This is a genomic window from Paenibacillus sp. J31R109, from assembly GCF_059692055.1.
On the sequence record NZ_JCAUAR010000001.1, the window covers coordinates 575304 to 1036676 of the forward strand.

General features: G+C 43.5%; 430 protein-coding genes, 2 pseudogenes, 1 riboswitch and 1 other annotated feature (2 of these 434 running past the window's edge). Of the genes and pseudogenes, 396 read left to right on the plus strand and 36 right to left on the minus strand.

Features of this window, described 5'->3' with window-relative positions:
• The 4 genes from AC58QT_RS02560 to AC58QT_RS02575 all read left to right on the plus strand — a co-directional run.
• Nucleotides 1–436, plus strand: partial view of a metallophosphoesterase gene (locus AC58QT_RS02560; RefSeq protein WP_497407561.1) — the final stretch only. 728 nt of this gene lie to the left of the window's left edge; the window shows 436 of its 1164 coding nt (coding positions 729–1164); the start codon falls outside the window, past its left edge; the stop codon is at nucleotides 434–436.
• Nucleotides 437–441: 5 nt separating this feature from the next.
• Nucleotides 442–987 carry a hypothetical protein gene (locus AC58QT_RS02565; protein WP_497407562.1) on the plus strand — a complete coding sequence of 182 codons (546 nt, stop codon included), beginning with the start codon at nucleotides 442–444 and terminating at the stop codon, nucleotides 985–987.
• A 41-nt stretch (nucleotides 988–1028) separates the two neighbouring features.
• A complete protein-coding gene (locus tag AC58QT_RS02570) occupies nucleotides 1029–2048 on the plus strand; it encodes a CobW family GTP-binding protein (RefSeq protein ID WP_497407563.1) in 1020 nt (339 codons plus the stop codon).
• A gap of 138 nt (nucleotides 2049–2186) precedes the next feature.
• The gene (locus AC58QT_RS02575; protein ID WP_497408076.1) at nucleotides 2187–2609 is read left to right on the plus strand and encodes a Fur family transcriptional regulator; all 423 of its coding nucleotides are present in this window, start codon (nucleotides 2187–2189) and stop codon (nucleotides 2607–2609) included.
• Between the two features lie 77 nt (nucleotides 2610–2686).
• Here AC58QT_RS02575 and AC58QT_RS02580 read toward each other — a convergent pair whose 3' ends face one another.
• Complete coding sequence (locus AC58QT_RS02580; protein ID WP_497407564.1) at nucleotides 2687–3760, minus strand: polysaccharide deacetylase family protein; 1074 nt, start codon at nucleotides 3758–3760, stop codon at nucleotides 2687–2689.
• A 133-nt stretch (nucleotides 3761–3893) separates the two neighbouring features.
• A complete protein-coding gene (locus tag AC58QT_RS02585; protein WP_497407565.1) occupies nucleotides 3894–4391 on the minus strand; it encodes a GNAT family N-acetyltransferase in 498 nt (165 codons plus the stop codon).
• Nucleotides 4392–4551: 160 nt separating this feature from the next.
• Between AC58QT_RS02585 and AC58QT_RS02590 the strand changes: the two genes are divergently transcribed.
• Nucleotides 4552–4836: a hypothetical protein gene (locus AC58QT_RS02590; RefSeq protein ID WP_497286472.1), complete on the plus strand. Its 285-nt coding sequence runs from the start codon at nucleotides 4552–4554 to the stop codon at nucleotides 4834–4836.
• A gap of 84 nt (nucleotides 4837–4920) precedes the next feature.
• On the opposite strand, the gene AC58QT_RS02595 is transcribed toward AC58QT_RS02590, so the two are convergent.
• Nucleotides 4921–5091, minus strand: coding sequence for a hypothetical protein (locus tag AC58QT_RS02595; protein ID WP_497407566.1), 171 nt, complete (start codon nucleotides 5089–5091; stop codon nucleotides 4921–4923).
• Nucleotides 5092–5293: 202 nt separating this feature from the next.
• On the opposite strand from AC58QT_RS02595, the gene AC58QT_RS02600 reads away from it, so the two are divergent.
• The 4 genes and pseudogenes from AC58QT_RS02600 (at nucleotide 5294) to coaD (ending at nucleotide 12601) form a co-directional block, all read left to right on the plus strand.
• On the plus strand, nucleotides 5294–6052 hold the full coding sequence (locus tag AC58QT_RS02600; RefSeq protein ID WP_497407567.1) for a stalk domain-containing protein: 759 nt from the start codon (nucleotides 5294–5296) through the stop codon (nucleotides 6050–6052).
• A gap of 2156 nt (nucleotides 6053–8208) precedes the next feature.
• Complete coding sequence (locus AC58QT_RS02605) at nucleotides 8209–11076, plus strand: HD domain-containing protein (protein ID WP_497407568.1); 2868 nt, start codon at nucleotides 8209–8211, stop codon at nucleotides 11074–11076.
• A 411-nt stretch (nucleotides 11077–11487) separates the two neighbouring features.
• A pseudogene (gene rsmD / locus AC58QT_RS02610) lies at nucleotides 11488–12072 on the plus strand (16S rRNA (guanine(966)-N(2))-methyltransferase RsmD); the annotation flags it as partial.
• 16 nt (nucleotides 12073–12088) lie between these two features.
• The gene (gene coaD / locus AC58QT_RS02615) at nucleotides 12089–12601 is read left to right on the plus strand and encodes a pantetheine-phosphate adenylyltransferase (RefSeq protein ID WP_376769541.1); all 513 of its coding nucleotides are present in this window, start codon (nucleotides 12089–12091) and stop codon (nucleotides 12599–12601) included.
• A 24-nt stretch (nucleotides 12602–12625) separates the two neighbouring features.
• Here coaD and AC58QT_RS02620 read toward each other — a convergent pair whose 3' ends face one another.
• Nucleotides 12626–13906 carry a nucleoside recognition domain-containing protein gene (locus AC58QT_RS02620; RefSeq protein ID WP_497407569.1) on the minus strand — a complete coding sequence of 427 codons (1281 nt, stop codon included), beginning with the start codon at nucleotides 13904–13906 and terminating at the stop codon, nucleotides 12626–12628.
• A gap of 123 nt (nucleotides 13907–14029) precedes the next feature.
• Here AC58QT_RS02620 and AC58QT_RS02625 point away from each other — a divergent pair, with 123 nt between their 5' ends.
• The 26 genes from AC58QT_RS02625 (at nucleotide 14030) to AC58QT_RS02750 (ending at nucleotide 36782) form a co-directional block, all read left to right on the plus strand.
• Entirely contained in the window at nucleotides 14030–15148 is a 1119-nt protein-coding gene (locus tag AC58QT_RS02625; RefSeq protein ID WP_497407570.1) for a SepM family pheromone-processing serine protease, read from the plus strand.
• Between the two features lie 87 nt (nucleotides 15149–15235).
• Complete coding sequence (locus AC58QT_RS02630) at nucleotides 15236–15745, plus strand: YceD family protein (RefSeq protein WP_497407571.1); 510 nt, start codon at nucleotides 15236–15238, stop codon at nucleotides 15743–15745.
• A gap of 25 nt (nucleotides 15746–15770) precedes the next feature.
• Entirely contained in the window at nucleotides 15771–15944 is a 174-nt protein-coding gene (rpmF, locus tag AC58QT_RS02635) for a 50S ribosomal protein L32 (RefSeq protein ID WP_056624823.1), read from the plus strand.
• A gap of 118 nt (nucleotides 15945–16062) precedes the next feature.
• Nucleotides 16063–16677 carry a transcription factor FapR gene (fapR, locus tag AC58QT_RS02640; protein ID WP_310500348.1) on the plus strand — a complete coding sequence of 205 codons (615 nt, stop codon included), beginning with the start codon at nucleotides 16063–16065 and terminating at the stop codon, nucleotides 16675–16677.
• Complete coding sequence (plsX, locus tag AC58QT_RS02645) at nucleotides 16661–17665, plus strand: phosphate acyltransferase PlsX (RefSeq protein ID WP_497407572.1); 1005 nt, start codon at nucleotides 16661–16663, stop codon at nucleotides 17663–17665. The genes fapR and plsX overlap by 17 nt, the downstream gene beginning before the upstream one ends.
• On the plus strand, nucleotides 17662–18648 hold the full coding sequence (locus AC58QT_RS02650) for a beta-ketoacyl-ACP synthase III (RefSeq protein WP_497407573.1): 987 nt from the start codon (nucleotides 17662–17664) through the stop codon (nucleotides 18646–18648). The genes plsX and AC58QT_RS02650 overlap by 4 nt, the downstream gene beginning before the upstream one ends.
• 71 nt (nucleotides 18649–18719) lie before the next feature.
• A complete protein-coding gene (gene fabD, locus AC58QT_RS02655; protein ID WP_497407574.1) occupies nucleotides 18720–19670 on the plus strand; it encodes an ACP S-malonyltransferase in 951 nt (316 codons plus the stop codon).
• The gene (gene fabG, locus AC58QT_RS02660) at nucleotides 19657–20397 is read left to right on the plus strand and encodes a 3-oxoacyl-[acyl-carrier-protein] reductase (RefSeq protein WP_310500344.1); all 741 of its coding nucleotides are present in this window, start codon (nucleotides 19657–19659) and stop codon (nucleotides 20395–20397) included. The genes fabD and fabG overlap by 14 nt, the downstream gene beginning before the upstream one ends.
• 84 nt (nucleotides 20398–20481) lie before the next feature.
• The gene (gene acpP / locus AC58QT_RS02665; protein ID WP_028558238.1) at nucleotides 20482–20715 is read left to right on the plus strand and encodes an acyl carrier protein; all 234 of its coding nucleotides are present in this window, start codon (nucleotides 20482–20484) and stop codon (nucleotides 20713–20715) included.
• A gap of 94 nt (nucleotides 20716–20809) precedes the next feature.
• Nucleotides 20810–22045, plus strand: a complete 1236-nt coding sequence (gene fabF / locus AC58QT_RS02670; protein ID WP_497407575.1) for a beta-ketoacyl-ACP synthase II — start codon at nucleotides 20810–20812, stop codon at nucleotides 22043–22045.
• Nucleotides 22046–22105: 60 nt separating this feature from the next.
• Nucleotides 22106–22807, plus strand: a complete 702-nt coding sequence (gene rnc, locus AC58QT_RS02675; protein ID WP_310500342.1) for a ribonuclease III — start codon at nucleotides 22106–22108, stop codon at nucleotides 22805–22807.
• A 94-nt stretch (nucleotides 22808–22901) separates the two neighbouring features.
• A complete protein-coding gene (gene smc, locus AC58QT_RS02680; protein ID WP_497407576.1) occupies nucleotides 22902–26477 on the plus strand; it encodes a chromosome segregation protein SMC in 3576 nt (1191 codons plus the stop codon).
• Between the two features lie 32 nt (nucleotides 26478–26509).
• Nucleotides 26510–27499 carry a signal recognition particle-docking protein FtsY gene (gene ftsY / locus AC58QT_RS02685; protein ID WP_057315728.1) on the plus strand — a complete coding sequence of 330 codons (990 nt, stop codon included), beginning with the start codon at nucleotides 26510–26512 and terminating at the stop codon, nucleotides 27497–27499.
• Nucleotides 27500–27580: 81 nt separating this feature from the next.
• The gene (locus tag AC58QT_RS02690; RefSeq protein ID WP_173108413.1) at nucleotides 27581–27931 is read left to right on the plus strand and encodes a putative DNA-binding protein; all 351 of its coding nucleotides are present in this window, start codon (nucleotides 27581–27583) and stop codon (nucleotides 27929–27931) included.
• Nucleotides 27932–27962: 31 nt separating this feature from the next.
• On the plus strand, nucleotides 27963–29321 hold the full coding sequence (ffh, locus tag AC58QT_RS02695; RefSeq protein WP_057315726.1) for a signal recognition particle protein: 1359 nt from the start codon (nucleotides 27963–27965) through the stop codon (nucleotides 29319–29321).
• Nucleotides 29322–29358: 37 nt separating this feature from the next.
• Nucleotides 29359–29631 carry a 30S ribosomal protein S16 gene (gene rpsP, locus AC58QT_RS02700; protein ID WP_028558245.1) on the plus strand — a complete coding sequence of 91 codons (273 nt, stop codon included), beginning with the start codon at nucleotides 29359–29361 and terminating at the stop codon, nucleotides 29629–29631.
• Between the two features lie 151 nt (nucleotides 29632–29782).
• Entirely contained in the window at nucleotides 29783–30013 is a 231-nt protein-coding gene (locus tag AC58QT_RS02705; RefSeq protein WP_028558246.1) for a KH domain-containing protein, read from the plus strand.
• An 83-nt stretch (nucleotides 30014–30096) separates the two neighbouring features.
• On the plus strand, nucleotides 30097–30612 hold the full coding sequence (gene rimM / locus AC58QT_RS02710; RefSeq protein WP_497407577.1) for a ribosome maturation factor RimM: 516 nt from the start codon (nucleotides 30097–30099) through the stop codon (nucleotides 30610–30612).
• A complete protein-coding gene (trmD, locus tag AC58QT_RS02715; RefSeq protein ID WP_497407578.1) occupies nucleotides 30609–31373 on the plus strand; it encodes a tRNA (guanosine(37)-N1)-methyltransferase TrmD in 765 nt (254 codons plus the stop codon). Before rimM ends, trmD begins: the two co-directional genes overlap by 4 nt.
• A gap of 162 nt (nucleotides 31374–31535) precedes the next feature.
• Nucleotides 31536–31877 (plus strand): 50S ribosomal protein L19, encoded by a 342-nt coding sequence (gene rplS / locus AC58QT_RS02720; protein WP_028558249.1) that lies wholly within the window; start codon nucleotides 31536–31538, stop codon nucleotides 31875–31877.
• A 101-nt stretch (nucleotides 31878–31978) separates the two neighbouring features.
• Nucleotides 31979–32590 carry a signal peptidase I gene (lepB, locus tag AC58QT_RS02725; RefSeq protein WP_497407579.1) on the plus strand — a complete coding sequence of 204 codons (612 nt, stop codon included), beginning with the start codon at nucleotides 31979–31981 and terminating at the stop codon, nucleotides 32588–32590.
• Nucleotides 32591–32601: 11 nt separating this feature from the next.
• Nucleotides 32602–33465, plus strand: coding sequence for a ribosome biogenesis GTPase YlqF (gene ylqF / locus AC58QT_RS02730; protein WP_497407580.1), 864 nt, complete (start codon nucleotides 32602–32604; stop codon nucleotides 33463–33465).
• A 134-nt stretch (nucleotides 33466–33599) separates the two neighbouring features.
• Entirely contained in the window at nucleotides 33600–34247 is a 648-nt protein-coding gene (gene rnhB, locus AC58QT_RS02735; RefSeq protein WP_497407581.1) for a ribonuclease HII, read from the plus strand.
• Between the two features lie 74 nt (nucleotides 34248–34321).
• Nucleotides 34322–36091 carry a TP0910 N-terminal domain-containing protein gene (locus tag AC58QT_RS02740; protein WP_497407582.1) on the plus strand — a complete coding sequence of 590 codons (1770 nt, stop codon included), beginning with the start codon at nucleotides 34322–34324 and terminating at the stop codon, nucleotides 36089–36091.
• On the plus strand, nucleotides 36088–36408 hold the full coding sequence (locus AC58QT_RS02745; protein WP_497407583.1) for an EscU/YscU/HrcU family type III secretion system export apparatus switch protein: 321 nt from the start codon (nucleotides 36088–36090) through the stop codon (nucleotides 36406–36408). Before AC58QT_RS02740 ends, AC58QT_RS02745 begins: the two co-directional genes overlap by 4 nt.
• Nucleotides 36405–36782 carry a YraN family protein gene (locus tag AC58QT_RS02750; RefSeq protein WP_497407584.1) on the plus strand — a complete coding sequence of 126 codons (378 nt, stop codon included), beginning with the start codon at nucleotides 36405–36407 and terminating at the stop codon, nucleotides 36780–36782. The genes AC58QT_RS02745 and AC58QT_RS02750 overlap by 4 nt, the downstream gene beginning before the upstream one ends.
• A gap of 65 nt (nucleotides 36783–36847) precedes the next feature.
• Here AC58QT_RS02750 and AC58QT_RS02755 read toward each other — a convergent pair whose 3' ends face one another.
• Nucleotides 36848–38419, minus strand: a complete 1572-nt coding sequence (locus tag AC58QT_RS02755) for a YifB family Mg chelatase-like AAA ATPase (protein ID WP_497407585.1) — start codon at nucleotides 38417–38419, stop codon at nucleotides 36848–36850.
• A 193-nt stretch (nucleotides 38420–38612) separates the two neighbouring features.
• Here AC58QT_RS02755 and AC58QT_RS02760 point away from each other — a divergent pair, with 193 nt between their 5' ends.
• From AC58QT_RS02760 to AC58QT_RS03280, 105 genes are all read left to right on the plus strand, one after another.
• Nucleotides 38613–38870 (plus strand): hypothetical protein, encoded by a 258-nt coding sequence (locus tag AC58QT_RS02760; protein ID WP_497407586.1) that lies wholly within the window; start codon nucleotides 38613–38615, stop codon nucleotides 38868–38870.
• Nucleotides 38871–39153: 283 nt separating this feature from the next.
• Entirely contained in the window at nucleotides 39154–40314 is a 1161-nt protein-coding gene (sucC, locus tag AC58QT_RS02765) for an ADP-forming succinate--CoA ligase subunit beta (RefSeq protein WP_497407587.1), read from the plus strand.
• Between the two features lie 47 nt (nucleotides 40315–40361).
• On the plus strand, nucleotides 40362–41294 hold the full coding sequence (sucD, locus tag AC58QT_RS02770) for a succinate--CoA ligase subunit alpha (protein ID WP_497407588.1): 933 nt from the start codon (nucleotides 40362–40364) through the stop codon (nucleotides 41292–41294).
• Between the two features lie 115 nt (nucleotides 41295–41409).
• Nucleotides 41410–42501 carry a DNA-processing protein DprA gene (gene dprA, locus AC58QT_RS02775; protein WP_497407589.1) on the plus strand — a complete coding sequence of 364 codons (1092 nt, stop codon included), beginning with the start codon at nucleotides 41410–41412 and terminating at the stop codon, nucleotides 42499–42501.
• Nucleotides 42502–42572: 71 nt separating this feature from the next.
• On the plus strand, nucleotides 42573–44681 hold the full coding sequence (topA, locus tag AC58QT_RS02780; RefSeq protein ID WP_497407590.1) for a type I DNA topoisomerase: 2109 nt from the start codon (nucleotides 42573–42575) through the stop codon (nucleotides 44679–44681).
• A gap of 11 nt (nucleotides 44682–44692) precedes the next feature.
• Nucleotides 44693–46009, plus strand: coding sequence for an FADH(2)-oxidizing methylenetetrahydrofolate--tRNA-(uracil(54)-C(5))-methyltransferase TrmFO (gene trmFO, locus AC58QT_RS02785; protein WP_310500327.1), 1317 nt, complete (start codon nucleotides 44693–44695; stop codon nucleotides 46007–46009).
• Between the two features lie 194 nt (nucleotides 46010–46203).
• Complete coding sequence (gene hslV / locus AC58QT_RS02790) at nucleotides 46204–46758, plus strand: ATP-dependent protease subunit HslV (RefSeq protein WP_057315711.1); 555 nt, start codon at nucleotides 46204–46206, stop codon at nucleotides 46756–46758.
• 84 nt (nucleotides 46759–46842) lie between these two features.
• Nucleotides 46843–48240: an ATP-dependent protease ATPase subunit HslU gene (gene hslU, locus AC58QT_RS02795; protein WP_497407591.1), complete on the plus strand. Its 1398-nt coding sequence runs from the start codon at nucleotides 46843–46845 to the stop codon at nucleotides 48238–48240.
• Between the two features lie 36 nt (nucleotides 48241–48276).
• Complete coding sequence (gene codY / locus AC58QT_RS02800) at nucleotides 48277–49062, plus strand: GTP-sensing pleiotropic transcriptional regulator CodY (RefSeq protein ID WP_056624907.1); 786 nt, start codon at nucleotides 48277–48279, stop codon at nucleotides 49060–49062.
• Nucleotides 49063–49280: 218 nt separating this feature from the next.
• Nucleotides 49281–49688: a flagellar basal body rod protein FlgB gene (gene flgB, locus AC58QT_RS02805; RefSeq protein ID WP_310500325.1), complete on the plus strand. Its 408-nt coding sequence runs from the start codon at nucleotides 49281–49283 to the stop codon at nucleotides 49686–49688.
• Between the two features lie 6 nt (nucleotides 49689–49694).
• Nucleotides 49695–50144, plus strand: coding sequence for a flagellar basal body rod protein FlgC (gene flgC, locus AC58QT_RS02810; protein WP_497407592.1), 450 nt, complete (start codon nucleotides 49695–49697; stop codon nucleotides 50142–50144).
• A gap of 11 nt (nucleotides 50145–50155) precedes the next feature.
• Complete coding sequence (gene fliE / locus AC58QT_RS02815) at nucleotides 50156–50464, plus strand: flagellar hook-basal body complex protein FliE (protein WP_497407593.1); 309 nt, start codon at nucleotides 50156–50158, stop codon at nucleotides 50462–50464.
• Nucleotides 50465–50504: 40 nt separating this feature from the next.
• Nucleotides 50505–52079: a flagellar basal-body MS-ring/collar protein FliF gene (gene fliF, locus AC58QT_RS02820; protein ID WP_497407594.1), complete on the plus strand. Its 1575-nt coding sequence runs from the start codon at nucleotides 50505–50507 to the stop codon at nucleotides 52077–52079.
• A 14-nt stretch (nucleotides 52080–52093) separates the two neighbouring features.
• On the plus strand, nucleotides 52094–53110 hold the full coding sequence (fliG, locus tag AC58QT_RS02825) for a flagellar motor switch protein FliG (RefSeq protein WP_310500321.1): 1017 nt from the start codon (nucleotides 52094–52096) through the stop codon (nucleotides 53108–53110).
• Entirely contained in the window at nucleotides 53103–53921 is an 819-nt protein-coding gene (locus AC58QT_RS02830; RefSeq protein ID WP_497407595.1) for a FliH/SctL family protein, read from the plus strand. The genes fliG and AC58QT_RS02830 overlap by 8 nt, the downstream gene beginning before the upstream one ends.
• Complete coding sequence (gene fliI, locus AC58QT_RS02835) at nucleotides 53921–55249, plus strand: flagellar protein export ATPase FliI (protein WP_310500319.1); 1329 nt, start codon at nucleotides 53921–53923, stop codon at nucleotides 55247–55249. The genes AC58QT_RS02830 and fliI overlap by 1 nt, the downstream gene beginning before the upstream one ends.
• 9 nt (nucleotides 55250–55258) lie before the next feature.
• A complete protein-coding gene (gene fliJ / locus AC58QT_RS02840) occupies nucleotides 55259–55702 on the plus strand; it encodes a flagellar export protein FliJ (RefSeq protein ID WP_497407596.1) in 444 nt (147 codons plus the stop codon).
• Between the two features lie 23 nt (nucleotides 55703–55725).
• Nucleotides 55726–56640 (plus strand): MotE family protein, encoded by a 915-nt coding sequence (locus tag AC58QT_RS02845; RefSeq protein ID WP_497407597.1) that lies wholly within the window; start codon nucleotides 55726–55728, stop codon nucleotides 56638–56640.
• Between the two features lie 34 nt (nucleotides 56641–56674).
• Entirely contained in the window at nucleotides 56675–58096 is a 1422-nt protein-coding gene (locus tag AC58QT_RS02850; RefSeq protein WP_497407598.1) for a flagellar hook-length control protein FliK, read from the plus strand.
• Nucleotides 58097–58131: 35 nt separating this feature from the next.
• Nucleotides 58132–58575 (plus strand): flagellar hook capping FlgD N-terminal domain-containing protein, encoded by a 444-nt coding sequence (locus AC58QT_RS02855; RefSeq protein WP_497407599.1) that lies wholly within the window; start codon nucleotides 58132–58134, stop codon nucleotides 58573–58575.
• Nucleotides 58572–58955 carry a TIGR02530 family flagellar biosynthesis protein gene (locus tag AC58QT_RS02860; RefSeq protein ID WP_310500314.1) on the plus strand — a complete coding sequence of 128 codons (384 nt, stop codon included), beginning with the start codon at nucleotides 58572–58574 and terminating at the stop codon, nucleotides 58953–58955. Before AC58QT_RS02855 ends, AC58QT_RS02860 begins: the two co-directional genes overlap by 4 nt.
• A gap of 97 nt (nucleotides 58956–59052) precedes the next feature.
• A complete protein-coding gene (gene flgG / locus AC58QT_RS02865) occupies nucleotides 59053–59877 on the plus strand; it encodes a flagellar basal body rod protein FlgG (protein WP_497407600.1) in 825 nt (274 codons plus the stop codon).
• A gap of 63 nt (nucleotides 59878–59940) precedes the next feature.
• Complete coding sequence (locus AC58QT_RS02870) at nucleotides 59941–60162, plus strand: flagellar FlbD family protein (RefSeq protein ID WP_068662571.1); 222 nt, start codon at nucleotides 59941–59943, stop codon at nucleotides 60160–60162.
• Nucleotides 60163–60648: a flagellar basal body-associated FliL family protein gene (locus AC58QT_RS02875; RefSeq protein ID WP_497407601.1), complete on the plus strand. Its 486-nt coding sequence runs from the start codon at nucleotides 60163–60165 to the stop codon at nucleotides 60646–60648. It begins immediately after the preceding gene.
• 35 nt (nucleotides 60649–60683) lie between these two features.
• Nucleotides 60684–61682 carry a flagellar motor switch protein FliM gene (gene fliM, locus AC58QT_RS02880; RefSeq protein WP_310500311.1) on the plus strand — a complete coding sequence of 333 codons (999 nt, stop codon included), beginning with the start codon at nucleotides 60684–60686 and terminating at the stop codon, nucleotides 61680–61682.
• Nucleotides 61675–62910 carry a flagellar motor switch phosphatase FliY gene (gene fliY / locus AC58QT_RS02885; RefSeq protein WP_497408077.1) on the plus strand — a complete coding sequence of 412 codons (1236 nt, stop codon included), beginning with the start codon at nucleotides 61675–61677 and terminating at the stop codon, nucleotides 62908–62910. The genes fliM and fliY overlap by 8 nt, the downstream gene beginning before the upstream one ends.
• Before the next feature lie 24 nt (nucleotides 62911–62934).
• Nucleotides 62935–63297, plus strand: a complete 363-nt coding sequence (locus tag AC58QT_RS02890) for a response regulator (protein WP_028558282.1) — start codon at nucleotides 62935–62937, stop codon at nucleotides 63295–63297.
• Between the two features lie 48 nt (nucleotides 63298–63345).
• A complete protein-coding gene (locus AC58QT_RS02895) occupies nucleotides 63346–63978 on the plus strand; it encodes a flagellar biosynthetic protein FliO (RefSeq protein WP_497407602.1) in 633 nt (210 codons plus the stop codon).
• Nucleotides 63975–64748, plus strand: coding sequence for a flagellar type III secretion system pore protein FliP (gene fliP, locus AC58QT_RS02900; protein ID WP_310500309.1), 774 nt, complete (start codon nucleotides 63975–63977; stop codon nucleotides 64746–64748). The genes AC58QT_RS02895 and fliP overlap by 4 nt, the downstream gene beginning before the upstream one ends.
• Before the next feature lie 26 nt (nucleotides 64749–64774).
• Entirely contained in the window at nucleotides 64775–65044 is a 270-nt protein-coding gene (fliQ, locus tag AC58QT_RS02905; protein ID WP_057315691.1) for a flagellar biosynthesis protein FliQ, read from the plus strand.
• A 12-nt stretch (nucleotides 65045–65056) separates the two neighbouring features.
• Nucleotides 65057–65857 carry a flagellar biosynthetic protein FliR gene (gene fliR / locus AC58QT_RS02910; protein WP_497407603.1) on the plus strand — a complete coding sequence of 267 codons (801 nt, stop codon included), beginning with the start codon at nucleotides 65057–65059 and terminating at the stop codon, nucleotides 65855–65857.
• A gap of 10 nt (nucleotides 65858–65867) precedes the next feature.
• Entirely contained in the window at nucleotides 65868–66962 is a 1095-nt protein-coding gene (gene flhB, locus AC58QT_RS02915) for a flagellar biosynthesis protein FlhB (protein WP_497407604.1), read from the plus strand.
• 21 nt (nucleotides 66963–66983) lie between these two features.
• On the plus strand, nucleotides 66984–69017 hold the full coding sequence (gene flhA / locus AC58QT_RS02920; protein WP_497407605.1) for a flagellar biosynthesis protein FlhA: 2034 nt from the start codon (nucleotides 66984–66986) through the stop codon (nucleotides 69015–69017).
• Nucleotides 69014–70321 carry a flagellar biosynthesis GTPase FlhF gene (gene flhF / locus AC58QT_RS02925; RefSeq protein ID WP_497407606.1) on the plus strand — a complete coding sequence of 436 codons (1308 nt, stop codon included), beginning with the start codon at nucleotides 69014–69016 and terminating at the stop codon, nucleotides 70319–70321. Before flhA ends, flhF begins: the two co-directional genes overlap by 4 nt.
• Entirely contained in the window at nucleotides 70318–71187 is an 870-nt protein-coding gene (locus tag AC58QT_RS02930) for a MinD/ParA family protein (RefSeq protein WP_497407607.1), read from the plus strand. The genes flhF and AC58QT_RS02930 overlap by 4 nt, the downstream gene beginning before the upstream one ends.
• Nucleotides 71188–71234: 47 nt before the next feature.
• The gene (locus AC58QT_RS02935; protein WP_497407608.1) at nucleotides 71235–72359 is read left to right on the plus strand and encodes a protein-glutamate methylesterase/protein-glutamine glutaminase; all 1125 of its coding nucleotides are present in this window, start codon (nucleotides 71235–71237) and stop codon (nucleotides 72357–72359) included.
• Between the two features lie 44 nt (nucleotides 72360–72403).
• Complete coding sequence (locus AC58QT_RS02940) at nucleotides 72404–74473, plus strand: chemotaxis protein CheW (RefSeq protein WP_497407609.1); 2070 nt, start codon at nucleotides 72404–72406, stop codon at nucleotides 74471–74473.
• A gap of 27 nt (nucleotides 74474–74500) precedes the next feature.
• On the plus strand, nucleotides 74501–74962 hold the full coding sequence (locus AC58QT_RS02945; protein WP_310500301.1) for a chemotaxis protein CheW: 462 nt from the start codon (nucleotides 74501–74503) through the stop codon (nucleotides 74960–74962).
• A gap of 3 nt (nucleotides 74963–74965) precedes the next feature.
• Nucleotides 74966–75586, plus strand: coding sequence for a chemotaxis protein CheC (locus AC58QT_RS02950; RefSeq protein WP_497286418.1), 621 nt, complete (start codon nucleotides 74966–74968; stop codon nucleotides 75584–75586).
• Complete coding sequence (locus tag AC58QT_RS02955; protein WP_497407610.1) at nucleotides 75583–76077, plus strand: chemotaxis protein CheD; 495 nt, start codon at nucleotides 75583–75585, stop codon at nucleotides 76075–76077. Before AC58QT_RS02950 ends, AC58QT_RS02955 begins: the two co-directional genes overlap by 4 nt.
• Nucleotides 76077–76508, plus strand: a complete 432-nt coding sequence (locus AC58QT_RS02960; RefSeq protein WP_497407611.1) for a hypothetical protein — start codon at nucleotides 76077–76079, stop codon at nucleotides 76506–76508. Before AC58QT_RS02955 ends, AC58QT_RS02960 begins: the two co-directional genes overlap by 1 nt.
• 18 nt (nucleotides 76509–76526) lie before the next feature.
• Nucleotides 76527–77315 carry a FliA/WhiG family RNA polymerase sigma factor gene (locus AC58QT_RS02965; protein WP_310500297.1) on the plus strand — a complete coding sequence of 263 codons (789 nt, stop codon included), beginning with the start codon at nucleotides 76527–76529 and terminating at the stop codon, nucleotides 77313–77315.
• A 28-nt stretch (nucleotides 77316–77343) separates the two neighbouring features.
• Nucleotides 77344–78759 (plus strand): flagellar assembly protein A, encoded by a 1416-nt coding sequence (locus AC58QT_RS02970; protein WP_497407612.1) that lies wholly within the window; start codon nucleotides 77344–77346, stop codon nucleotides 78757–78759.
• 18 nt (nucleotides 78760–78777) lie between these two features.
• The gene (locus tag AC58QT_RS02975; RefSeq protein ID WP_497407613.1) at nucleotides 78778–79098 is read left to right on the plus strand and encodes a hypothetical protein; all 321 of its coding nucleotides are present in this window, start codon (nucleotides 78778–78780) and stop codon (nucleotides 79096–79098) included.
• A gap of 31 nt (nucleotides 79099–79129) precedes the next feature.
• Entirely contained in the window at nucleotides 79130–79705 is a 576-nt protein-coding gene (locus AC58QT_RS02980; RefSeq protein WP_497407614.1) for a hypothetical protein, read from the plus strand.
• The gene (locus AC58QT_RS02985; protein ID WP_497407615.1) at nucleotides 79698–80219 is read left to right on the plus strand and encodes a hypothetical protein; all 522 of its coding nucleotides are present in this window, start codon (nucleotides 79698–79700) and stop codon (nucleotides 80217–80219) included. Before AC58QT_RS02980 ends, AC58QT_RS02985 begins: the two co-directional genes overlap by 8 nt.
• Nucleotides 80220–80469: 250 nt before the next feature.
• Nucleotides 80470–81168, plus strand: coding sequence for a 30S ribosomal protein S2 (gene rpsB, locus AC58QT_RS02990; protein ID WP_056625008.1), 699 nt, complete (start codon nucleotides 80470–80472; stop codon nucleotides 81166–81168).
• Nucleotides 81169–81284: 116 nt separating this feature from the next.
• On the plus strand, nucleotides 81285–81935 hold the full coding sequence (tsf, locus tag AC58QT_RS02995; RefSeq protein ID WP_057315674.1) for a translation elongation factor Ts: 651 nt from the start codon (nucleotides 81285–81287) through the stop codon (nucleotides 81933–81935).
• An 89-nt stretch (nucleotides 81936–82024) separates the two neighbouring features.
• Nucleotides 82025–82750 (plus strand): UMP kinase, encoded by a 726-nt coding sequence (gene pyrH, locus AC58QT_RS03000; protein ID WP_310500292.1) that lies wholly within the window; start codon nucleotides 82025–82027, stop codon nucleotides 82748–82750.
• A 3-nt stretch (nucleotides 82751–82753) separates the two neighbouring features.
• Entirely contained in the window at nucleotides 82754–83308 is a 555-nt protein-coding gene (frr, locus tag AC58QT_RS03005; protein ID WP_057315673.1) for a ribosome recycling factor, read from the plus strand.
• A 68-nt stretch (nucleotides 83309–83376) separates the two neighbouring features.
• Nucleotides 83377–84150: an undecaprenyl pyrophosphate synthase gene (gene uppS, locus AC58QT_RS03010; protein ID WP_397341121.1), complete on the plus strand. Its 774-nt coding sequence runs from the start codon at nucleotides 83377–83379 to the stop codon at nucleotides 84148–84150.
• Between the two features lie 77 nt (nucleotides 84151–84227).
• Nucleotides 84228–85022, plus strand: a complete 795-nt coding sequence (locus AC58QT_RS03015; RefSeq protein WP_497407616.1) for a phosphatidate cytidylyltransferase — start codon at nucleotides 84228–84230, stop codon at nucleotides 85020–85022.
• Nucleotides 85023–85046: 24 nt separating this feature from the next.
• Nucleotides 85047–86192 carry a 1-deoxy-D-xylulose-5-phosphate reductoisomerase gene (locus AC58QT_RS03020; protein WP_497407617.1) on the plus strand — a complete coding sequence of 382 codons (1146 nt, stop codon included), beginning with the start codon at nucleotides 85047–85049 and terminating at the stop codon, nucleotides 86190–86192.
• A 270-nt stretch (nucleotides 86193–86462) separates the two neighbouring features.
• The gene (gene rseP / locus AC58QT_RS03025) at nucleotides 86463–87722 is read left to right on the plus strand and encodes an RIP metalloprotease RseP (protein WP_310500288.1); all 1260 of its coding nucleotides are present in this window, start codon (nucleotides 86463–86465) and stop codon (nucleotides 87720–87722) included.
• 21 nt (nucleotides 87723–87743) lie between these two features.
• Nucleotides 87744–89192 (plus strand): proline--tRNA ligase, encoded by a 1449-nt coding sequence (proS, locus tag AC58QT_RS03030; protein ID WP_497407618.1) that lies wholly within the window; start codon nucleotides 87744–87746, stop codon nucleotides 89190–89192.
• A gap of 70 nt (nucleotides 89193–89262) precedes the next feature.
• Nucleotides 89263–93573 carry a PolC-type DNA polymerase III gene (locus tag AC58QT_RS03035; protein ID WP_497407619.1) on the plus strand — a complete coding sequence of 1437 codons (4311 nt, stop codon included), beginning with the start codon at nucleotides 89263–89265 and terminating at the stop codon, nucleotides 93571–93573.
• Between the two features lie 194 nt (nucleotides 93574–93767).
• On the plus strand, nucleotides 93768–94232 hold the full coding sequence (gene rimP, locus AC58QT_RS03040; protein ID WP_497407620.1) for a ribosome maturation factor RimP: 465 nt from the start codon (nucleotides 93768–93770) through the stop codon (nucleotides 94230–94232).
• Between the two features lie 36 nt (nucleotides 94233–94268).
• A complete protein-coding gene (gene nusA, locus AC58QT_RS03045) occupies nucleotides 94269–95366 on the plus strand; it encodes a transcription termination factor NusA (protein ID WP_310500284.1) in 1098 nt (365 codons plus the stop codon).
• A 30-nt stretch (nucleotides 95367–95396) separates the two neighbouring features.
• Nucleotides 95397–95711, plus strand: a complete 315-nt coding sequence (gene rnpM, locus AC58QT_RS03050) for an RNase P modulator RnpM (protein ID WP_065853834.1) — start codon at nucleotides 95397–95399, stop codon at nucleotides 95709–95711.
• Nucleotides 95701–96030, plus strand: coding sequence for a L7Ae/L30e/S12e/Gadd45 family ribosomal protein (locus tag AC58QT_RS03055; protein ID WP_310500283.1), 330 nt, complete (start codon nucleotides 95701–95703; stop codon nucleotides 96028–96030). Before rnpM ends, AC58QT_RS03055 begins: the two co-directional genes overlap by 11 nt.
• Entirely contained in the window at nucleotides 96020–98947 is a 2928-nt protein-coding gene (infB, locus tag AC58QT_RS03060; RefSeq protein WP_497407621.1) for a translation initiation factor IF-2, read from the plus strand. The genes AC58QT_RS03055 and infB overlap by 11 nt, the downstream gene beginning before the upstream one ends.
• Before the next feature lie 6 nt (nucleotides 98948–98953).
• Nucleotides 98954–99313: a 30S ribosome-binding factor RbfA gene (gene rbfA / locus AC58QT_RS03065; RefSeq protein WP_310500281.1), complete on the plus strand. Its 360-nt coding sequence runs from the start codon at nucleotides 98954–98956 to the stop codon at nucleotides 99311–99313.
• Nucleotides 99310–100311, plus strand: a complete 1002-nt coding sequence (locus AC58QT_RS03070) for a DHH family phosphoesterase (protein ID WP_497407622.1) — start codon at nucleotides 99310–99312, stop codon at nucleotides 100309–100311. The genes rbfA and AC58QT_RS03070 overlap by 4 nt, the downstream gene beginning before the upstream one ends.
• On the plus strand, nucleotides 100308–101222 hold the full coding sequence (gene truB, locus AC58QT_RS03075) for a tRNA pseudouridine(55) synthase TruB (protein WP_497407623.1): 915 nt from the start codon (nucleotides 100308–100310) through the stop codon (nucleotides 101220–101222). Before AC58QT_RS03070 ends, truB begins: the two co-directional genes overlap by 4 nt.
• Before the next feature lie 47 nt (nucleotides 101223–101269).
• A complete protein-coding gene (locus tag AC58QT_RS03080; RefSeq protein WP_310500278.1) occupies nucleotides 101270–102217 on the plus strand; it encodes a bifunctional riboflavin kinase/FAD synthetase in 948 nt (315 codons plus the stop codon).
• Between the two features lie 157 nt (nucleotides 102218–102374).
• Nucleotides 102375–102644 carry a 30S ribosomal protein S15 gene (rpsO, locus tag AC58QT_RS03085; RefSeq protein WP_028558319.1) on the plus strand — a complete coding sequence of 90 codons (270 nt, stop codon included), beginning with the start codon at nucleotides 102375–102377 and terminating at the stop codon, nucleotides 102642–102644.
• A gap of 270 nt (nucleotides 102645–102914) precedes the next feature.
• Nucleotides 102915–105017, plus strand: a complete 2103-nt coding sequence (locus tag AC58QT_RS03090) for a polyribonucleotide nucleotidyltransferase (protein WP_497407624.1) — start codon at nucleotides 102915–102917, stop codon at nucleotides 105015–105017.
• A gap of 195 nt (nucleotides 105018–105212) precedes the next feature.
• Nucleotides 105213–106190, plus strand: a complete 978-nt coding sequence (locus tag AC58QT_RS03095; protein ID WP_497407625.1) for a polysaccharide deacetylase family protein — start codon at nucleotides 105213–105215, stop codon at nucleotides 106188–106190.
• A gap of 108 nt (nucleotides 106191–106298) precedes the next feature.
• Nucleotides 106299–107555: a M16 family metallopeptidase gene (locus tag AC58QT_RS03100; RefSeq protein ID WP_497407626.1), complete on the plus strand. Its 1257-nt coding sequence runs from the start codon at nucleotides 106299–106301 to the stop codon at nucleotides 107553–107555.
• On the plus strand, nucleotides 107542–107997 hold the full coding sequence (dut, locus tag AC58QT_RS03105; protein WP_497407627.1) for a dUTP diphosphatase: 456 nt from the start codon (nucleotides 107542–107544) through the stop codon (nucleotides 107995–107997). Before AC58QT_RS03100 ends, dut begins: the two co-directional genes overlap by 14 nt.
• 153 nt (nucleotides 107998–108150) lie before the next feature.
• Nucleotides 108151–109050: a dipicolinate synthase subunit DpsA gene (dpsA, locus tag AC58QT_RS03110; RefSeq protein WP_310500273.1), complete on the plus strand. Its 900-nt coding sequence runs from the start codon at nucleotides 108151–108153 to the stop codon at nucleotides 109048–109050.
• Nucleotides 109047–109640, plus strand: a complete 594-nt coding sequence (locus tag AC58QT_RS03115) for a dipicolinate synthase subunit B (protein ID WP_310500272.1) — start codon at nucleotides 109047–109049, stop codon at nucleotides 109638–109640. The genes dpsA and AC58QT_RS03115 overlap by 4 nt, the downstream gene beginning before the upstream one ends.
• 36 nt (nucleotides 109641–109676) lie before the next feature.
• The gene (locus AC58QT_RS03120; RefSeq protein ID WP_497407628.1) at nucleotides 109677–110714 is read left to right on the plus strand and encodes an aspartate-semialdehyde dehydrogenase; all 1038 of its coding nucleotides are present in this window, start codon (nucleotides 109677–109679) and stop codon (nucleotides 110712–110714) included.
• Between the two features lie 46 nt (nucleotides 110715–110760).
• Nucleotides 110761–111978 (plus strand): aspartate kinase, encoded by a 1218-nt coding sequence (dapG, locus tag AC58QT_RS03125; RefSeq protein ID WP_310500270.1) that lies wholly within the window; start codon nucleotides 110761–110763, stop codon nucleotides 111976–111978.
• A 26-nt stretch (nucleotides 111979–112004) separates the two neighbouring features.
• On the plus strand, nucleotides 112005–112868 hold the full coding sequence (dapA, locus tag AC58QT_RS03130) for a 4-hydroxy-tetrahydrodipicolinate synthase (RefSeq protein WP_497407629.1): 864 nt from the start codon (nucleotides 112005–112007) through the stop codon (nucleotides 112866–112868).
• A gap of 171 nt (nucleotides 112869–113039) precedes the next feature.
• Nucleotides 113040–114716 carry a ribonuclease J gene (locus tag AC58QT_RS03135; RefSeq protein WP_310500268.1) on the plus strand — a complete coding sequence of 559 codons (1677 nt, stop codon included), beginning with the start codon at nucleotides 113040–113042 and terminating at the stop codon, nucleotides 114714–114716.
• Between the two features lie 173 nt (nucleotides 114717–114889).
• Nucleotides 114890–115630, plus strand: coding sequence for a ClpP family protease (locus AC58QT_RS03140; RefSeq protein WP_497407630.1), 741 nt, complete (start codon nucleotides 114890–114892; stop codon nucleotides 115628–115630).
• Nucleotides 115627–115866 (plus strand): YlzJ-like family protein, encoded by a 240-nt coding sequence (locus AC58QT_RS03145; RefSeq protein ID WP_497407631.1) that lies wholly within the window; start codon nucleotides 115627–115629, stop codon nucleotides 115864–115866. The genes AC58QT_RS03140 and AC58QT_RS03145 overlap by 4 nt, the downstream gene beginning before the upstream one ends.
• A 63-nt stretch (nucleotides 115867–115929) precedes the next feature.
• Nucleotides 115930–118491 (plus strand): DNA translocase FtsK, encoded by a 2562-nt coding sequence (locus AC58QT_RS03150; protein ID WP_497407632.1) that lies wholly within the window; start codon nucleotides 115930–115932, stop codon nucleotides 118489–118491.
• A gap of 117 nt (nucleotides 118492–118608) precedes the next feature.
• Entirely contained in the window at nucleotides 118609–119397 is a 789-nt protein-coding gene (gene sleB, locus AC58QT_RS03155; protein ID WP_497407633.1) for a spore cortex-lytic enzyme, read from the plus strand.
• A gap of 101 nt (nucleotides 119398–119498) precedes the next feature.
• On the plus strand, nucleotides 119499–120779 hold the full coding sequence (gene yfmF, locus AC58QT_RS03160; RefSeq protein ID WP_497407634.1) for an EF-P 5-aminopentanol modification-associated protein YfmF: 1281 nt from the start codon (nucleotides 119499–119501) through the stop codon (nucleotides 120777–120779).
• A 3-nt stretch (nucleotides 120780–120782) separates the two neighbouring features.
• Nucleotides 120783–122072, plus strand: a complete 1290-nt coding sequence (gene yfmH / locus AC58QT_RS03165) for an EF-P 5-aminopentanol modification-associated protein YfmH (RefSeq protein WP_497407635.1) — start codon at nucleotides 120783–120785, stop codon at nucleotides 122070–122072.
• The gene (gene ymfI / locus AC58QT_RS03170) at nucleotides 122069–122824 is read left to right on the plus strand and encodes an elongation factor P 5-aminopentanone reductase (RefSeq protein ID WP_497407636.1); all 756 of its coding nucleotides are present in this window, start codon (nucleotides 122069–122071) and stop codon (nucleotides 122822–122824) included. Before yfmH ends, ymfI begins: the two co-directional genes overlap by 4 nt.
• Nucleotides 122825–122928: 104 nt before the next feature.
• Nucleotides 122929–123180 (plus strand): DUF3243 domain-containing protein, encoded by a 252-nt coding sequence (locus tag AC58QT_RS03175; protein ID WP_028558337.1) that lies wholly within the window; start codon nucleotides 122929–122931, stop codon nucleotides 123178–123180.
• Nucleotides 123181–123240: 60 nt separating this feature from the next.
• On the plus strand, nucleotides 123241–124122 hold the full coding sequence (locus tag AC58QT_RS03180; RefSeq protein ID WP_497407637.1) for a hypothetical protein: 882 nt from the start codon (nucleotides 123241–123243) through the stop codon (nucleotides 124120–124122).
• 90 nt (nucleotides 124123–124212) lie between these two features.
• Entirely contained in the window at nucleotides 124213–125010 is a 798-nt protein-coding gene (locus AC58QT_RS03185) for a DUF3388 domain-containing protein (RefSeq protein ID WP_497360045.1), read from the plus strand.
• 51 nt (nucleotides 125011–125061) lie between these two features.
• A complete protein-coding gene (locus AC58QT_RS03190; protein WP_497407638.1) occupies nucleotides 125062–125934 on the plus strand; it encodes a helix-turn-helix domain-containing protein in 873 nt (290 codons plus the stop codon).
• A gap of 146 nt (nucleotides 125935–126080) precedes the next feature.
• Entirely contained in the window at nucleotides 126081–126572 is a 492-nt protein-coding gene (locus AC58QT_RS03195) for a YajQ family cyclic di-GMP-binding protein (RefSeq protein ID WP_310500257.1), read from the plus strand.
• A 128-nt stretch (nucleotides 126573–126700) separates the two neighbouring features.
• A complete protein-coding gene (rimO, locus tag AC58QT_RS03200; RefSeq protein WP_497407639.1) occupies nucleotides 126701–128029 on the plus strand; it encodes a 30S ribosomal protein S12 methylthiotransferase RimO in 1329 nt (442 codons plus the stop codon).
• Nucleotides 128026–128610, plus strand: a complete 585-nt coding sequence (gene pgsA / locus AC58QT_RS03205) for a CDP-diacylglycerol--glycerol-3-phosphate 3-phosphatidyltransferase (RefSeq protein ID WP_056625118.1) — start codon at nucleotides 128026–128028, stop codon at nucleotides 128608–128610. The genes rimO and pgsA overlap by 4 nt, the downstream gene beginning before the upstream one ends.
• A gap of 80 nt (nucleotides 128611–128690) precedes the next feature.
• Nucleotides 128691–129941 (plus strand): competence/damage-inducible protein A, encoded by a 1251-nt coding sequence (locus AC58QT_RS03210; protein ID WP_497407640.1) that lies wholly within the window; start codon nucleotides 128691–128693, stop codon nucleotides 129939–129941.
• Between the two features lie 170 nt (nucleotides 129942–130111).
• Complete coding sequence (recA, locus tag AC58QT_RS03215; RefSeq protein ID WP_497407641.1) at nucleotides 130112–131158, plus strand: recombinase RecA; 1047 nt, start codon at nucleotides 130112–130114, stop codon at nucleotides 131156–131158.
• A 75-nt stretch (nucleotides 131159–131233) separates the two neighbouring features.
• Entirely contained in the window at nucleotides 131234–131926 is a 693-nt protein-coding gene (locus AC58QT_RS03220; protein ID WP_497407642.1) for a regulatory protein RecX, read from the plus strand.
• Between the two features lie 383 nt (nucleotides 131927–132309).
• Nucleotides 132310–133848, plus strand: a complete 1539-nt coding sequence (gene rny, locus AC58QT_RS03225) for a ribonuclease Y (RefSeq protein ID WP_028558347.1) — start codon at nucleotides 132310–132312, stop codon at nucleotides 133846–133848.
• Between the two features lie 124 nt (nucleotides 133849–133972).
• On the plus strand, nucleotides 133973–134767 hold the full coding sequence (locus tag AC58QT_RS03230) for a TIGR00282 family metallophosphoesterase (protein ID WP_310500253.1): 795 nt from the start codon (nucleotides 133973–133975) through the stop codon (nucleotides 134765–134767).
• Between the two features lie 112 nt (nucleotides 134768–134879).
• A complete protein-coding gene (locus AC58QT_RS03235; RefSeq protein ID WP_028558349.1) occupies nucleotides 134880–135140 on the plus strand; it encodes a stage V sporulation protein S in 261 nt (86 codons plus the stop codon).
• A 144-nt stretch (nucleotides 135141–135284) separates the two neighbouring features.
• On the plus strand, nucleotides 135285–136226 hold the full coding sequence (locus tag AC58QT_RS03240; RefSeq protein WP_497407643.1) for a dipeptidase: 942 nt from the start codon (nucleotides 135285–135287) through the stop codon (nucleotides 136224–136226).
• Between the two features lie 208 nt (nucleotides 136227–136434).
• Complete coding sequence (locus tag AC58QT_RS03245) at nucleotides 136435–138183, plus strand: 2-oxoacid:acceptor oxidoreductase subunit alpha (RefSeq protein WP_310500251.1); 1749 nt, start codon at nucleotides 136435–136437, stop codon at nucleotides 138181–138183.
• Nucleotides 138171–139037, plus strand: coding sequence for a 2-oxoacid:ferredoxin oxidoreductase subunit beta (locus AC58QT_RS03250; protein ID WP_310500250.1), 867 nt, complete (start codon nucleotides 138171–138173; stop codon nucleotides 139035–139037). Before AC58QT_RS03245 ends, AC58QT_RS03250 begins: the two co-directional genes overlap by 13 nt.
• 96 nt (nucleotides 139038–139133) lie before the next feature.
• Complete coding sequence (gene pduL / locus AC58QT_RS03255) at nucleotides 139134–139703, plus strand: phosphate propanoyltransferase (RefSeq protein WP_497407644.1); 570 nt, start codon at nucleotides 139134–139136, stop codon at nucleotides 139701–139703.
• A gap of 265 nt (nucleotides 139704–139968) precedes the next feature.
• Nucleotides 139969–142395, plus strand: coding sequence for an EAL domain-containing protein (locus tag AC58QT_RS03260; RefSeq protein ID WP_497407645.1), 2427 nt, complete (start codon nucleotides 139969–139971; stop codon nucleotides 142393–142395).
• Between the two features lie 151 nt (nucleotides 142396–142546).
• A complete protein-coding gene (miaB, locus tag AC58QT_RS03265) occupies nucleotides 142547–144133 on the plus strand; it encodes a tRNA (N6-isopentenyl adenosine(37)-C2)-methylthiotransferase MiaB (RefSeq protein ID WP_497407646.1) in 1587 nt (528 codons plus the stop codon).
• Nucleotides 144134–144168: 35 nt separating this feature from the next.
• On the plus strand, nucleotides 144169–144633 hold the full coding sequence (locus AC58QT_RS03270; protein ID WP_497407647.1) for a YlbF/YmcA family competence regulator: 465 nt from the start codon (nucleotides 144169–144171) through the stop codon (nucleotides 144631–144633).
• Nucleotides 144634–144749: 116 nt separating this feature from the next.
• Nucleotides 144750–145484 (plus strand): phosphonate ABC transporter ATP-binding protein, encoded by a 735-nt coding sequence (locus AC58QT_RS03275; protein WP_497407648.1) that lies wholly within the window; start codon nucleotides 144750–144752, stop codon nucleotides 145482–145484.
• On the plus strand, nucleotides 145481–145975 hold the full coding sequence (locus AC58QT_RS03280) for a low molecular weight protein-tyrosine-phosphatase (protein ID WP_497407649.1): 495 nt from the start codon (nucleotides 145481–145483) through the stop codon (nucleotides 145973–145975). The genes AC58QT_RS03275 and AC58QT_RS03280 overlap by 4 nt, the downstream gene beginning before the upstream one ends.
• 69 nt (nucleotides 145976–146044) lie before the next feature.
• On the opposite strand, the gene AC58QT_RS03285 is transcribed toward AC58QT_RS03280, so the two are convergent.
• A complete protein-coding gene (locus tag AC58QT_RS03285; RefSeq protein WP_497407650.1) occupies nucleotides 146045–147292 on the minus strand; it encodes an ATP-binding protein in 1248 nt (415 codons plus the stop codon).
• A gap of 212 nt (nucleotides 147293–147504) precedes the next feature.
• Between AC58QT_RS03285 and AC58QT_RS03290 the strand changes: the two genes are divergently transcribed.
• The 13 genes from AC58QT_RS03290 (at nucleotide 147505) to AC58QT_RS03350 (ending at nucleotide 159359) form a co-directional block, all read left to right on the plus strand.
• A complete protein-coding gene (locus AC58QT_RS03290) occupies nucleotides 147505–147672 on the plus strand; it encodes a hypothetical protein (protein ID WP_497407651.1) in 168 nt (55 codons plus the stop codon).
• A gap of 113 nt (nucleotides 147673–147785) precedes the next feature.
• Nucleotides 147786–148796 (plus strand): 2-oxoacid:acceptor oxidoreductase family protein, encoded by a 1011-nt coding sequence (locus AC58QT_RS03295; protein ID WP_497407652.1) that lies wholly within the window; start codon nucleotides 147786–147788, stop codon nucleotides 148794–148796.
• Nucleotides 148797–148830: 34 nt separating this feature from the next.
• Entirely contained in the window at nucleotides 148831–151134 is a 2304-nt protein-coding gene (locus AC58QT_RS03300; RefSeq protein ID WP_497407653.1) for a thiamine pyrophosphate-dependent enzyme, read from the plus strand.
• 92 nt (nucleotides 151135–151226) lie between these two features.
• Nucleotides 151227–151523: a hypothetical protein gene (locus tag AC58QT_RS03305; protein ID WP_497407654.1), complete on the plus strand. Its 297-nt coding sequence runs from the start codon at nucleotides 151227–151229 to the stop codon at nucleotides 151521–151523.
• A gap of 141 nt (nucleotides 151524–151664) precedes the next feature.
• Nucleotides 151665–152624: a C40 family peptidase gene (locus tag AC58QT_RS03310; protein ID WP_497407655.1), complete on the plus strand. Its 960-nt coding sequence runs from the start codon at nucleotides 151665–151667 to the stop codon at nucleotides 152622–152624.
• Between the two features lie 145 nt (nucleotides 152625–152769).
• Nucleotides 152770–153363: a ribonuclease H-like YkuK family protein gene (locus AC58QT_RS03315; RefSeq protein ID WP_497407656.1), complete on the plus strand. Its 594-nt coding sequence runs from the start codon at nucleotides 152770–152772 to the stop codon at nucleotides 153361–153363.
• Nucleotides 153364–153522: 159 nt separating this feature from the next.
• The gene (locus AC58QT_RS03320) at nucleotides 153523–154029 is read left to right on the plus strand and encodes an ADP-heptose synthase (RefSeq protein WP_310500236.1); all 507 of its coding nucleotides are present in this window, start codon (nucleotides 153523–153525) and stop codon (nucleotides 154027–154029) included.
• 24 nt (nucleotides 154030–154053) lie between these two features.
• The gene (locus tag AC58QT_RS03325; RefSeq protein ID WP_497407657.1) at nucleotides 154054–155079 is read left to right on the plus strand and encodes a phosphotransferase; all 1026 of its coding nucleotides are present in this window, start codon (nucleotides 154054–154056) and stop codon (nucleotides 155077–155079) included.
• Between the two features lie 178 nt (nucleotides 155080–155257).
• On the plus strand, nucleotides 155258–156247 hold the full coding sequence (gene mgrA, locus AC58QT_RS03330) for an L-glyceraldehyde 3-phosphate reductase (protein ID WP_497407658.1): 990 nt from the start codon (nucleotides 155258–155260) through the stop codon (nucleotides 156245–156247).
• 173 nt (nucleotides 156248–156420) lie between these two features.
• Nucleotides 156421–157086 carry a YjgB family protein gene (locus AC58QT_RS03335; RefSeq protein ID WP_497407659.1) on the plus strand — a complete coding sequence of 222 codons (666 nt, stop codon included), beginning with the start codon at nucleotides 156421–156423 and terminating at the stop codon, nucleotides 157084–157086.
• Between the two features lie 99 nt (nucleotides 157087–157185).
• Complete coding sequence (locus AC58QT_RS03340) at nucleotides 157186–157749, plus strand: TetR/AcrR family transcriptional regulator (protein WP_310500232.1); 564 nt, start codon at nucleotides 157186–157188, stop codon at nucleotides 157747–157749.
• A gap of 275 nt (nucleotides 157750–158024) precedes the next feature.
• The gene (locus AC58QT_RS03345) at nucleotides 158025–158903 is read left to right on the plus strand and encodes an oxidoreductase (RefSeq protein ID WP_497407660.1); all 879 of its coding nucleotides are present in this window, start codon (nucleotides 158025–158027) and stop codon (nucleotides 158901–158903) included.
• A 126-nt stretch (nucleotides 158904–159029) separates the two neighbouring features.
• Nucleotides 159030–159359, plus strand: a complete 330-nt coding sequence (locus AC58QT_RS03350; RefSeq protein WP_497407661.1) for an antibiotic biosynthesis monooxygenase family protein — start codon at nucleotides 159030–159032, stop codon at nucleotides 159357–159359.
• Here the strand turns inward: AC58QT_RS03350 and xerS are convergent.
• Nucleotides 159356–160438 (minus strand): tyrosine recombinase XerS, encoded by a 1083-nt coding sequence (xerS, locus tag AC58QT_RS03355; protein WP_310500229.1) that lies wholly within the window; start codon nucleotides 160436–160438, stop codon nucleotides 159356–159358. The two genes, AC58QT_RS03350 and xerS, sit on opposite strands and share 4 nt — an antisense overlap.
• A gap of 145 nt (nucleotides 160439–160583) precedes the next feature.
• On the opposite strand from xerS, the gene sigV reads away from it, so the two are divergent.
• From sigV to AC58QT_RS03375, 4 genes are read left to right on the plus strand one after another with little or no spacing between them, the layout of a single operon-like run.
• Nucleotides 160584–161093 carry an RNA polymerase sigma factor SigV gene (gene sigV / locus AC58QT_RS03360; protein WP_497407662.1) on the plus strand — a complete coding sequence of 170 codons (510 nt, stop codon included), beginning with the start codon at nucleotides 160584–160586 and terminating at the stop codon, nucleotides 161091–161093.
• 2 nt (nucleotides 161094–161095) lie between these two features.
• Entirely contained in the window at nucleotides 161096–161983 is an 888-nt protein-coding gene (gene rsiV / locus AC58QT_RS03365) for an anti-sigma-V factor RsiV (RefSeq protein WP_497407663.1), read from the plus strand.
• A 59-nt stretch (nucleotides 161984–162042) separates the two neighbouring features.
• Nucleotides 162043–162285, plus strand: a complete 243-nt coding sequence (locus AC58QT_RS03370; RefSeq protein WP_497407664.1) for a hypothetical protein — start codon at nucleotides 162043–162045, stop codon at nucleotides 162283–162285.
• A gap of 56 nt (nucleotides 162286–162341) precedes the next feature.
• Nucleotides 162342–162602: a DUF3892 domain-containing protein gene (locus tag AC58QT_RS03375; protein ID WP_497286354.1), complete on the plus strand. Its 261-nt coding sequence runs from the start codon at nucleotides 162342–162344 to the stop codon at nucleotides 162600–162602.
• 105 nt (nucleotides 162603–162707) lie between these two features.
• Here the strand turns inward: AC58QT_RS03375 and AC58QT_RS03380 are convergent, their stop codons facing one another.
• Nucleotides 162708–162992 carry a hypothetical protein gene (locus AC58QT_RS03380; protein ID WP_497286353.1) on the minus strand — a complete coding sequence of 95 codons (285 nt, stop codon included), beginning with the start codon at nucleotides 162990–162992 and terminating at the stop codon, nucleotides 162708–162710.
• Nucleotides 162993–163083: 91 nt separating this feature from the next.
• A complete protein-coding gene (locus AC58QT_RS03385; protein ID WP_497407665.1) occupies nucleotides 163084–163947 on the minus strand; it encodes an AraC family transcriptional regulator in 864 nt (287 codons plus the stop codon).
• A gap of 145 nt (nucleotides 163948–164092) precedes the next feature.
• Here AC58QT_RS03385 and AC58QT_RS03390 point away from each other — a divergent pair, with 145 nt between their 5' ends.
• From AC58QT_RS03390 to AC58QT_RS03410, 5 genes are all read left to right on the plus strand, one after another.
• A complete protein-coding gene (locus AC58QT_RS03390) occupies nucleotides 164093–165292 on the plus strand; it encodes an MFS transporter (RefSeq protein ID WP_497407666.1) in 1200 nt (399 codons plus the stop codon).
• Nucleotides 165293–165391: 99 nt separating this feature from the next.
• A complete protein-coding gene (locus AC58QT_RS03395) occupies nucleotides 165392–165595 on the plus strand; it encodes a YwbE family protein (protein WP_497286350.1) in 204 nt (67 codons plus the stop codon).
• A 23-nt stretch (nucleotides 165596–165618) separates the two neighbouring features.
• A complete protein-coding gene (locus AC58QT_RS03400; RefSeq protein ID WP_310500221.1) occupies nucleotides 165619–165870 on the plus strand; it encodes a YolD-like family protein in 252 nt (83 codons plus the stop codon).
• Between the two features lie 168 nt (nucleotides 165871–166038).
• Nucleotides 166039–166962, plus strand: a complete 924-nt coding sequence (locus AC58QT_RS03405; RefSeq protein WP_497407667.1) for a tyrosine-type recombinase/integrase — start codon at nucleotides 166039–166041, stop codon at nucleotides 166960–166962.
• An 85-nt stretch (nucleotides 166963–167047) separates the two neighbouring features.
• Nucleotides 167048–167971: a S66 peptidase family protein gene (locus AC58QT_RS03410; RefSeq protein ID WP_497407668.1), complete on the plus strand. Its 924-nt coding sequence runs from the start codon at nucleotides 167048–167050 to the stop codon at nucleotides 167969–167971.
• Nucleotides 167972–168020: 49 nt separating this feature from the next.
• On the opposite strand, the gene AC58QT_RS03415 is transcribed toward AC58QT_RS03410, so the two are convergent.
• Nucleotides 168021–168647, minus strand: coding sequence for a C40 family peptidase (locus tag AC58QT_RS03415; protein ID WP_497407669.1), 627 nt, complete (start codon nucleotides 168645–168647; stop codon nucleotides 168021–168023).
• 332 nt (nucleotides 168648–168979) lie between these two features.
• Here AC58QT_RS03415 and AC58QT_RS03420 point away from each other — a divergent pair, with 332 nt between their 5' ends.
• The 8 genes from AC58QT_RS03420 to AC58QT_RS03455 all read left to right on the plus strand — a co-directional run bounded on the left by AC58QT_RS03420 (nucleotide 168980) and on the right by AC58QT_RS03455 (nucleotide 177816).
• Entirely contained in the window at nucleotides 168980–169783 is an 804-nt protein-coding gene (locus AC58QT_RS03420; RefSeq protein ID WP_497407670.1) for an ABC transporter ATP-binding protein, read from the plus strand.
• Between the two features lie 121 nt (nucleotides 169784–169904).
• Nucleotides 169905–171278 carry an aspartate aminotransferase family protein gene (locus tag AC58QT_RS03425; RefSeq protein ID WP_497407671.1) on the plus strand — a complete coding sequence of 458 codons (1374 nt, stop codon included), beginning with the start codon at nucleotides 169905–169907 and terminating at the stop codon, nucleotides 171276–171278.
• Nucleotides 171279–171284: 6 nt separating this feature from the next.
• Nucleotides 171285–172556 carry a M20 family metallo-hydrolase gene (locus AC58QT_RS03430; RefSeq protein ID WP_497407672.1) on the plus strand — a complete coding sequence of 424 codons (1272 nt, stop codon included), beginning with the start codon at nucleotides 171285–171287 and terminating at the stop codon, nucleotides 172554–172556.
• A complete protein-coding gene (locus AC58QT_RS03435; RefSeq protein WP_497407673.1) occupies nucleotides 172553–173434 on the plus strand; it encodes a nitrilase-related carbon-nitrogen hydrolase in 882 nt (293 codons plus the stop codon). The genes AC58QT_RS03430 and AC58QT_RS03435 overlap by 4 nt, the downstream gene beginning before the upstream one ends.
• Before the next feature lie 19 nt (nucleotides 173435–173453).
• Complete coding sequence (locus AC58QT_RS03440; RefSeq protein WP_497407674.1) at nucleotides 173454–174821, plus strand: NAD(P)-dependent oxidoreductase; 1368 nt, start codon at nucleotides 173454–173456, stop codon at nucleotides 174819–174821.
• Between the two features lie 46 nt (nucleotides 174822–174867).
• Nucleotides 174868–176163 (plus strand): NAD-dependent dihydropyrimidine dehydrogenase subunit PreA, encoded by a 1296-nt coding sequence (gene preA / locus AC58QT_RS03445; RefSeq protein ID WP_497407675.1) that lies wholly within the window; start codon nucleotides 174868–174870, stop codon nucleotides 176161–176163.
• Between the two features lie 2 nt (nucleotides 176164–176165).
• A complete protein-coding gene (hydA, locus tag AC58QT_RS03450; protein WP_497407676.1) occupies nucleotides 176166–177608 on the plus strand; it encodes a dihydropyrimidinase in 1443 nt (480 codons plus the stop codon).
• On the plus strand, nucleotides 177601–177816 hold the full coding sequence (locus AC58QT_RS03455) for a hypothetical protein (protein WP_310500210.1): 216 nt from the start codon (nucleotides 177601–177603) through the stop codon (nucleotides 177814–177816). The genes hydA and AC58QT_RS03455 overlap by 8 nt, the downstream gene beginning before the upstream one ends.
• On the opposite strand, the gene AC58QT_RS03460 is transcribed toward AC58QT_RS03455, so the two are convergent.
• Complete coding sequence (locus tag AC58QT_RS03460) at nucleotides 177813–179423, minus strand: PucR family transcriptional regulator (protein ID WP_497407677.1); 1611 nt, start codon at nucleotides 179421–179423, stop codon at nucleotides 177813–177815. The two genes, AC58QT_RS03455 and AC58QT_RS03460, sit on opposite strands and share 4 nt — an antisense overlap.
• A 125-nt stretch (nucleotides 179424–179548) precedes the next feature.
• Between AC58QT_RS03460 and AC58QT_RS03465 the strand changes: the two genes are divergently transcribed.
• The 35 genes from AC58QT_RS03465 (at nucleotide 179549) to AC58QT_RS03635 (ending at nucleotide 215240) form a co-directional block, all read left to right on the plus strand.
• Nucleotides 179549–180991 carry a CoA-acylating methylmalonate-semialdehyde dehydrogenase gene (locus tag AC58QT_RS03465; protein ID WP_497407678.1) on the plus strand — a complete coding sequence of 481 codons (1443 nt, stop codon included), beginning with the start codon at nucleotides 179549–179551 and terminating at the stop codon, nucleotides 180989–180991.
• A gap of 128 nt (nucleotides 180992–181119) precedes the next feature.
• Entirely contained in the window at nucleotides 181120–182883 is a 1764-nt protein-coding gene (locus AC58QT_RS03470; RefSeq protein ID WP_497407679.1) for an ABC transporter ATP-binding protein, read from the plus strand.
• Entirely contained in the window at nucleotides 182880–184655 is a 1776-nt protein-coding gene (locus tag AC58QT_RS03475; RefSeq protein WP_497407680.1) for an ABC transporter ATP-binding protein, read from the plus strand. Before AC58QT_RS03470 ends, AC58QT_RS03475 begins: the two co-directional genes overlap by 4 nt.
• 570 nt (nucleotides 184656–185225) lie before the next feature.
• A complete protein-coding gene (locus AC58QT_RS03480) occupies nucleotides 185226–186020 on the plus strand; it encodes a lipid II flippase Amj family protein (RefSeq protein ID WP_497407681.1) in 795 nt (264 codons plus the stop codon).
• Nucleotides 186021–186105: 85 nt separating this feature from the next.
• Complete coding sequence (locus AC58QT_RS03485) at nucleotides 186106–186984, plus strand: radical SAM/SPASM domain-containing protein (RefSeq protein WP_310500205.1); 879 nt, start codon at nucleotides 186106–186108, stop codon at nucleotides 186982–186984.
• A gap of 115 nt (nucleotides 186985–187099) precedes the next feature.
• Entirely contained in the window at nucleotides 187100–189046 is a 1947-nt protein-coding gene (locus AC58QT_RS03490) for an ATP-dependent DNA helicase (protein WP_497407682.1), read from the plus strand.
• A gap of 197 nt (nucleotides 189047–189243) precedes the next feature.
• Nucleotides 189244–190134 carry an endonuclease/exonuclease/phosphatase family protein gene (locus tag AC58QT_RS03495; protein ID WP_497407683.1) on the plus strand — a complete coding sequence of 297 codons (891 nt, stop codon included), beginning with the start codon at nucleotides 189244–189246 and terminating at the stop codon, nucleotides 190132–190134.
• 237 nt (nucleotides 190135–190371) lie between these two features.
• Nucleotides 190372–191505 (plus strand): acyl-CoA dehydrogenase family protein, encoded by a 1134-nt coding sequence (locus tag AC58QT_RS03500; RefSeq protein WP_497407684.1) that lies wholly within the window; start codon nucleotides 190372–190374, stop codon nucleotides 191503–191505.
• Between the two features lie 17 nt (nucleotides 191506–191522).
• Entirely contained in the window at nucleotides 191523–192674 is a 1152-nt protein-coding gene (gene mmgD / locus AC58QT_RS03505) for a citrate synthase (protein WP_497407685.1), read from the plus strand.
• Nucleotides 192671–194119: a bifunctional 2-methylcitrate dehydratase/aconitate hydratase gene (locus AC58QT_RS03510; protein WP_497407686.1), complete on the plus strand. Its 1449-nt coding sequence runs from the start codon at nucleotides 192671–192673 to the stop codon at nucleotides 194117–194119. The genes mmgD and AC58QT_RS03510 overlap by 4 nt, the downstream gene beginning before the upstream one ends.
• 41 nt (nucleotides 194120–194160) lie before the next feature.
• A complete protein-coding gene (gene prpB / locus AC58QT_RS03515) occupies nucleotides 194161–195069 on the plus strand; it encodes a methylisocitrate lyase (protein ID WP_497407687.1) in 909 nt (302 codons plus the stop codon).
• Nucleotides 195070–195099: 30 nt separating this feature from the next.
• Nucleotides 195100–196314, plus strand: coding sequence for an acyl-CoA dehydrogenase family protein (locus AC58QT_RS03520; protein ID WP_497407688.1), 1215 nt, complete (start codon nucleotides 195100–195102; stop codon nucleotides 196312–196314).
• A gap of 23 nt (nucleotides 196315–196337) precedes the next feature.
• The gene (locus tag AC58QT_RS03525; protein ID WP_497407689.1) at nucleotides 196338–197504 is read left to right on the plus strand and encodes an acetyl-CoA C-acetyltransferase; all 1167 of its coding nucleotides are present in this window, start codon (nucleotides 196338–196340) and stop codon (nucleotides 197502–197504) included.
• Nucleotides 197505–197536: 32 nt separating this feature from the next.
• The gene (locus tag AC58QT_RS03530; RefSeq protein ID WP_497407690.1) at nucleotides 197537–198391 is read left to right on the plus strand and encodes a 3-hydroxybutyryl-CoA dehydrogenase; all 855 of its coding nucleotides are present in this window, start codon (nucleotides 197537–197539) and stop codon (nucleotides 198389–198391) included.
• A gap of 145 nt (nucleotides 198392–198536) precedes the next feature.
• Nucleotides 198537–198962, plus strand: a complete 426-nt coding sequence (locus tag AC58QT_RS03535) for an HIT family protein (protein WP_497407691.1) — start codon at nucleotides 198537–198539, stop codon at nucleotides 198960–198962.
• A 124-nt stretch (nucleotides 198963–199086) separates the two neighbouring features.
• Entirely contained in the window at nucleotides 199087–199479 is a 393-nt protein-coding gene (locus tag AC58QT_RS03540; protein WP_497407692.1) for a hypothetical protein, read from the plus strand.
• Nucleotides 199476–199736: a hypothetical protein gene (locus AC58QT_RS03545; protein ID WP_056625290.1), complete on the plus strand. Its 261-nt coding sequence runs from the start codon at nucleotides 199476–199478 to the stop codon at nucleotides 199734–199736. The genes AC58QT_RS03540 and AC58QT_RS03545 overlap by 4 nt, the downstream gene beginning before the upstream one ends.
• A 424-nt stretch (nucleotides 199737–200160) precedes the next feature.
• Nucleotides 200161–200445 (plus strand): hypothetical protein, encoded by a 285-nt coding sequence (locus tag AC58QT_RS03550; RefSeq protein WP_497407693.1) that lies wholly within the window; start codon nucleotides 200161–200163, stop codon nucleotides 200443–200445.
• 35 nt (nucleotides 200446–200480) lie between these two features.
• Nucleotides 200481–200933 carry a GNAT family N-acetyltransferase gene (locus AC58QT_RS03555; RefSeq protein WP_497408078.1) on the plus strand — a complete coding sequence of 151 codons (453 nt, stop codon included), beginning with the start codon at nucleotides 200481–200483 and terminating at the stop codon, nucleotides 200931–200933.
• A 350-nt stretch (nucleotides 200934–201283) separates the two neighbouring features.
• The gene (locus AC58QT_RS03560; protein ID WP_497407694.1) at nucleotides 201284–201766 is read left to right on the plus strand and encodes a DUF6530 family protein; all 483 of its coding nucleotides are present in this window, start codon (nucleotides 201284–201286) and stop codon (nucleotides 201764–201766) included.
• 5 nt (nucleotides 201767–201771) lie between these two features.
• On the plus strand, nucleotides 201772–202155 hold the full coding sequence (locus AC58QT_RS03565; protein WP_497407695.1) for a GIY-YIG nuclease family protein: 384 nt from the start codon (nucleotides 201772–201774) through the stop codon (nucleotides 202153–202155).
• Nucleotides 202156–202313: 158 nt separating this feature from the next.
• Nucleotides 202314–203297, plus strand: coding sequence for an aldo/keto reductase (locus AC58QT_RS03570; RefSeq protein WP_497407696.1), 984 nt, complete (start codon nucleotides 202314–202316; stop codon nucleotides 203295–203297).
• 38 nt (nucleotides 203298–203335) lie between these two features.
• Entirely contained in the window at nucleotides 203336–203950 is a 615-nt protein-coding gene (locus AC58QT_RS03575) for a DUF3990 domain-containing protein (protein WP_497407697.1), read from the plus strand.
• Nucleotides 203919–204215 (plus strand): hypothetical protein, encoded by a 297-nt coding sequence (locus tag AC58QT_RS03580; protein WP_497407698.1) that lies wholly within the window; start codon nucleotides 203919–203921, stop codon nucleotides 204213–204215. The genes AC58QT_RS03575 and AC58QT_RS03580 overlap by 32 nt, the downstream gene beginning before the upstream one ends.
• A gap of 65 nt (nucleotides 204216–204280) precedes the next feature.
• Nucleotides 204281–205099: a class I SAM-dependent methyltransferase gene (locus AC58QT_RS03585; protein WP_497407699.1), complete on the plus strand. Its 819-nt coding sequence runs from the start codon at nucleotides 204281–204283 to the stop codon at nucleotides 205097–205099.
• Nucleotides 205092–206279 carry an MFS transporter gene (locus AC58QT_RS03590; RefSeq protein ID WP_497407700.1) on the plus strand — a complete coding sequence of 396 codons (1188 nt, stop codon included), beginning with the start codon at nucleotides 205092–205094 and terminating at the stop codon, nucleotides 206277–206279. Before AC58QT_RS03585 ends, AC58QT_RS03590 begins: the two co-directional genes overlap by 8 nt.
• A 44-nt stretch (nucleotides 206280–206323) precedes the next feature.
• Nucleotides 206324–207235 (plus strand): hypothetical protein, encoded by a 912-nt coding sequence (locus AC58QT_RS03595; protein WP_497407701.1) that lies wholly within the window; start codon nucleotides 206324–206326, stop codon nucleotides 207233–207235.
• A 20-nt stretch (nucleotides 207236–207255) separates the two neighbouring features.
• Nucleotides 207256–207744, plus strand: a complete 489-nt coding sequence (locus tag AC58QT_RS03600) for an SRPBCC family protein (RefSeq protein WP_497407702.1) — start codon at nucleotides 207256–207258, stop codon at nucleotides 207742–207744.
• A 231-nt stretch (nucleotides 207745–207975) separates the two neighbouring features.
• Nucleotides 207976–208815, plus strand: a complete 840-nt coding sequence (locus AC58QT_RS03605; RefSeq protein WP_497407703.1) for a sugar phosphate isomerase/epimerase family protein — start codon at nucleotides 207976–207978, stop codon at nucleotides 208813–208815.
• Nucleotides 208816–208875: 60 nt separating this feature from the next.
• The gene (locus AC58QT_RS03610) at nucleotides 208876–209295 is read left to right on the plus strand and encodes an HIT family protein (RefSeq protein ID WP_497407704.1); all 420 of its coding nucleotides are present in this window, start codon (nucleotides 208876–208878) and stop codon (nucleotides 209293–209295) included.
• Between the two features lie 81 nt (nucleotides 209296–209376).
• Nucleotides 209377–209603, plus strand: a binding site (T-box leader).
• Between the two features lie 47 nt (nucleotides 209604–209650).
• Entirely contained in the window at nucleotides 209651–210463 is an 813-nt protein-coding gene (locus AC58QT_RS03615) for a class I SAM-dependent methyltransferase (RefSeq protein ID WP_497407705.1), read from the plus strand.
• A gap of 4 nt (nucleotides 210464–210467) precedes the next feature.
• Complete coding sequence (locus AC58QT_RS03620; protein ID WP_497407706.1) at nucleotides 210468–211736, plus strand: NUDIX hydrolase N-terminal domain-containing protein; 1269 nt, start codon at nucleotides 210468–210470, stop codon at nucleotides 211734–211736.
• Between the two features lie 455 nt (nucleotides 211737–212191).
• Nucleotides 212192–213442 carry a stalk domain-containing protein gene (locus AC58QT_RS03625; RefSeq protein WP_497407707.1) on the plus strand — a complete coding sequence of 417 codons (1251 nt, stop codon included), beginning with the start codon at nucleotides 212192–212194 and terminating at the stop codon, nucleotides 213440–213442.
• A gap of 128 nt (nucleotides 213443–213570) precedes the next feature.
• A complete protein-coding gene (locus AC58QT_RS03630; protein ID WP_497407708.1) occupies nucleotides 213571–214521 on the plus strand; it encodes a stalk domain-containing protein in 951 nt (316 codons plus the stop codon).
• Nucleotides 214522–214622: 101 nt separating this feature from the next.
• Nucleotides 214623–215240, plus strand: coding sequence for a hypothetical protein (locus AC58QT_RS03635; RefSeq protein ID WP_497407709.1), 618 nt, complete (start codon nucleotides 214623–214625; stop codon nucleotides 215238–215240).
• Nucleotides 215241–215265: 25 nt separating this feature from the next.
• On the opposite strand, the gene AC58QT_RS03640 is transcribed toward AC58QT_RS03635, so the two are convergent.
• Nucleotides 215266–215823, minus strand: a complete 558-nt coding sequence (locus tag AC58QT_RS03640) for an NADPH-dependent FMN reductase (RefSeq protein WP_497286305.1) — start codon at nucleotides 215821–215823, stop codon at nucleotides 215266–215268.
• 309 nt (nucleotides 215824–216132) lie between these two features.
• Between AC58QT_RS03640 and AC58QT_RS03645 the strand changes: the two genes are divergently transcribed.
• Complete coding sequence (locus tag AC58QT_RS03645) at nucleotides 216133–216351, plus strand: hypothetical protein (protein WP_310500175.1); 219 nt, start codon at nucleotides 216133–216135, stop codon at nucleotides 216349–216351.
• A 63-nt stretch (nucleotides 216352–216414) separates the two neighbouring features.
• On the opposite strand, the gene AC58QT_RS03650 is transcribed toward AC58QT_RS03645, so the two are convergent.
• Together AC58QT_RS03650 and AC58QT_RS03655 are read right to left on the minus strand one after the other, a co-directional pair.
• Nucleotides 216415–216894: a hypothetical protein gene (locus AC58QT_RS03650; RefSeq protein WP_497407710.1), complete on the minus strand. Its 480-nt coding sequence runs from the start codon at nucleotides 216892–216894 to the stop codon at nucleotides 216415–216417.
• Nucleotides 216895–216971: 77 nt separating this feature from the next.
• Nucleotides 216972–217850, minus strand: coding sequence for a LysR family transcriptional regulator (locus tag AC58QT_RS03655; protein WP_497407711.1), 879 nt, complete (start codon nucleotides 217848–217850; stop codon nucleotides 216972–216974).
• Nucleotides 217851–217956: 106 nt separating this feature from the next.
• Here AC58QT_RS03655 and aroA point away from each other — a divergent pair, with 106 nt between their 5' ends.
• The 5 genes from aroA to AC58QT_RS03680 all read left to right on the plus strand — a co-directional run bounded on the left by aroA (nucleotide 217957) and on the right by AC58QT_RS03680 (nucleotide 223817).
• Nucleotides 217957–219300, plus strand: coding sequence for a 3-phosphoshikimate 1-carboxyvinyltransferase (gene aroA, locus AC58QT_RS03660; protein ID WP_497407712.1), 1344 nt, complete (start codon nucleotides 217957–217959; stop codon nucleotides 219298–219300).
• Between the two features lie 19 nt (nucleotides 219301–219319).
• On the plus strand, nucleotides 219320–220375 hold the full coding sequence (gene aroC / locus AC58QT_RS03665; RefSeq protein WP_497407713.1) for a chorismate synthase: 1056 nt from the start codon (nucleotides 219320–219322) through the stop codon (nucleotides 220373–220375).
• A gap of 131 nt (nucleotides 220376–220506) precedes the next feature.
• Complete coding sequence (gene selD / locus AC58QT_RS03670; protein ID WP_497407714.1) at nucleotides 220507–221556, plus strand: selenide, water dikinase SelD; 1050 nt, start codon at nucleotides 220507–220509, stop codon at nucleotides 221554–221556.
• Between the two features lie 29 nt (nucleotides 221557–221585).
• Nucleotides 221586–222629, plus strand: a complete 1044-nt coding sequence (gene mnmH / locus AC58QT_RS03675; protein ID WP_497407715.1) for a tRNA 2-selenouridine(34) synthase MnmH — start codon at nucleotides 221586–221588, stop codon at nucleotides 222627–222629.
• Between the two features lie 30 nt (nucleotides 222630–222659).
• On the plus strand, nucleotides 222660–223817 hold the full coding sequence (locus tag AC58QT_RS03680; RefSeq protein ID WP_497407716.1) for a cysteine desulfurase family protein: 1158 nt from the start codon (nucleotides 222660–222662) through the stop codon (nucleotides 223815–223817).
• An 88-nt stretch (nucleotides 223818–223905) separates the two neighbouring features.
• Here AC58QT_RS03680 and AC58QT_RS03685 read toward each other — a convergent pair whose 3' ends face one another.
• A complete protein-coding gene (locus AC58QT_RS03685; protein WP_497407717.1) occupies nucleotides 223906–224946 on the minus strand; it encodes an S-layer homology domain-containing protein in 1041 nt (346 codons plus the stop codon).
• A gap of 276 nt (nucleotides 224947–225222) precedes the next feature.
• Here AC58QT_RS03685 and AC58QT_RS03690 point away from each other — a divergent pair, with 276 nt between their 5' ends.
• Together AC58QT_RS03690 and AC58QT_RS03695 are read left to right on the plus strand one after the other, a co-directional pair.
• A complete protein-coding gene (locus AC58QT_RS03690) occupies nucleotides 225223–225423 on the plus strand; it encodes a Spo0E family sporulation regulatory protein-aspartic acid phosphatase (RefSeq protein ID WP_497407718.1) in 201 nt (66 codons plus the stop codon).
• 40 nt (nucleotides 225424–225463) lie between these two features.
• Nucleotides 225464–225543, plus strand: a riboswitch (ZMP/ZTP riboswitch).
• Between the two features lie 64 nt (nucleotides 225544–225607).
• Nucleotides 225608–226207, plus strand: a complete 600-nt coding sequence (locus AC58QT_RS03695) for a DJ-1/PfpI family protein (protein WP_497407719.1) — start codon at nucleotides 225608–225610, stop codon at nucleotides 226205–226207.
• A 66-nt stretch (nucleotides 226208–226273) separates the two neighbouring features.
• Here AC58QT_RS03695 and AC58QT_RS03700 read toward each other — a convergent pair whose 3' ends face one another.
• Nucleotides 226274–227563, minus strand: coding sequence for an amidohydrolase (locus AC58QT_RS03700; protein ID WP_497407720.1), 1290 nt, complete (start codon nucleotides 227561–227563; stop codon nucleotides 226274–226276).
• A gap of 109 nt (nucleotides 227564–227672) precedes the next feature.
• Between AC58QT_RS03700 and AC58QT_RS03705 the strand changes: the two genes are divergently transcribed.
• The 8 genes from AC58QT_RS03705 to AC58QT_RS03740 all read left to right on the plus strand — a co-directional run bounded on the left by AC58QT_RS03705 (nucleotide 227673) and on the right by AC58QT_RS03740 (nucleotide 234569).
• Nucleotides 227673–228668, plus strand: a complete 996-nt coding sequence (locus AC58QT_RS03705; protein ID WP_497407721.1) for a MerR family transcriptional regulator — start codon at nucleotides 227673–227675, stop codon at nucleotides 228666–228668.
• A 90-nt stretch (nucleotides 228669–228758) separates the two neighbouring features.
• Nucleotides 228759–229736 (plus strand): BadF/BadG/BcrA/BcrD ATPase family protein, encoded by a 978-nt coding sequence (locus AC58QT_RS03710; RefSeq protein WP_497407722.1) that lies wholly within the window; start codon nucleotides 228759–228761, stop codon nucleotides 229734–229736.
• Between the two features lie 111 nt (nucleotides 229737–229847).
• On the plus strand, nucleotides 229848–230213 hold the full coding sequence (locus tag AC58QT_RS03715) for a hypothetical protein (RefSeq protein WP_497407723.1): 366 nt from the start codon (nucleotides 229848–229850) through the stop codon (nucleotides 230211–230213).
• A 149-nt stretch (nucleotides 230214–230362) separates the two neighbouring features.
• Nucleotides 230363–230665, plus strand: a complete 303-nt coding sequence (locus tag AC58QT_RS03720; RefSeq protein ID WP_497407724.1) for a hypothetical protein — start codon at nucleotides 230363–230365, stop codon at nucleotides 230663–230665.
• A gap of 151 nt (nucleotides 230666–230816) precedes the next feature.
• Complete coding sequence (locus AC58QT_RS03725; RefSeq protein ID WP_497407725.1) at nucleotides 230817–231686, plus strand: aminoglycoside phosphotransferase family protein; 870 nt, start codon at nucleotides 230817–230819, stop codon at nucleotides 231684–231686.
• A gap of 141 nt (nucleotides 231687–231827) precedes the next feature.
• Nucleotides 231828–233579, plus strand: coding sequence for a glycoside hydrolase family 3 protein (locus AC58QT_RS03730; protein WP_497407726.1), 1752 nt, complete (start codon nucleotides 231828–231830; stop codon nucleotides 233577–233579).
• Between the two features lie 75 nt (nucleotides 233580–233654).
• Nucleotides 233655–233990, plus strand: a complete 336-nt coding sequence (locus tag AC58QT_RS03735; RefSeq protein ID WP_497407727.1) for a DUF1801 domain-containing protein — start codon at nucleotides 233655–233657, stop codon at nucleotides 233988–233990.
• Between the two features lie 123 nt (nucleotides 233991–234113).
• On the plus strand, nucleotides 234114–234569 hold the full coding sequence (locus AC58QT_RS03740) for a DinB family protein (RefSeq protein ID WP_497407728.1): 456 nt from the start codon (nucleotides 234114–234116) through the stop codon (nucleotides 234567–234569).
• A 29-nt stretch (nucleotides 234570–234598) separates the two neighbouring features.
• On the opposite strand, the gene AC58QT_RS03745 is transcribed toward AC58QT_RS03740, so the two are convergent.
• From AC58QT_RS03745 to AC58QT_RS03755, 3 genes are all read right to left on the minus strand, one after another.
• Complete coding sequence (locus tag AC58QT_RS03745) at nucleotides 234599–235402, minus strand: hypothetical protein (protein ID WP_497407729.1); 804 nt, start codon at nucleotides 235400–235402, stop codon at nucleotides 234599–234601.
• A 235-nt stretch (nucleotides 235403–235637) separates the two neighbouring features.
• Nucleotides 235638–237830, minus strand: a complete 2193-nt coding sequence (gene katG / locus AC58QT_RS03750; RefSeq protein ID WP_497407730.1) for a catalase/peroxidase HPI — start codon at nucleotides 237828–237830, stop codon at nucleotides 235638–235640.
• Between the two features lie 494 nt (nucleotides 237831–238324).
• Nucleotides 238325–239005, minus strand: a complete 681-nt coding sequence (locus AC58QT_RS03755) for an NAD(P)H-dependent oxidoreductase (protein WP_497286256.1) — start codon at nucleotides 239003–239005, stop codon at nucleotides 238325–238327.
• A gap of 161 nt (nucleotides 239006–239166) precedes the next feature.
• On the opposite strand from AC58QT_RS03755, the gene AC58QT_RS03760 reads away from it, so the two are divergent.
• The 8 genes from AC58QT_RS03760 (at nucleotide 239167) to AC58QT_RS03795 (ending at nucleotide 248805) form a co-directional block, all read left to right on the plus strand.
• On the plus strand, nucleotides 239167–239751 hold the full coding sequence (locus tag AC58QT_RS03760; protein ID WP_497407731.1) for a TetR/AcrR family transcriptional regulator: 585 nt from the start codon (nucleotides 239167–239169) through the stop codon (nucleotides 239749–239751).
• 242 nt (nucleotides 239752–239993) lie between these two features.
• Entirely contained in the window at nucleotides 239994–241760 is a 1767-nt protein-coding gene (locus AC58QT_RS03765; protein ID WP_497407732.1) for a cache domain-containing sensor histidine kinase, read from the plus strand.
• Nucleotides 241761–241765: 5 nt separating this feature from the next.
• On the plus strand, nucleotides 241766–242542 hold the full coding sequence (locus AC58QT_RS03770) for a response regulator (protein WP_497407733.1): 777 nt from the start codon (nucleotides 241766–241768) through the stop codon (nucleotides 242540–242542).
• Nucleotides 242543–242690: 148 nt separating this feature from the next.
• Nucleotides 242691–244013, plus strand: coding sequence for an ABC transporter substrate-binding protein (locus AC58QT_RS03775; protein WP_497407734.1), 1323 nt, complete (start codon nucleotides 242691–242693; stop codon nucleotides 244011–244013).
• 114 nt (nucleotides 244014–244127) lie between these two features.
• Nucleotides 244128–245009, plus strand: a complete 882-nt coding sequence (locus AC58QT_RS03780; RefSeq protein ID WP_497407735.1) for a carbohydrate ABC transporter permease — start codon at nucleotides 244128–244130, stop codon at nucleotides 245007–245009.
• Nucleotides 245010–245029: 20 nt separating this feature from the next.
• Nucleotides 245030–245881 carry a carbohydrate ABC transporter permease gene (locus AC58QT_RS03785; RefSeq protein WP_497407736.1) on the plus strand — a complete coding sequence of 284 codons (852 nt, stop codon included), beginning with the start codon at nucleotides 245030–245032 and terminating at the stop codon, nucleotides 245879–245881.
• 746 nt (nucleotides 245882–246627) lie between these two features.
• Complete coding sequence (gene murD / locus AC58QT_RS03790) at nucleotides 246628–247611, plus strand: UDP-N-acetylmuramoyl-L-alanine--D-glutamate ligase (protein WP_497407737.1); 984 nt, start codon at nucleotides 246628–246630, stop codon at nucleotides 247609–247611.
• A 306-nt stretch (nucleotides 247612–247917) separates the two neighbouring features.
• Entirely contained in the window at nucleotides 247918–248805 is an 888-nt protein-coding gene (locus AC58QT_RS03795) for a fructose bisphosphate aldolase (RefSeq protein ID WP_497407738.1), read from the plus strand.
• A gap of 75 nt (nucleotides 248806–248880) precedes the next feature.
• Here the strand turns inward: AC58QT_RS03795 and AC58QT_RS03800 are convergent, their stop codons facing one another.
• Nucleotides 248881–249666, minus strand: a complete 786-nt coding sequence (locus AC58QT_RS03800; protein ID WP_497407739.1) for an alpha/beta fold hydrolase — start codon at nucleotides 249664–249666, stop codon at nucleotides 248881–248883.
• 416 nt (nucleotides 249667–250082) lie between these two features.
• Between AC58QT_RS03800 and AC58QT_RS03805 the strand changes: the two genes are divergently transcribed.
• From AC58QT_RS03805 to AC58QT_RS03890, 18 genes are all read left to right on the plus strand, one after another.
• On the plus strand, nucleotides 250083–250667 hold the full coding sequence (locus AC58QT_RS03805; RefSeq protein ID WP_497407740.1) for a hypothetical protein: 585 nt from the start codon (nucleotides 250083–250085) through the stop codon (nucleotides 250665–250667).
• Nucleotides 250668–250700: 33 nt separating this feature from the next.
• Nucleotides 250701–251429, plus strand: coding sequence for a GNAT family N-acetyltransferase (locus AC58QT_RS03810; protein WP_497407741.1), 729 nt, complete (start codon nucleotides 250701–250703; stop codon nucleotides 251427–251429).
• 67 nt (nucleotides 251430–251496) lie between these two features.
• Nucleotides 251497–252291 carry a Cof-type HAD-IIB family hydrolase gene (locus AC58QT_RS03815; protein WP_497407742.1) on the plus strand — a complete coding sequence of 265 codons (795 nt, stop codon included), beginning with the start codon at nucleotides 251497–251499 and terminating at the stop codon, nucleotides 252289–252291.
• 45 nt (nucleotides 252292–252336) lie between these two features.
• Nucleotides 252337–253149, plus strand: coding sequence for a class I SAM-dependent methyltransferase (locus AC58QT_RS03820; RefSeq protein WP_497407743.1), 813 nt, complete (start codon nucleotides 252337–252339; stop codon nucleotides 253147–253149).
• Nucleotides 253150–253323: 174 nt separating this feature from the next.
• Nucleotides 253324–254019, plus strand: a complete 696-nt coding sequence (locus tag AC58QT_RS03825) for an HAD family hydrolase (RefSeq protein ID WP_497407744.1) — start codon at nucleotides 253324–253326, stop codon at nucleotides 254017–254019.
• A 76-nt stretch (nucleotides 254020–254095) separates the two neighbouring features.
• Nucleotides 254096–254446, plus strand: coding sequence for a hypothetical protein (locus AC58QT_RS03830; RefSeq protein WP_497407745.1), 351 nt, complete (start codon nucleotides 254096–254098; stop codon nucleotides 254444–254446).
• 206 nt (nucleotides 254447–254652) lie between these two features.
• Nucleotides 254653–255774 (plus strand): amidohydrolase family protein, encoded by a 1122-nt coding sequence (locus AC58QT_RS03835; RefSeq protein WP_497407746.1) that lies wholly within the window; start codon nucleotides 254653–254655, stop codon nucleotides 255772–255774.
• Between the two features lie 55 nt (nucleotides 255775–255829).
• Complete coding sequence (locus AC58QT_RS03840; RefSeq protein WP_497407747.1) at nucleotides 255830–256390, plus strand: ATP-binding protein; 561 nt, start codon at nucleotides 255830–255832, stop codon at nucleotides 256388–256390.
• 41 nt (nucleotides 256391–256431) lie between these two features.
• Nucleotides 256432–256989: a hypothetical protein gene (locus tag AC58QT_RS03845; protein WP_497407748.1), complete on the plus strand. Its 558-nt coding sequence runs from the start codon at nucleotides 256432–256434 to the stop codon at nucleotides 256987–256989.
• 160 nt (nucleotides 256990–257149) lie between these two features.
• Entirely contained in the window at nucleotides 257150–257776 is a 627-nt protein-coding gene (gene yqeK, locus AC58QT_RS03850; RefSeq protein ID WP_497407749.1) for a bis(5'-nucleosyl)-tetraphosphatase (symmetrical) YqeK, read from the plus strand.
• A gap of 68 nt (nucleotides 257777–257844) precedes the next feature.
• Nucleotides 257845–258354 carry a P-loop nucleotide/nucleoside kinase family protein gene (locus tag AC58QT_RS03855; protein WP_497407750.1) on the plus strand — a complete coding sequence of 170 codons (510 nt, stop codon included), beginning with the start codon at nucleotides 257845–257847 and terminating at the stop codon, nucleotides 258352–258354.
• A 318-nt stretch (nucleotides 258355–258672) separates the two neighbouring features.
• Nucleotides 258673–261015: a helix-turn-helix domain-containing protein gene (locus tag AC58QT_RS03860; RefSeq protein WP_497407751.1), complete on the plus strand. Its 2343-nt coding sequence runs from the start codon at nucleotides 258673–258675 to the stop codon at nucleotides 261013–261015.
• 155 nt (nucleotides 261016–261170) lie between these two features.
• Nucleotides 261171–262130: an ABC transporter permease gene (locus AC58QT_RS03865; RefSeq protein ID WP_497407752.1), complete on the plus strand. Its 960-nt coding sequence runs from the start codon at nucleotides 261171–261173 to the stop codon at nucleotides 262128–262130.
• Between the two features lie 18 nt (nucleotides 262131–262148).
• Nucleotides 262149–263030, plus strand: coding sequence for a carbohydrate ABC transporter permease (locus AC58QT_RS03870; protein WP_497407753.1), 882 nt, complete (start codon nucleotides 262149–262151; stop codon nucleotides 263028–263030).
• A gap of 62 nt (nucleotides 263031–263092) precedes the next feature.
• The gene (locus AC58QT_RS03875) at nucleotides 263093–264235 is read left to right on the plus strand and encodes an enolase C-terminal domain-like protein (protein WP_497407754.1); all 1143 of its coding nucleotides are present in this window, start codon (nucleotides 263093–263095) and stop codon (nucleotides 264233–264235) included.
• 88 nt (nucleotides 264236–264323) lie between these two features.
• Nucleotides 264324–265880: an extracellular solute-binding protein gene (locus tag AC58QT_RS03880; RefSeq protein WP_497407755.1), complete on the plus strand. Its 1557-nt coding sequence runs from the start codon at nucleotides 264324–264326 to the stop codon at nucleotides 265878–265880.
• Nucleotides 265881–265993: 113 nt separating this feature from the next.
• Nucleotides 265994–266707 (plus strand): class I SAM-dependent methyltransferase, encoded by a 714-nt coding sequence (locus AC58QT_RS03885; protein WP_497407756.1) that lies wholly within the window; start codon nucleotides 265994–265996, stop codon nucleotides 266705–266707.
• A 20-nt stretch (nucleotides 266708–266727) separates the two neighbouring features.
• On the plus strand, nucleotides 266728–267198 hold the full coding sequence (locus tag AC58QT_RS03890; protein ID WP_497407757.1) for an NUDIX hydrolase: 471 nt from the start codon (nucleotides 266728–266730) through the stop codon (nucleotides 267196–267198).
• Nucleotides 267199–267247: 49 nt separating this feature from the next.
• On the opposite strand, the gene AC58QT_RS03895 is transcribed toward AC58QT_RS03890, so the two are convergent.
• Entirely contained in the window at nucleotides 267248–267649 is a 402-nt protein-coding gene (locus AC58QT_RS03895; RefSeq protein WP_497407758.1) for a VOC family protein, read from the minus strand.
• A 236-nt stretch (nucleotides 267650–267885) separates the two neighbouring features.
• Between AC58QT_RS03895 and AC58QT_RS03900 the strand changes: the two genes are divergently transcribed.
• The 33 genes from AC58QT_RS03900 to AC58QT_RS04060 all read left to right on the plus strand — a co-directional run bounded on the left by AC58QT_RS03900 (nucleotide 267886) and on the right by AC58QT_RS04060 (nucleotide 303259).
• The gene (locus AC58QT_RS03900) at nucleotides 267886–268812 is read left to right on the plus strand and encodes a phosphotransferase family protein (RefSeq protein ID WP_497407759.1); all 927 of its coding nucleotides are present in this window, start codon (nucleotides 267886–267888) and stop codon (nucleotides 268810–268812) included.
• Between the two features lie 41 nt (nucleotides 268813–268853).
• Nucleotides 268854–269411 carry a GNAT family N-acetyltransferase gene (locus AC58QT_RS03905; protein WP_497407760.1) on the plus strand — a complete coding sequence of 186 codons (558 nt, stop codon included), beginning with the start codon at nucleotides 268854–268856 and terminating at the stop codon, nucleotides 269409–269411.
• 13 nt (nucleotides 269412–269424) lie between these two features.
• Nucleotides 269425–269973, plus strand: a complete 549-nt coding sequence (locus tag AC58QT_RS03910) for a GNAT family N-acetyltransferase (protein ID WP_497407761.1) — start codon at nucleotides 269425–269427, stop codon at nucleotides 269971–269973.
• Between the two features lie 42 nt (nucleotides 269974–270015).
• Nucleotides 270016–270351, plus strand: coding sequence for a cupin domain-containing protein (locus AC58QT_RS03915; protein WP_497407762.1), 336 nt, complete (start codon nucleotides 270016–270018; stop codon nucleotides 270349–270351).
• 72 nt (nucleotides 270352–270423) lie between these two features.
• Nucleotides 270424–270939 carry a GNAT family N-acetyltransferase gene (locus AC58QT_RS03920; protein ID WP_497407763.1) on the plus strand — a complete coding sequence of 172 codons (516 nt, stop codon included), beginning with the start codon at nucleotides 270424–270426 and terminating at the stop codon, nucleotides 270937–270939.
• Between the two features lie 140 nt (nucleotides 270940–271079).
• Nucleotides 271080–271679, plus strand: a complete 600-nt coding sequence (locus AC58QT_RS03925) for a histidine phosphatase family protein (RefSeq protein WP_497407764.1) — start codon at nucleotides 271080–271082, stop codon at nucleotides 271677–271679.
• Between the two features lie 345 nt (nucleotides 271680–272024).
• Nucleotides 272025–273170, plus strand: coding sequence for an FtsW/RodA/SpoVE family cell cycle protein (locus AC58QT_RS03930; RefSeq protein WP_497407765.1), 1146 nt, complete (start codon nucleotides 272025–272027; stop codon nucleotides 273168–273170).
• Between the two features lie 137 nt (nucleotides 273171–273307).
• Nucleotides 273308–274015: a polysaccharide deacetylase family protein gene (locus AC58QT_RS03935; protein WP_497407766.1), complete on the plus strand. Its 708-nt coding sequence runs from the start codon at nucleotides 273308–273310 to the stop codon at nucleotides 274013–274015.
• Between the two features lie 112 nt (nucleotides 274016–274127).
• A complete protein-coding gene (locus AC58QT_RS03940) occupies nucleotides 274128–275972 on the plus strand; it encodes a sensor histidine kinase (RefSeq protein ID WP_497407767.1) in 1845 nt (614 codons plus the stop codon).
• The gene (locus AC58QT_RS03945) at nucleotides 275944–277470 is read left to right on the plus strand and encodes a response regulator transcription factor (RefSeq protein WP_497407768.1); all 1527 of its coding nucleotides are present in this window, start codon (nucleotides 275944–275946) and stop codon (nucleotides 277468–277470) included. Before AC58QT_RS03940 ends, AC58QT_RS03945 begins: the two co-directional genes overlap by 29 nt.
• A gap of 165 nt (nucleotides 277471–277635) precedes the next feature.
• Nucleotides 277636–278547 carry an ABC transporter permease gene (locus tag AC58QT_RS03950; RefSeq protein ID WP_497407769.1) on the plus strand — a complete coding sequence of 304 codons (912 nt, stop codon included), beginning with the start codon at nucleotides 277636–277638 and terminating at the stop codon, nucleotides 278545–278547.
• Between the two features lie 15 nt (nucleotides 278548–278562).
• Nucleotides 278563–279432, plus strand: coding sequence for a carbohydrate ABC transporter permease (locus tag AC58QT_RS03955; protein WP_497407770.1), 870 nt, complete (start codon nucleotides 278563–278565; stop codon nucleotides 279430–279432).
• 119 nt (nucleotides 279433–279551) lie between these two features.
• The gene (locus AC58QT_RS03960) at nucleotides 279552–281261 is read left to right on the plus strand and encodes an extracellular solute-binding protein (protein ID WP_497407771.1); all 1710 of its coding nucleotides are present in this window, start codon (nucleotides 279552–279554) and stop codon (nucleotides 281259–281261) included.
• A gap of 166 nt (nucleotides 281262–281427) precedes the next feature.
• Nucleotides 281428–283416: an RICIN domain-containing protein gene (locus tag AC58QT_RS03965; RefSeq protein WP_497407772.1), complete on the plus strand. Its 1989-nt coding sequence runs from the start codon at nucleotides 281428–281430 to the stop codon at nucleotides 283414–283416.
• A gap of 111 nt (nucleotides 283417–283527) precedes the next feature.
• Nucleotides 283528–284745, plus strand: a complete 1218-nt coding sequence (locus AC58QT_RS03970) for a Gfo/Idh/MocA family protein (protein WP_497407773.1) — start codon at nucleotides 283528–283530, stop codon at nucleotides 284743–284745.
• Nucleotides 284746–284817: 72 nt separating this feature from the next.
• Entirely contained in the window at nucleotides 284818–285459 is a 642-nt protein-coding gene (locus AC58QT_RS03975) for an HAD family hydrolase (RefSeq protein WP_497407774.1), read from the plus strand.
• 153 nt (nucleotides 285460–285612) lie between these two features.
• Nucleotides 285613–285930, plus strand: a complete 318-nt coding sequence (locus AC58QT_RS03980; protein ID WP_497407775.1) for a GNAT family N-acetyltransferase — start codon at nucleotides 285613–285615, stop codon at nucleotides 285928–285930.
• Between the two features lie 113 nt (nucleotides 285931–286043).
• The gene (locus AC58QT_RS03985; protein ID WP_497407776.1) at nucleotides 286044–286496 is read left to right on the plus strand and encodes an HIT family protein; all 453 of its coding nucleotides are present in this window, start codon (nucleotides 286044–286046) and stop codon (nucleotides 286494–286496) included.
• Nucleotides 286497–287319: 823 nt separating this feature from the next.
• Nucleotides 287320–289104 (plus strand): stalk domain-containing protein, encoded by a 1785-nt coding sequence (locus tag AC58QT_RS03990; RefSeq protein WP_497407777.1) that lies wholly within the window; start codon nucleotides 287320–287322, stop codon nucleotides 289102–289104.
• A 153-nt stretch (nucleotides 289105–289257) separates the two neighbouring features.
• On the plus strand, nucleotides 289258–290013 hold the full coding sequence (locus tag AC58QT_RS03995) for a Nif3-like dinuclear metal center hexameric protein (RefSeq protein WP_497407778.1): 756 nt from the start codon (nucleotides 289258–289260) through the stop codon (nucleotides 290011–290013).
• Nucleotides 290014–290057: 44 nt separating this feature from the next.
• Complete coding sequence (locus AC58QT_RS04000; RefSeq protein WP_497407779.1) at nucleotides 290058–290663, plus strand: dienelactone hydrolase family protein; 606 nt, start codon at nucleotides 290058–290060, stop codon at nucleotides 290661–290663.
• Nucleotides 290664–290755: 92 nt separating this feature from the next.
• Nucleotides 290756–291490: an MBL fold metallo-hydrolase gene (locus AC58QT_RS04005; protein WP_497407780.1), complete on the plus strand. Its 735-nt coding sequence runs from the start codon at nucleotides 290756–290758 to the stop codon at nucleotides 291488–291490.
• Between the two features lie 277 nt (nucleotides 291491–291767).
• A complete protein-coding gene (locus tag AC58QT_RS04010) occupies nucleotides 291768–292238 on the plus strand; it encodes an NUDIX domain-containing protein (RefSeq protein ID WP_497407781.1) in 471 nt (156 codons plus the stop codon).
• A 68-nt stretch (nucleotides 292239–292306) separates the two neighbouring features.
• Complete coding sequence (locus AC58QT_RS04015; protein WP_497407782.1) at nucleotides 292307–292693, plus strand: hypothetical protein; 387 nt, start codon at nucleotides 292307–292309, stop codon at nucleotides 292691–292693.
• 19 nt (nucleotides 292694–292712) lie between these two features.
• Nucleotides 292713–293549, plus strand: a complete 837-nt coding sequence (locus tag AC58QT_RS04020; RefSeq protein ID WP_497407783.1) for a DUF4362 domain-containing protein — start codon at nucleotides 292713–292715, stop codon at nucleotides 293547–293549.
• A gap of 32 nt (nucleotides 293550–293581) precedes the next feature.
• Nucleotides 293582–295513: a fructose-1,6-bisphosphatase gene (locus AC58QT_RS04025; protein ID WP_497407784.1), complete on the plus strand. Its 1932-nt coding sequence runs from the start codon at nucleotides 293582–293584 to the stop codon at nucleotides 295511–295513.
• Between the two features lie 334 nt (nucleotides 295514–295847).
• Nucleotides 295848–296387, plus strand: coding sequence for an NAD(P)H-dependent oxidoreductase (locus AC58QT_RS04030; protein ID WP_497407785.1), 540 nt, complete (start codon nucleotides 295848–295850; stop codon nucleotides 296385–296387).
• Complete coding sequence (locus tag AC58QT_RS04035; RefSeq protein WP_497407786.1) at nucleotides 296388–297020, plus strand: DsbA family oxidoreductase; 633 nt, start codon at nucleotides 296388–296390, stop codon at nucleotides 297018–297020.
• A gap of 82 nt (nucleotides 297021–297102) precedes the next feature.
• On the plus strand, nucleotides 297103–297840 hold the full coding sequence (locus AC58QT_RS04040) for an SDR family NAD(P)-dependent oxidoreductase (protein WP_497407787.1): 738 nt from the start codon (nucleotides 297103–297105) through the stop codon (nucleotides 297838–297840).
• Between the two features lie 57 nt (nucleotides 297841–297897).
• Nucleotides 297898–298146 (plus strand): tautomerase family protein, encoded by a 249-nt coding sequence (locus AC58QT_RS04045; RefSeq protein ID WP_310500110.1) that lies wholly within the window; start codon nucleotides 297898–297900, stop codon nucleotides 298144–298146.
• 167 nt (nucleotides 298147–298313) lie between these two features.
• The gene (locus AC58QT_RS04050) at nucleotides 298314–298889 is read left to right on the plus strand and encodes a TetR/AcrR family transcriptional regulator (protein WP_497407788.1); all 576 of its coding nucleotides are present in this window, start codon (nucleotides 298314–298316) and stop codon (nucleotides 298887–298889) included.
• Nucleotides 298890–299196: 307 nt separating this feature from the next.
• Nucleotides 299197–301458, plus strand: coding sequence for a discoidin domain-containing protein (locus AC58QT_RS04055; RefSeq protein ID WP_497407789.1), 2262 nt, complete (start codon nucleotides 299197–299199; stop codon nucleotides 301456–301458).
• 322 nt (nucleotides 301459–301780) lie between these two features.
• Entirely contained in the window at nucleotides 301781–303259 is a 1479-nt protein-coding gene (locus tag AC58QT_RS04060; protein WP_497407790.1) for an Lsa family ABC-F type ribosomal protection protein, read from the plus strand.
• An 87-nt stretch (nucleotides 303260–303346) separates the two neighbouring features.
• Here AC58QT_RS04060 and AC58QT_RS04065 read toward each other — a convergent pair whose 3' ends face one another.
• Together AC58QT_RS04065 and AC58QT_RS04070 are read right to left on the minus strand one after the other, a co-directional pair.
• Nucleotides 303347–304072 (minus strand): hypothetical protein, encoded by a 726-nt coding sequence (locus tag AC58QT_RS04065; RefSeq protein WP_497407791.1) that lies wholly within the window; start codon nucleotides 304070–304072, stop codon nucleotides 303347–303349.
• A gap of 165 nt (nucleotides 304073–304237) precedes the next feature.
• The gene (locus AC58QT_RS04070) at nucleotides 304238–304831 is read right to left on the minus strand and encodes a TetR/AcrR family transcriptional regulator (RefSeq protein WP_497407792.1); all 594 of its coding nucleotides are present in this window, start codon (nucleotides 304829–304831) and stop codon (nucleotides 304238–304240) included.
• A gap of 174 nt (nucleotides 304832–305005) precedes the next feature.
• Here AC58QT_RS04070 and AC58QT_RS04075 point away from each other — a divergent pair, with 174 nt between their 5' ends.
• On the plus strand, nucleotides 305006–305308 hold the full coding sequence (locus AC58QT_RS04075; protein WP_497407793.1) for an iron-sulfur cluster assembly accessory protein: 303 nt from the start codon (nucleotides 305006–305008) through the stop codon (nucleotides 305306–305308).
• Nucleotides 305309–305382: 74 nt separating this feature from the next.
• On the opposite strand, the gene AC58QT_RS04080 is transcribed toward AC58QT_RS04075, so the two are convergent.
• Nucleotides 305383–307293: an endonuclease MutS2 gene (locus AC58QT_RS04080; protein WP_497407794.1), complete on the minus strand. Its 1911-nt coding sequence runs from the start codon at nucleotides 307291–307293 to the stop codon at nucleotides 305383–305385.
• A gap of 378 nt (nucleotides 307294–307671) precedes the next feature.
• Here AC58QT_RS04080 and AC58QT_RS04085 point away from each other — a divergent pair, with 378 nt between their 5' ends.
• The 4 genes from AC58QT_RS04085 to AC58QT_RS04100 all read left to right on the plus strand — a co-directional run bounded on the left by AC58QT_RS04085 (nucleotide 307672) and on the right by AC58QT_RS04100 (nucleotide 310582).
• Nucleotides 307672–308010: a L,D-transpeptidase gene (locus AC58QT_RS04085; RefSeq protein WP_310502498.1), complete on the plus strand. Its 339-nt coding sequence runs from the start codon at nucleotides 307672–307674 to the stop codon at nucleotides 308008–308010.
• Between the two features lie 144 nt (nucleotides 308011–308154).
• Complete coding sequence (locus AC58QT_RS04090) at nucleotides 308155–308628, plus strand: hypothetical protein (protein ID WP_497407795.1); 474 nt, start codon at nucleotides 308155–308157, stop codon at nucleotides 308626–308628.
• A gap of 75 nt (nucleotides 308629–308703) precedes the next feature.
• On the plus strand, nucleotides 308704–309702 hold the full coding sequence (locus AC58QT_RS04095; protein WP_497407796.1) for a type I glyceraldehyde-3-phosphate dehydrogenase: 999 nt from the start codon (nucleotides 308704–308706) through the stop codon (nucleotides 309700–309702).
• Between the two features lie 97 nt (nucleotides 309703–309799).
• The gene (locus AC58QT_RS04100; protein WP_497407797.1) at nucleotides 309800–310582 is read left to right on the plus strand and encodes an alpha/beta fold hydrolase; all 783 of its coding nucleotides are present in this window, start codon (nucleotides 309800–309802) and stop codon (nucleotides 310580–310582) included.
• Between the two features lie 178 nt (nucleotides 310583–310760).
• Here AC58QT_RS04100 and AC58QT_RS04105 read toward each other — a convergent pair whose 3' ends face one another.
• Nucleotides 310761–311300 carry a general stress protein gene (locus tag AC58QT_RS04105; protein ID WP_497407798.1) on the minus strand — a complete coding sequence of 180 codons (540 nt, stop codon included), beginning with the start codon at nucleotides 311298–311300 and terminating at the stop codon, nucleotides 310761–310763.
• 44 nt (nucleotides 311301–311344) lie between these two features.
• Nucleotides 311345–312286 (minus strand): alpha/beta hydrolase, encoded by a 942-nt coding sequence (locus AC58QT_RS04110; protein ID WP_497407799.1) that lies wholly within the window; start codon nucleotides 312284–312286, stop codon nucleotides 311345–311347.
• 345 nt (nucleotides 312287–312631) lie between these two features.
• On the opposite strand from AC58QT_RS04110, the gene AC58QT_RS04115 reads away from it, so the two are divergent.
• From AC58QT_RS04115 to AC58QT_RS04195, 17 genes and pseudogenes are all read left to right on the plus strand, one after another.
• The gene (locus AC58QT_RS04115) at nucleotides 312632–312883 is read left to right on the plus strand and encodes a hypothetical protein (RefSeq protein ID WP_497407800.1); all 252 of its coding nucleotides are present in this window, start codon (nucleotides 312632–312634) and stop codon (nucleotides 312881–312883) included.
• A gap of 172 nt (nucleotides 312884–313055) precedes the next feature.
• Nucleotides 313056–314408 carry a hypothetical protein gene (locus AC58QT_RS04120; RefSeq protein WP_497407801.1) on the plus strand — a complete coding sequence of 451 codons (1353 nt, stop codon included), beginning with the start codon at nucleotides 313056–313058 and terminating at the stop codon, nucleotides 314406–314408.
• A 35-nt stretch (nucleotides 314409–314443) separates the two neighbouring features.
• Nucleotides 314444–315427, plus strand: coding sequence for a zinc-dependent alcohol dehydrogenase family protein (locus AC58QT_RS04125; protein WP_497407802.1), 984 nt, complete (start codon nucleotides 314444–314446; stop codon nucleotides 315425–315427).
• Between the two features lie 170 nt (nucleotides 315428–315597).
• Nucleotides 315598–316353: pseudogene (locus AC58QT_RS04130) on the plus strand (creatininase family protein).
• Nucleotides 316354–316398: 45 nt separating this feature from the next.
• Nucleotides 316399–317070, plus strand: coding sequence for an alpha/beta fold hydrolase (locus AC58QT_RS04135; protein ID WP_497407803.1), 672 nt, complete (start codon nucleotides 316399–316401; stop codon nucleotides 317068–317070).
• Between the two features lie 294 nt (nucleotides 317071–317364).
• Entirely contained in the window at nucleotides 317365–319539 is a 2175-nt protein-coding gene (locus AC58QT_RS04140) for a helix-turn-helix domain-containing protein (protein WP_497407804.1), read from the plus strand.
• 200 nt (nucleotides 319540–319739) lie between these two features.
• Nucleotides 319740–320660, plus strand: coding sequence for an ABC transporter permease (locus tag AC58QT_RS04145; protein ID WP_497407805.1), 921 nt, complete (start codon nucleotides 319740–319742; stop codon nucleotides 320658–320660).
• Between the two features lie 13 nt (nucleotides 320661–320673).
• A complete protein-coding gene (locus AC58QT_RS04150; RefSeq protein WP_497407806.1) occupies nucleotides 320674–321534 on the plus strand; it encodes a carbohydrate ABC transporter permease in 861 nt (286 codons plus the stop codon).
• A 67-nt stretch (nucleotides 321535–321601) separates the two neighbouring features.
• Nucleotides 321602–323170, plus strand: a complete 1569-nt coding sequence (locus AC58QT_RS04155) for an extracellular solute-binding protein (protein WP_497407807.1) — start codon at nucleotides 321602–321604, stop codon at nucleotides 323168–323170.
• Nucleotides 323171–323223: 53 nt separating this feature from the next.
• On the plus strand, nucleotides 323224–324279 hold the full coding sequence (locus AC58QT_RS04160) for an amidohydrolase family protein (protein WP_497407808.1): 1056 nt from the start codon (nucleotides 323224–323226) through the stop codon (nucleotides 324277–324279).
• 15 nt (nucleotides 324280–324294) lie between these two features.
• Nucleotides 324295–324654, plus strand: a complete 360-nt coding sequence (locus tag AC58QT_RS04165) for a Rieske (2Fe-2S) protein (RefSeq protein WP_497407809.1) — start codon at nucleotides 324295–324297, stop codon at nucleotides 324652–324654.
• Between the two features lie 168 nt (nucleotides 324655–324822).
• Nucleotides 324823–325134 (plus strand): DUF1806 family protein, encoded by a 312-nt coding sequence (locus AC58QT_RS04170; RefSeq protein ID WP_497407810.1) that lies wholly within the window; start codon nucleotides 324823–324825, stop codon nucleotides 325132–325134.
• Nucleotides 325131–325874 (plus strand): PIG-L family deacetylase, encoded by a 744-nt coding sequence (locus AC58QT_RS04175; protein ID WP_497407811.1) that lies wholly within the window; start codon nucleotides 325131–325133, stop codon nucleotides 325872–325874. The genes AC58QT_RS04170 and AC58QT_RS04175 overlap by 4 nt, the downstream gene beginning before the upstream one ends.
• Nucleotides 325875–325930: 56 nt before the next feature.
• A complete protein-coding gene (locus tag AC58QT_RS04180; RefSeq protein WP_497407812.1) occupies nucleotides 325931–326860 on the plus strand; it encodes a DMT family transporter in 930 nt (309 codons plus the stop codon).
• Between the two features lie 56 nt (nucleotides 326861–326916).
• Nucleotides 326917–327525 (plus strand): class I SAM-dependent methyltransferase, encoded by a 609-nt coding sequence (locus AC58QT_RS04185; protein ID WP_497407813.1) that lies wholly within the window; start codon nucleotides 326917–326919, stop codon nucleotides 327523–327525.
• Nucleotides 327526–327546: 21 nt separating this feature from the next.
• The gene (locus AC58QT_RS04190) at nucleotides 327547–328008 is read left to right on the plus strand and encodes a glycine zipper domain-containing protein (RefSeq protein WP_497407814.1); all 462 of its coding nucleotides are present in this window, start codon (nucleotides 327547–327549) and stop codon (nucleotides 328006–328008) included.
• Between the two features lie 25 nt (nucleotides 328009–328033).
• Nucleotides 328034–328828: a PhzF family phenazine biosynthesis protein gene (locus tag AC58QT_RS04195; RefSeq protein ID WP_497407815.1), complete on the plus strand. Its 795-nt coding sequence runs from the start codon at nucleotides 328034–328036 to the stop codon at nucleotides 328826–328828.
• Between the two features lie 71 nt (nucleotides 328829–328899).
• Here the strand turns inward: AC58QT_RS04195 and AC58QT_RS04200 are convergent, their stop codons facing one another.
• On the minus strand, nucleotides 328900–330363 hold the full coding sequence (locus AC58QT_RS04200) for a hypothetical protein (protein WP_497407816.1): 1464 nt from the start codon (nucleotides 330361–330363) through the stop codon (nucleotides 328900–328902).
• 195 nt (nucleotides 330364–330558) lie between these two features.
• On the opposite strand from AC58QT_RS04200, the gene AC58QT_RS04205 reads away from it, so the two are divergent.
• From AC58QT_RS04205 to AC58QT_RS04270, 14 genes are all read left to right on the plus strand, one after another.
• Entirely contained in the window at nucleotides 330559–331092 is a 534-nt protein-coding gene (locus tag AC58QT_RS04205) for a hypothetical protein (RefSeq protein WP_497407817.1), read from the plus strand.
• Between the two features lie 139 nt (nucleotides 331093–331231).
• The gene (locus tag AC58QT_RS04210; RefSeq protein WP_497407818.1) at nucleotides 331232–331678 is read left to right on the plus strand and encodes a GNAT family N-acetyltransferase; all 447 of its coding nucleotides are present in this window, start codon (nucleotides 331232–331234) and stop codon (nucleotides 331676–331678) included.
• A 90-nt stretch (nucleotides 331679–331768) separates the two neighbouring features.
• Complete coding sequence (locus AC58QT_RS04215; RefSeq protein ID WP_497407819.1) at nucleotides 331769–332362, plus strand: DUF2441 domain-containing protein; 594 nt, start codon at nucleotides 331769–331771, stop codon at nucleotides 332360–332362.
• A 55-nt stretch (nucleotides 332363–332417) separates the two neighbouring features.
• Nucleotides 332418–332969 (plus strand): 2'-5' RNA ligase family protein, encoded by a 552-nt coding sequence (locus AC58QT_RS04220; RefSeq protein WP_497407820.1) that lies wholly within the window; start codon nucleotides 332418–332420, stop codon nucleotides 332967–332969.
• A 639-nt stretch (nucleotides 332970–333608) separates the two neighbouring features.
• Nucleotides 333609–338375, plus strand: coding sequence for an Ig-like domain-containing protein (locus tag AC58QT_RS04225; RefSeq protein WP_497407821.1), 4767 nt, complete (start codon nucleotides 333609–333611; stop codon nucleotides 338373–338375).
• 182 nt (nucleotides 338376–338557) lie between these two features.
• Nucleotides 338558–339037 (plus strand): GNAT family N-acetyltransferase, encoded by a 480-nt coding sequence (locus AC58QT_RS04230; RefSeq protein WP_497407822.1) that lies wholly within the window; start codon nucleotides 338558–338560, stop codon nucleotides 339035–339037.
• A 141-nt stretch (nucleotides 339038–339178) separates the two neighbouring features.
• Nucleotides 339179–341134, plus strand: coding sequence for a PAS domain S-box protein (locus tag AC58QT_RS04235; RefSeq protein ID WP_497407823.1), 1956 nt, complete (start codon nucleotides 339179–339181; stop codon nucleotides 341132–341134).
• A 190-nt stretch (nucleotides 341135–341324) separates the two neighbouring features.
• Nucleotides 341325–341642 (plus strand): hypothetical protein, encoded by a 318-nt coding sequence (locus AC58QT_RS04240; protein WP_497407824.1) that lies wholly within the window; start codon nucleotides 341325–341327, stop codon nucleotides 341640–341642.
• A 65-nt stretch (nucleotides 341643–341707) separates the two neighbouring features.
• The gene (locus AC58QT_RS04245) at nucleotides 341708–344140 is read left to right on the plus strand and encodes a family 78 glycoside hydrolase catalytic domain (protein ID WP_497407825.1); all 2433 of its coding nucleotides are present in this window, start codon (nucleotides 341708–341710) and stop codon (nucleotides 344138–344140) included.
• A gap of 345 nt (nucleotides 344141–344485) precedes the next feature.
• Complete coding sequence (locus AC58QT_RS04250; RefSeq protein WP_497407826.1) at nucleotides 344486–345124, plus strand: stalk domain-containing protein; 639 nt, start codon at nucleotides 344486–344488, stop codon at nucleotides 345122–345124.
• A 119-nt stretch (nucleotides 345125–345243) separates the two neighbouring features.
• Nucleotides 345244–345543, plus strand: a complete 300-nt coding sequence (locus tag AC58QT_RS04255) for an ArsR/SmtB family transcription factor (protein WP_497407827.1) — start codon at nucleotides 345244–345246, stop codon at nucleotides 345541–345543.
• Between the two features lie 290 nt (nucleotides 345544–345833).
• A complete protein-coding gene (locus tag AC58QT_RS04260) occupies nucleotides 345834–347000 on the plus strand; it encodes an iron-containing alcohol dehydrogenase (protein ID WP_497407828.1) in 1167 nt (388 codons plus the stop codon).
• A 205-nt stretch (nucleotides 347001–347205) separates the two neighbouring features.
• On the plus strand, nucleotides 347206–348261 hold the full coding sequence (locus AC58QT_RS04265; protein WP_497407829.1) for an alpha/beta fold hydrolase: 1056 nt from the start codon (nucleotides 347206–347208) through the stop codon (nucleotides 348259–348261).
• 225 nt (nucleotides 348262–348486) lie between these two features.
• Nucleotides 348487–349512: a DUF2332 domain-containing protein gene (locus AC58QT_RS04270; protein ID WP_497407830.1), complete on the plus strand. Its 1026-nt coding sequence runs from the start codon at nucleotides 348487–348489 to the stop codon at nucleotides 349510–349512.
• Between the two features lie 14 nt (nucleotides 349513–349526).
• Here the strand turns inward: AC58QT_RS04270 and AC58QT_RS04275 are convergent, their stop codons facing one another.
• On the minus strand, nucleotides 349527–350297 hold the full coding sequence (locus AC58QT_RS04275) for a class I SAM-dependent methyltransferase (RefSeq protein ID WP_497407831.1): 771 nt from the start codon (nucleotides 350295–350297) through the stop codon (nucleotides 349527–349529).
• A gap of 317 nt (nucleotides 350298–350614) precedes the next feature.
• Between AC58QT_RS04275 and AC58QT_RS04280 the strand changes: the two genes are divergently transcribed.
• The 17 genes from AC58QT_RS04280 (at nucleotide 350615) to AC58QT_RS04360 (ending at nucleotide 369287) form a co-directional block, all read left to right on the plus strand.
• Complete coding sequence (locus AC58QT_RS04280) at nucleotides 350615–355216, plus strand: S-layer homology domain-containing protein (RefSeq protein WP_497407832.1); 4602 nt, start codon at nucleotides 350615–350617, stop codon at nucleotides 355214–355216.
• Nucleotides 355217–355455: 239 nt separating this feature from the next.
• Complete coding sequence (locus AC58QT_RS04285; protein WP_497407833.1) at nucleotides 355456–357267, plus strand: sensor histidine kinase; 1812 nt, start codon at nucleotides 355456–355458, stop codon at nucleotides 357265–357267.
• Nucleotides 357264–358391 carry a response regulator gene (locus AC58QT_RS04290; protein WP_497407834.1) on the plus strand — a complete coding sequence of 376 codons (1128 nt, stop codon included), beginning with the start codon at nucleotides 357264–357266 and terminating at the stop codon, nucleotides 358389–358391. The genes AC58QT_RS04285 and AC58QT_RS04290 overlap by 4 nt, the downstream gene beginning before the upstream one ends.
• Before the next feature lie 120 nt (nucleotides 358392–358511).
• Entirely contained in the window at nucleotides 358512–359192 is a 681-nt protein-coding gene (locus tag AC58QT_RS04295) for an MIP/aquaporin family protein (RefSeq protein WP_497408079.1), read from the plus strand.
• A 581-nt stretch (nucleotides 359193–359773) separates the two neighbouring features.
• Entirely contained in the window at nucleotides 359774–361054 is a 1281-nt protein-coding gene (locus AC58QT_RS04300; RefSeq protein WP_497407835.1) for an ATP-binding protein, read from the plus strand.
• A gap of 196 nt (nucleotides 361055–361250) precedes the next feature.
• The gene (locus tag AC58QT_RS04305; protein WP_497407836.1) at nucleotides 361251–363014 is read left to right on the plus strand and encodes a glycoside hydrolase family 2 protein; all 1764 of its coding nucleotides are present in this window, start codon (nucleotides 361251–361253) and stop codon (nucleotides 363012–363014) included.
• A 155-nt stretch (nucleotides 363015–363169) separates the two neighbouring features.
• Entirely contained in the window at nucleotides 363170–363589 is a 420-nt protein-coding gene (locus tag AC58QT_RS04310) for a hypothetical protein (protein WP_497407837.1), read from the plus strand.
• A gap of 410 nt (nucleotides 363590–363999) precedes the next feature.
• Nucleotides 364000–364275: a YjcN family protein gene (locus AC58QT_RS04315; protein WP_497407838.1), complete on the plus strand. Its 276-nt coding sequence runs from the start codon at nucleotides 364000–364002 to the stop codon at nucleotides 364273–364275.
• A 97-nt stretch (nucleotides 364276–364372) separates the two neighbouring features.
• Nucleotides 364373–364888 (plus strand): DinB family protein, encoded by a 516-nt coding sequence (locus AC58QT_RS04320; protein ID WP_497407839.1) that lies wholly within the window; start codon nucleotides 364373–364375, stop codon nucleotides 364886–364888.
• A 42-nt stretch (nucleotides 364889–364930) separates the two neighbouring features.
• The gene (locus AC58QT_RS04325) at nucleotides 364931–365434 is read left to right on the plus strand and encodes a EutP/PduV family microcompartment system protein (RefSeq protein WP_497407840.1); all 504 of its coding nucleotides are present in this window, start codon (nucleotides 364931–364933) and stop codon (nucleotides 365432–365434) included.
• A 79-nt stretch (nucleotides 365435–365513) separates the two neighbouring features.
• Nucleotides 365514–366134, plus strand: a complete 621-nt coding sequence (locus AC58QT_RS04330) for a hypothetical protein (RefSeq protein ID WP_497407841.1) — start codon at nucleotides 365514–365516, stop codon at nucleotides 366132–366134.
• A gap of 39 nt (nucleotides 366135–366173) precedes the next feature.
• A complete protein-coding gene (locus AC58QT_RS04335) occupies nucleotides 366174–366800 on the plus strand; it encodes a hypothetical protein (protein ID WP_497407842.1) in 627 nt (208 codons plus the stop codon).
• Nucleotides 366801–366914: 114 nt separating this feature from the next.
• Nucleotides 366915–367139 (plus strand): VOC family protein, encoded by a 225-nt coding sequence (locus tag AC58QT_RS04340; RefSeq protein ID WP_497407843.1) that lies wholly within the window; start codon nucleotides 366915–366917, stop codon nucleotides 367137–367139.
• Nucleotides 367140–367255: 116 nt separating this feature from the next.
• On the plus strand, nucleotides 367256–367549 hold the full coding sequence (locus AC58QT_RS04345) for a pentapeptide repeat-containing protein (RefSeq protein ID WP_497407844.1): 294 nt from the start codon (nucleotides 367256–367258) through the stop codon (nucleotides 367547–367549).
• Between the two features lie 166 nt (nucleotides 367550–367715).
• Nucleotides 367716–368051, plus strand: a complete 336-nt coding sequence (locus tag AC58QT_RS04350; RefSeq protein WP_497408080.1) for a VOC family protein — start codon at nucleotides 367716–367718, stop codon at nucleotides 368049–368051.
• Nucleotides 368052–368379: 328 nt separating this feature from the next.
• A complete protein-coding gene (locus AC58QT_RS04355; protein WP_497407845.1) occupies nucleotides 368380–368895 on the plus strand; it encodes a DUF4871 domain-containing protein in 516 nt (171 codons plus the stop codon).
• Between the two features lie 2 nt (nucleotides 368896–368897).
• Complete coding sequence (locus AC58QT_RS04360) at nucleotides 368898–369287, plus strand: DUF3139 domain-containing protein (protein ID WP_497407846.1); 390 nt, start codon at nucleotides 368898–368900, stop codon at nucleotides 369285–369287.
• Nucleotides 369288–369396: 109 nt separating this feature from the next.
• Here AC58QT_RS04360 and AC58QT_RS04365 read toward each other — a convergent pair whose 3' ends face one another.
• Entirely contained in the window at nucleotides 369397–370629 is a 1233-nt protein-coding gene (locus tag AC58QT_RS04365) for a M16 family metallopeptidase (protein WP_497407847.1), read from the minus strand.
• An 838-nt stretch (nucleotides 370630–371467) separates the two neighbouring features.
• On the opposite strand from AC58QT_RS04365, the gene AC58QT_RS04370 reads away from it, so the two are divergent.
• The 12 genes from AC58QT_RS04370 to AC58QT_RS04425 all read left to right on the plus strand — a co-directional run bounded on the left by AC58QT_RS04370 (nucleotide 371468) and on the right by AC58QT_RS04425 (nucleotide 386345).
• Nucleotides 371468–371872 (plus strand): DUF3888 domain-containing protein, encoded by a 405-nt coding sequence (locus AC58QT_RS04370; protein ID WP_497407848.1) that lies wholly within the window; start codon nucleotides 371468–371470, stop codon nucleotides 371870–371872.
• 19 nt (nucleotides 371873–371891) lie between these two features.
• On the plus strand, nucleotides 371892–372668 hold the full coding sequence (locus AC58QT_RS04375) for a hypothetical protein (RefSeq protein ID WP_497407849.1): 777 nt from the start codon (nucleotides 371892–371894) through the stop codon (nucleotides 372666–372668).
• 660 nt (nucleotides 372669–373328) lie between these two features.
• Nucleotides 373329–374174 carry a GNAT family N-acetyltransferase gene (locus AC58QT_RS04380; protein ID WP_497407850.1) on the plus strand — a complete coding sequence of 282 codons (846 nt, stop codon included), beginning with the start codon at nucleotides 373329–373331 and terminating at the stop codon, nucleotides 374172–374174.
• Between the two features lie 340 nt (nucleotides 374175–374514).
• Nucleotides 374515–376806: an AraC family transcriptional regulator gene (locus tag AC58QT_RS04385; RefSeq protein ID WP_497407851.1), complete on the plus strand. Its 2292-nt coding sequence runs from the start codon at nucleotides 374515–374517 to the stop codon at nucleotides 376804–376806.
• A gap of 170 nt (nucleotides 376807–376976) precedes the next feature.
• Nucleotides 376977–377936, plus strand: coding sequence for an ABC transporter permease (locus tag AC58QT_RS04390; RefSeq protein WP_497407852.1), 960 nt, complete (start codon nucleotides 376977–376979; stop codon nucleotides 377934–377936).
• Between the two features lie 15 nt (nucleotides 377937–377951).
• Nucleotides 377952–378845, plus strand: coding sequence for a carbohydrate ABC transporter permease (locus AC58QT_RS04395; RefSeq protein ID WP_497407853.1), 894 nt, complete (start codon nucleotides 377952–377954; stop codon nucleotides 378843–378845).
• Nucleotides 378846–378905: 60 nt separating this feature from the next.
• Nucleotides 378906–380420: an ABC transporter substrate-binding protein gene (locus AC58QT_RS04400; RefSeq protein WP_497408081.1), complete on the plus strand. Its 1515-nt coding sequence runs from the start codon at nucleotides 378906–378908 to the stop codon at nucleotides 380418–380420.
• A gap of 96 nt (nucleotides 380421–380516) precedes the next feature.
• Nucleotides 380517–382298 (plus strand): hypothetical protein, encoded by a 1782-nt coding sequence (locus AC58QT_RS04405; RefSeq protein ID WP_497407854.1) that lies wholly within the window; start codon nucleotides 380517–380519, stop codon nucleotides 382296–382298.
• Nucleotides 382298–383371, plus strand: coding sequence for a beta-galactosidase BglB (bglB, locus tag AC58QT_RS04410; protein WP_497407855.1), 1074 nt, complete (start codon nucleotides 382298–382300; stop codon nucleotides 383369–383371). Before AC58QT_RS04405 ends, bglB begins: the two co-directional genes overlap by 1 nt.
• Before the next feature lie 26 nt (nucleotides 383372–383397).
• Entirely contained in the window at nucleotides 383398–384546 is a 1149-nt protein-coding gene (locus tag AC58QT_RS04415) for a mandelate racemase/muconate lactonizing enzyme family protein (protein ID WP_497407856.1), read from the plus strand.
• Nucleotides 384547–384561: 15 nt separating this feature from the next.
• Complete coding sequence (locus AC58QT_RS04420) at nucleotides 384562–385557, plus strand: zinc-dependent alcohol dehydrogenase (protein WP_497407857.1); 996 nt, start codon at nucleotides 384562–384564, stop codon at nucleotides 385555–385557.
• A gap of 20 nt (nucleotides 385558–385577) precedes the next feature.
• Nucleotides 385578–386345, plus strand: coding sequence for an SDR family NAD(P)-dependent oxidoreductase (locus tag AC58QT_RS04425; RefSeq protein ID WP_497407858.1), 768 nt, complete (start codon nucleotides 385578–385580; stop codon nucleotides 386343–386345).
• Nucleotides 386346–386349: 4 nt separating this feature from the next.
• Here the strand turns inward: AC58QT_RS04425 and AC58QT_RS04430 are convergent, their stop codons facing one another.
• Complete coding sequence (locus AC58QT_RS04430; protein WP_497407859.1) at nucleotides 386350–387249, minus strand: AraC family transcriptional regulator; 900 nt, start codon at nucleotides 387247–387249, stop codon at nucleotides 386350–386352.
• Between the two features lie 145 nt (nucleotides 387250–387394).
• Here AC58QT_RS04430 and AC58QT_RS04435 point away from each other — a divergent pair, with 145 nt between their 5' ends.
• The 18 genes from AC58QT_RS04435 (at nucleotide 387395) to AC58QT_RS04520 (ending at nucleotide 411525) form a co-directional block, all read left to right on the plus strand.
• Complete coding sequence (locus AC58QT_RS04435) at nucleotides 387395–388762, plus strand: hypothetical protein (protein WP_497407860.1); 1368 nt, start codon at nucleotides 387395–387397, stop codon at nucleotides 388760–388762.
• The gene (locus tag AC58QT_RS04440; protein WP_497407861.1) at nucleotides 388749–389771 is read left to right on the plus strand and encodes an aldo/keto reductase; all 1023 of its coding nucleotides are present in this window, start codon (nucleotides 388749–388751) and stop codon (nucleotides 389769–389771) included. Before AC58QT_RS04435 ends, AC58QT_RS04440 begins: the two co-directional genes overlap by 14 nt.
• 562 nt (nucleotides 389772–390333) lie before the next feature.
• The gene (locus tag AC58QT_RS04445) at nucleotides 390334–390993 is read left to right on the plus strand and encodes a cyclase family protein (protein ID WP_497407862.1); all 660 of its coding nucleotides are present in this window, start codon (nucleotides 390334–390336) and stop codon (nucleotides 390991–390993) included.
• A gap of 26 nt (nucleotides 390994–391019) precedes the next feature.
• Nucleotides 391020–391148, plus strand: coding sequence for a M24 family metallopeptidase (locus AC58QT_RS04450; RefSeq protein ID WP_497407863.1), 129 nt, complete (start codon nucleotides 391020–391022; stop codon nucleotides 391146–391148).
• Nucleotides 391149–391194: 46 nt separating this feature from the next.
• Entirely contained in the window at nucleotides 391195–392079 is an 885-nt protein-coding gene (locus AC58QT_RS04455) for a dihydrodipicolinate synthase family protein (RefSeq protein WP_497407864.1), read from the plus strand.
• 17 nt (nucleotides 392080–392096) lie between these two features.
• Complete coding sequence (locus AC58QT_RS04460; protein WP_497407865.1) at nucleotides 392097–393116, plus strand: zinc-dependent alcohol dehydrogenase; 1020 nt, start codon at nucleotides 392097–392099, stop codon at nucleotides 393114–393116.
• Between the two features lie 235 nt (nucleotides 393117–393351).
• The gene (locus AC58QT_RS04465; protein ID WP_497408082.1) at nucleotides 393352–395661 is read left to right on the plus strand and encodes a helix-turn-helix domain-containing protein; all 2310 of its coding nucleotides are present in this window, start codon (nucleotides 393352–393354) and stop codon (nucleotides 395659–395661) included.
• 24 nt (nucleotides 395662–395685) lie between these two features.
• Nucleotides 395686–397299, plus strand: a complete 1614-nt coding sequence (locus AC58QT_RS04470; RefSeq protein WP_497407866.1) for a type 2 periplasmic-binding domain-containing protein — start codon at nucleotides 395686–395688, stop codon at nucleotides 397297–397299.
• A gap of 180 nt (nucleotides 397300–397479) precedes the next feature.
• The gene (locus AC58QT_RS04475; RefSeq protein WP_497407867.1) at nucleotides 397480–398787 is read left to right on the plus strand and encodes a neutral/alkaline non-lysosomal ceramidase N-terminal domain-containing protein; all 1308 of its coding nucleotides are present in this window, start codon (nucleotides 397480–397482) and stop codon (nucleotides 398785–398787) included.
• 84 nt (nucleotides 398788–398871) lie between these two features.
• Nucleotides 398872–400521, plus strand: coding sequence for a type 2 periplasmic-binding domain-containing protein (locus AC58QT_RS04480; RefSeq protein ID WP_497407868.1), 1650 nt, complete (start codon nucleotides 398872–398874; stop codon nucleotides 400519–400521).
• Between the two features lie 142 nt (nucleotides 400522–400663).
• Nucleotides 400664–401578, plus strand: coding sequence for an ABC transporter permease (locus AC58QT_RS04485; RefSeq protein ID WP_497408083.1), 915 nt, complete (start codon nucleotides 400664–400666; stop codon nucleotides 401576–401578).
• A gap of 15 nt (nucleotides 401579–401593) precedes the next feature.
• Nucleotides 401594–402469, plus strand: a complete 876-nt coding sequence (locus AC58QT_RS04490) for a carbohydrate ABC transporter permease (RefSeq protein ID WP_497407869.1) — start codon at nucleotides 401594–401596, stop codon at nucleotides 402467–402469.
• Nucleotides 402470–402485: 16 nt separating this feature from the next.
• Complete coding sequence (locus tag AC58QT_RS04495; protein ID WP_497407870.1) at nucleotides 402486–403664, plus strand: right-handed parallel beta-helix repeat-containing protein; 1179 nt, start codon at nucleotides 402486–402488, stop codon at nucleotides 403662–403664.
• An 18-nt stretch (nucleotides 403665–403682) separates the two neighbouring features.
• Nucleotides 403683–405386 carry an Ig-like domain-containing protein gene (locus AC58QT_RS04500; RefSeq protein WP_497407871.1) on the plus strand — a complete coding sequence of 568 codons (1704 nt, stop codon included), beginning with the start codon at nucleotides 403683–403685 and terminating at the stop codon, nucleotides 405384–405386.
• A gap of 159 nt (nucleotides 405387–405545) precedes the next feature.
• A complete protein-coding gene (locus AC58QT_RS04505) occupies nucleotides 405546–407639 on the plus strand; it encodes a choice-of-anchor Q domain-containing protein (protein WP_497407872.1) in 2094 nt (697 codons plus the stop codon).
• A gap of 107 nt (nucleotides 407640–407746) precedes the next feature.
• Nucleotides 407747–409060 (plus strand): neutral/alkaline non-lysosomal ceramidase N-terminal domain-containing protein, encoded by a 1314-nt coding sequence (locus AC58QT_RS04510; protein WP_497407873.1) that lies wholly within the window; start codon nucleotides 407747–407749, stop codon nucleotides 409058–409060.
• 16 nt (nucleotides 409061–409076) lie between these two features.
• Nucleotides 409077–410747, plus strand: a complete 1671-nt coding sequence (locus AC58QT_RS04515) for a glycoside hydrolase family 3 protein (RefSeq protein ID WP_497407874.1) — start codon at nucleotides 409077–409079, stop codon at nucleotides 410745–410747.
• 34 nt (nucleotides 410748–410781) lie between these two features.
• Nucleotides 410782–411525 carry a sugar isomerase domain-containing protein gene (locus tag AC58QT_RS04520; protein ID WP_497408084.1) on the plus strand — a complete coding sequence of 248 codons (744 nt, stop codon included), beginning with the start codon at nucleotides 410782–410784 and terminating at the stop codon, nucleotides 411523–411525.
• Here AC58QT_RS04520 and AC58QT_RS04525 read toward each other — a convergent pair.
• A complete protein-coding gene (locus AC58QT_RS04525) occupies nucleotides 411522–412301 on the minus strand; it encodes an IclR family transcriptional regulator (RefSeq protein ID WP_497407875.1) in 780 nt (259 codons plus the stop codon). The two genes, AC58QT_RS04520 and AC58QT_RS04525, sit on opposite strands and share 4 nt — an antisense overlap.
• A 108-nt stretch (nucleotides 412302–412409) precedes the next feature.
• Between AC58QT_RS04525 and AC58QT_RS04530 the strand changes: the two genes are divergently transcribed.
• From AC58QT_RS04530 to AC58QT_RS04555, 6 genes are read left to right on the plus strand one after another with little or no spacing between them, the layout of a single operon-like run.
• Nucleotides 412410–414002: a gamma-glutamyltransferase family protein gene (locus AC58QT_RS04530; RefSeq protein ID WP_497408085.1), complete on the plus strand. Its 1593-nt coding sequence runs from the start codon at nucleotides 412410–412412 to the stop codon at nucleotides 414000–414002.
• A gap of 34 nt (nucleotides 414003–414036) precedes the next feature.
• A complete protein-coding gene (locus AC58QT_RS04535; protein ID WP_497407876.1) occupies nucleotides 414037–415140 on the plus strand; it encodes an alanine racemase in 1104 nt (367 codons plus the stop codon).
• Nucleotides 415137–416435, plus strand: a complete 1299-nt coding sequence (locus AC58QT_RS04540) for a M20 family metallopeptidase (RefSeq protein WP_497407877.1) — start codon at nucleotides 415137–415139, stop codon at nucleotides 416433–416435. The genes AC58QT_RS04535 and AC58QT_RS04540 overlap by 4 nt, the downstream gene beginning before the upstream one ends.
• Nucleotides 416436–416460: 25 nt before the next feature.
• Nucleotides 416461–416844, plus strand: coding sequence for a RidA family protein (locus AC58QT_RS04545; protein WP_497407878.1), 384 nt, complete (start codon nucleotides 416461–416463; stop codon nucleotides 416842–416844).
• A gap of 2 nt (nucleotides 416845–416846) precedes the next feature.
• On the plus strand, nucleotides 416847–417599 hold the full coding sequence (locus AC58QT_RS04550; protein ID WP_497407879.1) for an SDR family NAD(P)-dependent oxidoreductase: 753 nt from the start codon (nucleotides 416847–416849) through the stop codon (nucleotides 417597–417599).
• A 17-nt stretch (nucleotides 417600–417616) separates the two neighbouring features.
• Complete coding sequence (locus AC58QT_RS04555; RefSeq protein ID WP_497407880.1) at nucleotides 417617–418966, plus strand: DegT/DnrJ/EryC1/StrS family aminotransferase; 1350 nt, start codon at nucleotides 417617–417619, stop codon at nucleotides 418964–418966.
• 91 nt (nucleotides 418967–419057) lie between these two features.
• On the opposite strand, the gene AC58QT_RS04560 is transcribed toward AC58QT_RS04555, so the two are convergent.
• Entirely contained in the window at nucleotides 419058–419279 is a 222-nt protein-coding gene (locus AC58QT_RS04560; RefSeq protein WP_497408086.1) for a helix-turn-helix domain-containing protein, read from the minus strand.
• Between the two features lie 138 nt (nucleotides 419280–419417).
• On the opposite strand from AC58QT_RS04560, the gene AC58QT_RS04565 reads away from it, so the two are divergent.
• The 6 genes from AC58QT_RS04565 (at nucleotide 419418) to AC58QT_RS04590 (ending at nucleotide 425939) form a co-directional block, all read left to right on the plus strand.
• A complete protein-coding gene (locus tag AC58QT_RS04565; protein WP_497407881.1) occupies nucleotides 419418–421304 on the plus strand; it encodes an alpha-galactosidase in 1887 nt (628 codons plus the stop codon).
• Nucleotides 421305–421353: 49 nt separating this feature from the next.
• Nucleotides 421354–422256 (plus strand): DMT family transporter, encoded by a 903-nt coding sequence (locus AC58QT_RS04570; RefSeq protein ID WP_497408087.1) that lies wholly within the window; start codon nucleotides 421354–421356, stop codon nucleotides 422254–422256.
• A gap of 586 nt (nucleotides 422257–422842) precedes the next feature.
• Nucleotides 422843–424012, plus strand: a complete 1170-nt coding sequence (locus AC58QT_RS04575) for a hypothetical protein (protein ID WP_497407882.1) — start codon at nucleotides 422843–422845, stop codon at nucleotides 424010–424012.
• Nucleotides 424013–424253: 241 nt separating this feature from the next.
• The gene (locus AC58QT_RS04580; protein ID WP_497407883.1) at nucleotides 424254–424778 is read left to right on the plus strand and encodes a hypothetical protein; all 525 of its coding nucleotides are present in this window, start codon (nucleotides 424254–424256) and stop codon (nucleotides 424776–424778) included.
• 380 nt (nucleotides 424779–425158) lie between these two features.
• On the plus strand, nucleotides 425159–425332 hold the full coding sequence (locus AC58QT_RS04585) for a hypothetical protein (RefSeq protein WP_497407884.1): 174 nt from the start codon (nucleotides 425159–425161) through the stop codon (nucleotides 425330–425332).
• A 184-nt stretch (nucleotides 425333–425516) separates the two neighbouring features.
• Nucleotides 425517–425939, plus strand: a complete 423-nt coding sequence (locus AC58QT_RS04590) for a hypothetical protein (RefSeq protein WP_497407885.1) — start codon at nucleotides 425517–425519, stop codon at nucleotides 425937–425939.
• 174 nt (nucleotides 425940–426113) lie between these two features.
• On the opposite strand, the gene AC58QT_RS04595 is transcribed toward AC58QT_RS04590, so the two are convergent.
• Entirely contained in the window at nucleotides 426114–427016 is a 903-nt protein-coding gene (locus AC58QT_RS04595) for an AraC family transcriptional regulator (protein WP_497407886.1), read from the minus strand.
• 170 nt (nucleotides 427017–427186) lie between these two features.
• On the opposite strand from AC58QT_RS04595, the gene AC58QT_RS04600 reads away from it, so the two are divergent.
• Together AC58QT_RS04600 and AC58QT_RS04605 are read left to right on the plus strand one after the other, a co-directional pair.
• Nucleotides 427187–429661, plus strand: coding sequence for a glycoside hydrolase family 38 N-terminal domain-containing protein (locus AC58QT_RS04600; RefSeq protein WP_497407887.1), 2475 nt, complete (start codon nucleotides 427187–427189; stop codon nucleotides 429659–429661).
• A 215-nt stretch (nucleotides 429662–429876) separates the two neighbouring features.
• Nucleotides 429877–432225, plus strand: coding sequence for an AraC family transcriptional regulator (locus AC58QT_RS04605; RefSeq protein ID WP_497407888.1), 2349 nt, complete (start codon nucleotides 429877–429879; stop codon nucleotides 432223–432225).
• Nucleotides 432226–432263: 38 nt separating this feature from the next.
• Here AC58QT_RS04605 and AC58QT_RS04610 read toward each other — a convergent pair whose 3' ends face one another.
• Nucleotides 432264–434597 carry a glycoside hydrolase family 2 protein gene (locus tag AC58QT_RS04610; RefSeq protein ID WP_497407889.1) on the minus strand — a complete coding sequence of 778 codons (2334 nt, stop codon included), beginning with the start codon at nucleotides 434595–434597 and terminating at the stop codon, nucleotides 432264–432266.
• 215 nt (nucleotides 434598–434812) lie between these two features.
• On the opposite strand from AC58QT_RS04610, the gene AC58QT_RS04615 reads away from it, so the two are divergent.
• The 6 genes from AC58QT_RS04615 (at nucleotide 434813) to AC58QT_RS04640 (ending at nucleotide 439690) form a co-directional block, all read left to right on the plus strand.
• On the plus strand, nucleotides 434813–435856 hold the full coding sequence (locus tag AC58QT_RS04615; RefSeq protein ID WP_497407890.1) for an SGNH/GDSL hydrolase family protein: 1044 nt from the start codon (nucleotides 434813–434815) through the stop codon (nucleotides 435854–435856).
• A gap of 166 nt (nucleotides 435857–436022) precedes the next feature.
• On the plus strand, nucleotides 436023–436547 hold the full coding sequence (locus tag AC58QT_RS04620) for a GrpB family protein (protein WP_497407891.1): 525 nt from the start codon (nucleotides 436023–436025) through the stop codon (nucleotides 436545–436547).
• A 502-nt stretch (nucleotides 436548–437049) separates the two neighbouring features.
• The gene (locus tag AC58QT_RS04625) at nucleotides 437050–437532 is read left to right on the plus strand and encodes a hypothetical protein (RefSeq protein WP_497407892.1); all 483 of its coding nucleotides are present in this window, start codon (nucleotides 437050–437052) and stop codon (nucleotides 437530–437532) included.
• Nucleotides 437533–437822: 290 nt separating this feature from the next.
• Nucleotides 437823–438278 carry a MarR family winged helix-turn-helix transcriptional regulator gene (locus AC58QT_RS04630; protein ID WP_497407893.1) on the plus strand — a complete coding sequence of 152 codons (456 nt, stop codon included), beginning with the start codon at nucleotides 437823–437825 and terminating at the stop codon, nucleotides 438276–438278.
• 70 nt (nucleotides 438279–438348) lie between these two features.
• Nucleotides 438349–438720 carry a VOC family protein gene (locus AC58QT_RS04635; protein ID WP_497407894.1) on the plus strand — a complete coding sequence of 124 codons (372 nt, stop codon included), beginning with the start codon at nucleotides 438349–438351 and terminating at the stop codon, nucleotides 438718–438720.
• 187 nt (nucleotides 438721–438907) lie between these two features.
• On the plus strand, nucleotides 438908–439690 hold the full coding sequence (locus AC58QT_RS04640; RefSeq protein ID WP_497407895.1) for a class I SAM-dependent methyltransferase: 783 nt from the start codon (nucleotides 438908–438910) through the stop codon (nucleotides 439688–439690).
• 110 nt (nucleotides 439691–439800) lie between these two features.
• Here AC58QT_RS04640 and AC58QT_RS04645 read toward each other — a convergent pair whose 3' ends face one another.
• Complete coding sequence (locus tag AC58QT_RS04645; protein WP_497407896.1) at nucleotides 439801–440652, minus strand: AraC family transcriptional regulator; 852 nt, start codon at nucleotides 440650–440652, stop codon at nucleotides 439801–439803.
• A gap of 261 nt (nucleotides 440653–440913) precedes the next feature.
• On the opposite strand from AC58QT_RS04645, the gene AC58QT_RS04650 reads away from it, so the two are divergent.
• From AC58QT_RS04650 to AC58QT_RS04710, 13 genes are all read left to right on the plus strand, one after another.
• Complete coding sequence (locus tag AC58QT_RS04650; protein WP_497407897.1) at nucleotides 440914–441816, plus strand: ABC transporter permease; 903 nt, start codon at nucleotides 440914–440916, stop codon at nucleotides 441814–441816.
• 12 nt (nucleotides 441817–441828) lie between these two features.
• Nucleotides 441829–442737, plus strand: a complete 909-nt coding sequence (locus AC58QT_RS04655) for a carbohydrate ABC transporter permease (RefSeq protein ID WP_497407898.1) — start codon at nucleotides 441829–441831, stop codon at nucleotides 442735–442737.
• Between the two features lie 71 nt (nucleotides 442738–442808).
• On the plus strand, nucleotides 442809–444362 hold the full coding sequence (locus AC58QT_RS04660; protein ID WP_497407899.1) for an ABC transporter substrate-binding protein: 1554 nt from the start codon (nucleotides 442809–442811) through the stop codon (nucleotides 444360–444362).
• 103 nt (nucleotides 444363–444465) lie between these two features.
• The gene (locus tag AC58QT_RS04665) at nucleotides 444466–450963 is read left to right on the plus strand and encodes an OmpL47-type beta-barrel domain-containing protein (protein ID WP_497407900.1); all 6498 of its coding nucleotides are present in this window, start codon (nucleotides 444466–444468) and stop codon (nucleotides 450961–450963) included.
• Nucleotides 450964–451008: 45 nt separating this feature from the next.
• The gene (locus AC58QT_RS04670; RefSeq protein WP_497407901.1) at nucleotides 451009–452079 is read left to right on the plus strand and encodes a Gfo/Idh/MocA family protein; all 1071 of its coding nucleotides are present in this window, start codon (nucleotides 451009–451011) and stop codon (nucleotides 452077–452079) included.
• 155 nt (nucleotides 452080–452234) lie between these two features.
• Nucleotides 452235–453365, plus strand: coding sequence for an SGNH/GDSL hydrolase family protein (locus tag AC58QT_RS04675; protein ID WP_497407902.1), 1131 nt, complete (start codon nucleotides 452235–452237; stop codon nucleotides 453363–453365).
• The gene (locus tag AC58QT_RS04680) at nucleotides 453346–455907 is read left to right on the plus strand and encodes a glycoside hydrolase family 2 protein (protein WP_497407903.1); all 2562 of its coding nucleotides are present in this window, start codon (nucleotides 453346–453348) and stop codon (nucleotides 455905–455907) included. Before AC58QT_RS04675 ends, AC58QT_RS04680 begins: the two co-directional genes overlap by 20 nt.
• 1 nt (nucleotide 455908) lies before the next feature.
• Entirely contained in the window at nucleotides 455909–456679 is a 771-nt protein-coding gene (locus AC58QT_RS04685; protein ID WP_497407904.1) for a sugar phosphate isomerase/epimerase family protein, read from the plus strand.
• A 198-nt stretch (nucleotides 456680–456877) separates the two neighbouring features.
• Nucleotides 456878–457027 carry a hypothetical protein gene (locus AC58QT_RS04690; protein WP_497407905.1) on the plus strand — a complete coding sequence of 50 codons (150 nt, stop codon included), beginning with the start codon at nucleotides 456878–456880 and terminating at the stop codon, nucleotides 457025–457027.
• A 140-nt stretch (nucleotides 457028–457167) separates the two neighbouring features.
• Nucleotides 457168–457443, plus strand: a complete 276-nt coding sequence (locus AC58QT_RS04695; RefSeq protein WP_497408088.1) for a stage II sporulation protein P — start codon at nucleotides 457168–457170, stop codon at nucleotides 457441–457443.
• 233 nt (nucleotides 457444–457676) lie between these two features.
• A complete protein-coding gene (locus tag AC58QT_RS04700) occupies nucleotides 457677–458399 on the plus strand; it encodes a metallophosphoesterase family protein (protein ID WP_497407906.1) in 723 nt (240 codons plus the stop codon).
• A 103-nt stretch (nucleotides 458400–458502) separates the two neighbouring features.
• The gene (locus tag AC58QT_RS04705; RefSeq protein WP_497407907.1) at nucleotides 458503–458751 is read left to right on the plus strand and encodes a hypothetical protein; all 249 of its coding nucleotides are present in this window, start codon (nucleotides 458503–458505) and stop codon (nucleotides 458749–458751) included.
• Nucleotides 458752–458791: 40 nt separating this feature from the next.
• A complete protein-coding gene (locus tag AC58QT_RS04710; protein WP_497407908.1) occupies nucleotides 458792–459103 on the plus strand; it encodes a hypothetical protein in 312 nt (103 codons plus the stop codon).
• Nucleotides 459104–459956: 853 nt separating this feature from the next.
• Here the strand turns inward: AC58QT_RS04710 and AC58QT_RS04715 are convergent.
• Nucleotides 459957–461373, minus strand: the final stretch of a protein-coding gene (locus tag AC58QT_RS04715; RefSeq protein ID WP_497407909.1) for a glycoside hydrolase family 94 protein. Its footprint extends 6932 nt past the window's final position; the window shows 1417 of its 8349 coding nt (coding positions 6933–8349); the start codon falls outside the window, past its right edge; it ends in the stop codon at nucleotides 459957–459959.

Here is a 461373-nt window from a genome sequence, read left to right on the forward strand (position 1 = left end):
GGAACAAATCGGCATTCGCGTGCTGATGGATGAAGTTGTTCATATTGAAGAACGCCTATATCTCGTGGGGCGTAAAGATAAAGCAGCGGAACATGCGGCTGGAGGACGTAAGCCCTTAGTCTCCTTGATCGAGGGGATCGATCTTGCGCAGCCGATTATTGTCATGGACCATCAACCATACCAGTTAGATGTAGCAGCGGCAGCAGGTATCGATGTGAATCTGTCAGGACATACGCATCGTGGTCAAATAACGCCGAATCATCTATTCACTAGGCGGATTTTTGAACTAGATTGGGGCTATCTGCGTAAAGGAAATCTCCATGCCATTGTGTCTTCGGGCTTCGGCACTTGGGGGCCGCCAATACGATTAGGCAGTCAATCTGAAATTATTGAACTGATTATTCATTTTACAAGTAACGATAGAGAAGAGGATTAACACGAATGCAAGAGTTAGAGAAGAAACAAATTACCCCTGTGGAGCTGGCGGCAGCGATGATGCAGCTTACCATGAAAAGTATAGAAAATAGCTGGGATACCCTACAGCCGGCAATACTAGCTTACTTGTCTCCTCCCGTGTTAACGATGGCGAAGGAAGATGAATTGGTTAGAGAAGCCTATCTAGCTGCATTGGCGCTGGAAATCTACTGCATTCCTCACGCTTTTGAAGAGGAAACGGCACGTCTAGTAAGTCTAGGCATGGGCCAAGTGATGGCTTCTGACAATTTAGCGGAGCATCGTTTATCAGAATCGATTACACAGTACTACCTGCCGCGATTGGCTGCTATAGCTGAAGATGAGCCTGAAGATTTGGCGCTTGAGCTTGTCCGAGAGGGAGCAAGAATCCTCTACGAGCGCATCGAGCTTCCATTGAAGCCTGCGGATCCAGATACTAGTTTGTTATGGGCGAGACTTTTCCCCTTTTTAGCTGGCATTGTTGGGAAATGGCCGATCTTAGCCACGAAATTTGAAGTGCAGACAGAGCAGTAAGGGGTGTAATTCGCCCGAAAGAGTGGAGGAGAACAGCACGAATGTCGAACAACCGAGTTCACGTATATGTCTTATCTGGATTTCTGGGGAGTGGTAAAACGACCTTACTCACCAAGGCCATCGATTATTTCACCGAAGCGGGGCGCAAGCCTGCTGTGATTATGAATGAAATTGGCGAAGTAAACTTGGACGGACAGTTAATAGCCAATGAGGTACCTATGTCTGAGCTGCTCGGCGGATGCATATGCTGTTCGAGTCGCGGCGATCTTGGCGCCGCATTGAATGAATTAGTGACGGGGGAGCAGCCAGATTTGATTTTTGTCGAATCGACGGGGATAGCGAATCCCATGGAGGTCATTGATGAGATAACAGATGCTTCGCTTCTGCTTCCGATCGAGCTTTCAGCCATTATTACAGTTGTGGATGCACCGCAGCTGCTCGAGTTAAACCGTACAAGTCGCGGCAAAACCTTTCGGCTTATGCGGGATCAAATTCGTTGTGCGAACTTGCTCTTGCTCAACAAGACGGACCTGCTGCAAGAATCGACGCTTCAAGAAGTCCATGATCTTGTACGGGAATGGAATCCGTATGCGGAAATGCACTATACCGTATTTAGTCAGATCGATATCAAGCTCATTGAAGATATGCACACGGGGGAGTCTGGCAGGGCAGCAGAGCAAGTTGATACCAATGACGAGGCGCAGCCGCACAGCCACGAGCATCACCATTCCCATAACCATGTGATGGCGTATACACACTTTTTTGAACGGGCCGTAGATAGCAACGCATTTGAAGAATTCGTCAGTAAACTTCCACAGGAAGTGTATCGTGCCAAAGGGATTCTAAGCTTCTCGGATACATCTAGCCGATTCTTATTCCAATATGCGTACAGAGAAATGGATTTTGTAAAAATAACGCCGAAAGGCGACGTGCCAGACGTGGCTGTCTTCATTGGGGAAAACTTCGCCAAGGATGCGATTCGGGCGGAATTGCTGAGATTAGAAGCTATGCCTGATTCAGGGCAAAATAACGAGCAGGAGCAAGGAAATCCTCAACAATAGGTTGAGGATTTTTTCGCGGGACAGATTTCGTCATCGTTCTACACTTGACGCAAGTGGTCTATTTGCTGCACTATAATAGAAGAACTTCAACACAGAGGGGTAATGCACGTGAGTAAGCATACGGATACGATCGATGAGATGCTAAGAGCGATGTCGCAGAAGGGCTGGCGAATTACAGAGCAGCGCAGAAGCTTAGCGACCCTATTTGCAGAATCGGGTAGTTATTTATCGCCGAAGGATGTTTATGAACATATGAAAATGAAATATCCAGGCATAAGCTTCGATACGGTGTATCGTAATCTCCGCTTGTTGAGCGAGATGGGTGTTCTGGAGCAATTTCATTTGGCGGATGGCTTGAAGTTCAAAGCGAGCTGCTTGTCACACCATCATCATCACATGATTTGTGTCAGCTGTGAGAAGACTGTGACCTTTGAGTTCTGTCCAATGAAGCTTGTGCAGGATTTGCCGGAAAGCTTTGAGATTCAAAGCCATCGGTTTGAAATATTTGGCTATTGTGCGGATTGTAAATCAGCCATGCCTGCCGCTCAGGTGAGCGAGTAGGTTGGCGCTACATGCGCATCGAAAAAAAGCAGTCCGCGGGAGTATACCTAGCGAGGCTGCTTTTTTTGGTTTAGAAGCTATCTGCTTTTGGTAACGTGGAGCAGCTCAGGGACTGTGACGAACGTGTAGCCCGAAGCTTTAAGTTTGCTTATTAACGGACCAATAGCTTGTACCGTCCCTGATAAATCTTGACTGTCAGCCCCTCCAGAATGCTGAAGAATAATGGAGCCAGGCTTGGTCTGCTGCATGATATTGTGAAGGACTTGATCGGAACTCAAGGATTTCCAATCGAGAGAGTCGACATTCCAGTTCACAATTAAATAGTGATGCTCAGCCATCCATTTCACTTGTTCCTCATTGATTGCCCCGTAAGGAGGACGGATCAATCGAGGTGAGTAACCAATGAGGCCCTGCAACACATGTTCGGTGCGCTCAATTTGATTTTGAAATTTATCCACAGAGAGCTTAGGCAGATTTTCATGACTGTACGAATGATTGCCAATGACATGGCCTTCATTTGCGATTCGTTTAATGATATCGGGATGGATTGTAGCCATAGAACCTAGTACAAAAAAAGTTGCCTTCACTTGATTCGCTTTCAAGGCATCTAGCACTTTTGGTGTAAACCGCGTATCAGGTCCATCGTCAAAAGTTAAAGCGATTTTCTTCTCTTGACTGGAGCCGCGGAGCTTGAATGTTTCTGGGTATTTAACAACGAGTTGCGAGAGCGTTAGTTTTTTTTGAGCAATACGGATTTGCCCTTGGTTTTTCTGAACAGGTACGGAAGGTCTTTTGGATGCTTCGGTTTGTGTTGCTGGCTTTCTCGAACTGATCTTAGGTTTCGAGCTCGGCGTTACTGTGGAACGTGGTGCTTGTGAAGGCGTTGCTGATGCGGACGGTACCGTAGAAGCGGAGGGCGTGCTTACGGGTAGCAGCGCACTAATCCGCTTCTTAGGATTTGCAGTATTTGCAACTGAACCTGTAACGAAATGGGACTCCTCGAAGTCCTTGCTAGCCTCAGTGGATGTCTGGGTGACATGTGGAGAGGCGTGATGGGCCGAGCTCTGATCTGGAAAAGGCTTTGAAAAAGGCGCACCGCAGCTAGTTACAAGCAGGCAAACGATGCTAAAGGACCAAAGCCGTTTGGTCATGGCAATCCCCTCCGAGCTTTATGACTATGCTCTAGGTTTTGTTAGGGAGAGCAATGTTATCCCGTGCAAATAACGGAAATAGTAAAAGTAGAAATACTCTCGTCAAGATGGGCGCTGCACGAAGTGAAATTATTTATGAGATGATTTTCTGAAACGTAACGATATCGTGGAATTGTCCCCATTTGAAACCGACCTCACGATAGTACGCACATTGCTGGTAGCCATTACGGGTGAACATGTGAATGCTAGCGGAATTATCCGCACAAACCGTCGCTATTAGCGAGTGAAAGCCGCGCTCTTTGGCGAAAGTTTCGATATATTGAATAGAGGCAGAACCTGTGCCTTTACCGACATAAGTAGGATGAAGATAGATCGTCACTTCACCGGTCGTATCATAGGCTTGCTTCTTTTTATGTGGCATTATTTGCACATAGCCTTGTGGCATCTCATTTTGCATAATGACATAGGTCTGATATCGCGGGTTGGCGTGGATGACACTTTCAGTGAATTCGGACAGCTTAACAGGCTCGGTGTGGAAAGAGTAAGTTGTTTGAAGAACGAAGTGATTATAAATTTCCATCATAAAGGGAATATCGGACGTTTCTAATGGTTTAAATAGTAGGGCAGACATGATGTGGGCACCTCGCTTAAGATTAGAAGACAAATGTCAGGATATGTTCCACGAGAATAGTGAGGTACCTGCTTGCAAATGACAAATTCAATAGACATTCCGTCCCAATCCATGTATCTTAGATATAATATCTACTAGAATTAGGGGGAGTCACAGCCATATGTCAGACAATGTAAGCTATATTCTCGTAATCGTCATTGGTATTATCGTACTTGCTGGTCTGACTTACATGAATCTTCGCAAAATAAGTAAATCGACAGCGGATTTGACACAGCTCAAAAAAAGAACGCTACTTTGGACCGAAATTTCCCTTGCCTTATTCGTTGTACAAATGTTTTTCCGTGACCGGAATGGTGGATTCCTGATATTCTTTGGGATACTAACCTTATTCACAGGGGCGCATTACTTAGGCATTTTATATTATACACGCAAAAGAAACCGTTAAAAAATGAAGAGGCTCTCCACGTAGATGACCTACGAAGGGGAGCCTCTATATTGTTTTCAAGGCAAAATAAGCTAGACGTACCTTCTAATCATTCCAACTCGTCGGCTTTGTTTTCGTCGGACTTTTCCATTTCTGGTACCATTTCTTCTTCTGCTTCTGGCCCATCAATGTTCGCAACTGTAGCATGACAAGCTTAGCGCGGTCTTCATCGGCATATTTGTCACGCAGATTCTCAAATACAGGTTGATCTTTCATGGCTGACCTTCTTTTCTGGCTGTAGGATTGTCAAATATAGGGAATGTATGTTCTTGTTTTGATTATAGCATAAAATGGAAGAGGGGATCAAGCCTAGCAGAAGGAGAGTATGCTCTAAGTGTGGAATGTAACTATATAGCCAAATTCAACGATGGTTCGACAAACTAGTCCTAAAGAGTACAATTTCCTAACGAGGTGAACAATGAAAAAGTTTATTCTATTTTTATTAATGCTCTCTATCCCTTTCGGAGTTGCTGGCGCTGCCACTGTTAATGGAGATTTCGAAGGGAATCCCATCGTACAAGTAACATCTAATGGACAAGTGTTGAAAGTCGATGAACTACCTGCCATGATTTATAAAGATCACACCGTAGTTCCCCTGTCTATGTTGCGACAACTTGGGGTACTCGTAACTTGGAATCCCAGTACATATAGTGTCAATGTGACAATGCCGCAATCTCCAGCAGCGACAGTGCAAGTAGATCCTGCAAAAATAGAATATGAACGCTTGCTGCATGCCTATCAATGGCTAAAGGATACAGATACGGCATTACTAACCTTCTCACAACAAATTCAGCTCTATGCTAATTTAACGAATGGCAGTGAGTTTGCGAATCAACTGAATGTGGATTTTGACGATTTAACGAAACAATACAATGAGGCCATCCAAATGGCACATCAACTTATTCAAACCGTGAGTAACTCGGATGATCTTCTATCTATTATTAAGAGTGAGGGTGCCGCATTTAGCAATGTCCAACAAACAAAGAATTTGCTATCTTTCAAACTTAATGGAATTAGTTTGCCTGAATTCGAGAAACAATTTCCTATCAGTCTGCTTAATGCTACACGTATGGCACAAAAAAACTTGAACAACACAAATGTAATTATTCATCAGCTGCAGCTTAAGCATGAAGTTTTGCCAGATAAAAATTCCGCGAAAACCGCGGTTAAGATGTAATGAAAGAAAAGCGACGTATGGTGGGAGAAGTGACTGGAAACATAGTTTCATGCGATGAAGCTACTAATACTGTACGAATGAGGCACTCACATTTATGTGGGTGCTATTTTATTTTGTTGCTGACAACGATGGCAGTAAAAATAAATGACCAGTTAAAATCTTCATCTAAATATGCTACAATGTCGGTATCAGAGTAAAGCGTTTACTTTTCGCATGCATTCTTATTTATTTGTCGCTCTTAAACCCCGATGTTGATTTAAAGTACATGAAAATTAAAAAGCAGTGAAAGAATCTAGATTAACGTTGAGGGGTTAATTGGTGATATGAGTGCGGATAAAATTCTCTTACATGATGCGTTGACAAATCAACCATTTGGAATTATTGGATACGAAGTATTGAATGAAGATCAGATATTCGTTGAATATGCTAACAAGTATGGATTGAGGGTGGCAATTCGTGATCTTAAGATAGATCGATCGGAACGGGTGAGATTAATCAAACTCATGAGAAGTGGACGAGGCAAATGAGCAAAAGTTCTTAGGATTCCTGAACTGTCAGGAGTCCTATTTCTGTTATTTTTGAAGCCATAGCTTAGAGGATTTTTTAGTTCAGTTTATTAGCCGAATATATCAAAAAGTTGCTGCCCCAAAAGACATTAAATGATGCAACTACTTTAAATAAGGTTACGGGAAAGCGCTAATCCGAGCTAATGGACGACCAGCTGAACAATAACGTTATGCGATAATAATTCTTTGAACATACTCACTTAACACCTCCGAAATTATTTGAAAATGTAAATATTTGTTCCTGATATGTGGTGTTTAAAATTTATTTAGTTTTTTTATTGTGCATCCCATGTAAATAATGAAACAATTTTATTGCGGAAAAAATCATGAATTACCTAATTACAAGATTTTAAAATGGTCGTTTGAATTAGTAATTTCAATATAATCAATTTTATCTCTATGAACCGAGTACTTTTTAGTCGACTTAGTAATCTCAGGTGTGTCAGCCAAAACAAGAAATTTCACATTTGATGAATTGAAGATGTATAAGTTCCGTAACTCAATTCCACTAGATAGTCTTATATTTACACGTTCTGTAGTTTGTGAAATTTTCCTGATATTTGAAAAAGCAGGCGATAGATAAGCTCTAAGAACACAATAAAACAAGATAAACATAATAGTGAAAAAATAAAATAAAGTTGCTTTGTATTTATATAATTCTATCATCACAAAAAATGAATAATTTTGATTTAAAGAGTACGTTTGATTAATCAAAGACACAGTTGATTTCAAAAAAATGATATAAGATATAATAATTAAAATTGAGTGTATTAAAGAAATAAATAGTGAGTATAGTTTTATTTTTTTAAAGCATTTTATGAACCATTTATTAATAAATAGCTGTACTCTCCCGGTAGGAGAATAGAAAGAATTTAAATTTAAGATAAATGTTACAATAAAAAAATAGAACAAAGTTTCAAAACTAAGAAATGAAATATTTGGGTACATCGCAAACGCTAAAATACTTAAAATAAAAAACAAAAAAATTTCTCTCAATAGTATTCTAGTGTTTCTCAATTTACTATTTTCTAACAATTTATCGACACTAGTTGCCTTGAAAAAATCTACTGCAAATACGATAAATATAATTATCGCAATAATAAAAGTTAACTTAGAATACGGAATAAATTTTAAAAGGTCCATGTAAAAAGGGTGTCCTCATTCCTTTTTAATATTTTTTAGTACCGAACATGGTCTGGTGAATCTTCTAAAAACGATTTAGTAGTATAATATTACCATTATTCTAGGTCTTAGGATATATATATACAATTAATGTTGAATTACTAAGTAAACTAAGAAACGCCAAGGATAGCGCAACTAATACGTTAGCCTAGGCGCTTTTTTCTTTAGCTATCATGTCATTATGTGGAAATCATACATTACAACTATATGTTTGTGAAAGCGCAACCGCGAAGAGTTCGATATCAGTTCATTATAAATCCCGAAATATAGCATCTGAATATAGAAATATATTCCATTATTATACCATGGTCCCTAGTCCGAAGATACAGAAAATGTATATTCAGGTCGAATATGGTGTGGTAAAATTATGAAAAGTTATAACCAATCTAATAGACAAGAGGGCAAATAATGCAAATTCCAGAGCTTTATAAGAATATTGTTTTAAAAGATGATGCGATAAGTGGAATTCTTTATTCATCTATTTCGAACATAGAACCATTAATAAAAGAAAGTAAATTTGAGTTTTTCTCTGAATATACAAAGCACGACATAGATCATTTTGAAAAAGTATTAAAAGTTTCGGAGTGGCTAATTAATTCAGATGATCATACTGTTAGTTCATTAGGCCCAAAGGATATCTTAGCGCTTATTCTATCTATTCTTCTACATGATTTAGGAATGCATATAAATCATGAGGGTTTGCAAACGCTTTTTGCTGAGAATAGAAGAATAAGTGAATTTGATAGGAATACTTGGGCAGAAGAGTGGGAGATTTATTTATCGGAAGCTAAGAGATGGAATGAAAAAAAGCTGATAAATGTATATGGGAAAATAGTAGCTGTTGATATACCTCCAAGAGAAAAAGAATTTCTCAATGATAATCACAGAAGACTTTACGGGGAATTCTTAAGAAGAAACCATCCAAGATTAGCACATGAGATTGCAGTTTTTGGTTTTCCTGGACCAAATGGGAAACGGATACCGCTAATTAATAATTGTGAACCTGATATAGTTGATTTAATTGGTACATTAGCTCGAAGTCATGGAATGAATATTCGTAGTACATTCCAATATATTAACGATAAGTATTATGAAATTCGTGAGCCGTACAGCATAAAAATAGTTTTTTTAATGACAATAATAAGGCTTGCTGATTATTTAGATATGACTTCCGATAGAGCACCTGAGAAAGCCACACAAGTAAGAGAGTTTTCAAGTCCATTCTCTAAATTACAATGGAAAATGCATGATTCAATTAAACACTGTCATACAAATCATCAAGATCCTGATACATATTATGTTCAGGCAAAACCTGCATCAAGTGAAGTTTATTTGGAGTTGAAAAATTTACTAGATGGTATCCAAGATGAATTCGATAAATGTTGGGCAATCTTAGGAGAGGTTTATGGTAGGTTTGAAGGCTTAAATCAATTAAAGATTAGGCTTAGACGAATTCATTCAAATATTTTTGATAAGAAGTTTATAGAAACATTAAAATATATTCCTGAGAAGATAACTTTTGATTCAGATCCTGATCTATTAAAATTATTAATTGCTCCTCTTTATGGAAATGATCCTTCATATGGAATACGTGAGTTGATACAAAACTCTGTTGATGCATGCAAAGAACATGATTATTTATACAGTACTAGATCTGTGAATGTTATCGGAGAAGATGCATATTCAGCGAAGATACATATATCTTTTTACGAAGCAAATAATGAATATTTTTTTTCAATTATAGATAATGGAATAGGGATGACGAAAGGAACATTAATAAATTATTTTTTTAAAGCTGGAGCAACTTTTAGAAAGAGCCCAGAATGGTTAAAGATGTTTAGTGATTCTACAGGGAAAACTAAAGTCACTAGAACGGGGAGGTTTGGTGTTGGGGTTTTAGCGGCATTTTTATTAGGGGATGAGATATCAGTTTCATCAAAAAATATAGATTCAGAGCATGGCTTTCATTTCTCAGCTAGACTAACAGATAGCCAAATTGAAGTAGTTAAGACTCAATGTAATATAGGTACAAGTATTAGAATTAAACTTAATGAAATCACTTGGAATTTATTAAAAAAAAATAACGAGCAATATAGAAGTTGGAATGCATATTGGAATACAAACAGAAGCACCTACGGGCAAGTACCGGACTGGCATCAATGGTATATATTTGAAAAGCCCGAAATTTGTATTTCTATTCCAGAAGATTGGGAAATTCGAGCATTAGAAAAAATTTCTGTGGAAAAATTCAAGGATTGGCACACATTGGAAGAGAATAATTTTGAAGAAGTTAAATGGAAATTTGATGCTGAAAGTAATTACCAACTACTCTGCAATGGAATACTTATTCCATCAGGATATAGATTTTCAGAAAGTTACAATTACCCTAGTCATTATCGCAGATACGTCCCTTGTGTTTCTATAATAGACACAAATGGAATTCTCCCACTATCTTTAAGTAGAAACGAAGTAACTGGAGAGTTGTTAATTGAAAAACAATTATTTTCTGAAATATGTAAAGGTATAATTTTTGAATTATTACAAGTAAAAGAGCCCATAACAATTAGAGAAAATTATAAACAGCATTCGACATTTGAATTAAGACATCCATTTTTAACTGAATCTGGTTATTCTGAAAGAGACTGGGGTGAAGGGACACTTATTTTTTCTAAAGAAGGATTCTACTTACCGCATTCGTTTTTTATTAATAGACTAAAAACAAAATGTCTCACCAAGATTTGGGTTAGTGTAGATAAAGAAGAAATAATTTTACCAGACTATCTTACTTCATTTTCGATAATTAATAATCCTATTGAAACAATGTTAGATTTAAAAAATGTCATATATAAAGAAAATATGCATCTCGATAAACAATTTAAATCCCACTCAAAGAGAGTAATTATTAAAACAGATAAATATGATTTCCTTTTTGCTGATAAAAAAAGAAGAATTAGATATGATTTTAAAATGAATTCTATTCTTGAATTCCAGAATGAAGTGTGGACATCAATTGTATTTGGAGAACCGCCAACAAGTGAGATTGATTTCAAATCAATAAATGAGGATCTAGATTGCGCGGAACTAATTATTGAGTATTACAATTTACAGGAAATTGAGAATAAATCATTGAAGCTGGATGATTTTTCAAAATTGTTAAATAAATATATTGGATCTGAATCAGTAATACCATATGACTACAATGAAAGAAAAAAGTTATTTAGAATGGCTATGGATGAAATGAAACATTATTCTTTAGAGTATCTTCAAGAGGATTAATGTATAAAAAGAAATAAACGACACCACTGCAGGTGTCGTTTATTTCTTTTTATTCAACCCCTGCCAATAAACCTCTACAGCAGCCTGTGCCGCGGCTCGGGCTATCTCCAGTTCATCTTCAATTGGTAGAGTACAGATTTAATTGTTGTGATATATCAACGTTTTTTTGAAACTGTCCTATAAAATAATAACGACGGCCTTTTGCAAGGCCGTCTCATGGGAGAGGAGAAACCGGATGAAGAGCTTATGGGGAAACGTAAGCCTTCTCCGCGGTTGTCTACGACATTCTCTGATGTCGATAGTTCAAGCATGACCGATTTACGGTAAATTTATACATCGTAGGGATAAAATTTTTGTGTCAGATTAGTGCTTGTGGTACGATAGCAAAAGAATGAACCAGCATGGAAGGGAAAAGCACAGATGAGAGTGATTTCAGGCACGGCCAAAGGCAGGTCGTTAAAGGCTGTACCCGGTACAAGTACACGACCAACAACAGACAAGGTGAAGGAAGCGATCTTCAGTATGATCGGACCTTATTTCGACGGAGGGCAGGTGCTTGATCTATTCGCCGGAACAGGCGGGCTAGGGATTGAAGCGCTAAGCCGCGGTATGGATAAGGCGGTATTTATTGATATCGAGAAGAAGAGCATCGACACGATTCAATCCAATGTGGAAGCAGCGAGATTGAAGGATCAAGTGGAGATCTACCGTACGGATGCGGCGAGAGCACTGAAGGTGCTTGCGAAGCGGGCCGAGCAGTTCCAGCTTGTATTTCTAGATCCTCCCTATCGGATGAAAGGGATCGCGGAGCTAATGACAACGATGGAAGAACAGGCCATAGTGGAGGCTGATGCTACAATTGTTGTTGAGCACGATGCCAAGGATATCTTACAAGAAACCATAGGTGGATTTAAACAGTTACGTAGAGCAGACTATGGAGATACGGCTGTGACCATATTTAAACGCGATGCAGCATCCATAGAAGTCAGCAATTAGATAGCAATTGAAGGAGATGAACAGCATGATGAGGCAAGAACATGGTATTACAGTTGCGGTATATCCAGGAAGCTTTGACCCGGTAACTTATGGACATCTTGACATTATACATAGAGCAGCGAAAGTATTTGATAAACTAATTGTAGCGGTGCTGAACAACACGTCCAAGAATGCTTTATTCACCCTGGAAGAGAGAATGGAATTGCTGCGGAAAGTAACGGCAGATCTTCCTAATGTGGAGATTGATGGTTTTCGGGATCTGATGGTCAATTATATGAAACAACGCAATGTCAGATTGATCGTTCGCGGACTTCGGGCTGTTTCTGATTTTGAATATGAATTGCAAATGGCATCAACGAATCATAAGCTAAATCCCGATGTAGAGACGTTCTTTATGACATCCAAGCCTCAGTTTTCTTATTTGAGTTCAAGTATCGTGAAGGAAATCGCTAAGTTTCATGGACCGGTAGAAGATCTAGTGCCAGCAGAAGTGGAAGAGGAGTTACGCAAAAAATTCCCTCAGACCTAAATTGAGGTCCAAAGGAATTTCGGGTTAAAGTTTGGTTAATTCACCGCTTTCCTTTTGAAAGAGGCGTAGACCAAATGAAATGAGCAGCATGCAGGTGAACATAAAAAGGAATAACGTTAGCATTGGTCCCCATAGGCCCCATGCCGATTCGCCGTTCAGCGGAAAGGGTGGCGCAGCTGCACTAGTTGCTAAGTCTAACCGTAAAAAGCTCGGTTCTGTGTCTAATAAGAGTAATTGCAATGGTTTCCACAGTAGAATCGTTGTGAATAAAGCAAGTACGGCATGTAGTGCGCGGGATTGCAAAAAGAATAGATAACGGGCATCGGTTTTTTGATGAAAGCCAGCAACCTGTGCGTGGGCGGATAAGCCTCCCCAGCCGAGGAATGCGCTAAGGAGCGCCATTTGCGGCAGAAGAGGGAGATTGCCTGCCTCGCTAAATGCATAAGAACCAAGATGAATTTCCATCAACCCATCGATCCATTGTGGAGTTATATCTGTGTAAACACCCATAAAACTGAGCAGAAATTGAATGACAGGACGAAGCATATCGGCAACATGCGTGATAGAGATGACGTTAATAAGCACCGAAAATATCATCATGTAGCCGCCAATCAGCATCAGTGTATGAACAGCGGAGGTTACTGCATCTCCGAGCAGTTTACCGAACGTACGGCCATCTTCCCAATAGGCTTGGCGCATGGACAACAGGGCTGATTTCCAAATAGAACCTTTGTTCTTCTGTTTAAGTCCTATTGTGTTCACTTCAACAGGAGCGATTGCTGGCTTGCTATGTCGCATTAAGAATCCCGTTATGATCGCGGAAATGTAGTGAACAATGGCAAGTAGAATGCCTAGTTTGGCGTTATGAAGGAACCCGATACCGATAACCATGATCAGGAATAACGGACTGCACAAATGGGAGAGGGCTGTTAAGCGCTCTGTCTCCGTGCGCGTTAACAGGTTTTTTTCGCGCAGCGATGCAGTAATTCTAGCTCCTGCTGGAAATCCTACAACAAAGCCGGATGCCAGTGCCCAACCACTAATACCAGGTAGGCGAAAAATGACGCGCATCAGCGGTTCTAGAAGAACGCCGGTACCTTGAATGATACCAAAGCCGATTAAGAGCTCGGTCATAATAAGGAAAGGCATTAATGCAGGAAAGACGAGCTTCCACCAAATGGTCAGCCCTTCGAGAGAAGACTGAAAAGCTTTGTCAGGAAATAGAATAACAGATATAACGACCAGTCCCGCCAAAGCTCCCAGCACTAGTGTTGTGATTTTGGCATGAAATCTTGCATTCGGCATAGCCTCACCTCGTCCATCGAACATGCTTCATTGTACGCAAGAAGACAGGCGATTAGACCAAGCTTTCAAACGTGACGAGATCGGTCAAACATCAAGAGAAAGCAACAGGAAAGGGGAACCTGTATGGATAGGGAAGAAGAGAGCATACGTACATGGTCGAATGATTCATATCGATATCCGCGAAGCTCAGCGACAAGACGCTACTTAATATCTGCCTTAGTAGGTATTATCATTGTATATTTGCTATTTTTTGTGCGGCTGCCGTTTTTTGTGTTTATGCCGGGCACCGCTGAAGAAATTAAACCCATGGTATCGATTGCCAAAAGCACGGGCTCTGAAAAAGGGACGCTCATGCTCACGACCGTTCGCGTGGCTGATGCGAATGTGGTGAATTATTTGGTGGGACTCGTTCATCCTTATGAGGAAATTCAGCCCAAGAAGGCAGTGCTCAAACAGGGAGAGTCCGAACAAGAGTATTCACAGCGTCAGGAATATGTCATGTTAACCTCACAGGCCAGTGCCATTCAAGCCGCGTATACCGAGGCTAAAGTTCCTTTTCACATTGATCATGAGGGTGTCATGGTTCTACAAACCGTCCCTGGGTTATCAGGGGAGAAAGTGCTTAAGCCAGGGGATGTGCTTTTAAAAGCTGGGGACAAAGAAGTGAAGGTGGCGCAGGATCTGCTAGACTCTCTCGCAGGCAAAAAAGCTGGAGACAGCATCACTATTACGTATGAGAGAAAGAAGACGGAATTGCAGACGACATTGACGCTGGGAGCTCTGCCGCTTCAAGAGGGGGAGACAGTGGCGCGGGCAGGAATTGGTGTTGTACCAGCAGGCATGCAGTCGGTGAAAGCGGATCAGGAAGATCAACAAGTATCGATTAAGGCTGGTGATATTGGCGGGCCTTCAGCTGGTCTAATGTTTTCATTGGAAATATTCAATCAACTTGTGCCCGAGGATATTACGAAGGGTTACCGTATCGCAGGCACGGGAACGATAGAAGCAGACGGCACCGTAGGGCCAATTGGCGGAATTGAGCACAAGATTATTGCTGCGGATCGAGAGAAAGCGGATATTTTCTTTGCTCCCAAAAACATGACGTACAAAGACGGAACCAAGATCGAGAACTATTCGGATGCGGTCAAAAGAGCGAAGCAAATTAATACGAAGATGAAAATTGTAGAAATTGGAACGATGGAAGAAGCTTTGAAATATCTAGCAGCACTGCCTCCGAAATAAGTCATATCTAGCAAAAGTAATGGAATATCAATTGACAAATGGTATGCATAATGGATATAATAATCTTTGTTTGTTTGGGGTGATATCATGCAAATTCGATTTAGAGAGCTATCTCTGCAAGGACAATCGGTACCCATGAGTGAAATTATGAATTTGACAGAACCTTTTGAGGGGCGTCAAGACATATTCAACCATGGACCTGTTCATGCAAATCTTCATGCAAAGTATGAAGAAGGAGTAGTTAAAGTTAACGGTACGTTAACGCTAGACTTGGAGTTAAGCTGTTCCCGATGCTTAACGCACACGAACCAAACAATTAAGCTTCCTTTTAAGGAAGTTTTCATGCAAAAGCCGGAAGAAGAAGATCCTGAGCTTGACGAGGATATTCATCTGGTGGTTGGGGATAAAGTCGATTTGGAGCCTTACGTTGTAGAGAATGTAGTGGTCGGTTTACCGTACATACCATTATGTGACGACGCGTGCAAAGGTCTCTGTCCAGTGTGTGGAGAGAACCGCAATGAACAGGATTGCGGCTGTAAGACGGAGAAAATAGATCCTAGGCTTGCAGGTCTCGCGGACTTTTTTAACAAAGAATGAAATTCGAATAAGGAGGTGTTTTGAAATGGCAGTACCTCAACGAAGAACGTCCAAAACTCGTCGCGACAAGCGCCGTACGCACTTCAAATTGGAAGTTCCAGGCATGGTGAAATGTGAACAATGTGCTGAGCTTAAACTTGCGCATCACGTTTGTAAATCTTGCGGAACATACAAAAGCAGAGAGATCGTAAAAGCATAATAAAAGGCATAGTACTTCATCCTAGGTGAGGTGCTATTTTTTTTGCTTTCTTTTTGGTTCTAAATTTAATATACTACAGTTTAGTATCTGGTAATAAGATGAGATCTCACGAGATAAGGTGGTGCTTACCATCGAACGCCTTCCAAAACGACAAAGGCAGCAGGGGCTGCTGCAAGCCATTGAAGCGAACCCTTTTATGACGGATGAGGAATTGATGCGAACGTTTGGGGTCAGTATCCAAACTGTCCGCTTGGATCGATTAGAGCTCGGTATTCCTGAACTGCGGGAACGCATGAAGCATATGGCCGTCAAAACGTATGATCCTGTGCGTTCACTTCCCATTGATGAAGTCATTGGGGAAGTCATAGATTTACAGCTGGATCAGAGCGGTATATCGATTTTTGAAATTAAAGAAGATCATATTTTTTCCAGAACCAAGATTGCCCGAGGTCATCACATCTTCTCACAGGCCAACTCGTTGGCTGTTGCTGTCATTGACGATCCGATTGCGTTAACGGCTTCGGCGGATATCAAATTCGTGCGCTCAGTGAAGCTGGGAGAGAAGTGTGTCGCCAAAGCTTACGTGCGATCTGTTTCTAAAGGGAAAGCACGTGTAGAGGTATTCACTTATGTGGGTGAAGAGACCGTGTTTCGAGGCAACTTTGTCATCTTTCATTCGAAGAAAGAGCAACATCTAGATAGGGAGGACAAGCTCCATGCGGATCGCGATTGATGCAATGGGTGGAGATCATGCGCCTAAGATCGTAGTTGAGGGTGCTCTCGCAGCGGCCAAAGAGTGGAAGGACGTACACATCATTCTAGTCGGGAACCGTACTGCGATAGAAGCGCACCTCACAGAGAGGCCGGATAACCTAACGATCCACCATGCGGAAGAAGTCATTGAAGCCGAGGATGAGCCCGTAAAAGCGGTTCGTCGCAAGAAGGATGCATCCATGGTTGTAGCAGGACGATTGGTTCGAGAGAAAGAAGCCGAAGCCATGATTTCTGCAGGCAATACGGGAGCGCTGATGACGACAGGCTTGCTTATAGTAGGAAGAATTCCAGGGATTGAACGTCCAGCATTAGCACCCATGATTCCAACGATGGATGGCCATGGTGTGCTTGCATTAGACTTAGGAGCCAACATGGATGCAACGCCTGAGCAATTGATCCAATATGCGATTATGGGCAGTATTTATCGTTCCAAAGTACATGGTGTTGACAAACCTCGTGTAGGATTGTTGAATGTAGGGACGGAATCGACCAAAGGGAATGAATTAACCAAAACAGCATATCCTTTACTGGAACAAGCTCCGATTCATTTTGTGGGGAATGTCGAGTCCTCGCAGGTGTTGCGCGCGCAATGCGACGTCATCGTTTGCGATGGATTTGCTGGAAATATTATGTTGAAAACATTGGAGGGCGCTGCGTCCGCCATTTTCTCAGCTTTAAAGCAGGAATTTACGAAATCCATATTCAGCAAGCTGGCAGCAGCCGTGTTGAAGCCGGGGTTGACACAATTCCGTAAGAAGCTGGACTATAATGAACATGGCGCAGCACCATTCTTGGGTATTGATGGACTCGTACTTAAAAGTCATGGTTCCTCAGATGCAAATGCCATTAAGAATGCCGTTCGTCAAGCTAGAATAGCGTTACAAAATGATTTGGTCGGCACCATATCTGCCGAAATTAGCCGCGGGAAGCGAGATATAACAACATGAACTTAATACCAGTTGGGGTACTCGGAACGGGTAAATATGTACCAGAGCGTATTTTAACGAATCAAGAATTAGAAACAATGGTTGAAACGAACGATGAGTGGATCGTATCTCGGACAGGCATACGTGAGAGAAGAATCGCGGCAGATGGACAAGCTACGTCGGATCTGTGCTATGAAGCTTCTTTGGTGGCTATGTCGAATGCTGGAATCACTGCAGATCAACTCGATCTAATCATCGTTGCGACCATTACACCAGATATGTCATTTCCATCTACGGCATGTATTCTTCAAGAGAAACTTGGTGCTAAAAAAGCAGCAGCGTTCGACTTGTCAGCAGCGTGCTCAGGCTTTGTCTATGGGCTAGCGAACGCCGCTAATTTCATTGCCACTGGTACATATAAATACGCACTTGTCATTGGGGCAGATTGCTTGTCCAAAATTACCGATTACACGGACCGCAATACCTGCATTTTATTTGGAGACGGTGCTGGCGCTGTTGTGATTGGGGAAGTGCCTGAGGAACGTGGCTTCAAATCCTTTGAATTAGGCGCTGATGGTACGGGAGGTCCTCTTCTGAAAATTGAAGGCGGCGGTTCCCGTAATCCGGCATCACAGAACTCGTTGGACCAGCGTTTACACTACATCTACATGGCGGGTGCTGAGGTTTTCAAATTTGCAGTTCGTATTATGGGGAATGCTGCGGATGAAGCTTTACGTAAAGCAGGTTGGGAAAAAACAGATATCGATCTGCTCGTCCCACACCAAGCCAACATGCGTATTATTCAATCCTCATTGAACCGCTTGGAATTGTCTGAAGACAAATGTATGATTAACTTGGACAAGTACGGTAACATGTCAGCTGCCTCCATTCCGGTAGCCTTAGCAGAAGCATCCGAGCAAGGGAGATTACACGAAGGTGACCGACTTATCTTGGTAGGCTTTGGCGGCGGACTCACTTGGGGTGCAACAGCTTTAGTTTGGTAAGCAGCTAGATGAACTTATTTTAATGTAAAAAAAATGACTGAATATATCGTGGAAGGGGATCCTTTTCTCGTATGGGTAAAATAGCATTTGTATTTCCGGGCCAAGGCTCTCAATCCGTTGGTATGGGAGCTGACCTATATGGCGCGCTGCCAGCTGCCAAGGACTATTTCGACCGCGCGAATGAAGCGCTAGGTTTCTCTTTGTCTGATCTGATCTTCGAAGGTCCAGAGGACCAACTGAAGATCACGTACCACACGCAGCCCGCGCTGCTCACGACAAGCATCGCTTGTCTGGAAGCGTTCAAGGCTGCTGGCGTCACGCCAGACTATGTCGCAGGACATAGTCTGGGCGAGTACAGCGCGCTCGTCGCAGCCGGCGTGCTCGCGTTTGAAGACGCGGTCCGCACTGTGCGGGCCCGCGGTGAGTTCATGGAGCAGGCCGTCCCTGGCGGCCTGGGTGCCATGGCAGCCGTGCTGGGAGCCGAGCGCGGAGCGCTGACGGAGCTTTGCACGGCAATCACCAGCGGCGGCTCCGTCGTGGAGCTCGCCAATGTGAACTGCCCGGGACAGATCGTCGTGTCGGGCAGTAAAGAAGGCGTTGCAGCGGTTGTCGAACGCTGCAAAGAGGCTGGCGCGAAGCGTGCCATCCCGCTTGAGGTGAGCGGACCGTTTCACTCCTCCCTCATGAAGCCAGCTTCGGAGCGCCTCGCAGAGGTGCTCGCGTCCATCGAGATGAAAGATGCAGCCGTGCCCGTTGTCGCCAACGTTACGGCGCGTCCTGTGACCCAGCCGAGCGATATTCGCGGCTTGCTGGTGGAGCAGGTGTATTCCCCTGTATTATGGGAAGACACGATCTCGTACCTGATCAGCGAAGGCGTGGATACGTTCATTGAGCTTGGCTCAGGAACGGTGCTTGCCGGCTTGATCAAAAAGGTCGACAAAACGGTGAAAACCGTGTCGATTGGCAGCCTTGAAGCATTGGAAAAGTATACGCAGGAGGTACACACGCATGTTAACGGGTAAAGTAGCATTAGTTACTGGTGCATCACGTGGTATTGGGCGTGCGATTGCTTTGCATTTGGCTGAACACGGTGCGGATGTTGTGGTGAACTACGCTGGGAGCGAAGCCGCTGCTAGTGAAGTTGTAGCTGCAATTGAAGCGATGGGTCGTAAAGCGATTAAATTGCGTGCCGATGTGAGCAGCTATCAAGAATCTGATGATCTTGTAAAGCAAACGCTAGAAGTTTTTGGCAAAATTGATATTCTCGTGAATAATGCGGGCATAACAAGAGACAATTTAATCATGCGAATGAAAGAAGAAGAATTCGATCAAGTAATCGCTACGAATCTCAAAGGCGTGTTCAACTGTGTCAAAGCGGTCACGCGTCCAATGATGAAGCAGCGTTTCGGTCGAATTATCAATATATCTTCTGTAGTTGGTGTACTTGGTAATCCGGGTCAAGCTAACTATGTAGCAGCAAAAGCAGGTGTAATCGGCTTAACGAAAGCGACTGCGAGAGAGCTATCCTCGCGTGGCATTACCGTGAATGCTGTTGCGCCAGGCTTTATTGAAACCGATATGACAGACAAATTGTCTGCTGAGATGCGTGAACACATGCTGAAGCAAATCCCGCTGGAGCGCCTTGGGCAGCCAGAGGAAATTGCGAAGGTTGTTCGCTTCTTGGCTTCTGACGATGCCTCCTACATGACAGGGCAAACACTCCATGTAGATGGCGGAATGTACATGTAAGTTTCTAAAAATGAGAATCTCAAAATTGTCTACTGGCAATCTGTTAAAGATTCTCGTATAATACCAAATGAGGAGGTGAACCGGATGTCCGACGTATTGGATCGTGTTAAACGAATTGTAGTCGATCGTCTAGGGGTTGATGAAGCTGAAGTCACCCTCGAAGCATCTTTCAAAGAAGACCTAGGTGCTGATTCTCTCGATGTAGTTGAATTAGTAATGGAATTAGAAGATGAGTTCGATTTAGAAATTTCAGATGAAGATGCTGAGAAGATTACGACAGTAGGAGAAGTTACGAATTACATAAAATCTCATACGTAATAGTCTACAGAGTCCCGTTTCTAATAAAGACGGGACTTCTCTCCATTCCTGGCAATAATAAAAAAAATGAATGACTACATAGAAGGTGGTACAAATGAACAGAGTTGTAATTACAGGTATGGGCGTAGTTACTGCCCTTGGTCAAGACTTAGACACATTCTGGGGGAACCTGACTTCTGGTAAATCTGGCGTAGGTATGATTGAAAATTTTGATGTAAGCGAATACCCAACACGGATTGCCGCTGAAATCAAAGATTTCAACATTGAAGATTATGTGGATCGTAAAGAATCCCGTCGAATGGACCGTTTCGTTCAATTCGCAGTTGCCGGTGCGCTCAATGCACTTAAGGATGCGAACCTGAACGTGAACGAAGATGCTGATCCAGAACGTGTTGGCGTATCCGTAGGATCAGGGATTGGCGGATTGAACACATGGGAAGAGCAGCATCGCATTTTGCTAGAGAAAGGTCCTAAACGGGTTTCACCTTTCTTCATTCCAATGATGATTGCAAACATGGCATCTGGTCATGTATCGATGGTCACAGGAGCAAAAGGGCCAAACTCCACAGCTGTAACAGCTTGTGCGACAGGCACACATTCCATTGGTGACTCTTTCAAAATGATTCAACGTGGCGATGCAGACGTTATGATTTGCGGTGGGGCTGAAGCGACGATTACACCGATCGGTGTAGCTGGCTTTTGTGCATTGCGAGCAATGTCAACACGTAATGAAGAGCCGCATTTGGCAAGTCGTCCATTTGATACAAATCGCGATGGCTTTGTCATGGGGGAAGGTGCAGGTGTGCTCATTCTGGAGTCACTGGAGCATGCTCAGAAACGTGGCGCACGTATCTATGCTGAGGTAATTGGCTATGGTATGAGCGGTGACGCGTATCATATGACAGATCCAGATCCAGATGGTGCTGCACGTTGCATGGTGAAAGCGATCAAGGATGCAGGTATTGCACCAGATGCGATTTCGTACATTAATGCACATGGTACTTCAACACCTGTTGGCGATAAATCAGAAACGATTGCGATCAAGAAAGCGTTAGGCGAGCATGCGTATAAAGTTGCTGTTAGCTCAACGAAGTCCATGACGGGACATTTACTCGGCGCTGCTGGCGGTGTGGAAGCTGTTATTTGTGGATTAACAATTGCGAACAGTCTTATTGCTCCAACAATTAACTTGGACAATCAAGATCCTGAGTGCGACTTGGATTATGTACCAAATAAAGCGCGTGAAGCGAGCGTTGATATTGCGATGTCGAACTCCTTCGGGTTCGGTGGACATAATGCCACGATCATTTTGAAGAAATTTCAAGCATAATTCCCATGCCTGCGACGAAAGATAACGGAATATCATTTTCTCCGGGTGGTGAGGTAAGGCGTGAACCGTGATATTAAGGATTTACAAAAGCAGATAGGCGTCTCATTTCGGAAGTCAGAGCTGTTGAAGCAGGCTTTCACGCATTCCTCTTATGTGAATGAACACCGAATCGCTGGACATAAAGACAATGAACGACTTGAGTTTCTTGGAGATGCCGTACTTGAATTAACAGTTTCGGAATTTTTATATGAATCTTATCCTGGGCGTTCAGAGGGTGAATTGACGAAGCTAAGGGCATCCATTGTCTGCGAGCCTTCGCTCGTAACATTTGCCGAAGATTTGGATTTCGGAGCCTTTGTCTTACTAGGTAAAGGGGAAGAGTTAACAGGAGGGCGATCACGGCCGGCATTGCTGGCAGATGTGTTTGAATCCTTCGTTGGCGCGCTATATCTAGACCAAGGTTTGGATACCGTTAAAGCGTTTCTTCAGAAGCATGTATTCGCCAAAATATCCAGTGAAGGCAAGCTGCTTGTGATTGATTACAAGACACAATTGCAAGAGCATACCCAACATCATAATATGGGTTCGTTGGAATACCGGATTGTGAATGAACGGGGTCCTGCTCACGAGCGCGAGTTCGTTGCCGAAGTGCATATGGAAAGCGAGCTTCTGGGAACCGGTGCTGGTCGTTCAAAGAAAGAGGCGGAACAGCAGGCTGCTGCTGGCGCACTGTCCAAGTTAAACGTAACTGTACAACGATAGTGGAAAAACCAGAAGAGGCAGCTCCTGCTGCCTTTTTTGTATTTTTCTCTTATTTTCATAGGCGATATGTTACAATAATTTCTGAGGTGAGACCATGTTTTTGAAACGGATCGAATTATCCGGGTTTAAATCATTCGCGGACCGGACGGAACTCGAATTTGTGCGAGGCATTACCGCGGTTGTAGGTCCTAACGGGAGTGGAAAGAGTAATATCTCGGACGGAATCCGGTGGGTGTTAGGGGAACAAAGCGCGAAGTCTTTGCGTGGCGGTAAAATGGAAGATGTTATTTTCGCAGGTAGTGATGCACGTCGTGCTGTGAATTATGGTGAAGTCTCGTTAACATTAGATAATTCATCACAGTCGCTTCCCTTGGATTTTAATGAAGTTACCGTGACGCGAAGAGTACATCGCAATGGCGATAGTGAATATCTGATTAACAAACAACCTTGTCGCTTGAAGGATATCACGGAGTTGTTCATGGACACGGGTATCGGGAAAGAAGCGTATTCGATTATTGGACAAGGACGTATTGAGGAAATCCTAAGTACGAAATCCGAAGATCGTCGAGGCATCTTTGAAGAAGCTTCGGGGATTGTTAAATATAAAGCGCGTAAGCGCGAAGCGGAAAAGAAATTGAATGATACCGAGCAGAATTTGCTGCGGATCCACGATTTAGTCTCTGAACTTGAGGATCAAGTTGAACCGTTGCGTGATCAGGCAGAGAAGGCGATTCGGTTTAAAGAGCTGAAGGAAACGCTCAAGAGCAGTGAAATCTCCATGTATGTACATCAGATTGATCAGATCTATGTCGCATGGAATGACGCAACGCAGCTGCTCGAGAAATTGACCAAAGAGCAAACGGAGCTCTCTACGATTGTTAATCAGCATGATGCACATTTGGAAAAGCATCGTTGGGAAACGCGCAGACTAGAAGAAGAACTAGAAACGCTCCAAGAAAGTTTGCTTGGTCTTAGTGAAGAATTCGAGAAATGCGAGGGTCACGGTGAGGTTCTAAAGGAACGGAAAAAGAACTACGTGACGAATCACCAGCAGCTAGCTACGTCTATTGCGATGCAGGAGCAGCGTAAATTAGACAAAGAAGCGGAATTGAGCGAGCAGCGTGAGAGAATTATTCAAATTGGCGCGCAATTATTCGAATTCCAAGCCAAGCTAACAGCGGAAGAACAGCGCTTACAAGGGGTAAGTGGAGGTATCAGTTCTTCTCCTGAGGATCAGTTGAAGGGTGAATTGCTGGAAACGCTCAACCGTATGGCACAGTCACGCAATGAAATTCGATACGCAGAGCAGCAAATCGAAAGTATCGGACGTCGTTTGGACAGACTCGATGAAGAGCGACAGAAGTGGGCGGATCAACGTGAGAGTATCTTGCGTCGCAAACAAGAGCTTTCAGTCAAGTTGGAAGAAACGGTAGGAGAGATAGAGCGAGCTCGACAAGAATATGTTCAACTAACCCAAGCCTTGAAGAGTAAGCAAGGGTTGCTGGATGAAGCTCAAGCTATGGTACGAAAATGGGAGCAAAAGCTCGATGCATTAATTTCCCGCCGCGATACTATGAAAGAAATGGCTAATGATTACGACGGCTTTCAGCAAGGTGTTAAGGAAGTGCTTAAAGCGAAATCTCGCAAAGACTTGCGAGGCATTCGCGGTGCGGTTGCTGAACTTGTTAAAGTGCCTGCCAACGTCGAGACAGCTATCGAGACTGCGCTAGGCGGTGCGCTCCAAAATATCGTTGTAGAAACAGAGGCAGACGGTAGGGAAGCGATTGCTTTCTTGAAACGTCGCCAAATGGGACGAGCTACCTTCCTGCCGATGAATGTTATTCGCGGACGTTCGACTTCTGATCATGAAAGTCAGACGTTGAAATCGTCGAAGGGCTTTGTTGGGATTGCAGTTGACCTCGTCTCTTTCGATTCGACGTATACGAATATATTCTCCAGTTTACTAGGGAATGTAGTTGTAGCTGAGAGTCTAGAAGATGCTAACCATATCGCTGCCAAAGCGCAATATCGCTATCGCGTTGTGACGCTGGAAGGTGACGTTGTCAACCCGGGTGGTTCTATGACGGGCGGAAGCTTGCAGAAGAAGTCGACGAATTTGTTAGGTCGTCAGCGTCAAATCGAAGAGCTTGATGCTGAGATTGCAACATCTGAGGGACAACTCAGTGGTTTGCGCAGTCAATCCAGCTCCTTGAAGCGTGATATTACCGATGAAATGTTAAAGGTTGAACAGCTTCGACAATTAGGTGAGGGGCAACGTATCACGGAACAACAAATTCGCGCGGAATTGAATCCGCTGGAATCCGAAAGTCGTACAGTAGAAGAACAGCTTACGCTGGATAGTCAAGACAGAGGAGCCCTGCTGGAGGAGCGAACGGAATTTAGCCGTAAAAAAGTTGAAAGTGAAGCTGCACTCGCTCAGCTGCAAGAAGAGGAAGCCTCCTTGCAACAAGCGATTAGGGATGCTGAGAGTTCTCGAAAAGCGAGTGAATCGGAGAAAGAAGAACTTCAAAGCCAGTTGACGGATTTGAAAGTCAAGGTAGCTTCAACTTCACAAGAGAAGCAGTCTCTTCAGGATCAACAAAGACGCTTGCAGCAGGATCTGAGCGAAGTGGAACGTGAAATTGAAGTCAACCGCGGTCTATTAACCCAATTAGAAAGCGATATGGCAACACTTGATCAAGAAACTGTAGGGCAGATTGAGCTGTTAAATGATTTGAAGCTGAAGAAGCAGCAATGCTCCGAAAGTATAGATTTCAAACGTGCAGAGCGTACAGACTGGTTACAAAAACTCGAACACGGCGAAAATGAAACGCGAACGCAGCGTATTCAGCTGAAACAAGTGGAAGAGAATCTCCATCAGACGGAAGTTCGAGTGACTCGCCTAGATGTAGAGCTTGAAAATCTGCTCAAAAAGCTTGCCGAAGAATATGAGCTTAGCTATGAGCTGGCCAAAATGCGCTACCCAGTGCCTGAGGATATTCAAGGTACACAAAGTAGAGTGCGTGAGCTGAAACGCGAGATTGCTTCGTTAGGCGATGTGAACCTAGGTGCGATCGAAGAGTATGCGCGTGTATCGGAACGCTTTGAGTTCTTGAGCTCGCAAAAGGATGATTTGATCGAAGCGAAGACAACGTTGTATCAGGTTATTCGTGAAATGGATCTAGAGATGTCCAAGCGATTCAAAACAACCTTTGATGCGATTCGCTCTCATTTCGGGGTCGTCTTTGCTAAGCTGTTCGGGGGCGGACGCGCAGATTTAATTCTGTCTGAACCTGAGAACATGCTCGACACAGGTATTGAAATTGTGGCACAGCCACCAGGCAAAAAGCTGCAAAATCTTCAACTGCTTTCAGGTGGTGAGCGTGCGTTGACAGCAATTGCGTTGTTGTTCTCGATTATCCGCGTGAAACCAGTGCCATTCTGCGTACTGGATGAGGTAGAAGCCGCATTAGACGAGGCCAACGTATCTCGATTTGCTGAGTATTTACGCGAGTTCTCGGAAATGACGCAGTTTATTGTGGTGACTCACCGTAAGGGAACGATGGAAGAAGCGGACGTGTTGTATGGCGTTACCATGCAAGAAGGCGGCGTGTCCAAGCTCGTTTCTGTTCGATTAGAGGATGAGGAAGCGACAATGACAGCATCATAGCGTGAAATTATAGGAGTTAAACAGGAGGAACTATGAGCTTTTTTAAACGATTGAAAGAAAGTATTTCAGGTAAAGCTGAGGCAGTAACCAATAAATTTAAGGAAGGTTTAACGAAAACGCGTGATGCGTTCGTGAATCGTGTCGATGATTTATTTAGCCGCCGCAAGAAAATTGATGAAGATTTTTACGAAGAGTTGGAAGAAATTCTAATTGGCGCTGACGTTGGCGTGAATACGGTTCTGAAATTGATTGATGAGCTTCGTGCTGAGGTTAAAAAACGTAAAATTGAAGATCCGGCTGAACTGCAACCGATTCTTTCGGAAAAACTAATTGAGTTGCTAAAAGGGGATGCGGATGCAGGACTGAACATCAATCCCAATGGTTTAACCGTAATCCTGTTCGTTGGCGTTAACGGTGTAGGGAAGACGACGACGATTGGCAAAATGGCTCACATGTTCAAATCGCAAGGGAAGAAGGTGTTGATGGCCGCAGGCGATACGTTCCGTGCTGGAGCCATTGAGCAGCTTGAAACTTGGGGTGAGCGCGTAGGTGTTGATGTGATTAAGCAACAATCTGGTGCAGATCCTGCCGCGGTGATGTATGATGCTGTACAAGCAGCCAAAACGCGCGGTGTAGACATTCTCTTATGCGATACAGCGGGCCGATTGCAAAACAAAGTGAACTTGATGGAGGAACTTAACAAAATCTATCGTGTGATTCAACGCGAAGTACCGGATGCTCCCCACGAAGTTATTCTTGTTCTAGATGCAACAACAGGACAGAACGCGCTTAGCCAAGCGAAGCTTTTTGGTGATAAAACAGGTTTAACAGGCTTAGTACTGTCCAAATTGGATGGAACAGCTAAGGGTGGAATCGTTGTCGCCATCCGTCAAGAACTCTCTCTGCCGGTTAAATTTGTGGGGCTTGGTGAGAAAATGGATGATCTCCAAGCGTTCGATTCCGAGCAGTTTGTGCATGCGCTATTTGGTAAATGGATAGGCGAAAATACTGACAAGGTATAATGCTTGACAATCATCTTGGAATTCAGTATGATAGGTTCTGTTGTGCTGGTGTCAAGTGTGCAACCTTTACGGAGGTAGATTATGACTGTCGATCCTATGTTGGAGAAAACGAATCGCATTAACCTGCTGTTTGATTTCTATGAAGCATTGTTGACCGATAAACAGCGAACATTTCTTGAACTGTATTTCCATGATGATTACTCCCTCGGGGAGATCGCTGAGAACTTTACGATCAGCCGCCAAGCGGTCTATGAGCATATCAAACGTGCGGAATTGACACTGCAGGAATATGAGAGTAAGTTAAAGCTGTTACATAAGCACGAACAACGCATGAAGCTGCGTCAAGATTTAGATGTTGGATTGAGTGATTGTGATCCAGCGCTAAAGAGGAAAGTGACAGAGCTTTTTGATACAATAGTAGGCATGGATTAAAACCTTAGTTTAGAAGCAGGAGGTGAAGCGCATGGCATTTGAAGGATTAGCAAACCGATTGCAGAATGTGTTCGGCAAGCTGAGAAGCAAAGGTAAGCTGACGGAAGAAGATGTAGGCGAAGCGCTTCGCGAGGTACGATTGGCACTGCTTGAAGCGGACGTTAACTTTAAAGTTGTGAAAGATTTTATCGCGAAGGTGAAAGAGCAAGCGATCGGACAAGAAGTTCTGAAATCTTTTACGCCAGGCATGGTTGTTATCGATATCGTAAACAAAGAGCTTACAGCCCTTATGGGTGGTACACAAAGTAAGTTAGCGCGTTCGAATCGACCGCCAACGGTTATTATGATGGCTGGTTTGCAAGGGGCTGGTAAAACAACGACCTCAGGTAAATTAGCTAAAATGTTGATGAAACAGAACCACAGACCGCTTCTTGTTGCGTGTGATATTTATCGTCCTGCGGCAATTAAGCAGTTGGAAGTGCTCGGTGAACAACTGAAGGTTCCGGTTTTCTCACTTGGTGATAAAGTGAACCCTGTCGAGATTGCCAAAGCGGGTCTTCAACATGCGAAGGACAACGGCAATGACTATGTGATTATCGATACAGCAGGTCGCTTGCATATTGATGAAAACCTCATGGACGAGCTCAAGAATGTTCGTGAAGCTACGAGTCCAGATGAGATTTTGTTAGTTGTCGATGCGATGACAGGGCAAGATGCAGTCAATGTTGCAGAAAGCTTCCATCAACAGCTTGAATTATCAGGCGTTGTGTTAACCAAACTAGATGGAGATACGCGCGGTGGTGCTGCGTTATCCGTCAAAGCGGTGACCGGTTGTCCGATCAAGTTCGTTGCTAGCGGCGAGAAAATGGATGCATTAGAGCCATTTTATCCTGACCGTATGGCATCAAGAATTCTCGGCATGGGCGATATGCTCTCCTTAATTGAGAAGGCGCAAGCTGGCATCGATATGGATAAGGCGAAAGAGATGGAGCGCAAAATGCGCAACGCCGAATTCACCTTCGAGGATTTCATTGAGCAGATGGAGCAAGTGAAGAAAATGGGGCCGCTTGACCAGATTCTTGATATGCTGCCTGGTGCGAACAAGATTAAAGGCATGAAGGATATGAAGGTTGACGAAAAGCAAATGGCTCGTGTAGAAGCTATTGTGAAATCCATGACCACCGAAGAGAAGCGCAAGCCTGAGCTGCTGAATGCGAATCGTCGCAAACGGATTGCAGCGGGAAGCGGAAATACGGTGCAAGAAGTCAATCGTTTCATCAAGCAGTTCGATGATATGCGCAAAATGATGAAGCAATTCTCAGGCATGATGGGGCCCAAAGGTGCCAAAGGCATGAAGAAGTTAGGCAAGGGATTTAAATTTCCCTTTTAAATAATGGTGTTTATTCTAAGTAGGAGGTGATTTTTCAATGGCAGTACGTATTCGTCTTAAACGTGTAGGCGCTCATAAAGCTCCTTTCTACCGTGTGGTGGTTTCGGATTCCCGTTCCCCGCGTGATGGTCGTTTTATCGAAGAAATCGGTACTTATAATCCAATTGCTGAACCAGCAGCTGTGGTTCTTGATGAGGAAAAAGCGCTTAAATGGCTTCAAACTGGCGCTCAACCGTCCGATACAGTTCGCAGCCTGTTCTCAAAAGCAGGTTTGATGACTAAGTTTCACGAGCTGAAATTACAGAAGTAATCGTCCTGGAATAACAATGTCCTAACCTAGGACATTGTTATGGAAGCCTCGAAATTGGTGCAACCAATTTGAGGGTCTTCCTCGACAGTTCATCAACTGATGGTGCCGCAGCATGCGGCAGCATATCTGTTATCTTTCGGAGGGTGGGTTCATGAAGGATCTTATCACCGTTATTGCTAAGGCTCTTGTCGATCATCCGGAAGAGGTACGTGTCGCTGTGGTGGAGAAAGAGGACAAGATCGAGTACAGGCTTTCTGTTCATCCCGACGATGTCGGTAAAGTGATTGGCAAGCAAGGCAAGATTGCGAAATCGCTCCGTACAGTTGTCACGTCGGCAGCTGTGAAAGAAACGAAGCGGGTAGCCGTAGAAATCGTTTCATAAGAAATGAGGTTAGGATTCAATTCCTAGCCTTTTTTCGCATATAGAGATGAAGGTATTTTAATGTGGAGGTTGGGCAAGCACATATGACGGAGAAATTAGTGACGGTTGGGAAAGTCGTAAATAGCCACGGGATTCGTGGAGAGCTAAAAATCGTGCCTGAAACAGATTTTCCAGAGCGATTCGATGTGGGAAATTCATTAATCATTGTAGACTCTCAAAATAAGCAAACGCCGGTGACGGTGAAAACGTCCCGCTTACATAAGAATGTATTTATTGTCTTGTTCAGTCAATTCTCGAATATCAATGATGTTGAGAAATTTAAAGGCTCCCTGCTTAAAATTGAGGCTAAGAATCAAAAGCCGCTCGAGGAGGGAGAGTATTACTATCACGAAATCATCGGATGTAAAGTCGTTACAGAAGATGAGCAAGAGCTGGGACTGATCTCTGAAATACTAACACCAGGAGCAAATGACGTCTGGGTAGTTTCTTTGCCTAAGGGTAAGCAGCTATTACTTCCTGTGATCGATGATGTCATTCTAAAAGTTGATATTCCTAATAAAACGATTCGGATTCATCTGATGGAAGGGTTACTGGAATGAAAATAGATGTCTTAACCTTGTTCCCTGAAATGTTTGAAGGTGTATTTTCTTCTAGTATTCTGGGAAAAGCACGTGATAAGGGAATCGTTTCTCTGGGAACGGTTAATTTCCGTGAGTATTCCACGAACAAGCACAATACAGTTGATGATTACCCCTACGGTGGCGGCGGGGGCATGGTGCTGAAGCCAGAACCGATTTTTGGTGCCGTCGAAGCTTTGCCTACGCATCAAACCGCTGAAGGAGTGGCTGTGAAGCCGCGGGTCATCCTGTTATGCCCACAGGGTGAGACTTTCAGCCAGAAGAAAGCGGAAGAACTAGCTGGTGAAGAGCATCTTGTATTTATTTGTGGTCATTATGAGGGCTATGATGAACGGATTAGGCAGTACCTGGTGACGGACGAGCTCTCCGTTGGTGATTATGTGCTAACCGGTGGTGAATTGCCCGCTATGGTCATTATAGACAGCGTAGTGAGGCTTTTGCCTGGTGTGCTGGGGAATGAAATGTCTGCGGTGACAGATTCTTTCTCGACGGGATTGCTGGAATATCCTCACTATACGCGTCCTGCCAAGTTCAGAGAATGGGAAGTGCCTGAAATGCTACTGTCAGGCCATCACGCCAATGTGAAGAAATGGCGGAATAAAGAATCACTCATCCGCACGTTGGAACGTCGGCCCGATTTACTTGAGGGTCGTGTTTTGTCCAAAGAGGAAAAGGTCTGGGCTGCTGAATGGAAACAGCAGAAGCAAGAACAAGAGAAATAAGTTCTCGGAAACTTCTCTATTGAATTAATCCTGGGACTATGATATTATATATTCTGTTGTGATTTTTTCAACAGTTCGAGTCTGGTGGTCCTCTACGCATAACAACTTAGATTTACTAACTATTAGCGGAATGAACACCTGTGTGGAAGGAGGGAGTCAACTATGAATCTTATTCAAGAGATTACGAAAGAGCAACTCCGTACGGATATTCCTAATTTCCGTCCAGGAGACACACTTAAAGTACACGTAAAAGTTATCGAGGGTACACGTGAGCGTATTCAGCTGTTCGAAGGTGTTGTTATCAAACGCCACGGCGGTGGAATCAGCGAAACGTTTACAGTTCGTAAAATTTCTTACGGTGTGGGTGTGGAAAGAACTTTCCCATTCCATTCTCCGAAGATTGACAAGATTGAAGTGGCTCGCCGTGGTAAAGTTCGTCGTGCGAAACTTTATTATCTGCGTGGTCTTCGTGGTAAAGCAGCAAGAATTAAAGAAATTCGATAGTAAAATGGGGGGCTTGTTCAGTCAAGTCTCCTTTTCATTTTTTCTGTACATAATAGGACATAATAGAGATCATACCAAAACTGGAAGAGAGGCCGTCAGTGATGGAACATAACGATCAAATGCAACCTAATCAGCCGATCAATGCTGCACCAGCAAAGACCGCGCAAACAAAAAGTGAAACGTGGGAATGGATTAAAGCGCTAGTAATTGCAGGAGTACTTGTTATTATTATTCGTTGGTTCCTCTTCTCCCCATTTATTGTTGATGGAGATTCGATGCATCCGAATTTCTTTACGGGTGAGCGATTGATCGTCAATAAAATTGTGTACGATATTCGTGATCCGAAGCGTGGCGAAGTCATCGTATTCCATGCACCTGAGGGCAAGGATTATATTAAGCGTGTCATTGCACTTCCAGGAGAAACCGTGAAGGTTACAGGAGACAAGGTGTACATTAACGGAGAAGAATTGGCTCAACCGTATATTCAAGAAGCAATTGATCAAGCAGTGAAAGAAGGACATCCGTACAATACATTACTGGATTTCCCTGAAACGAAAGTCCCTGAGGGTGAGATTTTTGCCATGGGTGACAATCGACCAAATTCCAAAGATAGTCGTACGAAAAGTGTTGGTTTCGTACCTTACAATAAAATCGTAGGCCGCGCAGAAGTGATTTTCTGGCCGGTGAAGAAAATTAGTTTCATACATTTTTGAGGTGAAGAGAAATGACCATTCAATGGTTTCCCGGTCACATGACCAAGGCTCGCAGACAGATTGAAGAAAAGCTAAAACTGATTGACGTTGTGATTGAGCTCTTGGATGCCCGCATCCCGCTATCCAGCCGGAACCCGATGGTTGATGAGATTTTGAAAGGCAAGCCACGTCTCGTATTGCTTAACAAGAATGATCTTGCTGATCCACAAGTAACAGCTGAATGGGTGAAGTACTTTGCAGATCAAGGATTGCCTGCCTTGCCGATAGACGCTGCCAACGGAACGCACGTGAAGGAGATTTTGCCTCGAGTCAAGCAGCTTTGGGTTCATAAAATTGAGACGATGCTGCGCAAAGGGATTAATCCCCGTGCGATCAGAGCGCTCATTGTAGGAATTCCGAACGTAGGGAAGTCCACTTTGATCAACCAGTTGGCTGGTAAGAAAATCGCTGCAACGGGAGATAAACCTGGTGTGACCAAAGGTCAGCAATGGATTAAGGTTGGCACTGAAATGGATCTGCTGGATACGCCGGGGATTTTGTGGCCTAAATTCGAAGATCAGATGGTTGGCATGCGTTTGGCTGCAACAGGGGCCATCAAGGAAGAACTTCTGCATTTAGATGATGTGGCATTGTTTACCATTAAATATATGGTGGAGCATTATGGTGCTGGCATCCAAGAACGCTTCGGTGTTCAGGAGCTGCCAGAAGATATGGATAATATTCAGGAAATGGTTAAAGTCATGGAGGCGATCGGGCGTAAGCGCGGTGCCATAGTAAGTGGGGGCAAGGTGGATCTAGATAAAGCTTCCCTCATTATTATTCGTGATCTCAGAGCAGGTAAGATGGGCCGAATTTCCTTGGAAAGACCATTTTAATAAAGTAGAATCAGGAAGAACCTGGGGCCAAGCCTTGGGTTTTCTTTTTTTTAGGAAAAACGTAGCAATAAATGGGTGTGGCTTGACGAAGTGTCGATCCTATATAATGAAGGAATGGAAAAGGGGAGAGGCACGTGCTAGATTACGAGAAAGACATATGGGAACAGGGTTTCACGGCGATTGCAGGTATTGATGAGGTTGGTCGTGGGTGTCTCTTTGGAGATGTGGTGGCGGCAGCCGTTATTCTCCCAATGGGACATGTGCTTGAGGGGATCAATGACTCTAAGAAATTATCAGAAAAGAAACGTGAAGTGCTTTATGATCAGATTATGGAAGAAGCGATTTCGGTTGGGATTGGCATTGTAGATGTCGACGGCATTGAGGCTTTTAATATAAAACAAGCTTCAAGACTTGCGATGAAAAAAGCTGTTAAAAAATTAGCTTTCAAGCCGGACTATTTACTCGTAGACGCAGAGAATGTGGCGATTGACCTTCCTCAACAAGCGATTATACACGGAGATGCGCTAAGTCAATCCATTGCTGCTGCATCCATCATCGCCAAAGTAACGAGAGATCGTATGTGTGTGGAATGGGATGAGTTATATCCAACTTACGGAATCGCTGTACATAAAGGATATGCGACGAAACACCATAGAGAGATGCTTTTGAAATACGGACCTACACCGCTACATAGGAAATTATTTATTCGTAAAATTATGGCGCAGCTTGAAGCGCAAGAGAACGAAGTGCACAACAAACAGCTATTATTCGACTTTATCTAAACATTAAGATGTAACGAAAAAGGCATCTGAGGCCGATAATATACATACGTGTAATCAGATTTGAGGTGACCTGTTTGAATATAAGTGGATTAATTCGAAATTTGGTTGGGGATTTAACAGCAGCTGATCCAAAGATTCTCGAATTAAAGGTTGGACAAATTATTAAAGGTGTCGTGCTTCAGCTCCTTAGTGATCAGGAAGCACTACTTAATATAGGCGGCACGCAAGTGCGTGCCAAATTGGAAACACCTCTTAAACAAGGTGATGTTACGATGTTGCAGGTTCAGCCAGAATCAAAAGCCGGACAAATCATACTGAAGCCACTTGTTGCTTCTGATGTATGGATTGCCGATGATTCATTAGGAGATCTGCTTAAAGCCTTTGATGTAAAGAATACAGCAACCAATCGTCAAATGGTTCAGCAATTACAGCAGGAAGGCATTCCTGTGTCGAAGGAAAATGTAAAAGCATTTGAGGTTGTGATGAGTCAAATGCCACAGGGTACGAATAAAGAAGAGTGGCTGCAAGCGGCTATACTTGTTTCGAAGAAGGGGTTACCGCTTACTCCGACGACCGTGGATGCACTTAAGCAAGTAACAAGCGGCCCTCCGGCGGGCCAGGTGTTAGAAAAGCTCGAGCAGCAAGCAACTGCGCTGCTTGAGCAAGACCCGACACACCCCGCGTCGGATACCGCCAAGCAGGTTGTGTCGCTGCTCAAGGAGCTGCGCGCTACGGCCGCAGCTGTTCGTCCTGCGGAGCCGGCTGCGCCAGCCTCCGCGACGGATGAGCCTGCGGCTGCGCCGCCGCAGGCTCCTAGCACACCAGCAGCTGCGCAGGCTGGTGGCACTATCGCGGCTGCGCCGCGTGGCAGCGTGCCTGCGGCCGCTGCAGGGAGCCCCGTGCCCGCCGCGCTAGCAGCGGGCGAAGAGCCTGTGGCGCCGGCTGCTGGCGCGGCGCCTGTCAAGCAAGGCGAACCGCTGCAAGCGGGTTCGCCAGCGCCTGTGCCAGCCCTCCCTGCGAAGCAGGAGGGTGGGCTGGCCCCTCGAGAGGCGCAAGTTATTGCGCCTCTCGAGAATGCTGATCCAGAGACAAACTGGATCAGCAAGATGCTCAAAGCCGTTGGCGTTGAGCATGAATCGCAAGTTGCCGCCAAGCTGGACGAGCGTGGCGTTCCAATGCCTGCACGCCAACAGGCCGCTGCGGATATGTTTGTGCAGAATGGGGTCAACACGTTTGATCAAAAAGGAGAAGCGGGAAAACCAGCAACTGCGGAGACACTGAAAAGCTTATTACTTCAGCTCACAACATCTGCTGAAACGCCTGCGCCACTGAAAGAAGCTGCCCAGCAAGCGGTCAGTCAAATTACAGGGCAGCAGTTAATGCTGACGAATGACAAGAACGCTATGTTTACGCAAATGACCATGTTCGTTCCCTTCCTGGACAATTCGGGTCAGCAAACAGCAGCCATTCATATTCAATCCCGCAAAGGCAGTCGTGGCGAAGTAGATGCGAGCAACTGTAGGCTTTTATTTGATTTACAAATGAAGGTGATGGGAAATACCTTATTGGATGTTCATGTTGTGAACAAAATTGTTTCATTGAACATTCACAATGACCATCCAGCTCTAGCTGAATTAATGGAAGCGTCGAAGGAAGAAATTGCAGCAGCTATGAACGGTGTGGGGTACCAGTTTATCTCATTAAAATGTTCGCCATATCCCAAGCCGCTTGACATGCAAGAAGGTAAAGAAGACGCGACGAAACTAGGCTCCTTAGATGGACGCGTAGATTTAAGGGAGCTGTATCAACCTAGAACCTACAAAGGGGTTGATGTTCGCGCATGAGCCCTCCTAATAATAAGCCTGACGAAACCAAGTTTACTCCAATAAAGAAAGCGGTAGCGCTTCGCTATTCACCAGAAGCACAGAAAGCCCCAACCCTAGTTGCCAAAGGGAAAGGGCACATGGCTGAAGCTATTTTGCAAAAAGCGAAAGAAAGCGGCGTTCCCATTCAAGAAGATAAATCGCTCGTAGAGGTGCTGTCTAAACTTGATCTTGATCAAGAAATACCACCAGAGCTTTATCAATTAGTAGCGGAAGTGCTTAGTTTTATTTATCGATCCGATCAACGGATGAGACCCTCGCGAGGCATGGATGAATGAGCAAGTTACCTAAAGATGATCGTAAAATGCTGGGTAAACAAGGTGAAGAGCTCGCTTTCAATTATCTCGTCCGACAGGAGTATCGGATTCTCGAGCGGAACTGGCGCTGTCGTTCGGGTGAGATCGATATCATTGCAGAGAAGTCGAACAAGCTTATTTTTGTTGAGGTACGAACGAGACGTCCATCAAATCGCTTCGGAACAGCCGCAGAATCCGTGGATTTCCGCAAGCAGGCAAAGGTTCGCGAGATCGCACAATTTTACATGCATCGCTATCACAAATATGAGCAATCCATTCAATTCGATGTTGTCACAGTTGAAATGTCGGATAGTGACCCGGATCCGAGAATCATACATATCCAAGCAGCCTTTTGACCATCATGTAAACCATGATTTGTCAAAGGGCTTTTCATGCTCAATAATGTCACCATAAATGGAACCTAGATCACGATCTCATCCATGCGCTGGTGTTTATCTAAATTTCGATATTGGATGGCTTCCGCAAGATGGGAAGGGAGAATGTGATCACTGCCATCTAGATCTGAAATCGTAAGAGCAAGTCGCAAAATTCGATCGTGTGCGCGTGCACTTAATCCCAATGCCTCAAATGAATTACGCAATAGTTGATCTCCATCGGGCGTTAATCGACAAATTTCTCGCATCAATCTACCGCTTAATTCATTATTATGCTGGATATCTGTTCCTGCGTAACGCTGTTGCTGTCTGATATGAGCCTGCATCACCTGATCACGCATTTCGCGAGATGATAGATTAGTAACATTGTCTTTTAGTTGGGCGTAGCTAGGTTTTGGGACTTCAACGTGGAGATCGATTCGATCTAGAAGAGGACCTGAAATTTTGGAGCGGTATTGGACGATTTTGGAGGGACTGCAGATACAAGCATTAGCTTCTGTTTCAGCTCCATAATAGCCGCAGGGGCAAGGATTCATAGCAGCAGCCAAAATAAAATGAGAAGGAAACGTATACACCGCCCTAGCTCTCGCGATCATGACATAGCGATCTTCGAGAGGTTGTCTGAGCACTTCAAGGGCATTCCGTGTAAACTCTGGCAACTCGTCCAGAAAAAGAATCCCTCGATGAGATAAACTCACCTCACCAGGTTTAGGAATGGTTCCTCCGCCAACTAGGCCGGCAGCTGAGATAGAGTGGTGGGGGGCACGGAACGATCTTGCTCGCATCAGTGTGGAACGATCGGTTAACTTACCAGATGCACTGTAAATCTTCGTAACTTCGAGCGCTTCCCGGTCAGTTAATGGAGGAAGAATGGTGGGCAGTCGTTTGATAAGCATCGTTTTTCCAGTGCCTGGAGGACCAAGAAGCAGCAAATTATGCATCCCTGCGGCAGCGATCATCATGGCTCGCTTCACCTGGTGCTGTCCGTTAACGTCAGCGTAATCTTCAACATAATCAAGGGAATTATTGAATGAGTTAGAAAAGGCGTTAGCGTCATGGTCTCCACTTTGATAAATAAATTCGCCAATCGAACATATGTTTGTTTTCTTGAGGTCAGAGAGATTTGTTAGCACACAAACCTCAACTCCCTCAATAAGGGTAGCTTCTTGTGCATTCGCCATTGATAGGAATACACGCTTAATCCCTGCCTTTTTAGCCGCATGTACCATAGAAAGGACCCCGGGAATAGGACGAAGAGAGCCATCTAGCGCAAGTTCGCCTAAAAATAGTGTGGTTGCATAGCTTTCAACATGCACTTGGCCTGTCGTTATGAGAATACCAACAGCAATCGCAAGATCGAACGATGACCCTTCCTTTCGTAAGTCAGCTGGCGCAAGATTCACAGTAATCCGGTCCATAGGGAAGGTGAAACCACCATTTTTAATTGATGATCGTACGCGTTCCACGGATTCACGAATCGCAGAGTCGGGTAACCCTACCAAATTTATTTGAGGTAAGCCACTTGATATATCGACCTCTACTTCGATCGTCCGTCCTTCAATGCCTTGTAAACAAGCGCTCATGACTTTGCCATACATAAAAACACCTTCTTCTCCATAGAATTCACAGTTGCAAGAACTGAGCTCGACTTGGATAAAAGGTGCTTCCTTATTGATCCTTATTCATTTCTTTTATTATAATCGCAAATGGTAAATTTAAGCAAATCGTGTCGAGAGATATTTACGTTTTAAAAATGTTCGACATGCACATACTGGATGATGAGGTGATGATATGCAGGAAAAACCATATTTTTGTCCCAATTGTCGGTCAAATCGTATTAAATTTAACGTTATTACGAGCTATTCACAGTCATTTCTAAAAGATGCACTGTCCGGGAATATTACCGAATTTCATGATCCAGGTGTCATACCGGAGCCAGAGCCTACCATTCAGTGCTTAATCTGTAATTTCTCTGCGAATGAAATGCGGTTTATTAAACAAGCTGAGCGTGAACCACGGGTCAATATGCCACCAACTTCGTTTTTTTAGTTAAGTTGAAGTTCGACGTATTTTTCAGATAATGGAAAATACGTTTTTTTATTTTGTGAAGTGATAGGGAAAGTTTTTCACTGTGAAAGGAAAATTTGAAGGGCTTCATGAAAAAAATAAAGAAACTGTCGAAAATAATGTGTTACAATGGTTAGGGCTTGCGAAGAAGTGTGATACTAATTCCGGTAGCAAGATAGTTTCTCGTGCACAACGTCAATTGGAAATTACACTTTTCCCTGTATAGCACGTATAGAAAGTCCATACTGATAGGAGGATTTAGGAAATGAATATCCATGAGTATCAAGGCAAAGAAGTCCTGAGACAGTACGGAGTCAGCGTTCCTAACGGAAAGGTTGCTTTTACTGTTGATGAGGCAGTTGAAGCAGCGAAAGAACTTGGAACTTCCGTTGTTGTAGTAAAGGCACAAATTCATGCCGGTGGTCGCGGTAAAGCAGGCGGCGTTAAGGTTGCTAAAAACCTTGATGAAGTTCGTACATATGCTAGCGAAATTCTAGGTAAAGTGCTTGTCACTCACCAAACAGGTCCAGAAGGTAAAGAAGTTAAACGCCTTTTGATCGAAGAAGGCTGTGACATTAAGAAAGAATATTACGTAGGTGTTGTTGTTGACCGTGCAACAGGTAGCGTTGTATTAATGGCTTCCGAAGAGGGCGGTACGGAGATTGAAGAAGTAGCAGAGCACTCTCCAGAGAAAATTTTCAAAGAAGTGGTTGACCCAGCAATCGGTCTTCAATCCTTCCAAGCACGTAGACTTGCTTATGCTATCAACATCCCGAATGAGCTTGTAAACAAAGCAGTTAAGTTCATGCTTGCTCTTTACAAAGCATTCGTTGAGAAAGACGCTTCCATTGCAGAAATCAACCCATTGGTTGTTACTGGTTCTGGTGACGTTATGGCACTTGATGCGAAATTAAACTTCGATTCTAACGCTCTTTTCCGTCACAAAGACATCGTTGAACTTCGTGACCTTGAAGAAGAAGATGCAAAAGAAATCGAAGCTTCCAAATATGACCTTAGCTACATCGCACTTGATGGCAACATCGGTTGTATGGTTAACGGCGCTGGACTTGCTATGGCCACTATGGACATTATCAAGCACTACGGCGGAGACCCTGCTAACTTCCTTGACGTAGGGGGCGGTGCTACGAAAGAGAAAGTTACTGAAGCTTTCAAAATCATCCTTTCTGACGAGCAAGTTAAAGGGATTTTTGTTAACATTTTCGGTGGTATTATGCGTTGTGACGTTATCGCTGAGGGCGTTATCGCTGCAGCTAGAGAGCTAGGACTTTCCCGTCCGCTTGTAGTACGTCTTGAAGGTACGAATGTTGAGCTTGGTAAAAAGCTTCTTAACGAATCCGGCTTGAACATCGTTGCTGCTGATTCCATGGCTGACGGTGCGCAAAAAATCGTTGCACTAGTAAAGTAATAAACCAGAGCGGTTTTAATAATAGATAAGGATGTGAACAATCGATCATGAGTATTTTGGTCAATAAAGATACAAAAGTCATTACTCAAGGGATTACCGGCGCTACGGGTTTGTTTCATACCAAAGGCGGTCTTGATTACGGCACGCAAATGGTGGGTGGCGTAACTCCTGGTAAAGGCGGCACTACTGTAGATATTACGTTGGAAAATGGCGAGCTTGTTAAGCTGCCTGTTTACAACACAGTTGTAGAAGCGAAAAAAGCAACAGGTGCAACAGCATCCGTTATTTATGTACCACCAGCATTTGCTGCAGAATCCATCATCGAAGCGATTGAAGCTGAACTTGAATTGGTTATCTGTATCACAGAAGGTATTCCAGTCCTTGACATGGTACGCGTTAAGCGTTACCTAGAAGGTAAAAATACCGTTCTTATCGGACCAAACTGCCCAGGTGTTATTACACCAGGCGAGTGCAAAATCGGTATTATGCCAGGATACATCCATACGCCAGGTCACGTAGGTGTTGTTTCCCGTTCCGGAACATTGACTTACGAAGCTGTTCACCAATTGACAACGCGCGGAATTGGACAATCCTCCGCAGTTGGTATCGGTGGAGACCCAGTTAAAGGATCCGAGTTCATCGACATCCTTAAACGTTTTAACGAAGATCCAGATACGTACGCGGTTATCATGATCGGTGAAATCGGCGGAACGGCTGAAGAAGAAGCAGCGGAGTGGGTAGCGGCGAACATGACGAAACCTGTCGTTGGTTTTATCGGTGGTAAAACGGCGCCTCCAGGAAAACGTATGGGCCATGCTGGTGCCATCATTTCCGGTGGTAAAGGTACAGCTGCAGAGAAAGTTGCAACAATGGAAAGATGCGGTATCCGCGTAGCGGCTACACCATCCGAAATGGGTTCAACTCTTGTTAGCGTACTTGAAGAAAAAGGTATGCTTGATAAAGTTATCACTAAAAAATAAGCTTCGTTTCACGAAGGTAAGCAACCTTCCATTTCCCTTAATTGGGAATTGGGAGGTTTTTTTATTTCTATTTAGATGCATAGATTTGTCATTCATGGAAGGAGTGTATATACTAATGGATAATCGCAACTGTTTAATTGGCTTGCACGAGCTTGAGGGAGTTGGGTGGAAAACTATACACCAGCTTTTAAATCGATTTTCTGAGCCACGTGCATTGATTGGACGATCTGCAAGTGAAATTGCTTCTTGTGGAATACGTTCGGCTATCGCAGAACTAATTGCGACACGATTAACCCCTGACTTTATTGAACAAAAGTTACACTTATATAGAAGTCAATCCATTCGAGTAATGACTCTTTACGATGAGGATTATCCGTCGAACCTGAAGGAAATTGCTCAGCCACCTTGGGTGCTATATGTGAAAGGTGATCCGTCATATTTAAACGGTCGATTACTTGGGATTGTAGGAACGCGAACGCCAACGCTTTATGGGAAGAAAATCGCAGAAGAGTGGGCAGCTTCACTTTCCAGAGCAGGTTTTGGTATCGTCAGTGGATTAGCGAGAGGCATAGATAGCAAAGCTCATATAGGGGCACTTCAAGGTAAGGCGAAGACGGTAGCAGTGCTTGGATGTGCGATTAATGTGATCTATCCACGAGAAAATGCGCTGTTATATCGCAATATCGAGCAGCAAGGCGTCATTATTTCAGAATACCCAATTGGCACCAGCATGCACCCGGGCATGTTTCCGCAGCGAAATCGTATTATTGCTGGATTATCAATGGGAGTTACCGTTGTTGAGGCTGCGAAAGATAGCGGGTCACTGATCACAGTTGAGTTTGCATTAGATGCTTCACGTGATGTTTTTGCGGTTCCGGGGCCCATACACTCACGCCAAAGCAGTGGTGTACACAAACTTTTGAAGGATGGCGCGAAATTAGTCACGTGTGTTGAGGAAATTGTCGAAGAGTATAAACACATGATAAATGTGGATGAAATAAATGTAGCCTTACAGCATAAACCGAGCTTCGAACTCACTGATGATGAAGTCGAAATTGTTCGAAAGTTGACGGATGAACCAATCTCAATAGACACTTTATTAGAAGACAGTCAATTTACGTTTGGACATTTGCATGCAGTTCTGTTATCTTTACTATTGAAAAAGGCGATTAAACAGCTTCCGGGTTCAACATACATTCGAGCATAGGCTAATCACGAAGTTTTGCTTCTCGCCAAGTAAACTTTACCTTGAAACCAAGAGGGGAGGAAGGACGAACCATGGCAGATTCGTTAGTCATTGTAGAGTCACCAGCAAAAGCCAAAACCATCGGCAAATATTTAGGTAGTAAGTTCATCGTGAAAGCATCGATGGGTCATATTCGCGACCTTCCGAAAAGCCAAATTGGCGTAGAAGTCGACCGTAACTTTGAGCCTAAATACATAACGATTCGTGGAAAGGGTTCTATCCTTAAAGAACTCAAAGACGCAAGTAAAAAAGTGAAAAAAATATATCTAGCGGCGGATCCGGATCGCGAAGGGGAAGCTATTGCATGGCATTTAGCACACTACCTCGATGTTGGTCCAGAAGAGCTTTGTCGTGTTGTCTTTAATGAGATAACGAAGGAAGCGGTTAAGGATGCATTTAAAACACCTCGCCGCATCAATCAAGATTTAGTGAATGCTCAGCAGGCGCGCCGAATACTAGATCGTCTTGTTGGTTACAAAATCAGTCCATTACTTTGGAAAAAAGTGAAGAAAGGACTGTCAGCAGGTCGTGTACAATCCGTCGCGGTGAAATTGATTCAAGACCGTGAAAATGAAATAAAAGCTTTTGAACCAGAAGAGTACTGGTCAATTACAGCCGTTCTTGATGCAGGCAAAACTGTGTTTGAAGCTAAGTATCATAGTCATAATGGTGAGAAAAAAGAACTGAATTCGCAACAAGATGTTGATTTGATACTTGCTGCAATGGGTAACGATCCGTTTACAGTAAAAGAAGTGAAAGAGAAAGAGCGCCAGCGTAATCCTTCCCCTCCTTTTATTACAAGCTCCTTGCAACAAGAGGCAGCGCGAAAACTTAATTTCCGTGCATCCAAGACAATGTCAGTGGCGCAGCAATTATATGAAGGTATCGATTTAGGTAAGGAAGGTACCGTTGGTTTAATTACGTATATGCGTACGGATTCTACGCGGATTTCTCCAATTGCCCAAGAAGAAGCCAAAGACTTTATTATGACGAAATATGGACCAACTTTTTATCCTGAGACACCTCGTCAATATTTGAAGAAAAATGCGAATGCACAAGATGCGCACGAGGGGATTCGACCAACTTCCGTACTTCGTGAACCTGATCAAATGAAAGCGTTCTTGAGTAAAGATCAGTACCGATTGTACAAGCTAGTGTGGGATCGCTTTGTTGCAAGCCAAATGGCGTCCGCAATCTTGGATACGATGACGATTGATTTAAACGCAGGAGAGACCATATTTAGAGCGAACGGATCTAAGATGAAATTCGCTGGGTTCATGAAAGTGTACGTAGAAAGCAATGATGACGGAACGACAGAAGAAGATAAATTGCTTCCTCCTCTGTCCAAAGGAGATTCATTGCCGAAACAAAGTGTAGAGCCGAAGCAACATTTTACGCAACCACCACCAAGGTATACGGAAGCACGTTTAGTTCGTGCACTTGAGGAAATGGGAATCGGGCGTCCAAGTACTTACGCTCCCACATTAGAAACGATCCAGAAACGTGGTTACGTGGCGATCGAAGAGAAGAAATTCGTACCAACGGAGCTAGGTGAGCTTGTTATCCAATTAATGCAAGAGTTTTTCCCGGAAATTCTAGATATCGAGTTTACCGCTCATATGGAAGAAGAGTTGGACTTTGTCGAAGAAGGGAAAGAGGATTGGGTAAGAGTTCTGGATAGCTTCTATACTTCCTTTGAAAAGCGCTTAGAATTTGCTGAAGAAGAAATGAAAGAAATTGAGATTCAAGATGAAGTTTCTGATGAGATTTGTGAAAAATGTGGCAAGCATCTCGTTTATAAAATGGGACGTTTCGGTAAATTCCTTGCATGCTCCGGTTTCCCGGATTGTCGGAATACGAAACCCATCATTAAAGACATCGGTGTTACTTGCCCGACTTGTCACACTGGGAAAATTGTAGAACGTAGAAGTAAAAAGGGGCGCGTATTCTACGGTTGTGATCAATATCCAACCTGTGATTTCGTTTCTTGGGATAAACCCGTCAATCGGCCATGCCCTGTTTGCAGTTCTATGATGATAGAGAAGCGGAGCAAAAATGGCGTTATGATACAATGTACACAATGTGATCATAAGGAAGAGGCAGTTGAAGATTCCGATCACACAGATGATATGAAAGATTGAGGTGTCTGATTTTGCCAGAAAATCAAAGAGTAACAGTCATCGGCGCAGGATTGGCAGGCAGTGAAGCTGCGTGGCAAATAGCCCGTCAAGGCGTGCCTGTTACTTTATATGAAATGCGTAATAAACGAAAAACGCCAGCTCACATCACGGATCAATTTGCTGAGCTTGTCTGTAGTAACTCACTACGCTCTAACGGTTTAACGAATGCAGTTGGTGTTCTAAAAGAAGAAATGAGACGAATGGACTCTCTTATTCTAGCTTGCGCTGACGAGCATGCAGTGCCTGCTGGGGGCGCCTTAGCAGTTGATCGCGATGGATTTTCACAATCAGTGACGAATACTTTGCGCAATCACCCCTTAATTGAGGTACGCAATGAAGAGCTTCAGACGCTTCCTGAGGGTATTACGGTTGTGGCTACAGGGCCACTAACTTCTCCTGATTTAGCAGCGGAGCTAAAAGCATTAATGGGCGAAGAGTATCTGTACTTCTATGATGCTGCTGCACCGATTGTAGAGAAAGACTCCATCGATATGAATAAGGTATATTTAGCTTCGCGTTATGATAAAGGAGAAGCCGCATACCTGAATTGTCCGATGACGGAGGAAGAATTCAATGTATTCTACGAGGCGCTAATTACAGCTGAAGTCGCAGAATTAAAGGAATTCGAGAAAGAAATTTATTTCGAAGGCTGTATGCCTTTGGAAGTTATGGCGAAACGCGGCAAACAAACGGTGCTATTCGGACCGATGAAGCCAGTAGGTTTAATTAACCCGCATACGGGTAAAATGCCTCATGCTGTTGTACAGCTTCGTCAAGATAATGCTGCTGGTACTTTGTATAATTTAGTAGGTTTCCAAACGCATTTAAAATGGGGAGAACAGAAGCGTGTGCTTCAGCTGATCCCTGGTCTAGAACAAGCGGAATTCGTTCGCTATGGGGTTATGCATCGCAATACATTCATTAACTCGCCTAAGCTGCTTGAACCAACTTATCAATACAAACGTCGCGAGAATCTTTTCTTCGCAGGTCAAATGACTGGCGTAGAGGGGTATGTAGAATCGGCTGCCTCTGGTTTAATAGCTGGTCTTAATGCTGGTCGAATGGCAAAAGGTGAAGCTTGCATAGTCTTGCCGGCTGAAACGACCTTAGGCAGCATGGCACAGTACATCACGACAGCGGATTCCAAGCATTTCCAGCCGATGAATGCGAACTTTGGATTGCTTCCTGCATTACCAGAGCGGATTCGTAACAAAAAGGAAAAATATGAAATGCTGGCCAATCGTGCATTGGAGAGTATTCAGAATTTTGTGAAAACAGTTGTTGAATAAGTTGTAATCGGATGATCCGATATGTTACTATAAATTAATGTTTTATTGCATTTTTCATTGGTTTGATCATACATTTACCTCTAGATGCGGTCTTCTTAACTTTCAGACCTCGCTAGAGGTTTCTCTCATTTTGCGACTCATAGCATGGTGAGATCTTCATAACGGGTACGATACTTATAGAGGGGTGAATTGAAATGGAACCCAATCAAGCTACGTTTCATGCGACAACGATATTTGCGATCCGTCATCAAGGTAAGGGAGCTATTGCTGGCGACGGTCAAGTGACATTTGGCAATAGTATGATCATGAAAAGCACGGCCAAAAAAGTACGGCGTTTACATAGAGGGAAAGTCATTGCTGGTTTTGCTGGTTCCGTAGCTGATGCGATCACACTGTTTGAAAAGTTTGAAGGAAAGCTGGAAGAACATCATGGTAACCTTCAGCGGGCTGCTGTAGAACTGACCAAAGATTGGCGCCAAGATCGTGTCTTACGAAGACTTGAAGCTATGATGATTGTCATGGATGCTTCTGGATTACTACTGCTTTCAGGCAATGGAGAAGTCATTGAACCCGATGATGGCATTTTGGCTATTGGTTCAGGTGGGAGTTTTGCCTTATCAGCAGGTAGAGCACTTCATCGGCATGCACCTCAGCTAAGTGCGAAGGAAATTGCTCACGCGGCTTTGACGACAGCAGCTGAAATATGTGTGTTTACCAACCATAATATTATTGTAGAAGAAATTGAATAGACTAGGACGTTTGTTTCTAAGTTAATGAGCACGCGCTCATCATTGATCAATTGGCTTTAGCCTACATTTAAGGGGGTACCACATATGGCAAACAGCTCTCTAACACCTAAACAAATTGTCCATGAATTAGATCGATACATTGTGGGTCAAAAGAAAGCGAAGAAATCCGTTGCAATTGCTTTGAGAAATCGTTACCGGAGAAATCTAGTCGATGAAAGCATGAGAGATGAAATTGTTCCCAAAAACATCCTTATGATTGGACCAACTGGAGTGGGCAAGACAGAAATCGCACGCAGACTTGCAAAGTTGGTTGGAGCCCCTTTTATTAAAGTGGAGGCAACGAAATTCACCGAAGTAGGCTATGTGGGACGTGATGTCGAATCCATGGTACGTGACTTGGTTGAAACGGCTGTTCGTATGGTCAAGGCTGAACGTATGGAGAAGGTCAAGGATCGTGCAGAGAAGCTTGCTAATGAGCGATTAGTTTCTTTACTAGCGCCAAGTCCAACCCGCGCGAAAACGCAGCGTAACCCGCTTGAGATGTTGTTTGGCGGGCAAAATAAAGATGAGCAAGAAGAGACGCCGCCTGATTCTAATCTGGCTTCTAAAAGAGCTCAAGTCGCCGAGCAATTATCCAATGGTAAATTAGAAAGTGATCATGTCGAAATTGAAGTAGAAGACACTGCGCCTTCTATGTTAGATATGTTAGGTGGTCAAGGCAACGAGCAAGCAGGCATGAATATGCAAGAAATGTTCGGTAGTCTCCTACCCAAAAAGACAAAAAAACGCAGATTACTTGTGAAAGAAGCGAGAAAAGTTCTAACACAAGAAGAAGCTCAGAAATTAATTGATATGGATGACGTGATCCAGGAATCAATTAACCGGGCGGAACAAAGTGGCATTATTTTTATCGATGAGATAGATAAAATAGCAAGTAACAGCCGCGGCGGTAGCGGGCCGGATATTTCGCGCGAAGGTGTTCAAAGAGATATTTTGCCAATTGTTGAAGGTTCTACGGTTGTGACGAAGTATGGCCCTGTCAAAACTGACTATGTCTTATTCATTGGCGCCGGAGCTTTCCATATTGCTAAACCTTCGGATCTCATTCCAGAGTTGCAAGGCAGATTCCCCATTCGAGTGGAATTAAGCGATTTAACGTTAGAAGACTTTGTTTCGATATTGACGGAGCCTAAAAATGCTTTAACTAAACAATATACAGCTTTATTGCAAACAGAAGGTATAACTGTTGAGTTTGCGGAGGAAGCTATTCATGAAATCGCTCGTATTGCTGTAGAAGTTAATCAACAAACAGAAAACATCGGAGCTCGTCGTTTACATACAATTTTAGAAAAATTGTTGGAAGATCTATCATATGAAGCACCGGAAATCACATTAGAGTCTATTGTTATCAATCCGGCTTATGTCCGCGAGAAGCTGAGCAGCATTGTTCAGAATCGAGATTTAAGTCAGTATATTTTATAAGAACCAAGCAGGTTGCAGTTAGTAGGAGGCAGTTACATGAGTTTATTAAATAAAACAAGAAGGCTGAATCGATTACTCCAAAAAGAAGCGGGTAATGCGGTTAGCTTTATGGATATGGCAGAAGTTCTTCGAGATGTAGTTATTGCAAATATTTATGTTGTGAGTCGTAAGGGGAAAATCTTAGGTTATGCGGTAACAAATGATCCTGTTTCGCCTGAAATGAATCAAACGATTCTAATTGAACGCAGATTTCCTATTGAATCGAATAATTTGTTACTTAAAATCGAGGAGACTTCCTCCACATCGGAGCCTGATAGCCCGTATTTCTATTACACGGATCAAATGAAAGATATGTTTCCTGCAACTCATACGACTTTAGTGCCTATTATTGGCGGGGGAGATCGGTTAGGGACATTAATCTTGAGTCGAAGCGAAGGGCACTTTATTGATGATGATCTGGTGCTGGCTGAATATGGTTCAACCGTAATTGCAATGGAGATATTAAGAGAACGTGCGGAAGAAATTGAAGAAGAAGCCCGCAGTAAAGCAGTTGTTCAAGTTGCTATTGGCTCATTATCTTTCAGTGAGATGGAAGCTGTCGAACATATTTTCGAAGAGTTAGATGGTAAAGAAGGCTTGTTAGTGGCGAGTAAAATTGCTGATCGAGTAGGTATAACACGTTCAGTTATTGTAAATGCCCTACGTAAACTTGAAAGTGCTGGCGTCATTGAAACGCGATCACTTGGTATGAAAGGCACTTATATCCGTATTCTAAATGAACAATTAATGCAGAGCATTGAACAGATGAAGTCTAAGTTGTAAAAATAGGAAGGCCCTATCTTGTAAAAAGATAGGGCTTTTTTCTTATTGTAACTTAACCTAATATCTTAGATGATAGAGTTATCAGTCAAAGGTTTACATTTTTCTACATATAGAACTATTTTGTATCGGGAAATGAGAATAATGTCGAAATAAAAAGGATTAAATTCTCACGATGTTGAAGTAGTATCTGATTATTTTAGAGTGAAGGGGAATCGTTTATGTCTTTATTAGACAAGCCTAGTTGGAATATGATGGAGCGATCGCTGGATGCATCGACGCTAAGACAAAAAGTGGTAGCGAATAACATTGCCAATGTGGATACTCCTAACTTTAAACGTTCCGATGTTGCATTTGAAGAACTCTTACAAGGACAAATGAATGCGGGTACCCCCTCAATAGATGGTTTTCGAACAGACCCAAGGCATTTTGTTATTGGAAAATCAACAAAATTACCAAATGCTGAGATTAAATCAGATAATTCGACAGCAATTAACACCAACCTTAACAATGTAGATATGGATTACGAAATGGCATTGATGGCAAAAAACCAACTGAAATACAACACGATGATTCAGCAGATGAACAGCGACTTCAAAAAAATTCGAGCGGTCATTGGAGGCAGGTAATAAACGATGAGACTTACAAACGGATTTGACATCAGTGCATCTGCATTGACTGCACAACGGCTGCGTATGGATGTAGTGTCATCCAATATCGCCAATGCGGATACAACGCGAGCAAGGTTTGTGGACGGCAAGTGGGTGCCTTATACGAGGAAGTTAGTTTCATTCGAGACGAAATCGCAGCCAAGTTTCGCTCAAAAGCTAAATTCAGCAATGGCAGATGGCACGGGCGAAGGGGTGCGAGTGAATAAAATTTTTGAAGATAACTCACCATTAAAACAAGTGTATAACCCTTCACATCCAGATGCGGATACGAATGGATTTGTTTATATGCCGAACGTTGACATTGCCAAAGAAATGGTCGACATGATCTCGGCAACGCGTTCATATGAAGCCAATGTTACGGCATTAAATGCGAGTAAATCAATGATTAGCAAAGCACTGGAAATCGGTAGATAGGAGGTTGCAGGATGATTGATAAAATTAATTATAGTCCGTTAAATATAATGAGTTCCGTTACTCCGAAGGATAATACGGGTGATGGTGCGGATGATCTTGGCAAGAAATTTGGTTCATTCCTGAATGATGCCATGACTAATCTAACTGTTCAACAAAAGCAAGTCGATCAATTGAACGAAAGCTTCATTAAAGGAGAACTTTCAGATGTTCATCAATTGACAATTGCCTCTGAGAAAGCTTCATTAGGGCTCGAACTTACCGTTCAAGTCAGAAATAAAGTGCTTGAGGCGTACCAAGAAATCATGAGAATGCAGCTGTAGTATAGAGATGCTGCTAAATTTGGGTCAATGAGGTGACAGAGTGAACGAGAACCTGCTCCAGTACTGGGAAAAGGTGAAGCAGTACTGGAATCGTTATAATCGAACGACGAAAATTATTTTCATAGCAACTGTGTTCTTACTAATTTTGACTGCTGCCATTATAAGTTTTAATATGTCGAAGACAGAGTATTCATTGGCATATACAGAATTACAGCCAAGTGATGCTGCGAATATCAAATCATATCTGGATACAGCCAAAATACCATATCATTTGAGTGCGGACGGTAAAAGTATTGAAGTACCGACAAGTGAAGTTGCTAATGTAAAGCTTGCTGTGGAATCGCAAGGATTAAATAAAAATGGTTCCTTAGGTTTTGAAGCTTTTAGCGGAAGCAGTTCATTCGGAATTACAGATAACGAATTTAAAGTCAAATACTTAAGTGCAATTCAAGGAGAACTTCAACAGCTCATCAATTCAAACCAAGCCATTTCTAGCTCCAAGGTAAATATCTCACTTCCAGAAGAAGGTCCATTCTTGCAACAACAAGCAGAGAAAGCAACTGCGTCAGTTGTCCTGCAAGTTAAGCAGGGATATTCATTGGATCAACCTAAAGTGGATACCATTTATAATTTAGTATCTCACAGCATTAAAAATCTTCCTATTGAGAACATAACGATCTCTGACCAGAACTTACTTACGTACAAGTTCAGTGGAGATTCAAATAGTTCCCAACTGGGAAGTAACACGGACATAAACACGCAATTCAGAAACGATTTGCAGAAAAACATCAATTCCATGCTTAGTACAATGTTTGGACGAGATAAAATTACGGTTAGCGTGTTTACAACTATGAATTTTGATCAGAAGAAAACGAAGGAACAGCTTGTCCGCGCACCAAATCAAGTTGATCAAAAAGGCTTGGAAATTTCTTTGCAGGAAGCAAGCAAGTCTTATCAGAATAATGGTGCGGATACAGGAGGCGTTCCTGGAACTGGCGAAACGGATGTTCCGGGCTATCCGGGAGCATCTGCAGCAGGGAAGTCCAATTCGGAAGAAAACAGTAAGACGGTCAATTATGAAGTGGATCGTATCACGAATGACATTATTGCAACACCTTATGTAGTAAAGGATGTAAGCATTAATGTTGGGATTGAGCCACCAGTAAGAGATGATCCGAACTCGTTGACGTCACAGACGACTGATGCCATTCGAGATGCACTCGCCAATATTGTCAGAACTGCACTTGCAGATAATAAGGTTACATATACTGACGAAGAATTAAGGAAAAAAGTTTATGTATTTCCACATTCTTTTGCTAGAACTTCGGATGCAAGCGCGACTAAGACATCTACATACCTGACGTATGGTGCATTAGCATTAGCTGCACTAGCTGTTGGTACGTTTATCGGACTAGCAATGAGAAGACGTAAGAAAAACGCACAACAATTACTGGATCAAGCAATGAGTGGCGAGGCCCAAAAGGCAGAGCTTCCAACAATTGATATCGAAAATGTAACAAATGACAATCAAGTACGTAAGCAGCTCGAAATGCTTGCGAGAAAACGGCCAGAAGAATTCGTTAATCTGTTGCGTACTTGGTTAGTTGATGAATAGAGGTGCACTTGTATATGGCCAGAGCCGCTTTACAAGGGTTGACCGGACGACAAAAGGCAGCTATTCTTTTGATCAGTTTAGGCCCTGAGGTATCTGCACAAATCTTCAAACATTTACGTGAAGAAGAAATTGAACAATTAACGCTTGAGATCGCTAATGTACGTAAAGTAGATACTATAGAAAAAGAATCGATTCTTGCTGAATTTCACCAAATTTGTCTGGCCCAGGAATTTATTTCCCAAGGCGGTATTGCCTACGCAAAAGATATTTTGGAGAAAGCACTTGGTTCTCAAAAAGCGCTTGATATTATTAATCGCTTAACCGCTACACTTCAAGTAAGACCATTTGACTTTGCAAGAAAAGCAGATCCTGCTCAAATTCTCAATTTCATTCAAAATGAGAATTCTCAAACAATTGCACTCGTCTTGTCCTATTTACAAGCAGAACAAGCATCCATTATCTTGTCATCACTCCCTCAGGAGAAGCAGGCTGATGTTGCAAAACGGATCGCGCTTATGGACAGTACTTCGCCTGAAGTTATTTCCCAGGTTGAACGTGTATTGGAGCAGAAGTTGTCATCTACTGTTACACAAGATTATACAAATGCTGGCGGTATTGCTTCAATTGTTCAGATATTGAATGGTGTTGACCGTGGTACGGAACGTACAATTCTCGACTCTTTAGAAATTCAAGATCCAGAACTTGCCGAAGAAATCAAAAAGCGGATGTTTGTATTCGAGGATATTGTCAATATCGACAATCGTTCGATTCAACGAATTATACGCGATATTGAAAATGCTGATTTACAGCTTGCGCTTAAAGTTGCGAGTGAAGAAGTCCGTGATGTGCTATTTAAAAACATGTCCAAGCGTATGGCTGAGACATTTAAAGATGAAATGGAATTTATGGGACCTGTCCGTTTGCGAGATGTAGAAGAAGCGCAAACCCGTATCGTTGGAACGATTCGCCGTCTAGAAGAGTCGGGTGAAATCATCATCGCTCGTGGTGGAGGAGATGATATTATTGTCTAATGTCATTAAATCTTTTGCTTATTATCCCATTGAAGATAAAAAGATTGTTGAAACGCTATCTCTTCCAAAACCTGATGCGCCAACTGCAATTGATGATGGCTGGACAGAGGAAATGCATTTGGAGATTAAAGATGCTACTTCCTTAAAGAATCAAATTTTGAAAGATGCTGAAGCCTTTGCAAGTGAACAAATTGAAGAGGCTAAGCGCGAGTGTGCGTTGATACGTCAACAAACAGAGTTAGATATTGCAGAGTGGTGGGAAAGCAAGCGAGTTGAAGATGAAGAGCTAATCAACGTATCGAAGCAAGCAGGATTTGAAGAAGGCTATCGAGAAGGGGCTGCTCAGGCAGAGGAAGCGCTCCGCAAACAATATAATGAAATGCTTGTTGAAGCGAGTTCTATTCTCGAACAATCGTATAAGCTGAAGCGACAAATTATACAAGAATCAGAGCCGTTTCTAATTGAATTAAGTACATCAATTGCAGAGAAGATAATTCTTCGACAGTTAACGCTTGAACCTGAATGGGTGATAGAACTCATACAAAAAGTACTATCACGTAGACGTGAAAAAGGAATTATAACCTTATGTGTAGCTCCATCGCAATTCTCCTACATCCAAGATGCAAGAGAAGAATTGATCACTTCGATCGATTCACAGGCCGAACTCGAAATAATCCCAGACTCATCCGTGCAAGATCAAGGATGTGTCATTCGCTCTTCTTATGGAAGTATCGATGCGAGAATTGATACGCAGCTGAAAGAAATTAAGTCAGCTCTGCAGCAATTGGCCATACAAAGCGAGGAATCTTAATGGCACGGACATCCATCCCGAAGGCAGATAAATACAAAGAGGTTTTACAAACGATTGATCCCATTCGAGTAAACGGCAAAGTAACGCAAGTTATTGGACTTACTGTTGAATCAGAGGGACCTGATGTCAGTATTGGTGATCTTTGTTATATCTATCCGCATAAATCGAATAAACCGTTAAAAGCGGAAGTCGTTGGTTTCCGAAGTAACAAAGTGATTCTAATGCCGCTAGGTAATCTCGACGCAATTGGTCCTGGTTGTGATGTTGTTGGCACAGGTAAACCATTAACAGTTCAGGTTGGACATGAGTTATTGGGCAAAGTTCTAGATGGTTTAGGACAACCATTAGATGGTTCTTATCTACCTTCTAGAATGGCACAATATTCTACTAATAATGCACCGAGTAACCCACTTACACGACCACGTGTGCTTAATCCAATTTCTGTAGGTGTTCGTTGTATAGATGGACTATTGACAATTGGTAAAGGCCAGCGTGTAGGTATTTTCGCAGGTTCTGGTGTCGGGAAAAGTACATTAATGGGTATGATTGCCCGAAATACGTCCGCTGATGTCAATGTCATTGCTCTCATTGGAGAACGTGGTCGAGAGGTCTTGGATTTCATTGAACGAGATCTTGGTCCAGAAGGTTTGGCACGTTCAGTTGTTATAGTAGCAACTTCAGACCAACCAGCGCTAATCCGGATTAAAGGTGCAATGATTGCAACTAGTATTGCTGAGTACTTTAGAGATCGTGGATTAAATGTCATGATGATGATGGACTCCGTTACACGTTTTGCAATGGCGCAACGCGAGGTTGGACTAGCAGTTGGTGAACCACCAGCTACACGTGGATACACACCATCTGTTTTCGCCATGTTGCCAAGACTATTGGAGCGCTCAGGTACGGGAGCAAAGGGTTCCATTACGGCATTTTACACAGTGCTTGTTGATGGTGATGACATGAATGAGCCAATAGCAGATGCGGTACGAGGAATCTTGGATGGTCATATCGTCCTCGATCGTAGTATTGCGAATAAAGGTCATTACCCTGCTATCGATGTGCTATCGAGTGTGAGCCGTGTAATGAAAGAAATCGTTCCTTCCGAACATATGGAAGCTGCCGATCAATTGAAACGTCTTCTTTCTATATATAAAGATTCGGAAGATCTTATCAATATAGGGGCGTATCAAACTGGATCTAATCCAAATATCGATAATGCTATGGAAAATATTGAGGCTATCTGGAATTTTACGAAGCAGCGAACTAGTGAAAAGCTAACTTATGAAGAAGCTCAAGAACGATTAATCCAAGAATTTTATAAGGGATGAGGGTCCTAGATGAGTTTTCGGTATTCTTTCCAGCAAATTGTCGATTTGAAGAATAATGAAAGAACACAAGCGGAATGGATTTTATCTGAGGCAATGGGACAATTACGAAACGAAGAATCGAGCTTAAATGGATTGGTTGAGCAAAAAGAAAACTTACACAATGAGATGATTCAAGCAACCAGTCACTCAGTAACAATTTCAAACATGCTTATGATGCAGAGTTACATGAACCATGTAGACAATCAGATCGCTCGTAAGCATCAAGATGTTAAACAAGCAAAGCATATCGTATCTGAAAAGCAGGAACATTTATCAGTAAAAATGATAGATGAGAAGGTTTGGACTAAGGCAAGAGAAAAAGCACAAAACAAATTTCAAATAATGATAGCCAAAAAAGAGCAGGATGCTCTTGATGAAATGGCAACCAATCGATTCAGACGTGCATCGTATTAAGGTAGAAAAGGAGGGACGAAGAGATGGCCGATACAAGCGTAGAGGGTGCATCGTATAGTGCACTGGAGCGATTTTTAATTTGGTTTGTCATCCCCTTTGTGTTTACGGCGGTTCTACTCTTCGTGCTGCTTTCCATTTTTGATTATGACATCAAAAGTAGTATTCAAAAAGCATTGCACAATACGCCTGTCATTGGATTAATAGTCCCAGCACCCAAAGAGTCAGCTCCGCTAACAGCTGAAGGTAAAGTTACGACCTCTGAGCAAAGCGTAAAGCTAAAAGAGGATGAAATTACCAAGCTGAATGCGCGTGTTAATGAATTGACGAGTGCCTTACAAAAGGCAGATTCAACGACGGAGCATAAAGATGCTTCTTTGAAGGAAGCTGTTGCGAAGGTTGCTGAGCTTGAAGAAAAACTCAAGGATAAGACACAAACGGAAGAAGAATACGCAAATCAAATTACACAACTTGCTAATATGTACGCCAAAATGACACCTAGTAAAGCTGCGCCAATCTTTGAGGCAATGACTCCTAGTGAAATGGTGCTTGTCCTGTCGATGATGAAGTCAGACAACCGCGGAGCGATTCTTGAGAAAATGGATGCAGCTAAGGCAGCTGCTGCGTCGATGGGTTTAAAGGATGTTGTACCAGTTCGCGACAAAGAAATAGCGGCATTACAAGAAAGATTAGCAACGAATAACACGAAGGATACCAAGACAGCAACTAGCATGAGTACTTCGGATCTTGGTCAAACTTTTGCCAATATGGTTCCCAAAAGCGCAGCTAACGTGCTGTTAGAAATGAACAAAACAAATCCTGCCAAAGTTTTATCCATTATTAGTGGCATGGATAATGCATCTCGCTCAAAAGTAATGTCCGCTCTATCCGATGCTAATAAGGAAACTGCTGCGTCGATAGCTGCAAAACTTACTCCTTAATTCAGAATGAAGTTGAGGAAGGGAGGTGAAAAAAATGGGTGTACAAATAAATTCAATACCTGTTGCACAATCAGGAACAGTTAACTCAACATCTGCAGCTAAAGGGACTTCAAATGGAAGTGCTGCGACAGATACGTTCTCAGCATTACTTTCTGATCAAACCTCCCAAGAGAGTGCAGCTATTGTTGATCTACAAACTTCTGAGACTGACCTTTCAATGAGCATGATGATGCAGATGCTTCAAACGTTGGTAATGCCAATTCAAGCTGCTGTGGATCAAGAAGTTACGCTGTCAACTCAAGATAGCAAGCTTTCCGAACTACTCTTAGATGCGATGAATAGTAATCCTGCTCTTGCTGATGAATTATTGCAAAATCCTAAAGTGAAAAAGTGGTTCGAAGATGCAGATGACTTGTTAGCTTCACTAAGCAATACGCCAAACTTACTTACAAATGGATTTCTTGCTAGTGGACAACAACCAATTAGTGAATCTCCGAGTTTGAAAGCGCAGAAAACGTTATTAACGCTGTCAGCTTTATCGAAGCAGCAGCCTGACAATCCAATTCTTAATTATTTAAATTCGGAACTTACAAATGCGGTTCAACCCATACTTCCAGATATTTTAAATGGATTGTCAAAAGCTAGTAAGTTAACTGGAATACTTGTAGTTGGCTCCAAGGATCAAACTAAATCTGATGGTCGCATCCCATCAAGCAAGTACATAGACAATAAGGAAGCTAGTCAGTCTGATGTCGAAAGCCTTGCTGATCAGTTGCAAACGTTATTGTCGAGGCCAGAGAAATTTGCTGTCAAGCATGTTCCGGTAGCTGTCTTAGAACAGACGACTAACGTTACTGAAACACCAGCTCAACCGCTTGTTGATCTACCTATCGAAACTAGTACAACAACGAGTACTGTTGTGACGATCGGTGATTTGCAGAAAGCACAGCAAGTAACGGTAACCGTCGAGAAGGCACCAGTGTCAACGTTAACAGCTGCTAATTTCACTGAAGAAATGACGACACATGTACTGAAAAACATGAAAATTACAATTTCAGAAGGGTTTTCTGAGGCTAAACTTTCTTTGTTTCCTAAGAATTTAGGACATGTAGATGTGAAGATTTCAATGCACGAGGGACAACTTTTTGCACAGTTCGCTGCAGATACATTGGCTGGCAAACAAATGCTCGAAAGTCAGTTACCGCAATTACGTCAAGCTCTACTAACCCAAGGTCTACAAGTAGAGAAGCTAGAAGTTACTCAAAGTCAAAATATGTCATCTAGCATGTTCCAAGAACAACGACAGCCTCAGTCATTTAATCAATCACAACAACGTCAACCGAAGAATCGTTCAGGTGAGATTGAAATGGATGCGGTCGATTTTAAAGAAGACATTGATCAGTTAGCACAGCTTCGTAAGAATACTAACGGTAATTCCTTCGATGTTATTGCTTAAAAGGTGCAATGAATGAAGATGCTGGAGGTGAACATATGGCTACAACCCCACTTGTAGGTAATGTAACTGATTTGATTAATAAAGGTACTGCTGCAAAAAGCAAGGAGAAGGATACAACGACTCTGGGTAAAGATGATTTTTTGAAAATCTTGATTACTCAGCTTCAAAATCAAGATCCGACGCAGCCTTTGCAGGATAAAGAGTTTATCGCTCAAATGGCGCAATTTACATCTGTTGAGCAATTGACCAATATGGCTGGGGAAATGAAATTGATGAGACAGTCTCTAGGTTTCGTTTCAGGATTAATAGGTAAATCGATCTCCTGGACTGGAACAGACGCGGCAGGTGAAATAACCGAATTATCTGGCGTAGTGGATTCCATAACTTTTAAAGACGGTAATCAATTCGCCTCTGTAAATGGTGTAGAAGTTGCCCTTGATAAGTTAAAGAAAATTGAGAATGCTGGAGAAACTCCATGACAGAGAGAATTTCCATAGGTCAACTTTACCCTAATGTGGTTTCTCCCAGTTCAACGAGAAGAACTCCAACGCAGCAAGCAATACCTGCCGGAAACTCCTCCTTTCAGAAGATTTTCCAAGATCAATTTGTACGGTTTAGTCATCATGCTGAAGTTAGGCTAAAAGAACGCGGCATTCAACTCAAACCTGAGCAAATTGAAAAAATGAACCAAGCTATTGATAAAGCGGCTACCAAAGGTGCGAAAGATGCGCTACTGATTTTAGGTGGGAATGGATATATCGTAAATGTACCTAATCGTACCGTTGTAACTGCCTTAGATGGTCAAGCGATGAATGATCATGTGTTTACCCAAATCGATAGTGCAATGATAATTTCGTAAGTATGATAGGCTCGACCTCACAGGAAGCCTAGAGTTGTGGAACGAAAGAAGCAACTCAATATTTCAATACTTTTATCCGATCTAGGAGGCCAATTTCATGTTAAGATCCTTATACTCAGGCGTTTCAGGTATGCGTGGTTTTCAAACGAAGCTAGATGTTATTGGAAATAATATCGCTAACGTGAATACCATCGGATTTAAAGGTAGCCGTGTTATGTTTAAAGACATACTGAGCCAAACTATTTCAGGCGTCAGCGCACCTGATGAGAATCGTGGTGGTGTGAATGCTCAGCAAGTTGGATTAGGTGTTAGTTTGGCTGCAATTGATACCGTACATACGCCAGGTAGTGCAATGACAACAAATGTTCCAACGGATTTACGGATAAATGGTGATGGCTTCTTCGCAGTTGGAACAACAGAACAAGTCGATGCGCCTTATTTGACAAGAGCAGGTAACTTCACAGTGGATCCAACTAGAAACCTAGTAAATTCAGAGGGACTTCATGTCATGGGGGCAGGAGGAGCAGGACCTATCATCATCCCAGATGAGATTGTATCATTCTCTATTGCTCAAAATGGCGAGATTATTGGTGTTAATACGGATGGCGAAACCATTAATACTGGGCAAGTAGTAGGCGTTGTAAGAATAACTAACCCTGCAGGGCTTGAAAAAATCGGTGGTAACTTGTATCAAGTAACCGGGAATGCTCTTGGAGATGGTGAAGAAATTGAAGTTGGAATACCTGGTGATCCAGAGACAGGGGTTGGATCTATTATCTCCGGCCAACTAGAAATGTCCAATGTAGACTTAACTGGTGAATTTACAGAGATGATTATTGCTCAACGTGGTTTCCAAGCTAATTCCAGAATTATCACAACTTCAGATCAAATTCTTCAAGAGGTTGTAAATCTTAAGAATTAATGATTAGTTGAATGAATAAGAAGGGGAGCCGAGCTCCCCTTACCCTGATTCAGGAGGAGAATAATGATTTCTCTCACTCGTTTAAATGGTAAACCGCTTATCTTGAATGCCATATTGATAGAACTTATCGAAGAAACTCCGGATACGATGATTACTTTGACAACAGGCAAGAAAATCACAGTTCTCGAAAAGGCAGAGGTTGTGGTAAGCTTAGTGCGGACCTATATGCAAGAAATTGGATCCGTACGAGCGACAATACAGTCCAGGGATACGGAGGGTTCGTAAGTGTTCAAGAACAAAATATTTATACTCATTGTTTCCATTCTTATTGCTATCACCTTAATTCTCACTGCTGCGTTTGTACTGTGGAATTTTATGGAGAAGAACAATCAATCATCAGATCCAGCCGTTAAGGCTCAGGAAGCTGCTGCAAGCGTAAAGCCTTCGAAACCTGCTTCCGCTGAAACGGTGAAGGCTAACACATCAATCATTAAGGATGTTTTGACTAATTTATCAGGCGGCCAGAATTTTATTAAAATCAGTTTTGCATTTGAGATGGAAAATTCTAAAGCTAAATCGGAGTTTGATAGCTTGCTGGATTCAGCTGTTAAAGGTACAATCGTCAAAATCTTGGGAGATATGACGAAGGAACAAATCGATGGAAGTAAAGGGTCAGATAGTTTAACTTCCTCAATTATGAATAAACTAAACGAGTTAATGCATGAAGGTAAAATTAAACAAATTTGGATAACTGATAAAGTGCTACAATAACTCGTCAATGATTTTGCTTAGAGGAGGTGACTCGAATGGTTGATGTTTTATCGCAAAATGAGATCGATGCCTTGTTGGCTGCTTTGTCTTCTGGTGAAATGGATGCAGATGAACTAAAGAAGGAGGATACTCAGAAGAAGGTAAGGGCTTATGATTTTAAGCGAGCAGTACGCTTTTCTAAAGATCATATTCGTAGCTTAACCCGGATTCATGAAAATTTTGCGCGATTTTTAACGACGTATTTCTCAGCACAGCTGCGTACATTCGTACAAATCAGTGTAGTCCAGGTTGAACAATTGCCTTATGATGAATTTATTCGTTCGATCCCAAAAATGACCATTTTGAACATCTTTGAAGCAGAGCCTTTAGAGGGTCGAATGGTACTTGAGGTTCATCCCAATGTCGCGTTTGCTATGTTAGATCGATTATTAGGTGGAGCAGGTACAACGCCAACCAAAATCAATGCATTAACAGAGATTGAAACGATAGTCATGGAGCGTATTTTTAGTAGAGCATTCGATAGTTTACAAGAAGCCTGGAAAAATGTAATTGATATTCAACCTCGTTTAGAGGCGCTAGAGACGAATCCGCAGTTTATGCAAATTGTTTCTCCTAATGAAACGATTGCATTAATATCGCTGAGCACCAAAATCGGGGAAACTACAGGAATGATCAACTTATGTATTCCTCATGTTGTTATTGAACCAATCATGCCTCGACTTTCTGTACACCACTGGTTTGTTTCCCAGAAGAAGACGAGAGCACCTGAAGAAGTGGAAGCACTTCAATCTCGCTTGGAGAAAACCAAGCTACCTCTCATTGCAGAGTTGGGATCGTCTGAAATTTCAATTCGAGATTTCTTAGGGTTGACGATAGGCGATGTAATTCCCCTGCATAAATCCGTCGAAGATTCGCTTCAAGTCAAGGTTGGCGAGAAGCTGAAATATCTCGGAAGCCCTGGTACCGTAAAAGGGAAGATGGCTGTACAAATTACAGAAATCGTGAATGAAGGAGAAGAAGAATATGATGAATAACAGAGACTATTTGTCACAGGAAGAGATCGATGCTTTATTGAGACAATCATCTGAAGAAAGTTCTGTCCCTTCATTTCATGGGCCTCCGCAAGTTGAAGATTTTTTATCCCCTTTGGAACAAGATGCACTTGGGGAAATTGGAAATATTACCTTTGGCAGCGCGGCGACAGCGCTATCGACACTGCTAGGAAAGAAAGTAGAAATTACGACACCTAAGGTGTCAGTTATTGGAAAAGAAGAATTGGAAGAACAGTTTCCTAGACCTCATGTTGCTGTTCATGTGAATTATGTAGATGGCTTTGATGGAATCAATTTGCTAGTCATTCAAACAAAAGACGCGCAAGTTATTGCTGATCTCATGATGGGTGGGGACGGTACAGGAGGCGATGAAAATCTAAGTGAAATTCATATCAGCGCCGTACAAGAGGCCATGAATCAGATGATGGGTTCATCAGCAACTTCGATGTCTACCATCTTTAATCGATTTGTCAATATCTCTCCACCAGGAATCGACATATTAAATTTGTCGAAAGGAGAAGGAAAACTGCCTGATGAGGACGTATTTATAAGGATATCGTTCCGACTCACCATTGGGAGTTTAATTGATTCCAATATTATGCAGTTACTTCCTGTTCCTTTCGCCAAAGAAATGGTATCCATACTAATGGGTAGTGGTGAAACTGAATCAGCCATGGAAGCTGCGCAAGCAGCACCAGTAGTAGCTATTCCTGTGCAAGAAGCACCAAGATCACAACCTGCACCTGTGTATGAGCAACCTGTTTACCAACAACCAGTGTATGAACAGCCGATGTATCAGCAGCCTCCTATGGGACAGCCGATGTATCAACCACAACAACCGATGTATCAGCAACCTCCAGCTGCGATAGGTGGTATACCCAATCGTAATGTGAATGTTCAACCTGTTCAGTTTGGTAATTTACAATCAGGTACTTACTCGCAAGCAGATGATACGAACCTGAATTTACTTCTGGATATTCCCCTTAAGGTAACGGTAGAGTTAGGCAGAACCAATAAGGTGATAAAGGATATCTTAGAACTGTCTCAGGGGTCGATCATTGAGTTGGACAAACTTGCTGGTGAACCGGTCGATATATTGGTGAATAATAAACTGATTGCCAAAGGTGAAGTCGTCGTCATCGATGAGAATTTTGGGGTTCGCGTAACTGACATTGTTAATCAATGGGAACGAATTCAAAAATTACAATAATTTAATTTTAGGGGGATATTTTCAATGGCTAACCGTATTCTAATTGTGGATGATGCAGCTTTTATGAGAATGATGATTCGAGATATTTTATCAAAAAATGGGTATGAAGTATGCGGTGAGGCGAATGATGGAGCGCAAGCTATCGAAAAATATAAAGAACTGAAGCCTGATCTAATTACAATGGATATCACAATGCCTGAAATGGATGGTATTCAAGCATTGAAAGAAATTAAAAAAATTGAGCCAAACGCTAAAGTCATTATGTGTTCTGCGATGGGTCAACAAGCTATGGTTATCGATGCTATTCAAGCAGGAGCTAAAGACTTCATTGTAAAACCATTCCAAGCTGACCGTGTAATCGAAGCTATCAAAAAGACTCTTGGTTAAACCGTACGAATTCGGTTGAGTCTTACATAAACCGAAAGGGTTGTTCTTATGAAAAGATTTCAATCGAATAAACTTTACTTCAGCATACTTAGTATGTTCGCATTGTTTTATACAAACAATCTCATCCATGCGGAAACTGAACAGAATCAGGACATAACCGGGGTTGACTACCCTGGTTCAATGGATTCGATGAGTTCCTTTCTCATGGTTGTTAAGGTCATTGCAGTCCTCGTATTTATTATCATTCTTTTTTATGTACTGATGAGATATGTGGCGAAGAAAAATAAAGGCACTTTGTTCGGGAACTCAATACGCTCTCTAGGCGGGGTTCCCTTAGGACAAAACAAATCAATTCAAATTGTTGAGATCGGCCACTCGCTCTTCGTAGTTGGTGTTGGTGAGAATATTCAGCTATTGGATAAAATCGTCGACGCCGATGAAGTAGCCTATATTTCAGATCTCTTACAAACATCTCAGGACGATCGTTTAGGCTTGGGTACTCTAAGCAAATGGATCAATAAATTGCCATTAAAAAAGAACGATGTGGAAGAGGAAGTAGAGATTACTGCTTCGTTCCAACAAGTATTTCATGACAAATTGCAGCGCGTAACGGACCGTAATAAAAATGTAGAAGAATGGTTGTCTGATCAAAAACAAAAAGATCGGTTGAATGAAGAATGAAACGAAATAAATTAGTTGGCGTACTGTTGCTTGTTGTGATTTCGGTTTTCTTATTATCTTTAACTGCCTCAGCTGCTGAAACGGATATTACAAATCCGATTCCCGGTTTGAATGTTAATATCGGAACAAGCACGGCGACTGGAGGATCATCGAATACGGTAACACTCCTGTTAATGCTTACCGTGTTAAGTTTGGCTCCATCATTTCTTATTTTAATGACTAGCTTCACGAGAATTGTGATTGTACTGGGTTTCGTTCGAACGTCATTAGGAACTCAACAAATGCCACCTAATCAGGTTTTAATCGGACTTGCTCTGTTTTTAACCTTTTTTATTATGTCTCCAACTTTAGGAGAAGTTAATCAAACAGCACTTCAGCCGTATTTAAAAGGTGACATTAATCAAACACAGGCATTTCAAGCTGCATCTTTGCCAATGAAGAAATTTATGTTTAAACATACGCGCCAGAAGGATTTGAAACTGTTCCTTGACTATTCTAAAGCTAAAGCCCCTACGGGGGTAGAGGACATTCCACTTACTTCATTAGTACCTGCTTATGCGATTAGTGAATTAAAATCAGCCTTTCAGATGGGATTCATGATATTTATTCCGTTTTTGGTAATAGATATGGTTGTATCCAGTACATTGATGGCTATGGGGATGATGATGCTCCCGCCCGTGATGATTTCACTCCCATTTAAAATCCTACTTTTTATTCTTGTAGATGGTTGGTATCTTGTGGTGAGATCGTTACTTCTAAGCTACGGTTAAAGACCAAGATATCGGAGGGAATCTAGATGGGTTCGGAATTTGTAATACGAATTGCTGGTGAAGCTGTTTACACCGTACTTAAAGCTAGTGCGCCAATGCTGCTTATAGGGTTAATCGTTGGTCTGGCCATTAGTATTTTTCAAGCAACGACTCAGATTCAAGAGCAAACTCTTGCTTTTGTTCCAAAAATCGTTGCTGTATTGTTTTCAATTCTTATTTTTGGATCTTGGATTATGAATACACTCGTTGATTTCACATTTAATCTACTCAACAATCTTTACAAATTCGTTGGTTAGGTTGTGAGTGGAATGTCAGCAATTATTCAATCAATCCCCATTTTTCTGCTTATTTTTTGTCGAATTACCTCATTTTTTGTCGTGGTTCCCATACTATCATCCAGAAATGTGCCGATGATGTTTAAGGTGGGACTCTCTGTCTTTATTTCTCTGATTATTTTTGCTCCAATGGCCTTGGGTAAGACCATACCTATTGATGGTATTTACTTGTTGCTCATTATTCGTGAAATGTTAATCGGTGTTTTACTAGGATTTCTTGTGTATCTTTTTTTCACTGTCGTTCAAGCTGCTGGTTCGTTCATGGATATGCAAATTGGTATTAGTATGGCAAGCATTATCGATCCATTAACAGGTGCTTCAACACCGTTGATCGGTAACTTGAAATATATGATTGCCGTCTTGTTGTTTCTGTCTTTCGATGGTCATCATTACTTGATTAGAGCCATCATCGACAGTTACAAATGGGTTCCAATAGATAACGCATTATTTAGTCATATTTACGATGGGCAAATTTCTGATTTTCTATTAAAATCACTTTCTAGAATGTTTTATTTGTCTTTTCAACTTGCAGCTCCTATCGTTGCAGCCTTATTTTTAGCTGATTTAGGTTTGGGACTTTTGACAAGGGTTGCTCCGCAATTCAATGTTTTTGTAATTGGTGCGCCGCTTAAAATGATTCTAGGCTTTGTCTTGCTTGTCATTATTTTTCCTGAGTTAATTTCACAATTTCAGCATCTGTTTGGAACTATTTTCGACCAATTAGAGAAGATGCTTCAAATTATGAGCGGTCCGACGCAGACAACACCTAAGTAGGAGGAAAGCCGTGTCCCAACAACTTCGAATACAGCTAGATTTACAATGGTTTGCTGGGGAAAAGACGGAACCTGCTACTGCCAAAAAGAGACAGGATGCCAGAAAAAAGGGGCAAGTTGCTAAAAGCATGGAATTGCCCGCGGCTTTTATTTTACTTTTTTCATTCGTGACATTATTGATGTTTGGTTCTTTTATGAAAGGTAGGCTTATTCATATCTTTCGGAACGTTTATGAGAATCAACTAACCATGGATATAACCATGGGAAATGTAAAAATGTTATTCGCGGATTTAACAGTACAAGGTTTGACCATTATAGCGCCAATTTGTATCCTGGTTTTACTTATCGCTTTTATAGGCAACTATGCTCAAATTGGTTTTATGTTCATCGGCGAACCCTTGATGATGAAATTTGAAAAATTAAATCCTATTAGTGGTTTTAAACGGATTTTTTCGATGCGAACCATTATGGAATTTGTAAAGTCGACATTGAAAATGTTGATCATCGGCTACGCGGTCTTTACCACTTTAATGGCACATAAAGCAAGGCTGTTGGGGTTAGGACATGCACCTTTGGAGAATACCTTCTCTTTCGTTGCCTCGATTACCCTAAGCTTAGGCTTAAAAATCGGAGCCATTCTTATCATTTTAGCTATTTTTGATTTCATTTATCAAAGATATGAACATGAGAAAAGTCTGAAAATGTCCAAACAAGATATTAAAGATGAGTATAAGAAAAGTGAAGGCGATCCTCTCATCAAAGGGAAGATCCGTGCTAAACAACGTCAAATGGCCATGCAACGAATGATGCAGGAAGTTCCCAAGGCTGATGTTATCATTACCAACCCAACTCACTTCGCAGTTGCTTTGAAGTATGATGCCAATAATATGCAGGCTCCGACAGTAATTGCAAAAGGTGCAGACTATGTTGCTTTGAAAATTAAAGAAATCGCCAAACAGAATGGCGTGATGACAATGGAAAATAAACCGCTTGCTCGAGCGATTTTTGCACAGGTGGAAATTGGGGATGCCATTCCAGCAGATTTATTCCAAGCTGTAGCAGAAGTACTAGCGTATGTATATAAGATGAAGGGTAAGACGAATTAATGTAGAGGGAGGTGCAATCTGATGAAAATAAAGGATTTATTAGTTCTACTCGGTATTATTGGCATCGTGTTGATGATGATTGTACCGATTCCTATCCCTTTGCTGGACTTTTTACTTATTATTAATATTTCAATTGCATTAATGATTATCTTAGTTGCCATGAATACGCAAGAAGCGCTTCAGTTCTCAATTTTCCCATCTTTGCTGTTGATTACAACTCTATTTCGATTGGCATTAAACGTGTCAACAACTCGTAATATCTTAGCTCATGCTGAAGCAGGCGACGTGGTCAGAACTTTTGGTTCATTCGTAGCACAGGGCAATATCGTTGTGGGATTCGTCGTGTTTCTCATCCTTGTCTTGGTTCAATTCATTGTTATTACCAAAGGTTCTGAGCGCGTGGCCGAGGTAGCAGCTAGATTTACTTTGGATGCAATGCCAGGTAAGCAGATGAGTATTGATGCTGATTTGAATGCGGGTATGATTAATGAAGTGCAAGCAAGAGAAAGACGTCAAAAAATTGAACGCGAAGCAGATTTCTATGGTGCCATGGATGGTGCCAGTAAATTTGTAAAAGGTGATGCGATTGCTGGTATCATCATCCTCGTTATCAATTTAATTGGTGGCTTTATTATTGGGATGACGATGAAGGGAATGGATTTCGCAGAGGCACTGCATACGTTCTCGATCTTAACGATTGGTGATGGATTGGTAAGTCAGATCCCCGCGCTTCTTATATCTACTGCAGCGGGTATTATTGTCACTCGAGCATCTTCTGAAGGAAACTTAGGGCATGATATAACAAAACAGTTAACGGCTCAGCCAAAGTTATTGTTCATTGTTGCAGGTACACTCGTTGTACTAGGTACATTTACACCTATTCATTGGTTTACAACGTATCCGGTAGCAGGTTTACTCGTTTATGCTGGTTTCAAAATGCAAAAGAATTTGGAACGTGAAGCTATTAAAGAAGAACAATTGGTTGAAGAACAACAGATTGAGGAAGTTCGGAGTCCAGAGAGCGTTATATCCTTGCTCCAAGTTGATCCGATTGAATTTGAGTTCGGTTATGGACTTATTCCACTTGCGGATACACAACAAGGTGGCGATTTATTAGATCGAATCATTCTAATACGTCGTCAATGCGCATTAGAGCTAGGTGTAGTTGTTCCGGTTATTCGAATTCGCGATAACATTCAATTAAGACCAAATGAGTATATCATCAAAATTAAAGGCAATACAGTTTCTCGTGGCGAACTACTCTTAAATCACTATCTAGCTATGAGTCCTGGTTTTGATGATGATTCCATTTCAGGAATTGAAACAACAGAGCCAGCGTTTGGCCTACCAGCAATATGGATTGATGAAATGAATAAAGAGAAGGCTGAACTGTCTGGTTACACAGTCGTAGATCCACCTTCTGTAGTAGCAACGCATTTAACTGAAATTATTAAGAAACACATTCATGAACTCCTTGGCCGTCAAGAAACGAAGGCACTTGTTGACAATGTTAGAGAATCCTTTCCTGCGCTTGTTGATGATCTCATTCCATCCGTGCTAACTGTTGGAGATATACAGAAAGTGTTAGCTAAGCTTCTCCGAGAAAAAATATCTGTACGTGACCTGGTCACGATTCTAGAAACACTCGCGGATTATGGTACGTATACGAAAGATCCAGAAATTCTAACTGAATACGTGAGACAATCACTATCGCGTCAAATTACGCAACAGTTTACTTCACAAGGAGATTCACTGAAAGTGATTACAGTGGGTCCATCTGTTGAGAAGAAAATTGCTGAGTCTGTGCAGCAATCCGATCAAGGAAGTTACTTGGCATTAGATCCTTCTTCCTCACAAATTATTTATCATCGTGTGACTGAACAAGTTACAAAATTAATACAATCTGGGCAACAGCCAGTCATTTTAACATCACCTACGATTCGAATGTACGTAAGACAGCTCCTAGAGAGAACACTACAAGATATACCTGTTCTTTCTTATAGTGAATTAGAGCCAAGCGTCGAAATCCAAAGCATGGGGGTAGTCAATTTATGAGAGTAAAAAGATATGTTGTCGATTCCATGCCAGACGCTTTACAAAAGATTCGTACGGATCTTGGCAAAGATGCTGTAATCCTAAATACCAAGGAAATTCGTACAGGCGGTTTTCTTGGTATGTTTGGTAAGAAAAAGATTGAAGTGATCGCGGCTATTGATGCAGCGAATCCGAAACCAACACCTGCTCCACAAAGATTGGCACCGCAGCCGTTAACTCAATCCAAAGTAAACAATCCGATGGCTCAGAATAAAACCAGTACACATCAATCTGATTTCCCAGATGTACCTGATGTGTTAGCTCCAAAATCATTACAGAATGAACCAGTTACTTTGAATCCAGTAGCTGCTCCAGAGAAAGTGATGAATCCTACTCAACAGCAAGCTTACTCTCCTTCATCTGTACATTCATCAGCAAGAGCTTCTATGAAAGATGAGCAATTAATGGATGAACTCAAACAAATGAAAGAAATGATGAAGAAGCTTACAGCAGTGACTGATGAAGGAAAGCTTCCAGAAGCTTTACAAAAGTTAGAACAAAGGTTATACGACCAAGAAGTGAACCCAGATCTGGTTCGTCAAATTATGGATGAGGTTATGGCAGACTTTCAATTAGCTGATGAGCCTGTCACAGAAGAAGCCGCTCATCAGCTTGTTCGCTCGAAACTAGGTGAGATTTTTCAAACAGACCATAGTAAACATATTTCCGCACAAACGCGCGTTGTTCATTTCGTTGGACCGACTGGTGTAGGTAAAACAACAACGATTGCTAAGCTAGCTGCAGAACAAGTATTGAAGTATCAGCGTAAAGTGGGGTTTATTACTTCTGACACATACCGAATTGCAGCAATTGAGCAGTTGAAAACTTATGCAACTATATTAAATGTACCACTTGAGGTTGTATTTTCACCGCAGGACTTGACGAAAGCATTTCAGAATTTAGCAGAATGCGACATCATTTTCATGGATACAGCAGGGCGTAATTTCCGGAATGAAATGTATGTTTCAGAATTGAATGCATTACTCAAAACACAAGGAAATAGTGAAACTATTCTAGTTTTAAGTTTAACGACTAAATATCGCGATTTACGTGCTATAACGAATAATTTCAGTAAATTCAAATTGGATAAAGTGCTATTTACCAAAATGGACGAAACCGATTCGTATGGAGCCATTCTAAATGTTGTTCACGAGTTTTCTCTCAAGCTTTCGTATGTGACAACAGGGCAAAGTGTACCCGATGATATTGCGGAAATGAACGAGTGGCAAATCATTGATTTGTTATTGGAGGAACCTAGAACATGAAGGATCAAGCAGAAGGGTTACGGAACTTGGTTCAGACACAGGGCGACAAAGGCACAAGAACAACCAGAATCATTACCGTGACCAGTGGAAAAGGTGGGGTAGGTAAATCCAATTTTACGCTAAATTTCGCTTTGCGTCTGCAGTCTTTAGGTTATAAAGTACTTGTATTTGATGCAGACATTGGACTCGCGAACATTGACGTATTAATGGGGGTATCTTCAACATATAGCTTGTATCATTTGCTTAAGAAAGAAAAAACGATATGGGAAATCATTCAAAAGGGATCAAACGACATACAGTTTATTGCCGGTGGTTCTGGATTTAATGACTTATTACGCTTAAGTGAGGAAGAGTTAAATTATTTTGCTGAGCAAGTTATGCAATTGAATGGTTATGTTGATTTCATCATTTTCGATACAGGTGCGGGACTTTCCAAAGAAACGCTGAAGTTCATACTTGCGGCTGAAGAAGCCATTGTTGTTACAACGCCTGAGCCAACATCAATCACGGATGCTTATGCGATCATCAAAATGGTGAATTCGATGGGCCATCATGTATCTTTCAAATTGGTAATTAACCGAGTCACAGATGCTAAAGAAGGCAAACAAACTGCGGATAAGATAGCTTTAGTAGCTAAGCAGTTCTTAAATATTCAAATTCCAACATTAGGCTTTGTAGACGATGATCCTGTAGTTTCCAAAGCAGTGAAGAGACAAATTCCTTTTACAATTGCTTACCCTAATTCTAATGCAACCTCAAGTCTCAAAACACTAACAGATAACTACGTTAAAGGATATCGTGAAATCGAAATACCTTCAATCGGTGTCAAGAGCTTTTTAAATAAAATGTTGAAACTTTTAAAATAGGAATTCTGAAAATTATGTCGAATAAGCAGATAGAGGAGTGATGCAGCATGGCAATATATAACATTCTTGTCGTAGATGACTCCGTCTTTATGCGAAAAATTGTTAGTGATTTAATAACCGAACATCCGCAATTCAAGGTCATAGGTACTGCCAAAAATGGTCAAGAAGCGATCGAACAAGTTAAGCTGCTTCGACCTGATGCTGTGACAATGGATATAGAAATGCCTGTCATGAACGGGTTGGATGCGCTTAAAAACATCATGGAAGAACAACCAACCCCTGTTATCATGTTAAGCTCATTAACACAAGAAGGCGCTTCTGAAACAATTAGAGCATTGGAATTGGGGGCGGTTGACTTTATTCGAAAGCCATCGGGATCCATCTCGCTGGATTTGTATAAAGTTAAGCTATTGCTACATGAAAAACTGCAAGTTGCGGTCCGATCGAGAATGAGTGGCACTCTTCCAGTTCGTGTACAGGCACCACTCGCAAATGTGAATCCCTTATCTTTAAGATCAAAGATGATTAAAGAAACGCTAAATCAATCTGATTCAGTTGTCGCTGCAAGCTCGAGTACAACACATTTTAATCATGTAGTTGCCATAGGCACTTCTACTGGTGGACCGCGTGCCTTACATCAAGTCATCTCCAATATTCCTGCAGGATTTCCAGCTCCAATTTTAATTGTTCAACATATGCCACCTAATTTCACTAAATCACTTGCTCAACGCTTAAATGATATTTCTCAAATAAGGGTTGTTGAAGCCGCGGACGGTGAAGTCCTCCAAACAGCTACAGCATACGTTGCTCCTGGTGGATGGCATATGGTGGCCTATAAAGAATCAAATCGCACTTACAAAATTCGATTAACCAAAGAAGAACCTGTTTCTGGCCACCGACCATCTGTAGATGTGATGTTTGAATCTTTACTGAATATGAGTGAATTAAAACGACATGTCGTTTTAATGACGGGAATGGGCAGTGATGGGGCGAAAGGGATGCTTGCGCTGAAGCAATCAGGTGCAGCAACAACAATTGCCGAATCCGAAGAAACTTGCGTCGTGTATGGTATGCCGAGAGCGGCTGTAGAAAACCAAGCTGCAATGTATGTGTTGCCTCAACAAGATATTGCAACTCGTTTATCTATGTGTGTACAGAATGAAATGAATTAAAACAATTATAGGGTACTGGATGATTCTATTGGAGGTGTGTAGTAGTGGAACTTAGTCAATATCTATCGATGTTTATCGATGAATCAAAAGAGCATTTGCAATCATTAAATGAAAATCTTTTAAATTTAGAAAGCAATCCGAAAGACATAAGTATCGTACATAATATTTTTCGTTCAGCTCATACGTTAAAAGGGATGTCTGCAACAATGGGCTTCGAGGACATCGCAGCACTTACTCATGAGATGGAAAATGTGCTTGATCTTGTTCGTAATAGCAAAATTGAAATGGACTCATACATATTTGATTGTATTTTTAAAAGTTTAGACTCTTTGGAGTCCATGGTAGAGGATATTATTCAAGGTGGGACTGGTAAAGCGGACGTAAGTCCTATCGTTGTATCCTTGAGATCTATCGTGACAGGTGACTACAAAAAAGAGGTAGCTCCTTCTTCAGCAGCTGTAGTCAAAGAACCAGCAAAAGGTATTGAAGTGGATGAATTTCAATATTCGATTCTTCAACAGTCGATCGAATCTGGTTTTCTAGTTTTTTACATAGAAGTTAGTGTTAATGAAAATTGTGTTTTAAAAGCTGCTCGTGCCTATATGGTATTCGATGCTATGGAAAAAATGGGTGAGATTATTAAATCGACCCCAACCGTGCAAGAAATCGAGCAAGAGAAGTTCGATCACTCGTTCTCACTTTACTTTATATCCAAAGTTGATCAAGCAACACTAGAGAAAGAGATTTTAAATGTATCTGAGATTGCATCTTGTGTGATTATTACGGTAGATACTGAATCTCTTGCTGAATTGTCACGACCGATTGCAGAAATCGAAACAGCGCATCAAGAAATTGCAGCAGCAGTTGCTGCTACCTTGCCTACGTCGAATGCAGCAGAAATCAAAGCGGCGGAGCCTGTAGCAACAGCGGCAGCTAAACCAGCAGCAGGTGGGGCTCCCGTAGCAAGTCGGACGATTCGTGTAGATATTGAGCGTCTGGATACCTTAATGAATCTATTTAGTGAGCTACTGATTGATCGAGTTCGTCTAGAGCAGTTAGCAAGTGAAGTAAAACGAAATGATCTAACAGAAACTGTTGAACACATGTCACGTGTAAGCAGTGATTTGCAAAATATCGTTTTGAAGCTCCGCATGGTTCCGGTAGATTCTGTATTCAATAGATTCCCACGTATGATCAGAGATTTAGCTAAATCTTTGGATAAAAAAGTGGATCTTGTGATTACTGGAGCTGATACTGAACTCGACCGTACGGTTATTGATGAAATTGGCGACCCGTTAGTCCATTTATTGCGGAATGCAGTCGATCATGGGATCGAATCCATCAGTGAGCGTGTGGCTGTCGGAAAACCAGAACAAGGAACGATTCAACTTCGTGCCTTCCATAGCGGTAACCATGTCTTTATCGAGATCGAAGAAGATGGTAAAGGGATTTATCGTGAGAAAGTTTTGAAAACGGCTTTGAAGAACGGTCTCGTTACTGCCGAACAAGCTGCTAAGCTTTCAGATCATGAAGTGTACAATTTGTTATTCGCATCTGGTTTCAGTACAGCTGAAAAAATCTCTGATATTTCTGGTCGTGGCGTTGGTCTTGACGTCGTGAAAACGAAAATTCAGATGTTAGGCGGACATGTTCAAGTAGATTCGAAGCCAGGCTTTGGAAGTAAATTCTCTGTACAATTGCCATTGACCCTATCTATTATTTCGGCAATGCTTGTACGTTTAGGGAGTGAGAAATATGCGATTCCGTTGTCATCCATTGTTGAAACTTCAGCAATACAGAAATCGCAGATTCGTAACATTCAAGGCACTAAAATGATTGATTACCGTAAAACAGTCATTCCATTAGTGTCCGTAAGTTCTTTATTCCAGGTTCCTGATTTCAATGAGGATTTGGAAGAAGAAACAGAAATCGTCGTTGTTCGTAAGGGCGATAAACAAGTAGCACTTATGGTGGATGAATTTATTGGACAGCAAGAAATCGTATTAAAAACACTAGGTAAATACCTAACGGGGATATTCGCAATTTCAGGAGCAACCATTCTTGGGGATGGACAAGTTGCATTGATCATCGACCCTAATGCATTGATTAAATAAACCATATTCGATAAGGAGGATTTCAAAATGGGAGAAGAAAAAAAGGTAATTGTCTTCGCACTTGGATCAGAAGAGTATGGTGTTGAAGTAGAAAAGGTAAGAACGATTGAAAGAATGCAGCCAATGACTCGTGTACCGAAAGCACCGGAATTTATTAAAGGTGTGATTAACTTGCGTGGGGTAGTTATTCCAATTATTGATCTGCGTGCTAGATTTGGACTTGAAGAGGTTACTAGCACAGATGCAACTCGTATTATTATCGTGTCTGCAGCTGAATTCGAAGTAGGGTTGATTGTTGACTCTGCAAATGACGTAATCGATGTCGATACAGATAATATTAATACACCGCCAGAAGTTGTTGGTGGAATTAAAGCGAAATACTTAGATGGTATTGCACGGGTTGGCGAAAACAGATTGCTAGTTCTACTTAACCTAGAGCAAGTATTGAATCGTAGTGAAATTCAGCAGCTAGAAAGATTTGAGGAATAAATCGTGGACGTTTTCAGCCAATTAGAGGATTTCCAATTAGATGTGCTTAAGGAAGTAGGGAATATTGGCGCGGGGCATGCTGCAACTGCGCTTTCTACCTTAATGAATAAGCCGATTGATATGTTGGTTCCCAAAGTAAGAATGCTGCCTTTCGAAGAAATTTGCGAAAGTGTCGGTGGAGCCGAGACTGTCGTATTAGCGATCTTCTTGCGTGTAGAAGGAGATGCTCCCGGCAACATGTTCTTCATTCTGGATTTAGACGCTGCTAAAAATATGCTTCACGATTTGGTTGGTTTATCCATATCAGATCAAGAAGAGTATTCCGAGTTAGAATTATCAGCACTGAATGAGATTGGAAATATACTTGCTGGCTCTTATTTATCCTCACTTGCTGACTTTACGAATTTAAATATGCAGCCGACGGTTCCAGCGCTGGCGATCGACATGGCTGGTGCAATATTAAGCTATGGTTTATTGCAATTTGGTCAAATGGGGGACCAGGCTCTCCTCATTGAAACTAAATTCTTGGAAGGGGACAATGAAGTGCAAGGGCACTTTTTCTTAATCCCTGATCCGGAATCGTTTGGTAAAATCTTTTCGGCATTAGGGGTAGTCTCTCCATGACGCTAGAACACTTAATTAAAGTAGGAATGGCTGACTTGAATGTTGCTCATCAAACGGGTGTTTTGAAGACAACAGGTTTAGGTTCATGTGTAGGGGTAACTCTATATGACAGCCGATCCAAAGTGGCAGGAATGGCACATGTCATGCTGCCTTCCTCCGAAATAGCAAGAGAAGGTTCATTGAACATTGCTAAGTATGCAGATACGGCAATTCCTGAGCTTATCACAAGAATGGAAAAGCTAGGAGCAAGCATAAGCAAGCTAGAAGCAAAGCTAGCTGGCGGCGCTCAAATGTTTGCATTTGCTGGAAATAATGATACGATGAGAATCGGGCCGCGGAATGTAGAATCTTGTAAAGAAATGTTGAATCGTTACAAAATTCCAATTCTGGCTGAGGATACAGGAGCTAATTATGGCCGCACGATTGAGTTTTTTAGTGCGACGGGGATTCTACTAATCCGAAGTGTTCAATTAGGAGTAAAGGAAATTTAATGATGATTGGAACTATACGAATAAATTTCGTTGTCGCCCTATTAGCTGGTATTTTTACATTTGTTTTATCGATCAGTACTAATTTATTTCTATCATCCTGCATTAAAAGTGGGTATAGTTTTCTTATATTATTTGTTGTAACTTTCGGATTTAGATGGGTCTTAGGGTTATTGATTGGATCTGTTTCATCACTTGAGGACGCATCACACGATAATTCCTCATCCACCGTTGGTCAAAACTTAGATCTACTTACGCCTGATGAGGATGAGGAAACACGTCAACTAATGAAGTCGAACCACGCGAATATTTCCAAAGATGAACATTCTTTTGAGATGCAATTTTCACCATTGAATCCACCTAAGCTAGTCACCAAGAATAATTTGGACCCTGAACAACTGGCGGGTGCCTTGAGGCGAATGTCTGAAGATTAAGGATGTGAATCAGAAATCATGATTGATCAAAAGCAAGTTCAGCTAGCCAATATTGAATTGTGGAAACAGTGGAAGGAACAAGGGCTTGTAGCAGCGAGACAAGAACTTATTGAGAACTATTTACCATTAGTTGAGTATGTTTCAGGTAGATTAGCTATCGGCCTTCCTAAAAGTGTTTCCAAAGACGACTTATCCAGCTTTGGAGCTATGGGATTGATTGATGCCATAGAGAAGTTTGATTATGCTCGTGGGTTACAATTTGAAACCTATGCTTCATGGAGAATTCGCGGATCAATAATTGATGGTTTACGTCAAGGTGATTGGGTTCCAAGATCTGTGAGAGAAAAGGCTAAAAAGGTAGAAGAGGCTTATCAAAAGCTCGAACAGCAACATCTACGATCTGTTACAGATAGTGAGATCAGCTCTTATTTGGAAATCAGTGAACAGGATTTTCAGCAAATGCTTCAGGATATTTCCATCACTACCATTTGTTCGATTGATGATCCCATTCGAGAAGAAGAGTCAGAAACTAGATTATCTCTCATAGTTGATGAGAAAGCCAAGAATCCAGAAGCACAAGTAAATGAGTTTTATCTGAAGGAATCATTGGCGAAAGCAATAGACCGATTGACAGAAAAAGAACGAACAGTTGTCTCTTTATTTTATTTTGAAGAATTATCGTTAAGTGAAATAGCAGAAGTTATGTGTTTGTCACCATCCCGTATTTCTCAACTACATTCGAAAGCTATCTTAAGACTTAAAGGTGTGCTTGGGCGATTTAAGAATCAACTTTTTCAAAATAATTAAACTTAATCTGAATGCATGGAAAGGTGGTATGTCCGTGAGTGAAGGGAACATGCCTTTGGATTTCTTCATTAGTATTACTGTGTCTGATGACAAACTATCCGCTCATCTCTCCTTAAGTAATACAGAAGATTCGTTTAAAGTCTCAGTTGGCCAATTATTAGACATCGTTCAAAAAAATCGTATTATTCACGGTGTGAATCAGGTTGTGCTTGCAGAAATAGCGGCAAACCCAAAATCCTTTTATTTAAAGAAGACTTTAATTGCATCTGGAACGAAACCTGTTGAAGGTCAGAATGGTTACATTAAGTTAACATTTGACTTTGATGACAATGAAAAAAAACCTATGGAGCTGGAAGACGGCCGGGTCAATTATAAAGAAGTTATAGCAATTCATAACGTAAAAAAGGGTCAATTAATTGGTCAACGATTTACAGCAACAGCTGGGTCGCCTGGACGTGCTGTCACTGGGGAAACGCTTTTTGCCAAAGCTGGAAAAGAAGCAAGATTTAAAGTCGGCAAAAATGTTGTAATGGATGCAGAGCAATTAGGGCTTTATGCAACGATCGACGGAATGGTGGTAAGAACCGACCGAGACAAAATTAATGTTTTCCCTGTTTACGAAATCAATGGGGATGTTGATTTTAATATCGGTAATATTGATTTTATTGGTACGGTTGTTGTAAGAGGCAATGTGCTGCCAGGATTCAAAATTCGCGCGGCTGGAGATATCCGTGTTACAGGTGGCGTTGAAGCCGCGGAGTTGGAAGCTGAAGGTTCGATAGAAATTTCGGCTGGTATTGTTGGGCAAAATAAAGCATTCATCAAAGCTGGCAAAAATGTAAAAAGTTCTTTCATTCAAGATGCAACGATTGAAGTTTCTGGTGATTTGAACGTTTCACAGAGTATTATGCACTCGATAGTGAGAGCAGGCAAATGCGTGAATTGTGTGGGGGCAAAGGGGTTAATCGTAGGTGGGACTATTCAAGCGGGCGAACGAGTGACTGCTAGAACCATTGGTAATTCCATGTCAACGAGTACAGTAATTGAGGTAGGTGTATTGCCTGAATTACGTAATGAAATGATCCAATTACGTAATAACCTTAGGGCATTGGGTGAAAACATGGAGAAAACAAGTAAAGCGCTTTCTTTATTGGATCAATTGGCTGCTGCTGGTCAGTTAAGCCCTGATAAATTAGCTATGCGTATTAAACTCAATAACACAAAGAAGCAAGCTTTGGACGAACAAATCACTTTGAAGGATCGCATTTTAGAAATTGAGAAATCACTTGAAGACTCTGAAAATGCCAAGGTTCAAGTTGTTTCTACTATATATGGTGGTACGAAAATCGTAATTGGTCGTTATACGAAATTTATTAAGGACCCTACGAGCCGCGTCATATTCCGATTAAGCGATGGGGATATATCTATGAGTCCAAACGTGTAAGTGAGGAGGGAGTAAACGATGAGTTTTAATGCCATCGATTTACAATTCGCTGTACACAAAAATGATGAGGCGGGTATTAAACAAAATCAATTGATGCAGAAGCCGCGTCAGGATGAGACGATTTTAGAAAATCAAGCCACCCAAACAACGGAACGTGATCGAGGGCGTACTAGCAAACTCGAAGAGGGTGGACGTGCTGATATTATGGATCGTCGTGAACAAAAGAAAGCGCAATTAGGTAAAAGTAAGACAAGAAGGCCATTAGAGAGTCTATCTAAGGATACGGAACAACAGCCTATGCATCCTTATAAAGGTCATCGTATTGACTTGTCGCTCTAACTTGCTATAGAAAAAGGTGAACCTTATGGTTATGCAACCGGTGTTATATGTCATCCTTCTGGGCCTTGTACTGATTGTTTACGCAAGGTTTATTCCGAGGGATCAAACGACAACTGCTTCTGCAAAAGCTACGGTTGTACAAGAAATCGAAGATACAATCGAACACTTCGCAGCTGAAATGGAAGAACAAAATCAAACCATGCTTGATCTATTTTCAAAAACAAAACAGGACTATGAAATTGAACTTGCTAAATTGGCAGGTCGGTTGGAATCCCTGGAGAGACAAAAACAGGAGCTGTCCAAAGAGCTAACTACGTTTCATGTTAATCAACAACCCTTATCGACTGCAGATGAATTGTTAACTTCTTTTAATAAGCCAGATTACCAGAGTCCCAACCAAACGGACGTTCTCACTGTAGCTCCAGAAGAGATGCCTGAGGAAGTCGTTTATGAAGGTTTAAGCATGAAAAGTCGATATGCTGAATTATTTACCTTGCATGATCAAGGGAAAAGTGTAGAAGCTATTGCCAAGAAACTTAATATGAATAAAGGCGAGGTCAGTTTGATCCTGCAGCTTTCGAGACAGGAGGAACGGACACGTGTTTAAAAATAGAGCGTTGGTTTCAGGCATTGGAATGGGTATAATTGTAGGTGCTATTCTTCTTCAAGTTATGTTGCTACGACCAAGCAGTCCGAGTCAGTCTGGAAGTGGTATATCTTTGGAGGAGATGGACCCTCAGAAGCTTAAAGTGGAAGCCTCCAAATATTATCAAGTACACGAGAAAAATATAAAGTTGTACACCCAAGTGGAATTAGATGATATAGTTCAGAAGAAACTCAAAGAGGAAACTGATAAGCTAGCAGCTGCAAAGCCGCAAGATCAGCCTAGTACTTCGCAGCCACCTGTTTCATCAAAAATCATTCTTTATGTACAGCCCAACTTGGATGCAACAGCTGTAGCTGAATTAATGATTCGCTCAGGCATAATTACAGATCGTAAAGCATTTATAGCGGAGCTTAATAAGCAAGGTGGCAACAGCAAGATTCAAGTAGGTTTCCATGAGTTTGTTGGTAATTTGGACATGCAGGCACTTGTAACAAATTTGATTACTGCTCAATAAGATATTTGGCAAAAGGATCTTTTTACTGAAGATCTTTTTTTGTTTTCAAACACATAAACTTGCCAATTCTAGGGAAGAATGACTTTCAGGATTAAAGGTTGCACCTTGTTTTCAGTTGTGGTATATTTATTCACGGTGTTAAAAACTCACGCCCGTCAATTTGCATAATGGTGCTTACTTCGGTAGGTTTTATGCAAAGATGCGAGGGGCGGCGGATACCAAATAAACCATTTAAGAGGAGGGATTGGGGATGGCAGTTATCTCCATGAAACAGCTTTTAGAAGCTGGCGTACATTTCGGTCACCAAACACGTCGTTGGAACCCGAAAATGGACAAGTACATTTTTACTGAAAGAAACGGTATTTACATCATCGATCTTCAAAAAACGGTTAAAAAAGTTGAGGAAGCTTACAACTTTGTTAAATCCGTATCCGAAGACAATGGTACAATCCTTTTCGTAGGAACTAAAAAACAAGCACAAGATTCCGTTGCTGAAGAAGCAGAACGTTGTGGCATGTACTTCATCAACCAACGTTGGTTGGGTGGTACATTAACTAACTTCCAAACTATTCAAAAACGTATCGATCGCTTGAAAACTCTTGAAAGATGGGAAGAGGATGGCACTTTCGAAGTTCTACCTAAGAAAGAAGTTATCATTCTTCGCAAAGAGAAAGAGCGTCTTGAGAAATTCCTAGGCGGAATCAAGAACATGAAAGGTTTGCCAAGTGCACTTTTCATTATCGATCCTCGTAAAGAGCGTATTGCTGTAGCAGAAGCTCGTAAATTGGGTATCCCAATCGTTGGTATCGTAGATACAAACTGTGATCCAGACGAAATCGATTACGTGATTCCTGGTAACGATGATGCAATCCGCGCAGTTAAATTGTTAACAGCGAAAATTGCTGATGCCGTTATCGAAGCACACCAAGGCGAGCAAACAACAGCTTAAATTATAGCAATGTGAAAAGGGTGGTTGGAAGGTGTAACAGCCTGTCACCACCCTTTTTTTAGAGAATACACTAGTGTTACATATAGACAATAACTAAATCTCAGGAGGTTTCTTCCATGGCAGTTACAGCAGCACAAGTAAAAGAATTACGTGAAAAAACAGGTGCAGGGATGTTAGATTGCAAGAAAGCACTTGAAGAAGCAAACGGCGATATCACAAAAGCAGGTGAACTTCTTCGTGAAAAAGGTCTTTCTGCAGCAGCTAACAAAGCTGGACGTATTGCTACAGAAGGCGCTGTAGAATCTTACATTCACGCTGGTGGTAAAGTTGGGGTTCTTGTTGAGATCAACTGTGAAACTGACTTCGTTGGTAAAACAGAGCAATTCAGAACGTTCTGCAGAGACATTGCTATGCACATCGCAGCAGCAAACCCTTCATATGTTCGTCGTGAAGAAGTACCAACAGAAGCTTTGGAAAAAGAAAAAGAAATTCTTCGTAACCAAGCTCTGAACGAAGGCAAACCAGAAAAAATTATCGACAAAATGGTTGAAGGCCGTATTGGTAAATACTACGAAGAGTTCTGCTTAATGGAGCAAGCATTCATTAAAGATCCAGACAAAACAATCGATCAATTGTTGAATGAGAAAATCGCGGCTATCGGCGAGAACATCTCCATTCGTCGTTTCGTTCGTTTCGGTCTTGGTGAAGGTCTTGAGAAGAAACAAGAAAACTTTGCGGAAGAAGTTATGTCCCAAGTTAAACTATAATAGGCATTTAAAAAAGTTGGAACACTTGGTGTTCCTTCTTTTTTAGCCCTTAAAGACATGGAAGTATGCATGAACGGAGGTCATACAAGTTGGGTCAACCTTTTTATAAAAGAATAGTGCTTAAATTGAGCGGCGAAGCTTTAGCCGGACAGCAAGGATATGGCATTGATTCAGAAGTGATTACATCTATTGCTCAACAAGTAAAGGATGTTGTAGAATTAAATGTCGAGGTAGCTATCGTTGTTGGCGGTGGAAATATTTGGCGTGGAATCGCGGGTAGTGAGAAAGGAATGGATCGTGCAACAGCAGACTACATGGGTATGCTAGCAACGGTCATGAACTCACTTGCTTTGCAAGATGCTTTGGAAAACATTGAGGTTCCCACTAGAGTCCAGTCCTCCATTACTATGCAACAAGTCGCTGAACCTTACATACGTAGGAGAGCTATGCGCCATCTCGAAAAGGGTAGAGTCGTTATTTTCGCCGCGGGGACAGGTAATCCTTACTTCTCGACGGACACAACAGCAGCCCTGAGAGCAGCCGAGATTGAAGCTGAAGTTATTCTTATGGCTAAAAATAAAGTGGATGGCGTTTACTCAGCAGATCCATTCAAAGATCCAACAGCGAAGAAATTCGAAACGTTAACCTATATGGAAGTAATTAGTAATAATCTTGGTGTCATGGACTCCACTGCATCTTCCCTTTGTATGGATAACAACATTCCGTTAGTTGTGTTTAACATCACGGAAAAAGGGAATATCAAACGAGTGGTCCTTGGCGATAAAATCGGGACTACAGTTAAAGGGAGCGTATAAACCATGCCGCAATCAGTGAAGAAGAATGCAGAAGATCGGATGGACAAAGCGATTGGAGCGCTAAGAAGAGATTTAACATCCCTTCGTGCGGGACGTGCTACGCCATCATTATTAGACCGTATTCAAGTTGAATACTATGGGGCAATGACGCCTGTTAATCAATTAGCTAACTTAACAACACCAGATTCACGTACCCTTCTTATTCAACCTTGGGATAAAAGCTCCATGTCTTCTATTGAGAAGGCAATTATGAAATCTGATTTAGGTTTAACGCCATCGAATGACGGGATCGTTATTCGGATTGTTATTCCTGCATTAACAGAAGAGCGTCGTAATGACTTGGTGAAAATGACGAAAAAATTTGGCGAAGAAGCCAAAATTGCTATTCGTAATATTCGCCGTGATGCGAACGACGAAATTAAAAAGCTTGAGAAAGCAGGCATTTCTGAGGATGAGTCCCGTAAGCATCAAGAGGACATTCAGAAATTTACTGATAAATTCGTAGCTGAAGTTGAAAAAGTTTTGGCTGCTAAAGAAAAAGAAATCATGGAAGTATAAGATAGATATGCCCCCGGGTATTCATTCGCTGGGGGTTTTTCATCTTTCCCTAGTTGGGAGGAACAATTGTGCTCAAGCTATTTAAGAAGTGGTTAAACCAAACGCGAAAGACTGTGACTTCGGCAGCCCCTGAAATAGAGCTGGACAAAGTACCAGCGCACGTTGCGATTATTATGGATGGAAATGGCCGCTGGGCTAAACAAAGAGGTTTGCCTCGTGTAGCAGGACATCATTCCGGCATGAAGAACGTAAAGAAAATTACTATGGCAGCCAATGATATTGGGGTTAAAGTTTTGACCATGTACGCTTTCTCTACAGAGAATTGGAAACGCCCGAAAGATGAAGTAGAGTTTCTGATGAAGCTGCCACAAGAGTTCTTCCCTTTGGAAATTGAAGAGTTAATTCAAAACAATGTGCGCATTCGCATGACGGGTTGGAAAGAAGGATTACCTGACTATACGCTGAAAGCGATAGAAGGGGCAATCGAGCGGACGAAAGATAACACAGGTCTTATTTTGAATTTTGCTTTAAATTATGGCGGACGTAAGGAAATCATCGCGGGCGTTCAAGATATGATGAGGGATTTGGAAAACGGAAGCTTGAAGTCAGATGAGTTGGATGAATCGATTTTTTCATCTTACATGTTAACTTCCGATTTGCCTGATCCCGATTTATTGATTCGAACGAGTGGAGAATTGCGACTAAGCAACTTTTTGCTTTGGCAATTAGCTTATTCGGAATTATGGTTTACAGATGCCTATTGGCCAGAATTCACGGAGGACTTATTTATGCAAGCCATTGCTGAATATCAGCGTCGTGCAAGAAGATACGGTGGTATTTAACAGTTGATTGTGTAATCGTTTTGTCACTAAAAATGGATGGCTTAGAGATAAACGTTGTTCATCTAGGGGGATTCTACTTGAAACAAAGGATTATTACAGGTGTTATAGCTGGTCTTGCATTTATTACACTTCTAGTACTTGGTGATTTGTGGTATGCAGGCTTAATTGTACTCGTTTCAATTATTGGATATCGTGAGTATTTACAAATGAATGGGTATATGCCTTATAAACTAACAGCTGCCGCGGGTCTCGTAGCGCTACTTTGTTTGACAATTCCTTGGGGATTGTTAGGGATAACATTTACTTTTTCTTTTACTGCAATCACCTGGTTTGCCATGTTCGTCTTACTTTTTATTACAGTAGCCTCTAAAAACAAAATCACGATTGACCAAGTTTCAGTGATTTTGCTAGGTGTCGTATACATTGGATTTGGTTTTAACTATATGATTGAAGCACGTTTGGCGGAAAATGGCTTATTTTGGACGATTATGGTTTTCGTCTGTATTTGGGCATCGGATGCTGGTGCATATTTTGTCGGTTCCAAATTAGGTAAACACCCTTTGTGGCCTCAAATTAGTCCTAAAAAGTCGATTGAAGGCGCCATCGGTGGGGTTATTATCGCAATGATTTTGGCATTAGGATTCGCATGGTACTCGCCAGAACTATTAAGTGTAGGGAAAGCACTATTATTGGGATTTGTGATCGCGGTAGTAGGGCAAATCGGTGATTTAATTCAATCCGCGTATAAACGTGTAAAAGGAATTAAAGACACAGGGACATTGCTGCCAGGACATGGCGGTGTACTCGATCGGATGGATAGTTGGTTAATTGTTTTTCCGTTTATCTATCTGCTCGACTTGATTCCTAACTAATTCTCATAAACGGGGTTGAAACTTATGAAAAAAATCGCCATCTTGGGTTCAACAGGCTCGATAGGGACTCAAACCTTAGATATCGTGCAGCATTCGCCTGAAATGTTTCAAGTCGAAGCTATTTCAGCCGGTTATAATGGTGAACTGGTCATAGAACAAGCCAAACAGTTTCGTCCAAAGCTTGTATCTGTTGCGACAAAGGCTCTTGCAGAAGAGGTAGCTGGTCAAATTCCTTCTGGTATCAAAGTTTTATATGGGGAAGAAGGTTTACTAGAGGTTGCCGCTTCCACGGATGCGGAGTTACTTGTAAGTGCACTTGTTGGCAGTCAAGGGTTAAAACCTACGTTAGCTGCAATCGAAGCAGGTAAAGATATTGGTCTAGCCAACAAGGAGACTCTTGTTAGTGCTGGACATATTGTAACGGAAGCTGTTGCTCGTAAGGGAGTTGCCTTATTACCGATTGATAGTGAGCATTCTGCTATTTTTCAATGTTTAAATGGGGAGAAGCGATCCCAAATCGCTCAAATCACGATTACAGCTTCTGGGGGTTCCTTTCGAGATCGTACACGGGAACAGTTAGTGGGTGTAACTGTGGCGGATGCACTCAAGCATCCGAATTGGTCTATGGGTGCCAAAATCACTATTGATTCTGCAACGATGGTGAACAAAGGTCTTGAAGTGATGGAAGCACATTGGCTCTTCGGATTGTCCTATGAGGATATTAAAGTTATCCTACATCCGGAAAGTGTGATTCACTCCTACATTGAATTTGTTGATCATAGTGTTATCGCTCAGTTAGGTAACCCAGATATGAGAGTTCCTATTCAGTACGCTTTAACCTATCCGGATCGTTATCCGACACCTACTTCCAGATTGGACTTAGCAGCGATTGGAAAGCTACATTTCCGTGAAATGGATTATACACGTTTCCCGTGCCTTCGTATGGCATTTGAAAGTGGTAAACAAGGTGGTGTCACCCCTACGGTTTATAATGCTGCCAATGAGATTGCAGTGGCTCGTTTTCTGAAGGGTGACATCTCATTTTTACAAATTGAAGATATTATTGAAGCTGCGCTGTACAAACATGAGCCACATGCTAACCCGACAATTGAGTTGATTCATGAACAAGATCAATGGGCTAGAGCATTTGCCGCATCTATCCGCTTCTAAATCTCAGGAAGAGCTAGGTCAGCTTGCATGGCTCAGCTCTTCTTTTTAATTTCCAACACTAGGTTGGTAATCAAAGTCTAATTATTTCTCTGAGTTCGTATAATGACCTGAGCAGGCATAGCTTGTATTCAGCTGTTCAATAGTGGTAATCTAAGAACAAGAACAGCTGATCTGAAGTTGCTGCTTATAGAACGTCCCAATAAGCGAAAGCATGTGGTCATTGTTACATAGGATAGTTTTCTGAAGAAAACCCGAGGGAGGAAATACGACTTGTCGGCCATTGAAGTTGGATTAAAGGTTATTTTGTTGTTTTTCGTTCTTGTTACGATTCATGAATGGGGTCATTTTTACTTTGCAAAACGTGCAGGTATTTTGGTTCGTGAATTTGCAATTGGTTTCGGGCCTAAGATTTTTTCATATAAAAAAGGGGAGACCCGTTATACGCTGCGAATACTACCTATTGGTGGATTTGTTCGTATGGCAGGGGAAGATCCAGAAATTGTTCAAGTGAACCCTGGACAAACGGTTGCTATCAAATTAAATAAGCAAAACCAAGTTTCTTTCTTATATCTGGATCAGTTGGATCGACGCTCAAATGTAATCATGGGGGTTGTGGAACATATTGATTTAGATAAATCACTTCGATTATCCATTGATGTTGATGGTGAGAAAGTGACTTATCCTGTTGATCCTCAAGCGATGATGGTCACGAAGGGAACGGAAACCCAAATTGCTCCTTATGATCGTCAATTTGGTTCCAAATCAGTAGGGAAACGTGCCTTGGCAATTGTTATGGGGCCCGTCATGAACTTCATCTTAGCTATAGTTTTGTTTTTCATCGTAGTGATCATGTCAGGCGTTTTCACGAATGTGAAACTGGATTCCGTTCTTGCTGGTAAAGCAGGTGAAAAAGCGGGTCTGCTAAAAGGTGACATTATCATGTCTATTGATAAACAACCCATTGGCGATGACCGTAATAAAATGGTGTCAGCCATTCAGTCATCCGCTGGGAAAACGATGACGTGGGTCGTTGATCGTGCTGGTAACCCACTTACGCTTCAAGTTACGCCTGAAATGGAAGATGGAGCTGGCAAGCTAGGTGTAGTAATTAGCGGAGATCGTAGAAGCGCTACCCTTGGTGAAGTGTTCACAGGTACTTATGATTCCGTTGTTGGAACGACTATTGGTATTGTAACGGGGTTGCAAAAGCTTGTGATGCTCCAGTTTAAATTGGATGATTTGGGTGGTCCCGTTCGAACAGCACAGGTATCTGCGCAATTTGCCAAAATGGGACTGAGCTCCTTAATTGCTTGGGCTGCAACTTTAAGTTTATATCTTGGTATTTTTAATCTTTTACCAATCCCTGCGCTAGACGGAAGTCGTCTGCTATTTATGGGCTTAGAAGCATTGCGCGGTAAACCAATTGATCCGAATCGAGAGAGTATGGTTCACTTTGTTGGTTTTGCGTTGTTGATGCTGCTAATGGTTGCTGTCACGTACAATGATATTTTACGATTGATTAAGGGTTAGTCCTAATCTGTGGGAGGGTTTATGTCAAACGAAAAGCAATTTGTCAAAGAAATTACACCGCAAGGAGAAGATTTCTCCAGATGGTATATAGATGTTATTAAGAAAGCAGATTTAATGAGTTACTCCCCGGTACGCGGATGTATCGTTTTTAAACCGGATGGTTATGAAATTTGGGAAAATATTCAGCGTGAACTGGATAGCAAATTTAAAGAAACAGGTCACCGCAACGCGTACTTCCCGCTATTTATTCCAGAAAGCTTTTTCCAAAAGGAAAAAGAGCATGTTGAGGGCTTTAATCCAGAACTTCCTTGGGTGACAGAAGCAGGTGGTGAGAAGTTAGAGGAGCGTTTGGCTATTCGTCCAACCTCTGAAACAATGATCGGTCATATGTACTCGGAGTGGATTAACTCCTACCGTGATCTGCCGCTGTTGATTAACCAGTGGGCGAACGTGGTTCGTTGGGAAAAACGGACATTACCATTCCTTCGTACAACGGAATTCTTGTGGCAAGAAGGGCATACCGCTCATGAAGATGAGCAGGATGCGCGCCGCGAGACGATGCAAATGCTGGACGTGTATCGTCAATTTGCCGAAGAGTTCCTAGCTATTCCTGTCATTGTGGGTCAAAAAACGCCATCTGAGAGATTTGCTGGTGCGATTGATACATTCTCTATTGAAGCGATGATGAAAGACGGTAAAGCCGTCCAAGCGGGTACATCCCATTACCTTGGCAATAAATTTGCTGTTGCTTTCGATATTAAATTCTTGGATCGTGAGAATCAGCACCAATTTGCTCACACAACTTCGTGGGGAGTAAGTACCCGTTTAATTGGAGCACTCATTATGGTTCACGGGGACGACCGCGGTTTGGTATTGCCACCGAAGGTTGCACCTACCCAAGTAATCATGATCCCAATCGGTCCGCCAAAAACACGCGAACAGGTTATCGGTCGTGTGGACGAGCTGTTTGCTGATTTGAAGAAAGCAGGCGTTCGTGTCAAAGTGGATGATCGTGCTGATCAAAGTCCTGGTTGGAAATTCAATGAGTACGAAATGCGCGGTGTGCCTATCCGTGTTGAGCTTGGTCCTCGTGACATGGAGAACGGTGTAGTTGTTCTCGTATCTCGCGTTAGCGGAGAAAAGAAAATCGTTCAACAAGCTGATTTCGTCCAAGAAGTTCAAAATTTACTTGCTGAGATTCATCAGCAGATGTATGATAAAGCGAAGCAATTCCGTGACGAGCATTACATCGCGGTGGATACGATCGACGAATTTAAGACTTTCTTGGAAACGAAACGTGGATTTGCCTTGGCTGGCTGGTGTGGATCTGACGCTTGCGAATCGCAAGTGAAAGAGGAAACAGGAGCAACAAGCCGTAATATCCCGTTCAATCCATCCGAAACGAAATCAACTTGCGTTGTATGTGGTGAAGCTTCTAAACATACAGTTGTTTTTGGTCGAAGCTATTAATTAATTACAATCAAGGGCATATGGAGGTCTGTCTCCATTGCCCTTGGTATGTTTTATGGGGAGGCTGTTCATGAGTAATTTGGCTGATAAACGGAATCGCTTTGAGCTTTTGATGCAGCAAGCCGAGATTCCAGCCGATGTTGTACGGTCATATTTTACAGAAGGCTACATTGATCAAGTAGAAATTAGTCGAAAGAACCGCGACTGGACATTTTATTTGGTGAAAAATGACCTTGTGCCTCTGAACATTTATCGTTCGTTTTGTAAAATGATTCAAGAAAAATTTGCACAAATCGCGAAAATTCGGTTTATTTGGAAGTTTGAACAGGCAGAACCAGCTGTACTCGTTGATGAGTACTGGAGTTTATTTATGGAATGGTTGCAGCGTGAAGTGCCCTCTGTAAATGGCTGGATGTCCAAATCCAAGTTTGATGTCCAAGGACATACATTATCATTGATCATGCTAGATGCTATTGGTCTTGAACTTGCTAAGAAGAAAAACATAGATATGTTTATTCGGAACTTTTTCCATAACTTTTTTCAAACCGAGCTAACCGTGAAATATGCGATGAGCGATTCTTCAGAAATCGAAGCGGAATATGAGAAATTCGCCAAACAGCGTGAGCAGGGTGAGAAATCTTTTACTCAAGAAATCATGATGTCCATCGACATGGAGGAAGAAGAACCCTCCTTGCCTGAAGGCGAAGTGAAACTTGTTATGGGTATTGATATTAAGGAAGTACCGACGCCACTGAAAGATATTCAAGAAGAAGAGAAGAAAATCGCGGTTCAAGGTACTGTATTTGGACTGGATGTCAAAGAACTGAGAAATGGCAACACATTGTTTACGTTTAACATCACGGACTTTAGTGATTCACTCGCTATGAAAGTTTTTGCGAAAACCAAAGAAGATGTTAGGATCATGAGTCTTCTAGCGAATGGTACTTGGATTCGTGCGCGCGGGAAAGTTGAATATGATCGTTTTATGCAAATTCCCGAACTTGTTATGATTCCCAATGATCTATATGAAGTAATGGCTCCTAGGGATCGTATGGATGATGCTGCCGAGAAGCGCGTTGAGTTTCATTTGCATACGACGATGAGTACGATGGACGCTCTTACTCCAATTGATCAATATGTGAAATTGGCAGCCAAATGGGGTCATAAAGCCATCGCTGTCACCGATCATAGCAATATTCAATGTTTTCCTGATGCCGGTAAAGCAGCCAAAAAGCACGGTATCAAAGTCATTTACGGTGTCGAAGCGAATGTAGTCAATGATTCTGTGCCAATTGTTATGAATGGGCGAGATATTGACTTGAAACAATCGACCTATGTTATTTTTGACGTGGAGACAACGGGGCTATCGGTCATTAATAATCGAATTATCGAGCTTGCCGGTGTGAAAATGCAAGATGGCAAAGAAATTGATCGTTTCGCCACATTTATCAATCCGCATGAGAAGATTCCTTATAACATTCAGCAATTAACGAATATCAATGATGACATGGTCAAGGATGCCCCAGATATCGAGGATGAGCTGCCCAAATTTGTAGAGTTTATTGGAGATTGCGTACTTGTCGCACATAATGCGCGATTTGATATGGGCTTTCTCCAAGCCAATTTAAAACGTATGAATTTGCCTGAAGTAACTAACTCAGTCCTGGATACGTTGGAGCTGGCAAGATTTCTGTTCCCATCCATGAAGAACCATCGTTTAAATACGTTATCAGATAAATTTAAAGTGGGACTTGATAATCATCACCGTGCGATCGATGACTCGATTGCGCTGGGGCATGTACTTTATCATTTAATTAATGAGGCTAATGATCGTCAAATTATGAGCTTAGCCAAACTCAATGATTACGTGGGGAAAGATCTCTCTAATCAACGGCCTTTTCATTGTTGTATCTATGCGCTCAACCCTGTAGGGAAGAAAAATTTATTTAAGCTTATTTCCATGTCGCACACAACCTATTTACAGAAAGCTGCTACAATTCCCAAAAGTGTATTAGTTGAACACCGAGAGGGACTCCTTGTGACTTCAGGCTGTGAAAAAGGAGAATTTTTCGAGGCTGTTCTTAACAAAACGATTGAGGAAGCCGAACAGGTCTCGGAGTTCTATGATATTCTCGAAATTCAACCGGTTAGCTACAATATGCATCTTGTTGAAAAAGGTTTGGTTGGTTCTGTAGAAGATCTAGAGAATGCGGTAAGACGTGTTTGTGAGATTGGCTATAAAACAGGAAAACCCGTCATTGCGACAGGCAACGTACATTACTTGAACCCACGGGAGAAAGTGTGCCGTGACATTACAATCAACGGAATCACAGGATTTAGCCCGCTTAAAGCGGTGAAGAAACCGGATGCGCATTTGCGTACGACCAAAGAGATGCTGCAAGAGTTTAGCTTTTTAGGTCAGGAAAAGGCCATGGAAGTAGTGGTTCGGAGTACAAATGAACTGGCGGATCGCTTCGAATCCATTGAGCTTTTCCCAGACAAGTTATTTACACCAATTATCGAAGGTGCTGACGAAGAGATTCGTACAACCTGTTATGACACGGCCAAAGGTATGTATGGCGAAGAGCTTCCTGAAGTTATCATTGCGCGTCTGGAGAAAGAACTTGTTCCGATCATTAAATTCGGTTTCTCGGCCAACTATTTGATTTCAGAACGTCTTGTTAAAAAGTCGAATGCAGACGGCTATCTCGTAGGATCCCGGGGATCCGTTGGTTCTTCCGTCGTCGCGATGATGTTAGGTATTTCCGAGGTTAATCCATTACCGCCGCACTATATCTGTCTTTCCTGCAGGCATAGCGAGTGGTTCCTAGACGGAAGTGTCCCGAGTGGTTTCGATCTACCGAATAAAGAATGCCCTTCCTGCGGCGGCAATTTAAAAGGTGACGGTCATGACATTCCGTTTGAGACGTTCCTTGGTTTTAAAGGGGACAAGGTTCCCGATATCGACTTGAACTTCTCTGGTGTGTACCAACCGGTGGCACATAACTTCACGAAGGAAATCTTTGGCCCTAAGAATGTGTTCCGTGCAGGGACGATCGGTACTGTCGCGGAGAAAACGGCGTTCGGTTTCGTTAAAAAGTACGAAGAAGAACAAGGTCAGAAGTGGCGCGGTGCGGAGATTGCTCGACTGGCTTCAGGTTGTACTGGGGTAAAAAGGAGCACAGGTCAGCATCCAGGTGGTATTGTTGTTGTGCCAGATTACATTGAAGTCGATGATATCACACCGGTTCAATTCCCTGCCGATGATAAAAATTCGGAATGGATGACGACTCATTTTGACTATCATGCCTTCGATGCGAACTTGCTAAAATTAGATATTCTGGGACACGACGATCCGACAATGATGAGGATGCTTCAAGATTTGACTGGCATCGATCCAACAACGATTCCTATGAATGATGCCAAAGCGATGAGTATTTTCAATTCTACAGAAGCGTTAGGTGTTAGACCAGATCAGATTCGTTCTCCTGTCGCAACGTATGGCGTTCCTGAGATGGGAACGAAATTCGTTCGTCAAATGCTTCAAGAAACGCAACCTTCTTCTTTTGCCGATCTATTGCAAATATCCGGTTTATCACATGGAACGGGTGTTTGGTTGGGGAACGCTCAGGAATTGATCAAAAAAGGGATTTGTAACATTAAGACGGTTATTGGCTGTCGGGATGATATCATGCTCTATTTGATCTATAAAGCGGGGATGGATGCAGGTCTTGCATTTAAAATTACGGAGAGTGTGCGTAAAGGGAAAGGCCTCACAGACGAATGGAAAGATGAGATGAAACGATGTAATGTGCCAGCATGGTATATTGAATCCTGCGAACGGATTGAGTATATGTTTCCAAAAGCGCATGCTGCGGCTTACGTTATCTCTGCCGTTCGTACTGCTTACTTCAAAGTGTATCACCCGATAGCTTACTATGCGACTTACTTTAGTGTGCGTGCAGCGGATTTTGATCTGGAATTATTATGCCAAGGATATGACGCAATTCTTAAAGTATTAGTTGAGATTGAAGCGAAAGGTTTTCAAGCGCTACCGAAAGAGAAAGCCATGGTTTCCATTCTTGAAATGGCGTTAGAAATGACATCGCGGGGTTTTAGTTTCAAACCTATTGATATTTATCGTTCGGATGCGACAAAATTCATCATTGATGGGACGTCGTTAATTCCACCTTTTGCAGCAATGTCTGGTATTGGTGAAAATGCAGCGAAAAATATTGCAGCCGCCAAAGAAGAAGGAGACTTCCTCTCCGTAGAGGACTTTCAGAATAAATCCAAGGCATCCAAAACTGTCATTGAGCTGCTGACTTCCATGGGATGTTTCCGTGGAATGCCTGAATCTAATCAACTTTCTTTGTTTTAATAATAAGCTGTCAAGTGAAAATGATTAACAAGTTTGCTATTGTAATGCAAAGATTGGTTATGGTATAATTTTTATTGGCAATAATGAGGATATCATCTTGTGATTAAAGAGTGGGGAAACCCACTCTTTACATTTTGATATAGGACTTTTCCGGATACGACAAGGAGAAGTCAATTTAGGAGGTACACATATCTGTGGCTACACAAGAGCAAATCAAATCCATCATTGAGGACATGCTGAAGGATTTTGTTGAACAAAATGGGTTTGAAATCGTGGATATTGAATATGTCAAAGAAGGCAGCAATTGGTTCCTTCGTGTTTATGCTGACAAAGAAGGCGGAATTGATATAGATGATTGCGGCCGCATCAGTGAATTTTTAAGTGTTCAATTGGATGAGAAAGATCCGATAACTGATGCTTATTTCTTGGAAGTTTCTTCACCTGGAGCGGAACGTCCGCTCAAGAAAACTCAAGATTATTATAAAGCCGTAAATAGTCACGTATTTGTTACCACGTATGAGCCTATCGACGGTTCTAAGGAATTTGAAGGGTTGTTGCAGTCTTATGACGAGGAAGTTCTCGTGATTGAGATTGGTAAAAAGAAAATCAGCATTCCGGTTTCTAAAGTAGCTAGCGCACGTCTCGCTATCGTATTTTAGAAATCGTTACTTATTGAAGGGGGGGACTCAGTTCAAATGAACACGGATTTTATTGAAGCGCTGTCGGAAATTGAACGAGAGAAGGGTATCTCCAAGGAGCTACTCATTGATGCTATTGAAGCGGCGATGATTTCAAGTTATAAACGTAATTTCAACACAGCACAGAATGTGCGTGTAGATATCAATCGACATACGGGTCTTATCAAAGTTTATGCACGGAAGACCGTTACAGAGGAAGTATTGGATCCAAGATTGGAAATTTCTGTTCATGCATCGCGTGAAATTAATCCGAACTACCAATTGGACGATATTGTTGAAATTGAAGTAACGCCTCGTGATTTTGGACGTATTGCAGCACAAACGGCTAAACAGGTCGTAACGCAACGAATCCGCGAAGCCGAGCGTGGCTTAATTTATAATGCTTTTATCGATAAAGAAGAAGATATCGTAACAGGTATCCTACAACGTCAAGATCAACGTAATATTTATGTTGACTTGGGTAAAGTAGAAGCAGTTCTTCCACTTACAGAGCTTATGCCAACGGATAAGTTCAAACAAGGTGATCGCATTAAAGCATATATTACGAAGGTTGAGAACACAACAAAGGGTCCTCAAATTATTTTATCAAGAACTCATCCTGGTTTGTTGAAGCGTCTATTTGAGCTTGAAGTTCCTGAGATTTTTGATGGCGTCGTTGAGATTCGTTCCGTAGCACGTGAAGCAGGCTTCCGTTCGAAGATTGCTGTTCATTCCCGTAATCCTGAGGTAGATCCTGTCGGTTCTTGCGTAGGTCCCAAAGGTTTGCGTGTTCAAACTATCGTAACGGAATTGCGCGGAGAGAAAATCGATATCGTTCGTTGGATGGAGAGCGTGGAAGAGTACGTAGCGAATGCGCTAAGTCCTTCTAAGGTGCTTGAAGTTCAAATTCATGAAAATGAAAAAATGGCGCGAGTCATTGTACCTGATTATCAACTTTCATTGGCAATTGGAATCAAAGGGCAGAATGCCCGTCTAGCTGCCAAGTTGACTGGTTGGAAAATCGATATCAAGAGCGAAACACAAGCAGAACAAGAATTTGGTAGAGTGAAAACTTACTCGGAAGAGATGCACCAAGATTCGATTAGCATCGATTAAGTTGTTGTTAGGAAACAAGGGGTGATCGGAATGAAGCAGAGAAAAATCCCTCTGAGAAAATGCGTTGCCTGTCAGGAAATGATGCCGAAGAGGGACTTGATCCGCGTCGTCAAAACGCCTGAAGATGACATTCTCATTGATCTCAAGGGGAAGAAGTCTGGGCGCGGTGCCTACCTGTGCGGTAAAGTTTCTTGTTTTAAATTGGCAAAGAAAAGCAAAGCCCTGGATAGAGCTCTGAAGCATGCAGTAGGCGCAGACATTTATGACCAACTGGAACAAGATTTCATTCGTGTAGAAGATGAATTCCTTTCTTCGAAAGAGGAGGAATCTGAAGATGAATCCTAAATTTTATTCACAATTGGGTTTAGCGATGAGAGCCGGGAAACTCGTAACGGGTGATGAAGGTGTTTTCAAAGCCATTCGCGCAGGTGAGGCCAAGCTTGTAATCATGTCAGAAGACGCTTCAGCTAATACACGTAAGAAATTTCAAGATAAATGCCTATTTTATGGGGTTAAACTCATGGAAGTCGGTACGAAGTATGAATTGGGCCGCAGCATTGGGAAAGAAATGCGTGTCACCATAGGTGTATTGGACGGAGGCTTCGCGCAGATGCTGCAGAAGAGTCAAGAAAATCCTGCGGAGGTGAAACATATTGACCAATAAACAAGATAATAAAGACAAGACACGCGTGTACGAATACGCGAAACAGCTCAATATGAGCAGCAAAGAAATTATCACCATTCTCAAACGATTAAATATACCTGTTAACAACCATATGAGTGTTATGGAGAATGATGCAGTTAGCAGTGTGGAAAAGTTTTTTAGAGATATCAAAGCAAATGCGGCTGCCAAACGAGCAGCTACGGACGGAGGAAATGTGAGTTCATCTACGACGAATCAGAATCCTGCATCGCAGGCTCCAGCACAAGAGAATAAAGGTGCAGTAACTCCGGCAGCTAAGCCAGTTACTAATGAGCAACAATCCACTAGTCAACCGACTACATCAACTGGAGCAACGACTCCTCAACAAGGTCAGTCTACACAAAATACGTCAAGTCGCCTACCACAGTCTCGCCCAAGTGGTCAAGGAAGCAACTATCAAGGAAATCGTCCTAATAATAGCCAAGGCGGACAACGCACGGGCTATCAAGGTTCTAACCCAAATGGCGGACGCCCTAGCGGTCAAGGTTCCAGCCAAGGCGGACAACACACAGGCTACCAAGGTTCTAATCCAAACGGTTCCCGTCCTGCAGGTCAAGGTTCCAGCCAAGGTGGACAGCGCACAGGTGGTTACCAAGGTTCTAACCCAGGCGGACAACGTCCAGCGGGTGGAAGCAACAGTGGCGGATACAATAGTTCTCGTCCAGCTAGCCAAGGCTACAGCAGCCAAGGCCAAGGTCAAGGCGGAGCACCACGTTCGAATAGTAACTATGCTGGTTCACGTCCTAGTCAAGGCGCAGGCGGTCCTGGTGCAAGCAGTGGGCAAAGTGCGAATAGCGGACGTCCGCAATCCAGTCCAAATCGTAGTGCTGGTCCTAATCGCCAGTCCAAACCATTCGAGAACCGCAACAATAACCAAAGTGGAAGACCGGTTGTTCAAGAAGCGAAACCGCAATTCCATGTTGGGGCTACAGCGGCTGAGTTGGATGATGCAGCAGCTAAAGCTGGCGTTATCACAACGAAGAAATCCAAACCAACGCCAAAACGTTTTGATGATAACAGATCTGGTGGTAATCGCGGTCCTGGCGGCAACAACAGAGGCAACCAACGCGGCAACAACAGAGGTCGTTACCAACAAGATATGGTTAAGAAAGAAAAAGTGGATAACACACCTAAGAAGATCATCGTTCGTGGCAATATGACGGTTGGTGAAACTGCCAAATTGCTTCACAAGGACGCTTCTGAAGTGATTAAGAAACTTTTATTCCTTGGAACAATGGCGACAATCAACCAAGAGCTTGATTTGGAAACGATCCAATTGATCGCGACTGAATTTGGTGTTGAAGTTGAAATCAAGATTAAAGTCGAAGAAGATAACTTCGAAACCTTCGAAGAAATCGATGACGAGGCGGACTTGCTTGAGCGTCCACCAGTTGTTACTATTATGGGGCACGTTGACCATGGTAAAACAACATTGCTTGATGCTATTCGTAAAACAAGTGTTACGGAAGGCGAAGCAGGCGGAATCACGCAACATATCGGTGCTTATCAAGTTGAAGTTAATCATAAGAAAATTACGTTCTTGGATACACCAGGTCACGAAGCGTTTACTACAATGCGTGCCCGCGGTGCTCAAGTTACGGATATTACAATTATCGTTGTTGCGGCAGATGACGGTGTAATGCCTCAAACGGTAGAAGCGATTAGTCATGCTAAAGCTGCTGGCGTACCGATCATTGTTGCTGTTAACAAGATTGATAAAGAAGGCGCGAATCCGGATCAAATCAAGCAAGCTCTTACGGCTTACGAGTTAGTGCCGGAAGAGTGGGGCGGCGATACGATTTTCTGCGAAATTTCCGCAAAACAACGTATTGGTCTAGAAAACCTACTTGAAATGATCTTGTTGGTTGCTGAAGTACAAGAGTACAAAGCGAACCCTAACAAGCGTGCTAGAGCGACTGTTATTGAAGCTGAGTTGGATAAAGGAAGAGGCCCTGTGGCTCGAATTCTGATTCAACATGGTACTTTGAAAGTTGGAGATAGCTTCGTTGCCGGTGTTTGCTTCGGTCGTGTACGTGCAATTGTTAATGACAAAGGTAAACGTTTAAAAGAAGCAGGTCCTTCAACGCCGGTAGAAATTACAGGTCTGACTGAAGTTCCACAAGCAGGGGATCCGTTCCTAGCTTACGAAGATGAGCGAAAAGCAAGAGACATCGCGGACCGTCGTGCGATCGCACTTCGTCAATCTGAGATGACGGCTAATTCACGTGTAACACTTGAAGATCTCTTTAAACATATTAAAGATGGTGAAGTGAAAGATCTGAATGTTATCATCAAGGGTGACGTTCAAGGTTCTGTAGAAGCACTGAAAAGCTCTCTTGAGAAGATTGAAGTTGAGGGTGTTCGCGTTAAGATTCTTCATAACGGCGTAGGTGCTGTAACAGAATCGGATATCATTCTGGCTTCTGCTTCCAATGCGATTATCATCGGATTTAACGTTCGTCCTGAACCAGCTGCGAAAGCAACAGCTGATCAAGAGAAAGTAGATATCCGTCTGCATAACATCATTTACAACGTAATTGAAGAGATCGAGCAAGCTATGAAAGGCATGTTGGATCCAATATTTAAAGAGGTTGTTCTTGGTCAAGCTGAAGTTCGTAATGTGTTCAAAATTACAGGTTCAGGAACGATTGCAGGATGTTACGTAACTTCAGGTAAAATTGCCCGTAATGCACAAACTCGTTTGGTTCGTAGCGGAATTGTGGTTCATGAAGGCAAAATTGATTCCTTGAAACGATTCAAGGATGATCAAAAAGAAGTTGCACAAGGCTATGAATGTGGTATATCTCTTGAGCGTTATCATGATATTAAAGAGGGCGACATCATTGAAGCCTTTATCATGGAGTCCGTTGAGAGGTGATTATAAATGGCTAGAGTTCGTGTAGGTCGAGTTGGCGAACAAATTAAGAAAGAGTTAAGTCAGATCATTCAAGCAGAGCTGAAAGATCCTCGTATTGGTTTCATGACCGTTACAGGTGTTGAAGTGACGAATGATTTGTCCCTGGCGCGCGTTTATTTAAGCGTGATGGGAACTGAAGAAGAGAAAGCTGCTACGCTTAAGGCGCTTTCTGTAGCTTCAGGATATATTCGTTCTGAACTGGGCAAGCGAATTCGTTTGCGTAAAGTTCCAGAGCTTCAGTTCAAATTTGATGCTTCTATTGACTATGGTAGTCATATTGACCAGTTGTTGTATAAGCTCAATCAGGAAGGAAATACAAACGTATGAACATCGGAATGAACCATGCCACCGAATACTGTCAGCAGCTGGCAGCAGCAGCTGCATTTATCGAGCAGCATGATGATTTCTTGGTTGTATCTCACATCCAGCCGGATGGAGATGCAGCCAGTTCAACGTATGCAACGGGTTGGATTTTAAGACAGCTTGGGAAGTCATTCACTATGATCAATGAGGGCGCAATGCCCTCCAAATTTTCTTATTTAGCAGGTAGTAAGCAAATACTTGATTATAGTGAACAGGCACCCAATCGACTTTACCAAACCATCATAAGTGTTGATTGTGCTGATTTCTCCAGAATGGGTAGGATCAGCACTCTTTTTGATGAGCAGGTAAACCTGCTCAATATTGATCATCATCCTACCAATGATGAATTTGGTTCCTGTCATCTAATTAAGCATGACGCCGCGGCTACCGTTCAGATTCTGTTTGATTTAGCGTTACATATGAAGCTGCAACCAGACATTTTGTTCGGAGAATGCATCTATACGGGCTTGTTAACGGATACGGGTGGCTTCCGATATTCAAACACCTCATCCGAGGTTATGAAGATTGGGGCTTCTATGTTGGAGTTAGGAGTCAAGGGTGCTGAAATTGCTGAGCATGTGCTTGAACGAATGACGTATGCGCAAATTGTTCTGCTTCAGAAAGCACTGTCCACACTTTCCTTTGCTTATGATCGGAAATTGGCTTGGCTCGCTGTCTCGCTTGAAGACCTAGAGTTAACAGGTGCTTCTAGCGATGATTTGGATGGATTGGTGAATTATCCACGTAATGTGGAGGGTGTCGAAGTGGGCATGTTGATTAAAGAGAAGGCAGCAGGTGTCATCAAAGTAAGCCTACGCTCTTCTGGATTAGTCGATGTTGCTGCTATCGCTCAATCACTTGGTGGTGGAGGACATGTTAGGGCTTCAGGATGTACCATTCATGGTACGCTAGATGAAGCAATTGCTAGAATGGTTCAGGAAGTAGGAGACAAGCTGAAATGACGTTAGAAGGTATTTTGCCTGTTTGGAAACCTGCGGGCTTTACATCTCATGATGTTGTCGCCAAAGTAAGAAGAATTCTTAGTATTAAAAGAATTGGTCATACGGGTACACTTGATCCGCAAGTAATAGGTGTTCTGCCACTATGCATTGGTCGAGCGACACGCATGGTTGAGTATATTCAAGAGCTGCCTAAGGAATATGAAGCGGTTTTACGTATTGGTTTATCTACGGATACCGAAGATATGACGGGCGAAGTCATAGAAGAAGTTTCTCATGTTTCACTTGAAGAGCATCAAGTACGAGAAGTGCTTGCATCCTTCGTAGGAGATATCGAGCAAATTCCTCCCATGTTCTCTGCGGTCAAAATAGATGGGAAACGTCTTTACGAATTGGCCAGAGAAGGTAAGGAAGTTGAACGAAAAGCAAGGAAAGCCACGATCTATGAACTAGAAATTTTAGCGATTAACTTGGATCAGAAGCATCCGGAAATTCGTTTTCGTGCCGTGTGCTCCAAAGGTACTTACATCCGAACGCTGTGTGTTGATATTGGCAAAGCACTCGGATACCCCGCAGTAATGGAAAGTTTGATACGCACGTCAACAGGAAACATCCGTAAAGAACAGTGTTTAACCTTTGAGCAAATTGTTCAAATGAAAGAAGACGGCTCTTTGCAGCAACATATGATTCCGATGGACATCGCCATCTCACATATTCCCTCTATTGCGCTTACTGATCAAGAAACAGTTCATTCATTACAAGGAAAGAAAATAGCTCTAGCTGCGAATCGAGTGGCTCATGCAGATGCATCTCAAACCATATTTCGGGCCTATTCACCAGATGAACGATTTTTGGGTCTGTTTGAATGGGAAAGCACTAGCCATGTCTTGGTCCCGGCCAAAGTTTTTCTTTAATCATATCGTCGCGGGACGGGTTGAAATGGGTAGGTGAACGAACTTATATGCAAATAATACCAATATCATATCCGATGGATTCGGATCGGTTGGCCCAGATTGTAGGCAAACAAGTGGTGGCTATAGGTGACTTTGATGGTGTACATTTAGGACACCAAGAGGTAATAGGACGGGCTATGCTTACGGCCAAGAATCTTGGACTAAATTCGGCGATCATGACCTTCTATCCTCATCCTAGAGCGGTAATGGGGCAAGATAAATATGTGGAGTCATTGACTCCCACGAAGAAGAAGATGGAGATCTTTGAAAGTATGGGCATCAATCATGCTTACATCGTAACGTTTGATGCATCGCTCATGCGATTATCCCCTGAACAATTCGTGGATCAAGTCCTAGACCGGCTTGGTGTAGATAGCGTCATTTGTGGTTTTGACTTTACTTTTGGTTTCCAGGGTAAAGGTACGCCGGATTCACTCTGCGAGTTGAGTCACGGTAAATTCTCTGTTGAAGTGGTGAGACCTTTTCATATGAATGGTGAAAAAGTAAGCAGTACACGTATTCGAGAAGCTTTGAAACTCGGCGAAATGGACACCGTAACAAGGCTGTTAGGACGTCCTTATAGTCTAAGTGGAACAGTAGTTGATGGTGCAAAAAGAGGGAGAACGCTAGGATTTCCTACAGCTAATCTCCAATTGGAAGAGCCGTATGTCAGTCCTGTCAACGGTGTTTATGCGATTAAAGCAACCGTTCGTGGGGAAGTTTATCAAGGAGTCATGAATATTGGTGTGAAACCAACATTCGAGACAGGGGAACTCAAACCATCGTTTGAGGCGCATTTATTTGAATTTTCCGAGCAAATATATGGAGAAACCGTTATGGTTGAGCTTATTGCTTTTCTTCGACCAGAGCGTAAATTCACTTCATTAGAAGATTTGGTTGCTCAAATAAAACTTGATGCAGCAGAAGCGAAACGTAAATTGACCTTAGAGGCGTAATCTTACATTTACTTCTACCAGTCAATTGTGATATACTGAATAACGTTGTCGAATGGACGTGTTCATTTGGCATGAACCTTAGCTTGGATTGACGTTTTCATCGGCGCTTTCTAGGCTAGCGGGGATACTATACGAGAATTTAGGAGATGAATTGATCATGGCAATTACGCAAGAGCGCAAAACGCAACTGATTCAAACACACAAAGTACACGATACCGACACAGGTTCACCTGAGGTACAAGTAGCAATCCTTACAGAAAACATTGTTAACCTTACAGACCACCTTCGTACACACAAGAAAGATCACCACTCCCGTCGTGGCTTGCTTAAAATGGTTGGACAACGTCGTAAGTTGCTAGCATATGTTAAAAACAAAGATGTAAGCCGCTATAGTGCTTTGATTGCAAAGCTTGGTTTGCGTCGATAAAACCGACAATGAGAAGCAACCTGTTGCTCCTTTGCTAGGCTTGATAAAGCTCTGGCAGAGAGCAGCAAAAGGTTGCTTTTTCTTGTATTTTTAAAACGGGAAAAGAAGGAAATACTAGACATAACGCAGAAATAGAGGATAACTCCAAAGCTTGTCTATTTTACATACATACGGAGTAGATTCGGATTGGTCTCTGGATTTTATGATTGATTTCTGTACATGTTTATCAACACATATTTTCAAATTTAAACCATGCCTTAGGAGGATTTTATGGAGACAAGGGTACAAATGGAACTTGGCGGTAAGCCGTTCATTCTTGAAACAGGCCGACTAGCCAAACAAGCCAATGCAGCAGTAACTGTTCGTTATGGCGATACGGTTGTGCTTAGCACAGTAACGGCTTCCAGCGGACCGAAAGATTTAGATTTCTTTCCGTTAACAGTGAATTATGAAGAAAGATTATACGCGGTTGGTAAAATTCCTGGAGGATTTATTAAGCGTGAAGGACGTCCAAGTGAGAAAGCTATTCTTGCAAGTCGTTTGACTGACCGTCCAATTCGTCCTCTTTTCCCAGAAGGTTTTCGTAATGATGTTCAAATCGTGTCTATCGTGATGAGCGTTGATCAAGAATGTCCGCCAGAGATGGCAGCTATGATCGGTACATCCGCAGCACTTGCTATTTCCGATGTTCCTTTTAACGGACCTGTTGGAGGCGTAATTGTTGGTCGTGTTGATGGGCAATTCGTAATTAATCCTACGGGCGAAGTAGCAGAGAAGAGCGATCTTCACCTAACTGTTGCTGGAACCAAAGATGCGATTATGATGGTTGAAGCAGGCGCGAAAGAAGTTTCAGAAGAAGTTGTGCTTGAAGCGATTATGTTCGGTCACGACGAAATCCGTAAGATTGTTGCAACGATTGAAGATTTGGTTGAGCAAGTTGGTAAACCAAAAATGGAAGTTAAACTTCATGCAGTCGATGCGGAAGTGAATAGCGCGGTGCGTGAATTTGCTCAAGCGAGATTAGTCGATGCGATCAAAATTGCTGAAAAGCATGCTAGACAAGAAGCTATCGATGTTGTCAATGCAGATGCAGTTGCACATTTCACTGAGTTGTATGTAGAAACACCAGGTCTTTTGGGTGACGTAAAAGAAACGCTTTATGATATCGTGAAAGAGGAAGTTCGTCGCTTAATCACGCATGATAAAGTAAGACCGGATGGACGTAAACCTGAAGAGATTCGTCCAATCGAGTGCGATGTAAACCTATTGCCGCGTACACACGGCTCTGGATTATTTACACGTGGACAAACTCAAGCACTTAGTATTTGTACATTAGGTGCATTAGGTGATGTTCAAATTTTGGATGGTTTGGATTTGACTGAAACGAAACGTTTCATGCATCACTACAACTTCCCACCGTTCAGCGTTGGGGAAGCTAGACCTTTGCGTCCTCCAGGCCGTCGTGAAATTGGACATGGTGCCTTAGGTGAGCGAGCTATCGAGCCAATCATCCCGAACGAAGTAGAGTTCCCTTACACAATTCGTCTCGTATCAGAAGTGCTGGAATCGAATGGTTCAACTTCTCAAGCGAGTATTTGTGCAAGTGTACTTGCCCTTATGGATGCAGGTGTACCAATTAAAGCTCCAGTAGCAGGTATCGCAATGGGTCTTATCAAAGACGGCGATCATTTCTCCATCTTGTCCGATATTCAAGGAATGGAAGATCACTTAGGCGATATGGACTTTAAAGTTGCAGGTACAGCAGAAGGTATCACAGCACTACAAATGGATATCAAAATCGATGGCATCGACCGTAACATCTTGCAACAATCGTTACAACAAGCCAAAGAAGGCCGTTTGCACATTTTAGGCAAAATGGTATCCCGTATCTCTACACCAAACAAATCGCTATCTCAATATGCGCCTAAAATCCTTACTATGAACATTAACCCGGACAAAATCCGTGATGTTATTGGAGCTGGCGGTAAAATCATCAACAAAATTATTGAGGAAACTGGCGTGAAAATCGACATTGAGCAAGACGGCCGCGTATTCATCGCATCGTCCAATCAAGAAATGAACGAGAAAGCTCGTTCCATTATTGAAGGGATTGTTCGTGAAGTTATCGTCGGTGAAACTTACCTAGGTACTGTGAAACGCGTAGAGAAATTCGGCGCATTCGTAGAGATTCTACCTGGTAAAGAAGGTCTAGTGCACATTTCACAAATTTCGACTGAGCGTGTTGCGAAAGTTGAAGATGTTGTGAATGTCGGCGATCAAATTACGGTTAAAGTGACAGAAATTGATCAACAAGGAAGAGTTAATCTTTCGCGCAAAGCAACGTTAACTTCACAGGTCTCTGCACAAAGCTAGAGATTCGTCAGAGGACGTTTCATTCATAAGTTCAGGATAAAGAGTCAGATCTATCTGTCTCTTTTTTGCTTTTCATTGAACCGAGGACAGGCAGGGGTTCTACTCTTGTCCCCATCTTCATACAATCAGGAGATGAAGAAAGGGGACCTGTGTATGCTCCACAAAAAATGGCTATGGCTTGGGAGTTTTTTTGCTATGGTTCTAATAAGTGTGAATTCGATCCCAAGTGTTGGAACCTATATAGTAAGTGTAAAAGAGAATCAAACACGTTTGATTACTAAGAACAATATGGCAACAGAGGAAGTACGTCCAGTTGTCGCATCAGTTAATAAATCTACTTTATTAGAAACGATAAGCAAAGAAGCAGAGAATCGTAAAATCGCACCCATTAATGCAAAAGTAGATTCGGTGTGGAAAGCGATCCCTGGTTATAATGGGATTGAGGTGGATATCGAAGAGACACTGAAGTTAGCAGAGCATCAATTGACACCAAATCAAATTAATTATGTAATGAAGGAAGTAGAGCCAAGTATACAATTAGGTGATCTTGCACCTAATCCGGTGTATAAAGGCAATCCTAAGAAACCAATGGTTTCATTTATGATTAATGTCGCATGGGGCAATGAGTTTCTGCCAAGCATGTTAGATTCGCTGCGCAAAGAAAATGTTCATGCGACGTTCTTCTTTGATGGCTCTTGGTTAAAGAAGAATACAGAGATGGCGAAACGCATTCAGAGTGAAGGCCACGAGATATCAAACCATGCATACTCGCATAAGGACATGCGTACGATTTCGCGGAGCAAAGCAGTAGAAGAAATTTCGAAAACGGAAGATCTCTTGAAGCAACTCGGTGTTAAAAATACCTTATTTGCTCCACCTTCAGGTTATTTCAATCAAGAAACTGTTCAGGTAGCTTCTGAATTCAAGCTGCAGACGGTGCTGTGGACTTTTGATACGATTGATTGGAAGAACCCAGGAGCTACACGTATCCTCGAACGGTTATCGACCAATGTTGAACCCGGCACTCTCATTCTGATGCATCCTACCGTATCGTCGCGGGATGCGTTACCAGGTATGATTAGCCTGATAAAGAAAAAAGGCCTAGCTGTTGGCACAGTTTCTGACTTACTTTCCTCAAAAAGGATTACAGGACAAGGACAAATCATGAAATAGTCAGGTTTACCTGACGCTAATTTGAGTATAAGGTACATTTTTGTTAGACTGAGGAAGTATAATAGGAGAATTGGACTTTTAGGTGTACCATTTCGAGGAGGAACCTTGGTGATCAAATATCGCTTACATAATGGCTTAAGAGTCGTCATGGAACAAATCCCCACATTTCGGTCAGTCACTTTCGGAATATGGGTGAAAACAGGCTCGCGTAACGAGTCGCAGACGAATAATGGTATTTCACATTTTATCGAACATATGTTGTTCAAAGGCACGGAGCGTCACTCGGCGAAAGATATCGCAGAGATTTTTGATGGTATTGGCGGAAATGTAAATGCGTTCACGTCCAAAGAGTATACCTGCTACTATGCGAAAGTATTGGATGAACATCTGCCATTAGCGATGGATGTACTGTCAGATATGTTTTTTAATTCAACCTTTGATGAGGGTGAGTTAGAGAAAGAGAAGAACGTGATTTATGAAGAAATTTCTATGTATGAAGATACGCCGGATGATCTCGTTCATGACTTGTTAGCAAAGGCTTCCTACGGCACTCATGCTTTGGGCTATACGATTCTGGGAACACAAGATAATCTGTCTCAAATGAAGTCAGACGATCTTCGTTCCTATCTCAAACAAAATTACAATACAGAGAACACTGTGTTAAGTATAGCTGGAAACATTGATGACAGTGTGAAGGAATTAATTGAAAAGCATTTCGGCGGTTTCTCACAATCAGGTGTTGAAACTAGTTATGACGCACCAGATTTCCTTAGCGAATTGATTTTCCATGCGAAGAAAACGGAACAAAATCATATTTGTTTGTCACTGCCTGGTTTGTCGCTTCAAGAGGATAATTTGTATCCGATGGTCCTATTGAATAATGCCATTGGTGGCGGCATGAGTTCCAGATTATTTCAAGAAATTCGGGAGAAACGTGGCTTAGCCTACTCCGTTTATTCGTATCATTCTTCTCATATCGATAGTGGGATGTTTACGATTTATACAGGGACGGCGCCTAAACAGACAGAAGAAGTATTGAAAGTAACTATGGAACTGCTACATGATATTGCTGTGAATGGTATGACGGATTCTGAACTGAAGAAGGGGAAAGAGCAGTTGAAAGGCAGCCTCATTCTTAGTTTGGAAAGCACGAGCAGCCGGATGAACCGTTTTGGTAAAAATGAATTGATGACAGGTAAGCACTACAGTCTAGATGAAATGATCCAGCGCATTGAAAGTGTGAATATGGACCATATTCGTCAATTGACGAAAACGTTGTTCTCCACACCATTTGCATTGTCGATGGTTGGGAATGCGGATGATGTCATCAGCGGCTTCAGGAGGGATCAGCTTGTCTCTCTTTGATTTTGAAGTGCAAGTGAAACGTATCGAAGGTCAAGAGGATATTCTCTTACCTCAAAAAATGTCCGAAGCGGCAAGCGGGTATGATTTGCACGCGGCGGTAAAAGAACCCGTTGTGCTTGCACCTGGTGAGCGCCAATTGATTCCGACTGGCTTCGCTCTCAGCATGCCTTCTGAGCTTGAAGCTCAGATTCGCCCGAGAAGCGGGTTAGCGTATAAACATGGCATAACAACACTCAATTCGCCGGGAACCATTGATGCTGATTATCGCGGTGAGGTGAAGGTGTTACTGATTAATCATGGTCAGGAGCCCTTTGTCATTAATCGCAATGAACGTATCGCTCAAATGGTATTCCAGCGTGTGCCCCAAATTCAAATGAACGAAGTTAGCGAGTTATCTGAAACAGTGCGTGGGTCTGGTGGTTTCGGCCATACAGGGCGTTAAGACTGTTACATAAATAGCAAGAATAAGAAGAACCTCTTCCTTGGAAGGGGTTCTTTCTTGTTTTCAGAGGACATAAAGACGGAAGTCACCCATCCTTAGGCGAACGCATACTATAACGTATCGAAACGGACCGAGGAAGGGGTGTAAGCAAGAATGCTTACTGGGATTTCGGTTGCTATTATGGGGGGAGACGCCCGGCAACTTGAAGTAATTCAGAAATTTACTGAGCTAGACGCTACCGTTATTTTACTCGGATTTGACAATCTCGGAAGGCAATTTCATGGCGTTACGAATGTGAAATTAGATCCGGAATTGTTTGGGCATGTGGATGCACTTATTTTGCCAGTTGTAGGTACGGATGAGACAGGACAAGTGGAATCGATTTTCTCCAGCGAGGAAATGATTCTGACGGATGAGCATATTTCTGCTTTGCCTAAGCATGCCAAAGTGTACACAGGTATGGCTAAAAGCTATTTGAAGAAGCTCGTTTCGGCACATGGCATTGAACTTGTAGAACTTTTAGATCGTGATGATATTGCCATTTATAACTCGATTCCAACTGCAGAGGGTGCGCTGATGATGGCCATCCAGAACACCGATATTACAATTCATGGATCTATGTGTATGGTTTTGGGTTTTGGTCGAACAGGGTTTACAATGGCCAAAACATTGCAGGGATTAGGGGCAACCGTCAAGGTTGGCGTCAGGAAGCCTGAGCACTATGCAAGGGCGTGGGAGATGGGTTTTCAGCCTTTTTATACGAAGGATCTGTACCCGGAAGTGGGGAATATTGACTTGCTTTTTAACACAATTCCGACTATGATAGTCACAGCGCAAGTTATTACCAATATCCCACATCGCGCGCTTATTATCGATTTAGCTTCAAGGCCTGGCGGAACGGATTTTCGTTTTGCCGAGAAGAGAGGTATTAAAGCGATGCTAGCGCCCGGTTTACCTGGAATCGTCGCCCCCAAAACAGCTGGCCGAATTATGGCTAACACGTTAAGTCAGCTGATCGAGGAAGACTTCAAAGACAGGAGCGATGTGGAATGAATTGGCAAGGGAAAACAGTCGGTTATGCATTAACCGGTTCTCACTGTACACTTGAAGAGGTTATGCCTCAAATTAAGAGATTTGTAGATGCGGGTGCTCGGGTTATTCCGATCGTATCGAATACGGTTATGACGACCGACACACGTTTTGGCAAATCAGCTGATTGGCAGCAAATGCTAAAGGATATTACAGGGCAAGAAATCATATCTACTATCGTAGATGCTGAACCGTTAGGTCCATCTAAGTTATTGGATGTCATGGTGATAGCGCCTTGTACCGGTAATACCACTAGTAAACTAGCAAATGCCATGACAGAAAGTCCAGTTCTTATGGCAGCCAAAGCACAAATGAGAAACTTGAGACCGCTCGTATTAGCGATTTCAACGAATGATGGTTTGGGTTTAAATGCAATGAATATTGCGAAGCTGTTGATTACGAAAAATATTTATTTTGTACCTTATGGTCAAGATGCTCCTGGAGCAAAACCAAATTCGTTGGTGGCTCGAATGGATCTGATTATGGAAGCTTGTGAAGCTGCGCTTGAAGGCAAACAGTTGCAGCCGATGATTATTGAGAGATTTCAATACTAACGGATAGATGACAACTTGAGGGGGAGAGACCAGCATATGTCCAACCAGAAACTTTTCAATGTTGCAGTCGTAGGCGCTACTGGCGCTGTAGGCGAGCAAATCATCCGTCTATTAGAAGCACGGAATTTCCCCATCAAGGAATTGAAATTACTTTCCTCCGCTCGGTCTGCGGGCGTAAAGTTGTCTTTTAAAGGTCAAGAAATCGTTGTGCAAGAAGCAACACCTGAAAGCTTTCAAGGCGTAGATATTGCTCTATTCAGCGCTGGTGGCGATGTCACCAAAGCGTTGGCTCCACATGCAGTTGAAGCGGGTGCTATTTGTATTGATAATACAAGTGCTTACCGGATGGACCCAGAGACGCCACTCGTAGTTCCTGAAGTAAATGTAGATAAAATCAATGAACATAAAGGGATTATTGCGAATCCAAACTGTTCCACGATCCAAATGGTGGCAGCGTTGAAGCCGCTTTATGACCGCTATGGAATTTCGCGTATTATTGTTTCTACGTACCAAGCGGTATCTGGTGCTGGCGCAAAAGCAATTAACGAAATGCTTAGACAATCCCAAGAAGTATTGTCAGGTAATCCGGCAAATCCGGACATTTTACCTGTAGGCTCCTTACCAGTCAAGCATCAAATTGCTTTCAATGCTATCCCGCAAATCGATAAATTCCTTGAAAATGGATTTACGAATGAAGAAATGAAAATGATTCTTGAAACAAAGAAAATTATGGGCGATGAGTCTATTGAAGTTACCGCCACATGCGTGCGTATTCCTGTTGTTTACGGGCATTCGGAATCCGTTTATGTAGAATTGAAAGAAGATTTTGATATTGAAGAAGTGAAGACACTGCTTGCGAATGCACCAGGTATTGTGCTTGTTGACAATCCAGCAGAGCAACAGTACCCGCTGGCTACAGACGCAGCAGGCAAGCTCGAAACTTTTGTAGGGCGTGTGCGCCGGGATTTGAGTAACCCCAAAGCGCTTAACATGTGGATTGTTTCAGATAATTTGTTAAAAGGTGCTGCTTGGAATGCGGTACAAATTGCTGAATATATTGCTATAGAGCAATAATAATCAGCCTACTGCTAACTTGTAGCAGTGAAAATGGGGGAAACTCATGCGAATTCTAGTCCAAAAATTTGGAGGTACTTCGCTTTCCACCGCACAAGCTAGAGAACACGTTATTGGACATATTCAAGACGCACTAATTCAACATTATAAACTAGTTGTTGTTGTATCTGCGATGGGAAGAAAAGGGGAACCTTATGCGACTGACACGCTCTTAGATCTTGTTCGTAAGAATGGAGAAGGGCTGCCGGCGAGGGAACTCGATATGTTGATGGGCTGCGGAGAATTAATTTCTGCAGTGCTTTTGTGTAGTTTATTGAACAAAACAGGAATCCGTTCTACCGTTTTGACGGGTGGGCAAGCAGGTCTTATTACGAATGAAAACCATGGTAATGCTCAGATTATCGCGATGAAGCCCAATCGGATCCTTGAATTATTAGAGCAAGACCAGGTTGTGATTGTCACAGGTTTCCAAGGAAAAACGAGTCAGGATGAGCTAACAACATTAGGCCGCGGTGGCAGTGATACATCAGCAACAGCACTTGGCGCTGCTTTAAAGGCAGAGATTGTTGATATCTTCACGGATGTTAATGGTATTTTGACAGCGGATCCAAGAATTGTTGATGATGCGAAGCCTCTACAGCGCGTAAGCTTTAGTGAGATATGCAACATGGCTCATAACGGTGCGAAAGTCATTCATCCTCGAGCAGTGGAAGTTGCCATGCAAGCGAATATCCCTATTCGTGTGAGGTCCACCTTCACTAAAGAAGAAGGAACGCTAGTTACTGCAACCGATACCACTTTAGCAGATAGTAACCATGTTAAAGATCGCTTTGTTACGGGGATAGCTCATTTCACGAATATTACACAGATTCAGGTTGCAGCTGTTGATGGCGAATTTGATCTTCAACTTCGTGTATTCAAAACGATGGCGCAGCATCAGATTAGTGTTGATTTTATTAATGTGAACCCCTCAGGCGTTGTATATACAGTCTTTGATCACGAAGCTGAACGTGCAGTTCATTTACTTAAAACGCAAGGCTACGAGCCCAAGTTTACGAGTGGTTGTGCGAAGGTTTCCGTGATTGGTGGCGGAATGAATGGTGTACCAGGCATTATGGCGCACATTGTTGAAGCGTTAACTGTGGAGGATATTCGGATTCTGCAATCTGCGGATTCGAACACCACCATTTGGGTGCTTGTTCAAGGTGTCGATATGATCAAATCGGTTCGAGCCCTTCATCGTAAATTTCATTTATTTAAATAATTTTGAGAAAGTCAGGAGGCGTACCAGTGAGTTTTGGAAGAGTAGTCACGGCAATGGTTACACCATTTGACGAGCAATTACAGGTCAACTGGGATCAAGTAGAGCCATTAATTAATTATTTAATTGAAGAACAACATTCAGACGGTCTTGTGATCTGTGGGACGACAGGGGAGTCACCTACGCTGTCGGAAGATGAAAAGCTGCGACTCATTGAACTATCCGTTCGTGCAGCAGCGGGACGCTGCAAAATAATTGCAGGTACTGGAAGCAATGATACAGCACATACGATCGCTTTTTCGCGCAAAGTTGAACAACTAGGCGTGGATGCGCTGCTTCTTGTTACGCCTTACTACAATCGTCCGTCACAGGAAGGGTTGTATCAGCACTTCAAAGCTGTCGCTGAAGCTGTGAAGACTCCTATTGTGCTTTACAATGTGCCTGGCCGAGCAGGTGTGAATCTGGATGCGGACACTACGATTCGACTTTCCCAAATCCCGAATATCGTGGCAACGAAAGATTGCTCGAATACGGACCAAATGACACGTATACTTACGCATGCTGCTCCTAATTTCCTCGTGTACAGCGGTGATGATAGCAACACATTGCCTGCATTGGCTATTGGTTGTGAAGGAATTATCAGCGTTGCGAGTCATGTGATTGGAAAAGAAATGCAAACTATGATAAAGTATTATCTAGAAGGCAATATCCAGCAAGCTGCTGAGCTTCATCGTAAGCTTCATCCTGTATTCACTGGCATTTTCTGTGCACCGAGTCCTGCTCCAATTAAGCATGCTCTTGCACTCAAAGGTATTGAAACAGGTGGCGTGCGACTTCCGTTAGTTCGTGTATCCGAGCAAGAAGGACAATTCATTCAATCACTTTTTGTATGATCATGCCTAATGAATCGGTGCTTCCGGCATCGGTTTTCTTTTTTTGGGAAATCTAAACGTATTCAGTATTGACTTGTATTTGCTGTTTTTTTTCATGTATAATGGTTGCAAGTGACTAGTTCGGTTTTTTCATTTAAAATTCGTCGTCCAATCTATGAAGGAGGTATATTCTTGTCCAAAAAAAATATTGATAAACTTTTGATCTTCGCTCTTGGCGGCGTGGGCGAAATCGGAAAAAATATGTATTGCGTTCAGTATGCGAACGATATTATTGTCATTGACAGTGGTTTGAAATTTCCTGAGGAGGACATGCTCGGGATTGACATTGTCATACCAGATATCGGGTACTTAACAGAGAATCGGGATAAAGTACGCGGCATCATCATCACTCATGGCCATGAGGATCACATCGGTGGCTTACCTTACGTGCTTAAACACCTTAACGTTCCCCTCTATGCTACGAAGTTAACGATGGGACTTATCGAAGCTAAGCTGAAGGAAGCTAACTTGCTCGGAACGACAAATCGAATTCTAATCAATTCGGAATCTGTCCTTCCACTGGGCGTTCTTACGGCAACTTTCTTTAAAACCAATCATAGTATTCCGGATTCTGTGGGTGTCGCACTTGATACGCCAGAAGGTGTTGTTGTCCATACGGGAGATTTCAAGTTTGATCAAACGCCTGTTAATGAACAATATGCAGATTTGCATCGTATGGCTGAGATCGGAAAGAAAGGCGTACTTGCCTTACTTTCAGACAGTACGAATGCAGAACGTCCTGGCTACACGGGCTCTGAGCGCGGCGTAGGGATTGAGATTGAAGAAGTGTTTCGTAAAGCGAAGCAAAGAGTTGTTATTGCGACTTTTGCATCCAATATTCACCGTGTTCAACAGGTGTTTGATGCAGCGGCAGCAACGAATCGCAAAGTGACAGTTATTGGTCGCAGTATGGTTAACGTTGTATCGATCGCTAGCGAATTAGGTTATCTGCACATTCCAGACGGCATGTTGATTGAGCCAGAGGAAGTTAATAAACTTGCAGCTGACCGTGTCGTTATCCTTTCTACAGGTAGCCAAGGCGAACCGATGTCTGCACTAACAAGAATGGCACGTTCCACCCATCGTAAAATTGATATTTTACCAGGGGATACGGTTATTATTGCGGCAACTCCGATTCCAGGAAATGAGCGTTACGTTGGCAGAACGGTCGATGAGCTTATGCGCATTGGTGCCCACGTAATTTACGGACCGGGATCCGTAACAGGTGTTCACGTGTCAGGTCACGGAAGTCAGGAAGAATTAAAGCTGATGCTGAACCTGATGAAGCCTAAATACTTTATTCCAATTCATGGCGAATATCGCATGCTGCGTCAACATGCTATTCTTGCCGAATCTGTCGGCATTCCTAAAGAAGATATTTTTATGTGCGATATTGGTGATACCGTTGAAATTCAAAATGGTGCTGCACGCAAAGGATCTAAAGTTCAAAGCGGCAATATCCTAATTGATGGACTCGGTGTAGGGGATGTAGGCAACATCGTATTGCGTGACCGTAAATTACTGTCGCAAGATGGGATTTTAGTTGTCGTGGTTACATTAAGTAAACAAGATGGCAAAATTTTGTCTGGCCCGGATATTATTTCACGCGGATTTGTTTATGTTCGTGAATCCGAAGGACTTCTCGAAGAAGCCAATCGTATCGTAACAAATACGTTAACAAAACTTATGAATGAAAATGTAAATGAATGGGCATCTTTAAAAACAAACGTGAAAGATGTTCTCGGACGCTTTTTATATGAACAAACCAGAAGAAGACCAATGATTCTTCCTATCATTATGGAAGTTTAGGTACTCGAACAAGTCACTTGAGCCTATGCAAATAGTAAAGCTCTCTCCAATTGGAGGGAGCTTTTTCTTGTTGCTGCAAAGTGACGCATGCATGAAAGCATACAAGTTTATTCATACTATGGGAGATCTTGAACATCTTGTATGTGTAGCATAATTTGAAAGGGGATTATGAAGTGGCATCAGCACCAGGCTCGAAAGAACAGGAACAAGAACCGGGAACAGAGGAAGTCAAGAAAAATGTGGTTCTCGAAAATATCCAACAATTAGGACAAACGAATACGGTTTCTGGTGAATCCAATATATTTTGTCTAACGATAATCGGGCAGGTAGAAGGGCATATTGTATTACCACCTCAGAATAAAACGACCAAATATGAACACCTTATTCCACAACTCGTAGCTGCCGAGCAAAATTCTAAAATCGAAGGCGTAATGATCATATTGAACACTGTAGGTGGCGATGTGGAAGCAGGATTAGCTATCGCTGAAATGATCGCGACTTTATCGAAACCTACGATTGCATTGGTCTTGGGTGGCGGACATAGCATAGGTGTTCCAATTGCCGTATCTGCAGACTATTCGATCATCGCGGAAACAGCGACCATGACGATTCATCCAATTCGAATGAATGGTTTGGTGATCGGTGTGCCACAAACCTTTGAATATTTAGATAAAATGCAAGAGCGTGTTGTTAGATTTGTTACGAAACATTCCAATGTTACGGAAGAGAAATTTAAAGAGCTCATGTTTAAGACAGGGGAACTCACGAGAGATATTGGTACAACGGTAATTGGGATTGATGCCGTTAAGTATGGTTTAATCAATCAAGTGGGAGGTATAGGTGATGCAATAAGGGAGTTGAACAGCCGGATTGAAGCTAAGAAAGCCGCGAACTCCGGGGGACTTGTTCAATGATCCATTATTCAGTTATACCAATGGAAGTCATATTCGAAGGCTTCGATACGTATACGCCTCAATTTTTAGATATTGAGCAGGATGGCTTTATGATGCAAATTGAGCCATTAAGCGGGTATCAAGCGCGTATTGTAAGGCTATATAGCTGCAATCCACAAGACTATTTGAATGAGCAATATGCACCAGGCACTCTCATTTCTTATCGACCGCAAATTGAAGCTATTTCAAATAGGTAGGTTCTGTTCCCGTATCATCCCTCGAGTCAAATATGGTATAATGTGGACTTGGGGGTGACAATCTTGGCAAAACGCAGGAAAAAAACGAAGGCTGTTAAGACAAGCTTATTATTTGAGCTATATGGAATCCTCATCTTGATTTTCTCAGTGATTGCCCTTGCACACCAAGGTCATGTGGGGAATTCTTTGATTTATTTGTTTCGTTTTTTTGTGGGGACTTGGTATTCGCTCATCCCACTCATTTTCATTTATGTGGCATTGTATGCGATGATTAAACGTGCTTGGCCGCAAATGATTACTCCCAAGAAAGCGGGCATTTTGTTATTTATTCTTGGATTATTAATCAAGAATCATATCGATTTATTCGCTCAGTTGTACCCTAACAATGATTTCACATCAGGTAAAGTCATTTCTTCGACTTGGTCGGCCATGTTAGATGGACTGCACCCAACGGAAGCAGGTAGGGCTTCACTAGAACATGGCATTGGTGGAGGAATGATAGGCGCATTTTTATACAGTATACTGTACTTCTTGTTTGATTACCTTGGTGCTAGATTGATCCAATATATGCTTTTTGTAATGGGTTTTATTCTCGCGACAGGTGTTTCTTATGTGGATTTAGGTAACATCGTGAAGGGCCGTTTCAGTAATGTTGGTCAAAACTTTAAAGACAGAATGAAAGAATGGTTGCAAGACCGAGAAGGACGTCAACCGCAAACCGCTACAGCAGGAGCACCACCAAGTAAAGCGAAGAAACCGGCTTATGTTCCTGTTGATGATGAGTTTGACGAAGAGGTTTTCCAACCTGTGAAGAAGGCGAAGAAATCACCATTGTTTATGGAACTCTTGCGTCCGATCAAAGAGAGCCGTAAGAAAGCAGCTGCTAGAGAACAAGACGATATTGAAGATCCATTGTCAAGTTCAGAGGACGAAGTGAGCGAGGAAGAAGTTGTCTACTCGAATACGGTTCAACAAACAGCTGAACCGATACATAATACTGGTGAACAACCAGGTGCACCGATTATTCGTGATTTTCAAGAACAAGTTATTCAGGAGGCTCAACAAGCTGTAAGACCTTCAGCAACTCCAGCTCCCTTGACACCTAACGTTCCGACTTCCTCGGCAGCGAATAATGTTGAAGGCGATGAGAATGAACCGATTACGCTTGAATTTCAAGAGGAAACCCCTGTTATTGCATCTCGGCCATATGATATACCATCGCTTGACTTACTAGCCAGACCTGCTTTAGGTAAGGGAAGTGAGATGGCGGACTATAAGGCAAATGCCAGGAAACTTGAAGCCACATTAGAAAGCTTTGGCGTTCGAGCGAAGGTGCTTGAAGTCGTTCGAGGGCCTGCAGTAACCCGATATGAAATCCAACCGGATGTTGGTGTGAAGGTTAGTAGAATTGTGTCGTTAACCGATGATATCGCGTTAGCACTTGCAGCCAAGGATATTCGAATGGAAGCACCAATACCAGGAAAATCAGCAATTGGTATCGAGGTGCCGAACTTAGAAGTATCTATTGTTACTATGCGTGAAGTCATGGAAACATCTGCTTTTCAAGAATCTAGCTCACGTTTATCCGTAGTGCTTGGACGAGATATCTCTGGACAGCCGATTGTAGGTAATTTGGCTAGAATGCCACATTTACTCGTTGCGGGTGCTACTGGTTCTGGTAAATCTGTATGTATCAACGGGATTATCACTAGCATTCTGTACAAAGCTAAACCAAATGAAGTGAAATTCCTCATGATCGATCCGAAGATGGTTGAGTTGAATGTCTATAATGGCATTCCGCATCTACTAGCGCCTGTTGTTACGGATCCGCGGCGTGCATCCCTAGCACTCAAGAAAATCGTTGTCGAGATGGAGAAGAGGTATGAGTTATTCTCCAAAAGTGGTACACGGAATATTGAAGGCTACAATGCGATGCTAGTCGAAAGTGGAACAGCTGCTCCGTTGCCTTACTATGTCATTATTGTCGATGAGTTAGCAGATCTCATGATGGTAGCTGCCAATGATGTGGAAGATTCAATTTGTCGTCTTGCTCAGATGGCCCGGGCAGCTGGAATTCATTTGATTATTGCGACACAACGGCCGTCTGTTGACGTAATTACAGGTGTTATTAAAGCGAACATTCCTTCCCGTATCGCTTTCGGTGTATCGTCGCAAGTAGACTCACGGACGATTCTGGATATGGTAGGAGCGGAGAAGTTATTAGGGCGCGGGGATATGCTTTATTTACCTGTAGGAGCTTCAAAACCGGTACGTATCCAAGGTGCATTCCTTTCGGATGGTGAAGTTGAACAGGTTGTTGGCTTCGTACGAACGCAAGAGCAAGCCAATTATCGTGAGGAACTCGTTCCTCAAGTTGAGGAAATGCCAGAGCAACAGAATGAATTTGAGGACGAGCTCTACGATCAAGCTGTACAAATAGTGTTGGAAGCGAAGCAAGCTTCGGTTTCCTTGCTACAACGGCGCATGAGAGTCGGTTACACACGTGCAGCCAGATTGGTCGACGCTATGGAAGCCAAAGGGGTTGTTGGCCCTTATGAAGGCAGTAAACCGCGTGAAGTACTCATCTCGCTAGAACAATATCATCATAATCGGATTAGTTCTTAATCCGTCTAAGACAAGCACTCTCCAATGGAGAGTGTTTTTATTTGTATAATCATTGACTCGCTTTCTCATAATAAGCAAGAAAAGGCTGTAATTTGAAAAGTGAGGATGAGTAGGGGAATGAATAAACGACTAATTGTCATTACATTTTGTATCGTCTTTGTCTTGGTGGTAGCTTTTCAATTGAAGGGCAGATTGCATCCACCGACGGAAGAAACTTTTAGTAAAAATGAAGTGCGGTATGGTGCAACGGGTTCAGATGTTTATGAACTACAAGGCAGATTGAAGTTTATAGGATTTTATAGTGGCGGCGTCGACGGTGATTACGGGTACAAGACATTAACAGCCGTGAAGCGATTCCAAGGTGAATTTGGCATGAAGGTAGACGGGATTGTTGGCCCGAAAACGAAATTGAAGTTGTGGGAAGCGACGAAAAGCTGGAAGCCAACAGCGGCTGAGACAGGGAACAACGCTAACCAAGGTGCTAACAATAAGGGAACCGCAGGTACCGATTCACAACCAGCTAATTTAACGCCATCCAATAACCTTGGATATTCCGAGCAAGATATCAATCTAATGGCGAATGCCGTCCATGGTGAAGCGCGGGGTGAGCCATTCATCGGGCAAGTTGCGGTTGCGGCCGTCATCTTGAACCGAGTGAAATCGGCAAGTTTCCCGAATACCGTCTCTGGTGTTATTTTCCAACCTGGTGCTTTCACAGCCGTAGCCGATGGTCAAATATGGTTAACACCGAATGAATCATCCAAAAAAGCCGTAAAAGATGCGTTGAATGGCCTAGACCCTACAGGGGGTTGTATCTATTATTTTAATCCGGAAACCGCAACGTCCAAGTGGATTTGGACTCGAAAGCAAATTAAAAAAATCGGTAAACACATTTTCTGTGTGTAATTTAAAGTTGGACAAGGAGAAGGGACCGGCATTGGTTGCTTCTCCTCTTCGTATAGGAATATAATGGATTTATTACACGGACATAGAAGGGAGACTGACCTTTGAAGCCTACTCAATTTGAGCGAAGTAGTTGGAAGCATATCCGAATGCATGTTTTGCCGACAGACCGTTTCAAAACATTTGCTATTTCTGTATACATAGGACGTCAACTAGATGAGGAGACGGTCACAAGTACCGCAGTAACACCTTTTATCCTTCGCAGAGGGACAGAACTACGTCCTGAAACGAAGCAATTTCGGGAGTATTTAGATGATTTATACGGTGCAGGGTTTGGTTTTGATATCTATAAACGCGGTGACTATCAAATTGTTCAATTACGAATGGATATTATCAATGATCGCTTCGTCAAATCAGCTCATTCCTTGTTGAAGCAAGGACTGGAATTTGTGGGAGAGACATTAACGCGCCCTGCATTAGAAGATCAGCATTTTCGTAATAAATATGTAGATGCCGAGAAGCAGACACTTCGGAAACGAATTGAATCCGTCATCAATGATAAGATCCGTTATGCGGCCGAGCGTTGTATGGAAGAAATGTGCAGCGGTGAGCCTTACCGACTTCATCCTTTAGGTAAAATTGAAGATCTCGACGGTATGAATGCGAAGCAGCTATACGAACAATATAAAGAATGGCTTCAAACCTCACCAATGGACATTTATGTCGTTGGTAACACAACGCTAAGCGAAGTAGAAGAAATCGTGAAGCAATCGTTCGCAATCGAGCGAAATGCGGATGTTGGCTATGTAACCTCGGCACCGCGCGGCGTGACAGGTGATGTGAAGACGATTGTTGAACGATTGGACGTTAATCAAGGTAAGTTGAACATGGGGCTGCGCACGAACATTTCGTACAGTGATAAACAATATCCTGTTGCACTTATGTATAACGGTGTGCTTGGCGGGTATCCACATTCCAAACTATTTACCAATGTTCGTGAGAAAGCGAGTCTTGCTTATTATGCTTCTTCCCGTTTTGATGGGCATAAAGGCATTTTAACAATTCAGTCGGGTATTGAGATGGCCAATTATGAAAAAGCCGTTGATATCATACGCAAACAATTGAAAGCGATGGAACAAGGAGAAATTACCGATATTGAATGGAGTCAAACGAGAGCAATGATTTCCAATCAATTACGGGAGATTCAAGATTCCGCCTTCGAGTTGATTTCCTTTGATTTTAATGCGATTTTGTCTGGCAAAGAGCGTACAGTCGCAGGCTTGATCTCAGCTGTCGAACAAGTCGACATTCCAGCAATTGCAGAAGCGGCTAAACGAGTTCAATTGGACACGATATACTTTTTACGGGATCAGAAGGGGGAGTAGACCATGCAGAGTATTCCATATCCACATCTCGGTGAAACCATTTATCATGAAAAGCTTGATAATGGGCTGCATGTGTTCGTGTTACCCAAAGAAGGTTTCCAAAAAACGTATGCAACATTTACAACGCAATATGGCTCTATTGATAACCATTTTCAAGTTCAAGGTAAAGATGAAGTGCGAGTACCGGATGGTATTGCGCATTTCTTAGAGCACAAAATGTTCGAGGAACCCGAGGGAGACATTTTTGCAACGTTTGCAACCAATGGTGCATCAGCCAATGCATTTACAAGCTTTGATCGGACGGCTTATTTATTTTCATCGACAGACCGCTATTTGGAAAATTTAACGACATTAATTAATTTTGTGCAAAATCCTTATTTTACAGACGAGAATGTTGAAAAGGAAAAAGGGATTATTGGGCAAGAAATTAAGATGTACGAGGACAATGCGGACTGGAGAAGCTATTACGGATTAATTGAATCCTTATACTCAAAGCATCCCATTCACATTGATATCGCGGGAACCGTTGCATCTATCGCCGAAATTACCAAAGAAACCTTATATGAGTGTTACAACACGTTCTATCATCCGAGCAACATGAGTCTGTTCGTTGTAGGAGGCGTTGACCCGCAAGAGGTTATTACCTTAGTCAGAGAGAATCAAGCTGCCAAAACCTTTCCGCCACAAGGCGAGATCCAAAGGTTCTTCCCTGAAGAACCGGTCGAGGTCAAGGAATCCCGCAGGCTTATTTTACTTCCAGTTTCGCTGCCAAAATGCTTAATGGGCTTCAAAGAAGCGGCCCCAGCAGTGACAGGTAAACCTCTGTTAGTACGAGAACTGACAACGAAATTAATGTTAGATATTTTATTTAGCTCGAGCTCGGAAATGTACCAAACGCTTTACGATGATCAGCTCATTTCAGATAATTTCGGCCATGAATACAACTGTAGTGATGGTTACGCTTTTTCCATTGTTGGCGGCGATACGAAGGATCCAGAACAATTAATTACCAGAATCCGTGAAGAGGTTGAAAAAAGAAAAGCGAACGGACTTGATGAGGTTACCTTCGAACGCAGTCGGAAGAAAAAGATTGGCAGCTTCCTACGAATGATGAATTCCCCTGAATCCATTGCCAATGAATATACCAAGTATCGTTTTAAAGGGATCGATCTTTTTGATATCTTGCCGGTTTATGAGCAGCTAACTCTTGATGATGTGAATCGTCGATTCCGTGAGCACTTTGATTGGAGTAAGCTCGCAGTTTCTATTGTACAGAGTCGTGAAACAACGTGACGTTTGCAAAACCATTTAGTGAACAAACCGTATTAATTACCGGGGCAAGTAGGGGAATCGGTGCTGCGATTGCGCAACGATTTGCCGCGGTAGGCATGCAGATTGTGATTCATTATCGTGATTCACATGAGGCTGCAAATGAAATTGCTCGATCGTGTATGAAGCAAGGAGCAACTGTGTTAACCGTATCGGCGGATATTCAATCCCATGAGCAAATTCTTAAAATGAAAGATAAGCTCACTCAGATGAATATGATTCCGGACATCATCGTGAATAATGCAGGGATCTCTCATTATGGGATGCTCTCCGATGTGACGGAAGAGGATTGGGATCGCGTCATGAATGTTAATCTGAAAGGTTCTTTCCTTTGTACACAAGCATTTATGGCAGCAATGGTGCTACAAAAGTATGGGAGAATCATCAATGTTTCCTCGATATGGGGAATCTCAGGTGCGTCTTGTGAGGTCTTATATTCAACAGCCAAGGGTGGGCTTAATGCCTTTACTAAAGCATTGGCCAAAGAACTAGCTCCATCCGGTGTTACGGTGAATGCCGTAGCACCTGGGGCTGTCCAGACCGATATGATGGCTGGTTTCCAGGCTGATGAACTCGATGCAATTACCAACGAAATTCCTGTTGGACGGCTTGCGTCACCGCATGAGGTAGCCTCTCTCGTGTATTTCTTAGCCTTACCTGAATCTGGGTATATTACAGGTCAAATTATCTCACCCAATGGAGGCTGGCTTACTTAAGGTCAGGTATCCATGGCAATGAAGCCCACGCATAAATCGGTGTTGAGAAGCGCATATTACGTATGTAATGACCATTTCTCATAACTCAAAGGAGGCTTCTTACAATGGCTACTGTACTTAAGGTGTTCGACAAATGGAAAGAGTTTTTGGCTGAACGCGTGAGTCAGGCTGGACATGCAGGGATGAGTGATGAAACCATCTCCAAGCTGGCTTTTCAAATTGGGGAGTTCTTGGCAGACAAGGTTGATCCTCAAAATGAGCAAGAACGAGTTCTCAAAGAGTTGTGGGATGCTGGGGATGAACAGGAAAAGCATACTCTTGCTCGCCTCATGGTAAAATTAGTAGACAAAGGCTAATAACCGTTTTACAATTCAATAGGGTATGATGTGAAAGCCTCCTCTTTCGGAGGCTTTTGCATGCTTTATAAGCTGGAAAGGAATTATTACTTTATGCACAAAAAACGACTTATACTAATTTTACTCTTGCTATCATCTTTACTCGCAAGTTGCGGAAATCGCGGAATTCCCACCATTAAACAAGAGCTTCTAGATCAGAAAATGTCTGTTCTCATGCTATCAAGTGCAGGGTTAACGCCGACCGCGAAAGAAGCTATAGGTCAAGCCCTCAAGAGCTGGCGAGATGCGAATTCAATCGCTTATGATTGGGTGAAAGATTTGAATGCGCTGGATGAAAATGTGGTTTCAAAGTTGAAAACGAAATCATATGATTACATATATGTGGTTGGAAACGAGCTGTTCCCTTCAGCCAATGAAACGATGGCATTAGGTCTTTCAGCAAGCAAATGGACACTTTTGCAAAGTCAGCCGTTCGCAGGAGGCACTGCAGGTGCGGTGAATGAGCAAGCTGCTGTGCTCCAATTGGATCCGCAACAGATGGAAACGTTGAAGAACAATGCCATACAGAATCTCATTTTTCAAAATACGGTTATCGAATGGGTGACGCAACCTGATCGTCCGATCCCATCTGTATGGGCGCCTTCCGAAGAGGCGGACCACATTGTGTTTCTAAACAACACGCAATGGTTTCAGCAATTGACTCTTCAAGTTCATCAACATCATGCAACTTGGGTAGTCTTTTACAGTCCTGTTGAGGAAGCTCAGCTTCAGAGAGCCAAAAATTTAGGTGTATCGGTATTGGACTATACGGGTGCGCTGACGGCTGATCTCAACTGGCAACAAGTGCTGGATAACCGATTAGCGATGATGAAAACACATGCTTGGCAAAAAGGAGTACAAACCTATAACGCGCAAGAGCTAAAAGAACTAAAAATGAAATAATGTCTGACATGTGTGGATGAAGAGAAGGAAAATGGCGGAATTTGTAGAAATTAATAAGATGGACATAAACTAAGCAGTTTATTTACAGATATGTGTGACAGAGATGATGATGAGGTGGAAGAATTGGACGTTAAAGAATGGTATATGGAGTATAAGATTCACAAGAACCGTCCTGGGTTATTAGGAGATATAGCTTCATTAATGGGGATGCTGGATATTAACATCGTAACGATTAATGGGGTTGAAGATCGTACACGTGGTATGTTGTTGCAAACGAATGATGAAGAAAAAATTGATTTAATGGGTAAAATGTTGAGAAAAGTAGATAATATTACTATTACTGCTTTGAGACCCCCTAAATTAGTTGACATACTAGCTGTTCGTCATGGCAGATACATTGAACGCGATTCCGATGATCGTAAGACTTTTCGGTTTACGCGAGACGAGTTAGGCTTGTTAGTTGATTTTCTTGGTGAGATCTTTAAGCGAGAGGGTAATCAAGTTGTAGGACTGCGTGGTATGCCTCGTGTTGGTAAAACGGAGTCAATTATCGCCGGCAGTGTATGTGCGAATAAGCGTTGGACCTTCGTATCTTCCACACTCCTAAGACAAACAGTTCGCAGCCAGCTTTCCGAGGATGAAATGGCCCCAAACAATGTTTATATCATTGATGGGATTGTTTCGACGATTCGTTCCAATGAAAAGCATTACAGCCTCTTGCAAGAAATTATGGGTCTCCCTTCAACAAAGGTTATTGAGCATCCAGACATCTTTATTCGTGAATCGGAATACACCTATAATCACTTTGATTATATTATTGAGCTTCGGAATAGCCCGGATGAAGAAATTAACTATGATTCATTTACGTACACGTCCGAACCTTTTTAGCATTTCAAACGTCAATAACAGGATTCATAATTCCGTCGGGGAGGTGACCATATGTCTGACTTAGGCTATATTTTGCGCAAAACACGTCTGGAAAAAAAGATATCGCTGGATGATCTTCAGGAAGTAACCAAGATCCGCAAACGCTATCTTGAAGCGATAGAAGAAGGAAACTACAAGGTATTGCCTGGAAGCTTTTATGTGAGAGCTTTTATCAAAAGCTATGCGGAAGCTCTAGGACTTGATCCGAATGAAGTTCTGAATATGTATCAGTCGACGCTTCCAGCCCCTACGATTGAGAAGCCTGTTGTCGAAGCGATTCGTAAGAATAGATCGAGTGTTCGTAATACAGAAAAGATGAGCCGCTGGGCATCCAGCCTTATGTTTGTCTGTTTTATTTTGCTAATTTTCGGGATCGTTTACTACTATACGTACAAGAATTATAAGGGAACGCCAGCGGATGAGAAGCCAGCCCAAACGCAATCGCCACGCATTACAGATTCGACGAATCCTTCGCCGAGCACATCTATGAATGCAACGGGGGATGGCAAAGCAACGGCTATCGCAACGCCAACGCCTACACCAGCTCCAACACCAACACCTGCAGTTCAAGTGAAATTCAGCGCTACGGAAAAGGGTGTAGATAATTACATCATTTCTGGAACGGGTAATTTAAAGATCGAATTTAAGATCACTGGATCTTGTTGGATCGCTGTAAATGCTTTAACGCCTGAGGGTGAAAAGGGAGCTTTGCTGCGGCAGAAGCTGTATAACACTGGCGATACGGATACATTTGATTTGGCAAGTTCAGCTTACTTGAATGTTGGCGCAGCTAGCGCGTTGCAGCTCATGGTCAATGGCACACTCGTTCCTGTTGGAGATACGCCGAATCCGAAGCGGGTTCAACTGAATTTGCAAAAAAGCTAGCAATTTGGCAGTTCCTGCGCTTTCCCGGGTAATTAAAATAGCTAGTAAGGGAAATATTCAAAGCCATTGGCGGCTGGATATTTCCTTTTTTATGTGTTCTTGCTATAATGCTAATGTAATTTGATGGAAGGGATGTTGGGATGTAGATGAGTTCAGAGAGTTCGTTTGATATTGTATCCAAAGTAGATATGCAAGAACTAAATAATGCGATTCAACAAGCGGAGAAAGAGATGTTAACCCGTTTTGACTTTAAAGGCAGTAAAAGCAGTATTAAATTAGACAAAGATCAGCTTGTTGTCACTTCGGATGATGAGTTTAAGCTTCAGAACGTCCTCGATATTATGCATGCCAAAATGACGAAGCGCGGAATCTCAATCAAGAATCTAGAGTATTCCAAAGTGGAGCCAGCCGCTGGTCAAACGGTCAGACAGAAAATCAGCATGAAGCAAGGCGTCGATCAAGAGAATTCTAAGAAAATTAACATATTGATTCGTGATTCCAAATTGAAGGTGAAAACTCAAATTCAAGGTGATCAAATCCGCGTAACTGGCAAGAGTCGTGACGATTTACAGGCTGTTATTGCTTTACTTCGGAAAGCAGATATTCCCTTAGATTTGCAGTTTGTGAATATGAAATAAGCTGGAAAATAAGGTTCATGTACGGAAAACCCTCTGGATGCAGGGGGTTTTTACATTTTGACACCCCATTAGGCTTGTATTATACTGGTAGGGAGTGTTTTTTAGGACTATTGGAGGTTGTTTCTTTCATGACAGAAAAGGTTAAAGTAGTAACTCTCGGATGCGAGAAGAATCTAGTCGATTCCGAGATTATGTCAGGTTTAATTCATGGCCGTGGTTTTCACCTTGTTGATAATAAGGAAGATGCTACAGTCATTATCGTGAACACTTGCGGGTTCATTGATGCGGCGAAGGAAGAATCCGTAAATACAATTTTGGATATGGCAGAGCTGAAGCAAACAGCGAATCTTAAGGCGCTTATCGTTTCGGGCTGTTTAACACAACGATACAAGAAGCAGTTGATGGAAGAAATGCCTGAGATTGATGGCATTGTGGGTACGGGCGATTTTGATAAAATTAATCACATTGTAGATGAAGCGCTCAGAGGGAAGAAACCGGTTCTAGTAGGGAATCCGGTATTTAACTATGACGCTGATCTTCCTAGATTGATGACAACACCTCGTTATACGGCCTACGTGAAAATTGCGGAAGGCTGCGATAACGCATGTACGTTCTGCTCGATTCCAATCATGCGCGGTGCTTTCAAAAGTAGAAGTATCGAATCTATTGTTGCAGAAGTAGCGAATTTAGCCTCACAAGGCGTGAAAGAAATCAGCTTAATTGCACAAGATTCTACGAATTATGGGACAGATTTGTACGATAGCTTTATGCTTCCTACTTTGTTGAACAAAGTAAGTGAAGTTGAAGGTATCGAGTGGGTGCGTCTGCACTATGCATATCCAGGTTTCTTCAGCGATGAACTGATTGAAGTGATGGCAACGAATCCAAAAGTGTGCAAGTACATTGATATGCCTCTACAACATAGTGAAGATTCTATTCTTAAACGTATGCGCAGACCAGGTCGTCAGAAGGATACACGCGAACTCGTTCGTAAAATTCGTGAATCTATTCCGGATGTTGCATTACGTACGTCATTAATTGTTGGTTTCCCGGGTGAAACTGAACAAGATTTTGAGAACTTGAAACAATTCGTACGCGATGTTCAGTTCGATCGTCTAGGTGTATTTGCTTACTCCAAGGAAGATGATACACCAGCAGCAAGACTGCCGGATCAAGTGCCGGATGATGTGAAAGAATACCGTGCTAATGCGATTATGGAAATTCAACGTGAAATTTCTAATATCCGTGGCGGTCGCCGAATTGGTCAAGAAATTGACGTACTTATCGAAAGATACGATGGTAGAAGTGACGTTTACATCGGTCGTTCGCAATTTGATGCGCCTGAAATTGATGGTGAAGTATTCGTATCGAATGCGAAATTGAATATTGGTGAACTTGCGAAGGTTCGTATTACCCACTCCTATGAGTTTGACTTATCCGGGGAGGTAATTGCATGAACTTAGCTAACCGCATCACCGTAGCGAGAATTTTATTAGTACCTATTATCATGTTCTTTTTGTTGATTAAGGTAAAATTTCCTCAGATACGGATAGAGGAGTTTAGCATAACGTATAATCAAATTATTGCTGCTTTAATTTTTATTATTGCTGCGAGTACAGATAGCTTAGATGGTTACATTGCTAGGAAACGTAATCTTGTCACGAATTTGGGCAAATTGCTGGATCCTTTGGCAGACAAGCTGCTTGTTACCGCTGTACTTGTTTCATTAGTAGAAATGGATAAAGTTGATGCATGGATTGTTATTGTCATTATTAGCAGAGAATGGGCAGTAACTGGACTTCGTCAAATTGCCCTCTTAGAGGGTACTGTCATGGCGGCCAGCAAATGGGGTAAGGCGAAGACGGCGGCTCAGATTACAGCCATCATTGCACTGCTAATTAATAATTTTCCATTTACGTTTCTAGACTTTCCCTTTGATGTAATAGCGAGTTGGGCTGCAGCAATTATTACTGTTTATTCAGGTGTGGAATATTTCGTCAAAAATAAACATGTCATCGATTTTTCAGAAAAATCATAATACAAATTACCTCTACATGCGGTCGTTCGGAAACGAGTGATTATGTTAGAGGTTTTCTCAATTTAAGGAGGCTCCAGTCGATGAAAGCTGAAATCATTGCAGTAGGAACAGAGTTACTTCTTGGACAAATCGTGAATACGAATGCGCAGTTCTTATCCAGAGAATGTGCGGCACGAGGGATTGATATTTATTTTCAAACCGTTGTTGGGGATAATGAGCAGCGTTTGTTGGCAAGCCTTCAACTAGCTGCATCACGAGCTGATGTGGTGATATGTACAGGTGGTTTAGGGCCAACGCAAGATGATTTAACCAAGGATGTACTCGCGTCATTTACAGGGCGGAAATTGGTGCTTCACGAGCCATCAATGGATGCTATCACTGCAATGTTTACTTCAAGAGGGATACATATGGTAGAAAGCAATCGTCGACAAGCCCTTATGCTTGAAGGCAGTGACCCTTTGCAAAATGATACAGGATTGGCAGTTGGTAATGCCCTTACCTTCAATGGAACACATTTCGTGCTATTACCTGGACCTCCTAAGGAAATGAAACCAATGTTTACGAATTATGCGGTGCCTTGGCTGCAAAGTTTAATGACTGATGAAGTGCCGTTGTATTCTAAAATGCTGAAGTTCGCAGGAATCGGGGAGTCAAACCTAGAGCATCAACTTTTGGATTTGATTCAAGCCCAGTCAGACCCTACAATTGCTCCCTATGCCAAAGAAGGGGAAGTCACGATTCGTTTAACGACGCGTGCACATTCCGCTGCTGAAGGCGAGGAGAAGTTAAAAGCGACTGAGGAAGAAATTAAACGTCGACTAGGTGAATATCTTTATGCGGATCAGGACGTTCCCATTGAAACTATTGTTTTGCAGTTACTAGCAGAGAGTAAGCAAACATTGGCAGTAGCCGAGAGTTGTACGGGGGGGTTGCTTAGTGATCTCATCACCGCGGTGCCAGGCAGCTCAACATCTTTCTTAGGCGGTATTATCGTGTATTCAAATGCTTTAAAACATAAACTACTCGATGTTCCGATGGAAGTTTTGGAGGGGGAAGGCGCTCCAGGAGCTGTCAGCAGCGAAACAGCAGTCGTTTTAGCCGAACAACTGCTTGTTAGGACTGGTAGTGACTTTGGCATCTCGGTGACCGGTGTGGCGGGTCCTAGTCCGTCTGAAGGGAAGCCAGTAGGTCTTGTCTATGTTGGATTGGCTCAAAAGGATGCGAAGACAGAAGTCTTTACTCTCCAATTGTCTGGAAATCGCGAGTTTATCAAACAAAGAGCCGCTAAGCGTGCTCTCTATCAATTATGGAAACAGTTGAAAGAAAACTAGAAATCCTCTATAATTAGATTTAGTTGACGGAAGAACCGTAGCAAAGCGATAACTTTGTTACGGTTTTTTGTTTGTTCGCAAAAAAAACGAATGTATGTTCGAAAAAATGCTTGGCAAACATGCCAAAACAAGTTATCATATACCTATAATGATAGAAGGAAGTGGTCGTTTTGTCAGATCGTCGTGCCGCACTTGATAACGCATTACGTCAAATTGAGAAACAGTTCGGAAAAGGCTCCATCATGAAGCTTGGAGAATCAACGCATATGCAAGTTGAAACGATCTCTTCAGGCGCGCTTGCCCTAGATATCGCACTTGGAATAGGTGGATTCCCACGTGGTAGAATTATTGAAGTATACGGACCAGAGTCATCAGGTAAAACAACGGTAGCTCTACATGCAATTGCAGAAGTACAAAAAGTAGGTGGACAAGCTGCCTTTATCGATGCAGAACATGCGTTGGATCCTTCCTATGCAAGCAAGCTTGGTATTAATATAGATGAGTTACTTCTTTCCCAGCCAGATACAGGGGAGCAAGCACTTGAGATCGCTGAAGCACTGGTTCGAAGCGGCGCGGTAGATATTATTGTTATTGACTCCGTTGCAGCACTAGTACCTAAAGCGGAGATTGAAGGCGACATGGGGGATTCTCACGTAGGTCTTCAAGCACGCTTGATGTCACAAGCACTTCGTAAACTTTCTGGTGCCATCAATAAATCTAAGGTTATTGCGATTTTCATCAACCAATTGCGTGAAAAAGTTGGCGTTATGTTCGGTAACCCTGAGACAACTCCGGGTGGTCGTGCATTGAAATTCTACTCATCCGTTCGTTTGGATGTTCGTCGTATTGAAACGATCAAACAAGGCAATGACATGGTGGGTAACCGTACAAGAATTAAGGTCGTTAAGAATAAAGTAGCTCCTCCATTTAAGCAAGCCGAAGTGGATATCATGTACGGCGAAGGTATCTCACGTGAAGGCAGTATTATTGATATCGGGACAGAACTAGATATCGTAAATAAGAGCGGCGCTTGGTATTCATATGAAGGCGAACGTCTTGGTCAAGGTCGTGAGAACGCGAAGCAATTCTTGAAAGATAACAAAGCGATCTCGGAAACGATTGAACTGAGAATTAGAGAAAACAGCAACTTGATTAAAGTAGTTGGTCCGAACACGGATGACGAAGAAGAAGATGAGTTGGAAACAGCTTTTGAATAGGTTTGAAATATAGGATTGAAGAAGCACCTTAACCTTGTGTTGGGGTGCTTTTTCTCCATTTGGGAGATTGTTGATATGAAGATCGAAGAGGAAGAATTACAGGTGATCACGAAGGTCGAAAAACAAAAACAAGGTAGACATCGTTATAATATTTATCTGAATGAGGAATACGCTTTTTCTGTTCATGAAGATATTTTGATTAAGCACCGCTTGAACAAAGGTGAATCCCTCTATCAGCAGGCGATAGAAGCCATTATTTTAGATGAAGAGCGAAATTTGGCCTATGTGAAAGCACTCCATATGGTTGGCAGACGTCCGCATTCCCTCTCAGAGGTAAAACGCAAATTGAAAGAAAAGGGTTTTGAAGTGTCTATTATTGAATGGGCGAGTGACAAACTTATTGAAAATAAATACATCAATGACGAAGAATTCGCAAAGATGTGGACAGATAACCGAGTGGTTGCTCAACGTAAAGGGCGTAATTTAATTCGACAAGAACTGCAACGAAAAGGAATTCATCAAGATGTCGTTAAAAGTACGATGGAGTCCATTAATCCAGAAGATGAGTACGAAGGGGCTCTAAAAATAGCGAGGACGAAATGGAAGCAAACCTCAGGTAATTTGATGGATAGAAAGCGTAAGACTGGCGCATTTCTAATGCGAAGGGGCTATACGGGTTCTATAGTTACAAAGGTTTTGGGGTTGATCAGCAATGAAACAGATGATAAGGAATTGGATTATATAGAAGATGAGTTTCATGAAGGTTAATGGCATTAATTAATTCAATCATTACTTAATGACATTAATTAATCATTTGGTGGATTTTGGGTCTAAATAATCAACTCTTGGACATTCGCTTGACAAGCTTCTTCGACAAAAGATAAAATAACAGTGTATATTTTCATAATGTATTCAAAATCATACTAATTTCATTGATTTTGAGAGAGCAGCTGTAAAAACCGCCAATTTTTACGCTGTTGATTATGGATTATTAGCACTATAGTGCCCTAACGCACTGTGCGCATTCATTTAAAAGCCATACTCTTGCATGAGGAAGGGTATGTATGACTAGTCAAACAATTGAATCGGATTAAAAAACCGAAGGTACCCCAGGCTAACACCTTGGAGAAACCAACGAGGAGGTGAACAAGATGACTGCCATCTGGATCGCGATCATTCTCGTTGTTGGAGCTGCATGCTTAGGGATTGGTTATTTTATCCGTAAATCTCTTGCAGAAGCGAAAATTTCCAGTGCTGAAACAGCCGCTGAGCAGATAAGAGAATCTGCCAAAAAGGAAGCAGAAGCACTGAAAAAAGAAACGGTTCTGGAAGCAAAGGACGAAGTCCACAAACTAAGGTCCGAAGCTGAAAAAGACATTCGTGAACGTCGGAATGAAATTCAACGACAAGAAAGACGATTGTTGCAAAAAGAGGAATCGCTGGATAAAAAATTAGAGTCTCTCGAGCGTAAAGAAGAGTTAGTAGCCAACAAAGAGAAGCGAATCGAGGATACACAAACCCAAATTGATCAGTTGTATAAAAGCCAAGTTTCCGAATTGGAACGAATTTCTGGTCTTACAATGGAAGAAGCGAAGAGTATTATTCTTACAAATGTAGAGCAAGAAGTTCGCCATGAAACAGCACAACTTATCAAAGAGATCGAACAACAAGCCAAAGAAGAGGGCGATAAGAAAGCACGTGAGATCATCACACTTGCTATTCAGCGTTGTGCTGCAGATCACGTAGCTGAGACTACGGTATCCGTTGTCTCGTTGCCGAATGAAGAAATGAAAGGCCGTATTATCGGTCGTGAAGGTAGAAATATCCGTGCTTTGGAAACATTGACTGGTATTGATCTCATTATTGATGATACACCTGAAGCAGTAATCTTATCAGGATTTGACCCAATCCGTCGTGAAATTGCTCGCACATCACTTGAGAAACTTGTGGCGGATGGACGTATTCATCCTGCACGTATCGAAGAGATGGTAGAGAAGTCCCGCAAAGAAGTGGACGAACGTATCCGCGAATATGGGGAGCAAGCGACGTTTGAGGTTGGGGTACACGGATTGCATCCTGACTTGATCAAAATTTTGGGGCGCCTGAAGTTCAGAACAAGTTACGGACAAAACGTGTTGAAACATTCCATGGAAGTAGCGTATCTGGCTGGTTTAATGGCCGGAGAGCTCGGGGTAGACGTAACTTTGGCGAAACGTGCCGGGCTGCTTCATGACATTGGTAAAGCATTAGACCATGAAGTTGAAGGGTCTCACGTCGAAATCGGTGTTGAGATTGGCAAGAAATACAAAGAGCATCCAATCGTTATTAACAGTATCGCTTCACATCACGGTGACGTGGAGGCAACCTCTGTTATTGCTATGTTAGTCGGGGCTGCAGACGCATTGTCAGCAGCGAGACCAGGTGCTCGTAGAGAAACGCTAGAAACGTATATCAAGCGTCTTGAGAAGCTGGAAGAGATTTCAGAATCATTTGAAGGTGTTGAGAAATCATACGCCATTCAAGCAGGTCGCGAAGTTCGTGTCATGGTGCAGCCAGAGAAAGTGGATGACACTGAAGCGTTCCGTTTAGCCCGTGATATTACGAAGAAAATCGAGGGTGAACTCGATTATCCAGGACATATTAAGGTTACGGTCATTCGTGAGACAAGAGCAGTTGAATACGCTAAATAAGAATCAGATGCGAAAAGTGGCTATTATAGCCACTTTTCCTTATTTTCAAGGCCGAATAGAGATCATCATTAAGGTAACTTAAACTTGGATGTATTCGGTCATATAAAGGAGCTAGTTTTACGTTATGAAAATTGTATTTATCGGTGACATCGTAGGTTCTGTTGGAAGAAAAGCATTGAAAAATATCATGCCAAGATTAAAGCAATTACATCCCCATGCGGTGTTCATTGCTAACGGGGAGAATGCTGCCGCGGGCAAAGGAATTACAGCAGCCATTGCCAAAGAAATATATGAAATGGGCATTCAGGCGATTACAATGGGAAATCACACATGGGATCAAAAGGAAATCTTCGATTTTATTGATAGAGACGATAAAATGGTTCGCCCTGCGAACTTCCCGCCAGGGACTCCTGGTAAGGGGCATACTGTAATCAAAGTGAAGGATCAAGAACTACTTATTATTAATTTACAAGGACGAACATTCTTGCCACCTATTGATTGTCCATTCCGCAAAGTGGATGAAATTTTGGAAGGCGATAAGAAAAAACATAAATTTGTATTTGTCGATTTTCACGCGGAAGCGACTTCGGAAAAAATCGCTATGGGATGGCATTTGGATGGCAAAGTGTCTGCGGTCGTAGGGACGCATACACACGTACAAACGAATGATAACCGAGTATTACCTCAAGGAACAGCTTATGTGACGGATGTGGGGATGGTAGGGCCTCGTGATGGCATTCTTGGGGTAGAACGTAATGCTGTGCTCCAGAAGTTCAAAACACAGCTTCCCGTTCGTTTCATTACGGATGAGGGGAAATGGCATTTCCATGCAGTTGTCATTGAATTAAACGATCAGACAGGACTGGCGAAGGGCATTAATTTGATTCGCTATGATGAAGATCAAGTATTCATGGACTAATTACTAGCTGGAATGTGGCATCAGTAATAATGGGGGAAGTAGCATGTTTAGTCAACCTTGCGAATAAGATGGGTATTGGAAGCTATCCATCATTTCCGAGGAGGTACTATTCATGGATGTGTTAAAAGTTTCAGCAAAATCCAATCCAAACTCCGTAGCAGGTGCATTGGCAGGCGTATTGCGTGAGCGTGGAGCCGCTGAGCTTCAAGCGATAGGTGCAGGCGCATTGAACCAAGCCATCAAAGCAGTAGCTATCGCAAGAGGATTTGTGGCGCCTAGTGGAGTCGACTTAATATGTGTACCAGCCTTCACGGATATCGTTATTGATGGGGAGGACCGGACAGCTATTAAATTGATTGTCGAGCCTCGGTAGACGGTAAGGCAACTGTATAAGTGTTGACTTTCATGACTGACAACCAGTTCAAACGAAATGTTATCACAGTACCTATGAAACCTCTGTATAGAGGTTTTTGTGCTGTCTAGATACTTAATTTTGATGTGGAGAGGCGATAATAGGATGAAAATTGTAGATGGACATTGTGATGCATTAACAAAATTATATCAGCAAACGAAGCTTGACTTTAATCAGGATGTGTTAGAGCTAGATGTAAGCTTTCCGAAGTTGCAGAAGGCTGGTGTAAAGGTGCAATTTTTTGCGATCTATCTCTCAGAATCCATCCCTAACCCAAGTTTTGAACATGTCTTACAAATGATAGATATCTTTCATCAGAAGGTGACAAGCCATCCTCAAATGAGATTCATCCAATCCGCTTCAGATTGGTTAGCTATCGAACAGACCGAGGAGATAGGTGCCGTCTTGACATTAGAAGGGATGGATGCACTCGCTGGCAATTTTACATACTTACGTATTCTTTATCATTTAGGCGTTCGCTGTGCTGGAGTCACATGGAACTACGCGAATTGGGCAGCTGACGGCATCATGGAGCAACGAAAAGGTGGATTTACAAAAAAAGGGAAGCTCATGTTAAAAGAAATCGAAAGTATGGGTATAATAGTCGATGTGTCCCATCTTTCCGTTGCAGGATTCTGGGAGCTCGTTGAGTTGTACAAGAAACCGTTTATAGCTTCACACTCAAACGCTTATCAACTATGTCCTCATCCAAGAAATTTATCAGATGATCAAATCAAAACTATCATACAATGTAAAGGTTTGATGGGTATAACGTTCGTTCCTTACTTTCTGGATAACGCCAAATCGACAGTGCAGATTTCTTCGATACTGAAACATATTGATCATATCTGTGCATTAGGCGGGGAGTCCCATATCGGGTTTGGCTCTGATTTTGATGGAATCGAACAGTGGGTAAAAGATTTAAGACATGTTGGAGATTACGGAAATATTATAGAAGCTTTGTGTAAAAACTATACGGAGTCGCAGTTGGAGGCGTTTTTGTATGGAAATTGGCGGAATTTCATGTTACGTAACCTTCCGAAATGAATAATTAAGAATCGATCTAATATTGATATGGATACAATCTAAAAACTCTATCTTTTAGAAACGCTGAAACCTCTTGCAATTTACTCTGTAAAGGCATAGAATTTGGATGACAAGTGAAAGAATTTTTTTATTGAACATCTTAAATTACTAAACAATCAGCTTATCAAATTTTCTTCACGCAGCTACAATCAAAAGGAGTGGACGTACGGTGATTAGTCAGTTATCTTGGAAAATCGGAGGTCAGCAGGGTGAAGGGGTCGAAAGTACAGACCGCATTTTCTCTACTGCATTGAACCGTCTCGGTTACTATTTGTATGGGTACCGTCATTTCTCTTCACGGATTAAGGGGGGACATACAAATAACAAGATTCGCATCAGCACCAAACCGATTCGCGCAATTTCAGACGATTTAGATATTCTTGTTGCTTTTGACCAAGAAAGTATCGATTTCAACGCACACGAACTTCGCGACAATGGTGTTATCGTTGCGGATGCTAAATTTAACCCTGTTTTACCTGAAGGAATCAAAGCTAGATTGTTCCCAGTGCCGATTACTGCAATCGCAGAGGAATTAGGAACGTCCCTATTTAAGAACATGGCCGCGTCAGGCGCTTCATGGGCTCTACTTGGCCTGCCGATTGACGTGTTTAATAAAGCTGTTGAAGAAGAGTTTGGCCGTAAAGGCGCAGCTGTTGTTGAGAAGAACATTGAGGCAGTTCGTAAAGGTGCGGAATCCGTACTAGAACTTGCTGGCGGCCCAATCGCTGACTTCCAACTTGAACCTGCTGACGGACAACAAAAATTGTTCATGATCGGTAATGATGCGATGGCACTTGGAGCTGTTGCTGCAGGTTGCCGCTTCATGCCTGCTTACCCAATTACACCAGCATCCGAAGTTATGGAATACTTGCAAAAAGTACTTCCTAAAATGGGTGGTACAGTTATTCAAACCGAAGATGAAATTGCTGCAGTAACTATGGCAATTGGTGCTAACTACGCTGGCGCTCGTGCATTGACTGCATCTGCAGGTCCTGGACTTTCCTTGATGATGGAAGCAATTGGTCTTGCCGGTATGACCGAACAGCCCGTTGTTATCATTGATACGCAACGTGGTGGTCCAAGTACAGGACTTCCAACGAAACAAGAACAATCTGACTTGAACGCAATGGTTTACGGAACTCACGGTGAGATCCCGAAAATCGTTCTTTCCCCAAGTACGATTGAAGAGTGTTTCTACGATACAATTGAAGCTTTCAACCTTGCTGAGAAATATCAAGTTCCAGTTATTCTTATGACAGATCTTCAACTATCGCTAGGTAAGCAATCCGCAGAAATGTTAGATTATAATCGCATTGTCATTGACCGCGGAGCACTAGTTACTGAAGCTCCTGAACAAGAACCTAACCAACTGTTCAAACGTTATGAATTCACTGAGAATGGTGTATCACCTCGTGTGATCCCAGGCGTTAAAAACGGTATTCACCATGTTACAGGTGTAGAGCATGACCAAACGGGTCGTCCTTCTGAAAGCACTGAGAACCGCCAACGTATGATGGATAAGCGTCTTGAGAAGTTGAAACACATTCAAGTGACAGATGCGATTAAAGCTGATGCTCCTCACGAAAATCCAGACCTTCTTATTATTGGTATGGGTTCAACAGGTGGAACAATTGACGAAGCTAGACGTCGCGTTGATTTGGAAGGCATCAAAACGAATCATGCAACTGTACGTTTGATTCACCCGTTCCCTGCTGAACAACTGCGTCCGCTTATTGAAAAAGCGAAGCAAGTTATCGTAGTAGAGAACAACGCTACAGGTCAATTGGCTGATCAAATTAAATTGCATGTTGGCCACGCAGATAAAATCAAGAACGTACTTAAATATAACGGTAATCCTTTCTTACCAGCAGAAATTGAACAAAAATGTAAGGAGTTGACTTTAGCATGGCAACATTAAAAGACTTTCGTAACAATGTAAAGCCTAACTGGTGTCCAGGTTGCGGAGATTTCTCCGTACAAGCAGCAATTCAACGTGCGTCCGCTAACGTTGGTTTGGAACCAGAAAACTTAGCTATCGTTTCAGGTATTGGTTGTTCTGGACGTATCTCCGGTTACATCAATGCATACGGATTCCATGGTATTCACGGAAGATCACTACCAATCGCACAAGGCGTAAAAATGGCTAACCGTGATTTGACAGTAATCGCTTCTGGTGGAGACGGAGACGGCTTTGCAATTGGTATGGGGCACACTGTTCATGCTATTCGTCGTAACATTGATGTTACTTACATTGTAATGGATAACCAAATCTACGGTTTGACAAAAGGTCAAGCATCCCCGCGTAGTGCGGAAGGTTTCAAAACGAAATCTGTTCCATCAGGAACTGTCGAGTCTGCGATCTCACCACTAGAAATCGCAATGGCAGCTGGTGCTTCCTTCGTAGCTCAATCCTTTTCCAGTAACTTAAAACAGTTAACTGCTGTTATCGAAGCTGGTTTGAACCACAAAGGTTTCTCTTTGATCAACGTATTCAGTCCATGTGTAACTTTCAACAAAGTAAACACCTATGACTGGTTCAAAGAGAACATCGTAGATTTGGACGAAATTCCAGACTATGATTACACGAACCGTGTTATGGCGATGACGAAAATCATGGAAACTAACTCCATGCTTACAGGTATCATCTACCAAAACAAAGAGAAGAAGAGTTATGAAGATTCTCTTCCTTTATTTGCAAAAGAAGGTCTTTCGAAACAAGATCTTAAGCTTTCCGAAGCTGACTTCAGTAAATTGCTTACTGAGTTCAAATAAACAATTTCCGACGAAGGCATACGGTGAAATTCCGTATGTCTTTTTTGTTGAGCGGCAATACTGAAATTTATGACGTGATGAGAGGAAGTTTAGACCATGCCCATAATTCCTATTGGAGTTTCAGCAAGACACATACACTTGTCCAAAACGGATTTAGCAACACTCTTTGGCGAAGGATATGAGCTTTCTGTATTCAAAGATCTTTCACAGCCAGGGCAGTACGCGGCGCAAGAAACGGTTGCTATTGTAGGTCCTAAAGGACAATTCGATAAAGTTAGGATTCTAGGTCCCGTACGTCCACAAACACAAATTGAAGTTTCACGCACAGATGCATTCTCCTTAGGGATTCATCCACCGGTACGTGAATCCGGGCAAATTGATGATACACCTGGCTTGCGAGTAATTGGCCCCAAAGGCGAAGTTACTTTAGAGAAGGGCGTTATCGTAGCTGCAAGACATATCCATTTCCATACTTCCGATGCGAAGCAGTGGGGGATTCAGGATAAACAGCTCCTTCGAGTGAAATTAAGTGGTGAACGTCCCTTGATTTTTGAAGATGTGATTGCACGTGTATCGGACCAATTTGCATTGGATATGCATATAGATACGGATGAAGGCAATGCAGCTGGCGTTAAAACAGGAGATGAAGCAGAACTTCTTCTTTAAAAATTAACGTGATTAATTATTAGTCAGATTAATTATATGAATTAAGCCAATATACAAACATCCTTATGACAGACAATGTATAAGGATGTTTTTTGTTTGCATTTTTTCCTTGAAAATTACGTTCTGATGTAAGAATTGCATGATTTCGAGTTTTTTCGACGAAAGATATAGTGGCTGTATGTAAATCATGGTAAGATAGTTTTCTACAGAACCTATGACTCCTGTGGTTTGTCATTACTATTGCCTATAGTTAGGAGACACTTTCTTGGAAACAATCTCTAGTACGTATCACGTTCCACTCGTCATCTTCTCAATTCTTATCGCCATTTTAGCATCATTTGCTGCGTTGGATCTTGGCATTCGAATTCATAAGGCCAAAGGTTCTGCGAGACAAGCTTGGTTAGCTGGTGGAGCTTTTGCCATGGGCATGGGCATTTGGTCGATGCATTTTGTTGCCATGTTAGCATTTCATTTGCCAATAGCTGTCACCTATCAACTGTCTACCGTCATTTATTCGATAATACCCGCGTTATTTGCATCTTGGTTAGCGCTACACATTATCAGCCGGCCTATTATGCACAAATCACACGTGTTTATCGGTGCAACATTCATTGCTACTGGCATTGTTTCTATGCATTATATTGGCATGGAAGCCATGGTAATGGGCGCTACAATTGTCTATAATCCCTTTTTATGGGTGCTTTCTGCTATTATTGCCTACGTTGTTTCACTGGTAGCACTTCTGTTACTTTTCTCTATTAAGCAGAATGCAAGTTCCCCGCGAATCCTATTAAAAAAATTAGGAAGTTCCTTGGTGATGGGCGTTGCAATTTGTGGTATGCACTATACAGGGATGGCGGCTGCAACTTTCAAGCATGAACATGCACATACAGTTACAGATCTTACATTCAATACGTCCTTATTAGCGTATCTTATAGGCTTTGGTGTTTTGTTCATTCTTGGGCTAGCCTTTATCAGTACGTTTATTGATAAACGTTTTGAGTCTCAACTATTGATGTCGGAAAAAAGATTTCGCTCTGTCGTAGAATCAGCTCATGATGCCATTATTTTGGCGGATGACAAAGGAACAATCATTTCATGGAATAAAGGAGCATCCCTTATTTTTGGTTACGAGGAAGGGGAGCTTATTGGTGAAAAGCTGCGAACTATTTTTCCGAATCGCTACTTAGCTATTCATCAAGAACGGTTGGAGAAGCTTCTAACTACGCAAGATCCCAATGAGCTGGGGAGAACGCATGAATTGCAAGGGTTAAGAAAAGATCAATCGGAGCTGCCAGTTGAGCTTTCTCTTGCTGTTTGGAAAGAAGAAGGCAGCACGTATTTCAGCTGTATCATTCGAGATATTTCAGAAAGAAAAAGAACCGAAGAGAAAATCAATCAGATGGTTTATCGAGATCCCCTAACGGGTCTACCGAATCGTCTATTATTGAATGACCGTCTTGAACTTGCCTTAGATCAAGCTTATGAGAATCAACAAATCATTGGTATTATGTTTATTGATCTGGATCGATTTAAGTATATTAATGACACACTCGGTCATGCCATGGGCGATAAATTACTGATTGATGTAGCGAAACGATTTGAGGCTAGCATCGGTAAAGGAGATACGGTTTCGCGGCAGGGTGGCGATGAATTTATTGTTCTTTGGGCGAACACGACCACAGATGAAATGATAAAGAATGCGACCAAAATGGTTCGTATTTTCTCAGAATCGTTTAACATCCTTGAGCATGAATTATTTGTTACTCCTTCAATCGGAATTAGCTTATATCCATCGGATGGTGGAGATATTGAGACATTAATTAAGAATGCAGATACAGCGATGTATCGGGTGAAAGAACATGGTAAGAATAACTTCCAGTTTTACACACCAGAAATGAACGAGACTGTGACCAAAAAAATGCAGATGGAAATCGGACTCCGCAAAGCTTTGGAGCGAAATGAGTTTAATGTGTATTACCAGCCGCAAATTGACGTAAATTCGGGCAAGATTATCGGTGTGGAAGCACTAATTCGATGGCAACATCCAGAGTGGGGTCCTATTTCACCCACAGAATTTATCCCTTTGGCTGAAGAAACGGGATTAATCATACCAATTGGTGAATGGGTGCTCAATGAGGCTTGTCGTCAAAATAAAGAATGGCAGGAGCAAGGTTTTACTCCTCTCCGTATGGCTGTTAACATCTCATCAAGGCAATTTAAACAAAGTAATTTGATCGATATCGTGAGTAAAGCGTTAGCAGTTTCTGGACTTGATCCCGAATACCTAGAACTAGAGCTAACGGAAAGTATCATTCAAGATTCCAAGTATGCGATAGAAACGATGCACGAACTTAAATTAATGGGTATCTTTTTATCGATTGATGATTTTGGTACGGGGTATTCTTCCTTGAATTATTTGAAGCTTTTCCCTATCGACAGCTTGAAGATCGATCAATCGTTTACCCGTAATATGTTTGATGACATCAAAGATGCTGCACTCGTACATACCATTATTTCAATGGCACATAATTTGGATTTGAAGGTAATTGCAGAAGGTGTAGAGACGAAGGAACAGCTGCAATTTTTATCACAGCGTGAATGCAATGAAGCGCAAGGCTACTTATTTAGTCGACCGGTTCCCGCTAAAGAGATGACGAGTATTATTAAGCAACAATATACGTATGGATAATCCATTTTAATGCCTCCTCTATTGAGGAGGTTTTTCTATTCTGCGTGTTATGGAACCCATATGGATATACAGGTAGCTTTTGTGCTATAATTTGATATTGGGTTAATACAATTAAGAGCTATATTTATAGATAAAGGGAAGTGAGTTCATCATGTCAAAGGAGAACCAAAATACATCGGACTTAAAATCCGACAAGGTTAAGGATTACTCCAAATACTTTGACTTCTCGGATGCGAAAGTGTTAAGCCAAGAAGAGGGTAAAACTACGTATCGAATTAAAGGTCGGAATATCCAAATCAATTCTGCACCCAATTATAAGGATGAGAAGCAACGTGGTAAAGAGGACATTCAGGTTCATTACGATTTCGCAATTCCGGAAGATATGCAGCAGTTTGGAGCGGATAAATTTTATCTGATCACTACTTATGGTTGTCAAATGAATGAGCATGACACCGAAGTGATGAAGGGTCTTTTCGAACAAATGGGCTATACAGCCACAGAAGACAAGCAGCAAGCAGATGTCATTTTACTTAATACATGTGCGATTCGGGAAAATGCCGAGGATAAAGTGTTCGGTGAGCTTGGACATTTGAAAACATTGAAAGCACAGAAGCCAGGTTTGATTCTTGGGGTATGCGGATGTATGTCGCAAGAAGAATCGGTTGTTAATCGTATCATGCAAAAACATGCTTTTGTTGATATGATTTTCGGCACACATAATATTCATCGTTTGCCAAGCCTTTTGAAGGATGCCTATTTCGATAAAGAAATGGTTGTAGAAGTATGGTCCAAAGAAGGCGATATCGTTGAAAATCTCCCCAAAAAACGGGAAGGTATCCGTGCTTGGGTTAACATTATGTACGGTTGTGATAAGTTCTGTACGTACTGTATTGTTCCATATACACGTGGTAAAGAGCGGAGCCGTAGACCGCAGGATGTTTTGGCAGAAGTCAGGGATTTGGCTCGTCAAGGCTTTCAGGAAATTACGCTACTTGGACAGAATGTCAATGCTTATGGCAAAGACTTTGAAGATATAACGTACACTTTCGCTGATTTAATGGACGATATTCGTAAGATTGATGTTCCACGTATTCGTTTCACGACATCGCATCCGCGCGATTTCGATGACCGCTTGATTGAGGTGCTTGGCAAACGAGGCAATCTCGTTGAGCATATCCATTTACCTGTACAGGCGGGAAATACGGAAGTGTTGAAACGGATGAGCAGGAAGTATTCGCGAGATCATTACTTGCAGCTTGCAGGTAAAATTAAAGCGACAATGCCAGATGTCGTGTTAACTACGGATATTATCGTTGGTTTCCCTGGTGAGACGGATGAGCAATTCGAGGATACGATGACATTGTACGAGGAAGTTGGCTTTGATTTTGCGTTTACGTTCATTTATTCGCCTCGCGTAGGTACACCAGCAGCTGAAATGGAAGATAACGTTCCCATGGAAGTGAAGAAACAACGATTGTACCGTCTGAATGAGCTGGTTAATAAATTAAGCAAGGAAAGTAATGAGCGCTTGTTAAATCAAACCGTGGAAGTCTTGGTTGAAGGTGAGAGCAAAACCAATACCGATGTGCTTGCCGGTCGTACTAGAACAAATAAGCTTATCCATTTCACAGGAGATCCGTCCTTAATTGGTCAAATCATTGATGTGAAAGTGACTCATGCACAAACGTGGATTTTGAAAGGTGAAATTGTACCAAAGCCTCTTCAAATGTCCGTCTAAAAATTTCGATCAGGATAATAGGAGCGTGTTAAGAAATGTCCCAATGTGATCATGCACATAATGATAATCAGCCTCATGCATTTGAAGTCGAGGAGTTTACGAATACAGAAATGATCGTTCGTGAAGATATTTTGGCAAAAGCGAAGGAATTAGCGGCTTTACTGACAACTTCTAATGAAGTTCAGTTCTATCAAAAAGCGGAAAAGCAAATCGCAACAAATCCGGATATCCAAGGGCTAATCAGTGCGATTAAGAAAAAGCAAAAAGAGATTGTTGCTTTCGAAACGTTCCAAAACAAGAAAATGGTGGAAAAAATCGAGAATGAAATCGAAGTTCTTCAAGATGAATTAGATGGCATTCCGATTGTTAATGAGTTTAAACAAACGCAAGAGGATATTAACTATTTGCTTCAACTCGTTATGTCTGTCGTCAGAGACACGATTTCGGATAAAATTAATGTTGAAGCAGGCGCGGCAGAAGCTCCGACTTCTTGTGACTAAGTTTGCCATGTAGAAGGTAAGAAATCGCCATCAACGAGCACAGCAACGGCTTACTTGAGTGGCGATTTTTTTCAAAAGAATAGAAATTATATGGACTTACGTGAAGGAGAGTTGTCATGCTGACAGTTCGAAATTTAAGTAAAGTATTTCCTCCGGACAATCAGGTCCTATCGCAAGTGAGTTTTCAAGTGGATGCAGGTGAGTTTATTGCCGTAATCGGCAGCAGCGGCAGCGGGAAGACAACGCTTCTTCGTTGTATTAGTCATCAAGAGAAATGGACAAGCGGTCAGCTTATCTATAATTCGAATGATATTACGAAACCAGGTCCATGGGACCGGTTTAAATTAGGTAAGGATTTCGCTTACCTCGAAGAGAAACCTTTTCTAAATCGGAATAAAAGCGCTGTCAAGAATGTGTTGATGGGGAGGGTGTATCAAGCCCCACTTCGGATGGTTACAGGCTTATCGTCGAGAAATGAGAAAATCGATAGTATGGAATTTTTGGAAAAAGTTGGTCTGCTGGATAAAGGAGAAAAGAAAGTTGGTCAGCTTAGCGGTGGAGAGCAGCAACGTGTTGCCATTGCAAAAGCATTAATTCTTGGCCCTAAGGTGCTCGTGGCCGATGAGCCGGTATCTGGACTTGATCCGAAGTCTACAGAGTACATTTTGCAAGATTTGAAGTCGTTGTGCAAAGACCGGAACATGACGGTTATCGCAACACTGCATAAGGTTGAACTCGCTGAGCGATTCGCAACTCGAATCTGGGGTGTATCGGAAGGTCGAATCGTATTAGATATTCCAGCTCGACCACTCACATTGAACGAAAAAATGCTTGTTTTTGGTCAAATATGATTAAGGTGTTATTCGTTTGTTTGGGCAATATTTGCCGTTCGCCAATGGCGGAAGCCGTGTTTCGTCATCAAGTGAAAGAAGCGGGACTTGAGGATGTCATCTCCATTGATTCAGCGGGCACTGGAGATTGGCATATTGGTCATCCACCACATCAAGGTACACGCGATATTCTTGACGCTCATGAGATCAGTTATGAGGGTCTACAAGCTAGGCAGGTACACTCAGATGATTTCCATCAATTCACTTATATCATTGCGATGGATGAGAGTAATGTCGTGAATCTGGCTTCATTTGCTCCTGAGTTAGTGGGAGATGCTAAGCACGCAGCTATACATAAACTATTAGAGTTCTCCAGGAATAAACCGATGACGTCCGATGTACCGGATCCCTACTATACGGGGAAGTTTCAAGAAGTATATGAGATGGTAGAGGAAAGCTGCAGTCGTTTGCTTGCTTTTATCGTGGAGAAAGAGAAGTTGGTAACAGAGTGACGTAATCATCATAAAAAAGCAAGCTAGATAAGAGCGAACTCTTGTCTAGCTTGCTTTTTTTGACATGGGTTAGTATTGCTGGAAAACAATCGAACATTGTGTTCCACGGTTGAGACTGCTAGAGAAAGAAATTTTGCCATTCATTTTCTTGATTAAGCTGATGACGACGACAAGTCCAAGACCAGTCCCATGCTCCTTAGTCGTATAGTAAGGCTTGCCCAAGGCGTTTAATTGCTTATCCGTCATACCGACTCCCGTGTCTTCAATCGAGATCTGCACAGCACTGGGATGTTTACATGTTCGTAATGACAGCCTGCCGCCATTGGGCATAGCTTCAATTGCATTCTTGACGAGATTGAGTAAGCATTGACGAAGCTTCTGAGACTCACCAAGAATGTAAAGAGGTGCTTCGCAATCATGCGAGATATCTATCGTAATTTTAAAGTCAATGGCGTATGGTGTAATAAACCGAATAGTGTGTTCTAGCTCTTCTTTAATATCAAGTTGTTCCTGTAAATCAAGTGATGGCTTTGCAAAGTTGAGGAAATCTGTTAGCAGGCTTATGGCTTGGTCCACGCCGGTTAAAGCATAGTCAACATAACGTCTGCGATCGGTATTTGATAGGTCTGATCTCAGTAGTAATTGAAGAAAACCACGCGTAGAAGTCAAGGGATTGCGGATTTCATGTGAGACGGTAGCAGACAACTCTGCGAGCATGCGATTTTTATCTAAATGAGTGATACGATTGCGCTGCATTTCATATTTGTTAATAAAATAAAGTATAGCGATCATAATCCATAGCGAGATGAAAGCACAACCGATGACATAGCTAGCATATAAGGAAATAGGAGCTAAGACATAGGGTGCGAGGGGCGCATATAAGAGTTCATACACGAGAAGAATGGCAGTTGCATACGTTAGTTTTATTAGCAATGAAGCTTGAGTTACTCGATTTCGAACTAGAAAGCCGAGAATGAGTAAAAATGTGCTGCTTAGCAAAGCGGGTTCCCAATAATAATTGAGTACGAACATGCAACCCATATTAAAAACAATCCAGGTCATGATCGCTGGTACGATGCCGACGCTTAATGTAACAAAGAGCAAACAGACAGGTACTAGTTGTAGCGAGTAGATCAGAGGATCAATGTCCGCAAAGTTCCAGTATAAGAATATAAAGATGCCTAGTATGCATGCGAAAAAGAGAGTTAACTGCCGTTCCTTGTGCATGAAATGAGGTGCAATAATAAGGTGTATGAAGGAAGCGCTCAAGATGTAGAAGAGATTATGAAGCTCATTGGCAATGATGAAATGAAGCAAGTACAAGCATCCTTTCCATATATCGACAATTAGGTAATTGTTTCTACATTATCTCACAAATGCAAATTGAATCAAGTAAATTGCCCTGTTTGGAATGCTAAAGATTTGATAAAGACTTATAGTCATTGACGTATAAAGCGCTGTATAATAAAGAAAACATAGCTTGCAAGCGTTTACAAATTTGAAGGATTTGAAGCCGAGGAGAGATGTGAATGCGGTTGTGCTCACAGGTGTGCGGTGTTGTGTTTAATCCGATTGAAGACGATTATGTAGACGTTTGTGAGGATTGTGAGGCAGGGGAGAATGACATTGAAGTAGAACGGGAATCGTTTAGTTTTTATTTGGGAAAGTGCGGACTGATCATTGATTATTTGCTTTAAATGGCTGTTTTAAAAAAAGGTTGATTACCAGCCATTTCTTGTTACAATAATAGTAGATTTATTATTCACACTATTCACTCTATATGCGGTTCATTTTTGAAAGGAGACCAAGCATGGTAACTTTACCTAAATTGAACGATCTCGGCTTTTTCGAGATAAGACTGGAATCCATCGGCGGTCTAGGCGCGAATCTAGCAGGTAAGATGCTGGCAGAAGCAGGAGTCGTTGGCGTTGGTTTGAACGGTGTCAGTTTCTCGTCCTACGGGTCTGAGAAGAAAGGTTCTGCAGTAAAAGCACATATTCGATTTTGTGACATGGATACGAAGATTCGGGATACATCGCCCGTTGAACGACCGCATGTTGTAGGTGTTTTTCATGAATCACTTTCCAAAACTGTAAACGTTATCAGTGGCATCTATGAGGATAGTACCGTGTTAGTAAATTCAACCAAAACACCTGATGAACTGAAAGAGAAGATGAAACTTCGCGGGGGTACGATTGCAGTAATTGATGCAATTGGCATTTCACTTGAAGAGAAAAACCGCGTTAACATGGCGATGTTGGGTGCTATGTTCAGATTATGTGATTTCCTTGATCCGGATGTCATGCGAGGTGTAATACGAAAGTCTCTTGAGAAGAAATACCCACTTGCTGTCGCTCCAGCTTTGCGGACTTTCGATCGAGGCTTCAACGAAGTGGTTTTCCAAACGTATGCGCTTCCAGAAGGGGAGTCCATGCCAGATTTTGTCCGGTATGATACCCCAGTCTTGGGCTTCGCTACGCAGCCTATCGGTGGTGTGGTTACGAATCCTGGTAATAGTATATTGAAAGATTTAAGCATATCCCGTGCAGGGATGATGCCGCATTTTCATGAAGATAAATGTATTCACTGCGCTTCTTGCGATAATGTGTGTCCTGATTTTTGTTTCGTATGGGATGAGCTCCCTGACAAAAAAGGTCGTCCCCAAATGTTCCTGCAAGGCATAGACTATCAGTATTGTAAAGGTTGTCTTAAATGTGTACAGGCTTGTCCAACCGATGCGCTCTCTAGTGAGCGTGAAGAAGATGGTTATGCTGATCTAAATCGCATGCCTCATCGTTTCAATCTAGCTATAAACTCTTAGAGAGTATTTATGGGAGAAGGGTGGAACTACACGCATGTCCATTGATATTAAGCAGGAATTAGGGGTAGCCAAAGTCGAACAGCGCATCGTGTATGAATCAGGGAATGAGATGGCTGCCTATGCAGCACATCAAATTAATTATCATGTCATGGGATACTTTCCGATATCACCATCCACGGAAGTAGCTCAGTTTCTAGATCTCATGAAGTCCAATGGACAGCATGACATTGTGTTAATTCCTGCCGACGGTGAGCATGGCTCAGCAGGTATATGTTATGGGGCATCAACTGCTGGCGGACGCGTATTTAACGCGACAAGCGCCAACGGTTATTTGTACATGTTGGAACAAATGCCGGTACAATCCGGAACACGTTTTCCAATGGTTATGAACTTGGTTTGCCGGTCTGTTTCCGGGCCGCTGAATATTCACGGCGATCATTCTGATCTTTATTATGCTTTGAATACGGGTTGGCCAATTATCATGTGTCGTGACCCGCAAGCTGTATATGATATGAATATTATGGCGCTCAAATTAGCCGAAGATCCTGAGGTGCGCCTACCTGTTATGGTAGCTTCAGATGGTTATTTCACCTCACACCAAAAGCGCAGAGTACAAACCTTTGCACATCGGGCTGATGTGCAGGCATTCGTAGGTGAGAAGCCACAGGGCTTCCCAGATACCTTGGATCGTAATAACCCGATTACCGTCGGACCCTATATGAATGAGCCGGATTACATTAATAACTGTTATCAACAGTCGATGGCGATGTATAACGCCGAAAGTGTCTATGACCGTATTCGGCAGGAGTACGCCGAATTGACAGGTCGTGACTATCCGATACTTGAACTATATCGGATGGAGGACGCGGAAGTCGCGGTATTCCTGATGAATTCGGCTTCCGAAATCATCAAGGATGTCGTCGACCAGCTCCGCGAGAAGGGCATTAAAGCAGGATCGATTGCGCCCAATCTGATCCGTCCTTTCCCAGCCAAGCAAATTGCTGAGGCGCTGGCGAACGTGAAAGCGATCACGGTTGGCGATCGCGCGGATTCCTACGGCGGGCATGGCGGCAACATGGTCAATGAAATTAAAGCGGCGCTGTTCACCCATGGGAACAGAGACACGCTTGTCATAAGCCGAATCTATGGCTTAGGTGGCAAAGACTTTTATGCCGAGGATGGGCATAATCTGTTCCAATTCGCCATTGACGCGATGGAAAGCGGCAAGGTTGAAGTGCCTTTTGACTATTACGGGCATACGCCTGGAGATCCCTCGAAAGCACCGAAGCGGGTATTGACACCAATGAAGTATGAAGATTTGAATACTGGTCTGATCACGGTCACACAAGATGAGAGCACGAGGAAGTTAAATGTTCGTATTCCACCACTGCGTTCCCTAACGAAAAAGCCTAAACGAATTGCTCCAGGGCATGGCGCATGTCCAGGATGTGGTATTTTCTCAGGATTGGAATTGTTCTTCAAAGGGATCGAAGGCGATATTGTTTCCATTTTCCACACAGGCTGTGCGATGGTTGTGACGACAGGGTATCCATATTCAGCTCATAAAGCTACGTATATCCATAATTTGTTCCAGAACGGCGCAGCCACCTTGTCAGGCGTTGTAGAGATGTTCTGGGAGCGGAAGCGGCGCGGAGAACTTGATCATTTGGGGTTAAAAGACGATTTCACGTTCGTCATGATTACGGGTGACGGCGGGATGGATATCGGAATGGGCCCAGCGATTGGTGCTGCTCTTCGTAATCATAAAATGATTATCCTGGAATACGATAATGAAGGCTACATGAACACAGGTGCACAGTTGTCGTATTCAACGCCAATGGGCCATCGGACATCTACATCCAATGTCGGGAAGCATCAGGGAGGTAAGGTATTCCATCATAAGGATACTGCACAAATCATGGCCGCAACGCACATCCCGTATGTCTTTACAGGTTCTGAAGCCTATCCACAGGATCTGGTGAAGAAAGCTGCGAAGGCGCAGTGGTACGCACAGAATGAGGGATTGGTGTATGGCAAAATCCTTATTGCTTGTCCATTAAACTGGCTGTCAGATGACCAAGAGGGCTCTAATATTGTCGGTGCTGCAGTTGATTCCTGTTTCTTCCCGCTGTATGAGGTTGAACATGGGGTAACGTCGATCACTTACAATCCCGAAGATAAGAGTAAGAAGATTCCACTTTCGGACTGGTTGAAAACGATGGGCAAAACGAAACATCTAACGAAACCAGAATATGAAGGCTCGCTGAAATCGTTCGAGACGGAAGTGGAGCGTCGTTGGAATATGCTGAAAGCGAAGCATGAGAATGCGTATTTGTAAGACGGAGTAACCGTACATTACGAAGCACGCATACAAACGAAGGCACATTCCCCTCGTGGTGAATGTGCCTTTTTACGAGGAGGAGAAGAAGAATGCCCTATGTATTACAGCAGAAAGAAACCGAACAAATCTATACAACAACGCTTGTTAACCATTATGGACTAGCTTATTATGGCGTGAAATTCTGGACAGAGCAAGAGGAAGCGAAAGAGCAAGCCTACGCCTATTTGGAATCTCAAGCCGTCAAAGATCCAGATAGTTGGCAAGTGATTGAATGGGAAGAGAGCGAGATGAAAATAAGTAATGTTAAGTTAAAAAACTCTTCCGTTTGGCAGCTATTTTGGTCAGGCATAACGCGAAAGCCAGAAGTGCGAAAACTGGAAATTTAAACCTAGGTGTCAATAGGCTTGTCGCCTCGCCTCCCCTGACAATAATCGCTACCATCCACCTATATTCGCATTTAACCCCCTCAAACTATAATAAGGGTACGAAAGAAAATTTTAACATCATACCCAGTGGAGGGAAAGACAATGAGAAAGTGGACGATGGTTATTGCGGTATGTATGATAGCTTTCATGGCGTTATTACCTAAAGCTGCACAGGCTGCAGATGGCGTAGAAACGAAAGGTCAGATCGTAGCAGGTGTAAGCTTTCGAGACCAACCAAGCACTTCGAGCAAAGTGCTGCGCATGTTGAAGACGAATGAAATCGTAACGGTAACCGAGTATACAACAGCGAATTGGTTTCAAGTGAAGGATGCACAAGGTGTAAGTGGTTACGTATCAACGAATAGCAAATACATAACGATTGTAAGCAACGCACAAATCAATTATGGCGTAAATTTCCGTACATTACCTTCTTCGGAGGCAAGTTCTGGTTCCAAAGTTATTCGAATGCTTGCCAAAGGTGAAGACGTACTTGTCACGGATAAAGTGAATGATAGTTGGTACAAAGTCATTGATGCTGATGGCATTAGTGGTTATGTAAGTACAAGCGCCAAATACATAACTGCGGATTTCTCGGTTATTAAACCGAATATGCCCGTTGCGGCTGAAATCGAAGCTGTCATTGATGCTGGACAAGTCTACTTAGGAACACCTTATGAATTCGGTTCACCTCGCAACGATCCATCGACATTCGATTGCTCAGATTTTGTTCAGACGATGTTCTGGGACGCGCTTCGTTTGTCCTTGCCGAGTGATTCCGCTTCTCAAGGGATGTACGTTCGTTCGGAAGGCCCTATCGTGAAGGATTGGACCAAGCTGAAAAGAGGAGACCTTCTATTCTTTAGCAGCTATAAAGGGTCCAAAGCATCGGATTACGATGGGATCAATGTCTTAACGGAGCCGATTACTCATGTTGGCTTCTATTTAGGCAATGGGCAAATGCTTCATACGTATTCCGTTGAATCCGGCGGTGTTCGTGTAGATACGATCGCGGGTAAACAGTGGGATTATCGATTTTTGTATGGCGGCAGTGTTTTAAAATAAGTTGATGGTTCGAACAAGCAAAGTATGCCATATACTATAGAAAGAGGCGGGTGCTTGCCTTGAGCATCCGCCTTTTGCATATTGTGTGAAAAGTATAAGCTTTATTTCTATCCTTGATGCTATGGAGAAAAGGAGAGCCTTATCTTTGAAACCTTCGACGACGAACCATCCCCTGGAATTTAGGAACACAACGGAAAGAGGACTTAACCTGGATACCGTGCACGAGCGTATTTTACATTTCATGCGACTTGATCCCGTAGCCACTTATAAATTTATCATTGGTACGGATTGTCAGGTGCACACAGGTCATACAAAATTCATTACCGGTGTAGTGATCCAGCGGCTAGGGAAAGGAGCGTGGGCGTGTTATCGTCAAGTAATTGTACCTAGGGCGCTATACTCAATTAAAGAAAAGCTTTCCATGGAGACTAGTCTGAGTGAGGAAATTGCGATGTACTTTGACGAAAAAAAACGACAAGATATGGAAAATATTGTTCTTCCTCATCTCTATCAAGGTGCGACATTCGATATGTTCATACATATCGATGCGGGAGATGACGAGAATAGAAATCGGACGGCGAAATTCGTCCAAGAAATGGTAAGACGCGTGGAATCTGTCGGGATGGTCCCCGTTATTAAACCGGATTGCTATGTAGCTTCTGCTTATGCGAATCGACACTCGAAGAAGCCGCACCGTCCAGCTTACGAGGACCATGAGGTGATCGATGGCAGTTTATAGAGCGTGCATACAACCGTTAGCTCCATGGTCAACGCGATCGAGGAGTTGACGGTTTTATTCACCCTGTATAGAGCCTATGCATGCCATTTTAGAAAGAAGGGTTTCCGCGGTTACTTAGCGAAGTATTGCTGAATGATTGTAGCATTAGGGGGGAATTCCATGAGCAAAACGTTTATAATCGAAGCAGTGATGTTAGCCGTGCATGGCCAGCTCATGCTGCCATCAAAGCCTGTGACTTATTTAATACCTTATACGACCATTCAAGAACTTTACGAGCTGCATAGTAGTCCCGAACCTATTATGCTAGAACTAGAAGATGATGGATTCGTCAAACAAATGATTGGCGAGCTTATAGCCTTCTTTGAAGAATCTTTTAATAAGAAAAAGATAGAGAAAGCATTGTCTATGCCATGGGGCAAAAGTCCACCGTTACCGATTAATGAGCATGTGACTTTGCAAATTGTTTTTGCGATTGATAACGAAGCTTACGGGGATCAATTTGACCCTATTGAAACAGAATTAATTTTGACAGCTATCAAGGAGCAGGCTGAGCTGCTGACAGATCAATTTGACTTTATTGAGCGATTAGTGGAGTTTGCCATTCCCGTAGAGGCTTTTGATGTTGAGGATTTTGAGTTCGCGGTTGAAGGTGACAATCAAGTATAAGAAGAGGAGCTGAGACTGAGCATTATGCGAGTTATCGAACAAGAAGATCAATTAGCTTTACTTCCCGCTAATTGGTTTCCAAACCAAACATGGACGTTGCGTGTTGGTGCAGGTGGAATGAATAATACGACACGTTTCGTTGAAGTAGAGGGCTGCACGTATGTCCTGCGATTGTATGAAACACATCGAGACCGTAACAAAATTAACTTTGAACATCGTGTATTACTTCAATTAGCTAAAAGGAAAGACGAGCTTCCTTTCGACATTCCGATGCCATTAGAGCTTCCTACGGGTGGGACAGTTGTGACACTTGGGGATGATGACGGAAAGCTCGCGGCTTTATTTACTTTTACAGCAGGTAGTAATCCAATCGAAATTGGTTTGAGTCAACTGAAAGAAATGGGGAAAGCAGCAGGCCAACTATCCGCTGCCTTAGCTAACATAGCAATTGCGGATAAACCGGAGTATGCTCCTTATTATGAAATTGAACATATTCATCCTAGCTGCAAGCCAGATGCGATCCGCGCTTTTGCGCAGCATCCGCCGGAGCCGTTCTTAGCCCAGCAGGAGGAACTTGCTTATATAATTAATCGCTATATGGCTTTATATTCAGCAATTCCAACGATTCGGCAGCTGCCGCATCAGCTCGTTCATGGGGATATTAATGGTTCCAACATGCTAGTGGATGATGAAGGGCGTTTTGTGGCGATTCTAGATTTTGAATTTGTAACGGTCGATGTACGAGTCATGGAACTTGCCGTATGTTTATCCGATCTCATTGATCCCACGATTCCAGAAGAAAAGCTTCATGCTAATAGTAAAGCTTTCTATGAAGGTTATCGCCAGTTTGTTCAATTATCACAAGATGAAATCAGTATATTACCCTTGTTAATCGAACTTCGCAGGCTTGATGTGTTCATTCATTTTCTAGGTCGTTACTTAGATGGCGTGGATCCACAGGGCGTACTGGTAGATATTATTCGCAATACATATGAGAAGACCAAATGGCTTCAAATGCATAAGGATTTGTTACGTTTTGATCAGATGTAGTCTATTTCACGTGTCCTACTAACCTGAAGGTGAGTAAGACACGTTTTTTTCAGTTCTTTTTTTGTTGATAGCCTTCAACTATACTAGTACATAGGATACGAGCTATTTGCGAAAACTTTAGTGACAATATCATTTATTTGCTAAAAAGGATTTTCTTAGAATGTGAAGGAGGACAATCATGGTTTATCAAGCAAGTTCAACGCGGTATGCAGAAATGAAATATAATCGTACGGGGAAATCAGGGCTTAAGTTACCCGCTATTTCTCTCGGTATGTGGCACAATTTTGGGGGATTAGATTTGCATGAGAACGGACGAGCGATGCTGCTTCGTTCATTTGATTTAGGGATTACACACTTTGACTTAGCCAATAACTATGGACCGCCGCCAGGTTCCGCAGAGGAGCTCATGGGGCGTGTACTTAAGAGTGACCTGAGTGCCTACCGTGACGAGCTTATCATCTCGACCAAATCAGGCTACTACATGTGGGAAGGCCCTTATGGTGAGTGGGGCTCCAAGAAGAACATGGTGTCTAGTTTAGATCAAAGTTTAAAAAGAATGGGCCTAGACTATGTAGATATTTTCTACTCTCACCGTCCAGATCCAAACACACCGTTCGAAGAGACAATGGCGGCGCTGGATTTAATCGTGCGTCAAGGTAAAGCGCTCTATGTTGGCCTTTCCAACTATTCAGCCGAACAAACCAAAGAAGCAGCTTCGATACTCAAAGGTTTGGGTACTCCGCTACTTATTCATCAACCCGCTTACAGCATGATGAATCGCTGGATCGAGGATGGCTTGCAGGATGTCTTAGATGACTTCGGCGCAGGGAGTATCGCATTCTGCCCACTTGCACAAGGATTGCTCACCAGTAAGTATTTGAACGGGATTCCAGCGGATTCGAGAGCTGGCGGGAAAAGCCAATTCTTAAAAGAAAAAGACATTACGGAAGAAAAGCTGAATCAAATTATTCAACTGAATGAATTGGCTAGCTCTCGTGGACAAAGCTTGGCGCAGATGTCGCTTGCTTGGGTACTACGCGGTGAGCGCGTCACATCCGCATTAATTGGTGCCAGCCGCGTGTCGCAAATTGAGGAGAATGTTGCTGCACTCAAGAATCTCGCGTTTTCTCCTGAGGAATTGGCTGCGATTGAACAAGTTCTGAAATAATTTATTGGTTTTCTCATATAAAGTCAAATACAGAAGAGAATAAACCATAAGGGATTTTTCCTTATGGTTTATTTTATTTCATAAATATGCTAAGCAACCTTTTTAGTAATTAGATCGTCATATATCCGTAAGGTAAGTAAAAAAAGTAAGTAAAAAGAAAAGAGGAGATCAAGATGAAAAAAAATAATAAGAAAACAACCATATATACAATGCTTCTATCAACGATGATCCTGTTAACAGCATGTACTTCAACACAAGAACCAGCGGCAAGTTCAACACCAACTCCTAGTGCTAGTGCGTCATCGAGCCCATCTGCAACGCCTACACCGAGTTCTGTGGCAAGCCCAACTGCGAGTCCATCTGTGAGTCCTTCTACTACACCAGCACCTTCATCGACAACCACTACGGTTTCGAAACAATTGAAAGATATGCTTGAACTTGCCAAATCTGGAAAAGTTAGCGGCATCCCGTTTGCTGCTACAACTGGACTTACTGACGAGGTGGAGAAATCGTGGGGGAAAGCAGATAAGACAGAATCAGCGGGTAGTGGGATTTACGCAACATACTCGAAGAAAAATGCTGTCATTGGGTTTAATAAGGGAAGTCAAATTATCGATATTCGCTCCAATGATCCGCAGTTGCGTACATTGACATTAAGTCAGATTGAACAAGCATTAGGGAAACCGGCTGATATCAAATTAAATGGGGATGATACCATTTATATCTATACAGCTTCCAAAGCATTTCAGCTTAAATTTATTATTCCCAAATCCACAGGTAAAGTAGATCATATCTCTGTCTTTGATACCGTACATTCCGTCAACAATATGGCTGGATAATGGTTCAACGCTGAGCGTGTGTGGCCAGTTGCTTATTTCCTAGGTATACTTGACATCTGCCTCTAGCTCGTACTATGTTAGTGTCAAGAGGTGGAATGGATGAGTAAGAAACAGGATATTATGGCTGCCACGCTCGACTTAATACATGAAGAGGGTTTACAGGCAGTTACCTTCTCTAAGATATTTAAGAGAGCAAATGTAGGGTCTGGCACCATTTACAACTATTTTGCTAACAAGGAAGAGATCGTTAATGCGGTCTATAAAGAGGCGCGGATGCATTTGGGCGAATACCTCGTGCAGGGATTCACACCCGAAGCAAGTCTTTATGAGCGCTTTAAGCGACTTCAGTTGAATCGACTTCAGTTCGGTATCGATTTTCCCAAGGAGTTTCTGTTTATTGACAGTTTTTCTTTTTCTCCTTATATTTCGCATGAGTTACGTAACATGGATGATGGCGACAATTCCCGGGAAGTTGTTCTGTCAGTTATTGTTGAAGGGCAGAAGCAAGGGATTTTTAGGGAGATGGAATCTCACTTATCCCATCAACTGATTCACGGTATTATTTCATCCATCCTGAAAGGATATTATGTACAGAAATATCCATTGGATGAAATCCAGATTCAACAAGTTCTAGAGTCATCTTGGAAAGCGCTGCTAGTATAGAAACAGCCATTTGAACGACTGCGAATCGTGGTCACAAAGGCTGTTTTTTTATTGAGATATCGGAATAAATATTCCAGAATTTCTTGCAGATAGAAGAGATATATCTCCCGTTATCTATAATAACTTAATAAAATAAGGGATTTTAAAAATGAGTTTATTATTTTGGGGAAATAATGTTGGAATAATTATTCCAAAACATCTTGACGTAAGAGTTCTTCGGAGATATACTAACCATGGAATAAACATTCCAAACACATCTGAAGGAGGAACATGATATGTCGAAAGTATGGTTGATTACAGGAAGTTCACGAGGTTTTGGACGCAGTCTTGCAGAGGCTGTGCTTGCTAAAGGTGACCAACTCGTCGCGACGGCTCGCAGTACCGAACAATTAGCTGATCTATCTGCACGTTACGGAGATCAGGTAAGGATCGTGCAGTTGGATGTGAATCGATATGATCAGGCTGAAGCAGCTATTCATACAGCTTTTGAAACTTTCGGACGGTTAGATGTCCTTGTTAATAATGCGGGTTACGGGAATATTTCTTCTATTGAAGAAACGTCGATGGAGGATTTCCGTGCACAGATCGAAACGAACCTGTGGGGCGTGATCAACGTAACGAAAGCCGCGCTACCTATGTTGAGAGAACAAGGTTTCGGTCATATCGTTCAGTTCTCCTCGATTGGTGGCCGAACAGGCGCGCCAGGTCTTGGTGCTTATCAAACAGCCAAGTGGGCAGTAGAGGGCTTCTCCGAGGTATTGTCTAAAGAAGTGGCACCGCTGGGACTTAAGGTCACATTGATTGAACCGGGCGGCTTCCGCACCGATTGGGCAGGCTCTTCGATGCAGCATATCGAACCAAGTGAAGCTTATCGTCAAACAGTCGGTGGACTTCTGAAACATTTGCGCGATAGAACGGGGAAAGAGAATGGCGATCCGGATAAAGCGGCGCAAGCGATTATTACGATGGTAAATGAAGATCATCCACCGCTTCGCTTGTTGCTCGGAAGTGATGCCGTGGATATCGCAAACGCGGTAGACGCAGGCAAGTTAGCCGAAACGAAGCGTTGGGAAAAGTTAAGCCGTTCTGCTGATTTTGAGCAAAGAGATTTGGATCCAGCCGTATCACAAATGTATAACGAGCTTGACGAATAAGCTTGCTCCTGTGCATTCATCCCTATCTTAAACGTGTATAAAAAGTTAGCCTTAGCCCAAAGATAAGCAAAAAAACTTATCCGCTTGGATAAGTTTTTATAAATATGAAACGGAGATCTTACTAACATGACACATATTACTATGAATTCAGAAATGGTTACCCTCATTAATGTATTTACGGTTGAACCTGCTAATCAAGAACGTCTCATTGAGTTACTTACCAGAGCAACAGACGTTTCAGTCCGATATGCTCCTGAATTTATCTCTAGCAGTCTTCATCGAAGTGTGGATGGCACGAAAGTAACTATGTATGCACAGTGGAAAAGTGCGGAAGCTTACCAAGCTATGCGAAATGATCCTAAGCCGCTTCCGTATCTACAAGAAGCTATGACGATTGCTACATTTGAACCCGGCATGTATGAAGTGGTTCGAACTTTCGAACCAGCAGGCGATTAAGATTCCGCGCGCTTGTCAATCGCTTCAGACATCGTACGATCCGTGAGATGCGCATAGATTTGCGTGGTCTCAGGGGAAGCATGGCCGAGCTGCTCTTGTGTTTTGTACAAGTCGTTCTGTAAGTAATAATCCGTTGCGAAGGAGTGCCGCAGTTTATGTACAGATAGATACGGCTTCCCAAATCTTTTCGCATATTTAATGACAAGTTCTTGAATCGCTCGTTTCGTCATACGTTCGCCCTCTTTTTTGCCATTGGCCATGGCAATGAAGAGGGCTTTTTCTTTTTTGGCTGGCTTGTAGCGCGAAGAGCGAATAGCCAAGTAATCCGTAATGGTTTGTATGGCATCAAGTCTAAAATAGACCGGTGTTTTGAAAGTGTCGTCATTTTTACCTTTGCGGTACACGTGGACGAGCTTCAATTTCATATCAATATCATCGACATTCAAGTTAAATACCTCGGAAACACGAAGCCCCGAATTTAGAATAAGCGTTACGATACAGGCATCCCTTACTTTGTTTAATTCATATGCATAAAGTGCTTGTTTATTGGTTGCGACATCGTGTCCATAACCTTCCTTCAAATAAGCAATGAACTCCGCAATTTCTTCCTCCTGCAACAGCTTGCCTTCCAGCTTCGCCGCGCTGTCTTTTGCCTTGTGTGCACGCTTAATCTCTACCTTAGCCATCACATTGCGCTTCAGGAGCGGGTAGAAGTTATCATCCTCAGCAATTTGACTCAAATAATGAAACAAGGATCGAAGCGCAGATAGCTTGCGGTTGATCGTTGTTTTACCATTAGCTTGTGCTTTACGAGTAGCAAGGAACATGCGAAAATTATTAACGCTGTCCATATGTAATCGTTCTAAGTCCTCGAGAGGGACTTGATTCATGGCAGTTGCTGTACTTAACCCCTCCGCGAGAAGCCAAGATAGGAATATTTCATAATCGCGAACATATTCGAGCAGGGATGATGGGGAGAGATCAGGTAGTTTGTAATTAATGAATTTCTCAATATACCACGGCATGGAAGGTACGCGACGATCTAACTCATGACGGTCTTTAACTTTAATTATATTCATAGCGGTTCACCTCATAAGCGTCTTGCTGTTAGTATACCAGTGCATTCTCGAAATTGGTAGAGATAGGAATCAAACTATTTTAGACCCTGAGACGTCTTAGCTACAACACGATTAACTGCGCGGTAAAAGGAGCGTCATCAACGACATGACTAAGAATAGGAAGCTAGAAAACGAGTTAATTGCCTGTATAACTGAACATAAAGAGAATGTGTATCGGCTTGCCTACAGCTATGTGAAAAATCAAGAAGATGCCCTTGATATTGTGCAAGAGGCAATTCAAAAGGCATTGGCTGGGTCTGATGCTTTGAAAAGCCAAGCGGCAATCAAGAGCTGGTTTTATCGAATCGTCGTGAATACCTCGCTTGATTTCTTGCGTAAACATAAGAAGCTAACCGTTATGGATGATATATCCATGGAAGCTTTGACACCCGGCAGTGAAGATGCCTATACGAATATAGATTTGGAGCGGGCGCTGGATGATCTACCAACGATGTATCGCAGTGTGATTACGCTTCGATATTTCGAGGATTTGAAGATCGATGAAATCGCGGATGTGCTAAAAGAAAACTCGAGTACGATCAAGACGCGGCTCTACCAAGCACTTAAGCTTTTACGAATAAAAATGAACGATGATAAGCTTGTGGAGGTAAACTAACCATGGACGAGAAGCTAGAGAAGATGAAACAAACCTATATGGAGATTCCAATCCCTGACGAACTCGATTTTATTGTCAATCAAGCCATTAACCAACATAGAAAAAAGCCTAAAACCAATCTGAAGTGGCTTCCAGTAGCTATCACTGCTGCGGCTATCATTTTCGTAGCGGGTCTTAATACGAGTCCAGCCATGGCACAATCCTTATCTGACATACCTGTCGTAGGCAAATTAATTAAAGTGCTGACCTTTCGTGAATATCATTACGATGACGGTGCAAACAAAGCGAATGTAGAAGTTCCCATCATAACAAATCTGGAGAACAAGACGTTAGAAGAATCCTTAAATGCCAAGTATTTGGAAGAGAGTAAAAAACTCTACACGAATTTCATGAATGACATTGCTCAGATGAAAGCTAGTGGATTAGAGGGACATCTCGGCGTAGATAGTGGTTATATCGTAAAAACGGACAATGATCAGATCTTCTCGGTGGGGAGGTATGTTGTCAATACAGCCGCTTCATCGTCAACTGTTTTCCAATATGACACGATTGATAAGAAAAATCAGTTGTTAATCACTTTGCCGAGCTTATTTAAGGATGATGGCTACATTCAGGTGATTAGTGACTATATTAAAGCCCAAATGAAACAACAGATGAAGGATGATCCTTCCAAAGTGTATTGGGTAGAAGGTGTTCCGAATGAGGTGAAGTTTAACTTTACGTCCATTAAAAAAGATCAAAGCTTTTACTTGAATAAAGAAGGCAAGCTTGTCATTGTTTTTCAGAAATATGAAGTGACGCCTGGTTATATGGGGGGGCCTGAGTTTGTAATTCCGACCAACCTATTAGCGGCTCAGTTATCTACACATGCTTATCTTTTGCCCGAATAAAATTGGACTCCATTGCCTACATTAATTGGGTATGCAAAACATCAGCTGGGGGTATTACCATGCCGCAACAACAAAAGGAACTTGGTTTAGCGCAAATTAAGGATGTTGCCCAAAAAGCAGAGCAAGCAGCGGAACAAACATTGCAAGTTGCACAACAAATCTATTCGCAGGCTACCGCTGCGGCACTCTCAGAAGCTGAACAGCAAGTAGAGGATCTCCAAACGCAAATCAAGCAAGCGCAGCAAAAGACGGAAGAACTGAAGCAAGAAATGAAATCACAAAGCGAGTCAATTCAGTCATAGCAGGCAGGTAGCCCCACTTCTGTGGGGTTTTACATGCTAACGAAGGAGGAAACGATATGCCGCGACGTCAAAGTGGTCCCCATACGATAGATCCCAATAAAGCGATGATTCAAGCCGTGCATTATGAGGATGGGAGTATAGAGTCTGTTAAATTTCAGAATGGTCAAGTGGTGGATGTTCAGACGGCGATTGAGATGACGGAGGCCGATTTAATTGAGGATGCCAATACAGGTGTGAATCGAAAAGGCGAAAAAACCTTGCGTTCGTATCCAGACGGAGATCCTAGCAATAATTTATCGAATTTACCTCGATTTTAGTTGGCATCGTTGATGAGATAAGAAGCTGTTTACCATGGGTGAACAGCTTTTTTTGCATTAAAAAAGCTGCTGAGGGTCTCAGCAGCTGTGAATGCGATTGCAGTTTTACTTTTTGAAATAGCCGCCAACATAGTTGTAGATAACGCCAAGCGCACCGATGTAGTAAGCGATTTTGATAATGTAATCGGTATGATCGAGCGGCATCATGTTGGAAAGCAAGAATAGAGGGAAAACAAAATACAATAGGTCTTTCAAGTAGGATGTAACCGTAGCGCTGGAAAAAGTTCCTGCTGAGAACGATTTGAACAAATCTACTACAAAGCTAAGACCCATGACCCCTAAGACAAGCCACATAGTATAAAGCATTAAACCCGATAGTGTAAGTGCCATGTCTGATTCACCTCCACATACGAAGATTTGCTTTCAATCTATCATATGCAGCGATGTGACAAGTCGTGCAAGGTTGTCATAAATTTTGACACTACGTGTGCATCGTATTTCGAAAAATAAGCGGGGATACACCTACATATTTCTTGAATATACGTGAAAAGTAGAAGACATCATTGTACCCTAATGTAGCAGCAATTTCCTTGACGGACATTGTCGTGTTCAACAAAACATTTTTGGCTTCCGCCATTTTCATTCTATGCATATAGGTATTTAGTGGATAACCGGAATATTCGCTAACGATTCTACGAAGGGTAGAAAGGGAGATATGGTGTCGCTTCGCGATACTTTGCGCGTCAAAGGGTTGATATAATGAATGACTGAGCTCATCAATGAGATTGATGAATTGCTGCGTCTTTGTCGTCTCCGTGGTGGCTTCTGCACGTTGAATAAATTCAAATAAGAGGGACTCTACAAGCAGTGCAGCCCGATCTATATTTGAAGGAATGCCGCTTTCCATCCCGATGAAAATGCGTTCGATCCGATTAAGCTGAGTCGTGTCCTCGTAGCCAACCTGCTTCACTTGGTCGATTTCAGTGAGCCAACTGTTCTGCCATTCCTGTACACGGCTACCTTCAAGCGTGAAGTAATATTCATCCCAGTATCCGCCCGGATCTGGGCCATATTGATAGACTTGATTCGGACGAAAGAAGAAGAGGCTTCCACTTTCGACTTTCTGCACCGGCCCGTCATTGACACGGTAAGTCCCCTTGCCTCCTGCTATATAGACAATAGCGAAACTCTCGAACTTGGCATCTTCCCGATACATAATCCGACCTGGCAAATGGCCAACATGACGAATACGAAGAGATTGCAGCTTTAATTTACTGGCATCGATAGGTAAAGTAATAATTCTAAGTGGATAGGGACTTATTGTATTGTCCATGAATCTAGGCATAACATACATTCCTTCCGAGCAAACTCCGTGGTATGATGTTGAAGTTAAAATGCAGAAATATTCATTAATTTTCATTATTAAGGAGCCTTCATGCATCCATAACCATTTTACCAAAAATTCGTTTAGAAAGAGAGCACAACATGATATGACAACCGCGCTTAAACGATTATTACTGATGAGCGCCAGCTCTGGTATTATTTTTAACTACATGGGTATCTTTATTAATCTGTTCATTTGGGAAAAAGGGAATCAAATCTTCGACGTAGCTTGGTTTAATTTGATCATGTTTCTAGCTTGGGGAGCTGCCTTCATGTTTGGCGCGAATCTGTTATCCAAGTTCACGATTGGGTCGGTTATGCGGGTTGCAGCCATTGGGGCAGGCGTCACTTTTATTCTACTATCATGGGTCCATTTTGAACCGAAAATGCTTTATATTACTTTGATTGCAATTCCAGTGGGCATTACGAACGGTCTTTATGGCTCTGCACAAAATATGGGGATCTCCCTTTTTGGAAAAGGGAAGGAATTTTCTGCGTTTTTTTCCGCGATAAGTGTAATTGGTCAATTGATTTCTTTCATTAATCCGTTGCTATTCGCAGTGATTATTAAGTGGATGGGATTTACCGCATCCTTCTTCGTTATGTTCATCTTCATCGGACTGATGATATTCACATCCTATTTTGTTCCTCTTATCTCATTAAAAGAAGCGAATGAACCCGTGTTTCGCAAGTTTCGCTTGGGTCAAGTATTCTCGACTCCCCAGTTGAAATGGATGATTCCTTCGCTGGTTGCAGGCGGATTTTTCATTCAGTTTCAGGGGATCTTCTCATTGATCTTTACATTCTCAGTCACGCAAGATAAGCTCAACATTGCCTTGCTGCAAATTATGTACACATCCTTCACGATTGGTTGTGTATTCGTATATCGTCGCTTCAGTCGTACGCGTCAGATCAGTGATAACAAATGGTTAACGTTTGGCATGGGGGCAGCGGCAGCAGGATTTTTGCTAGCTTTATTCCCAACACCTCTGATTTTGATTTTGTCCAACATCTTAACGACGATCGGATTGTTTTTCTTCGCTACGATATGGAGCTCACGACAGTTTGTAATGACTTATCAATTAGAACCCATTCATCAAACGAGAGTTATGGTATGGCGGGAGCTTATCTTGGTGATTTCGCGCATGTTCCTATTAGCGTTAATCCTCGGTATTCAAGACTTTGATGGATTCGTCTTCAAGGCTGTAATGGTCTTTAGTTTCTCAAGTGTCTTATTAATTCCGTATTTTTCTAAAAAAAGCGATGCAACAGTGGAGAAGACTGTTAGGAGAGGTGTGGAATCTTAGGATTCCCGCTTGGATAAATTGTTTATCGAGATGGGGTAGACGGAGAAACTATGGTATAATAAATCACAATATGGCATGAAAGCAGGCGACATAAGCAGCATGAATGGACAAAATCGTAAAGATGTTATGCCCGGTAAAGAAGTGAATATCGTATTAAAGCAAGACCAGCGAAGCGGGAAACTTACACGCGGGATAGTGAAGGATTTATTGACGAACTCACCCACTCATCCTCATGGTATAAAAGTAAGACTCACAGATGGCCAAGTTGGTCGCGTGAAAGAAATTATTACGCCGTCCAACTGACGGAACATGGAGGAGAATAGGGGATGGCAAAAGCAAAAGTAGCGAAACGGCCAACACGTGACGAGTTCGTACTAGAGGAGATCGGGAACCAGTTGTCGGAAGCGAAGATGGAGAACTCCGAGATTGTGTTAACTGTTTGGGGACGCGAAGAAACCGTTCGAGGCACAATCGCGACAATGGATTCACGTACGGGCAGAGTACATATGGATTGCAATGGCGAGCTGGATAAGGTGCCGTTCATGGATATTATGAAAGTGGAGTATCCACGGGATTAAGATGATGTGCTTCTGAAATTATTCGAACAATACGCTTATTCTTTAACTCTAAAGGCCAGTGTTAGAATGGGGCTCAGAGTGTGAAGAATAAGCGATTTTTTCATCAAAAAAATTGCACTAAATCTATATTTAACGCAATTTAGCTTGTAACGGACGGAGATTAACAGCATGGACACTAGTTTAACGTTTGATGACGAGTATTTGGAGCTTTTTGACTCCTGGATGAAGGACCAGGGGTTTACAAAACGAACGCAGCAAGCTTACCTTGGGGATGTTCGTTTATTTCTCGCAAGTCTCGGTGAGAAGGAATTACCAGCCATTGCTGCGATTGATATTATGCGCTTCCTGACGAAGATGCGTCAGGGCGGGGCAGGGGATGCGGCGAGGAATCGGTACCTCTCGTCGATCCGCACTTTTTTTGCAGCGCTAGTGGAGCTGCAGATCGTGATTCATAATCCCTCGAGTACTGTGAAGAAATCGAAGGTTGAGAAGAATCCAGTTCCGACTTTTTTGAGCGAGGAGTTGCTTTCTGTATTTTTGCAATCCATCGAAGGGAAATATCAGATTAGGAATGTTGCGATGTTTCTATTAATGAGCTATGCAGGATTGCGGGTCAGTGAGCTTCACCGTCTGAATATCTCCGATTTCAATCGGGGCACGAATTCATTAATGGTTCTCGGAAAAGGGCGCAAGTGGCGCGTAATCCCGCTTCCGAATGAGATTGTTCAGGTACTTCAACGGGCACTTGAAGAGCGTATGGAAGCGAGGAGTGGGGCGGAGCAGCCTTTCTTTGTCTCACAATTCGGTCGGCGAATCAGTATCCGAATGATTCAAACGATTGCCGAGAAGCATTTCGGCCAATTGAAGGGACAGTACATCGAGTTGCAGGGCAAGTCGTTCTCGAGTCATAAGCTGCGGCATACATTTGCCACGATGCAAGTATTAGCTGGGACGGATATCCGAACGCTGCAGGAGCTGCTCGGACATGCGAGCATTCAAACGACGCAAATCTATACGCACGTAGGAGATAAACAAAAGCAGGATGCGATGAATCGGGTATCGGCGTTCATTCCTGTAGGTATGGGGATTTAAGTGTCATAAATGACTAAAATCATGCATATAAGGCAAAGGAGAGACTTTCCATTTCTAGATGATTTTCTGGCTAGGAGGCTGACGTATGGCAATACGACCCCCCATATTGCAAAGTGGAGATACCATTGGCATTGTGACGTTAGGAAGTCCACTGGACGCAAGCACGATAGATGCTAGGCTCCAGACGCTTGACAATATGGGTTTCAACGTAGTTGTGGGGAAATACGCTTATGCGTATGGAGGGATCGTTGCGGCTACAGCTCAGCAGCGAGCAGATGACCTGATGGATATGTTTTCGAATCCGAATGTGAAGATGATTCTGCCCACAAGAGGGGGAACCGGAGTTAAAGATATTTTGCCCAACTTGGATTATCCACTCATTAATCGCAATCCAAAAATCGTCACAGGGTACAGTGATATTACGATTTTATTAAATGTGCTGTATCAATTTGCTAATTTAATAACCTTTCAAAGCCTGTTGCTGATTGATTTTAAAACGAGTACACCTGCATATAATTTCGACCAATTTTATACCGCGACATCGACACTTATGAGTCCGAGAGTCATTCAGAATCCTCCTGATATGCCACTAACTAGCTTGGTAAAAGGAGTTGTAAGAGGGCCAATCGTTGGCGGTAACCTCACATCGTTCGTAGGGACTTTGGGGACGCCTTTTGAAGTGAATACAAAGGGGAAGATCATCTTCCTTGAAGAGACACATGAACCATCGAATGCGGTGTATCGCTATCTGACGCAACTCATTATGGCCGGAAAATTCCGTGATTGTGTTGGTATCGTCATGGGGCAATGCACGAATTGTTCAGTTTCCTATTCTACAACATACCAGGATTTAATTGTTGGATTAATCGCTCCGTTAGGAAAGCCGCTTCTTACGAACTTAAGCACTGCCCACGGCTTTTATAAAGCTGCGATTCCGGTTGGAGCGCTAGCTGATCTCGATACATTCAATAACACACTTACAATCATTGAGCCCACAGTCAGTTCTTAGCTAAAAAGGGAGAAAAGCCGTCGGCAGCAACCGCGGCTATTTCTCATCCTTAGTTGATGAGGCGACGTGCTCCCCAGTAATGCTCATCATAGTATGGCGTACCGAATAGCGTACTGATTTTTACTTCTCTTGTTCCCATTGTACCGGCTTGAAGCATTTGGTTATTGCCTAGATAAATACCTACATGGGAAACGCCTGTTGTATAGGTGCCTTGTAGGAAAACGAGGTCGCCTTTTCGCAGATTACTTTTCTCCACAGGTGTACCTAATTGGCTTTGTAAGGCTGCGGAATGAAGCAAGTTAAATCCATGCAGATTAAACAAATATTGAACAAATCCAGAGCAATCAAAAGCAACATTTGGCGTACTGCCACCAAAAACATAAGGGACGCCAAGCTGCTTCATCCCTGATGCAATGATCGCATCGGCTTTCACTTCCCAGCTTTGTTTCTGCGAAACTTTGGTAGGAATAGAAATGATAACGCCTTCATAAATGTTTTGCGAATCGACTTTCGGATTACTTGCAATTAGCTCAGACAGCGACACATTAAACTTCTGTGAAATAGACCAGAACGTATCGGAATCCGTGGCTATGTAAGAACTTGATGGTGCTGCTTGCGCAATTCCACCGAACATAAGACTAGTCGCGACAACCGTTGTTAGAATCAGTTTTCTCACTGTTTTCCTCCTTGATGTCTGATATGTGTACTAACACATTCTATCAAAATGAAGAAATAGAGAATATGAGCAAAATATGGATATCCAATATACATCAATAAATTGTTTACATAACATTAATTATGTAACTACATTTAAAGCGAATGGAAACAAAAATGTGATTCATCTAATTGAAATCAGTAACCGACTTTACACAATGTCAAATCCAACTGCTAATTTAGGAACAGAATGTATAATGAAAATGAATAAAATCCTTATATAATATAACATATAGGGTTATTAATACTCACAGATAGATAACGTAAGTGTACATGGATAGAGGGAGGAACCCGATGAATTCAGACTTTTTCCGTCAGAAAGTGGAAATTTCGTTAGAAGGCGTCGGTATGGTGTTCGGTAAAAAAGGGAGGCAGATCACGGCCCTTCAGAACATTACCTTTGATGTAAAGCAGCATGAATTCGTTACCTTATTAGGGCCATCCGGTTGTGGTAAATCTACATTACTTCGTCTTATGGCAGATCTCCTTCAGCCGTCTAGTGGTCAGATTACGGTACGAAAGGAACACCCCAAAGAGGTGCGGTTACGTCGTAAGTTCGGCATTATTTTTCGAACACCTAACTTATTTGAATGGCGAACCGTACGTGAGAATATCGAGCTGCCACTAGAAGTTCTTGAACAAACACGTCAAATGTATCGCGAACAAGTCGACCAGCTCATTGATACTTTAGGCCTTGTAAAGTTTAAAGATTATTATCCCTGGCAGCTCAGTCTGGGCATGCAGATTCGAGTCGCTATGGCCCGTGCGTTATCCCTCGATCCTCCCATCTTATTCATGGATGAACCTTTCTCCACATTAGATGAATTTACGAAGGACAAATTACAGCTAGATGTCCTTGAAATGAAGAAGAAAATGAACAAAACCATCGTTTTCGTTACTCGCAGCCTTACAGAGGCTGTATTCCTCTCAGATCGAATCATCGTTTTATCCGCAAATCCAGGTCGCGTACATGCGATTCACCAAGTTCCCTTAGGTAGTGATCGTACTTTGCAAACCCGAGAATCGCCCCTCTTTCAGGAATTAACCACAGTGATTCAAAAGTCTATGAATGAGGAAAATGAACCCTCAGACGATTAACTTTTAAACAAAGCGTCATGCATTCTACTAAATGAAAAATGATATCAAGAGCTAGGGATGACATCCTATTTGCAAACATAGAAATATAGTAAGAGAATCAGCCAACTGGAGGGGACTACGTATGAGTGCTCAAGGAGACGTTGATCCATTGAATAAAGAGTCGCTGCTCGAGAAAGATCGTAAATATGTCTGGCATCATATGTCGGCACATAATGAGAATCCGATGATCATCGCTTCCGGAGAAGGCAGCTGGGTGAAGGATATTGATGGTAATCGCTATCTGGATGGGATGTCAGGCTTATGGTGTGTGAATGTGGGGCACGGCAGGAGAGAGATTGCGGAAGCAGCTGCGGAGCAGATGATGAAACTCGCCTATGCAACGCTAGTACAATCCCACATTCCTGCTATTGAATTGGCGGCGAAATTAAATGAATGGCTTAATGGGGAGTATCGCATTTTTTATTCCAATTCAGGATCAGATGCCAATGAAGTTGCTTTTAAAATAGCTCGTCAATACCATCATCAGAATGGTAAGCCTAGCAAACATAAGTTTATCTCACGTCATCGAGCCTATCATGGGAATTCCATGGGCGCTTTAGGTGCAACGGGTCAAGCTCAGCGCAAATTGAAATATGAACCACTCGGAGTTGGCTTCCAGCATGTGCCTCCGCCTTATTGTTATCGTTGTCCTTTTGGGCAGAAGAAAGAGAGCTGCAGCTTACAATGTGCCAAAGCGATCGAAGATGCCATCGTGTGGGAAGGCGCAGATTCTGTTGCTGGTGTCATTCTAGAGCCGGTCATTACAGGCGGAGGAATGATTGTTCCTTCAGATGATTATTTACCAATGGTTAGGAAAATTTGTGATAAGTACAATGTACTGCTCATCGTAGATGAAGTGATATGCGGATTTGGGCGATCGGGCAAGCCCTTCGGCCATCAGAATTATAAGGTGCGTCCAGATATCGTCACGATGGCCAAAGGTTTAACAAGTGCCTATTCACCGCTATCTGCAACGGCAGTATCCGTTGAATTATACGATTCTTTCAAAGAAATAGAAGCCACGAGCCACTTTCGACATGTCAATACGTTTGGTGGGAACCCCGTTTCATGTCAGGTAGCCTTGACGAATCTAGCGATTATTGAGAAGGAGGGACTCGTCGAACGTTCATCTGAGATTGGTAAAGCATTTCGAGCTGGTTTAGAGCCTCTACAGCATCATCCTCATGTGGGGGAGATACGCATTTTCGGATCAGCAATGGGCATTGAGCTCGTGGAGGATCGTGTATCCAAGATTCCCGCTTCAGTTGAACGGGTAACAAGTATTATCGTGGCTTGCAAAAGCAAAGGGCTGCTCGTCGGGAAAAATGGGGATACCGTCCCTGGTTATGCCAACATTATTACGCTGAGTCCTCCGTTATCGTCAACGGACGACGATGTGACTTTTATCATCGAAACCTTACTTTCCGTGTTTGGTGAAGTAACTGTGAAAGGATGATCTGACTTGTCGACAATTCCAGAGTTCCGAATTAATGCAGAACGTCTCCAACAGCATATCGATGAACTTGCGCTAATCGGCAAGATCGGTGAAACGGGCGTCTGCAGACTTGCCCTTTCGAAGGAAGATCGAGCAGGCATAGAGCTGGTGAAATCTTGGATGGAAGAAGCTGGGATGGAGGCTTATATCGATCCCTTTGCTAATCTAATTGGCGTTTGGCGCGGGAGTGATCCGCAAGCTCCTGTGCTCATGCTCGGTTCACATGTCGATTCGCAGCCCTATGGGGGAAGGTTCGACGGGGCAATTGGCGTCCTTGGCGCTATAGAAGCGGTGCAAACGATGGTCGAAGAAGGCATGAAACCCGCGTGCAATATTGAAGTGGTTGCTTTCTGTGATGAAGAGGGCTGTCGCTTCAACAAGGGGTTGTTCGGGGTAAGGGGAATGACGGGTAAACTGGAAGCCGATGAATTGGACCGAACGGATAAAAACGGCGTCTCCCGCCGTGAAGCTCTACTAGAATTCGGCTGTGACCCAGCGGATTTCGAGGGATATACATGTCAAGAAGGCCGAATTGGGGCATTTCTCGAACTGCATATCGAACAAGGTCCTGTGTTGGAGTCGATGAATGAACCCATTGGTATCGTGACAGGGATCTCAGGACCATTGTGGCTCACTGTGGAAATGATTGGATTCGCAGGACATGCAGGTTCTGTACCGATGTCGATGCGTCATGATGCGCTGCTTGGCAGTGCCAAAATTATCGTCGCTCTAAACGAACTAGTACGTCAGGAATCAGGTGCACCAACAGTAGGAACAGTCGGCTCCCTTACGGTGTTTCCGGATTCACGGAACATCATCCCTGAGAAGGTCAGCTTCACGGTTGATTTACGCGACATCGATATCCATCGTCGTGATGCACTCGAAGCGGAACTTCGCAGTTGCATCAAGAACGTAGCCGATGAGCACGGTCTCACCTACACCATTCGAGAAGATACGAATAGCGAGCCTCGTTATTGTGCAACTTGGATCAAAGATACGCTTCATAAGGAAGCGGGTCTGCTGGGGATGAAGCCGCCGGAGCTTATGAGCGGTCCTTTTCATGATTCGCTGACGATGTCTTATGTGTGTGACTACGGCATGATTTTTGTAAGGTGCCTCGAGGGCATTAGTCACAATCCCAAGGAATATGCTAGTCCTGAGGATATCACTTTAGGAACTGAGTTGCTATACCGTACCGCTAGGCGTATTGCACTCGACAGAGGAGGCATACGAGCATGAGTATCGTCAAAATCGGACTCATCCAAGCTTCTCATGACGTGCATGGCGATGCACCAATTGCCGAACATAAAGAGCGAGCCATACAGAAGCACCTTGGTTTGGTACGCCAAGCCGCAGCGCAAGGAGCGCAACTGATATGCTTACAGGAGATTTTCTACGGTCCGTATTTTTGTGCGGAGCAAACGACGAAGTGGTACGATGCGGCCGAGGAAATTCCGAATGGGCCGACGACGAAGCTTTTTAGAGAGCTGGCCCAAGAGCTTGGCGTCGTGATTATCCTTCCTATTTATGAGCGCGATGGCATAGCCTCCTATTACAATACGGCAGCTGTTATTGATGCCGACGGTGCGTATTTGGGGAAATACCGGAAGCATCATATCCCTCATGTTGGAGCGGGCGGTGGTTCCTGCGGCTTCTGGGAAAAGTATTATTTCAAGCCAGGAAATCTCGGCTATCCCGTCTTTGATACCGCTTATGCCAAGGTAGGCGTCTACATTTGTTATGATCGTCATTTTCCTGAAGGCGCTAGAGCCCTTGGGCTTGGTGGTGCGGAGATTGTGTTTAATCCATCAGCTACTGTTGCTGGCACATCAGAGTACTTATGGAAGCTTGAGCAGCCTGCGCATGCTGTGGCCAATGGGTATTATGTTGCCGCCATTAATCGTGTGGGAACGGAAGCACCTTGGAACATGGGAGAATTCTACGGACAATCGTACTTGGTGGATCCGCGCGGGGCAATTGTTGCGATCGGCAGTCGGGATCAAGATGAAGTGATCATTGGAGACCTAGACAAATCGCTGATTCGTGAGGTTCGTAATGTTTGGCAGTTTTACCGGGACCGCAGGCCAGAAACGTATGATCAAATCACGCAACTTTAAATGGGGAGGAGGAGCGAAGATGAGTTCGACATTTATTTCGCTAACGGATTTGAAGCGTAATTTTGCCGAAGTGAAGGCGGGAATGAAGCCCAAAGAGGCGATCGAAGAGTCCAATCGCTGCTTGTTCTGTTATGACGCTCCTTGCATAAACGCCTGTCCGACAGGCATTGATATCCCTTCTTTTATTAAAAAGATTGCCTCTGGCAATCTCAAAGGCTCAGCTCGCACGATTATGGATGCCAATCCGGTCGGTGCTTCGTGTTCGAGGGTATGTCCCACAGAGGAATTGTGTGAAGGGGCTTGTGTACTTAATCATTCGTCCAAGCCTATCTTGATTGGTCAATTACAGCGTTACGCGACGGATTGGGCGATCAAGAATGAACAGATTTTCTTTAAAGCAGGCGCAAGTAATGGCAAAACGGTTGCGATCGTGGGAGGCGGACCTGCTGGACTCTCGGCAGCGCGTGAGCTAGCCCGCTTCGGCTTTAAGGTAACAGTGTTCGAAGCAAAGGAGCAAGCGGGAGGCTTGGATACTTACGGCATCGTGTCGTTCCGGCTTCCGCAGGAAATCTCGCTTTGGGAGGTTGAACAAGTACGACAGCTTGGCGTCGATTTTCGCATGAACACGCGCGTAGGTGTAGAAGTGAGCGCTGCGGAGCTGCTGGAGGATTACGACGCTGTCGTATTAGCCATTGGCATGTCCAAAGTACCTATGCTTGGTATTGCTGGCGAAGAGTTGACGGGAGTGTATGATGCAATTGATTTCGTAGAGTCGACGAAAATCGCTCCTGATCTCGATGAATCTCTTGTTGGGAAACGAGTGGCCGTGATTGGTGCAGGGAATACGGCCATTGATGCCGCGACCTGTTCGGTTAGACTAGGAGCGGAACATGTCCAAATCGTATACAGACGGACACAAACGGAAATGACAGCGTATGATTTCGAATACGAGTTCGCTAAACTCGATGGCGTTGCTTTTCAGTGGCTTACGGCACCGAAACAGATCCTCGGGGATGAACAGGGCAACGTCGTAGGCCTCGAATGTGTACGGATGGCGCTTGCTGAGTCAGATGGCGGACGCAAACGTCCCGTCGCTATTGCGGACTCCGAATTCGTCATAGAAGTAGATGCGGTTATCAAAGCGATTGGACAAACGAAGCATATTGCGCTCATAGAGCAGTTTGGACTTGCACATTCGCGGGGTATCGTAACGCTAGTTGATTCAACTACGGGTTTAACTTCAAACCCCAAAGTGTTCGCAGCCGGAGATGTCATCTTCGGTGATGGACAGGGCGAAGCGATGGTTGTGTCGGCGGCTCAGCAAGGTAAGTTAACCGCCTATGCAATCTATAAGCAGCTCGTGAAGGGGCAAGAAGCGTCGGCTTGAATGAGTGGTTATTACAGGGTCACTACAGAATCAGGAGGGATTCAGCATGGCAGATTTACGAACGAATCTAGCTGGAATTGTGTCACCCAACCCTTTCTGGTTGGCATCGGCTCCTCCGACGAACACGGGGTATCAGGTTCAGCGGGCATTTGAAGCGGGCTGGGGAGGCGCGGTTTGGAAAACACTGGGAGATCCGATTATTAATACTTCCTCACGCTTCGCGGCAGTTCATTTCAATGGGCAGCGTGTTGCGGGCTTCAATAATATTGAACTCATCACCGATCGTCCGCTTGAGATCAATCTGAAGGAAATCTATGAAACGAAGAAGCGGTTTCCTAATCATGCTTTGGTTGTGTCCCTGATGGTTGAGCCCAAGCGAGAGAAGTGGCACGAGATCGTTAAGAAGGTCGAAGCCGTCGGCGTAGACGGACTTGAACTAAACTTTGGCTGTCCGCACGGGATGGCTGAACGGGGGATGGGCTCGGCATCAGGCCAGCAGCCAGACCTTGTCGAGGCGCAGACGATGTGGGCGAAGGAAGCCGCACAAACCCCTGTTATTGTGAAGCTGACGCCAAATATCACGGATATCACGAGCACTGCACTAGCAGCTGTTCGTGGCGGAGCGGATGCGATCTCGCTCATCAACACGATTAATTCGTTGGCTGGCGTCGACATAGACTCGTGGAACACCATTCCACATGTCGGCGGTAAAGGCTCGCACGGCGGCTATTGCGGTCCTGCTGTGAAGCCGATCGCACTTCATATGGTTGCGGATTGTGCGCGTAATCCAGGCGTGAACATCCCGATTTCCGGCATAGGTGGCATATCCACTTGGCGAGATGCCGTAGAATTCATGTTGATGGGTGCAACGGGAGTTCAAGTATGTACAGCAGCTATGCATCATGGTTTCCGAATTGTGGAAGATATGATCGATGGATTGAATAACTATTTGGATGAAAAAGGTCTTGCCAGCGTATCTGAGCTTATTGGAAAATCAGTTCCTCGTTACTCCGATTGGGGAAATTTGGATTTAAATTATGCGGTCGTTGCCAAGATCGATACAGAAACATGTATTAACTGTAACAAGTGCCACATCGCCTGCGAGGATACCTCGCATCAGTGTATTGAGAGGCTTACGGACGATCAAGGGAAATCCTTTTTGCAGGTGCGGGAAGAAGATTGTGTTGGCTGTAATTTGTGCGCAATTGTATGTCCTGTAGATGGGGTAATTTCTATGGTTGAGGTCCCACACACAGAGGAGCCAATGACCTGGAATGAACGTCAAGTAACCGTCGCCAAGCTGTCAGAGGGTAAAGATACGGATAAGAAGGAGGCTGTGTAGCCATGGCCAAGCTCATTAAGAATGGAACGATTGTCACTGCTTCAGATCAGTATCAAGGGGATATTCTCATTGAAGACGGCATCATTACCGGAATTGGACTTCATCTGTCAAAAGAAGGTGCCGAAATAGTAGATGCCACAGGGAAATATGTATTTCCTGGTGGTATTGACCCGCATACTCATCTGGATATGCCATTTGGGGGGACGGTCACAGCCGATGATTTTGAGACAGGAACGATGGCTGCGGCTTTTGGCGGGACAACGACGGTGATTGATTTTTGTCTGACGAATAAAGGGAAGCCCCTCAGTCAGTCTGTACAGACTTGGCATCAAAAAGCAAAAGGTAAAGCAGTCATTGATTATAGCTTTCATCTGATGATCGCGGAAATCAACGATGAGGTGCTTGCCGAACTGCCTTCCATGATTCATGACGAGGGGATCACATCTTTGAAGGTTTTTATGGCTTATAAGAACGTTTTCCAAGCGGATGATGGCACACTGTACCGGACTTTGCTAGAGGCCAAAAAGCAGGGTGCTCTCGTAATGGTTCACGCAGAGAATGGCGATGTCATTGAATATTTAATTAAGGAAGCGCTAGAAGCGGGACAGACCGACCCCATCTATCATGCCTTGACGCGGCCTTCTTTAATAGAAGGTGAAGCGACAGGGCGTGCAGCGAAGCTCACGGATTTAGCCAACTCGCAGCTCTATGTGGTTCATGTGACGTGTGAGGAAGCTGTACAGCAAATAACGGAGGCTCGCAATCGTGGTGTCGATATCTGGGGTGAAACGTGTCCGCAATATTTGATGCTCGATCAAACGTATCTAGAAAAGCCGGATTTCGAAGGCGCGAAATACGTGTGGTCCCCACCACTTCGACCCAAGTTTCATCAAGACGTGCTGTGGAATGCGCTAAAAACAGGCCAACTTCAAACGGTGGGCTCGGATCAGTGTTCGTTTAATTTTAACGGTCAAAAAGATTTAGGTCTCGGGGACTTTAGTAAAATTCCCAACGGGGGGCCTTGCATTGAGGACCGTTTCTCGATTCTGTTCTCTGAAGGGGTAGGGAAAGGGCGTATTACTTTGAATCAGTTCGTGGACATCGTGTCTACGCGTAGTGCAAAGTTGTTTGGTTTGTTTCCGAAAAAGGGGTCGATTGCCGTTGGCGGGGACGCGGATATTGTGATATTTGATCCGAATGCGAAGCGTACGATTTCTGCTGAAACGCACCATATGAATGTGGATTACAATCCGTTTGAAGGGATTGAAATAACGGGCGAGCCGGTAACCGTACTTTCACGTGGAGAGTTCGTTATTCGGGATAAACAGTTCGTAGGTGAGGCAGGAAATGGTCAATTCATCAAGAGGGGAACATATGTTTCATTATCAACAGAAGTGAATGAAGGGAAGAAGGAAACGGTCCAAGGAGGTGCCCCCCATGTCTGAATTTGAGCAATTTCAAGCAGAAAAACAAAAGTTGGATGGCTACGTCGCACAGAAATTCAAAATAGTCGGCGTGCTCGAAGATCTAGAAGGAGCATGGCTGGATCTCGAGCACCCCGGAGGGGAAACGGCGAGGCTTCATTTGAAGACAGCAAACGCCAGAAAGTATTACGTCAATGTGCTGTTGTCACAAGGGAAATCGAAAGCTTAATCGTAGGTAGATTGGATGGCTCCATTCAGATATTCATAGCCATGCAGAGCAAGCTCTAGAGCGATTCGTTTCTGCGGCTGCATGAAATCGTCTCCAAGAATGGCCGCGATTTTATCCAGCCGATGATAGAGCGTTTGCCTTACGATGAACAGCTCTTTCGCTGTTTCCTGCTTCGAGCCGGATAACGTTAGATACATGTGTAATGTTTTCAAAAGCTGGCCATTTTTCTCGCGATCAAACACTAGCAGGCCACCTAGATATTCCTCGATAATCGAGTTTAATTGGCCAGATTGCTTCATCCCCAGAAGAATTTTATAGACGTGAAGTTCGTGATAGAAGGGCTTCGGGAGTATGCCAACATCCTTCTGGATCACCAACGTTTCTATCGCTGTGTCATAACTGACACGAAGTTGAAGCGGGTCATTGATTGACTTGCCGATACCGACAAGTGTCGGGAAAAGGTGCGTCTCTTGTGATTTCTGTAAGCGTTGAATCGTTCGGAGAATGCGCTCATGACTTGAGGGCAATTGATCTAAGAGAATAAACACGATTCGCTGCTCATACACCGTCGGGAATAAATAGAAGCCTTCTCTTTCAAACAAGGAGCGGGCAAGCATTTGTTTTTGAAAAAGGAGCGTTTCTTGCGATTTGGATCCTTCATTCCCTGCGGTTTTATCAAAGACACAAACGATGATCGGACCTAGCTTTACAGCGGGCTTGACGCTCATCACATAGTCACGAATATCCTGTAGTGAATGCTTGCCACCTAACCAATCGGTCACCCAGAGATCCTGTTTGTAGCGTGTTTTTTCCTCGATATAAGTGGTACGCATCATTTCTTGTGCAATCGCAGTCGCGCAGCGATCTAAAGCGAGTATTTGGAACTCACTTAACTCTTGTTCGGCAAATATAAGCAGGTCTGCGAACAAATGTTCTAATGCGAGAATTGGACGATGCGCCAGCTTGTTTTTGACATCAAATAAGTGAAACAGTTCGCCAAATATCCATTTTTCATAAAAGGCAGCACCAGCTTCTTTAGGCAAAGAGGGTACGAACACAGCATCCGTATCAAAAGGGAAAAAAGCAACTTGCACCTGCGTTGTTTCTTGTAGCAATTGGAGGAGAGGCAGCAGTCCTTTGCCAGACAAAAGCAGCTGATTGAGCTTCGTTGATAGGGATTCTAGATCAGATACCATTTTGTGATGTTGATGAATGAAATGCGCATGTAAATCCTGTGTGATATCTATATAACGAACTTCCTCGTGGAAAAAAATGAGTGGGAAATGGGCTTGTAAGGCAAGCCTCTTCATGCTCTCAAGCGGTTGCTTCGTATACGTACCCAGCTCGATACAAAGACCTGAAGCGCCGCTGTCGATTAACTGTTGCAGGAACGAAAGACTCGTTTCTTCATTATCATGCCAACCTATCCCTGTGCTCAGAATGAGTTCATTTCCGTTCAAAAGGTGACCCACTTGCGTAACTTCCATGATGTGAACCCAGCGAACTTTGCGAGCTAAAGCTTCTTCCGTTGCAATCGCCTCAGCCTTACTAAATAGAGGGCGCTGAAGAATATCTTGAACGGTTAACTGTAAAAGGGTCTGTACCAAGCAAAATCACCACTTTCATGTTAGGAAAGATGACGTAATTGCGAATGTAAGGGGAATTGAATCTTATTATACAATGTGTCCAATGCGTTGTGGAGAAAATTTCTAACCTCAGGAGATGAACGACATTGACGAACCTGCAAAACTTGATTAATGGTGCATGGGTTGATTCGATAAGTGGTGAAATGAGTGATGTTCTTAATCCTGCTACGGGAAAAGTGATTGCACGTGTACCACTTTCGACTGCTGCAGACGTAGAGCAAGCTGCGAACGCTGCCCAAAATGCGTTTGAATCGTGGAGTAGAACACCCGTTCCTAAGCGAGCTCGCATATTGTTTCATTATTGGCAGCTTCTTCAAGCTAACGAGCATGAAATTGCTGAATTGATCACGAAGGAGAATGGGAAAAGCTACAAGGAAGCACTAGGTGAAGTGCTGCGCGGGATCGAATGTGTGGAATTTGCTGCTGGCGCCCCCTCGCACATGATGGGGTCAACACTGGCTAACATTTCAGCGGATATGGATTCTGAATTATTTCGAGTACCGCTAGGCGTTGTCGGAGGGATAACTCCGTTTAACTTCCCCATGATGGTGCCGTGCTGGATGTTTCCGCTTGCGATTGCTTGTGGGAATACCTTTGTTCTTAAACCATCGGAACGAACACCGTTGACAGCGATGAAACTAGCTGCACTGATGCAAGAAGCAGGACTACCAAATGGTGTGCTGAATGTTGTTAACGGTGCTCACGATGTCGTGAATGCATTGACGACTCTGCCTGCTGTCAAAGCTGTTTCTTTCGTAGGTTCGCAGCCTGTAGCCAAGTATGTGTACGAACGAGCCTCAGCTGGAGGTAAAAGAGTGCAAGCTTTAGCTGGTGCTAAAAATTATCATATTGTCATGCCCGATGCACATCTGGAGAAAACGATTGAGAACATTGTTATGTCCTCGTTCGGTTCGGCAGGTGAGCGTTGTATGGCTTGTTCCGCTGTCGTGGTTGTGGGAGATGGAGATGCCTTTGTGAATGGACTCCAAGTTGCTGCATCACACTTGGTGCTTGGCAATGGCATGGAGGATCAAGTTACACTGACTCCGATTATTCGAGAGGAACAGCGTACGCGAATCGCGGGCTACATCGAGAAGGGAATCGCAGAAGGTGCGGAGCTGCTGATCGATGGGAGAGCGGCCGAAGCGTGTGAAGGGGAGGGCTTTTTCCTCGGAGCGACGATTTTCGATCATGTGAAGCCTGAGATGACGATTGCCAAAGAGGAGATATTCGGGCCGGTGTTATCTTTATTCCGCGCGGAGAACTTAAATGAAGCCTTAGCTTTAGTGAATCGATCGCGATTCGGCAACTCTGCGGTCATTTACACAGAGAATGCGAAGGCTGTCCGCCAATTCCGTGAGGAGGTCGAAGCGGGGATGCTAGGGGTCAATGTTGGCGTCCCGGCCCCAATGGCCTTTTTCCCATTCTCCGGCTGGAAGGATTCGTTCTATGGCGACTTGCATGCCAATGGCAAGGACGGCGTCGAATTTTATACGAAGAAAAAGATGATCACTTCAAGATTTTTTTGAGCTTTGAGGATTGGACCTGGGGGATACCTCAGGTTTTTTTCGTTATATTGAAAGAGTCCGTTGTCGGGAAGATGTCAATTTAGTATGATGGAGAGTACGTCAAGAGGAATACGGAGGACTCCATTACCATGAAAAATAATCGAAAAAAAAGCAACTCGATGGGGCAATATCGCGAGCTATTGGGACGCTATTTGTTTCCGCAGAAGGGGACACTGATCGGACTAACATTCCTGTTGTTCGCGTCCATTGGGTTGCAGCTGATTAATCCGCAAATTATCCGCTATTTTATTGATACGGCGCAGTCGCAAGGGGCGATGGAGCCACTTATTACAGCGGCGCTATTATTTATTGGCTTTGCACTGGTGCAGCAGCTGGTATCCGTGATTGCGACCTATTTCAGTGAGAATGTCGGTTGGAAAACAACGAATAAGCTGCGTGTCGATTTAGCTGCACATTGTCTATCGCTGGATATGTCTTTTCATAAAAGTCATACATCCGGCTCCCTAATTGAGCGCGTAGATGGCGACGTGAATGCGCTTGCGAATTTTTTCTCCAGCATGATCATTCATTTATTTGGGAATGTGCTGCTGATGGCAGGCATTCTGATCCTATTATTTCGCGAAAATTGGTTAATTGGCGTAGGGATGGCTATTTTCGTTGTCTGCGCCATCTATTTGATTCAATGGATTCGTCAGTTTGCTGTTCCTGTCTGGGCGGGGTGGCGTCAGGCGAATGCTGAGTTTTATGGATTTATCGGTGAACATTTGGAGGGTACAGAGGATATTCGAGCTAATGGTGCGGTACGCTTCGTGATGAATCGTTTCTATACGATGCTTCGAAAAATGCTGCCGCTGCGCGTCAAAGCATTCCTTGGTTTTTGTGCGATGTGGAATATGTCGATATTCGTGTTTGCATTAGGGAATGCCATGGCCTTTGGGATCAGCGCCTACCTATGGCATGGCAATCATATTTCATTAGGTACGGTGTATCTCATTTTCTTCTATACCGAATTGCTCGCTAAACCGATTGAGAAGATACGAACACAAATGGAAGATTTGCAAAAAGCAGATGCGAGTATTTCCCGTATTCGCGAGCTTTTCGCGATAAAGTCCAAGATTCAAGATGGCCCAGGGGCTGGGCTTCCGGAAGGGCCGCTGGGTGTGGATTTCAAAGATGTTGTGTTTAGTTATGACGAGGATCAACCGACGATCGATAACTTAACGATGACTTTAAAACCTGGCGAAGTGCTAGGATTGCTAGGCCGCACAGGGAGCGGAAAGTCCACAATTGCAAGGCTATTGCTGCGCTTCTATGATCCGCAAAGCGGTGTGATTGCGCTAAGCGGAACCGACATTCGTACATGTAAATTAGCAGATCTACGGAAACGGGTCGCGCTTGTAACTCAAAATATTGAAATCATCCAAGGAACAATTCGCGATAATTTAACCTTTTATGATGCGTCGATTCGGGATGAACAGATTTTTGCGGTACTGCATGAACTCGGCTTAGGTGCTTGGTATGAAGCGATGCCGGAAGGATTAGATACGGGGCTAGCTTCAGGAGGAAGCAGTTTATCTGCTGGAGAAGCGCAATTATTGGCATTTGCCCGTGTATTCCTAACGAATCCGGGACTGGTTATTATGGACGAAGCTTCCTCACGTCTGGATCCATTAACTGAGCAACGCATGGAGAAAGCTGTTTCCAAATTATTGGCGGAACGCTCTTGCATCATGATTGCCCATCGACTTGCCACTGTACAGCGTGCGGATCACATCGTTATTTTGGATAGAGGACGTGTACTGGAATCTGGTCGAAGAGAAGTGCTGGCCGCGGATCCGAATTCCCGCTTCAGCCAATTACTCGCGACAGGGTTAGAGGAGGTGTTGGCATGACCACGTTTCAATATTTAAAAGGGTTGATCATGTATCGACCTTTCCGGTATTTTATCAATGCGTTAGCATGGACAATTATTTACTTGGCACCTATTGCTCCCGGTCTCATAACAAAAGCTTTTTTTGATACGCTAACGGGCAATGCTACGTTGAAATTTGGCGTGTGGGGCTTGATTGCTTTATTGATCGGGGCAGCCTTAGGGCGAATCTTATTAATTATTATTGGTTTCATTACGGATGTGCATTTCCGTTTTCGCATGGGGATGCTGCTTCGACGCAATTTGTTAGAGCATGTTCTAAAGCAACCTGGCGCACAAGCGATTCCAGTTTCACCAGGGGAAGCAATTAGCCATTTCCGGGACGATGTGGACCAATCGGAGGAAGCGGCGAGCTGGTCGGTTGATGTTTTTGGAATGACGTGTTTCGCCCTCGTGTCCGGATACATATTGATTCGCATCGATGCTCAAATGACACTGCTTGTGTTTATGCCAATCGTCATCGTGATCACAGCCGCTCAATTGGCAACCGTTCGTTTGCAAAAGTACCGCGCAGCCAGCCGCGAATCTACCTCCAAGGTGACCGGAGAAATCAGCGAAATGTTCGGGAATGTGCAAGCGATCCAAGTCGCTGGCGCCGAGAATCGCGTAATGGAGCGGTTCCGCAGCTTCGGTGATGCCCGTCGAAAAGCGATGCTAAAGGATCGATTGATGAGCGAACTTCTCGATTCAGTCTTTTCTAACTCAGTCAATTTGGGTACAGGGTTACTGCTTCTGTTAGCAGGTACCAAAATGAGAGCAGGGACGTTCACTGTTGGTGATCTTGCCTTATTTGTCTACTATTTGACCTTCGTGACACAGTTTATTACGAATGTCGGGAAGTTTATCACGTATTTTAAGCAAATGAGTGTGTCACTTGAACGTTTGACGTTCTTGCTGCAAGGTGCGTCGGCGAAAGTGTTGACGATGGTAAAGCCGCTGTATTTGAAAAAAGAGCGGGTGGAAAAGGTTGATGTGAAGAGCCCAGACAGCGTCGTAGCGCCTCCGCTGCAGCGTCTGGAAGTGAATGGGCTCAGCTACACCTACCCGGATACGGGTAGAGGGATCGCTGACATTCACTTCGCCATGCAAAGAGGATCGTTCACCGTCATCACGGGAACGATCGGCTCAGGCAAAACCACGCTGGTTCGTTCCCTCCTTGGGCTGCTGCCCAAGGAGAAAGGAACGATTGCGTGGAATGGCGTGCCCGTCGAAGATCCGGGCACCTTCTTTACACCGCCGCAGAGCGCCTATACCGCGCAGGTGCCGCGGTTATACAGCGATACGCTGCGCAATAATATTTTGCTCGGGCAAGCGGAGCAAGGTGACAGCTTGCAGCAGGCTTTGAACGCGGCGGTGCTCGAGTACGACGTCGCGCAGCTGCCTGGCGGGCTGGACACGGTCATCGGCCCGCGCGGGGTGAAGCTCTCCGGCGGCCAAGCGCAACGGACGGCCGCAGCTCGTATGCTCGTGCGGGACGCCGAGCTGTATGTTTTCGACGACCTGTCGAGCGCGCTCGACGTCGAGACGGAGCAGAAGCTCTGGGAGCGAATGTTCGAGCGTCGCAGTGATGCGACATGTCTCGTGGTATCGCACCGCAAAACCGCGTTGACGCGCGCCGATCACATCATCGTGATGAAGGACGGCCACATCGAAGCGGAAGGCACGTCGGAGGAACTGCTGCGACAAAGCTCCACATTCCGTGAGCTGTGGTACGGGGATGATCGTAAGGCGTAGTCATAAACGCAGCTCCTTCGCCATTCGTGACTAGCAATAAAGGAAATTGGAGCTGCGTCGCGAATAGAGGTATGTATATTGGATTTTCGAGACTGTCGATTAACTGTTTATCCTGAATGTCATATACACCGTTTGAAATTTAGAAAACAACCGGGAACTTCTGCAACTGGGATAAATTATCGCTTCTATGACATAGAGTTGAACCTCGGTCGCAAAATAGCGTTATTCCGTAATGCTATTTTTTCGCAGAACATGCCTATGTAGCAAATAACGTTATGGCACACCTTTATTTGAATTCACATGTGACCGTACCTTTGTAAGGAGAGACAACCTCCTCTGAAAACGACATTTTTTGTAAGAATTCAATGAGTTGCCTGTTTATTAAGCCTCGATTCATGAATCGACAGTCTCTTTTCTGTAGATAATTTCAACGGAATTCCCTGAAAATGTTGAACTTCGTGAAATTAACGGAGGGGGAAGGTAGCCAACCATCAAGAAACCCACCTAATGTTACTAACAGAAGGTGGGTTTTTCAACACCTATCACTCAAGTAAAGGATGAACCCTTCGGATGATCAACACGCTCATTTTGGTTTTCGTATTAACGATGATTATTCATACGGCTGAGACGCTATCGTATTCGATTCGTTATGCGGGTGTTCGAGTGAACAAACTCGCGGTAGCGCTGTCGCTGGTCGGCATCGTCGTGCTCGTTTCGCGCACAGCGAATCTGATACAGGCGCCGATGACTGCGCATTTTGTTGATTTTGCCAAGCATGAGCCAACGTTTGATTTGGTCCGATATTTACGCATATCTCTGCTTGCTTCTTCTATCGGGACGGTCATCGCGATCGCGTTATTCCCGACTTTTATCTCCATCAGTGCTAGAGTTATTGCTCGGCTTGAAATCGCAGGATCGCTGCCGAAAATGCTCACCAATGTCACGATTACACAACTCAAGAACACGACCAAATATATCAAAAAACCCAAGGTAAAGCTCAGTCAGTTCCGGTATCTTGGCATCTCCAAAAGGTTTCTGTTCATTAATATCATTGTGACGGCTTTCTACTCTGTAGGTGTCCTTGCATCGCTATATGCGGCTCATTTATGGCCAGATCACGCGACAACCGCCTCACAAGCTTCGGGACTGATTAACGGGATTGCGACTATTTTGTTAACTATCTTTATTGATCCTCAGCTAGGTCTAATTACGGACAAGGCATTGCACGACGAAACTCAACGGAATCAGTTAGGCAAAATCTACGCATTACTCATGACGACACGCTTCTTAGGGACGTTGCTTGCACAAGTTTTTCTAGTGCCGTCGGCGTATTTTATCGGCTGGATTGTGCAGTTCTTTTTCTAATCGATGTGAAATCCTTTCTTTCATCGCCCTTGCTTGGTATAATAGCCTCTATCATAGTAGCGTTAAGAAGAAACGGAGTCCGACCATGAAGAAGTTCAAGAAATTTTATATTGAAATAACGAGCGTATGCAATTTGGCTTGCACATTCTGTCCACAGACGAAACGTCAAGCGAATTTCATCAAAATAGATACGTTTACGAATATCCTTGACCAAATCAAGCCGCACACGGATCACATTTACTTGCATGTGAAGGGGGAGCCGCTTCTCCATCCCAAAATCGACGAATTACTAGATTTGAGCCACGAAAAGGGCTTCAAAGTAAATATCACGACGAATGGGACACTCATTAACAAAAACAGGCACAAGCTGCTCGATAAGCCGGCGCTTCGCCAAATGAATTTTTCCCTGCACAGCTTTGACGGCCATGAGGGCTCTGAAGATAAGGAAGGCTATGTGACCAGTATCCTGCGATTTGCTAAGGAAATTGTTGCGAAATCCAATGTCATTATTTCCTTCCGATTATGGAATTTGGACACGGATAATCAGACGAATTTGGAACGGAATCGAAATCGTGAAGTGCTGGAATTGCTAGAGAAAGAGTTCGAGCTTGATTACAAAATCGATGAGAAGTTCGTCCGTGGAACTGGTGTAAAGCTTACGGATCGAGTCTATTTAAATCAGGATCACGAGTTCCAGTGGCCGGATTTGAAGGCTGAGGAGATTTCAGGGCCCGGTTTCTGTCATGCTCTGCGTAATCAGGCTGGTATTCTCGTAGATGGCACCGTTATTCCTTGCTGTTTGGATGGCGAAGGGGTTATCAATCTAGGGAATATTAACCACACGCCTTTCTCCGAAATCGTTGAGGGAGAACGTGCGAATCGGTTATTCGAAGGCTTTTCCAGACGTGAAGTGGTGGAGGAACTATGCCGGAAATGCGGCTATCGCGAACGTTTTAGTATGTAAAAGAAGGCTCATTCCGTTAAGCAAAGTTGCTTGCGGAGTGAGCATTTTTGCTTTTATTTAACATCCATGAGATAATAGAAGTTTGATTCTTAACTAGAGGGTTGGGGGCATTAACGTGGGACGTTATCCATTTGCATATGATCATGCGCAGCCATACATGCAGCAAGTGTCCGACTGGATTGCGGATATCTTTTATGACATATTGCCTGAAGCAGGTTTTGAGGTTCGGGATGAACAAATTTATATGGCTTTTCAGCTGGAGCGGGCCTATGCGGAGAAGCAGACTATTTTTGCGGAAGCTGGTGTTGGGACAGGCAAAACGTTAGTCTATCTGCTATACGCACTATGTTATTCGCGTTTTACGAAGAAACCGGCCATCATCGCCTGTGCGGATGAATCGTTAATTGAGCAGCTTGTAAAACCAGGCGGGGATATCGACAAAATTTCTCGCCATTTGAATATGGAAATTGATGCACGACTCGCGAAGTCACCAGATCAATATGCGTGCTTAGTCAAGCTGGATGAAGCTAGATTTGGCCACGAAGATACGGGACTATACCGTGAAGTCTACGAGAGCCTTCCTGATTTTGTTCACACGCGTGAAGCACTACAAACGTTCTATGCTTACGGGGATCGCAAAAACTATCCGCAACTGAACGATGAACAATGGCACCGAATGAACTGGGATGCTTACCAAGACTGTTTTGTATGTGATAAACGCCATCGGTGTGGACAAACCTTATCCCGTGAATCCTACCGCAAATCGGCGGATTTAATTATATGTTCGCATGATTTCTACATGGAGCATGTATGGACTTACGACGCTAGAAAACGAGAAGGACAGCTGCCATTGCTGCCTGATCACTGCACAGTTGTATTTGATGAAGGACATTTAATGGAATCCGCTGCCCAAAAAGCGTTGACCTATAAGCTCAAGCATGTCATTTTCGAGGAATTGGTCATCCGCTTGTTAAAAGGGGAAGTTCGTGAAACCTTAGCGGTCTGTATTGATCGAGCAATCGAGCAGAGCGAACGGATGTTCGATGTGCTTGAAAGCTGCTGTCGTCCGATTGCTGGCTCCGATCGTAAACAAATCATCATGAGTGATCTTTTGAAAAGAGAGATTCATACGTTCTGTGATATTTTGTCCGAGATCGAAGAGGAGCTCGTCTTTGAAGGAGAAATGTTTACGCTCAATGACTATCAGCTGAAGATTGTCGAGGAGCATTTGGAGATGATGCAAAAGGCTCTTGCCTTATTCCGCAATGATCATAGCTTCATTTGTTGGGCGACGGAAAGTATTACCGGACTCAGTCTTGTCATTATGCCTAGAACGGTGAAGGAAGTGTTGAAGGAGCATGTGTTTTCTTCTAAAATGCCGATTGTCTTCTCCTCGGCGACACTTTCGGTGGAAGGCAGCTTTGACTATGTGGCAAATAGCTTAGGTTTGGAGAAATATCTCTCTTTCTCCGTAGATTCTCCATATGACTATGTTGAACGGATGGAAGTCATCGCCCCGCGCTTCAATGAAGGCGGAACGTTCCAAGAGAAGCTGAATTCAGCTGTTGAATTGTTGAAAAGAACGGAAGGCAGAGCGTTGATTCTGTTCCCGACGCATCAGGAATTACAACGCTTCAAGGTTGAGATGTCCTCACATACGGATTGTAAAGATCTCACTTTCCTCTACGAAGGAGATCGCGAGATTTCGCATGTGATCGCCTCATTCCAGGAAGATGAACACAGTGTATTAGCTGCCGTAAGCTTGTGGGAGGGACTTGATATTCCTGGTCCATCACTTTCGAATGTCATTGTGTGGGCACTGCCGTTTCCTCCGCAAGACCCCGTGTTTAATGCGAAACGAGAGGCTGCAGCTTCACCTTATGAAGAAGTTGATATTCCTTACATGTTGCTTCGCCTGCGTCAAGGTATGGGGAGATTGATCCGAACGCGTGAGGACAGTGGAATTATCGCGATTTTCAGCGATGAGTTATATACGAATACATCACTTCGTGAGCATGTCGAGCGGGTATTGCCGGCGGGCGTTGAGATGAAATCTGAATAGCATGATAGGGAAAGAGGGGCAGATGATCTGCGCCTCTTTTTTTTCACTCAATTACAATTCCTTTACACATGGTCCTAGTAAAAGACAATATTTGCAAAGAGCAATCTACATCTATCAGCCTATGGAAATAGAAACCAGAATATGAAATTATAGTAGCATATTCGCCTATCATTGATAACTTCGAGAGGATGTTGAACATGCTTAAAAAGTCAGTTATTGTATCTTCAGTTGTATTGATGTCTATGATTCCTATGTTTTCATTAAGTCAGGCATCTTATGCCGCAGATTTAACGAATGGAAAAGAGACGGCCATCAAAGTGATGGAGTATAATATTCACCATGCCGAAGGCATGGATGACATTCTAAATTTGAACCGAATTGGTGACGTTATTCTATCTTCGGGTGCTGATATCATTGGTTTGCAGGAAGTCGATAATCATTTTTCCGCACGTAGTAATTTCGAAGATCAAGCGAAATGGTTAGCCAATTACTTAGGTATGCATTACGAGTTTGCTGCGAATCTTGACAACGATCCCTTAAATGTGGGGGAACCTCGTCGTCAATACGGAACGGTTATTTTAAGTAAATATCCTATTCTTTCTAGCGAAAATCATTTACTCGATAATACGCAATATCCTTCAGAACAACGCGGTCTTGCGAAAACAGTTATTAACGTGAGAGGAAATCACATTAATTTTTACAATACGCACCTGGACAATAAGAGAGCTGAACAAAGAGATATTCAAGTCAATGAGATCCTTGACATTGTCCATAAAAGTAAAGGAACAAGCATTTTAGTGGGAGACTTCAATGCCACGCCAGATAGTCCAGAAATAATAAAAATGTCTGCGCAGTATCATGACGTATTTGCAGAACTTGGCATGAATGATGCCTACACCTCTTATTATTATTCAGACAAGCCTAATCGTCGCATTGATTATATTTATACATCGGAAGATGTACAGATTAAAGCAGGTAAAGTAATAGACACGATTGCAGCTGATCACTTACCTATTACGGCCGAGCTTGTTATTAAGAAGAAAGACCACCATGCTCACGATGATAAAGGGCATAACCACCACAATTAAGGAAGCAAATGATGTTTAACGATATGAATACGAACCCCTTCCGTGATGAACGGAAGGGGTTTTTATTGCATGCGTATTTTTCATTTTTTGTCGCGGCGCAGTCTATTGGCTAATAAAAGCGTGTATACATAACATATATTGAAAGCGTTTACAGCTTGTCCGAAGAATTACGATCGACCCAATCAACCTCGGCCAATCAGGAGTGAGCAGCATGAACACGTCGAAGGAGGTCGTCGCATGCATTTCTCATATACATCAGCTCAGCAAGACATGCGAAAGAAAGTACGTGAGTTTGCACTTACTCGAGTGGAACCTACTTCAGCAGAAAGGGATGAGTTGGAACGATTTGATCGTGGTATTTTCGACAGCCTAGGTGAACTTGGCTGGACCGGGATCCCTTGGCCCCAAGCATTTGGCGGCGGGGGAGCTGATTTTCTAACATATGCGATGGTCATTGAAGAGCTATCCCGCGTGTGTGCTTCCACGAGCGTCATGCTCTCCGTGCATACGTCGCTAGCCAGCTGGGCGATTCATACGTATGGTACGGATGTACAGAAGCAAGCGTTTTTGCTCCCTATGGCTGGAGGGCATAAGCTGGGCGCCTACTGTCTGACGGAAAGCGAATCCGGCTCAGATGCTGGTGCCATGCGCACGACAGCAACGAAGGATGGAGACTTCTACGTGCTTGACGGTTCCAAGCTCTTCGTGACGAACGGCGGGGAGGCGGAAGTGTATATCGTTTTTGCGGTGACGAATGCGATGAATAAGCCGAGGAGTTGCACGGCCTTCATTGTTGAAAAAGGGATGGAAGGGCTTATTTTCGGTACCAAGGAAAAAAAGCTAGGCATCCGCTCATCCACAACGATGGAGTTAAGGTTTGATGGTTGTAGAGTGCCAGCTGAGAACCGCCTAGGTCCCGAAGGAGAAGGCTTTCGCATCGCTATGCGAAGTCTGGATGGCGGTCGGATTGGGATTGCTGCGCAAGCAACGGGGATCGGCCAAGGAGCCTTGGACGCTGTAGTTGCTTATGGGGCAGGAGCTGGCTCGCTCAGCGGCGAGCTATTCGATGCTCATATCTCCGAGATGGCGACGCACATTGAGGCCGCAAGACTGCTGACCTATCAAGCCGCTTGGCGCAAAAGCCAAGGGCTCTCATATGGGAAGCAGGCTGCCATAGCGAAGCTTTTTGCCAGTGATACGGCGGTTAAAGTCTGTTTGCGGGCTGTGCAGCTCTGTGGCGCATGGGGTTGCTTGAAGGAGTCGAAGGTTGAGCGCTATCTGCGAGATGCCAAAGTAACACAAATTTATGAAGGGACGAATGAGATTCAGCGTATTGTGATTTCGCGTTTGCTGCTTTCTGAAAGTATGTAGGAAGGGAGTGCGAAAACATGAGTGATCACTACTTGCCTGGACTTGAGCATGTCATTGCCAGTGAGACCAGCATTTCATTTCTCGATGTTGAGAAAGAAGAAATTGTGATTCGCGGGTACGATTTGATGGAACTTGCTGAGTACATGACGTACTTAGATGTCGTTGGTTTGCTGTTAGAGGGTGAATTGCCGAGTGAAACGAGACGTCAAGCGATTCAATCACAAATTCAAGCGGTCTATGGATTACCTCCAAATGTGCGGGCTATGCTGCATTTGATGCCAGATCAAGCGGACATGATGGATGTGCTTCGAACGAGTATTTCCGCGCTAGCGAGCTTTGATGAGGAGCTTGATGATCGATCACCTGAGGCAAACCGACGCAAAGCCATTCGCCTTTTAGCGAAAGTACCGCAAATTGTTGCTTATGGCTATCGAGCTATTACGAAGCAACCGCTCATTGAACCTGAGTCTAAGTTATCGTATACGGCTAACTTTTTGTATATGATCACGGGAACGATTCCTTCTCCGATGGAGGAAGCGATTTTTGATCAGTCTCTTATTGTGTACAGCGAACACGAATTACCGAATTCAACGTTTACGGCTCGCGTTATCGCCTCTACGCAGTCGGATTTATATGGTGCGCTTGTTGGCGCGGTAGCCTCTCTCAAAGGCACATTGCACGGCGGAGCGAACGAAGCGGTCATGCACATGCTGCTGGAAGCAGGTTCCGAAGATGATCTCGAAGCCTTAATTCGTTCTAAGCTTGCTCGGAAAGAGCGTATCATGGGCTTTGGTCATCGTGTCTATATGCGAAAACCTGACCCACGCGCCCTGCTAATGAAGGAAGCTTTGGCAAAGCTTGCACCCGCTTGTAATCAGCAGGAACTTTACGACATGTGTGTGCGAGGGGAAGACGTTATGCGGAGGGAGAAAGGTCTCCATCCCAATCTAGATTACTATGCTGCTCCTGTCTATTACTTGCTTGGCATTCCAATTGAGCTGTTTACACCTGTTTTTCTTGCTGCGCGCACCGTTGGTATCAGTGCACATGTGATGGAGCAGCATGCGAACAATCGTCTTTTCCGACCTCGGGTCCGTTATACCGGTGGGCGAGACTTACACCCGCCTCAAGCACAAAGTCTTACTGAAAGCGAGGACGAGATCGTATGAGTACACCTAGAGAACCTGCTCAGAGGGAGATGATTTTTGACCCGCTCATTGTCGAAATTGCGGAATACGCCTTGCATACAGAGATTGAAGGTGAGGAAGCGTATCAGATTGCGCACCATGTCCTACTGGACTCATTGGGAACAGGATTGCTTGCACTGCGTTTTCCGGCATGTACCAAACATCTCGGTCCGATTGTCCCAGGTGCTGAGGTCATAGGCGGTGCGCGTGTACCAGGAACTCGCTACGAATTGGACCCGGTGCAAGCGGCGTTCAACATCGGGTGTATGATTCGGTGGCTCGATTACAACGATACCTGGCTAGCGGCAGAATGGGGGCATCCCTCCGACAATTTAGGTAGTATTCTCGCTGTTGCCGATTACGTCAGTCGCAAACGAATTGCGGAGGGAGGCGTTCCATTCACTATCAAGGACGTCTTGACCATGGCAATCAAAGCTCATGAAATTCAAGGCGTGCTCGCTTTGGAAAATAGTTTGAATGGTGTCGGATTGGATCATGTCCATCTGGTGAAAGTGGCATCAACCGCCGTGGCGACAGTTATGCTGGGAGGTACGAAGGAGGAGGTATGCAGCGCAGTTTCTAATGCTTGGATCGATGGAGCAAGCTTACGCACGTATCGCCACGCGCCCAACACAGGATCTAGAAAATCATGGGCAGCCGGCGATGCGACAAGTAGAGCGGTTCGCTTGGCCTTCATGGCCGTAGGCGGGGAAATGGGGTATGCTTCTGCATTGACAGCTCCGAATTGGGGCTTTCAAGACGTACTCTTCGAAGGCAAGACGTTAACGCTAGCGCGCGCTTTGCGCAGTTACGTCATGGAACATATTTTATTTAAAATTTCGTTTCCAGCAGAATTTCATGCCCAAACAGCCGTCGAGTGCGCACTTACACTTCATGATCGTATCAAGGATAAATTAGTTGACATAACTAAAATTATGTTAACAACTCATAAATCTGCCCTGCGCATTATAGATAAAAAAGGTCCCCTGCATAATCCGGCAGATCGTGATCATTGCCTTCAATACATGGTTGCCATTGGCCTACTTTATGGGACATTAACTGCTGAGCATTACGAAGATGATATCGCAGCGGATTCCCGCATTGATGCGCTTCGTGAGCGCATGGTCGTTGTAGAGAACGAGCAATATAGCAAGGATTATTTGGATCCAGATAAGCGATCCATTGCCAACAGCATTCAAATTTACTTTAAAGACGGAACGTCTACGGAAAAAATCGTCTGTGAATACCCAATCGGACACCGCCGGCGGCGTGCTGAAGGGTTGCCGAAGGTAATCGATAAGTTTAAAGCCAATGTGCAAACACGTTTTCCGCGGAAACAGACAGAAGAAATTATGAAGCTATCGCTTGATTACGAGAAGCTCATTCAGACGACCGTTCCTGCGTATATGTCGCTTTTCGTGATTTAAGATGCAGCTAACGGTTGATTGTGTAAAAGTAGGAGGTCACTATGTCATGGCTGATTGAGGAGGAGCCGAGTCAAGAGCAGCTAGCTGCACAGTGGCGACGTTTAGTTGAAGCGGGTTCCCTGTTCCAAATTGTCGGTACCCACGATGGCATGGCAGCTAGAATGGCTAAACAAGCTGGGTTTTCGGCCCTGTACTTATCAGGAGCCGCATATACGGCGAGTAGAGGGTTGCCTGATCTGGGGCTTATTTATTCCAATGAGGTAGCTGATCGCGCACGTGAGTTAGTCCGCGCAGCAGGACTTCCATTATTGGTTGATATTGATACGGGATACGGCGGCATCCTGAACGTCGCACGAACAGCGAAGGAGATGGTGGAGGCGAAGGTCGCCGCTGTGCAAATAGAGGATCAAGATATGCCAAAGAAATGCGGCCATCTGAGTGGTAAGAAGCTCATTCCTACAGAAGAAATGTGCCAAAAAATCCGCACACTCAAAGCAGTTAGCCCGACATTGTACGTTCTTGCAAGGACGGATGCGAAAAGTGTTGAAGGCATGGCAGAAGCGGTTCAAAGAGCCAAACATTATCTCGCCGCTGGAGCGGATGCGATTTTCCCAGAAGCATTAGAAAGCGAGGAAGACTTTCAACATTTTCGAAAGGAAGTAGATGCACCTCTTTTGGCCAATATGACCGAATTCGGACGTACGCCGTACTATACGGCAGCGCAATTTGAAAGCTGGGGCTTTCGGATGGTTCTCTATCCGGTTACATCGCTTCGTGTGGCTGCGAAGGCCTATGAACGGGTTTTTGAGGAGATTCGTCAGGAAGGGACGCAGGTAGGATCACTAGCTGGCATGCAAACGCGTAGTGAGTTATATAAAGCCATACGGTATGAAGATTATGAGGCCTTGGACGGTTCGATTGCACGATCAACATGGGAGGAAAAGAGTTAGAGGTGCATGCGGCTTGGGGGAGGGCTCCACATGGATTACAGCCTTTCAGAGGAATTGGAAATGATTCGTAGCATGGTGCGTGATTTTGCAGCAGGGGAGGTTGCGCCGAAGTCGGTGCTGCGTGATGAGGAAGAGCGGTTTGACCGCTCGTTATTCAAGAGTATGGGGGAGCTTGGCTTAGCTGGGATTCTTATCCCTGAGGCGTATGGCGGACTTGGCTTGGATGCTTTCACGCATAGTTTGGTCTTGGAGGAGTTAGCTCGTGCATGTGCTTCGACTGGATATACGCTGTTTGTGCATAGTGCTTTGGCAAGTGCGGCAATTTCAATGTTTGGCACCGAGGAGCAAAAGCAGCTGAACTTGGGTCCAATGGGGAGTGCTGTGAAGCTTGGAGCATTTACATGGTCTGATATCAACCTAGAGCTTCACACAAGCGCGGTACGTGATGGTGATGAATATGTGTTGCGAGGCACTAAAGCCTTCGTTACCAATGCGGGTGAAGCGGATATCTTTGTCGTGTTTGCAGCGACTGGAGATGATCTATCGGCGCATGCGTGCAGCGCATTTATACTTGAGAAAGGCACACCTGGGTTCATCCTAGGCAAAAAGGAAAAAAAACTCGGCACGCTAGGTGCTCCTAGCCTGTCGTTAGAGCTTGTGGACTGCCGTATTCCAGTGGCGAATCGGCTTGGCGAGGAAGGAGAGGGTTATCGGATTGCCTTGCGAACCCTGGAAAGTGCCCGCAGCGGCATTGCCGCACTTGCCGTTGGGCTCGCGCAAGCAGCTATGGAAGCAGCGATTGCGTACGCAAAGACGCGCATGCAATTCGGTAAGCCGATCGCGCAGCAGCAGGCTATCGCATTCAAACTTGCGAATATGGCTGTGCACATCGAAGCAGCCAGATTGCTTACGTATCAAGCCGCATGGCGTGAGAGTGAGGGGGGAGGTGCCGACGGCGGAGGTGGGGAAAAGGACAACGGTAACGGTAATGGTAATGGCAACGGCAACGGCAACGGCAACGGCAACGACAAAAGCAATGGTAACGGCAAAAAACTGATCTCCAATCTTTTCGCTGGGGATACGGTGATGACCGTAACCATTGAAGCCGTTCAAACGTTAGGCGGCTATGGGTATACGAAGGCATTTCCAGTTGAACGTTACATGCGCGATGCGAAGATGCTCCAGATGGTCGAAGCCACGATGGAAGAGCAGCAGAGAGCGATTGTTCGTTTGTTGAGTAAGTAGTGAAGGACTGGAGGGCGAGGTGTATGAGAGAAAGTGTCATCGTTGGCGGAGCAAGAACCCCATTTGGTAAATTCGGTGGTGCACTGAAGGAGATTTCAGCTGTCGAATTAGGTGGGATTGCGATAAAAGAAGCTATACGACGTGCGTCTCTGGATCCTTCGTCGATTGAGGAAGTTTTGATGGGTATGGTACTGCAAGGAGGTGCAGGACAAATTCCTTCCCGTCAGGCGGCACGCAGAGCGGGCCTCGCCTGGCAGATCACGTCAGAGACAATTAACAAAGTGTGCGCTTCAGGCATGCGGAGTGTGACCATGGCGGACCAAATCATCCGCGCCGGCGATGCGTCAACACTTGTAGCAGGCGGCATGGAGAGTATGAGCTCGGCTCCATATCTGGCAACGCATGCGCGTTGGGGTGCACGAATGGGCGAACAGCGGCTTATTGATCTTATGATTCACGATGGTCTGACTTGCCCATTCGATAATGTGCATATGGTTGTCCATGGAAGTCGCGTTGCTGCTGAGTACACGATTGGACGTCAGGAGCAGGACGAATGGGCATTGCGTAGTCACCAATTAGCATTGGAAGCTATCTCAAAAGGTTATTTAGCTGAGGAAATTATCCCCGTTCATGTTGGAAAGAACGTAGTGATTCACGATGAAGGACCGCGTGTGGACACGGATCTGCCTAAGCTAGCCGCATTAACGCCAGTTTTTGATAACCGAGGCAGCATTACAGCAGGAAACGCACCTGGCGTGAATGATGGTGCGGCTGCGCTGGTTGTCATGGCAAAGGATGTGGCGTTAGATCAAGGCATTGTACCTATCGCGACTATTATTGGCCACGCGAGTGTCGGTGAACGAGCGCCATATATCGCGACAACACCTGCTCTAGCGATACGGAAGCTGCTGCAGCAAACGGGAATGAAGCTGGATCAGATCGATCGATTTGAGGTGAATGAAGCTTTTGCCGCTGTCGTACTAACATGTGAAAGCTTGTTAGGTTGGGACACGCAGCGGGTCAATGTCAACGGAGGCGCGATTGCGCTTGGTCATCCGATTGGCGCTAGCGGTACGCGGATTATTCTCACGTTAATTCATGAGCTCCGTAGAAATGGTGGTGGTTATGGGATTGCGGCCATATGCAGTGGAACGGCGCAAGGCGATGCTATTTTGCTGCGTGTAGAGTAAGGGTTAGAAAGAAGTCGTAGGAGCGAGATACCATGTTCATTCAAAGCATTATGGTAGTTGGCGCTGGGCAGATGGGAAGTGGCATTGCGCAAGTAGCTGCATCCGCAGGGCGTACTGTGCTGTGGCACGATCTATCCACACAGCTGCTCGACAAAGGCGTAACGAGTATTCGACAGCAACTAGAACGTCGTGTTATAAAAGGCAAATTAACGGAAGTAGAGAAAGCGGAAATCCTTAGTCGTATTCTGCCTGCACCAGTTATTGACGAGGTAGCGCAAGTGGATCTTGTGATTGAGGCGATATCCGAGAATATGGCTTGGAAAACAGTGCTTTTTCAAAAGCTGGACGGCATCTGTGCACCTCATGTGATATTGGCGACGAATACGTCATCTTTACCGATTACGGAGATTGCGGCGGCGACTACTCGCCCGTCGCAGGTCATCGGCATGCATTTTATGAACCCGGTTCCCGTTATGCCGTTGATTGAAATCATTCGCGGTCTAGAAACCTCACAAGTTGTCTTTGATGCGATCTTTCAGCTTAGTCAGGAACTTGGTAAAACACCGGTGGAAGTGCAGGATTTTCCTGGATTCGTCTCAAATCGCATTCTTATGCCGATGATTAATGAAGCTGTTTTTACTGTCTATGAAGGGGTAGCTACGGTAGATGCTGTAGATACAGTGATGAAGCTAGGAATGAACCATCCAATGGGACCGCTAGAACTGGCCGATTTAATTGGTCTGGACACCTGCTTATCCATCATGGAAATACTTTATGAAGGCTTCAAGGATTCAAAGTATCGCCCTTGTCCGTTATTAAGGAAATATGTGAAGGCAGGGCGTCTCGGACGTAAATCAGGGCAAGGATTTTATACGTATTCTAGTTAATCGGCGAGATAGCTTAATCTGCAGTCACTCTGTTGAGGGGCTGTTTTTGTTTTATTTTGGAAGGTAATTATCAGCAAGGAAAGGAATAAGTAAGTGCTGGTTGAAGTGTAAGGAGTAACTTGGGAGTAGAAAGGGTGGATGTAGTATGGAGAAATCTTGTTTAGGTTGTCAGTTAGCAAATGGACAAGTTGAGGCACATGTCTTATATGAAAATGAGTGGTTGACGGTAATCTTAGATATTGCACCGTTGAATGAAGGACATGTTCTGCTGATTCCCAAAAAACACGTTGCTGAATGGGATGAGATGGAGGAAGAGGTTGCAGCCGCAATGCTTACGACTTCCATGCAGATGTCTCGCCTAATTAAAAAATGCTTTCAACCTGATGGCGTTACAATCATCCAGAATGGCGGTATTTTCAACGATTTAGGCCATGTCCATGTGCACGTTTTTCCAAGATATGCAGGCGATGGTTTTGGATGGTTGGAGCCTGAGGATCACAATAACAATCAGAATCGGTTGGCTGAGACGAAGGTTTTGATGATTAATGCCATTAATGATTTATGTTATTAAATATAAAAAGTTGGCATCCTTTTGGGAACATGATAAACTGCTATGGGGCAACACCGCAACGGATTGATCTGATTACCCAGCAAGCAGCAGGTTAAGCTGGTGTTCAACAAAGGAGGCCATCTCTGTGAAGTTTCGAGCTGTATCGCGTGAAACCAAGATGAATTACATGCTTTGGTGTATAAAGAAGGAAATAAAGAAAGAAAATACGTACTTAGCATCCCTGCCGTATGATCCTTCACCCATTATTGGCGTTGTGAAGTATCATCTGGATCAGTGGGATCCCATGGAATTGCTTGAGCCTGGAAGTCTTGAGGATGAGTACGATGGTGAAGCGCGCAGCGTAACCATTTACATAACTAAGCATGCAGAAGATATAAGCGTAGCAGGGTTGGGACAAGCGATTCATCAGGTTTTTAGAAAATCTTTCTTGGATGAGTTTCAGTCCGAAGAAGATACCTTCGAAATTGCGATTGCCATCCTGCGTGATTTGACTAGTGGAAATGAGGAAGAATCGTGAGTGAAATGGTTGGGAAGTATTGTGCAAAGTTTTTTGGCAAAACAGGCGTTATTCTTGAAATCGGAGTTGTGAAAAAGGTAGCAAGTCGTACCATTCATGTCGATTGGGGAACCAAAACGTGGGTGTACCAGAACCGAGATTTTAACTGGACGCCACTTACCAAGGAAGAGTTCGAAGTCAAATACAAAAAGCCGAAATTCTCAGACGCCGCGCTCGTGCGTGCCGCTGAATTAGGCTTGAAAATTACTTATAACTAAGAAGCGGCTGCCTATGGCGGCTGTTTTTTTTGACGTAATGAGCAGAGAACTGCGAAAATACATCTTTTTCAAGGAGATTAGCCCGATTATCGAAGAATTGCTGCGAAAACACATCCTTTTTTGCGTATATTCCTTAAAAAGGGTAAATTCGGTGAAAAAAGATGCGTATTCGCATCTTTCCTAATAGAACGTGACTTCTTTAATGGAAAAAGATGCATTTTCGCATCTTTTTTTGATTCTGGCTGGCGCCCCGAGGCGAAAAACGATGAAGATATTCGAAAATTTCGAGTATCTCTACTCCGAGTATCTTCTCTATTTCATTAGCTCCTAAGCAAGGAAAAATTGAATACTACTTATTTTTTCCAAATAAATGGGTAGGGGGCATGATAAAATAAGTTGAGGGAAAAGTTAGTGAGGTGCAGTGATGAAATTGGTGTTTGAATCTAAAGGTGGCGAGGTCTGTTTCGTTGAGCTTGAAGCGTCAATGGAGGAAAGAGTGGAACGAAATAATACGCCACATCGACTCGCTCATAAGCCTACAAAAAGAGACGTTGTAACATCTGAACAAAATTTACGATTAAGTATGGAGAAGCATCGATTGAACTCACACGAGGGCGAAATAACTAGTGAAAATTATATGCGAATCAACAATTCAGATGTGCGTCCAGAGGATGTCGCAGCCCTGATTAAAGCAAGGTTTCAACTTTGACTCACAGCTTACTAAGGATGGAGGAACCCAGGATGTTGCACATTAGAGAATTGCAGCTGACCGAGGAATATCCAATTCACTTATTTCTTTTGGCCGACCCCGAGCTTGCGATGGTTGAATCTTATGTCTATCAAAGCAAATGCTACGTTTTGGAAGATAAGCATGAAATTATCGGCTCCTATTTGCTGCTCCCAACGAGACCGAAAACGGTTGAGCTGGTGAACATCGCTGTTATTACGAAGAAACAAGGCAGGGGCTATGGAAAGGAACTCGTCAAGCACGCGGTGGAGACGGCAAGGACACTCAACTATCAGACCATTGAGGTAGGTACAGGGAATTCTGGTGTTCAGCAACTCAGTCTCTATCAGAAGTGTGGTTTTCGTATCTATGGTGTCGATTTTGATTTTTTTACAAGGCATTATAAGGAACCTATTTTTGAAAATGGTATTCAATGTCGAGACATGATTCGGCTAAGTCAGGATTTATAAGTGTAAAAGGAAAAACTCCCGCAACTTGTGCCAAAAAGGCTCAATTGTGGGAGTTTTTCTGTATGGGGAACGCCGTTCGCGTCTATCTAGTATAGACAAATTTGTTGGTACCCATACATCACATGCAGATGTGAGTATCATTCAGGTGAGGTATCCATCCATTGACTTGAAAAAAAAGCTGAGGTATACTCAACTCATCGGTTTATTAATTAGTAAATTAGTAAATTACTAAATATAAAACCGAATGATGTAACGCAAATAAGAACCCAGTCACTTGAAGCTAACCATTTCCGGCATCCCTGTCCTATTTTTTAAAAGAACCATACTTTGTATCCCTTGGAGGAATCATCATGAAAATACCAACAACTCTTAAACATAAACCAGTCATCGTTGCTGAGAATTATGCCAATATCGATGGTAGATATACGCAAAACACGGATACACAAGGGCTTTCCCTTGGTCTTGCTCAGTGGAACGATAGAGGTAAGGTAGATATCTCGGCTAAAGTCTGGCGTTATACCGGTGAGAAATGGTCACGTCAATCCGAAGAGCTGCCACTGCACCGCGTGCTAGATCTAGCCATCCTTGTCTGCCGGACAAAACTGCATTTTCAAGAAGAGGCTTACCGCTATGAGAACGCGTATAATCCCGAAAATCCTATTATTGACCGAATTGGACTTCAAGGGGATGCCATGACGGTTGGCGTATGTACAGATAATGAGAAAATTAACGAAGATATCAAGCTGTTCAGCCAAGCCTTGAGTGATGATGGAGAGCTGATCGGGGAGCGACTGAGCACACTGTCCAGGATTTTGAAAGAAATGGGGTACTGATTGACATGTTAGACAAACAGAAGAAGAAGGAGCTAGCCACTAACTATAAGCAATCGTTTCGCGCGATGGGTGTCTATCAAATTCGCAATACACAGAACGATAAAATATTTGTTAATTGCAGTATGGATTTGGATGGGATGAAGAATCGGCTTGAATTCTGTAAACAGATGAATACCAATACATTTAATGAGCTGTCAAAGGACTGGGCGACGTACGGTGGCCAAAGCTTTGTATTTGAAGTACTTGATCGCATCGAGCCTCGGGATGAAGTCATGTTGGATGCCGCGGATCTCAAAAGCTATCGAGCCGAAATTGATGCTTTGCTTGAACTATGGCTAGAGAAGTTAGAGCCGTATGAGGAGAAAGGGTATAACAAACGGAAGCGCTAGTTTTTCTTTCATAAGAAGCAATCAAGGGGTGCCGTCACAAACGGACACCCTTTTTTTTGCATAAATAGGCAGGTTTCCACTGATCCTATGGCGAAATGGATAGAGATGTAAACATAGGAAGTCCATAAATAAAGTTCTACATAAGAGGAGTGAATGATGTGAAATACCGTCAACTTGGTGATACAGAACTTCAAATTAGTGAGGTTAGCTTTGGAACCTGGGCCATCGGTGGTGGTTGGGGGGAGTCCAATGATGATGAATCCATACGAGGGTTACATCGTGCGATGGACGCTGGTGTTAACTTTTTTGATACAGCAGATGTATATGGGTCAGGACATGCAGAAGAGCTACTCGCGAAAGCAACGAAGGGTAAAGAAGATGATGTACATATTGCTACGAAGTTTTGCCGTTCTGGAGATATTCATAATCTTGCAACCTATTCGGAACAAGCTGTTCGCCAATTTGCTGAAAATAGTTTGAAACGTTTGAATCGTGAGCGAATCGATCTCTACCAAATTCATTGTCCGCCTCTGGCGATTTTGAAAGATGGCTCTGTTTTCGAGGTTCTTGAGAAATTGAAAGCCGAGGGTAAAATTCGTCACTATGGCGTGAGCGTTGAGACCGTAGAGGAAGGGTTGTTCTGTCTCACGGTTCCTGGTGTTAAAGCGCTGCAAGTGATTTTTAACTTGTTCCGTCAAAAGCCTGCAGAAGCACTCTTTCCTCAAGCGAACGCTGCGGGTGTAGGAATTCTAGTAAGGCTTCCTCTGGCAAGCGGCTTATTAACCGGGAAATTCACGGCTGCCAGCACATTTGCTGCAGATGATCACCGGAATTTCAATGCCAACGGTGACCAGTTTAACGTAGGTGAAACGTTCGCAGGGCTGCCATTTACCAAAGGCGTTGAACTCGCGAAGGAGCTTGCTTGGATCGGTGAGGGTCGTGGTAACATGGCACGTGCTTCGATGCGTTGGATTCTGGAGAATCCAAACATTACGTGTATCATTCCAGGCTTTAAAAACGTGAAGCAAATTGAAGATAATTTGGCCACTTTAGAAGTACCAGCTTTTACTCCTGATGAGCTAGCACGTTTGCAAAGCTTCTATGCAACGCAAGTACATGAACACATTCGTGGTGCGTACTAGCCCAATTAGAAGGGAATGGGGTTTCAGGGGGAAGCGAAATGGATATAATAACACCACAACGTTTATATCATGGAACAACGGACAATCTCGTCAACCTTTTTCAAAATAAATTATTGGATAACAAATTTTGGCGACCTGGCCGTGATTTCGGCGAAGGATTCTATACAACGATATCAGCGGCTCAGGCGCGGAATTGGGCACGAAAAGCATCAGCCCGATCGATAATGGGGCACGAGCTTCCATGTGTCCTTGAAATTGAGCTGATCGCGATTCCTTCGAAGATGGAGCCTCTCATATTTCTAAGTGATTCCTTGGCTTGGGCTGAGTTTGTGATGTCGCATCGCAGTGTCATGAAAAAGGGGGAAGCGGACCCCTGTCACAAGCATCCGGATATTATCATTGGTCCAATGGCGGATGGTGATACTGGACGAATTATTGAAGAAGCAGTACAATTAAATAGAGATGTACATTGGTTTTATGATCAAATTTTGCGAACTACGCGAGGTCGGAAATTAGATGCATTACGACTTGGCAATCAAGTGGTGTTCTCCTCAGAGAAATGGGAAGCATCCCTTCGTTTCACTGGTTATAATATTTTTACGGGAGGCAGGTGGATCTACTATGAAAACACAAGTTCGGTTGAATCTGTATGAACGTGGAATCGTTGATGCTCTAGTTCAGAGTTTCGATTATACTTCGCAAGATGCTCGGAAGCTTGTTGTTGACTATGTTGAGGTCATTCGTAAATTAGGTGGCTATGATACCTGTTATGATCATGCGGAGCGGTTAGTTCAAGCGGCAACTCTCAATTATAAGCCAGATGAGTGGTTGAAGCGGATTCATGTGATCGCCAAGGAAGCCGTTCAGGATAAAGGCATCCTCCATCTCGAGGGACGATTGCACGTGCATGTACGTTAAATAAGTAATTAGAAGCTCATCCTACGGTTGAGCTTTTTTTGTGACCAATCCGAGGAGGGGAACGTATGATCGAACATATTCGCACAAGTAATGTAAAGCGCTTTACTGGATTTGGTGCTTTATACGATGGCAGCCGTCCAACGGCTCCACAGGAAGTCATTCGAATTTTGACTGCTTATTTGGGTAGAAAACCTCAAACTGTTGTTGATGTAGGCTGCGGTACAGGCCTTTCTTCCTTTCTGTGGATAGATGACGCAGATCAGATTATCGGCGTTGAGCCAAGCGATGATATGCGTGCGGTTGCCGTAGCAAAATGGGAGGCAATGGACAAGCCAGCATCTCTTATTTTCCAGAAGGGGCTCTCCCACGAGTTGGGGTTGCCATCTGGTTCTGCTGATATTGTGACATGCTCACAATCGTTTCACTGGATGGAGCCGCAAAGCACATTGCGTGAATTCGCTCGTATCCTTCGCCCTGGCGGAGTGTTCGCCGCTTATGATTGTGATTGGCCGCCGGTCATTGACTGGCAAATCGAGCAGCAGTACTTGAAGCTGACAACGTTAGGCGACCAGCGAGCTGTTGAACTTGCACCGGAGCATGAGCAAGCGCATAAATGGAAGAAGGACGAGCATTTGAAACAAATTGAATCTTCGGGTCTATTTCGCTATGCGAGAGAAATCGTGTTTCACAATTGGGAGTCCTGTGACGCGAACCGATATGTGAACCTCGCGTTAAGTCAGGGCAGCCTGCAAACCGCATTAAAGTTAGGTGCGAAAGAACTAGAGTCAGAAGCAGCGGAATTTCGCGAGCTTGTGGAGAAGGCGTTCGCTGGTGAAGAACGATCGATATTATTTGGATATCGTATGAGGATTGGCATTGTTTAACTCACAACAAGGGAATACGGGAATGCCGACGAAACTGATTGCATTTTTACTATTTTATGTTGTCATTTATATGGGGAACGCGGTGTATGGGACATTCATGCCTGTCTATCTCAACAACGCGAAATTCTCTCAAGAACAGATTGGGCTCCTATTGAGTCTAGGGCCGTTGATTGCTATGATTGGTCAACCCGTGTGGGGTGCTTTTGGTGATCGTGCCAAATTAAAGAACCAAGTCCTGCGTGTATTACTTATTGGAAGTGGAATTTCGATCTTATTTTTTCCACTTTCTCATGAATTCTTCTATATCCTTATGTTTATTTGTATCTTTACTTTTTTTCAGACTTCGATATTTGCACTTAGCGATGCGATTACTTTGGAGGAACTAGATCGACATCCCACATGGAGCTTTGGCTGGATTCGTCTAGGCGGTACGATAGGCTTCGCCTTGATGTCACTTCTTTTCGGTTTCATTGCAAAGTCCTACATCGGTTCTATGTTCCCTGTTTATGCTTGTACGATGGTAGCTGGGCTGTTCTGTCTCTGGCGGTTTCCAGCTGCGGCAGGGCGGCCTGCGAATGTCATGGGGCGGAAGTTCCGTGAATTGTTCAAAAATGGCAAACTGATGTTCTATCTCAGCATCAATTTTATTATCCAAATTACGCTTGGCTATTATTATGCTTTTTTCCCGATCTACTTTAAGGAAATGGGCGGAGACAGTGTGATGTTAGGCTGGTCGATGGCGATATCGTCCTTGAGTGAGCTGCCTTTTCTGTTATTCTCAGGCATCATATTCAAGCGTGTTCCAGTCTCCGTCATTTTACTCGTGGCAGCACTAGCTTCAGCATTACGTTGGTTCTTATTTTCACAGATTGAAGTTGCATATTGGATATTACCTGTACAAGTATTACATGGACTTATCTTTATCGTTCTATCCGTGACCTTAGCCACAATTATTAATCGTGAAGTGCCTCCTGAGTGGAAAGCAAGCGGACAGACACTTAATGGCCTGCTCAGCCTCGGAGCCGCTCGTATCATCGGCAGCTTCGTGGGAGGTATTATGAGTGCAGCCTATGGCATGCGACAAGTCTTTCTGTATAGTTCTTGGGTCTCTATGGCCTGCGTAGTGGTGTTTGGAGCAGTGATCTATTATCGTAGGAAGCAACATGAGCTTGGTACATAAGTCAATGATTCAGCTATTGCATGGGATGATAGGGGGAAGAACGGATGATGTTGACAAGCGAGCAATTTGAAAAATCGAGGAATTTTCTACTTAGTCAGGCAAGAGAGATTGATAAGGCGATGTTTCTGTATGAATTCGAAGGCGGGGATCCTGAAGGTGTCATTCAAGCACTTCGAAGTTATCAGAACGACGATAAAGGTTTCGGTCGTGCGCTGGAACCTGATCTACGAGCAGATGCCTCATCTGTACTTGCTACAACGCTTGCGCTTCAGTATGCATCCAAGCTCAACTCCAATGTTAGATTAGGATTGATTGAGGATTGCTTTCATTATCTCAAACAAACCTACATCGCAGAATATCAAGGCTGGGAGATCATTCCAGAAGCTGCCAATGAAGCGCCGCGTGCAATTTGGTGGAATTATGAGGGTTTTCAAGCGCACTGGGGAAACCCAAATGCGGAGATTCTTGGTTATTTTTATGCCTTTGGTGAGATTGCAGATCCTTCATTAACTGAAGACTCACAAAAGAAGGCATTTACGCATCTTTTGCAAACATCGAGCCTACTGGAAATGCACGAACTGTTCTGCTATGCCAGGCTATTTGTGCGGTTACCTAAGGAGCTGCAGCACGACATCAGACCTACAATGGAAAAGTTCATGGACAACTGCGTAATAAAACGAGCAGAAGATCGAAATGGCTACTGTGCGGTTCCACTTCAAATTGTGGATGGTCCTGAATCTCCTTTTTATGCCAAGTATCAGGATGTCCTAGCTGGAGATTTGGACGCATTGATACTTGCGCAAGGTCAGGATGGAACCTGGAGTCCAAATTGGTCGTGGGGGAGATTTGAGGAAGCATGGGGGCAAGCTAAGCTGGAATGGCAAGGGTATTTGACCCTGCATCATTTGATGACGTTGAAGGCTTTTGGTCGAATCTCATCATTGGCAAGTAATTAGAAGAAAGGAAGTGCTATAGGTTGATCGAACATGAAGCGATTCTCACTTATGAGCCTGGAGGTCAGCAGATTTGTATGACACGGGTGTTCAATGCACCACGAGAGCTTGTGTTTAAAGCTTTTACGGATGCAAAGCTGTTTGCTGAATGGCTTGGACCTCGGCAGCTGACCATGCAGTTGGTGACATTTGAACCATGGAGTGGAGGCAGCTGGCGTTATATCCATAAAGATAGTCATGGAAATGAATTTGCCTTTCGCGGCGTGTATCACGAAGTCGCTGCACCTGAACGGATTGTTCAAACGTTTGAATTTGAAGGACTCCCAGAGAAAGGACATGTAATTCTGGAAACGGCTAGGTTTGAAGCGCTAGACGGCGGTCAAACTAAGCTGGTGATGGAATCCGTGTTCCAATCTGTTGCTGATCGTGATGGCATGCTTCATTCCGGTATGGAGCAAGGGATGCAAGACTCTTATGAGCGTTTAGCGGAGCTTCTGGAACATATAAAATAGTTGAGATAAAGGAGGGCAGGAGCTTAGGTGACCTGCTCTTTTTGTTATCTCTCTTATAGCCACCTCATTAGTTAATGTCATTAATTATTAATGAGGTGTATTATTGTTTTCAAAGGAGTTTGCTTCAGAATAATAGCATAATAAGACATCTATCTGCGATTTCGAATATGGTGATTGACGTATGAGTTTGATAAGATATTGCCAAATAGGACAAACGAAAGGATGGAAGCTATGCCATTTCTATCACTAACGAGTTGGAGTTTACATCGGAATCTAGGGCCACTGCGTTGGACACGCTGGAACGAAAATACACGTACGCCATTCACAGACACGCAAGAACAACCTGAGTTACTTTCTTTGATCCAGTTGCCAGCTGCATTAGCAGCGAAGGGTTTCTCGTCAATGGAGGTATGTCATTTTCATTTTCCTGAGACGAGTGAGGCGTATTTACAAAATTTGAAGCAAGCGTGCACAGAAGCAGGCCTGCGATTCTATACGTTATTGCTTGAATATGGTGATATCTCTAGCTCAGACGAGTTCCGTAGACAAACAGACATCGCTTGGATTAAAGGCTGGATTGATATCGCTGCAAGCTCAGGTGCCGAAAGGGTGCGCATTATCGCTGGGGAAGCAGAGCCATCAGACCGTGAAGCATTGGTGCGATCCATCGATGCACTTCGTGAACTAGGGCAGTACGGTGCTGAACATGGTGTACGCGTCGTCACAGAGAATTTCAAATCGTTGTCCTCCACCGCGGATAATTGCCTTGAGATAATGAAAGGATGCGGAGATCTTATCGGATTTACATCGGATTTCGGCAATTTCAAAGGCTCGGACAAATTTGATGCGCTTGCCTTGACGATTCCGCATAGTGAATCCATCCATGCCAAAGCACAGACGAATGCCGAAGGCTTGCCAGATGAGAATGAATTTACAAGATGCTTAGACATTGCCAAGCAAGCTGGCTATAAAGGGCCGCTAACCCTTGTTTATGATGGTCCTGGCGACATGTGGGATGGGATCGAACGCGTGAGGAAGCTAGCGGAGCCTTACTGTTCAGATCGAAGATGAGTGTGCTATGATACTAGTAAACATTCCCACTATCTGACTGCTAGAATAGGAGACTTTCACATGAGCCAAGTATGTAATTATTGCAGCAAGAATGAGGCATTAGCGAGCTTGATGATTGAAATTGGTCAATTGCGTGTTTCGACGTTGTATTTATTTAGAGAACAAACGTATAAGGGCCGCTGTATTGTCGCTTTGAATGAGCATCATACCGAATTCTTCCACTTGTCGCAAGAAAACCAGGATGCGTACATGCGCGATGTAGCACAAGCTGCTTCTGCCATTGAGAGTGCTTTTTCTCCAGATAAAATTAATTACGGCGCCTTCGGCGATACCATGCCTCATGTTCATTTCCATATTGTGCCAAAATATAAGGACGGGTACACGTGGGGGAAAATGTTCGAAATGAATCCTGCTGACAATAAGCAACTGACAGAGCAAGAATATGCGGAAATCATTGATCAATTGAAAACGCATTTGTAGTATCATTAGATTTAACAAATATAATCATTGACAGGAAGTATATGGGATAATAAACTTACATCACATTCCATAATTTCATAGCCAAACGCAATGATTGGGACTAGTAAGGAACTCCTTTTGTTCAGAGAGCTGTCGCTTCGGTGAAAGACAGTCAATCGGATCCCCAACTCACCCATGAGCGGTAAGGTCGAAGTGTCTTGTAGATCTTAACGGTTAACCCCCGTCATCAGGTCTCGAGGATTTGTAAGTGACGTATGCTGCAAATCAAGAAGAGTGGTACCGCGCTGGTTAGACCTGTCGCCTCTTTGTAGGCGATAGGTCTTTTTTGTTTTTTCACAAAAGGGAGGGAAAACCGATGAAGAATGTGATCGATTATTATGCGAAGTTTGATGAGTGGGGAAGATTGGATCGCGAGCCGATAGAGTTTACGGTAAATTGGCACTACATGAAGGCGTATCTCCCGCAATCAGGGCATGTCCTGGATAATGGGGCTGGCCCCGGCAAATATGCCATGGAACTCGCCAAGCTCGGCTATAACGTGACGCTTTCTGATCTAACACCGAATCTCGTCGAGCTCGCGAAGGGCAAAGCAAGTGAGTTGGGATTAGCAGATAAGTTTCAAGGATTTCATACATTGAACGCCACATCCTTAGAGGGAATTTCAGATGATAGCTTCGATGCTTCGTTAATGCTCGGACCTCTGTATCATTTGCAGGATGAAGGTGATCGAATAGCCGCCGCGAAGGAACTGTATCGCGTAACGAAGAACGATGGTATTGTGTTTGTCGCTTTTCAAAGTCGGATGCGGATGTTGCTTACCTCTTTGCTCTTCCCGAATGCTTGGAAACCGAATGACAATATGGCGGCTATTTCACATTTTAAAGAAGAAGGCATTTTTAATCATACGGATGCAGGCCGATTTACTGGCGCTTACTATTACAATGTAGAAGACATCAAGCCTTTTATGGAAAGTCAGGGGTTCGAGACGTTAGAGTTGATAGGTTCTTCCAATCTTGCTGCCGTCATCTCTCAGGAACAGAAACAATATTGGGCTGACAGAGGAGAAAGCTCCGAGTTCATTGATTTACTCATACAACTTGCTCGTGACCCATCTATTCTAGGGATTTCCTCACATTTGTTATATATCGGAAGAAAAATTGGAGTGTGAAGGGATGACGATTAAAGCTGTATTATTCGACTTTGATGGAACACTGGCGGATACATTACCTTTGTCTTTTTATGCTTTTAAACATGTATTTAAAAAATACGATGATCGGGATGTTTCAACAGATGAATTAATCGCAATGTTTGGGCCAACAGAAGATGAGATTATCGCTGCAAATCTTAGGAATAAAGAAAATGTGCAAGCAGCTATTGCTGACTATTATCACATGTACGAGAACCATCATGCTGAAGAAGTACCTATGTCAAACGAGCTTTACCAGCTACTCACCTATTTGAAAACGATAGAAGTGAAAATGGGCATTATCACCGGTAAAAGTCGAAAAGCGTATCAAATCTCTTCGGAGAGTCTGAAATTATCGAATTTCTTTGATATTGTGATAACAGGTGATGATGTAGAACAGCCTAAGCCGCATCCCGAAGGGATAATCACAGCGCTCAATTTTCTCGGTGTTACCCGAGATGAAGCCGTCTTTGTAGGCGACAGTAATGCGGATATTAAGGCTGGTAAAGCAGCGGGCATACGGACTTATGGTGTTCAATGGCTGTCTACGTACCAAAGCATGCATTTTGAAGTTGAGCCTGATGGTCTATTTACAAGCGTCGATCAGTTTCACAAGTTGATTAAAAATGAACACAATGTAAGCCATAAATGGTTAGACTGGGCGAAGCAAATCCAAGCAATTGCTCAAATTGGTTTAACGTATTCGAAGGATGTCTTCGATCTGGAACGTTTCCAAGATTTGCGAGAAATCAGCAAGGACATTCTTGATACCTACACCATGGTGGGTATGGATACAATTAACCTTCGTTTTGCAAATGAAACGGGTTACGCAACGCCGAAGGTTGATATTCGAGGTGTGGTTTTTGAAGATAACAAAATTTTACTCGTGAAGGAAAAAGCAGATGGTGCGTGGTCACTGCCTGGGGGGTGGGCCGATATTGGCTACTCGCCTTCGGAAGTTGCTGTGAAAGAGATTCAAGAGGAAGCCGGATTTGAAGTAGTCCCTGTGAAATTACTCGCTGTTCTGGATAAAAAGTTTCATGACCATCCGCCAGAGCCTTATCATATTTATAAGATGTTTATTCTGTGTCGAATAACAGGCGGGAAGGCTCTGGGCGGTGTGGAAACGAGCGAAGTGCAATTCTTTGGTGAACATGAGTTACCGGAATTATCAGCTGAACGAAATACAGTTGCTCAGGTCAAAAGCATGTTTGACTATTTAAGATTTCCAGATAAAGAGGTTCAATTAGATTAAAAGGGACGAGAACTGCACGTTTATCAAGGCTGCCAAGTTAACACTTGGTGGCTTTTTCGCCAGAATTTATATGGTTTGGGTTTAGGGGTAAGCAGCGCTTACCCCTATTTGGTTTGGGTACCCATTTAGCATCTCACTATGGGCAGAGAACTGCAAAAATACATCTTTTTTAAAGAGAATAGACCGTATATCGAGGAATTGCTGCGAAAATACATCCTTTTTTACCGATATTCTATAAAAAGGGTAAATATGGTGGAAAAAGATGCATAATTGCATCTTTGCTATTAGACTACGACTTTTCTAGTGGAAAAAGATGTATATTCGCATCCTTTTTTAGATTCTGACTTTCCGAGGACGGAGCAGCCGTGTTTCTGGCCCTTATTTTGCAGGAAAACGTTGGAATTTTTCGAAAATATATAATTTAAAGCAAGTAAACCATGTAATTCGGAGGTACGATGAGAAATTTATGGAAGATGAATGTCAAGTTGACAGTGGCTATTACAGCCTTATCCATCGTGATTGGCAATCCTAGCTCGCTGGCCGCGGCAAACGACCCCAGCAGCGCAATCGCAGCACTAAACTACCTGAACGAAGTAAGGTCCCACATGGGAATTCAAGCGATGAGTCTAGATCCTGCACTTACCACAGCGGCCGATAAGCATGCGAGTTATCTGTTAATGAACCAGGAGAATGGACATACAGAAACACCAAGCAAACAAGGATTCTCAGGTCAACTTCCTTGGGATCGGGCAGCAGCAGCAGGTTTTGATACGGAAAAGTTCGGTGTATTTGAGGATGTGTCGTTCGATACGGATTCGCCGGAGGTTGGTGTGCAGTCCCTATTGGATGCTCCGCTTCATAGATCAAGCTTAATTCTCCCTGACATGTCCCTATTGGGTGTAGGTTATAACAAGCATGCGATTGTTCTAAATCCTGCCAAGAAATGGTTTACACATACAGGTATAAGTGTGTATCCCTATGATGGTCAGAAGGGGGTCCCGATTGGCTTCTATGGCCTTGAGATCCCGAATCCGTTGGAAACATTTGATTTGGAGAAGTCGGGTTATTTTATTACTTATGCGGGGGTAGACCAAGATAAGTCGGATGTGACCGCCTCGCTAGTGAATAGGGAAGGACAAGCCATCGAGATTTTCAAATTAAAGCAAGAACTTGGCGATACGAACGCATGGCATATCATCCCCAAATATGAGCTTGCCTATGGGGAAACTTATACGGTATCCGTTGAGAATAAAACATGGTCTTTCACGACAGTAGACAACCCAGATCAGCCTAAATCGGAACCTAAAGGTAATCCCGTGAAAACAGACCGCCCGAAACAATATCATCCTAATGACGTTGGTATTCGCATCAATGGTACTTATATCGAAGTTACGCCTAAAGCTAAAATGATAGATGGAAGTACGTTTATCCCGCTTCGCGGGGTGTTTGAGGCCATGGGAGCTAAAGTACTATGGGAGGGAACACGCAGCGAAATCACGCTTGTCAAAGATGCCAAAACGATTGTACTCACCATTGGAAAGCAACAAGCGCTAGTAAACGGAATAAGGCAGACACTTTCAATGGCTCCGTTCATATCGAGTGAAGGTTCCACGTATGTCCCTTTACGTTTCGTGACAGAGGCACTTGGGGCACAGATTGATTGGGAAAATGATAAATGGACCGCGGTTATTCAATCCAATAAATAAGAGGATTCAAGTCGAGTGAAAGTTGCTCGGCTTTTTTGCATTTTAGAGGATGAAACAAAAGGTGAGCTCATGCGTCTAATTAGATATATTTGTTAAAATATGGGATAAGTATAGGAGTTGTATCAACGATGAAGAAATTTATGCTAGGTGTGAGCTGTGGATTACTTCTTGGAGGTACGTCAATAGCCTTCGCATCAGATACCATTCAAGCGTTATTGTTTCCAGCTAGTTTTGAGATCAATGGCAGTCAAGTAGCTATGAACAAGGAGTATCAGGTTCTGAATGTGGACGGACATGCGTATGTCCCGGTGCGCTTTGTCGCTGAACATTTAGGAGCTGTGATTGATTATGATTCGGAATCCGAAAAAATTCTGATTAAAAACAAACCATTGGACATCGTAGATCCTGATTACGCCAAAGTTTCGGTTGGTAATATAATTGCAACGAAATCAGGAAATAAGACCAAGGTGACAGGTCAATTGACGATTAGCGGTGTTGGCAACAGTCAGAATATGATCGGAGCGGGGTTGTCCTTCTACAACGAGAATAATGAGAAAATAGGCGAAGCTGCTATTTCTGGAAATCAATTTGGGGTTGAGACCCAAACATTTGTCACGGAAGGGGATGGTGATTTCAGACATTACGATGCTGTTTATCTACATATTGGGGCAGTTAACTATCGGCTTATTAGCGTAGTGCCTCACACGAAGTATGTCAATTCAAAATATCATTTCTCCTTGAATATCCCGACTAGTTGGGAAGGGAAGTATGAAGTTGAGGAGCAGTTAGATGAAGCATCTGAACGGGTGAACTTCCTTTTTATCCATAAGGCGAATCGTGCGTTTGGCGGTGTCGTATTTAGCATTTCCGTATGGACAAAGGAAGATTGGCTTGCGAATGGGCCCACCGCGAAGGGCGTAGGACAGCTTTACAGGATAGGAGAGGACGAGGAGCGTGTGTTCCTTTTAATCCCTCCAGGCGATGTGGAATATAATCCTCAGGATGATACGCTTAAAGCGGAATTTAAGGCTATGACCGACCAGATTAGTAAAATTAGAACGAGCTTCAAATTCGAATAATTCATTTAAGTTACATAATATAAGTTATGTAAACAAATTAATTACGAGAGTGAGGAATAGCCATTATAATTAGCAAATTAAAGTCAATTAGCCTCATTTTTATGATATCTCTGCTAGCACTATGGATAGCTAGTTGTACAGGGGTTGAATCTAAGCCAAGCGTCAGAGCGAGTGAAATCACACTTACACCGGTCGACCTGTTCAAAGGGGAAGGAGCTAAGTTTCGTCCATTCTTGGGGGCTTGGTCAGGTGCATTTAAACTAAGCTATAAGGGAATGAACCCGCACGCTACATTAGATATTGATTTATGGCAAAATGGGCAGAAAGTGAAGACGATCGGTAGTATTGGCGATATGTTCTATAGCTCTGAGGCAAGAAATCGTGATGCGTTGGAAGTTATCATCTCGATGGATAAAGTAGCTATCGATGCTCAGGCGGCTATGAGCACGATTAAAGTCGGTACGCGCCGCGATTCTGGCACCAATACATACGTGTTTACTGTTCCTTGGGATAGTAAACTGACAGGAACTGGACTGATTGACGAGAGTACTGATCCGCGAACATTGCGAACGAATGAGCCAGCTCATGTGTGGGGGATGCACGCGACAAGCACGAACGAAATCCGTACATTGGATTTCACACCAGAAGCGCTAAGTAGAATCGAATGGGCGATAATATTCACTTTGCGATTCGATGAGAATGAAAAAAAGCTGAATTAGGGTTTTCCTAATGCAGCTTTTTTCTTTATCGTAATGACTTCAATGCGCCACTCCAAGCAATGACTTGGTCAAACATCGTGTTTGCAGCAGCATCTTGACGCGGATTTGGTTTGAGCACGGTGAAGTTTTCAAAATCGGTGAAGAGGGATAATGTCACTTGCGCACGTACACTAGCTATATGCAATTCACTTAAAATAAGCCTGAGGTTTTCAGCAGCACGCGCTCCACCCGTACCTCCACCATAGCTGACGATGCCAGCGGCTTTATCCTTCCATTCATTGAATAAGAAGTCAATTGCATTCTTAAGAGCAGCAGGTACAGCGTGGTTATACTCCGGAGTTACGAAGATATAACCATCATAGGCACGAATAGCGTTCGACCAAGCTATCGTATGTTCTTTCGTGTATTTCATCATCATCGGTGGATGAGGTTCATCATAAAGCGGCAAATTAAAATCTGCCAGATCGACGATCTCAAACAGGGCATCCGTTCGTTTACTTGCAACTTCGTGTATCCACTGAGCAACGACTTCACCTCTGCGTCCTGGGCGAGTACTGCCTAGTATAATTCCTATTTTTAACATGGTTATGACCTCCAATAGGTGTAGTCTATGTGAGTAGCATAACGTTTGTATGGTAAGTCGTTCAACTGAAAATACGAGTATAACCAATATTTCCGCTGCTGTATATTAATTATAGTAGTGTATAGTTTACATAATATAAATTAAGTTAACTCATTTGTGATAAAAGTGACATTTTCGCGTCAATACAAACGTTTTTATTTGAAATTTGCATGAACATGAAAGCGGATGTAGATGATTTATAAGACAAGCTCTTATATAATTTAGAAGAAGAACGTGTAACTAGACAAGAGAAGGGTGGTTGGTTTTCTTATGCATACGTCTATCTATTTGGTGATATTTTCGGTTATTTTATTATTTGGCTTACTATCGACGTTTATCATCGGCTTTTCTCGTAAAAACCGTGAAGGGGATCAGTCCTATTTTCAAAAAACAGGTACGAAGTGGGTAAGGCTTACTTCTTTATATGTGATTTCAATTGCAGCAGGCTTATTAGCCTTACTAGCATTTATTCGTTACACAATTGAATAGCAGACATAGAAAAAAATCTCCAGAAGTGGAGATTTTTTTTATTTTTCCCGCGGTATTGGTGCTTCAAGCTGGTAAGGAAGGATAGGTGTTGATTTTGATAAAGTGAATCTGCAATGAACCGAAAAATGCTTTCCCCTGATTGTAATGCAGCTCACATTTGTACCCATACTCACATGCAATGGCTTGTAATGATTTGAAGCCTGGGAGAGCTCTGACCATCGATGTGATCTGCTTTGTAATATGGTTTGGTATTTTCATTACTAGCGTGGAAGCACTTATGCCATCAACAACGGAAATAAAGCTTGGGAATTCGGATTTCTTGAGAAGCGAAAGGTTGATATGATCTTCAGCAATCTGTAAGATTTCTTTGTTCAATCGATTTAAATTTAAGGTTAAGTTTTTATAAAAATAGATGCCAAATCCGATTTTATTAGTCAAAGGATTTAACCGTTTCTTCCATTTCAATAGGTTGGCTTCCCAATAAGACTCCAGTTGTTCCATCTTCGTATGCCACTTCAATCGTGATGTTAGAAATTTTTTCATGCGTATACTCCTTAACCATATTAATTACTTCTTCAATATTGACGTTACAAAAGGGAAAATCGTTCAATTATGGCAAATTACGCTTGAAGAATCTCGACAAAGCCTTCTGCAGCAACCGACAATTTCATATCTCGGCGCACAGCCAACCCAATACTTCGCGGTGGAAGGGGTTCATCTATGGTGAGCTCAAACAGTGTGCCTGATCGTAGCTCCTCAAGAACAAATGACTTGCTTATGAAGGCAACGCCATACCCTAACCTTGCAAACTCTGATAGGAGATCAATATTTCCTAATTCGATATCGGGATTCACCTCGAACCCCTTAGCAGCAAACCATTTTTCGATGAACACTCGGGTACTGCTGCCAGGAGATAGAAAGATTAGTGGAAGCTCAGCTAGCTCTCTCGTAGTGACTTTACGTTCCGCAAGCTCTTGGAAAGCATCCCCAACCACAAAACAATCCTCTAATACGGCTAACGTGTGAATGGATAGTTCCGGATCTTCGATCGGCATGTGCACGATGGCGCAGTCGATTTCCCCTTCCTTAAGGCGTTTCGTGATCTCGTTCGTTTTTCCATGTGAAAGACGAATTCGAATTCCAGGATATTGCTGATGAAACGAATTTAACTGAGGAAGTAAGAGGTGCTTAATCAGTGAATCGCTAGCCCCAATACGAAGTTCACCTTGATGTAATTGCTTAAGATTCTGAAGATGTTTCTGCCCTGATTGCAGCAACGCAAAGGATTGCTCTACATAATCAAAAAGCGTGCGTCCTTCTTCTGTGAGCTCTACCCCTTTGGATAACCGATGAAACAATTTGAGTCCTACCGTTTCTTCAATCTGCTTAATAGCATAACTCACGGAAGGTTGGGTAATATGAAGTTCTTGCGCAGCTTTCGTTAAATTTCGGCACTTCGCCGTATGTAAGAAAATACGATACCATTCCAAATTGATCATGTGATATAGAACACCTCTATGGCAAAATAGTAAAATTCCAATTTCATTTATTTCATTTCACTCATTATAATTGGTTTAACGAAATAATTCAAAAGAGGTGGCTAACATGGTGTTACATCAACCGGATTTAGAAGCTCGTTCTCCGTGGTCTACGAACAAGGCGAAAGAAGTACAGATAAGTCCTCCAACATCCAAGGTAGAAGGAACAATTCGAGTACCTGGCAGTAAAAGTTTAACGAACCGAGCGTTGATCATCGCGGCCTTGGCTGAAGGTAAATCCAGATTAGATGGCTTATTGAAAAGCGATGACTCGTACTGGTGCATAGACGCATTAACCAAACTAGGTGTGTCCGTAGTCATTAATGGCGAAACTGCTTATGTAGAGGGATGTGGAGGGAATTGGCCGCAACCTTCTGGGGAGCTATACATGGGTGCTGCAGGAACCATTGCACGATTCTTACCTGCAGCTTTGGCAGTGGGAAATGGCAATTGGACGATTAAAGGGAGCAAGCGATTGAGCGAGCGGCCATTAGCTCCGTTGCTTACTGCACTTTCTAGCATTGGAGCAGCTTTTGACTATCAAGAGGGGGAACATCGGTTACCTTACAAGCTCCATGCCTCTGGATTAAAAGGTGGCCACGTGAAGCTGCCAGGTTCTACCTCCAGCCAATTTATTAGTGGACTTTTGTTAGCCGCACCATACACGGAAACACCGCTTACGATTGAGATTGAGGGTGAAATCGTGCAACGGGATTATGTGCAAATGACCGTGGATATCATGCGTTCGTTCGGTGCCGCACCACAGTTCACTGAGGATGGCCAATCTATCATCGTTCCATCGGGGACCTATCAAGCGCAGACTCTCCAACTGGAGCCAGATGTTTCAACTTGTAGTTATTTCTGGGCGTTAGCAGCGCTAACAGCGGGCAGTGTACGAATCGATGGCATTGATGCGAGACACACGAGTCAACCAGATATTGAGATTTTAGATGTTTTGGAGCAAATGGGTTGTACTGTAACACGCGGCGATGCTTTTGTAGAAGTACAAGGTACAAATCATCTTAAAGGTGGATTTACGCTCAGTATGAAGAAATGGTCTGATCAAACTTTGACGATTGCGGCTTTGGCTCCATTTACGGACGGACCCATTACACTAACGGATGCTGCGCATATTCGCCATCATGAATGCGATCGGATTGCTGCGATATGCACAGAGCTTCGCAAGCTCGGGGTGCATGTAGATGAGCATGAGGATGGATTAACCATCTATCCAGGGAAACCGCAATCAGCCCTAGTCGATTCGCATGACGATCATCGCATGGCCATGGCGTTATCTTTAATTGGCTTAAGAGTTGAAAACATTCGAATCAATGACCCAGGCTGCGTATCCAAAACGTGTCCAAATTATTTTGAACAATTGTCCGCACTAGGCGTAGAAATTACTTACTAAAGCAGGGGGAACAAGGCATATGGCAGGGAATACGTTTGGTGAGATTTTTAAAATTACAACTTTTGGGGAATCCCATGGTGCCGCTGTAGGCGTCATCGTAGATGGTGTTACACCTGGCGTCGAGATCGATGAGGCCTATATTCAAAAGCAAATGGATAGGAGAAAGCCAGGTCAATCCTCTGTGACTTCACCACGCAAAGAATACGATAAGATTCACATCTTATCTGGGGTTTTCGAAGGGAAAACAACAGGGACACCGCTTTTTGTCAGCCTATATAATCAAGATATGAAACCAGAGGCCTACAACGACATTCAGCATTCTTTTCGGCCTGGTCATGCGGATTTCACCTATCTTCAGAAATACGGAATCCGCGACCATCGGGGAAGTGGGCGAGCTTCAGGACGGGAAACCGCGGGCAGAGTAGCTGGCGGAGCCGTAGCTCGTAAGCTTTTAGAGCAAAGAGGCGTACAGGTGTTAGCCTATACCCAAGAGGTCGGTGGAATCCCTTGTGAGACCTTTGATGAACATGCTATTGAGCTGAATGCGGTAAGGGCGTGCGATCCGATTGCTGGCGCCAAAATGATTGAAAAAATCGAGCAATTAGCGGCGATTGGCGATAGTTGCGGAGGCATCGTGGAATGTCGGATTCGTGGCGTTCAGCCAGGACTTGGGGAGCCTGTATTTGATAAATTAGATGCTGAATTGGCCAAAGCGATGCTCTCTATCGGTGCTGTTAAAGGTATCGAGTTCGGTGCAGGTTTCGCTGCGGCCTCCATGCTGGGCAGTGAGCATAATGATGAAATGGATAATTCCGGATTTCTCAGCAATCATTCAGGTGGCATTCTGGGTGGAATCAGTACGGGACAAGAAATTATTTTCCGCATAAGTGTCAAACCAACTTCTTCTATATCAGTTACCCAGAGAACGCTTAATGTAAAGGGAGAGGAGCAAGACATTCGGACAGAAGGCAGGCATGATCCTTGTATTTGCCCGAGAATTGTACCTGTAGTTGAGGCGATGGCTTGCTTAGTACTAGAAGATCTGTATAAGCGACAAGCTGCGATGTTAGGATAGATGAGGCTGCCGATCATTCGGCAGTCTTTTCTTCATCAAAAATTAGATATTGCCCGGATAAATCGGTTATTATGAAACTAAGAACACATGTAATCATAATTATTCTGCTGAGCAAAGGAAGGAAGAAGATCATGTCGACTACAGATAAAATTAAACTAACCTCCTATTCAACCAAGGGTGGCTGTGGCTGCAAAATTGGTCCTGCAGATCTCTCAGAAGTTATTAAAAAATTACCTCCAGCTCTGCCAAATCCTAATCTGCTTGTTGGTATCGACACAAGTGATGATGCGGGGGTCTACCAATTAAGTGAAGATCTTGCGCTCGTACAAACCGTAGATTTTTTCACGCCGATTGTTGATGATCCATACTCGTTCGGACAAGTAGCCGCTGCGAATGCGATAAGTGACATTTATGCCATGGGTGGCAGACCATTAACGGCATTAAATATCGTTGCTTTTCCGATACGTACACTGGATAAAGAAGTGTTGGCTGATATATTACGAGGTGCTGGCGATAAAATGAAGGAAGCTGGCATCACGCTTGTTGGCGGACATTCGATTGAAGATAACGAACCTAAATTCGGTCTAGCTGTAACAGGATTAGTCCATCCACAGAAGATACGCACCAATGCAGGAGCACGTCTAGGGGATAAATTGATTTTAACGAAACCGATTGGTGTGGGCATATTAACAACTTCGATTAAGAAAGATCGGTTAGATGAAGAAGAGGTTGCTCGTGTCACACAGGTTATGGCTACGTTGAACAAAACAGCAGCAGAGACTATGGAGCCATTTGACGTACATGCTTGTACAGATGTGACGGGATTCGGGTTGATCGGGCACTCACTTGAGATGGCCAAAGGCAGTCAAATCGGCATACGTATTACTGCTAATGATGTACCTCTATTGCCACGAGTTAGGGAATTGGCTGAAGAAGGGTTTGTTCCTGGCGGCACGAAAAATAATTTCGCTCATGTTCAGAAAGACGTTACATTCCCTGATACCTTGGATCAAATCGGCCAATGGATATTGTGTGATGCTGTCACGTCGGGAGGGCTGCTGATCGCTGTAGCTGGTGATCAAGCAGAGGACTTACTGAGTAAATTGAAGCTTGCTGGTGTGGAAGCAAGCTTAATTGGAGAAACAACAGAAGAACATATTGGTCGTATCGTTGTTATTTAAATTACGAAATCTTTTAAGGAGCGAGATTATTGTTTCAAGACATCAGCATAGATGAGCTTTTGGCGCTCAATGATCAGAAGAAATTGGTTATGATCGATGTACGTTCGCCTTCTGAGTTTCAGGATGCCACAATTCCTGGTAGTATCAATATTCCATTTTTTGATGATAACGAACGAGCAGAAATAGGTACCATTTATAAACAAGTTAGTGTACAAGCAGCTAAAGATCGGGGATTAGAGATCATGTCTGCTAAGCTCCCGGCATTTGTCAAAACGTTCGAAGCCATCAAAGAGCCTAAAGCTGTATTCTGTTGGCGCGGCGGCATGCGGAGTCATTCGTCAGCTACAGTACTTTCATTAATGGGCATACGTACATATCGGTTGACAGGGGGATTTCGTTCCTATCGTAGATGGGTTGTAGATACGCTTGAGAAGATGGAGTTCAAACCACGTGTATATGTGATTTCTGGGAATACCGGAGCAGGTAAATCAGCCATTCTAAGGCGTCTACAGTCGGAAGGGTATCCAGTTCTGGACCTAGAAGCCTATGCGGGGCATCGTGGATCTATATTTGGACATGTGGGACTCCAAGCAAACAATCAGAAGACTTTTGAAGCTCAATTTGTAACAGATTACATGAAACTAAAGGATTCTCCTTATCTTCTCATAGAAGGTGAAAGTAAACGTATTGGCAAGGCGGTAATGCCAGATATCCTTTTTAATAAAAAGGAAACCGGTACACACTTGTACATTCAAATGCCGATTCATGAACGTGTTCGACATATTATCGAGGATTACCGTCCTTGGGAAAATAAAGAACCGTTGCTGGAAGCGTATCAACATATTAAAGACCGAATCCACACTCCGATCGCGAAGGAAATTGAAATGGCGTTGCAAAGCGATTATTTTGATAAAGCTGTTGATCTGCTCTTAACTCATTATTATGATCCGCGATATGAACACGCAATGAACAAATATGAGCGAGACATACAAGACATACATCCCTTGAATGTCCATAATCTGGATGAAGCTGTTCATGCTGTTAAAGCCTATATTCAGCTTGATCTTACATAATTGAATACGCGTACATGGGGAGTGCACAAAATGAAGAAAAGTGAGCACCGTGAACAAAATAAAGATGCAAAATCGCGTATTTATCTCGACTATAATGCAAGTACTCCGATCGATCCAGCTGTAATTGAGGAAATGCTTCCGTATGTATGCGGACACTTCGGTAATCCATCGTCTTCTCATTGGGCGTCCGAGAAACTTGAAGAAGCCATTCATCTTGCTAGACATCGTATTGCCGTTAGTATCGGATGTCATCCCAATGAAGTTGTATTTACGAGTGGTGGCAGCGAGTCGAATAATCATGCCATTAAAGGTGTTTATTTTGCCAATAAGCATCGTGGCAATCATATTATTACAACGCAAATTGAGCATCCATCTGTGCTACAGCCGTGTGCTTTTCTCGAATCTTTAGGGGCGAGAGTGACCTATTTAGATGTGGATGCGTATGGGATAGTAGATTTGGAACAACTTCAGGCAGCGATAACCGAGGAGACGATTCTGGTTTCTATCATGCATGCAAATAATGAAACGGGAACTGTTCAATCCATTCAGAAAATCGCTGAAATCACAAAACGCCATGGGGTTCTTCTCCATACGGATGCTGCACAATCAATAGGGAAAATAGATGTGAACTGGCATGACATGGGAGTTGATTTAATGACTCTTGCTGGGCATAAGCTGTATGCTCCCAAGGGGGTAGGAGCTTTAATCATTAAAGAAGGAACCGCTGTCACGCCTCACAATCACGGTGCGAGTCACGAGTCGGGCCGAAGGGCAGGTACTGAGAACGTGCCATACATTGTAGGTCTAGGAAAAGCGATTGAGCTTGCCTACGGCAGGGAGAATATCGTGGATACGTTGGCCTTAACGAATCTGATGTGGGAACGATTATCGGAGGCATTTCAGTCTCGAATCAGAAGGAATGGACACCCCGATCAACGATTGCCCAATACGTTAAACGTCAGTTTTATAGATAGGATTGGGCAAGAGATCTTAGCTCAGATTCCCGAAATTGCGGCTACGACAGGGTCGGCTTGCCATACAGGAAGTAGTGCGATGTCACCGGTCTTAAAAGCTATGAAATTGACGCCGGAGGTTGCGGCGGGTACAGTACGATTCTCCGTAGGGCGTTATACAACGATGGAGGAGATAGAGCGTGCTTGTGCTTTGATCGTAGAACGCGCACGATAAAACGTGAAATACACGGAAAAAAGCAGACCGATTCGCTGAGAATAGGGTCTGCTTTTTATGTTCTGAAACAATTAGTTAATGACCTTAATTATTTACTTTTGTTGAAACTTTCTACAGCTTTCGTTGCATTCTTCACAATGTCAGTCGCTTCTGTCAGCGTGATACCATCTTGTGGATTAAAAGCACCGTCCGCATTTAATTCAACAATATCTAAAGCAAGTGCTGTTTGGATAGCACCAACATGTAAGATATCCATCTTATCATTATCTTTTATTTCGACAGGTGATATTTTAATTAACGGCAGTTTCTCGCTGGTTTGAAGCGTATGAATGAGCATGTACGTGAACGATTCGCGCGTCACTTTGGCATCAGGATCAATTTTAATTTGAATATCGGTACCAAGCTCACCTAGAGCACCTTTGATTAGCTCAACGCTTTGTGTTGCAGTAATAGGGTCTGCGGATACAATTGGAGTTGGATGTGCCTTCAAATAAGCTAGTGCATTGAAAATTTCCTCTGCCGCATCTGCACGTGTAATCTCATTTTTAGGATTAAAATTACCTTCAGCATTCAGTTTGATAATCCCGTATTTAAGGGCACGTTGGATAGACCCCGAATACTCTACATTCAGTTGGTCTGTATCTTTGATATCTTCCAAAACCGGGTTAATTAGAGGAAGACCTTTGCTAATTTCAATTGCACGTACAAGCTGATGTGTGAATTCTTCACGTGTGATTTTCTTATTCGGATCTAGATCTTTAGGAAGTTCCACACTGTTGGCTGCAGCAACAATGAACGCATTTGCGTACCAAGCATCGTTAGAAGCATTGGCAAAATAGTCAGTTGCCTTTGGCTCTTTCACGAAACGGATGAGGTCTAGATTAAGACCAAGAGCATTCACATACAGCTGAACGGCTTGAGCAGTTGAAAGCTTTTCTAGAGGAGCAAATAGGTCAGTAGTGATACCTGAGACGATGCCAGCTTGTTGTAGCGAGATAATTTTATCTTTTGTCGCAACGTTATCCAAGTCAGTAAAGGTAGCGGATGCCGCAAAGCTTTGACCAATTAAAGTAAGTGAGAGCAATGCTGTTGCTGCTGTTAGTGTAAGAGTTTTGATCGTTTTTTTCATTTCTGGTTCACCTCATAGTGGGATTTGTTTGTATTTCTGGGCTTTCAGAATCATAAACGGATAGGGTAATGAAAAGGTTGCACCTACTTTTAAAGAAGTAACTTTTGATTTGTTGGATGCGCAAGTAAGAGAGCTTTTTGTTTGAAACATAAAATCAAGAGGTGGATATTTTGTTGAAATATTATTTTAGAATTTCGACAAATAGTAACAACCTTTTGTTTTTATCTGTTTTATAATATCCTAGTCGACTTATTGAACAGGATTGGAGATACATAAATGGAGCAATTCCTCTTAGAAAAAATCGAAACAATGCGACTTCAAATGGTTCAAGAAGCAATCGTACAAAGTAGTCTTACGAATGAAAGTGTTATTGCAATTAGCCACGAGTTAGATCGATACATCTCTTTATATCAGAAACTGAAAATGGATTCCGTACGTGTCATCGAGCAATATGAGAAGAAAGCAGCTGCCTATTAAAAAATATAATATTGCACGCAATTGAAAATAGTATTACTGTAATCATATGTGCGACTGGCGAAAACGTGGAGTACCACGAGGAAGCACATATGTCATACGCCGTTCGCCTGGGCAAAGTATTTGATCTTGGATCAGATACTTTTTTTATTTCTACTAACTATGAAAAAAGGGCAGGTGTTGCGAATTGAAAATAGCTTATATTCTGTTTGATAAGATGACTACCTTAGATTTTGTTGGGTTTTACGAAGCGGTATCTTGGTTAAGAATTCTAAAAGTCAAAGAAGGATTAACATGGGATCTCTGTGCAAACAAAGAAGAGATTACGGACGATCGAGGTATGACTATAAAAATAAAGCATGTTAGCCCAGACTTATCCGGATACGATTTAATATTTATTCCGGGAGGAATGTCCACTAGAGACTTAAGATATGATACGGAATTTGTTGCATGGATCCGAAGCGCGAGCGATGTACAGTACAAAGTATCTGTCTGTACAGGGGCATTGCTTTTAGGAGCTGCAGGATTCTTACATGGAAAAAAGGCGACAACGAACCCATCTGCTTACGAATTGTTGACCCCCTATTGTTCAGAGGTAGTTAAAGCCCGTATTGTACGGGATGGGGATATTTTTACAGGTGGCGGTGTTTCAGCTTCTATTGATTTAGGTTTGTACCTCATTGAATCATTATCGAATGCGGATGTGGCGAAAAAGGTCCAAATCATGATGGACTATCCTTACTATAGGCCTGGCGAATTATCCGCGATTTTTATGCCATACGAATAACATGCAAATCATTGTATTCGGATAATAAACGCGAGCAGATATACCCGCGTTTGTAGGAAGTGGTGATCAGATACCGTCGACGATACGTTTCGATCGTATGGATACTTGCTTGAACAACTCATCTTCGTCGATCGTCAGCAGTTGGCGATCTTTCATCAACACCTTACCGTTTACGATGGTTGTGTCTACATCCGATCCGTTAGCGCAATAGGCGAGCAGCGAATGAATATTATGGATCGGCTGTAGATGGGGTTTTCTCAAATCGATCAGAATCATATCCGCTTTTTTTCCGATTTCCAGAGTGCCAACTTCATTCCCGATATTCATCAGTTGTGCACTTCCAACCGTCGCCATGCGAAGGACATCAAAAGCGGGAAGTTTCGTGGGGTCACCGTAATCCAGTTTTTGCAACCAAGTTGCCGCTCTTATTTCCGCAAACATATCTAACGTTGCGGCGCTGCCAGCTCCGTCTGTTCCAAGTCCTACAGGAATTCCTTGTTCCATCATCTCCATAATGGGTGCAATACCACATCCAAGTTTGAGGTTGCTTACCGGATTATGCGACACGCCACCTCGCATACCTTTTAAATACCCTATGTCGCGGCGATTAACATGAACGCTGTGAGCCAAAAGCACATGAGCTTTTTCAAACATACCGAGGTGATATAAATATTCGGTTGGCGTTTGGTTATACTTTTCCCGAATCTTCATGACTTCTTCTTTGGTTTCCGCAAGATGCGTGTGTATGGCAATGTTCTCCTGCTCAGCAAGGGCGATTATCTCTGTAAAGGGCTGGGGAGGAACCGTGTAAGGAGAGTGGGGACCTATCATTGTGGTGATGCGGCCCTCGGCTTTACCGCTCCAGCGACGGATGAGATCAAGCGCCTCTGACATTCGGCGACCTCCGTCATTTTCAAGGAAGACCAACCCGCGAGTTAGTGAAGCCCGCATGCCGACTTCTTCGATCGCAGCTGCGATCTCATTCATGTGAATATACATGTCGGCAAAAGCCGTGGTACCCGATTTGATCATTTCGGCCATAGCGAGTTTTGCGCCCCAGTAAATGTCCTCAGGTGTCATTCGGGCTTCAGCGGGCAGCATTTTTTTGTTTAACCAGTCCATAAGCTTGAGATCGTCAGAAAATCCTCTCAATAAGCTCATTGGCGTATGTTGGTGAGCGTTAATAAGCCCAGGTAACGCTGCCTTTCCTTCGGCGAAAATCACTTCATCGACTTCAGTAGTAATGACAGTTTGAATGTCCGAAATATGATCTCCGTCAATGAGTAAGTCCCCTACAAATGGTTCTTTGCTTGCCATTGTTAGGATAGTCGCGCCCTTGATTAATTTTTTCATCATGACAGCCTCCTTTGTCTTGTTTTATTCTAAACCCTGACGTAAAGTGAAGGTCAAGATGATATGTGATTGGTGATCATATACATGTCATGTAAATTAAAGGTGGTTCCTGATGAAAATAAAAGAGGTTTCAGACAGATTGAAAATATCACAAAGGGCCATTCGTTTTTACGAAGAAAAAGGCCTCATCGCGCCTTCCAAGCAAAATGACAACCACTACCGCGTGTTTGACGAAGAAGACATCTGGCGCTTACAGACGATCATTGCCTTACGGGAGTCTGGGATGGTGGTTAGCGATATCCAGAAGGTACTGTCGGATATTGAAGTTCAGGGATACAATCAATTGCAATATTTTTTGGAACTCCAAAGGTCGGTGATGTTTTCCAAGTGGATCGAAATGAAACAGATTATTGAAACGACAGACGACATGATTGAGAGCCTCAAGAATAATCAAGTACTTCAGTTGGATGACATCTATACGCTCGCGGAAGGTTCAAGAAGGTTGAGGGAACAGCGGACATGGGAGGACAAATGGGGGTTTGATCATTTGGCGAGCGAACACGATCAGTTAGTGCAAGAAAACCAACGGAAATATAAAGATTACGAGGAAGCGCTGCGCCTCATCGTGAAGTGGGTGTCACCTGTTCGTGGGGAACGGGGACTTGATATCGGGACAGGAACTGGGAATCTAGCCAGCCGTCTGATTGTTGAAGGCGTAGTAATGGCGGGAGTCGACCAGTCCATTGAGATGTTAAAGGAATGTCAACGCAAATTTCCAGAGATGGAAACCAAGCTTGGCAATTTCCTAGCGTTGCCCTACCTGGACGGAAAATTTGATTTTGTCGTTTCGAGTTTTGCCTTTCATCACCTTACGGATGATCAAAAGCGGCTGGCTATTAAAGAAATGCGTAGAGTATTGAAACCACATGGTCGAATCTGTATCGCTGACTTAATGACGGACAGTAAGGAAGGCGCAGTAGGTGAGAAGGGTGAGGATTATATTCCGCTTTTAGAACTCATTGATGTATTTGAATCGAATGGCTACATCACCAAGCATTTTAAAATGAATGAATTGCTGCATATCATCCTAGCTGTACCAATTCGATAAGCTGTAAACCTTCACCTAGCGTTAATGTTTGTTATATCTGTCATCATATCATCCACTTTGCATGAGGAGTGATCGATCATCGTACAGGAAATGAAAGAGATTGTTATTGGTATTGATGGAGGCGGCACCCATACGAGGGTAATGGCCGTAGATCTCGCAGGAAACGTTCTATCCTACATAGAGAATGGGGCTTCTTCCATACATAAGGATTTGCAAGCAAGGGAAAATGTGCAACAAGCTATCGAAAAGGCATTAGCTCAAGCTGGAAGAAATGTGACACATGTGCAAGCGTTGACGGCAGGAATTGCTGGTTATGATTCTAAAGCGGATCTAGAGTGGGTACTACCTTTGACAGCAGTAGAGGGATTAAATTGCTTGAAACAACACGTCAATGATGCGGTAGTAGCTCATAGTGGAGCACTTCTTACAGAACCGGGCATTATTGTAATCGCGGGAACAGGGTCAATTATTTATGCGATAAATGAGGAAGGAGAGCAGATCAGGAATTATGATCTGCATCACTATGCAGCTAGTGCTGCTCGATTCCTAGCTTATGACGCCACTTTCGAAATTCTTTCGGGTAACATCGATGATAGTGATCATGATTTGATTATTGAGATCTTACAATTTTGGGATTTGACCACTGTCAAAGCGTTATCTCAACTAGCAAAGCAGGGATTTATTATAGATCAACGAGAACGTAATAAAAAATTTGGTCAAATGGCCCCTTTAATTACTAAGGCGGCGCTTCAAAATAGTCAATTGGCTACACTCGTTTGCGACCGTGCAATCCATCAGATAATTACGGGGGTCGAAATGCTCGCAGCATACTTCTCCGATGCAGAAGTCAGTGTTTCTTTCGTAGGTAGTGTTGTTCATAGTGATTATTTCCAACTAAGACTCGCCTCGCAATTGAGTCAGGGTAATAACAAGACATATAAGCTTATTCAACCTTCATTCTCACCAGTAGCTGGCGCAGTGTTACTCGCGTTAAAGCAACTGAACATACCGATAGATCAGGAGATTTTATATAATCTCAGTCAACATCCTCGTTCACAGAGCTATTAAATGGCATTTATGAACGAGGCAGAACGCCCGGATTTTAGTATCACTGACATACGTACAAACATTCCTTGGCTTGTCCACATATCGTAGACAGTGAAAGGAGGTTGAACGCCAATGCCAGTCCATGCAAAAGTCACCTACCCCCGCTTGACCGTTTACAGTGAGAAGTATTTCCAGGGAGGCAATGCCATTTTGAGCGGCAACATCGGTATCCCTAACTTCGACATACCATTAGGAGGAATGGAGAGCCTTCGATTTTTCTCCACGAATCCGGGTGCAACGCTCGTACTCTTTAGCCTAACTAGATTCAGGGGGACGTTTAAAGTCTTTCACGGAGTAAGGAACGTCAGCGATTTCGATAATATCATTAGCGGCAACGATGCAAATTCACTGATCTCGACTGACAAATTCCTGACACTGAGACAGATTCGTGCTATTCGCGACAGTGGTCGGCTGCCTAGTGGTTTCCGGAGAATCTAAAGGAAGATAACCTAGAACGCGGCAAGGATGTAGGCCAACGTCCATCGCTTATCGCGTTTTTTTGTTTGCCAGTGTATGTTTTTCATAGGAAAAGTTTCATACTATTGCATAATAAAAGGAGCCTGGGCACGGAATAGGAGAGTGATGAGATGGCTTTCGGAATTTCCAGACTTGAACTGAATGAATGGAAACGCAAATGTTTACAAGGAGAAATTGCCTTTTTGACGCATTATTGGGTAGAACCTCGCTTTCCAGGGGTAAAAACGATTACAAAAGTAGGCTGCTGTGACTTAGAACGATTAAAGAAATGGTGCTTAGCAAATGGTTTAAATCCAGCATACATACATCTTCGTGATGAATATCCACATTATGATCTGATAGGGAACAAGCAAATTGAAATCTTAAAGAGAGAACATTTGACCGATCATCTGCACAGATTCAAGCTGACTTGACTTGGATAGTTTAATTATAAATGAGTATTATTAACTCAAAGCTATATTTATTTGATACCTTGTAATAGGGGATGTTAAGATCTGTCCATGGAACAAATAAATAAGGATAGATGAAACAAGTGTATGTTGATAGCAAACGGGGGTTCCGCTAATGGGTGTAAAAATGCACGTCGACGAAATGGAAATTAATGAGGCACTCGTACGCCGACTGCTTGCCGCGCAGTTCCCTCACTGGGCAGAGCTTACCTTGAGACGAGTCGAGCCGGCTGGCACAGTGAATGCCATCTTCAGATTAGGTGAACAATATGCCGTTCGGCTTGCACGTCGCATGGGGCCAACGACACCTAGCAGTCGTGAATTTGTATGGCTGTCCAAGCTCTCGCCAATGGTACCGCTTGAAACCCCTGTACCTATCGCTGAAGGACATCCGAGTCTTGAATATCCGTGGTTTTGGGAAATACATTCGTGGGTTGAAGGCGAGTCGGTGCCGATAGCGCAGATTGACGCGCTTCAGGCTGCGCGTGATCTAGCGATGTTCATTTCAGCGCTGCAACAACTTGATCCCTCAGGTGGGCCCAAGGGGCGTGGTATTCATTTGGCTCAACGGGATAAGGAGTTCCGACCCTGGCTGGAGCGTTTCGATGGCCATTCTGCCATTACGGATGTGTGGGAGTCAGCGCTAGCTGCACCTCCGTGGGACGGCGCGCCAGTTTGGCATCATGGCGACCTTGACGTGCGGAACTGGCTCGTTCGAAATAAGCGCATCACCGGGGTGATCGATTGGGGTGAAATGGGCATTGGTGATCCCGCATGCGATGTCATGGTTGCATGGAAGTTACACTCACCCGAGGCTCGTGATGAGTTCCGCAAATATCTACCGACGGACGACGCTACGTGGGCTAGAGCCCGTGGATGGGTCTTATCACAGGCAGTGGCAATCCTGGCATATTACACACCTGAAAACAATCCAGTTCTATACCGTGAGGCGAAATGTTGGCTGGACCTTGTACTGTCAGAATGATACGCGATAGGAGGGAGCAGGCTAAGTGGCTGCTCTCTTTTTGTCCTATTTTGCAACAACAAGGGATTAGGATCATATGAATAGAATTTATATAGTGACTATTGTAACGTTAACTCTAAACCACTGGGGAGGATGCGTAGTATGTTGAATTTAAAGACGGCACCGTTTTATTTGAAGGATGAAGACATTCAGTGGGTAGAACAAACGATTGTCTCTATGAGTCTGAACGAAAAAATTGGACAACTTTTTATTAATTTAGGGTATCGTCATGATGTGGAATATTTGCAGGAGATGTTAGATAAATACCATATCGGAGGCGTACGCTACAATCCGAATACATCGGAAAAGATCTATGAGCAGAATAAATATTTGCATCAACATAGTAAAATTCCTCTCCTAATTGCAGCAAACATGGAATCAGGAGGTAATGGTGCTTGCACAGATGGAACGTTGATCGGTTCGCATGTGCAGATCGGGGCAACCAGAGATCCGAATTATGCCTACCAGATGGGGTATGTAAGTGGGGTTGAAGGTGCAGCGGTCGGCTGTAACTGGACGTTTGCTCCGGTGGTCGACATTAACTATAATTGGCGCAACCCTGTCACGATGACACGCTGCTTTGCGGATCATCCAGATGATGTGCTGGACATGTCAAAAGCCTATTTCAAAGGTATTTGTGAAAGCGGTTTCGCTGCGGCGATGAAGCACTTCCCCGGTGACGGGGTTGACGAACGAGACCATCATTTGCTGACCAGTGTCAATACGCTGTCATGCGAGGAGTGGGACCAAACCTTTGGCAAAGTATACAAAGGAATGATTGAAGCAGGTGTGCAAAGCGTCATGGTTGGACATATCAAGCTGCCTTCATATTCTATGCGGCTTAACGCGAATTTGGCGGAGGAAGATCTACTTCCGGCCACGCTGTCACCGGAACTCGTGACAGGCCTTTTACGGGAACAGCTCGGGTTTAACGGGTTGGTACTCACTGATGCCTCACGAATGATTGGTTTGACTTCCGCGATGGAACGCTCCGACATTCTGCCTCAGGCGATTGCGGCGGGCTGCGATATGTTCTTGTTCTTTAATGATCCAGAAGAGGATTACCAGTTCATGATGGACGGTTATAAGAACGGTGTCATTACGGAACAGCGTCTGCATGACGCCCTGCGTCGCATACTTGGGCTCAAGGCTTCAATCGGGCTGCATCGCAAGCAGCAGGAGGGGACGCTGATCCCTCCGAAGTCAGGTTTAAGCCGAATTGGCTGCAGTGAACACTTGGCTATTGCCGAAGAAGTGGCCGATCGCTCGATTACGCTGGTGAAGCAGACTCGCCCCGACTTGCCGATTCGGCCAGAAACGCATCCGCGTATTATGGTATATATGCTGGGGGACGAGATGATGTTTTTTGGACTTAAGCAGGCGGGGGTGCGAACGTTAGTATCTGAAGAGCTTAAGCGGGTAGGTTTCGAGGTTACCCTTTATGAGTCTCCTTTAGCTGAAGCAGAACGTATTAAACGGGAGAGACCTGGCGAGCCAGTTGCTGTACAGCTCTTCAAACGGCAAAAAGTAACGGATTTCATCAACTCGTACGATGCGGTAATCTTATTTGCAAATGTTCAGCAATTTGCCCAAGAGAACTACGCCAGGATTAAGTGGCTTTCTCCCATGGGGCCAGAAATTCCTTGGTATGTCAGCTCGATGCCGACCGTATTTGTTTCGCTGCACAATCCTTTCCATTTGTACGATGTCCCCATGGTGAAAACGTACATTAACGCTTATGAGTCAACCCAGAACATCATCAGACAAACGATATCGAAGATCATGGGTGACTCAACTTTCAAAGGTGTTAGTCCTGTAGATGCGTTTTGTGGCGTGCGGGATACGCGATACTAAAGCGTTGACTGCAAGTACAAGCAACAGTATACTTTTAGCGTAAGTAAAATAATACCAATTGGAGTGATCTGAAGTATGAATCCGGAAGTTACTGCCTACATAGAAAATTTGCCGAAATGGCAAGCAGATATCAGTTTGACTTTGCGCAACTTGGTTCATGAGACGATTCCGGAGGCCGTAGAACGTATTCAGTACAAGAAACCACACTTTCTGAAGAATGGACATTACGCAGCGGTTATTTCGCCCTCTAAAGATGCAATTGCCTTTATGATCATGAATGCAAACGGCATTGATTTTCCGAAAGAATTTGAAGGTCCAGCTGAACGAAAGTGGATTAAATTAAAGGAAGGGAGCACGCCAGATCTCCTCACGTTGTCTGGGCTTCTGGAGCAAGCATCCAATACGTTATAAATTCGAGCGTACATAAATTAGTGAGATAAGAAAGGAACAGCTCCCCACGGCGGGGAGCTGCTTCTTGTCCGTACAGTTTTTGTAGAGTTAGAACAACGATGAGAAGAATAGGGGGAAATTAAAATGAAGACGATAAAAGGTATGATGAACCACCTGTATTGGGCGAACAGACGCATCTTGGACGCGCTCGAGGAAAGTGATACGACGAATAAAGACATTTTGAAGCTGGTTCGGCACGTCGCTGTCGCAGAACGAGTCTGGCTGTCCCGCTTGCAGATCAAAGGCAATGCGCACTATTCGTTGTGGGAGGAAGCGGAAGATCTGATCGTGATCAGGACGATGTTCGAAGAAAACGCTGAGCAATATCGCGTCTATATCGAAGCACTCGAGGAGTCCGAGTTGGACGAAATGGTCGACTATACGAACATGAGTGGGGTTCCGTTCCGAACTTCCGTTCGAGATATCCTGTTGCAGGTCATCTTGCATGGTCAATATCATCGGGGACAGATCAATCAGGCACTTCGGATCGCATCTGCAGAGCCTGCGCAAGTCGATTACATCACGTTCGCGAGGATCTAACAGGAGATTGAGATTAACCAGGAGTTATATTACTGGACTAGGGTTAGCATTTGGTAGACTTGACGTTGATCTCCATGCAACCGGATATAGCGACACTGCATTTGGGAGGAACCATCTCCGTCCAAATAGATGCCGTCAACTAATTTCCGATGGCCTAACGTTTCTAGAATAGCTGTTCGGAACTCTGCTATCGTACAGGATGTAGGAGTAACTATCATATACATGTTCTCCAGATGATCATAGACAATTGCCGTACGCATACGACGTTCGTCATAGGCTGGCATTTCCTCTAAAATCATGTCATTCTCCCAACGGGTGCTATCGTTAAGCCGCATACTGACACCCCCCTGAGCCCAGTAGTGGTGTTTATCTGTCACAGTCAACTCTCCAGCATGCGTGACAACTTGAATGGAGAAGTGTTGAGTGATGTCATCCCATACGAGTGTTCCGCGTTTTAAGTTCGTGTCAATGCCTGTGTTGTACCAGCCAGAACCGTAATCACCAGGCAAACCTTGCAGCGGTTGATCGTTCATAACCGCAATGCTTAACAGAGCCCCTTCCCAGAAGAATCCCCCGTTAATACCATAATAGGATGTTTTGGTGACATTTGTATCAATGGCCTGAAGTCGAATATTATCAGGGGTTGTTCGAATGGTATGCAATAGGACACCATTGGAAGCTTTCTGTTTTTCATAGTGATAATTGCGAGGAAATTTAGAATCGTTGTGATAATAACTAAGTAAAGAAACAAGCAGTATCGAGGTAGCAATAAGTAGAAAGTGATAACGATTGAATTTGGCTAGTAACAGTTGCGATACTTTCGAATTGTTCACATTGTCATTCCTTTTTGAATGAAGTAGTTTACGTGGCGTTTTTTTCTGTGTTTATTCCAACAATATCATGTATTGGTTATATAAGTATATCCGTAATATTTGACGATAGTAAACGACAAGCAAATTACTTAAGGAGAAAAGCAGAAGCTATGTGCAGGTACTAGTTGAAGAAAGAAGGAAAAAACCGTATATCATGTGATATACGGCTCTTTCCCTTTACAAGCATAAGATTACGTTATGATTTCAAGTCAAATCGATCGGCATTCATGACCTTGACCCAGCTAGCTACGAAGTCACGCACGAACTTTTCTTTATTATCGTCTTGCGCATAAACTTCAGCAACGGCGCGCAGAACGGAATTTGAACCGAAGACGAGATCAACTGTCGTTGCAGAACGAACGACTTTACCGGTCTTGCGATCGCGTCCTTCAAATACATCATCACCAATCGGGTTCCAGTGTATGCCCATATCGAGCAAGTTTACGAAGAAGTCATTGGTAAGTGTCCCTACACGATCGGTGAATACGCCATGTTTGGTGCCGCCGAAGTTCGTTCCTAGTACACGCATACCGCCAACAAGTGCTGTCATTTCCGGTGCAGTCAAGTTAAGCAGGTGTGCCTTATCAACGAGAAGCTCCGCGGAGCTTACACGATATTGCTTCTTCTGATAGTTGCGGAAACCATCAGCGATTGGCTCCAGAACAGCGAAACTTTCAGCATCGGTTTGTTCTTCGGTTGCATCACCGCGTCCAGGAGTAAAAGGAACCGTTACTTGAAAGCCTGCGTCACGTGCCGCTTTTTCCACCGCGGCGCTGCCGCCAAGTACGATCAAATCAGCGATGCTGATTGCAACATCTAGGTCTTCTTGAATACCTTCAAGAATGGTAAGCACTCTGGTCAGTTGATCTGGTTGATTGACTTCCCAGTCGCTTTGTGGGGTAAGTCGAATGCGAGCGCCATTGGCGCCGCCGCGCATGTCCGTCCCACGGAAGGTACTGGCTGAGGCCCAAGCTGTAGATACGAGTTCACTGACAGTAAGTCCAGATGTTAGAATCTTAGCTTTGATATCTTCAACATCTGCCTCTGTCAATGTGTAGGTCACTGTCGGTACAGCGTCTTGCCAGATCAGAACTTCTTCAGGAACTTCCGGTCCTAAATATCTGGCAAGAGGCCCCATATCCCGGTGGGTGAGCTTAAACCATGCACGAGCAAACGCATCTGCAAATTCGTCTGGATTCTCATAATAACGACGGGAGATTTTCTCGTAAGCTGGATCGACACGCAAGGCCATATCTGCGGTAGTCATGATTGTCTTCACACGAATGGAAGGATCTTCAGCATCAGGAGCGAGATGTTCCTCAGCAGGATTGATTGGTGTCCACTGATGAGCGCCAGCAGGGCTCTTCGTTAGTGTCCATTCATATCCGAATAGAAGTTCGAAGAAACCATTATCCCATTGTGTTGGATTCGCTGTCCAAGCACCTTCAATACCGCTAGTGATGGTATCCCGGCCTTTGCCAGAGCCATGTGTACTGATCCAACCTAAGCCTAAAGCTTCAATAGCAGCTGCTTCCGGCTCTGCACCTACATGCGCGGCATCTCCTGCGCCGTGCGCTTTACCGAATGTGTGTCCGCCAGCAACGAGGGCAACGGTTTCTTCATCGTTCATGCCCATCCGTTTGAAGGTATCGCGGATATCGCGAGCACTAGCAAGCGGATCGGGCTTACCGTTCGGTCCTTCTGGATTTACATAGATAAGTCCCATTTGAACGGCAGCGAGGGGATTCTCAAGCTCACGATCGCCAGTATAACGCTTATCTCCCAGCCACTCGGTTTCTACACCCCAGTAAATATCTTCTTCGGGATGCCACACATCTGCACGACCGCCGCCGAAACCAAACGTTTTACCGCCCATCGATTCAATAGCCACATTGCCAGTTAGAATGAACAAGTCGGCCCAAGAGATTTTGTTGCCATACTTCTGCTTAATCGGCCAGAGGAGTCTACGAGCTTTATCTAGGTTGCCGTTGTCAGGCCAGCTATTCAGTGGAGCAAAACGCTGTGTGCCAGTTCCAGCACCTCCGCGCCCATCACCTGTCCGATATGTACCTGCGGAGTGCCAAGCCATTCGAATAAAGAAGGGACCATAATGTCCGAAGTCAGCTGGCCACCAATCTTGGCTGTTCGTCATGAGTTCACGAAGATCTTGTTTAAGCGCGGGGTAGTCTAGTTTCTCGAACTCCTCGGCATAATTGAAATCGTCGCCAAGAGGATTGGATTTGCGGTCATGTTGATGGAGGATGTTCAAATTCAATTGATTAGGCCACCAGTTTTTATTCGTCGTGCCACTAGATTTGTGACTCGTAGCGCTTCCATTTCCATGAGAGAACGGGCATTTTCCAGAGTTAGCAGTGTCCATTGGGTTCATTTCTACCTCTCCAATCAAATTAAATTAATTTTTAAATAATAATTATTATAATTAATATATAATACAATCCAGGAAAAAATCAACGACTTTTTATATAAATTAAAGCCATGTATCTATTCCTAATGGTTGTCTCTCCTAATTATATTGCTATAGCCCAAAATGAATTCCTTATAATTTAACTAATCGTTTTTGATGTAGAAATGGAACCATATTTGTTACTTGATGAGATCTACTAATTGATTTGGTACAAAGTGGTTGCGTACAATATCCCTTAGATGAGTACAATATTTATGTTTTCAATTACTCAGATGGGTGGGACTAATGTCATGACAACACACGATAAACAACGAGAAAATCACGCTAAGGATCAAGAAGATAATAAACCGAATCATGGTAAAAGTAGAAAAAAGGGTAAGTAAATAATAAAGCACAAAAGCCTTAAGGGAAGCTGTCCCTCAGGGCTTTCGTTTTGTTCGTATATTTAATTAATAGGGTTAATTAATCCATTGCACGACATCATTCATATCTTTTCTTCCTCTAGGGAATACAGGCTCATTTGCGCGGTATCCAAATGCAACCATAGCTGAAACAGCGAGGTGACCATCCTCTAGTAAGTTTTCTTCCGCAAGGAGCTTTTCTACCTTATCGATATAAAATCCTTCAATTGGACAAGAGTCAATTCCTAGTAACGCTCCTACAGTCATCATATTGGCAAAAGGAAGGAAGGTTTGTCTTTTAGCCCAATCCAACGCTTTTTGCTCAGTTTCAAACAAATTTTGTTGGTTTACTTGGAAATTTCTTATACCCTCTATGATTTGGTCAGATTTTTCATCTGGGACACCCCAAACATTAACCCAGTGATTTTTTACATAATCGGAGTCATACCTTGTATCCTTGCTAGTTCTTGAAAGAATGATAACGAAATGGCTAGCAGTTGGCAGATGACCTTGTGCACCAGGAGAAATCTCTTTTAACTTTTCTCTAAAGTCCTCATTTTGGACAACGAGAAATTTCCAGGGTTCAATGCCACAGGAGCTTGGTGAAAGTCGAGCTGCTTCTAAGATGACATTAAAGTCTTCTTCAGAGATTTTTTTGGTTGGATCAAAGCTTTTTATTGCACGTCTAAAATGAAACGCATCAAGAATTTCTTGTCTATTTATCACTCGTTGTGTCATATTCAAACACTTCCTTCTTCTTAGTTGTTGTGGATCATGTTGTCTACTCGATTGATTCTAAGATAGAATTCAGTTGTTCTCAATCATCAGTATTGGTGTTTTATTGCCTAAACAACAAACAAATTAAATTGTTGCCTAAGCATAGAAAAGTGAGGAAACATATGGATGAGATGAAAGTAGATCCACGCATTATACGGACAAGAAAATTGTTAATGGATGCGTTTCATACATTAGCTCAAAAAAAAGAGTTCAAATCCATTACAATAAACGACATCACGGAGGAAGCAACCGTAAATCGTGCTACTTTTTATTCGCATTTTCAAGATAAATACGAATTAATGGATGCTTCTCTTACCGAAGAAATAGTAGAAAGTATTGTGAAACATTTGAAGCATTACGAGAAGTTAAATGAAGAGACTATTGTAAACATCTTTTTTACATTAACTTCGTTTCATATAAAAAAGCGTACGGAATATAGCTCACAATGTAGAAGAAGTTTGGAATCCTTTTATTCCATCATTGAACAAAAAATAAAAAAAGAACTGGGTGAATTGTTTTATACCCTATTTTTAAAACAACAACCAAACTTGGATTCGGAAGCCTTAAAAATTGGTACGACGGTGTTGAGCTGGGGAATTTACGGAGCATCTGTGGATTGGGAAAATAATAGTTCACTTTCAGCAGAACGATACATAAATAAAGCCTTACCTTTTATAGTGACGGAAATCAATTTGTTAAAGGAGTAGAAGAGATTACATACACGTAAGCCCATCGCATGGGCTTTTTTTATTTTCAAATAATTCCAACAATAATAGATAAACCTATTGAAATGAATATCCTTTGGGAAATTTGCCCTATATGTAAACTATGCGTACATAATCTTACTTTTGTTCTATCGAAGAACTGGATTCTGTTAATGGAAGTGGGAGAGATTCCTTGTTAAAGTAAGATAGGACAGCTATGTCAAGCTCACGCTAGGAGTGTGTATATGAAACATGACCGATTGTTCTGGTATCCGGCCACGATTAAAAATAAATTGTTCATGGCATTTATTTGTTTGATTTTACTGCCCTTTTCAATCCTTAATGTGTATAACTTCAAGAAGATGGAATCACTTATGCGAGATAAAGTAACCGAACAAAGTCAGGAAGATCTCTTGCGGGTAAAAAAATCGTTTGAAGAAATGATGAAAAGCTCTTACTTAACCTTTACTTTGCTGGAACAAGACCCGAATATCGTGTCCATCCTGCAAAATCCTGTAAATTACGATGCTTATGATGCACAAAATACGGTTGAATATAAATTCAAAGCGATAACGAATACGTTGTTTCTAAACAGATCGCCTGTTTATTACACAGTTTTGGATATGAAAGGCCATTATTATACCTCGTACAAGCCTTTGCAAACCCTAAGCTATCCACTCTTTACCGGACAGGAATGGTTCGAGAAAACGAAATCTTCGCAGGAAAAGTTCGTGTGGTCTCTAGAGAAAAATTTTATGCATAGGGATGAGTCCTCCAACTCCATGCTGCTTAGTGTGTCGACAACGTTTAAGCGGAGTGACGGCTCGGTGTATGCGGTGGTGAAGGGGAGTATCGACTATATCGATTTAATGAAGAATACCGCGGCATCGTCAGGCCAATCCAACCAATATCTCTTACTAGATGAGCTTGGCCAACTTGTCTTCCAAAATGCCCAAAGTCAAATGGATGCGGATGAAATTCAAAACATGTTTCATTCTTCTTCCGAGAACGGATATGTAACAAACCACGATTACATTATTAATTATTATTATATTCCTATGCTGAAGTGGTATTTAATTAAGCAAGTGCCCAAATCGTTCGTGTTTGCTGAAAGCGACCGACTGCAGCAATCGTTCTTTTTTAGCTTGATTCTCATGACGTTAGCCTTTATTGGCATTACTTTTTTTATCACGTCCCGAGTTACGAAGCCATTAAAACAGATTCAAGTCAAAATGAGAGAGATGGTTCACAATAATTTGAAGGTCCGTTTGCCGAACAATCGGTTCCACAGTGTTGAGATTCGTGAATTGACCAATACGTTTAACCGGATGGTTGGCGATATGAAAGATCTCATTCAACGACTGCGATCGGAGGAGCGGCAGAAGGAGTCTGTTCATTTTCAAATGCTGCTTTCCCAAACAAACCCCCATTTTCTACTCAACACGCTCAATACGATTAAATGGATTGCGCTGCGTAAAGGGGATGATGAAATCACGGACATTTGCACGAGCTTAGGTATGCTTTTAGAGGCAAGCTTGAACTCGGAAGTCGAGCTCATTCATCTCAAAGAGGAGATTGAATTGGTCAATTCTTATATGCTCATTCAAAATTTCCGATATAAACAAAGCTTCACGCTCTATTATGAGGTGGATGAATCCCTTGCGTATGCTTTGGTTCCCAAGCTCAGCTTACAGCCACTGGTTGAGAACAGTATTCAACATGGATTTAACCTAGCCAAGGGCACGGGAGAGATCTGTATTCGCATTTTCAACAGGCATGATAGGCTATTTGTACAGGTTGATGATAATGGGATAGGCATCGATGCGGCTGCTATGCATGCGATTTCAAACCCCTCAAGAAAGAGAAAAGGGATTGGACTTCACAATTTGAAAACGAGATTAGGTTTGTTGTTCAAACAGAAAGCGGATTTGACGATCGTAAGCTTGACACAAGGCACACGCGTGGAATTCTATCTGCCTCTGTTGTTATCGGAACCGTATAAGAAGGAGTGACCGGGATGTGGACGGTACTATTGGTCGAGGATGAAGTGTTCGTAAGAGAGTCGGTTCGGACCATTATTGATTGGGGAAAAATAGGATTCACGGTCGTTGGCGAGGCAGGTGATGGGGAAGAGGCACTTGCCTTTATTCGTGCAAACAAGCCGCATGTGGTCATTTCGGACATCATCATGCCAGTCATGAATGGCGTGGAATTGCTTAAAACAGTGAGAGATGAAGGAAATGATACAAGATTCATTATGCTTTCGTGTATGAGCGATTTTGAATATGTACGGCAAGCGATGGAGTACGGAGCTTCTAATTATATTTTAAAACTATCCATGAAGGTTCAATCGTTGTATGAAGCACTTGAAAAGGTACGTGTGGAACTCGAACGGATGTCGGACAAGCCAGCAGGGGTTAAAGTGATGGAACATGTGCCATCTTCTTTACCTGAAGCCAAATCAGATCATCCCGAATTGAACAAAATCCTGCATTATCTGCATAATCACTATCAGGAGGAAATCTCTTTGCAATGGCTGGCTAGCTATGTCGCACTCGATGAGAAGTATGTTTCCCAGTTGTTTAAAAAGAAAACCGGTGATAATTTTGTTCATTATTTACATCGAATTCGGATTGAGCATGCAAGAAAGCTGCTTGCAACGACGAAAATGACGGTAAGCGAAATCGGGGAGCGGGTAGGATTTATGAATGATAATTACTTTATTAAAATTTTTCGGCGCTTTTGCGAAATGACACCACAGAGCTACCGGAAACAGCAGCAGGAAGGCTTATAACGGATGATGGAATTCGTTCTATGTAACTCCGAAAAAATGCAAGAGAATGGTCTATCTACTACTGGATTTTGTTCATTATCGACAAGGTGTGCGCCTGATATAGTTAGATTCGTAAATCAATTACGTAACCACTAGGAGGTCAACACCAATGAGTAAAAAGAAAGTTTCCCTTTCCGTGCTTTCTCTCACATTAGCGGCAAGTATGATTGCAGGCTGCAGCACCGGCTCCGGAACAAGTAATGAAAGTAGCACATCCGCTGCACCGAAGCAAGCGACGGGACCTGTCACACTGAGCTTCTGGGGAGGCGTTCCGGCAGAGAATGGCCCACAAGCGGTGATCGAGGCATGGAATAAAGCGAACCCGGATATTCAAGTCAAATATGAGCGTTATGTCAATGACGATGCAGGGAATTTGAAGTTGGATACGGCGCTCATCTCCGGGCAAGAAGTTGATCTCTATGTGAACTACACGACTTCGGCGCTTAAGAAACGGATTGATAACGGCGTTGCACTGGATCTCTCCGCGAAAAGTGATTATAACATTGACACGAAGATGGGTCCTCAAGCTGCAGATTGGAAAATCAACAGCAAGTATTATGGTGTTCCGACGAAACGCAACATTTTCTTCATGTGGTTGAACAAAGATGCCTTGGATCAAGCAGGCTTGAAGGTTCCTTTTGACTGGACATGGTCGGATCTGAAGGATTACAGCATGAAGCTTAAAACGGACAAGCGTTATGGTTTGGTCCAAACGACGGAAGTGTTCCCTGATGCGATGGACGGGGCGATTGCGGCAACAAAGTATGTCAAAGCAGATGGCAAATCTGACTTTAATAATCCGCTAGTTGGCACATGGCTTGATACGCTGAACAGTATGATGAAAGACGGCAAAGCGACACCACCGCTTGGTGAGCAATTGACAACAAAAATGCCAGTTGAAAATGTGTTTCTTAAAGGCGATGCCGGCATGTTGAATGCAGGGGAGTGGATTTTCCGGAGCTCCAATGATTTGAAAACAAATCCGCGTAACTTCAAAATCGCATTTGCACCTGTTCCGAAGGTGACCAAAGACGAAGCAAACTTCAAAATGCGCGGCGGACTTGGAGACTTTATCTCCATCTCAGCGAAAAGCAAAAATCAAGAAGCAGCTTGGAAATTCTTGAAATGGTATGCGGATGGCGGTATGCTGCCAATGGCTTCCGGTGGACGGATTCCAGCTTCGAAGGATGCGAATGTGGCTGAAGCGACGAAACTTCTCCTTGGCGATGCAGCAAATACGTATGATATGGATTCTCTGAACAAAGTTGTATTCGGTCAATTTGATACGTACAACCGTGATCTTCCGCAGCAAGTCATCGATCTTCGCAGAGAAGAATACGAGAAGTTCTTCTTAGGTAAACAAGATACGAAAACGACACTTGATACGTTAGCTAAACGTCATGATGAGTTTATGGCCCAAAATAAAAAATAGCACCAGCCATGCAAGGAGGCTCTGATTCAGAGTCTCCTTTGCTCTAAATAAATCGTATCGCTCCGCTGATGCAAGTGGAAGTCAGCTCGGCTAATACGTTAAAGGAGTCAAGGGATGAATAACAACTGGATGAAACGGCAACAAAAAATCGGCATGCTCTTTATTGCTCCCAATATGCTTGGTGTTCTCGTCTTTTACATTTTGCCAGCCTTGTTCTCGCTGGGCTTGGCGTTTACAGATTGGAAATTCGGTAATCCTGCGTTTCATTTCACAGGGTTAGATAACATACAACGACTACTGCATGATGAGATGTTCTATGTATCGCTGAAAAATACATTTATTTTTATGCTGGCTGTTCCGGTTTCGATTGCGTTAGGTTTTGTCATTGCCGTCGTACTGAATAACCTGGTGTACCTTAAAGGTTTACTGAAAGCTATGTACTTCATGCCTTACATCACGTCCGGAGTCGCAATCGGCTTTGTATGGATGCTTCTGTTCCATCCGACCCAGGGACCTATCAATCAGTTCTTAATGGCAATCGGTATTAAGCATCCGCCGCAATGGTTTGGATCAATGGACTCCGCTATGTATGCGATGGATGTCATCTGGATTTGGTTTTTGCTAGGATATAACATGATTATTTATCTAGCTGCTTTGCAGGAAATTTCGACGGAACAATTAGAGGCGGCGAAAATGGACGGGGCAAGTTACTGGACCACGATTCGTAAAATCGTATTCCCACTGGTAAGTCCTACGACTTTTTTATTGATGATTACGGGCTTAATTATGACCATCAAAACATTTGGAATTATCGAGGCTACAACGCATGGCGGCCCGGGAAGCTCGACAACGATTCTGTCCTTATTTGTCTACAAGACAGCGTTTTCATATTACGAGATGGGCTACGCTTCCACCATTTCATGGGCATTATTCATCATTATTCTGATTATTACGTTGGTTCAATGGTACGGTCAGAAGAAATGGGTTCATTACTAATCAGATAGGAAGTGATCAACATGTCTGCGCAAACGAAAGTATCCGATGGGCAAAAAGTAGGCGTCAAGGTCATCATGACGTGCATCATGCTGGCCTTAGCGATTACGACCATCCTGCCATTTATCTGGATGATTTCTACTTCATTCAAAACACCTCAGGAAGTGTTCTCGTATCCCATTTCTTGGATTCCAAAGCATTGGGTGTTGGAGCATCATGAAAAAGTATGGTTCGGGAAAGACAGCTTTCTCATATATTACTGGAACTCGCTAAAAATTGCGGTAATTTCAACAATTGGAGCCACGTTCTTATCAGCACTTGCTGCTTATGGCTTTTCGCGTGTGGAATTTAAAGGGAGAGATTCCTTATTCGTCCTTTATTTATCCATGATGATGGTTCCGCCGCAAGTCTTGTTCGTTCCCAAATTCATTATGTTCAACTGGGTGGGCATCTACAATACACACTGGGCATTAATTTTGCCAGGTCTATTTACAATCTTAGGTGTTTTCCTTATGCGTCAGTTCATGATCGGCATTCCTAAAGAGATATCAGAATCAGCCTTTATTGATGGCGCGGGGCATTTTCGGATTTTCTGGCAGCTTATGCTGCCGCTTGCAAAACCTGCCATTGCAACATTGGCGATTATCGATTTTTCATGGCACTGGAACGACTACGAGAACGCCATCGTGTTCTTGTTAGATAAGGATTTATTTACTGTACCGCTCGGTCTACAAAATTTCATCCAAGAATTTAATATTGATTACAACGGTATGATGGCCGCAACTTCAGCGGGTATCGTTCCTATCTTGATTGTTTTTATCATTGGTCAAAAGTACATCATTCAAGGGGTTTCAAGTTCTGCTGTGAAGGGATAAGGTTAAAAGAGGTTGTCTCACTTATGGGACAGCCTTTTTTTGTTTTAGACGATATTTGTTCCAATATATGGTAGAATTTTATTGATTGAATTATGATCTTATTGCAAAAAAGGGGGGAGATTATCTGAAACTAAATAAATACCATTTTTTTACGATTAGCATTTTGGTTTCCATATTTTCTTGTTTCCTCTTTACCGCCTCAGTTTGGCAAATGATTGTTGATAATGAGTACGTTGAATCCTTACAACTCCCCTCTGATGGAGATAGCATGGGAATACCATTCATTGCTGCAATTATGGGAAGTTTTATGTTTGCAATCATTCATATTATTGTTCACTTGGTTTTGTTTGGTTTATGTTATAGAAATACGATCAAAAGAGAAATTCGTATCGATGAGTTCCTAATTAAGAGCGATAGTTGGATCTATAATGCCATGCGCGGAATAAGCTATTTGTTCATACTAGTATATGGATTTGATTTTATTGGGCAATATATGAAATTTTATGTATGCAATGTGTTGTTTTATTTGTCAGTTTTTATGGTTGTCATTATTTACACGATATGGATTTTATCTTTTCTTAAAAGAAATGATCATGTAATTGGTGAATGCTGAACCTAACTGTAAAGGAAGAATGATTCCAATATGTGGTATATTTAGTGAATAACAAATTTCAGGGGCTCACGTCACCATACGTGATCGCAACCCGGCCTTGCCTCGGGAAGAGTGGGACCAACTAGGCGTCGGATTGCTGCTGGGCGAGAATTATCTGCATCACGTTGGTGGCGACGTCGTATTCCGCACTCCGGGCATGCGTCCTGATCATCCGGCATTGGAATTGGCCCGTGCTAGCGGCAGCCGTGTGACCAGTGAGATGGCAGAGTTCTTTGCGCTGCGCCCTTGTCCTATTTTTGGCGTGAACGGTTCGGACGGCAAAACGACCACTACTTCGTTGATTACAGACATGTTGGCTGACGGGGGGCGTACGGTTCATCTTGGCGGCAACATTGGGACGCCACTTCTCACACGTGCGGGCGAGATGTCGTCGATGGATGTGTGCGCGGTCGAGCTGTCCAGCTTTCAGCTGATGGACATGACGCGCTCTCCCCATGTGGCGGTAATTACCAACCTTTCGCCTAATCATCTCGACTGGCACCGCGACATAGATGAATATACCGCTGCCAAGCGCCGCTTGCTGGATTTCCAGGGTGCTAATGACGTTGCCGTCCTAAACAGCGACAATCCAGCGACCGCCGAACTGCGCGGGCTAGGACGGACCAAGTATTTCGGCATGCACACTGTCGAACATGGCATAATCGATGGTCTATTGCCCATCAGTGATATTCGTTTGCCGGGTTGGTATAACGTGGAGAACGTTATGGCTGCCATGACGGCTGTGCGGGGGACGGTGTCAGATGAAGCAATCCTAGAAGCGGTGCGCAATTTCGTTGGCGTGGAGCACCGAAACCAGTGGGTAGCAACAGTGGATAGCGTACAATATTACAACAATTCAATCGGCTCGAGCCCCGCTCGTACGGTTGCCACTCTGCATGCGCATGTGGGAAAGGTGCTGCTGATCGCCGGCGGACGAGATAAGAAAGTACCGTTTGACGAGCTGGCTAGGCTGCTGCCTGATCATGTCAAGGTACTGCTGTTAATCGGAGAAGCGGCTAGCCAAATCGAGGCAGATGCGCGCAAAGTGCCGAATTGTCCGCTTATTGTCCAATGCTAAGGACTGGCTGAAGCAGTGTCGCAGGCTCACAAGTTGGCCATACCGGGAGACATCGTGCTGCTGAGTCCTGCATGCACTGCGTTTGACCAATATCGTAACTTTGAAGAGCGTGGGCGTCACTTTATAGACCTGGTCGGGTCACTGCACCGGTCGGTCTGAGGGAATGGTATGAATTGAACTGATCCGATAGATAACTATTGTGAAGGGCTGCCGCGTGGCAGCCTTTTATTCCGCTGGACTTTTTTTATTGTTAACCCTTTTGATGTACAATGAAAGAAAACAGCATTTAAGGGAGGAACTCCGTACATGAACAAGAAGCAAATGGAACGAATTCAGACTGGTCAAGGGTTCATTGCAGCGTTGGATCAAAGTGGAGGGAGTACACCGAAGGCACTACAGCAGTACGGCATCGAGGCGAATCGCTTTTCTGGCGATGAGGAGATGTTTGCGTTGGTTCATGAAATGAGGACGCGCATTATCAAGAGTCCTGCGTTTGATGCACAATCCATCATTGGTGCCATTCTATTTGAGAACACGATGGACCGGGAGATCGATGGGCTGTTGACAGCCGACTTCTTGTGGGAGAAGAAAGGCATCGTACCATTTTTGAAAATAGATAAGGGCTTGGCAGAGTTAGAAGACGGCGTTCAGGTATTGAAGCCCATGCCCGATCTAAGCGGTTTGCTCCAGCGTGCGGTTGAGCGCAACGTCTTCGGAACTAAGATGCGTTCGGTCATTCACGAGGCGAATCCGGAGGGGATTCGCAGGGTAGTTGAACAGCAGTTCGAGCTGGGCAAACAAATTTGGTCCGCAGGACTTGTCCCCATTATCGAGCCCGAAGTCGATATTAACAGCATTGACAAGGGGGAAGCGGAACGGATATTAAAAGCCGAAATCTTCAACCAGCTATCCGCTCTTGAGCCTGATATGTCCATTATGCTGAAGCTCTCAATCCCAACCGAGGATAATTTCTATATTGATCTAATGGACGAGCCACATGTCGCTCGGGTAGTCGCACTGTCAGGCGGATATGAACGGGAAGAAGCCAACGAACGGTTGGCTCGGAATCACGGCTTGATCGCTAGCTTCTCTCGTGCATTGGCTGAAGGTTTGTCAGATCAACAATCGGATGAGCAGTTCAACGAGATGCTGACTCGTTCCATTCGGTCTATATACGAAGCGTCGATCTCCTAAAGAAGACGATAGCGAGCCCGTGATTGTAGATGCGGGCTTTTTTTGCTTGAATGCGTGGTTAATGGTTTTCTTTACTTAATTAGGATTGGCCGAAACTAGGATCTCGGGTAACGGATTTCCTGTAATCCAAGATAATACGGTCTTAGAGAAAAGTGCTGGTGTTTCCAGTGGCCAGTTGTGCTTTGCTCTTCTCACTACATAACTCTTAGAACTAGGATAAGAAGCACACAAATCTAGTAACGATTGCTGGATATAAATACCTTCTCTTTCTCCAGCAATCGCAAGCAAAGGTGGAACATGTTGACATGAGGAGATATCTGGTAATTGAAATGCCATATTTTCTCTCGAAAGTCTCAGGGATGAATGCCAGTCCTGCATGATGATATCTTTTCGGACCTCTTCAAAGTGTTTCATTGGGATGCCCCATTGTTTCATTTGAGCTCGAATGAACCAATCATGATGTTTAATTGGCAAAATAAATCTTTGCAGGTGTGACATCCATTTTATGGTCATAGAAGGTTTGGTACAAACACCACTGACTAGCATGCTTTCTACAAGTTCAGGTGCTGATGCGCATAATTGAAGAGCCACTTGCCCACCGAGATCTAGTCCAATGATATGGGCTCGTTTGCCATGAGCCTTTTTCCTGATGATCTCAGCCATATGTTCTGCAGCATTGGGAATTGAAAAAATTCCTCTGTGTATGCTTCCTCTGTGTTCAGGTAGATCAGGAATGATGCAGTGGAATTTAGATAGATAATCAACGTGAGGTCGCCACATCCAGCCTCCTAGGCTGCTTCCATGCAAGAAAACTAAAGTTGTATGGTTCTGGGTACCTGTTTCAAAATGGTGTAAAAACATGGACTTATCCTCCTGAAGCCTGTTATTTCTTCTTTGCGCTTCGAGACGTATATTACGCTCTCTCAATCCCCCTTGTAAAATGTTGTAATGCCGATTTTCATATGTAAAACGATTGAAATGAGCTAGAAATCGACGAAATGTCGATAAAACCCAATTGATTCATGACCAGAAGCTTGGTACATTCATTAATTCATAATTTTACAAAGATTTATGGCTGAGCTGATGGGGAGTTTGCTGGATCTTTATGAATTTTTTATAAAAATTCAACAGAATCATTACACCTTTTTTATAATATTCCTCGATACAATACGTAACGGAAGTGTAGTGCTAATAGAAATTTTTGGGATTTATGAAACATTTGGATAGAAGCATCGTCTTAACCTTAAAGTACTTTACACATGTAGGGGTTGAGCTGTTTGAAGTTAAAAATCTGTTTGTCTTTACTAATAGTTAGTCTTATATTTCTTGTTTTCCTCAAAAATGATGTGAATGCATTATCTTGTGGTAAGGTAGCTGATGATCCTAAGGTGCGACTGGAGACTTTCGGAGGAGCCGTATATGGTGAAGTCATTCAAATTAAGGGAGATATCAAGCAAAAGGGTTTAATAGGTCCTAAAGAGTATATTACATACATACTGGTTGATGTTGAAAGAAGCTGGAACATGGAGGTTCCTTCACAAATCATTGTGGCAACGGATTATACGTGGGGATTTGCGTATGAAAAAGGAAAATCATACTTACTTTACACGCAAAATCTCAACGGAGAGTTAGTGAGTAGTCCTTGCGCTCCAGTTAAAGAAGTACAGGCACTTAACCAGATAGACAAACAATTAGGTGAGGGAAATGCTCCAACAAAACAGGTGAATGTAGCATATAAAATGTGGTTTATGACGGATAAAGACTATGATGTATGGATCATGGGTGTCATTTTGATAGTGTGCCTTCTGGGAATTGTATGCTATTTCAAAAGACGCAGAAGAATGAAGGTAAATGATAAGTGACACATAAAAATAGATGATGGGGGTGTGGGTTCATTGGATGAAGAAACCAAACTCAAAGTATATAAAGCTTGGGCAGAGCGATTTGATTGTGATGTTTCATCCATGACGATTCCGAATGTCATCGTTCGTAAACACGCTAAGACTTTGGAAGGATATAAGGGTATTTATTGCTTTTTTAATGGAACGACATGCATAATATCGTCGCCTATTAAGTATACCTCGGTTTTAAAAAGGGCCATAAGTGGTAGACAGCCAGTTGAAACATTTGATGCGAATTTTCTTGTAAAGTCAATTGAGATAGATAAGTACAAGATTATTGGTCCTGCATTTCAGGGATACATCGATAAGGCTTCATTTCTTGAAGTATCTTCCTTTGAGGTCGTAGAACTTGTTACTTCACATCAACGAGCGCTACTTCATGATTTACGTAAATCTTGCTCTGAAACGGAGTGGGAGCATAGCTCCATAGAGATCAATAGACAGCCAATACTAGCAAGAATATCTGATGGCAAGATTGTAGCAGCAGGCTCTTGGGAAGTTGAGGATGCTGGTTTTCTAAGCATAGGTATTGTAAGTCACCCAGATTATCGAGGTAAAGGGCACGCCAAAGCAGTTGTAAGCGCATTAACTAGAAAAGGGTTAGAAGATGGTTTCATAATGCATTATCAAACTTTAATGTCCAATCGTCCTTCAGTTGCCATTGCTAAATCGCTGGGCTATGAAAAATTAGCTAGTACATTGGCTATCAGGATACTTGAGTAATTCTGTCTAGCATATCTCCTAAAATCAGGGTATTATTGGAAAAAATACATTGAAGGAGAGAAGACAGATGTCGGACATAGAGGCCATTGTATTAGATTTGGACGGTACATTGCTCGACAGTGACAAATCGATATCACCTAGAAATTATCAGAGTGTTAAAAGATGTTTTGATTCGGGTATTCATATCATTGTTGCAACGGCACGACCACCAAGAGCAGCGAATCAATTTGTGAAAAATTTTCCTTTTGTAGATTACTTGGTTTATTACAATGGTGCTTTAATAACATGTAAGTCAAAGCAAACTCAGCGGCACATTAGCATCCCAATAGCAATTAGCCAACAGATTAACAATTTCATTGAGTTTCATGCACCCCAGTCGATTATTTCATACGAGGACAATGACTCATGGTACACATGTTCGCCAATTCATGATACGCAACTTGGTCATTTTGGTATCCGTTCAAATGATCCTAAACCGCTGGTTGTTAATAGGGATTTTATTAGTTCATTGTCCCCTACAAAAATATTGGTTCATGGTTATAACAACTGGAGAGATGTTGTCGAGCAATTCGGTAACCATCTGAACGTAATTGCAACCGATGGAGGCGTATTGGTTCAAATTATGCACAAATCAGCATCCAAGGAAGATGCCGTGCAATGGGTGCTTACTGACATCGGGGTGAAGCCAGAAAATGTAATGGTATTTGGTGATGACTTTAACGATTTAGGACTATTCCATACATGCGGATTCCCGATCGCTATGGAAAACGCGATCATTGAGCTGAAAAATTCGGCAAAACACATTACCGAATCAAATGATAACGATGGTGTTGCTGTTGCTCTTGAGAAATTTGTGGTGTAATCACATATTGGTAATGATTGAATCTACTTTTGGGAGTGTGACTGTATGGACAAGCATTCTACTTATGGAAAAAGTAGTGTTGGCGGTAGTGAGATTAGTGTCATCTCGGTCGGCGACATGCATACGAGTGTTATTCATGAAACAAACAGCTTATTTTGGGATACAAATGGAAATGATGTTTTAGGCGCAACCTCGCTTCCTCTTTATGGCGCATTTGTCTCAGAAGAAAAATGCCAGCTTTTTGGCGATGTCACAGGAAAAAAGGTACTCGAAATAGGCTGTGGAAGCGGTCAATCTTTGCAATATCTAGGGGAACGCAACGCATCTGAACTTTGGGGTATGGATATATCAGAAAACCAACTCGAGAAGACAAAGCAACATTTGACGGAGTTTGGACTTTCAGCAAAATTAATCTGTTCTCCCATGGAAGAAGAATGTGGCCTACCAAATGATTATTTTGATTTTGTTTATTCTGTGTATGCAATAGGCTGGACCACTGACCTTGAAGGTACTTTTCGCCGGATCGCAACTTATCTAAAAAAAGACGGCGTGTTTATTTTTAGCTGGTCTCACCCTATACACAAATGTGTTGCTGCAGAAGATCATAAGCTTGTATTCAAAAAATCTTATTTCGACGAATCTTGGTACAAGCTATCTCTTGGCGGAAGTACGCTAACATTATCGGACCGTAAACTATCAACCTATGTGAATGCGTTGGCAAAAGCGGGATTTGTCATTGAACAATTGATTGAGGAATCTGATGATGATATTATGCAATCGCGAACTAGCGGTGACAAATTTGCGGAAAAAGCGAAGATGCTTCCTGTCACTTTTGTAATTAAGGCAAGAAAACGATAGGAGAACAATAGATGGAGGCGCTTGCTTGACGGCAGCTCCTCTTTGTCATTGAAGTGGCGTAAAGTCTGTGCTAATCAAATGAAGTGAAATGGTATATACAAATGAACCCAAACACGTTACTATGGTAAAGTGGTACAGTGATATAGAGCTAAAGAAAGGATGTGTAGGGGAATTATGTATAAAGTGGTGTTTCTTGATTTCTACGGTACACTCGTACATGAAGATGATGTGTTAGTGGAGGAAATATGTAGGAAAATATTGAAATCAACTTCAACTCCAACTACGACTGAAGAGATTGGGAAATACTGGTGGAATTCTTTTTCGAAAACCTTTTATTCCTCTTATGGTGCTAACTTTAGAACGCAACGAGAAATCGAAATACTATCGTTAGAGGATACTATTTCCTTTTTCAACTCATTTGAAAATCCAAGAGAACTTAGCGAAATTTTATTTAATCACTGGCAAGCTCCCCAACTATTTGAGGATACAAATGTATTTTTAAACAGTATCACCACCCCCAAAATAATCCTTTCAAACATCGACCGAAATGACATTCAATCAGCAATAAATCATAATGGATTATCATTCGATAACCTGATTACCAGTGAGGATGTCAAATCATATAAGCCAAGACCGGATATGTTTCAGCAAGCCCTTAAAGCATATAAACTCAACCCTTTAGAGGTTCTACATGTTGGTGACTCACTCTCTAGTGATGTTGCAGGTGCCCAAAACGCAGGAATTAAGGTTGCTTGGATTAATCGGAAAAATAAAGTATTGCCAGCAAATTATTCTCCAGATTACATAATAAATTCGTTACAAGAATTGATTGCTTTGTTTCCGCCATTACACTCTAACGTAGAACGATAACTCTCGAAGAACACTGTTTCAAATAAGCCGTATTGGCTTTAATAGGAAGTAGTCTATATGAAAGGGAGTGTTTGGCATGTCTACTATACATACACTTTACGTCTCAGTATCCAATAAAAGTATGGATAGGGAAGCTTCTATGAATGAACAGCTTGAGGTCCGCGGGACAGAGGAAGAGCTCGAAAGGCTTTCTCAAATGCTTGAGCAACTAAAGCGAGACGATGATGTGACACAATTCAGAGCAGCAATTCCGTATAAATCCGCCGATCACGATAAAGCTACGGATCAATTTAACGATGATCTACTCAAACTTTATCAATTCATCTACGAATTGGGAACTGATAAGACGAAGGCTCATATTCATGATACGAACATCCTTAATAAACTTACAAATACAGATTACGAAGATCCCGGTTACGAGCGTTAATTGAGATTGATTCTCTATATTTAGCAAATGTGAGTGCCTGAGAAATCAGGCTTTTTTTATTGAGTAAATCATTGAATAAAATTATTAATTATATTGTCCAAACTTTTCCAATAAAATAAACTGATAGAGTAGCTTCTTACCAAGAAAAGTTATAAACGCTAGAACTTTCTGATAAGATCATGAACAACAAGGGAGGTGGAAGTGTATTGAAAAGGATTCACAATTGGATTTGGATTTCAGGAGGCAGCATCGTTTTGCTTGCCTGCGGATTGCTTCTAATAGAAAGAAGCTTACCGGGATCCCATCAGGAAACACTACAAACCATTGAGGTCACTGCTACACCGGTAGCTGAACCCACCTCACAAGTGCCAACCAGTACGAAGCAGAAAAGCATCCAGGACTGGGTTAAAGAATTCGATGGAATTCCATTAGCAGATGCTCACAACCATGGTTCAGTTCTGGGTATTTATGAAAAGTTAAGCTTATGGGAAAATGCCAATGTAGATCGAGTTGTCTTATTTGGCGAGGTTTCTAGGGGAATCGCAGTCTTGCATGACATGTCTACTTGGACAAATTACAAGAGGTATCCTGATCGGATCATCCCTTTTTTTTCTGGTATTAATTTAAAGGATCCCATGGCTCTTCAAGAAGCAAAAGATAAGTTAGAAAAGGGTTTTTTCGGAATTGGAGAAATTGCTGCTGCTTCAATTCATTCTCCTGCAGTCTCGAATGCTGAATGGAAAGCTACTCATCCCATGGACGGGATTTTACCTCAGCTATATGAACTATGTGCCGAATATAAAGCGCCTCTACTTCTTCATATTGATCCACCATCAGGGTATCCCATTATCAAGTTGGAGGAGGCATTGGTTGCATATCCTAACACGACATTCATTTTCGCCCATGCCAATGCTTATAACAGGCCAGAAAATATAGAGACACTATTAAAATCATATAATAATTTGTATATCGATTTTTTTGCGGGTTTTACCGCCTTCAATCCAGCGAGCACCAATAAACTGGAGGATTTTGTGAGTGTCATACGTAAATATCCAGATCGATTTATGTTATCGACAGACTCTGGCTATGACATGGTGCGTGGTGAAGAACAGGGAATAGAGGGCATGTATATGATGCTAGATTTGATAAAAGATGATCCTGTGTTGGTACGAAAAGTGGCGTATGACAATTTGTTTTCTTTAATACAGAAACAACCAGCTACCAAGACTCAGAAGGAACAGATTCGTGAATTAAATAAGAGAACAGGCAGTAAGTACGATGTTTCATCGCTAACAAAGCTCGAAGCAGGTAAAATTCTGCCTGAATAAGTGGCTCCCAGTATCAGGGACACGGAACAGTTCTAAATGTAAGGAGTTAATCCAGATGAAACGTTTCGTAATTATTACTGTTGGAAAAACACATAGTGGAAAATCCACGTTTGCAAAAGACATCGAAAGTAGATTATCAAATTCAGTGGTAATTGACCAAGATAATCATGCTGGTTTCCTTACGTCCTACTATACGAGATTAGTTTCGCCTCAAGATTCTAAAATACTAAAACATGCTATAACGCGAACCATTCTGGATTATGCTATTTCTCAAACAGACAAGCACCTCATTCTTTGCAATTCAAACCTCGACTATTTGTCTCGTACAAAGCTACTCGAGGATTTGCATGCCAATGGATTCATGAGCATAATTGTTTTTTTCGATCTCCCATTTAATGTTCTTCAAAAAAGAATCCTCATGAGTGGACGAAGTTCTGCATTGAATATTGCAGTTTCTTTTGAAGAAGTGCTTAGTCGGCAGGAAACTCGATTGGACAATGGCGAATGGACAAAACCAGAACAGCACGAAGCTAATTATTATTTTGCAATTGACGACAGTAATAAAGTTGAGAATGTGAAACAGCAAGTAATTAGTATTATTCAAGATAACGCTTAGAGAGTGACTTGATTCATTTTGCAAAAATAGGTGGCGTTTGGATGATTGAATTCCTATACCATTATTACGATGATTCCGTAGGACCCTTTTGTAATTTATCTGATTTAGAACCCAAAGAAGCTGAACGAGTTCTCAATGATCTTCGTGTTCAGAAAAGAGGATTTGCGAGTAAAAGATCAATGGATTATCTTACGATTCGTCGAAATCTTGAAAATAGAGCAAGGGAATTATTTATAGAAAAAGGTGGTAAACCTATTCGAAGTTATCCCCATTACATGACTGTTGGAGAGTGTCCGTGGCTCATGGACTGGTATAATCAAGGTAAGGTGCTTCGAATTCCAATTACAGAATTCGACTCAATGACTCTAAGTTTTACATATGGGGATTTGTTTCCAACCATGAGGTATCAAGATGGAAAGAAATATCGAGGTCAGGTGTATACGTTAAATGAGATTTATCAAGTAATTGATGAATTTGGATTGCCACAAGAATGGAATAATCAGGGGAAAGATGGACCGGAGAGGTACATCGAAGTACAAATTTGGGATGATAAACCATTAAACAATTTTTTACTCCCTGTTGAGGGGCTTGATAATTGAGCTGTCGGAAATCTTTAGTTCAATACAGCACCAGCGCAGGCAACCGACATCATGCGGCTGCCTTTTTCCCGTTAACGATTATATCAGATTTGAACTTTTTTCCACTTCTTGGAGTCTTTTTGAAGAAAGTCAAAAGAAATAAAAACTTGGGGGGACTTGTGTGAGCAAAATATATGAAAGTTATACTAAAGGCATAACTTTTACAGGAGAGATGAAGAAAGATATTGAACGATTTCTTGTTATTCATAATGAGCAAGATACATATCAGCATACTATTTCTGTAGCTAATGAAGCAGTTCGAATAGCAAAAATGTTCAACTTAGATAGCGATCTCGCATCCCAAGCAGCTTTTCTTCATGATATAAGTAACGTGATTCCTGCAACTAGTATGATGAGTATAGCTGAGAGTTCAGGTATGGATATATTGGATGAAGAGTACAGTTATCATCGGATAATCCATCAGAAACTTTCAAAGGACATGGCAATAAAGATATTTGGTTGCACGAATGTTAATGTACTAAATGTTATTGAATGCCATACAACTTTAAAAGCTAGTTCAAGTTTATTGGACAAGATTATATTTGTCTCAGACAAGATTTCATGGGATCTTCCTGGAGAACATCCATACCAAGAAAAAATGAAAGAAAAAATTGATTTATTAGATTTGAATGGAGCAGTCCTTATTTACTTAAATCATGTGTGGGATCAGAGGAACAAGTTGAAATTAGTACATCCGTGGCTTATCGAAGCTAGAGAAGAGATGCTCGCTCTAAGCAAGCGGTTATAAGATCTTATTACTACTCTGAGTTGCCACTGGTACCTTAGGTAAAAGATTGAAAAGGATGGAGGGATTGTATGTCTAAAATCATTCTATTTAGAGGAAGAGCTGGGACTGGCAAATCAACATTATCCAATGAGATAGCTAAGAGAATCAATGTACCTGTGTTACATAAGGATGATATTTATGATTCTGTTGCTGCATTCGTTCCAGAGCATAGTTCAAGAAACAAAATCTGCTTCGATTTCCTTTATCGTTTCTTAGAGAACATAATCCATGCAAATGCCGCGATAATAATCGATTACGGACTAAATAATATTGTGGATGTAAGGAAACTAGAAAATTGGATTACAGAAAGAGGCGGGGAATTAAAAACGATACATTGTATTTGCAGTGATGAGTTAGCGTGGTCGGAAAGACTTGCTAATCGAAGCATCAGTCCATTACCTAACCAATTAATAACAAATTTAGCAGAGCTAAAAGAACACTATAAGGATCTTGGGCCAGAGAATTTTGAGGGAGAACTAATGATAGATACTGTTTTGAATAAAGATACAAATGTTGAGAAAATCCAGTCTTTTGTTTAAGCTTGGCACAGTAGATTTCAACAGATAACTATAGTTAAATAGCATGAAGGAAGACTATCGAAATCAAAGGATCGGTAGCCTTCTATGCGTACTTGACAGATTTCTATGGAAGGATATATGAGTTAATACATAGAATTGATAAGTAGATGTAATTCATTAAATGGCGATAATGACGTATTCTGGATGATAAGAAAATTTAATGCAAAAAGAATTGGAGTGATGTAAATTAATGCAACTGTGATGAGGTGTTTTACTAAATTCTGGTGCTCCTTGATCTGATAAATAGATAGTATACTGCCAAGGGAGTGAAGAAGCGCGATGAATAAGCTACTGAGTAAAAGCAGGGGAACTATTTATTGGAAAAATTTAGGTATTGTTCTGCTGATTACCTGCATTCCGATTGCTGTTATTGGCGTCATTATTTATTATATTGGCACAGAACGGATAGAAACTGAAGTGAACAAAGCTCATCAGAATCAACTCCATTCTTCGATCCAGCAATTGAATGATTATATGGCCAATCTGGAGCATTCAGTAGTGCGACTTGCTTTCGACCGGAGTTTGGACGAGACATTGAAGAAGTTGGATTTCGTACAAGAGTTCCAAACAACAAATGAACTTATGAAATCGTTTTCACTTATAACCGAATCGAATTCTCTTATTAACAGTGTAAGCCTGTACTTACGTGGTTCAGATAAGATTATCGGAGATGAGGCGGGGTTCCATTCTGTCCGAACAGATGAGGACCGTAATCTGTTGAACTCATTGCTGGATACAGAGCGAACGATCTATTGGAATTATTCATTAAAAAAGATAAATCTGCCAGACTCGCTAAATAAAGCGATCATTATTAAGCTTCCAGGTGGACAAATGTATGGTTCCTTCGGGATGTTCATTATTTACTTGGATCAAAATAAATTAAATACGATGGTTCAGAAACTCGTTTCAGGGGAAGGCGTCGCTTTTCTTTTTAATGAAAATGGAGACTATTTAACAACGCTGCCAAGTCATGAAGATAGTCAAGAGTTACTGACGCTGGAAGATGCATTAAAGAGCCAAATAAGTGTACAAAATACCAATGAAAATATGTTTAAATTCGACTGGCATCATCAAAAATATAACGTATCGTATGGGAAAATAGCCAAGTTAGGTAGTAAATGGACGGTTGTCTCTGCTACACCGATATCGCAAATCGTAGCTCCCGTTACTTCCTTATCGAAGCTTATTCTCTGGATTAGTGTGTTTGGATTGATTATTGGGTTAGCACTTTCTTGGTTTGCTTCCAATAAAATATACGATCCCATTTATCGGTTGAAGAGTCTTTTTGAAAATTCCAGAAATAATAGGTTGAACGAAAAAGATGAAATTACCTATATCGAGCATCAATGGAGGATGCAGCTTCAAGTAGAACAAGATCTTTCCATTCAGATTAAGCAGTCCATACCTGCGCTTCGTGAGAGCTTTTTACTGCAATTTTTGCAAGGGAATTTGTACACGCATACGGAATCCGAGCTTATTCAGAAATTGAAGCAACTGGATTGGGATGTGTCATATAAAACATTTGCCATAATGGTCGCGCAGTTTCACGGTATTTCGGACTTAGGCGGAAAATTTTCGGAGCGAGATGCTCAGTTGGTCACGTTTGCGGCTTCTAATATTATTAAGGAGCTTAGTAACGAGAAAGCAAATATGGTTCATATCATTAACTTTCAGGATTTATCCATTGGTGTGCTTTTTGTTCTAGATCCCAATAGTTCAGATGAAGCGATTAAAGCAAATTTTAACAAGCTTGCTCACGACTACATCGTAGCGATCAATAATGTGCTGAATTTAAAGGTTACGATTGTGACTAGCCGAATAACGGATTCGATGAAGGACATACCTAAGATTTTGGAGCAGACGAGAAAAGCACTGCGATTTCGTGATCATCATACATCCAATCAAATGTTGGATATGAGTCAGTTTATGTTGACGACGACGAGTCAGAATCATTTTCCTTTTGAGCTGGAAAGAGAGATTGTGCATACGGTCAGTATGGGACTTGAAGATGAGGCGATGCGTCTTATCAAGCAATTCATGCATGAGCTGCAAAGCAATAATAGCGCTGAATTAATGGTTCACCAAGGGATGATGAAACTGCTCGGAACTATTCATCATGCGATCATCAAGCACGAATCCAACCTATTTGCCTTATATGGTGGGGTTCATCTTTATGAGCAGCTTATGCAGCTGTCCGAGCCGGACCAGATCGTGGAGTGGTTCCAATACAAGCTGATAAGGCCCTTTGTAAAAACGTTAACCATAACGTACGATAGCAATTTAAGAGAGATCGTTGATAATCTTATTTTGCAAATGCAGAAGGATATCTTATTGGATGTATCGCTTGAAATGTACGCGGATCAGCTACAAATGAGTCCTTCCAAGCTAAGCAAAGCGTTCAAGCAAATCAACGGAATCAATTTTATCGATACGATAGTTCGAATGAGGATAGAGAAGTGTAAGGAACTACTCGTTACAACGGATTTGAAAATCAATGATATCGCGGAGCAATTGCATTATCAACCGTCTTACCTGATCCGCATGTTCAAGAAGAGTGAAGATATCACTCCCCGTCAGTATCGGGAAAAGCATACGCAATCATCATATACAAGCCCTTTCTAACGTGTTTGAAGGGCTTTTTTATTCATTTCAAAAAAAGACAATAGCCGGAAATTTTTCGAGGCATAGTAATAATTTATTATTATTGCCTTCACTCGGCAAGTGCTTTACATTTAGGCCATCAGCTGATTACCAGTAAGGGAAGGGAGGATTGGTACATGGGTATCCAAGTGACGAAGGCAAATCAACGGCAACTTCTTCAAAGGAAGTCAAAGACTTCACTGTGGTCCGAATTCAAGCGTGACAAGTACCTGTATCTATTGGTTCTTCCAGGTGTCCTCTATTTTCTTATTTTCAAATATTACCCAATGTGGGGGCTAGTTATCGCCTTTCAGGATTATTCGCCTTATATGGGCGTGTTTAAGAGCACTTGGGTAGGCTTTGAGAATTTCGTTCGCTTTTTCACGAACCCTAGTTTCTTTATTTTGTTCCGTAATACCATGATGATTAGTTTGTTGAGTCTGGTCTTTTTTTTTCCACTTCCGATTCTATTATCACTATGCATGAATGAAGTAACGAACAAATATTTTAAACGCGTTGTACAATCCATTGTGTACTTGCCGCATTTTCTTTCGTGGGTCATTATTGCAGGGATTACCTTTTTATTACTTTCGCAATCGAATGGAATTGTGAACATGATGCTCGAATATGCAGGTTTTTCCAAAATTGATTTTCTGACGAACGAAAATTTCTTCTGGGGTCTGCTTACGGGTCAAAATATTTGGAAAGACACAGGCTGGGGAACGATTATTTTCCTTGCAGCCATTACAGGTATTGACTCGCAACTTTACGAAGCAGCGAAGATGGATGGTGCCAGCCGGATTAGACAAATGTGGCATATAACGCTGCCGGGAATTCGTAATGTCATCATTATCCTTTTAATTTTGCGCTTGGGGCAAATCATGGATGTTGGTTTTGAACAGGTGTTTTTGATGAGTAATGGCGCAGTTGCTAATGTTGCCGACGTCTTCGAAACGTATGTATATCGAAATGGGATTCAACAAGGGCAATTCAGTTACACGACAGCAGCCGGTTTATTTAAATCAGTTATAGGACTTGTGCTTGTTGTTGGGGCTAACTGGCTGGCCAAACGTTTCGGCGAAGAGGGAGTGTATTAAGCCTGAGGAGGACATGCAATGAGAGAAAGCTTAGGTGACCGTATATTTGGCATAGCGAATGTCCTGCTGCTTGTAGTTGTTGGCATTATTACGTTATTTCCTTTGTATTACGTATTCGTTGTTTCCTTTACGGAACCTAGTGAATACGTAGAAAAATATGGTTTTGTCCTGTTCCCAAGTAAATGGAGTGTAGGTGCTTATGAGTATTTGCTTTCCACTTCCGCTTTCCTTCGTGCAACAGGGGTTAGTGCTTTTCTAGCAACGGTGGGAACAATATTAAGCCTCATCGTTACCTCAGCCTTCGCATTCGGACTATCTCGGAAGAGACTGCGTGGAAGGAAAGCCATGATGATCATGGTGATGTTCACGATCCTTTTTAATCCGGGAATTATCCCCACTTATCTATTAGTCCGCGATCTGGGCCTCATAAACAGTGTATGGGCGTTGATTGTCCCTGTTTTGACCAGCGGCTGGTATGTGATATTGATGAAAAGTTTCTTTGACAGCATTCCTGTAGAGTTGGAAGAAGCTGCAATGATTGATGGGTGTAACGACCTAAGCATCTTTTTCCGCATTATTTTACCGCTTTCTGTCGCATCGCTAGCCGCATTTGGGTTGTTTTATGCAGTGGCCTACTGGAATACGTTCTTTAGTGCCGTGTTGTATATCAATGATTTTACGAAGGTGCCTTTACAAATTGTGCTGCGCAACATGCTCATTGACTCCGATACTTCAGTTGGCGGAGCCGTGGCGGTAGAGATGGCTTCGGATAAGCAGCTGCCTACTCAAACGATCAAGATGGCCGCTGTTGTTGTGTCAACGGTTCCCATTTTGATGGTCTACCCCTTCTTGCAAAAGCATTTTACAAAAGGTGTGATGTTAGGTTCTGTAAAAGGATAATCAGAGCTGATTCATCCAGCAGGCTTGAAAAAAAATAGGATCATAAAGGAGATTAGGATAAAATGACTAACTTTGCGGACTTGGAAAGAAATTGGCGTATTGAGAAAATCGAGCAGGTGCTAATGAAAGGTGAACGTAGGAGATTGGCGGGCTGTAATGCAAGGCTTGGTGTACATGGAAAAGAAGTAAGTTTTCCTCTGGTTCGAATAACGATAGGGGGGATCACGGGTTATAGTTGGTCTCGTATTTCTCGTGAAGCTGCTGAAACCATGATCGGTGCATCCGTCAGCGACATATTTTGTGAAGAGCAATGGATTACAGACCGGTTTCAAAGCATTCAATTCCCATTGTTGGATTGGCTTGCTAAAGTAAGAGATATTCCCGTGTATCAACTATTGAGCCCTGGAAAGTGGGAATCTCCATTATCTGTTCCTTGCTACGATACTTCTTTGTACTTCGATGATCTACATTTGAGTTCTGAAAAGGATGCGGTTGCACTGCTCCAGGAAGAAGCCATGGAAGGCTATAACGAAGGTTTCCGTGGTTTCAAAATAAAAGTAGGCCGTGGTGCGATGCATATGGATGTAATGGCAGGCACCCAACGAGATATTGCGATTGTGAACGGAATTAGGGATGCAGTTGGTCCACAATGTAACATTTCTATTGACGCCAACAATGGGTACAATTTGAACCTGACCAAACATGTGCTGAAAGAAACAGCACAGTCCAACCTGCTGTGGATAGAGGAAGCTTTTCACGAAGATGACAGGCTCTACCGCAATCTGAAGGAGTGGCTGGCGGAGGAGAAATTGAACGTACTCATCACAGATGGGGAAGGGTTAGCTGCAGGACCAATTGTGGAATGGGCTGAGCAGGGCTTAATTGATGCGATTCAGTACGATTTGAAAGACTATGGGATTGTAAATTGGTTGAAATTAGCCAAAAGATTGGCTAAAAGCGGAGTAAAAGCAGCTCCGCACAATTACGGTGGTTTTTACGGAAACTTCGCTTCCGCTCAGGTATACCCGGCCATCGAAGGATTTATGTTTGTTGAATGGGATGAGGCACAGATACCAGGTATCGACACATCAGGTTATAGGATTAAGGAGGGGAAAATCTCCGTGCCTTCGACTCCTGGCTTCGGATTACATATTGATGATGCGAATTATGAAAGCAAAGTTAGAGCAAATGGCTGGACGGTGTAACTTAAGGTACACTAGCAAACATAATGTAAGCGCAGTCTAGGTAAGGTGAAGCGGTTTATCAACTACATTTACGGGAGATGAGTTAAAAATGAAAAACGGTGAAACCAACTTGTTAAATAAACAAAAAACGCTTCTCGTTTTATCTACAATGGTTGCCTTCTTATCCCTTACAGTAGCCTGTTCCTCAACGCCATCTTCGGCTCCAGATAAGGAGGGGGTGTCGACTCCGAATGAAGAGAGCAAAACGCCAGCGAAGCCTACCGAGATTAAAATCATGACAGACTTCACGATCACCCAGCCTCCGGGTACTGATAATCCCGTACTGAAAGAATTCGAGAAAAGAACGAATACCAAGCTGACGGTCCAATGGATCCCGGGGAGTGATTATGGGGACCGTGTCAATGTGGCACTGGCTGCAGGCGATATTGCAGATTTGATTAAAATTCCAGATATCACGACAGCTTTATTCCGTCAAATGGTGAAGCAGGGAGCATTCTGGGATCTGACGCCATATATCAAAGATTATCCGAACCTAGTGTCCATTAATCCAAAGACGTGGAGCAATACCAAAATTGATGGCAAAAGTTATGCCATTCCTGCGGGACGGCCATTGGATGGAGGCGGCTTCTTCGACATTCGTAAAGATTGGCTGGATAAACTTGGGCTGAAGATGCCAACGAATATGGATGAGCTATATACAGTGATGAAGGCATTTAAGGAGAATGCGCCAGATGGTAAAAAGGATACAATTGGTTATACGATGCGAGGTTCCGCAACCATAGACGAAGTATTCTTAGGGACAGTTGGCATGTGGAAGGCCGTCGACGGCAAGCTGGTTAATATGTATCTAGAACCGGAAATGAGAGAATCACTCATTTACCAACGCAAACTTTACCAGGAAGGCTTAATTCCGCAAGACTTTCCTGTATTAAAAGAAAATCAATATTGGGAACTCGCTACAAGTGGTAGAGCGGGAATTACAATTGAAACGCCAGAGGCGCTGTTTAGATATACTATGGACCAGTGGAAAAAAGATCCGAAGGTAGAGTGGACGCCGATGATCTCCTTAGCTCCCAAAGCGGGAGGTAAAGCCTACGTACCTCAAAGTACAGGCATGAATGGTGTACTGGCGATACCAAAATCCGTCCCGGAAGACAAGATGAAGGCTATTTTAAAATTCGTGAATTACGGTTCTGGTGGTGAAGGGCTGGATTTAACATTGTACGGGATAAAAGATGTTCATTATACGCTTACGGATGGTTTAAAAGTATCTAATGATAAAGCGGTGGCAGACAGCGTAGGAACGGCAACATGGGGCAAAATGTTCAGTACGCCTGTCGTTGATTTATGGCAATATGCGGCTGGCATGCCCAAGGAGACATATCAGAGAAACATGAAAATCACAGAAGAAAGAGCGAAGATTTCCATCGGAAATCCGGCGATAGGGCTTGTTTCCAATACGGATATCAAGATCGGAGCGGACTACAAGAAAAAAATAGCGGACATGAAAACGCAAGTCATCATTGGAAAAATTACATTAGAAGATTGGGATAAATATATAGACTCGCTTAAAAAGGATGTCAACTACCAAAAGATTACGGAAGAATTCAATATCGAATATAAGAATCGTCTAGCTCAAAAGTAAAATGAACCTATAGCATTTAATGGCCGAGGAGCAGACTGCCGCAGCAGCTGCTCCTTGTAAGTTATTAGGGTATTAAATATGGTATAATTTACCTATAAGTTAGGAGGGATTCGATGAAGGAATCAATTTTAAATGTTGATGATATCTTGAACATGCTAGATATGTTGTTAAAAGAGCAATCACGATTTAATTGGGATAACTTTTATTCGGACAAGGAAAAGGAAGTCCCTTTTTTTGTGAATTTACCTGATGAAAATTTAGTTCAGTATTTTAAACAAGGATATGTAAAGTCAGGAAGGGTGTTGGAACTAGGTTGTGGGCCAGGGAGAAATGCAATCTATTTTGCAGAACAGGGCTGTGAAGTTGATGTTGTGGACTTATCCCAAGAGGCACTTGATTGGGCCAAGCAACGTGCAGCGGATAAAAATGTCTCAGTTCATTTTATCAAACAAAATATATTTGAATTAGATATTGAAGAAGGCGTATATGACATTGTTTATGACTCGGGTTGTTTTCACCATATCGCACCTCATCGAAGGATAAGTTATTTAACATTATTAAAGAAAGCGCTAAAGCCAAATGGTTTATTTGCGATTACTTGTTTTAAGGTTGGTGGAGCACTTGGGGGCTCAGATATATCTGATTGGGAAGTGTATAGACTGAGGAGCCTCAGAGGTGGGTTAGGTTACACGGACGAAAAATTAAGAGAACTGTTTAATGGTTTTCAAGTAATCGAATTAAGGGATATGCTCGAAATGGAAGCATCAAGTTCAATGTTTGGTGTTTCAGGTTTACTTACAGGTTTGTTTAGAAAATCGAATAACTAGTTAAGTATTGGAGGGTAAATATGCAAGAAAATCAAAACTATGTACGTTCTATTCGAGAAAAGGTAGGGAATGATTTAATATTTCTTAACTTCGCTGGCGGTATTATTTACAATGAAAAAAATGAAGTTTTATTGCAAAAACGAGGAGATCGAAATGCTTGGGGATTTCCAGGCGGAGCCATGGAACTTGGGGAATCAGCTGAGGAAACAGCCATTCGCGAAATTTATGAAGAAACGGGTTTAACAGTGAATGTTGAACATTTAATCGGCGTATATACCAAATATTTCGATAAATATCCGAATGGTGATGAAGCTCAAACTATTTCTTTTTTCTTTCAGTGCAAATCAGTTAGTGGAGAGACAGCTGCAGACGGAACAGAATCATTAGAGGTAAGATTTTTCGCTGTTGAAGATTTACCGCCACTTTTTAATCAACAACATGAAGATGCATTGAAAGACTGGCTATCCAATAAAGTAGGCAATTATAGATAGTAAAAAAACGCCAGTGACCTTAAGCAGGTGACCGGCGTTTCCATATTTATTAGCGTTTCGGCATTTTGCTCTCATCCATGAACAGCAGGTTCCAGCGGTGACCGTCAAGATCGGCAAATCCCGCGCCGTACATCCATCCGTCAATTTCACTCGGCTTGCCAAAGATAGTTCCTCCAGCAATCTCTACCTTTTGAATAAAGGCATCTACTTCTTCTCTGCTGTCAGCGCCAATGGAAAAGATGACTTCAGCGCTATGCGAGGTATTTGCGATTACTGAACCTGTAAATTTCTCAAACTCCGCGTCCGGGAACAGAAGAATCGTGGTTTGGTCTATGGCAAGCTTGGCTCTCTCGATACCAAAGCTCACAGCGTGGAAGCCAATCTCATTGAAAAAGGCAGTTGACTTCTCAACATCTTTGACCGGCAGGTTAATCCAAATCTTTTGTGACATAGCTGTAGTCTCCTGAAAAGTATTTTCAACTACTGCTACTATACCCTATATTTGGCAGTCGAAGCGAATCTTACAAAAGAAATCATTATCAAAGAAGTTAACTTGATGATTCGCTAAACAGACAGGAAAGTTCAAAAGAATATGGAATTACTTACTAATAAGAGAATATGAGGAGCACCCATATGTCTGATTACTATGGTGTCAATATATGACTAATGTGAACAGGAGCTGAGACCATGTCCGCTTATGAAAAACCAAGTTTGACTATGAGTGAAATCGAGGTAGTGTTGCGGAAGCATTTGGGAGCTGGTGCGGCCGAAATAACGCCACTGGCAGGGGGGAACTTGAGCAGCGTGTTTTCCTTTGTTCATGAAGCCAAGGGATACGTCGTAAAATTTAGCGATTTGGAAGGCGCGTATCAGACGGAGAGCTTTGTTTCTGACTTGCTACTGGGTCAAGGCATTGCATTTCCGAAATGCTTGGCGCTAGGGAAAACCGGTCCGTTAACCTATATCATCACTGAACGGATGGGCGGACGGAATCTAGCTGATTATTCAGTAGAGCAACAGGCCGCTCATCTACCTGAGCTTATTAGCATTTTGACCAAACTGGCTGCCGTGGACGTCGGATCCTCGAAGGGCTATGGATGGATCGGTCCTGATGGCAATGGAACTTACGCATCCTGGAAAGACTTCGTCATTGCGTTTAACGCGGAGGATCAGACCGGGTCATTCTGGGAGAATTGGCACGACCTTTATCGAACTTCTTGTTTAGAGCGAGACGTCTATGAAGAAATCTATAACCGTTTAATGAGCTGCCTGTCGTATAACGAACCGCACAGAGGTTTTATTCACGGAGACTTTCACCAGTGGAATATCTTGTCGGATGGCGAGTGTATTACCGGTATCATTGACGGCAACTGTATGTACGGCGACTCTCTCGTGGACCTTGCGATTCTCGATCGGCATATGTCACGGAACGGTGTCATTCATGCGTACCAAGATTTCCAAGCCAAATGTGACATCACGATACCAAACTTCAAAGCTCGTCTAATTGGCGCTTATTATTTCAAGGGACTCGATGGGCTGCGATTCTATGCGAAGATGGGATGGAAAGACGCCTATCAAGGCACACGGCAGTTTCTTCTTAACCTCGAGAGCTGAACGGATAAAATAGTAAATTTTGCTTTTACGGAGGAGAAGAAATGATACTTAATTTTGAAACACATCGCTTGAGTCTTCGGCTTTTCAAACCATCTGATGCAAAAATGGTTCAAGTTTTAGCTGGGAACGTTGAAGTGGCTGGCACAACACTATCAATTCCTCATCCATATCCAGATGGGGTGGCTGAAGCTTGGATTGAAAACACCCTTCGATCTTCGGAAAAAGGGGAGATTTATACCTTCGCTTTGGTGAAAAAGGAAAATGATTCATTAATTGGATGTATGAGCTTAGGGGTTTCCAAAAATCATAAGCGTGCTGAGCTTGCTTACTGGATAGGTCAGCCTTTTTGGGGACAAGGATTTGCAACAGAAGCTGCTAACAGGATACTAAAATTTGGATTCGAAGATTTAGAATTAAATCGTATTTTTGCTGCTGCCATGACGAAAAACCCTGGTTCTTATAAGGTAATGAGTAAAATTGGCATGAAACAAGAAGGTACTTTTCCTCAACATGTATTGAAATGGGGAGTACACGAGGACTTAGTGTTTTATGGTATGGTCAAAGCAGATTATTATAAAAAGAATATGGGACGATACTAGGAGAGATTTATTAGTGAGCACTCTTATTGGTGATAGAGTTTATTTGCGTGAATTTAATTTTAATGACTGGATAGATGTACATAAATATGCTTCGCAGGAAATTGTTTGCCGTTTTCAACCTTGGGGTCCTAACAATGAAGAACAAACTCAAGTGTTTGTCAGACAAATTCTAGAGGATGCAAAGGAAACGCCTAGAACACGTTTTGTTTTTGCGATAATTGAGCAAAGCACGGGGAAAATGATTGGTGCAGGAGAAATTAATATTAGGAGTAAAACAAATTTAAGCGGCGAGATCGCCTATATCATACATCCTGATTATTGGGGAAAAGGAATTGCTACAGAAGTTGCCAAATTATTAGTTAACTTCGGCTTTAAAGAATTTCATCTTCATCGAATCTACGCTACATGCGATCCCAGAAATATTGGCTCAGCTAAAGTCCTTAGAAAAATAGGCATGACACAAGAAGGAAGATTGAGGGATGCATTATTAATAAAGGACGGATGGAGAGATTCCCTTGTTTTCGGCATCTTACAGTATGAATGGGACAAAGTGTCATTATAATTTAATGTAACAGATATTAAGGCAATGAGAGGAGACTAGACTTTGAATTTTAAATTAATGGAATTGCATAATCATCTAAATCAGCTTAAAAATGTAGAGAACACTTCATATTATGAATTTCTGAAGGTCCCTTCGATGAGTGTCGGGCTCTATAAATTGAATAAAGGCGAAAAAGACAACCAAAAGCCTCATTCAGAAGATGAGGTTTATTTGGTAATTGAAGGGAAATCTTCATTTCAGAATGGAGATACCTGTAGTGAAATTAGTAAAGGGGATGTCCTATTCGTAGAGGCAAACAAAGAGCATAGATTCTATGATATAACAGAAGACCTCACTACACCTGTCTTTTTTTCACCAGCAGAACACTCAAATAAATAAGCTAGCGTTTCGATCCGTCGCAATGGCTATAAGGGCTATTGACTGAAAGGTTAATAGAGAGGTGGGAGAGTTTTGATAGAAACAAAACGTCTTATCATTAGAGAAATGGTGCAGTCCGATTATGATGCATTGTGCAAAATATTGTGTGATGAGGAAGTAATGCGTGCTGCTTATGAAAGTGCATTCAACTTAGAAGAAGCACAAAATTGGCTTAATAGACATCTTAAAAGATATGAAGAGTATGGTTTTGGACTTTGGGCTGTTGTATTAAAAGGAACAAACGAGATGATTGGTCAATGTGGCTTGACAAAGCAAGTCTGGAGAGAAAAAGAAATTTTAGAGATAGGATTTTTGTTTCAAAAAGCATATTGGCACAAAGGGTACGCAACAGAAGCGGCAATTGCTTGCAAGGAATACGCTTTCTCAGTTCTTCATGCAAATAATGTTTATTCTATTATTAGGGACACCAATATAACCTCTCAAAAAGTTGCTATTCGAAACGGTATGCATATTATTGATAAAGATACTAAGAATTTTAGGAATATAGATATGGAATTTTTTCTGTATGCAGTAGAGCGAACAGAATGAGCATCATACAAAGTGAAAAACAATTGATAATCTAATGTGTTTATAAATTTTTCTTTTAAAAACCTTGAAATTATCATACAATCTAATTAGATATCCACTTAATTAGACAAATGTAAAATCACATGGAAAGAGTGGTAAAGATGAGCATTGATTTTTACCTGGTTAGGCATGCTGTAAAAGAAAAAGATGTTGGTGATGTCTCTATTACGGCTGAGGGTTTAGAGCAAGCGTATGCGACAGCAAGCCACATGAAACAAATGCGTATAACTAGCATATTCAGTAGTCCTCTTAATCGAGCAAAACAGACCGCTCAGGTTATTGGGAATGCTACGAGCATCCAGATTATTGAGGATACTCGCTTACGAGAACGTGCTAATTGGGGTGACCTGCCAGGACAAACTTTCCAGGAATTTGTTGAAATGTGGGATCGATGCACCAAGGAAAGAGATTTATTGCCTCCCATTGGAGATTCCGCAAGAATGGCAGGTCAACGATTGTCTTCATTTTTATTAGATATATCTGTTCAATATCGACTGGAAAACACGGTTATCGTGACTCACGGTGGGTTAATTACAGACTTTTTGTTGAATGAATTTTCTCAAGAAGAGCTTAATACTAAACATCCGAATTTTATAATTGAACAAAGTAATCTGGTTCCAGAGTGCTCTATAACGAAAATAAGACTAGACTCTGAAGGGTTTAATTTAGTTGATTTTGCTAGTATTGCTCATTTGCATTAATTGGGCTAGATTGGAGGGGAATATGTAATCACAGTGAGTTACAACGAAGTTCTTTGATTACGAAATCAGAGCAATGGTTCCAGAGACAGCTTTGAGAATAACGATTGCATAATAAACAGGGAGCAGTTTGCCATACGGCAGCTGTTCCCTGTTTTCATTTGAATAACGGGAGTTTAGTCCAATAAAGATTCAAAAATACTGCACCGGATAATTTAAGGAATATTTAATAAATACCCCACTTTTTATTTAACTGTTTTTCTTATACTTATATGTAGCTTAGTTAACATATCCAGAAATAGGTGATTCATTATTGAGAATATCCTCGGAGGATCGCAATTTGCTTACATGTTGAAAAGAATCATGAAAGGGCTGGATGCCATTATTTTGTTGCTGCTGCTGATCTTTATGATCATTAGTATATTCTGTATCTACAGCGCAACACGAACGAATCCAGATTTTTCTCAATCTTATATTAAAATGATGTATTTTTACGGTTTAGGGTTTATGGTCTTATTTATTATGCTATTTTTTAACTATAAACTCTTATTGCGTTTTTCGCCGGTGTACTATGTCATTGGGGTGGGAATGCTTGTCTTATTATTTTTTAAAGGGGATACGATCAACAATGCTCAGGGGTGGTTTATTCTTCCCGGTGGGATTGGCTTTCAACCAGCAGAACTGTGTAAGCTTATTTTAATCTTGTTTTTAGCGTATTTTCTATCCAAAAGAGAAGTAGAGACATTAAGCCTGTTTAAAGAAATACTTCCAATGAGTGTTATAACCGTAGTTCCTTTTCTCTTGGTTCTCATGCAACCAGATTTGGGTAATTCCATTGCGTATTTGGTTATTTTTATTGTGGTCTGTTGGTTCGGGCATATCAATTACAAGCATGCTTGGATAGGTCTAATAATTATGATAATCGTAAGCGGAAGCTCCCTCTGGAGCTATATCAATTATCATCCGGAAATAAAACAATTCATGGCCTCCAAACATAAAGAGTATTGGTTGGATAGGGTAGATGCTGTCCTTTTGCCAGACCAGGCCTCTGAAAAAGCAACGTATCACATGAAACAAGCGATCAAAGCAATCGGATCAGGCTCGTTGGAAGGAGATGGCTATCTTCAGGGAACTTCCGTACAGACTGGTCAGGTTCCATATACGTATGCAGATTCTATATTTGTTGTAGTGGGAGAAGAATTTGGATTTGTAGGAGCATCGGTGCTACTTTTCCTTTATTTTCTTCTCATTTATCGGATGATCATTATCGCACTTAACATTCGCAGCCAAACAGGTATTTATATCATTGGTGGGATTTCCGCTATGTTTTTGTTTCAAGTTTTCGAAAATATCGGGATGCTGATCGGCATCATGCCGATTACGGGAATCACGCTTCCTTTTATCAGCTATGGAGGCACCTCGCTGTTAATTAACATGGTATCGTTAGGTTTTGTTCTAAGTATAAAAATTTACGATGACATAGATGTTGAATAGGGATCGTCGGCTGCCACGCAGTTTGATGGTCCCTTTTTGCTGCATCAACGGCACAGAAAAAAGGATATAACAAAGGATTGTGGAATACATCACTTGTACCACATGTATTCTTTTATAAGTATTGGAGGCTATGTGATTTGGGTCAAAAATCAGCTAAAAAAATGTTTACGATGAGCTTTGATGATGGAACGATTCAGGATAGACGCTTTATTCATCTAATTGATACATATAATTTGAAATGTACCTTTAATTTGAACTCTGGATTTTTTGGACAAGTACATACGATTGTGCACGAAGGCATTGAAGTATGTCACGATGAAGTTCAAGCATCCGAAGTAAAAGAATTGTATAAAAATCATGAGATTGCGGTCCATACGGTAACCCATCCCAATTTACTACATTGCTCGAAAGAGAAGATTATTGAAGAAGTTAATCAAGATTATAAAAGTCTAACAGAACTTTCTGGTAAACCTATTATAGGCATGGCCTATCCTGGAGGTCCTTACTATAATGAATTTACCATCGAAACAATACTGAACAATACGCCAATCCGTTACGCTCGGAATATTCATGCTCATAACTCTTTTCATTTGCCAAGTAATTTCATGGAGTGGCAGCCGACCTGCCATCAAAATGATGAACAGTTGATACAACTTGCAGAAAAATTTGTAGAAGCAGATTCTCATGAAGATATGCTCTTTTATGTATGGGGCCATAGCTTTGAATTTGATAAATATCAGAGTTGGGATAATTTTGAGTATTTTTGTAAAATCATAAGTGGTCGTAAGGATATATGTTATATGACAAATGGAGAAGTTTATCAGTATGTGAAGAAATTATTCTAGATATTTTATCCATTTTCCTATAATTATTAGTTGTCGTAGTAAACATCCTCCACTACAATGTGTTTGTAAGATAATGTCTATTAAAGTCTACAGGAGCGGAGGCTGATGAGTCGTGAAACATCGTCAAATTCTCCCCTATATTCATCAGCATTTTAAGGTAAAACTTATCTTAATCCTGTCCATCATTATTATCGTGTGCTCCTTGATTACTGGATATGTCTCCTATCGGATCTATCTGAATATGTTTGAAAGCGAAATCAGCAAACAATATCAACACACAAGCGAGCAAACAATGGAGCAAATCGGATTTAAAATACAGGATATGTACAGAATTACAGACTTTATTTTCTTTCATCCGCAGGTTGAGCAAATTGTGCAAGGTATGAGTGGTGAGTTGGTTGAAGGAGAGAGCAGAGCGTACCGGCGTTTCATGTTAGAGCGGGAATTGTCTGACGTTTTGCTTCCGGTAAAAAATGAAACTCCTCAAATTCGTGCCTTGTATATCGTAGATTTGGATGGAAACAATAGTTATTTTAGCCACATCAATCCGTCGATACAAGTCGAGTTTCCAGAATTTTATCAGCGAGTAAAAAGTGGGATGAATGATCAGATCGCTGAGATCGTATGGCAGCGCATGTTGATACCCGATTCTTCTGTACCCTCGGGGGAGAAAAGCAGCATTGTAGCCTCCCGCTTGCTGAAATCAACAAAGCAGCAGCAGGTGTACGGTATGATTATCATGATTATTGATGAGGCTTTTTTCTCAAATTCGCTCGATCCATTAATGGCTGAACGGACAACGGGGGCTTATCTGTACGATAATCACAACCGTTTGGTATTTAGCCGGGAGCCGATAGGCAGCAGTGGGTTTATGCCTCAGCTAGATAAGCAAGAAGGCAGCTTTATTCAGCGTATAGGAAAAGATGACTATTTATTTGTTAAAAGCTCATATGAGCTTAGAGAGTTTAAGTTGGTCAGCAGTATTTCGTTGATTGATATTAAAGCTAAGGCCCAAAAAGTATTTCAAGTTGCGATTTTTTCGGGGTTGGTTAGTACTTTGTTAATGGCACTTTCCGTTTCCTTCATTAGCGGCCGATTGTTAAGACCCTTACATGTGTTGGTGCGAGCTATGCAGCGAGTTCGCGAAGGTAATCTGAAGGTTGAGATTACTGCGAAATCCAATGATGAATTTGCTTTTTTAGCGAATAGCTTTAATAAAATGGTTGAGGATATCCAAGATTTGATCAAGGAAGTGTACGTAAGTAAGTTAAGTGAAAAGGAAGCAGAGTTGAAAGCGCTTCAAGCACAGTTGAACCCCCATTTTTTACATAATGCGTTGAATTCGATCTATTGGAAAATTATGCTACTCTATGACGATGCGGAGACGGCTAATTTAGTTACTAGTTTGTCGGAGTTGCTCAAATATTCATTATCTCCGATAAATACAACAAGTACCTTGCAGGAGGAGCTTGCACAAATTCGCAATTACATAACGATTCAAGAGGCTCGCTATGGCGAGGATCTGCATGTGAGCATCGATGCCGAAGTGGCTTTAATGAATTGCAGGGTTCAAAGATTACTGCTGCAGCCCCTAGTTGAGAATGTGTTTGTTCATGCCTTTCGTAATCAGACTTCGGATAAAAGGTTAGCAATCCGCGTTTCTCAGCATGGCGATGAGCTGAACATTGACATCGAGGATAACGGATGTGGGATTGAGTCTGATGCCATCCTAAGAATTATTCAAGAGAAGGCCCTCTATGACCCGCAGAGAGAAAGGGAGAGTATAGGCATCCGAAATGTAATGAGGCGAATTGACTTGGTACACGGGAAACCATATACACTTGATATCCAGCGATTAAACAAGGGGACGCTCGTGCGGCTTGTATTACCTTACGAAACTATTCCTTTCGTCGAAGGAGAGACAGCAGATGACAAATATACTTTTAGTCGAAGATGAACCTTTGTTTCGTAAAGGGATGTCCAAAATGATATCGGAATCAGGAATGAATTGGCAAGTTTGCGGAGAAGCCGCAAATGGGTTGGATGCGGAGGCAATTATTCCCGAGCTTTTACCTGACCTCATAATTACCGATATTCGGATGCCACTTATGGATGGTTTGCAGTTGTTAAAGAGAACGAAAGAAAGGTTTCCTGATATAGAGGTTATCGTGATCACGGGCTTTCAGGATTTCCAATATGCACAAACAGCCCTCCGTCATGGCGCGATGGATTTGCTAGTGAAGCCATGCAGTAAACAGGATATCGTTGCCGTCCTAGAAAAAGTCGATTTGGTTGTAGCAGAGAAGGAAGCGAAGCGACGGAAATCAGAGGTAGAGCAAGAACTTCTACTTGAGAATACTCTGCGCGCGTTGTTCCTGCAGTTTCCTTATCGCCAAGAGGAACTGAATACGTTAACCAAGCGTTTGTCAGGAACGAACCTTACGCTCTTTTATATTAGGGATTACGCTCCTGATGATAAAGCATATGCGAAACGAGACGTACCTCTGCTGCAATTTGCTGTTTTAAATATTATCGGTGAACTACTGGATATTCACGGAATGCAAGGGTGCCTGTTGCTAATCAGGTATGGCGTATATGCGCTGTTTATCGAGGGATCTGAGCATTTGACGACAATAAGTAGGGAAGTAGGACATACGGTAGAGCGCCTTTTAGGTTTAACGATTTCCGTACACACACAGGGTCAAATTTTTGATTTGACTTTGCTGGGGGAGCTTGTTGAAGGTGAGTTAAAAAGTGCTGAGAACAACAAGGAGATTGCATTACCGGTCAATCGAGGGCGTCAGCAACTCATCGTCTCCCAATTGGCAGCGTACATCGTAGCAGGGCAGATAGAATTGTTAAAAGAGTATCTAAAGCAATACGAAGCAGATATCGTTCTGTTAGGTGCAAAAGCAAGACAAATTGAAGCGTTATCCTTGAGTTTCGCACTTCAGGAAACAGCGCGTAAACAATTTGGCGTGGAACCTGATTCTGCGCTTTTAGCAAATCTCATCAGTCAGCTCCTTATATGTGTCCATAGTGATGAAGTTTGCAACTGGATACAAGAGGAAACGGCCCGGTTTCTGCAACTTTATACGTCGTGGCAAACAAAGCATAGCGGTAATGTGATATCGAAAGCGGCGCGATATATTGAAGATCATTATGCAGAGCAGCTTTCGCTTCAGCATGTTGCCTCCCACGTGCATTTCAATGCTGTCTATTTTAGTCATTTATTCAAGAAGGAAACGGGCCGTAATTTTGTCGATTACTTGATTGCTGTACGCATGGAAAAAGCCAAGCAATTACTTACGAATACGGACATGAAAATAACGGAAGTATCCGGTATGATCGGATATGATCTACCTAACTATTTTGCCAAACTGTTCAAGCAGTCGACTGGCTTATCGCCTAAGGATTATCGCAAACAGTACCAAATTAGTATGTTGCAGATGTAACGAAAACCACCCTTGAGGTGGTTTTTTTGTTTTCATTTTGGGATTAACGTACCTTACACGTGATCTAAAGATCGTATCTTTTTATCTATAAATCGTAGATGTTGCAGTTATCCCTATTCCGTACAATTGAATTAAGAACATGACAGACTTAGGAAGGTGCGTTGCATGATTTCTCTACGTATCAATAAAAAAAGATGGTATCAAAATCGTCCGCTTCTCATTATGTTTATCCCCGTAGTGCTATTTTTCATCATTTTTAAATACATCCCCATGTTTGGGTTGATGATCGCATTTAAGGATTATAACTTTACGGATGGCGTACTCCACAGTCCTTGGGTTGGGCTGGACCATTTTAAGACGCTTTTTCATCAGTCACAGACGTTGAATATTATCCGGAATACGTTTTGGCTTAGCTTGCTAAACTTAATATTCGGCTTCCCGATGCCAATTGCTCTTGCCATACTGCTGAACGAGGCAAGGAAGATGTGGTTTAAAAAGTTTGTGCAGACCGTCGTTTATTTACCGCATTTTCTTTCTTGGGTAGTGGTCGGTGGATTGGTACTTACGATGTTCTCTATGCAGTCAAGCTTCATTAATCACTGGATCGAACAACTGTTTGGTAAGCCATTTCCTTTCTTATATAATCCAAACTCGTGGATTGCTGTGTTTGTTGGTTCTAATATATGGAAGGAAATGGGGTTTAGCGCAATTATTTATTTAGCAGCGCTAACCTCGATTGATCCAAGTTTATATGAAGCAGCAGCCATCGATGGGGCAGGAAAACTAAAACAAATATGGCATGTGACACTACCAGGGATTCAAACGACAATCGTGTTGCTTCTCATTTTGTCAATAGGAAAAATGATGGATGTCGGTTTCGATCCTGTGTACAACCTGCAGAACAATGTAGTTAGCTCTGTGTCTGAAGTGATTAGCACCTATGTCTTCCGTATAGGCATACAACAGGGTCAGTTCAGTCTGACATCTGCGATGGGTATGTTCGAATCATTGGTAAACTTTACGCTGGTGTTATCGGCTAATGCAATAGCCCGGAAATTTCAACAAGGTCTTTGGTAGGGAGAGGGGAGCAACATGAAATCAACTAGAAGTGAAAAAATGTTTTATGCGGTCAATTATACGATATTAACGTTGATTGGACTGACCTGTATTCTTCCACTTATTCATGTATTCGCGCTGTCTCTCAGCGGGGCGAGGGCCATTATGTCAGGTGAGGTTAGTTTGTGGCCCGTCGATATCAATTTGGATACCTATCGTGAGTTGTTCGAGGGTACAAGGATCGTACATTCATTCTGGAACAGCATTCAGATTACAGTGGTAGGTGTCGTTTTAAGTATGGTAACGACGATTTTGGCGGCCTATCCGCTGTCTAAACGGTTTTTTTACGCGAGACGCTTTTTTACACTGGCTATGGTTTTTACGATGCTTTTCAACGGTGGGCTCATCCCGACGTTCCTTGTTATTAAAGGATTGGGGCTGATCAATACTTACGGAGCGCTTTGGCTTCCAGCTTTGGTTAGTACCTATAACATGCTTATCATGAGGACGTATTTTGAAAATTTACCAGAGGAGGTGGAGGAAGCTGCAAGAATAGATGGCTGCAGTGAATGGCGGCTGCTTTCGCAAATCGTGCTTCCTTTATCCATGCCAGTGTTGGCAACGCTCGCCTTATTCTATGGTGTTTCGTTTTGGAATTACTTTATAAGTGTACTCTTGTACATCAGTTCGACAGAGAAATACAACATGACTGTCTTGGTGCAGCAAATGATACAAAACCAATCACTGGTGAACGAGTTGCGATCTACCGAAGACTCGACACAATTAGTCGCGGAAGGTGTGAAAGCTGCGGCTATTGTTCTGATCCTGATTCCGATGCTGATCGTGTATCCATTCATCCAGCGTTTTTTCGTGAAGGGCGTCATGCTTGGGGCAGTGAAAGGTTAAGTAGATAGGCTTATTCTGCTTGGGGGGTGGGAATTCAGCAAGAGGCATGAAGCAAGATTAGATGGCAGAGGAAAAGTGAAAAGTATGGTAAATTGTAGAAGAGGGAAGGGGAAAGAAACATGGCAAATCAGATGAAAAAAGTAATTTTCCCAGTTGTTGCAGCGGTAACACTTACAGCAATTGTAGCGGGTTGCAGCTCTAGCGGAAACGATAAAACAAGCGGGGAAACGGCTAGTCCAGCAGTTAAACCAACAACTGCACAAACGGCTGCGCCAGCGAAGAGAGGCAAGATTACAGCATCGGTATATGACCGAGGCAACATTCCATCCAGCGAGGGTACAATTGACAACAACAAGATCACAAAGTGGATTAATGAAAATGGACCGACCGATGTCAAGTTTGAACCAGTGCCAAGGACACAATCTGAGCAAAAATTCAACACGTTGTTTGCAGCAGGCAGCGCGCCGGATTTGATTTTCGAATATGCGCCGGCTATTAAAAATCCACTGATTGATCAGAAGCAGCTGCGGCCGATTGACGATATGATCGAGAAATACAGTACGGTATATAAAGCATTGTTGCAAAAATATCCTGCCTTAAAGAAAGCAGGAACTGGGAGCGACGGGAAACTGTATCAGTTTGGTCGTATTAACGATCCCGTATCGCTGCGTGGGCTGTTTATCCGTATGGACTGGCTGAAAAAACTAAATCTACAAGTCCCTAAAACAACGGAAGAGCTGTATCAAGTGGCCAAAGCGTTCACAGAGCAAGATCCGGATGGTAATGGGAAAAAGGATACGTTTGGTATTTCCATGTCTTACACGTCTGGAGCAATCATTGACGAGATGTTCGGCGTCACCTATCCGGGCTATCAGGTGCAAAATGGTGAGCTAGTCCATACTTGGGATTCTATTAAAGCGGTTACAGAATTTAAGAAGAAGCTGTACACCGATGGCCTGGTTGACAAAGATTATCTCAATGACAAGAACGGATCCAAGGCAAAGCAGGATTTCATCACTGGAAAAGTCGGGATTTACGGAGACCTATTTAGCACGCCAATCGCCTTTTATACCGATACTTACGCAAATTTAAAGAAAAATGTTCCTACTGCTGAAGTCAATGTTATGCCATATCCAAAGACCCCTGTCGGACAGTTTAACTCGATTTCTAATAATCCGGTACAAATGACGGCTGTTGTCAATGCGCAAGCCAAGGATCTCGAAGCGGTGATGAAATACGTCGACTTCGCTTCGTCAGAAAATTTTATGAAGACGATGAGTTTCGGCCTTGAAGGCGTACACAGTAAGACGGAGCCAGGAAAATGTCCTGTCTTGACGGATCTAGAAAAAATGAAAACCGAATTCAATTTCGCAGCAGGCGACTTTGGCATGTTGATGTCTCCGACAAATGCAGGCAAATGTTATTTTGCAGTCGAAAAGCTGGATGCGAAAGACCCACTGCAAAACGACGTGAAGCAAATGTTTGAAGCCAACTTGTCATTCGTAAATTTCGATCTTCCGCAGGCCGGTCCGACGCACAATGAACTAATGCCGGCGTTGCCAAAGGATCTTCAATTGATCATATCGACTACCGCAAAACAAGTTGGTGTAGCGGCAGAAACAGGGGATATCTGGGTGAAAGCGATCCTGACTCCGACCTATACACCGGAGCAAGCAAAACAGGATGCAATCGCTGCTTGGGAGAAGGCAGGAGGCAAGCAGGTGGACGATTGGTACAAAAACTATTACGCAAAAGATAAAGATAAAATGATTTTAACCAAAGATATTTACGACATTTTCAAAGAACAACGCGCCCTTCAGAAAAAGTAACGAATCGTTAAACTGATCAACTGCAACCATCTGGAATGGACTGTTTATAGGATGTAAGATCCATTTCAGATGGTGGTGATCAGGAAGGGGGGTGGGAGAAAAGTTAAGCTACATTCGGATATGTGAGAGAGAAATATACGAAGTATCGACTACTAGGAGGTAAGTTATGCAATTTGTTAAGAAAATGAGTTTGCTATCCTTTCTTTCCATTCTCCTGCTCTCCTTCATTATTCCAAGTACGTATGCGTTTGGTCCGAATACGATCTTTTCGAGCCCGACAGTAAGTGCTAGTTATGCTCGTGCTATGAAACTTCAGTACAATGGCGCTAACAATGGGAAAATGTATGCTACTTTTGAAACATGGACAGACGGTCAAACTCCGCATAGAGCAGGTCCTAATTTCCCGATTTATGAAAGCACAAATGGCGGCGTCAATTGGGCTAAAGTCGGTGAAGTTGCCGATGTTGATCCCAATGAGGGCTTGAGGGAACAAGGCTTCTTGTACGAGCTTCCACAGCAGGTAGGAACGATGCCGGCAGGAACCATGCTCTTAGCAGTTAACGCGTTTCCAGGTGGCGAACTGGTTCATCACATTAAACTTTTTAAAAGCAATGATTTCGGTAGAAATTGGACGTATGTATCTACAATAGCAGCAGGAGGGGCGTACGGCGGTGGTATGAATTGGGGAAGCGACGGCATCTGGGAACCTTTCCTTCTGGTCGCTAACAATAAATTGATCTGCTACTATGCGGATGAACAAGATGCTCTTAATAACCAGCGAATTGTTCACAGAGCATCTACAGATGGTGTTACTTGGAGCAATGAAGTTGTTGATGTGGCTCTTGGCGCATTAAGACCAGGTATGCCTACAGTAACGAAAATGGGAAATGGGAAGTACATGCTTGTGTATGAATTGTACAATTTTAGAAACGACCAGATTCATTTCAAAATATCTGCCGATCCTGAGAACTGGGGCACTGTCTCTGATCCAGGCACGAAAGTGAATTATTATCAAGGTCAAACCCCAGGGTCCCAACCTTATGTGACGTGGCTTCCTGGTGGAGGTCCGAATGGAACGGTCGTTATTTCCGGAGGTCGCTCCGATAAACTATTCCTCAACTACAATTATGGTCAGGGTACTTGGCGAGTTCAGGACAATATTGTGTCGAATGGATACAGCAGAGCTTATGTCCCTATAGGAGACTCCACCTTATTCGTAATCGGTACAGTGAAAAATACGACCACGAATAAAAATGATGTTAAAGTTGGAACCATTGATATTCTTCCTTCAAATAACCTGTATAGCAATAACAAAGTAATGCTCGTAAATAGCGGAACTGGAAAGGCCTTGGATCTGATCGGTGGGCATACGGAAAATGGTTCCCTTATCAATCAATGGTCTTATGATGCCAATTCCAACAATCAAAAATGGTCGTTAGTCCCAGCGGGCAACGGATCATTCCGGATTACTTCGCACGTAAGCGGAGATGATGTTGCTGTATTGAATGAATCATTGAGTAATGGTGTTCAAGTTCATAACTGGAGCTTCGGAGATAAGGGTTCTCATCAATGGAATTTTGTGGATGTAGGCAATGGATTATTTAAAATCGTCAATGTGAATAGTGGCAAAGCCCTTGAAGTGGAAAATGGAAGTACGGCCAATAATGCGAAAGTACAGCAAAATGATTACTCCGGAAGCGCTTGGCAGAAGTGGCGTATACAACCTATAGGTGACTACTATATTCAGGCAAAACAGAGTGGAGAATATGTGAATGGCGCTGGTGCGGGAACAGCCAATAACACATCGGTCATTCAATGGGATTTTCAAACGAACGATTGGTTTAAGTGGAGATTCGATAGTGTTGCTGACGGTTGGTATAAAGTTACCTACTTGAGAGCGCCATCCAAAGTAATCGAGATGCAAGACGCTTCCCTGACAGCAGGTATTAGAGCGCGACTGTGGGAGTACTCTGGTTCAGATCATCAATTAGTAAGGTTTGTACCACAAAATGATGGCAGCTTTAAATTCTACTTTAAGCATTCTGGCATGCCATGGGATTTAGATGCAGGCTCAACGACGGATGGAGCACCTCTAGAACAAAATGCTGATGCAATCAGTGATAGTCAAAGGTTTTATCTGGAAATAATGAATTAGAATTATTCTTTACTAAGTATAGAGCCTATGAACACAATGCTTTACGTTCATAGGCTTTTTCATTGAGCACAACGGACAAGTTTAATCGTAGAGAGGAAGTCATGGAAAAAAATGCGCCAATTTAAATTTGCAATTATTGGAATAGGCGGTTTCGGCAGCCTACATGTTCAAACCTTAGCGGCTCTATCTGTCCAAGGTTTGTTGACATGTACGGCTTTTGCTGAAATCCATCCTGAATTATATAAAGATCAGCATGATCTACTAACATCTCAAGGATCTCTTTACTACGAAGATTACCGGGAGATGCTGCGCTGCCATCCGGAAGTGGATGTCGTTGTAATTCCTACACCGATACCCTTACATACACCCATGAGTATATATGCGATGGAGCAAGGATTTCATGTACTGTTAGAGAAGCCTCCTGCCGTTACGATACAAGATATGGACGCCATTATTGCGGCGCAGAGAAGAACGGGAAAGCTGTGTCAGGTGAATTTTCAGAATACGTCCTGTGAGTTGTTCCGACATGCCATGAACCAGCTGAAAGAAGGGGCAATCGGATCGATCCGTAGTGTTACCGGAATTGGGATGTGGAAAAGAACATGGCAATATTACGAGAGAACTCCTTGGGCTGGAAAATTAATTCATAACGGGGCTTATGTTTTGGATGGGACACTTCATAATCCACTGGCTCATGTATTGCATAATTGTCTGATTGCGGCAGGATATGGTGATCCCTTACAGGCTGAACCGCTTACGGTTCAAGCAGAATGCTATAAGGGACATGCGATTGAAAGCGAGAATACTGTGTCAGCAAGGATTCAGAATGCGAATGGGGTGGAGACCCGGTTTTATTCAACGCTGTGTCATGATAAGAACGAAGCAGCGAACATCATCATCGAGGGCGATGCAGGGAAGATACTCTGGAGATGGGGGCAAAGCAATGAACTTGTTATAAGCAAGTCACCAGGTGAGGAAGTAAGGATGACGCTCGTCAAAGAAGACCTCGTCCGGAATATGTACGTAAACCTGATGGAGGCTTTAATTGGAACAAGTCGCTTGTATTGTCCCATTGTGTCTTGCCGCAGCTTTGTCCTTGCTACCAATGGTGCTTTCGAGTCATCCAAAAGCATTTATCAAATTCCTGAGAGTCATCTCATCGTAACGAAAGAGGATCAAACGAAAGCGGTTGGCATTCGGAATTTGAATGAAATATTTGCTCAGGCTTCTTCTAGCGGAAAGTTATTCTCGGAGCTTGATGTGGAATGGGCTATACGCTCGGAATCCTTCTCCTTGATGAATTATCAGGAGTTCAAATTGTATAGGTAAGAGGTATAATAATCCTAAGCGGTCGCGTAAAGGCATGTAATGACTCCACTGCTGACAAAGGAGAATGAAACCATGAAAAAGTACATACTTTTCGATCATGATGGTGTTCTGGTTGATACTGAATTGTGGTATTACAAGGCGGGAGAACGTGCTCTGGCTGACATCGGATTTACCTTGGATAAAGATCAATACCTCCGCGACATGACCCAATCATTAGGCACTTGGTCCCAAGCTATGGCCGCAGGTATAGATGAACAGACCATCAGCAAGCAGCGTGAGGTCCGCAACGCCTATTATCAGGAATATCTAAGAACTGAAGCTATAGAGATAGAAGGCGTAGTTGAAACTCTCGCCGAACTGTCCAAGTACGTCCGAATGGCCATCGTGACAACTGCAAAACGTGCGGATTTTCAACTTATTCATGAAAAACGTCAGATTAGACAATTCATGGACTTCGTATTGGTTCGTGAAGACTACGATCGCACCAAGCCGCACCCAGAGCCTTACTTGACCGGCCTAAAACGCTTCGGAGCTACCAAAGAAGAGACCTTGGTTGTAGAGGATTCAAACAGAGGCTTGAATTCAGCCGTGGCGGCTGGTATCGACTGTGCTATTGTCCATAACGACTTCACAAAAACTCATGACTTCTCACAAGCGAGCTATCGAATCCAGAGTTTGATGGAACTAAAAGATATTATTCTGAATGTAACTTGAGAGAGCTTAACATCGAATAGGAAATACTAATAAAGAAGATAGGGGAGATCATAACTGAATCATGAGATCGTCATTAATCTACCAATAGATAATCACGAAGTTCCCAATTTAAGAGAGCTGGTCGGTTGGGAAGGTCGACATTGTGATTATCCAATGTTATTTAATCGTTGCAATTTTTGGGCTGGAATTAGGGATGAAAAAAATGAACTTATTGCCTTCGGTTATATGGCAGGCATGGGATTGCAACATGGCTATATGGAAGACATAATTGTTCATCCAAACCATCAGAGAAAAGGAATTGGTCAAGCTTTAGTGAAGAAATTACTCCTAGAGGCAGAATGTTTTGGAATAGAGATTGTCACTTTGACATTTGATTCGAAACATTCATTGTTTTATACAGATTGTGGATTCGTTCATTGTTCTGGAGGATTTTGGAGGAAAAAGATGAATACGACGGGTCAGGATTATTGATAACAAATATCCATAGCGCACAAACAAATTTCCATATATACCCACAAGAAGAAAGAGTATATTGTTTATATGCTCATTTCATTTAAAACCTATGTACTTGGAGGGTGGAAATAATGGAAAACTGTTTGATTTGTAATCGTATAAATATGATTAAAGATGGAACGAATAAATATTTTGTAATGGAATTAGAAACAGGTTATGTGGTAGTAGGAGACCATCAATACTTTGAAGGATATACACTGTTCCTTTGCAAAGAACACAAACACGAGCTTCACGAACTTTCTAGCGATTTTAAACAGATGTTTTTGTTTGAAATGAGTAAAGTATCTGAAGCTGTTTTTAAAGCGTTCAAACCAGACAAGCTAAATTATGAATTGCTTGGTAATGGTGATTCGCATATGCACTGGCACATATTTCCGAGACGGGTGACCGAACCTAATCCAAAATCCCCTGTGTGGTGGACACCTAGAGAAACGATGTATGCAGATGATGTAAAACCCAATGATGAACAATTGGATGAATTAAAGAAGCGGATTTATTATGAGTTAAAATTACTAACTTCCTAATAGAGACTGACGTAATTGTAAATGGTTGATTGTAGAGGTAGTTGCCTTTATATTACAAAAGGTCTGCACAAAATGTGCTCAAAGGAGTCGAGGCAGTTGTCAGTTGCTTGCTTGCGCACAAAAAATGTGCGCAAGGGCGTCGAGGCAGCTGACAGTTGTTTGCTTGCGCACAAAAAATGTGCGCAAGGACGTCGTCGCAGTTGTCAGTTGCTTGCTTGCGCACAAAAAATGTGCGCAAGGGCGTCGAGGCAGCTGACAGTTGCTTGCTTGCGCACAAAAAATGTGCGCAAGGGCGTCGAGGCAGCTGACAGTTGCTTGCTTGCGCACAAAAAATGTGCGCAAGGGCGTCGAGGCAGCTGACAGTTGTTTGCTTGCGCACAAAAAATGTGCGCAAGGGCGTCGAGGCAGCTGGGAGTTGCTTGCTTGCGCACAAAAAATGTGCGCAAGGGCGTCGAGGCAGCTGTCAGTTGTTTGCTTGCGCACAAAAATTGTGCGCAAGGACGTCGTCGCAGTTGTCAGTTGCTTGCTTGCGCACAAAAAATGTGCGCAAGGGCGTCGAGGCAGCTGTCAGTTGTTTGCTTGCGCACAAAAAATGTGCGCAAGGGCGTCGAGGCAGCTGTCAGTTACTTGCTCGCGCACAAAATAGTGCTCTTTCAAGCCTAGACAAGTGCATTTGATCATAAGATCAAGTGTTTTTTTATTTTAATGGGAATGTAGTGTTATGGGATACACCTCTTTTTTCAGCGAGAGCATGAATCGCAACTTTTAGCTAGAAGAAATGTCTAATGGTTAAGCATACAAAAAAAGGAAATTGAGGTGAACAATGAAACGACTTAAGAAATTCATCATAGTTTTAATTGCATTCACAAGCATTCATACTGCAATGCCGCATTCAAGTATCCATGCGGAACAAACAGCGGAAAATGCCCAATCAGACTCCGCGATATTATCGGTAAAGGAACAAGGAGATCGTTTCTTATTTGGCAAAACGAAGACGGTGAAGGAGATAGGCTACCAGGCTGGATTTTATATGAGATCCATACACTCATTCTGGGATGGTAGTAAAGCGATATTTGTTAATAACCAAGACCCAACAACGTTGCTACTTTCCAATAATGCTAACGGAGAGTTGGTCGAATTTTTAATCATGGTACTACAAAGTAGTTCGAGTGGATCAGTCAATGTACCGATCCCAGCCGAAGCGGAGCGTCGAGGAAGAGGACTGTCCGCGGTAACCATGGATGAGAAGGAACGATTTTGGACGATAAAAAAAGGCGTGATCGACGACCCCATCTCTACACCACGCGGTGAGAAGATTCAGAGGGAACGTTCGCTCCAACTTCTTCGCTTTGGTTGGGATGAGACGAACGGTCCGTTGACGATCGATTTGGCGGAGACTCTCGGACAGGAGAAAAATCCGAATCAATATGTGTTCGACGTTCAGTTTGGCGGTGGAGTCTTGTATGTCACTTTAAACTCGCTTTCTGGTGGTCAGGTTCAAGTGGCGGCGGTTAACCCAGATTCTAATAAGATCCTATATACGCTGCCGGTAAATAGTAATGTCAACGTCATTCCAATGAAGGACGGAAAGTTAGCCTTACATGATCAAGGGACATTAACCTTATATTCAGCAAAAGGGACGGAAGAAAAAAGCATTCGACTATCCGAGTTGTCACCACTTCTGACCGGATTGAATTACGTCACATTTACACCAACGAGCGGTGGTGACGGATATGTTTTGGAACAAGGTGACCGTTGGTTTACTTTGAACGCAGGCTTTTCTAAGGTGCTGTCACAAAGTCCTCGTCAAGGTGATTTTCCAATTGAGTGTCCCAATTGCCCTGGTTATGAAAGATGGTTGCCTGTTAATGCAACGCAGTACCTCTATGTAAAGGATCAGTCCGGAATAAAAATAAAGCAATACGATGCCGTAAGAATTAACTTTTTTGGAGAACAACTACTGACTGACGTTCCTGCGTATCTAGACGTTAAAGAGGGGCGTGTATGGGTGCCGCTGCGTGCAATGACTGAAGCTATGGGATACAAGGTTGGATACATGGAGGAGCAGAGGGAAATCACGCTCGAGCTGCTGGACCGGAAGCTTACGATTAATCAAGACAATCCACAGATTGAAATGAGGACGATTCAGGAATATGGGCGTACCTATGTCAGTATTCGCCAGCTATCCGAGTTGCTTGGAAAGCCTGTAGAGTGGGAACAGGAAAGCTATACGGTCTTTGTTGCCAAAGGTGAAATATTACGTCCGAAAGTCCCTGAGAAACTCTTGGAGGATTGGGATGCGCTTCGGGAGGCACTCCAGAACGTGGATGATCTAATCGCTATTTCGTACACACAGCCTCAAATAAAGGAGATTTGGGCCCAAAAAACGCAAGAGGATTACAGAGAGGTTTTACAATCTTTCGTCAAGACGACTTTACAGAAAGAAGTAGAGAGCATATTGACGTTAAGTGATCAAGACGGTCAGCAATGGATTGGGGTTATTACAAAGGACGGCTTCGTCTATAAGATTCATATGGTTAATCGTAAGGATTACAGCGGAAATTTCTGGCTAGTAGTGGATTATGGGGAGCTCGTGCTAACGCAATAAAGTAGAGAGTCTAATAGGGATCGTTGGCTGCCGCGCAGTCTGACGGTTCCTTTTTGGCTGTTTACACAGATATTAGTTTCAACGCGCAGGTTTGTTGTGTATTTCGCCGAATACAAGTATTCATATGAAATGTTAATAACTGGGGGGATATGCGTGAATACAGAACAATTTCATGAATTAATCAAAACCTTATTTGGTGGACTCCTAAAGCAATCTGAATATGGAGAGGAATTTGCATTTTATACCTATGGTCCTGAATGGATTCATCGAATTGGGTATGCAACAAATATGACTCCTGAAATAATTGAACAAGCCGCAAAAAAGAAAGTTGATCTTATCGTGACCCACCATGATGCATGGGATTTTGTTTTTGGAATGAAAGAAGAATGTCATAGACTCCTGGCATCCCATGGAATCAGTCATTTTTTTGTGCATTTGCCACTGGATTATGTTGATTTTGGCACATGTACGTCATTATTCAAGGAAATTGGCATAGATCATGTTATTCAACAATCCATTGAGAGCGATGGTCGGAGTTTGCCTGGTATAGGAGAGTTCGAGTATCCGATTAGCTTTCAAGAATTAAGTGAACGGGTTAGCATGGTCCTAGGTGAAACCATAAAATCGTGGAAAAACTCCGAAAAGCTAATAAAAAGAGTGGGAATGATTACAGGAGCTGGAAACTCTACAAAGTGCCTTCGCGATGCCCATGATTCTGAATGTGATGTTTATATCACTGGAGAGAAAGTCTTGTACACAATCCAGTATGCAAAGTTTATTAAAATGAACCTGATCGTGGGAAGTCACACGTTCACAGAGATTTTTGGAGTGAGATCATTAGTTGAGAAAATGAAAGAGAAATATAATTCTTTAGATATTATTGAATTAGTAGAAGATCATGTGGAATAGATTGATAACTTACAATATTTGTTCCAAACGGGAGGATAAAATAGATGGCTGAGGTTCTTTTGTTTCACCACGCGCTGGGGCTGACCAAGGGTATTCTTACCTTTGCCGACGAGCTCAGAGCGAGGGGACACACTGTGCATGTGCCGGACCTTTTTGAAGGTCGTGTGTTTGCCTCAATCGATGACGGTATGGCCTACGTGAATGAGCTTGGATTTGAAGAGATGATAGCGCGCGGTGCACGTGTGGCAAGTGAGTTGACGTGTGATATGATCTATGCTGGTTTTTCACTCGGTGTATTATCGGCACAGAAGCTTGCCCAGACCCGAAAAGGTGCCCGTGGCGCGCTATTATTTTACTCGTGTGTACCGACCTCAATGTTCGGGTCACCTTGGCCAGCGGAGCTGCCGGTGCAGATTCACGGTATGGACGCCGATCCCTATTTTGTTGAGGAAGGTGACTTGGAGGCGGCTCAGGAGCTCGTGTCCTCTGCGAGTCATGCCGAGTTGTATGTGTACCCAGGCAACCAACACTACTTCGCTGATAGCAGTTTATCGTCATACGATGCTGATGCGACTGCGTTGCTTTTGCAACGTGTGCTCAAATTCCTGAGCAATTCTGATGACGGCGCTGCCACCATTGATGGTTCATAACGATAACTGGCGAGATAACTTGGAAATCATTCTTAAAATTCTATAATATGGTAAGTAATAATAAGAGAACGAAAATGAGAGGAAGCATTCAAATGAAAATAAGAGTCATTGGGAGATGGGGCGCATTTCCAAAAGCTGGTGAAGCAACTTCAGGCTATCTATTAGAAGTGGGTAATCACAAAATTTTACTCGATTGTGGAAGTGGCGTATTGTCAGCTTTACAGAAAAGTATTGAACTAAAAGAATTAACATCTGTATTTCTATCACACCGACATTATGATCATATGGCAGACTTAGGTTGCCTCCAGTATGCATGTTTAATTGATATGGATCTACAACGTAGAGATACGCCACTGACGCTCCTAACAGCGGAGGAAATTGAAGAAGAATGGTCAATTCCTGTTATGAAAGGCACTCATGAAATAGGGGTTAACGAAAGTACTGCTGTAACATTTGAGGATGGCTTAAAGTTAACTTTCTTCCGAACCAATCATGATGGATATTGCTTAGGCGTGAGGGTTGAATTTGAAGGGAAAGTATTGGTATATACCGCTGATACTCGATACGATGAGGCACTTGTACCTTACCTTAAAGATGCGGATCTACTTATTACTGAATCTTCTTTTTATGCAGGCTTCAATGCATCTCAATATGGCCATATGAATTCACATGAAGCAGGGAAGCTAGCTTCGGTGGCAGCTGTAAAGAAGTTACTGTTATCACATTTGCCTCACTTTGGTGATACGCTGTTATTGAAGGAAGAAGCTGCTGTTATGTTTAATGGTGAGATACTGTTAGCAAATTTCGGTATGCAAGTCGAAATATAACGGTCGGCTGCAATTGTCAGTTGGCTGAATAAATTAAGTCTTGACGCATTACTGCATAATGGTTATTATTACCATAATATTAGTAGAAATGGGGTAATTACATGTATAATTTGATTTTTAAACAACCTCATCATCATGATAGGCGTTAGCACATTCCTAAAGATTAGGGATGGGTTAACGCTCTTCGCGCTTCCCATCCTGCGATATACAACGCGCAGGCCCAATGGGTCCTGCGCGTTTTTTGTTTTGATACATATGTAAATGGAGGGTAAAAGAAATGGTAATCATGACAGATGCGAAAGGTAATATTTTCTTAGAATTCTTAGAAATTGAAGAGAGTCAACTAGATGTTATCGAACTCGATTCACCACTTACACATGCGTTAATTGTAGTAGAGTGCCAGGGGAAGTACCTGTTCATGCATAATAAATGGAGGAACATTTGGGAATTGCCCGGAGGTATTATCGAAAAAGGAGAATCTGCTAAGCAATGTGTAATTAGGGAATTATTTGAGGAGACCAATCAAAAGTTAGAAGAAGTTGACTTCAAAGGGTTAATGAAATTTAGACTTAAACCAAGTTTTCATGGTCCTGAAAGGACAGAGTTTGGCGCTTTGTTTTCAGGTCAACTATGCCAACTTGATGATTTTGTTGAAAATGAAGAAGCTAGTTCAATTATTCTGTGGGACGGTACATCGAATATTGGACAAATTGGAGAGATAGATAAGAAATTGATTGAGTTCACCTAAAGTATCATTATCTTAAGGTCAAAAACGTTATTTATTCAGATACCACGTAAATGAAGGAGGGAAGTCTTTTGTACATTAGATATCATGGTAATTATACGAGTCCTAAGACTAAACAACCTTATGGCATTTTTGTTGTTATTTATCACTTATATTGTGACGATAAGCTTTCGGAAAGCGATAGAAAGCTTTACCTAGATACAAAAGAATGGTTCGAACAGAATCTGCCCAATCCGAGCTTCTACGATGATAACAATTCAGTACATGCAGTAACATGGTTTAAGGATGCAAATAATGCACTAAATATGATGACCCAATTAGAGCCATTCTTTCATATTGCCGAGAAGTATAACATCGAAATAATTAAATCTATCTCAAAAGATCTACCTGGTATTCTTATTTATGAAGACGAGTACCAGATAGGAGTTGTCTGCAACTTGGATCGTTATTTGGCTTGAAAAGGAGGTTTCCTGAAAAATGAAACTAATCAATTGTATGTTTGTTCTAATGGCTCTCTCGATGTTAGTAGGTTGTTCTAAACAACAACAAAATGGAGACATGCAAATCAGCTACAAAATTAATCAGAAGGAAGATGTTATAAATAACCACGGAATCATCGTGAAAAATCGCGAAAAGTTGGATGCTTTTATTAATAAAACAAATAGTACCCAACGAGTGGTTCATTACACCATTGAGGGAGATCCAATCTTCAACGATTTAACATATAAGGATAATAAGTATGAAATGAGATATGATACAACAAAAGACAAATTCGGTTCGCCAGTTGTTACAACATACACTTGTGAAAAGATAGAAAGAAACGAAACTGATAAATTCTTGAAATACACGCTATCGGGGTGTGATGGAGATAGGAAAGAAATTGAAGTGCTCCAAATACCATTTGATGTGGAGAATCAAGACACTTTTGAATTTGATTTAAGGCATGGGGTGAACCAAAAAAATGAAATAAATACAATCAATAATAAGCTAGTTAAAGACCTTCAGAATGGGGAAGTGACCGAGGTTAATGATTTTCATTTTAATAAAGAAGATCGTCAAAAAATATATAAAGAGATGGTTCTTGCAAATTACTTAGGTGAGAAAGAATTATCCAACAAATGCAATAGAAACCCTTATGTAAGCTATGATTTGACTGTTCATATCAACAGTGGAAAGCGTCACTATCATTGGACAGAATGTGATAGTAACGAAGATGGTAAAACGATGACTAAACTGGCAAATGCAATTATCGAAATTGTGCAGGCTAAAGACATATATAAGCAACTACCAGCAGTTAAGGGGCAATACTTGTGAACGACAGTTGAAAAATCAGGGGGACATCTCTTTTGAATGAGCAATTTCTAGATTTATTGGCTCAGAAATATGATACGGAAGAAAAAGTTGTAACAGAAATCATTAATCTTGAAGCGATCTCCAACCTTCCGAAGGGAACTGAGCATTTTGTCAGTGATTTGCATGGGGAGTTCCAGGCTTTTCAGCATGTATTAAGAAATGGTTCGGGTACCGTAAAAGAGAAAATCAAAGCATTGTTTCGTGATGTTTGGACGGATCATGAAGTCAATGATTTTACGGCGTTAGTCTATTATCCGGAAGAAAAAATACAGTTGGTTAAAGGAGATTTGTGCAATAAACAAGACTTGAACCGATGGTACAGACAAACGATTGAACACATGCTTAAACTCATTTCTTTTGCGTCATCCAAATATACGCGCTCGAAATTGCGTATAGCTCTGCCGGATCAGTTTGTATATATTGTAGAAGAACTGCTATACAAGACGGATTCGACCAATAATAAGGACCCTTATTATGAGGAAATATACCGGCAAATTATCTCGTTGGGTCAGGCGGACAAGCTCATTATCGGCCTTGCTTATACGACCCAGCGCCTGGTGGTTGACCATCTTCATGTGGTCGGAGATATTTATGACCGCGGGCCAGATCCCGATAAAATCATGGATACGCTGATCAACTACCATTCTGTAGACATTCAGTGGGGAAACCATGATGTCCTGTGGATAGGCGCCTATGCGGGTTCCCTAGTTTGCCTTGCGAACATCATTCGAATCTGTGCCAGATACGACAATCTGAACATCATCGAAGACGTATATGGCATCAATCTTCGCCCCTTGCTGAACTTGGCAGAGAAATACTATACGGACAATCCGGCTTTTAGGCCAAAGCTTCAGATCGACCGTCACGGTTCGGAGCAGGAAATCCTGCAAATTACAAAAATTCATCAAGCCATTGCCATGATTCAGTTCAAGCTGGAAATGCCTATTATTAAGAGACGCCCCTACTTTCATATGTCGGAAAGACTTTTGCTTGATTATATCGATTATGACAAAGCTGAAATCAAGATTGGCGGTAAAACGTACCGACTGGAAAACACTTGCTTCGCAACGGTAAATCCGCAACAGCCTGAAAATTTGCTGGAGGAAGAACAACAGGTGATGGATAAGCTGCTGTTCTCCGTTCAGCATTCTGAGAAGCTGGCTAGACATATGAATTTTTTTATGAAAAAGGGCAGCCTTTATCTAAAATATAACGGAAATTTGTTATTTCACGGCTGTATTCCTTTGGATGAAGAAGGAAACATGAAAGAAATGCAGATTGAAGACAAGACATATGCGGGTCGTAAGCTGCTCGATGTTTTTGAATATTATTTACGTTACGCCTTTGCGTATCCGGAAGAGACAGATGATCTGGCTACGGATATGGTCTGGTACATCTGGACAGGGGAATGTTCCTCGCTTTTTGGAAAGAGTGAAATGACCACCTTCGAACGGTACTTTATCCAAAACAAAGAAACGTATAAGGAGAGAAAGAATCCGTATTACCATTTGCGAGAAAATGAGGAGATCTGTCGGAAAATCCTGCTGGAGTTTGATATGAATCCGGATCATGGACATATCATTAACGGACATACGCCAGTTAAAGAGATTCGTGGAGAGAGCCCTGTTAAAGCAAACGGCAAAATGATTGTTATTGACGGCGGTTTTTCCAAAGCCTATCAATCTACAACAGGCATTGCCGGATATACCTTGTTGTATAACTCATTTGGCATGCAACTCGTCGCCCATCAGAAATTTATTTCAAAAGAAGATGTATTATGTAACGGAACCGATGTATTGTCGGTAAAAAGACTGGTGGACAAAGAACTGGAGCGTAAACTAGTGAGGGAAACGAATGTCGGCGAGAAGCTGCTGCAGAAAATCTCAAATTTGAAGAAACTGCTCCAATATCGCTATATGAATTGAAAACTCATCATAACATCATGGTCGGGAATTTCCTGTGTAAAGGGTGGTTCTCGGCCATTCCTATGGTCAGAGATTACCTTGATACTAGTATGGCCGAAAAAGGCTATTGACATTCTATCTACTGAAAGGTAGAATACGATACATGAACAACAACAACACAGTTTTTCGCATAATGCTGTGTATGTCGACAGTCACACCACGTCGAGTATTCAATAGTATTTTGTGAATAAACAGAATAAGATGGATATTTTTTAAGTTTCATCTACCTTTTAATAGGTAGACAATAAGTAAGGACATTTTCCAAAAAAACCACAAATTGAATGGAGCGAATCATATGAAAACACTCGTAATCGTAGCACATCCTAACCTGGAATCATCCAACTGGAACCAAGCATGGGTTGACGAACTTAAGAAGAATGGTGATATCACGATCCACGAGCTTTACAAAGAATATCCAAGCGCAGACATTGATATTAAACGCGAACAACAGCTAGTCGAAACGCATGACCGTATCATCTTCCAATATCCGCTTTACTGGTACAACATGCCGCCGCTACTCAAAACATGGTTCGATACAGTTCTGCAATACAACTGGGCTTATGGTCCGGAAGCAACGGCAACGACTGGCAAAGAAATTGGCGTAGCTATCTCGACTTATGGCACAACAGAATCGTATCAGCCTACTGGATCTAACCGTTTGACATTGGAACAAATTTTGGCTCCGATTCAAGCAAGCGCGCGTTTCATCAGCGCTGTGTACTTGCCGCACTACTCAGTTAACGACACTTCCGACGTAACGCCTGAGCGTTTGGCACAGAGTAGCAAAGCGTATATAGAGCACATTAAGACAGTTAAACCTGTGGAGGTGGCGTAAATGAAAAACGTAACGATCGACGTATATATGGATACCGTGTGCCCATGGTGTCGAATGGGTGATGCTAGTTTGAGAACTGCTTTAAAAGACTTGCCTGAAGGCATGAATGCTACAGTTCGCTATCATGCGTTCCAGCTGAATCCTGGTATTCGCAAGGAAGGCGAGGATTACCGTAAAGTTATGATCGGCCGCTTAGGTGGAGAAGCCCAATTCGAAGCAAGAATGAAACAATATAATCAAACTGGCGCTCATTTTGGCCTGAATTATAATATGGATTTGGTCAAATATACGCCGAATTCAGTGTTGTCGCATCAGCTGATTGCCATTACGCCGGAGCATCTGCAGTCGCAATTACTCGAGCGCTTATATACGGCATATTTTGAAGAAGGCGTTAATATTGGCGATGTGGACAAGCTTGTAGAAATCGCGCAAGCGAGTGGGATCACGAATGATCCCGCGGCACTAAAGGCAAGACTTCTCAACGGAGAAGGACTTGATCATGTGGAAGAAGGACAGCGCGATGCGCAGAAGCTTGGTATCAGAGGCGTTCCTTATTACATCATCAACGATAATCACGCATTAACGGGTCTTCAGTCGCCTGCAGATCTGATCAATGCCTTCAAACAGCAGTAATAAACCGTCTTATACAGGCAGCTGAGCATCAAGCCAAACGTTTTGAGCAACAATACTAATAGGAACCCGGGAGGAAAATATAATGAGCAATCAAGATAAAGTATATGTGATTACTGGCGGCAGCAGCGGACTAGGTAAAGCAATGGCAGTCGAATTGGTGAAGCGAGGAGCAAATGTCGTCATCAACGGACGACGTGAACAAGCGTTGGCTGATGCCGCGAAAGATATAGATCCAACAGGGAAGCAAGTGCATATTGTTGCTGGTGATGTCATGGAGTCCAAAGTCGCGCAGAATCTAGTCGACGAAGCATTGGCTAAGTTCGGCCGGATTGACACACTAATCAATAATGCGGGTATTTTCATCGCCAAGCCGTTCACGGAATACACCGAAGAAGAATTCACGAGATACATGGGTACGAACGTAGTTGGATTTTTCCATCTGACACAGCGTGCACTTGTGCAAATGTTGAAACAAGGTGCAGGCCATGTCATCAATATCACGACTAGTCTGACGGATTCTCCTTCGGAGCAAGTGCCTTCCGCGCTTGCGAACTTAACGAAGGGCGGCGTGAACTCGACGACGAAAGCTTTGGCGATCGAATATGCGAAACGTGGCATTCGCGTAAACGCAATCTCACCAGGTGTAATCAAAACGCCTATGCATGCTCCTGAAACGTTCGAATTTTTGTCTAAGCTGCATCCGATGGGACGCATGGGCGAGCAGCAAGAGATTGTTGATGCGGTGCTGTATCTGGATTCAGCGAAGTTCGTAACTGGTGAAATTCTTCACGTTGATGGCGGTCAAAGTGCTGGGCACTAATTGTAGCTGAAGGAGTGCAGCAAAAATACGATAGTAAACGAATGGAGGAGAAGATTTATGCCGATTGTAAACATTCAAGTGACACGCGAGGGCACGACGCCTGACCGAGATTCAGTGACCGCCGAAGAAAAAGCAGCTCTCATCAAGGGCGTAAGCGAATTGCTGCTTAAGGTGCTGAATAAGCCGTTGGAATCGACTTTCGTTGTGATTGAGGAAGTAGACACGGACAACTGGGGTTGGGGCGGATTACCGGCTTTGGAGTATCGCCGGAAGGTTGCTGCTCAGAAGGCAGCCTTGGAAGGATGACTGTAGAAGGAATTGAAATAAGAAAAGAAGCGCACTTTTTGTGTGCTTCTTTTTTTATTCATGCACCAACTTCAGGGGGAATTATTTGATAATTGATACCATCATTCATTTTTATTGATCATACGTTCTTGAAATGGTATTGTTTCTTTGGAAGGAGGGATCATACGATGGGAAGGAATAAAGTATTCGATGAAGATGCCGTGTTGCTTAAGGCCATGCATCTTTTTTGGAAACAAGGCTACGAGAAGACATCCATGCAAGAACTTGTCTCCCACATGGGCATTCATAAAGGGAGCTTATATGATACCTTCGGAGATAAACAATCCCTATATATCAGAGCATTGAAACGATATAGTGAAAGGTCTGAGCAGTCGGTTAAGCTTCGACTAGCGGATACCCATTCTGTCAAAGAGGCAATTCGAATGTTATTTGATTTAGCCATACACCAGCGTGAAGATATTCCACAGGGCTGCTTTATCGTCAATACCGCGGTAGAGCTATCTTTCCATGATGCTGAGGCCAGAGAATGCGTTCGTCTGAACTGGGAGCGTGTAGAAGAGATAATCGCAGATTTGATTGTGAGAGGAAAACTTGAAGGAGAGCTTGCTGAAAGCATTGACGCTGATCAACTTGCAAGTTTTTTAAATAATGCGTTAATTGGCCTTCGAATCATGGCTAAAACGATTACTGACAGAGATAAATTAAATCACATCATTGAAATGAATATGTCCTTATTAAAATAAGAGATAGAGTAGAATACGATGGCTGGTCATTCTAACAGGTTTGTTCTACTAGCACCATAGTTCATGAACCCTATTTTCATCCTCGTTGATGTACCATAAAAAAGCAGCACTTTAGGACTTTATTACTCTTCCTAATAGGCTGCTTTTTCGTTTTTTGGGTAAAGACTAGTTATTTAGACCAATCGTTCAACTATTTTGTTGACCAAACGTTCTTTTAAATGATAATGTTGCCTTGGGAATAAAAAGAAATAGTTTCCAATTCCCAGTTCGAGCAATTTGGTCCATTACCAGAGGAGGAAAACGAAGCATGAAAGCACATCTAAGAATTGTAAGAAAAAAAGCACTAATCGTCACTTCAACGTCTATCGCTTTATCTGTGCTTTTGAGTTCCTTTCCCTTGGCATCCGTCACGCACGCTGCCTCAGCACCCCACCCGACAGCCATTAAGGTTCCTTTACTCGGAAACCAGGCTCTAAGTGCACAAGAGCTATTGAATCCGCCGAAGCTAGTTGCGGATAGCACAAGGAATATCATTGGGCGGTTTATCGAAATTGAGTTTCCGGATAATGCTGAATGGAGAAACGCGATCTCTGCTGTAAGGATAAATGGGTATGCGCTTCAAGATCCTTCAAGTTACGCTATTACACCCGGCAAAATTCTGTTGGACGGTGCATTTTTTGGAGGGGAGGGCGATTACGACGTCAGCATTGAAGCAAACGGCTATGCGAGTGCAGATTTGAAGCAGCCTATTATTTCGTATTATTCACAAAATCTTGCACTGAATAAACCGGTATTCGCATCGGCTAATGCACTTCAAGAGGCTAGGAATGCGGTTGACGGAAACCTTGAAACAAGATGGGAATCTAAATTCGCCGACAACCAATTCATTACAGTTGATCTAGGCGCCGTGTACGATGACATTTCATACATCGTTCTGAACTGGGAAAATGCAGCTGGAAAAAATTATGATATTCAATTATCAGAGGATGGTTCCACTTGGACGACTGTTTTTACAACCGATCAAGGTGAACCCAACCATAAAGATAAAATTCTTTTCGCGCCTAAGAAAGCAAGATATGTGAAAATGAATGGCAACTCGCGTGCTACAGACTACGGCTTCTCGATTCGCGAATTGGAAGTGTACGGTGACGCTTTTTCAGGAATTGAGTCAGCTCCTGTATTACACGCGGATCGGACGGAGAATGTGCTCGGTCAACCGATGAATATCACGTTTGCTGACGACGTAGAGTGGAGAAACGCGATTAGCGAAGTAAAAGTGAACGACGTTGTCATTAGCCCTTCCCAATACCAACTTACTGCAGGTCAATTGACGTTAAGCAGCACTTTGTTTAACGAAGCGAAACCATATTGGATTTCCGTTCAGTCTCAAGGTTTTAAGAATACGGTAGTCTATCAAACGGTTCTAGCGAAAGACGGGGGACCTACGGATCCTACAGATCCTACAGATCCTACAGATCCGACAGACCCTACAGATCCTACAGATCCAACAGATCCGCCGGTGAACCCAGGCAGCAATCTTGCCTTGAATAAGCAAACCTCATCTTCGCCGGATTACCATCGTGCTAGCTCGGATGCCGTAGACGGCAGGTTGGATCGCCGCTGGGAATCTGCATTCGCGGATAACCAATGGATGAGCGTAGACCTTGGCACGAAGCAAACCATTAACCGCGTACTTCTGAACTGGGAAAATGCTTACGGCAAAGCCTACACCATTGATGTATCTGCTGACGGTGAAACTTGGCATACTGTATATGCGACTGACAAAGAAAATGGCGGCATTGATAACATCTCTTTCTCGCCTGTAGAAGCGAGATACGTCAAGATGAACGGTATTAAGCGTGGTACGCCTTACGGCTTCTCCTTATGGGAGTTCGAAGTATATGCGGGTACTGCTGACTTGATCGATAGTCCAGCTCTTACAGCTAGCACTAAGGCAATAATTGGAGAGCCAGTTGAACTTACTTTCGATGATAACTCGGCATGGAGAGCTGCAATTCATGCGGTAGAATTAGATGGAGTAGCATTGAACTCCTCCCAATATCACTTGGAAGCAGGCAAAATAACATTGGATGCCTCGTTGTTTATTGAAGCTAAAGCTTATGAAATTTCAGTTGCGGCAACTGGCTATAAGAATGACGCAGTTCATCAATCAGTCACGCTTGGATCTTATCATAATCTGGCGTTGAACCAATCAACCACTACTTCTGACGGTGCTTTGCAAAGCGGCAGCTACGCAGTAGATGGCAACAAAGCTACACGTTGGGAGTCCCAACATGGCATAGATCCACAATGGATTAGCGTTGATCTTGGAGAAGCAACTACAATCAAACGTGTTGTACTTAACTGGGAAAACGCGGCTGCGAAATCTTACCGCGTAGAAGTTTCCACTGATGGCGTGACTTGGACGACAGCGTTCGCCACAACGAATGGTCGCGAAGGCATTGCTAATCTGCTTATCAACCCAACGAATGCTCGCTACGTGAAAGTAACGGGTACAGAGCGCACTACTCAATATGGCTACTCATTGTTCGAACTAGAAGTATATTAAGTTGTAAACAATACCATACAGAAGAAACAGGGGCTAGGACACCGATTATAGGTGCACCTAGCCTTTGCTATTTAAGAACTACAATGATGTGGTGGCGATTAACATTGCTATTGAACAGGATTTGACCTATTATATTAACTTGAACTACGCTTTGGTTACTGCTAAAGGAGGGGTCACATGAGTACAGACAGTATTATTACACATGATTTACTCCGTATAAGTCGTTAATATCCATTTAACTTATACGGAGAAATTGAGATTAGATGGGTATGAACCGACTTTTTATACAGAAGTAGTGTGTTATAAAAAGGAGGAACTTACCATGTCAATGATACATGTACAAAACCTGACATTTTCATATCCCAGCAGCTTTGATCCTATTTTTGAAGATGTTAGCTTTCACATAGATACGGATTGGAAACTTGGATTTATTGGCCGTAACGGTCGAGGCAAGACAACGTTTTTCAATTTATTATTAGGTAACTATGAATACAACGGAAACATTACTTCTTCAGTTGAATTCAACTATTTTCCATACCCAGTCTCAGATAAAAGCAGATTCACATATGAAATAATCGAAGAGATATGTCCAGAGGCAGAAGATTGGGAGTTTCTTCGAGAAATTTCTTATTTAGATGTTGATGCTGAAGTGATGTACCGGCCATTCGAAACATTATCCAATGGGGAACAAACGAAGGTTTTGTTGGCTGCACTTTTTTTGAAGGAAGGGCAATTTTTATTAGTCGATGAGCCCACTAATCACCTAGATATCAATGGACGAAAAAGTGTTTCTAATTATTTGAAAAAGAAAAAAGGATTCATTCTAATCTCACATGATAGAAGCTTTTTGGATGGCTGTGTTGACCACATCTTATCCATAAACAAAGCGAATATAGAAGTGCAAAGTGGTAATTATTCCTCTTGGAAGCTGAATTTTGATAGGCAACAAGAACATGAGGAAAAAACAAATGAGCGTTTACAGAAAGACATTGGAAGGCTGCAGCAATCTTCTAAACGTTCGGCTAATTGGTCTCATCAAGTAGAAGCTTCCAAGAATGGAACAACGAATTCTGGTTCCAAATTGGACAAGGGATTTGTAGGACATAAAGCTGCTAAAATGATGAAACGTGCTAAGAACCTAGAATCAAGGCAACATAAAGCCATTGAAGAAAAATCAGCTCTGCTTAAAAATGTGGAAAAAACGGAGTCCTTACAATTAGAGCCCTTAGCATTTAAATCCAAGGAACTCGTTCAGTTAACGGACGTTTCTGTCTTGTATGATGATGAAGTAGTGAATACCCCTATAAGTTTCAAGGTTAAAGAAGGAGACCGGGTCGTTCTTGATGGGAAAAATGGGAGTGGAAAAAGTAGTATTATCAATTTAATTCTTGGTGAGCCACTTCAACATACAGGTAATTTGAACGTTAGTTCTGGTCTTGTCATTTCTTATGTACAACAAGATACCTCTCATTTAAAGGGAAAGTTATCTGACTTTATTGAAGAAAATCAGATTGATGAACCGATATTTAAATCTATTCTAAGAAAAATGGATTTTGAGCGCATTCAGTTTGAAAAAGATATATCCCACTATTCTGGTGGACAAAAGAAAAAGTTACTAATCGCTAAAAGTTTATGTGAAAAAGCTCATTTATATATTTGGGATGAGCCCCTTAATTTTATTGATGTGTATTCTCGCATGCAAATTGAAGAACTTATTAGAAGCTTTAATCCAACCATGATTTTTGTCGAACATGATCAAGCGTTCCGAGAAAAGGTTGCAACGCAAACGGTAACCTTATAAGTAACTGAAATAAAGGCCGAGAACTTCCTACAAGGAAAGTTCTCGGCCTTTATGTTTAACGGATACCGCGGTACGGGATTCGCCAACTCATTGCTCAAACGAGATTTCACTCATATCTATGCTAACAATTAGCGGCTCCGGTTGCTTTTGACCATCAGGTTGAGGGATGTAGACCCGGCGTTTTGTTGGTACAAGGATGCCATTGAAATCCTGATAATCAGAAGCATAATTCGCACCAGCTGCGCCAGGACTTACATCAACCGTATAGTCATGTCTACGCAATAAGCCATCTTCGCCGAAATAAGAAATTTGTTCGCGGCTGTGACTGGCGATATAATCTGGGAAAATAACCTTAAGCCGACGCCAAGACTCACCATTTTCCTGCCACGGCGTCAACTCTTCAGTCTCGAAGCCGGGATAGGTATACAAAAAAGGTTGTGTCAGGTAGGTCCACATGGCATAGCTTGCAAAATAGACCACTTGCAGCTCGTCCCAAGGTGTTTCTAACACATGCCCGTCATAAGAGGCACGCGGATTTTCACGGCTTTGAAGGGTTTCTCCTGTGTTGATATCCATAATGGAAACCTGGTCCGGGCTATACGTGCTTTGGCGATCAACAGAACCAAAACGATTGATTAAAACGTCCTGTTTGTGTATGTCGGCGATAAGTTTGTAGTCATCCAAAAGACCAGGATTGCCTTTTAAATGCCAGAGCACACCGCCACCAGATACTCGTGCATGTACTTTCGAGAATTTCTCCCACTGATCCAACCCACCATGTGCTTTAACCGCAAGTGCCAATAACTCATTCATTTCGTATCGTCTCCTTTAGAAATCTAGATTATGTTGGTATTATCGTTTAGTTTGATATAAAAAATACCGACCGTTCGTTTTTATTATAGTTAACTCTATCCGTTTGTCAACCGGCTGGTATAAAAAAACAGACCAATCAAATTAATGAAGGTCTGTTTTTGACATCTAAACGAAAAGTTTATCGATGTAATCCATTAATTGATCGTTCACTGTCTTGATATGCGATCGATCGTTAAATACGTTACTTAATAGAATGCCACCTTCAACCGTAGCCATGATATACACAGCAGTTTGCTTAGGATTCACATCAGAACGAATTTCTTTGCTCGTGATTCCATCAGCAATCATATCAGAGAGAAACTCAATAACACCCTGCATGGCAGATTGTGTTCTTTTCATCAACGGCTCGGATTGCCCGAAATCTGCTTCAACACTTGCATTCATAATGGGGCATCCACCAGGTAGCGTGGGATTCTCTCCAAAGGAAAAATAGGAGTCGATAAACGTTACTATTCGTTCTTTTGACGTGATCTTGAGGTTGAGTTCCTTTGCAATGTAATCATGAATGATTCGATTGCATTCATCAAATGCTAGTAGTGCCAATTCTTCTTTATCTTTGAAGTGGTTATAGAGCCCACCTTTTTGCATGCCAGTAACTTCTACAATGTCGGAAAGTGGGGTAGATAAAAAACCTTTTTTATTCATCAAAATCGCTGCTTGTTCAATAATATGCAACTTGGTTTTTTCGCCTTTTTTCATTCTCATCACACCCAAAAAATAAGATCGTTCGTTTTTAAAATTATAGCATTCGCTTTCATTTTGTCAATCTCGTGAAGAAACCGCGCGCCTGAAATGCGAATGAATCTATAGCTTGACAAAACATACTGTAATTAATATTATTACAGTAATAAAATAAGAATAGAGGACACACCTATGAAATGTAAAATTAATCGAAACGCTGCAACCGTGTTAAACAATATGCTGAATAGTGAAGAAGCGGTTGGGGGAAAGATGATTCGTGTTTTTATCACTCAGAATCATGGAGATCATGGTCATTATGATATAAAGCTGGATACACCTACTGAACATGATGAAATCGTGAAAACAGACAAAGACATTGAGATCCTATTAGATAGACGCGAACCCCTTTTAGATGGCGTTTGGATTCAGTATTTTTATGTACCTGATCCAGGGTTCTTCATAACAAACCCTTCTACAGGTTTTCTTGAAAAATAAAGAAGTGAATACAGTGACTGGCTAGTACTTTATCTAATCAAGTCTTAGCCAGTCACAATTACCCCAAAACGCCACTATTGATTTTCCTTATACTCGATCGTTAACCCCTCAACATGACGTTTGCTCATCTGCTTTCGTTTCTTTCTTGTGCTTTTCGATTCAAACACGATGTCCATATCGTAGTCTCCTTCTGGATATAGCTTGCTGCGCTCGATATAGAGAGATAATCTCTTGCGGTTGATGAGCACTTTTTCCTTCTGAATTTGCACCGTAATGTTTCCCCGATAATCAGGCTCGCTGCAAACAATGCCTGTACGGCGCAGCGAATGCACCCATACGCAGTCACCTATATCAAAATGCGGTATTGCTGCTCGTTCCACTTTTTCCTGCAATGGGACTGTTACGGATGGTTTTCCTGGTGCAACGGCAGTTATTGCAGGTACCTCTGGTGAGTGTTGCGTCACATCTTTTGTGATCTGCTTCGATCTCTCGATAAGCGCAAGCGGCATACCGAGTTTTTGTGCGATATAGAAGGCATAGGAGGAGCCCGCTTGACCAATCGTCAATTTGTAAAGGGGCTCCAGTGTTTCTGTATCGAATTCCATGCGTGCATTCTCGAAGCCGGGCGCAGTGTCGGCAAATTTCTTTATCTCGCTAAAATGTGTCGTTGCCATGACCGTTGCTCCGAGCCGGTACAATTCCTCAAGCACGGCAATCGATAGACCGATTCCTTCGCCGGGGTCAGTTCCTGAGGCAAGCTCATCGAGAAGGACCAGCGAAGAAGGACCAGCAGCCTTGAGGATGCCGATTACGTTCTTGACATGCGAAGAGAAGGTGCTGAGCGAATTTTCAAGACTTTGTCCGTCTCCGATATCCACCATTATGGATTTGTATACGGCAAATTCGCTTCCTTCTCCTACGGGAACGAGCAAACCCGACTGCACCATCAGGGTCAGCAAACCGACGGTTTTTAGCGAAACGGTCTTACCTCCTGTATTAGGGCCTGTAATTACTAATGCGCGGTAATCCTCGCCGATGTGAAAATTAAGTGGTACCGAATGCCGACCGAGCAGGGGATGGCGTCCGCTACGAATGGAGCTCCGACCGCGATCGTTCAGATTAACCGTTCGTCCGTCGATGAGTTTCGCGTATTTAGCTTTTGCGAACATAAAGTCGTAATGGCCAATCGTCTCTAAATTAATTGAAATTTCATACGTATTGCCCTCAACTTGATCCGTAAGTTCGCTGAGTACTCTTGTTTCCTCTGCTGCTTCTTCAGACAACAGATGTGCAAGATCAGCATACAGATCAGCGATATCTGCCGGCTCAATAAATACGGTCTGACCACTTGCCGACTCGTCCAGCACGGCACCGCCAACTTGTTTGCGGTATTCCTTCTTCACGGACAACACATAGCGGCCGCCTCGAGTCGAGACCACGCTATCCTGCAAATAGCTGCGGTATTTGGACAAGGCCGTGTCGAGTTTTTTCCGGATTCGCTCGTCTAATATGATTATCTTTTTGCGGACTCGCGACAAGGCAGCGCTTGCCTCGTTATCGACTTGACCGTTTCGGATACAGTGCCGGATCTCGGTCAACAGTTCATTGAGGTCGAATAAGGTTAGCGCGTAGGAGGCGATGCGCGGAGTGACAGATTCCTTTTTTTTCATAAAACTCTTCAGTTGCTGTGTACTTTCGATGAATCTTGCGATGTGCATAAAGTCTTGTGGTGTAAAAACAAATCCTTTCCCGAAAGTGCCTATAAGCGGCTCAATTCCATCTAGGGAGGGGATGGGTACACTGGCACCGTGGGCGATGACACGAACAGCTTCTTCAGTCTCTTGAAGTAGTGTTTTGACAATAGCCATCTCCGTCTTTGGTTCCATATTCTCAATGTGGGCACGGCCCAAATAACTCATTGCAAAGTCGGCCAAACGCTGTTTAACTCGGTCGTATTCCAAACGTTGATAAGTGGACTTGTTCAAATGAATGCCTCCTTTTGGGTACAAAAAAGCGGACTGGAAACAACAATCGTTTCCAGTCCGCTTAGGGAGAAACTGATGTTCTTAACAGCATCGCATGCAACCTGCCAGCAGAGCACGACGAAACAAACCTGTCCATTTGAACGGTTCACACGCGTACGCTAAAGCCAAACAGATTGCACTATGAAATTGCTAGTTAAGAATGACCTCAGACATTAAAATTTCTCCTTTGTATAACTTTACTTGTAGTATACCCTCATCATATGCGAGTCCAGTCTGGAAATCGTGGGAGAAAATAGCTTAAATTAAACTTTCCATGAGAAACCTTCCGTCACTTCTGAAACTAGGCAAGCATAGAATGGTGCTTAGGAGGCGGAAAAAATGCCAAACTATCGAATTATCGTCGATCTGTCTGATCGTAATCTGTATTTGCTCGATGGGAACACGGTTACACGTTCATTCCCGGTTGGAATCGGCAAAATGATTACGAAGACACCTAAAGGTGAGTTTACGATTATTAATAAACAAGCCAACCCCGGAGGTCCATTCGGAGCCTTCTGGTTGGGCTTATCTAAACCCCATTACGGCATCCACGGAACCAATGATCCTTCTTCAATCGGAAGGGAAGTTAGTCATGGATGTATCCGAATGTATAATGAGGATGTCCTACAGCTAGCTGAACTTGTCACCATTCATACTCGGGTTACGATTCGGCCGTAATCAATGAGTTTGGGTACATAATTTCAAAAGAGGGCCAAGCTTCAGGATGCGTAGAGATCGTAGTTAATAAGCCATTTACTGGGTACATTAAGAATGAGGAGCATATAAAATTTCACCCAAATATGTAAGGAGTGCTTAATAATAATGACCCAAATAGAGCTATTAGAAACAGAGGAACTAAAAAGAGAAGATTTTGAAAAGCAATACAAGGCATATACGGAAGCGCAGTGCACGAAAGAGTTTGGGCTAAACAATGAATCAACATTGTACGTTTGCAAGATCGGATTAGCGCAGGGAGCTGATACGAATGGTGCAGAACCCGGAAAAAATCTCAATACAGGTAACGTTGCTTTAGGTGTTGAGCTTCAGCCAGGCAAGATCAGTACAGTTAATATTGTCGATAGAAACATTGCTGCAAATACAGCAACTCTTTCTATCATATATAGAATAATAGCTACTGGGGAAGAGCTAGTAACGGAATTTGATGAAGTTCGTGTGCCAGATGGCGAATATTTAACTACCATTATGTGGTCAATAAGGGATCCGCAGAATTTCGAACAGGAAGGTTATCCAAAACCAGAAATTGAAGTTATTATGAAAACAAATATTCGGGAATAATGTGTTAATTGGAGGGGGAAAGTAGTGACTTCTTTCAATTGTCATTGATAATAGTAGGTAAATGGAGGATAAGGAATGGGCAAAATTGCAATTTTTGGTTTTGGACGCATTGGCAGAATTCTATTGCGTGTCGCACTTCAGGATAAGCTCTTCGTTCCGGTTTCTGTATCGGATATCAAGGACGAAGGCACGCTTGCCGCACTGTTTGAAGTGGATTCAAACTATAAGCGTTGGCACGAGGACGTATCCACCAAAGAGGGTGTGATTGTCATCGGCGGACGAGAAATTCTTTATATTAATTCATCGCAGGAAGTGCCAGATTGGAAGGCGCTAGGTGTGGATCTCGTCGTTGATTGTACAGGCCGTGCCGTTGTCCGTTCCGTCGCACAGATACATTTGGACCGTGGCGCGAAACGAGTTCTAATCAGCGGGCCAAGTAAAACCCTCGACGATTGCGACGCCGTATTGCTGAAGGGTATTAACCTCGACAGTTTCGATCCAGAAAAGCACCGAATCATCAGCGTGGCTAGCTGCACGACTAACGCTTTGGCTGCCGTCGTCAAGCTGGTCAAAGAAAACTATGGCATCAAATTCGGACTGTTCTCAACAGTCCATTCTTATACGAACACGCAATCGTTGACGGATCAGCCGATGCGCGATCGCCGAGATTCTTGGGCGGCGGCCGAGAACATCATTCCGTCTTCATCTGGCGCGGCCAGGGCACTTAAGTTCATATGGCCGGATCTGCAGATCACGGGCAAAGCGTACCGTATACCGACCCGCACGGGCAGTATAGCTGAACTTAACCTGATCACCGAGAAGCCGTGCACGGTGCAGGAAGCGAATGATATGTTCCGCCGCGCCTCGAGAGAAGGAGATCTGAAAGGCGTTATGGATGTGCTTGAAGGAGAATGGGCGTCTTCGCGCATCGTCGGTGATCCGCATACATCGATCATTGATCTACCGCTCACTCACGTGGAAGGTGAACTCTTGTCTGTCGCGACATGGTACGACAATGAATGGGGCTTCGCCACGCGTCTGGCGGAGGTTGCCGCTTTCTTGGCAGGAAAATAACGTCGAAGACGGAGACGGCGTCGTCTGAACAGGTATATAGTTATGAACGTTTAAATATATTTCTAAGGTGTTTTACTCTTAGTTAGGAGGGAACATCTTGGAATACTTTATCACGGTAGAACCGGGAGTGCGGGTATTTGTGCAGGATTTGAACCCGACGGGAAAAAAGACGATCTTGTTCATTCATGGTTGGCCTTTAAGCCATAAGCAGTATGAATATCAATTTAATATTCTTCCTTCCATGGGCATTCGGTGCATCGGGATGGACTGGCGAGGGTTCGGAAGTTCGGATAAACCCTTCGTCGGATACAGCTTGGATAGATTGGCAGACGACATTCGCATTCTTATTGAGACTTTGAAATTAAAAGACATCACGCTGGCCGGGCATTCGGCAGGTGGAGCACTAGCCATTCGATACATGGCGAGACATCAAAGTCATGGGGTTTCAAAGCTTGTACTAATTGACGCCCAAGCCCCTGGCTCAGTACCGCAACAAGCTGCAAATATGTTTATTGAAGGAACGTTAACCGATCGGCCTAAAATGCTTGCCGGATTACCTGATTCCTTTTTTTTCAAACATATTACCGGCCCTTTCTCGGATTGGTTCTTTCAAATTGGATTGCAAGGGGCTGGCTGGTCGACTGCAGCCGTTATGGTTACGTTAAGAGACGAGAACGTGCGAAACGATCTTGGAAAAATAAACATGCCTACATTGATTATTCACGGCGTACATGACCAAGTCGTACCGTTTGTCAATGCTCAGGAAACCAATAAGCTCATTCACAATTCAGTTCTTGTTCCGTTTCAAAATAGCGGCCATGTTCCTTTCCTTGACGAAAAGGATAAGTTTAATCAGCTCTTGATGCAATTTGTTGAATGAGTACCCCAACTACCGATGTAATATTTGCGGAGCCACTTTGCTTAATTGGCTCCGTTTTATACATATTCCGATGTGTATTTCCGCGCGCAGCACAAAAAGCCCACCTATCCATCAGGATAAGCAGGCATTCATGCTGTAAAGCAAAACACCACTACTTTACAAGTTATTACGTTAACGCTCATTCGCGCCGGATGTACTGTCTTATATCCCCGTAGTCAGGGTCATACGTATCTGCATTGAGCGACTTGTGTTCGCGGAAAATCCGATATGCCAAATTGGCGCGGGCGGGGTCGTTCTCTACGAGGACGAGCACTTTACCGTTTCTAACATATTCGTCATAATATATCGCCTCCTCCTCGGGGATACCGAGTCCGACCAAGCCGCCGACGAGTCCGCCTGCACTTGCCCCAACAGCGGCACCTGTTAAAATTGCCACGATAGGACCAGCAGCAATAATAGGACCCACCCCGGGAATCGCCAAAGCGCCAATGCTCAAGAGAAGTCCCGTCACCACGCCTAACACACCGCCTGTCGCCACTCCTGTTGCAAGGCCTTCTTCTGCTTTGCTAGCGTTTGCTATTTCAATGTGATCCAGATCGTCACTGTTGCGACCTACAACCGAGAGTTCATCCGAGTGAAATCCATCTGCTTTCAATTGGTTAATGACGCGAATCGCTTCTTCTTCCGTGTTGAATACACCGATAATATGTTTGCTCATGGTTTTCCCTCCTGGAAAGTTGAGTGTTAGCAAGGTAATATCCCTCATTCCCGAAGCCAAGCATTCGCCAACAAAAGCGCCCCGCGGCACGCCGCGGTATCCGCCAAGGCATGCAGCATCACGAAATCATGGATGATGCCCTGGAACCGCACAGCCGTCACGTGCACGCCCGCTTCCCGCAGCTTATTCGCGTAGGCTTCACCTTCATCACGTAGCACATCCGCCTCGCCCGTGATGATGAGGGCGGGCGGCAACCCGCTCAGCTGCTCAATCGTGGCGCGCAGCGGTGAAGCCGTGACCTCTTCACACTGTCGCGGATCGGCCGTGTACTGCTTCCAGAACCACTCCATCGCATCGCGGCGGAGGAAATAGCCTTCAGCAAACTGCTGATACGACTCCGTCTCGAACGAGGCATCCGTGACGGGGTAAAACAGCAGTTGCTTATGAATTGCGGGACCGCTGCGAGACTTAGCGGTCAGTGTGATCGCGGCGGCCATATTGCCGCCGACACTGTCGCCAGCGATGGTCAAGCGGTTGGCGTCGAGGCCGTGAGAGTGCCCACTGGATGATGCCCACTCCAGCACTGCGTAAATCTCTTCAAGCGCGAAGGGATACTTCACCTCTGGCGAGCGTGTGTAATTCACAAACAAGACTGCCGACTGCGAGCCGACGGCCAGTTCTCTAACGAGTCGGTCGTGTGTATGCGAGTTGCCGAACACCCAGCCTGCGCCATGAATGTATAGGATGACGGGCAGTTGTTCCGGCGCGTTCTTCGGCTTCAAGATACGGATCGATACTTCATCCTTCGGGCCACCCGGGATTATCACATCCACAATATCCACGGGCTCTTTGTGTACAGGTTCAGACTGCACTTTATCAACCGTTTCGCGGCCCTTCTCCGGACCCAGCTCGTGCAGAAACGGCGGTGCACTATTTTGTTCAGCAACTTGTTTCGCAGCTTGTTCTAACTGGATTTTTTTGCACATAGGGGTAATGCCTCCTTTGATAGTGACCTCGCTTTCTTCTCCTCAGGCCGCAAGTGCCCATGAAACGGGTATACGTCAATCATTACACGCCATAATGAAATTTGAATCATAGACGTGGCTGACAAATGAAATCAGTAGCTCTTGATGACTATTTTTTAGCCCGCAACCAAAGAGGTCTTTACTTCATTTTGCGAATTATCTAATATAGTCTTATTAATTACAGAAAGGCAGTTGCGGCTATGATTTTTGCGGAGAAGTTAAAAATGGAACGAAATAAGAGAGGCTGGTCAAATAAGTGAATTGTTTGGATTAACTCTCGATGAATTATTAAGGAGTGATGAAGAGTTGACAAAAAAGGTGATACAAGAGAGCAAGCAATTGGCTTACCCGAAATTTAAGTTGCTATTTGATGTTTGCGTTATATTAGGCCTTATCCTGTTGGTGATTAAACTAATCGTCCTATTTCTTAATAAAGTAATGTCGTTGGATATTACGTTGTATGGTGGGTCCTTTTTTTGGAACTTCGGTTCTTTGATTCTAATGATTGGCGGGGGGATCGGCTCCAGCTTGCTGAAAGATAAGTACAAACAAGACTAATCCATTCCAGCGATTTGTATTTTTTTTGTTAATACGACATTTAACGCGATTTACTTCCGAATATATGTAATAAATACAATATATTGTATTTCAATTATGTGAAGGAGGATGTAAGGATCGTTCTGATTGTCAAAGTAGCAGAGTTACAAATCGAATAAGGAGATGGCGTATTATGAAGAAAAGAGTTTCATGGAGGAAGTTAATATTAGCAGGAACACTCGCATTCAACCTATTCATTGGCTGGAACACAGGGCACATTGTGGCCAAAGGACAATCACCTGAAACTCTGTGGGAAAAAAATTATAACACAGGTTTTGCACTCTCGGAAGTACAGGAAATAGCAGGAAATGGGTATTCCGTGATGGGAACCTCTGGTGAGGGCAACTTATTTGTAGCTAATATGGATGAGCAGGGTAATTCGTTGTGGACAAAAGAAATTCAGCTTCAGGCTATTAATACATCTGGTGTTGAAAAAAACGTAACGGTTTCTTCGATTCACCATCTAGATGATGGGGGATACATAGTAGGAGGAACTGTCCCAGGATTTTATTTTCGATATAATGATTATGTCATTGCCAAAACAGATGAGAACGGAGTCATTCAGTGGACACAGGTAGTTGACTCTGGTGCTTACGGCCACTTTAATATGATTCGAGATACACAAGATGGTGGCTATATCAATGCTATTTTTTCGGAGAGTATAAATGTAGGGTCGTTTCAAACGGCTGTTCAAAAAAGGGATCGCAGCGGTACTACCGAGTGGACGACTGTCTTAGGTGCAGGTGGTCCGAATAGTCCGCAAATACAAGCACAAACGGTTGAAGAAATAGCAGATGGCGGCTATATAGTCAGCGGCACCAAGGATACGAATGTTGCCATTTGGAAGCTGGATGCTTCAGGTGAAATCGTGTGGGAGCAGTCATATAATTGTAACGGCGGTTATGTTATCCAAGCATCTGACGGCGGTTATGTCATCGTTGGAACTCGTCCAGAAGGCGAAACTGTTTTGATAAAAACGGATGCCATGGGTGAAGAAAGCTGGAGGAAAACGATAAATGGAGAACAAACAGTCTCCTTAACGAATACCAGTGATGGCGGCTATTTAATAGGACAATCTCAGCTCCTTATCAAAACCGATGCTGCTGGGACTGAGCAATGGTCAAAGCCTATTCGTGGTCTGACAAAAGCGATATCAGTTAAAAACGGAGGGTATTTGATCCTTTCTTCGCCAGACACGCTCATGAAACTGTCAGATTATTCGCTCCCTCCACAAACAGCGCTAAAGCTCGATTCAGATGATTATAGTCTGATGGTCGGACAAACATTAGATACGGTTCTCACATCAGTCTACGAGGGTAAACAGGTCAATGTTAGCCATTATGGCAGCTATTCAATCGCTGATCCTTCCATATTATCCGTAGATAGTTACGGTAATATGACGGGTCTTAAATATGGACAAACGGTATTAACGGCAACTTATAAGGGATTACAAACGAAGGCGAATGTGTATGTCTACGGTAAATGATAGGTATGTAATGAAGATCAAAAGGGATGGCGTATATGAATGGACAAAAAATTAGTTTCTATGAATTTGGTGAACCACAAGATGTCTTAGTACTAGAACGGCAAGTAGTAACTCCACTAGAGGCTGATGAGATTTTGGTGGAAATGATCTCTCGTCCCATAAATCCATCTGATTTGATCCCAATTCGCGGTGCTTATCGACATCGTATCTCACTGCCATGTATTCCAGGATATGAGGGCGTAGGAACAGTCATTGATATGGGTAGTAACGTGCCAAAATCCATGCTTGGCAAGCGTGTATTGCCTCTTCGGGGAGAAGGGACTTGGCAGCAATATGTAAAAACATCTTCTTCTTTGTCTATTGAAGTACCCAATTTCATCACGGATGATGAGGCTTCTCGATTATATATCAATCCACTTACGGCATGGATCATTTGTAAGGAGCATCTTAAAAATTTTAATCATTCCTTCCTCCTTGTTAATGCGTGTAGTTCAGCAATCGGACGAATTTTTGCTCAATTATCTGCTGTTTTTGGTTACAAGCTTATAGCTGTCGTACGAAGTTCCGAGTATACAGATGAATTGTTGCAATTAGGTGCATGGGACGTAATTAACTCTTCGCAGAGCGAAGTCTATACAACTGTGATGGACATTACGCTGGGGCAGGGTGTGAATACCGCGATTGATTCTATTGGTGGAATAGAAGGATATGAGCTTGCACGTACAGTGCGAAGAGGTGGACTCTTTTTATCCATTGGAATGCTATCAGGGCTGCAAGTAGATTGGAAACGAATCGCAAATGAATTGCACATTCAATCAAAAATTTTTCATTTGCGGCGATGGATTCAAGGTAGCTCCGTTCATGAGTGGCAAAATTCCTTTCTACAGATTTTTGCATTGCTTCGTCAAAAGCAACTTTCCTTAGGAAAGATTGAAGCGAGATATCAATTAAAGGAAATTACAGAAGCAGTGCAGATCGTCGAACGACCGGGACGTCAAGGGAAACTACTGCTTACATGATTTATGAAAAAGTGTACCCACCCACCTTCAATTGTAGGGTGGGTTTTTAACTCGTTTTATCTATTGAATTACCGCGTACAAGAGTTCAAAGTAGGTAGAGTTTAGTTATAGGCATTTTCAACTGCCTTAAAATGGTATTATATGATCGAGACTTATTAGGGAGTGTTAAGATGCTTAGTTTTAAGAACACGACAAAGGAAATTTCAAATAGCGGGGTTGACACGGCTGTTCTATCAGTAGGAGCAACCGAACAATTTGGACCGTATTTGCCCATGCATTTAGATACGCTGATGGCCGAATTATACGCTGATGCATATGGGAGAGAATTGAATGCTTACGTTTTACCTACCATTCCGTTTAATACTTAGGAAGAACACGCCAATTTCAAGGGGACAGTTACGGTAAGTCCCAATATTTTGACAGCCATGTTGGAGGAAATTATTTGCAACCTCATAAGACAAGGGTTTAGGAAGTTTTTAGTGTGTACAGGACACGGCGGGTCATATTGGGAGGGAGCATTTGTCAAACATATGAATTACAAGTACCCTGAAATTATCTTAATATCCGCTTACCATAACAATCAAAACGCATGGGAAGAAGCATTAGAGATAGCAGGATTACAAGGCTTGAACGAAATGCATGGCGGGTTGTTGTCTGTTTGTACAGCAATGTGGCTTTGTCCTGAATTGGTTAAAACGACATCAATGGGCTCAGATATACCTTCAGAAAACCGTCTTTACGCAGATTACTTAGGATGGGACAAACTTACGCAAGATGGTTGTTGGGGAAAGTTCGAAGAAGGAAGCTATTCACATGAAGAATTGTCCGAAAAAGGCAGGGTTTTCTGGCAGACATTTATCCAAAAAAGAACGAAAGGTTTGAAACAATTCCTAGATGAGGGATACCGTCGAAAAACGCAAACATGATACACTTACCGCAATGATCGTAACAACTATTAATGGGAGTTCAACATGATTAAACATTTAATTAACATTCGAGGAAAAAACCTTTATGTACAAGTGTTAGGTGAGGAAGGACTGCCAGCGATATTATACATTCACGGCGGCCCTGGTGGTGTTGGTTCAACAGATTTCGTGCAATATCAAGGGAAACGACTAAGTGAACATTTTAATATAGTTACTGATCAACTTCGAAAAAATGGGAATGAAGAACTTTTCGAGTATTATGTAAAGTCTATTAGCGAAGAGTCTGACTATAAAGAAATTAACGCAATCATGGGCAAAGCATTTAACGACTTAGGTGATGATGGTCCTGTGTTTTGGTATGGCGATGATAAGCAAGTCATCAATTGGATAGTCGGAGCTAGTCCCGAGACATTGGATCTCTGGAAAAAATCTAATCATACAAGAAGTAAACTGATGAAGGATTGGAGAATGTATCATTCTATCTTAGATAGCATTTCTATGGTTGATAAACCGACATTACTAATTAAAGGTATGCATGATCCGATAACATGTGAAGAACAAATAAACGGGTTTAAAGTAAAATTTATTAATCCTTGTTTTGAGATGTTTTCTGAAAGTGGACACTACGTGAGAGTGGAAGAACCTGATAAATATGCAGAAGTTGTTATGCAATTTATTTTCAATCGGCGGAAAGCATTGGTACGCTATGACGAATAGTCCTGACTTTAAAATAAAAAATTAAAAATATACAATAAATTAACAAAATATTTCAGAAAGTATTGACCGTTTTTTAATATTTGGTTAATATTGAATTAATTTCAAATGGTACTCATGCGTGATGCGCAAAAGTGTATTTTAAATATCAAAAACCTCTAGACATGGTCGTTCATCCTTACAAGACCTGGATAGAGGTTTTATTAATTATGAATCCTGTTGTCAGCAATAATTCTACACTCACTTATGTAGTTGTAACCTTTTACGGACGTTTATATGGAGCGTGAGGTGATTGTGATGACAATTTCGAAGTTGTACAAATTCCGTTTAGCTCTTTTCTGGCGGTTATTCACCAACTATTTTATCGTAATTCTTGTACCCGTCATTGTCGCCTGTATTTTAGCTCACGTTCTTGTGATCCGTACGATTGAGAACGATGCCGAGAAACTGAACAACGTCATCATTAGTCAAATTTCAAAGCAAGCGGATACGGCATTAGATTCGCTCCAAAGCAATATGATCAACATGCTAAGCTCATCCAATTTAACGAGTTTGCTCAACATCATAGATGAATCGCAAGAAAATCAACAGCGCGCAGAACAGTTTCATGCGCTCAAAGAGCAGCTGAATAAGCTTCAATCGGACAAATTGGTTTCAAAGGTTTTCTTATATTTTGTCAATCACGACCTTGTCGTCGATGAGGATATATATACAGACAAAGGGTATTACTTTAATTTTAGATATCCGTTAGATGAACAGCAGAGAAAGGCGCAATTGTCCCATTTTAGTGGGAAAAAGATGATGGATTTTACCGATCCGAACAAACATGGCATGTCAGCAGTGATGAGCTATCCGTTTAACACCAATAATCCAGAGGTATACCTGGTAGTTGACTTTGATCAGGAGAAGCTTAAAAGCTTGATAAGCAATCCGGAAAAATGGGTGACTGGAACAGCGATTGCAAGTAGTCAAGGGTTCATATTGAATCAGGTTGGATTGACAGATCAAGAGGGGGCAGCCGTGTTAGCGCATACGCGATCTAACTCCAAGGGCTCCCAATTTCTCATCACGAACGAAGTCGCAATGTCGCTTGTGAAATCACGCTTTAACGATTCTTGGTATTACGTGACCATAGCGGACCTAGGTACACTGATGAAGCCTGCACATATTACGCGGTTGATTAGCTGGGCGTTTCTTTTCTTTTTCCTCGTCGTTGGCAGCATCATATCTTATTATTTAAGCCGTCGTGTGTACCGCCCAATTCAGGAAATAACGGAAGCGAATGAAGAACTGTCTCAAAGGGTGAGTGGCATGTCCCACGTGTTGCATGAGCTCTTCATAACCAAGATGCTTCTTGGCGAGTATCGAGATGCGCTTTCTATTGAAAATTATGCAAAGGAAATCGCGTTTGCCTATAACAAGCATGATGTACGCACAGTTCTTTGTATTGCCTTTCATTATAATGTAACCTATGAACAATTATCGGAGCCGACGAAGTCATTTCTATTCGTAGAACTAAAGGAACGTATTTGCAAGTTATCACCTTCGCCTGTCTGGCTCTGCCAAACGAAGCCAGAAGTCATGGCATGCGTCGTGTTGCATGATTCGTTTCTACATGTGGGTGCCGAGGATGCAGCTAATATTATCAGCGTCATTCTCGAACAGTACAGCCAATATTTTAAAGCAACAGTAGGCATTGGTAAGACGGTAAACGCCATTGAGCTACTTCATGAGTCATATGAACTTGGGATTTCCGTGCTACAGAATCGACGACTTGATTTTGAAGTGGAGATATGCAGAGGACCCTACGTTGGGGATCGCGCGCATTGGGACAGCTTTTTGACTGTGCAGGATGTAAACCGTATGTTCAATCAATGCAAGACACGCGAATACGAGAAGCTTCTGCAATTCGCGTTAGATATGCTGGAGGATGGATTACGTAAAAACGTCACCGCCATTCAAATCAAATATTTATGTACGGATATTCTCAACACGTGGATCCGTGCTATAGAAACCGAGCATGATGATTTTAATGTGCTGTTCTTTTCCAAGTTGTTCGAGCGGCTTGAGCGCAGTATGACCAGTAAAGAACTTAAAGACTGTTTCCTAGATATACATAGTGTCTTATTTCGGAATAAAGAGCCTGATCAGCGAACGAAGCAGTTTACTGAGATTTTAGATTATATCCATACGCATTATAATGAGGAACTTTCTATTGAATATTTTGCCGGGCTCTTGAATATGTCCAACGGTCACTTCAGCCGCACCTTCAAAGATGAAATAGGAGAGAAGTACGTGGAATATATAGCGAAATACAGGCTGAAGATGGCTAAGAAATTTTTGCTGGAGACAGACTATAAAATCGATGACATTGCTGAAAAGGTAGGCTACTGGGGACGCAACTCATTTATTCGAACGTTTCGTAAATATGAGGGCATTACGCCGGCAAAATATCGGACGATTCACAACTAAAAAAAGAGACTTCATTTTTTCTGAAGTCTCTTTTTTTTCTTCCGTCCCTCTCAGGCAGCTTGGTATTCCTGGGATCACAGCGCACGCAAAATAGGAGACGTTGGGTAATTATGTATGCTTTACGGAGGGGGGAGAGATCATTGTATAGTTAGGCCATCAACTGATGTATGTAATGCTGCCGAAAGAGGTGAGTGGGTGAAATGACACAGAGAAATGTTATGTGGTACATGCTAAAGAAACACAGAACACTATATCTACTAATGCTTCCTGGGATTTTGTATTACATCATTTTTAAATATGTACCCATGTATGGAATCATCATTGCATTCCAAGACTATTCGATCGGTAAAGGGATAGTAGGCAGTAAGTTTGTAGGATTAAAACATTTTATTGAATTCTTCTATGTGAATCCAGATTCATGGAAACTGATCCGAAATACCGTCATGCTTAACGTTTATGATTTGCTATTTGGTTTTCCTGCACCAATTATCTTAGCTATCTTGTTCCACGAGATTAAGAACACAACATTTAAACGTGTTGTACAAAGCATCAGCTACATGCCTCACTTTTTATCTACGGTTGTTATTGCTGGAATTCTCGTCACGTTTCTTTCTCCGCAAACCGGAATCATCAATTTTTTTCTTGTCAAAATGTTTGGGATGGAGCCAGTCCTATTTTTAGGATTACCGTCTTGGTTTCGAACGATCTATATCTCTTCTGAGATTTGGCAAAAAATCGGCTGGGGGACGATTCTGTATTTGGCTGCCATCGCTGGTATTGATCCAACACTTTATGAAGCAGCTAAGATGGATGGGGCAAACCGCTATCAACAAATGCGTCATATTACCTTCGTCGGCATGGTGCCAGTCATGATCATCCTCTTCGTCCTTACGCTTGGTCATTTTATGGAAACAGGGTACCAAAAGATATTGCTGCTTTACAATTCTATGAACTACGAAACTTCGGATGTCATCAACACCTTTGTATATAGGCGTGGGATTTTGGACGCGGATTTCAGCTTCGCCACTGCCGTTGGGTTATTTCAGTCCGTAATCGGACTAATTCTTGTCATCGCCGCTAACCGTATTGCAAGAAAATATTCGGAAACAAGCTTATGGTAAAGGAGGAAGCCTATTGAAAATCAAAGAATCGCTGGCTTCAAAGATATTTGATGCCTTCAACTATGTCATCATGATCTTGTTGATGATGGTTATGGTCTACCCACTGATTTATATATTCAGTGCTTCGATTAGCGATAATGCGCTCGTATCCAGCGGGGATGTGCTTCTCTTGCCTAAGCAGGTGACACTCATTGCCTATAAGCAACTGGTCACCAATCCAGATCTATGGATCAGTTATTGGAATACAATCCGTTATACAATTGTTCAAATGATACTAACCTTGCTTGTAACCTCGGCTATGGCGTATCCCTTGGCAAAGAAATGGCTCCCCGGCCGTAAAATCATTCTGATGATGGCAGCTTTTACACTCCTATTTAGCGGTGGTATGATTCCAACGTTTCTCGTTGTACAGAAGTTGGGGATGTTAAATTCAATATGGGCCATAGTCCTTCCGTCACTGATTAGCACATGGTATTTGTTCATTATGCGGACTTTCTTTGAGGCATTGCCAGAAGAACTTGAAGATGCAGCGACGATAGATGGCTGCTCTTCCTTACAAGTGCTGCTGCGTATCGTCCTTCCGCTATCTCTGCCAGTCATGATGACGATTGGCTTATTCACGGCAGTAAACCAGTGGAACGCCTTCTTCGATGCGCTTATTTACTTGAATGAACGCTCGATGTATCCATTACAAATCATGCTGCGAAACATTCTTGTAGCTGGAACTACGATTCAAGGTGAAGGCGATTTAAGCCTGCTACAAACCATGAAGTACGCCATCATCATGATTGCCACGCTACCCATTCTATGCGTATATCCGTTTATCCAGAAATACTTCGTGCAGGGAACGATGATCGGTGGTATTAAAGGATAGTTCTAGATTCTAAGGAATCTATCGCTATAGATGGAATGGATGTTCACCATAATAGGGAGGTTTTCAAATGAAAAGAAGAACTGTCGGAACAGGTTTGACTACGGTAATGCTCATCGGTATTGTAGCTGCAGGCTGCTCGAACGAAGCGACTAGTACTCCCTCAGCAGGAGAAACAAACAAACCAACCGAGTCAAAAAAGCCAATCACATTCTCGTGGCTGGCCTACGACCGCCCGGAAGGAAAAGTGCGCCAGGACTGGGATATATTTAAGGAAATCGAAACGAAAACAGGCGTTAAAGTAGAATTTCAAGTGGTTAGTCAGGAAGGTTTAAAGGAAAAGAAGCAAATTATGATTGCAACAAACTCAGTCACAGACTTCATTCAGGTAGATACATTAGAAGGAAGACAGCATGGTCCAGATAAAGTGTTTTTGAATTTAAAAGATTACTTAGATAAGGCACCCAACCTTAAGGCGTTCTATGATAAATACCCGGAGGCCAAAGCAGTTGCAACCGGCGTTGATGGTGGTATTTATACGGTCCCTGTCATCGAAGGCGACGCGGAAGGGAAAGGCTTTAACTTTATCTGGTATACACGTAAGGACATTATGGATAAGTACGGACTGAAGGCGCCGGCTTCCGTGGATGAATTTTATCTCTTCCTGAAAACGCTAAAAGATAAACAGCCAGATACATATCCGCTCATTAATAATGCGCTAGTCGGCGATACGGGGTTATTTACGACTTTCGGAAGAGCATTCACAGGCATTCAAGGATTCTATAACGTCGATCCTTCCACCGATAAATACGCATTTGCTCCATACCATAAAGGATTTAAGGATTCCCTAGTTTTCTTGAACAAACTGTTTAACGAAAAGTTGTTAGATCCGGAATTCTCTATGATTACGCAAGCACAGTGGGAAGAGCGACTTCTTAAAGGCAAATCACTTGTGACGTATTTCTGGAAGGCTGACTTGGAGACGCTTATGGACAAAGGACGTAAAGCCGGTATTGCAGATTACACGCTCGATGCAATTCCTCAGTTTGCAGCAGACGGCATCAAAAACTACCAGTTCTCCCGTTCGGTTGTTGGTGCTTCTGGCCGGGCGATCTCAGCTAAGGTAAAAGATAAGGACAGGGCTGTTCAATTTCTTGACTACTTACTGGGAGAAGAAGGATCCAACTATTTGTCTCTCGGAATAGAGGGCAAAACGTATACAAAGGAAAATGGTAAACCTTCTTACAATAAGGATTTTGGTGCTTCGCCATTCACAACACTACGTAAGGATTGGGGCGTTTGGTACGATATGCTTACACTTGATAATGCCAAATCTCGTGAGGTGTGGGAGCGCGGCTTAAGCGACAAGAGTAAGGACATTAACAAGAGATATGAGTCATTTATTATTCCAGCACCTAAACAAATTGTGAAAACAACGGAAGAATTGGAGTTGGAGAAATCGAAACTAAACAACCTGAACAAATTCCTAGAACAGAAGCTAACCGAATTCGTCTCTGGCAAGACTCCAATCAATGATAAGACGTATCAAGAATTCATTGATCAAACGAAGAAACTCGGAGCTGACGAATTGCTTGCCATGTACAATGCTTCCTATACGCGCACATACGGCAAGAAATAAACATGCTTGCAGTAAAGTGAACATTTCGTATTCACTGGATCGGAGGGAACCTTATGGCTGAGGAATTTAAAGTTATTGATGTGGATGTCCATAATGAACAAAATGATGTGGATTTACTACCGTATCTGGCTGAACCATGGCGTTCACGTGTAGCGGCAACTGGCATTGGGTATGCAGGATCTGGCTACTATTCGCCCGTTGGTGTCATGAAGAAGGATGCTATTCCTGCTGGCGGTGGTAAAGCGGGCTCTGACCCTGATTTGATGATTAAACAACTGATCGAAGGATACAATGTTGAATACTGCGTGCTAACCGGGGTTGTGTATAATATTTCTACGACGCACGATCCCGACTATGCAGCAGTGATTTGTTCAGCTTATAACGACTATTTGATTGCTGAATGGCTTGGTAAACATAAGGCGTTCAAAGGCGCCATGGCTGTCGCCACACAAGACCCCTATCTTGCAGCCAGAGAGATTGATCGCATTGGAGGGCATCCCGATATCGTCGAAGTGATGATTTCAAGTGCGGCTCGCGCACCGTTGGGACAACGATTGTATCATCCTATATATGAGGCTGCGGAGCGAAATGGATTACCTATTGCAATTCATCCAGGTGCGGAAGGTGGGGGCAGCTCTACGGCCCCTACTGCAGCAGGCTATCCATCTCGATACATCGAGTGGCATACATGCTTATCGCAAATGTTTATGGCTCATCTCGTCAGCATGGTATGCGAAGGTGTGTTTGAGAAGTTCCCGAGATTGAAAGTGGTGCTTACAGAGGGGGGGATAGCTTGGCTGCCACACCTGATGTGGAGGCTGGATAAGAACTACAAAGCTTTACGTTCCACTGTCCCATGGCTGAAGAAGATGCCCAGTCAGTATATTCGAGAGCATTGCTATTTAACGACACAGCCCATTGAGGAACCAGACAATCCTCAGCATTTGATCGATTTGTTCAATATGATTGATGCCGAGAATATGATTTTGTACTCAAGCGATTATCCGCATTGGGACTTTGATTCGCCAAGTATGATTCTGCGGAGGCTAAAACCTGAAGCGAAACGTAAAATTTTTTACGAAAATGCGAAAAGCCTTTATCATCTTTAAGTCACGGAGGACTTTATGACGGTACATTATGTGCTTGATACAGACGCTGTCTCCGATGGCGGACACGCCGTCGTTACGATTGAAGGGAAGAGCATTGGCATATACCGGGTAAACAACGAATATTTCGCATTAAACAATTATTGCCCCCACCAAGGGGCGCCGATGTGTGCAGGACTCGTTACTGGTACTACGATGCCTTCGGACGTTTATGAATATGAGTATGGTAAAAGCGGCGAAATCATCCGTTGCCCATGGCATGGCTGGGAATTTGATATTCGTACAGGCAAATCATTATTTAACGATAAGGTTTGGGTGAAAACATATAAAGTGAATGTGGAAAATGGCAAAGTAGGTGTTGAACTTAAAAGGGAGTAGGCAACGAGATAACATATGTTGAGGGAATCAAAAGGGGGCAATAACCCCTGTTTGATTCCTTTTTTATTAGATTTGGAGTAAGCGGTTATTTCATTTGGTTAATAAGCTGTGATACGATTATGAAACAATACAATAAAATTCCTTCCAGAAGAAAAGAGAAGCTAAGCAATGGTCAAAATAATGAAGTCGAAAGTAGAAACCGAGCTTCAGGCCCTCATCGGCACTGATGCATATATTCACAGCGAAGCAACTTCATTTGTATTCGTTCGTAATTTTAAGGTCAATGTAACCCATGCCTTTATAGCGGGAGAAGGTCCATTTCGTGCCGCTCTTCGATTTGATGGGCATGGTTGGCTGCGAATGGAGGCACTCACACATTATGAAATAGATGCGAATGGTCGTCTTTTATTGGCTGGCTATGATGACAGAGGTCGGATGAATGTTGCTCTGCACATCGGAAAGGAGCCGTTTCCAGAATGAACAATACCAATAAATCGCCATTGAAAAAGCTGCTCGCGGTGTTTGCCCATCCCGACGATGAGTCGTTTATTTGTGGAGGTACCCTCGCCAAATATGCCAGTGAAGGTGTCGACATAACGCTAGTGAGTGCTACGCGGGGAGAAATGGGCAGACGCATGGGCAATCCACCTTATCTTAACCGTGAATCGATGGCAGCTGCACGTGAAATGGAATTACGAAGTGCCTGCGACAGCTTGGGAATCCAACATCTCCTATTTTTGGATATCCGTGATAAGACAGTTGAGTTTACTGATGAAAGTAGCCTGACATCACGCATTGCGGATCTTATCTACGAAGTAAAACCCGATGTCGTACTTACTTTTCATGAGAAATTGGGTGGACATCCAGACCATTGTGCAATTGGGAAGGCAACAACAGCAGCTTTTCAAAGAAGTGGGATTCGGGGTGCATTATATTTCATTACGTTTGGTGACGCAATGGAGCGTCCGGAACGGTATGGGTATTCCCGTAATGATGTTATTAAAATCGATGTGCATGCTCACTTGGAAGCCAAACTCGCCGCGTTTCGGGCCCACCGATGTCAAACCGAAATTGATGAATGGGTGTGGCTTCCAGACCACGAGGCAGTTGCGAATTTCGGTAGATATGAGTATTTTTTGAAAGCTGATAGAGGGTCCTCGGAAGAGAATTTCGATGATTTGTTTAGTATTCCCCTTGGATCACAAGGGTTTCTCAGCTAAAGCTTGTAGTATTTTTTAATGGATAACGAATAGATTTAGATAGGATGGGGACAGAATTGACAAAAAAATGGTTTAGTTATGCAGGATTAGTTATAGTCGCAGCTATATGGGGGGCGAACTTCGGAGTATCCCGGTATGCGATGGAGACGTTTGATCCCATCTTGTTCACGTTTCTGCGCTTCGGCTTGTCGGTGCCTATCTTTTTCCTATTGCTTAAAGTGAAGGAAGGAAACGTAGGCATTCCTTTCAAAACAGGAGTGCAACTAGCGCTAATCGGGCTAATGGGGATAACGGTTTTGGAGATCGGGGTCATGTATTCAATTAAATACACAACGCTAGCTAATTCTTCGCTGCTTAATGTTGCACCGTGGCCGATTTTTGCGGCTTTGTTCGCTCCATTATTCTTGCGTGAAGCGATATCATTACGTCTGGTCGTAGGCGGTGTCGCGGCAATTATCGGTGTCTGCCTCATCATTCTCGGAGGTAATGAAGGGTTCAGCCTCGGTTCGGACAATATGATTGGTAATTTGCTTGCGTTCGGAGTCAGCATAGTGGGTGCGCTGTTTAACGTTGTCTGCATGCCTTTGATGAAACGCTATTCTGCCCTGCGTGTGAGTACTTGGTTTATCCTGTTTGGCAGTTTGTTTATGTTTCCATTTACAATTGGCTCTTGGGGCGAGGTTGCCTGGGGAGATCTTGGAACAGCTAGCTATGTTGCCATCCTGTATAACGTACTGATTAGCACCGTGATAGCGTTCATCGTATGGAATGCATGTATGTTCAAAATCGGCGTAACACGAGCGAATTTCTTTCGATACGTCGTACCAGCATCTGCCGTGATTACGGGATATTTCTGGTTCGGCGAGGGCATTTCAGGCTCGCAATTGTTCGGTGCCTTGTTCATGGCTGCAGGTTTGGCATGGATTAGCTTTGAGAAGCGGAAACCTGCGGTGCAAGCCAACACGACTAGGCCGAAAATTACATAATGAAATCAAACCATTATCAATGGGCTGAGTATTTTAAAGGTAAACAGGAGAATCATATGAATCTAAAAGAGCAGTTTGGCGATATTGATATCTATTTATTTGATCAGCTATTAAAAGGTCGTATTACGTCGGGAATGCGGATTCTCGATGCCGGATGCGGCTCTGGTCGCAATCTTATTTATTTCCTGCGTAACGGTTATGAAGTGTATGCTGTGGATCGTTCTGAGGAAGCGATTGACGCTGTTCAGAAGCTTGCCATGAAGCTAGCACCTGACTGGTCGAACGAGCGCACTCGGGTTGAAGCTATTGAGAAGATGAGCTTTGATGATCACTATTTTGATTTTATTATTAGTAATGCCGTTCTGCATTTTGCTGAGAATGAGGCCCATTTTCAGCAAATGGTGCATGAATTATGGCGTGTACTTAAGCCTGGCGGGCTGATGTTTGTACGACTTGCATCATCAATTGGAATTGAAACGATGGTAAAGCCACTCGGTGATGAACGTTATAAACTTCCAGACGGGAGCATCCGTTTTCTTGTGGATGAGGAAAGATTACACAAAACTACGGAGGAATTGAAGGGGATACTTGTTGAGCCTATTAAAACAGTGAATGTGGCCGGTCAGCGTTGTATGAGTACTTGGTGCGTGAGAAAGTTAATGTAATTAGAAGGAGGGGGAGATTAATTGGAAAACCGAGTGGATCACGTTAAAACTCTCGTAAGGGAGCTTAGGGGTACTCTTAGTAAATCAATTTTAAAAAAGCTCAATTTAGATAAATGTGAGAGGGTGGTTGAAAAGTTAGATTCCTTTTCTTCAAGTTGTAAGGAATGTGAGCAACAACTACTAGAATTAATGAATTGTCTCATGCTAATAAAAGAGGATACGAACAGGATAGATGATACTAAATTGAAGCCATATAAACAATTAATTAATCACATCACTTCTCATCTTCAGATAAAACATAAGTTGATCGGAGAGGGATACTACACTGGAATTTTCATGTCCTTGGGGATAAGCTTTGGTGTTGTTTTTGGATTAACTGTATTTGACAATATTGGCTTAGGAATATCAATTGGCATGTGCATGGGGTTAGTAATTGGAGCTGGTAAGGATGCAGATGCGAAGAAAAAGGGGAAAACGATATAGTTTCGGGTGAATTAATAAATAGGAGATGAATACATTGGCATTACCAATTTATGTTGTGGATGCTTTTACTGATAAAGCATTCAAGGGGAACCCAGCCGCAGTCTGTTTAACTTCTGAACCACTTGATGATATTTTAATGCAAAGTATCGCTACAGAAATGAATCTATCTGAAACAGCCTTCCTGTCACCTCAGCAGGAGGGGTATTCACTTAGATGGTTTACACCTAACACTGAGGTTGAATTGTGTGGACATGCTACGTTAGCAAGCGCACACATCTTGTGGGAAACAGAAATGCTATCGAAAGATAAACAGGCGAATTTTTATACAAAGAGTGGACTTCTGACTGCGAGTATGAAGGGTTCATGGATTCAAATGAACTTCCCAGCGGAACCTGTGAGTGAAAGTGATTATCCTTCGGAACTTATTAAAGCCTTAAATATCGATCCTATATATGTGGGACGAAATAGATTCGATTATTTTATTGAAATTGAGTCCGAAGATGTAATCTTAAATCTAACTCCTGATTTCTCTATGTTGAGGACTATCAAAACAAGAGGGATAACTGTCACAAGCAAATCGAACGATTTCGACTTTATTTCGAGGTGCTTCTTCCCAGCACTAGGAGTCAATGAAGATCCCGTTACTGGTTCCGCGCATTGTGGTCTTGCTCCATATTGGAGCAAAAAATTAAACAAAACTGAAATGTATGCTTATCAAGCTTCGGCACGAGGCGGCCTACTAAAACTAGAATTACAAAAAGACAGGGTTTTGATGGCGGGACAAGCAATTACAGTTATGAAAAGTGAGTTATTCATTTAGCGTATTTCCATGATTTGTGAAAGTATGAACCTGACGGCAGCCAGTGATGGCTGCCGTTTGTTCGTATGAGCTTAATTGTTGTCGGGGAACGGAAATTCATAGTCCATCCACAATTTGTTCATATTCTTAGTAATGTTAACAATCCGGTTTATGTAGCGGTCCGTTGCCCAAAGGTCGCCATCGCTACTTACGTAGGCTTGACCGAATAGATCGTTCAGCTTGACAAGATTTCCTGAGGTATCGATTTTATATATGCCAAAGGCAGGATTTTCTCTCTGCATGGTACGCGTATAAGCACGAAAGATGAGTGTGCCGTCCTCTTCATGGGAAAGTACTTCAATCTCGTCTATCTTCAGTTGACGGTTCACGGAAACGGATTGACCATTTGGCTGGAGTAGACTGAGCTCGCCTCTGATAAAACCATTTCGACCATTAATATAATCCCCTGCAATTGGCCTGCTCGTCAACCACCAAGTCCCGTTTGGATTTGGTTGTACACTTGAGATGGGCCAGTGGGCGAACTCATTCAAGGGTACAGGTCGTTCATTGCCATCTACGAAGAAATAGCGGTAATAGGTAGAAAAGTCCGGATAAATTTGATTATTGGTGTCCGTCTCTACAACTGATAAGATCTTTCTTCCTGTTCCCAGATCAAGCCATGCTTCCTTATACGCTAAGCCCGCGTAAGAACGTTCCATGAATCCCACTGAAGAAGTTGTACCGTCCGCAGGCATCAACGAGAGGAGTTCATGTCCTTTGTAATAGAATGTTTTCTCCTTTCGTTCAATAGACGCAAAGTCTGGTGAAATGAATTCCGCTTTAGGTAACGGTTCGGCACCTGATCTTGTCGGCATGGCGGAAAGCTTCTGGCTTTCCTCTTCTGTCAAAAGCGTTGGTTGATCAGTTAATGATTTCCCAATTTTAAACGTTTGTAAGCCAGAGTAAAGGTACAGGTAATCGGCGGAGTCGTTGACAAAGGAGTCTAGGTAATGACGCTGCGGACCTACGACGGCGAATCCGTCTTTTGGGCTCCAAAACAAATTCATGTAGAATTCGTCATGCATGAAATGCCAGGTCATCGGAAAATAAGTAATATCCCGAAAACTTAGTAGCGGATATTCCTCCAATTGATTGTCGATCGGTTTGTTGTTGACAAAGACGGGATAATTCACGAGTTCTGCTGTATATGTCGCTTTTTTGTTACTGCTATTCTTATCAGCTGCTGGCGGTTCCTGATAGTGATTTCCAAGCGCATTGACATGAAGCCCTTCCGAGTCGCTCCAGGTGTACTCTAAAGATAAAGAGCGAGTATAATCCCAGGTTAATGGCAAATAAGTAATGTCTTTGTAGATGATAGGCGGGTATTGTGCTTTGGACGAATCGATGATACCCCCGTTTATTTGTACAGGGAAAGTGGGTAGGCTGACTTTCACGGAACTGCTGTCAGCGTAAGCAGCTGACGTGAGCTGATCGGTAAGCAATAGTACGGCGGCGGTTGTGAGAGCAGCGAACTTTTGAAGACCGAATTTCTTCATTAGGGTTTCACCTCATTATCTATTGTTTAATGAATTAAACGTTAAATTTACGAAAATGTTACTTTATTTACATAATTTTAACATGCAATACGGAATTATCCGTCTCCACCAATGGATGCAAAAGTCTCTTTTTGCAACCTTTGCGTTTCAAACATCGTCAAAAATAAAATAATACGGTTAAGGGCGAGATAACTTGTGAAGAAACTTTTTGTAATTGTAATGTTTGCTGTGATTGGTTCTATTTTGTATGACGTGCCTAAAGTGGAGGCTTTGTCATGTGCAGCACCACATCCGACGATGCAGGAAATGGAGCGTAGCTCTGTCGTTTTTAAGGGAAGAGTGATTGAGACTAAAAGCGAAGGGCTAACTGTTTTCCAAGTAGAGAAAGCATGGAAAGGCATAGAGGATCCCGTATTCGAGATTTATGATACCGGATGGGATGCTTATACAATTGGCGCCGATTATCTGGTTTTTGGCAGCCAGAGGGAGGGCAAGTTAAGAACCAATTTATGCGGTGGTACTGGTGCTTGGGATGCAGCTCAAGAAGCAGCAATGAAGGAGATTAAAATCGAACCCACTGTATTTAAAAAAGAATCTTCTCAAGTTTCAGTGGAGAGTTCAAATAGATTCTATCAGCAAAGTTGGACTGTCTTGACGGTAAGCCTTTTGTTCCTAGCAATTCTGATATTTAGTGTAGTGTGGATAATAAAGAAAAGACGTAATTTCTAACTGTCCTACAATGGGGCGGTTTTCTTTTGCTTGACAATCAACTATTGATGATTATAGCTGTTTTGTACCAATTAGGATGAAAAGCTTAGTGGTAAGATAAATGTGTGATTTATGAAATCAATTTTGGGAGGAATTCTCTTTGGGTATTGAATTAATGCAGGTGTCCATCGAAAACTGGTATGATTGTACCAAGTTAAAAGTTAAGAAAGAACAACTACATGTTTTTCCTGCACCTGTTGTTTATTGGATTGCAGAATCTAAATATGCTGATGATTTTGAGCTGCGTGCAATTTATTGTGATAATAATATAATCGGATTTCTTGTTTTTTGTAAGAAGCCAGACGGGGATGGAAACCACTGGATTCCTGCAATAATGATTGATGAAAATCACCAGGGTATGGGTTACGGAAAGACCGCAATGAAACAACTAATTAAACTGATTGAATCAATGGGCTGCAAAAGAATTATGATTGGACACAGACCGAATAACTTAATTGCTGGAGAGATGTATGAATCCTTAGGGTTTAAAAAGGCAAGCCAAGAAATAATTGATGGTGAAATTATACGTGTTCTTCAACTTAATTAAAAAATTGTCGGCGTATTGCTAATAGACATTGTTTAGCTACCGAAGGATGAAAACTCACTTATTTACACGGTGGTCATAAGGGGGAATTCCATGCAAGCAAGCGAATTGTATGTTTATCACATTGTCACTAGGAAAAAAATGGACCTTGGTCAGATTATACACTTTGACAAAAATCAAAAAAACACATTATCTCACTTCTTTTTCGAGAAAGAACAGATGAATTCCAATGGTGAAGACTTTATTCAAATTTTGCATGCTCATTATTCAAATGACGGCTTGAAGATGGATAAAGAAAATGCAGATGTTGCTATTCGGTATGTAGGTCAAACAATTAGAGCTATTAGAGAAGTGATAGTTGAAATGGTTAGACTTCAAGAACATCCTGAATATCCTTCACGATTGTCTTGCTTATACGCTGCAAAAAACTATGATGATGCCTTGCGATGGAAAGAACTATTTGGTTCTTACCACCGAAAAGTTTTGCAGATTGTTAAACTTCGAGTTATTGGGAATGTCTTTGAGGGGGACGGGAACCTTTTACCAAAGGAAGATGCAATTCCTTTTTCTAAAAAAATCGAACAAGCGAGAGAATATTGGAAAGGCAATGTGAAAAACGAACTTCCTGAGCTCCTGATAAACGGAAAAATCGAAGTAGTAGAAATTATTGATGAGTTCTGCCTTTAATATAAACAATTATGCTAAATGGATAATCAGTAACAATTTTTTGGAGGGAGATAACATGTACGGAGTTGTTGCTCATTTTGACTCAAATACGGAAAACTATATAAAGCAGGTTTGGAGAGAGTTGAGTGATAAAGCGGTATCCCAATATGCTGAGGAAGTACAAGATAGACGACCACATATTACGATAGCAGGGTATGATTCTGGTGTTAATATTGAACAATTTATCGCCAAGTTTGACAACTTCTATGAATCTAGAAAACAGATTTCCATTAGGATGAATTCGTTAGGGACTTTCTTAAACTCAGGAGCACTTTTCCTTAGCCCTGTTCCTTCCAGAGAGTTCTTAGAATTTCACGATAACTATCATAAGAATTTTGAAATATATCAAACTAGCGCTGAAACACAATATCTTCCGAATAATTGGATACCTCACTGTACAATAGCTAACAGACTGAACGAAGAGAAGTTAAAAGAGGCCATTGTTTATTGCACTACAAGAATAGAACCGCTAACAACTACAATCGTTGAAATATCAGTCATAAAAGCTATATATGAAAATAATAAGTGCATAAAATCACCCTCCATACACTCAAAGGTTTTAAGGTAACTTCTAAAGAAAAGCGAATTATAGATCAGCAAACACATTGACGTATCAGAGCTAAATAGTAACTATGAATTGAATTATTAGCATAAGTAGAAAAATATAGAAAATAAGCAGTAACGTCCTTGACACAAGTAAATTGGATGAACATCATACACTTATTCCAAAAGCCGTCGCAACATTGTGCGACGGCTTTTGGTTAGGTGTTTTTCCACGAGGATCGGAGAAAGCCCTGCAGTATGGGCAATGTGCTCAGCATGTTGTCTATAATAGAAGGTTGATCCTATGTAGTTGAAAATTCTTAAAAGAGAGTCAGTAGGATGACCACCTTTTAACTCATCGCAATACAACAACATTTTAACACAATGCAGGGCAAAGACAATACGAAAGTATGGGGCTACAATGGGATCATAATACCGATTTCATCAAGGTGCAGACTCCAATGATGACAACACAGCAATATAAAATCATAGTGCATTTGTAATCGCTTCCATACATGGTTCTGCATTCAAGTGCAGGGGAGGAGGAAATGAGAGTTCAAGCAGCTGTTTAATAACGACCTCGTTTAAGTTTTGTTTTAAATGTTTTATGCATCAAGTTTGAATGTGTGGAATATCAAAAACCTAAGAAAATGAGGGATTAGGAATGACAAAGAGATTTTTTCCAAAAGTGAAATTCTTAGCGGTTGCGCTTATCGTGACATTGCTGGCCACTTTCATAACACCTATTGGCAGCCCAATGGCGCACACAGCGTACGCCAGTACCATTGGCAACGAAAAGGTTGAGGTGTATGTTAACGGCCTGTTCGTACGCGTACTTGACAGTAATAAGTACGATGAAAATGGAATCCTTTGGGTAGCGTCAGAGGCAATGGCAAACGACTTTCGTGCAGTATCCTACAATTTGCTTGACGGCAGCGGCTTTGCTATGAAAAATGACTACTTTGAAATAATAGCCAAGCATGGCGACAGCTTTGTTACCGTTACGAATAACACTTACGGTGGTGCTGGAAGCATAGGGACTACAATTAATCTCCCAACAGGCACACAGGTTTACAGGGAAGGAGACTTAAACTATATACCGCTTGAAACCCTTGTAAAGGTTTATAAAGAGGTATTCGGTGAGAACGCTATAAGCCTGAATATAGAAGCGACTTCCTTGGCGGTAAAAGCTTTTGTAACGCTTGAAGCTACTTTGTACGATGTAAATAATATCCCGCAAGCCACAGTAAATCAAATCAAAACCGACGGCTTATCCAGAGACGGGTGGTATGAGATCCCGCTTGACGACCCGGACGCTAAAGTAACGGTTTGGCGCCGATCAACAAATCCTGAGCAGTTATTCAGCCCGCAGATGGATACTGTAAACACAGGGTTTGCTTGGGTACTCGCGCCAGAACCGCAATATGTGAATAAGTTGTCTACATTTTTCCCCGGACAGGCCGGATTTGTAGGCAGCGTGGGGCATCTTAACGAGAAAGAGACTCAACTGCTTAGGGTACGGATTGAGCCTACCAATGGCAGCGCTCCGTATGAATTCCAAACTACAGTTACAACGAAGGCTGGGCGGTTTGGGATCGGCTCAGACGTATATAACGAACAATTCTTTAGAAAATTCGTTCCGTATACCAATAATGAACTGATGTTGAGAGCCACGTTTGAAAATATTAGCGTGTACTTTGACTATGATTATGCGGCCAACGAAAGGTTTGATTGGAAACCAACAGCAAGTTGGGTACCATCGGTAACGGCTTCTATTCCCTTTAACTCAGATCATACGCTGGAGTACAGAAAACAGGGTGAAAACAATTGGGAAAAAGCTATGAACCTGATGTATGACGATCGTTACAAAAACTTCAGGGGTTCTATCGTGGGGCTTGAACCGGGCACCACATACGAAGTAAGGCTAACGATTGAAAGTAAAAGCATTGTAAAAGTAGCTTCAATCACAACTTTGAGTGAGAAAATCACTTATTCTTCTACTGAATATGACGTAAGTGACTTTTATACATCCGAGATGGCGAATGCAGGCAAACCATTATCTCTTCAGGGCTTGAAAGGTACTGCCGACGCATGGATTAAAATAACTAACAAATACGGAATCGTGATTAACGCCACCGACGAGTTCTGGGATGCGGTCGTCCTGGGCAACTCTGAGTATGTTGAGCTTAACGGCTTGATTGTAAGAGGCGGCTTGCGCAACGGTATAACCGTTCACAGCTCAGCGAAACAAATTCGCATTGTGAATTGCGATGTCTCCGGCTTCGGCAGGTACGGCACGCAGTATCTGGGCAATAATCTTCCTGGGGCGGACGCCGGCGGAAGGACTATAGTGGACAGGCGCACGGGGTGGTTCTATGATGCTAACGTACGGCCAATCAACACCGATGCCGGTATCCGTATTAGCGATGTAGATTATATCCTTGTTGAGAAAAACTATATGCATGACCCGAAAGGCTCAGCCACAGGCTGGGGAAGCAACTCCGGCGTTAATGGATGGAGCGAGCGGCATCCGCTTGGCGTGGACGGTTTCTATTTGAGGGGCGGAGAGGGCGTTGTTATTCGCTATAATGACATTGTAGCGGGCAACGACAAGTACTGGAGCTATGGTCTTTCTACCTATAACAACTCCGCGTATGACGGAGGGATAGGCTGGGACTCCGATCTTTACGGGAACTATGTTTTAGGCGCGAACGCCGATGGGCTTGAGGTTGACGGCGGCTCCATGAACGTTAGGGTTTACGGCAATAAAATAGAAGCCGCAAGCCAACCGATAAGCCTTGACAGCAGTGCGCTAGGCCCTATATACGTGTTTAGGAACCTTATTACCAATCAGGGGGATCAGCTTGAATATACCGTTGGCGGCTTAAAGCATGGCACAGCAGATGCAAGCGCTTCGAAACCTGCACACTGGTATCACTACCGTAGTCTGGATCATGTGTTCAACAATACAATTATACTCCCCGAAGGCGCTGTTGGCGCGCGCGGTGGCATAGCGAATACTAGCGGGCTATTCAACAGGTCATTTTATAGAAATAACATAATTGAACTAGCCAGCCCTAGGCTGGTGGGCATGGCCCATGTGTACGCTGTACCCGGCTCCAGCTTCGACTATGATATTTCTAACGGAGCGATACAGCTTAACACCTATGTCGGCGAGCCTAAAGAAGAACACGGCTTTACAGCGCTTACGGGTTATGACGGCGAAACAGCCAAGGCTGCGTTTGTAAACCCCGAGAGAGGCGACTACCGACTTACGCCCGATAGCATTGGTGTAGACGACGGTTGGGTGATTCCCAACTTCAGCAAAGGCTATAAGGGAGAGGCCCCCGACATTGGTGCTTTAGAGTATGACGTAAACGGCCATATGGATTTGATGCCATTCAGGCCCATCAATTACTTGAACGCAGATGGGTATGAGCTTAAACTTGATGGGAACCAGACGAAAACCATTGAGATTTTCGTAGGCGACTCCGTGCCTAGTGGTATGGGTTATACCTTGCTCAAGAACAATGAAGCTGAGTTCTTCACCATTAAAAACGCGTCGGGCCATACATCCGGCACTTTAACGGCGGGCGTGCTTACCCTTACAATAACCAGCGACATGACCAAGATCAAAGAAGATTTTAGAGGTTGGCAATATCCGATTGGTAAAGGTTCTTTCATCATTAAGCTTGACGATGGCAACTCAGTCCCAGTATCGGTTTATGTGAAAAATACCACGGAAGTGGCCGTACAGCAAATCGTGTTGAATGATGACACTGCTACCATTTTCGCTGGAAACAAGAAGCAGCTTATCGCCGATGTATTACCCGGCAATGCCACTGATAAGAACGTTGTTTGGACATCGAGCGACTCGGATATAGCTTCAGTAGATCAAAACGGGCTTGTAACCGCATATGCAGAGGGGAAGGCGACCATTACAGCGACGATTGGCAGCATTATCGCCACTTGTGAGGTTACTGTAAAAGCGAAAGAGGGCGAATTGATTGAAATCCGCCAGGTGGACCCGATACCAGGAACAGGCGCGGCCAGTGCTGTTTGGATCTCTTGGTTTGTTCTCGGGGATCGCGCTACTCTCACTTCCGCTAAAGTGTATGATGCCAATGGCAATTTGGTTGTGCCAACTCTAGAAGATTTCAGGGCTCCAGATGCCAACAACCCAAGGGGCTTCTACCGCTGGCAATCGAAAGGTAAAATAAACGCAGGGGTATTTACAGTTGTAATCACAGCGAAATATGGCAGCAAGTTTGAAACCTATACAGCTACGCTCACTGTGAAGAAGGAAGGAAATTCTTATATAAGTTCTGTTCTCTCCAATGAACAATGGGTAGGCCCGCTTGTCCTTACATTGGATCAACAAAACAGCTCCATAACTCAACCGACTTATTCGATTACGGGCACCCTGAATAGGGCGGCGGCGGTAAAAGTAAACTGGACTTCAGTTTCAGTTGGTACAGATTTGAGATTTACCACTACCTTGCAGCTTGTGCAAGGCAATAATAATATTACCGTTGAAGCGATCGATTCGGCAGGAATTTCAGCGGAGCCGGTCTCCATCGTACTGTTCGTCGATTCCATCGCACCGGTCGAAGCCGTGTTGTCAGCTGACGTTACAGAACCAACCAATAAGGACGTTACCGTAACGATCAACTATCCGGACGACGCAGCGGTGAAAGAGTACAAAGTAGGAGATAACGGCTTATGGACGGCATACGCCGCTCCAGTGGTTATCTCTGAAAACAGCACGGTTTATGCAAGAGGAACGGATGCAGTCGGTAATGTATCGAATGTTACTTCTTATCTTGTAAGCAATATTGTATCCAAAAGTAAAGCTAAGCCGGGCGCAGCTGTCCTTTCCGATGATAATGGATATGATACTGGACTTAAGGATGGTTATTATAATATTCTGATGAAAATGTGGTACGGTGAAAACGGCAAGATTTATAAACTTTATGAAAATGATGTGTTAATCGATACCCAGATTCTTTCAGATAACACGCCGAATGCCCAATCAACCGTTACTTCAATTACGTATAAGCCCAATGGCACGTATCGTTACTATGCTGAGCTTACCAATGCGTATGGTACAACGAAGAGTAATGTGTACACGGTAAACGTAACGCAAGCAGCGCCAGCCAAACCGGTTTTATCCAACGATAACTGGGATGGTGACGGAAACTTCAACATCAACATGAACATGTGGTGGGGAGTCAATGGGACAACATATCATTTATATGAGAATGGGATTCTCATCTATACACAAGCATTGACAAATAACAGCCCGACTGCTCAATCTGCTTTGAATGTCGCAACCAATAAAGCAAAGGGCACCTATGTTTATCGAGCTGAACTTGTCAACTATGCGGGTGCCACGTCTAGTGATACGATGATTGTCAATGTAACCAAGTAAATATTTGCACGATGTTGCGGTAGAGGTATATGACAAGGAAATCACATCAGATCTCATGATGTGATTTTTTTTTGTGTAAAAAATGATTGTGAATTATTTTTTATATATTTTCCAACTGTTTCCTTTGCTATGGTAATGGTACGATAGAGATAGAATTATTGTATGGAAAGAAGGGGCATTGTATGGAGTTAATCAAGGTATCCTTTGATAGGAAAATGATATTACGCAACCTCATGGAACTATATCAGTACGATATGAGTGAATTCGAAGAAAATGGTGAAGATGATGTAAATGAGTATGGTCTTTTTGATTACATGTATCTTGATCATTATTGGACAGAAGAAGGTCGATACCCCTTTTTTATTATGCAGTCTGGTAAGTTGGCGGGTTTTGTTTTAGTTCGTGAAATAGCTGATAGTAACTCGTCAATATTCTCAATTGCGGAATTTTTCATATTAAGAAAGTATCGAGGACAAGGTATTGGTAAAAAAATAGCTCATAAAACGTTTGCTATGTTCAAAGGGAATTGGAGCGTTTCTTGGTTGGAAAAAAACTTGGTTGCGAAGTTATTTTGGACGAAGACTATCAGGGAATACACGAACGGTTATTGTATTGAATCCTTACAGATAGATAAGCCATCATTAGAATTTATTTCATGCTGAGCTTATCGATCAGCAGAACGCAACTTCAATGTTATAAATTAAGCTCCCGGACAAGTACTCTTTTTATGGTAATATAGGAGTAGCTGCCAAGGGGAAAGTAAGAGGCTGCTATCGCGTTAGTTCAAAAGGAGGAATACGTTGATGCAGGATCTTAAGTTATTTGACTCTGAAGCTTTATTTGAGCACTTATATCGAAATGCTCCGATTGGGATCGCTTTAATCTCTATGGATCGCAAATGGTTAAATGTTAACCCTGCGGTTTGCCATATTTTCGGCTATTCAAAAGAAGAATTCATGAATTTTACACTAGAAGATATCCGACATCCTGATGATAAAAACAACACCAGTGGTTTACTAACTGCTTTATTGGATGGAGTTATCCCTTCATTTGAATTAGAAAATAGGTACTTTAATAAAAATGGTAATATCGTTTGGGCTTCCGTATTTGTTTCATTAATTCGTGATGATAACGACGGGAAGCCTATATATTTTATGACCCAATTTATCGATGTAACCAAGAACAAACTAGCAGAGCTAAAGCTGCAAGAAAGCATTGAACGCTATACGTCGTTAAAGAAATACAACCACGATGCTATTATTTCTTTTGGTTTGGACGGCATTATTATTAATGGCAATATTATTGTGCAACACATGACCGGATATCCGATTGAAGAGTTAATCGGCAGTGGAATGTCCAAATTAATAGGTGAAAAAAATGCAACGAATTTGCTTTTGGCATTAAACGATCATGTGGAAATTGAAAAAGTTGAAAAAGAAATCACTTTCATTCAACACAAGGATGGTTATACCGTTGAAGTGTTAGTAACGTTAGCTCCAATCATCATCCAGACGCAGACGAAGGGCTTTTATATCATAGCGAAAGACATGACGGAACAGAAAAAGTTAATCATTGAGAAAGAAGCCGCTGAAAAGACGAATAAAGCTAAAAGCGAGTTTTTAGCCATGATGAGTCATGAAATCCGTACGCCGATGAACGGAGTTATCGGTATGACAGATGTTCTTTTAGAGACCGAATTGGACGAAGAGCAGATTGAATATGTACAAATTATTAAAAAGAGTGGCTCCACATTGCTTATGATTATCAACGATATTCTGGACTTCTCCAAAATCGAATCCGGTAAAACCGAATTAATGGAAGAACCCTTGAATGTGGCTGATATTATATCAGAATCTTTAAGTATGGTCATGTCTAAAGCTCTTGAGAAAAATCTGGAGATCACGACATCAGTCTGTCCTAAGGTTCCTAGCTTGGTTCATGGAGATATTACGAAGTTGAGACAAGTATTGATGAATTTACTCAGCAATGCCGTAAAATTTACGCCAAGCGGTGCGATTTCGATCAGGGTTGATAACGTATCGCAAGACCTGAATTCAGTTCGTCTTCAATTTGCAATCAAAGATACAGGTATCGGTGTACCTAAGGAACAGGTAGGTCATTTATTTGAACCCTTTTATCAAGTTGATCATTTTATGACTCGGCGAACAGAGGGCACCGGTTTAGGATTAGCTATCTGTAAAAAGCTTGTTGAGCTTATGGACGGTGAAATCTGGCATGAATCTTCCGAAGATCAATCAGGATCAACTTTCCTGTTCACAGCCAATTTGAGAGTTTTATCGAATCATGTAGACGCATCGCCATATGATACGTGGCCACAACAAGATGATATCGTCGAAAATTCAGCAGCACAACCCTTGAAAATATTAATTGCTGAAGACAATGAAGTGAATCAAGTTGTGATCAATAAAATGTTAGAGAAACTCGGGCACAAAACGACCATGGTACATAACGGAAAAGAGGCTGTGGAAGCTGTTAAACGTAACAATTACGATATCATCTTCATGGATATTCAAATGCCCTGGATGGATGGATTAACGGCAACGAAGTTAATTACTGACATGTTAAATGGCAAGAAACGCCCGTATATTGTGGCAGTGACAGCTCACGCTATTAAAGGCGACTGTGAGAAATATTTATCTGAAGGTCTGGACGCATACATCAGCAAGCCGATTAGTATTAACGCAATTTCAGAAATTATTGATAGACTTGAGAAGTTGAAATCAAAAGTGAGAGATTGAGACGGGTGACAAGTACATTGTCCGTATGAAGTCCGCGTAAACCGCGGGCTTTTTTAGTTATCGGATCAATTTCAACACGAATAATTAACTCTTTTCGACATCGGCCGCGGTAGACATTCCACGCTTTGTGACGGTAGTATGAAAGTTACAAGGATGAATCTGGTATCTTCTTCAATTACAAGGAGGGTCTATGCAATATTCAGGAAATGAGATTACGAATCCCCGCAGCGGGCAGCGTATGATATTCCGCAAAACCGGGAAGGACACGAACGGGACGATGGTGGAGATCGAAAGCTTTAACCCGCCATCGCAAGAAAGAGAGCCCGAGCATGTGCATCCTAAACAAAAAAGCTCGTGCGAAGTGATTTCTGGCGTTGCGGAGAACGATAGAATCGCAAGAGAAGGCAGCTGCCCCATTTGGGTCGGTTGCCTTTTTTCTCATCTATACAAAAATGATCGTAGATTTTGTATTACTATTTGTTGTTTTGCTGAATTATTAATTAATTAATATTCTTTTATACTTACTGTAAACCGAGAAAGGACTTATCATTTGATGAAGGTGGTTTGAGCTTTATGACAGGAGCAATCCATGAAAGATTTGCAAGAAAATCTTCTGTATCTGACGGTTGGTCAGGACAAACCGAATTAATCTGGCATCCGGCAGAGGTGGAAACCCATTATGAACAGCCACGTAACTCGTTTTGCTATTTTCGCAAAACGTTTGAACTTGCCGCGATGCCAGTTAGCGCAACGATCAAAATTTTCGCGGACTCCAGATATAAATTGCATGTGAATGGCGTCTATATTGGCCGAGGTCCTTGCCGCAGTGATCCACGCATGCAATATTACGATGAGTTAGATATTTCCGCCTATCTGAGACCCGGACCGAATGTGATTGCCGTATTAGCCGCCCACTACGGATATGGAACGGGGCAATCCGTGAGCCGGATACCCGCGATTGCAGCGGAAACGACTGTTGATTTTGATGATCACCCTCAAGTTAAGGTCCATAGCGACTCAAGTTGGAAATGCCTCCTCGCGGAGGCATTCAACCGCGAAGCACCGAGAATTAACGGCTGCCAGGGCCCGATTGAAATTTATGACGCCGGATTGGTACCAGGTGGTTGGTTGGAAACAGGTTTTGATGACAGAAGCTGGATTGCAGCGAAGGGCCGGGGAATCCAGTTGTCTCCGTTCTGGAATTGGGCTACGCGCGACATTCCGTTGCTCGAAGAATCGGAAATAGAAGCGGACATCATTGTGGGCATCGGTACCATGACAGAGATCCCTTATCCGGTATCCCAGTTGCATAAACAGATTCACGCCGAAGAACAGTCCATTCGAATGCAAGTCCGGGAGAAAGAGCAGTTTGACGAATACACATTTGCTGCCCTTCCCGAAGGAGAAGCATCGGTTATTACATTCGAGTTTGCTGAGACGGAAGCTGGCTATTTGCAACTGGAGGTAACCGGCAGTCAAGGAGATGTCATTGATGCGGTGCATGCCGAGGAATTGTGGGAAGGCAAGGCTTTAATTAATCTTAACAGCAGTAGGTCTATTGACCGATTCATTCTAGCCGAAGGTCACAACGTGTTGGAAACTTCGTTTGCCTGGCGTGCTTGTAAATACGTGCAATTCCGATTGCGAAATCACAGTGGGCCTGTTACGTTCCATCGTGTAGGTCTTCGAACGAGAAAATATCCGCTTAAAAGGACAGCAGAGATGGTGTGCAGCGACGATCGCTTGTCTGGTATCTGGGATATTTCGGCACGTACCCTTCGGCTTTGCATGCAAGACGGTTTTTTGGATTCATCCAGCCGGGAACAGCAGCAGTGGATGGGAGACGGTAGATGGCAGGCCGTTATCAACTATCATTATTCTGGAGATTCGCGCCTGCATCGCAAGCTGCTGAAACAGATCGGACAGTCGCAGGATTGGATGGGTATGACCAAGTCGAGATATCCGGACGGACATCACAATTTTCCTCCGATTCCTTCCTTTTGCCTTGCTTGGATTTGTTCTTTCAAGGATCATCAAACGTACAGCGGGGATTTGGAGCTCATTCAGGAATGGTGGCCTAATGTCGTATTGGCGCTTCGTTGGTTTTCTGCATATGAAAATGAATATGGCCTCCTAGCTGATGTTCCGTATTGGTCTTTCACGGATTGGGGGGAGAGACCAGACGGCCCTGTGCCAGACGACCAGCGGGGCGGCATGATTACTCCGCTTAACTTGCAATACCTTGAAGCGCTGCAGATTGCATGTGAATTTGCCGGGCAATTGAATGACGCGGATGCGGAAGAGGTATACGTAGAGAAGGTTCGCACGTTGAAGTCTTCGATTCCTACTTTGTTATGGGATGAGAGCAAAGGCGCATACGCCGATTGCCTTGTTAACGGCGCGCTCAGCGACAGCATCACTGAACCTACTAACGCACTAGCCATTCTTCATCTACATGAGGAAAAGGACGAGAGAGCGATTGCAATATACAAGAACGTTTTCGAGCCGGAAGCCAGAAAGAATGTTACCGCGGGCAGCCCCTTTTTTATGCTTGTGATCTGCAGAGCGCTAATTAAGCTCGGTAAGGCGAAACGAGCGCTTGAACTAATTCGGGAGCGTTACGGCGTGATGCTAGATGCCGGCTCAGATACGACTTGGGAAATTTGGAAAATATTCCATCAACAAAAAAATGGGAAAGTTAATTTCTCAAGTGCTAGTCATGCGTGGGGAGCGAGTCCGATCGTATTTGTTTTTGAAGGCATCTTTGGATTTCAGCCGATCGAGCCTGGCCTTCGGCGGTTTTCTTTGAGCCCGGACCCGTGCGGCATCGACGAGATTCACGCAGATCTACCGGTGGAAGCAGGAGAAATCAAGATGAAGCTGTACCATACCACTACTCAGCAATGGAAGCTTGAACTGGGTATACCGCAGGGGTATGTGGGAACAGTTTACGGGGAAGAATTCGGGGCAGGCTCGTACATTATAGATGTGCCAACAAAGAAGTAACCTACAATGGAACATAAAGGCATGACTTTGGGCATAGGGGATGAAAATATTCATCTTCTCGGCCAAATGTCGTGCCTTTTTATTATGCATTTCATGACTTTTTACAGATTTACCGACGGTATAATCTTGTTATAATTTTTCGTGCTAGGAAGAGAGGAATGATAAGAATGGGAAACCACTGAATGATGACACCGAAACAATACACTCATGCAATGGGAAAATATTGTGCAACAAGTTCGACCAATTGTACGTTTGAAGTACTGTAAGTGAAACTACATTCAACGAGGAGATAGAAACTAGCGTAAGCATTAGAGAAATGGCAAAACAAAATCAGGAGGAATTTACATGAAGAAGAAATTATTAATTGCGCTTGGACTTTCTGGTGTTATCGCAGCATCTGTTGCTGTTGGGGCTTATGCGGCAACGGATATTAAATTATTTATTAACGGGAAAATAATCAATGCGGATTTGCAGATCGTAGATGGATCAAGCTATGTTCCTTTGAGGGTTGTTTCTGAGTCACTTGGAGCTGATGTAAAGTGGGATGGGGACAAACGGGAGATTAGAATTGTAGGACAAACGGGTCAATTAAGTCAAACCGTTTATGAGAATCCCCAATATGGTTTCCGTTTCACGCTGCCGGACAGTTGGAAAGGGTACACAATCGTAACGGACAAATGGGAGGGGCTTTCTGATACGCAAGGTGAAAAGATCAGCGGCGCGAGCCTAAGCATCCGCCATCCCCAATGGACCGCTGAACAGCCTAGACAGGATATCCCTATCTTCGTCTTTACCGTCGACCAATGGAACCAGCTTCAGCAGGATAAATTCCACATCGGCGCAGCGCCTATCGGCCCAAGCGAATTGACGCGCAATGATAAATATGTGTTCGCACTTCCAGCGCGCTATAACTTTGCCTACCTTGATGGCTATCAAGAAGTCGAAGATATCTTGAAGAGCAATTCGATACAACCGATGAGATAAATGACGTAGTTGCCCGTATAGTCTATTCCTTATTATACTTCTCTAGCCGATAAGGACTTTTATTTGGGCAACGAATTAATGATTTGACATATTGTGAATCCTTAATATATAATAGCCACATGACAAACCCAATTGAGATTTTTAAGGCACTTTCCAATGAAGCGCGTATTCAGATTTTAGAATGGTTGAAAGATCTAACAACACATTTTTCTCCCCAGGAAGGGGCTGATCTTATTACAGTTGGGGTATGTGTTAGTCAAATCACTGAGAAATTAAATATGAATCAATCTACCGCTTCTCAATATCTTTCAATGCTTCAAAGAGCAGGACTGGTCCACGCTACACGTTCAGGGAAATGGACCTATTATAGAAGGAATGAAGATGCGATTAATGATATTGGTCAATTTCTTCAGAAATAACCTATTTAAGATTACAAAAAACTGAATTCAATTATTGAATTCAGTTTTTCTAAGAGTAATCAAATTGACAATTTGCAAAGTGTAAATTTTTTTAAATTAACATTTTAATAATTTGCAATATATAGATATTAATTTAGGAGGTGAGGTATGTTTGGCAGGCGTGTGATTCACGTTTAAGTAATTCATTTTAAACCGTACCTATTTGGTAGCATTACTACAATGGTCCTAAAGCTCCGCAGTATTGTGTTTTTGATAAAAAATTAATTTTAACCGAGAGAGGGATAACTACTATGCAAAACTTTGAATATCAAAACCCAACTAAGCTTTTATTTGGAAAAGGTCAAATAAGCTCCCTGAAAAAAGAAATTCCAGCTTACGGCAATCGTATCTTGCTAGTGTACGGTGGCGGAAGCATTAAAAAAATTGGGCTTTACGAGAAAGTTATCAGTGAACTGAAGGAAATCGGTGCATTCGTTATTGAGCTAGGAGGAGTTGAACCGAACCCACGACTGACAACCGTCCAAAAAGGGATTAACCTCATCAGAGAAAATCAGCTTGATTTCATTCTTGCAGTCGGTGGCGGCAGTGTCATTGATGCGGCTAAAGCGATTGCCGCTGGCGCGCCATACGATGGCGATGTATGGGATATCGTGACTAGTAAGGTGAGTGCTCCGTCAAATTCTATACCGATTGGCACAGTTATAACGATAGCAGGAACGGGATCAGAGATGAACGGCAATTCCGTCATTACGAATTGGGAAACGAATACGAAAGCATTCTTTAACTCCAGTCATGTACTACCAAGATTCAGTGTTCTAGATCCAGAGCTTACAATCTCTGTGCCTCGGGATCAAACGGTATACGGTAGTGTTGATATTATGTCCCATGTCTTCGAACAGTATTTTCATGGTTCGAGCAATGCACCGCTTCAAGAAAGAATCGGTGAGGCGATTCTTCGCACCGTTATCGAGACGGCGCCTAAGCTCGTGAACGATTTGAACAACTACGAATACCGCGAAGTTATGTTATTAAATGGAACACTGGCTTTAAACGGACTAACTGCAATGGGTGTGAGTCCGGATTGGTCGACACATCTTATTGAACATGCTGTATCAGCTGTCCATGACATCCCACATGGCGGGGGTATCGCGATCATTGCCCCTCATTGGATGGAACATGTCGCGGCCGTACGGCCGGAGAAAGTCGCACAGTTTGGTGTTCGTGTATTTGATTTGGACCCTGCAGGAAAAACGGATGCTCACTTGGCGGCGGAAGCAATCCAGTCTCTCAAGGAGTTTTGGAAATCCATTGGTGCGCCTACAAAACTGTCTGATTATGGAATTGATGACAAGGAAATTGAACTCATGACGGAAAGGTCTATGCTCGCCAATCAAATTGGTAGCTATGTTCCACTTACAAAAGAAGACGTAAGAAAGATTTTGAGAAATTCTTTATAATGTACTGAAAATGAGGCTGTCTCTTTTAGAGACAGCCCATTTTTGCCTTAACTAGTCAGGGACGATGGTTGCCTGACACGGATCCAACAATTATCCTAGCTGAGATGCATTGACCATTTGTATCGTTACATTATGTATATAGATTTATGGGCTAGGGAAAATTAACTGCTGTTCGTAGTATGAGGATGACCCTGGAGGAACTATGATGCCAAAAACGAAAAAAAAAGCACTTACAGTGGCGTCGTTGCTGCTCATAACACTGATGTTTCCTACCATGTGCTTGGCTACAACTTACAAGCAAAATGAAGGAACGAAAGCGGAAACGACACGTATTTCTACACCATCGGAATTAAGCAGAAACGAGAGTATGGACGAAGAACTCGTTAAAACGCTGCAGGGTTTTCGTAATGGAACTAAGACGGTCAATGGAATCAAAATTCACTATGTGGAAGGTGGCGAAGGCGAACCGCTATTTCTGCTACCAGGATGGCCCGAAACGTGGTATGAATATCGCAAAATAATGCCTGAGCTAGCTAAGCATTATCATGTTTATTCCATCGATATTCGTGGAATGGGCAGTTCCGATAAACCTGCAACCGGCTACGACAAGAAAACGATGGCGTCCGATATTTATGCATTGATGAACGAGCTGGGATATAGGAATATTTATATTGCAGGCCATGATATCGGGTCAACGGTTGCTTATGCTTTTGCGGCTAATTATCCGCATGCTACAAAAAAACTAGCCATGCTCGACATTTCACATCCAGACGACAACATGCTGAAGATACCGATCGTGGCACCACCTGGCTCGTATGATGTGAGTAATCCAGACCGTGCAAAGTTCCCTTGGTGGTGGGCGTTTAACGGTGTCCCCAATTTGCCGGAGCAATTGCTGCAAGGTAAAAATCTAGAAATAGCCTACAATTGGGCTTACGATTATTTGTCCTATGATAAACCTGCACTTAGCCCACAAGAAAAAGCGATCTACATATCGGCCTATTCAAAACCTGATGCGCTTCGGGCAGCTAATGATTGGTTTCGTACATTTCAACAGGATATCAACGATTTCAATACATACAAAAAACTAACTATGCCGGTCTTGGGCATTTACGGCACAACAGGAATTAGTAATCTGGGGCCTTTTCTAAAAGAAAACACAACGAACCCTAAAGTGGTGGAACTCAAAAAAACCGGACATTGGATTGCAGAAGAGCAGCCAGAAGAAACCATTAAACAGTTTAAGGCGTTTTTTCAGTAAAGATTGTTTATCATAGTGGAGTGAAATATGATTAAAAACCGCCTATATGGCGGTTTTTTTGTTTAATCAGCTGCCTCGTTGAAGTAACGGAAAGTTACTTCCCAATGTTTTCCATCAATTTGAAAGTGAAGTGATAAAGGAACGCTATTCATATAATAAAAATATTAAAGCCATGTTTATCGAATATTCATGTTAATATACCACTATCTGGAAAAGGTGGTGGTCATGTTGGATATCAAATTACTATCGGATCGTTTTAGGATTTTTGCAGAAAGGGAATGTAAAAACTCAAGCGGCCTTTATGAACATCTTGCTGGGAGCATTGCAAATGACCTGGAATTGCTTCAACTAGCTGCGCACTCAAAACCAGGTCAACCAGTACCTAACCTCTTACTTGGGGCAGTTCATTATTTGCTATTAAGTGGTGTAGAACATGAGCTGGCCTCATATTACGCTAGTGTAGTAGACAATCCAAAGGATTCTACAGGAGCAATAGATAGTTTCAAGGATTTTTGTAAGCAGAATGAAAAAGAGATCATTCAACTTGTAGCAAATAAACTTGTTCAAACTAACGAGGTTAGACGCTGTGCCTATTTGTACCCTAGCTTTTGTCATATTTATGAAATGTCAAAGAAGCCATTAACTCTTTTAGAAATAGGAACGAGTGCTGGATTCCAACTCATGTGGGATAAGTATGCCTACTCCTATAAATCTAATCATAAGTACGGATCTTTGCAGTCGACTTTAGAAATTAGTGCAGAGATCAAAGGAGATAAATTCCCATTTTTGTTAGAGCATAGTCCACCTGTCATTCGAAGAATCGGTTTGGATTTACACGTAAATAACCTAAACGATTCAGAAGATTACCTTTGGCTAAAAGCATTAATTTGGCCTGAGCATAAGGAGCGTAATTTTTATTTTGAAACAGCTGCACATTGCCTGAAAAACGAACCTATCGAACTAATTGAAGGGGATGGGGTTGCCATGCTCCAGGAGATTATTCCAACCGTGTCTCTACATTCATCCATATGTATTTTTCATACCCATGTAGCCAACCAGATTCCTGTCGATGATAAGAGAAAATTGATTGAGCAAATTCAAGCCTTAGGTAAAAAGAGGGACGTGTTTCATCTCTATAACAATATGTGGGATCCAGATCTTCATCTTGATTCTTATATAAATGGAGTTGAATACAAAGAGAAGCTTGCAGAAACAGACGGACATGGTCGATGGTTTACGTGGAAGTTGTGATTCTCGTTGAACGATTATACCTTACGGGCCTTCATCATCATGTAGCTGCCTTCGAAACTGAGCAATTTACCATTCTCGCTGTGGACCTTGAGCTGCTGTCGATCTGCTTCTGGCCAGTTTAGAATATCCTTCTCCAACTCTTGCTGGATCTGCTCGGAGACATTCATTCGGGCACACCAGTCAGTGAATTCGAAAGGTTTACCTGTCTGCAACAGCTGTTCAACCCGAAAGCCGTTCAACTCGATGCGACGAATCCATTCTGTTTTCCTCCATGCGCGGAAGTGGCTCGGGTCTCGTCGTTGTTCAATATGATTATAAAGAGTGTCAATCCGATCTGATTCTGGAGCGACGTTGTCCATTAAAATGAAGCTGCCGCCAGGCTTTAATACACGCCAGGCTTCTTCTACGAACCGGTCGGGGTTAGGGAAGTGATGAGCAGCGATTCGGCAGGCGACGATATCGAATTGTTCTTGGACAAAGGGAAGATTTTCCGCATCCCCAACAACGTACTTCATATTTGTACAGCCCTTGCCGGCAAGAAAAGTTTCCGCTTGTTGAAGCATCTCGGTCGTAATATCCAGTGTGGTCACTTCACTGACTTGGGAGGCCAGCGCCAAGGCACAATGTCCGCCTCCGGTAGCAATATCGAGAGCTTGAACAGCATTCTCCGATTGAGCCCATTGGATCAATATTTTTAAATCCTGGCCGGATGAATGACGTGTGCTAGCCACATAATTAGAAGCGTTGGCTCCGAATTGCGCTTTCACTTGTTCCTTAATATCCATTTCATCACTCCTTCAGTAATTTCATAGAATGAAACTAAGTTTCAATGAATGCAATACAAATGTAACATGCTTAATTATTCTTGTAAAGCTGGAAGGACCCCTTTAATTTGACCAGTATTGAGTAACCAGGACGAGGCTGCCGAGTAAATCGGCAGCCTTTTCTCATTTTGCAACTTCAGCCTCAAGACACCCATTCCCCCTCGCTCGTTAGATTCTTTCATTATTCTTTCATTAGACTTCTTTATTATGATTTATAGTGAACGTCTAGTTGCAGAAACCACAGATACGTTTCCGTATCCATATTAAAGGAGAAAACCATGAAAAAATTAGTCTTATCCCTAATTATTGTTGTATTTGTGTTTTGGACTTCATTGTCGCAGATTCGACCTGTGTATGCAGTTGAGACCGATTTTACTTTTACAGTTGGTTCCAATGGCGCGACAGTTACGGACTACAAGGGCACGGATTTGAACGTGATTATTCCCGCAGCGTATGCCGGTACGACGGTAACCGAGATCGGAAGAGCAGCATTTGATACGAACGGTACGGGGAAACCTAAAATTTCGAGCGTCGTAATACCGAGCAGCGTAAAGGTAATTCAAACATATGGATTTCGTTATACTAGCCTCACTTCCATAGACCTACCTGACGGCTTGTTGACGATCGGCTCCAGCGCATTCGAAAACAATCCGCTAACAAGCGTTGTTTTTCCAGACAGTGTGACGATGATCGGTAATTATTCTTTTTATATGAACAATTTGACCTCGATTAAATTGTCGGAAAATCTGAAGACGATTAACGGTGGAGCTTTCGACACTAATCACATTACGAAACTAGTCATTCCAGCAGGTGTAACGAAAGTCGACAGTAGCTCATTTTATAATAACAACTTAACAAGCATAACTGTGTTAGGCGATGCAACAACTTTTGGGACAGGCGTATTTGCAGGAAATCCGGGTAATCTGAAAATATTCGGAATTGCGAATTCCCCCGTATATGCTTATGCGTCGAGTAACGGACATTCGTTTGTGGACGGAACCGCTTTGTTTCAAGCGGTTGCTAGCGCCAAATCGTTGTTGAAAAGTCATCCGGCGGGCACCGGAGTAGGACAAGTACCGGCCAATACGTATAGCGACTTGTCTGCAGCTTATAATGCAGCTATGGTTTTTATCGACGGAATCGGGAATGCCACCATCGCTTCCGACCTGGCTAATGCCGCAACTCCTATTACCACTTCTATCGCGGTATTCAATTCGCAAATTATCCAGGCTGGCAATCCCACAGCGTTGGGGATGGCGATCACGGCGGCGCAGCAAGCGTTGATAGATCATCCGCAAGGGACAAACGTTGGGCAGGCGTCGGCGGCAAACCGTAGCGATTTGCAAATTGCGATCACTGCAGCCCAACAAATTTTTAATCAGGCCACTCAGTATCTTCAAACAGAATTAGAGGTGGCTGTTACAAATTTGGAATCAGCGGTAGATACATTCGAAGATGTAATTATCTCAGCTGGTAATCCGACGGCGCTGGGAGCGGCGATCACAACAGCGCAGCAAGCATTGACGGATCATCCGCAAGGGACGAACGTGGGACAGGTATCAGCGGGAACGCGCACTGCACTGCAGACAGCATCCAATACGGCGCAGCAAATTTTTGATAACGCGGGCAATTACACGCAGGATCAATTGAATACGGCTGTAAACCAGTTAAACACAGCTGTACAAGTGTTTATTGCCGCAGTCATACAAGCTGGCAATCCGACGGCGCTGGGTGCAGCGATCACAGCAGCGCAACAAGCGTTGACAGATCATCCGCAAGGGGCGAACGTGGGGCAGGTATCAGCGGGAACGCGCACCGCACTGCAGACCGCGTCCAATACGGCGCAGCAGATTTTCGATAACGCGAGCAATTACACGCAGGATCAATTGAATACCGCTGTAAACCAGATAAACGCAGCGGTACAAGTGTTTAATGCCGCAGTCATACAAGCGGGTAATTCGACGGCTTTGGGAGCGGCGATAACGGCGGCGCAGCAAGCGCTAATAGATCATCCAGAAGGGACGAACGTGGGACAGGCGTCAGCGGGAATGCGCACCGCACTGCAGACCGCGTCCAATTCGGCGCAGCAAATTTTCGATAACGCGGGCAATTACACGCAGGATCAATTGGATACGGCCGTAAACCAGTTAAACGCAGCGGTACAAGTGTTTAATGCCGAAATAATACAAGCGGGCAATTCGTCGGCACTGGGATCGGCGATTACGTCAGCGCAACAAGCTTTGACAGATCATCCGCAAGGGACGAACGTGGGACAGGCTTCAGCGGGAACGCGCACCGCACTGCAGACCGCATCCAATACGGCGCAGCAAATTTTCGATAACGCGGCCAATCATACGCAGGATCAATTGGATACAGCGGTTAATCAGTTAAACGCAGCGGTACAAGTGTTTAATGCTGCAGTCATACAAGCGGGCAATTCGTCGGCGCTGGGAGCGGCAATCACAGCTGCGCAACAAGCATTGACGGATCATCCAGAAGGTACGGATGTAGGGCAGACTTCGGCAGGAACGCGCACAACGCTGGAAACTGCCATGGATACGGCGCAGCAAATTTTGGATAACGCGGGTATTTACACGCAAGATCAACTGGATACAGCGGTTAATCAGTTAAACGCAGCGGTACAAGTGTTTAATGCCGCCATTATACGAGCGGGCATTCCGACAGCGCTGGAAACGGCGATCACTGCGGCGCAGCAAGCGTTGAGGGATCATCCAGAAGGTACGGATGTAGGGCAAACTTCGGCAGTAGACCGCGCAGCCCTGCAGACCGCGATTGATACAGCGCAGGCTATTGCCGACGATGCGGAGAATCAGTCTCAGACTAGATTAGATGAAGCCATTGTCAATTTGAACGACGCTATAGCGGTATTTGAAGCCTCTTGGATAGGGGTGGTGCTAACCGCATCGGCCAATGATTTGTATGGATCAAGCGACACGATTCGCTTTACCGTATTTTACGGATACGAAGTAATCGTGATGGGAACACCTGCGGTTCCGATCTTGATTGGAGATGATTCCGTCACGCAAACGGTATATGCCCCATATACAGGAGAGCGCGGTGCAGCATTGAGAAAACTTACTTTCGAATACCAAATTCCAGCAGGGCTCGCGGATGTTGACGGAATTAAAGTTGCCGCTTCATTGGACCTCCCGAACGGTGCAAGCATCATTCGCACCTCCAGCGGACTCGCAGCTTCGCTAACTTACGCAGCGCCGAATCTGAGTGGAATACGTATCGTGGCAATACCGCCCGATGTTACCCTGACGGCTGTATCGGACGGATCAGCACGTAAAATGATAAGCGTGACCACAAGTGTGTACGGCGTAGCTGCGGGAAATGAGCTGAAGGAGCTCCGTTGGCTATCTGGAAGCCTAAGCGAGGCTGATTTTGCTGGCGGAACGAAAGGAAACGATATGTTGGCGTCATCTCAATTCACGATTAGTGCTAACGGCGACTATACCGTATATGCCGTAGACACAGCAGGCAATGAAACAGTGAAAACCATCACAGTTAATGGGATCTCAATCCCATCTTCATCGGATAATGGCGATAGACCCATCACATTGGGGACGACTGTGAAGATAAATATGGACGGAGGGATTACTGCTCTTGTCGATCCTTCCGATATCAAAAAGATCACGCGTTCGGACGGCATGGTGGTCGAGCAGGTTATCCTCCCCGAACGGACGAGGGAGAGGGTACTGGAACTCCTTAAAGATGCAAAGGAACCATTTGTCAGAATTCATATTGGCAATCGGGAGCAAGCGGTACAAACACAGTTTCCGGCTGACTGGATCGCAAAAATGGCCCAAGCCTATCCGAATGCAATTATCGAGGTGAGGCTGAACAATTCCAGCTATCAGTTGCGGTTAAGCGCGATCGATCTGATCGGCTTGGCGGAGCGTCTCAGCACGGAAGTATCCGATTTGACCTTGGAAATCATACAGGTACAGGTCGGCGAGAATGTTCGACAAGAGATTAATCGGCTTGGCGTCTCCCAAGGTTTTACTGTTATTTCCGATGTCTTTGACTTTAAGGTGACGGTGGAAGCAAACGGGCAAACGTTGGAGGTGCATGACTATGGCGGAACGTACTCGATTCGGACGATTAAGTTAAGCGGAGAGAATATGAACCGTAACCTGGTTGCTGTTCAGTATATTCCGGCAAATGGCACTGTCGTTTTTGTTCCGGCGCAGCAGGGAACCAATCCAGATGGCACTAACGAAGCGATTTTGAACGTGCCACATAACAGCTTGTACACGGTTGTAGATGTGAAAGCACGAACGTTCACCGACTTAAACAATCACTGGGCGAAAGCGACTGTGGAACATTTGGCGTCCAAGTTGCTGGTGAACGGCGTGGCGGCCGATCGTTTCGCGCCAGAGGGAACTATTTCACGAGCGGAATTCTCAGCTTTGCTCGTTCGCGGACTTGGTCTATCCGAAAAAGAGAGCGGGGGCGGTGCCCGTTTTGCGGATGTCCCCGCATCTGCTTGGTATGCCTCTGCAGTAAATACGGCAGTGGCTAGCAACCTGGTTAGCGGCATTGGTACCAGCCTTTTTGCTCCCAATGACCGGATTACCCGCGAACAAATGGCCGTTATGATCGCCAGCGCCTTAACCTTGACCAGTCATGGAACTGGTAGCGAAGAGCAAAGGCAAGAGGGCAGACGCCTTGACGCTTTCACGGATCGAGTAGCCATTTCTTCATGGGCGCAAGATGCCGTAGCCCGAGCATCAGAGGACGGCATTTTGAATGGTATGGATGACGGACGGTTTGCCCCGAAGGAGTATGCGACGAGGGCGCAAGCAGCGGTTGTACTGAGAAGGTTCCTGCAATACGTGCATTTTATTGATTAAAAACAAGCAAGAAGTCAGTTCAAATCTTATCGATTTACAAAGGAAAAGTCGCATGTGATGCGGCTTTTTTATGTTATATCCTCAAATTCTTGAGCCTGCTAATTAACGAAATGTTACTGCTTATTTACTTGGATAACAAGGAGGAAGGGTAGATACTCGATGAATAAGCATGTATATTGAAAAGGGGGTTACTTAGGACTGACCCGCATGGCATTTCCATTATGAGGAGAGACGCTTCAGTGAACATAATTCAATGGTTGTCCTTACTGCTTTTTCTGGCAGCGGGAGTCATGATATACGTTGCGTTTTTGTCCTATCAGCAACGGCATTTACCAGTCGCTAGAACGATGATTCTGATTATGATAGGAGCGGCTTGGTACGCAAGTGGTTATGCTTTCGAGTTGTTAAGTCGCAACTTATACGAAGTTAAGCTTTCGCTTCAAATCGAATATGTGGGAATTCCATTCGTCACAACGCTGTGGCTCATCCAAGTCATCCAATTCTCTGGAACGGCTTCGCGTTACAGAAAACGCCTTGCGCTTGCACTATTCATTATCCCTGTAGCGGTCTTTTTTTCCCATTTGACCAATGAGTGGCATCACCTTTTTTATGAGCAATATATCTTCAATGATTCTACTTCATTTCCGTTGTATAAAACAGTTAAAGGACCTTGGTATCAAGCACACACGCTATATAATTACTTTGTATTATTGTGTGGATTTTTTCTGTTTATCCCGATGTATTGGCGGTCTTCAAAAGTCGTTCGCAAGCAAATCATTGTACTGACCATGGGAGCCGCAGTGCCCTTTTTGTTCAATATAACCTTGTGGTTTGGCATGGATGTCGATATGACGCCTTTCGGGTTCGCAGTGTCTGGGATCGTCTATGTCTGGGGAATTCTGCGATTCAATCTGCTCCGATTTACACCGCTTGCGCTGACTCAAGTGTTCGACACCATCCGGGATGGTGTTATCCTGCTCGATTACGAGGATCAAATTGTCAGTTATAACAAAGCAGCCGAAGACGTTTTACCGGAACTCATATTGACGAAGCATTATCCTGCCTATGTCGGGGAGGTTCTCTCCGCGAATCCTGAATTGATTCAACCCATTCTTGACTCTCATCAGGGAAACGAACGGTTCTCGTTTTACAGATCCGAAGCTGATGGCAATAAAAATAAATATTATCAATGCAGTGTATCGTTCATCTATGATTCAGGCACGCACATTGGAAAAATGATCCTGTTTAATGATATCACGGAGTTGAAAGAAAACGAGGCAAGGCTGCGTGAGAGTGCGAAGCAGCTTTTGGAATTAAATTCGTTTAAGGACAAGATGTTTACTATTGTGGCACACGACGTTCGTGATCCGATCGCGCACCTAGTCAGTATAACCGAACTGCTTGGTGAAGAACTTGCTGCGGATAACAATGAGCATGCCGAATTATTCGGTGTACTCCAAGGACAAGTACAGAACACATTTTATCTTGTCGAGAATTTGCTAGACTGGTATCGCAACCAGCAAGGCAATGTCGTGTTTCGGCCGCTAGGCTGGAATTTGCAGCAAGTCGTTCGTCAAGTCCTGTTACTAGCAGAGTCGAAGGCAGAAATGAAGCAAATAGTGCTGAAAGAGCAAATTGATGAGAAGTTAACTGTTAGCGCAGATAAAGAGATGCTAGATCTCATTCTGCGGAACTTGCTATCGAATGCGATAAAGTTTACGGGAATTGGTGGATGGATTGAAATAGGAGCTAATCAGGATAAGGATAGGATTGTTGTGACTATACGCGATAATGGAGAAGGAATAGACGAAGAGACGGTGAACATGCTGCGCCGTGACGATACATTTATTAAAGTGCCGGACACTGAACAAGGTGCAGGGCATGCCAGATTTGGACTTATGTTGACTCGTGAATTTATTGCGATTCATGGAGGAACTCTGTCGTTTGACAGCGTGCCGGGAGTAGGAACGACGTTTTACTTTACTTTGCACAGTTCAAAAGACGGGAAGGATGTAATTGACCCTTATTGGAAGGAAGGCGAAAAAGCTTGAAAGTTATTTTGGTAGACGATGACGCGACAATGCATTTAATTTTAAGCAAAATGTTGCATAAGCTGCCAGAGGTTCATGTTGTTGGTGCCTTCAAGGATACGAAATCTGCTGCTATCTTTTTACAAGAGAATACAGATATTGGCCTTGCATTCGTTGATATCTCCATGAAAGGTGAGAATGGGCTGGAATTCGCTGCTAGGTTAGGAAACACTGGATCTCCGATTCAAATTGTATTCGTCACCTCTCACAAGGATTTCGCCTTAGAAGCTTATGAACTTTCGGTGATCGACTATCTGGTCAAACCGGTTTCCCAAGAAAGGCTGCAGCGAACAGTACAACGTGCGCTTCAGAACTGGCAGGCTTTCCATCGGCCAGCAACCCAGACACCACCTGCAGAGTATAGAGGTAGGCTTGCTATTACAGTGCTTGGAGATGTCCTTGTAAGCAATGAAATGGGCCGAGTGAAGTGGATCTCACGAAAATGTGCAGAACTCTTTGCCTATCTCCTGCTTTACCGAGGTAGACGTATTACACGTTCCAAATTGATTACAGATATTTTTGGCGGTATAGATCAGTCAGGAGCGGTGAGCTATTTGAATACAACCGTGTACCAACTGCGCAAGTCACTAGAACCGCTTGGTTTGCGCGAAGTCATACGTTCAGAGAACGATGGCTATGTACTTGAGTTGAAGGACGCTACAATTGATTATGTCGAGTTTGAATCGCGAGCGAAAGAACTGCAATCGATCAATGCCAGTCAAGTGGAACAGGCCTTAAGGGTTGAGCGGCTTTATACGGGTGATCTGTTTGGCGATAAAGCGTATGTATGGGCTATTCACGAAACGGAACGTTATAATCAAATGTACACGTCATTCGTCAAACGCCTTGTCACCGTACTTATTTCATCGGGAGATACAGGTTCCGCTTCTAAGTTATTGCTTAAGCTGAACGAGAACAATCCGCTAGATGAGTCGGTCATCCACGATTTGATGTTGGTACGCGAGATGACTGGGGACAAAAAAGGATTGACCGTACTGTATACGGATTATGTTCGGCTGCTTCATCAGGAGCTAGGTATTCGCCCTTCTGAAGAGTTGACCGTTCTATATTCCAAACAATTTTAAAAGCTGAAATCTCGCCCAGTTAGTGGAGCAGTCAAGCGGTTGTTTTCACGCTAATAGTTAGAATCTTGTCCAGATCTCTAGCATATAATGACAGCAAACTGATCTTGGGAGGGGTAGAATCTGAAATCATTTCATAAGTATGTGGCTGAATTCATCGGCACGTTCGTACTTGTTCTGTTCGGCTGCGGAAGCGCAGCTACTGCTGGAGGCGAGCTGGGGTATTTGGGCATCGCGATGGCTTTTGGTCTGTCGATCGTAGCACTCGTCTACACGATCGGTCCTATTTCTGGCTGCCATGTTAATCCTGCCGTATCGCTCGTCATGCTCGTCACCCGGAAGCTTTCTGCCAAAGATTTCTTCGGCTACGTCGTCGCCCAGGTCGCTGGTGCTGTCGCCGGTTCGGCGCTCCTGTACGCGATCATCGACTCGACGGGCAAGGCGGTGACAAGCCTTGGGCAGAACGGTTTCAGCGATGGCTACGGCATCGGCATTACAGCGCTGATGGCTTTTGTGGTGGAAATTGTCTTGACGTTCGTTTTCGTCTACGCTATTCTCGGCGTGACCTCGGATCCCGGCAACAGCAGAGTCGCTGGGCTAGTCATCGGATTGACGCTCGCGTTCGTACATATTCTCGGCATTGGCTTGACAGGAACTTCGGTCAATCCAGCTAGAAGCTTCGGACCTGCGATTCTGCTAGGGGGAGAAGCGTGGAATGAGCTGTGGGTTTTCGTCACGGCTCCGTTCCTCGGGGCACTGCTTGCGGTTGCCGTTTATCGGCTGCTGAACGTTCGCAAAGTCTAGGATTCGGCTGATAGTTGCAATCAGAGAGCTAAAGCAAAACGATACAAATCATATGAAATCGCAATTAGTGAAAACCGCCGCCGTTTAATTAAAATACATAGACCCGCAGCCCGTTGCTGTGGGTCTTTTTTTTGTTATTAACGACTGAGCTTTAAGGTCATGGACATCGTTTTGGCATTACTTCTATTCTTCAAATGTGAATGTAATTTTAATTAGCAGAAAAGAGAAGGTAACGAATAAAATATCACGAATAATTACAGTCGAAATGGTTTAGCAAATGGAGGTACTCTAAGATGCTCTTAAAGTTTTTTGTTCCCCTTATATGTTTTTTCACAATATTCTCTTCCGTGCTATTGGGAAAAGTAACGAACATTTGGATGGTAATCATATTCGGTTCGCTCTTTGCGTTTTGTGTAGCAGTACACAATAAATACCCAAGATTACATAGATTTCAGATTGTGTTTCTTCTTATTTTTCATTGGTATAGTCACTTGAATTGGTGTTTAATTTTTTACTACATCTTAATTCTACTTTCCTCTCAAAAGAAACAGACGTACAATCAAAAGTTACCTATCTCATTTATGTATATTTTACTTTACTCTACAATCCGTTTAGCTTATCAACCAATAAATACCTACAATTTATTGGTTGCCGTGTATGATTTTATTGGTGCAGCTTTAATCGTGCTACTCTATCATTATTTCCTGAACTTAGAATTGGAAAAAATAAGATTAAAGGAGAAAAATACTTTTTTAGAAACACATGACCCTCTCACAGAGCTCTTGAATTATAAAGGTTATATCAATTCCCTTCAAGATTTGATAAACAAACCCTATAACTTTGTTTTGATATTAATTGATTTTCAAGATTTTAAGTCCGTAAATAATCAAAGCATCAGTAATGGAAACGAGGTATTAGTAAATATCTCACTACTTTTGAGACGAGTATTCTCAAATGCATATATGATTTCCCGTTATGCAGGAGATCGGTTTGCAATTACAATTCCAGCAAAAGAAAACATTATTCATGAAATCGATGAATTACTGAGTTCTGATGTCTTAGGATATCAGGTTACACATAGCAGTACCCAATTTCCACAAGAGTCGGCTTTGAAAGAAGAACTAATCACTATAGCAGAAGAAAAATTGTTTCAAAATAAACGGAATGTATGGTTGAAACGTGAAGAGAGCTTATTCCGTTCTGAGAAAATGAGAGCAGTGGGAGAATTGGCGGCAGGAATGGCGCATGAAATACGCAATCCGCTTACAACAATTAAGGGGTTTATGCAATTATCGACCCAAAACGGGTATGATATTGGACCTTGGTTTGAAATAATTATGAGTGAAATTACGCGGATGAATGAACTAACATCAGAATTCTTACAATTCTCGAAACCAAATATTAGTAATATGAAACCTGAATTTGTAACTAGTTGTTTAGATCGATTGTTATTCTTAACTGAATCAGATGCAGTTTCCCGCGGGCATAAAATAGTTCTAGAGACCGCTGCAGACTCCTTATGTGTATATATTGATCGAGATAAAATGGTGCAAGTATTACTTAATCTTGTAAGGAATGGCTTAGAAGCAATGAATGAACCGGGGACTATTTATATTCGTTCAAAACGTGAAGACAACTATGCTGTTGTTGAAATTGAGGATACTGGACAAGGCATATCATTGGCAGAACAAGCGAAGATACTCCAACCCTTTTATACGACAAAAGACAATGGTACTGGTCTTGGTTTATCCATTTGTCAAAAAATTGCACAGGACCACGGTGGAAAGTTGGACTTTCAAAGTATCGTCGGGATCGGGTCGATATTTAGATTTATTCTACCAGTTTATCACGAGAGCAATTAATAAAAACCTTGATTGGCTATGTGCCATTCAAGGTTTTATTTTTCAATTACGTGACCAATTGGTTAACTTTTTAGTTAACTAAAAAACTTTATTGTTGACATTATACAGGTTATTTCGCATAATATGAGCAATAGAAATTATTTTTTAATGTCAAATAGTTAACTTGTAAGTTAATCTAAAGGAGAGTTGGCCAAACATGACGAGCACGCATAAGTATGTTAAAAATTACCCGCGACCGCAATGGATACGTGACGAATGGCAATTGTTAAATGGGGAGTGGAGCTTCCGCTTTGATGATTCGTTCGAAGGAGAACGGAACAATTGGTACAGCAATCTCTATGCCGATCGGACAATTCAAGTTCCATTTACGTACGAGACGAAGGCAAGTGGAATCGGCGAGGAGAGCTTCCATCCATGCGTTTGGTACGAACGAATCGTGCCTATACCGGCAGAAACAAATGGTAAACGCGTAATACTTCATTTTCAAGCTGTAGACTATATAACTAAAATTTGGGTGAATGGCGTATATATCGGCTCGCATGAGGGAGGGTACTCAGCGTTCTCTTTTGATATTACGGATGCAGTTGAGCAAGGTGGTAATAACCGCATTACTGTCCGAGTTGAGGATGGCAACAGTACGATGCAGCCGCGAGGTAAGCAGCGCTGGATCGATAAGAACTATGGATGCTGGTATGTACAGACGACGGGTATCTGGCAGTCTGTATGGCTAGAATACGTCGACACTTGCTATGTAAGCAGTGCGAAGATTACGCCGAAGTTGGAGGAAGCATCCGTTTCGTTCGAGTACGAATTGGGAAGTACCGTTCGCTCATTCCAAGGATTGACGCTGCTGACAATTATAAGATACGATGGCAAGCTGATTCGTTCGACCGAAATGAACGTAGATAGGAAGTTCGTGAAAGTGGATTTAAGCGTTATGAACGATGTGGGCGAATGGAAGGTACATGCTTGGCATCCCAATCATCCGAATTTGTACGATGTGGAAGTGGTTCTGAAGAAGGACGGCAAGCCCGTCGACACTGTTTACACCTATTTCGGTATGCGCCGCATTCAGATAAAGGGAAATCGAATCCTCCTCAATAACCATCCTTATTATCAACGTCTGCTTCTAGATCAAGGGTATTGGGAAGATACTCATCTGACACCGCCTAACGAGGAAGCACTTATTGAAGATATCGAGAAAGCATTAGCCCTTGGATTTAACGGTGTACGTAAGCATCAGAAATTGGAAGATCCGAGGTTCTTGTACTGGGCGGATCGCAAAGGGCTTTTGGTATGGTCGGAATTTGCATCCACGTATGAGTTTGGAGATGATGCCGTACAACGATTCACGAAGGAATGGACCGAAGTTGTGCGTCAGTATTATAATCATCCGAGCATTGTCACATGGGTGCCGTTCAATGAATCATGGGGGATTTCAAGCATCTCTACGGACCGGAAACAGCAGCAGTTCACCGAATCGATCTATCATTTGACAAAAGCATATGACCAAATGCGGCCAGTCGTTGTAAATGACGGTTGGGAGCACACGGTTTCGGATATTATAACGATGCATGATTACGAGGAGCTAGGGGGCGTACTCGAAGCTCGTTACAAGAATCCTGAAGTACTACTTAGCAATGAAGTTGCTCATGACAAACATCGATATCCTTTTGCGAATGGATACAGCTACAAGGGGCAGCCGGTCATCATCAGTGAGTATGGCGGTATTGCGTTCAAAAGCGAAGAGGGTTGGGGTTATGGCAATCAAGTGAAGAATGAAGAAGAATTTTTGGCGCGGTATGAAAGCATCACGCAAGCTATTAAAAACTTAGCATACGTTAGCGGGTTCTGCTATACCCAGTTAACCGACGTACAGCAAGAAGTGAATGGCTTGTTAACAATTCAACGTGAACCCAAGATAGAGATGGAGAAAATTAAAAAAATCAACTTACAATAGAAGATTTGTATGGTTGACCGATAATTAGAATAATGAACTGCAAAAAGTAGAGTCGTTGTAAAACTTGCTTATTAGAATAAGTGCAGCCCACCTTATTCCCTGTTTTTTACATACTTATTCAGATTGCTGGAGAATCTATCTCTGAGGTGATTTGGGTGAGTTCGTTTAAAATTAATATAATTTTCTTGACTAGTGCGCTAGTTATTCTTGGGGCATCTACCGTGTATGCTGAGCCGCGAGAAGAATCTCTTGAGGAAGCTTTCTTACAGCAATTGCATCCAGTTGTGTATTCATCACTGCAAAGTATTTATCACGAACAACACGCGCAGTATAAATGCATCCGTATTGTCTCGATTAATGAACGAGTAACCGCATCGAGAAAGCGAGCACAAGAGCTGCCAGTCGATGCTATACATGGTCAAAAGTATTTTGAGATAACCGTTGGAATTCTTAGAAGCACTAGCGAGTATGTTGAGTTAACTTTAAAAAACGATACAGTATCAGCTCAATATTATCTTGTGAATTTCAAGAAGGATGTACGTCAAGCTGAATTTAAATGCATCCCAAGTTTATAAAAACCAATTGAAGAGGCGCTAAATGGCGACTTCTTTTTTTTGTTTCTCGAAGACACAAAGTTCCAGGAATTAATCTTCTCCACGAACTGGCTGGAAATTAAAAAAGGATTTCTTCAGTTTTCGAGGAAATTATTACCTATTGTATTTATCTTAGATACATAACGAAAGGGGTTGAAAATTTGGAAAGTCTATTGCTCCCCCAAGAAAAGTTTAACGAAAAAAGAGCAGGCAGCCTAGTCGGTACAATAACAGATGGCGAGCATAGTGGAATGAGAAGGAAAATAACCCTAAGCGTAGAATATTACATCTCCCCTAAAAGATAGGAGGTGTGCAGCAATCACGGGTCTTGAACTATCCCGAGAAAAAGAGATTTGCTAGCCGTCAAAAAAATCATAAAAGGGATTGCGAATATGAGGAAGAAATATCTTTGGGTCATTTTTTCAGTATTGTTCATTATTTATATACTATTTTTTCCATCAGCAACCGCAGAAATAGCAGTTCGTAAAGATTTATTTTTTACTTTCCATCCAATAAAGGCATTCAGCAATTCAATTCATGAAGGAAAAATTAAAAATGATTCAAGATATGGCGACTTATACGTAGTAGAAGGAATTAATTCTTCTTTTATATATGTAAAGAAAAGTACATTGGGTTGGAGAGTAACTTCTAATGGGACAGCTCCTTAAACTCATAGTGATGAATGATTACGCTAAATGGGAAACGTTAGTTAACAAGTGAGGCTGCCGTTTTTAAAGAATTGGGTTTAGCGGGGAGAGGATCTGGGTGTTAAACGAATCTTCGGCAATTATCGAGCAATACATTCGGAATCTAGACAGATATTCGATAGAGCAATTGCGTTATAAATGCAAAGAAAACGTGTGGTCGGTCGGGCAAATGTATATGCATGTAATCGAAGTGGCGAAAGAGTATATTGGGCATATAGAAACATGCACAAAGGGAACGCATGAAGAACCTGAAGGTAAGACGGAGGACGGAACGAAGGCGCTTGCGGAAAAGGAGTGGCCCAATATCCGGGTTAAACTTGAGCAACCGGCCAATGAGACAAGAAACCCCGAGAGTAAGAATGAAATCATAGCCGGCTTGGTACAGGTGCTTGAGAAGTTGGCCTACTGGGCATGTTGCGTTGATGAAGCGAATCCGGCTTGCAAGGTGCGCCATGGTTGGTTTGGCTGGCTCAACGCGGGGGATTGGTTTGAGATGGTTGGCCTGCACAGCAGGCATCATTTGCGCCAGAAGACGAATCTGGACGAGGAACTGGCGAAGGCAGGTATAAGGTAACCGGATTTCGAACAAACGGGGGTCCAAGGAGCTAAGACAGGAATGAAAAAGATCCTTATTATTGGAATAGTTGCTAGTGGTAAGACGACATTGGCTAAACGCTTGTCTAAGGAAATTAGTGTTTCCTATTACGAACTTGACTCCATAGTACACCATAAAACACCTTCGGGAAGATATAAACGTTCTGTGGAAGAACAAATCGAAGTTATCAATGAAATTGATAAAAAAGGGGCATGGATATTTGAAGGAACAGACAGAGACTCCTATCAGATTTTGTATCAAATGGCAGATACAATCATATTTCTTGATACTCCATTATGGAAGAGAAGGATCAGAATCCTAACACGATTTCTTAAGCAAAAACTTGGTTTTGAAAAGTGCCACTATAAGCCAGATATTATGATGTTGAAGATGATGTACAAATGGACTAGGGATTTCGAACAAAATAGAGGCAGTTTTGAAGCCAAGTTGAAAATACACAATGAGAAAGTGATCAGGTTAAGAGATAATAACTATCTGGATTTGACTAAAGGAATACTACGCTAACGAGGGAACTATAACGGAGGAGACTGCATCGCAGCAGCTCCTTTTTTATTATTTAAGGAGGTACAGTTATGAGTTTAGATTGTCTAACGAGTCGTCTGACCTCGATATTGAATTCATAATCCCCGATACATTACACACTGCTTTGGTTGAAAGGGCTGGCGGAGTCCAACATCTCTGGGTTCACGATGAAACTCATTGTCCTTTAGTGGATATTAAAATTCGATCGTTAACTTGGTTACAAAATCGTTTGAGTGGAAGCGATCCTGAAGTTCTTTGGATATACAAACATGCTATCTGTATTCAGGATGGTGACCAACTTCTTTCGCAGCTTCTAGCTGACGCAACGAAGCAATTCCATGCAATAAATAAAGATCTATTAACAAAGTACTATAAAGATTTGCGCGCTGGAGTAACGATTTCTGCTTCGCGAGAACCATTGGGAAAAAACATTATGATGACCAGAACAATTGAAGCGGCATTGTCTTTACCTTTTCTATCACGGAAAGAACCATATCCTTATCCAAAGTGGCAAAGTATTTGGTTGAAGTCAAGACATAAACAAGGGGAAACGATCGTGTCTCTCTGCGAGCTGTGGTTAACTGGGAAACCAGTGTATGAACAATTAAGGGAAGTAATAAACAACGTATTGATAGAGGATGGGCATAAGGATTTAATCAAACACTTTTGGCGAAAAATCTGATAATTCGTATACGAAACCACTTATTAGGAGGTTGTCATATTGGAAACTGCTCAACTTATCACGCATGATAATCGTAAGATTTATTCTCATGTTTACTCTGTGAAACCAGGACCAGTACAAATTTTGCGTGTTCCTAAGATGCAATATGTATCTCAGGAAATGAGAACAGCTTTCCATATGAACTGGGCTGGGCGCCCAGAACCATTAGATGAACAGTGGATTGTATGGAAAGTAGTGAACCAGTTGAAGCAAATAACAAAGAACTCAATGGGATATAAGTTTAAGTTAATGCCCCCTGAGATTATTTGGCCTAGTAAAAGTGATGATGTTAAATATAACGTGACTCATATGATGCAAGTTCCAGATTGTATTACTTCAGAAATTTACGAAGAGGCAAGAGCAAATGTCGAGAAGAATTTACGCGGACAAACAGTTCCTAGGACCACGTTTGTAGTAGATGAGCTCACTATATGTGCTCAAAAACTTCATGTTGGACATTATCGTGATACACAGTCAACTCTACAAGAAATTGAAAATCATATTGAAGAGCAAGGTTACCGAATCAAAGGCAACCGAAGAGAAATTTATCTAACACCAGCTATGCAGTGTCATCTACCTGAAACATGGAAAACGATTGTAAGGGTCGATATCGAAAAACTTGACTGAACTACGGCCAACGAGGGAGTTCAATAAATTGCTCGATAGCATGGATGATGCAAGTATTCATGGAAAGGATTATAGGAGAAAACATACTTTCTATATAAGGTAAGGTGGTTTTCAGTGAGTGAACAAGTTGTTGAACAGTTTGTTGACCGTATTGATGCAGTCTTTCTACCTGTGAAGAATCTTCAGGATTCGTTAGTATGGTATCAAACCATGTTTGGATTCGATTTGCGTTGGAGTAATGAAAAAATGGCGTGGCTGTTTGAGGTAAGGAACGGTGAACCTAAACGGTTTGATCTTACTGATAATAACGGAAATATGATTAGCGTTATTCAATTGTAAATAACAAGATTTTAACGTGCTTAAGGTATGTCAGAATCATAAATAATTCTTATCGACGATCCCGAAGATTTAACCGAAGACTCTTACTTAATCTATACTTTGAAGGGGATATGAGAATGTCTGGATTAAGTATCTCGGACGCTAATCTGACGGGAATGTCAATCGACGGAGCGCAATGGGGTGGCGCACATTTTAAGCATATTGGCTACGGGAACAAGGATCGACCTGAGAACGGGCATACTGCTGCGAAGCCTCCAGTACAAATTACTTCATGTAATTTAGAGGACGCCGTCGTTAGCGAAACTAATTTACGAGGTGTCAGTATCGTCGGTTGCGATATTGAAGGGTTGACGATAAACGGCGTCGATATTTCGTCATTGTTGCGACAATACAAGGTGGAACTGAGTTGAGTACATTCACATTATTGCTCTAAAGCAGCACGTTAGTTGATGAATTGTTTAGTGAGGCTGCCGAGAAATTGATCACGCAGCCATTTTAACAATTGGCAGAATCGTCGAACAAAATAATTATATGATGATTAAATATTCCAAATGCCAATAGGGAGAAGGAATGGAAATGGGAAAAGTTGTTGGTTTTGAGTTAAACAGTCAGGATGCAGAAAAAGCATCGAAATTTTATTCTACTGTTTTTGGCTGGGAAATTGGTGAAAACCAATGGGGCTATCGTGAAGTAACTACTGGAGGCATTTCAGGCGGAATCGCCAAAGGTCCAAATGACTACCCTCTTGGAATTCGGTTACAAATTGAAGTAGATTCAATTGATGAAGCCATTTCTAAGGCTAAGGACTACGGTGCATTGATTGTGCGAGAGAAAATGGAGTTTGATGATTTCTTTCTTGCATATTTAGCTGACCCAACTGGGCTTGGGCTTGGACTTATTCAAAAAAAATAAATATTTCATAATGTAAACGCTTATGTAACGAGTTACTTTCGTTCATTAATTTCAACAAATATTTGACTGTTGTGGATATGACGATGAAGCTGGCTCGTGGCATTATAACTCGTGAGTTGGACAATTTGCTACCGCTATATATTCCAGTAGTTGAGGATGGATATGACCTTCAAAAAACACACCTAATGGAGGCTGCTGGCATGATCGGCAGCCTCAATTAGGTTAACGTGTAGAATAGCGAAATTTAAGAATGTTAAAAAGTGGAAATCATGGTAAGTTTAGAACATACAGCGTGCAAAAATTTAATCCAATTACAGGCGGTGGCATAATGAGATTGAAATTAGGATATATAGTTTTGCTGTTGTTCTTAATTGGTTGTTCTAAAACTGATACCAACGTAATGACCAAGGTAAGCCCAAAAGTATTAGACGAAGACAAATCATGGCAAATAAGCAGTATGTTTAAAGCTGATGATTATATGCTGATAGGTGAACAAGGGAAAATAGGATTCATTTATAACGATCAAGAGGTGGTTAGGTTTTATCCTGGGAAAAAACAAAAGTATATGTGGCATTTTTGGGCTGAGAATCCACAAGAAACGCAAAACTTGTTTGGCAAGAAAGTAAAGATTGTTGGAGTTAGCAAACAAACTGGAGAGAAAGTAAATGTATTTGAAGGTAGTATTGGCATCCCAAATACAAGTATAAAAGATAATGATAAGGTAGGTAAAATGCCTTCAACGATGACTTTACCTTCCAAAGGTTTATGGAGACTAGAAGCTTATATAAATGACAAGCTATTCGGTAGTGTAGTTATAGAAGTACAAGAAGAAGTTGGAGATTGAAAATGCAAATTAATGAACTTGATGAAAAGAATGTTCAAAATGAAATCAAAAAAGCAAAGAAGAAAAACTGGATAATTTGGGTCTGTTCCGTTGCAGCAATTACCCCTTTTGCTTTTATTTACATCTATATTCAAGTGGGGAAAGCTACAATAAAACATGAGGTTTTACAGTATTTGTTGGAGGAGAAAGGATACGAAAAGAGTGAAATCAAAGAAATAAAGCCACTGTTTGGAAAGTTACCGACTTTTAGTGTAATTGTGGTTTTTAATGATGAACCTGAAGTAGGGTACAACTATTGGAAGCGTCCCGAAATGTATCAAACTTGGCATTACATTCAGCAAGGGCTACAGGGGATACCTGTTAATCCAAAACATAAGGAAAGTGATTATTAGTGGAAAAATCGAAATAACTAACATGACGGTAGCCAGCACACGACTGGCTACCTTTGTCCGTTAAGTAACAAAAAAATGATTGAGACAGGAGATTATTTTAATAGGGCTTTTAAGAAAGTTGTTCGATGGCGCTCCAATTCTTTGGCACCACGAATGCCACATAGACGTTCCCCGCTAAGGCATATTTCTGAGCCACCCGTAGTACTTCATCTGCGGTCACCGCCTCTACTTTGGCTACGAAAGCATCCACATCAAACTCCAGTCCATACAGTGTGCTATAACTCAGAGAATCATTTTGTGCGAGTACATCATCCATACCGATTGCCAGTTGTCCTGTTACACAGGCAATGGCGCGACGGAGCTCCGCAGTACTGACGAGACTTGTCTCCAGATCCGCCAGGTGCTTGAACAAAATCTTTCTTACTTCGTTTACGTGCGTTGCCGGCAGTCCCATATATCCCAAAAGGTAGCCGTGGTCATGAAATGATTCGTAATCCACATCGACCGCATACGCGAGTCCTTTTTCTTCACGAATTTCATCATACAAACGAGAAGACGCATTTCCATGCGCTCCTAAAATCGTAGCAATAACTTCAAGCGCAGGCTCATCGCCGCTCTCGTCACCTGCTACCGGAATTGCCCATGAAATATGAGCCTGGCTGACGCTGCGTTTGACAAACGCTTCTTTTTGCTGCAGATCATATTCACGCCTCGCCTGCTCGGCAAGATCCTTCGGCTGATGAACGTGTAGACGTTCCAAATAGGAGATTACCGCATATTCATCAAAATTGCCCGTCGCTACAAAAATCACATCGTCTGTATGATAATGAGCGTTATAAAACTGAAGGAGATGTGAGTGCTGGATTTTCCGCACGCTTTTCTTAGTACCCAAAAGGGAGCTTCGCTTCAACAGACCTTCGAGCACCTCGCCGGAAACCGAAGAAGGTTGATCGGCATACATATGAATTTCTTCGATGATGACCTGTTTTTCTTTTTCGATTTCTTTTTCTGGGAGCGCAGGCTGCCAAAAAAAGTCAGATAGTAGGTCTAGCGCCTCCATGCCGTACTTGCTTTGCACCTGGATGTAGTATTTGGTTTCATCTTCCGAGGTATATGCATTGGGAAGCGCGCCGAGGTCCGCGGCGTCCTGGTTGATTTTTTTTGCCGTTTTCGTGGCACTACCTTTAAAGAGCATATGTTCGAGAAAATGAGCAGTCCCGGCAGGGACGCCTACTTCCATGTTGCATCCTGCTTTAATTGCGTAAGCAAAGACAGCGCTTCGCGAAGACGAATCTGGCTTCAGCACGACTTGTAAATGATTTTTTAATGTTTTGATCTCCATACGCAGCTCCCCCTTTACTTTTTGCATTATGAATTTTCCAGAGGGAACCTTCGTATCTGGCTTACATGCTTTAATATACCTATATTACACTATTTTGGTTCATGTCTGTAGAAGGGTTGCTGTTTTGAGCGTTTTTGGGGTTATTTAAAGATAGTACAATCGGTGCCGTTTTTCGTTGAACTAGTGGGAGGATAATTTAAGCTAGGGCAATTATTGTGTGGGACGGTATATCAAATATTGGACAGATGGAAGAGATAGATAAGAAATTAATTGAGTTCATCTGATTTATCATAAGTTTAAAATAAAGGGAGAGATTTTTTTTGTATATTAGATATCATGGTAATTATTCTAGTCCTAAGACTAAACAACCTTATGGTATTTTTGTTGTTATTTATCACTTATACTCTGACGATAAGCTTTCCAAAAGCGGTAGCAACCTTTACCTAGACACCAAAGAATGGTTTGAACAAAATTTGCCCAATCCGCCGTTTTATGATGATAACAATACACGAAATGCAGTAACATGGTGTAAGGGTGGAAATAATGCAACAGAGATGATAATCCACTTGGAGTCATTCTTTAATATTGCCGAGAAATATAACGTCGCGATAATCAAATCCATTTCTAAAGACTTCCTGGTATCCTAATTTACGAAGATGAGTACCAGATTGGTATTGTTCCTCATTAAGCAAACGGAGAACGTTTGTTCAATAATTAATACGAGATAACATGTATAGAAGCCAATCGATCTTTGTTTTCAGCTACTTCTTTCTAATGATACAGATAGCGTTTCAATCTTTTGGGAATAATAATCTCAAAAAATGGAGGTGCTATTCTAATGAAAAAATGTGTAAGCTTCATGCTTATTTTTTTCTCTTTTTCATTTTCCACTAAGGCTGCTACAGAATTGACCAAAGCCGAGGAGCTGCCAAAAGAAATCCTTCATGATCTAGCTATTCGCGAAATGTATCCAATCATGTCACAAACACTAGACAAACAATTCGGTCCTAATCACCAATTAGGTCTTCAATGCCAAAAGATTTTAGAGATCAAGAAAGTAAATCCAGGTTCATTCTACTTTGAAGTAACAATAGAAGGTATGACCTATAAAGGTGCTCATAATCCACCAAATGATATTCTCACAGTAATAATGTCCAACTACAATGACACTGGCAAATGGGTTATTAAAAAATACTCAATTAAAGAAAGACCAGCTAATTACGTTTGTAGAAATCCAGTCTAGGAGGACCGCTGTACTAAAAATGAGAAAATTATTGTTAATAATTCTGGTTTTGACAATTAGCATTTTATTTATTGATAAATATGTACAAGCCGAACAACCTAAGAAAGTGGTTGAAGCATTTTTAAATTCTGTTATAAAAAATGAACAAGATGTAGCTAAGCGTTATTTGTATAGTCAATCGGTGATAATACCTGAGCATGTTGAGAGTAAACAGATAGACGGATTCAATGTGATGACAACACCACAAAGAAATGATACTAAAATTATAGTAGCGTATTTTAAAGGAGAGCCAGGCGAGGAACGGATCGCATTTATTTGGGAAGTAATCGTTAAAGATGAGAAGATCTCCTACATACAGGTTATTCATGATGGGACTAAGCCACTGTTGGAAGAAGCTAAATTGGTGAAGGAATATCAACTGAAGTTTCACAGACGCGTATTAGTACCCACTAAGTTCCCAGCTGAAGTTACTGGTTTTCATGGGTATATCACTGATAAAAATGAATGGCAACCTGAAATTCTTGATTTAGGGTATGGAATAGAGTCTCTACACAGCTATCTACATATTGCTGTAATCCCTTCAACTGAGAATCTAGACCGATATATATGGAAAAATACCGAGATTCTCAAATTAAAAGACGGAACAAAAGTGTTATATCATTCAAACTTCGACTTAGGATATGAGATACGATTTCAGAAAGATGATTTGAATTATAAATTGTCAGTCGGTAAGAAAAACTTAAGCAAAAAGTTTACGGTAGAGGATCTGTTGAAAATCGCAGAGTCCATGCAATGAAGGCTGCCGCGCAGCCTTTTGTAATAACGGACAGCAGCGACAGCCACGTGGTGGATATAGCTTGGAAGATTCGGTATAATATGTCGACTTTATCAAAGTATTGTGGGAGGCTTCTAGAAAAGGAACGCTGCTTTGGGGGGGCTACCAGGTTCTGGATCGGCTATATTGTCAAGAAAAACTTAATTTGTACGCAGAGATCGAGTTCATTGTTAATAAGCCTATGAATTTCGAATGATATAAAAGTGGTAAGCACTCTTTAATTGAATTGAATGAATAGGGGGTCGGCTAGATTGCGGACACAATACTTAAACAGGGATCACTGGCTGCGGAGCAGACTGGACGATCCCTATTTTCTATTTTCTATTTTTGTTTAAGTAAAGGCAGTACAGTTACAATAAAAGGAAATGTTCAAATAGAAGCGAATATACCATAGATTCATTTTATGTTTAGTAGTTGATAGGGAATTAACATTCCTGAACGAAGTAGCAAAGTAAGAGCCCTACTTGCCAAGATTAAAGTTTTATTGCCGTTCACTTGCTGCTAGTGTGACGAAACCAGGAAACAGACTACGCGTTAGCTGCTGCCTTATTTCATTAAAGAAATGGGTAGTTAGCGACATTTTAACTTAAGGAAGAATCTTTCCAATGGAGGAGTACCTAAATGTCCTTTGTTCGCATTAAAAGAGATCAATATCATGTTGTAAAGGGGTTAATCTCTGGGGAGGAATCGGTGTTTACGCCCTATCCACTCTCAATTTTAGAAGAAACGATTGATGGAATCGTCTTTGTTGACAACCAAGATCATCCTCAGTGTGCTGCTGTAATGTCTAGCGATTTCATAGGGGGGCGTTTGATTGGTCATGCTGTCGATAAGGAATTTAATGAAGGATTTATTGCGACGATGAAAGAACATTTAATTTTAAATGTTTCTTCCAGCAGCTTTAGATTATTCTGGTCAACTGCCTCCGAGACATGGGATGAATTAATATTTCGCATATTTGGTTACAAGGTATTTCGTATAAGCAGGACACAATTTAAATTTGACAGACACGTCTTCGAAAGTCTAGGAATAATTGAAACCGACAAAGACATGTTTCGAATAGATGCAGCGATGCTTCAGTCACATGAATCTTTGCGTAAGGAGATACAAGGTCTTTGGGGAAGTACAGAAAATTATCTTCAACATGACGTTGGATGGATCTCTATGTCATCAGATGGAAGTGTTATGGGACGGTGTAATGCCGCATTTCTTGGAGGTGGGTTGGCAGAGCTCGCAATCCAAGTGAATAAATCAGTACGAGGTCAGGGGCTTGGCTATCAACTTGCGAGGAATTTCATTCAGGATTGTTTGAATCGAGGTATAATACCGAATTGGACTTGTGATACTCAGAACGTGCCATCATTTCAAATGGCAAAAAAACTAGGCTTTAATGAGGATAGTAAATACAATTTGTTTTGTTCGGTCTATACCCCAATGTTTCATGAACCTAGCAGACATGGGAAGTGATTGATTTATTGTAACTCCAGTGGGTTTTATAGCGCCAGTCCGGGTACGATTTATGTGGATAATGTGAACGTATTTGCGAATTAAGGCAGGGAATCAAGAGAAGTCGTGAAAATCCCCAGAGACGGTAGGTTACACGACTCTGGGGCATTTTTTGCGTGAACTGCCATCGAGATTCTCTTTTAGAGGATTAGTTTTATGACGATCTTGATGCTGACTAGGGTTTTAAGGATTTTGTAGAATTTTGTAGCCATGTACATTACCATGATTGTATAATGAAACTCAACAATTCTGTCATGTATGAGGGCTAATATATCGACGAGTTAAGGGGAGAATGCATGATATGTTTAGGTGGAGTGTGAGCCGGACGTTCATTAACATCGTAGTTTTGCTTTCAGTGCTGCTCCTCGTCGTACTTGGGGGGTTCTCCATTACGGCATTCAAAAGTTTTGAAGGTATCGTTAAGCAGCGAACCTTTGAAGAGAACAGCAAGGAACTTCGCATTATCAGTGATACGATCAAGCGAATGAATGAAGATGTGAAGGCGTTTACATTCCGCCAACTAGACGATCCAGCTCTTGCCGCATTATTTGAGAAGAAGAATCTCGAATATTTCGAAATGTTCAGGTATATGGAGTTAATCAGTAAATCGTTTGAAATCAATCCTATCTTTCACTCGGATACGCTATACAGCGGAAAGACTGGAAATTTCTACTCAACGCTTGGCTCCATGGTACAGAAGGATACTTTCTTTGTGAACGCGATTCAAAACTACAGGAGTATACCGGTACTTCAACCGATTCCAAGAGTGCTACCCAGTGAGGCTTATAACACTAGCGCCACTGTGTTTACGTATTTTTATTTTCAAACCGACAGTGACAACAAGTTGTCCAAAGCGTTGGGCGTGAATATTGACGCGGCTTGGTTATGCGACACATTAAGCAAGCTTAAGGGCCAGAATAATAAAGCTTACATTATTGATAAAACGAGCCGAACATTCATTGACGACTCCAAGCAAATTCGGAATTTGGATGTGCTCAACTCCGAACTGGTACACAAAATAATGGAAACTAATCAGGACTCGGGCAGCTTTGAGACAGGAGAGAAGAAGGATCAAAAAATTATTTCCTATCTCTGGATGCCCGAAACCAACTGGGTGCTTGTGGTGGAAGAATCCAATGAGTTTCTAAACCAATCACTGCAATTTGTGCGCAAAATCATGCTACAGATGACGCTGGGCATTGCGCTTATTGCCCTCGTCGCAGCTGGCTTTATCGCTTACCGTATCTACCTCCCTTTCGGCCGGGTTTTTCGCGAAGTCATGGGGCCTAGGGGCAAAGCGGAGAACAAGGGACCGCTCATCGACGAGTTTAAGCTTCTTTCGGATGTGTTTCAAAAAAATAAAGACTTGCTGAAGGACTATAACAGCTACAAACAGTCAGCCGACACGATTTTACTGGAAAACTACATTAAAGCCGTGTTGATGGAAAACAATTCGATTGCCAATCAGTTGACCGGCGAATTTTCTAAGGTGTTCGGCAATATGCTCGATCGTGAGATGATGTTGATTCTCCTGAAGATTGATCGACGGGAGCAGTTCGAGATGATGGACTCCGATCGAAAAAAGGCTTATCGTTTTATCATCATGAATGTGGCTGAGGAAGTTCTTGATTCGGGCAATGCGGCAAAGGCCATCTATATCGGGGAAGGGCAGTTTATTATTCTTGCCTTCCTTCCGGAAGGAAAGCGTGACATCAGATGGGACGAGAAAATTAGAGTGTTGCAAAATACTGTAAAAGGGTTTACAGGCATTTCACTTTCAGCTTTCCTCGGCGGTTATGTGCAAGGCGACGGAGCACTCATTCATGCGTACCGCACGGCATCCCTTTTGTTGAAATATAGCGTGATCTATAGCCATGAAGCTATTCTGGATCCTGCTGTTTTGGATCTTCATGAGCAAATGACGGTTACCTATGACGAGAAGTTGGAAGAACGAATCTTGGATTCGATTCGCGCAGGAGACGGGGATGAAGCCAAATCGCTGTTCGATCAGTTCATCGAAGTATCGTCCAAAGGAGACATCGAAAGCTTCATGTTATCCATGACCCGCTTTTCCTTGGCGCTGGGCAAAGCCTTTGATATTCTGAACAAAACGAGAATTGAGAAAATTCCGATCTCTATGAAAGATTTTTACATGCGGATGGCTTCCTTTGAATCCATTGATGATCTCAAGAGCAAATTTTATGAGGATATCATGAAAATTGCCAATCAGAAGCCGCTTGTGGAAATGCGTCACGACGCCTTGGTTGAATCGATTAAACGCTACATTCAGGATCATTTTAAGGAAGAGCTGAGCTTGAAAGGCATCGCGGTAGAGTTTAAGCTATCCCAAGGCTATCTGGGCACGATCTTTAAGGATTCGGTCGGATTGTCCGTTATGGACTATATTCATAATTTCCGGCTGGACAAGTCTGCCGAACTGCTGCTTGCGACGGATCTTAGTATTGGCGAGATTATGGAGAGAACAGGCTTCTACAATGAAAGCAGCTACTATAAACTGTTTAAGCGCAGGTTCGGATCCACGCCAAAAGCCTATCGCGTAGACAAAGAAATCATGAACAAACTGGAGAAATGACACGGCAAATGTCGTTGTTGTTTCTCTTTTTTATGTAAATGGACACTTTTCTTTAAATCACACAGCCATTTAAACAAGAAAATGGAATTGAACAGTGGTGCAATTGGGCGTTCGGCGGTATATTCAATTTGCATAGCAGCAGCCTAGAAAAACGAAGAGGAGGTGTATAGATGAAAACTACCGCAATATCCAAAACGGAGCCGAGCGTAAGAAATGTGTCTCGCAGAAGTACCCTTCGGAAAAATGTAGATTATACGTTATTGGCGCTTCCGGCATTGGTGCTTATGATTGTATTTAATTTTGTACCGCTGCCGGGCATTATACTTGCCTTTAAAAACTACAATTTTGTCGATGGTATTTTTGGTAGCCCATGGGTCGGACTTAAAAACTTCATGTTTATTTTTTCAACGACCGATGCTGTGCTGGCACTAAAAAACACGCTTATATATAATGCCGTTTTTATTATTACGGGAATTAGCGGAAGTGTCCTGCTGGCAATTCTGTTAAATGAAGTATTGAGCAGAAAGATGTTGAAAGTGTATCAAACCGCCATATTCTTGCCGTATTTTCTTTCCTGGACGATTGTTGCTTACATTGTGTTTGCTTTGCTGGATAACAGCAAGGGAATGGTGAACTTCATTTTGCATGGACTGGGCTTCTCGTCAGTGGAGTGGTATTTCGATCCGCAATACTGGTTTTGGATTCATGTTATCTTGCATTTTTGGAAATTAATGGGTTATACGACACTGCTGAATTACGCTTACATCTTATCTGTAGATCCTGCCTATTATGAAGCGGCATCCATCGACGGAGCAAGCAGATTCCAGATGGCGTTGAGAATTACGATTCCAGCTTTGCGGCCCATTATTCTAATCAATTTCCTATTAGCATTGGGCCGAATCTTCAATGCAGATTTCGGGCAGTTCTTCTTGGTGCCCTTGGAGTCACCGGCGTTGCATGACGTCTCGTCTGTTCTGGATACGTATGTATACAGCGCATTACGCGGAGGGGCAGATCTAGGGATGGGCGCTGCGGCAGGATTATTTCAGTCCATCGCTGGATTCGTACTTGTATTAGCCGTAAACTTTTTCATCCGGTACAGAAGTGGCCGGGATAGCGCCATGTTCTAGAAGGGAGAAAACAGAATGATATCAGCTGTAAAAAAGCGGAGACTACGCCTGAACAACTGGATTCCGCACTCAGTATTTACACTGCTGGCAATAAGCTGCGTAATACCGATGTTGCTGGTGGTGATTATCTCCGTCAGCGATTCGAAAAGTATTGTGGAGCGCGGGTACAGTCTGTTCCCAAGCTTATGGAGCACAGCCGCTTATCGTTTTATTTTCCAATCGCCTAAGCTTATTCTAAATTCCTATGGTACGACGTTATTCGTCACTGTAGTCGGAACTGTTGTAGGATTGCTGTTGACAGCGATGATATCTTATTCGCTATCGCGTAAGGAGTATAAGCTTGCAGGCATAATCGGGTTTCTGGTGTTCTTCTCGCTACTGTTCAATGCGGGGTTGATTCCAAGTTATATTGTTTATACCAAATATTATTTGCTCAAGGATACGTATTGGATCCTCATTCTTCCAGGTCTCGTCTCCGCGTGGAATGTCATCCTGCTGCGCACATTTTTCTTCGATTTGCCACAGGAAGTGTTGGAGTCGGCGAGTATCGACGGTTGCAGCGAGATGCGCATTTTCTGGCAAATCGTTCTCCCGATGTCCAAGCCAGCACTCGCGACAATTGGACTGATTTTAATGCTGACCTATTGGAACGAGTGGTTCCGTTCATTGATCTACATCGACACGGAAAGCAAATTTATGCTGCAGTATTTGCTGTACAAAATTTTACTAAATGCTGAAATAATGATGAAAGACGCTCAAATGGGTTTAAGCATCGGTGGGACAGAATTCCCTTCCGACAGCGCGAGAATGGCGATTGCCGTCATTGCAGCGGGTCCGATGATGTTCGTATTTCCTTTTTTTCAAAAATATTTTGTTAGAGGCATTACAGCCGGAGCGGTTAAAGGGTAATGTGAACTGTATGATCACAAAAGTCAATATAACAAATAAAAGGGAGTGTTCAGATTGAAAATGTTGAAAGCACTTACGACGATGACATTAGTAATGGTGACGGCAACTAGTTTGGTAGCTTGTACAGCGAAGGAAAGCACAAATAATGCGACGCAGTTTCCTAAAGTCGCAGCGACGCCTACTGCAGCAACGCTAGCACCGGTTAAGCTCAAGTGGGTACTCCGCATTCCTGCGCAAAAAGAAGGAGCGGCGGTATTGACCGAGATTAACAAGATTTTGCAAGCAAAGATTAATGCCACACTTGAGATTCAGTTTATTGAGGCTGCAGCTTATGTTGAGAAGACGAAGTTGATGATTGCTGCGGGTGAGGAATTCGATATCATGTTCACTGCCCCAGGATACAATTTTTATGATAACGTTGCCAAAGGCGCATTCCTTCCGATGGACGAATTGCTGACTAAATATGCGTCGAAATCGTATGGCCAAATTCCGCCTAACTTCTGGAACGCGATGAAAGTTAATAACAAAGTGTACGGTTTCCCTAACTATCAAATCGCAGCTCGTCAGTCCGTTATTAGTTTTAGGAAAGATATGGTCGATAAATATGGCATCGATGTCAACGCGATTAAGAAAATGGAAGACTTGGAGCCTGCTTTAGCGAAAATGAAAGCCGGCGAAGCCGATAAATTCATTTTTAACGGTCCCGGCCTTACACTCACCGGTATTGATATCATGAATTATTTGAAATTGGAAACGTTAGGCCAAGACGGATCACCAGGAGCAATTGAATCAGTAGGCTCCGACTATAAAGTCATTAATCAATACGAACATCCAGCGTTCGTGAACTTGGTGAAATTGATGAAAAGCTGGTCGGAGAAGGGCTATCTGAATAAAGATCTAGCTTTGGTGAAAGACCCAACTGAGCTTATGAAATCCGGCAAAATTCTTTCCTACGGGCTGACTACTTACAAACCGGGCATAGAAGCTGAAACCAAAGCTCGCTATAATTACGACTCTGTGTTTGCAAATCTATCCGAGCCTTTCGTTACCACAAATTCTGTAAATGCCACGATGCAGTCGATCAGCCGCACGTCCAAAAATCCGGATCGGGCTATGATGTTCCTGGAGTTAATGAACACCGACAAGCAGCTGTACAACATGGTCCTTTATGGACTTGAAGGTAAGAACTACAAGAAAACGGGAGATAATACAATCGAATTGATTCCGGATTCTGGATACGCGACGAACGTCGCCTGGATGCTAGGTAACCAGTTGAACGCTTACCTGCTACCGGGGGTTGCTGCGGATATTCCACAGAAGACAGACCAACTAAATAAAAGCGCGAAAGCTTCTAGAATTATGGGATTCTCCTTCGATGCGGAGCCAGTCAAAGCAGAACTTGCACAAGCTAAAACCATTACGGATAAATATATCCAAGGTTTGGCCTACGGCATGATGGATGTAGACAGTACGCTGGCTACGATGAATAAAGAACTGAAAGCGGCAGGTATGGATAAAATCATCGCTGAGAAGCAGAAGCAGCTAGACGCTTGGGCAGCGGCAAATAAGAAGTAAGCGAGTATAAATAACTCTATCAGCTTAGCGGCCTTTGTCCTGAATTCCATTGGACAGAGGCCGTTTTAAAAAATACCAAAGAAAAGGGAGAGAAACATGAACATTCAAACGGAGCGTGTTTGGCGGGAAATGTGGGAGCAATTTGGTTGCAAGCTCAAAGTGGAGGATGGTCTTGTGAATTCGGGGAAGCCGGGGCATACGGCAGAAGGATCACAAGTTCAGGAAGCGCATGACGGAAGAGCAACTGCGGCTTATTATGCAATTGGGATGGCTTTAGGAGTGTTGGAAGAGGAACAAAGTTTGCAAATCCTTCAGTCGCTCGCAGAATTGCAGTTTACCGACAAGTTAAGTCCACACTATGGCGCTTTTCGCTGGTACGGGGAAGAGACACGAGTCAACGACTCCAATGCTGCCTTTTTTATTCTGTTGCCATTGGTAGTGCTACGACTTTACTTGGAAGAACAAGTGCCAGTTGCTCATCGAGAGCTTCTTGATCAAATGATGGATCACGGTGCAGCTTGGTTCGAGCATGAATTAAAGGAGCCGATCTTGTATTATTCGAACAAAATTGTGAGCGATGGTGCTCTGTTGTTGGCAATTGCGAAAATACGCAACTTACCTCATCACTATCAAGCAGGCATAGCTTTTTTTGAACGATGGACGAATTATACGCATCGTAGAGGTTGGGGCTGGGGAGAAAATATCAGCCTGTTATATATTCTTATCATCATGAATGCGCTGCGCATTGCAAATGTTTCCTTGCATGAGGAGAACGCTGAGTTGAAAGAGAACATTGGAACTATCATGAATGGACTATTGGATTATGTTCGTTTTCATGATGGTTATGAATTTGTGCCGTCCATACGGAGCTACAATGTACAAGGTAAGTTACAGCCGATTAGCTTAATGTGGAGGATCGCAGGGATAGAAATGCCTTCATCGATTGAGGCTGAGACAGGAGGCGAACAGTGGTACGGACTGTCTTATCTGCTTTTTGAGGAGGAGTTGCAGCTGATATCATCTTCGAAGCTTCCACTCCCTCGCAGAAGGTCGGAACGAATCATGGATTCGAGCCATGCACATACATGGGTTGGCGAGACTGGCAGAATAGGCAGCGTAAACCGATTCCCAGTCATTGCAGGTTCGTATCAATGGCCGACTTGGGGCTTAGCTTGGCAATCTTATCCGGTATCTCTTGCCGTATCTGGACATCAAGTTTCTTACCTGCGCTGGTATGCACACGACGGTGAGCGCGAGAGAATCCATCCAGCTGCCATGCAGCAGGCGTATCTAAGTCCGGCACTGTTTCGGGAATCCTGGTATCCAGACACCCAACTCAGATCGGTTCAGCAAGATCAGGCCGTATTGGTTGTACGCAGTATGAGCCGAATTCACAACGAAGTAGACGAACTTGCAGATGAGTGGGTTGTCCATCGCTGGACAGGCGAATTGCACACGGCAGCTGGTTCTGATGGTCGAGAGTGGACTATTTTGCAATATCCGCAATCGGCCGTATTGATCGCACCCCTGTTAGGCATTGCGCACGGTGATCTTGCCCGTCAATTACCTACACTCCATTCTGATGTTGATGGAGATACGCTTCGATTAAGACAAGTGCTTTATTCTGGTGAATTGCAAGTGCTTCAGCAAGCGAGGTTGGAAACAGGTTGGGCGATTTATTATGCCGACGGCATAAGCAGCCTAAGTGAAGCCACTGCACTCGCAGCACGATTGCGTCTTGATGAGGCATCGTATAAAGATGGCGAGGTTCCTCGCGAAAGCTATATGGAAATGAGACGTGCAACATTATTTGAAGGAGACACGAAGCTGACAGAGCTTATTGTCGATCCCCATAAAATTGAAAGCGGTGAAGCGTAATGAATACATCGATCGAACTGAACAAGATGGAAACGCACGCAATCATTGAGAATGTCATCGGGCAGCTCAAGCATTTACAAGGTGGCGCTGTGGAAGAGACATGTCCAATAGGAATTATTTCCATGGAAAACTGGGAGTGGCCGCAGGGTGTTGGTCTATTCTCCCTTTACTTATACTATCGGAAGACAACGAGAAAGGATATCAAGCAGTATTTGATCGACTGGTTTGATCGAAGAATTACGGAGGGTCTTCCTTCCAAAAATGTAAATACCATGTGTCCGATGCTGACGCTTAGCTTCCTTGCCGAGGAAACAGGGCGTGAGGATTACATGGCTTTGTGCCGAGAATGGGCGGAATATGCCGTGAAGGAGATGCCAAGAACGGAGGAAGGCGGCATTCAGCACGTTGTTTCGGGTCACTTAAACGAAGGTGAAGTTTGGGATGACACTTTGTACATGACTGTGTTGTTCGTGTGCCGCATGGGTCTTCTGCTGAATGAGGAATCCTTTATCGATGAGAGTGTGTACCAATTTTTGATGCATATCAAATATTTGACCGACCGCCGCACGGGCTTGTTGTTCCATGGTTGGACCTTTAACGGCCGTCATCATTTCGCTGAAGCGTTATGGGCAAGAGGCAACTCTTGGTATACAGCAGGACTCGTCGATTATTTGGAAATGGTCGAGCTTCCGAAATCTGTTGAACGTCATCTGCTATCAGCGCTTGAACAGCAAGCGTCAAAGCTAGCTGAGCTGCAGGCGGCAGACGGTATGTGGCACACTTTGCTGGATGACCCCAACTCCTACACGGAAACTTCGGCCACGGCGGCTTTTGCCTACGGCATCCTGAAGGCAGTAAGAAAAGGTTACTTGCCTGAGTCTTATAGAGAAGTTGGCGCCAAAGCGTATGGCGCTGTTGTTTCACAGATTGATGCAGTAGGTGTTGTGAATGGGGTTTCCTACGGCACAGGGATGGGGCGTACGCTTCAGGAATATCGTGACATACCAATTTGCCCGATGCCATACGGTCAATCCATGACACTGCTCATGCTGACAGAGGGATTGGATCATTAAATTATACATTCTAGGAGGTACAGAGCATGAAGATTACAGATGTTAGCACTTATATCGTAGGTAACTCATGGAAAAACTGGTTGTTCATACAAGTTCATACCGACGAAGGGATCACAGGGATTGGGGAAGGAACATTAAATGCTTTTGCCAAGACCGTTGAGGCTGCGATCCATGAACTTAAGCATCTAGTCATCGGTATGAGTCCGTTTGATGTAGAGACAATTTCATTAAAAATGATCCGGGACGTGTACTCAGACGGCGGTCAAATTCAAGGTTCCGCGCTAGCAGCAATTGAAACCGCTTGCTGGGATATTATGGGTAAAGCAACAGAGCAGCCAGTTTACAAGCTGCTTGGAGGCAAATGTCATGATAAACTGCGATGCTATGCAAACGGATGGTACCGTGGCGGTACAGATGAAGAAAGCTTATTTCACCAAGCAAAAGAAGTCGTAGCTAAAGGCTATACGGCATTAAAGTTCGATCCGTTCGGGGCAGCGTGGCGTACCGTAGAACGCTCAGATTTCACTTCTGCAATTCAAAGAATAGCCGTTGTTCGCGAGGCGGTTGGCCAGGAGGTTGACATCTTAATCGAGGGACATAACCGTTTCAGTGTGCATACAGCCCTACAGTTTGCGGATGCAATGGCACCGTATCATCCGACTTGGTTTGAAGCGCCAGTTCCGCCATATCGGCAATCGTCTGTGATTGAAGTGGCCAAACGTAGTCCTGTGCCTATTGCAACAGGCGAGGATTACTATAATCGCGAGCAGTTCGCAGAACTGCTCAAGCATGATGCTGTACATATTATTCAATTGGAGCCACAATTCCTGGGACTCAGCGCATCCAAGCAAATTTGCGGCATGGTGCATGCGCATAACGGCGTAACCGCTCCGCACAGTGCACAAGGTCCGATTTGTTCCATTGTCTGTGCTCATTTGAACATGGCAAGTCCGAATTTTTTCTTGCATGAAATTTTCGATGAGTTTAATGCTTCTTGGGCACAGGAAATCCTGTCTACTTCGTTCAAAGTAGAGAATGGTTACCTGCAGCCGCCGGAAAGACCGGGACTAGGTTTCGATCTTAATTTGGAAGAAATTTCCAAGCATCCCTATGATCCTGGCCATTGGCTGCCATTATTTCGACAAGGCTGGGAAAAACGGGAGAAAGTCAATTAAAGGAGATGAAATCAAATGAAAGCATTAATATATGAAGGTCCCCGGGCAATGAACATTCGTGAGGTTCCAATCCCTGAGATTATGCAAGATGAGGTGTTAATCCAAGTGAAGCGAGCTGGGATTTGTGGTTCCGAACTAAGTGGTTACTTAGGTCATAACTCACTCCGTAAGCCACCGCTTATCATGGGACATGAGTTCTCAGGAGTCGTTGAAAGATTGGGTTCACAGGTAAATGGATTGCAAGTTGGCGACCGTGTTACAGCCAACCCATTAGTGACCTGCGGACAATGTCGATTTTGCCGAAACGGTCAGTCTCAATTGTGTGGCGAGAGAAAATTACTTGGCGCTCACAGACCAGGAGCATTTGCCGAATATATTGCAGTACCTGCGAGAAATGTTTTTCAATTGGAGAATCACGTATCATTGGAAGAAGGTGCTTTTGCCGAGCCTTTTGCCTGCGCGATTCATGTATGCCGGATAATGGCATTGACGCCAACGGATCGATTACTCATTTATGGTGCCGGTCCTATCGGTTTGTTTGCCTTGCAGGCAGCTCATGTGTATGGCCTTCAGAACATTGTTATCGTAGATCTTAACGAAGCTAGACTTGAAATCGCTAAGGAACTTGGCGGAATTGCCAACACCAACTTGGATCAGCTTGATTCATTAGTTAGAGGAGATTTCGATGCAGTTATTGACGCAGTAGGTGCTGAAACGACTCGCAGAAAAAGCATAGAGGCAACCCGACCTGGAGGAAAGGTTATCTTTACTGGTTTGCATGAAGCTGAAAGCAAGTTGGCTGTAAACGACATGATTCGCAGTGAGATAACAACTATGGGGGCATTTGCTTACTCACAAGAAGATTTTGAAACCGCGCTGCTTTGGATAGGACAAGGTAGGGTGAATATGCTCCCATGGGTTGAATACGCACCCATAGCTGAAGGTAATATGTGTTTTGAGAAACTGATTTCCGGTCCAGGTAGGGTTGCAAAAATTATATTAAGTTTGTAAAAAGAAGTGAGGTGTGTGGAATGATTTGGCAAGGAAAGGCTATCATCGTGACAGGTGGCGGTGGCGGCATCGGGCGATCCGTTGCACACAAGTTCGCTGCCCAAGGTGGACAGGTTGCTGTTGTCAATAGAACGGCTAGTAAAGCAGAAGCCGTCGCACAGGAAATTAATGACGCAGGCGGCCAAGCTATTGCCGTGCAGGCGAATGTTGCTCTTGAAAGTGATGTGAAAAGGGTAGTTCAAACTACGCTGGATTGGTGTGGGAAGATCGACGTTTTGGTGAATAATGCGGCAATGTGTCCTCAAATTCGCCTTATGGATATGAACCTTGAACAGTGGAATCAAGTGATAACGAATAACCTTACCTCTGTATTTCTGTTTTGCAGGGAGGTCATCCCCCACATGCTTGAGAATGGCGGAGGCTCAATCGTAAATGTAAGTTCTGTTCATGCTCTGGCTACGCTTGAGGGATATTCCGCCTATTCAGCTTCTAAGGGGGGAATAGTAGCAATGACAAGGGCTATTGCTCTCGATTATGCCCGCCAGAACATACGAGTTAACACTGTACTTCCCGGAGCGGTTCAGACTGCGATGCTGGAAAGCAGTGTAAAGAACCTAAATACACCTCGCGAGGAAATCATGAAGCAATGGAATGAAGCACAACCGATCGGCCGTGTAGGACAACCTGAAGAGATCGCCTCCGTTATTTTGTTTGCCGCCAGTCCGGAAAACTCATTCATGACTGGGGCCACGCTAGTAGCCGATGGCGGGATGACAGCAGAACTATAAACATCTATATCTCTGTTGCCGACATGCTTGCGCTGAATTGTTTTTTAAATTGATAAGGTGTGATGCCGCTGTGTTTTTTGAACATTTTGCAAAAATGAGACGTATTGGCTAATCCAAGTTTGGCTGCAATTTCTTGTACTTGCATATCTGAATTCAACAACCACTTTCGTGCCAGATTTACTCTGCGGACTGCGACATATTCCCGAATGGAACAACCTACCTCTTGTTGAAATAGGGTCGATATATAGTTTGCATGAAGATGAAGAAAGTGAGCGAGCTCTTCTAGTCTCAATTCCTCTGTTAAGTGACTTTCAATCCATTCTAATGCTCGTTCGATATGTGTGCTCCCTCTTTCACGATCCCGGGTGGCGCTGTCTCTCAAGGGCTGAAGTTGATGCAGCCATTGCAACATAGCCAGTACAGAGGATGAGCATAACTCCAATACATGATTCCATACGTTGTTTGCTTCCTTAATGGCTTCATGCAGGAGTCGCATGCTTTGAATCAAAGGATGGTTCTCGCTAATCTCTGTTATGAAAGGCGATGGAATGGGAGATTCCAGAATCTTTCGCAAATACTGATTAGCGGAAGGGAAGGCAGGTAGTAATGTCTGCAAAGCTGCAGGCTCGAACAACAGAAAAGAACGTACACAACCATTGCTGTGAAAGCGCATCCGATGGAGTTGAAAGGGTTGGAATACATATAGCCTACCTGGTAAAAGCTCCAGTTGATAACCGTCACAGAGTAGAATGCCGGATCCCTCATGTACATAATAAAACTCTAGTCCCTGATGAGAATGAAAAACATCCTGCTTATAGTCTAAGTTACTTCGATAAACGGAACGATAGGGAAACTGGTGTAGTCCCAAATGTTGGACATGCTTCGGTTTAAATGGTGTATGCAAAGTAAAGTTCCTCCATGTTCACAAATACATCTGAGAATAACGTCATTTTATCTCATGTATGGCGCACTATCCCATCCATTATACCATTATACTAAAGATATAAATCATACTATCTTTGATTACTTTTTATGGGAGGGTATTTACTATGGATCTGCAGCAACAGAATGATGAAGAGGAATTTGAAGTCGATATTGATCGTAGTGAATTGCCAGATGATATATCCGTCGGGGGGAAACAGCTCCGTCCCGTCGATACGAACCGCCGATTAATGACACTGTTTTGGCTCGAGTTTGAACTTTCACGAATGACGATGGGTTGGGTGCCTTGCTTTCCTGACTGGGACATCAAGGGCGAATTGATGCATATGTCATATTTGCATACGTTGCATATGAAAGCGATTAAGGAGCGGATACAAGAACTGCCAGGACCGGGGCTGAACGATAGATCTCGCATGCCTGTCGTCATTCGGGACGGTTTCGAAGCACTTTCTCTTGCAACAGGACTAGCGGAATTTGCCCAAGGCTATGCACTCATTCTTACAGCTGTTTATTCTTTGTACGATAAGCTTCGTCTAGACATGGATCCAATTCTGGATGCTCCATCTTTTCATACGCTGCGAATTGCTGAAATAGATCGAAGTCAACTTTTGAATTGGACGAAATCTTATATTCTACTTGCTAAAGCCGAAGAGCAATTAGATCTCGATAGGCTAAAGAGATGGGAAGATTACTGTAAAACGATGACTGCGATTATGCTCATGGGTGCGGAGTCAAAGGAAGTTGCATGGATTGCGCCTCCAACTGATGCTGCAATTGGTCCGGTTCCTACTGTGGCTGCGACCGATAAGCGTTTCCCTTTGTTTGATCCGGCCATACATGGTGAGGGAAATCTATTGCGGCATCCGAGTAGTCCAGTGAATGACAGTGTCAAACAGATGGTTTTTATCAACGCTTCCGAAATGACTTCGGCTGAATCGTTAGCCTATTTATATTATGGCGTGCAGGGGATGCCGATTGATTTCTACCTTGATGTTGCCCGTCATACGTGGGATGAAGCTCGTCATAGCCAGATGGGGGTTCGGCGTTTGCGTCAGTGGGGCTACGATACCGAGCAGTTCTTGTGGGCAGGTACGCAATCGCTTACGCAAGATAATCTTGATTCGATTTTTCCTGAATTTTATGCCGGCCTAACAATGATAGCAGAGCCATGCTCTTTCTTTAAAAAGAGGAAGTCCATCGACGCTTTCTGGAAATTTGGCGATGTGGAATCAGCCATTCAGTCCGAATTTGATATAGCTGATGAGCGGCTTCATGTCGATTTCGGACAGAAGTGGGGGGCAAAGCTCTTCGAGCATATAAACGATTTTCAAACTGCTCAATCGGTACAAGAAAAGGTCCGTGCCCGTCGTCTTCAGAACATCGGCATTCCGGATGAGGAAATTGGCCACCTGTTAAAGCACTTTCCAGAAATGTGTGGATTTACGACAAAGGAGCTTGTTTATGACAAATATTAATTCTACTGTGCCTTTATCTGTACTTCCCCGAAGCGGCGAAAAAGTATCTCGACTAGGCTTTGGAGCGATGGGACTTTCCGGCATGTTCGGATCTCAGAACGATGACTATATGGTTCGTTCGATCTTGATGTCGCTGGAAAAGGGGATCAACTTCATCGATACCGCTCGGGCATATGGCAGGTCTGAAGAACTTGTTGGAAAGGCGCTCAAGCAGTGGCGTGGTGATAAACCTTTCATTGCAACGAAAGCAGAAGCAATGGCTGGAGGTGGCGGCCGCAAGCATCCGGGGGCTGCCTGGCACGAGCCTCATCGGGTAGAAGAAGCTTTTCCGCCGGGCTCCATTCGCGCATCACTGGAGAAGTCGCTCCAAGAGCTGCAACTGGAATGTGTTGATCTTCTTCAGCTTCATAAATATTGGCCGATCTGGGATCGTACCGATTATTGGATGGAGGAACTTGTGCGTCTCAAAGAGGAAGGCAAAACGCGTTTTATTGGAATTTCTGCGATCGATCATCGTCACGATTTGACACTTTCGCTGATTCGCAGCGGACAAATTGATTTTTTACAGGCGCTTTTTAACATTTTTGACTCGACAGCACTGGATGCAGTCATTCCGGAATGCCAGGAACATGGCGTTGCGTTTATTGCTAGAATCATTTTGGATGAAGGTGGTCTAACCGGTTTTCTTCGTCAAGATACCGTATTCAACGAAGGTGATTTTCGGCGTAGTTATTTCGATGTCCTTCCCAGAGAAACTTATATGAGCAAAGTGGACGCTCTTCGCTCATATGTGCCAGAACATGCCGGAAGCCTTGCGGAGTTAGCGATTCGGTTTGCTCTTCAGGATCCAGGAGTCACAGTCGCCATTACTTCTATGCAAGTGCATGAATATGCCCAACAGAACATTGCAGCTTCACAGCAGCCTCCACTTGCCAAACAAGTTTATGAAGAACTAAGTTATCAACACCGCTGGATTCGTAATTTTTATCATGCTAGGAGATATTTATGAGTCAGATTGTACCATTTCTGGGATCAGATAGTTCAATCCGATCATCGATTTGCTTCGCTTGAGCCCAGAGAGGGGCAACTTCCTGTATCAATGGGGTATCGGTTCAAAGACAGTGAATTTATAAAGCTTCGATAATTATGCTCAAAGTAGCAGATCTTTTGTTTTATCAATTGATATAAGTAACCTCCTGGCCTCCAAGCCTAGAGGTTTTTTGCGGTTCTACAGTAGAAACTCACATTCAGTTAAATTTTACAATATTTGTGCGGAGAGATTGAATTCCCACAGAAATTGAAAAGAAGGAATACGAGTACCTTGAAAAAATTGCTGAGAGCTTTGAAATAACGCCTCTTGCAACTGGAAGAGATTATTTTTTTTGTCATATAAAAAAGTGGTTTGCATTTTCGAAAATAAATAGTGCATTTAACGAAAACATCTTGACCGACACCAATAGGAATGTTATTTTAAAATTATAATTCGATATAACAAATTTATTTTTATTATATCGAAAATTGTTGAATTTATCTATAGGCAAGGAGGTGACTCACCTCGGTGGGGGCATGCCATGATACTGGACATTACTGGACCCATTCGGAACGGGATGTGGACATACGGCGACCCGCTTCCTTCGGTGGAAATTGAACAAGTAGCGATGCTCGAGGGCGAAGGTTGGAAAGGCCATCGCTTACAGCTGCACACCTTGGCCGGAACGTATATCGAGTCTGCCGATCACCTGCTGCCGGGGAGGAAGACGATCGGCGAGCTGCCGGTTGAGAGTTTTGTCCGCCGCGCGTGGATCGCGCAGCTTTCGGATAAGCGGGAGCTGGAGCCGATAACGGCAACTGAGCTTGCGGCAGCTTGCGAAGGGCATGCCCACCGACCAGGGGATGCCCTTCTGATCGCGACCGGTTGGGATAGGCGATGGCAGGAGCCAGAGTTCGTCACGCATTGTCCTTTTTTTACTGAGGAAACAATGAAATGGGTGATTGAACGGGATGTCGGGCTGCTGGGGGTGGATGTTCCATGCATGCAGGATCCTCGTGCGGATGACGGGACGCTGGGCCGGCAGTTTTTCAAGCAGGAAAGGCTGCTCCTTGCGCCGCTAGTCGGTCTGCGGAAGGCGGCATCCGGGCCATGGATGCTGGCCGCACTACCGCTGTCCATCCCAGGTGTCTGCGGTGCGCCTTGCCGGGCAATCCTCATGCCAATCACGGAAGGAGGATAAACGTAATCTATGAACATGTGGTAACGATGGCCGAGAGTGAAGACGTTCTTGATGAAGGCATGGTCGTTTGTATAGAGCCAGGCATTTATCTAGAGGGAGCTGGGGTGCGAATAGAAAATATGTACATCGTTCGCGCCCACGGACCTGAGATCTGACTCCGTTTGACGAGTGTTGGTAAATAAAAATTTGGAGGGACTTATTATGACATTGTCGGGCAATATTCCAGTAATCCCAACGCCATTCCTAAATGGTGAAATTGAATACGCTGGCTTGGATCGGCTGATAGAACGAACGATCGACCAACTCGAAGGTTATGTTGTCTGCGGCAGTACAGGTGAAGCGCCTGCTTTATCGATGCAGGAGCGGATCGACATCGTTAACTATATGGCTCTGAAAATGCCCGCAGGCAAGGAGCTCGTCATCGGTCTTGGCCACACAAACTTGCAGGAAGCGATTCGCATCGGCAGTGCAGCCAAAGAGGTCGGCGTACGTACGGCGCTTGTGCCTAGTCCGTATTATTTTCCGAATTCACCTGCCATGGTGACCGATTATGTAGGGCGGCTAGCAGAAGGCACGCAGCTTGACATCGTTTTCTACGACAATCCAGTGACAACAAAGACACACTTTACGGCTGATGAGCTACTCCAATTGGCTAGCGACATTCCCCAAATCAAAGCGATTAAAATGACGGACCACCACTTCGAAAAGATTCGTCAACTCAAAGCCCGTTCGAGCTTGACCGTGTTCGGCGGTGACGACATCATCTGCTTCCGTTCCTTCGAGGCGGGGGTGGACGGCAGTATGATCATTGCGCCGATCATTTATCCGGAAGAGTTCCGCACATGCTGGCAAGCGTTTCAAGCTGGACAACGAGAAGAGAGCTACCGCATCTTCTCAGAAGTGATATTGCCCTTCATTCATATGTTCGGACCAGGGGATGAAATTCCAACGACGAAGGCGCTGTTCCAGCAGCTGGGCATTTTCTCCAGCAACGAGACGAGGTCGCCGCTGCTCCCTGTTACGGAACATCGACTGCAAGAGGTCATGCTGGGCTATAAAGCGCGATTAGTGCATAAGGCTGTTTAGAGGGGAAGGATAAACAGATGAAAGCATTAGTATATGAAGGGCCGCGCGAGATGCACCTCCGGCATCTGGCAGACCCTGAACCGCTGGAAGACGAAGTGCTGATCCGGGTCGCGTACTCTGGAATATGCGGCTCTGAGCTGAGCGGATTTTTGGGCCACAATGCGCTCCGTAAACCGCCGATGGTATTCGGTCACGAGTTTTCGGGCACTATCGAAGCGCTAGGCGCACGCGTGGTCCGTAACGGGCTGCAAGTCGGCACCCGCGTGACAGCGAATCCGCTCGTGACATGCGGTGAGTGCCGCTTTTGTTTGAGCGGCCGACAGCAGCTGTGTCCGACACGAAAGTTGCTCAGCGCCGCCCTGCATGGGAGCAACGCCGAACTGGTCAAAATCCCGGCGCGCTTCGTTTACCCGCTACCTGACGGAATACCGCTAAGGCGCGGGGCGCTTGTCGAACCAGTCGCCTGCGGCGTCAGGGTAGCGGAGCTGGCCAACCCGAAGCCCGGCGAACGGGCGGTTGTCGCCGGCATGGGACCGATCGGCCTCTTCGCGTTACAGGCGCTGAAGCTGCATGGCGTCACGGATCTCTACGCGATCGACCTAAGTCCGGAGCGGCTCGAAATCGCGGAGTCGCTTGGCGCGATCCCCATCATGCCGAACCGCACCTCCGATGTGGCGGCTGAAGTGCGGCGCCTCACCGGCGGTGGGGCGGATATAGCTGTTGATGCCGTCGGCGCAAGCGTAACGCGCAGACAATGCATCGACTTTAGCGCGCCTGGCGGCCGGATCATCGTAACGGGACTGCATGAAGCCGAATCGTCCCTGCAGGTTAACACGATGATTCGCAGCGAAATCTCGCTGCTCGGCTCATTCGCCTACTCAGCCGTTACCTTCGAGAAGGCGCTTGCTTACCTCGCAAACGGTTCATTCAGACTCGACGAGTGGATAGAAGAAGCCCCCCTGGAAGCAGGTGCGGCTTGGTTCGACCGGCTCATCGCGATACCCGGGAAAACCGCAAAGGTGCTGCTCGTACCGTAAACCGAACACAAAATCGCCGGAATGTGCGAATTCCGGCTTTTTCCTATTGGGCAGGACTGGAAGAAATAGTCTTGTCTCCAGAAAGCAGGCAGGTTATTATATGGAAATAGGAAGTCCAAAGGGAGTCAACATGCATTAAAATGTCTGACAATTCAGAATAGTTATTAAATTTGTCGAAGAGTGTAAGATTACCTCTAAATTAGACGAAATAAGGAGGTGGCTTCGATTGAATGAAATGCGAAAATCGAGTCGAAGAAAAAGTATCCTGATTACGATACTGATTTCGTATATCGCCATCCTCCTTTTCCCCGTTACAGCAGGCGTTTATCTATACCAGCGGGTTGAGAGCATCATGGTGGACAATGCGAACCGAACGAATCTTGGGCTTCTTGAACAGATCACGCTCGTCGCAGAGGATCGGTTTAAAGAGGTTGACGGTATGGCTGTTCAGCTAGCCTTTAATCCAAAGCTTCAGTGGTCTCTCAGCAACCTGGAAACCGATTATACGAAGAACGAGTTCGATTTGGCTGACATTATGAAAGATTTCCGCAATGTCAATAAGGGCAGCAGCTTCATTTATGATTTTATGGTCTACTTCAAAAATTCGGATACGATACTCACCTCATCCGGAAAAACCGATTCCTCCTTCTATTTTGATAAAATCCTCAACTTTAACGAAAAAGGCACAGGCTGGGTAAGGGATACGCTGTTAACTGGAGCTCATTATAAGACGTATTTGCCGGTCACTTCGATTAAGGAAGGCGAGCGGGTCTCCAACGTTTTGACGTATGTCCAGTCCCTCCCGATTGGAGAAACCGTTAATGTAAAGGGAAATCTGGTCATTCTCATCAATGAAGCGGAGTTTGACCGACTGATTAAACAAATTGAGAAGGTAAACCAAAGCTCGATTTATATTCTCGACGAACATGGACAGATCATCATGACGACGGCCAAGCAGACCCCATTGGAAAACGGGTTATTTGCAAAGCTTGGCAACAATTCTGGGTACCAGACCTTTCAACAAAACAATCAATCCATGATGCTTTCCTACACGACAGGGCAGAACGGTTGGAAATTCGTCTCGGTCGTCCCGATTCATGTGGTTTTGAAGCAGGTGAACGCAGTAAAGGAAATCGCGCTGCTGCTACTCTTACTGATTATCGTTGGTGGAATTATCGCGTCCTACATCATGGCCTACCGAAATTACTCACCAATTCGCGATGTTGTCCAAACGATTATGAAGGAGAACACCGCGCGCAAGCAGGATATTGACGAGAATGAGTTCGAGTACATTAAACATTCGTTCGTCCGTACATTTAGCGAAAATAAGGAAATGGGCCAAACGTTAAAGCGGCATGCGCCCGTTATCCAGGCTAATTTCCTGTCTCGACTGATTAAGGGACACATTGATGAAACTTCGCTAAGCGACGACTCACTTGCCTTCATGGACGTTCATTTTGAGTACGACTATTTCGGTGTAATCGTGCTGGATATTGAGGATTGCCGCGACTTCATTAAGGATAATACGGAACAAGAATGGGCACACGTGCGATTTATACTGTCCAATATAAGCAACGAGCTGTTAGGCAGTAGAGGTTTAATTGTAGAAATGGATCGCAGTCGTATGGCTATCCTACTCAATGTCAGCAGCAAGGCCGGGCCGATGAAGCAGGAGGTGGCGGCATTCATCGACCAGCTGCAGAAAACCGCGGTCAATCGGTTTCATTTGAAAATATCGATCGCCGTCAGCCAGTTTCACAAGGGGCTTGACGAAATCGGCCGATGTTACCGCGAGGCGTTAATCGCGCTCGATTATCGAATGATTAAGGGAAATAATACAATCATCTATCATGAAGAAATAGCTGGCTTTGAGCCTCGCTTTTACCATTATCAACTAGAGGACGAAGTCCAGTTGATGAACTTTGCCAAGAGCGGCGATTACACGAGTGCGGAACGACTTCTCAATCAGATTTATACCGCTAATTTTCAATCGAACGTGTTGACACCGGAGATGGGGAAGTTTCTTTTAATCGATCTGCTCAGCACAGTTGTAAAAGTAATGAACGGTCTGCAATTCGCCAATAAGTCGCCATTCGAGGGGACATTTGATCCTGCGAAAGTCTTGGTTGAATGTACGACCGCTGAGGAAGCAATTCAGAGAACCAAAGACATCTACCAGACAATATGCGCGTTTACACGGGAAGAAAAAACCGACCATGGAGATCGGTTATATAGCCGTATATGCCAATACATCGACGAACATTATTCGGAAAACGGCTTAAGCCTCGCGTCCATGGCAGATCATTTCCAAATCAGTCTCCAATACTTGTCAACGTTCTTTAAACGGCACAGCGGGGAAAATATTACTGACTATATTGCCACCGTACGAATTCGGCAGGCGAAACACATGTTAGCCGATCCGAGTATCACCATTGCAGAAATTGCCATCAAGGTCGGCTATGCCAATGCGGTCGGCTTTGTCCGATTTTTCAAGAAGGTGGAAGGCGTACCGCCTGGTAAGTATCGCGAAATGCTGAGTCGATAAAGTAGAAGAGAGGGGATGGGGGGCATGCTCCGATATCGAAAGAAGAGTTTTGCCTATTTGCTAAAATCAGCTTTGCTTGCCTGCGCGATGCTCAGCCTGGTCACCGCCTGTGAAGATACCGCTGAGCCGCCGGCCGGGCATTCCCCGTTTGAAGAATTGCGTCCATACCCTTCTTCACTTACGTACTGGGTGCCGATGGATACAGATGCAGCGGTTACGCTTAAAAACTATGGTGAAATGGGACTATACAAGCAGTTGACGAAGATCACAGGAACACGAGTCACCTTCCTGCATCCTCCGGCAGGGGCACAACAAGCGCAGGATCAGTTTCATTTGATGATGGCGTCTGGCGAGCTACCTGACGTCATCTACACGGATTGGTCAAAAAATAGCCCGGATAAAGCGATTCAAGACGGAAAGATTCTACGGTTAAACGAGCTCATTGAACAGCACGCGCCGAACTTATCCAGACTATTAAACGAGAAACTATATCTTCGAAAAGAATTGACGAGCGATGATGGGAATATTTACATGTTCCCTTCCATTGGCGACGATCCGCAGATATTTGCGTACCATGGGTTAATGCTTCGCAAGGATTGGCTAGAAAAACTCCATTTGAAGGTGCCGGTTACGATCGACGACTGGGAGAAGGTGTTGAAGGCTTTTCGCGATGGGGATCCGAACGGGAATGGACGGAAGGACGAAATACCTTTTTTCTATCGACAGACGGATATGGAGACGAGCTTTCCTTTCATTGGAGCTTTTGGCATTACAACCGGCTTCTATCAGGATGGCGGCGTGGTTAAGTACGGTCCCGCCCAACCTGCCTTCAAAACATTTCTGACTCTGATGAACAAATGGTATGCAGAGGGGCTAATCGATCGCAATTATTTGACCTCCGACATCAGAATTCGCGATGGGCGTATGCTGGATAACCAGCTCGGTGCGGTGGCTGGTTGGGCTGGCAGCGGACTCGGTGCTTATATGCAGGCCATGAAGGAGAAGTTGCCTGATTTTAACCTGATGGGCGTCCCATTTCCTGTACTTCATGAAAAAGGAATGGCCGTTTCGCTGGCAAGACCGCTCATCATTGGCCTCGGAGCAGCCATCTCGGCTAAAGCGATCAATCCGGAACGCATTGCGGCATGGCTCGATTACGGCTATGGGAAAGAGGGGTCAATCCTGTACAATTTCGGTGTGGAAGGTCAAAGCTACACCATTGTGAACGGAAAGCCGCAGTTTACCGATCTGATTCTTAACAATCCTAAGGGATTAACCGTTTCACAGGCTCTATCGAACTTCTCCCTACAATCGGCCAGCGGTCCTTTCGCTACGGATCCCGATGCAGACAAACAATGGCATGCTGATCCCGAGCAGGCGGATGCGATGGTCAAGTGGTCACAAGCCGATCATTCAAAAGCACTACCCAATGGGTTGCTGAATGCAGGGGAACAGGAACAATTTGCGTCGATCATGGCCGACCTTCTCACTTATAAAGATGAAATGGTCAATAAATTCATCATGGGTGCGGAACCATTGTCAGGCTTCGACGATTATGTGCGTAAGTTAACGAAACTCGGGTTACATGAAGTTGTTAGAATCAATCAGACCGCATACGACCGGTATTCAAAAAAGTAAGGAAGAAGGCGCCATCCAGGCGTCTTTTTTATGTTTTCTGAAGAAGAAGTAAAGGGGATAATCGAGGTTTAATATGGACTATTGGGATGGAAAAGCCCCCGTTATATAGTCGTAGAGATGGCCTGATTACACTCAGGCCTTTAACCAAATTAATGAGGAGTCGATGAGATTATGGAAATGATGAAGCTTCTGCTGGGTACAGCGAAGGTGGATATTACACCGCAGAGCCCGATGCCGCTAGCAGGGTTCGGTCATCGGCACGGCGATTTCGAAGGCATTGCTCATCCGTTATATTTGAAGGCTTGGTTTTTTGAACAAAAGGAAGCCACTGGCCCGGCAAGGAAAGCACTGCTAGTGCAGGCAGATATTCTTGCATGGAGCACGGAACGTACGGTAGTGGTTCAGCTCCTGTTATCCGAGTTATACGGTTTGGAACCGGCGGCGATTATCCTGCATGCGACCCATTCACACTGCGGTCCGAGAACACTTGATATTCCCGATCCTATGAATACTGGTTATATAGAAGCATTGGAGCGCTGCCTATTGAAAGCAGTCGAGGAGGCATACCGGAAGCAGGAGCCCGTCGTCATCGAGCGTGGATCCGGCGAATGCCAGATTGGCATTCACCGACGCAAGTTCATAGACGGTGTGATGACCATGGCTCCGAACGAAACGGGACTGATCGATCCAGAGGTTAGCGTGATTCGATTCAAGAGTCAGCGAACGGACGATACGGTGGGCGTGTTGTTCCATTACGCCTGTCACCCGACAACGACTGATCATAAATTCATTAGCGCGGAATTTCCAGGCATCGCCATGGAACATGTGGAACAGGCCATCGGAGGTGGGGCGATTGCCTCTTACTTGCAAGGCTGCTGTGGCGACATTCGTCCCGCCTTGATTAAAGGAGAGGCCTTCTACCGTGGGAGCGATGAAGACGTGCGGCGGCTCGGCACGCAGCTATCCGACGTCGTGCTGCAGGTACTGCATCAGCCGATGCGACAGTTGGAGCCCGGACGGATTAAGGCGGAAGCTGTAGAGGTGAAGCTTCCGTTCGCGTCGGTGCCAGACGCGATGCAGTTGCAGGAGGCGGCGGACAAGTCAGGGTCAGCCGGGGCATGGGGCCGAAGGATGCTGGATGACCCCAAACGAGTCACCTCACATATTCCACTTAAAATGAATCAGATTTCGATAGCGGAAGATCTCGTCTTTCTGGCGATGAATGGAGAAATCATGGTCGAGTACGGACTGTTCATCAAGAATCTGAACCACGGTGGCGTGCTTCCGCTCGCATACAGCAACGGCATGGTGGGCTATATTCCGACGGATCGGCAGCTTGTCGAAGGCGGCTATGAGCCAAATGAGTCCATTTTATACTATTGCTTGCCAGCACCGTTTTCCATTGGAATCGAAAAAGCCATACGTGACGCGGCTTCCCGGCTTCTCAATCGCACTATGCTTAATCCGGATAACCCATATTTAATTTAGGCTATTTGCTCATGTCCTCACTCTTTATATAGTGAAATCGAGCCAACAGCTCACGATATTCAGAATCTAAGGGAGGTTCACGGTATGAAGTTTAAGCGTAAGAAACAGATTGCAGCATTACTTTCGGTATCCGTGCTGGGAGGGCTGGTAGTCGCCTGCAGCAACGACAATAAACCGACAGTGAGCTCTGCGAGTCCATCGAACGAAAGCGCAAAACCAACGGCAGCCCAGACGAGCACGGGACCTAAGTATCCGGCTTCATTCTCGTATTGGGTCACCATGGATACGGATGCAGCGGTTTCGATCAAAAACTACAGCGAGATGGGCATCTACAAACAACTAGAGAAGATTACGGGGACGAAGGTGGAGTTTCAGCATCCACCAGCAGGCGAGCAACAGGTAAAGGATCAATTTAATTTGATGATGGCGACCGGGAAGCTTCCTGATGTTATGGGCTACGCATGGAAAGCGAATTCCCCGGACAAAGCGATCAAGGACGGCAAGATCCTCCGTCTGAATGAGATTATCGACAAATATGCCCCTAATTTATCCAAAATGCTGAAGGATAAGCCCGACTTGAAGCGCCAGCTGACCAGCGATGACGGCAATATTTACGCATTCCCGTTCGTGGGCGAAGACAACCCGGTATTTGTATTTCATGGTTTGTTTTTACGTAAGGATTGGCTCGATAAGCTTAAACTTCAGCCGCCATCAACAGTCGACGAATGGGAAAAGGTTCTGACTGCTTTCCGCGACGGAGACCCGAACGGCAATGGCAAAAAGGATGAAATTCCTTATTTCTACCGTCAGACAGATTATGAAACGAGCTATCCATTTCTTGGTGCGTATGGTCTTAACGCCGCTTTCTATCAAGAGAACGGCGTAGTCAAATACGGCCCATACCAGCCGAAATTTAAGGATTACTTAACACTGATGAATCGTTGGTACAGTCAAGGCTTAATTGACAAAGATTATTTAACTTCTGACGTCAAGCTTAGAGACAGCAAGACACTGAACGATATGATCGGCTCGCAAGCAGGCTGGGGCGGAAGCGGATTAGGCGGCTATTTGCAGCTGAAGCGGCAGCAAGATCCGAACACGGGCTTCAAGTTGGTCGGCGTACCGGTTCCTTCTCTTAATAAGGGCGAGCTTGCAGTATCAGCCGGCGCACCAACCGCCCAATGGAGCGGCATCGGTGTAGCCATCACTACTTCGGCCAAAAATCCAGAACAGATTGCTGCTTGGCTTGATCACGGTTACAGCAAAGAAGGCAAGATCCTGTACAACTTCGGTGTAGAAGGTCAAAGCTATACACTTGCTAACGGTAAGCCCCAATACACGGAGACGATTACGAAAAATCCGAACAAATTATCGATCACGCAGGCGCTCGGCATGTTTACGATTGTCGCTTCCAGCGGTCCATTCCAAGCGGATGAGGACGCAGATCTGCAGTGGCATCCGGACCCGGATACGCAAAGTGCTATGAGAGAGTGGACGAAGGCCGATCACTCCAAATACATGCCATCCAACCTCAATTCGGATGAGCAGGCCAAAATTGCGTCCATCATGACGGATCTGCGGACGTACCAATACGAAATGATCAACAAGTTCATTATGGGGCAAGAGCCGCTTTCCAAATTTGACGAATTCATCTCCACGCTCAAAAAGCTGGGGATCGAAGACGCTACTAAGATTTATCAAACGCAGTACGAAAGATACATGAAGAAATCGTAAGCATCATGCAGATGAAGGAGGCGGAGGGACGTTACGTATACGGACCTCCCTTGCTCCTTCGTACTAGGAGGAATCGTCTATGCAGCTTGAACCGAAGGCGGCGGCAACGCTTCCAGCGACGACGCTTCCCAAAGTAGACCGAATGAAATTCGGCTATCGGTTGAAACGGGATTTGAAAGTGAATCGATATCTATATCTCATGGTATTGCCGGTTGTTGCCTATTACTTATTGTTTCATTACGTTCCGATGTACGGCATCCAGATCGCGTTTAAGAACTACTCCCCAGGCACGGGCATTTGGCACAGCGATTGGGTAGGTTTTAAATATTTTAACGAGTTTTTTCATAGCTTTTACTTCAAAAGACTGATTGTGAATACGCTGATTCTCAGCTTCTACGAACTTATTTTTCAATTCACGGCCCCGATTGTGCTGGCGTTCCTGCTGAACGAGCTTCGCAGCGCCTTGTTTAAACGGATCGTGCAAACGATCGCATACCTGCCCTATTTTATCTCCATCGTCGTCGTTGTTGGCTTTATTGTTGACTTCATGGCGAGAGACGGATTGCTTACCAACATGCTGAATTTCCTGTTCGGGATGGAGAAGGTGGCGTACCTTAGCAAACCTGAATGGTTTCCAGCGATATTCGTCAGCTCAGGCGTCTGGCAAAACGTCGGATGGGGCACCATCATCTATTTGGCGGCGATGGCGAACATCGACCCTTCACTCTATGAAGCGGCGAAAGTCGATGGGGCTAGCCGGCTAAAGATGAGTTACCATATCACATTACCCGGCATTATGCCGACGATTATTATCTTATTGATTTTGCAAATCGGCAGTTTAATGTCGGTGAATACCGATAAAATCCTGCTCTTGTATAATACCGCCACCTATGAGACGGCAGATGTGATTGGCACCTATGTGTACCGTAAAGGTATATTGGAGGCTAACTTCAGCTATAGCGCCGCAATTGGATTATTTAACTCCGTCATTAACTTTATACTTCTCGTGATGGCCAATGCATTCAGTAAGCGCGTAACAGAAACAAAGCTTTGGTAGAAAGGGGGAAACGCGATGATTAAGCGGGCCATGGGAGAACGAATTTTTGATATTGGCAATATCCTTTTTATGCTGCTGCTCGTGTTTGTCACCTTATACCCGTTCTGGTACGTGTTTATTTCTTCGATCAGCGACCCTGCATGGGTAGCACGTACACGCGGGATGATCTGGCTGCCACACGGCTTCAACCTAAATTCGTATAAAGCAGTTTTTCAAAATCCGATCATTCAAACGGGTTACTTGAACACGCTGTTCATCGTAGTCGTTGGTACGACGCTCAACATCTTCATGACCTCGCTGGGAGCCTATGTTCTTTCCAGACAGAACGTCATGCTTAAAAACGCCATTATGTTCATGATCGTGTTTACGATGTTTTTTGGCGGCGGCTTGATTCCGAATTACATGCTTGTGACCAGCCTCGGCATGCTCGACACTTTGTGGGCACTTATTATCCCGGTGGCTATTGGCTCCTTTAATTTGATTATCATGCGAACCGCTTTTCAAGCGGTCCCCGTCAGCCTTGAGGAATCGGCGCGAATCGACGGAGCGAACGATTTCGCGATTTTGTTCCGGATCGTACTTCCGTTGTCGCTGCCCGTCGTAGCCGTTATGATCTTGTTTTACGGCGTCGCCCATTGGAATTCCTGGTTCGGTGCGCTCATCTATCTGCGGGATCGCACGCATTATCCCTTGCAGTTGATCTTAAGAGAGATCCTTATCAGCAACAGCACCGACAGCATGACGGCGGATTCCAGCGGAGATAAACTACAGGTCGCGCTGACCATCAAGTATGCGACGATCATCGTAGCGACGGGGCCGATACTCATTCTATATCCTTACTTGCAGAAGTTCTTTGTGAAGGGCGTCATGATCGGCGCCATAAAGGAATGACGAGGAGAGTGAATTCATGTTCGGCCGAAAAATGATTGCAGGAAGCTTAGGCATGGCCATCATTTGGAGTCTAGCCATTACAGCTGAACCGAAAGCGATTGAAGCTGTAACAGATTATTATGTTTCCGCAACAGGCAGCGATGCCAATCCCGGCACCCAATCGCAGCCCTTTTTGACCATACTCAAAGCGTCCCAAGTTGCGGCCCCCGGCACAACCATTCGCGTCGCGCCGGGGACATACACGGGCGGCTTTCAGACGAAGGCGAACGGGACGGCTTCGGCCCGAATCCGCTATGTGTCCGATACGCCCTGGGGGGCGCGTCTGGTTCCGCCAGCCGTTAACGCCAGCGGCTTCGTTTGGGATAACCAGGGCAGCTACGTGGATATCGACGGCTTCGAGGTGGATGGGAACGGCAGTGATACACGTAACGGCTTATATAATGAAGGTTCTTATGTAGCAATTAAAAACAATCACGTCCACGATATCGCGACGAACATCCCGTGTACGGGCAGCGGTGGAGCGGCCATTAACACCGATTATTATCATTTTGGTGTGGAAACGGAAATCAGCGGCAACATCGTCCATAACATCGGCTACGCCGGCTGCAGTTACATACAGGGCATCTATGTCAGCACGTCGGGCACGGTGAAGAATAATCTCGTTTACCAAAACGGCGGTGCTGCCATTCACCTGTGGCATGACGCCAATCATGTGACGATTACAAACAATACCATTTTCTCTTCGTGGTTTGGCATGGTCATCGGCGGTGGAGACTTCTGGCATACGCAAGGCCCGGCAGAAGAAGTTCATGTATCGAACAACATCGTATTTGACAACAGCTATGGGATCTCCGAGCAGGGGAAAACCGGAACCAACAATACGTACACAAACAATCTTATTTTCGACAACAGCATTTACGACTTGAGTCTGCAGAACGGGTTAACAGCTGTCGGTACCATCACAGCTGATCCGCAGTTTGTGTATTACGATCCAGCTGGCGGTGGCAATTATCACCTCAAATATACATCACCGGCTATCGACTCGGGGGTAGCGAATGATGCGCCTGCGGTCGATTTGGATGGGCAAACACGGCCTCGAGGCGTCGGCATCGATATAGGTGCTTACGAATACGATCTGAACGGATTTACGATTCAGGCAGTATCGCGCGCGCTTCGAAACGGCGAATCAACGTAAATCGTATCATCCTCCGATTTGAGCGTTGCGCAGTATGCAAGCGACAACCCAGCTGTTGCCGTGGTTAACGGAAACGGACTTGTCACGGCCGTCTCGAACGGTGTCGCGAATATCACTGCTGTCGTGACCGGAAGTGGGACACCGAAGAGCAGTGCGGTTCAGATTAAGGTGGCGGAGCGTTTGCAGTCCATCGCACTGCAAACAAGTGAGCAAACGCCGGAAATCGGGCAAACCCAAAAGTATTCGGTAGCCGGGCTGATGAGCGACGGCAGCGCCGCCGATTTGAGCGCCACATCGATCCGTTACTATATGAAAGGCAACACCATTGCATCCGTTAGCTCGACCGGATTGGTAACTGGATTGAATAGCGGAACGGACACACTCCATGTCGATGTGACGTTGGACGGTGTAACGAAACGGACGAATTTGCCTGTCACTATCGCTGCGCCTACGATTGCATCCGTCGCGGTTTCCGCTCCGAGCAGCTCCCTGGTCAAGGGACAGAAGACGCAGTTGACCGTTTCGGGAACATCAACGAATGGGAAGCCGGCATCACTAAAGACGTCTAACATCGCCTACCAAAGCAACAACACCGCAGTCGCAACCGTCAGCGCTACGGGGCTCGTCACGGCGGTTTCCCCGGGGACAGTCAATATGACGGCCAACGTGACGCTGAACGGAGCAACGCATTCCGCCTCGTTTACGATGACCGTGCAGCCTGGCTTATCGATCGTATATGGATTCACTAAACTGCCGATCAACGCCAAGACCGCGGGCACGATCATCTACACACCGACGCTGCAATTCGATGCTACTACTGCTGGGCAATCCATCTCGTTCGAAGTGGATGTGCCGGAAACGCAACTATATCAGCTTCGCATGACGACCTTCAAGGCGACCAGCTACGGCAAGTATGCGATTAAGCTGGACGGACAGCCGCTTTCGGACTATAACTTCTACGGTTCGACGGGAAGAGGTACCGTGTTCGAGACGATCGGGTCGATGCAGCTGACAAAAGGCATTCATCTGCTTACTTTCGAGAATATCGGGAAGAACGAGGAAGCCACCAATTTCAAAATGGGCGTCATCGATCTGGAGTTGCTTGCGTTGCCCGATACCACACAGCCAGTAACGAGCGCAGCGGTACAGGGTGAAGTCCATAACGGTTGGTTTACGTCCGACGTGACGATCAGCCTAAGTGCGGCTGACGTCGATACGGGTATTATTCGGACAGAGTATCGTCTGGACGATGCTGCCGATTGGGCAACGTACAGCGGATCGATATCGATCTCGGCAGATGGCGCCCACACCTTCGCTTACCGCTCGATTGACGCAGCGGGGAACGTGGAACAGACGAAGCTGCTTCCAATTGGCATCGACCAAACGGCGCCAGGCTTAACCGTTACACTAGACCCGTCGACGGTGTGGCCTCCAAACCACAAGATGATGACCATCCATGCGCAGCCGAACGCAGTGGACTCGACTTCCGGTATTGCGAAGATAACCTTCACTTCGATCACCAGCAATGAAATGGATAGCGGGGATCCGGATATTGTCGCAAATATCGGCTCGTCGGACGTTACATTCCAAGTACGGGCGGAACGCAACGGGAACGGGAACGGTCGGATTTATACGATCACGTATACCGCCGTCGACCGAGCTGGCCATCAAACGTCGGCTTCTGCCACCGTATTCATACCTCACGATCGATCAGACACTTAACAATAGAAAGCTAGGGGGACTTCGACACACATTCAAAATTCAATTGGAAAGGGGTGAGGATAATGTAACGATGTATCCGGATTAATGGGTCACTGAAGTCAGTCGGACATCCGTGAATTGACAGGGAAAAGACGTTTATAAACCTTAAGGAGGAAACGTATGTTGATGAATGGTTATGTTGGAAGGAAATTGGGGCTTGGAAAAGTGTCGTCCATCTTCTTGTGTCTGATGATGATGTTCAGTTTGCTCATGCTAGTACCGCCAAAAGCTTTTGCCGCAGCGGACATTTGGGTAGCGCCGGCGCCTGTAGGCAACGACTCGTCTCCGGGCGACGGTTCGCAGGCACATCCATACGCAACGCTAAGTAAAGCGTATAGCGTCGCAGCTTCAGGCGACACCATTAAAGTTAAAGCGGGGACGTATACGGTGGGAACGTCAACGACTGGGTTCATGACAACGAAAAACAATATCACCTATGTGTCCATCGATGGCCCTTATCAAGCTACCATCACACCTACAGACACCAGCAAAGAATTTAACATTTGGGAGAACTGGGGAAATAATGTTGTGATCGATGGGTTCGAAATTGACGGCTCAAGCTCAAAAGCAAGAAACGGCCTTTTAAATCAAGGTTCGTACGTCACGATCAAGAATAACGATGTCCACAATATCATGCAAACGATTTGCGACAGCAAAGGCGGGGCGGGCATTAACATCACCGATTTCAACACAACCACCACAAGCTTCATGGTAGGTACGGTAGTTACTGCTAATAAAGTTCACGAAATCGGCAATGGAACTTGCGGTTTTGTCCAAAGTATCTACATCAGCACAAGAGCGACTGTAACGAATAACGTTGTCTATAACAATCCAGGCGGGGCTGGTATTCACCTATGGCATGACGCCCATCAAGTCACCATTGTGGGCAACACGGTTGTCGACCACAAGTTCGGCATCGTTGTAGGCGCCACCAATGGTTCCGCTAACGGATACAAAGCCTGCTCTGTAGAGGGCTGGGGTTGTTCAGCTAATAACGTCTACGTATCCAATAATATCATCCAGAACAGCAATTCCGGCACCACTTATGGCATTGACTTATCAGGGACGGTCGGTTCCAGCAACACCTACGATTACAATCTGATCAACGGTACCACTTACAATTGGTACCCAACGACAATGACATACGGTACCCACAACATAACAGGACAAAATCCACTGTTTGTGAACAGTTCGGGCAATGATTATAAACTTACTTCCACTTCTCCAGCCAAAAATGCGGGAAGCACGACGAATGCACCTACCGTAGATTTTGACGGGAATACCCGTGACTCGTCGCCAGACATTGGGGCATACGAATACGGAGCATCCGGCAGCAAGACGTTAACGTTCTGGGAGAAGGACAGCGAAGCGGGTTCCACTTCGACTTACTGGTATAAACAGGCGTTGGTAGACGGCGTGGTTGTCTGGGAAAGTGACGTAACGGCAGACGGGACAGCTTGGGCGTCGCATACGGTTTCAATCAATCCGGCTAATCCGACCTTTACTTTGCAGTTTAGACTGACCAGCAAGAAGGCTGTCTCTAATTACCCGATTTCCTTGAACGTTGACGATGTTTCAGTGAGCGGAGCGACGATTACGAACGCGGACTTCGAGGGGACGACAGGCTGGACCTACAGCGAATCAACTACTCCGTTCACCGGTGCTTATGATACGACGTTCCATGGCGGCGCCAAATCATATAAAATTTCGTATCCCGGTTCAACCGCTTCTTCGATAGGCGATAACGCTTCGATCTCGCAATCGGTGACATCCAATACTCAGACACTGACATTCTGGGAGAAGGACAGTGAGGCGGGAACTACTTCGACTTACTGGTATAAACAAGCGTTAGTAGACGGCGTTGTCGTTTGGGAAAGCGACGTGACGGCAGACGCGACAGCCTGGCAGTCGCATACCATCACGATTAACCCTTCCAGTTCGAGCTTTAATCTGCAGTTCAGACTGATCAGCAAGAAAGGCGTCACGAACTACCCGATATCCCTGTACGTTGACGACGTTTCGGTGAGCGGAAAGACAATTACGAATGCAGACTTCGAGGGGACAACGGGCTGGAGCTACAGCGAATCAGTATCTCCGTTCACTGGTGCTTACGATACGACGTTCCATGGCGGAGCAAAGTCATATAAAATTTCGTATCCTGATTCAACCGCTTCTTCAATAGACGATAACGCTTCGATCTCGCAATCACTGTAAGGCTAGCGGTGTAATCGCAGAGTGAGACTCAGAATATGGGCAGGGCATCATCCTTGCGCTGCCCCTTTCTGTTTCCTATATAAAACTTTTGTAAAGGGTGGATACGTATGAAGTTTGGCATGTCCAAGGCGGATATTACGCCGCAATCGCCTGTTTTTATGTCTGGCTTTGGAGACCGTACGCATGAAAGCGAGGGAATCCACGATCCTGTTTTTGCGAAGGCAGTACTCTTGCAAGCGAACAAGACGCTTCTCATTATCACCTTGGATTTGTCGGGTGGGGATCGCAGCTTCATCGATGGGATTAAAAGCATGATAGAACAAACGTTCGATCTGAAACATGACGAAGTACTTATCAATTTTTCTCATACGCACCATGCCGTTGCCGCAAGAGGGGAAGGAAATGCGAGTACGAACAGCGTGGTATACCGAAGCGCGATCGATTACTCTTTTATTCGCGATACGATCGTGGGCCTCGTGAATGAATGCTATTCGCATTTAGAGGAAGGTCAGCTTCAGCTCGCTTGCGGTACTTCCGTATTCGGCGTCAGTCGCCGAAAGTTGACGGACAAAGGTGTCCTGTGGAAGCCCGCTTATGATGTTGAAATCGATCACGATCTTTTCGTATTAAAGCTGGTCGATCAGAAGAACGAGCTCAAGGGCATTCTGTATAGCTACGGCTGTCATCCGACCTCGATGAGCTCAGACAATTACTTGATTTCGAACGATTATCCTGGAAAAACGAACAGCTATCTCGAAGAAACCTATCCAGGCGTAACTGCTGTGTTTTTGCAAGGCTGCGCCGCCGAAATCAAGCCGTTGAAATGCGCGGTTGACGACGATTTTATCTCCTGCAACTTCGAGCAAATGGAAGAAGCAGGCGTCGATCTGGCCAAAGACATTATTCGCGTGCTGAAAGAAAAGACGTTCACTCCAATCGAAGGCGTCTTCAAGACAGTTCTGGTTGAAGCCAACCTACTAATGGAGCATACGCCTATCGAATTTTTTGAAAACATTGTGGGCAATCCCGCAATTGGTGAAGTTCGACGAAGAGGGGCGCAGCGCAAAATCGAGTTTATGAAGGAAGGTCTCACAAAGGATCGGACGTCGATCTATATCAGTGTGTGGCAATTGGACGATGAGACGCGCGTGATTGCGATGGAAGGCGAAATATCGACCGAGTACTCGCTCATGCTCAAGAAACTATTCCCTGGCGGGAAAACGATCGTGCTCGGTTATACAAACGGCGTTACCTTTTATGTTCCTACCCGCAAAATGATCAGTGAAGGCGGCTATGAAGTCGACTATAACCATATCGGCGGTACGTTCAGCGGCATCTTTTTACCGGAAATTGAAGATATCATCGTTGGAAAAATTGCTATGGCCGATTTATCGCTTCGTCTGGCGGACGCGACAAAATAGAAGGGATGGATATAGGATGCAGGTGGAAACCAATGCTGAGAAGTGGTTAAAGAGTCTGACGCTTGAGCAAAAGATCGCGCAAATGATCGTGGTTAGAGGACATGACTATGCGCAAAAAGCGAAACAAATGAACGTACAAGGTCGATTAGGCGGCGTGGGTGCCGTCATGCTGACGACTAAGGGATCTCGCGAGCTGGAGGATATCATCGCATGGGTCAATGAGTGCCATGCGCAATCCACCGCTCCTATTCTCTTTTATTTGGATGCAGAGCACGGCCTTGCCGACACGTTCAACTTTGGCACGCCGTTTCCGACGTTAATGGCGCTTGGCGCAACACGCTCTAAGGAACTGGCCTACCAAATGGGGCGCTGCATCGCGAAAGAAGCCCGTGCTATCGGCTTCGGCGTCGTGAGCAATCCGACAATCGACGTCAACTCCAATCCCGACAACCCAATTATCAATACGCGGGCGATCAGTGACCGGACGGAGCTCGTTGCTTCGCTAGCTGCGGAAGTGGTTCGCGGTATGCAGGAAGAGGGGGTCGTTCCGACGGCCAAGCATTTTCCTGGGCATGGCGATACGGAGGAAGATTCCCATGTATCGATGCCCGTCGTGTCACGGGATAAAGCTTCCCTAATGGAGCTGGAGCTGGCGCCGTACAGGGAGCTGATTGCAGAAGGACTGCTCGGAATCATGACCGCGCATATTTTATTTCCAGCGCTGCTCGCCCCGGATGAGGAGCGCGTACCCGCCACGCTGTCGAGGGCGATCATGACCGACCTGTTGCGAGACGAGCTCGGGTTTGAGGGGCTGCTCATCTCTGACAGCTTGACCATGCGCGGCATCAAGGTGGCATACGGGATCGAGCGGGCAGCCGTGCTAGCGGTGAAGGCTGGCCATGATATCATTTTACAAGACTACGAGTCAGATCCTGAAATTACTTTTCAAGCGCTATACGCTGCAGTGCAGTCCGGAGAGATTCCTATCGATCAGATTGATTCGTCCGTTAAACGGATATTAGAGATCAAAGAAAAGCTCCAGTTGCTGGAGCATCGCCCGATTTCGGCAGAGGAAGCTTTGCTCATCGTCAGTTCACCGCAGCATGTGGCCGTTTCAGCGGAAATCGCCGACAAGTCCGTTACGGTGTTGGAGGCTGCCTCGTTGCCGTTTTCCGGTAAATCAACGCTGGTCATTGCAACGATCGGCGAAGAAGAAGGGATGGAGGCGGAGGACCTCGGGTATGTTGTCAAAGGAAAAACAGCCTACCTTCGCGAGCAAATGAAGTGCTATGTAAGTGACTTCGACATGCTGCTTGTCCAAGAGCATCCGACAGAGGAGGACTTCGTCAACGTTCAGCAAGCGCTTGCGGCACAAGACTACGAGCATGTCGTGTATGCAACATTCGTTCGCGTCTTGTCCTACAAAGAAGGGAGCGGTTCGGTTCCGGATTCCCAGCTTGCCTTGATCGAATTGATTAAGCGACATGCTCCCGAGACTGCGCTGCTCATATTTGGAAGTCCCTATATTTTGCGGAAAATGACGCCACCGGGCAATTGCATTTGCACATACGGCGATTGTGAATATTCGATCGATGCAGCGCTAAAGGTTTTGTATGGCAGACTTACAGCGGAAGGAAAGCTTCCGGTAACGGTGAACGAACAATATCCATTTGGTTATGGCTTATGAAAAGAAAGGGGAGCTGCGCATGAGCTTGTCTCCAATGACGCGCTATTTGACGCTTGTGACGGAGCATCTGTCACGGTTGCATGAAGAACAGAAAGAGGCGGTTCTGAAGGCCGCCCGTTTGGTTGCAGATCACGTCAAGCAGGACAAAATCGTATACGCTTACGGCCCAGGAGGACACTCCAACCTTGGCTCACAGGAAATATTTTTCCGCGCCGGCGGCTTGATGCACGTCAGCGCAATCCTCGACGAAGGCACGCTGCTGAGCGGAGGTGCGCTTCGGTCGATGGCGGTCGAACGTACACCAGGCTACGGCCGTATCGTGGTTGAAGATTATGGGCTTCAGGCAGGAGATCTACTGATCATCATTAATGCATACGGAATTAATTCGGCTGTGATCGATTCAGCGCTTGAAGCGAAGAAAAGAGGCGTCACGACGATAGGCGTCACCTCGGTTGGACACGCAAGTCAAACGCCAGCGGAACATCCCGCACGCCATCCGTCGAAGCAGAATCTGCATGACCTCGTCGACGTCGTGCTGGATTGTCAAGTGGGCGTGGGTGACGCCGTTTTGGAAATCGATGGCTTGGAACAACGGGTGGCTGCGATCTCGACGTTCGCCAACGCATTTCTATTAAATTCTCTGGTTGCGGAGACCGTTAACCTGCTTGCAGAGGAAGGCGTCAAACCGCCGATATGGATGAGTGGCAACGCCTCTGGCGGCGACGAGTGGAACAAACAGTTTATCGAGCGCTTTAAAGGCAGGATCAAAAAGCTTTAGCGGGTAGAAGCTTGTCCTTCATAACCCAACTGTTCTGAAATTTGCAGCGCGGCATCCCGGACCTTTAGCCCGACTTCGTGATAAGTCATACTGGGCAACTCGCTTCGCAATGCTGTAACGCTAATGGCGGCATAGATTTGGCTCAAATGATCGAAAATGGGTGCCGCCAAGCAGCGTATCCCGACTTCGCCTTCCTCGTCCTCGATCGCATAGCCGACTTCTCTGACGTTCGCGAGGAATCTGCGGAAAGTGTCAATGTTCGTGATCGTATGCTCGGTCATGGCAGGCAGGCCGTGCATCTCCACATATTGCGCGAGGGAGTCCTCCGGAACGTATGCGGCAAGCGCTTTGCCCACGCCGGAGTTATGCAAATGGAAGGTTTGACCCACTTCCGTTGAGAATTGCACGAAGCCCGGACCTTTGACCTTCTCAATGTAGCTGGCTTTGCCGTTCTCTAACATCGCTAGATGCACTGTAAAACGGAGCTCGGAGGCGAGCTTCTCCATGTAGGGGCGCGCGATATTGCGTATATCCAGCCTGGATAGCATTTCCATGCCAAAGTTATATAGCCGGAGTGTAAGCCTATACTTGCCGTCATTCGTCTTTTGCACATACTTTAAATCTTCCAGCGTCGTGAGAATCATAAAAATCGTAGATTTCGGAATCTTGTTGATCTCGTATATATCGGTAATGCCGAGCGGGACCGGAGAACGCGCAAGCATCTCGATGATCGCAAGACCTTTCTCGAGCGCTGGGACTGTGTATTTTCTTTTCATTATATCAATCGTCCTTTTGTAATTTTGAATAGTTACAACTTCATTATAAACCTGAGTTCCATCTCTTACAACAACCGAAAGGAGAGGCTATCGTTGGATTTTGATAGGATGAATGATCCGTACTCGTCCCGCCGTTCCGCCATCTATGCTGGAAACGGGATGGTTGCGACTTCGCAGCCCCTTGCGGCTGGGGCAGGTCTTGACATGTTAAAAAAGGGCGGGAACGCCGTTGATGCAGCGATTGCCGCTGCAGCGGCACTGACCGTTGTGGAGCCCACTTCCAACGGAATTGGAGGAGATGCGTTCGCCTTGGTCTGGTTTCAAGGGAAGCTACACGGTTTGAATGCCAGCGGGCCCGCTCCCCGGCTTATATCGATTGATTCGCTAAGGCAAGCGGGATACAATCGCATGCCCATGTATGGTTTCAGCCCGGTTACCGTTCCAGGTGCTCCTGCCGCTTGGGCGGAATTGGCTGCAGCATTCGGAAAGCTTCCTTTAACGGAAGTGATGAAGCCCGCCATTTGCTATGCAGAAGAGGGATTTCCACTTACACCTGTTCTAGGGAGCTCCTGGCAAGGAGCCATCCACTATTTTCGCGAACGACTGCAAGGACCTGAATTTCAAGCTTTGTTTGATACGTTCGCACCAAAAGGCAACGTTCCGGGTATCGGAGACATCTGGTCTTCACCGGATCATGCCAAGACGCTTAGGATGATCGCGGAAACGAACGCCGATGCTTTCTACCGTGGGGAATTAGCGGAAAAGATCGACCGATTCTCCAAGAAATACGATGGGTATTTACGCATTGAGGATCTGGCGGCTTACAAGCCGGAATGGGTAGAGCCGATTAGCGTGAACTATCGCGGATATGATGTATGGGAGCTTCCGCCTAATGGGAGCGGGTTGGTGACTTTGATGGCGCTTAATATGCTCAAAGGATTCGAGTTCTCGCAGCGCGATACCGTCGATACGTACCATAAGCAGATCGAAGCGATGAAGCTCGCATATGCGGACGGAAGGGCGTATATATCCGATCCGCGAACCATGTCCGTACGGCCGGAGGAGCTGCTTTCGGATGCGCATGCAAGGCAACGCCGCAGCCTCATCGGAACGTCGGCGCTGCAACCAACGCCCGGTCAACCGCCGAAAGGCGGGACCGTGTATCTATCTACAGCGGATCGGGATGGAAATATGGTTTCCTTCATTCAAAGTAACTACATGGGCTTTGGATCCGGCCTTGTCGTTCCAGGTACGGGAATTGCCCTGCACAACCGGGGGTATGGCTTTACGTTGGAGAAGAACCATCCCAACTGTCTTGAGCCGGGCAAAAAACCATATCACACCATCATACCGGGTTTTCTCAGCAAAAACGGCCGAGCAGTCGGACCGTTCGGCGTGATGGGTGGCGCGATGCAGCCACAGGGCCATCTGCAGGTTCTCATGAATACCATCGATTTCCAACACCATCCTCAGGCGGCATTAGACGCCCCGCGGTGGCAATGGTTAGAAGGCAAAACCGTAGAGTTTGAACTTTCAACTCCCCGCAGCATTGTTGAGAAGCTCGCCAGAATGGGCCACGATATCAGGTGGTCTTCAAGCTCCGGAAGTTTTGGCAGGGGACAGATCATCTGGCGTTTGGATAACGGCACGTTGGTCGGTGGTACTGAGCCTCGTACAGACGGTCAGATCGCGGCTTGGTGAATTGTGACAATTTTTCAATCAGGAGGCCTTCATCATGCAAATAAAAGAGCTTGACACCCCGTTCGTCTTAATCGATCTAGAACGATTAGACGCAAATATCCGCGACATGCAGCAGATCGCAGACTTGGGCAGGGTGCGGCTGCGGCCTCATGCCAAAACACATAAGCTGCCGGAGGTAGCCCGCTTGCAAATTGAAGCTGGAGCGGTTGGCGTCACCGTCGCTAAACTAGGGGAAGCTGAGGTGATGGCGGACGGGGGCGTTTGCGACATCCTGATCGCCTATCCGATCATCGGACGCCGGAAGATCGAGCGGCTGGCCGCGCTGTTGCCACGGGCGTCGATTACCGTCGCGGTGGAAAGCGAGGAAGGCATTGAAGCGGCGGCGGAAGCTGGCCGGCTTGCGGGACGCCCAGTAGCGGTCCTAATCGAAGTGGACAGCGGCTTCGGACGAGTAGGCGTAATGCCGGATTCCGACCTCTTGTGTGCGATGGCAGCCCGGATCACGAAGGAGCCGTCGCTTGAGTTAAAAGGGCTACTGACATTCGCTGGCCAGTCGTATGATACCGAAAGCGACGAGGAACGTCGCCGAATTGCAACGGTTGAGGCGGGGACTGTCGAACGGCTAGCCTCTTTACTGGATGTGGACGGTTACCGGATGGAAATTGTAAGCGCTGGCTCGACACCTTCCAGTCGTTTCATTGCTGGTTTGCCAGGCGTCACGGAGATTCGGCCGGGTACGTACGTGTTCGGCGATCTGATGCAAGTGAAGCTCGGCGCCCATGAGCTAGACCGTTGCGCACTTACAGTATATACCACGATTATCAGCCGGCCTGCGCCAGACCGTGCGGTCGTTGACGCCGGAACGAAGCTGTTCTCGAGCGACGGGGAAGACTCGCCAATCGGGACGGGACGTGGTTATGCAATAGGTCATCCGGACGTGACGCTCGAATGGATGACGGAGGAGCACGGTATGCTGCGTCTTGGCGAAGCCGCGCGAGGATTGCGCATCGGTGATCGACTGGCTTTCATCCCCGTCCATTGCTGCGGGGTAATCAACATGACAGATCGAGTAGCCGCCGTGCGAGGCAGTGAGGTCGAAGCCATCTGGAACGTTGCGGCGAGGGGGAAATTTCAATGACATTGTCCGAAATCAACTTACCCGGGTTGGATGTGCGCATCGCTGAATGGGTGTCTTTGAACAAAGATGCCCTGATCGAGCTGACATCCTCCCTTATCCGCCAATCGACGGTAAATCAGATTGTCGATGGGACCGAGCGGGAAAGCCAGTTGTTGCTGCAAGATGTGATGAGGCAATGGGGACTCGAGACGGAGCTTTATTCGCCGGAGGATGTTGTAGGCTTTCGGGAACATCCCGCGTATTACACCGGCAAGGATTATCGGCACAGACCGAATGTGCACGGCAGACACCGAGGGACGGGCGGCGGCTGTTCGCTTCTGTTCTCGAGCCACATTGATACAGCGGTCGTTGCACCTGGATGGACTAGTCCCCCGTGGGAGCCTTATGTACGCGAGGGCCGCCTGTACGGGCTTGGCTCATACGACATGAAGGGGGGCTTGGCGGCTTCCATGATGGCTTTACGCTGCATAAGGGAGCTCGGCGTGCCGCTTGCAGGCGATGTCATTGTAGAATCGGTCGTCGACGAGGAGTTCGGCGGATCGAACGGTACACTAGCCGGTCGTTTAAAAGGGGTTCATGCCGATGCAGCTATCGTGCCAGAGCCGACGAATCTAGTTGTCTGTCCAGCTGCGCGTGGCGGAGCTTTGTGGCGGTTGACGTTCCGCGGGAATACCGGGCTTGCGTTCAACGGGGAAGAGATTCATAACCCGCTTTTCGATGCCGGGCGGTTTCTCGTTTTCCTAGAGCGGCATGAACGCGAACGCAGCGGGATGCCCGGTCCTTCACCGTGGTACGTGGAGCCGGCGTCGCTGCCGATCATCCCCACCCGTTTCGAGGCTGGCGACTTAAGTGCTACGCTGTGCGATGTGGGTCCCGAAGTTAGTCTTCTTGACATCTGGGTCGAGTGTTACCCGGGCGTGACTGAGGAGGAGCTGCTTAGTGAGCTGGTGACCGGCTACCAGAAAATGTTCGGCGATACTGTAGCGATTCCTGAATTTGCGAAGCTTATCCGATTTCTGCCGGGCTCGGCGCTGCCGCCAGATTCGCCTATACTTGAAACCGCCATTCGGCATACGCAGGGGGTTTTGAACGAAACCCCGATCGTACGGGGTGCACCCTTTGCTTGCGACTCTTTCATGTTCAACCTGCATAGCTCAACGCCAGCTCTCATACTTGGCCCAAGCGGTGCAAATGCGCATGCGGCGGATGAGTTTGTCGACTTAAAATCCCTTTACCGACTGACGGAGATTTACGCGCGCATCATCGTGGAGTGGTGCGGACCTAGGAACGATTAACTAAATTTAGAGGAGGTTCTATACAATGAGAAAACCAGTTGTGACAGATACCGCTTCCAAGGGAGACGGACCATATTCGCAGGCGATCATATCAAGAGGTCATGTGAACGTATCTGGCCAAGGTCCGCTTGATCTGGAAGGCCGGATCATCGGCGTGTCAATCGAGGAACAGGCGGAAAAGACGCTGGACAACGTGCGTCTGATTCTGGAGGCGGCCGGCAGTTCGTTGGACGATGTCGTGAAGGTGAACGTGATTTTGTCTGATATGGCCGATTTCGAGCGCTTTAATGCTGTGTATCGAAGCGTGTTCTCAGCACCTTATCCGGCTCGCACCTGTTTCGGTGGTCAGTTAGACGGCATACTCGTTGAGATTGACGTCGTCGCTGAGCTTGCGGAAGGGAAGGGATGACGATGCGCAGATTTGAAGGGAAAGTCGTTCTTGTCACGGGGGCAGGGAGAGGAATAGGCCGAGCGGTAGCCGAGCGTTTCGCTCGCGAAGGTGCGGCAATGGCTTTGGTCTCGAACGACGTGGCCAATTTAACCGAAACAGTAAAAGAGCTAGAGGCGGTCGCAGCGGACATTCTTGCGGTTACGGCTGATGTGTCTGATAACGGGCAAGTCCGCGACGCCGTGGAACAGATCGTGCGTCGCTTTGGTCGAGTTGATATTTTGATCAACAATGCGGGGATTGCTTGGGAAGAGTCCGTTCTGGATATTACACCAGAGAACTGGTGCCGAATCATCGACGTGAATTTGAACGGATTGTTCTGGGTCGCACAAGAGACAGCCAAAGTCATGGTTCGTCAGCGGGAGGGCGTCATCCTCAATATGGCCTCCACGAATGGTCTCGTGGGTGAGGCAAAGTATGCGCATTATAACGCGTCCAAAGGCGGGGTAGTTTTGCTGACGAAGACGATGGCGATTGAGCTTGGCGCAAGTGGCATCCGCGTGAATGCGGTTTGCCCGGGCTACATCCAGACACCGATGTCCGAAGCAATCGACGACACGGAGTTTGTCGATCAATACGTTCGGGATAAAATCCCGCTTGGACGCACTGGCAAACCAAGCGATGTGGCTGGCGTATTTGCATTCCTCGCTTCGGAGGATGCGGCGTTCGTCACAGGCGAGTGCCTGGTGGTCGACGGCGGGCAACTCGCATTGTAGAGAGAGGGGGAGGACAAATGAATAAGATTGAAGAAAAGCTTGCTCTTCTGGGCGGACCCAAGGCGGTTAACGGGGCTAACGAGGAGTTGTTTCGCTGGCCGATCATCACAGCGGAGGATGAAGAAGCGGTGCTGGAGGTGCTTCGGCGCGGTAGAATGTCGGGTACCGATGTTACCGAGCAGTTCGAACGGGAGATCGCCGATTGGCTCGGGGTTCCGTATGCACTAGGCTTCCATAATGGAACCGCTTCGCTGCAAGCGGCGATGTTCGGCTGCGGAGTCGGTGTCGGCGACGAAGTCATAGCTCCGGCGCTCACCTATTGGGCGACCGCGATGCCAGCGTTCTCGCTCGGCGCCTCCGTCGTATTTGCCGACATCGATCCCGTAACACTGGGTCTCGATGCAGCGGATATCGAGCGGAGGATCACGAGCCGCACAAAAGCCATTGTGGTGGTTCATTATTTGAGCCATCCGGCAGATATGGATCCGATTCTGCAAGTAGCGGCTAAACACGGGGTGAAGGTGATTGAAGATGTCTCCCATGCACTAGGAGGCCTCTATAAAGGACGTCCGCTCGGCACGATCGGGGACGTTGGCGCCATGTCCATGATGACCGGCAAAGCGTTCGCAATCGGTGAAGGCGGCATGCTGGTGACGAGGGACCGAACCGTGTACGAGCGGGCTATTGCCTTTGGCCATTACGAGCGCTACGGAACGACGATCGAGACACCGGAGCTCCAGCCGTACATCGGGATTCCGCTTGGCGGGATCAAGTACCGGATGCATCAGCTCAGCTCGGCGGTCGGCCGTGTGCAGCTGAAGTATTATGAAGAGCGCATTGCTGAGATCGAGCGGGCGATGTCTTACTTCTGGGAAGGGCTAAGCGGACTGCCCGGAATCAAGCCGCATCGTCCAGACGCAGGATCCGGCAGTCGTAACGGAGGCTGGTATGCCGCCCGCGGACGCTACGAGCCGGAGGCGTTAGGCGGTTTGTCCGTGACCAGCTTTTGTGCTGCCCTACGCGCAGAAGGAGTATTAAGTGTAAGTCCAGGCTGCAATTTGCCACTACACCTGCATCCCTTTTTCCATAGTGCTGATGTCTATGGACATGGCAAACCGACGAATTTAGCCCATGCCAACCGCGATTTGCGTCAACCCGTGGGCAGTCTGCCTGTGACTGAGTCGATCTCGGCGCGGCTGTTCGCGCTGCCATGGTTCAAGCACGATTGGCGTGATCAAATCGATGAATATGTGCTGGCTTTCCGCAAAGTAATCGAGCAGCATCAGGAGCTGCTAGCCGTCGACACTGGAAATCCACCGACATTAGGTGGCTGGCACTTTTTTAATCACAGCTCGAAAAAAGATTAATAGGTTGTACCAATTTCAAAGAAAAGGAGCCGCAGCTGCTCTTTTGTTTGGCTTCAGGCAGTGAATTTTCCCAACATTGAAATTATAAATGCTAAAGCAATTTTCGATAGTTTCCTAGAGCGGATCCTGTCACCTTTATAAATAGATTCTGAAACGCCGTCACACTTTGATACCCGACTAGCTCTGCGATTCGTTCAACCGAACAATCCATTGTGGCCAGATAGCGACATGCTGCGTGAATCCGTTGCTCAAACTTTATGCGATAGCAAGTAACAATAACAAAAGCAGCTGAATAATGAGCTGAATAATTTATATTTTAACGAACAGCCGATACATGACAGTAAGCATTTACACCAAGCAGTTTAATAATAGAGAAAAGTGCAAATCTTGCACTTTTCTTTTGTTTGTATTCCAGTTTATGTTGAATGAGTACATGAATGGGGGGAAGGAAATGCAACTACTTAATCAGTTTCAATTTAATCGGGTTTCTTTGCGAGTCGAATGCGCCAATCAATCGTTTACATGTGGCGATGCTCTTATTGTGGAAGATGTGGACAATGGCAAACGGACATGGCGATGGGATGTTTTGGCTATCTCTATCACATTTAGTCAAGATCAGGTCGTCCGTAGTATTTCCGTTCATAATATTGGCGTTCATGATATCCACTTGCGTTATATCAGCTTGGAATGGAAACCAATGAATGAATCTCCGTACCTAGAAGCCAGAAGCTATGTTCAACTCTATCACTCCCAATGTTTCGAAAAAATAGCCGGTGTACGTCCAGTACATCATCCTAATGATTGGTCAAATCCTGCCGAAGCCTCGTCCATGGTAACTGTGATATCTCATAGGCAACTTGGTGATGCGTTACTGCTTGGGGCTTTGCCTCCATTTGAAGATTGCTTCGTTAGCTTCCCAATACGTCACGAAAGCGCGCACAGAGACGGTGCTTTCGGAATAAGCATTCAAATAACTTCACCTCGTCGGATTAAAGTGAATTCAGAGGTGGTGCTAGCTCATCTGATTAAACTTCACGGTAAAGACGGGATTAACTTATTAGAACAATATGGGGAACTCGTTCGAAATCGTCTTCCTCAAACATTGTTCAGCAAACCACGCGTAACCGGCTGGAATTCTTGGGATTATTACGCGGGGGCTGTTTCACAACACGATATCACCGAGAATTCTTGTACGGCACAAGAACAATTTGCAGACGCCATTCGCTATATTGTGATCGACGAAGGTTATCAATGCCAGTGGGGGATTTGGGAGGCTGGTTGGAAATTTCCTGATGGGCTGAAGTGGCTTTGTGAAACAATTCGTGCGAATGGATTCGAACCGGGGATTTGGACGGCTCCACTCATGGTGAATGCAAGTACCTCTTTATATCGGGAGCACCCAAATTGGTTTGTGGGTGATGAAGCAGGCAACCCCTTTTTGGTAAGTATTGGCTATGGTTCTATGGCTCAACTCGACATTACCCAGCTTGAGGTGAAGGTACATATAGGCAAGGTATTCACCCAATTGAGGAAAGCAGGCTTTACTTACTTCAAATGCGATTTTACTCAGATGCTACTAGGCGCTTCCCGCTTCTCGCGTGACGACATTACACATGCTGGCATGCTTCGAGAATTATTTTGTCTAATACGCAGTTCGATAGGGGAGGACACCTACCTACTTGCTTGCGGAGCGCCTTATGAGGCGGTCATCGGTGTTGCCGATTCCCATAGAACGACGGGAGACATTCACCATTATTGGAGTCACATCCGCCAAAATATAAGGTCTATGCTAGCTCGTTGGTGGATGCAAGGGACGATAGGAAATACAGATCCTGATTTCGCTATCCTCAGGTGTGATCGCACCACGGACGACGTTCAATTAAGTCGGCGCCTACCCAAAAAACCTTTGCAATCGGGAGCCAATTGGTATGCCGGTCGAGAGATGAATCTGGCGGAAGCGCAGACACTGCTGCTTGCTTGCTATGTGACTGGCGGCGATATGGTTCTTGGAGACGCGTTGAACCAACTAAATGAAGCAGGATTAGCTTTCCTTACCACCGTTCTTCAGGATCCTGTCAAACGTGGAGTGCCGATTAATCTTTTTGAATACGATGGAGATGATCTACCGATCGTGGTTGCACAGGGGGATGGCCGCAAACTGCTGGCGATATTCAATCTTAGTGATGATTTTAGGCCAAAGAAGCTGCCAGAGCCGTATGCCGGTTTGAAAGGGTCGCATGAAGAATTTTGGAGCAGGCAACCAATCCCTGTTTTGGAATCGGAAGAAATTATCATGGAACCTCATACTGCAAAGGCTTGGTGGGTATCCGAGGTATAGTTAGATCAAGTAGTAAGGGAAACAAGGAGGCAACGAATTGTTTGGTTATTTGGCCGTGCTTGGTGCGGTATTGATCTGGGGGCTGTCCTACATTATTATGAAATCCACAACAACGGAGTATCCCCAGTTGCTGTTTCAATTTTGGCGGTATTGTGCCGTATCTTTGGTTTACTTTGCTCTTTTCCACCGATCACTCCGGGCAATTCCTGTCCGAATCTGGAGAATAGGTTTGGTACAACTCGGATCGAGCAACTTCGTGTTGGGCTTCTTTTCGATTTACGCGGTGCAGTATACGACCCCGACTCGCGTCGTGGTCATCAACAGCTTCATTATCGGCGTCGTGCCGCTGATACGTTGGTTGCATGATCGGTGTATGCCGACTCGGCAAGAGAAATGGGCTATTGCGATTGCGATAACTGCCATTGTTCTATTGATTGTGCGACAGGACGAAGGCATGAATTTTGGCGATGGCTTAGCCTTTGTCGGCATGATTGGTTATGCCAATTCGATCGTCTTGACCGATCGATTGCTTTCGAAGGAACAAGCGACGGTTTCGCAAGTTTCCTTTTTAGGCATCGCGGGCTGTACTTTGTTATTTGCCACTGCGGCAGCTGTCTATGTTTGCATTAGCAACGAGGCAAAAGGGATATCGCCATTAATATCCCAACCAGAGACACTCGCAGGTATCGCCTACATGGTCGTGTTTGTTTCCCTCGCGGCTAATCTGCTACAAGTACACGGTCAACGCCGGTTGCCGCCGGTCACCGTCTCGATATTGTTCTGCTTGGAGCCCGCCGTAACGGCGGTGCTCGATTATGCACTGCTCGGCAACAAGCCGTCGATGCGCGTGCTGCTCTGCGGCTTGCTACTGATCGTAGCGACAGTTACTACCGCTAGACCGATTAACAAATCTGGAAGACGCCACAAAGAAGCCACGAAGATCACTTTATAACAGTTGATACAAAATTCACAGTCCACATCGTAGAGTTAGATCTTCATTTTTTAGTATCCTTGTCATGTTCAAGGTGAGAGAATGGCGTAAAAGTCTCTATATCTCATCAATGGCTAAGGAGTATCTGCTGTTTCTTCAAAAGAGGATTAGCAGGAGCAGCTAGCGCGAGGAGATCTGCTCCCTGGTTATCAAGGGAGAAGTTGATGTAGAGCATGCAGAAATCATTGATTGGAACGAGCAAGAAATATAGATCTTCGAGACCTTAAAAATAAAAAACTTCAGTATTTACTCTAGCTGGGACAAGATAGCGCGGGGATGAAACCGATCCTTCGCTTGTTTTCGTTTCTGTTCATCCGCTCAACTATCGGCATGATAGTGTCACCACTTCATGAATACCTTAAGTAGTGTAGAGTTTTAAGTAAGGGATTGGTGTGATGAAGGGAATATCAATAGAGGAACTTTATGAACGATAAGTTGATACGATTAAGAGATGCGGAACTTACTTACGTTGTAAGGGGATAGATTGAATAATTAAAGGAAACTTTTTCCATTAATAATCGTCTATTTATCAGAGGAGTGATTGCTTATGGACAAAGTGAAATCAAATGCAATTTGGATTTGCTTCGGGTTGTGGATATATGTCTTATTAGGGATGCTGACCCAACAGGCTCATGCCGCATCAGTCATAACACTGGTAGAAGAGAAAACGCTGTACGCCGAGCAAGCCGTCAACAGCGCCGTTGTAGGTAAACTATCAGCGAATCAGACCGTCGAGGTCATTTTGGCAAATAATATGGAGGGCACTTCCTGGTTTAAAATCAAGACATGGCTAGGGGACTGCTGGATTTATGGCAACGAATCGGTCATGCACGGCAGTTTTTCCGAAGTTGACATGAGTGTGAACACACTAAAAACGGAAACCTTCTTCGATGCCCCTACCCCTTACCCATATAGCATATACTCCCTCGGAAACGGACAATTGGCGGCACAATCGATTCAAGTGACAGGACTAAATGAATTCTGTTACCTGTCAAGCAACGGTACGCAAATGTGCGAGCCTGGTTGGTACCGAATTAAGACCTGGCTTGGCGAGAAATGGCTGTATAAACCAAAACTGAAAGAGCTTATCAAAGAAGAGAAGGTTGACCTTACCTTGACCCTGACCGACGAGGAATTGCTTTACGAACAACCTTATCAGGAGAATGTAAAGATTATGCTTCAACCGCAGAAGATCAAAGTTATCAGTCTTTGGGACACGGGAGAAATAGCCTACCGCTTCCGTCCGGTCATATGGTACAAAATAGAAACCGATCAAGGATTACGGTGGATCTATCCCAGACACCTTACGCTAGCTAACGTAAGCAATATCGATAAACACGTTGAGCTTCCAACCGGTGCAAAAGGATATGAATATCCAGATTTCGAAGGAGAGTCTTCGTGGGTTGAACCGGGAACGATAAAGGCTTTTGAAGAATGGCTCGGTTGGTTACATGTTAGGACCTCTTCGGGCGCAATATGGGTTAATCCTGAATGGGCCTTAAAAGTAAGACCGATTGGAACCGTTTCGAGCGAGGAATTCGTGAAGATTACAGCAGATACGGCAAGCTACAAAATGCCTGATAGTATGACTATAGCCCATGACAGTGGGTTCTACGCTCCCCAAGAAGTGCAATGTATCGCCAAGTGGATCGCTCCAAACGGTACTGATTGGTATTTAATCCAAGGTTTTGACGGAGACGTGTGGGTGAAGCCTTAACGTATACAGAAATAGAGGGATTTATCTAATTCATAGCTTTAGTAGTCAAAGTAACCGAAAGAGAAGCTGTTATGAGCAGATTGCAGGAAAATTGCAAATTGGATTCAAGATTTACCTGATATGGATTGTAATAGAGAGGCGTTCCCATATTAATTTAAATTAGGAGTTACTATCCAGAAAGCAGAGTACAAACGAGGGTTTATTGGTCCTCGTTGTTTACTATTACACTGGGGGGAAAGGATTGAGACGAGTATCTATAATATTAATTCTTGTTTTAAGTATCATTTCGTTATCAATTATAACTCATTACTTGCTTCTGAATGAAAAAAACAACTTTGAGATACTTTCTAAGAATTCACCAGACGTTGAATTCGAGAAAAACACCCTGGTATCAAAGGAAATTGGGAAAAGAACTGTTGCATGGGTTTATGGTAATAAAGGTTCTATGAGGAACATTTACTGTTTCGTAATAAGCGAGAATAAGGTAGTATCTGAGCAAATGTTCGAATCATATACTTCTAAAGATTACCCTTTACAGTGGATTAATTCTGTGAGACAACAATTTAACTTCACAATTACAAGTGGAGTATATGATCCAAATTATCTTGACAACGTGGTTATAGAAGGGATTCCACAAGATATTTTATACTCTCAAAACTTTGGCAATATAATATTTTTCTTCACTTTCGGGAACCCGCAAACGAATCCAATCAAGATTACTGGGTTAAAAAACGGATTAGTTTATTACAAAAATTATGCAGATTGATAAGAAAGCCCGCAGCAAACAAAACTTGCTATGGGCTTTTTTTATATGGGGCAAACACATCTTATTTTAAAAAAAGCGAAAAAGAACAATATATGGTGTATGACACCTTTCGGATGACAAGAAAATATCTCATTAATTGCCGTGTAAATCGCGTTTTTTTAATTTATGGGATCAAGTTCTTGTCAAAACCCAATGACAAGAACTTGATCCCATTCGCAGAAGAACGTGTTGATAGCTTGTGTTAAAGCTACCACTTTTTAAGCTGTTTGGGAGTGATACGCAATTATCAAAGTCTTTGAAGCGTCTAAATATTTGGGGTTATTTGTTAGTATGTATTTGTGTATGTTATATGCTGAGAGCAATCTGAGAGGTGAAATATAATGCAGAAGAGAGTGCGCAAAGCAATGATATTAGGAATTGCCGGTGGGGTTAGTTGGGCAGTAGTTAACTATCTTTTTAATAAGAATATAAGTGCTAGTATGGTTGGAGGAGCAACTTGGTTTATTGTAACTATACTATTAGGTTGGATTTCCCAAAAAATTAAACAAAACTAATATTTTAAACTTTATTTTTGATAACATAAAAGAGAGATCGTTGAGCTAACAGGACACGATAGTTGAGGGTTTGCTACACCGCAGCTCCTCTTTTATTTGTTTTAGTAACAGGCAGTAATCTATACCCTTAAATTACCAATCACACTCGAATTACTTTGTTTTGTGGAAGTTATACTATTGGAGGTTGAATATAGTTAATATGCCTATTCAGTTTAATTACAATTTAGATTATAAGAATAGAGACAAGCTATTGAATCTAGATGTAAATTGGGAAGATAAGATGAGCAGGGTTGTTAAGTTTGAACCTTTTCGCATTGATATACTCGAAAGCTTAATTAACCAAAACTTCATTAACCCTGAAGAAAGACAGAATGAATCTCCAACCGTTAATGAAATGCTTGATTTTATGAGTAAATATCCTGTTGTGTTTGTTTATGGGTATGCAGTAACACCAAAACGTAGAGATTACAGAGTTTCTTTAGAAGGTATGGCTGTTAATCAGGAAGATGTATCTGATGAGCTTAAGGAAGCTTTTTTTGAATTTTGCAAAACTGCAACAGAGATACATACTGAAGGTGTCAACGGATTGTTGAGTTGGTGGGATTAACGTTAAGCACAAATCGTTACGAGGGACGGTTCACAATAGCACAATAAACAGGGAGAAACTGCCATGACAGTTACTCCCTGTTTTCATTCAATTATTATCCTATTTACTACTCTCATCAATGAGCTCGGTGAACTTCAATTAGAGGGCTGGAAAGATATTAATTCTAAACATTTACTATTCGTTATTCCTGTTCCTATATGCTTTTGGGCTTATCCCATAAGTCTTTTTAAATAATCGACTATAATACGATAAGCTTGAAAGACCTGTTGTGAATGCAATTTCTTGTATAGGTTGGTCAGTGTTACACAGTAATTCTAACGAGCGTTCTAACCGAATTTGATTCATCCGGTCCATGATGGTATGACCGCTTAGTTTCTTGTATTTTCGAGCCAAGTGACCATAGCTCATATGCAGAGATGCAGCCAGTCGATGAACGTCTACCTCGTAGCTTTGATCATCATTTAAATAAATGTCAACTTTACGGAGCAGGGAATAATCAGAATTGGATTCGCTTTCAATCCAGTCCTTTCTTTCCGGTGACTGCTCGGTTATAGCGAAAATGACTTGCACTACTTGCAACAATGTGGCAACAGAGGGGCCATACTTTTTGGCATTTTCAAAGGATGACGCAAGTAGTTGACCGAGCCCAAACTCATCAGCGTAGACCCCAGGCTTCCAATTTGATAGGACGTTAAGTTGTTTGAAGGTTGGAAACGTTCCTTCCGAGCTAATCGTTGTGCCACGATTGACCTTCCACCTCAAGCATACGCCTGTATGCGGATCATCGGGTTCATAGGCATGCGCATGTTCCATACCCGGTGGGATGAGGAAAAACTCACCTGCGTGAATATCCAACATCGATCCCCCGAAGCTCGTTTTCATGTGTCCCTTAAACACATAGTTAAGCTCATACCATGTGTGTAGGTGTGCTGGACACTGAGCGAAACCAGCAGGCACTTCTAGTAAAAGATCAATGATTTCAATGACAGCATCATTGATCATGATGTTTCCACTAAGCATGGTTTGATAAGGGGGGATGTCGGTTAGTGAACTTTCTTGCGGATTCAATGGACTCATTATGATCACCTATATCAATAGTTAAGATGTATGCCCTTAGTATAGCACAGCCCTCTTGGCATGTTATTTTTGTTCAAAAACTTGTGATTTCAGTGAATATACGCTGAGATGATCTTTTGAGAAAATGGATGCAGATGATATCGATTCATGACCAAAGAGGAGAGATTATTTTGCGGAAATTCCATTTGTTAAGCAATGCTCATTTGGACCCTGTATGGCAATGGGAGTGGGAAGAAGGAGCTGCAGCTGCGGTATCCACCTTCCGGGCTGCGGCAGCATTTTGTGATGAATATGAGGGGTATATATTCAACCATAATGAAGCCTTGCTGTACAAATGGATCGAGGAGTACGAGCCTTCGCTGTTCATTAAAATCCAGGGACTTGTTCAAGCCGGTAAATGGCACATCATGGGAGGATGGTATTTACAACCGGATTGCAATATGCCTTCGGGGGAGTCGATGGTCAGACAAATTTTGCTTGGAAAGACTTATTTCAAAGACAAATTTGGTGTAATGCCAACCACAGCGATCAATTTTGACTCCTTCGGGCACTCTAGGGGACTTGTACAGATCATGCGAAAAGCTGGTTTCGATTCCTATTTATTTATGCGTCCTGAGGATAGAGTAGCAGGCCCTGCACAAGAATTCGTTTGGGTTGGTTTCGATGGCTCTGAAGTACTTGCCCATCAAATACAAGATGGATATAACACACTGCTTGGTCAAGCGCATATCAAGGTGGAAGAGAGAATCAATAAGCAGACAACTCAGGATGTTGAGCTTGTGCTTTGGGGTGTCGGCAATCACGGTGGAGGGCCATCTCGTTTAGATCTAAACCATATTGGCGCCTTGATTGAATCAACGCAGGGAAAAGATGAGGTCTTACATTCGACGCCAGAGGCTTATTTTGCGGATCTTGCAAAGAATGCAGATGCGCTGCCACGCCATAGGGATGATCTGAATCCACGTTTTGTCGGATGCTACACCTCCATGATTCGAATCAAGCAAAAGCATCGTCAGCTTGAGAATGAGCTATATCAAACAGAAAAAATGCTGTCATCCGCTGGTATCCAAGGTTACCTTCGCTATCCCAAAGAAGAGTTGAACGATGCGTTACATGATCTAATGATGGCTGAATTCCATGATATTTTACCTGGAACCTCTATACAGCCCGCGGAAGAAGCTTCCCTTCGCTTGATTGATCATGGTTTGGAAATTGTCTCAAGGCTGAAAGCACGAGCATTCTTCGCATTATCGAGCGGTCAACGAGTGGCAGCTGAAGGCGAGTATCCAATTCTCGTTTATAACCCACATCCTTATCCAGTTCGTGGTGTTTTTGAATGCGAATTTATGCTTGCAGATCAGAATTGGGAAAATGAATTCTCGATGCCTGTCGTCTTTCAGGATGGTGTTCGATTGCCATCTCAAGCTGAGAAGGAACATAGTAATATCAATTTGGATTGGCGCAAAAGGGTAGTGTTTGAAGCGCAATTAACGCCATCTGCCATGAACCGATTCGATTGCCGAATTGAGTTGCTGCCTTCGAAGCCTAAACCGCAGGTAGAGCTTGAAGATGGTGATATTCATTTCCGATCGCATGCCTTACATGTGGTCATTAATACACAAACTGGACTTATAGATCAGTATGTCGCAGGCGGTATCGCTTATTTAAAAGAGGGGGCATTCCAACCCTTGGTCATTGCCGATAGTGGGGATCCTTGGTGCATGGATACAGATGGGTTTGAGAAGGTGAAAGGGGCTTTTCGTCTCATGCTGCCGGAAGAGGGTACAGCCTTCTCGGGTATTACCGAAGGGATTCTCCCTTCAGTTAGGGTCATTGAAGACGGTGAAGTACGTACTGTCATTGAATCCCTATTGATGTATGAGCATTCTGCGGTCGTTATCACGTATAAACTACCCAAACAAGGAACGGAAATAGAGGTTCATGTGCGTGTATATTGGCAAGAGAAGGATAGCATGCTGAAGCTCTTCATTCCAACCGTATTGGAAGAAAGTCGTTATGTTGGGCAGACAGTCTACGGCGTGCAATCTCTTGCGACGGATGGAACAGAAGTTGTTGCACAGAAGTGGACAGCACTTATGTCCGAGACTGACGCTGTTACATTAATTAATGATGGGATTTATGGGTCAGACAGTTCGAATGGTGTCATGAGACCTTCGTTATTGCGAGGGGCGGCTTACACGGCACATCCCATTCTTGAGCGACCTTTGATGCCAACGGATCGTTTCTCTCCACGCATTGATCAGGGTGAACGTATCTTTAGATTCTGGTTGAACACAGGTTCGAGGGTGGAAAGACTTGCACATATTGACCGTGAGGCGCTGCAACGGAATGAGAAGCCATATGCACTTTCGTTCTTCCCCCATGGTGAGGGACACCTACCTGCAGCTGCTATCCAACTAGAAGATGATGTGATCCAACTGACAGGATTTAAGCGTGCCGAAAACAGTGAAGACTCATATATCTTGCGATTTTTTGAGCCAACTGGGCTAGCTAGATCAACTGTGGTTAAGATTCCGAGCATGGACATCGAACTGCCCATTGGTTTCAATGGTTTTGAACTAAAGACATACAAGTTAGATAAGCAAATGAGAACTTTACTCGAATGTGAACTCATGGAAGGGTAATTTATCTGCATGCAGCCTTACGATAACTCGTAGGGCTATTTGTATGTAAGGCGTGATAAGGGCATTGCAAAGTACCATATTTATAGGAAATGACTTAGATTACAGTGTACATTCGAGCAGAGAACAACTACATTTAGATGACATTATATGCTGTTTCAGCAGAAATTGATGTATACTTGGTGAAGATATGCTTGTATAAAGGAGTACATAAATGTATGAAGATCAAATCTCTTTTAGGAGCAAAAGCTTACTTTATAAAAATGGTGCTATGGATAAGTGCGGCAATTCTGCTACTTGTTGTTGTTCTTTCCATTGTTGTTTATATCAATTCACAAAATCTCCTGGTCAAAAATGAATATGCAGCCAATCAAAAAATACTATATCAAGTCAAGTATAATATGTCGTTCATGGATCAAACGATTTCCAATTTATCGAAATTTCTTTACTTAAATAGCGATGTAACCGCTATCATGAATGCGAAGCAGGAAGATATGATTGCAGTGTCAAGCCACTTGTCGAGAGTCGTCAGTTCTGTCACTTCAGCAAATCCTTATATTCATTCCATAGGCATTTATAATCGGAATTTGGATCAATCCTATAGTTCGGGCTTTCCTTTGTTTTTTAAAGATCAGATGCTCTACGATTTTATTAATTCGAATCAAGCCCTGCCAAAGTTAAAGCCGATATTTCGTGATATCAAAAAACTGGTAAACGGGAAAACCGAGCCTGAGTATGTATTCTCCTATTTCATATACGAAACTACAGCGAGTGAAGCGAAGCCGGAGGGCGTTGTCGTCATTAACGTTAAACCGCAGTGGTTGCTAGAAAATATTAATCAAATTAATATGATTGATAAGAAAAAAGGCGATAATGTTTTTATTTTGGATCAGAATAGTAATTACTTGGATGATGGTAACAATGACCCGACGATGAAGGAGTGGCTGAAAAGTGACTTTATGGGGTATAAAACGGAACATCCACAGGCAGAACGAGATGGTTTTTTTCAAAGCAAGCATGACGGAACACAATATTTAGTGACGTACACCAATGTCGATAACACGGGGATGACGCTTCTAAAAACACAGCCAATCCTTGAAATTTATACGTATATCAATAGATTAAGAAATAGTATTATCATCATCACGCTCATTTTTCTTGTCATGGCCATTGTGATATCCATTGGTATTTCACGGAAAATATATGGGCCCGTGGGGAAACTGGTGAATTCGATCATGATGGATCGAATCCGGAGATCGGACAAAGACGAGGTCGTCGATGAGATCTCTTATTTAAACACCGTCTACAGACAATCTATGGAGATGCTTGATCATTTTGATAAGGAAAAGGTGCAGTTCAAAGATGTTATGAAGCATTATTGGTTAAGCAGGCTGCTCACAGAGAGTTTATCCATCGGCAGATCTGAATTAGAAAGTATTTTTAAAGAAATGAGAATTTCATTATCCTTGGAAGGTTCATATGCCATATGTGTATTGAAAATCGATAATTATAAGGAATTTCAGCGTTCGTTCCATGCCAAGGATAAAGATACGATTCGCTTTGCTATGATCAATATTGCTTCTGAAATTATGGCCAAAAAGTTCCCTAACGAAGGACTGGATATGAAAGACGATCATGTCGTATTAATTGTAAGTATCCCAGAAGGGGATGACCAGTTCCCTCATCATATCGTTCCTCTCCTTAAAGAAGCTCAGGAGAACGTTTCCCGATACTTTAAAGTTTCCTTCACGGCATCGATCAGTGAGAAGAAGACTCACATGCAGGAATTACACGGTTTGTATAATAAGGCGCTGGATCAAGCGATGTATCGCTTATTATTAGGGCATTCAGCTGTCCTGACATATGAAACGGTTAGGAAAAATGTGGAGAGTAAAAAAACAGGGCATCCCAAAAGTCTGGAAGATCAGTTTTTGGAAACGATGAAAACGAGTGATATCACCGCGATGGAGGGGGTATTAGCACATATATTTGAGGAGTTGGGCACGCTAAACTATCACAATGCTTTAGTCTCAATAATCAGACTCGTGGATGCCGTCATAGATACGCTCGAAGAAATGAAAGTGACGGTAGCGCCATCTTTGCATATTTCTTCCATTAGCCGCAATATTTTAGAGAAAGAGACGATTGTCGATATCCATCGAATTATTTTAGGTGCCCTGCAAGATTCGTTCAAAAAAGATCATGAGGGAAATACCAATAAACTCAACTACTTCTTAGTGGATGCGGTTACGGAATACATTCAAATTCATTTCCAAGATCCATCTTTAAGCTTGACTTCGATCGCTTCGATCATGAAAATTTCCACAAGAAATCTAAGCAAAATATATAAGGAAGCTACGCAGATATCGATTCCTGATTATATTAATGAGTTTCGATTAGCCAAAGCGGCAGAGCTGCTTATCCAAGATAACCTGAGTGTATATGAAATTGTTGAAAAGGTCGGCATCATGAATGAAACGTATTTCTTCAGTATGTTCAAAAAGAAATACAAGGTCACACCGAAGGAGTATGCCTTGCGCAGAAATATGACGAAATTGAATCAGTAGAACAAAAGAAGTACCATTTTCTCCATCGTAAAGTCCCCCTATCTGCCGATCTCATCGGCTCGAAAATCATTAGAAATAGCGACAATTTGAGGCAACCAGCTCTTATATGTTTCCAAAGAGAATGCGGGGAAGCCAAGCAGGTAGTGATTGCCATAGGTTCGTCCCTGGATGTTCCATTCAATGAGCAGTAATTGCTGCTTGGCGTGAGAAATCGGGATTTTCCCAAGCTCGGAAGTTCCGTTAGCTTCCACTACAAAGCTTCCTTCCATAAGTGTTTCATTAGAATCTGCATCCCATATGCGATAGGAGCCGGTAGCAGTTTCTCTAGAGTCATTGCCTGCGGCTACACGCACATGCCAATTCTCAGGCTCATCAATCATGATGCAGACAGGGACTTGGCTTCTTTGGATATAATGAAAAGCCAACTTTTTGCAATAGTAATAATCAACGATAGCATCCGAAAATTGTGGCCAGCCGTCGATCATATTCCACCAGATGATGCCTGTTTTCCGCCATTTTTTGAGTCGAGCTGTCTCGATAAAAAACTTTTTCGCCTCAGCTTGGGAAATTTGCGAAGCAAGTATAAAGTCTTCAATATATTCGGGAATGACACCGAACAACTCTTTAATTTGATTCGCCATTAACTGGATACGCGTTGCGTTATGTCCCTGTGAGCCGCTAACTTCCGTTGCGTGGGCGATCCATTGCTCATTCTGATTATCAAATGGCCATAAATGCTCAGGCTCTATGAACTTCTGGATCGATGATAAATTCGGGCAGCCATGATACCCAATTTCACTAATAAAATGGTCCATACTCGTCTTATAAAAGAAGCTTTTATAGTAATCCCGCGGCCCCCAAAGATGCCGTTCGGGAGCTAGGTTCATGTTGCCTGATCGGATAACCTCAGGTGACAGATAAGGAGAGCTTGGCAAATAAGCCCGGTGAGGATCGTATTGATGGATAACTTGCGGAAGCAGGCTTCGTGTGATCTGATTCACGCCAGGATCAGGCAGACCATACCACCCATAAGCCTCGTCACATTCGTTATCTCCGCACCATAGAACAAACGAAGCGTGGTTCCGTAATTTCTTGACAACGGAGCGAGCTTCAAGTCGCATAGACTCGCTGAATTCCGGCGTTTGCGGATAGACCGCGCAGGCCATCGCAAAATCCTGCCAAACCATTAACCCATGACTGTCGCAGAAGTCAAAAAAAGCGTGGTCCTCGTAGACATTGCCTCCCCAGCAGCGAACGATATTGCAGCCAGTTTCACAGAACAGCTGGAGAGCGTTCTCGTAGCGGCTGGCATCTCGGCTATGAAACGCATCCATTGGTACCCAATTTGATCCTTTGCACATGATCGAGGTGTGGTTGACTTTGAAAAGAAATTCGCCTCCGGCTTCTACGGTAGTTGTTTCTGTGCGAATCAATTCGACTAGACGAACGCCGATCTGCTCCGTACGTGAAGCAAGGACACGTCCCTGATGAATCAATTCGATCGTAACTTCATATAGATGTGCTTCCCCATATCCATTTGGCCACCAGAGCAGTGGGTTCGCCAAGGATATGGTTAAGGAGCCTGTGCTGAACAATACAGGCCTACTCATCTGAAATTCGGATGCACCTGATTTGCCTGTGACCCTAATCTCCAATCCATGATAATAATACGCAGGATTTGTGGCCACTCGGTAAAATAATCCGATTTGAGCAGTTGAAAGATTTTTATCTACAGATAGGGTATAGAAATAAAGGTCGGTCAAAGCATGATCCTCACATGCGACTAAGGATACAGAACGCCAAATGCCCGCAGAAACCGCGCGGGGCATAATATCCCATCCGAAGCTATGGGCTGCCTTACGTACGAATAACTGCTCGCCATTGGTAATTGGTCCATAACAAATCGCGTCGGTGCTACGCTCCATGGCTTCAATAATGGGAGAACGCAATCGTACGAACAGCTTGTTCACACCCTCGCAGAGCAGCGAATTCGTTGTCTCGAGCCTAACCTCAATAAACATATTATCGCTGGAGCCAAGTTCCTCTCCGTTTAGCCAATAGGTTGCGCAGCAATCCACTCCTTGGAACACCAGTTCGGTTCGTTTGCCTTCCAAGTGGGACGGTGCGGTGAACTCTAAGCTGTACCACCATTCATAAAGCTCGTAAGGACGGAGTTCATTGATATTCGTTCCGAGAAAGAGCTCAGGAAGTAGACCGCTACTTACTAAATCAAGCTCCACATTCCCTGGTACAGATGCGTGTATAGAAGGCAAATCGAAGTTACTCAATTCATCTGGATGGTGGACCTGCCATTCTCCTTGGGGAAAATAAACGAGCTTCCATTGTCCATCTAGGCACAATTCTTTTGTCATCTGAAAACCTCCTCAATTTACTGCCAATGAACTCATTGTAAAAGGGAGGGGAGGATAAAACTTGCCGTATGTTCAGAAAAATTGCACGATTTTCGGATATGACTTAATTTGAAGGAAAGTGCCTAATGTGCAATATACTTTATCGTAACCAACGCCTAAAGTTGAAGTGTGACCTCAGATGAATATGATTTTACAAATGAAGGAGTTGCGTGCCCATGAATCCAGAAAGCTGCCAACAGACTGCGGAAGCATTTATTTTTATCCGAGAAGAGAACATGCCGATCCGCTACCGTCCTTTAGCCAAGCAGGGTATGGTATTGCGGAGTCATGCGGATGAGGAACATCCGGACAATATATTTTACACAGAGGGAATCGATTATGTCGTCGATTACGATCGCGGTGTCATTCGCCGGACGACGCAAAGCGGAATCCCAGATTGGTCTCGTCACGAATTATATAGCCAATCGGAGTTTGATCATACCGTGTTCAAAAACTGCAGCAATCGTGATTTTACCGTGTATGGGGATTATGTGTATGAGAATGATCCGTTAGCAGACGGCTTCGTTGCCCACGATAATAGCGGAAAACGAGTTGGAGTGGAGCGCTGGCTTTCCAAACTGCGAACCAGCGAGGAGCGTTCAATCGTTGTTTTTGGCGACAGCATTAGTGCAGGTGGGGAGGCGAGCGAAGAAAAGTTTATGTACTTCAACCGAGTTCATCAATTTCTCAATGATCACTATCCGGGCTGCCGGATCCGTCTGGTGAATAAATCAGTCGGAGGTGAAACGAGCAAAGATGGAAAGAATCGCCTAGAGCGCGATGTCATTCCTTTGCAGCCTGATCTCGTGATCATCGGATTCGGGATGAACGATCAGAACAAATATGGGGAAGGAGTGGGCGTTTCACCGGCGGATTTTGAAAGCAATCTATGTCAAATGATCGAGGCCGTTAAGAAGTTGGACAATAGCGATATTGTGCTCGTGACACCTTGCCTGCCGAATCCGAAATGGTGGTATGCCAGCGGATGGACTGGCCGGTTTGCGGAAGTCATCCGCCGGCTTGGCCGGGAATATGGTGTCGGGGTAGCTGACGTCACTGCGGTTTGGGAGGAGGAACTGGCGGCCGGCAAATCACCGGAAAGTCTGCTCCTGAACAACATCAATCATCCGAATGATTATGGGCACTGGCTTTATTTCCAGGCTTTTGTCCCGCTTCTAAGGGAAAACTTACATATCATCGATACGGGAAATGTCGGGTGACAAGAACTTGATCCCATTCCCGACAGTGCCATTTAAATGTTCTTTTTTAAGGTCTTACATAAAACTTTAGTTCCAATTGGCTGTCAACGCTAAACGATCGGGCAGGATAGTGAAGCATGATATGGAATAATAAGTAATTAGTTTGTATCAAAATAGGGGGTATTTCATGAAGATAAGACTAACTAATTACAGTGAACAATGGATTCAGATGTTTCAAAATGAGGCTGAATTTTTGAAGACAATATTTGGAGAAGTAATAACCCGAAGTGAACATTTTGGTAGTACATCAGTTCCTGGATTAAGTGCCAAGCCAGTAATCGACATGATGTGTCTGGTAAATGACATAGAAAAGGTTGATTTATTCAATGAAGAAATGACTCTACACGGATATGACGTTGCTGGTGACTGGGGAATTTCAGGTAGAAGGTTATTTCGAAAAGGTGGGGAAAATAGAACTCATCATATTCATTTTTATCAATTTGATAATCCTCAGATCGCAAGGCATCTCATATTTAGAGATTATCTGCGAAGCCATCCAGAAGAGGTTGCTAGATACAGTCGTTTTAAAGAAGAGTTAGCTCATCGCTTTGAAAACACAAGTGAATATAGTCCAGCAAAAAAAGCATTTGTAAGTGAAATGGAACAACTTGCACTTACTTGGCATGCAGGAATAACCATTAGGAGGTTTTAATTTTGATAAGGAATGCCTCAAAGGCAATATTGATTCATGAAATGTAGGAGATTTAGTATTTATCAGGGAATTGATCAATGAGGCAAAAAGGATTCATCAGGTTGAATTTATATTTTTATGCTCATCCAGTTCCATTGAAACCGCTGGTGTGGGCGATGTTCCTGACTCTGGTCAATTGGGAATTGAATGGTTGCCATTAATGAACTTATTGGATTATCGAGTTTTTCCACTGGAGGCTCGTGATTATTTGAAAGATTTATCGGTGTGTACAACATCATATCCTATTTACATAGAATCTAAATAATTCTGTTAGATCAGGAGGCGATTGTTGCATTTATTTCAGGTGATGGTACCCCTTCGTTACGCTAATGAAAGAACGTTTGTTCAGCAATACAGCAGTTTGCCGCCGCGGTGACTGCTCCTTTTTCATTAAGCTGAAGGGAGGATTTCGTGAAAAATGCGTTGAAGATAATGGAGTAATAAATTAAAGGCGGTAAACAATGTGTGGCTTTTCAAGAAAAAAGTTTATGATAAATTAACAATTGAAGTCTTGGTCGATGTATCAAAAAAGTATATAAACATCTCTAAACACAAAAGGATACTGGCTCCTGTATTAAATGAAAGAATATATCTTTATGTAAATGAGATTAGGCTTAATGAAGATGAGGACGAAGTATTTGTTGTCACGGAGTTCTTTAATTCCCTCACATATCGTGGGAAATATCCCATGTTCACTTGTTCATGTGGTATTTTTGGCTGTGGTGGATTCTATATTGATGCGTTTTATAAGGGGAAAAACGTAATTTGGGGTACAGAGCAGTCCATTTATAAGAAGCATTTGTTCTCTAAAGAAAATATCCGACTCATCGCAGAGCAACTCATTACTAAACTTTCAGAACTGAATGATTTACGAAGTGAAAATGGGTTAAAGACATATCACGATATCAATGACTATAGAAAAAAGCTTGATTTATTTCTCAAATAAACAGGCTTATTAAAGTAACGAGGAACGATAGGTGAATATAGGACACGTTCGGTCAACCTTCATGAATCCAGTATGCTTTTGAGTCAACTTGTCTATCAGCATTCGCTTGCGTAAAGCGGTAGATCTAACATTTGCTCTTCAATTTTTCCACACTGATATAAGAAAGGCAGAAAATCCCAAGTTGTGGTGACGAATATAGTGGAATTTTACATAAAATTAGTTGCAATAGCATCCTATATTGCGTATCATAAAATTAGTTGCAATAACATCCTATTTAAGGGGAGAGTAAATTGATCGATCATTGGAGACAACCTGATAAGGGCGCGATGGAATCGCACGGCCAATACATCTCAGCCATCTATCGCCACATGCAGATATTAATCTCAGCCGAGCTGGCGCCATATCGAATCGGAAGCGGACAGTATATATTTCTGATGGCGATTGCTGGTCAGCAGCCCATTACTCAGAAGGCATTAAGCGAGAAGCTGCTTATTGACAAGACGACTACCGCCAAGGCGATTACCAAGCTGGAAGCGGAAGGATACGTGCGAAGGGAAATTGATCCAGGTGATAACCGTTATCAGCTGCTCTTTTTGACAGATTCGGGATGTGAAGTGGTACCGAAGGTTCAGGAAGCGCTGGGTCGCGTTAAGAACAAAACCCGGAAGGGCATCACCGATGAGGAGTATGACTTATTGGTAAACCTGCTTAAAACAGTTCTTCGCAATCTGAGCGAGCAGGACTGAGCAAGATGTCGTTCATGCCATTGAAATCGCGTGTTCCAAATATGATCAAATAAATTTTAGGAGGATGTAAATGATGATAGTAAATCCGTTTATCGTAGTGGAAAATTGCAAAGACGAAATCAAGTATTATCAAAGAGTGTTGGGCGGCGAGATTGCAATTCTTCGCGGGCAAGGGGAAGATGTGCTTAATGCGGACCTGCATGTAGAGGGGGTAACCCTTAAGTTTGCTGATACTAAAGCGGCAAAGCCGATAATGAAAGGCGATTACGTGAGAGTTTTCTTGAGAATGGAGACGGAGGAAGAGTTCCAAAGGATCTATCGGGAATTTGTGGCGGGAGGGATTATTAATTCGGAAGCGTACGAAGCTCCGTTTAACGGATTGTTGGCCATCGTTACCGACCGAAACGGCGTGTGCTGGGTGCTGTCCTATTATCGAACATAATGTTAAAGGGAGACGATAGTTGAATCATGACACGATGTCAGCTGACAAACGATCGGCTGCATTTTGCCATTGAAGTAACGGGCAGCAGTTAAAAAGATCGTTTGCTCATCTGGAACTTTATGGTACAATTAATATGCATTATTATGAAACTTCATTTCATTGTGTGAAACAACGGAGGGGGATTAAAATGCCTATTAACTTCCACGAAGACAAAAACAGAATGACCTATACAACAAGGGATGCTGATGAATCCTGGATTTCTCTAATTGAAGAAAATGTTGATGTTATTGGAAGCAAGATTGTTGATATCGGTTGCGGCGGAGGCATTTACACAAAATCCTTTTTAAGTATGGGAGCATTACAAGTTACGGGCGTAGACTTTTCTGTAGAAATGTTAAAAGGTGCTTCACAGAACTGTAAGGACTGCAAAAACGTGATGTTTTTGCAAGGAGACGCTTATGATACGAAGCTTCCTGAGAGTGAGTACGATATAATTTTAGAGAGAGCGTTAATTCACCATCTAGTTGACTTAAATAAATGTTTTAAGGAAGCAAATCGCATTTTGAAGAAAAAAGGCATATTTATAGTTCAAGATAGGACAGCTAAGGATTGCTTAATGCCAGGAAACGAAAACCATCTTAGAGGTTATTTTTTTGAGAAGTATCCTAAATTAGTTGATAAAGAAATTAATCGCCGACATGAATCGATTAATGTACGAAATGCACTCGAATCTAATGGATTTAGACTCCTTAGCGAAAATCAGATATGGGAAACTAGACGTAAATACAATGATGTTGACTCATTACACCGAGACCTTCTTGAAAGAACAGGTCGTTCAATTTTGCATGAGTTAACGGAAAATGAACTTAATGAACTAATATTGTATATTGAAAGTAAAATTGATGTAAAAAAACTTCCGATAGTAGAAAAAGACTCTTGGACGGTGTGGTTTGCTGTAAAAATAAGTTAAACTAAACGGAGAACTATAGCTCAATGAACATCCTTTCATAAAAATGGAAGGCTTTTTTTGTCCGCAAAGCCGGGCCGGGAATGGGATCAAGTTTTTGTCATTGAACGCCTTCACGTAACCCGCCGTCCAGCACTCGGAGAGAACCCATACTTCCTTTTAAAACAACGAATAAAATAAGGCAGAGAATTAAAGCCTGACGCCAGAGCTATTTCCGTAACAGGTAAGCTGGAATTATGCAGCAGCCTATGAGCATATTGAAGTCTGTGCTCCTGCACATATTGTTGAAACGATTGACCGAAGATGATACTGAATTTTTCGCTAAAATAGTTCGGGCTCCATGTTGTGTGTGCTGCTGCTTGTTTCAATGTAATGGGTTCACGAAAATGAAAATCGATATAGTTCAAGGCTTTGCGCAGTTTGATTCGTTCAGGGACATCGCTGGAAGAAGTCTCTATGGTAGTGTGGAGAGCAGTCGGAATCATACGCAGTAGATCAACAAGCAATCTGTCCAACGTGGCACGGATCGCTTGTTTTTTGCCGACTCTAGATTCCATGCTTTCTGCTAATAATCGGCGGCATTCCTTCTGTACGTAAACCAAATGCTCACACTCGCAGCGGATGGACAAGCGGTTTGGCTGCTTAAAGAGAAAGAGTCGCAGCTCCTCATCAAGCCATTCCTCGGTAAATTTCAAATTGATTAAACGAAGCGGGAAACCTGGGTCAGGAATAATGGTATGGAAATCAACAGGGGTTAAAAGGTAAATTGAGCCTGGGACGAGTTGGGACGACTCACCGTTCAAGATTTGCGTACCTTTTCCAGATAGAATAATCTCCATCTCAAAAAATTCATGGCCATGCAAACCGTGACACCGGCTTACCTCATACTCGGAGATGCCGAAATGAAAAGATGGCATGAGAAATTCATCGATCATATAGCGATAGGGTGCTGGCACTTTTCGCATAATTACGCTCCTCTCCTTATTTCCCATGTGTGTAGTATACAATATCAACCGTATTCGTAGGTGGGGACAAGTCAGTTTCCCTGCGAAGCTTACCAAGGTTAGAGGAAAACACGTGATTTGGAGGATTCTAGCTCAATGGAACTTACACAATTCTGGAGGAAAATACCTAGTTTATAATATACATTCCCTTGGCCATCCCCTAAAGTTGGGATATCGACCAAGATGGCAGACAAAATTACAAAGCTAGGATGTGTTGGAAGGATGGTAAGAATTTTCAAGAAAAATTTCGGAGTGACCCTGCTGGCACTACCAGGATTCCTGTTGATTTTACTATTTAATTATGTGCCGCTTTACGGATTACTGCTTCCTTTTAAAAATTATAAGTACAATTTGGGGATTTGGAATAGCCCGTGGGTTGGGTTAGACAATTTCGGTTTCTTATTTCATGGCAATGTGCTGTACAGGGTTCTGCGCAATACGCTCCTGTATAACACGGTTTTCATTATTTTGGGGACATTCCTTTCGATTGTCATTGCCCTACTGCTATTCGAGTTGAGTCGAAATTTTGTGAAGGTGTATCAAACGATTTTGTTCATTCCTTACTTTATTTCCTGGGTAGTTGCTGGATTTGCCTTTCGGGCCCTTTTTGATATGGATCATGGCGTTATCAACTCCCTCTTGGTTGCTATGGGCAAAGCGCCGATCCTCTGGTACAGCGAACCTCAGTATTGGCCGTACATTTTGGTAGCTGCAGCAGTTTGGAAGGGACTTGGGTATGGATCTGTCATCTATTACGCCGCTCTCATGGGGATTGATGCCGAGTATTATGATGCAGCGAAAATTGATGGCGCAAGTAAGTTCCGCCAAGCATTCTCGATCTCAATCCCGATGATCAAACCGATGATTACCATGTTGGTTATCCTACAAATCGGAAGTATTTGCTACAGTGATTTCGGTTTGTTCTACAATGTCACGTTGAATTCATCCTTGATTTATCAGACGACAGACGTCATTGATACTTTCGTGTATCGCTCTCTGATCGATATGGGGGATATCGGAATGGCATCGGCAGCAGGCTTCTTTCAGTCGATCGTCGGGTTTTGCCTCGTTTTAATTACCAATACGATTGTAAGAAGGATTAATCCTGAAAATTCACTTTTCTAAGGAGCATCGACTATGAATCCTCACAAAGCAATTCGGTTACGACCTACACTGACCATAGGAAAATTAGTGATTCATATCTCATTTATTTTGTTGTGTGCGGTGTGTGTGTTTCCTTTTCTTGTCATTATCGGCACCTCATTTCAAACGGAAAATGACATTATCAAATTTGGCTACTCCATGATCCCCAAAAACTTTACGTTAGATGCGTATAAGGTGATTCTGCGTGAGCCAACTGTTCTGCTGAACTCGTATCTGGTTACAATCGGTACGACGATCATCGGTTCTTTGATTGGGATGTGGGTAACCACGACCTACGCCTATGCGATTTCGCGCAAAGATTATTCCTATCGTACGTTCCTTGCCTTTTTCATCTTCTTCACGATGCTCTTTCATGGAGGGATGGTTCCTTCTTATATCCTGATGGTGAAATGGTTGGGACTGCGTAACAACATCCTGGCACTCATTTTACCTTATCTGATTAGCGGTTGGTTCGTGCTGTTGATGAAAAGTTTCTTGCAAACAATACCAGATGCCATTATTGAATCAGCTAAAATGGATGGCGCAGGCGAGCTGCGCATATTTACCCAAATTGTTTTGCAAATATCCAAACCAGCACTGGCAACATTAGGCCTGTTCTTTGCTCTCCAATACTGGAATGATTGGTGGCTGACCTTGCTTTACATGGATCAGAGCAATTTAATGAAGCTGCAATATTTACTTATTCGTGTTCTAAAAAATATGGAGTATTTGAATTCGGCTGAGGCCATTCAATATGGACTTGTGAAACCAGGTATGCAAGTACCTTCATTAACTGCTCGCATGGCGATGTGTATTTTGGCTGCAGGACCGATGCTGCTTGTTTTCCCGCTGTTTCAGAAGTATTTTGTTCAGGGATTAACGGTAGGTTCTGTCAAAGGTTAATAGTTTCAGGAGCAGGAGAAATGCGCTGCGTCTGTAAATTATATAAAGACAAGATAAGGGAGGCAATCCACGTGAAAGGTCAACAAACAAAAGCTGCAAAATGGTTAGTACCAGGAACATCCGTCTTGCTTGCATCGACGATTGTGATTAGCGGCTGCTCCACAACTGAAAAAGCAAATGAAAGCGCAAGCCCAGCTGCTAGTACGGCAGCAAGTACGGCAAGTACGAATCCGACGAAAGATTATGTGGATATTAGCTGGTTCATGCCGAAACCGATCGACAATATGAAAGATCAGGAAGCGGTTGAAGCAGCAGCGAACAAACTCATTAAGGAAAAATTGAATGCCAATGTAAAATTTAACTTAATTGATAATGCGGGCTGGGAAGATAAGATCAAGCTAAAATCCGCTGCTGGCGAGCCCTATGATCTTGTATTCACTTCAAATTCTTCCAATAACTTAAATGCGAATGTGCAAAAGGGTGCCTTTATGCCCCTCGATGACTTATTGCAGAAGTATGGTCAAAATATTTTGAAGAAAGTAGATCCTCGCGCTTGGAAAGCTGTTACTTACAAAGGGAAGATCATGGCGATACCTGCACAGACCCCTTATAGTCCGGCATCTGCTTATGTTTTTAAGAAAGATTTAGTAGAGAAATATAAATTTGATTATAAGAACGTCAAGAGTCTCAGTGACTTAGAGCCATTCCTGAAAACGATTAAAGAAAATGAGCCAACCATGATTCCAGTTATTGCAACCGCTAATGGCGCGACTTCTGGCGTAGGATTACCTGACTATACAACCGTTGTAGGTGGGATATCTTTCAGTGAGAAAGAAGGTAAATTCGTCAAGACCCTTGATATTCCGCAGAATTATGAAAATTACCGTGTTATGAATGATTTCTATAAAAAAGGCTATATTGCCAAAGATGCAGCGATCAAGACCGATTATCTAGCTGAAGCGAAATCCGGGAAATATGCCGTACTGCGCGATTCAGGCGGTTATACCGAGGATGGGTCGAAATCGACGAGCACGTATGGATTCCCAACTGTTGAAACATTCAGCTCCCAGCCGACCATTTCAACTGCTTCCATGACGGCTGCTGCGACAGCGATTAGTGCAACGTCAAAGAATCCAGAAAGAGCGATGATGTTGCTCGATTATATTTGGAGTGACAAGTACTTATTGAATACACTTGCTTATGGCGTTGAAGGGAAGAATTACACGGTTAAATCGGGTAGTGTGAAAGATCCTAACCCAACGATCGAAGCGAAAAGCGGTGCTGAACAAACATGGGCGATTTGGCACAACTGGCTTGGGCCGCTTTGGGATCAATGGGATTCCAACTGGAATTCAACGAAAGCTTTGGAAGCGATGAGAAAAACAAACGACAACGGTAAGGCATCAGGTCTGCTCGGATTCGTCTTTAATAACGAGCCGGTTAAAACGGAAATTGCACAAATCAATGCCGTCAATAAAGAGGCAAACCCGATCTTTACGACGGGATCCATGCCGGATTATCCGAAGTATGTTGAGGATACGAAGAAGAAACTGGTTGATGCAGGTATAGATAAAATAATGGCTGAGATTCAGAAGCAATATGATGCATGGAAGGCAGGTAAGTAATTAACTAACGACATGTTCTTGTGACAACAATGACGCTGCTGGACCTAGGCAGTGTCATTGTTGTCAAGAAGCCAATTAATCCACTAGGAAAGGGAGTTTAATGATGATTAAAAAGCTTTTAGGCATGATCGTAACAGCTCTAATTGTATGCGCTTTCAACGCTGTGTTTGTTCCATCGGATGCTCGTGCGGAAGGAGCAACTCCGGAAGTTGGGTATATAATCGATGAGGATTTCTCGTTCTTATCCGCCTTGACGCCAGGGAACAGTCAGCCATCCGGGTGGGATGTTCGCGCAGCCGGAGGGGCGCTGGTCAGCTTGTACAATACGAATTTCAAAATCAGTGATACGAGCACGGTGCTGCCCGTTTCTATGAATAAGAAATTCGTTTCGCAAAGCGAAGGTAGTTTGACGATGGAATTTCGAATAAAGCCTTTGTCCGTTATAGACGGCTTGAAGTGGCAACTGCTCAGCAATGACGTCGCAGGCGTGAGCTTAATTACGCAAAACAATACGTTTAGTCTGGAGACGGGCACCAGGACCGTTCTTCCCCTGCAAACCTATGAGGCAAACAAGGAATATGGCATCAAGCTCGTTATCAACCTGAATACGCATACGACAGACGTTTATATCAATGGCGTGATGAAGGCGAACGGTGCACCCTTCAAAAATGCCGTAACGAATCTAAATCAGTTTCAAGTGAAAACAGGCGATGCCTCCATGGGTGAGTTCTTCTTTGGTCCTTTGAAAATTTATAAAGGGTATGTCGTCAATGAGAGACTGATTTCGGTTGTTGATGCTGGTGCAATTCCACAGGATTGGACTGCGGTAACGTCAGGCGGCGCCATCACCGTAGGCAGCATGCTGAGTTCCCCGCAGCCGGATATCAACAGCATGAAGCTAAATGCGACTAGTAGCACCGGCAGCATGAGTCTATCGAAAACGATATCGCCGATAGGGGATAATTTTACTTACGACTTCAAGGTTCTTTACAAGCAGAAAGCGGATGGATTGGAAGCTGAGTTAAAAAGCGGCACGACGAGCGTCATCAAATTAACGACAGCGGGAGATAAATTGACTTATGTCAACGGCAGCGGGCAAACTATCTCATTGGATTATTTAGCGAATCTATGGACGCATATTCAGATCAAAGTGAACTGGGCGACGGCTCTAGCGGATATTTATATCAATGATAAGCTTCAAGAGGAAGGTATAGCGATCGCTTCAGGTGTGACAGCCATTGACAGTATCAAATTCACGACCCCCTCCTCGTATCGGGGAGAAATGTGGCTCGACGATATTCTCTTGTATAAAACGGTGCCCCTCCCGGCTGACTATGTACCAGCTCCTGTTGTGGTCAGTAAGGACGCGGGCGCTCCGAAAGTGGGCGTTCAAAGCTGCCCGATGTGGCGGGAAGGCCATCATCTGGGGTGGGATATGATTCAGCCTTACCCGGATCGGACGCCTCTTCTTGGATTCTACGACGAAGGCAACCCGGAGACGGCGGATTGGGAGTCGAAATGGCTGGCAGAGCACGGCATCGATTTCCAGATGTCCTGCTGGTTCAGACCCCTTGGCGGAGACGCCAATCGGATGCCGATTAAAGATTCTTATTTATCCCATGCTTTGGATAACGGTTATTTTAATGGCGCGTATAGCGATCAAACCCAATTCGCCATTATGTTTGAAAATCTCAATTCCAAGGTCAAGGATGCTGCAGATTTCCGAACGAATCTGATTCCGTACTGGATTGAATATTATTTTAAAGATCCGCGTTATTTGAAGATTGACGGTAAACCTGTGTTCACGATCTACAATTACGATGAGTTGTTCAATGCTTTCAAAGACAGCAATGGCAACGATCATGTGAAGGAGGAACTAGATAACTTTCGGCTTCAAGTGCATAACGCAGGGTTGGGGGATATGATCCTGCTGAACGTATACAACGGGACGGACTACGCACAGCTGGCTAGACGCAAGGCTGCTGGCTTTGATGGCGTGTATGCGTATTCCTGGGGCTCGTTTGGCGGCCATCCAGAATTTCAGAAATTGAAAATGACGCAGGAAAGGGATACTGGCGCTATCGATATTATCCCTGGTTTGAGCATGGGCAGAGATGATACGGCTTGGGGCCTGAACTTCGGTTATTATGCGACGCCGTCGGAATTCGAGTCTTTGGCGCAGTGGACGAAGGATAGCTTTATGCCATCGCTTCCTGCGGGTAGTCTTGGCAAGCAGTTGGTGATGCTGGATAACTGGAATGAGTTTGGAGAAGGTCACTTTATTATGCCTGCGGGGCTGAACGGTTTCGGGTATGTGGATGCGATTCGCAATGTGTTTGGAAGCAGTGTTCCGCATACGGACAGCGTGCCGACGCAGACTCAGAAAGAACGAATCAATACCTTGTATCCCGCAGGGAGAGTCGTTCCTAATTTGAACCAACCCCAGCCAGTGATGGCCAATGTCTACGGGAATATGTGGGAATTCAATACGCCGGGCGATGCAGAGGGTTGGACTGTTGAGAAGCAGATTGTGGGCGTGACCGTACAGGACGGCACCTTTTCTGGGGTAACGAATAATACCGATCCCGGCATACGTTCTGCTGATCACCTTGGAATCAAGGCAGAGGATATTCCTTATATCGTGATTCGAATGAAGAACAGCGCGAATGATATCGACGGCCGCTTCTTCTTTACGACAGAGGCAGATGGCACTTGGAATGAGGCTAAGGCTGTCGGCTTCTATGTAAATCCGTTGGATAGTAATTATACGGAATATGTCATTGAGGCGTGGAGAAACAAGAACTGGACGGGGACGATTCGGCAAATGCGGATCGATCCGATTTCCGCCATAGGACCCATTAGCATTGATTATATTCGAACCATGTATTCCCCGCAGCCTGGTATTCGGACTTACGTCGACGGCGTTTACAAACCGTTCAGTCAGCCGGCTCTTCTGCAGGACGGCATCGTGATGCTTCCTATGAAAGAGGCCTACCTGCAAATCGGAGCGAAGCCGGAATGGGATCCTGCGACCAATACCCTGTTGGCAGTGAAAGATAACGTTGTCTATAAAGTGAAGGTTGGCGATAGCATCGCCTACAAGGGAAGTCAGGCCATTACGTTAGAGCATGCGCCTGTCAAGCTGGCGAACGGAACGGTGACGGTGCCGCTTAGTTATCTTCATCAAGCTTTTGGCGCGATAGCTAAGTGGAATGCAGCAGAGCAAAAAGTGGATGTGTATCCAACGGCGGTCACATGGGATTTTGCGACGAGCGGCGGTTGGACGGCCAACAGCCAAATCACGAATCCAACCGTTGCCAATGGCGTCTTCAGCGGAACTTCTAACGGGATATCGGGAAGTGTCCAGCCAACGATTCTTTCACCGAACAATTTGGAATTTGCGGCTTCTGATATCAGGCGGATTCGCGTCCGAATGAACAACCTGACAAGCGGCAACGAGGCGAAGATTTATTTTACGACAACCGCGGATAGCACTTGGAATGAGGCGAAAATGCTCTCGTCTTTTATCCTCCCGAACGATGCCGTCTATCGGGAATATGTATTCGATACGTCAAGCTTCGCTGCGTGGACGGGGACTATTAAACAGATTCAAGTGGTGCCAACGACGACTTCCGGAGCTTTCAGTCTGGATTCCGTTCAATTGGAAATTACGCCGACGGTTGCTGTCAAAGGGGATAATCTGATTGATGACCCGGGATTTGAAGGAAGTCTATCGTCTCAATTCGGAATGTCGGATGCGACGTTTGCCAAAGATACGAGTCAATTTCATAGCGGTCATCAGTCGGTAAAAATCACGAAAACGACGCGTTACGGAGGCATTAAATTTCCGATAAGTGTGGAAAAAGGGAAGGCTTATAAGTACTCCGCATGGGCGAAATTAGTGAATGGTGCGACAACGAACGAACCGCTGAGGCTCGGTCTCCAATATAATCTGGACGGGGGACCTCCCAAGCAATTCATTATGTTTACAAGTCCTGGCTTGAAGGCGGGAGACTGGACGCAGGTCGAAGGCACTTACACCATTCAGGAATCAGGGGTCGTATCAAACGTTCTGATGTTCCTCTACACGGAGTACAGTAATCCGAATGGTCCGGGCAGCATTTATTATGTCGATGATGTATCGCTTAAACCGATGACGGATTCGGGAAATTCGGCTTGGATTCATCCTGCAGATATTAGCTTGAATGCGACGGCAACCACGGTAGGTCTAGGTAAAACCAAGGCATTCATTCCGCAATACACACCAGTCAATGTTAGTAACAAAGAAGTGATCTGGCGTTCGAGCAATTCAAGTGTAGCGACTGTGGATGTGAACGGCATGGTGTATGGTTCGAGCTTAGGCACCGCAACGGTAACGGCAACGACAGTAGATGGCGGAAAAGTCGCAACTGTGCTCGTAACCGTAGATGCTACGATTGCGGTTACGGGGGTGTCACTAACACCGACTTCACTTAGCTTGTCTCTCGGCTCACAGCAAACGCTTGTCCCGACGGTAACACCGGCCAATGCAACCAATAAGCTCATCAAATGGGAATCCGGAAATCCAATTGTGGCGGTCGTCGATGCCAACGGGGTGGTTACAGCCGTAGGTACGGGCAGTACCCAAATTAAAGCAACTTCGGATGATTCGGGTAAGCAAGCTATCGCCTCGGTTACGGTAACAGCACCGACGAACGTTGTGAAAGGCACGAACCTGATTGTAGATTCTGGCATGGAAGGCAGTATATTAGCGGCTCCTAACTACGCTTATCAGGCCGTACCTTCCCTGACTTCGGCGGAACAACATTCGGGCCAGCAGTCCTTACTGTTGACGAAGACCGATAAATACGGAGGCGTTAAATTTCCTGTCCCACTTGTAAAAGGCAAACCCTATTACTATTCAACCTGGGCGAAACTGGCATCTGCTCCTACTTCCACTGAGACGATCAGGATCGGCTTGCAGTATAAACTAGACGGTAATCCTGTGGTTAAACAGTATATTATGTTCGTCAGTCCATCCCTAAATGCTACAGAATGGAAACAAGTGCAAGGGAGCCTGATTATTAATGAAACGGGTGTTGTAACTGAAACAACCATGTTTTTATACACCGAAACTCAGGGTAACGGCACTCCGTTCTATGTTGATGATGTGGAGATCAGACCATTGACCGTCGATGATGTGCCTCCCGTTACTGTCAGTGATGCGCCGTCCGGCTGGCAGACAACGGCTCAGGTTGTTCACTTGACGGCGAGCGATTCGGGAAGTGGCGTCGCAGGTACGTACTACAGCTTGGATCACAGCGCTTATGTGACTGGGAATACGATCTCCATCGCTGCCGAAGGTCCGCACACACTGGATTTTTACAGCAAGGACTTGGCTGGCAATCAGGAAGCGACCCAAACCGTCACTGTCCGAATCGACAGTACGGTTCCAACAACAACGGCTGTCGTTGCCCCATCAACGCCAGATGGACCTAACGGTACTTACATCAATCCAGTTATGCTTACGCTAAATGCTTCTGATAGCTTATCCGACGTCGGTCAGGTCGTCTATAGCGTGAATAACGGAGTGACATGGACGCCTTACACTGCTGCGCTTACCTTCGATAAGCAGGGGGCGTATACGCTCCAGTACCGTGCGACCGACGTAGCGGGCAACAGCGAGACAGCCAAGAGCATAAGCTTCAATCTCGCCGCTACAGCGGTGAAGGTTCAGCTCACAGACAGCACCGGCAATCCGTTAAGCGGCGGAACTGTTAAATATTTGGATGGCACTTGGAAAGAGTTTGGCGTAACCGATGCTTCCGGCTCTATCCGTAAGTCGTTAGGGGAGAAGAGCTATCTCTTCTCCATGACGTACGAAGGGAAAACGAAGCAGCTTTCGCAAGACATTAGTACGAATGCTACTGTTGGTTTTCAGACGGAGTTGGTTCCAGTACAGCTGCAAGACAGCCAGGGTAACCCGTTAGATGGCGGCACCGTAAAGTTTCTCTCCTCCGGCAGTTGGCGGACACTGGGCACGACGGCAGGCGGAAAAGTAAACATGGAAGTATTCCCTGATACGTATACGATCGGGATGACCTATGATGGGAAATACAAGGAAATCGTTCAGAATACGGCTGCCAGCAGCAACGTTGTTTTTAGCACAGTGAAAGCGAGCGTGCAGTTGAGAGACAGCCAAGGCAATCCACTTGATGGAGCCGTTGTTGACTACTATTCAGGAGGTAGTTGGAAGCCAATGGGCACGACGGTTGGTGGTGAAATCAGCAAGGAATTGCTCGCGGATACGTATACGTTCGGATTGACGTATGCAGGAAAGCGCCTGGAGACAGTTCAAAGTACAGCTGTGAACCCTGTTGTCAGCTTCCATACGGTGAAAGCTACCCTGCAACTGAAAGACAGTACTGGTAATCCGCTGAGTGGTGGAACTGCAAAGTTCTACTCGGGGGGAAGCTGGCAGAACCTCGGACCTGCAACATCAGGAGAGGTTAGCAAAGAATTACTGCCCGCCAGTTATACCTTTAGCATAACGTATGGCGGCACGACGAAGGAAAATACCCGTGATATTGGTGTAGATCCAGTTGTTGTTTTCCAATATTGAAAAAAGGTAACTAAACAAGAAACCATCAAAAAGGAGCTTTTCAAAGTGGCCAAGATAAAAGTAGGTATTATCGGTTTAGGAGAAGTTGCGCAAATGGTTCATTTGCCGATACTGGAGTCCCTGTCGGAGCTTTATGAGATCGAGGCAATTTGTGATATTTCCCAGCAACTGTTAGCCAAGATTGGGGAGAAGTATCGCGTGAAGCATTTATATCTGAACATGTCGGATATGTTGGAACAGACTGATCTTGACGCTGTCTTTGTACTGAATAATATGGAATATCACACGGAATGTACAATTGCAGCATTGAATAAGAACATTCACGTATTTGTAGAAAAGCCCATGTGCATTACGCAAGGTGAGGCGAATGCCATTATTCAAGCGCGCGACGCATCACGCGCACATGTCATGGTAGGCTATATGCGGCGTTTTGCTCCGGCCTATCTTCAGGCGCTCGAGGAGGTTAAGACATTAGGACCGATCATTTATGCTCGTGTACGGGACATCATTGGTCCTAATCAATTTTTCACGCGTCAATCTAGCCCTATTTATCGTTTTAATGATATTCCTGCCCAAGCCGCACAGGATCGCAAAGAGCGGAATGCCAGATTAATGAAAGAGGCAATTGGCGATTTGCCAGATGAGATGTATGGCGCTTACGGTTTATTACTGGGTCTAAACAGTCATGACATTTCGGCCATGCGAGAGTTAATTGGCATGCCACTCCGCGTCAAAGCAGCATCCTCATGGTTGGGGGGACGATTCAAGAATGCGATCTTTGAATATGATGGTTTTAACATGACCTTTGAAACAGGTATGGACCAACAAGGCAGATTTGATGGACATATCGAGGTATTTGGCGAGAATAAGTCGATTCTAGTCCAATACGATACCCCGTATATTAGACAGTTGCCAACGACGCTGCATATCAGTGAGACGATTGGGGACAGCTTTGATCGCTCAACGGTCCGACCGACCTACAAGGATGCTTATGTGGTTGAGTTGGAATACTTCCATGAAGTCGTCACGAAGGGGATATCGCCTAAAACGAACCCTGAGGATTACTTGCAGGATTTAATTATTTTTGGAATGATTATGGATGCCATTCAGCAGTAATTAGGAAAAGACCGAATTCCACCCCATATTAGGTGGTTTCGGTCTTTTATTAACCATTTTTAGAAGAATCTACGTAATTCAAAGTATACATTTAGGAGCGTTTTCGCTACTTTTAAATTAAATATACTCGAAATTCAAGTGGAGATGAATACAACATGGAGACGATACAAGTTCGAAATCATTTATCACAAGTAAGCAAGAAACTGCAAACAGGACATTTGACGTTGGGGTTCATTGGTGGATCTATTACAGAAGATGGCAGCGCGTTGTCGAATTGGCCAGAGCCAGTCGCGCGTTGGTTTGTTGAATCTTTTCCCCACGCACGCATTACGGTGGAAAATTCAGCGATTGGTGCGACTGGGAGCGATTTGGCTGTATTTCGTGCAGAGCGAGATTTGATTAACCGCAAATGTGATCTGATTTTTATTGAATTTGCTGTCAATGACTACCTTACCCCTTCCGAACAGCGGATGCGTGCCAGAGAGGGATTGATCCGTAAACTGCTGGCAGACGGACGTAGTGAACTTGTGATTATCTATACCTATAGCCAGAAAATGTACGAGGACATGTCACAGGGTAAGGTTCCTGCTAGTATCGCTGAATTCGAAGAGTTAGCAGTGCATTACGGTATCAGCTCAGTTTGGGTGGGACAGCACGCCTTGCAGGAAGTGAAGAAAGGCCTTATGACTTGGGAGGAATGGCTGCCAGATGGGCTGCATCCTAGGCACAGAGGCAGTCTGAGTTATGGACAATGTGTCATCTCTTTTTTGGAAAAAGAATTATTAACGGATTCAGATCTGGATAGCGAAGTGACCTCTAGATCGCTCGCAACGCCGTTAAATCCGCATCATTGGGGGAATGTGAGTACGCTCTCCTTTGAAGAAGTCCAATTGGAAGGCCCTTGGATGATTAGACGAGCAGCGGCTCACATGCCTAGGGTTGATCAGATTTTGACCACGGCAGCAATCGGCGCGAAGCTATCCTTTTCATTTACAGGCACGGGAGTGGCGCTAGCTTTCGATTTTGGCAAAAGGTCCGCAGAATTCACGTATCAACTCGACGGGAGTCCAGCAATCACGACTTGTCGGGATCGGCCTAGCTGGTGCAATGACGGAGGATGGTTCCGCATCTACTGGCTTGCGCATGATCTGGAGGAAGGGCTGCATCATGTTGAACTGGAAGTTGTTCACGGCAATCGAGAGGAATGCACCGGGACGAATTTTCATTTGGGACTTATCGGAATCGTAAAGAAAGAGGTGCAAGAGGATGAAACTACTTTTAAATGAAGACTGGCAGCTAACGTGGGAACCACTCTATCGTCAGGCTGCCGATTATTTTCAAGTTAAAAATAAGCAACAGAATTGGCTCATGTCCGATTTGCCTTGTGATGTGCATATGCCGCTCATCGCACAAGGGATCATCGCGGAGCCGCTAATAGCAGATCAATGTTTTGCGAGTGAATGGATGGAGGACCGCTCTTGGTGGTTTAAGAAATCTTTTATGCTGACGGATGAACAGCTGCTGACCGACCAAATCATTCTTGGATTTGAATCTTTGGATGTAGAAGCCGACATCTGGTTGAATGATTGTCATCTGGGCCATCATCGCAGCGCTTTTTATCCATTTGCTTGTGATGTGAAAGATAAGGTACAGCAAGGGGTTAATCAACTTTTTGTGCGTGTTACCACAGGTTTGGAGCACTGTTCGGAGAATGATCTTGCCCTCATTCGCGAGGCGAAAGTGGTGTATGAGAACGAGCAGATCGGGCATAGAGGCGACCATCGTCGTGGCATGCTGCGCAAGCCGCAATATGTATTTGGTTGGGATTGGGGACCCAGAGTTGCGACATGCGGGATCATGGGTGAGGTGAGTATGGAATTCGGCCATGGTTTTCAAATTCGCGATATTCATGTCACAACAACAAGCTTAGATGCTGTGAGCAAAGCTGCACACGTACAGTTTCAATTAGAGCTTGTGAATCTGCACCCTTTTCAAACGTTAGAAACGGAGCTGAAGCTGGAACTTCTTTTCCAGGGGACTTCTTTACAGATCATTCAGAAAGATTGTTGTCTTCGTTCTGGGCTAAATTATGTGAAAATTCCGATGGTGGTGCCTGAAGCCAAGCTATGGTGGCCAAATGGAATGGGCGAGCAGCCACTGTACACGATTCAGGCAACGCTGCAGACGACTACGCATCTTGTGACATATCCGACTTTTTCGGTAGGTATACGCACACTGAATCTAAATATGAATAAAATCCCTGAGAGTCAGGATGAACGTACATTTACTTTTGAAATCAACGGTGTTGCACTCTTCAGTAAAGGGGGAAATTGGATACCGGCTGATTCCATCTATGCGCGGGTTACGGATGCCAAATATGAGGCATTGCTGAGTGAAGCGAAGGAAGCCAACTTCAACATGCTACGTGTGTGGGGAGGGGGTATCTATGAAAAAGATATTTTCTATAACAAATGTGATGAGTACGGCATTCTGATTTGGCATGATTTCATGTTCACCTGTGCGAAATATCCAGATCACTTGGCATGGTTTCGGAACGAAGTAGAGCGGGAGATGGATTACCAGACGCGGAGGCTACGCAATCATTGTGCGCTCGCGCTATGGTGCGGCAACAATGAGAATCATTGGGGCTTTGAGGAATGGTGGAATGAGACAGAAGCTGCTGCTTTCTATGGGGGAGCAGCCTGTTACAATGACATCGCGCCACGCATTGTCCAGCAGAATTGCCCGTCAATTCCCTATTGGAACAGCTCACCTTACGGTGGTGAGCACCCGAATGGCAAACAAGCCGGCGATACGCATCATTGGAATGATTGCATGATGCATGCCGACATGGAGAAGCGCATTACACCCAAGGAATATGACAAGGTGGAGGCTAAGTTTGTCTCGGAATACGGATACATCGGCCCCTGCCGGAATACATCCACGGAAATCTACCATCATGGTCAGCAACTGGATCGCGTGGGTAAGACTTGGCAGCTTCATACGAATATTTTCGAAAAAGAGACGGTACTTGCTGGCATTCATAAGCATTATGTGGGTACCGTACATTTGGGCATCGACGATTACTTGCTATACGCAGGCTTATGTCAAGGTGTCATGCTAGGGTATTCACTTGAGGCGATACGCTCTAAGTTGTTTTGTTCTGGCGCATTATTCTGGATGTACAATGACTGCTGGGGGGAGGTTGGCTGGTCGATCATTGATTATTACCTAACGCGTAAAATCTCATATTATTTTGTGAAAAGGGCATTAGCACCGGTGAAACTTATTTTACGTGAGCAAGATGGGATGATTCAGCTTACAGCTTTCAATGAAACTAGCTCGGTTATCCGTGAAGTCCTAGAATACGGGCTTATCTACTATGATGGAAGCGAGAAGCAATCGATGCAGGTAAAGGTTGAACTCCAGCCATTCTCACGGGAAGTCATTCTGCAATGGGCAACACCTTCCTATCTTTCAAGAGAGGCGTGTATCTTTGTCAGAACGTTAAGTGAATCCAGCGAGATACTCCCAGCTGTGATATTAAACGAAGTGGTTCGCAATCTCATTTTGCCTGACTCACAAGTAAAGGTGTCCAACATTCATGCCATCGAACCAGGACAAATCCGCTGCACGGTTTCAAGCGAAGTCTTTGCGCATGCGGTGCATTTTGGATTGGACGAAACGATGCAATTGAGTGACGAATATTTCGACTTGCTCCCAGGCGAGAAACGGGACATTACGATTCGGCATGGGGAGATTTCGCTCACAACAGATCAGATTCTACCACGATCAATCACACTACATAAGAAAGAAGGCGGCGTTTAAAATGAAGCAGAAATTTGCGGTGCAACTGTATACCTTGCGTAACGAATGTGAGCAGGATTTTCCAGGGGTGCTAAGAGAACTGAAACAGATGGGTTGGGCAGGGGTTGAACTGGCAGGTCTGCATAGTTACTCGGCAGAGGAAATTGCTGACGTGCTGCAAGAAACTGGTTTACAAACGGCGGGGATGCATGTTTCCTTTCAGCGTTTAAGCAGTGAGCTAGAGAGTGTGCTTAAGGAGGCACGACTTTTTAAAACGACTACCTTAATCTGTCCCTCTGTCCCCCATGAGCTCCGGAATGAGGAAGGCTATCAACAATTTCGGAATGGATTGAATGAGATTGCGAAGCAAATACAGCCGGATGGCTTTACTCTCAGCTTTCACAACCATGCGTTTGAGTTTGAAACTAGCATCGATGGAACGAACGCTTTGGAATACTTACTTGAGCCTTCTGCAGATAATGCTGTACTGGCGGAAGTTGATGTGTATTGGGTGCAGAAAGCCGGGCAGGATCCGGCTGCATTTATTCGTACGTACAGCCATCGGATGCCTACGATGCACTTGAAAGATATGAGCGACGATGAGAGTCGGACGTATGCGGAAATTGGCACCGGAGTGATCGATTTCGACCCTATTTTGCTATGGGGAGAGGGGAATGGCGTTGCCTGGTACGTTGTGGAGCAGGATGTGTGCCCAGGCAATCCAATGGACTGCGTCAAGCTTAGCTTAACGAACTTGCACCGAATAGCGGATAGACTTGGAGTGAACACATAGTCCCCTGAAGAAAGAGATGCCTCATGGCAAGCAGGATCTGGGGATATCTTCACGAAATAATGGAGGGATAGAAGAAAACTATTAGTCATTCATAAAGGATCTTTGACAATTCTACCGAATTGGACAAACTCCTACGTCAAAACCATCGCTATGAGATTTATCGCCTAACAACAACCTTAAAGGAGGGGCTGAACTTAAATGACAAAATTCGAAATTGAACTAAAACTAGCAGAACTAATTGATGAGCAACAGAGTACCGAAGCGGAGAGAAATAAGTTGGATGAGAGGATTCAGGAAATCGAATCCGAGAAAGTAAGACTTGAGAAAATGCTACATGGAACAATTTAAAAGGTTTTGAAATACTAACTGATACTCAATAAGAAGATTGTTGCAGCTGGAGTTGTAAAAGCCTGGAGAATTAATTTTTTAATATGTGATTAAGAGAACTTTCTTCAATATACAAAAAGGGCAGCCGATTCATCATTCGGCTGCTAGCAAAAGTCCAATTTGTAGTATCTAAATCAAATAAGAATTATCAAAACAATATAAAGTTTGCGAATACACTACATGATAAAATTCAAACCAATTATCCAGATCTTCCTCAGATTTTAATAAAAGATGCTTCTCCAGAAACAAGTTTGTCATATAATCAAGATCTGTTGCAAAATTCGCTCGTAATTGAAATTGGTGGCCCAGAGAATAGCCTTGAAGAAGAATATCGCGCGGTTGATATATTAGCTCAAGCGATTGCAGAAGTATTGTAAAACCTCATGTCGGGTGACAAGAAAATTATCTCATTAATTGCCGCGTAAATCGCGGTTTTTTTATTTTATGGGATCATACAAGAAACTATCGTTCAAACAAACTTTAGTTCCAATTGGCTGAGTTCGCTCACCTAACGGGCAGATTTGCGGAATGTTGTCAGAGCAAATAGAAGGATAAAGGAAATTGTTGCATTAATCTCGAATCCACTTCAGGAAACTTGTTGGAGGTACAAATGATAAAATTAGCGGTAATAACCGATATTCATGGAAACAGCCCCGCATTAGCGGCAGTGCTTCGTGATATTTCTTCCAGAGGTGTTGATTATATTTATTGTCTGGGGGATGTAGTCGGCATTGGCCCCGATTCTAACGAAGTCCTTGAATTGTTATTGTCACAAACTGATGTTTCTTTCGTTGTGGGAAATCATGATGTAGCAGTAATTGCCGCTTTTCATGGTGAAGAGGCTCCAAAAGGGCACGAAAATGAAAGGCACCATCACCAGTGGTTGGCCGACAGAATCAACCCTTCGTACATCGAATTGATGAGCAAATGGCCAAAACAGTTAATCGCCAATCATTTCGATAAACAATTACTTTTCAGTCATTATCACCTCAGTCAAGATGGATGGTTTATGTCTATTGACAGCAACCCTACAACACAAAGTTTGGATCAACTCTATAAAGTAACGGAGTATAAGTTGGTATGCTTCGGACATCATCATATCGTTCACCACTTTGTTTCTGGAGAACGGGTATATTTTAATCCTGGATCACTAGGATGCTACGATAAACCGCGCGCAAGATACGGCATTGTTACGTTAACGGAGAATGCGATTAACGAAGAGTTAATCGAGGTGCCCTACGACAATAAGGAGTTTTTGCAATCTTATCATCAACTGAAGGTTCCTGAAAGGGAATTCATTCTGAAGATATTCCATGGTGGGCAATTGACTTAGAAGCAATTTGTTGCACTAAAGAGCGTACTATAGCTCGGTAGGAGCTTACCTAAAGCAGTTTCTCTTTAGTATCACAAAATAAATATTATGAAGAAGTGTTTCATTGAATGATCCCCAGATATCATATTTAGAGGTTGGACCTGAGGGGAACAGACTTAGGAAGAAAGCCGAGTTAAATGTGCCGATTACATTTTATTGGGATAAATCATTCCCGTGGAATGATTTTAACGCAAAGGCTTTTAATGAAAATGGAAAGGTTCTTTATGAATATCGCTACCCTTACACAAATTATACAAGATCTGAGGATTTAAAATGGTACGCTGTTTCGGCAAAAAATACGCAAGGAGATTAACCTAACGGCGGGACACGTTAGTTATGAGGCTACTAGGGGAATGAGGAGGGTTAATATTAAAGAATATTTTGAAGTGAAAAGATTGATATTTGAAAGAACACTGCTTCACGAGAATGATCCTAGGAGGGCGAAGATCGTTGATTCATTTGGTAACAATGAACAAGAAATGATTGAGATTCTTAATTTATGCTCGGAGTTTGAAATTGATTGGTTGAGAGAGGTCTATGATGATCTTGCCTTCAAATTCCGAACTGAAAATTACCTCAAAACATTAGAAATGTTACAGAAAAAATTCCCAAAACTAGATATGGAATTTGATATTCAATTTGTAAAAAAGATTGTGTTGAGCTAACTGTGAACGATAGCAAAATAGCGGATACATTCGTTTTTTGTTCGATGAAAACACAAATTTTCACCTATGTAACTTTCCCTTAAAACATTGGTGGAACGCGGTATACTAATAGAACAATAAATAATCAAGCTGTACAGAATGGGATATTTATATTTATTAGTTGATAAGCAATTGGCCGTTAGACACAAACCGCCGACGACAAAAACATTGCGCGGGCGCCGTTCAAAAGCCATTATAGACATGTGTATAAAATACGGATTTTGTGAACAAGTCAATATTCCTCGAGCCTCGAGCCTCGCGCGTCGCTACTTTCTTTATTTCAAAACCCCCCGACCGTGAAACCGATGACTAACTAAATGGAATTTGTATGTATGATATTATGCTTCTTTTTGGTAAAGTTATTTACCAATAATTGTTCAAACCCGATTGGATTCATATCAGCTTATTTTTTTACATTTACAATACATTCAAGTTAATTCCCCGTTCATAAACATTGTCTATAATGAAACTATCTTATGCTCAAGGAGGTGTTCAAATCATGTATTACGATGAAGATCGCGAACCATATGACAATAATAAGGATGAAAACTAACCCGATATCCCTCAATCAGAAGAATTCTGATTACAACTAACCTCGGTTCCCCCTCTAACTTCCCTACCAGACTGCCAACTTTCATTACAACACAAAAAATCAGTTCTTAACCGCATACCACAATGCGAGTCAAGAACTGATTTCATTTATACAGGACCTCCTGAAGAAAGTTTCAAAAAATGTTTCGTGAAGATTTTCTTATTAATTCCACAACGAGTTTCCCGTTTGCTTTAAGCCGCTGCAGTCTCAATGCCGGAGGCATCATTGTAATTTTGGTAGTGACAGTACGATTTGGTGGATTTCACTATCGTCATGTAATAGGATGAAAGGACCTTCCTCGGTAGTGAACTCTTTCATATCAGCTGCCTTTCCATCAATCGATAACGTTGTATGTCCAACGGACTTTTGTAATGAATTTGTGACAGTAATGTGGTACTCAGATTTTCCAAAACGGTAGATTACCGCGAACTCCGGCCATTCTTTTGGTATACTTGGGCAGATGAACAACCGTGCTCCTCTACGGCGCAGACCGAGAATCCATTCAATGCCGGCTTGGTACATCCAACCTGACGCACCTGTATACCACGTCCATCCAGCACGACCTTTATGAGGCTCCTCTGTATACACGTCGGCAGACATGACATAAGGCTCACCCACATATTTTCGAACTTCAGATGACGTTTTCGTATGCATGATCGGGTTCAGCATGTGGAATAGTTCAAAAGCTTTGTCTCCATCACCAAGCCCACACCAAGCAATAATGCTCCAGATTACACCGTGTGTGTATTGACCTCCGTTCTCACGAATCCCCGGAGGATAACCCTGAATGTAACCTGGACTTGGATCCGTTTGATCAAACGGTGGGTATAGAATATGCGCTACCGACAAGCTTCGATCTACAAGTTCACGATCAAATGAACGCATAGCCTGCAAAGCTTTGTCTGCCTGCGACAAACCTGAAATGACGGACCATGATTGTGCGATTGCATCAATTCGACACTCCGCATTATGGATGGAACCAAGCCATTCGCCTGAATCGGTGAACGCTCGTCGGAACCATTGGCCGTCCCACCCTTTTTCGTTAAGTGAATCTGCCAGTTTGTCCTGTATCCGCCTGTAATTTTCTGCCCGCTCGTGCTCATTGCGTTGTTCACATAAATGAGCCATTCCATGTAAAACAAGACCCAAGAACCAGCCGAGCCACACGCTTTCGCCTCGTCCTTCAGCGCCAACACGACTCATCCCATCGTTCCAGTCTCCTATTCCCATAAGCGGCAGCCCATGCTCACCAAACCGTAAACCTCGGTCGAGTGCTCGTAAGCAGTGATCTAAGATCGTACCACTTTGCTCGGACAACACGGTCGGCTCATAGCGTTCATGTTCCTTTTCACTTAATGGTTCGCTTCGCAGATACGGAACGGTTTCGTTCAATATGCTCTCATCTTCGGTATGTTCCATGTACCTGACCACAGCATAGGGTAGCCACAACAAATCATCAGAAAAGCGAGTACGGATACCGCGGTGCGTTTCCTCATGCCACCAATGTTGAACATCGCCTTCTTCATACTGGTGGCTGGCATGCAGTAAAATTTGCGCTCTTGTGAGGTCAGGACGACTATGGAGCAACGCTAGTGAATCCTGCAGTTGATCCCGGAAGCCGTAAGCCCCACCAGCTTGA

Bases quoted from the DNA above. Each gene is read 5' to 3' on its own strand.
- bglB (WP_497407855.1), top strand. From the start codon at position 382,298: ATGAATACATCGATCGAACTGAACAAGATGGAAACGCACGCAATCATT.
- AC58QT_RS04455 (WP_497407864.1), top strand. From the start codon at position 391,195: ATGACATTGTCGGGCAATATTCCAGTAATCCCAACGCCATTCCTAAAT.
- AC58QT_RS03180 (WP_497407637.1), top strand. From the start codon at position 123,241: ATGCTTTATAAGCTGGAAAGGAATTATTACTTTATGCACAAAAAACGA.
- AC58QT_RS03840 (WP_497407747.1), top strand. From the start codon at position 255,830: ATGAAACGTTTCGTAATTATTACTGTTGGAAAAACACATAGTGGAAAA.
- AC58QT_RS04680 (WP_497407903.1), top strand. From the start codon at position 453,346: ATGAAACTACTTTTAAATGAAGACTGGCAGCTAACGTGGGAACCACTC.
- AC58QT_RS04510 (WP_497407873.1), top strand. From the start codon at position 407,747: ATGAAGTTTGGCATGTCCAAGGCGGATATTACGCCGCAATCGCCTGTT.
- AC58QT_RS03720 (WP_497407724.1), top strand. From the start codon at position 230,363: ATGGCTTTCGGAATTTCCAGACTTGAACTGAATGAATGGAAACGCAAA.
- AC58QT_RS03035 (WP_497407619.1), top strand. From the start codon at position 89,263: ATGAGTAATTTGGCTGATAAACGGAATCGCTTTGAGCTTTTGATGCAG.
- AC58QT_RS04300 (WP_497407835.1), top strand. From the start codon at position 359,774: ATGTATATTTTACTTTACTCTACAATCCGTTTAGCTTATCAACCAATA.
- proS (WP_497407618.1), top strand. From the start codon at position 87,744: ATGTCAAACGAAAAGCAATTTGTCAAAGAAATTACACCGCAAGGAGAA.
- flhF (WP_497407606.1), top strand. From the start codon at position 69,014: ATGAGAGTAAAAAGATATGTTGTCGATTCCATGCCAGACGCTTTACAA.
- fabD (WP_497407574.1), top strand. From the start codon at position 18,720: ATGGGTAAAATAGCATTTGTATTTCCGGGCCAAGGCTCTCAATCCGTT.
- AC58QT_RS02750 (WP_497407584.1), top strand. From the start codon at position 36,405: ATGAGCAAGTTACCTAAAGATGATCGTAAAATGCTGGGTAAACAAGGT.
- AC58QT_RS03495 (WP_497407683.1), top strand. From the start codon at position 189,244: ATGCTTAAAAAGTCAGTTATTGTATCTTCAGTTGTATTGATGTCTATG.
- AC58QT_RS03275 (WP_497407648.1), top strand. From the start codon at position 144,750: ATGCTGACAGTTCGAAATTTAAGTAAAGTATTTCCTCCGGACAATCAG.
- AC58QT_RS04585 (WP_497407884.1), top strand. From the start codon at position 425,159: ATGCAGAAGAGAGTGCGCAAAGCAATGATATTAGGAATTGCCGGTGGG.
- rbfA (WP_310500281.1), top strand. From the start codon at position 98,954: ATGGCTAGAGTTCGTGTAGGTCGAGTTGGCGAACAAATTAAGAAAGAG.
- AC58QT_RS03410 (WP_497407668.1), top strand. From the start codon at position 167,048: ATGGCAATACGACCCCCCATATTGCAAAGTGGAGATACCATTGGCATT.
- flhA (WP_497407605.1), top strand. From the start codon at position 66,984: ATGAAAATAAAGGATTTATTAGTTCTACTCGGTATTATTGGCATCGTG.
- AC58QT_RS02580 (WP_497407564.1), bottom strand. From the start codon at position 3,760: ATGACCAAACGGCTTTGGTCCTTTAGCATCGTTTGCCTGCTTGTAACT.
- rpmF (WP_056624823.1), top strand. From the start codon at position 15,771: ATGGCAGTACCTCAACGAAGAACGTCCAAAACTCGTCGCGACAAGCGC.
- frr (WP_057315673.1), top strand. From the start codon at position 82,754: ATGCCGCAATCAGTGAAGAAGAATGCAGAAGATCGGATGGACAAAGCG.
- AC58QT_RS03525 (WP_497407689.1), top strand. From the start codon at position 196,338: ATGAGAGAAAGTGTCATCGTTGGCGGAGCAAGAACCCCATTTGGTAAA.
- AC58QT_RS04160 (WP_497407808.1), top strand. From the start codon at position 323,224: ATGGCTGAGGAATTTAAAGTTATTGATGTGGATGTCCATAATGAACAA.
- AC58QT_RS02760 (WP_497407586.1), top strand. From the start codon at position 38,613: ATGCAGGAAAAACCATATTTTTGTCCCAATTGTCGGTCAAATCGTATT.
- fliY (WP_497408077.1), top strand. From the start codon at position 61,675: ATGAATAACAGAGACTATTTGTCACAGGAAGAGATCGATGCTTTATTG.
- AC58QT_RS04415 (WP_497407856.1), top strand. From the start codon at position 383,398: ATGAAGATTACAGATGTTAGCACTTATATCGTAGGTAACTCATGGAAA.
- AC58QT_RS04380 (WP_497407850.1), top strand. From the start codon at position 373,329: ATGTCCTTTGTTCGCATTAAAAGAGATCAATATCATGTTGTAAAGGGG.
- AC58QT_RS04450 (WP_497407863.1), top strand. From the start codon at position 391,020: ATGGCCGAGAGTGAAGACGTTCTTGATGAAGGCATGGTCGTTTGTATA.
- AC58QT_RS03380 (WP_497286353.1), bottom strand. From the start codon at position 162,992: ATGGCACTTACACTATCGGGTTTAATGCTTTATACTATGTGGCTTGTC.
- AC58QT_RS03375 (WP_497286354.1), top strand. From the start codon at position 162,342: ATGCCGCGACGTCAAAGTGGTCCCCATACGATAGATCCCAATAAAGCG.
- AC58QT_RS03240 (WP_497407643.1), top strand. From the start codon at position 135,285: ATGAAAATTGTAGATGGACATTGTGATGCATTAACAAAATTATATCAG.
- AC58QT_RS04030 (WP_497407785.1), top strand. From the start codon at position 295,848: ATGAAAACACTCGTAATCGTAGCACATCCTAACCTGGAATCATCCAAC.
- AC58QT_RS03930 (WP_497407765.1), top strand. From the start codon at position 272,025: ATGTTGAAAAGAATCATGAAAGGGCTGGATGCCATTATTTTGTTGCTG.
- sucC (WP_497407587.1), top strand. From the start codon at position 39,154: ATGAATATCCATGAGTATCAAGGCAAAGAAGTCCTGAGACAGTACGGA.
- lepB (WP_497407579.1), top strand. From the start codon at position 31,979: ATGGAACATAACGATCAAATGCAACCTAATCAGCCGATCAATGCTGCA.
- fliI (WP_310500319.1), top strand. From the start codon at position 53,921: ATGGCACGGACATCCATCCCGAAGGCAGATAAATACAAAGAGGTTTTA.
- AC58QT_RS04465 (WP_497408082.1), top strand. From the start codon at position 393,352: ATGCGAAAATCGAGTCGAAGAAAAAGTATCCTGATTACGATACTGATT.
- AC58QT_RS03520 (WP_497407688.1), top strand. From the start codon at position 195,100: ATGGATTACAGCCTTTCAGAGGAATTGGAAATGATTCGTAGCATGGTG.
- AC58QT_RS04035 (WP_497407786.1), top strand. From the start codon at position 296,388: ATGAAAAACGTAACGATCGACGTATATATGGATACCGTGTGCCCATGG.
- AC58QT_RS02605 (WP_497407568.1), top strand. From the start codon at position 8,209: ATGCAAATTCCAGAGCTTTATAAGAATATTGTTTTAAAAGATGATGCG.
- AC58QT_RS03345 (WP_497407660.1), top strand. From the start codon at position 158,025: ATGTCGAAAGTATGGTTGATTACAGGAAGTTCACGAGGTTTTGGACGC.
- AC58QT_RS04165 (WP_497407809.1), top strand. From the start codon at position 324,295: ATGACGGTACATTATGTGCTTGATACAGACGCTGTCTCCGATGGCGGA.
- AC58QT_RS02650 (WP_497407573.1), top strand. From the start codon at position 17,662: ATGAACTTAATACCAGTTGGGGTACTCGGAACGGGTAAATATGTACCA.
- AC58QT_RS03905 (WP_497407760.1), top strand. From the start codon at position 268,854: ATGATACTTAATTTTGAAACACATCGCTTGAGTCTTCGGCTTTTCAAA.
- AC58QT_RS04620 (WP_497407891.1), top strand. From the start codon at position 436,023: ATGAAGATAAGACTAACTAATTACAGTGAACAATGGATTCAGATGTTT.
- rimO (WP_497407639.1), top strand. From the start codon at position 126,701: ATGACAGAAAAGGTTAAAGTAGTAACTCTCGGATGCGAGAAGAATCTA.
- rny (WP_028558347.1), top strand. From the start codon at position 132,310: ATGACTGCCATCTGGATCGCGATCATTCTCGTTGTTGGAGCTGCATGC.
- AC58QT_RS03825 (WP_497407744.1), top strand. From the start codon at position 253,324: ATGTATAAAGTGGTGTTTCTTGATTTCTACGGTACACTCGTACATGAA.
- AC58QT_RS03350 (WP_497407661.1), top strand. From the start codon at position 159,030: ATGACACATATTACTATGAATTCAGAAATGGTTACCCTCATTAATGTA.
- AC58QT_RS03595 (WP_497407701.1), top strand. From the start codon at position 206,324: ATGATGTTGACAAGCGAGCAATTTGAAAAATCGAGGAATTTTCTACTT.
- hslU (WP_497407591.1), top strand. From the start codon at position 46,843: ATGGCAAACAGCTCTCTAACACCTAAACAAATTGTCCATGAATTAGAT.
- fliP (WP_310500309.1), top strand. From the start codon at position 63,975: ATGAAACGAAATAAATTAGTTGGCGTACTGTTGCTTGTTGTGATTTCG.
- AC58QT_RS04690 (WP_497407905.1), top strand. From the start codon at position 456,878: ATGACAAAATTCGAAATTGAACTAAAACTAGCAGAACTAATTGATGAG.
- codY (WP_056624907.1), top strand. From the start codon at position 48,277: ATGAGTTTATTAAATAAAACAAGAAGGCTGAATCGATTACTCCAAAAA.
- pgsA (WP_056625118.1), top strand. From the start codon at position 128,026: ATGAACTTAGCTAACCGCATCACCGTAGCGAGAATTTTATTAGTACCT.
- AC58QT_RS03310 (WP_497407655.1), top strand. From the start codon at position 151,665: ATGAGAAAGTGGACGATGGTTATTGCGGTATGTATGATAGCTTTCATG.
- AC58QT_RS04040 (WP_497407787.1), top strand. From the start codon at position 297,103: ATGAGCAATCAAGATAAAGTATATGTGATTACTGGCGGCAGCAGCGGA.
- AC58QT_RS03435 (WP_497407673.1), top strand. From the start codon at position 172,553: ATGAGTATCGTCAAAATCGGACTCATCCAAGCTTCTCATGACGTGCAT.
- AC58QT_RS02690 (WP_173108413.1), top strand. From the start codon at position 27,581: ATGACTGTCGATCCTATGTTGGAGAAAACGAATCGCATTAACCTGCTG.
- AC58QT_RS03970 (WP_497407773.1), top strand. From the start codon at position 283,528: ATGCGCCAATTTAAATTTGCAATTATTGGAATAGGCGGTTTCGGCAGC.
- AC58QT_RS03865 (WP_497407752.1), top strand. From the start codon at position 261,171: ATGGGTATCCAAGTGACGAAGGCAAATCAACGGCAACTTCTTCAAAGG.
- AC58QT_RS04135 (WP_497407803.1), top strand. From the start codon at position 316,399: ATGATTAAACATTTAATTAACATTCGAGGAAAAAACCTTTATGTACAA.
- prpB (WP_497407687.1), top strand. From the start codon at position 194,161: ATGTCATGGCTGATTGAGGAGGAGCCGAGTCAAGAGCAGCTAGCTGCA.
- AC58QT_RS04280 (WP_497407832.1), top strand. From the start codon at position 350,615: ATGAAAAAATTAGTCTTATCCCTAATTATTGTTGTATTTGTGTTTTGG.
- AC58QT_RS04000 (WP_497407779.1), top strand. From the start codon at position 290,058: ATGGCTGAGGTTCTTTTGTTTCACCACGCGCTGGGGCTGACCAAGGGT.
- AC58QT_RS04235 (WP_497407823.1), top strand. From the start codon at position 339,179: ATGCAGGATCTTAAGTTATTTGACTCTGAAGCTTTATTTGAGCACTTA.
- AC58QT_RS04675 (WP_497407902.1), top strand. From the start codon at position 452,235: ATGGAGACGATACAAGTTCGAAATCATTTATCACAAGTAAGCAAGAAA.
- AC58QT_RS03785 (WP_497407736.1), top strand. From the start codon at position 245,030: ATGTCTGCGCAAACGAAAGTATCCGATGGGCAAAAAGTAGGCGTCAAG.
- AC58QT_RS03250 (WP_310500250.1), top strand. From the start codon at position 138,171: ATGGCAACATTAAAAGACTTTCGTAACAATGTAAAGCCTAACTGGTGT.
- AC58QT_RS04665 (WP_497407900.1), top strand. From the start codon at position 444,466: ATGATTAAAAAGCTTTTAGGCATGATCGTAACAGCTCTAATTGTATGC.
- AC58QT_RS04545 (WP_497407878.1), top strand. From the start codon at position 416,461: ATGAGAAAACCAGTTGTGACAGATACCGCTTCCAAGGGAGACGGACCA.
- AC58QT_RS03270 (WP_497407647.1), top strand. From the start codon at position 144,169: ATGTCCCAATGTGATCATGCACATAATGATAATCAGCCTCATGCATTT.
- AC58QT_RS03950 (WP_497407769.1), top strand. From the start codon at position 277,636: ATGATTTCTCTACGTATCAATAAAAAAAGATGGTATCAAAATCGTCCG.
- rimM (WP_497407577.1), top strand. From the start codon at position 30,097: ATGACGGAGAAATTAGTGACGGTTGGGAAAGTCGTAAATAGCCACGGG.
- AC58QT_RS02945 (WP_310500301.1), top strand. From the start codon at position 74,501: ATGGGAGAAGAAAAAAAGGTAATTGTCTTCGCACTTGGATCAGAAGAG.
- hydA (WP_497407676.1), top strand. From the start codon at position 176,166: ATGGCCAAGCTCATTAAGAATGGAACGATTGTCACTGCTTCAGATCAG.
- AC58QT_RS03875 (WP_497407754.1), top strand. From the start codon at position 263,093: ATGACTAACTTTGCGGACTTGGAAAGAAATTGGCGTATTGAGAAAATC.
- AC58QT_RS03335 (WP_497407659.1), top strand. From the start codon at position 156,421: ATGAAAAAAAATAATAAGAAAACAACCATATATACAATGCTTCTATCA.
- AC58QT_RS03955 (WP_497407770.1), top strand. From the start codon at position 278,563: ATGAAATCAACTAGAAGTGAAAAAATGTTTTATGCGGTCAATTATACG.
- AC58QT_RS04370 (WP_497407848.1), top strand. From the start codon at position 371,468: ATGAAAAAATGTGTAAGCTTCATGCTTATTTTTTTCTCTTTTTCATTT.
- AC58QT_RS04275 (WP_497407831.1), bottom strand. From the start codon at position 350,297: ATGGATATTAAGGAACAAGTGAAAGCGCAATTCGGAGCCAACGCTTCT.
- AC58QT_RS03795 (WP_497407738.1), top strand. From the start codon at position 247,918: ATGAACAAGAAGCAAATGGAACGAATTCAGACTGGTCAAGGGTTCATT.
- AC58QT_RS03985 (WP_497407776.1), top strand. From the start codon at position 286,044: ATGGAAAACTGTTTGATTTGTAATCGTATAAATATGATTAAAGATGGA.
- AC58QT_RS02705 (WP_028558246.1), top strand. From the start codon at position 29,783: ATGAAGGATCTTATCACCGTTATTGCTAAGGCTCTTGTCGATCATCCG.
- AC58QT_RS03535 (WP_497407691.1), top strand. From the start codon at position 198,537: ATGGAGAAATCTTGTTTAGGTTGTCAGTTAGCAAATGGACAAGTTGAG.
- AC58QT_RS03740 (WP_497407728.1), top strand. From the start codon at position 234,114: ATGAAGACGATAAAAGGTATGATGAACCACCTGTATTGGGCGAACAGA.
- plsX (WP_497407572.1), top strand. From the start codon at position 16,661: ATGCGGATCGCGATTGATGCAATGGGTGGAGATCATGCGCCTAAGATC.
- AC58QT_RS02930 (WP_497407607.1), top strand. From the start codon at position 70,318: ATGAAGGATCAAGCAGAAGGGTTACGGAACTTGGTTCAGACACAGGGC.
- AC58QT_RS03845 (WP_497407748.1), top strand. From the start codon at position 256,432: ATGATTGAATTCCTATACCATTATTACGATGATTCCGTAGGACCCTTT.
- miaB (WP_497407646.1), top strand. From the start codon at position 142,547: ATGTCAAAGGAGAACCAAAATACATCGGACTTAAAATCCGACAAGGTT.
- AC58QT_RS03610 (WP_497407704.1), top strand. From the start codon at position 208,876: ATGAGCCAAGTATGTAATTATTGCAGCAAGAATGAGGCATTAGCGAGC.
- AC58QT_RS02585 (WP_497407565.1), bottom strand. From the start codon at position 4,391: ATGTCTGCCCTACTATTTAAACCATTAGAAACGTCCGATATTCCCTTT.
- coaD (WP_376769541.1), top strand. From the start codon at position 12,089: ATGAACAGCATGATGAGGCAAGAACATGGTATTACAGTTGCGGTATAT.
- AC58QT_RS04540 (WP_497407877.1), top strand. From the start codon at position 415,137: ATGACATTGTCCGAAATCAACTTACCCGGGTTGGATGTGCGCATCGCT.
- AC58QT_RS04260 (WP_497407828.1), top strand. From the start codon at position 345,834: ATGCAAAACTTTGAATATCAAAACCCAACTAAGCTTTTATTTGGAAAA.
- AC58QT_RS04520 (WP_497408084.1), top strand. From the start codon at position 410,782: ATGACGCGCTATTTGACGCTTGTGACGGAGCATCTGTCACGGTTGCAT.
- AC58QT_RS03880 (WP_497407755.1), top strand. From the start codon at position 264,324: ATGAAAAACGGTGAAACCAACTTGTTAAATAAACAAAAAACGCTTCTC.
- AC58QT_RS03195 (WP_310500257.1), top strand. From the start codon at position 126,081: ATGAGTTCAGAGAGTTCGTTTGATATTGTATCCAAAGTAGATATGCAA.
- AC58QT_RS04575 (WP_497407882.1), top strand. From the start codon at position 422,843: ATGGACAAAGTGAAATCAAATGCAATTTGGATTTGCTTCGGGTTGTGG.
- AC58QT_RS03965 (WP_497407772.1), top strand. From the start codon at position 281,428: ATGCAATTTGTTAAGAAAATGAGTTTGCTATCCTTTCTTTCCATTCTC.
- rpsP (WP_028558245.1), top strand. From the start codon at position 29,359: ATGGCAGTACGTATTCGTCTTAAACGTGTAGGCGCTCATAAAGCTCCT.
- AC58QT_RS04615 (WP_497407890.1), top strand. From the start codon at position 434,813: ATGAATCCAGAAAGCTGCCAACAGACTGCGGAAGCATTTATTTTTATC.
- AC58QT_RS03470 (WP_497407679.1), top strand. From the start codon at position 181,120: ATGAAAAATAATCGAAAAAAAAGCAACTCGATGGGGCAATATCGCGAG.
- AC58QT_RS04120 (WP_497407801.1), top strand. From the start codon at position 313,056: ATGAAGAAAAGAGTTTCATGGAGGAAGTTAATATTAGCAGGAACACTC.
- AC58QT_RS04155 (WP_497407807.1), top strand. From the start codon at position 321,602: ATGAAAAGAAGAACTGTCGGAACAGGTTTGACTACGGTAATGCTCATC.
- AC58QT_RS03690 (WP_497407718.1), top strand. From the start codon at position 225,223: ATGGAGCAATTCCTCTTAGAAAAAATCGAAACAATGCGACTTCAAATG.
- AC58QT_RS03405 (WP_497407667.1), top strand. From the start codon at position 166,039: ATGGACACTAGTTTAACGTTTGATGACGAGTATTTGGAGCTTTTTGAC.
- fliM (WP_310500311.1), top strand. From the start codon at position 60,684: ATGGTTGATGTTTTATCGCAAAATGAGATCGATGCCTTGTTGGCTGCT.
- AC58QT_RS03055 (WP_310500283.1), top strand. From the start codon at position 95,701: ATGAATCCTAAATTTTATTCACAATTGGGTTTAGCGATGAGAGCCGGG.
- AC58QT_RS04010 (WP_497407781.1), top strand. From the start codon at position 291,768: ATGGTAATCATGACAGATGCGAAAGGTAATATTTTCTTAGAATTCTTA.
- AC58QT_RS03800 (WP_497407739.1), bottom strand. From the start codon at position 249,666: ATGTTTTTACACCATTTTGAAACAGGTACCCAGAACCATACAACTTTA.
- smc (WP_497407576.1), top strand. From the start codon at position 22,902: ATGTTTTTGAAACGGATCGAATTATCCGGGTTTAAATCATTCGCGGAC.
- AC58QT_RS03550 (WP_497407693.1), top strand. From the start codon at position 200,161: ATGAAATTGGTGTTTGAATCTAAAGGTGGCGAGGTCTGTTTCGTTGAG.
- AC58QT_RS03320 (WP_310500236.1), top strand. From the start codon at position 153,523: ATGAGCAAAACGTTTATAATCGAAGCAGTGATGTTAGCCGTGCATGGC.
- fliE (WP_497407593.1), top strand. From the start codon at position 50,156: ATGATTGATAAAATTAATTATAGTCCGTTAAATATAATGAGTTCCGTT.
- AC58QT_RS04350 (WP_497408080.1), top strand. From the start codon at position 367,716: ATGGGAAAAGTTGTTGGTTTTGAGTTAAACAGTCAGGATGCAGAAAAA.
- AC58QT_RS04595 (WP_497407886.1), bottom strand. From the start codon at position 427,016: ATGAGTCCATTGAATCCGCAAGAAAGTTCACTAACCGACATCCCCCCT.
- AC58QT_RS02960 (WP_497407611.1), top strand. From the start codon at position 76,077: ATGATGATTGGAACTATACGAATAAATTTCGTTGTCGCCCTATTAGCT.
- sucD (WP_497407588.1), top strand. From the start codon at position 40,362: ATGAGTATTTTGGTCAATAAAGATACAAAAGTCATTACTCAAGGGATT.
- AC58QT_RS02565 (WP_497407562.1), top strand. From the start codon at position 442: ATGCAAGAGTTAGAGAAGAAACAAATTACCCCTGTGGAGCTGGCGGCA.
- AC58QT_RS04070 (WP_497407792.1), bottom strand. From the start codon at position 304,831: ATGAAAAAAGGCGAAAAAACCAAGTTGCATATTATTGAACAAGCAGCG.
- AC58QT_RS04515 (WP_497407874.1), top strand. From the start codon at position 409,077: ATGCAGGTGGAAACCAATGCTGAGAAGTGGTTAAAGAGTCTGACGCTT.
- AC58QT_RS04085 (WP_310502498.1), top strand. From the start codon at position 307,672: ATGCCAAACTATCGAATTATCGTCGATCTGTCTGATCGTAATCTGTAT.
- AC58QT_RS03775 (WP_497407734.1), top strand. From the start codon at position 242,691: ATGAGTAAAAAGAAAGTTTCCCTTTCCGTGCTTTCTCTCACATTAGCG.
- AC58QT_RS04385 (WP_497407851.1), top strand. From the start codon at position 374,515: ATGTTTAGGTGGAGTGTGAGCCGGACGTTCATTAACATCGTAGTTTTG.
- AC58QT_RS02965 (WP_310500297.1), top strand. From the start codon at position 76,527: ATGATTGATCAAAAGCAAGTTCAGCTAGCCAATATTGAATTGTGGAAA.
- AC58QT_RS02890 (WP_028558282.1), top strand. From the start codon at position 62,935: ATGGCTAACCGTATTCTAATTGTGGATGATGCAGCTTTTATGAGAATG.
- AC58QT_RS04400 (WP_497408081.1), top strand. From the start codon at position 378,906: ATGTTGAAAGCACTTACGACGATGACATTAGTAATGGTGACGGCAACT.
- AC58QT_RS03390 (WP_497407666.1), top strand. From the start codon at position 164,093: ATGACAACCGCGCTTAAACGATTATTACTGATGAGCGCCAGCTCTGGT.
- AC58QT_RS04265 (WP_497407829.1), top strand. From the start codon at position 347,206: ATGCCAAAAACGAAAAAAAAAGCACTTACAGTGGCGTCGTTGCTGCTC.
- fliJ (WP_497407596.1), top strand. From the start codon at position 55,259: ATGAGTTTTCGGTATTCTTTCCAGCAAATTGTCGATTTGAAGAATAAT.
- AC58QT_RS03020 (WP_497407617.1), top strand. From the start codon at position 85,047: ATGAAAAAAATCGCCATCTTGGGTTCAACAGGCTCGATAGGGACTCAA.
- flgB (WP_310500325.1), top strand. From the start codon at position 49,281: ATGTCTTTATTAGACAAGCCTAGTTGGAATATGATGGAGCGATCGCTG.
- trmD (WP_497407578.1), top strand. From the start codon at position 30,609: ATGAAAATAGATGTCTTAACCTTGTTCCCTGAAATGTTTGAAGGTGTA.
- AC58QT_RS03710 (WP_497407722.1), top strand. From the start codon at position 228,759: ATGAAAGAGATTGTTATTGGTATTGATGGAGGCGGCACCCATACGAGG.
- AC58QT_RS03230 (WP_310500253.1), top strand. From the start codon at position 133,973: ATGAAAATTGTATTTATCGGTGACATCGTAGGTTCTGTTGGAAGAAAA.
- AC58QT_RS04610 (WP_497407889.1), bottom strand. From the start codon at position 434,597: ATGACAAAAGAATTGTGCCTAGATGGACAATGGAAGCTCGTTTATTTT.
- AC58QT_RS03870 (WP_497407753.1), top strand. From the start codon at position 262,149: ATGAGAGAAAGCTTAGGTGACCGTATATTTGGCATAGCGAATGTCCTG.
- AC58QT_RS03885 (WP_497407756.1), top strand. From the start codon at position 265,994: ATGAAGGAATCAATTTTAAATGTTGATGATATCTTGAACATGCTAGAT.
- AC58QT_RS03370 (WP_497407664.1), top strand. From the start codon at position 162,043: ATGCCGCAACAACAAAAGGAACTTGGTTTAGCGCAAATTAAGGATGTT.
- AC58QT_RS03095 (WP_497407625.1), top strand. From the start codon at position 105,213: ATGGTTCTAATAAGTGTGAATTCGATCCCAAGTGTTGGAACCTATATA.
- AC58QT_RS03830 (WP_497407745.1), top strand. From the start codon at position 254,096: ATGTCTACTATACATACACTTTACGTCTCAGTATCCAATAAAAGTATG.
- fabF (WP_497407575.1), top strand. From the start codon at position 20,810: ATGAACAGAGTTGTAATTACAGGTATGGGCGTAGTTACTGCCCTTGGT.
- AC58QT_RS03645 (WP_310500175.1), top strand. From the start codon at position 216,133: ATGCATACGTCTATCTATTTGGTGATATTTTCGGTTATTTTATTATTT.
- AC58QT_RS03735 (WP_497407727.1), top strand. From the start codon at position 233,655: ATGAATCCGGAAGTTACTGCCTACATAGAAAATTTGCCGAAATGGCAA.
- AC58QT_RS04325 (WP_497407840.1), top strand. From the start codon at position 364,931: ATGAAAAAGATCCTTATTATTGGAATAGTTGCTAGTGGTAAGACGACA.
- AC58QT_RS03960 (WP_497407771.1), top strand. From the start codon at position 279,552: ATGGCAAATCAGATGAAAAAAGTAATTTTCCCAGTTGTTGCAGCGGTA.
- tsf (WP_057315674.1), top strand. From the start codon at position 81,285: ATGGCAGTTACAGCAGCACAAGTAAAAGAATTACGTGAAAAAACAGGT.
- hslV (WP_057315711.1), top strand. From the start codon at position 46,204: ATGGAACCCAATCAAGCTACGTTTCATGCGACAACGATATTTGCGATC.
- AC58QT_RS04445 (WP_497407862.1), top strand. From the start codon at position 390,334: ATGATACTGGACATTACTGGACCCATTCGGAACGGGATGTGGACATAC.
- AC58QT_RS03700 (WP_497407720.1), bottom strand. From the start codon at position 227,563: ATGATGAAAAAATTAATCAAGGGCGCGACTATCCTAACAATGGCAAGC.
- sleB (WP_497407633.1), top strand. From the start codon at position 118,609: ATGAATAAACGACTAATTGTCATTACATTTTGTATCGTCTTTGTCTTG.
- AC58QT_RS04060 (WP_497407790.1), top strand. From the start codon at position 301,781: ATGTCAATGATACATGTACAAAACCTGACATTTTCATATCCCAGCAGC.
- ylqF (WP_497407580.1), top strand. From the start codon at position 32,602: ATGACCATTCAATGGTTTCCCGGTCACATGACCAAGGCTCGCAGACAG.
- AC58QT_RS03770 (WP_497407733.1), top strand. From the start codon at position 241,766: ATGTGGACGGTACTATTGGTCGAGGATGAAGTGTTCGTAAGAGAGTCG.
- AC58QT_RS04550 (WP_497407879.1), top strand. From the start codon at position 416,847: ATGCGCAGATTTGAAGGGAAAGTCGTTCTTGTCACGGGGGCAGGGAGA.
- AC58QT_RS03980 (WP_497407775.1), top strand. From the start codon at position 285,613: ATGTTATTTAATCGTTGCAATTTTTGGGCTGGAATTAGGGATGAAAAA.
- AC58QT_RS03615 (WP_497407705.1), top strand. From the start codon at position 209,651: ATGAAGAATGTGATCGATTATTATGCGAAGTTTGATGAGTGGGGAAGA.
- AC58QT_RS02630 (WP_497407571.1), top strand. From the start codon at position 15,236: ATGCAAATTCGATTTAGAGAGCTATCTCTGCAAGGACAATCGGTACCC.
- AC58QT_RS02625 (WP_497407570.1), top strand. From the start codon at position 14,030: ATGGATAGGGAAGAAGAGAGCATACGTACATGGTCGAATGATTCATAT.
- AC58QT_RS03580 (WP_497407698.1), top strand. From the start codon at position 203,919: ATGAAAACACAAGTTCGGTTGAATCTGTATGAACGTGGAATCGTTGAT.
- AC58QT_RS03725 (WP_497407725.1), top strand. From the start codon at position 230,817: ATGGGTGTAAAAATGCACGTCGACGAAATGGAAATTAATGAGGCACTC.
- dpsA (WP_310500273.1), top strand. From the start codon at position 108,151: ATGCTTACTGGGATTTCGGTTGCTATTATGGGGGGAGACGCCCGGCAA.
- fliG (WP_310500321.1), top strand. From the start codon at position 52,094: ATGGCCAGAGCCGCTTTACAAGGGTTGACCGGACGACAAAAGGCAGCT.
- AC58QT_RS04095 (WP_497407796.1), top strand. From the start codon at position 308,704: ATGGGCAAAATTGCAATTTTTGGTTTTGGACGCATTGGCAGAATTCTA.
- AC58QT_RS04360 (WP_497407846.1), top strand. From the start codon at position 368,898: ATGCAAATTAATGAACTTGATGAAAAGAATGTTCAAAATGAAATCAAA.
- AC58QT_RS04480 (WP_497407868.1), top strand. From the start codon at position 398,872: ATGAAGTTTAAGCGTAAGAAACAGATTGCAGCATTACTTTCGGTATCC.
- AC58QT_RS02575 (WP_497408076.1), top strand. From the start codon at position 2,187: ATGCTAAGAGCGATGTCGCAGAAGGGCTGGCGAATTACAGAGCAGCGC.
- pduL (WP_497407644.1), top strand. From the start codon at position 139,134: ATGCCCATAATTCCTATTGGAGTTTCAGCAAGACACATACACTTGTCC.
- AC58QT_RS02935 (WP_497407608.1), top strand. From the start codon at position 71,235: ATGGCAATATATAACATTCTTGTCGTAGATGACTCCGTCTTTATGCGA.
- AC58QT_RS03655 (WP_497407711.1), bottom strand. From the start codon at position 217,850: ATGATCAATTTGGAATGGTATCGTATTTTCTTACATACGGCGAAGTGC.
- AC58QT_RS03640 (WP_497286305.1), bottom strand. From the start codon at position 215,823: ATGTTAAAAATAGGAATTATACTAGGCAGTACTCGCCCAGGACGCAGA.
- AC58QT_RS03070 (WP_497407622.1), top strand. From the start codon at position 99,310: ATGAACATCGGAATGAACCATGCCACCGAATACTGTCAGCAGCTGGCA.
- AC58QT_RS04225 (WP_497407821.1), top strand. From the start codon at position 333,609: ATGACAAAGAGATTTTTTCCAAAAGTGAAATTCTTAGCGGTTGCGCTT.
- AC58QT_RS02590 (WP_497286472.1), top strand. From the start codon at position 4,552: ATGTCAGACAATGTAAGCTATATTCTCGTAATCGTCATTGGTATTATC.
- AC58QT_RS04505 (WP_497407872.1), top strand. From the start codon at position 405,546: ATGTTGATGAATGGTTATGTTGGAAGGAAATTGGGGCTTGGAAAAGTG.
- nusA (WP_310500284.1), top strand. From the start codon at position 94,269: ATGAACACGGATTTTATTGAAGCGCTGTCGGAAATTGAACGAGAGAAG.
- AC58QT_RS04195 (WP_497407815.1), top strand. From the start codon at position 328,034: ATGAATACATTGGCATTACCAATTTATGTTGTGGATGCTTTTACTGAT.
- AC58QT_RS04345 (WP_497407844.1), top strand. From the start codon at position 367,256: ATGTCTGGATTAAGTATCTCGGACGCTAATCTGACGGGAATGTCAATC.
- AC58QT_RS04270 (WP_497407830.1), top strand. From the start codon at position 348,487: ATGTTGGATATCAAATTACTATCGGATCGTTTTAGGATTTTTGCAGAA.
- AC58QT_RS03860 (WP_497407751.1), top strand. From the start codon at position 258,673: ATGAATAAGCTACTGAGTAAAAGCAGGGGAACTATTTATTGGAAAAAT.
- katG (WP_497407730.1), bottom strand. From the start codon at position 237,830: ATGAACCCAATGGACACTGCTAACTCTGGAAAATGCCCGTTCTCTCAT.
- AC58QT_RS04485 (WP_497408083.1), top strand. From the start codon at position 400,664: ATGAAATTCGGCTATCGGTTGAAACGGGATTTGAAAGTGAATCGATAT.
- AC58QT_RS02955 (WP_497407610.1), top strand. From the start codon at position 75,583: ATGACGCTAGAACACTTAATTAAAGTAGGAATGGCTGACTTGAATGTT.
- AC58QT_RS03440 (WP_497407674.1), top strand. From the start codon at position 173,454: ATGAGTTCGACATTTATTTCGCTAACGGATTTGAAGCGTAATTTTGCC.
- flgG (WP_497407600.1), top strand. From the start codon at position 59,053: ATGTTAAGATCCTTATACTCAGGCGTTTCAGGTATGCGTGGTTTTCAA.
- AC58QT_RS02850 (WP_497407598.1), top strand. From the start codon at position 56,675: ATGGGTGTACAAATAAATTCAATACCTGTTGCACAATCAGGAACAGTT.
- AC58QT_RS03780 (WP_497407735.1), top strand. From the start codon at position 244,128: ATGAATAACAACTGGATGAAACGGCAACAAAAAATCGGCATGCTCTTT.
- AC58QT_RS03235 (WP_028558349.1), top strand. From the start codon at position 134,880: ATGGATGTGTTAAAAGTTTCAGCAAAATCCAATCCAAACTCCGTAGCA.
- AC58QT_RS03680 (WP_497407716.1), top strand. From the start codon at position 222,660: ATGAAGAAAAGTGAGCACCGTGAACAAAATAAAGATGCAAAATCGCGT.
- flgC (WP_497407592.1), top strand. From the start codon at position 49,695: ATGAGACTTACAAACGGATTTGACATCAGTGCATCTGCATTGACTGCA.
- AC58QT_RS03290 (WP_497407651.1), top strand. From the start codon at position 147,505: ATGCGGTTGTGCTCACAGGTGTGCGGTGTTGTGTTTAATCCGATTGAA.
- AC58QT_RS03325 (WP_497407657.1), top strand. From the start codon at position 154,054: ATGCGAGTTATCGAACAAGAAGATCAATTAGCTTTACTTCCCGCTAAT.
- AC58QT_RS02975 (WP_497407613.1), top strand. From the start codon at position 78,778: ATGAGTTTTAATGCCATCGATTTACAATTCGCTGTACACAAAAATGAT.
- AC58QT_RS03975 (WP_497407774.1), top strand. From the start codon at position 284,818: ATGAAAAAGTACATACTTTTCGATCATGATGGTGTTCTGGTTGATACT.
- AC58QT_RS04565 (WP_497407881.1), top strand. From the start codon at position 419,418: ATGCAACTACTTAATCAGTTTCAATTTAATCGGGTTTCTTTGCGAGTC.
- AC58QT_RS03305 (WP_497407654.1), top strand. From the start codon at position 151,227: ATGCCCTATGTATTACAGCAGAAAGAAACCGAACAAATCTATACAACA.
- AC58QT_RS02970 (WP_497407612.1), top strand. From the start codon at position 77,344: ATGTCCGTGAGTGAAGGGAACATGCCTTTGGATTTCTTCATTAGTATT.
- selD (WP_497407714.1), top strand. From the start codon at position 220,507: ATGTCGACTACAGATAAAATTAAACTAACCTCCTATTCAACCAAGGGT.
- truB (WP_497407623.1), top strand. From the start codon at position 100,308: ATGACGTTAGAAGGTATTTTGCCTGTTTGGAAACCTGCGGGCTTTACA.
- AC58QT_RS03145 (WP_497407631.1), top strand. From the start codon at position 115,627: ATGATCCATTATTCAGTTATACCAATGGAAGTCATATTCGAAGGCTTC.
- AC58QT_RS03625 (WP_497407707.1), top strand. From the start codon at position 212,192: ATGAGAAATTTATGGAAGATGAATGTCAAGTTGACAGTGGCTATTACA.
- AC58QT_RS03385 (WP_497407665.1), bottom strand. From the start codon at position 163,947: ATGCCTAGATTCATGGACAATACAATAAGTCCCTATCCACTTAGAATT.
- AC58QT_RS03605 (WP_497407703.1), top strand. From the start codon at position 207,976: ATGCCATTTCTATCACTAACGAGTTGGAGTTTACATCGGAATCTAGGG.
- ffh (WP_057315726.1), top strand. From the start codon at position 27,963: ATGGCATTTGAAGGATTAGCAAACCGATTGCAGAATGTGTTCGGCAAG.
- AC58QT_RS04005 (WP_497407780.1), top strand. From the start codon at position 290,756: ATGAAAATAAGAGTCATTGGGAGATGGGGCGCATTTCCAAAAGCTGGT.
- AC58QT_RS03755 (WP_497286256.1), bottom strand. From the start codon at position 239,005: ATGACACAACGAGTGATAAATAGACAAGAAATTCTTGATGCGTTTCAT.
- AC58QT_RS04440 (WP_497407861.1), top strand. From the start codon at position 388,749: ATGACAAATATTAATTCTACTGTGCCTTTATCTGTACTTCCCCGAAGC.
- topA (WP_497407590.1), top strand. From the start codon at position 42,573: ATGGCAGATTCGTTAGTCATTGTAGAGTCACCAGCAAAAGCCAAAACC.
- AC58QT_RS03340 (WP_310500232.1), top strand. From the start codon at position 157,186: ATGAGTAAGAAACAGGATATTATGGCTGCCACGCTCGACTTAATACAT.
- AC58QT_RS04425 (WP_497407858.1), top strand. From the start codon at position 385,578: ATGATTTGGCAAGGAAAGGCTATCATCGTGACAGGTGGCGGTGGCGGC.
- AC58QT_RS04375 (WP_497407849.1), top strand. From the start codon at position 371,892: ATGAGAAAATTATTGTTAATAATTCTGGTTTTGACAATTAGCATTTTA.
- AC58QT_RS03090 (WP_497407624.1), top strand. From the start codon at position 102,915: ATGGAGACAAGGGTACAAATGGAACTTGGCGGTAAGCCGTTCATTCTT.
- AC58QT_RS04065 (WP_497407791.1), bottom strand. From the start codon at position 304,072: ATGAATGAGTTATTGGCACTTGCGGTTAAAGCACATGGTGGGTTGGAT.
- AC58QT_RS03650 (WP_497407710.1), bottom strand. From the start codon at position 216,894: ATGAAAAAATTTCTAACATCACGATTGAAGTGGCATACGAAGATGGAA.
- AC58QT_RS04200 (WP_497407816.1), bottom strand. From the start codon at position 330,363: ATGAAGAAATTCGGTCTTCAAAAGTTCGCTGCTCTCACAACCGCCGCC.
- AC58QT_RS02980 (WP_497407614.1), top strand. From the start codon at position 79,130: ATGCAACCGGTGTTATATGTCATCCTTCTGGGCCTTGTACTGATTGTT.
- AC58QT_RS03395 (WP_497286350.1), top strand. From the start codon at position 165,392: ATGAATGGACAAAATCGTAAAGATGTTATGCCCGGTAAAGAAGTGAAT.
- AC58QT_RS04525 (WP_497407875.1), bottom strand. From the start codon at position 412,301: ATGAAAAGAAAATACACAGTCCCAGCGCTCGAGAAAGGTCTTGCGATC.
- ftsY (WP_057315728.1), top strand. From the start codon at position 26,510: ATGAGCTTTTTTAAACGATTGAAAGAAAGTATTTCAGGTAAAGCTGAG.
- AC58QT_RS03530 (WP_497407690.1), top strand. From the start codon at position 197,537: ATGTTCATTCAAAGCATTATGGTAGTTGGCGCTGGGCAGATGGGAAGT.
- AC58QT_RS02755 (WP_497407585.1), bottom strand. From the start codon at position 38,419: ATGTATGGCAAAGTCATGAGCGCTTGTTTACAAGGCATTGAAGGACGG.
- AC58QT_RS02855 (WP_497407599.1), top strand. From the start codon at position 58,132: ATGGCTACAACCCCACTTGTAGGTAATGTAACTGATTTGATTAATAAA.
- AC58QT_RS03945 (WP_497407768.1), top strand. From the start codon at position 275,944: ATGACAAATATACTTTTAGTCGAAGATGAACCTTTGTTTCGTAAAGGG.
- AC58QT_RS04175 (WP_497407811.1), top strand. From the start codon at position 325,131: ATGAACAATACCAATAAATCGCCATTGAAAAAGCTGCTCGCGGTGTTT.
- AC58QT_RS03715 (WP_497407723.1), top strand. From the start codon at position 229,848: ATGCCAGTCCATGCAAAAGTCACCTACCCCCGCTTGACCGTTTACAGT.
- acpP (WP_028558238.1), top strand. From the start codon at position 20,482: ATGTCCGACGTATTGGATCGTGTTAAACGAATTGTAGTCGATCGTCTA.
- AC58QT_RS04490 (WP_497407869.1), top strand. From the start codon at position 401,594: ATGATTAAGCGGGCCATGGGAGAACGAATTTTTGATATTGGCAATATC.
- AC58QT_RS03175 (WP_028558337.1), top strand. From the start codon at position 122,929: ATGGCTACTGTACTTAAGGTGTTCGACAAATGGAAAGAGTTTTTGGCT.
- AC58QT_RS03210 (WP_497407640.1), top strand. From the start codon at position 128,691: ATGAAAGCTGAAATCATTGCAGTAGGAACAGAGTTACTTCTTGGACAA.
- AC58QT_RS03890 (WP_497407757.1), top strand. From the start codon at position 266,728: ATGCAAGAAAATCAAAACTATGTACGTTCTATTCGAGAAAAGGTAGGG.
- AC58QT_RS04405 (WP_497407854.1), top strand. From the start codon at position 380,517: ATGAACATTCAAACGGAGCGTGTTTGGCGGGAAATGTGGGAGCAATTT.
- AC58QT_RS03620 (WP_497407706.1), top strand. From the start codon at position 210,468: ATGACGATTAAAGCTGTATTATTCGACTTTGATGGAACACTGGCGGAT.
- AC58QT_RS04395 (WP_497407853.1), top strand. From the start codon at position 377,952: ATGATATCAGCTGTAAAAAAGCGGAGACTACGCCTGAACAACTGGATT.
- AC58QT_RS03820 (WP_497407743.1), top strand. From the start codon at position 252,337: ATGGACAAGCATTCTACTTATGGAAAAAGTAGTGTTGGCGGTAGTGAG.
- AC58QT_RS04555 (WP_497407880.1), top strand. From the start codon at position 417,617: ATGAATAAGATTGAAGAAAAGCTTGCTCTTCTGGGCGGACCCAAGGCG.
- AC58QT_RS03635 (WP_497407709.1), top strand. From the start codon at position 214,623: ATGATATCTCTGCTAGCACTATGGATAGCTAGTTGTACAGGGGTTGAA.
- AC58QT_RS03705 (WP_497407721.1), top strand. From the start codon at position 227,673: ATGAAAATAAAAGAGGTTTCAGACAGATTGAAAATATCACAAAGGGCC.
- AC58QT_RS03480 (WP_497407681.1), top strand. From the start codon at position 185,226: ATGATCAACACGCTCATTTTGGTTTTCGTATTAACGATGATTATTCAT.
- AC58QT_RS03565 (WP_497407695.1), top strand. From the start codon at position 201,772: ATGTTAGACAAACAGAAGAAGAAGGAGCTAGCCACTAACTATAAGCAA.
- AC58QT_RS04250 (WP_497407826.1), top strand. From the start codon at position 344,486: ATGAAGAAGAAATTATTAATTGCGCTTGGACTTTCTGGTGTTATCGCA.
- AC58QT_RS03080 (WP_310500278.1), top strand. From the start codon at position 101,270: ATGCAAATAATACCAATATCATATCCGATGGATTCGGATCGGTTGGCC.
- AC58QT_RS03475 (WP_497407680.1), top strand. From the start codon at position 182,880: ATGACCACGTTTCAATATTTAAAAGGGTTGATCATGTATCGACCTTTC.
- AC58QT_RS03575 (WP_497407697.1), top strand. From the start codon at position 203,336: ATGGATATAATAACACCACAACGTTTATATCATGGAACAACGGACAAT.
- AC58QT_RS04700 (WP_497407906.1), top strand. From the start codon at position 457,677: ATGATAAAATTAGCGGTAATAACCGATATTCATGGAAACAGCCCCGCA.
- preA (WP_497407675.1), top strand. From the start codon at position 174,868: ATGGCAGATTTACGAACGAATCTAGCTGGAATTGTGTCACCCAACCCT.
- aroC (WP_497407713.1), top strand. From the start codon at position 219,320: ATGGCAGGGAATACGTTTGGTGAGATTTTTAAAATTACAACTTTTGGG.
- fabG (WP_310500344.1), top strand. From the start codon at position 19,657: ATGTTAACGGGTAAAGTAGCATTAGTTACTGGTGCATCACGTGGTATT.
- AC58QT_RS04305 (WP_497407836.1), top strand. From the start codon at position 361,251: ATGACGAGCACGCATAAGTATGTTAAAAATTACCCGCGACCGCAATGG.
- fliQ (WP_057315691.1), top strand. From the start codon at position 64,775: ATGGGTTCGGAATTTGTAATACGAATTGCTGGTGAAGCTGTTTACACC.
- AC58QT_RS02600 (WP_497407567.1), top strand. From the start codon at position 5,294: ATGAAAAAGTTTATTCTATTTTTATTAATGCTCTCTATCCCTTTCGGA.
- AC58QT_RS03400 (WP_310500221.1), top strand. From the start codon at position 165,619: ATGGCAAAAGCAAAAGTAGCGAAACGGCCAACACGTGACGAGTTCGTA.
- AC58QT_RS03815 (WP_497407742.1), top strand. From the start codon at position 251,497: ATGTCGGACATAGAGGCCATTGTATTAGATTTGGACGGTACATTGCTC.
- AC58QT_RS04230 (WP_497407822.1), top strand. From the start codon at position 338,558: ATGGAGTTAATCAAGGTATCCTTTGATAGGAAAATGATATTACGCAAC.
- rpsB (WP_056625008.1), top strand. From the start codon at position 80,470: ATGGCAGTTATCTCCATGAAACAGCTTTTAGAAGCTGGCGTACATTTC.
- AC58QT_RS03925 (WP_497407764.1), top strand. From the start codon at position 271,080: ATGAGCATTGATTTTTACCTGGTTAGGCATGCTGTAAAAGAAAAAGAT.
- AC58QT_RS04650 (WP_497407897.1), top strand. From the start codon at position 440,914: ATGGTAAGAATTTTCAAGAAAAATTTCGGAGTGACCCTGCTGGCACTA.
- AC58QT_RS03280 (WP_497407649.1), top strand. From the start codon at position 145,481: ATGATTAAGGTGTTATTCGTTTGTTTGGGCAATATTTGCCGTTCGCCA.
- AC58QT_RS04105 (WP_497407798.1), bottom strand. From the start codon at position 311,300: ATGAGCAAACATATTATCGGTGTATTCAACACGGAAGAAGAAGCGATT.
- AC58QT_RS04110 (WP_497407799.1), bottom strand. From the start codon at position 312,286: ATGTGCAAAAAAATCCAGTTAGAACAAGCTGCGAAACAAGTTGCTGAA.
- AC58QT_RS03300 (WP_497407653.1), top strand. From the start codon at position 148,831: ATGTCCATTGATATTAAGCAGGAATTAGGGGTAGCCAAAGTCGAACAG.
- AC58QT_RS03425 (WP_497407671.1), top strand. From the start codon at position 169,905: ATGAGTGCTCAAGGAGACGTTGATCCATTGAATAAAGAGTCGCTGCTC.
- aroA (WP_497407712.1), top strand. From the start codon at position 217,957: ATGGTGTTACATCAACCGGATTTAGAAGCTCGTTCTCCGTGGTCTACG.
- AC58QT_RS04535 (WP_497407876.1), top strand. From the start codon at position 414,037: ATGCAAATAAAAGAGCTTGACACCCCGTTCGTCTTAATCGATCTAGAA.
- AC58QT_RS03485 (WP_310500205.1), top strand. From the start codon at position 186,106: ATGAAGAAGTTCAAGAAATTTTATATTGAAATAACGAGCGTATGCAAT.
- AC58QT_RS04255 (WP_497407827.1), top strand. From the start codon at position 345,244: ATGACAAACCCAATTGAGATTTTTAAGGCACTTTCCAATGAAGCGCGT.
- AC58QT_RS04495 (WP_497407870.1), top strand. From the start codon at position 402,486: ATGTTCGGCCGAAAAATGATTGCAGGAAGCTTAGGCATGGCCATCATT.
- AC58QT_RS03990 (WP_497407777.1), top strand. From the start codon at position 287,320: ATGAAACGACTTAAGAAATTCATCATAGTTTTAATTGCATTCACAAGC.
- AC58QT_RS04655 (WP_497407898.1), top strand. From the start codon at position 441,829: ATGAATCCTCACAAAGCAATTCGGTTACGACCTACACTGACCATAGGA.
- AC58QT_RS04685 (WP_497407904.1), top strand. From the start codon at position 455,909: ATGAAGCAGAAATTTGCGGTGCAACTGTATACCTTGCGTAACGAATGT.
- AC58QT_RS02570 (WP_497407563.1), top strand. From the start codon at position 1,029: ATGTCGAACAACCGAGTTCACGTATATGTCTTATCTGGATTTCTGGGG.
- dapG (WP_310500270.1), top strand. From the start codon at position 110,761: ATGCGAATTCTAGTCCAAAAATTTGGAGGTACTTCGCTTTCCACCGCA.
- AC58QT_RS04215 (WP_497407819.1), top strand. From the start codon at position 331,769: ATGCAAGCAAGCGAATTGTATGTTTATCACATTGTCACTAGGAAAAAA.
- AC58QT_RS03420 (WP_497407670.1), top strand. From the start codon at position 168,980: ATGAATTCAGACTTTTTCCGTCAGAAAGTGGAAATTTCGTTAGAAGGC.
- AC58QT_RS04050 (WP_497407788.1), top strand. From the start codon at position 298,314: ATGGGAAGGAATAAAGTATTCGATGAAGATGCCGTGTTGCTTAAGGCC.
- AC58QT_RS02845 (WP_497407597.1), top strand. From the start codon at position 55,726: ATGGCCGATACAAGCGTAGAGGGTGCATCGTATAGTGCACTGGAGCGA.
- AC58QT_RS04315 (WP_497407838.1), top strand. From the start codon at position 364,000: ATGAGGAAGAAATATCTTTGGGTCATTTTTTCAGTATTGTTCATTATT.
- xerS (WP_310500229.1), bottom strand. From the start codon at position 160,438: ATGAATATAATTAAAGTTAAAGACCGTCATGAGTTAGATCGTCGCGTA.
- AC58QT_RS04435 (WP_497407860.1), top strand. From the start codon at position 387,395: ATGGATCTGCAGCAACAGAATGATGAAGAGGAATTTGAAGTCGATATT.
- AC58QT_RS03190 (WP_497407638.1), top strand. From the start codon at position 125,062: ATGTCTGACTTAGGCTATATTTTGCGCAAAACACGTCTGGAAAAAAAG.
- rplS (WP_028558249.1), top strand. From the start codon at position 31,536: ATGAATCTTATTCAAGAGATTACGAAAGAGCAACTCCGTACGGATATT.
- AC58QT_RS03630 (WP_497407708.1), top strand. From the start codon at position 213,571: ATGAAGAAATTTATGCTAGGTGTGAGCTGTGGATTACTTCTTGGAGGT.
- yfmH (WP_497407635.1), top strand. From the start codon at position 120,783: ATGCAGAGTATTCCATATCCACATCTCGGTGAAACCATTTATCATGAA.
- mmgD (WP_497407685.1), top strand. From the start codon at position 191,523: ATGAGTGATCACTACTTGCCTGGACTTGAGCATGTCATTGCCAGTGAG.
- rpsO (WP_028558319.1), top strand. From the start codon at position 102,375: ATGGCAATTACGCAAGAGCGCAAAACGCAACTGATTCAAACACACAAA.
- AC58QT_RS03685 (WP_497407717.1), bottom strand. From the start codon at position 224,946: ATGAAAAAAACGATCAAAACTCTTACACTAACAGCAGCAACAGCATTG.
- AC58QT_RS04170 (WP_497407810.1), top strand. From the start codon at position 324,823: ATGGTCAAAATAATGAAGTCGAAAGTAGAAACCGAGCTTCAGGCCCTC.
- AC58QT_RS03895 (WP_497407758.1), bottom strand. From the start codon at position 267,649: ATGTCACAAAAGATTTGGATTAACCTGCCGGTCAAAGATGTTGAGAAG.
- AC58QT_RS04240 (WP_497407824.1), top strand. From the start codon at position 341,325: ATGCAATATTCAGGAAATGAGATTACGAATCCCCGCAGCGGGCAGCGT.
- AC58QT_RS04605 (WP_497407888.1), top strand. From the start codon at position 429,877: ATGAAGATCAAATCTCTTTTAGGAGCAAAAGCTTACTTTATAAAAATG.
- AC58QT_RS03120 (WP_497407628.1), top strand. From the start codon at position 109,677: ATGTCCAACCAGAAACTTTTCAATGTTGCAGTCGTAGGCGCTACTGGC.
- AC58QT_RS03455 (WP_310500210.1), top strand. From the start codon at position 177,601: ATGTCTGAATTTGAGCAATTTCAAGCAGAAAAACAAAAGTTGGATGGC.
- AC58QT_RS03115 (WP_310500272.1), top strand. From the start codon at position 109,047: ATGAATTGGCAAGGGAAAACAGTCGGTTATGCATTAACCGGTTCTCAC.
- AC58QT_RS02895 (WP_497407602.1), top strand. From the start codon at position 63,346: ATGAAAAGATTTCAATCGAATAAACTTTACTTCAGCATACTTAGTATG.
- AC58QT_RS04140 (WP_497407804.1), top strand. From the start codon at position 317,365: ATGACAATTTCGAAGTTGTACAAATTCCGTTTAGCTCTTTTCTGGCGG.
- AC58QT_RS02745 (WP_497407583.1), top strand. From the start codon at position 36,088: ATGAGCCCTCCTAATAATAAGCCTGACGAAACCAAGTTTACTCCAATA.
- AC58QT_RS04710 (WP_497407908.1), top strand. From the start codon at position 458,792: ATGAGGAGGGTTAATATTAAAGAATATTTTGAAGTGAAAAGATTGATA.
- AC58QT_RS03185 (WP_497360045.1), top strand. From the start codon at position 124,213: ATGTGTGACAGAGATGATGATGAGGTGGAAGAATTGGACGTTAAAGAA.
- AC58QT_RS03220 (WP_497407642.1), top strand. From the start codon at position 131,234: ATGAAGATCGAAGAGGAAGAATTACAGGTGATCACGAAGGTCGAAAAA.
- AC58QT_RS04645 (WP_497407896.1), bottom strand. From the start codon at position 440,652: ATGCGAAAAGTGCCAGCACCCTATCGCTATATGATCGATGAATTTCTC.
- AC58QT_RS04470 (WP_497407866.1), top strand. From the start codon at position 395,686: ATGCTCCGATATCGAAAGAAGAGTTTTGCCTATTTGCTAAAATCAGCT.
- rsiV (WP_497407663.1), top strand. From the start codon at position 161,096: ATGGACGAGAAGCTAGAGAAGATGAAACAAACCTATATGGAGATTCCA.
- dprA (WP_497407589.1), top strand. From the start codon at position 41,410: ATGGATAATCGCAACTGTTTAATTGGCTTGCACGAGCTTGAGGGAGTT.
- AC58QT_RS03500 (WP_497407684.1), top strand. From the start codon at position 190,372: ATGCATTTCTCATATACATCAGCTCAGCAAGACATGCGAAAGAAAGTA.
- AC58QT_RS03585 (WP_497407699.1), top strand. From the start codon at position 204,281: ATGATCGAACATATTCGCACAAGTAATGTAAAGCGCTTTACTGGATTT.
- AC58QT_RS04245 (WP_497407825.1), top strand. From the start codon at position 341,708: ATGACAGGAGCAATCCATGAAAGATTTGCAAGAAAATCTTCTGTATCT.
- AC58QT_RS03730 (WP_497407726.1), top strand. From the start codon at position 231,828: ATGTTGAATTTAAAGACGGCACCGTTTTATTTGAAGGATGAAGACATT.
- AC58QT_RS04145 (WP_497407805.1), top strand. From the start codon at position 319,740: ATGACACAGAGAAATGTTATGTGGTACATGCTAAAGAAACACAGAACA.
- AC58QT_RS03760 (WP_497407731.1), top strand. From the start codon at position 239,167: ATGGATGAGATGAAAGTAGATCCACGCATTATACGGACAAGAAAATTG.
- AC58QT_RS04045 (WP_310500110.1), top strand. From the start codon at position 297,898: ATGCCGATTGTAAACATTCAAGTGACACGCGAGGGCACGACGCCTGAC.
- AC58QT_RS04220 (WP_497407820.1), top strand. From the start codon at position 332,418: ATGTACGGAGTTGTTGCTCATTTTGACTCAAATACGGAAAACTATATA.
- AC58QT_RS02860 (WP_310500314.1), top strand. From the start codon at position 58,572: ATGACAGAGAGAATTTCCATAGGTCAACTTTACCCTAATGTGGTTTCT.
- AC58QT_RS02620 (WP_497407569.1), bottom strand. From the start codon at position 13,906: ATGCCGAATGCAAGATTTCATGCCAAAATCACAACACTAGTGCTGGGA.
- AC58QT_RS04530 (WP_497408085.1), top strand. From the start codon at position 412,410: ATGAATGATCCGTACTCGTCCCGCCGTTCCGCCATCTATGCTGGAAAC.
- fliR (WP_497407603.1), top strand. From the start codon at position 65,057: ATGTCAGCAATTATTCAATCAATCCCCATTTTTCTGCTTATTTTTTGT.
- AC58QT_RS04365 (WP_497407847.1), bottom strand. From the start codon at position 370,629: ATGGAGATCAAAACATTAAAAAATCATTTACAAGTCGTGCTGAAGCCA.
- AC58QT_RS03510 (WP_497407686.1), top strand. From the start codon at position 192,671: ATGAGTACACCTAGAGAACCTGCTCAGAGGGAGATGATTTTTGACCCG.
- AC58QT_RS04460 (WP_497407865.1), top strand. From the start codon at position 392,097: ATGAAAGCATTAGTATATGAAGGGCCGCGCGAGATGCACCTCCGGCAT.
- AC58QT_RS03855 (WP_497407750.1), top strand. From the start codon at position 257,845: ATGTCTAAAATCATTCTATTTAGAGGAAGAGCTGGGACTGGCAAATCA.
- AC58QT_RS04185 (WP_497407813.1), top strand. From the start codon at position 326,917: ATGAATCTAAAAGAGCAGTTTGGCGATATTGATATCTATTTATTTGAT.
- rnpM (WP_065853834.1), top strand. From the start codon at position 95,397: ATGAAGCAGAGAAAAATCCCTCTGAGAAAATGCGTTGCCTGTCAGGAA.
- AC58QT_RS04020 (WP_497407783.1), top strand. From the start codon at position 292,713: ATGAAACTAATCAATTGTATGTTTGTTCTAATGGCTCTCTCGATGTTA.
- AC58QT_RS02595 (WP_497407566.1), bottom strand. From the start codon at position 5,091: ATGAAAGATCAACCTGTATTTGAGAATCTGCGTGACAAATATGCCGAT.
- AC58QT_RS04640 (WP_497407895.1), top strand. From the start codon at position 438,908: ATGCCTATTAACTTCCACGAAGACAAAAACAGAATGACCTATACAACA.
- AC58QT_RS03765 (WP_497407732.1), top strand. From the start codon at position 239,994: ATGAAACATGACCGATTGTTCTGGTATCCGGCCACGATTAAAAATAAA.
- AC58QT_RS04635 (WP_497407894.1), top strand. From the start codon at position 438,349: ATGATGATAGTAAATCCGTTTATCGTAGTGGAAAATTGCAAAGACGAA.
- AC58QT_RS04355 (WP_497407845.1), top strand. From the start codon at position 368,380: ATGAGATTGAAATTAGGATATATAGTTTTGCTGTTGTTCTTAATTGGT.
- AC58QT_RS04475 (WP_497407867.1), top strand. From the start codon at position 397,480: ATGAAGCTTCTGCTGGGTACAGCGAAGGTGGATATTACACCGCAGAGC.
- AC58QT_RS04420 (WP_497407857.1), top strand. From the start codon at position 384,562: ATGAAAGCATTAATATATGAAGGTCCCCGGGCAATGAACATTCGTGAG.
- AC58QT_RS04125 (WP_497407802.1), top strand. From the start codon at position 314,444: ATGAATGGACAAAAAATTAGTTTCTATGAATTTGGTGAACCACAAGAT.
- AC58QT_RS03560 (WP_497407694.1), top strand. From the start codon at position 201,284: ATGAAAATACCAACAACTCTTAAACATAAACCAGTCATCGTTGCTGAG.
- AC58QT_RS04075 (WP_497407793.1), top strand. From the start codon at position 305,006: ATGAAATGTAAAATTAATCGAAACGCTGCAACCGTGTTAAACAATATG.
- sigV (WP_497407662.1), top strand. From the start codon at position 160,584: ATGACTAAGAATAGGAAGCTAGAAAACGAGTTAATTGCCTGTATAACT.
- mgrA (WP_497407658.1), top strand. From the start codon at position 155,258: ATGGTTTATCAAGCAAGTTCAACGCGGTATGCAGAAATGAAATATAAT.
- AC58QT_RS03900 (WP_497407759.1), top strand. From the start codon at position 267,886: ATGTCCGCTTATGAAAAACCAAGTTTGACTATGAGTGAAATCGAGGTA.
- AC58QT_RS04055 (WP_497407789.1), top strand. From the start codon at position 299,197: ATGAAAGCACATCTAAGAATTGTAAGAAAAAAAGCACTAATCGTCACT.
- AC58QT_RS02870 (WP_068662571.1), top strand. From the start codon at position 59,941: ATGATTTCTCTCACTCGTTTAAATGGTAAACCGCTTATCTTGAATGCC.
- AC58QT_RS04390 (WP_497407852.1), top strand. From the start codon at position 376,977: ATGAAAACTACCGCAATATCCAAAACGGAGCCGAGCGTAAGAAATGTG.
- AC58QT_RS04090 (WP_497407795.1), top strand. From the start codon at position 308,155: ATGACCCAAATAGAGCTATTAGAAACAGAGGAACTAAAAAGAGAAGAT.
- AC58QT_RS03295 (WP_497407652.1), top strand. From the start codon at position 147,786: ATGGTAACTTTACCTAAATTGAACGATCTCGGCTTTTTCGAGATAAGA.